The sequence below is a fragment of the Catonella morbi ATCC 51271 genome (assembly GCF_000160035.2).
Lineage (GTDB): Bacteria > Bacillota > Clostridia > Lachnospirales > Lachnospiraceae > Catonella > Catonella morbi.
The window spans coordinates 57,672-426,840 of sequence record NZ_KI535367.1; the positions used below are offsets into that span (position 1 = coordinate 57,672).

Annotated in this window: 316 protein-coding genes, 3 tRNA genes, 3 pseudogenes and 1 riboswitch (1 of these 323 running past the window's edge); of the genes and pseudogenes, 195 read left to right on the forward strand and 127 right to left on the reverse strand. The window is 38.0% G+C overall.

Translation table 11 applies throughout. From position 1 onward, the window contains the following. The 18 genes from GCWU000282_RS03945 to hydF all read left to right on the forward strand — a co-directional run. Positions 1-1,738, forward strand: partial view of an LTA synthase family protein gene (locus GCWU000282_RS03945; RefSeq protein ID WP_023353718.1) — the 3' portion only. The gene continues 740 nt to the left of window position 1, outside the view; the window shows 1,738 of its 2,478 coding nt (coding positions 741-2,478); the start codon falls outside the window, past its left edge; it ends in the stop codon at positions 1,736-1,738. Continuing rightward, entirely contained in the window at positions 1,722-2,900 is a 1,179-nt protein-coding gene (locus GCWU000282_RS03950) for a helveticin J family class III bacteriocin (protein ID WP_023353719.1), read from the forward strand. The genes GCWU000282_RS03945 and GCWU000282_RS03950 overlap by 17 nt, the downstream gene beginning before the upstream one ends. 130 nt (positions 2,901-3,030) lie before the next feature. Continuing rightward, the gene (locus tag GCWU000282_RS03955) at positions 3,031-3,372 is read left to right on the forward strand and encodes an Asp23/Gls24 family envelope stress response protein (protein WP_023353720.1); all 342 of its coding nucleotides are present in this window, start codon (positions 3,031-3,033) and stop codon (positions 3,370-3,372) included. A 108-nt stretch (positions 3,373-3,480) separates the two neighbouring features. Further along, on the forward strand, positions 3,481-3,897 hold the full coding sequence (nusB, locus tag GCWU000282_RS03960; RefSeq protein ID WP_023353721.1) for a transcription antitermination factor NusB: 417 nt from the start codon (positions 3,481-3,483) through the stop codon (positions 3,895-3,897). Between the two features lies 1 nt (position 3,898). Further along, on the forward strand, positions 3,899-5,179 hold the full coding sequence (gene xseA / locus GCWU000282_RS03965) for an exodeoxyribonuclease VII large subunit (protein WP_023353722.1): 1,281 nt from the start codon (positions 3,899-3,901) through the stop codon (positions 5,177-5,179). Next, the gene (xseB, locus tag GCWU000282_RS03970; RefSeq protein WP_023353723.1) at positions 5,172-5,381 is read left to right on the forward strand and encodes an exodeoxyribonuclease VII small subunit; all 210 of its coding nucleotides are present in this window, start codon (positions 5,172-5,174) and stop codon (positions 5,379-5,381) included. Before xseA ends, xseB begins: the two co-directional genes overlap by 8 nt. Next, positions 5,374-6,297: a polyprenyl synthetase family protein gene (locus GCWU000282_RS03975; RefSeq protein ID WP_023353724.1), complete on the forward strand. Its 924-nt coding sequence runs from the start codon at positions 5,374-5,376 to the stop codon at positions 6,295-6,297. The genes xseB and GCWU000282_RS03975 overlap by 8 nt, the downstream gene beginning before the upstream one ends. A gap of 18 nt (positions 6,298-6,315) precedes the next feature. Beyond that, entirely contained in the window at positions 6,316-8,205 is a 1,890-nt protein-coding gene (gene dxs / locus GCWU000282_RS03980) for a 1-deoxy-D-xylulose-5-phosphate synthase (protein ID WP_023353725.1), read from the forward strand. Between the two features lie 5 nt (positions 8,206-8,210). Continuing rightward, complete coding sequence (locus GCWU000282_RS03985; protein WP_023353726.1) at positions 8,211-9,038, forward strand: TlyA family RNA methyltransferase; 828 nt, start codon at positions 8,211-8,213, stop codon at positions 9,036-9,038. Then, positions 9,035-9,913: an NAD(+)/NADH kinase gene (locus GCWU000282_RS03990; protein ID WP_023353727.1), complete on the forward strand. Its 879-nt coding sequence runs from the start codon at positions 9,035-9,037 to the stop codon at positions 9,911-9,913. The genes GCWU000282_RS03985 and GCWU000282_RS03990 overlap by 4 nt, the downstream gene beginning before the upstream one ends. A gap of 26 nt (positions 9,914-9,939) precedes the next feature. Next, positions 9,940-10,389, forward strand: coding sequence for an arginine repressor (gene argR / locus GCWU000282_RS03995; RefSeq protein ID WP_023353728.1), 450 nt, complete (start codon positions 9,940-9,942; stop codon positions 10,387-10,389). 148 nt (positions 10,390-10,537) lie between these two features. Continuing rightward, on the forward strand, positions 10,538-11,266 hold the full coding sequence (locus GCWU000282_RS04000; protein ID WP_023353729.1) for a YebC/PmpR family DNA-binding transcriptional regulator: 729 nt from the start codon (positions 10,538-10,540) through the stop codon (positions 11,264-11,266). Positions 11,267-11,407: 141 nt separating this feature from the next. Continuing rightward, positions 11,408-15,352: an Ig-like domain-containing protein gene (locus GCWU000282_RS15760; RefSeq protein ID WP_023353730.1), complete on the forward strand. Its 3,945-nt coding sequence runs from the start codon at positions 11,408-11,410 to the stop codon at positions 15,350-15,352. A gap of 9 nt (positions 15,353-15,361) precedes the next feature. Further along, positions 15,362-17,047 (forward strand): DNA repair protein RecN, encoded by a 1,686-nt coding sequence (recN, locus tag GCWU000282_RS04015; RefSeq protein WP_023353731.1) that lies wholly within the window; start codon positions 15,362-15,364, stop codon positions 17,045-17,047. A 171-nt stretch (positions 17,048-17,218) separates the two neighbouring features. Further along, on the forward strand, positions 17,219-17,479 hold the full coding sequence (locus GCWU000282_RS04020; RefSeq protein ID WP_023353732.1) for a TM1266 family iron-only hydrogenase system putative regulator: 261 nt from the start codon (positions 17,219-17,221) through the stop codon (positions 17,477-17,479). After that, positions 17,469-18,533: a [FeFe] hydrogenase H-cluster radical SAM maturase HydE gene (gene hydE / locus GCWU000282_RS04025; protein ID WP_023353733.1), complete on the forward strand. Its 1,065-nt coding sequence runs from the start codon at positions 17,469-17,471 to the stop codon at positions 18,531-18,533. Before GCWU000282_RS04020 ends, hydE begins: the two co-directional genes overlap by 11 nt. 25 nt (positions 18,534-18,558) lie before the next feature. After that, the gene (hydG, locus tag GCWU000282_RS04030; RefSeq protein ID WP_023353734.1) at positions 18,559-20,007 is read left to right on the forward strand and encodes a [FeFe] hydrogenase H-cluster radical SAM maturase HydG; all 1,449 of its coding nucleotides are present in this window, start codon (positions 18,559-18,561) and stop codon (positions 20,005-20,007) included. An 8-nt stretch (positions 20,008-20,015) separates the two neighbouring features. Continuing rightward, positions 20,016-21,197: a [FeFe] hydrogenase H-cluster maturation GTPase HydF gene (gene hydF / locus GCWU000282_RS04035; protein WP_023353735.1), complete on the forward strand. Its 1,182-nt coding sequence runs from the start codon at positions 20,016-20,018 to the stop codon at positions 21,195-21,197. Between the two features lie 239 nt (positions 21,198-21,436). On the opposite strand, the gene GCWU000282_RS04040 is transcribed toward hydF, so the two are convergent. Continuing rightward, complete coding sequence (locus GCWU000282_RS04040) at positions 21,437-23,458, reverse strand: leucine-rich repeat domain-containing protein (protein WP_023353736.1); 2,022 nt, start codon at positions 23,456-23,458, stop codon at positions 21,437-21,439. A 308-nt stretch (positions 23,459-23,766) separates the two neighbouring features. On the opposite strand from GCWU000282_RS04040, the gene GCWU000282_RS04045 reads away from it, so the two are divergent. From GCWU000282_RS04045 to GCWU000282_RS04060, 4 genes are all read left to right on the forward strand, one after another. Continuing rightward, on the forward strand, positions 23,767-24,861 hold the full coding sequence (locus tag GCWU000282_RS04045) for a glycerol dehydrogenase (protein WP_023353737.1): 1,095 nt from the start codon (positions 23,767-23,769) through the stop codon (positions 24,859-24,861). A gap of 243 nt (positions 24,862-25,104) precedes the next feature. Further along, positions 25,105-27,792 carry a magnesium-translocating P-type ATPase gene (gene mgtA, locus GCWU000282_RS04050; protein ID WP_023353738.1) on the forward strand — a complete coding sequence of 896 codons (2,688 nt, stop codon included), beginning with the start codon at positions 25,105-25,107 and terminating at the stop codon, positions 27,790-27,792. Between the two features lie 163 nt (positions 27,793-27,955). Then, positions 27,956-28,513: an elongation factor P gene (efp, locus tag GCWU000282_RS04055; protein ID WP_035039509.1), complete on the forward strand. Its 558-nt coding sequence runs from the start codon at positions 27,956-27,958 to the stop codon at positions 28,511-28,513. A gap of 207 nt (positions 28,514-28,720) precedes the next feature. Beyond that, a complete protein-coding gene (locus tag GCWU000282_RS04060) occupies positions 28,721-29,377 on the forward strand; it encodes an HAD family hydrolase (RefSeq protein WP_035039511.1) in 657 nt (218 codons plus the stop codon). Here GCWU000282_RS04060 and GCWU000282_RS04065 read toward each other — a convergent pair. Further along, a complete protein-coding gene (locus GCWU000282_RS04065; protein ID WP_023353741.1) occupies positions 29,366-31,000 on the reverse strand; it encodes a putative polysaccharide biosynthesis protein in 1,635 nt (544 codons plus the stop codon). The genes GCWU000282_RS04060 and GCWU000282_RS04065 overlap by 12 nt on opposite strands. Before the next feature lie 195 nt (positions 31,001-31,195). Here GCWU000282_RS04065 and GCWU000282_RS04070 point away from each other — a divergent pair, with 195 nt between their 5' ends. After that, on the forward strand, positions 31,196-32,872 hold the full coding sequence (locus GCWU000282_RS04070) for a S8 family peptidase (RefSeq protein ID WP_051384127.1): 1,677 nt from the start codon (positions 31,196-31,198) through the stop codon (positions 32,870-32,872). On the opposite strand, the gene GCWU000282_RS04075 is transcribed toward GCWU000282_RS04070, so the two are convergent. Genes GCWU000282_RS04075 through GCWU000282_RS04085 form a run of 3 tightly spaced genes read right to left on the reverse strand, consistent with a single transcriptional unit; the run spans position 32,873 to position 36,384 of the window. Then, positions 32,873-33,901, reverse strand: a complete 1,029-nt coding sequence (locus GCWU000282_RS04075; RefSeq protein WP_023353743.1) for an SPL family radical SAM protein — start codon at positions 33,899-33,901, stop codon at positions 32,873-32,875. It lies immediately after the preceding gene. Then, positions 33,876-34,478, reverse strand: a complete 603-nt coding sequence (locus GCWU000282_RS04080; protein ID WP_023353744.1) for a hypothetical protein — start codon at positions 34,476-34,478, stop codon at positions 33,876-33,878. Before GCWU000282_RS04080 ends, GCWU000282_RS04075 begins: the two co-directional genes overlap by 26 nt. Beyond that, the gene (locus GCWU000282_RS04085) at positions 34,471-36,384 is read right to left on the reverse strand and encodes an ABC-F family ATP-binding cassette domain-containing protein (RefSeq protein ID WP_023353745.1); all 1,914 of its coding nucleotides are present in this window, start codon (positions 36,382-36,384) and stop codon (positions 34,471-34,473) included. The genes GCWU000282_RS04080 and GCWU000282_RS04085 overlap by 8 nt, the downstream gene beginning before the upstream one ends. Before the next feature lie 255 nt (positions 36,385-36,639). Between GCWU000282_RS04085 and pdxR the strand changes: the two genes are divergently transcribed. Continuing rightward, complete coding sequence (pdxR, locus tag GCWU000282_RS04090) at positions 36,640-38,046, forward strand: MocR-like pyridoxine biosynthesis transcription factor PdxR (RefSeq protein WP_051384128.1); 1,407 nt, start codon at positions 36,640-36,642, stop codon at positions 38,044-38,046. Positions 38,047-38,048: 2 nt separating this feature from the next. On the opposite strand, the gene GCWU000282_RS04095 is transcribed toward pdxR, so the two are convergent. Next, positions 38,049-38,309, reverse strand: coding sequence for an AbrB/MazE/SpoVT family DNA-binding domain-containing protein (locus tag GCWU000282_RS04095; RefSeq protein ID WP_023353747.1), 261 nt, complete (start codon positions 38,307-38,309; stop codon positions 38,049-38,051). Between the two features lie 221 nt (positions 38,310-38,530). Between GCWU000282_RS04095 and GCWU000282_RS04100 the strand changes: the two genes are divergently transcribed. From GCWU000282_RS04100 to GCWU000282_RS04110, 3 genes are all read left to right on the forward strand, one after another. Continuing rightward, positions 38,531-39,448 (forward strand): magnesium transporter CorA family protein, encoded by a 918-nt coding sequence (locus tag GCWU000282_RS04100; protein WP_023353748.1) that lies wholly within the window; start codon positions 38,531-38,533, stop codon positions 39,446-39,448. A gap of 176 nt (positions 39,449-39,624) precedes the next feature. Then, the gene (locus GCWU000282_RS04105) at positions 39,625-40,608 is read left to right on the forward strand and encodes a sensor domain-containing diguanylate cyclase (protein ID WP_023353749.1); all 984 of its coding nucleotides are present in this window, start codon (positions 39,625-39,627) and stop codon (positions 40,606-40,608) included. 114 nt (positions 40,609-40,722) lie between these two features. Further along, the gene (locus GCWU000282_RS04110; RefSeq protein WP_035039736.1) at positions 40,723-42,378 is read left to right on the forward strand and encodes an ABC-F family ATP-binding cassette domain-containing protein; all 1,656 of its coding nucleotides are present in this window, start codon (positions 40,723-40,725) and stop codon (positions 42,376-42,378) included. A gap of 156 nt (positions 42,379-42,534) precedes the next feature. Here the strand turns inward: GCWU000282_RS04110 and thiT are convergent, their stop codons facing one another. Continuing rightward, positions 42,535-43,248 (reverse strand): energy-coupled thiamine transporter ThiT, encoded by a 714-nt coding sequence (thiT, locus tag GCWU000282_RS04115; protein WP_023353751.1) that lies wholly within the window; start codon positions 43,246-43,248, stop codon positions 42,535-42,537. A gap of 29 nt (positions 43,249-43,277) precedes the next feature. Then, a riboswitch (TPP riboswitch) is annotated at positions 43,278-43,378 on the reverse strand. 252 nt (positions 43,379-43,630) lie between these two features. Between thiT and rbr the strand changes: the two genes are divergently transcribed. From rbr to GCWU000282_RS04155, 8 genes are all read left to right on the forward strand, one after another. Then, the gene (gene rbr, locus GCWU000282_RS04120; protein WP_023353752.1) at positions 43,631-44,194 is read left to right on the forward strand and encodes a rubrerythrin; all 564 of its coding nucleotides are present in this window, start codon (positions 43,631-43,633) and stop codon (positions 44,192-44,194) included. A 189-nt stretch (positions 44,195-44,383) separates the two neighbouring features. Then, positions 44,384-45,067 (forward strand): hypothetical protein, encoded by a 684-nt coding sequence (locus GCWU000282_RS04125; protein ID WP_023353753.1) that lies wholly within the window; start codon positions 44,384-44,386, stop codon positions 45,065-45,067. After that, positions 45,039-45,710, forward strand: a complete 672-nt coding sequence (locus GCWU000282_RS04130) for a response regulator transcription factor (protein ID WP_023353754.1) — start codon at positions 45,039-45,041, stop codon at positions 45,708-45,710. Before GCWU000282_RS04125 ends, GCWU000282_RS04130 begins: the two co-directional genes overlap by 29 nt. Positions 45,711-45,739: 29 nt before the next feature. Further along, a complete protein-coding gene (locus tag GCWU000282_RS04135; protein WP_035039514.1) occupies positions 45,740-47,272 on the forward strand; it encodes a HAMP domain-containing sensor histidine kinase in 1,533 nt (510 codons plus the stop codon). A gap of 14 nt (positions 47,273-47,286) precedes the next feature. After that, positions 47,287-48,060, forward strand: coding sequence for a hypothetical protein (locus GCWU000282_RS04140; protein WP_023353756.1), 774 nt, complete (start codon positions 47,287-47,289; stop codon positions 48,058-48,060). Positions 48,061-48,376: 316 nt separating this feature from the next. Continuing rightward, a complete protein-coding gene (locus GCWU000282_RS04145) occupies positions 48,377-49,279 on the forward strand; it encodes a chemotaxis protein (RefSeq protein ID WP_035039516.1) in 903 nt (300 codons plus the stop codon). A gap of 52 nt (positions 49,280-49,331) precedes the next feature. Next, positions 49,332-50,900: an ICP22 family protein gene (locus tag GCWU000282_RS04150; protein WP_035039518.1), complete on the forward strand. Its 1,569-nt coding sequence runs from the start codon at positions 49,332-49,334 to the stop codon at positions 50,898-50,900. Between the two features lie 60 nt (positions 50,901-50,960). After that, on the forward strand, positions 50,961-51,629 hold the full coding sequence (locus GCWU000282_RS04155) for a uracil-DNA glycosylase (protein ID WP_023353759.1): 669 nt from the start codon (positions 50,961-50,963) through the stop codon (positions 51,627-51,629). Here the strand turns inward: GCWU000282_RS04155 and asnA are convergent. Continuing rightward, positions 51,624-52,637 carry an aspartate--ammonia ligase gene (asnA, locus tag GCWU000282_RS04160; RefSeq protein WP_023353760.1) on the reverse strand — a complete coding sequence of 338 codons (1,014 nt, stop codon included), beginning with the start codon at positions 52,635-52,637 and terminating at the stop codon, positions 51,624-51,626. The two genes, GCWU000282_RS04155 and asnA, sit on opposite strands and share 6 nt — an antisense overlap. A gap of 514 nt (positions 52,638-53,151) precedes the next feature. On the opposite strand from asnA, the gene GCWU000282_RS04165 reads away from it, so the two are divergent. From GCWU000282_RS04165 to GCWU000282_RS04215, 11 genes are all read left to right on the forward strand, one after another. Beyond that, positions 53,152-55,953 carry a hypothetical protein gene (locus GCWU000282_RS04165; RefSeq protein WP_023353761.1) on the forward strand — a complete coding sequence of 934 codons (2,802 nt, stop codon included), beginning with the start codon at positions 53,152-53,154 and terminating at the stop codon, positions 55,951-55,953. Between the two features lie 95 nt (positions 55,954-56,048). Further along, positions 56,049-56,417 (forward strand): hypothetical protein, encoded by a 369-nt coding sequence (locus GCWU000282_RS04170; protein ID WP_023353762.1) that lies wholly within the window; start codon positions 56,049-56,051, stop codon positions 56,415-56,417. 122 nt (positions 56,418-56,539) lie between these two features. After that, positions 56,540-57,256, forward strand: a complete 717-nt coding sequence (locus GCWU000282_RS15765) for a thioredoxin family protein (protein ID WP_023353763.1) — start codon at positions 56,540-56,542, stop codon at positions 57,254-57,256. A 134-nt stretch (positions 57,257-57,390) separates the two neighbouring features. Beyond that, positions 57,391-60,273: an excinuclease ABC subunit UvrA gene (uvrA, locus tag GCWU000282_RS04180; RefSeq protein ID WP_023353764.1), complete on the forward strand. Its 2,883-nt coding sequence runs from the start codon at positions 57,391-57,393 to the stop codon at positions 60,271-60,273. 3 nt (positions 60,274-60,276) lie between these two features. Beyond that, a complete protein-coding gene (locus GCWU000282_RS04185; RefSeq protein ID WP_035039520.1) occupies positions 60,277-60,645 on the forward strand; it encodes a CidA/LrgA family protein in 369 nt (122 codons plus the stop codon). Further along, the gene (locus GCWU000282_RS04190; RefSeq protein WP_023353766.1) at positions 60,623-61,315 is read left to right on the forward strand and encodes an LrgB family protein; all 693 of its coding nucleotides are present in this window, start codon (positions 60,623-60,625) and stop codon (positions 61,313-61,315) included. The genes GCWU000282_RS04185 and GCWU000282_RS04190 overlap by 23 nt, the downstream gene beginning before the upstream one ends. Positions 61,316-61,540: 225 nt before the next feature. Next, complete coding sequence (locus GCWU000282_RS04195; protein WP_035039522.1) at positions 61,541-62,803, forward strand: glycine/sarcosine/betaine reductase component B subunit; 1,263 nt, start codon at positions 61,541-61,543, stop codon at positions 62,801-62,803. A 3-nt stretch (positions 62,804-62,806) separates the two neighbouring features. Then, a complete protein-coding gene (locus GCWU000282_RS04200; RefSeq protein ID WP_023353769.1) occupies positions 62,807-63,856 on the forward strand; it encodes a glycine/betaine/sarcosine/D-proline family reductase selenoprotein B in 1,050 nt (349 codons plus the stop codon). 24 nt (positions 63,857-63,880) lie between these two features. Beyond that, positions 63,881-64,123: a selenoprotein B, glycine/betaine/sarcosine/D-proline reductase domain protein gene (locus tag GCWU000282_RS04205; RefSeq protein ID WP_023353770.1), complete on the forward strand. Its 243-nt coding sequence runs from the start codon at positions 63,881-63,883 to the stop codon at positions 64,121-64,123. 25 nt (positions 64,124-64,148) lie between these two features. Continuing rightward, positions 64,149-64,748: a DsbA family oxidoreductase gene (locus GCWU000282_RS04210; protein WP_023353771.1), complete on the forward strand. Its 600-nt coding sequence runs from the start codon at positions 64,149-64,151 to the stop codon at positions 64,746-64,748. A 52-nt stretch (positions 64,749-64,800) separates the two neighbouring features. Continuing rightward, positions 64,801-66,519: an L-lactate permease gene (locus GCWU000282_RS04215; protein ID WP_023353772.1), complete on the forward strand. Its 1,719-nt coding sequence runs from the start codon at positions 64,801-64,803 to the stop codon at positions 66,517-66,519. A 569-nt stretch (positions 66,520-67,088) separates the two neighbouring features. On the opposite strand, the gene GCWU000282_RS15770 is transcribed toward GCWU000282_RS04215, so the two are convergent. Continuing rightward, positions 67,089-67,760, reverse strand: coding sequence for a FadR/GntR family transcriptional regulator (locus tag GCWU000282_RS15770; protein WP_023353774.1), 672 nt, complete (start codon positions 67,758-67,760; stop codon positions 67,089-67,091). A gap of 30 nt (positions 67,761-67,790) precedes the next feature. Further along, positions 67,791-69,347, reverse strand: a complete 1,557-nt coding sequence (locus GCWU000282_RS04225) for a PucR family transcriptional regulator (protein ID WP_023353775.1) — start codon at positions 69,345-69,347, stop codon at positions 67,791-67,793. Positions 69,348-69,526: 179 nt separating this feature from the next. Between GCWU000282_RS04225 and GCWU000282_RS04230 the strand changes: the two genes are divergently transcribed. From GCWU000282_RS04230 to GCWU000282_RS04315, 18 genes are all read left to right on the forward strand, one after another. Next, positions 69,527-70,687 (forward strand): alpha/beta hydrolase, encoded by a 1,161-nt coding sequence (locus GCWU000282_RS04230; RefSeq protein WP_023353776.1) that lies wholly within the window; start codon positions 69,527-69,529, stop codon positions 70,685-70,687. A gap of 42 nt (positions 70,688-70,729) precedes the next feature. Beyond that, complete coding sequence (locus GCWU000282_RS04235) at positions 70,730-71,146, forward strand: hypothetical protein (RefSeq protein WP_023353777.1); 417 nt, start codon at positions 70,730-70,732, stop codon at positions 71,144-71,146. A gap of 54 nt (positions 71,147-71,200) precedes the next feature. After that, entirely contained in the window at positions 71,201-71,809 is a 609-nt protein-coding gene (locus GCWU000282_RS04240; protein ID WP_035039524.1) for a TetR/AcrR family transcriptional regulator C-terminal domain-containing protein, read from the forward strand. Positions 71,810-71,835: 26 nt separating this feature from the next. After that, entirely contained in the window at positions 71,836-72,930 is a 1,095-nt protein-coding gene (locus GCWU000282_RS04245) for an alpha/beta hydrolase (RefSeq protein ID WP_023353779.1), read from the forward strand. 70 nt (positions 72,931-73,000) lie between these two features. After that, positions 73,001-73,420 (forward strand): hypothetical protein, encoded by a 420-nt coding sequence (locus tag GCWU000282_RS04250; protein ID WP_023353780.1) that lies wholly within the window; start codon positions 73,001-73,003, stop codon positions 73,418-73,420. A 267-nt stretch (positions 73,421-73,687) separates the two neighbouring features. Then, on the forward strand, positions 73,688-75,046 hold the full coding sequence (locus tag GCWU000282_RS04255) for an FAD-dependent oxidoreductase (protein ID WP_023353781.1): 1,359 nt from the start codon (positions 73,688-73,690) through the stop codon (positions 75,044-75,046). Positions 75,047-75,181: 135 nt separating this feature from the next. Beyond that, on the forward strand, positions 75,182-76,369 hold the full coding sequence (locus GCWU000282_RS04260; RefSeq protein WP_035039747.1) for an SPFH domain-containing protein: 1,188 nt from the start codon (positions 75,182-75,184) through the stop codon (positions 76,367-76,369). Between the two features lie 207 nt (positions 76,370-76,576). Further along, positions 76,577-77,650 carry an IBR domain-containing protein gene (locus tag GCWU000282_RS04265; RefSeq protein ID WP_023353783.1) on the forward strand — a complete coding sequence of 358 codons (1,074 nt, stop codon included), beginning with the start codon at positions 76,577-76,579 and terminating at the stop codon, positions 77,648-77,650. Positions 77,651-77,667: 17 nt separating this feature from the next. Beyond that, positions 77,668-78,510, forward strand: a complete 843-nt coding sequence (locus GCWU000282_RS04270) for a TPM domain-containing protein (protein WP_023353784.1) — start codon at positions 77,668-77,670, stop codon at positions 78,508-78,510. Positions 78,511-78,703: 193 nt separating this feature from the next. Further along, the gene (locus GCWU000282_RS04275) at positions 78,704-81,310 is read left to right on the forward strand and encodes a translation factor GTPase family protein (protein ID WP_023353785.1); all 2,607 of its coding nucleotides are present in this window, start codon (positions 78,704-78,706) and stop codon (positions 81,308-81,310) included. A gap of 245 nt (positions 81,311-81,555) precedes the next feature. After that, positions 81,556-82,488, forward strand: coding sequence for a cysteine synthase A (cysK, locus tag GCWU000282_RS04280; RefSeq protein ID WP_035039528.1), 933 nt, complete (start codon positions 81,556-81,558; stop codon positions 82,486-82,488). Between the two features lie 260 nt (positions 82,489-82,748). Next, positions 82,749-83,885: a DUF4317 domain-containing protein gene (locus GCWU000282_RS04285; protein WP_023353788.1), complete on the forward strand. Its 1,137-nt coding sequence runs from the start codon at positions 82,749-82,751 to the stop codon at positions 83,883-83,885. 30 nt (positions 83,886-83,915) lie between these two features. Further along, a complete protein-coding gene (locus tag GCWU000282_RS04290) occupies positions 83,916-85,775 on the forward strand; it encodes an O-antigen ligase family protein (RefSeq protein ID WP_023353789.1) in 1,860 nt (619 codons plus the stop codon). Further along, positions 85,747-87,642, forward strand: coding sequence for a polysaccharide biosynthesis protein (locus GCWU000282_RS04295; RefSeq protein ID WP_330365810.1), 1,896 nt, complete (start codon positions 85,747-85,749; stop codon positions 87,640-87,642). Before GCWU000282_RS04290 ends, GCWU000282_RS04295 begins: the two co-directional genes overlap by 29 nt. Positions 87,643-87,646: 4 nt before the next feature. Then, on the forward strand, positions 87,647-88,030 hold the full coding sequence (locus tag GCWU000282_RS04300; protein WP_023353791.1) for a hypothetical protein: 384 nt from the start codon (positions 87,647-87,649) through the stop codon (positions 88,028-88,030). A 601-nt stretch (positions 88,031-88,631) separates the two neighbouring features. Continuing rightward, on the forward strand, positions 88,632-88,928 hold the full coding sequence (locus GCWU000282_RS04305; RefSeq protein WP_023353793.1) for a DUF6110 family protein: 297 nt from the start codon (positions 88,632-88,634) through the stop codon (positions 88,926-88,928). Between the two features lie 78 nt (positions 88,929-89,006). Then, on the forward strand, positions 89,007-91,082 hold the full coding sequence (locus tag GCWU000282_RS04310; RefSeq protein ID WP_023353794.1) for a heavy metal translocating P-type ATPase: 2,076 nt from the start codon (positions 89,007-89,009) through the stop codon (positions 91,080-91,082). A 2-nt stretch (positions 91,083-91,084) separates the two neighbouring features. Further along, a complete protein-coding gene (locus GCWU000282_RS04315) occupies positions 91,085-91,573 on the forward strand; it encodes a GNAT family acetyltransferase (protein WP_023353795.1) in 489 nt (162 codons plus the stop codon). On the opposite strand, the gene GCWU000282_RS04320 is transcribed toward GCWU000282_RS04315, so the two are convergent. Next, complete coding sequence (locus GCWU000282_RS04320; protein WP_023353796.1) at positions 91,566-92,768, reverse strand: alanyl-tRNA editing protein; 1,203 nt, start codon at positions 92,766-92,768, stop codon at positions 91,566-91,568. The genes GCWU000282_RS04315 and GCWU000282_RS04320 overlap by 8 nt on opposite strands. A gap of 234 nt (positions 92,769-93,002) precedes the next feature. Here GCWU000282_RS04320 and GCWU000282_RS04325 point away from each other — a divergent pair, with 234 nt between their 5' ends. Together GCWU000282_RS04325 and GCWU000282_RS04330 are read left to right on the forward strand one after the other, a co-directional pair. Further along, entirely contained in the window at positions 93,003-93,683 is a 681-nt protein-coding gene (locus tag GCWU000282_RS04325) for a hypothetical protein (RefSeq protein ID WP_023353797.1), read from the forward strand. A gap of 105 nt (positions 93,684-93,788) precedes the next feature. After that, a complete protein-coding gene (locus GCWU000282_RS04330; protein ID WP_023353798.1) occupies positions 93,789-94,148 on the forward strand; it encodes a response regulator in 360 nt (119 codons plus the stop codon). Between the two features lie 161 nt (positions 94,149-94,309). On the opposite strand, the gene GCWU000282_RS04335 is transcribed toward GCWU000282_RS04330, so the two are convergent. Then, a tRNA-Gly gene (locus GCWU000282_RS04335) sits at positions 94,310-94,380 on the reverse strand. A 106-nt stretch (positions 94,381-94,486) separates the two neighbouring features. Here GCWU000282_RS04335 and GCWU000282_RS04340 point away from each other — a divergent pair. From GCWU000282_RS04340 to proC, 3 genes are all read left to right on the forward strand, one after another. Further along, positions 94,487-95,458, forward strand: coding sequence for a tRNA-dihydrouridine synthase family protein (locus GCWU000282_RS04340; protein WP_023353800.1), 972 nt, complete (start codon positions 94,487-94,489; stop codon positions 95,456-95,458). Between the two features lie 105 nt (positions 95,459-95,563). Beyond that, on the forward strand, positions 95,564-96,772 hold the full coding sequence (locus GCWU000282_RS04345; RefSeq protein WP_023353801.1) for an NADP-dependent isocitrate dehydrogenase: 1,209 nt from the start codon (positions 95,564-95,566) through the stop codon (positions 96,770-96,772). A 76-nt stretch (positions 96,773-96,848) separates the two neighbouring features. Beyond that, positions 96,849-97,628, forward strand: a complete 780-nt coding sequence (gene proC, locus GCWU000282_RS04350; protein WP_023353802.1) for a pyrroline-5-carboxylate reductase — start codon at positions 96,849-96,851, stop codon at positions 97,626-97,628. Between the two features lie 200 nt (positions 97,629-97,828). Here the strand turns inward: proC and GCWU000282_RS04355 are convergent, their stop codons facing one another. Next, complete coding sequence (locus tag GCWU000282_RS04355) at positions 97,829-99,511, reverse strand: transglutaminase domain-containing protein (protein WP_023353804.1); 1,683 nt, start codon at positions 99,509-99,511, stop codon at positions 97,829-97,831. A gap of 259 nt (positions 99,512-99,770) precedes the next feature. After that, positions 99,771-100,304 carry a glutathione peroxidase gene (locus tag GCWU000282_RS04360; RefSeq protein WP_023353806.1) on the reverse strand — a complete coding sequence of 178 codons (534 nt, stop codon included), beginning with the start codon at positions 100,302-100,304 and terminating at the stop codon, positions 99,771-99,773. A gap of 350 nt (positions 100,305-100,654) precedes the next feature. On the opposite strand from GCWU000282_RS04360, the gene GCWU000282_RS04365 reads away from it, so the two are divergent. The 6 genes from GCWU000282_RS04365 (at position 100,655) to GCWU000282_RS04390 (ending at position 109,355) form a co-directional block, all read left to right on the forward strand. After that, a complete protein-coding gene (locus GCWU000282_RS04365) occupies positions 100,655-101,818 on the forward strand; it encodes a PucR family transcriptional regulator (protein ID WP_023353807.1) in 1,164 nt (387 codons plus the stop codon). 36 nt (positions 101,819-101,854) lie between these two features. Then, positions 101,855-103,279: a diguanylate cyclase gene (locus GCWU000282_RS04370; RefSeq protein ID WP_035039532.1), complete on the forward strand. Its 1,425-nt coding sequence runs from the start codon at positions 101,855-101,857 to the stop codon at positions 103,277-103,279. Positions 103,280-103,702: 423 nt separating this feature from the next. After that, entirely contained in the window at positions 103,703-104,722 is a 1,020-nt protein-coding gene (gene pheS, locus GCWU000282_RS04375) for a phenylalanine--tRNA ligase subunit alpha (RefSeq protein WP_035039534.1), read from the forward strand. 162 nt (positions 104,723-104,884) lie between these two features. Continuing rightward, a complete protein-coding gene (gene pheT / locus GCWU000282_RS04380; protein ID WP_023353811.1) occupies positions 104,885-107,323 on the forward strand; it encodes a phenylalanine--tRNA ligase subunit beta in 2,439 nt (812 codons plus the stop codon). A 64-nt stretch (positions 107,324-107,387) separates the two neighbouring features. Next, complete coding sequence (locus GCWU000282_RS04385) at positions 107,388-108,899, forward strand: carboxypeptidase M32 (RefSeq protein WP_035039536.1); 1,512 nt, start codon at positions 107,388-107,390, stop codon at positions 108,897-108,899. Between the two features lie 9 nt (positions 108,900-108,908). Then, positions 108,909-109,355: a VanZ family protein gene (locus tag GCWU000282_RS04390; RefSeq protein WP_023353813.1), complete on the forward strand. Its 447-nt coding sequence runs from the start codon at positions 108,909-108,911 to the stop codon at positions 109,353-109,355. 108 nt (positions 109,356-109,463) lie between these two features. On the opposite strand, the gene GCWU000282_RS04395 is transcribed toward GCWU000282_RS04390, so the two are convergent. Then, positions 109,464-109,537, reverse strand: a tRNA-Arg gene (locus tag GCWU000282_RS04395). Positions 109,538-109,618: 81 nt separating this feature from the next. On the opposite strand from GCWU000282_RS04395, the gene GCWU000282_RS04400 reads away from it, so the two are divergent. The 12 genes from GCWU000282_RS04400 (at position 109,619) to GCWU000282_RS04455 (ending at position 122,610) form a co-directional block, all read left to right on the forward strand. Beyond that, a complete protein-coding gene (locus GCWU000282_RS04400; RefSeq protein WP_023353814.1) occupies positions 109,619-110,839 on the forward strand; it encodes an EAL and HDOD domain-containing protein in 1,221 nt (406 codons plus the stop codon). 238 nt (positions 110,840-111,077) lie between these two features. After that, on the forward strand, positions 111,078-111,758 hold the full coding sequence (locus GCWU000282_RS04405) for a F0F1 ATP synthase subunit A (protein ID WP_035039539.1): 681 nt from the start codon (positions 111,078-111,080) through the stop codon (positions 111,756-111,758). Between the two features lie 35 nt (positions 111,759-111,793). Next, positions 111,794-112,015: an ATP synthase F0 subunit C gene (gene atpE, locus GCWU000282_RS04410; protein ID WP_023353816.1), complete on the forward strand. Its 222-nt coding sequence runs from the start codon at positions 111,794-111,796 to the stop codon at positions 112,013-112,015. 20 nt (positions 112,016-112,035) lie between these two features. Continuing rightward, on the forward strand, positions 112,036-112,527 hold the full coding sequence (locus tag GCWU000282_RS04415; RefSeq protein ID WP_023353817.1) for an ATP synthase F0 subunit B: 492 nt from the start codon (positions 112,036-112,038) through the stop codon (positions 112,525-112,527). Continuing rightward, positions 112,517-114,346 (forward strand): F0F1 ATP synthase subunit alpha, encoded by a 1,830-nt coding sequence (atpA, locus tag GCWU000282_RS04420; RefSeq protein WP_023353818.1) that lies wholly within the window; start codon positions 112,517-112,519, stop codon positions 114,344-114,346. The genes GCWU000282_RS04415 and atpA overlap by 11 nt, the downstream gene beginning before the upstream one ends. Positions 114,347-114,348: 2 nt before the next feature. Next, positions 114,349-115,239, forward strand: coding sequence for an ATP synthase F1 subunit gamma (atpG, locus tag GCWU000282_RS04425; protein WP_023353819.1), 891 nt, complete (start codon positions 114,349-114,351; stop codon positions 115,237-115,239). Positions 115,240-115,241: 2 nt separating this feature from the next. Next, positions 115,242-116,642, forward strand: coding sequence for a F0F1 ATP synthase subunit beta (gene atpD / locus GCWU000282_RS04430; protein WP_035039541.1), 1,401 nt, complete (start codon positions 115,242-115,244; stop codon positions 116,640-116,642). Further along, complete coding sequence (locus tag GCWU000282_RS04435; RefSeq protein ID WP_023353821.1) at positions 116,643-117,059, forward strand: FoF1 ATP synthase subunit delta/epsilon; 417 nt, start codon at positions 116,643-116,645, stop codon at positions 117,057-117,059. Positions 117,060-117,283: 224 nt separating this feature from the next. Next, entirely contained in the window at positions 117,284-118,489 is a 1,206-nt protein-coding gene (locus GCWU000282_RS04440) for an FprA family A-type flavoprotein (RefSeq protein WP_035039543.1), read from the forward strand. Between the two features lie 243 nt (positions 118,490-118,732). Then, entirely contained in the window at positions 118,733-120,697 is a 1,965-nt protein-coding gene (locus tag GCWU000282_RS04445) for an NAD(+) synthase (RefSeq protein WP_023353823.1), read from the forward strand. A 14-nt stretch (positions 120,698-120,711) separates the two neighbouring features. After that, complete coding sequence (locus GCWU000282_RS04450) at positions 120,712-121,356, forward strand: NeuD/PglB/VioB family sugar acetyltransferase (protein ID WP_023353824.1); 645 nt, start codon at positions 120,712-120,714, stop codon at positions 121,354-121,356. 24 nt (positions 121,357-121,380) lie between these two features. Continuing rightward, positions 121,381-122,610: a glycosyltransferase family 4 protein gene (locus tag GCWU000282_RS04455; protein ID WP_023353825.1), complete on the forward strand. Its 1,230-nt coding sequence runs from the start codon at positions 121,381-121,383 to the stop codon at positions 122,608-122,610. 71 nt (positions 122,611-122,681) lie between these two features. Here GCWU000282_RS04455 and GCWU000282_RS04460 read toward each other — a convergent pair whose 3' ends face one another. Continuing rightward, positions 122,682-123,818 (reverse strand): GGDEF domain-containing protein, encoded by a 1,137-nt coding sequence (locus GCWU000282_RS04460; RefSeq protein ID WP_023353826.1) that lies wholly within the window; start codon positions 123,816-123,818, stop codon positions 122,682-122,684. Between the two features lie 559 nt (positions 123,819-124,377). Between GCWU000282_RS04460 and GCWU000282_RS04465 the strand changes: the two genes are divergently transcribed. The 44 genes from GCWU000282_RS04465 (at position 124,378) to GCWU000282_RS04680 (ending at position 169,100) form a co-directional block, all read left to right on the forward strand. After that, the gene (locus tag GCWU000282_RS04465) at positions 124,378-125,430 is read left to right on the forward strand and encodes a polysaccharide biosynthesis protein (protein WP_035039756.1); all 1,053 of its coding nucleotides are present in this window, start codon (positions 124,378-124,380) and stop codon (positions 125,428-125,430) included. Positions 125,431-125,514: 84 nt separating this feature from the next. After that, a complete protein-coding gene (locus GCWU000282_RS04470) occupies positions 125,515-126,726 on the forward strand; it encodes a polysaccharide biosynthesis C-terminal domain-containing protein (RefSeq protein ID WP_023353828.1) in 1,212 nt (403 codons plus the stop codon). Positions 126,727-126,802: 76 nt separating this feature from the next. Then, positions 126,803-127,978 carry a UDP-N-acetyl glucosamine 2-epimerase gene (locus GCWU000282_RS04475; RefSeq protein WP_023353829.1) on the forward strand — a complete coding sequence of 392 codons (1,176 nt, stop codon included), beginning with the start codon at positions 126,803-126,805 and terminating at the stop codon, positions 127,976-127,978. Positions 127,979-127,983: 5 nt separating this feature from the next. Next, on the forward strand, positions 127,984-129,348 hold the full coding sequence (locus GCWU000282_RS04480; protein ID WP_035039549.1) for an MBOAT family O-acyltransferase: 1,365 nt from the start codon (positions 127,984-127,986) through the stop codon (positions 129,346-129,348). Positions 129,349-129,362: 14 nt separating this feature from the next. After that, complete coding sequence (locus tag GCWU000282_RS04485; protein ID WP_035039551.1) at positions 129,363-130,730, forward strand: alginate O-acetyltransferase AlgX-related protein; 1,368 nt, start codon at positions 129,363-129,365, stop codon at positions 130,728-130,730. A 96-nt stretch (positions 130,731-130,826) separates the two neighbouring features. Then, positions 130,827-132,002 carry a glycosyltransferase gene (locus tag GCWU000282_RS04490; protein ID WP_023353832.1) on the forward strand — a complete coding sequence of 392 codons (1,176 nt, stop codon included), beginning with the start codon at positions 130,827-130,829 and terminating at the stop codon, positions 132,000-132,002. Further along, positions 131,996-133,126, forward strand: a complete 1,131-nt coding sequence (locus GCWU000282_RS04495) for a glycosyltransferase family 4 protein (protein WP_023353833.1) — start codon at positions 131,996-131,998, stop codon at positions 133,124-133,126. Before GCWU000282_RS04490 ends, GCWU000282_RS04495 begins: the two co-directional genes overlap by 7 nt. A 40-nt stretch (positions 133,127-133,166) precedes the next feature. Further along, positions 133,167-133,583, forward strand: coding sequence for a GtrA family protein (locus GCWU000282_RS04500; RefSeq protein ID WP_023353834.1), 417 nt, complete (start codon positions 133,167-133,169; stop codon positions 133,581-133,583). Next, the gene (locus GCWU000282_RS04505; protein WP_023353835.1) at positions 133,580-134,743 is read left to right on the forward strand and encodes a glycosyltransferase; all 1,164 of its coding nucleotides are present in this window, start codon (positions 133,580-133,582) and stop codon (positions 134,741-134,743) included. Before GCWU000282_RS04500 ends, GCWU000282_RS04505 begins: the two co-directional genes overlap by 4 nt. A gap of 21 nt (positions 134,744-134,764) precedes the next feature. Then, on the forward strand, positions 134,765-136,045 hold the full coding sequence (locus tag GCWU000282_RS04510) for a glycosyltransferase family 4 protein (protein ID WP_023353836.1): 1,281 nt from the start codon (positions 134,765-134,767) through the stop codon (positions 136,043-136,045). Positions 136,046-136,106: 61 nt separating this feature from the next. Then, positions 136,107-137,096, forward strand: a complete 990-nt coding sequence (locus GCWU000282_RS04515; protein WP_023353837.1) for a glycosyltransferase family 2 protein — start codon at positions 136,107-136,109, stop codon at positions 137,094-137,096. 30 nt (positions 137,097-137,126) lie between these two features. Beyond that, positions 137,127-138,134, forward strand: coding sequence for a glycosyltransferase (locus tag GCWU000282_RS15775; protein WP_023353838.1), 1,008 nt, complete (start codon positions 137,127-137,129; stop codon positions 138,132-138,134). A 66-nt stretch (positions 138,135-138,200) separates the two neighbouring features. Further along, positions 138,201-139,298: a DegT/DnrJ/EryC1/StrS family aminotransferase gene (locus GCWU000282_RS04525; RefSeq protein ID WP_023353839.1), complete on the forward strand. Its 1,098-nt coding sequence runs from the start codon at positions 138,201-138,203 to the stop codon at positions 139,296-139,298. Between the two features lie 72 nt (positions 139,299-139,370). Continuing rightward, positions 139,371-141,125: an ABC transporter ATP-binding protein gene (locus tag GCWU000282_RS04530; RefSeq protein WP_023353840.1), complete on the forward strand. Its 1,755-nt coding sequence runs from the start codon at positions 139,371-139,373 to the stop codon at positions 141,123-141,125. Positions 141,126-141,210: 85 nt separating this feature from the next. Next, on the forward strand, positions 141,211-142,338 hold the full coding sequence (locus GCWU000282_RS04535; RefSeq protein ID WP_023353841.1) for an FAD-dependent oxidoreductase: 1,128 nt from the start codon (positions 141,211-141,213) through the stop codon (positions 142,336-142,338). Continuing rightward, entirely contained in the window at positions 142,331-143,275 is a 945-nt protein-coding gene (locus GCWU000282_RS04540; RefSeq protein ID WP_023353842.1) for a glycosyltransferase, read from the forward strand. Before GCWU000282_RS04535 ends, GCWU000282_RS04540 begins: the two co-directional genes overlap by 8 nt. A 16-nt stretch (positions 143,276-143,291) precedes the next feature. After that, positions 143,292-144,221, forward strand: a complete 930-nt coding sequence (locus GCWU000282_RS04545; RefSeq protein ID WP_023353843.1) for a dTDP-4-dehydrorhamnose reductase family protein — start codon at positions 143,292-143,294, stop codon at positions 144,219-144,221. Further along, positions 144,218-145,453 (forward strand): hypothetical protein, encoded by a 1,236-nt coding sequence (locus GCWU000282_RS04550; RefSeq protein WP_023353844.1) that lies wholly within the window; start codon positions 144,218-144,220, stop codon positions 145,451-145,453. The genes GCWU000282_RS04545 and GCWU000282_RS04550 overlap by 4 nt, the downstream gene beginning before the upstream one ends. A 6-nt stretch (positions 145,454-145,459) precedes the next feature. Beyond that, the gene (locus tag GCWU000282_RS04555; protein WP_023353845.1) at positions 145,460-146,254 is read left to right on the forward strand and encodes a sugar phosphate isomerase/epimerase family protein; all 795 of its coding nucleotides are present in this window, start codon (positions 145,460-145,462) and stop codon (positions 146,252-146,254) included. Continuing rightward, positions 146,244-147,047, forward strand: a complete 804-nt coding sequence (locus GCWU000282_RS04560) for a glycosyltransferase family 2 protein (protein WP_023353846.1) — start codon at positions 146,244-146,246, stop codon at positions 147,045-147,047. The genes GCWU000282_RS04555 and GCWU000282_RS04560 overlap by 11 nt, the downstream gene beginning before the upstream one ends. Positions 147,048-147,122: 75 nt before the next feature. Next, positions 147,123-147,785, forward strand: coding sequence for a NeuD/PglB/VioB family sugar acetyltransferase (locus GCWU000282_RS04565; RefSeq protein ID WP_023353847.1), 663 nt, complete (start codon positions 147,123-147,125; stop codon positions 147,783-147,785). A 17-nt stretch (positions 147,786-147,802) separates the two neighbouring features. Beyond that, complete coding sequence (locus GCWU000282_RS04570) at positions 147,803-148,549, forward strand: SDR family NAD(P)-dependent oxidoreductase (protein WP_023353848.1); 747 nt, start codon at positions 147,803-147,805, stop codon at positions 148,547-148,549. Between the two features lie 25 nt (positions 148,550-148,574). Continuing rightward, positions 148,575-148,823, forward strand: coding sequence for a hypothetical protein (locus GCWU000282_RS04575; protein WP_023353849.1), 249 nt, complete (start codon positions 148,575-148,577; stop codon positions 148,821-148,823). Beyond that, a complete protein-coding gene (locus GCWU000282_RS04580; RefSeq protein ID WP_023353850.1) occupies positions 148,816-150,249 on the forward strand; it encodes an AMP-binding protein in 1,434 nt (477 codons plus the stop codon). The genes GCWU000282_RS04575 and GCWU000282_RS04580 overlap by 8 nt, the downstream gene beginning before the upstream one ends. Positions 150,250-150,297: 48 nt before the next feature. Then, positions 150,298-151,143, forward strand: coding sequence for a methyltransferase domain-containing protein (locus tag GCWU000282_RS04585; RefSeq protein ID WP_035039554.1), 846 nt, complete (start codon positions 150,298-150,300; stop codon positions 151,141-151,143). Positions 151,144-151,160: 17 nt separating this feature from the next. Continuing rightward, entirely contained in the window at positions 151,161-152,252 is a 1,092-nt protein-coding gene (locus GCWU000282_RS04590; RefSeq protein WP_023353852.1) for a LuxE/PaaK family acyltransferase, read from the forward strand. After that, positions 152,233-153,447, forward strand: coding sequence for an acyl-CoA reductase (locus GCWU000282_RS04595; RefSeq protein WP_023353853.1), 1,215 nt, complete (start codon positions 152,233-152,235; stop codon positions 153,445-153,447). Before GCWU000282_RS04590 ends, GCWU000282_RS04595 begins: the two co-directional genes overlap by 20 nt. Positions 153,448-153,742: 295 nt before the next feature. After that, positions 153,743-153,982, forward strand: coding sequence for a helix-turn-helix domain-containing protein (locus GCWU000282_RS04600; RefSeq protein WP_023353854.1), 240 nt, complete (start codon positions 153,743-153,745; stop codon positions 153,980-153,982). Positions 153,983-154,086: 104 nt separating this feature from the next. Next, the gene (locus GCWU000282_RS04605; protein WP_023353855.1) at positions 154,087-155,130 is read left to right on the forward strand and encodes a type II secretion system F family protein; all 1,044 of its coding nucleotides are present in this window, start codon (positions 154,087-154,089) and stop codon (positions 155,128-155,130) included. Positions 155,131-155,140: 10 nt separating this feature from the next. After that, a complete protein-coding gene (locus GCWU000282_RS15780) occupies positions 155,141-155,470 on the forward strand; it encodes a hypothetical protein (RefSeq protein WP_023353856.1) in 330 nt (109 codons plus the stop codon). Position 155,471: 1 nt separating this feature from the next. Further along, the gene (locus GCWU000282_RS04615; RefSeq protein ID WP_035039555.1) at positions 155,472-155,948 is read left to right on the forward strand and encodes a DUF4860 domain-containing protein; all 477 of its coding nucleotides are present in this window, start codon (positions 155,472-155,474) and stop codon (positions 155,946-155,948) included. Positions 155,949-155,967: 19 nt separating this feature from the next. Beyond that, positions 155,968-156,456, forward strand: coding sequence for a hypothetical protein (locus GCWU000282_RS04620; protein ID WP_023353858.1), 489 nt, complete (start codon positions 155,968-155,970; stop codon positions 156,454-156,456). Next, the gene (locus GCWU000282_RS04625) at positions 156,453-156,932 is read left to right on the forward strand and encodes a pilus assembly PilX N-terminal domain-containing protein (protein WP_023353859.1); all 480 of its coding nucleotides are present in this window, start codon (positions 156,453-156,455) and stop codon (positions 156,930-156,932) included. Before GCWU000282_RS04620 ends, GCWU000282_RS04625 begins: the two co-directional genes overlap by 4 nt. Positions 156,933-156,956: 24 nt before the next feature. Further along, positions 156,957-158,015: a type IV pilus twitching motility protein PilT gene (locus GCWU000282_RS04630; protein WP_023353860.1), complete on the forward strand. Its 1,059-nt coding sequence runs from the start codon at positions 156,957-156,959 to the stop codon at positions 158,013-158,015. Between the two features lie 8 nt (positions 158,016-158,023). Then, on the forward strand, positions 158,024-158,209 hold the full coding sequence (locus tag GCWU000282_RS04635) for a DUF951 domain-containing protein (protein WP_023353861.1): 186 nt from the start codon (positions 158,024-158,026) through the stop codon (positions 158,207-158,209). Positions 158,210-158,367: 158 nt separating this feature from the next. Next, a complete protein-coding gene (rpsF, locus tag GCWU000282_RS04640) occupies positions 158,368-158,655 on the forward strand; it encodes a 30S ribosomal protein S6 (protein ID WP_023353862.1) in 288 nt (95 codons plus the stop codon). A 21-nt stretch (positions 158,656-158,676) separates the two neighbouring features. Continuing rightward, on the forward strand, positions 158,677-159,126 hold the full coding sequence (locus tag GCWU000282_RS04645) for a single-stranded DNA-binding protein (protein WP_023353863.1): 450 nt from the start codon (positions 158,677-158,679) through the stop codon (positions 159,124-159,126). Between the two features lie 18 nt (positions 159,127-159,144). Beyond that, positions 159,145-159,423, forward strand: coding sequence for a 30S ribosomal protein S18 (gene rpsR / locus GCWU000282_RS04650; RefSeq protein ID WP_023353864.1), 279 nt, complete (start codon positions 159,145-159,147; stop codon positions 159,421-159,423). A 324-nt stretch (positions 159,424-159,747) separates the two neighbouring features. Next, complete coding sequence (gene rpoB / locus GCWU000282_RS04655; RefSeq protein ID WP_035039557.1) at positions 159,748-163,629, forward strand: DNA-directed RNA polymerase subunit beta; 3,882 nt, start codon at positions 159,748-159,750, stop codon at positions 163,627-163,629. A gap of 100 nt (positions 163,630-163,729) precedes the next feature. After that, a complete protein-coding gene (rpoC, locus tag GCWU000282_RS04660) occupies positions 163,730-167,407 on the forward strand; it encodes a DNA-directed RNA polymerase subunit beta' (protein WP_023353866.1) in 3,678 nt (1,225 codons plus the stop codon). Between the two features lie 162 nt (positions 167,408-167,569). After that, positions 167,570-167,818: a type II toxin-antitoxin system Phd/YefM family antitoxin gene (locus GCWU000282_RS04665; protein WP_023353867.1), complete on the forward strand. Its 249-nt coding sequence runs from the start codon at positions 167,570-167,572 to the stop codon at positions 167,816-167,818. Continuing rightward, on the forward strand, positions 167,818-168,081 hold the full coding sequence (locus GCWU000282_RS04670; protein WP_023353868.1) for a Txe/YoeB family addiction module toxin: 264 nt from the start codon (positions 167,818-167,820) through the stop codon (positions 168,079-168,081). Before GCWU000282_RS04665 ends, GCWU000282_RS04670 begins: the two co-directional genes overlap by 1 nt. Before the next feature lie 507 nt (positions 168,082-168,588). Further along, on the forward strand, positions 168,589-168,870 hold the full coding sequence (locus tag GCWU000282_RS04675; RefSeq protein ID WP_084295335.1) for a BrnT family toxin: 282 nt from the start codon (positions 168,589-168,591) through the stop codon (positions 168,868-168,870). A 14-nt stretch (positions 168,871-168,884) separates the two neighbouring features. Continuing rightward, the gene (locus GCWU000282_RS04680; RefSeq protein WP_023353870.1) at positions 168,885-169,100 is read left to right on the forward strand and encodes a BrnA antitoxin family protein; all 216 of its coding nucleotides are present in this window, start codon (positions 168,885-168,887) and stop codon (positions 169,098-169,100) included. A gap of 55 nt (positions 169,101-169,155) precedes the next feature. Here GCWU000282_RS04680 and GCWU000282_RS04685 read toward each other — a convergent pair whose 3' ends face one another. Genes GCWU000282_RS04685 through GCWU000282_RS04695 form a run of 3 tightly spaced genes read right to left on the reverse strand, consistent with a single transcriptional unit; the run spans position 169,156 to position 171,336 of the window. Next, the gene (locus GCWU000282_RS04685; RefSeq protein ID WP_023353871.1) at positions 169,156-170,139 is read right to left on the reverse strand and encodes a BtrH N-terminal domain-containing protein; all 984 of its coding nucleotides are present in this window, start codon (positions 170,137-170,139) and stop codon (positions 169,156-169,158) included. 28 nt (positions 170,140-170,167) lie between these two features. Further along, the gene (locus GCWU000282_RS04690; protein ID WP_023353872.1) at positions 170,168-170,692 is read right to left on the reverse strand and encodes a PadR family transcriptional regulator; all 525 of its coding nucleotides are present in this window, start codon (positions 170,690-170,692) and stop codon (positions 170,168-170,170) included. An 11-nt stretch (positions 170,693-170,703) separates the two neighbouring features. After that, positions 170,704-171,336, reverse strand: a complete 633-nt coding sequence (locus GCWU000282_RS04695; RefSeq protein ID WP_023353873.1) for a GyrI-like domain-containing protein — start codon at positions 171,334-171,336, stop codon at positions 170,704-170,706. A gap of 242 nt (positions 171,337-171,578) precedes the next feature. On the opposite strand from GCWU000282_RS04695, the gene hisC reads away from it, so the two are divergent. From hisC to hisI, 9 genes are all read left to right on the forward strand, one after another. Continuing rightward, positions 171,579-172,637, forward strand: coding sequence for a histidinol-phosphate transaminase (gene hisC / locus GCWU000282_RS04700; RefSeq protein ID WP_023353874.1), 1,059 nt, complete (start codon positions 171,579-171,581; stop codon positions 172,635-172,637). A gap of 132 nt (positions 172,638-172,769) precedes the next feature. Next, positions 172,770-173,363: an imidazoleglycerol-phosphate dehydratase HisB gene (gene hisB / locus GCWU000282_RS04705; protein WP_023353875.1), complete on the forward strand. Its 594-nt coding sequence runs from the start codon at positions 172,770-172,772 to the stop codon at positions 173,361-173,363. Beyond that, positions 173,326-174,435, forward strand: a complete 1,110-nt coding sequence (locus GCWU000282_RS04710; protein WP_084295336.1) for an ATP phosphoribosyltransferase regulatory subunit — start codon at positions 173,326-173,328, stop codon at positions 174,433-174,435. Before hisB ends, GCWU000282_RS04710 begins: the two co-directional genes overlap by 38 nt. After that, entirely contained in the window at positions 174,432-175,064 is a 633-nt protein-coding gene (hisG, locus tag GCWU000282_RS04715; protein ID WP_023353877.1) for an ATP phosphoribosyltransferase, read from the forward strand. The genes GCWU000282_RS04710 and hisG overlap by 4 nt, the downstream gene beginning before the upstream one ends. 50 nt (positions 175,065-175,114) lie before the next feature. Next, positions 175,115-176,392 (forward strand): histidinol dehydrogenase, encoded by a 1,278-nt coding sequence (hisD, locus tag GCWU000282_RS04720; protein WP_023353878.1) that lies wholly within the window; start codon positions 175,115-175,117, stop codon positions 176,390-176,392. Between the two features lie 284 nt (positions 176,393-176,676). Then, positions 176,677-177,285, forward strand: a complete 609-nt coding sequence (gene hisH, locus GCWU000282_RS04725; protein ID WP_023353879.1) for an imidazole glycerol phosphate synthase subunit HisH — start codon at positions 176,677-176,679, stop codon at positions 177,283-177,285. Between the two features lie 12 nt (positions 177,286-177,297). Continuing rightward, positions 177,298-178,005, forward strand: coding sequence for a 1-(5-phosphoribosyl)-5-[(5-phosphoribosylamino)methylideneamino]imidazole-4-carboxamide isomerase (gene hisA / locus GCWU000282_RS04730; protein ID WP_035039558.1), 708 nt, complete (start codon positions 177,298-177,300; stop codon positions 178,003-178,005). After that, entirely contained in the window at positions 178,002-178,760 is a 759-nt protein-coding gene (gene hisF / locus GCWU000282_RS04735) for an imidazole glycerol phosphate synthase subunit HisF (protein WP_023353881.1), read from the forward strand. Before hisA ends, hisF begins: the two co-directional genes overlap by 4 nt. Positions 178,761-179,018: 258 nt before the next feature. Further along, positions 179,019-179,864, forward strand: coding sequence for a phosphoribosyl-AMP cyclohydrolase (gene hisI / locus GCWU000282_RS16235; protein WP_084295337.1), 846 nt, complete (start codon positions 179,019-179,021; stop codon positions 179,862-179,864). Positions 179,865-180,005: 141 nt separating this feature from the next. On the opposite strand, the gene GCWU000282_RS04750 is transcribed toward hisI, so the two are convergent. Beyond that, complete coding sequence (locus tag GCWU000282_RS04750; protein WP_023353883.1) at positions 180,006-181,067, reverse strand: tartrate dehydrogenase; 1,062 nt, start codon at positions 181,065-181,067, stop codon at positions 180,006-180,008. 51 nt (positions 181,068-181,118) lie between these two features. Next, positions 181,119-181,952 carry a class II fructose-bisphosphate aldolase gene (locus GCWU000282_RS04755; protein WP_035039560.1) on the reverse strand — a complete coding sequence of 278 codons (834 nt, stop codon included), beginning with the start codon at positions 181,950-181,952 and terminating at the stop codon, positions 181,119-181,121. 275 nt (positions 181,953-182,227) lie between these two features. On the opposite strand from GCWU000282_RS04755, the gene GCWU000282_RS04760 reads away from it, so the two are divergent. From GCWU000282_RS04760 to GCWU000282_RS04835, 16 genes and pseudogenes are all read left to right on the forward strand, one after another. Continuing rightward, the gene (locus GCWU000282_RS04760) at positions 182,228-183,181 is read left to right on the forward strand and encodes a carbohydrate kinase family protein (protein WP_023353885.1); all 954 of its coding nucleotides are present in this window, start codon (positions 182,228-182,230) and stop codon (positions 183,179-183,181) included. A 36-nt stretch (positions 183,182-183,217) separates the two neighbouring features. Beyond that, entirely contained in the window at positions 183,218-184,189 is a 972-nt protein-coding gene (locus GCWU000282_RS04765) for a tripartite tricarboxylate transporter substrate binding protein (RefSeq protein ID WP_023353886.1), read from the forward strand. A 59-nt stretch (positions 184,190-184,248) separates the two neighbouring features. Then, positions 184,249-184,707, forward strand: coding sequence for a tripartite tricarboxylate transporter TctB family protein (locus GCWU000282_RS04770; protein ID WP_023353887.1), 459 nt, complete (start codon positions 184,249-184,251; stop codon positions 184,705-184,707). Between the two features lie 28 nt (positions 184,708-184,735). Next, positions 184,736-186,229 (forward strand): annotated as a pseudogene (locus tag GCWU000282_RS04775) (tripartite tricarboxylate transporter permease). A gap of 127 nt (positions 186,230-186,356) precedes the next feature. Beyond that, positions 186,357-187,124 (forward strand): DeoR/GlpR family DNA-binding transcription regulator, encoded by a 768-nt coding sequence (locus GCWU000282_RS04780; protein ID WP_023353890.1) that lies wholly within the window; start codon positions 186,357-186,359, stop codon positions 187,122-187,124. Between the two features lie 50 nt (positions 187,125-187,174). Further along, the gene (locus GCWU000282_RS04785; RefSeq protein ID WP_035039563.1) at positions 187,175-188,227 is read left to right on the forward strand and encodes a type II glyceraldehyde-3-phosphate dehydrogenase; all 1,053 of its coding nucleotides are present in this window, start codon (positions 187,175-187,177) and stop codon (positions 188,225-188,227) included. 30 nt (positions 188,228-188,257) lie between these two features. After that, positions 188,258-189,520, forward strand: a complete 1,263-nt coding sequence (locus tag GCWU000282_RS04790; RefSeq protein WP_023353892.1) for a phosphoglycerate kinase — start codon at positions 188,258-188,260, stop codon at positions 189,518-189,520. A gap of 401 nt (positions 189,521-189,921) precedes the next feature. Beyond that, entirely contained in the window at positions 189,922-191,043 is a 1,122-nt protein-coding gene (locus GCWU000282_RS04795; RefSeq protein ID WP_023353893.1) for a GntR family transcriptional regulator, read from the forward strand. Between the two features lie 15 nt (positions 191,044-191,058). Further along, positions 191,059-192,498, forward strand: coding sequence for an L-arabinose isomerase (gene araA / locus GCWU000282_RS04800; RefSeq protein WP_023353894.1), 1,440 nt, complete (start codon positions 191,059-191,061; stop codon positions 192,496-192,498). Positions 192,499-192,508: 10 nt separating this feature from the next. Beyond that, positions 192,509-193,204 (forward strand): L-ribulose-5-phosphate 4-epimerase, encoded by a 696-nt coding sequence (locus GCWU000282_RS04805; RefSeq protein WP_023353895.1) that lies wholly within the window; start codon positions 192,509-192,511, stop codon positions 193,202-193,204. A 47-nt stretch (positions 193,205-193,251) separates the two neighbouring features. Next, complete coding sequence (locus GCWU000282_RS04810) at positions 193,252-194,853, forward strand: xylulokinase (protein ID WP_023353896.1); 1,602 nt, start codon at positions 193,252-193,254, stop codon at positions 194,851-194,853. Positions 194,854-195,093: 240 nt separating this feature from the next. After that, on the forward strand, positions 195,094-196,431 hold the full coding sequence (locus GCWU000282_RS04815; protein WP_023353897.1) for an ATP-binding protein: 1,338 nt from the start codon (positions 195,094-195,096) through the stop codon (positions 196,429-196,431). A gap of 185 nt (positions 196,432-196,616) precedes the next feature. Further along, on the forward strand, positions 196,617-198,572 hold the full coding sequence (htpG, locus tag GCWU000282_RS04820; protein WP_035039565.1) for a molecular chaperone HtpG: 1,956 nt from the start codon (positions 196,617-196,619) through the stop codon (positions 198,570-198,572). Between the two features lie 181 nt (positions 198,573-198,753). Then, complete coding sequence (locus GCWU000282_RS04825) at positions 198,754-201,654, forward strand: S8 family peptidase (protein ID WP_023353899.1); 2,901 nt, start codon at positions 198,754-198,756, stop codon at positions 201,652-201,654. 178 nt (positions 201,655-201,832) lie between these two features. Then, positions 201,833-202,747 carry an alpha/beta fold hydrolase gene (locus tag GCWU000282_RS04830; protein WP_023353900.1) on the forward strand — a complete coding sequence of 305 codons (915 nt, stop codon included), beginning with the start codon at positions 201,833-201,835 and terminating at the stop codon, positions 202,745-202,747. Between the two features lie 15 nt (positions 202,748-202,762). After that, positions 202,763-205,054, forward strand: a complete 2,292-nt coding sequence (locus tag GCWU000282_RS04835; RefSeq protein WP_023353901.1) for a cyclic nucleotide-binding domain-containing protein — start codon at positions 202,763-202,765, stop codon at positions 205,052-205,054. 154 nt (positions 205,055-205,208) lie between these two features. Here the strand turns inward: GCWU000282_RS04835 and GCWU000282_RS04840 are convergent, their stop codons facing one another. Continuing rightward, complete coding sequence (locus GCWU000282_RS04840) at positions 205,209-206,765, reverse strand: ABC-F family ATP-binding cassette domain-containing protein (RefSeq protein WP_023353902.1); 1,557 nt, start codon at positions 206,763-206,765, stop codon at positions 205,209-205,211. Positions 206,766-206,923: 158 nt separating this feature from the next. On the opposite strand from GCWU000282_RS04840, the gene GCWU000282_RS04845 reads away from it, so the two are divergent. Then, complete coding sequence (locus GCWU000282_RS04845) at positions 206,924-207,424, forward strand: DUF6106 family protein (protein ID WP_023353903.1); 501 nt, start codon at positions 206,924-206,926, stop codon at positions 207,422-207,424. On the opposite strand, the gene GCWU000282_RS04850 is transcribed toward GCWU000282_RS04845, so the two are convergent. Further along, on the reverse strand, positions 207,411-208,340 hold the full coding sequence (locus GCWU000282_RS04850) for a LysR family transcriptional regulator (RefSeq protein WP_023353904.1): 930 nt from the start codon (positions 208,338-208,340) through the stop codon (positions 207,411-207,413). The two genes, GCWU000282_RS04845 and GCWU000282_RS04850, sit on opposite strands and share 14 nt — an antisense overlap. Positions 208,341-208,488: 148 nt before the next feature. Between GCWU000282_RS04850 and leuC the strand changes: the two genes are divergently transcribed. Continuing rightward, positions 208,489-209,754, forward strand: a complete 1,266-nt coding sequence (leuC, locus tag GCWU000282_RS04855) for a 3-isopropylmalate dehydratase large subunit (RefSeq protein ID WP_023353905.1) — start codon at positions 208,489-208,491, stop codon at positions 209,752-209,754. Between the two features lie 9 nt (positions 209,755-209,763). After that, positions 209,764-210,252: a 3-isopropylmalate dehydratase small subunit gene (gene leuD / locus GCWU000282_RS04860; protein WP_023353906.1), complete on the forward strand. Its 489-nt coding sequence runs from the start codon at positions 209,764-209,766 to the stop codon at positions 210,250-210,252. Positions 210,253-210,337: 85 nt separating this feature from the next. Here the strand turns inward: leuD and upp are convergent, their stop codons facing one another. Beyond that, a complete protein-coding gene (upp, locus tag GCWU000282_RS04865; RefSeq protein ID WP_023353907.1) occupies positions 210,338-210,967 on the reverse strand; it encodes a uracil phosphoribosyltransferase in 630 nt (209 codons plus the stop codon). 342 nt (positions 210,968-211,309) lie between these two features. Continuing rightward, positions 211,310-211,828, reverse strand: coding sequence for a rhodanese-like domain-containing protein (locus GCWU000282_RS04870; protein WP_051384130.1), 519 nt, complete (start codon positions 211,826-211,828; stop codon positions 211,310-211,312). Between the two features lie 398 nt (positions 211,829-212,226). Between GCWU000282_RS04870 and pflB the strand changes: the two genes are divergently transcribed. From pflB to pflA, 3 genes are all read left to right on the forward strand, one after another. Then, entirely contained in the window at positions 212,227-214,314 is a 2,088-nt protein-coding gene (gene pflB / locus GCWU000282_RS04875) for a formate C-acetyltransferase (protein ID WP_035039568.1), read from the forward strand. A gap of 104 nt (positions 214,315-214,418) precedes the next feature. Further along, the gene (gene grcA3, locus GCWU000282_RS04880) at positions 214,419-214,661 is read left to right on the forward strand and encodes an autonomous glycyl radical cofactor GrcA3 (protein ID WP_035039570.1); all 243 of its coding nucleotides are present in this window, start codon (positions 214,419-214,421) and stop codon (positions 214,659-214,661) included. 284 nt (positions 214,662-214,945) lie between these two features. Beyond that, positions 214,946-215,776: a pyruvate formate-lyase-activating protein gene (gene pflA, locus GCWU000282_RS04885; protein ID WP_035039572.1), complete on the forward strand. Its 831-nt coding sequence runs from the start codon at positions 214,946-214,948 to the stop codon at positions 215,774-215,776. 97 nt (positions 215,777-215,873) lie between these two features. On the opposite strand, the gene GCWU000282_RS04890 is transcribed toward pflA, so the two are convergent. Together GCWU000282_RS04890 and GCWU000282_RS04895 are read right to left on the reverse strand one after the other, a co-directional pair. Then, entirely contained in the window at positions 215,874-217,244 is a 1,371-nt protein-coding gene (locus tag GCWU000282_RS04890) for an MATE family efflux transporter (RefSeq protein ID WP_330365812.1), read from the reverse strand. 307 nt (positions 217,245-217,551) lie between these two features. Then, positions 217,552-220,053, reverse strand: a complete 2,502-nt coding sequence (locus tag GCWU000282_RS04895; RefSeq protein WP_023353913.1) for a beta-mannosidase — start codon at positions 220,051-220,053, stop codon at positions 217,552-217,554. Positions 220,054-220,266: 213 nt separating this feature from the next. On the opposite strand from GCWU000282_RS04895, the gene GCWU000282_RS04900 reads away from it, so the two are divergent. Beyond that, the gene (locus GCWU000282_RS04900; protein WP_035039575.1) at positions 220,267-221,166 is read left to right on the forward strand and encodes an AraC family transcriptional regulator; all 900 of its coding nucleotides are present in this window, start codon (positions 220,267-220,269) and stop codon (positions 221,164-221,166) included. On the opposite strand, the gene GCWU000282_RS04905 is transcribed toward GCWU000282_RS04900, so the two are convergent. The 5 genes from GCWU000282_RS04905 to GCWU000282_RS04925 all read right to left on the reverse strand — a co-directional run bounded on the left by GCWU000282_RS04905 (position 221,156) and on the right by GCWU000282_RS04925 (position 227,359). Then, positions 221,156-221,968, reverse strand: coding sequence for an ABC transporter ATP-binding protein (locus GCWU000282_RS04905; RefSeq protein ID WP_035039577.1), 813 nt, complete (start codon positions 221,966-221,968; stop codon positions 221,156-221,158). The genes GCWU000282_RS04900 and GCWU000282_RS04905 overlap by 11 nt on opposite strands. Then, on the reverse strand, positions 221,958-222,968 hold the full coding sequence (locus GCWU000282_RS04910; RefSeq protein WP_035039579.1) for an ABC transporter ATP-binding protein: 1,011 nt from the start codon (positions 222,966-222,968) through the stop codon (positions 221,958-221,960). The genes GCWU000282_RS04905 and GCWU000282_RS04910 overlap by 11 nt, the downstream gene beginning before the upstream one ends. Positions 222,969-222,983: 15 nt before the next feature. Continuing rightward, positions 222,984-224,252, reverse strand: coding sequence for an ABC transporter permease (locus tag GCWU000282_RS04915; RefSeq protein WP_035039581.1), 1,269 nt, complete (start codon positions 224,250-224,252; stop codon positions 222,984-222,986). A gap of 11 nt (positions 224,253-224,263) precedes the next feature. Further along, on the reverse strand, positions 224,264-225,301 hold the full coding sequence (locus GCWU000282_RS04920) for an ABC transporter permease (protein ID WP_023353919.1): 1,038 nt from the start codon (positions 225,299-225,301) through the stop codon (positions 224,264-224,266). 156 nt (positions 225,302-225,457) lie between these two features. After that, positions 225,458-227,359 (reverse strand): ABC transporter substrate-binding protein, encoded by a 1,902-nt coding sequence (locus GCWU000282_RS04925; protein WP_023353920.1) that lies wholly within the window; start codon positions 227,357-227,359, stop codon positions 225,458-225,460. Positions 227,360-227,892: 533 nt separating this feature from the next. Between GCWU000282_RS04925 and GCWU000282_RS04930 the strand changes: the two genes are divergently transcribed. Next, complete coding sequence (locus tag GCWU000282_RS04930) at positions 227,893-228,264, forward strand: PilZ domain-containing protein (RefSeq protein ID WP_035039583.1); 372 nt, start codon at positions 227,893-227,895, stop codon at positions 228,262-228,264. A gap of 116 nt (positions 228,265-228,380) precedes the next feature. Here GCWU000282_RS04930 and GCWU000282_RS04935 read toward each other — a convergent pair whose 3' ends face one another. Further along, positions 228,381-230,282 carry a flagellar hook-length control protein FliK gene (locus GCWU000282_RS04935; protein ID WP_023353923.1) on the reverse strand — a complete coding sequence of 634 codons (1,902 nt, stop codon included), beginning with the start codon at positions 230,280-230,282 and terminating at the stop codon, positions 228,381-228,383. Positions 230,283-230,724: 442 nt separating this feature from the next. Between GCWU000282_RS04935 and GCWU000282_RS04940 the strand changes: the two genes are divergently transcribed. From GCWU000282_RS04940 to GCWU000282_RS05000, 13 genes are all read left to right on the forward strand, one after another. Then, positions 230,725-231,501: a PilZ domain-containing protein gene (locus GCWU000282_RS04940; protein WP_023353924.1), complete on the forward strand. Its 777-nt coding sequence runs from the start codon at positions 230,725-230,727 to the stop codon at positions 231,499-231,501. 74 nt (positions 231,502-231,575) lie between these two features. Then, complete coding sequence (leuS, locus tag GCWU000282_RS04945; protein WP_023353925.1) at positions 231,576-234,029, forward strand: leucine--tRNA ligase; 2,454 nt, start codon at positions 231,576-231,578, stop codon at positions 234,027-234,029. A gap of 451 nt (positions 234,030-234,480) precedes the next feature. After that, entirely contained in the window at positions 234,481-235,374 is an 894-nt protein-coding gene (locus tag GCWU000282_RS04950) for an Rpn family recombination-promoting nuclease/putative transposase (RefSeq protein ID WP_023353926.1), read from the forward strand. A 210-nt stretch (positions 235,375-235,584) separates the two neighbouring features. Then, a tRNA-Met gene (locus GCWU000282_RS04955) sits at positions 235,585-235,658 on the forward strand. A 261-nt stretch (positions 235,659-235,919) separates the two neighbouring features. Further along, the gene (locus GCWU000282_RS04960) at positions 235,920-236,408 is read left to right on the forward strand and encodes a deoxycytidylate deaminase (protein WP_023353928.1); all 489 of its coding nucleotides are present in this window, start codon (positions 235,920-235,922) and stop codon (positions 236,406-236,408) included. A gap of 17 nt (positions 236,409-236,425) precedes the next feature. Further along, a complete protein-coding gene (locus GCWU000282_RS04965; protein WP_035039585.1) occupies positions 236,426-237,046 on the forward strand; it encodes a metallophosphoesterase family protein in 621 nt (206 codons plus the stop codon). Continuing rightward, positions 237,047-237,586: a 2-C-methyl-D-erythritol 2,4-cyclodiphosphate synthase gene (ispF, locus tag GCWU000282_RS04970; protein ID WP_023353930.1), complete on the forward strand. Its 540-nt coding sequence runs from the start codon at positions 237,047-237,049 to the stop codon at positions 237,584-237,586. After that, a complete protein-coding gene (cysE, locus tag GCWU000282_RS04975; RefSeq protein ID WP_023353931.1) occupies positions 237,586-238,269 on the forward strand; it encodes a serine O-acetyltransferase in 684 nt (227 codons plus the stop codon). The genes ispF and cysE overlap by 1 nt, the downstream gene beginning before the upstream one ends. Continuing rightward, the gene (gene cysS, locus GCWU000282_RS04980) at positions 238,256-239,653 is read left to right on the forward strand and encodes a cysteine--tRNA ligase (protein WP_023353932.1); all 1,398 of its coding nucleotides are present in this window, start codon (positions 238,256-238,258) and stop codon (positions 239,651-239,653) included. Before cysE ends, cysS begins: the two co-directional genes overlap by 14 nt. Positions 239,654-239,655: 2 nt before the next feature. Next, positions 239,656-240,081, forward strand: a complete 426-nt coding sequence (locus tag GCWU000282_RS04985; RefSeq protein WP_051384148.1) for a ribonuclease III domain-containing protein — start codon at positions 239,656-239,658, stop codon at positions 240,079-240,081. Positions 240,082-240,094: 13 nt separating this feature from the next. Beyond that, positions 240,095-240,862, forward strand: coding sequence for a 23S rRNA (guanosine(2251)-2'-O)-methyltransferase RlmB (gene rlmB, locus GCWU000282_RS04990; RefSeq protein WP_035039587.1), 768 nt, complete (start codon positions 240,095-240,097; stop codon positions 240,860-240,862). Positions 240,863-240,883: 21 nt separating this feature from the next. Next, positions 240,884-241,501, forward strand: coding sequence for an RNA polymerase sporulation sigma factor SigH (gene sigH / locus GCWU000282_RS04995; RefSeq protein ID WP_023353935.1), 618 nt, complete (start codon positions 240,884-240,886; stop codon positions 241,499-241,501). A gap of 15 nt (positions 241,502-241,516) precedes the next feature. Next, positions 241,517-242,323, forward strand: coding sequence for a DNA-3-methyladenine glycosylase family protein (locus GCWU000282_RS05000; protein ID WP_023353936.1), 807 nt, complete (start codon positions 241,517-241,519; stop codon positions 242,321-242,323). A gap of 63 nt (positions 242,324-242,386) precedes the next feature. Here GCWU000282_RS05000 and ymfI read toward each other — a convergent pair whose 3' ends face one another. From ymfI to GCWU000282_RS05020, 4 genes are all read right to left on the reverse strand, one after another. Beyond that, entirely contained in the window at positions 242,387-243,115 is a 729-nt protein-coding gene (gene ymfI, locus GCWU000282_RS05005) for an elongation factor P 5-aminopentanone reductase (RefSeq protein ID WP_035039589.1), read from the reverse strand. A 42-nt stretch (positions 243,116-243,157) separates the two neighbouring features. Continuing rightward, positions 243,158-243,364, reverse strand: coding sequence for a hypothetical protein (locus GCWU000282_RS05010; protein ID WP_035039591.1), 207 nt, complete (start codon positions 243,362-243,364; stop codon positions 243,158-243,160). A 167-nt stretch (positions 243,365-243,531) separates the two neighbouring features. Then, positions 243,532-244,110: a hypothetical protein gene (locus GCWU000282_RS05015; protein WP_035039593.1), complete on the reverse strand. Its 579-nt coding sequence runs from the start codon at positions 244,108-244,110 to the stop codon at positions 243,532-243,534. 73 nt (positions 244,111-244,183) lie between these two features. Next, a complete protein-coding gene (locus GCWU000282_RS05020) occupies positions 244,184-244,765 on the reverse strand; it encodes a hypothetical protein (protein WP_023353940.1) in 582 nt (193 codons plus the stop codon). Positions 244,766-245,091: 326 nt separating this feature from the next. Here GCWU000282_RS05020 and GCWU000282_RS05025 point away from each other — a divergent pair, with 326 nt between their 5' ends. From GCWU000282_RS05025 to GCWU000282_RS05040, 4 genes are all read left to right on the forward strand, one after another. After that, the gene (locus GCWU000282_RS05025; RefSeq protein ID WP_035039595.1) at positions 245,092-245,601 is read left to right on the forward strand and encodes a helix-turn-helix domain-containing protein; all 510 of its coding nucleotides are present in this window, start codon (positions 245,092-245,094) and stop codon (positions 245,599-245,601) included. Next, positions 245,571-246,242: an IS630 family transposase gene (locus GCWU000282_RS05030; RefSeq protein ID WP_156913117.1), complete on the forward strand. Its 672-nt coding sequence runs from the start codon at positions 245,571-245,573 to the stop codon at positions 246,240-246,242. Before GCWU000282_RS05025 ends, GCWU000282_RS05030 begins: the two co-directional genes overlap by 31 nt. 219 nt (positions 246,243-246,461) lie before the next feature. After that, positions 246,462-248,450, forward strand: coding sequence for a methyl-accepting chemotaxis protein (locus tag GCWU000282_RS05035; RefSeq protein WP_023353943.1), 1,989 nt, complete (start codon positions 246,462-246,464; stop codon positions 248,448-248,450). Between the two features lie 81 nt (positions 248,451-248,531). Then, positions 248,532-248,789: a transposase gene (locus tag GCWU000282_RS05040; RefSeq protein ID WP_023353944.1), complete on the forward strand. Its 258-nt coding sequence runs from the start codon at positions 248,532-248,534 to the stop codon at positions 248,787-248,789. Between the two features lie 50 nt (positions 248,790-248,839). Here GCWU000282_RS05040 and GCWU000282_RS05045 read toward each other — a convergent pair whose 3' ends face one another. Continuing rightward, positions 248,840-250,246, reverse strand: coding sequence for a sodium-dependent transporter (locus tag GCWU000282_RS05045; protein ID WP_035039598.1), 1,407 nt, complete (start codon positions 250,244-250,246; stop codon positions 248,840-248,842). A gap of 350 nt (positions 250,247-250,596) precedes the next feature. Between GCWU000282_RS05045 and GCWU000282_RS05050 the strand changes: the two genes are divergently transcribed. Continuing rightward, the gene (locus tag GCWU000282_RS05050; RefSeq protein ID WP_023353946.1) at positions 250,597-252,582 is read left to right on the forward strand and encodes a methyl-accepting chemotaxis protein; all 1,986 of its coding nucleotides are present in this window, start codon (positions 250,597-250,599) and stop codon (positions 252,580-252,582) included. A 128-nt stretch (positions 252,583-252,710) separates the two neighbouring features. On the opposite strand, the gene GCWU000282_RS05055 is transcribed toward GCWU000282_RS05050, so the two are convergent. The 8 genes from GCWU000282_RS05055 to GCWU000282_RS05090 all read right to left on the reverse strand — a co-directional run bounded on the left by GCWU000282_RS05055 (position 252,711) and on the right by GCWU000282_RS05090 (position 257,849). Beyond that, positions 252,711-252,902 carry a YjfB family protein gene (locus GCWU000282_RS05055; protein ID WP_023353947.1) on the reverse strand — a complete coding sequence of 64 codons (192 nt, stop codon included), beginning with the start codon at positions 252,900-252,902 and terminating at the stop codon, positions 252,711-252,713. Positions 252,903-252,989: 87 nt separating this feature from the next. After that, complete coding sequence (locus GCWU000282_RS05060; protein WP_023353948.1) at positions 252,990-254,411, reverse strand: leucyl aminopeptidase; 1,422 nt, start codon at positions 254,409-254,411, stop codon at positions 252,990-252,992. A gap of 162 nt (positions 254,412-254,573) precedes the next feature. After that, positions 254,574-254,894 (reverse strand): rhodanese-like domain-containing protein, encoded by a 321-nt coding sequence (locus tag GCWU000282_RS05065; protein ID WP_023353949.1) that lies wholly within the window; start codon positions 254,892-254,894, stop codon positions 254,574-254,576. Positions 254,895-254,944: 50 nt separating this feature from the next. Continuing rightward, positions 254,945-255,319: a DUF1284 domain-containing protein gene (locus GCWU000282_RS05070; protein ID WP_035039600.1), complete on the reverse strand. Its 375-nt coding sequence runs from the start codon at positions 255,317-255,319 to the stop codon at positions 254,945-254,947. Positions 255,320-255,329: 10 nt separating this feature from the next. Further along, positions 255,330-256,220, reverse strand: a complete 891-nt coding sequence (locus tag GCWU000282_RS05075) for a Fic family protein (protein ID WP_023353951.1) — start codon at positions 256,218-256,220, stop codon at positions 255,330-255,332. A gap of 81 nt (positions 256,221-256,301) precedes the next feature. After that, positions 256,302-256,877, reverse strand: a complete 576-nt coding sequence (locus tag GCWU000282_RS05080; protein WP_023353952.1) for a histidine phosphatase family protein — start codon at positions 256,875-256,877, stop codon at positions 256,302-256,304. A 353-nt stretch (positions 256,878-257,230) separates the two neighbouring features. Continuing rightward, a complete protein-coding gene (locus GCWU000282_RS05085) occupies positions 257,231-257,431 on the reverse strand; it encodes a helix-turn-helix transcriptional regulator (protein ID WP_023353953.1) in 201 nt (66 codons plus the stop codon). Position 257,432: 1 nt separating this feature from the next. Beyond that, positions 257,433-257,849: a hypothetical protein gene (locus tag GCWU000282_RS05090; protein WP_023353954.1), complete on the reverse strand. Its 417-nt coding sequence runs from the start codon at positions 257,847-257,849 to the stop codon at positions 257,433-257,435. 264 nt (positions 257,850-258,113) lie between these two features. On the opposite strand from GCWU000282_RS05090, the gene GCWU000282_RS05095 reads away from it, so the two are divergent. Further along, entirely contained in the window at positions 258,114-259,418 is a 1,305-nt protein-coding gene (locus GCWU000282_RS05095; RefSeq protein ID WP_023353955.1) for an ATP-binding protein, read from the forward strand. A gap of 185 nt (positions 259,419-259,603) precedes the next feature. On the opposite strand, the gene GCWU000282_RS05100 is transcribed toward GCWU000282_RS05095, so the two are convergent. Next, positions 259,604-260,875: an IS110 family RNA-guided transposase gene (locus GCWU000282_RS05100; RefSeq protein WP_035039601.1), complete on the reverse strand. Its 1,272-nt coding sequence runs from the start codon at positions 260,873-260,875 to the stop codon at positions 259,604-259,606. A gap of 297 nt (positions 260,876-261,172) precedes the next feature. Here GCWU000282_RS05100 and GCWU000282_RS15785 point away from each other — a divergent pair, with 297 nt between their 5' ends. Next, positions 261,173-261,988: a hypothetical protein gene (locus GCWU000282_RS15785; RefSeq protein WP_156913118.1), complete on the forward strand. Its 816-nt coding sequence runs from the start codon at positions 261,173-261,175 to the stop codon at positions 261,986-261,988. A 139-nt stretch (positions 261,989-262,127) separates the two neighbouring features. On the opposite strand, the gene GCWU000282_RS05110 is transcribed toward GCWU000282_RS15785, so the two are convergent. The 3 genes from GCWU000282_RS05110 to GCWU000282_RS05120 are packed head-to-tail and all read right to left on the reverse strand — an operon-like array spanning position 262,128 to position 264,973. After that, on the reverse strand, positions 262,128-263,534 hold the full coding sequence (locus GCWU000282_RS05110; RefSeq protein ID WP_035039602.1) for an NAD(P)(+) transhydrogenase (Re/Si-specific) subunit beta: 1,407 nt from the start codon (positions 263,532-263,534) through the stop codon (positions 262,128-262,130). A gap of 23 nt (positions 263,535-263,557) precedes the next feature. Beyond that, positions 263,558-263,833 (reverse strand): NAD(P) transhydrogenase subunit alpha, encoded by a 276-nt coding sequence (locus GCWU000282_RS05115; protein WP_023353959.1) that lies wholly within the window; start codon positions 263,831-263,833, stop codon positions 263,558-263,560. Positions 263,834-263,851: 18 nt separating this feature from the next. Further along, positions 263,852-264,973, reverse strand: a complete 1,122-nt coding sequence (locus GCWU000282_RS05120) for an NAD(P) transhydrogenase subunit alpha (protein ID WP_023353960.1) — start codon at positions 264,971-264,973, stop codon at positions 263,852-263,854. A gap of 594 nt (positions 264,974-265,567) precedes the next feature. Here GCWU000282_RS05120 and GCWU000282_RS05125 point away from each other — a divergent pair. Both GCWU000282_RS05125 and GCWU000282_RS05130 read left to right on the forward strand, forming a co-directional pair. Further along, positions 265,568-265,882: a hypothetical protein gene (locus GCWU000282_RS05125; RefSeq protein ID WP_023353961.1), complete on the forward strand. Its 315-nt coding sequence runs from the start codon at positions 265,568-265,570 to the stop codon at positions 265,880-265,882. Positions 265,883-265,884: 2 nt separating this feature from the next. Then, positions 265,885-266,451 (forward strand): GNAT family N-acetyltransferase, encoded by a 567-nt coding sequence (locus GCWU000282_RS05130; RefSeq protein WP_023353962.1) that lies wholly within the window; start codon positions 265,885-265,887, stop codon positions 266,449-266,451. A 57-nt stretch (positions 266,452-266,508) separates the two neighbouring features. Here the strand turns inward: GCWU000282_RS05130 and GCWU000282_RS05135 are convergent, their stop codons facing one another. The 30 genes and pseudogenes from GCWU000282_RS05135 to GCWU000282_RS05280 all read right to left on the reverse strand — a co-directional run bounded on the left by GCWU000282_RS05135 (position 266,509) and on the right by GCWU000282_RS05280 (position 311,939). Continuing rightward, positions 266,509-268,638 (reverse strand): methyl-accepting chemotaxis protein, encoded by a 2,130-nt coding sequence (locus tag GCWU000282_RS05135; protein ID WP_023353963.1) that lies wholly within the window; start codon positions 268,636-268,638, stop codon positions 266,509-266,511. A 147-nt stretch (positions 268,639-268,785) separates the two neighbouring features. Continuing rightward, positions 268,786-269,118 carry an Ig-like domain-containing protein gene (locus tag GCWU000282_RS05140; RefSeq protein ID WP_023353964.1) on the reverse strand — a complete coding sequence of 111 codons (333 nt, stop codon included), beginning with the start codon at positions 269,116-269,118 and terminating at the stop codon, positions 268,786-268,788. Then, positions 269,102-269,929 carry a TatD family hydrolase gene (locus GCWU000282_RS05145; RefSeq protein WP_023353965.1) on the reverse strand — a complete coding sequence of 276 codons (828 nt, stop codon included), beginning with the start codon at positions 269,927-269,929 and terminating at the stop codon, positions 269,102-269,104. Before GCWU000282_RS05145 ends, GCWU000282_RS05140 begins: the two co-directional genes overlap by 17 nt. A 17-nt stretch (positions 269,930-269,946) precedes the next feature. Then, positions 269,947-270,417, reverse strand: coding sequence for a rhodanese-like domain-containing protein (locus GCWU000282_RS15790; RefSeq protein ID WP_023353966.1), 471 nt, complete (start codon positions 270,415-270,417; stop codon positions 269,947-269,949). After that, positions 270,417-271,319 carry a 16S rRNA (adenine(1518)-N(6)/adenine(1519)-N(6))-dimethyltransferase RsmA gene (rsmA, locus tag GCWU000282_RS05155; protein WP_023353967.1) on the reverse strand — a complete coding sequence of 301 codons (903 nt, stop codon included), beginning with the start codon at positions 271,317-271,319 and terminating at the stop codon, positions 270,417-270,419. The genes GCWU000282_RS15790 and rsmA overlap by 1 nt, the downstream gene beginning before the upstream one ends. A gap of 13 nt (positions 271,320-271,332) precedes the next feature. Next, the gene (gene metG / locus GCWU000282_RS05160) at positions 271,333-273,393 is read right to left on the reverse strand and encodes a methionine--tRNA ligase (RefSeq protein WP_023353968.1); all 2,061 of its coding nucleotides are present in this window, start codon (positions 273,391-273,393) and stop codon (positions 271,333-271,335) included. Positions 273,394-273,462: 69 nt separating this feature from the next. Then, the gene (locus tag GCWU000282_RS05165) at positions 273,463-274,800 is read right to left on the reverse strand and encodes a hypothetical protein (RefSeq protein ID WP_023353969.1); all 1,338 of its coding nucleotides are present in this window, start codon (positions 274,798-274,800) and stop codon (positions 273,463-273,465) included. Positions 274,801-274,820: 20 nt separating this feature from the next. Beyond that, a complete protein-coding gene (locus GCWU000282_RS05170) occupies positions 274,821-275,303 on the reverse strand; it encodes a flagellar export chaperone FliS (protein ID WP_023353970.1) in 483 nt (160 codons plus the stop codon). A gap of 14 nt (positions 275,304-275,317) precedes the next feature. Then, complete coding sequence (locus tag GCWU000282_RS05175; RefSeq protein ID WP_023353971.1) at positions 275,318-276,838, reverse strand: flagellin N-terminal helical domain-containing protein; 1,521 nt, start codon at positions 276,836-276,838, stop codon at positions 275,318-275,320. A gap of 16 nt (positions 276,839-276,854) precedes the next feature. Then, positions 276,855-279,716, reverse strand: a complete 2,862-nt coding sequence (locus tag GCWU000282_RS05180; protein WP_023353972.1) for a DUF6240 domain-containing protein — start codon at positions 279,714-279,716, stop codon at positions 276,855-276,857. A gap of 306 nt (positions 279,717-280,022) precedes the next feature. Next, the gene (locus GCWU000282_RS15795; RefSeq protein ID WP_051384133.1) at positions 280,023-281,273 is read right to left on the reverse strand and encodes an FG-GAP repeat domain-containing protein; all 1,251 of its coding nucleotides are present in this window, start codon (positions 281,271-281,273) and stop codon (positions 280,023-280,025) included. A gap of 510 nt (positions 281,274-281,783) precedes the next feature. Beyond that, positions 281,784-283,006 (reverse strand): annotated as a pseudogene (gene pepT, locus GCWU000282_RS05190) (peptidase T). Between the two features lie 28 nt (positions 283,007-283,034). Then, on the reverse strand, positions 283,035-283,394 hold the full coding sequence (locus GCWU000282_RS05195) for a PIN domain-containing protein (protein ID WP_023353976.1): 360 nt from the start codon (positions 283,392-283,394) through the stop codon (positions 283,035-283,037). Continuing rightward, positions 283,381-283,623 carry a restriction endonuclease subunit S domain-containing protein gene (locus GCWU000282_RS05200; RefSeq protein WP_023353977.1) on the reverse strand — a complete coding sequence of 81 codons (243 nt, stop codon included), beginning with the start codon at positions 283,621-283,623 and terminating at the stop codon, positions 283,381-283,383. The genes GCWU000282_RS05195 and GCWU000282_RS05200 overlap by 14 nt, the downstream gene beginning before the upstream one ends. 45 nt (positions 283,624-283,668) lie before the next feature. Continuing rightward, positions 283,669-285,906: a DNA gyrase/topoisomerase IV subunit A gene (locus GCWU000282_RS05205; protein WP_023353978.1), complete on the reverse strand. Its 2,238-nt coding sequence runs from the start codon at positions 285,904-285,906 to the stop codon at positions 283,669-283,671. 416 nt (positions 285,907-286,322) lie between these two features. Next, on the reverse strand, positions 286,323-288,356 hold the full coding sequence (locus GCWU000282_RS05210; RefSeq protein ID WP_023353979.1) for a DNA gyrase/topoisomerase IV subunit B: 2,034 nt from the start codon (positions 288,354-288,356) through the stop codon (positions 286,323-286,325). 6 nt (positions 288,357-288,362) lie between these two features. Next, positions 288,363-288,722 carry a fluoride efflux transporter CrcB gene (gene crcB / locus GCWU000282_RS05215; protein ID WP_330365813.1) on the reverse strand — a complete coding sequence of 120 codons (360 nt, stop codon included), beginning with the start codon at positions 288,720-288,722 and terminating at the stop codon, positions 288,363-288,365. A gap of 562 nt (positions 288,723-289,284) precedes the next feature. After that, positions 289,285-290,589 (reverse strand): chloride channel protein, encoded by a 1,305-nt coding sequence (locus tag GCWU000282_RS05220; protein ID WP_023353982.1) that lies wholly within the window; start codon positions 290,587-290,589, stop codon positions 289,285-289,287. A gap of 34 nt (positions 290,590-290,623) precedes the next feature. Further along, on the reverse strand, positions 290,624-292,465 hold the full coding sequence (locus GCWU000282_RS05225; RefSeq protein ID WP_023353983.1) for an Ig-like domain-containing protein: 1,842 nt from the start codon (positions 292,463-292,465) through the stop codon (positions 290,624-290,626). Between the two features lie 76 nt (positions 292,466-292,541). Then, positions 292,542-293,423, reverse strand: a complete 882-nt coding sequence (gene hslO / locus GCWU000282_RS05230) for an Hsp33 family molecular chaperone HslO (protein WP_023353984.1) — start codon at positions 293,421-293,423, stop codon at positions 292,542-292,544. Between the two features lie 4 nt (positions 293,424-293,427). Continuing rightward, positions 293,428-294,195 (reverse strand): class I SAM-dependent DNA methyltransferase, encoded by a 768-nt coding sequence (locus GCWU000282_RS05235; RefSeq protein ID WP_035039792.1) that lies wholly within the window; start codon positions 294,193-294,195, stop codon positions 293,428-293,430. Between the two features lie 4 nt (positions 294,196-294,199). Next, positions 294,200-297,751, reverse strand: a complete 3,552-nt coding sequence (addA, locus tag GCWU000282_RS05240; RefSeq protein WP_023353986.1) for a helicase-exonuclease AddAB subunit AddA — start codon at positions 297,749-297,751, stop codon at positions 294,200-294,202. Then, positions 297,732-301,133, reverse strand: coding sequence for a PD-(D/E)XK nuclease family protein (locus GCWU000282_RS05245; RefSeq protein ID WP_023353987.1), 3,402 nt, complete (start codon positions 301,131-301,133; stop codon positions 297,732-297,734). The genes addA and GCWU000282_RS05245 overlap by 20 nt, the downstream gene beginning before the upstream one ends. A gap of 153 nt (positions 301,134-301,286) precedes the next feature. Next, entirely contained in the window at positions 301,287-301,535 is a 249-nt protein-coding gene (locus GCWU000282_RS05250) for an HPr family phosphocarrier protein (RefSeq protein WP_023353988.1), read from the reverse strand. 96 nt (positions 301,536-301,631) lie between these two features. Then, positions 301,632-302,090 carry a divergent PAP2 family protein gene (locus tag GCWU000282_RS05255; protein ID WP_023353989.1) on the reverse strand — a complete coding sequence of 153 codons (459 nt, stop codon included), beginning with the start codon at positions 302,088-302,090 and terminating at the stop codon, positions 301,632-301,634. Between the two features lie 9 nt (positions 302,091-302,099). After that, positions 302,100-303,440, reverse strand: a complete 1,341-nt coding sequence (gene dnaB, locus GCWU000282_RS05260; RefSeq protein ID WP_023353990.1) for a replicative DNA helicase — start codon at positions 303,438-303,440, stop codon at positions 302,100-302,102. Between the two features lies 1 nt (position 303,441). Further along, positions 303,442-303,888, reverse strand: coding sequence for a 50S ribosomal protein L9 (gene rplI, locus GCWU000282_RS05265; RefSeq protein ID WP_023353991.1), 447 nt, complete (start codon positions 303,886-303,888; stop codon positions 303,442-303,444). Positions 303,889-303,903: 15 nt separating this feature from the next. Beyond that, entirely contained in the window at positions 303,904-305,958 is a 2,055-nt protein-coding gene (locus GCWU000282_RS05270) for a DHH family phosphoesterase (RefSeq protein ID WP_023353992.1), read from the reverse strand. 4 nt (positions 305,959-305,962) lie between these two features. Then, the gene (gene proB, locus GCWU000282_RS05275) at positions 305,963-306,763 is read right to left on the reverse strand and encodes a glutamate 5-kinase (protein WP_023353993.1); all 801 of its coding nucleotides are present in this window, start codon (positions 306,761-306,763) and stop codon (positions 305,963-305,965) included. 196 nt (positions 306,764-306,959) lie between these two features. Next, the gene (locus tag GCWU000282_RS05280; protein ID WP_023353994.1) at positions 306,960-311,939 is read right to left on the reverse strand and encodes a Cna B-type domain-containing protein; all 4,980 of its coding nucleotides are present in this window, start codon (positions 311,937-311,939) and stop codon (positions 306,960-306,962) included. Between the two features lie 449 nt (positions 311,940-312,388). On the opposite strand from GCWU000282_RS05280, the gene GCWU000282_RS15800 reads away from it, so the two are divergent. After that, positions 312,389-313,114 (forward strand): LytR/AlgR family response regulator transcription factor, encoded by a 726-nt coding sequence (locus GCWU000282_RS15800; RefSeq protein WP_023353995.1) that lies wholly within the window; start codon positions 312,389-312,391, stop codon positions 313,112-313,114. A 225-nt stretch (positions 313,115-313,339) separates the two neighbouring features. Then, entirely contained in the window at positions 313,340-314,266 is a 927-nt protein-coding gene (locus tag GCWU000282_RS05290; RefSeq protein WP_035039605.1) for an aldo/keto reductase, read from the forward strand. 412 nt (positions 314,267-314,678) lie between these two features. On the opposite strand, the gene GCWU000282_RS05295 is transcribed toward GCWU000282_RS05290, so the two are convergent. Genes GCWU000282_RS05295 through rho form a run of 4 tightly spaced genes read right to left on the reverse strand, consistent with a single transcriptional unit; the run spans position 314,679 to position 317,959 of the window. Further along, entirely contained in the window at positions 314,679-315,284 is a 606-nt protein-coding gene (locus GCWU000282_RS05295) for an ATP-binding protein (RefSeq protein WP_242828927.1), read from the reverse strand. After that, positions 315,259-315,444 (reverse strand): AlbA family DNA-binding domain-containing protein, encoded by a 186-nt coding sequence (locus tag GCWU000282_RS16995; protein WP_023353999.1) that lies wholly within the window; start codon positions 315,442-315,444, stop codon positions 315,259-315,261. Before GCWU000282_RS16995 ends, GCWU000282_RS05295 begins: the two co-directional genes overlap by 26 nt. Before the next feature lie 18 nt (positions 315,445-315,462). After that, entirely contained in the window at positions 315,463-316,302 is an 840-nt protein-coding gene (locus GCWU000282_RS05305; RefSeq protein ID WP_023354000.1) for a TrmH family RNA methyltransferase, read from the reverse strand. 16 nt (positions 316,303-316,318) lie between these two features. After that, positions 316,319-317,959, reverse strand: coding sequence for a transcription termination factor Rho (gene rho, locus GCWU000282_RS05310; protein WP_035039607.1), 1,641 nt, complete (start codon positions 317,957-317,959; stop codon positions 316,319-316,321). A 210-nt stretch (positions 317,960-318,169) separates the two neighbouring features. Between rho and GCWU000282_RS05315 the strand changes: the two genes are divergently transcribed. Continuing rightward, positions 318,170-318,703, forward strand: a complete 534-nt coding sequence (locus tag GCWU000282_RS05315; RefSeq protein ID WP_023354002.1) for a DUF4364 family protein — start codon at positions 318,170-318,172, stop codon at positions 318,701-318,703. Here the strand turns inward: GCWU000282_RS05315 and yihA are convergent. From yihA to GCWU000282_RS05360, 9 genes are all read right to left on the reverse strand, one after another. Next, positions 318,669-319,265 carry a ribosome biogenesis GTP-binding protein YihA/YsxC gene (gene yihA / locus GCWU000282_RS05320; RefSeq protein WP_023354003.1) on the reverse strand — a complete coding sequence of 199 codons (597 nt, stop codon included), beginning with the start codon at positions 319,263-319,265 and terminating at the stop codon, positions 318,669-318,671. The two genes, GCWU000282_RS05315 and yihA, sit on opposite strands and share 35 nt — an antisense overlap. A 3-nt stretch (positions 319,266-319,268) precedes the next feature. After that, on the reverse strand, positions 319,269-320,264 hold the full coding sequence (dusB, locus tag GCWU000282_RS05325; protein WP_023354004.1) for a tRNA dihydrouridine synthase DusB: 996 nt from the start codon (positions 320,262-320,264) through the stop codon (positions 319,269-319,271). After that, positions 320,261-320,584: a DUF6145 family protein gene (locus tag GCWU000282_RS05330; protein ID WP_023354005.1), complete on the reverse strand. Its 324-nt coding sequence runs from the start codon at positions 320,582-320,584 to the stop codon at positions 320,261-320,263. Before GCWU000282_RS05330 ends, dusB begins: the two co-directional genes overlap by 4 nt. Before the next feature lie 230 nt (positions 320,585-320,814). Then, a complete protein-coding gene (locus GCWU000282_RS05335; protein ID WP_023354006.1) occupies positions 320,815-321,381 on the reverse strand; it encodes a hypothetical protein in 567 nt (188 codons plus the stop codon). Between the two features lie 163 nt (positions 321,382-321,544). Then, positions 321,545-322,042, reverse strand: coding sequence for a dihydrofolate reductase (locus tag GCWU000282_RS05340; RefSeq protein ID WP_023354007.1), 498 nt, complete (start codon positions 322,040-322,042; stop codon positions 321,545-321,547). Between the two features lie 53 nt (positions 322,043-322,095). Continuing rightward, the gene (locus GCWU000282_RS05345) at positions 322,096-322,923 is read right to left on the reverse strand and encodes a carbohydrate ABC transporter permease (protein ID WP_035039610.1); all 828 of its coding nucleotides are present in this window, start codon (positions 322,921-322,923) and stop codon (positions 322,096-322,098) included. Then, positions 322,920-323,807 (reverse strand): carbohydrate ABC transporter permease, encoded by an 888-nt coding sequence (locus GCWU000282_RS05350; protein WP_035039612.1) that lies wholly within the window; start codon positions 323,805-323,807, stop codon positions 322,920-322,922. Before GCWU000282_RS05350 ends, GCWU000282_RS05345 begins: the two co-directional genes overlap by 4 nt. A 76-nt stretch (positions 323,808-323,883) precedes the next feature. Next, entirely contained in the window at positions 323,884-325,245 is a 1,362-nt protein-coding gene (locus GCWU000282_RS05355) for an ABC transporter substrate-binding protein (RefSeq protein WP_035039614.1), read from the reverse strand. Position 325,246: 1 nt separating this feature from the next. Continuing rightward, the gene (locus GCWU000282_RS05360) at positions 325,247-326,701 is read right to left on the reverse strand and encodes a glycoside hydrolase family 32 protein (RefSeq protein ID WP_035039616.1); all 1,455 of its coding nucleotides are present in this window, start codon (positions 326,699-326,701) and stop codon (positions 325,247-325,249) included. Positions 326,702-327,020: 319 nt separating this feature from the next. Here GCWU000282_RS05360 and GCWU000282_RS05365 point away from each other — a divergent pair, with 319 nt between their 5' ends. Continuing rightward, the gene (locus GCWU000282_RS05365; RefSeq protein WP_023354012.1) at positions 327,021-328,058 is read left to right on the forward strand and encodes a LacI family DNA-binding transcriptional regulator; all 1,038 of its coding nucleotides are present in this window, start codon (positions 327,021-327,023) and stop codon (positions 328,056-328,058) included. Between the two features lie 27 nt (positions 328,059-328,085). Here the strand turns inward: GCWU000282_RS05365 and uvrC are convergent, their stop codons facing one another. The 29 genes and pseudogenes from uvrC to GCWU000282_RS05510 form a co-directional block, all read right to left on the reverse strand. Beyond that, entirely contained in the window at positions 328,086-329,951 is a 1,866-nt protein-coding gene (uvrC, locus tag GCWU000282_RS05370; protein WP_023354013.1) for an excinuclease ABC subunit UvrC, read from the reverse strand. 138 nt (positions 329,952-330,089) lie between these two features. Then, positions 330,090-331,517, reverse strand: a complete 1,428-nt coding sequence (locus GCWU000282_RS05375; RefSeq protein WP_023354014.1) for an AMP-binding protein — start codon at positions 331,515-331,517, stop codon at positions 330,090-330,092. Positions 331,518-331,657: 140 nt separating this feature from the next. Then, a complete protein-coding gene (locus tag GCWU000282_RS05380; protein ID WP_023354015.1) occupies positions 331,658-333,148 on the reverse strand; it encodes an AMP-binding protein in 1,491 nt (496 codons plus the stop codon). 30 nt (positions 333,149-333,178) lie between these two features. Beyond that, on the reverse strand, positions 333,179-334,252 hold the full coding sequence (locus tag GCWU000282_RS05385) for a DUF3419 family protein (RefSeq protein WP_023354016.1): 1,074 nt from the start codon (positions 334,250-334,252) through the stop codon (positions 333,179-333,181). After that, positions 334,236-336,779, reverse strand: coding sequence for a PEP/pyruvate-binding domain-containing protein (locus GCWU000282_RS05390; RefSeq protein ID WP_023354017.1), 2,544 nt, complete (start codon positions 336,777-336,779; stop codon positions 334,236-334,238). Before GCWU000282_RS05390 ends, GCWU000282_RS05385 begins: the two co-directional genes overlap by 17 nt. After that, complete coding sequence (locus tag GCWU000282_RS05395) at positions 336,769-337,272, reverse strand: hypothetical protein (protein ID WP_023354018.1); 504 nt, start codon at positions 337,270-337,272, stop codon at positions 336,769-336,771. Before GCWU000282_RS05395 ends, GCWU000282_RS05390 begins: the two co-directional genes overlap by 11 nt. Continuing rightward, the gene (locus GCWU000282_RS05400; protein WP_023354019.1) at positions 337,260-338,333 is read right to left on the reverse strand and encodes an adenine nucleotide alpha hydrolase family protein; all 1,074 of its coding nucleotides are present in this window, start codon (positions 338,331-338,333) and stop codon (positions 337,260-337,262) included. Before GCWU000282_RS05400 ends, GCWU000282_RS05395 begins: the two co-directional genes overlap by 13 nt. Further along, entirely contained in the window at positions 338,333-339,211 is an 879-nt protein-coding gene (locus tag GCWU000282_RS05405) for a hypothetical protein (protein WP_023354020.1), read from the reverse strand. The genes GCWU000282_RS05400 and GCWU000282_RS05405 overlap by 1 nt, the downstream gene beginning before the upstream one ends. Before the next feature lie 17 nt (positions 339,212-339,228). Then, complete coding sequence (locus GCWU000282_RS05410) at positions 339,229-340,317, reverse strand: phosphotransferase (RefSeq protein ID WP_023354021.1); 1,089 nt, start codon at positions 340,315-340,317, stop codon at positions 339,229-339,231. Between the two features lie 366 nt (positions 340,318-340,683). Further along, positions 340,684-340,848 (reverse strand): annotated as a pseudogene (locus GCWU000282_RS17490) (reverse transcriptase domain-containing protein); the annotation flags it as partial. Between the two features lie 203 nt (positions 340,849-341,051). After that, positions 341,052-341,687, reverse strand: coding sequence for a dihydroxyacetone kinase subunit L (locus GCWU000282_RS05420; protein ID WP_023354024.1), 636 nt, complete (start codon positions 341,685-341,687; stop codon positions 341,052-341,054). A 9-nt stretch (positions 341,688-341,696) separates the two neighbouring features. Continuing rightward, positions 341,697-342,689 (reverse strand): dihydroxyacetone kinase subunit DhaK, encoded by a 993-nt coding sequence (locus GCWU000282_RS05425; RefSeq protein WP_023354025.1) that lies wholly within the window; start codon positions 342,687-342,689, stop codon positions 341,697-341,699. A 15-nt stretch (positions 342,690-342,704) separates the two neighbouring features. After that, the gene (locus GCWU000282_RS05430) at positions 342,705-343,142 is read right to left on the reverse strand and encodes an RbsD/FucU family protein (protein WP_023354026.1); all 438 of its coding nucleotides are present in this window, start codon (positions 343,140-343,142) and stop codon (positions 342,705-342,707) included. Further along, positions 343,136-344,245 (reverse strand): S-methyl-5-thioribose-1-phosphate isomerase, encoded by a 1,110-nt coding sequence (gene mtnA, locus GCWU000282_RS05435; protein ID WP_023354027.1) that lies wholly within the window; start codon positions 344,243-344,245, stop codon positions 343,136-343,138. The genes GCWU000282_RS05430 and mtnA overlap by 7 nt, the downstream gene beginning before the upstream one ends. A 4-nt stretch (positions 344,246-344,249) precedes the next feature. Then, positions 344,250-345,512, reverse strand: a complete 1,263-nt coding sequence (mtnK, locus tag GCWU000282_RS05440; RefSeq protein ID WP_023354028.1) for an S-methyl-5-thioribose kinase — start codon at positions 345,510-345,512, stop codon at positions 344,250-344,252. A gap of 14 nt (positions 345,513-345,526) precedes the next feature. Then, the gene (locus GCWU000282_RS05445; RefSeq protein WP_084295349.1) at positions 345,527-346,444 is read right to left on the reverse strand and encodes an ABC transporter permease; all 918 of its coding nucleotides are present in this window, start codon (positions 346,442-346,444) and stop codon (positions 345,527-345,529) included. Positions 346,445-346,540: 96 nt separating this feature from the next. Further along, a complete protein-coding gene (locus GCWU000282_RS05450) occupies positions 346,541-348,052 on the reverse strand; it encodes a sugar ABC transporter ATP-binding protein (RefSeq protein ID WP_023354030.1) in 1,512 nt (503 codons plus the stop codon). Positions 348,053-348,121: 69 nt separating this feature from the next. Further along, positions 348,122-349,342 carry a substrate-binding domain-containing protein gene (locus GCWU000282_RS05455; RefSeq protein WP_035039621.1) on the reverse strand — a complete coding sequence of 407 codons (1,221 nt, stop codon included), beginning with the start codon at positions 349,340-349,342 and terminating at the stop codon, positions 348,122-348,124. Between the two features lie 291 nt (positions 349,343-349,633). Beyond that, a complete protein-coding gene (locus tag GCWU000282_RS05460) occupies positions 349,634-350,635 on the reverse strand; it encodes a LacI family DNA-binding transcriptional regulator (RefSeq protein ID WP_035039623.1) in 1,002 nt (333 codons plus the stop codon). Positions 350,636-350,867: 232 nt separating this feature from the next. Then, the gene (locus GCWU000282_RS05465) at positions 350,868-351,767 is read right to left on the reverse strand and encodes a ribokinase (RefSeq protein ID WP_023354033.1); all 900 of its coding nucleotides are present in this window, start codon (positions 351,765-351,767) and stop codon (positions 350,868-350,870) included. Positions 351,768-351,848: 81 nt separating this feature from the next. Next, entirely contained in the window at positions 351,849-352,235 is a 387-nt protein-coding gene (locus tag GCWU000282_RS05470) for a response regulator (protein WP_023354034.1), read from the reverse strand. Between the two features lie 2 nt (positions 352,236-352,237). Then, positions 352,238-353,149: a nucleotidyl transferase AbiEii/AbiGii toxin family protein gene (locus tag GCWU000282_RS05475; protein ID WP_023354035.1), complete on the reverse strand. Its 912-nt coding sequence runs from the start codon at positions 353,147-353,149 to the stop codon at positions 352,238-352,240. Further along, positions 353,136-353,753 (reverse strand): hypothetical protein, encoded by a 618-nt coding sequence (locus GCWU000282_RS05480; RefSeq protein ID WP_023354036.1) that lies wholly within the window; start codon positions 353,751-353,753, stop codon positions 353,136-353,138. The genes GCWU000282_RS05475 and GCWU000282_RS05480 overlap by 14 nt, the downstream gene beginning before the upstream one ends. Before the next feature lie 182 nt (positions 353,754-353,935). Beyond that, a complete protein-coding gene (gene ftsH / locus GCWU000282_RS05485; protein WP_084295339.1) occupies positions 353,936-355,927 on the reverse strand; it encodes an ATP-dependent zinc metalloprotease FtsH in 1,992 nt (663 codons plus the stop codon). Positions 355,928-356,031: 104 nt separating this feature from the next. Then, positions 356,032-356,799, reverse strand: coding sequence for a type III pantothenate kinase (locus GCWU000282_RS05490; RefSeq protein ID WP_023354038.1), 768 nt, complete (start codon positions 356,797-356,799; stop codon positions 356,032-356,034). A 107-nt stretch (positions 356,800-356,906) separates the two neighbouring features. Continuing rightward, on the reverse strand, positions 356,907-357,461 hold the full coding sequence (locus GCWU000282_RS05495) for a DUF4358 domain-containing protein (RefSeq protein ID WP_051384134.1): 555 nt from the start codon (positions 357,459-357,461) through the stop codon (positions 356,907-356,909). 14 nt (positions 357,462-357,475) lie between these two features. Then, complete coding sequence (locus tag GCWU000282_RS15805; RefSeq protein WP_051384135.1) at positions 357,476-358,468, reverse strand: GDSL-type esterase/lipase family protein; 993 nt, start codon at positions 358,466-358,468, stop codon at positions 357,476-357,478. A 118-nt stretch (positions 358,469-358,586) separates the two neighbouring features. Next, positions 358,587-359,267: a hypothetical protein gene (locus GCWU000282_RS05505; RefSeq protein ID WP_023354041.1), complete on the reverse strand. Its 681-nt coding sequence runs from the start codon at positions 359,265-359,267 to the stop codon at positions 358,587-358,589. 3 nt (positions 359,268-359,270) lie between these two features. Next, the gene (locus tag GCWU000282_RS05510) at positions 359,271-359,669 is read right to left on the reverse strand and encodes a response regulator (protein ID WP_023354042.1); all 399 of its coding nucleotides are present in this window, start codon (positions 359,667-359,669) and stop codon (positions 359,271-359,273) included. A 154-nt stretch (positions 359,670-359,823) separates the two neighbouring features. Here GCWU000282_RS05510 and GCWU000282_RS05515 point away from each other — a divergent pair, with 154 nt between their 5' ends. Next, positions 359,824-361,014, forward strand: coding sequence for a pyridoxal phosphate-dependent aminotransferase (locus GCWU000282_RS05515; RefSeq protein ID WP_035039809.1), 1,191 nt, complete (start codon positions 359,824-359,826; stop codon positions 361,012-361,014). Between the two features lie 247 nt (positions 361,015-361,261). On the opposite strand, the gene GCWU000282_RS15810 is transcribed toward GCWU000282_RS05515, so the two are convergent. From GCWU000282_RS15810 to GCWU000282_RS05530, 3 genes are read right to left on the reverse strand one after another with little or no spacing between them, the layout of a single operon-like run. Continuing rightward, on the reverse strand, positions 361,262-361,708 hold the full coding sequence (locus tag GCWU000282_RS15810; RefSeq protein WP_023354044.1) for a signal peptidase II: 447 nt from the start codon (positions 361,706-361,708) through the stop codon (positions 361,262-361,264). 16 nt (positions 361,709-361,724) lie between these two features. Continuing rightward, positions 361,725-362,420 carry an acylneuraminate cytidylyltransferase family protein gene (locus GCWU000282_RS05525; protein ID WP_023354045.1) on the reverse strand — a complete coding sequence of 232 codons (696 nt, stop codon included), beginning with the start codon at positions 362,418-362,420 and terminating at the stop codon, positions 361,725-361,727. Positions 362,421-362,427: 7 nt separating this feature from the next. After that, on the reverse strand, positions 362,428-363,678 hold the full coding sequence (locus tag GCWU000282_RS05530; protein ID WP_023354046.1) for a polysaccharide biosynthesis protein: 1,251 nt from the start codon (positions 363,676-363,678) through the stop codon (positions 362,428-362,430). Between the two features lie 280 nt (positions 363,679-363,958). Here GCWU000282_RS05530 and GCWU000282_RS15815 point away from each other — a divergent pair, with 280 nt between their 5' ends. From GCWU000282_RS15815 to GCWU000282_RS16585, 4 genes are all read left to right on the forward strand, one after another. After that, the gene (locus GCWU000282_RS15815) at positions 363,959-364,438 is read left to right on the forward strand and encodes a DUF2975 domain-containing protein (protein ID WP_023354047.1); all 480 of its coding nucleotides are present in this window, start codon (positions 363,959-363,961) and stop codon (positions 364,436-364,438) included. A 14-nt stretch (positions 364,439-364,452) separates the two neighbouring features. Continuing rightward, positions 364,453-364,662: a helix-turn-helix domain-containing protein gene (locus tag GCWU000282_RS05540; RefSeq protein WP_023354048.1), complete on the forward strand. Its 210-nt coding sequence runs from the start codon at positions 364,453-364,455 to the stop codon at positions 364,660-364,662. Position 364,663: 1 nt separating this feature from the next. Beyond that, positions 364,664-366,007 carry a DUF4153 domain-containing protein gene (locus tag GCWU000282_RS05545; RefSeq protein ID WP_035039625.1) on the forward strand — a complete coding sequence of 448 codons (1,344 nt, stop codon included), beginning with the start codon at positions 364,664-364,666 and terminating at the stop codon, positions 366,005-366,007. Between the two features lie 63 nt (positions 366,008-366,070). Then, entirely contained in the window at positions 366,071-366,244 is a 174-nt protein-coding gene (locus tag GCWU000282_RS16585) for a hypothetical protein (RefSeq protein ID WP_023354050.1), read from the forward strand. A gap of 174 nt (positions 366,245-366,418) precedes the next feature. Here GCWU000282_RS16585 and GCWU000282_RS05550 read toward each other — a convergent pair whose 3' ends face one another. Both GCWU000282_RS05550 and ahpC read right to left on the reverse strand, forming a co-directional pair. Beyond that, positions 366,419-368,056 (reverse strand): FAD-dependent oxidoreductase, encoded by a 1,638-nt coding sequence (locus GCWU000282_RS05550; protein ID WP_023354051.1) that lies wholly within the window; start codon positions 368,054-368,056, stop codon positions 366,419-366,421. A gap of 192 nt (positions 368,057-368,248) precedes the next feature. Then, on the reverse strand, positions 368,249-368,812 hold the full coding sequence (ahpC, locus tag GCWU000282_RS05555; RefSeq protein WP_023354052.1) for an alkyl hydroperoxide reductase subunit C: 564 nt from the start codon (positions 368,810-368,812) through the stop codon (positions 368,249-368,251). Between the last annotated feature and the right edge of the window lie 357 nt (positions 368,813-369,169).

A 369,169-nucleotide genomic window follows, 5' to 3' on the forward strand; every position in this document is an offset into this window, starting at 1 on the left:
ACTTGCATATATACTGGGATTAGCAAATTATGTTGTGTTACAGTTCAGGGGTAATTATATTATGTTCGGAGACCTGACTGTAGTAGGTACAGCTATGGAAGTGGCAGGAAGGTATAAATTTCATCCGGATACGCCGTTTTTTGTGGCAATAGGAATCTTTGTTGTATTTTTTATAATGTTGATATTTATACCTGGACTTAAAAGAAGAAAAATAAAACCTATAAGAAGAATTATTACAACACTGATAGCGGTTGGGATTATATTAGCAGGCTCTATAGCTGCTTTTCAGAATGGACTTTTATACAATTATATATTTGGACTTTCCTGGAATTATAACCAGAATGTAACGGATGAGGGATATCTTGCATATTTTTTCAGCAATATGCATGCCACAAGCGGAGTGAAGGTAGAAGGCTACAGCGATAAGGTGGCAAAAAATGCGGTTGAGGAAGTGCTTAATTCCCCCGACAACATAATGAAAGATTATAAAGACGGTGAAAGATTTCCTACTATCATAGTAATTCAAAACGAAACCTTTGCAGACCTTTCCGTGCTGGCGGATATTAAGACTGATAAGCCTGTTATGCCGTTTATAAACAGTCTTAAGAAAAACACTGTAAAGGGTTATGTAAATATGAGCGTAACCGGCGGGCCTACTGCCAATACCGAATTTGAGTTTCTTACAAGAAGCTCCATGGCTTACATGCCGACCGGCTCAGTGCCTTATACACAGTATTTAAAACAAAATGTACCATCTTTGGTTGAGGTATTAAAACATCAGTCGAAGCCTTACCTGACAACAGCCTTTCATCCTTACTATTCATCCGGATATAACAGACGGAGTGTATATGAGTATATCGGCTTTGATAATGCTGTGTTCTATGAGGAATTTAAGGGTAAGGAATTGCTTCGCGGTCTTATAACAGATAAAAATGATTATAAAGACCTGATAGAAATGTACGAAAAAAATAAAAAAATTAACAAAGATCAGCCACAATTTTTCTTTAATGTAACTATGCAGAACCATGGCGGATTTTCCAATAATAAGGTAAATTTTGATGAGCCTGTTAAGATAACTAATTTTAAAGCGGTTCAGGCTCTGGATAATTTTGTATCTCTTATGAAAACCAGTGATACAGCATTGATAGACCTTATCGGTTATTTTAAGAAGGTGGATGAGCCTGTAATTATTTTATTCTACGGAGACCATCAGCCCTCATTTTCAGATGATGCAACCAAACAGCTTAACGAGCACAGTCTTTATAAAAATGATAATGACAAACGTCTTTCAAAATTTGTTGTTCCGTATTTTATCTGGGCAAATTATGATATTCCCGAGTATGATGGTATGCATGAGGGTGGCCTTACAGGTGAATACAATACGATTTCGGTGAATTATCTGGCTTCGATGTTGCTTAAGTATTCAGGTGTAGAGCTGACTGATTATGATAAATATTTACTTAACATACATCAATACATACCGGCTATGTCGGCTCTCGGTTACTGGGACAGCAACGGAAAAAGGCTGTTCTCAACTCATCTAACCAAGCCTGCAGCTACAGAATTTGGACAGAATACCAGGCATAAAGCTAAAAAGATAGATGAGAAGAAGGCGGAAAAACTTAAAAAAGGCTATGAGAATGTTCAGTATAATCTGATATTTGATGCTAAAAATAAGCTGTGGGACGTATTTTTACCACAGAACAAGGAGTTAGAAAAGGATGAAAAAACTGATTAAATGTATATGCGTAATTCTGCTTCTTTGCCTGGCGTATTCAGGCTTAGGAAGGGAAGCGCAGGCTGCAAATTACAATGAGGTGGTCGTTGAAGGGGGCTATAGGTTTCTGCTGTACTACACTCAGGCAATACAAGGTTATGCGGTGGACGGAACCGATATATACATACAGCAGGCCTACAGTGAAAATGAATTTGACGAGTTTGATGATTATAAGACAGGCAGGGTTGAAAACCTTGTATTAATAAGCAGATGTCAGTATTCGGCTGAGTATGATGCCTATAAGCCGGTTGACCATATGGTACTTAGAAATGTAGGGCATGGCCAGAGTATGGAAGTGTATAACTACAACGGCAAAAAGTATCTTATGATTTCCTGCGGGAGTAAAGGTACTTCAAAAAGTACTCTCTGGTGGTCTACACAGATAGGAAGAATTGAATATATACCGGGTGCATTTGTAAATAACAGTGATATAAAGCGTCTTACTTATCTGAATTATTCTAACAAAAAGACAAAGAGATTTGGCACGACAATGCGTGTGGATGCGACTCTTACTCCGGACAAAAATACACTTGTTATCTGGAAGATGAATGAAAAAGGCCAGTCAGAATACTCAGGTTATAATTTTTCTGTGGTAAATAAAGAGCTTGATAAGGCAAAAAATAATGAGGTAAATGTAAAAGAGAATAAGAAAATAAAAAAAGCACTGGTGTTCTCAACAAAGGCAGTTAAACTTGCACCGAGGTCTTTTCAGGGGCTTGCAGCAACAAACAAAAGCAACGGCAAGTATACTCTTTATATATCTTCAGGTGATGAGAGATATTATAAAAAAACCGGCATTTCCATACATAAGTATGAAATTAAAGGTAAAAAAATAAAACACAAAGGCACAGTAAAGTTGAATGCCGCTGATGTATGGAGTGTATTTCCACCGGAAACGGATGAGGAAGAAAGTTCTGATGCAGAAGAAAGTGAAGCAAGCAGCGATGAAGAGGATGATTATACAGAGGAGGATGTCTACACAGATGAGGAAGAAGATCAGGATGTTGTTTTAGCTGAAGTTGAGGCTGTTAAAATTGTAGGCTCAGACCTCCAGTTTGTTGTAAGAAATACAGGTAATGCGGATCAGCAGCTTATATGTACTATATCGCAGTATGAGTTTTAGAGATTTGTATCTAAAGATTGCAAAAATATTCATATATGGTTATAATAATATGAGAGCAAAAATCATAGAGTTCCGGCTGAGATTTGTCTGTTAAAGAATTTGTTTCATCGTCGGTACTAAGGAGGTTAGTATGAATACAAATGAGGCTAAAAATATTGGTGAGATTTACATAGCTGATGAAGTGGTGTCTGCAGTAGCAGGACTTGCAGCTCTTGAGGTAGAAGGGGTAAAAGCAGTTGCAGGCAAGCCTTCTGAGAATTTCAACTCAAAACATGCATATAAAAAAGTAAAGGTGCAGGTGGTTGGAGCTTTTGTATATGTAGACATGTCTGTAGATATTAAGTATGGATATAGCATACCTAAGGTTACAAGACAGATTCAGGAAAAGGTAATCACAGCTCTTCAGAATATGATCGGCTTAACCTGTAAGGAAGTAAATGTAAGGGTTGTAGTTGCACCTGATGTAGTTTAACCAATTATTTATCCTTTAATACTTGAAATCAGATAACTATAGAGAATCTCCTTTAAGTGTGTTTTCTTGAAGGGGATTCTTGTGCATTGAAATAATGAAAGGTTTTTTATGACAAGAAGAGAATTTAGAGAACATACTGCCAAGCTTATTTTTATTTTTGATTTTTATCCTGAAGCGGAGTGGAAAGAGCAGTTTGAATCCTACGCAGACTATTCCGAAATTAAAGAAGACAGGGAAGGTTTGTGGCAGAGAGTCATGGCCTTGGAGGAGAAAAAGGCGGAAGTAGACAGCCTTATAGATGGCGCAAGTAAAAAATGGAGAATAAGCAGACTTTCAAAGACAGATCTTATGCTCTTACGTGTAGCCGTATATGAGATAAAGTTTGACAGTGAAATACCTGACAAGGTATCCGTAAATGAAGCGGTAGAGCTTGCCAAAATCTATGGAGGAGATGAATCACCTGCCTTTGTAAACGGAGTTCTTGCTAAATTCATGTCCGGAGAAGAGGCTAAGGAAGAAAAGTAATATGGCTGAGAAAAAAATATTTTCAGTACTCGAAATTACAAGATATATTAAAAGCAGGCTTGAAGGTGATTTTGCGCTTAGAAATGTAAGAATAAGCGGTGAGGTCTCTGATTGCAAAGAAGATAAAAAGGGACATTTATACTTTACCATCAAGGATGACGGGGCTGTTATGGGCTGTGCTATGTGGTCTGCAAAGAGGATATCAGGTCTTGATTTTAAGTTGGAGACAGGTCAGCACATAGTAGTTACGGGCAATATAGGAGTCTATGAAAAATGGGGCGACTATAAGCTTTATGCCGATAAAATCGAAAAAGAAGGAGTCGGGAAACTCTTTGAAGAGCTGGAGAAACTAAAGCAGAAGCTTAAGGCGGAAGGGCTATTTGACGAGGCACATAAGAAACCGATTCCGAAATATCCCAAGAAAATAGGTATTATAACCTCAAGAACAGGGGCTGTAATAGAAGATATCAAGAGGACTGCAAGAGAAGCAAATGCCTATGTACAACTTCTTTTATATCCGGCAACGGTGCAGGGCGCAGAGGCAGCAGCTACCTTAATTAAGGGAATTAAACGCTTCGAGAAAGAAGGAGTGGATACCATAATTATAGGAAGGGGCGGAGGCTCCATAGAAGATTTATGGTGTTTTAATGATGAGAGACTTGCAAGGGCTGTCTACAACTGTAGTATACCCATTATATCAGCAGTGGGACATCAGACGGACAGAACTCTGGTAGATGAAGTATCTGACCTCAGTGTGGCTACACCTACCGCAGCAGCTATGAATGCGGTACCGAAACTGGAGCTTGCTTTTGGTGAACTGGATGCTTATAAGGACAGCATAGCAAATAAATTTCAGTTGAAAATTGACAGAATGAAGGCCTGGCTTGATAAAACTGACTTTTCTATAAGAAGGCAGAGCCCTGAAATGAAGTTAAAGGAAGTAGGAAGGCAGTTAGATAATTATTCGGCGAATTTTAACCGCAATATAGCGGCGAAACTGGATAACTACGACAGACTGCTGTTAAATAATAAGCAGATGCTTGAGCGCCTGATGAGAGCGTCTTATGAATCTGTAAATAAGAGGTTTATTTCGTTGACTGCCGAGATAGAAGGGAAATCCCCTATGAAAAGACTCTTGGGCGGATATTCCTATGTGGAGAATGAAGCGGGTGAGAATGTACGCAGTATAAAGGCGGTAAAGACAGGAGAAAGACTGAACCTTGTGCTTTCAGACGGTTCTCTTAAGGCTAGGGTAGAGGAGATAAATAAGAAAAATGGCTGAGAAAAAAACTAAAACTATAGAAGAAAATATGATAAGACTTAACGAGATAAACAACCTTATGGGAGATTCCTCTATCAAACTGGAGGAATCCTTTAAGTTATATAAAGAGGGAGTTGAACTTGTGGAGAAATGCAAGAAGCAGCTTGCAGATGTGGAGAAGCAGATAGTAATTCTTGAAGAACAGGGAAATAAAAATGAATAACACATTCACAGACAGACTTAGGCTTAAAACTGATGAAGCTGAAAAATTAGTAGCAGAGTATGCACCTAAGCTTGGTGAAGAGGATAAACTTCTGGAAGAAGCTATGAATTACAGCCTTCTGGCGGGAGGCAAACGCCTCAGACCTCTTATTATGCTTGAGATTTTCAGACTTTTTGGAGGTAAAAAGGAAGGGCTGGTTCGTCCTTTTGCGGCTGCACTTGAGATGATACATACCTATTCCTTAATTCATGATGACCTTCCCGCTATGGATAATGACGATTTGAGAAGAGGCAGGCCTACCAACCATAAAGTTTACGGAGAGGCTGTGGCTATACTTGCAGGGGACGGTCTGTTAAATCTTGCAGCTGAAACTTCAAGTAAAGCTTTTAGGTATTGTGAGACTATCTGTGAATATAAAAGAGTCGGAGAAGCTCTGTCAAGATTATTTACCTATTCAGGTGCTGATGGGATGATAGGCGGGCAGATTCTTGATATGCTTTCGGAGGAAGGCAAAAAGGAAAAAACTGAGGACTTCTTTTTAACTATGTATGACTTAAAGACGGGCGGACTTATAAAGGCTGCCTTTGTCATAGGAGCTTTGCTTGCAGGTGCCGGAGAAGATGAGATTGATATAATCGAAAAGGTTGGAGCCTCTGTAGGTCTTGTATTCCAGCTTCAGGATGATATTTTAGATATAAGCGGAGATGAGACAAAACTTGGCAAGCCTGTACGCAGTGATGAAAGAAACAATAAACTTACCTATCTTAAGCTTTTAGGAGCAGACAGGGCTAAAAAGCTTATAAATGAAAAAAATGCTTATATTATAGAAAATTTGAAAAATATCTGCAATAATAACAATAACTATGACGGCTTTATATCGGAATTTGTTGAATATTTGAAAAACAGGGACAGATAATTAAATGGGGGTGTAGCTATGCCGTTACTGGATAATATAAACAAACCTAATGACATAAAAAAAATACCGGAAAGCGAACTGAGAGAATTAGCTGTGGAGATAAGAAGGCTGCTAATTAAGTCGGCCGCCAAAAACGGTGGACATCTTGCATCCAATCTTGGTATAGTGGAACTGACAATAGCCTTGCACCGCTATCTTAATCTTCCGAAGGATAAATTGATATGGGATGTAGGACATCAGTCCTATGTGCATAAGATACTTACCGGCAGGAAGGACAGATTTGACAGCTTAAGAAAATTAGACGGACTGTCAGGATTTCCAAAAAGAAACGAAAGCGACTGTGATGCTTTTGGAACCGGACATGCTTCAACTTCTGTTTCAGCGGCACTCGGTATGGTGGCTGCAAGGGATTTGCGGAATACAAAAGAGAAAGTAGTGGCAGTTATAGGTGACGGTGCGATGACGGGAGGAATGGCACTTGAAGCGCTGAACAATGCCGGTACTCTTAATTCCAATCTGATTATTATATTAAATGACAATGAACGCTCCATCTCAAGAAATGTGGGCGGAGTAGCGAGGTATCTGGACGGAATAAGAACCAACAGAAAATACTTGAAGTTAAAAAATGATGTTAAAGAAACTCTGAACACTACCTCTATCGGTAACAGTTTGTTTGAAAAGCTAAAGACTTCCAAAGACATGATAAAGCGGCTCTTTGTTCCGGGTATGTTTTTTGAAGACATGGGGCTTACCTACCTTGGACCGGTAAACGGGCATAATGTAAAGGAACTTCAATCTGCACTTGAAAATGCGGGCAGGGTTGACGGAGCCGTAATTATTCATGCTATTACAAGGAAAGGGCTTGGCTATAAGAAGGCTGAAGAATGCCCTGCAAAGTTCCATGGAGTAGAGCCTTTTGATATAAAAACAGGAGAAAACTTAGGTTCCAAATCAGGAAAAAGCTATACTTCCATCTTCTCGGAAACTATGCTTGAAATGGCGGCAGAGGATGAAAGACTGGTTGCAATTACCGCGGCCATGCCTTTTGGTACAGGACTTTACAACTTTAAGCAGACTTATCCGAAGAGGTTTTTTGATGTGGGTATCGCGGAGGAACATGCCGTAACCTTTGCGGCAGGAATGGCAGCAGGCGGACTTAAGCCTGTGGTTGCTATATATTCCACATTTTTACAAAGAGCCTATGACCAGCTTATCCATGATGTCTGTCTCCAGCAGCTGCCTGTGGTGTTTGCTATAGACAGGGCAGGACTGGTCGGAAGTGACGGAGAAACTCATCAGGGCATCTTTGATACAAGTTATTTAGCCACTATTCCGGGACTTACGGTTCTATGTCCCAAGGATGGCAGAGAACTGAAAGAAATGTTAAAATATGCCTATGAGCTTAATAAGCCTGTAGCTGTACGCTATCCGAGAGGAATAGCAGAAGATATTGAAGATATAGAATTTAAGCCTATAGTAAGTTATGAAAATGAAATTATGAAAAACGGTAAAGATATTGCGGTATTTGCAACCGGAAAGACTGTAAAACTTGCGCTTGAGACAGAGAGGGTATTACAGGGTAGCGGGATAAGCCCTACAATAATAAATGTCAGATTTTTGGATAAGGCAGACGGTAAGCTTTTGGAAGAGCTTAAGAAAGAACATGAAATTATAGCTACTATAGAAGAAAGTGTGAGAACGGGAAGTTATACAGAGAGGCTTATGGCAGAATCTGCCCGCCGTAAGTTAAATTATAACTTCATTCCCATAACCTTACCGGATAGCTTTATTGAACATGGAAGTCAGAACGAGCTTTGGGAAAGATATGGCTTTGATGCCGGAGAAATTGCAGAAAAAATAAAAGAAGAGGCTCTGCTTAAATTAGATGCCGAGCTATTTAGAAGGTAATAATAATGAAAGAAAGACTGGATGTGCTTCTTACCGAAAGGGGCTTCTTTGTTTCAAGGGAAAAAGCCAAGGCTGTTATTATGGCGGGGGAGGTCTTTGTCAACGGACAGAGAGAGGATAAGGCCGGCAGTAAATTCGACAGGGAAGCAGAGATAGAGGTTAAGGGCAAGGTATTAAAATATGTAAGCCGGGGCGGACTTAAGCTTGAAAAAGCAGTTGAAGTTTATGGTTTGGATCTTATGGATAAAATCTGTATAGATATCGGATCTTCCACAGGAGGCTTTACGGACTGTATGCTTCAAAACGGAGCCGCAAAGGTCTATGCAATAGATGTCGGTACCAACCAGTTAGCCTGGAAACTGAGAGAAGATAAAAGGGTTGTGTCCATGGAAAAGACCAATATCCGCTATGTTACAGAGGAAGATATTCCTGAAAAGGTTGATTTCGCTTCTGTGGATGTATCTTTTATCTCTTTAACCAAAGTTCTGCCTGTCGCTGTTAATCTGTTAAAGGATGAGGCATACATGGTCTGCCTTATTAAGCCGCAGTTTGAAGCCGGCAGAGAAAAGGTCGGTAAAAAGGGCGTTGTAAGAGATTTCTCCGTACATAAGGAAGTTATAGAACTGGTAATTAATTTTGCGATAGGCTTGAATTTTTTTATAAAAGGACTTACCTTTTCACCGGTAAAAGGTCCTGAAGGCAACATAGAATATCTTCTTTATATGCAGAAAAGAAATGAGAAGATGAGCGGGGCCGAGACAGATAAAATTATAAAAGATATGGAAAAAGTGGTAGATGAAGCAAAAACTACCCTTAATCAGACGGAGGTATGATGATAAAAATAGGGATTATAGTTAATCATTCTACCAGAGCAGGCGAGCTGGATATCTGTAAGATTTGCGGTTATATTGAAAAGAAGGGCGGAAGCTGCCATAAGCTTAAAGTAAGAGAAGAATCTGCTGAGCTTATGGAAAATTTTACAGATATATCAGAGCTTCCGGAGAATGCAGACTGTGTGATGGTATTTGGCGGTGACGGAACCATTATTCAGGCTGCCAGAGAATTAGCCTCTAAAGGGGTGCCTGTTTTAGGTGTTAACCTTGGTACGGTAGGTTTTTTGGCGGAAGTGGAGCTTGAAGAGGTACAGCAGGCAATAGATGCCGTATTTGAAAAAAAATATAATATTGAAAAGCGCTTTATGCTGAGCGGTAAGGTAATAAAAGAAGGAAAAACAGTATATGAAGCCAATGCCCTGAATGATATAGTGGTTGCAAGGGGAAATCTGGTGCGTGCTATACGGACAGCGGTATATATAAACGGAAATCCGATGAAGAGCGTGTACGGAGACGGTATCATAGTTACAACACCTACCGGCTCTACCGGCTATAATCTTTCAGCAGGAGGAGCAATAATAATGCCGGATGCAGAGGTGCTGGGTATCCTCCCAATATGCCCGCACAGCCTTGATTCAAGAGGGGTAATTACCTCAGCTTCATCAAAGGTAGATATAGCGGTGGAGTGGAATAAGAGAAGCGAACCGGAAGAAGCCATAGTAAGCTTTGATGGAAACAAGGGAATAAGGCTGATGCCCGGAGACAGGGTTGAAATAGTGAAGGCAGAACTTATAGTACCGTTTTTAAGAATCAATGATTTTAAGTTCTTTGACAGTGTAAGGAAGAAGTTTATTCTAAATAATGTTGGTTTATAATTCTTAAATTAAAATTTGGGGGACTTATGAAGATAAAAAGGCATAATGAAATATTAGAACTTATAAAGTCAAGAGAAATAGGAACACAGGAGGAATTGTTGGATCTCCTTAAAAATAAAGGTTATGACGTTACTCAGGCAACTATTTCAAGGGATATAAGAGAGTTGAATCTGACTAAGGTAAATAACGGCGGCAGGCAGAAATATGCGGTTATTGTAAAAGATGAGGAATTCAGCGATAAGTATGTAAGGGTACTTAAGGAAGGCTTTGTGTCCATGCTGTCTTCCGGCAACCTCATAGTATTAAAAACTGTGGTGGGTATGGCTATGGCTGTGGCTACTGCGATAGATGCTTTGGAAATGCCTGAGATTATAGGCTGTATAGCAGGAGATGATACGATATTTATAGCGGTATCGGAGAACAACAGTACGATGGATGTAATGAACAAGCTGAAAAAACTTACCAAAGAAGGCTAAACTCTTTACATAAGGGCTTGTTGGTGATAAAATAATGATACAAGTGTTAAAAGATAATAAATCCGATGCGAGCCTGCTTGCAAAAGGATTTATTATCTTTTAATGCTCAAACAATTTACATTAATATAAATGAAATGAGGAAAGTAAAATGTCAGGACATTCAAAATTTGCCAATATTAAACATAAGAAAGAAAAAAATGATGCTGCTAAAGGCAAGATATTTACCATTATCGGAAGAGAAATAGCTGTAGCTGTAAAGGAAGGCGGAGCGGATCCTGCCAATAACTCAAGGCTTCGTGATGTAATTGCCAAGGCAAAGGCTAATAATATGCCAAATGATACTATTGACAGAGGTATTAAGAAGGCGGCGGGCGATGCTAACTCGGTCAATTACGAGCATGCGGTATATGAGGGATATGGACCGAGCGGTACTGCTATTATAGTAGAGACTCTTACAGACAACAAGAACCGTACAGCGGCAAATGTAAGAAATGCATTTACAAAAGGCGGCGGTAATGTAGGCACACCGGGCTGTGTATCTTATATGTTCGATGAAAAAGGACAGATTCTTATAGATAAGGAAGAATACAGTGCGGATCCGGATGAATTTATGATGACTGTTATTGATGCGGGGGCAGAGGACTTCGTTGATAATGAAGACAGTTTTGAGATAATAACGGCACCTGATATGTTCTCCGAGGTAAGAGAGAAGCTTGAAAAACTTGGAGTACCTATGGCTGAGGCAGAGGTAAAGATGATACCTCAGAACTATGTAACTCTTACAAGTGAAGATGATATCAAGAAGATAAATAAGATATTTGACCTGCTTGATGCAGAGGATGATGTACAGAATGTATTCCATAACTGGGATGAATAAAGAAAGAAGATAAGTACCATAAAATAAACCATATCGTTTGCGTAAGTAAGTGATATGGTTTTATTAAGAATGACACATAACTGCCAAAGGATTAGTCTAGCATTGAAATGATAGCTTAATGTGAAGCATAGGAGGGCATTGATGAAGAATCAGAAAAATAATATCAAGAATTTCAGGAGCAAGCTGGCAATTTTTCTTGTTATACTGCTTGTACTGAATATTGCGCCGTTACCTGAAAGTGCAGGGAAGGGAATGGCATCTTTTGTTGCGGAAAATTTATCTAACCTGCAAAGAGCGGTAGGAAGCAGGATAAACAGTGTTTTTGCGGCAGATGACAAAGACTATTTACTTAAGGATGCACTCGGTACTTTTGAAGTGAATCTTTCGTCGGGAGGAGCATCCAAGGAGCCGTTTACTATTTCTACCGATACTGCAACACTTAACCTGTTAAGTGAATTAAAGACACCGCCAAAAACTTCTCAGGCTGTATCCGGCGCTAAAATTAAGCTCAATGACAGTTCGGAGAATGTTGTAAAGGCTGAGGTAATTCCTGCTGCCAACGGTGACAGTACGGGAATAAAGTTAACCAGAACAGGGGCGGGAAGTAAGGAAATATCGGGCAGTGTTACCATAGGTAATGCTAACTATAACTTTGGTTTCTATGTTAAGGTAGATTTGGAAATCGTAAAGACCAATACTACCACAGATCCTAAAGAGCCTCAATATAAACAGATATTTGCAACGGATAAAGGTCCTAATACATTGGTCATGCCGGTTGTTAACGGTAAATATCAGATTAAATTAAAGGGATACAAGGAATCCACTCCTGACGGTTACCTCAAATACAGCGGTTCCGTGCTTAACTGGTCAACATCCGTAAACGGTAAAAATAATGATGATTCAGTGCTTGAGGTAGAACAGAGCAACGGTGTGGTTACTGCGGTAGGAGCCGGTGTTGCGGAAGTGTCGGTGGCAGCGGGCGAAGATCCGACAGGAAAGGTAAAGCCTACTTCTACAATGGTAGTAGTGCCACTTAAAATGTCTACGGAAAATATTGTTGGCGGAAATTACAGAGATTTTAATGAAAATGTAGCTGACAGAGAGATTACGCTTGATGGCGGGAAAAAAACAATTTTCACCAATATGCTTGATCCGAATGATATTGAATGGGAAGTTAAGAAAGACGGAAAGAAAGTAAACAATATACTTTCTTTTACCAATACAAGGGTTAAGACCGATACCTCTGCTTCCAGTCTTGTGATTGAAGGAAGAAGAGCCGGAACCTATGATGTAACTGCCAGGCTTAAGAAGGTAAAGGGTGATTATAAAGATATAAGGCATATAAGACTGACTTTTAAGGTTACGGTACCTTTGACAGCAGCTAATGCAACAGTATATATGAATGTCGGAGATACTTATAATATTTACAATAACTCTAATATTGGAAGTATAAGTGAGTTTAATTTCACCGCAGATTCTTCGGGTACAGTAAAGGTTGATAATGCAACGTCAGTAATTACCGCGCTTAAAACAGGAACAGGAACAGTTACCGTAAGTAATGGGACAACCAGCTTTGTAATAACGGTAGTGGTAATTGATACAATAGCACTTAGTGCAAGCCATTTGACAATTCCCGTAGGCGGAACGGTTGACCTGAATGCTGTTGCTACAGATGTATCCACAAGTGATTCTTGGAACTGGTTCTCAGATAATGAATCTGTTGCAAAGGTAACAGGAAACGGAGTAAATGCTGTGGTAAAAGGTGTAGCGGCAGGTGAAACCACTGTTACGGTTGAGCATACAGTCAGCGGAATAACAAAGAAGGTATCCTGTAAAATAACAGTAACGGCGGCTGTTACAAAGATTACACTTACTCCTGCAGAAACTGTAATAGAAGTGGATAAGGTAGCTTCGATTAAGGCGGAATTAACTCCCAAGACTTCTACAGGAACCTATCTTTACTGGAGAAGTTCCAACCCTGAGATAGTTCAGATAGATGATGAAAACAATCATACTGCGGTAACATCTGTAACCGGTAAGGCACCGGGAACTGCAATTATTATGGCACTGAATAAAGAAAATGTTGTGCTTGGTTCTGCCAAAGTTATAGTAAATACGCCTGTAACAGGCATTATACTTTCACATAATGTTGCGGAGAAACCGCTGACCGATAAGACTTTCCAGCTTTCTGCAACTGCTACTCCAAAAGAGGCAGCGGCTTCTAAAATACTTTGGAAGTCAACCAACGAAAAGATTGCACAAGTTGATGGCAATGGTCTGGTAACATTTAAATCAGCGGGACATGTAAGCATTATAGCTTTTTCAGATATAAATCCCAGAATATCAGCAGCCTGTGACTTAACCATTATCAAGCCGGTGGAAAGCATTAAGCTTGATAAATCGGAGATTTCGCTTGCAGTAAGTGAAACTTACAAACTCAGTGTAACTATATCACCGAGTGATGCTTCAAATCAGAATCTTAACTATAAGTCAATGGATCCTAAGGTTGCCGATATAAGTAAAACAGGCCTTATTACTGCAAAACAGACAGGTACAGCCTATATTATAGTGTCTACCCCGGACGGTAAAGTTACGGCAAACTGCACAGTTAAGGTAACACAAAAGGCTACGGGAATGAAGCTTTCCGCAGCTTCACTCATACTGGATGTAGGAGAGAGTTATACCCTGGAAGCAACATTTAATCCTAAGAATACAACAGATACAAAAGTGCTTTGGTCGGTAAGTGATAAATCGGTGGCGAAGGTAGATGCAAAAGGTAAGGTAACAGCTATTTCTGCAGGAGAGACCATAGTTACAGCCAAGTCAAGTAACGGCCTTACAGCAATTTGTACGGTTAAGGTTAACCAGCCGGTAGGCAGTATTGAGCTTAACTATACAGAGTACGAACTTCCGGTCGGAGATGAGCTTGAACTTGAAGTAACTTTTGATAATGATGATGTTACCAATAAAAAAGTAAAATGGAAATCATCTAAAAGCTCCGTTGCCAGCGTAGATAAGAATGGTGTAGTTAAGGGTAAAAAGGGTGGTGTTGCCATAATTACGGTAACAGCGGATGAAAACGGGGTACAGGCAAGCTGTGTTGTAACTGTTGAGGAACCGGTATCCGATATCAAGTTAAACAGAACAAGCTATAATTTAGGATATCATAAGACTTTGTTACTAAAAGCCAAGCTTAAGACCAATTCTGCTACAAATAAGAAATTAAAGTGGTCAAGCAGTAAAAGCAGTGTTGCTTCTGTAAATAAGTCAGGTCAGGTATATGGAAAAAAACCGGGATATGCAACCATAAAGGTAAAGGCAACCGATGGAAGCGGAGCGGAAGCTACCGCAAGAATAAGGGTAGTAAGGGAAGTAGGTTCTTTAAGCACTAATCCGTCTTTCCTCTCTATGATAGTAGGGCGCAGAAAGACGATAAGAGTTAAAATAAACCCTAAAAATGCAACATATAAGACAGCAAAATTTACTTCTGACAATACAGATGTTGCAATGGTGGACTCTAAAGGAAGGGTAACCGCACTTGCGGCAGGAAAAGCAAAGATAACTGTTGCGGCAAAGGATAACAGTGGTAAAAAACAGGCTGTGGTTGTACAGGTAAGAGAATATATACCGGCTACAGGGCTTACCTTGTCCAATACAACACTCACAATGGGAATAGGAGACAGACAGAGTACTGTTTATTCCGTGGTACCGAGCGGTACGGATGATAAGATAAAATGGTCTACCAATAATAAGGCAGTTGCAAATGTAAATAAGAATGGACTTATTACGGGAGTGGCTCCGGGAACGGCTATTATAACGGCGGCAACAACAAGCGGCAAGACAGCGCAGGTTGCAGTTACTGTTGTGGGACTCAACTTCTATAACCTTTCAATGGAGCAATATGATACCTATACTCTGTCAGTGCTCGGTGATGTGAAGAACATTGCCTGGGATTCGGAAAATCCCGAAATAGCAACTGTTGCAGGTGGAGTAGTTACTGCTAAAAAACCGGGTTCAACCACAATTCTTGCCAGGGTAAACGGAGCGGTGCTTCGTTGCAGGGTGACAGTAAAGAACATACAGTAAGGGGGATATATGCTAGAGGGGCTTCACGTTAAAAACCTCATAATAATAGATGAAGCTGAAGTTTCTTTCGGTGAGGGACTAAACATCCTCACCGGAGAGACCGGAGCAGGAAAGTCGGTAATAATAGGCTCAATTAATTTAGCTTTGGGAGCAAAGGCAGGCAAAAATCTTGTAAGGGCCGGCAAGGACTCAGGATTTGTAGAACTGGTTTTTTCGGTAAATGAAGATACGAAGAAAAAGCTTGAGAATCTTGATATTATACCGGAAGAAGGACTGGTTGTAATTACAAGGAAGTTTACAGCTGAGAGAAGTGTAAGTAAGATAAACGGAGAGACGGTTACTCTTTCCAAAGTCAGGGAGGCAGCATCTCTTCTTCTTGACATACATGGACAGACAGAAAATCAAACCTTATTACTTCCTAAAAATCATTTGGAAATTTTGGACAGGTATTGTAAGGAGGAAGTAAAGCCTTTAATCTCAAAGCTTAAGGAGCTTGTTTGCGAGTACAGAGAAAAGGAAAATGAGCTTTTGGAATATAGTGCGGATGAAGCTTCACTTTCAAGAGAGTTGGATTTTCTGAAATACGAGTGCAGCGAGATTAAAAAGGCTAAGCTTGTAAAGGGTGAGGAAGAAGAACTTGATAAAAAAGTCAGAAAATATGCAGCTTCAAGTAAGATAGTAAGTCTTGTAGAAGAAGCCAGAAAAAACCTGTCGGACAGTGATGGAGCGGATGACAGTATAGGCAATATAGTAAGAGCTATGTCAAGGCTTTCGGATGTAGATGAAGGTGCGGAGGAACTTTTAAATCAGATTTCCGAGATAGAAAGTCTTTTAAATGATTTTGAACGCTCGCTTTCGGACTATGCCGATGAGAATGTATTTGACGAAGCTGATTTTATGCAGTCGGAAGCAAGGTTGGATAAAATCAGAGGTATATTTGCAAAGCATGGAGGCTCTTACGAAAGCACACAGAGTTTCTTTGATATTTCGTTAAAACAGATAGAAAAGCTGGAACATTCTTCCGAGTACAAGGGAAAACTTTCTACTGAAGTAGAAAAGCTAAAGAAGCTTATACTTGCTGAATGTGATAAACTTACTGAAGTACGTAAAAAAGCTGCCCTGGAATTAGGGAAGAAAGTTAAGCAGGCTCTTATAGACTTAAATTTCTTACAGGTGGATTTTGGCTTGGAATTTAATAAAACCAAAGACTTTACCTCAAAGGGTAATGATGAGGTGGTATTTAAAATATCAGCCAATCCGGGAGAACCTATGAGGTCAATCTCTGAAATAGCGTCAGGCGGTGAACTTTCAAGAATAATGCTTGCTATTAAGTCGGTTATGGCTGATACGGATGAAATTCCTACTCTTATATTTGACGAGGTGGATACCGGAATCAGCGGAAGAACAGCTCAGATGGTGGCTGAAAAGATGGCTTTGCTTTCGGGCAAAAGACAGCTCATAGCAATTACTCACCTTGCCCAGATAGCGGCTATGGCAGATAACCATTATCTTATAGAAAAGAAAGCTGATGAAACCCATACAGCCACTGATATAAGAAGGCTTGATGAGAACGAAGAAGTAGAGGAGCTTGCAAGAATTTTGGGCGGAGTTGCCATTACAGAAAATGTGATAAATTCTGCCAAAGAAATGAAAAATCTTGCAACAGGGACTAAAATAGGGCTTAAACAGGGTTAAAAAAGATTGACAACTTTGTAACATTTAACCAATATTGTTGAAATCAGAGAACAAACTTTGTATACTTGGTATAAGGAGTTTGTTCTTTTATTTTGTCAATTAACACCTCTACCTTGCAACGGGGGTGTTATCACTTAGTCAGATATATATAAAATAGGAGGAGATGTGAATATGGAAAAAAGAGTTGCACTTTTAAGTATTATTGTGGATGAAAGGGATTCAGTAGAGAAATTGAATGCTCTTTTACATGAGTATGGTGATTACATCATCGGAAGGATGGGTATTCCTTATAGGAAAAGGGAGATAAATATTATCAGCATTGCGTTGGATGCACCGCAGGATACTACTTCAGAGCTTGCCGGTAAGATAGGAAAGCTTGAAGGGGTAAATGTAAAAACCTCCTTCTCAGGTGTAGTTTCCAATGAGGAATGATATTTATTACTTTATAGATAAGCTGAGGAGTGAGCATAGTTTAACCTTGCAGGAATATAAGATTATTGCAGAAAGTTTTAATGAGGCTAATGCAGAGATTTTCAGAGAGGCGGCAGATAAAAAACGCAGGGCTTATTACGGTAACAAAATTTTTATAAGAGGTCTTATCGAAATAGGTAACATTTGTAAGAATGATTGTTATTACTGTGGTATAAGGCGAAGTAACACAAATGCGGAAAGATACAGGCTTACTGAGGAAGAGATACTTTCCTGTGTGGACAAAGGCTATGAGCTGGGTTTTATGACCTTTGTGCTCCAAGGAGGTGAAGACAGTGCCTTCAGTGATGAAACCCTTACTGAGATAATAAAGTATATTAAGGGGAAATATCCTGAAGTTGCCGTTACCATATCTCTCGGAGAAAGAAGCAGGGAGAGTTATTTAAAGCTGAAAGAAGCCGGTGCGGACAGGTATTTACTTCGCCATGAAACTGCGGACAGCAATCATTATGCAAAGCTTCATCCACCTGAGCTTTCTCTTGAAAACCGAATGAGATGCCTTAAAGAATTGAAAGAAATAGGCTTCTATGTAGGCTGCGGCTTTATGGTGGGCTCTCCTTACCAGACCTCGGAAACTATAGCTAAAGACCTTAAGTTTATTGAAGAACTTAAACCTGAAATGTGTGGTATAGGACCGTTTATTTCACAAAAAGACACTCCGTTTAAAAATATGCCAAACGGAAGTGCGGATTTTACCTGTTACCTATTGTCAATTATAAGGCTGATACATCCGCCTGTTCTCCTGCCTTCAACCACAGCGCTGGGAACTTTGGAGAAAAATGGGAGAGAAAAAGGTATACTGGCGGGTGCAAATGTAATTATGCCAAATCTTTCACCGGCAGCGGTAAGAAAAAAGTATGCCTTATATGACAAAAAACTTTGTACGGGAAGCGAGGCGGCAGAGGGGCTCGCGGAATTAAAAGGGAGTATGGCCGCGATTGGCTATGAGATAGTAACTGACCGCGGTGATATAAAATTATCTGAAAGGGAAGAGTAATCTGACCTTAAGAAAGGGGAAATATATGTATAAATATGATGCAAAATCGCTTAAAGCAGAAGAATTCATCAACAATGAGGAAATCCTTGAAACTCTCGCTTATGCGGAGGCAAACAAGGACAATATTGAACTTATCAAAACAATCTTAGATAAAGCCCGTCCTGTAAAAAAAGACAAGGGCTATGTCTGTCAAGGCCTGTCACATAGGGAGGCATCTGTACTTTTAGCCTGTGAAATTCCTGAAATAACAGAAGAAATAAATAAAATAGCAGAGGAAATCAAACTTGCATTCTACGGCAATAGAATAGTTATGTTTGCTCCGCTTTACCTGTCCAACTATTGTATAAACGGCTGTGTATACTGTCCTTATCACGCAAAAAATAAGACTATAGCCAGAAAGAAACTTACTCAGGAGGAAGTAAAGGAGCAGGTAGTTGCTTTACAGGATATGGGACATAAGCGACTTGCTATAGAAGCAGGAGAAGATCCTTTCCACAATCCGATTGAATATATCTTAGACAGCATTAAAACTATCTACAGTGTAAACCATAAAAACGGGGCCATAAGAAGGGTAAACGTAAATATTGCGGCTACAACTGTAGAAAATTATAAAAAACTTGCTGATGCGGGAATTGGAACTTATATCTTATTTCAGGAAACCTACAATAAAAAAAGTTATGAGGAGCTACACCCAACCGGACCAAAGCATGATTACTGCTATCATACGGAGGCTATGGACAGGGCCATGGATGGAGGAATTGATGATGTAGGTCTCGGTGTGCTTTTCGGGCTTGAAGGTTATAAGTATGAGTTTGCAGGACTTCTTATGCATGCCGAACATCTTGAGGCTGTACATGGAGTCGGACCTCATACCATAAGTGTACCTCGTATTAAGAAGGCAGATGATATTGATCCTACAGCCTTTGACAATTCTATTTCAGATGATATATTTGCAAAGATTACAGCCTGTATAAGGCTTGCCGTACCATATACGGGTATGATAGTTTCGACCAGAGAGTCCGAACAGGTCAGGGGAAGACTCCTCAATCTCGGCATTTCTCAAATTAGCGGTGCTTCAAGAACTTCTGTAGGAGGGTATGAAAAAGAAGAACGTGCACATGACAGTGAGCAGTTTGAGGTGTCTGATACCAGAACTCTTGATGAGGTGGTAGGTTGGCTTATGGATAATGGTCATATTCCTTCATTCTGCACGGCCTGCTATAGGGAAGGCAGGACAGGAGACCGCTTTATGGCACTTTGTAAATCAGGTCAGATACTTAATTGTTGCCATCCTAACGCACTTATGACTTTGACTGAGTTCCTTGTAGACTATGCAAGCGGAGAGACTAAGAAAAAAGGATTTGACATGATTGAAAGAGAGCTTGAAAAAATTCCAAATGAAAAGAGAAAAGAAATAGCAAAGAGCAATGTAAAAGATATAATGGCCTCAAACCGCAGAGATTTCAGATTTTAGGAGGTAGTATGGGATTAAACCGGACAGCTACGGCTGAGAGAGTACATATAGCCTTCTTTGGTCTTAGAAATGTGGGCAAAAGCAGCCTTGTAAATGCGGTGACTGGACAGGAGCTAAGCGTAGTATCGGATATAAAGGGAACCACTACAGATCCGGTGAAAAAGGCTATGGAGCTGCTACCTCTCGGACCGGTGGTTATTATAGATACTGCAGGTCTTGATGATGAAGGTAAACTGGGTGATTTAAGGGTGAAAAAAAGTCTTGAAATCCTTGATATTACTGATATAGCAGTCCTTGTTACAGAGGCGGACAGAGAACTGAACGAGCTTGAAAAAGAATTGTTAGAAAACTTTAGCAAGAGAAAAATACCCTATCTCATAGCACTGAATAAATCAGATTTGACAGAAAACAGAAAAGAAGAGGAAAATGAAATCCTTGTAAGCGCCAAAGATGGAACAAATATTTATGAATTTAAGGAAAGACTGGCTAAATTATTCCCTGAATCCAAAAGAAAATACATACTTAAAGATCTTGTAAATAAGGGAGAATCGGTAATTATGGTAATGCCGATAGATGAATCCGCACCTAAGGGCAGGATAATATTGCCACAGCAGGAAGTTTTAAGAGAGCTGCTTGACATCGGCTGTATGGCAATCTGTACTCAGGTAGGTGAGTTAAAAGAATGTTTAGCAGAGTTTGTAAGCCCGCCAAGCCTTGTAATTACCGATTCTCAGGTATTTAAGCAGGTTAGTGATATTGTGCCTGAGAATATAAGACTTACTTCATTTTCTATTCTGTTTGCAAGGTATAAGGGCGGACTTGCCAAGATGCTTGAGGGTGCAGCTCTGTTAAAGAAGCTTAAAGAAGGAGACAGGGTGCTTATCAGCGAAGGCTGTACTCACCACAGACAGTGTGAGGATATAGGTACAGTTAAGATACCGAGGTGGATAAGGGAATATTCGGGTGTCTGTCCGGAGTTTGAATTTACGTCAGGCGGTACATTTCCGGAGAATTTAACCAAATATAAACTTGTGGTTCACTGCGGAGGCTGTATGCTTAATGAAACAGCTATGAAGAACAGAATAGGAAGAGCAGTTAATCAGAAAGTGCCTATTGTAAACTATGGTATGGCTATAGCAGAAATGACCGGAATACTAAAAAGAGCTGTAAGTGTATTTGATACAGACTGATACGGGATTTTATATTTTTGATATTCATATTTCATTCCAATTATTTACGCCATAGGCCACAGATTTCTTATTTCACATAGTGCAGTTGCAAATATTCTAAATTCAAGCCTGTGGTCCGATTACCATATTTCGCAAGATGTTTCGTGAAAAATTTGGGTTTAAATAGAAAAACAGAGGGGAGGCATATTGCCAACCCCTCTGTTTGATGCGGATAATACATTTAAAATCGCTTTTCCTGCTTATTCCGTAATCTTTATACTATCAGGAAGTAAATCTAAGTTAGCTGTCTGATTTATATCACAGGTCAAAGTTTTAAGCTTCTTTAATTTCAACAGTTTGGATATATCGGTGATATAGTTATTGGATATATCTAAACTTTCAAGTTCAGGCATTTTACCCACAAAATTCAAATCTTCAATATGTGAATGTGACACATTAAGCTTCTTTAGCTTAGGGAAGTGGCTTAAGAAATCATTGGCATATTCACCGAAGTTCTCTGTGTTGTATCCCTTATCAAGGTTAAGAAGTTCAGCTCCGCCGATGTCAAGATCCTTAAGAACTTTATTGTCCTTTAATTTACTGATAGAAAGGCTTATGTAACCTGAACCTGTATCCGTCGGTTTAATTCTTATTTTTGTAACCTGAGGAAGAGAGAATACACCTGTATAGTCTCCGTCATGTGCAAGAGTCCCATATCCAAAAGTAAGTGTTCTAAGCTTTGGCAGTTTTGTTAAACATTGTACCATATCCGGTTTTCCTACCCAGCTGTAATCACACAGTTCAAGCTCAGAAAGAGAGTCCATACCTAAAAGCGGCTTAAATGAGTATTGTTGACTAGTTTCATATATAAACAGTCTTTTAATTGACGGCATACCTTCAATTATATTCAAACGACCGGATTCTATATCAACATCACTAAGAGCAGTCAGTTTGTGAAGCTTAGGGAATTTAACATCAAAATTCCAAATATAAGCAATATCCAGATTTTTTAAGCTTGTCAAGGTAGCTAAAGCGCTTGCATCTTTTAAATCACCACAATGTGTAAGTGACAATGATGTGAGTGATATAGAATCTTTCAAACCGTTTAGGTTTATAACAGGACAATATTCTATATCCAGACTCTTTAAGTTTGGCATATTTTTAGCAAAATCAAGAGTTTTCAAATCCTTTACATCATTAAAACGGATTTTTTCAAGCTGAGGCATTCCGGACAGTACATTTAGATGTTCAAATTTTGTATCATAACCGTTTATGTCAAGACTTTTAAGCTTTGTAAGAGAAGAAAGCCCTCCTAAGTCCCAGGTACTTCCTGAATCAAAATTAAGGGAAAGTTCTTCCAGTTCAGGAAAGGATGAAAGGAAGGTCAAATCTGCGGCAAAATCTTTACTTATAGATCTGATATTTAAAGTTTTCAATTTTGAAAACTTCTTTAGTTCCGTTAAATATTCTTCGCCGCCTAAATAATTACTTCCAAGTCCATATATATTTTGGATGTCATAGAAAAGAGGAAGTCTGGTAAGGAGATCACTTGAAGTACCTGTGAAATAATGCAGGTTTTTAAGATTTCTAAAATCTACATTTTCATATTTATCAACAGGACTGATATCGGAGTCACCACTTAAATTTAAGGATTCTAAGCCGGTAAATACCTGCATATCTTCCTCTGTAATGCTCTCTGTACCTTTAACTTTAACGGTCTCAGGGTTAACAGCTTTACCGTATTCCCCCACCTCTTTTGCGTATGTAAATATCCAGGGAGTATCGGAAGTTTTGCTTGAAATACTGCCGGTAGGCTGCCTGTATATTTTAAGGTATTTGATAGAAGCATATTCATTTGATGTAATCTCAGTTACGGATTTGCCAAAAACAGTTTCTACAAATTCCTTAACAGCTTCACTTTCTGGGGTGGTTCGGTATGAGGCAGGCAACAGAGGATTATTTGTATTTGCACCTATATCAATCCTGTCAAACTGTCTAAAAAGCATTGGAATGAGCATAGTAAAAACAACTATAATAGTAATGATAGCAACCAAACCCGGAAGTGCGGGACTGCGTTTTACGGTTCTCGGACTTTCTGTGGTTCTTCTTGTATCTCCAATATGAACTTCCTTTATATTAATAGTCTGATTGATATTGGGCTGTTCTTCTTCAAGCAGGAATCTGGTACCACAAAAAGGACAGGTGGTAAACTTACCTCTCTGATCTTCTTTTATGTCTAAGTTGCCTTGACATTGTGGACATTTCATACTGATGATTTTCATAATAAGCTTTCTCCTTTATTTTGAAAATGGGTAAAATGTTATATTAAAAATAATAATATAAATCTTATAAACTATTATAACCTAAAATTTAAAATTATAAAAGTGCTATAGCATTTTGTAAGAAATATTTTATTATTTTATTATTTTGAAATAAATAAATGGGTAAAGATAGTTTTTTTGCTATATCAAAATAAATATTTGCAAAAAAATAATTAGTGTGCTAGAATAACATTCGGAAAGTATGTTAAAAATTTAACATACTGTTGCCCGAGTTTTTTGTTAACAATTCAATTAAATGGAGGTTTGTTATGGAACTTTTGAGAATGATGCGTGCACCACTTAAGTATGTTCAGGGAAAAGGAGCCTTGCTTCAGTTTCATAAAGAAATGGGGTATATGGGCAAGAGATGGTTGTTTGTCTGTTCCAACAGCGGTTACAAATGTTGCCATACTGATTTGGAAAAGAGTTTTGAGGGTAAGGATGATTACCGCAGATATGAGGTTTTTGGAGGAGTATCCAGTATCAGTGAAATTAAGAGGATGCAGGACATAGTTCAGGCTGATAAAATAGATGCAGTAGTTGCGGTAGGCGGCGGTTCAGCAGTTGATGCAGCCAAGGCAGCAGCCTACTATGAGGGGAAAAGAATAGTTATTATACCGACAGTTGCGGCTACTGATGCACCTTGCACAGGTCTTTCTGTAATATATAATGATGATGGAAGCTTTAATAAATATCTTTTCTATCCACAGAATCCGGATGCGGTTTTAGTGGACAGTGATGTAATAGCCAAGGCTCCTGTCAAATTTTTGATAGCCGGAATGGGAGATGCTTTAGGTACGTATTTTGAGGGAAGGGCTTCACTTCGTACTGAGTCTCCAAGTCTTGAAGGCGGCGGGATCACAAGGGCAGGTATGGCTATTGCAAAGTCTTGCTATGAGACTTTAAGAAGTCATGGAAAGGCAGCTGTTATGGCATGTGAGAACAATGTTGTAACTCCTGCTTTGGATGCGGTTATTGAGGCAGCAGTTTACCTTTCAGGTGTAGGTGCTGATAATGTAAACTGTGCGGCAGCACATTCATTTTATAACGGCCTTACATCTTTGGGAGGACACGATGCCTACCATGGTAACTGTGTAGCCTTCGGTACTTTGGTACAGCTTACTCTTGAGGGAGCCGATAAAGCTGAGTTTGAGGATATTCAGAATTTCTGTCTTGAGGTAGGACTTCCTATTACACTTTCAGAACTTGGCAACTTTACAGATGAAGAAATCCATACTATGTCTAAGAATGCCTGTGTGGAAGGTGAAACTATTCATAATCTGGCAGGAGATGTAACCCCTGAAGAACTCTACTGTGCCATTATTGCTACAGATGCTCTGGGAAAGAAAAGACTGGGTAAGTAATGTGATTTAATGTAAGCATGGCTTTATGGTATTCACAATTGTAGTAACCATAAAGACCATGCTTTATTTTTTTACAGTGTTACAGACATAAATATAGCTTGGGATATCTGCCTGCAAATTATAGATGAAGATGCTGATATTTTTGTTGATTATCAGCCAAAAGAGGTTTATACTCCAAATTAGAGAGTTAGAATAACAACAGATAGTTTTGACACTACCTGCTAAAGGAAGGAGATTCAAACTATGGGATTAATTGATGAGAAAAAAACAGGCTCTGTGTCAAAATCAGAGGGAGTTGAGGCAGAGTTTAGGAGTATTGCGGGGAAAGAAACTGCAGATGTATTTAGGGATTTAAGTTGTAATGAGCAGGGAATAAATGATGATGAAAGAGAGAAAAGGCTTGAAAAATACGGATATAATGACTTATCCGCAAATCAAAAGCACAGCTGGGTATATTTTATTGTTCACAGCTTTACTGATGCCTTTATTATAGTTTTACTTGTTTTATCACTGGTTACCTTCGTTGTAGAAAAAGATGTTGTTTCCGGGGTAATTATTTTATCTCTTGCCTGCATGAGTGCAGTCATTCGTTTTGTTCAGGACTATGGTTCATACTGTGATATGCAAAAGCTTAAGGAAATGGAGCACGATACGGTAAGAATACAGGTTCCAGGTAAAAATGGACTTGAAGTCAGGGAAGTAGCAGTTGAAGAGGTTGTGCCGGGGGATATCCAGTTAATCGGTTCAGGAGATATTGTCTGCGGGGACTTATACCTTTTGGAAAGCAGGGACTTATTTGTATCCGTATCAGCATTTACAGGAGAATCAATTCCTGTGGAAAAGTCTGTGGGAGCAGATCTGAGAAATGTAAATGCGGCAGAACTAAACAATATCTGTCTGGGTGGTTCTACAGTTAACTCAGGAACAGGTATGGGTGTGGTGGTTCGTACCGGGAAAAATTCATATCTTGGTAAAATTTCCTCATCCATTCATACACAGAAGAAAGAAACAGATTTTGACCGCAGCCTTGCAAAAATTACAAAAATACTGATTTCTTACATGGTTATTGTAGTTTTGTTTGTCCTTCTAATCAACGGACTTGTGAAGAAAAACTGGCTGGAGGCTTTTCTGTTCTCAATTTCGGTTGCAGTCGGTATTACACCGGGAATGCTTCCTATGATTGTAAATGGTACGCTTGCAAAGGGAGCTAAGTTCCTTGCAAAGAAGAAAACGATTGTTAAAAATATGTCTGCTATCCAGAACCTTGGAGCGATTGATGTTCTTTGTACAGATAAAACCGGTACCCTGACCATGGATAATGTAATATTGCAAAATTATTATGATATAAATGGGGAAGAATCACATTTAGTACTTAATTATGCGTGGATGAATGCATATTATTCAACAGGAGTAAAGAACCTGATTGACAGGGCGATTTTGTCTTACGGAGAAAAAAATGATGTAAATAAGTATGCGGGCGGTTATGTGAAATCTGATGAGATTCCTTATGACTTTGAGCGACGCAGAATGAGTGTGCTGGTTTCTAACCCCGGAGGGATGCATTTAGAGGATGATGTTGAGGAAGTGTTGCCAAAACCTAATGAAGAGGTGCTGATTACAAAGGGGGCCTTGGAGTCTGTGTTGGAATGCTGCAACCGTATTAGGGTGAAAAGGGAATATACCGATATCAGTTCTGCTGATCTTAATAAAATAAAGGCCTTGGCAGACAGACTAAATCAAGAAGGTATGCATGTAATCGGGGTTGCAGCTAAAAAGAGAAACATTGATGCGCCAACTGCTTTCCGCGCAGAGGATGAAAATGATTTGACTTTCCTTGGTGTAGTTGCCTTTCTTGATCCTCCAAAGCCTGATGCAAAAGAAGCAATACATGGTCTGTATGATGCAGGAGTTCACGTAAAGGTAATTTCGGGAGATGCGCCTGTAGTTGTGGAACATGTATGTAAATTGGTGGGCATGAGGACTGATGGCCAGAATGCCGTAACAGGCTCTGAAATTGAGAATATGAGTGATGAGACTCTTTCATCTGTTGTGGAAAACAATGATATTTTTGCACGTTTATCCCCAATGCAGAAGAAGCGTGTGGTAGATGCACTAAGAAAAAACGGTCACGTAGTGGGCTATATGGGAGATGGCGTAAATGATGCACCGAGCCTTCACGACGCAGATGTAGGCATATCGGTTGACAATGCCACAGATGTGGCGAAGGCAAGTGCGGACATCATTCTCTTAGAGAAGAGTCTGACTGTCATTTTAAATGGTATCTATGAAGGAAGACGAATCTACGGTAATATATTAAAGTATATGAAAATGGCTCTGTCGGGAAATTTCGGAAATGTATTTTCGGTACTTATTGCATCCATCTTCCTTCCATTTTTGCCAATATTACCTCTGCAGATTTTGATTCAAAACTTAATATATGATTTTACACAGATTGCCATACCTTGGGATAATGTTGATAATGAGTTCTTAAAAGGACCTCATAAGTGGAACAGTACCTCTCTTGTATCATTTATGAATGTTATGGGTGGTGTTTCCTCCGTATTTGATGCAATGACCTTCCTGGTGCTTTGGTTTATCTTGGGATACAGTACATTGGGAATGCAGAACTATTTCCAAACGGGGTGGTTCATTGAAGGACTCATTTCGCAGATACTGATAGTACAGTTTATCCGTACGGCAAAGCGCCCGATTATCGAATCAAGGTGTGATGCAAGGCTTGGTCTGGCATCTGCGCTGGGAATTTTAGCCGCAATCGCAATTCCTTACGTATTTGACAGAACTTCCAATACAGTTTTTACCGAGATGCCTGCAGAGTTCTTTGTCTTCCTGATATTAATTTTGGCACTGTACAGTGTTACAATAGAGATTGTAAAGAAGTTGTATACAAGAAAATACGGAGCTTGGTTGTGATTTTAAACTTGTTAGCAGAAATGAAAAATCGTAAAATCGTAAAATTTCTCAGATGTGTATCAAACATCTTGAAATATAGCTGAATCTGTAGTAAAATGAAAGAACGGTGTCCTACGATAATAGGAACTTTAATTTTATGATAAGCTTTAAGGAGGAATTTTTAATGATTTCAGCAGGCGATTTTAGGAATGGCCTTACAGTCGAGATTGACAACAGTGTTTTCCAGATAATTGAGTTTCAGCATGTTAAGCCGGGAAAAGGTGCGGCTTTTGTTCGTACCAAGCTTAGAGATATAAAGAACGGTGGTGTTAAAGAGACTACATTCCGTCCTACTGAGAAATTCCCTCAGGCCAGAATAGACAGAAAGAACATGCAGTATATGTATGCTGACGGAGATATGTTTAACTTCATGGACAATGAAACTTATGAGCAGTTTGCTCTTACCTCTGAGCAGGTTGGAGATGCACTTAAGTTTGTTAAGGAAAATGAAACAGTATCCATGCTTTCTCACAACGGTGTGGTATTCTCAATAGAGCCTCCTATGTTTGTAGAGCTTGATATTACCGACACTGAGCCGGGCTTCAAGGGTGATACGGCTACAGGAGCAACAAAGCCTGCTGTTGTTGAGACAGGAGCTACAGTATATGTACCTCTTTTTGTAAATCAGGGTGACAAGATCCAGATTGATACAAGAACAGGTGAGTACTTAAAGAGAGTATAATAAAATTTATAGAGCTGTCACAGATTTGTGGCAGCTTTTTTGATAGGAAATTTTTACAAAATTTTCTATTCAAAGAACTTTCTGAGGGCATTAAGTTTTCGGTAGGGAAGTTTACCTTATGACACTGTTTACTTACAAAATGTGAAAGTAGGTACTTTTATGCTATATGTAGCTGTGGCAGAGAATTTTGTCTTGAAAGGAGAAATCATGTATAAAGCAGTTTTATTTGATATGGATGGGTTGGTTATAGATACGGAGAAGCATTATCAGAAAGCCTGGATACAGGCGGCAAAAGAGCTGGGCTTCAATATGACGGTTAAGGAGCAGCTATATTTAAGGAGCTGTACAAAAAAATATGCAGAACCGATTATGCAGAAGTTTTTCGGACCGGATTTTGATTATGATAAGGTAAGAGACAGACGAAAAGAAATTATGGATGAGGACCTAAAAAAGTTTGGTATAGAGAAAAAGCCTTACGTGGATGAAATCCTGGATTTTCTGAAAGAAAACGGGATAAAGAGGGCCTTAGTTACTGCGACGCCTGAAAACAGAGCCAGGGAATATCTAAAAGAAACAAAACTTGAGAATAAATTTGACCGGATAATATGTGCGGATATGGTTGAAAACAGTAAGCCTGACCCGGATGTGTATCTATTTGCCTGTAAACAGTTAAATTATAAGCCTTCTGACTGTCTTGCTCTCGAAGATTCTCCAAACGGTGTACATTCTGCCCATAGTGCCGGAGTTGATGTGATTATGGTTCCGGATCTTTCGGAACCTGATGAAGAGTTGTCTAAAATAATATTAAAAAGAGCAGGAAGCCTAAAAGATGTAATAAGCTTCCTGCAAGAATTACCTCATTAAGCGCATTTTTCTGGCAAGCCTTATAAGAGAATGCCCTTTTGGGAAATTCCTAAGTTCTCTCTTGTTCACCCCTTTTAACAGCAATTCAAATACAAAGAAAACAAATACTCCGATAGGCAGGGCTACAGCAAGTCCTAAATAATATCTCTTGGTAAGGTTAAGCACCAGATTATAGGAAAAATATACTGCGACTCCCATAATAAGGGAGGCTATCGTTGGTACAATAAAGGTTTTGAAAATTTCAATCCTGATTCGCAGTTGGATTCTTATTATAAGCCAGCTCAATGCTATGACTATGACCGGCATCAGCATACCTCCGAGTATAAGGGCAAATACAGAGAGGTCGGTGTACATAAGCAACAGATAGGTAAATATGATATCTATAAGCATGGCAATTAAATTTAATATTACAGGTATCATCATACTGTAAATACTCTGTATTATGGTACAGAATAAGATGGAAACAGTGTAAAGGGTGATTGTAAAAGAACCCACCAGCATTATTTGTCCGATAATCGGATCGGTATCCCCGAAAAGCAGCCTTATAATAGGACCGCCAAGCAGACCTAAGCCTACAGTTGAAGGAATGGCAATTATAAGATTGAACTTCAATGCCATCCTGACCTTCTTTCCGACTTCCTTTCTGGTGCTTAGGACATTGCCGCGTACAAGTGAAGGTATGGAGGCAGTGGTAATTGCGCTTGTAATACCCATTACAATATTGCAAAGCAGGAGAAATTTGCCTTCATATATACCATAAAGTGAGGTATAAGTTTCCTTTGCAACTCCCTTGAGATTAAGGATATTATTAAACAAGGTCATAGAGATTATTCCGTTGCTGCGCACCAGAATCTGGCTAAGCATTACAGGTACGGAGGTAGCCAGTATAATCTTTATGAGCTTTGGCATAGCTTCCGGATCTCCTCTGTCTTTGCGTCTCTGTCTTTTAAGGACAGGGATATTGACAAACAGCAGGAAACTGATAAAAAGGAGCCCAAAAAGTGCTCCGATAAAGGTACCGGTAACACCGCCGGCTGCTCCGTATGCGGCTATATTTACAGAGGCACTGTGAGCCTTCGCAAATTCAAAGGCTGCCCAGACACTTACGATACCGTTTACTATCTGTTCAAAGAACTGTGAAAGGGCGGTTGGAACCATAGTTCCCTTTCCCTGGAAAAATCCTCTTACCACACCGAGAACAGCACTTACAATCACTGTTGGGGCAAGTGCTCTTAAAGGTATCTGAATGGCAGGATTTGCAAACAGATGAGTGGATATATATCCCGCTCCGAAGTAAACTCCTGCAGATAAAAGTCCGCCTGAGACTATTGCAACTGTCAGAGCACCGAAAAGTAATTTAAGGGAATTGGTGTATTCCTTCTTTGCGGTTCTTTCCGATACAAGTTTTGATACAGCCATAGGCATACCGTAAGAAGAAATAATAAAACAAAAATTATATATTTCAAAAGCATAGCCATAATAGCCTATCCCCTCATTGCCAAGTATTCTGGCCATAGGAACTCTGTATACAAGCCCTATAATACGGACAAGTATGGAAGTAACAGCAAGTATACTTCCTTGAATCAGGAAATTATCAGTCTGTCTTTTTTTCTGTGAACTCATTATCTATCTCATTTCTTAATTCTAAGTTTATACATAGTCTATTCTACCTTTTTTTGTGAAGGATATCAACTTTTTTTAATTATGACTTTTATATCACTTAAAAGTTAGAAAATAGACAAAAATATGACTTAAATATAAGTTAAGATGTAAGCTAGGGGTAAAAAACGATGGTTGGGAAATCTTAAGGAGGAATGGATGAAAATAAATAAAATATTATTTGCCGGAATACTGGGATTCAGTCTTTCCATCGTGGCTGTTGCAGGTACGGAGAAAAATATGATTTATGCACAGCAAAAGGAAGTGGTGTATAAGGCATTTGCTGAAAAACTGACTTTCAGTGATAAGTACTTTAATTATCAATGGGGAATGGATAATGACGGAAGTCTTAAATACAGTGAGCAGGTGGGAGGGAAACTGATAAAACAGCCTGTAACAAATGTAGAGGCTGAAAAAGATGTGGATATAGACCTTCCTGAGGTGAGGGCAAAATATAGCGGCGGAAGTAAGGAGGTTATAGTTGCCATCATAGATACCGGTGTAGACTATAATCATGAAGACTTAAAAGATGTACTCTGGGTAAACAAGGGAGAAATTCCCGGAAACGGCATTGATGATGACGGGAACGGTTACATAGATGATGTAAACGGCTGGAACTTTTATGATGAGAACAATATACTGTATAACGGTAAAACAGACACGCATGGAACTCATATTGCAGGTACAATAATAGCTAATATTAATTCGACAGGTATAGCCGGAGTAGCAGGAAACAGCAGAGTAAAGATAATGGTTATTAAGGCACTCGGAGGTGATGATGAGTCAGGATTTACCTCAGGAATAGTAGATGCAATACATTATGCTGAAAATATGGGTGCCACAATTTGTAATTTTAGTTTTGGTACTGAGAATACGGATAAATACATGGAAGAAGCTATCAGAGACTCAAAAATGCTTTTTGTAGTTGCCTCAGGTAACGGAGATGCAGATACGGGTGAAGGGTACAATATTGACACAAAACCTATGTATCCCGCATCTTATGGCTACGATAATATTATTTCTGTTGCAAATCTACAGGCAGACGGAAGGCTGCATATAAGCTCTAATTATAGTTATAATGCGGTGGATATTGCGGCACCGGGCTCGAGAATATTAAGTACGATTGATTCAGAGACTTTTAGCAGCGGTTATGCTTCAGGTAAGCTGCCTACTCCCTATGCCTATATGACAGGCACTTCTATGGCAGCACCCTTTGTAGCGGGAACAGCGGCCCTATTATACTCAGAGTTTCCGGGGATTACACTTTCTCAGGTGAAAGAGTCGATTCTGAGCGGAGTAAAGAGTCTTCCGTTACTTGCCGGTAAGGTGGTTACGGGAGGAATGCTCAGTGCTGACAGAGCATATACCTATGCTTACAATAATTATCAGAATTTTTTGGCTGCCAACAAAAAAGTTGAGGAAGCTAAGAAGGCAGAGGAAATCAGAAAAAGGGAAGAAGCTAAGAGGGCAGTAGAGGCTAAGAGGGCAGAAGAAGCCAAGAAGGCTAACGAGCGAAAGAAGTCTAAGGCAGCTTTGGGGAAAACAAAAAAAGATTCTAAAAAGACCTCTAAAGGCAAAGCACCTTCAATTAAATTATCACTTACCAAAGCCGGGAAAATCCGACTCAAGGTAAGTGATAAAGACAAGGATATCTTATTGGTAAGATATACAGCAGGGCATAAGAGCTTTTCCTATTTTAATAAAGGTAAAAAAGGAATTAAGCTGGCTCTGAACACAAAGAATGAGAAAATTCTTAAGCTGAAAAAAGGAATTTATACATTTTATGCAGTTGACAAAAAGGGGAATAAAACTATTCGTGTAGTATCTATAGAATAGCTATTCCCAGGTAAATATTTTTGACTTATCTATATATTTCACTGACTGAGTTATAAGAAATTCAGTCAGTTTTTTATTTTCATCAGAACCATAAGAATAAACTCCGTTTTCTAAGATGTAAGGATAGTTTAAGATTACGGAGTTTTCACGTTTTTTCCGCATTTTAGACAGGAAATCTTTGGAAGTCCTGAAACTGCCTATACTTATATCCCGGAGAGATGAAGCAGGAATTTCGTTAAAAACCTTATCAAGCATATCGCTGTATAGAATTTCCAAATTCGGAACTTTTAGTATAGGATCAAAACACAGTCTCAGACTTAAATTAAGTTCTGAGGTTGATTTTACAGCTTTAAGCCTGCTCTCAAAACTTGGAGTCTTATGCTCATATTTATCTGTAATCTCAGAAGGGGAAAGTGTCCAGGCAAAGATAAAGTTTTCAGGAATAATAAGTCCTTCATCAATATATTTTTTTATAATACCTATATTGGCACTCTTGGTACGGCATTCCACTGTCAGAGCTTCATGCTTTGCGGTATACTCTATGAATTCCTTCACAAAGCCTGTAAATCCTTCTAAAGCAAGCAAATCCGTATCGTAGGAAATACAGATGTATACAGGATGTCTCTGCAATAATTCGTCCAGCTCCTCAAAGATATCCTCTATATTTACAAAGATTACTATATTTGCAGAAGGATACATTCCGGATAGATAACAGTATTCACAATCATAGTAACAGTTCATTATAAGTGAAGTATAGTAAAAATGCTTATTGCCAAAATTTTCACAAACAGGTGCACCTTCATATATAAGTCTGCCTTCCTTTTTGGCTAGGATTAGTGAAGGAGAATGTTTGGCAAGCAGGAGATTTTGCCCTGACGGTGTGAATACATCTTTATAATGGATAATATCAATAAGCTGACTGCTTTTAAAATTAGCAAGGATTTCCTGTACCTTGGGATTGTTTTTAACTTTTTCTTCTATGTAAATATGCGAAAAAGGCTTGTTAAGACAGTCTTTGTCTGAGGGCATTTAATATCTCCTTTCTAAGCAGTTTTTTGTTTGGCTTATTTTCTATATCTGCCTCAATTTCATTTATAAGAGTTTCTAAAACTACATTCGAGAGAAATGCATATTTTAACAAGCCGTTCAATATAACAATTTCTGAAACTGTAAAGCTGTATTCTGCGATAAAATCAAGATAAAATGAAGTTTTAAGGAAGGCTTCAAAGGCAGAGGAAGTTTCTGTGGTCTTAATTACGTTTTGGGCTGAAACTATATTCTCTGCACAGTTTATAAGTGAATTAATGCTGTAGCCGAGGTAATTTTCGCCGATATCAGGAGATTTTTCTAAGGCTTCAAATACAAAAATATTTTCATAGGCAAAACTCTTTTTTATTTTTTCATAGGATTCATAGACTTCATCAGAGATATATTCACCTTCCGCACAGTGAAAATTTCCGTATAAAGCAGGAAAGAGAAAAGAGCTTTTATCCTTTCGCGATATTTTATTTATCAGCCTTACATCGGTAATTTCTTCATAATCAATCGGAGGGTTTATCATAATGACAGCCCCTCCGCTTATATTAAATATTTTTATATCAGACATTTAAGGATAACTCCTCCCAACGTTCCAAAAGGCTTTCAATTCGCTCATCATTGGCGGTTTTTTGCTTGTGAAGCTCCATAAGCTTGCCTACATCGGAAGCAATAGACGGCTCTGCAAGTTTTTCTTCAAGTTCGGTATTTTCACTTTCAAGTTTTGCAACCTCATCCTCTATTTTTTTCAATTCATTCCCGATTTTGCGAAGTTCCTTTTGTTCTTCTTTCTGCATCTTCCAGTTCTGCCTGTTTGCAGAGTTTTCAGCCTGTTCTTTTTCCTCGTAAGCGGTATTTAATAGGGCAGCTTCAATAGTTTCCTTCTTTTCTAAATAATAATCATAGTTTCCTATATAGTTAAGAAGCTGTTTATTTGTTAAGTCAAGGATTCTGGTAGCGGTTTTATTTATAAAATACCTGTCGTGGCTTACATAAAGCACTGTGCCTTCGTAATTATTCAGGGCATCTTCAAGGATTTCCTTGGATGTAATGTCAAGGTGGTTGGTAGGCTCGTCAAGCAGAAGGAAATTTGCTTCTGAGAGCATAAGTTTTGCAAGGGACACACGTCCTTTTTCACCGCCTGAAAGTGAGCCAATCAGCTTAAATACATCATCTTTGTTAAACAGAAAGCTTGCAAGTACATTTCTTATTTCTGTATTATTTAAATATGGATAAGCATCAGATATTTCATCAAAAAGGGTTTTACTTAAGTCAAGCACCTGATGCTCCTGATCGTAGTAGCCTATTTCAACATTTGTACCAAGTTTTACATTGCCCGAGTCGGCAGGCAGAATTCCGTTTATTATTTTAAGCAGGGTGGTCTTACCGGTTCCGTTTCCGCCTATGATGGCAACTCTTTCCCCTCTTTTTATTTCAAAATTTATATTTTCAAATAAAACTTCATCAAAGGACTTTGTTAAATTTTCCACATTTAATACGTCCTTACCGCTTTCCTTATGAGGCTTGAGGGATATTTTCATAGAAGCATCAATTTCAGTCGGTTTCTCCACTTTTTCTATCTTATCCAGCATTTTTTCACGGCTTTCAGCCCTTTTAATTGACTTTTCACGATTAAAAGAACGGAGTTTGTCTATTACCGCCTCCTGATGAGCTATTTCTTTCTGCTGGTTAAGGTAGGCTTTAAGTTCAGCCTCTCTTAAAGCTTTTTTCTTATTGGCGTAGTCGGTATAATTTCCCATAAAGGTAGTCGCTTTGCAGTTATTAAGTTCAATTATTTTCTCTGCGACTCCATCAAGAAAATATCTGTCGTGGGCAACTATAAGTACAGCTCCGTTAAAATTCTTAAGATAGGTTTCAAGCCAGCCTATAGCCTTCATATCGAGGTGGTTGGTAGGCTCGTCAAGCAGGATGATATCAGGCTTTGAAAGCAGAAGCCTTGCAAGATAGGCTCTGGTTTTCTGACCTCCCGAAAGAGTGTTTACCTTGCGGTTAAAATCCTCTTCATCAAAGCCCAGTCCTTTTAATATTCCTGTGATTTCACTTTTGTAGGCATAGCCGTTTTTAAGTTCAAATTCATGTGTAACCCTTGAATAATCCTCGTAGATAGCATCAAGAGCAGCACCTTCCGCCTGCTTCATTTTTGCTTCAAGGCTTCGCATCTTATCCGAAAGTTCAAGGATATCTTTTTTTACTTCCAGCATTACATCGAAGATGGTAAGCTCAGTATCTATGTTTTGGTGTTGGGCAAGATAGCCGATGGTAGCTCCTTTTGCAAGGAAAACCTCTCCGCTGTCGGCAGACATTTCATTCATGATTATCTTTAACAGAGTTGATTTGCCTGCTCCGTTTATACCGACAATTGCAGCTTTTTCACGTTCATTTATATGAAAACTGACCTCTTTAAGCACAGGTCCGGTTACAAATTCTTTTGAAATATTATTGCAGGATAATACCATTATTTCCTCCTAATATGGGATAATGTTAAAATCAATTTGTATTTACAAAAATACCTAAGTTTATATTCTACTACAGAATGGCATATAAGTGCAAGTGAGTGGTTTTCTTTGAATAAAGGGCTTGATTATGCGAGGATATTATCTTAAGATACAATTAAAAGGGTGAACATCCGGATGAAATTTATGTAGAAAAGAAAATTTAGAATTAAACAGACAATATTAAGATTTTACAAGCTTATGATTAGAGGAGAAAATATGCTTACAGTAGAACTTGACCATAAAAGTAAAATACCCTTGTACGAACAGCTTTATCGTAAAATACGCTCTCTGATTTCAGAAGGGGAACTGGCAGACGGACAGAGACTGCCCTCTGAGAGGGGGCTGGCCTCAAATCTTCAGATAAGCAGAAATACGGTAACTCTTGCCTATGAACAGCTTTATGCGGAAGGATATGTGGATGCGCGTCCTCAGAGCGGTTACTATGTGAATAAGATAGACAGGGTAAATAATGAGGGAAGTCTTAATTTTTCCGATATCAAAAATGAGGAATCAAGCTTAAATAAAGAGTATGAGTATGATTTTTCTCCGTTTTCACTTTGTAAGGAGAGCTTTCCATATAAGATGTGGGACAGATTATACAGACAGTGCCTAAGAGACGGCGGAGAAGAGCTTTTTAACCTTGGAGAGCGTCAGGGCGACCTGAAGTTAAGACAATCAATAGCCAGATATCTGTTTGGCTACAGAGGTTTGGTGATAAAACCTGAAAATATGATAATCGGAGCCGGTACCGGCTATCTGTTACAGATATTAGAGCATCTCCTTGATGAAAAATGCTGTTTTGCTATGGAAAATCCGACCTATATGCAGGCTTATAAAATATTTTCTTCGTTAAACAGAAAGATAGAACCTATAAATCTGGATGAGAGCGGACTTAAGGTAAATGAGCTTTATAATACAGAGGCTAAGGTAGTATATCTTACACCTGCACATCAGTTTCCCACAGGTGTGGTAATGCCCATAGCAAGACGTAAAGAATTGCTTGGTTGGGCTTCGAAGGAGAAAGACAGATACCTAATTGAAGATGACCATGACAGTGAATTCAGGTATAAAGGACTTCCGATACCTCCTATGAAGGCGATAGATACACAGGATAAAGTTATATATCTGGGGACATTTTCAAGAACTATAGCTCCGGCGATAAGGATTGGTTTCATGGTACTGCCCGATGCCTTGCTTGAGGTATATAGGAAAAAACTTTCCTTTTTAGCCTGTCCCGTGCCAAGGATAGAACAGGCTGTGCTTACAGAATTTATCACGGGCGGGCACTATGAGAGACATATAAATAAAACCAGGAAAATATACAAAACGAGGCATGATTCCCTGATTATAGCACTAAGAGGCTTTGGTGACAAGGTAAGTTTCATAGCTGAAAATGCGGGTATGCATCTAGCGGTCAGCTTTAATCTTGAAATTACAGAAGAAGAACTTATAGAACAGGCAGAAAGTGTGGGAATTAAGATGGTTGGACTGTCTAATCACAGGATAGACAGGGTAGATGGCAGAGAGAAATCACCTATCATACTTATAGGCTATGGTAATATAAGTGAAAATAAGATTAAGGAAGGAATGAAGATTTTAAGGAAAAAACTTATTGATTTATAGGCTTACATAAGCCCCGCAATTTTTGACAATTCAATTATGGATTTTTTAGAAATCCTGTTTCCGTAATATTCAAAATAGTTATTGTCATCATCTATATTGCCAAAAATATCGGGATTGATTTGCTTTCTTATAATAATGTTATTGGCACCTGTTATTATTTCAAGTTCTTCCGAATCATTTATATTTAAACTTTTTCTGAGATTTGCGGGAATGGTTATTCTGCCAAGCTTATCAAGCCTGCGGGTTAAGACTATATTTTTCACTTAGAACTCCTTTTACAGCGGTAAAGATATAATACATTTTAAATATAGCTTCCTGACAACAGTTATAATAGTATATATAATATGAGAATATAAAAGAATTTGTAACTTTTTGGGTTTCAACTTCAAGGCAGGTATGATATAATGTGACAGTGCCATGCAAATCAAGCCGTAAGGCGAAGATTGAGTTTAGATAGTGAAATTTAGTATATCAGGAGAGAAGGATGTATTATAAGATAAGGAATACTTTGGAAAAAGTTGAGTTTGAAGATATATTTAAGGGTGAAGGTTGCTATGTGGCAGTGATTAGTCCGGCTGAATGGTTTGCAAATAAAGAAAAATTTAATATGGGAATAGACCTTGAAATGGAAATCGAAAATCCCTATATGACTAAGGCAGAGGTAAACTATGACTCACTTACGGGAAGTTTTTTTATTCCAGACAGGAGAGATATATTTGACAAAAGTGATTCTTTTGCGTTTGCTCTGGATGAAAAAGGTATAGTCTTCATAGACCATGACGGCTATGTATTAGGGCTTACAAAAAAACTTGCTTCTATTAAAAAATGGCGTACACCAAGCCTTGAAAGATTTATTTATGATTTTTTGGAAATGATAATAAACGGTGATTTGAGTATCCTTGAAAAGTATGAAAGTGAGATAAGCAACATAGAAGACAGAATTCTTGAAGGTAAACTTACGGGAGAGCTTGAAAGAAACAATGAAATCAGAGGAGAACTTCTGAAACTTAAGATGCACTATGAACAGCTGATTGATTTCGGTCAGGAATTGGCAGAGAATGAGAATGATTTTTTTATGACCGATAATCTCAGATTCTTTGAGCTTTTTACAGGCAGAGTTGCCAGACTTCAGGGGATAGTATCTACTTTGAGAGAATACACGGCACAGGTCAGGGAACTTTACCAGTCAGAACTTTCAGTAAAGCAAAACAGAATAATGACAGTGCTTACGGTAGTTACCACAATAATTATGCCTTTAACATTGATTACAGGCTGGTACGGAATGAATTTTAAGTATATGCCTGAGCTTGAATCTCCTATGGCATATCCGGTGATTATCGGAATAGTCATAGCAATAGCAATCACCGGTATAATATATTTTAAAAAGAAGGAATGGTTATGAGATAATTATTATATACTCCCAATTATTTATTATTTAGGATAAATATTTCTAATAAAACTATCGTATTGTTATATAAAAAATGTTATAATAGAAAGATATCAAAGATACAAATATAGTAATAATTATTTTAAAGCATACATTATAATTAACTGCAAGAAGAAGTGAGTGTAGATAGTATGAACAGAGAAGAGTTTTTAAAACAAATGCTTAAATATTCTGCATCCGCCGGAAATCCTGAAGAAAATATAATTCATATACTGGACTACATGGGTAGAAAATTAGAGGCAGACAGAACATATATTTTTGAGAAAAATTTAAAGGGTAATTCAGATAATACTTACGAATGGTGCTCAGAAAATGCAGTACCTCAGATAGATAATCTTCAGGACTTGGAACATGAGGGGTTGTTAGACTTATGGTATAAGGAGTTTTATAATCATCGGGGAGTTTTTATTGAAGATCTTGAAGAATATAAAAAAGTAAGCCCTTCTATGTATGAACTTTTAAAACCGCAAGATATACATTCACTGATAGCCTGGCCGATATTTGTAGATGAATTATGTGTGGGATTTTTAGGTATTGACAATCCTGTAAGAAAACACATGGAAGATGTTGTGCGTATCTTTGAGATGGTAGGCTATATAATGTCAATAATAATCAGGCAGAGAGATAATGTAAGGATACTTAGAAGACTCAGCTATGAGGACCAGTTGACGGGAGTGAAGAACAGGCGTGAATTCGACACCTTTATTAAAAATGAATATCCGAATGTAACTTCTGTAGGGGTGCTTTCCTGCGATTTGAACGGACTTAAGCGGACTAATGATACTATGGGACATGAAGCGGGGGATAAATTCATAATTAAGGTGGCAGAAAATCTGGCGAAAATCTTTGGATATAATTATGTATACCGAATGGGTGGAGATGAGTTCGTTGCGGTCGATATTAATCTTACAGTTAAAGAATTTGAGTTAAAAGTAAAAAAAGTACTGGAACTTATGAAAGAAGATAATGCTCCGGTAGCAACAGGCTATGTATTTAAGACTGATAATAAAACTGATTTTTATTCGCTTGCGGACGAAGCGGATAAGAGGATGTATAAGGATAAAGGAAGGTATTATTCCGATATAAGAAATGAAAGGCGAAGAAGAACGACCTAACCACTTGAAAAATTCTGAATATATCGGTAGAATAAGAGCGAGACATTTGAATCCTGTTATGCAGGATTCTTTCTTATGAGGATTATTGTAACAAATTTGGAAAGGACGATTGAAATGATTCAGGCAAGTAATATTACGCTTAGGCTTGGTAAAAAAGCACTTTTTGAAGAGGTAAACATTAAGTTTACCGAGGGAAACTGTTATGGACTTATTGGAGCAAACGGTACGGGTAAGTCTACCTTTCTGAGGATTTTATCAGGAAAATTAGAGCCTACAACAGGAGATGTTATCATAACTCCGGGACAGAGACTTTCCTTCTTACAGCAGGATCATTTTAAATATGATGCCTATCCGGTGCTTGATACGGTAATTATGGGAAATAAGCGTCTTTATGACATAATGAAGGAAAAAGAAGCCATCTATGCGAAGGAAGATTTCACTGATGAAGACGGTATAAGAGCCAGCGAGCTTGAAGGTGAGTTTGCCAATATGAACGGCTGGGAGGCTGAGTCTGATGCGGCTACCCTGCTTAACGGACTTGGAATAGATACAGAATATCATTATATGATGATGAGTGAGATAGAAGCTTCCAAAAAGGTTAAAATCCTCCTTGCTCAGGCATTGTTTGGCAATCCTGATATCCTTCTTCTTGACGAGCCTACCAACCACTTGGATATGGATGCTATCGGTTGGCTTGAGGAGTTCCTTATTAACTTTGAAAATACAGTAATAGTGGTTTCGCATGACCGTTATTTTCTTAACAAAGTATGTACTCATACCGCTGATATCGATTATGGCAAGATTCAGCTTTATGCAGGTAACTATGACTTCTGGTATGAGTCAAGTCAGCTTATGATTCGCCAGCAGAAGGAAGCTAACAAGAAGAAAGAAGAAAAAATTAAGGAACTGCAGGAATTTATTCAGCGTTTCTCGGCTAACGCAAGTAAGTCAAAGCAGGCTACAAGTAGAAAGAGAGCTTTGGAGAAGATTGAACTGGATGATATCAAACCATCCAGTCGTAAATATCCTTACATTGATTTCCGTCCTGCAAGAGAAATCGGAAATGAAGTGCTTACCGTTACAGGTCTTTCAAAGACTGTGGATGGGGTTAAAGTGCTTGACAATATTTCCTTTGTTGTAGGCAGGGAGGATAAGATAGCTTTTGTAGGTCCTAATGTAAAAGCTATATCAACCTTGTTTAAGATACTTGCTGGTGAGATGGAGCCTGATGAGGGAGATTATAAGTGGGGAGTTACCACCACACAGGGATATTTTCCTAAGGATAATACAGAGTTATTTAAGGGAAATGAGAATATTACAGAGTTCCTGCTTCCTTTTTCACCTGAAAAAGATGCTACCTATGTAAGAAACTTCCTGGGACGTATGCTCTTCCCGGGTGATGCAGGTGTGAAGCAGGTTAAGGTACTTTCCGGTGGAGAGAGAGTAAGGGTACTGTTATCCAAAATGATGATAATGGCTACCAATGTGCTTATTTTAGATGAACCTACCAACCATCTTGATATGGAGGCTATTACATCACTTAATAATGCGGTAATCAAGTTCCCGGGTGTAGTGCTTTTTACTTCACAGGATCATCAGTTCATCCAAACCATAGCAAACAGAATTATGGAAATCACTCCAAACGGACTTATAGATAAGGTAGGCACTTATGATGAATACCTTGAAAGTGATGAGATGGCAAGAAAGCGCCAGATTATGACCATTTCTGAAGAAGAGCTTGCTGAAAACGAAGGCAGTACTGAGGAGTAATTGTGATTAAAGTTATTAAATATTATTATTAAATCCGAATTTGGGTTAAAATAAAGGGGCTGTCGCACTAAGAATTGGTGCTCAGCTCCTTTTTCAAGAAATCCACTTGAAATTCTATTCCAAATGAAAATTATGTTTATTGAGTTTTAGTCAAAGCTATTTAGTAGCCATCTGCCTGCTGTTCCAGCTTGAATAAGTAGCCTTTCCTCTTACATAATTCATAGCCTTGCTTACTGCAGGTATGCTTATTATGATTATAGTGGCTATAGCCTCAGGCAGTATGTAGGTAGCGTTGTAGGTAAGGGAGTACAAAGCGACAGGTGTATCTTTGGGAGCGTAATGTCCAAAGAAGGCGATTCCTGAAATATAAGCAAAGATATATCTTCCTATTACACCAAGTATATAGCCTTTCAACAGACCGTTTTTCTTTTCGGAGAAAAGCCCTGAAAGTCCGAGTGCTCCAAAAGCAAGAGGATAATCGATAAGAAGCTGTATAGGGCTGTAGAACACAGGATCCATAAGGAACTGTAGAAGTCCATAAGCAAAGCCTGTCATAAGTCCCGCTTTAAGTCCGTACCAGTAGCCTATAAGCACTATGAAAAGCATACTGAAAAGCGTGATAGAGCCGCCCATCGGCAGCCTTGTGAATTTGATTTCAGCAGTTACTATGGCAAGAGCCATAGCGGCAGCGGAAAATACCAACTGAGTAGTAGCCATAGCCTTAATATTGCCGGACTTCTTAGGCCTTAAGATTATGGCAACAATTACAAACAGGGCTATTAGGACAGCAACCGAAACAAGACCCATAGATGTTAATTTGAATACATTTTCGCCCCAGTCATTTACTGTAGGCATAGCAAGTAAAGACATAAAAAAACCTCCTTAAGCATGATGGCGCAAGGAGTATCTGTTCGCTTCCTTACGCCGGTATTATCCGGTTCAAGTAATAAGGGTCTAAAGTTTAACTTCATCTCAGCCAAAGGCACCCCTAGCAAAAGGTATTATATAACGAATAATTATATTTGTCAATCGATAATTGTTATCAATTGAAACAAAGAATATAATAATCATTATCATTTATCAGATAATTTGACAAAATATTTTTAAAAATATCCACAATTCAATTGAAAAATTATAGAGTAAATGTTAGAATTCGTCTTAAGGTTTTGCAAGAAAAAACAGGTTTATAATAATCAGTATAATAGTCCGGCTGATTGCAAAACATAAAATACAGAAAACGGAGGTATAGAAAATGGCAGAAGACAGATTTGAAGAATTAGGAAAAAATATTAAGGGTACCAAGACAGAGAAGAACCTGATGGAAGCCTTTGCAGGTGAGTCACAGGCAAGAAATAAGTATACATATTTTGCTTCTAAGGCAAGAAAAGACGGTTATGTACAGATAGCAGATATATTTGAGGAGACGGCAGGCAACGAGAAAGAGCATGCAAAGATCTGGTTCAAGATTCTTTCAGGAATAGGCGTTACTGCTGAGAACCTTGAGCATGCCGCAGACGGAGAAGCTTATGAGTGGCAGGAAATGTATCCTACTTTTGCCAAAGAAGCAAGAGAAGAGGGATTTACAGGAATTGCAAAGCTTTTTGAAATGGTAGCTGAGATTGAGAAAGAGCATGAGGCAAGATACCGCAAGCTTCTTGAGAATGTTAAGGGTGACCTTGTATTCTCGGCAGACGGTGATGCTATTTGGCAGTGTATCAACTGTGGTCATATCGTTGTAGGACCTAAGGCTCCTAAAGTCTGTCCGGTATGCAACCATCCACAGAGCTATTTCCAGAGAAAAGCTGAAAACTATTAATTATCTCACAATTATTCAAGAAACACCTTGGATAAATAATTATAGACCTTGGGGAATTTCCCTGAGGTCTATTTTCTTGTATATTTTTATTTTTTGTGATACTATACTATTTATGATGAAGCGGTAGCAATCCGCATCATTAATAAACCCCAATTTGGGAAATAATAAATAAGCAGGCAGGTTTTATAAATGGCAGATGGTAAAAAATATATTTTGGACGGATACCGTTTTAACGATTCGGATTCTTATGAACAGGCAAGGAGAGAGCTGAATAAGATTGCTGAAATTAAAGCCGAAAAAGACCTGAAGGATGAAACGGTACTTAGAGAAATTTACGATAATTTGGTAGAAAGCGGTGAATTTTCTACTCCGGTCGGTATCGGATTTTTGCGTGAGGCTCAGAGAAAACTTGTGAAGAATCCGGAACAGAGAAAGACGATGAAGGCTATTCCGTATTCTGCGGTACTGAGTAAAGAAGAGGGGATATCCGGTTTTTCCGATGATTTTAAGGAAAAAGATGCTTCGGAGAAAGATGAAAATACAGATAAAGATGAAGAAAAATCAGATGGGAGTATTTTCATTATAAATAATTTAAAATCAAAGATAAGAAATTACAGGATAATAATTGCATTTATGGCAGTTATGGTTTTAGTTCCTTTCGGTGTGGTTATTTATGATAAGTTTTTTTCGGCGAATTCGGCACAGGAAGCCCTTGTAAATGAGTATGCCTCCTGGAAAGAAGAACTTACAAAGAAGGAACAGGAACTGAATGAACGGGAAAAGATATTCGAAGGAATGGCAGATAAAAAATTAAACAGTGAAATAAAGGCTGGTGAGGAAGAAAATGGAGAAAGCCAAAATTCTGGTAGTTGATGATGAAAGCAGGATGCGTAAATTAGTTAAAGATTTTTTGCATCATGAAGGTTATGAGGTAGTAGAGGCTGAAGATGGTGAAAAAGCCGTAGATATCTTTTTTGCGGACAGCAGTATTGAACTGATTATCTTAGACGTAATGATGCCCAAAATGGATGGGTGGCAGGTCTGCAGGGAGATTAGAAGACATTCTACGGTTCCGATAATCATGCTTACGGCAAAGTCGGATGAGAAGGATGAACTCCAAGGCTTTGAACTCGGAGTGGATGAATATGTGTCTAAGCCGTTCAGTCCTAAAATACTGATGGCAAGGGTGGAAGCCATTCTCAGACGTTCGGGGGCGGTTAGTGATGATTGCTTGGAAGCCGGCGGAATCAAGATTGACCGGGCTTCGCATGAAGTAATTATTGATGGAAGCCCTGTGGATTTAAGCGTAAAAGAGTTTGAGCTTTTACTGTATTTTATGACAAACAAGGGAATTGCGTTGTCCAGAGAGAAAATCCTGAATAATGTATGGAATTATGACTATTTCGGCGATGCAAGGACTATAGATACACATGTGAAAAAATTAAGGGCTAAAATGGGAGATAAGGGAGACCTGATTAAGACTATTTGGGGAATAGGTTATAAGTTTGAAGCTTAGAGAATAAATATTGTTAATCAGAGGTTTAAATGAAACATTCCATTAAAGTGCGTTTGATAATTATTTTGTTTACCCTTTTAAGCGCCACCATCTTCTTCAGTTGGATGATTAATAGGGTATTTTTAGGAAAATACTATGAAAATTACAAGATTAGCAGGCTTGGAGATACTTATGAGCAGGTAAATTCAAAGTACGATTCTAAAAAGCTCTCTGATTTGAGCCTTATTTTTGAGCAGATTGCATCCAAACAGAATGTATCTTTATACATATTTGATGGATTTAGCTATTCGGATGGTATATTTTTAATAACTAAATTCCCGACAAATATGAATGAAGCCCAAAGTGAAAGGCTTCAAAGTGAAATTATAGATTATTATAACAAAACAAGAATATCTGAAAATTCGGATAAAAATGAAAAAACAGCTACAAGGCTTTTGATAAAAACAGATAAGTATAGTATATACAGACATTTTGACACGAGGCTTGAGGTTAATTATATTGAGTTATATGGTATACTGGACTGCGGAGACAGAATTTTTATTAGAAGCAACTATGACAATATAACCGAAAGTGCGGGTATATCAAATACATTCTTTGCCTACGTAGGTCTGGCTTCAATTTTTATAGGCTCTTTGCTTATGTACTTTATAGGAGTAGGCTTTACAAAACCTATACAAAGATTGTCGGAGATGACAAAAGCTATCAGCAATCTCAATTTTGATGTCTGCTATGATGAGAGCAGGCAGGATGAAGTAGGAGAACTGGGGCATAGTATAAACGTACTTTCGGAAAAACTGGAAAACACGATTTCCTCGCTTAAGTCGGCAAACAATGAGCTGAAAAACGATATTAAGAAAAAAGAAAAGTCGGAGGAAATGCGAAAAGAATTTCTGTCTAATGTAACACATGAGCTAAAAACCCCGATTGCACTGATTCAGGGATATGCAGAAGGCTTAAGAGATAACATACAGGGAGATGAGGAAAGCAGGGAGTTCTACTGTGATGTAATTATAGATGAAGCTGCAAAGATGAATACTATGGTAAAACGGCTTTTGAGTTTAAATGAGCTTGAATTTGGAGATAATAAGCCTCAGTTTGACAGATTTGATATTATGTCGTTATTGAATTCCGTAGTAAATGCCATGAATATGGTTTATAAGCAAAAGGAAGTCAGTTTGGAAATAAACGGGAACCCATCCTGCTTTGTATGGGCTGATGAATACCTGGTTGAAGAAGTAATCACAAATTATATAAGTAACGCTTTAAATCATGTGGAAGAAGATAAAGCAGGTAAAAAGATTGTTTCGATTTGTGTAAGAGAGTGTGAAAACAAAGTCAGAGTTTCTGTATTTAACACCGGAAAACCTATTCCCGAAGAAGATATTGAAAGGATATGGGACAAGTTTTATAAGGTTGATAAGGCCAGAACCCGAGAGTATGGAGGAAACGGAATCGGGCTTTCCATAGTCAAAGCGATAATGAATTCTCTAAACAGAGAATGTGGAGTGAAAAATTGGGATAACGGCGTAGAATTTTGGTTTGAGCTGGATACTAAGGCTTAAAGGAGAGTGGAAAAATGAAGAAAAAATTGCTAATGCTTGCAATGGCAGCCATTGTGACAGTAAACTTGTCAGCCTGCGCAATAGGAGATACAGGGCTTTCGGATGATGAGCTGAAGCAGGTTGCTGAGTATGCGGCCAAACTGGTACTTAAGCATACAAGAAATTATGAGCCTACCTTACAGGAAGAACTGTCCATTAAAGAGAATCCTAATATTGTAAATGAAGACTTTAATGTGGCAGGAAAAAGCAAGGTGGAAACTTCTGAGACATCCAGCTCTTCTTCAATTAATGATGAAGAGGAAAATGATAAGACAGAAAATGAAAATCCGGATGATAAGTCTAAGGATATTAATGAAACCAATGATGATAAGGATACTGCGGCAACCTTAAACGATATATATGCAAAAGAAGGATTTGAGGTAGTTTACGGAGGAGCAGGAGAGTATTCGAGATATCCTAAAAATGAAGGATATTTTTCTCTGGTGGCAGCCGATAATATGAAACTATATGTGGTTGAATTTTCAATCAGAAATAAAACCGATAAAAGCAGGAAGTTTTCTCACAGTGAAGGAGTCAGCTATAATCTGACCTTTGACGGAGAGAATTATTATAAACCGAGTCTTACACTCCTTGAAAATGATATGCAGTCTATTGAGGTTAATATAGGCGGCGGTAAATCGTCAAAAGGTGTAATTGTATTTAATGTAGCAAAAAATGAATCAAAAACTAAGGCTAAACTAAGAATTATAAACGGAGATAAATCATATACTCTTAATGTAACACAGTAAAATTATGTTTAGAAAATGATTTTAATTTTAAAATTCCCCTTTACCTGGATATAGATTGAATGGTATAATATGGGGAATGTAATTTTATGATAATAATTTATTATGATACAAGTGTCAAAAGTAAAAAATTCGATGTAAGCTTGCTTGCAAGAGAATTTATTATCTTTTGACACGCAAAAAATATGAGTAAGTAGCCATTTTTGCAAAAAAAATGAGCGGATTACGAATGTTTTTGCAAGGATTGCGGGAGGTGAAGCCGAAGCAATCCTGTATCATTGGGTGTCAAATACTTTGGACAAAATTGAGGGAGGTTATTATGGATACAGGAATTTTACTTCAAAGCGGTACAAATGAGTTGGAGGTATTGGAGTTCAATATCGGACCAAACCACTATGGAATTAATGTGGCTAAGGTAAAGGAAATTATGCCTTTTACGGAGCCTACACCTATTCCGAATGCTCATGATACAATTGAAGGTATTTTTATGCCGAGAGACACTATTGTTACAATAGTTGATCTTGCCAAAAGCCTTATGATACCGCCATCACCTGACAGAACTAAGGATATGTATATAGTTACAAATTTTAATAATTTAAACATCGGTTTCCATGTTCATGGAGTTCAGGGTATCCACAGACTTACCTGGTCCGATATAACAAAGCCGGATGAAACTATTAATGATGCTGATAGAAGTGTTGCAACAGGTATTATAAAATTTGACCACAGACTCATAGTAGTGTTGGATTTTGAGAAGATTGTATCCACTATAAATCCTGAAACAGGTATCAAAGCCAGGGATATAGAGAAGCTTGGAGAAAGAACCAGAAATAATTCCCCTATTCTTATAGCAGAAGATTCTCCTATGCTTGAAAAGATGATAATTGATTGTCTTACTAAGGCGGGGTATGTAAATATAACAGCTACCGCAAACGGTGAAGAGGCTTGGAATACTCTTTTGCGCTATAAGGCGGAGGGCAAGGTTACCGACCAATGCCATTGTATAATCACTGATATCGAAATGCCAAGGATGGATGGACATAGACTTACAAAGCTTGTTAAAGAAGATAAGGAGCTTAAAGAAATACCGGTTATTATTTTTTCATCACTTATTAATGAAGAAATGAGACGTAAAGGCGAATCTCTTGGTGCGGATGCCCAGCTTACAAAGCCGGAAATAGGAAAACTGGTAGAAGCAATTGACAACTTGGTTTTAGAGTAATCTTATAAATAAACTTTGATAAAGCCAAAAATGCTTTAGGATGGAGGATAGATTGGATAAGGATAATGAATCTTACCTAGATGGACTGCTTGAGACTTTTGGGCAGGAACCTCCATATGAAACTGACAGGAGGCGAAAGGCTACTGCCCGTGCTAAGTCCGGAAAGAACAAAACATCATCCTCTGATATTACGGTTGATTCTTTAGAGGAGGAATTCAGCCTTGATGATTTGGATGATTCATTTTTAGATGATATTGATTTGGATGATTTAGCAGATCCATTGGAAGATAAGGAATATGAATCCGAAGTTTCGACAGGGGATATTCCGGATGGAAATAAAAATGAGGATATTATACCGGAAGATGCTGACACTGTGGAGATTTCGGAAGGCCGGGAAGACTTAGAGGATTCAGGGGAAGCTGAAACAGATGAAGATGAAACCTCTTCTGAAGAAAATTCTGTTGAAGAAACAGAGCCGGGAAATGAAATAGGCGGGGATTTTGGTTCGGATGTCGGAACTGACACGGAAGCAGAACCGGGTGAAGAGCTCGGAGCGGAACTTGGCAGCGAAATAGGCGAAGAAATAGGTTTTGATGAAGAAGATGAAGCGGGAGAAATCAGTTTTGATGATACAGAACCGGTTGAAGAAGATAATTCTTTGCCTGAAATAAATCCGCTTGATGATATGGGAGAGCCTGAAGTTTTATCCGATAAAGAGATTGAATTAAACAAATCTGCAAAGAAGGAAAGTTCAGAAAAAAAAGGACTGCTTTCTAAGATTTTTCATAAACTTTTTGCCAATGTTCCTTTGACTGAGGAGGAACTTGCAGCTATACCTACGCCTGAGCAGGAAGAAGAAGCGAAAAAAGAAAAAGAAGCCGAAGCAGCAAAAAAGAAAGAAGATAAAAAGGCTGCGGCAGAGGCTGATAAGAAGAAAAAAGCCGAGGCGGCTAAAAAGAAGGCGGCTGATAACAAGGCTAAAAAGTCTGCTAAGGATGCGGCTAAGAAGGCAGCAAAGAAGGAAGCTGAGCTAAAGCGTCTCAGAGCAGAAGCACTTGAGCAGCCGGAAGGAAAGATAAATAAGGCAGGAGCTATAATTATTTTCTTATTCTTCATAGTTGCGGCAGCAGTTGTGATAGTCGGTACTAACATATTTTCTTATGATATAAGTATTGCGGATGCCACATATAAGTTTGGAAACCATAAATATACCGAGGCTTATGAGGACATCAGAGGACTTAAAATCAAAGAGAAAGATATGGAGATTCACGACAAAATTTATACTGTTATGTTTGTAAATAAGCAGTTAAATTCCTATAACAATTTCTTTGCAATGGGTGATTATGCCTCTGCGCTGGATTCTCTGATAAAGGGACTTTCCCGCTATGATAAGTACATTGCACTTGCAAGGCAATTAGGAATTCACACCGATCTTGATTATGTAAGAAAGCAGATAATGGCTGAATTGCAGTCTGTTTACGGAGTTCCTGAAAGGGAGGCTCTTGAGCTGATGGATATGACAGATAAGCAGGATTATAGTGAACGTATATATAGTATAGTTTCCAAACTTGACACGAAGGCTATTGAGGCAGGTAAGGAAAGAAGGGAATTAGTACCGTAGGATATGTATTAAAGGTGAAGGGCTTTGGTCTTTCACCTTCTTTAATGATTAGGAGGAATTATGGGCAGTGTTACAAATGACTGGCTTCCTGTTATTGAGAAGGAAGCAAAAAAAGATTATTATAAAAAGCTATATTTATTTTTAAAGGATGAATATGCCCACCATATTATTTATCCTAAGTCTGATGATATTTTCAATGCCCTACATTTAACGCCGCTTAGCGAGGTTAAGGTTGTTATCCTAGGTCAGGATCCTTATCATGAACCGGGACAGGCAGAGGGACTCAGCTTTTCAGTGCCAAAGGGAGAGAAGCTTCCGCCTTCACTGCAAAATATTTATAAAGAGCTGCAGAATGAATTAGGTTGCTATATTCCTGAATCCGGCTCCCTTAGAAAATGGGCGGAGCAGGGAGTGCTTCTTTTAAATACACTTTTAACGGTGAGGGCACATGCCGCATTTTCTCATCAGGGCAAAGGCTGGGAATATTTTACGGATGCCTTGATAGAGGCTGTTAATAAAGAGGATAGACCTATAGTATATTTGTTATGGGGCAAGGCTGCCCAAAGTAAAAAAGAGATGCTTAACAATCCTAAGCATCTCATACTTGAGTCAGCCCATCCAAGTCCGTTATCAGCCCATAGAGGCTTTATGGGTAACGGACATTTTAAGAGGGCTAATGAATTTCTTGTAGCAAACGGTGTTGAACCGATTGACTGGCAAATTCTATAATAAGGTGATTCCGCAGGAATCGGCATTTTCCATAGTTTCAGGAGTCCATACCGAGGACTGGACTTCACCTATATGGGCTTTCTTCAGGAAAAACATACAGATTCTGGATTGACCTATACCGCCGCCTACCGTATAAGGAAGTTCCTTATTAAGTATTGCTTTTTGGAAGGGGAGTTCAGCCCTGTCCATACAGTTTGATATTTGGAGCTGTTCCTTAAGGCGGTTTTCATCTACTCTGACACCCATAGAAGAAAGCTCAAGGGCTATGTCAAGCAGAGGATAGTAGACTATGATGTCTCCGTTTAGTTGCCAGTCATCATAGTCAGGTGCCCTGCCGTCATGTCTTTCGCCTGAATTAAGTGCCCCGCCTATCTGGCTTATAAATACGGCTCCATGTGCTCTGGCAGCCTTATATTCTCTTTCTTTTGCTGTTAAATTCGGATATTCATCCTCAAGTTCCTGTGATGTCACAAAGCAAATCTGCTCCGGAAGCTCAGGTTTTATATAGTTATATTTTCTCGCCATATGCATTTCCGTGCTCTTAAGAGCTTCATATACTGACATAACAGTCTTTTTAAGAGTGTGTTCATTTCTTTCTTCTTTATTTATAATTTTTTCCCAATCCCACTGGTCTACAAAGATGGAATGAATATTATCCGTATCCTCATCCCTCCTGATGGCGTTCATATCTGTATACAAGCCTTCCCCTGAGTGAAAACCGTATCTTTTGAGTGCAAATCTTTTCCATTTGGCAAGGGAATGCACTATTTCAAGAGCCTCCTGTTCAGGCTGTTCCTTTAAGTCAAAAGCCACAGGTCTTTCTACCCCGTTTAAGTTGTCATTAAGTCCTGTTTCGGGACGGACAAAAAGAGGAGCGGAAACTCTGGTAAGATTAAGCTGTTTCGCAAGCTCACGTTCAAAATAGTCTTTAACTGATTTTATAGCAACCTCGGTTTCCCTTATGCTAAGGGCAGGAGAGTAACCTTCCGGAAATATCTCATTTTTCATAAAATAAAACTCCTATATTGTTATGATATAGGCTACATTATATGACATTTTTATGTAGTTATCAAGTGGCTTGTATACAGGTATGCAAGTTTATAGAGACGGAACTAAAGATTTATAAATCCGGTAAGTTTTAAAATGGGTTACAAAAATGTTACATTTATTATCAAATATAATATTAATTTTTTAAATTTTGTATAATTGGTAAACACGTTATTGACAAAATGTATAAAAAATAGTATAAGTTACATGGTTAATTATGCAATATAGATAAAAACTATAAATGCTTATAATTATAGGTAAAATCTATAAATGTATTAATTGATTAACATAGTCAGCCTATTAAAGACAAAATTAACGCCCAATGATAAACTAAAGGTTTTGAAGTATAGCTGTTTCCGGCCAATTCAGTTGTACCAAAGATCAGAGTAGTTATAAGGAGATAATTAGGTCAGAAACAATATGGGCTTGATTAAATGGAGTAACAATATTTTATTTACAATGAGGAGAATCAGAGATGAAAAGAAAAGCATTATTGGCAGGCTTTATGGCGGTGTCATTGGCATTTAGTTCAGCGGTGGTTCCTACAGGAGTGAACTCTGTTTTAGGAAACATAGCAGGAAGTTCAAGGGTGGTAACTTATGCTGCTGATCCGACAGTAATACATGTTGAAGGTATGGATAGTGAATCAATAAATATTACAGATGAAGATTGGACCTTTGATCAAAATTTACCGGTATCAGATGGTAAAATTGAAATTGAAAACCTAAAAGAAAATGTGCTCTATTCTTTGTCCCTTCCACATTCAAATAGCAAATACACAGATGCAAAATATGAATTTGTGGTTTCAGAGCAGAATAAACCTACTTCTGCGTTTTTTGAATTCAAAAAAATAGATGGTAAACTTATTCAGTGGAGTAAGGATAAAAATAATGGTGCAGGTGGATTAACCAGTAATGAATTTACTAAAATTACTGTTAGGAGAAATCCACATAAACTTGAATTGGTGCCACTTAATGAATTTGAGGTTGTATACGAAAACGGTTCTCCTGTAGAAGATGGAGTATTAATTAGTATAATGCCTAATCAGGGGGTAGATTTAAATGGTGTAACTCCAAAAGGAAAGAAAATTGCGGTTTCAAATGGTAAGATAGTTCCTGAGTTAGATATAATATCAAATACATATTGTGAAATAGGTTTTGCACAAAATACTGCAAATTCTAAATTAGTCAGAGTAAAAGAATCAAATGTAAGTGATATTACTACAGTACATATATTTGTTGATGAAGACAAAAACGCTTGGATTATGAAAAAACCTCTTGATTATGATACTAAATCAGAAAGATTTGAGAGAATTACTCTTATAAAAAAATCTGATACCCCTCTCTACACCGGACCTGTAGCTTCAGAGTCGGGAAAACCGAAAGAGGATGAAATCAAAGATATTAAAGATGATAAAACTGCTCTCGGCGGAGCATCAGGAGCGGCTGTAAAAGGCAAGAAAATTAAAGCCGGTAATGATGTAAAAGTTGCTGATATTGAAGTGGTATTTGAAGATGGAACCAAAGCTCCTGACGGAATTACTTTAGACAGCTTCCGTATGAAGGATATATTTGCAGAACCTGCTCATTATAAGGTTAAAAACGGAAAGATTTCAGGCATTGTTATGAAGTCTGAAGAACAGTATAAGATAGGCTTTGATGTAAAAAATGCTGACTATAATAATTATGAAGTTGTCGGAGCTTATAAGAGTAAGAAACTTCTCAGAGTATATGCACGCTACGAAGGCGGAGTTCTTTTAAAATATGATTATGATGAGGGAATTGAAGCTCCTGAAGAGGCTGTTTCAAAGATAGTTATAAAGAAGACAGACGGTAAGCCTTCAGAGCAGGTAAAAGCAATATCCTGCCTCATTAATCTTCTTCTCAGCGACAGCGGTTATCAGCCTGAAGGTAAACTTCCTTTCAGACTGATAAGAAAAGACAATAATAAGTCAAAGCTTATATATAGCGGTGATGACGGTGTACTTACACTTATAGGTGAGGGTGATGTTTCTTATGAACTTAAGTTAGAAAAGAACCCTGTATATAAATTAAAAAATAAGATTGAATTTAGTTTTGCACCGGACAGCAACGGAACTTATCAGCCTGTGATTAAGGGCTACAAAGACGCCAATAATCTGGAGGAGCGTTTAACCAGTCATTATATCGAATTGGTAAGATTAGACGGTAAGACACCGAAGGGTACTCCGCTTGATACAGGAGAGAACCTTGCTTCCAAGAAATATACATTAAAAGATTATAAGATAATTTATAACACAAAGAAGGTAGCGGTTAAGGAACTTCCTTTAAAGGTTAAGTCAACTGCATTAAAGAAAGATATCAAGTTTGAGATTTATAATGCTACAAAGCAGAGGGTAGAGAAGACTCTTACAGCTAAGAATGGCAAGCTTTCAGGTCTTAAACTGGTTCAGGGAAATGATTATATCATTTCTGCCGTTGATAAAGAATACAGTATGAAAAATGCTTATGTAACTATAAGCAGCGATGGTAAAAAGCTTCTTAAGAGTAAGGCTCCTTATGGTGAATTCAAGGGCTTTGAGTTAAAGAAACGTGCAAAGGCTTTAAAAGATGAAAAACAGGCAAACAGAGTAGCTTACAAACTTCCTGTTTATCTTCTTGGTAACAATAAAGCAAAGATTAAGAACACCAGACTTAGATTTATCTCCGCAAGAGAAACTATTGAAGCAGATGTTGTGGATGGCTGGGTAGATTTATCATTACTTGAAGATACTAACTATGTTGCAGAAGTAGTTAAAGGCAATTATGCAATAGATGCTTTCCCAATGACTGTTAAGGATAAGTCAGAGTATGGTGCAAAGAAGTATGTATTCAATCACTTAAGCTGTGGAAGCGTACAGGCACTTTACCTTATTGACAAGAAGATGGCTCACAAGAATGATACAGTTCTTTTAGGCGGTGATGGCACCACTTCCGCATCAGGCTTTAGATTTGGCAACGGAGAGTATACATTATCGGCGAGAGTACTTAAAGATGTAAAGGTTCCTGAACTTAAGGGCAAGAAATACATGGTACTTGATGTGGATACCGTAAATATGTACAGGGTAGAACTTTCTCCTCTTGCATATGGACAGTTTAAGATTACCACAACACTTGCAGGCAAGAAGCCGGTTAAGAATGTATATTACATTGATGAAAACAATAAACTTCAGAAAGTTAAATTCACTAAAAAGGGTGATAAGTTAACATTTGAAATGAACAGTATGGGATTATACAATAATGTAATTGAGTACAAATAAATTGCTTTAGTATAGGGCTAAAAGCCTAATGTAGAGTAAAATCTATGTTAGGCTTTTAGTCGGTGATTTGATATAATTAATATTAGGGAGTTAAAATGAAACCGGATAAGAAAAAAATAATTATTCTTCTGATAATCACTTTGGTGATTTCCTTTGCGGGTATAACGGATATCGGCAATACCTTTGCAGGCACTGTCCGTACAGCAACTGTACAGCCTGAGTCAAAGAAAACCGAAACAGGGGAAAAAGATAAAAATAAGACTAAGGATAAGAAAAAAACCAAAGAAGGAAAAAAACAAAAGAATAAGTCTAAAAAAATTAAAAAAGTATGGGTTCCGGATGTTTATAAAATAGTTAAGCATCCTGCTGTAAAGAAACAGAAAATAAGTGTTCATTGGGTATGCCAGTGCGGAGAAGTTTTTAATTCAGACGAAGAATGGCAGGCACACCGTCCAAAGCCTTGAGACGACAAGCATACTTTTGCGGAGCAAAAGTTGGAGAAGGAAGAAATTATTGTTAAAAAGGCATGGAAAGAGAAAGTGCTTGTGAAAAAAGGTTATTGGAAATATGAATAAAGGAGTGTTGTATGCCAAACAAAAAAATTAAATTTCTGGCGGCTGTATTCTGTATAGCCAGCCTGTTGTTCATGGTAAAGACGGAGATCTTTGCGGCAACCGGCAAGAATTCGGAGAAGATAGAAATTTCCAAGTCTAAAGTCAGCTTAAAAGAGGGTGAGGAAATTACTGTTAACAATGATGAAAATGCCGATATAACTGTTGAAGTAACTTCTTCAAGTAAAAACAAGGGTTTTACGGTAAGTACCAAGGATAGCAAAAAAGTTAAAATAAAAAAGACTAACCTGGGCTTTAGTATTACAGCACTAAAAAGTGGGGAAGCAAGAATTAAAGTTATGCTTTCTGCAAATAAAAAAATCAGTAAAACCATAAAGCTTAGCATCAGTGGAAAGAAAAAAGCAGCTTTTGGAGAGGTTGTAAAAGTTACCGGTAAAAATTTTAATAAAGAAGTGTTGAAAGCTAAGGGTAAGGTAATAGTTGATTACAGTGCGAAGTGGTGCGGCTATTGCCGGCTTTTAGAACCTATATACAAGGAAGCTGCCAAGGTAAGACCGCTGTATAAATTCACCGTGGTTGATGCTGATGAAGAGGAAGAACTGGTAGAAGGTCAGGGTATTGGAGGCTTTCCTACCCTGCATCTTTATGAAAACGGTAAGTTTATCAAAGAGGGTGGCTATATGCAGGATATGACAGTATGGGATTTGATAGACTGGATAGAGAGCAAGTAAGAAAATATAGTGAATATTGCATAATAAATGAAGAATATCATCTAAACATTTGTTCGAATTATGCTTGAAAAATTAATTTCTTTCTGTTATGATAAACAGAGATTATAACTGATTTACATCATAAGAGGAAGAATATGCCAGCAAAGAAAACTATAGAAAATTCAAAAAATTTTATAAGGATAAGAGGGGCGAGAGAGCACAACCTCAAAGGAATATGCATAGATATACCGAGGGATAAATTTGTAGTAATGACAGGACTTTCAGGTTCAGGAAAGTCCTCTCTTGCTTTTGACACTATTTATGCAGAAGGACAGAGGCGCTACATGGAGTCCCTCTCTTCTTATGCCCGTCAGTTCTTAGGGCAGATGGAAAAACCAAAGGTAGAGAGTATAGAAGGACTGTCTCCCGCTATTTCCATTGATCAGAAATCTACAAATAGGAATCCCCGTTCCACAGTAGGTACGGTTACGGAAATTTATGATTACTTAAGGCTTCTTTATGCAAGAGCCGGAGTACCGCATTGTCCAAGCTGTGGTAAAGAGATACATAAGCAGACTGTTGACCAGATGACAGATGAGATAATGAAGCTGCCGGAGGGGGCTAAAATTCAGCTTTTGGCTCCTGTGGTAAGGGGCAGGAAAGGTGAGCATGTCAAGGTATTTGAAAGTGCTAAAAAGGCGGGTTTTGTCAGGGTAATGGTGGATGGAGAGCTTTATCAGCTTTCAGATGAGATTAAGCTTGAGAAAACCAAAAAGCATAATATAGAAATAGTTGTAGACCGTCTTGTTGTAAAGGCCGGGATTGAGAGACGTATGTCAGACTCTATTGAGCAGATAATGAAACTTTCTGAAGGATTATTAATAGTAGAAGTAAATGGAAAAGAGAGGCTCAGCTTTTCTTCAAGTTTTTCATGTCCGGCCTGCAATATAAGTCTTGAAGAACTCGAGCCGAGAACATTTTCGTTTAACAATCCTTTCGGAGCCTGCCCTGAGTGTTCGGGTCTTGGCTATAAGATGGAATTTGATCCTGAGCTTATGATACCGGATAAGAGCTTAAGCCTGTCGGAGGGCTGTATAGTGGTAATGGGCTGGCAGTCATCCAACCAAAAGGGAAGCTTTACCAATTCAACCTTGGTGGCACTTGCAAAAGCTTATAACTTTGACCTTAAAACTCCTTTTGAAAAGCTTTCTAAGGAAGCTCAAGATGTAATCCTCTATGGTACAGGAGGTAAGGTTGTAAAGGTGCATTACAAAGGTCAGCGCGGTGAAGGTGTATACGATGTGCCTTTTGAGGGGCTTATCAAAAATGTAGAAAGAAGATACAGAGAGACTTTTTCGGAATCAACTAAGCAGGAGTACGAAGGTTTCATGAGAACAACTCCATGTAAGGCCTGTGGCGGTAAACGTCTTAAACCTACCGCCCTTGCTGTAACAGTGGGAGATAAAAATATATCCGATGTTACAGAACTTTCTATCTTAGAAGTTAAAAACTATTTTGAAAATGTAGAGCTCACTTCTACGCAGAGAAAAATAGGAGATATGATACTGAGGGAGATAACAGCAAGATTATCATTTTTAAATGATGTGGGGCTTGATTATCTTACCCTGTCACGTGCAACCGGTACACTCTCAGGCGGAGAGGCACAGCGAATCAGACTTGCAACCCAGATTGGTTCAGGACTTGTAGGAGTTGCGTATATCTTAGATGAGCCTAGTATCGGACTTCATCAAAGAGATAATGATAAGCTACTGGTTTCCCTGAAAAATCTCAGAGATATAGGCAATACATTGATTGTGGTTGAACATGATGAAGATACTATGCTTGCGGCTGATTTCATAGTGGATATCGGTCCGGGAGCAGGTGAGCATGGCGGTGAGATTATAGCAACCGGAACAGCAAAGGAGATAATGAAATGTAAAGAATCTCTGACCGGAGCCTATCTTTCGGGTAGGCTTCAGGTTCCGATTCCGAGTGTGCGCAGAGAACCGACCGGATTCCTTGAAGTAAAGGGTGCAAGGGAGAATAACCTTAAAAACATAGATGTGAAATTTCCGCTCGGTATTATGACTGTAGTTACCGGAGTTTCAGGTTCCGGTAAGAGCAGCCTTGTAAATGAAATTTTATATAAATCACTTGCAAAGAAGTTAAACAGGGCAAGAATAATAGCAGGTAAACATGATGAAATACTGGGTGCGGAGAATCTGGACAAGATAATAGACATAGACCAGTCTCCTATCGGAAGAACACCCCGTTCAAATCCTGCTACTTACACAGGTGTATTTGACCTTATCCGCGATCTTTTTGCGGCTACTCAGGACGCCAAGGCGAAGGGGTACAGCAAGGGAAGATTCAGCTTCAATGTAAAGGGCGGACGTTGTGAAGCCTGCTCAGGTGACGGTATAGTTAAGATAGAAATGAACTTCCTCCCTGATGTATATGTGCCTTGTGAGGTTTGTGAGGGTAAACGTTACAATCGTGAAACCTTGGAAGTAAGGTATAAAGGTAAGTCTATTTATGATGTGCTTAATATGACGGTGGACGAGTCACTTGCTTTCTTTGAACACATCCCTTCTATCAGAAGAAAGATAGAAACCCTCAGTGAGGTGGGACTTGGTTATATCCGTTTAGGACAGCCTTCGACCGAACTTTCGGGAGGAGAAGCACAGCGAATCAAGCTTGCGACCGAACTTAGCAAACGCAGCACAGGAAAGACTATCTATGTGCTGGATGAGCCTACAACCGGTCTTCATTTTGCTGATGTACACAAACTCATCAATATCTTGCGCAAATTATCCGAAGGCGGTAACACTGTAATTGTAATTGAGCATAATCTGGATGTGATTAAAACAGCAGATTATATTATAGATATAGGCCCTGAAGGCGGTGCAAGAGGGGGAACGGTTATTGCAGAGGGTACTCCGGAGGAAGTAGCGAAGAACAAGAAATCTTATACAGGAGAATATATAAAGAGAATGTTAGACAGAGAAAAAGAATGGGTAGAGAAAAGAGGTAGATAAGAGGTGAAATACTTTAGACAGTTTGGAATTATTATGTTAGTTACCTGTATAGGAGAGGGAATTAAGTACTTTTTAGACTTTCCGATTCCGGCAAGTGTATATGGACTTTGCCTGATGATGTTCTGCCTTATGACAAAGATAGTTAAACTTGAAGCGGTTGAAGATGCAGCGGTGTTTTTAATAGAGATAATGCCGGTTATGTTCATACCGGCAGGAGTAGGGCTTCTTACTTCAGTCAACGAACTTAAAGAAATGCTGATGCCTGTACTTGTAATTACACCTGTTTCTACTGTTGTAGTAATGGCGGTATCGGGAAAAGTTACACAGAAATTACTCGGAAGGAAGAAAAATGAACGGATTAATACAAAATAGTACAACATTCGGAATAGTTGTAAGTGTAATAGGTTATGAGATAGGATTGATTTTAAGAAAGAAATTTAATCTTGCTATATTAAATCCGCTTTTAATATCAATTGTATTTGTTATCATTGGTATTTCGGTAGTTCATATAGATTATAAAGCATATAACCATAGTGCGCAGTATCTAAGCTATCTCTTGACACCTGCTACAGTTAGTCTTGCTATTCCGTTATATAAGAATTTAATGATATTAAAAAAGAATGCGGTAGCACTTATGACAGGAATTTTGTCAGGAATAATTGCAAATATGGTATGTATATTATCTCTTGCAGTTATTTTTAATTTAACACACAAAGAATATATTACTTTGCTTCCCAAGTCAATTACTACAGTCATTGGAATGGGAGTTTCAGAGGAGTTTGGCGGTATAGTGGCAATTACGGTTGCAGTTATAATTATAACAGGAATTTTGGGAAATATAATATCAATTACAGTTTTTAAAATATTTAAGATAGTAGACCCGATTGCCAAAGGGATTGCGCTTGGAACAACATCTCATGCGGTTGGGACGGCAAAAGCTATGGAAATGGGAGAGGTTGAAGGAAGTGTAAGCAGTCTGGCAATGATTGTATGTGGAATACTGACACTGATTATGGTTTCAGTATTTGCCAATTTTATCTAGTAAAGTTAAAACAATAATTTTAGATTATAGTAAGTAGAAGATGAATAATATCTTTTTACTTACTTTTTTTATGGGAATTTTTCTTATGAAATTTGTACATATTTTAAAAATGTATGATAATTGTTCAAATCAAATTTATGTATATTTAAAAAATATTTATTTTAATTGATAATAAAATGTAGGAGAGGAAGTATTTTAAATCAGTTAAAAAGGAGGATGGATGATATGAGCAAGAGGTTACAGATTGACTATATCAATGTAAGTAAAGTTCAGTTTGGATGTAAAACTGAACTTAAAGATGGAGTTTTATCAATAAATAAAACTGAACTGCTGGAAATGGCAAAAAGTGAACTTTTTGGCAGTTTTGATATTAAAATTGCAGCACCGGGAGACGATTGTAGAATTTTAGCAATTCATGATTGTATGCAGCCAAGATGCAAAGCTGAGGCGCCGGAAACTTCTTATCCGGGTATATGGGGCAAGCTTGCCCCTATGGGAGATGGAAGGACTGTAGCATTAAAAGGTGTGGTTATTTCGGATATCTATTATGCTAAATGCAATATAAAATATTATCTTGATATGGGGGGGGAGTGTGCAAAATATAGTAATTTCTCACGTCATTATCATATTTGTATAGATGCAACACCTAATGAAGGAGTATCTGACTTAAGCTATGCTAAAGCATTAAAGAATGCTTCTTTAACAATAAATGTATTTTTGGCAAAGTTAGCTATTCCGCTAAAGCCTGATAAAACAGAGATATTTGAAAGAAAACCTGTAGATCCTGCTAAAAAGCTTCCAAAGGTGGCTTATCTTGTAACTCATATGGCATCACATGATACATGGAATTTCTTATACTATGGGCAGAGTGCATTGAACTTTCTACCATTTGTAGTGCAACCGACTGAAATTTTAGACGGTGCGATGATCTGGAGGTATTGGGAACCGAATTATTTTTTACAGAATGAAGTATATATAAAGGAATTGATGAAAAGACATGGCAAAGACCTGGAATTTGTGGGAGTAGTATTCTCAAATAATGTAATGAAGATTGATGACAAAGATACTCATGGAATGATTGCTGCAAATATAGCAAAAGAGACTCTTGGAGCAGATTGTGTAATGATAAACAAATCAGGAATGGGACATTGCCAGCTTGATTCAACATTAATGTTTAACTGGTGTGAGAAACTGGGAATGCCGGCAGTTCTTAATTTTTCAGCAGTATCAAATGATGAACCGGGAGATATGTTAGTAGTTGCAGATCCAAAGGTTGATGCAATTATCAATAGTGGAAGAAACTGGACTCTGCATCATCCGAGAGTATCTACTTTGATAGGTGAGAAGGCTAATGTACCTTGTCTTTTGAATCTTGATCCTTGGGGACCGTTTGATCATGAAACTAATTTCTGCTATCAGGGAATATGGTCACAGCTGGGTGATAATTATGTTTCTACTGATGTAGATATACCAAGAAAGGAGGCATAAAACATGAAGAAAAAAAGAGTGATTCATTATATCAATCAGTTTTACGCCGGATTAGGCGGGGAAGAGACTGCCAGTATAGGATTATTAACTAAGGATGAACCTGTTGGACCGGGTCTTATGCTTAGTAAGTTGCTTGGAGATGAGTATGAGGTTGTAAAAACTATAATTTGTGGAGATAATACCATAGCTGAAAAGCAGGGAGAGATAATTCCGGAGATATTAAAAATTGTAGAAGATGAGAAGGCTGATTTGTTTGTAGCAGGTCCGGGATTTAACGCAGGCCGTTATGGTCTTGGATGTGGACTTACTGTTTCTGCTGTGATTGAAAAACTTCATATTCCTGCAGTAACAGCTCTTTATGCTGAAAATCCCGGCACAGATTTATATAAAAATCGAGGATATATCCTACAAACAGATAACAATGCAAGAGATATGAAAAATGCTATTACTAAAATTGTTAATTTTGCAAAGAAGTTAGTAAATGGTGAACAGATAAAGGATGGTCAGACAGAGGGATATCATGGTTCCGGTCCTGCAATTCAAATAGATTATTCTATTCCGTCAGCGAAAAGAGGAATTAATATGCTGTTAGATAAAATAAATGGACGGCAGTTTAGAACGGAAGTTCTTATGCCTAATCATGAACAGATACCGGTTCCTGAGCTGACAAAACCTTTGTCAGAGTGCAAGATAGCAGTTGTTACAGATGGAGGTCTTGTACCGAAAGGCAATCCGGATAATCAGGTTCCTACTAATTCCAAAGCATATAAGAAATACTCTTATAAAGGCATGGAAACATTATTACCCGAAGATTGGGAAGTCAGCCATCAGGGGTATAACAATGAATTTGTGCTTAAAGATCCAAACAGACTTGTTCCTGTTGATGCACTCAATAAACTGGTGGATGATGGATTGATTGGAGAGCTTGCAGATTCATTTTATTCTACTGCAGGGGTTATGACTCCTATGGAAAAATGTAAAGAGTTTGGAGAAGGAATAGCAAAGAATCTTATTGAAGATGGGGTTGATGCAGTAATTGAAACAAGCACGTGAGGGACTTCTTCTCGTGGAGGTTCCATGATAACAAAAGAAATACAACGTGCAGGTATACCGGTAGTTCAGGTTACAAATCTTACTAAAATAGCAGAGGGTATAGGCTCTAACAGAATTCTGAGAGGAAACAGTGTTTTGCATGTATTTGGTGATCCTACCCTGCCACCGGCAGCAGAAAAAGCCTTTCGCGAAGGGAAAGTAAGGGAGGCACTTGAACTGCTTACAGAAAAACCGGAAGAAGGACAAAGAGCAATTATTAAAGAATAAATCGGATGTTAAAGGTGAAGATGAGATGAAGATAAAGATTATAATGTTTACAGATTTTATATGTGAATGGTGCTATCTTGGAAAACGTATTTTGGATACACTTAAAGATAAATATGAGTTCGAAATGGAATATAAATTCATCGAAATTCATCCGGATACTCCACAAGAAGGTATGCCGTTCACATATCATCTTCATTTTCCAAAACGCTTTTTTGATATGATAAATAAACTCGGTGAGCCATATAATATACAGATTGCTTATAAAGATATTTTTGCAAATACAAGAAATTCACTATTGCTTGCCGAGTATGCAAGTAATATAGGGAAAATAGATACTTATATGAAGTTGGTATGGGATAAATATATGTTGGAAGGAGTAAATATCAGCAGAGAAGATGTGTTGCAAGATATTGTTATGGGAATAGGGATTAACCCTAAGAGTGTATCAAAAGTACTTTCAAGTTATCAATACTTAGAAAAACTGGAGGTTAATCACAGACTTTATAACCAATTTGACTGTAATGGAGTTCCTTCTTTTATAGTAAATGAAGAATATAGGCTTACAGGTGCACAGTCAGCACAAACGTGGACTGATTTATTCGAAAAAATTCAAAATAATACATAGGATGTAGATATAATTAAAATGATACTATGGTGATATTAGGAAGGATGTTAATATGTTTGCAATTATCGCGTCAATACCAATATTACTTACAGTAATATTTATGGTAGTTTTTAACTGGACGGCAAAGCGTTCCTTGACTTTGTCGTGGCTTGCTGCGGCAATTGTAGCAGGCACTTTTTGGAAAATGGGATTGTTAGAAATTATAGCAAGAACACTTTCAGGTTTCTTGGGGGCATTTGAAACAATAAGCATTATTTTTGGTGCTATTATACTGATGAATGTATTAAAACAATCAGGAGCCATGTATTCTATAAATCGCATGTTTTCAGGAATAACTGAAGATGCAAGAATACAGGCTATATTAGTAGGGTTTATATTTGCAGGTTTTATTGAAGGATCTGCAGGATTTGGTACACCGGCTGCATTAGCAGCACCTATACTTATAAGCCTTGGTTTTCCTTCACTTGCGGCAGCGGCAGTATGCCTTATTTATAATTCAACCCCGGTAAATCCGGGACCGGTAGGAGTTCCTCTAATAACAGCGGCTTCAGTAGTTTCAGATGCGGTAACTAACCTTGGAGGTGACAGTTCTAAATTTGCACATTTATTAACTGTATGGACTTGTATACCACATATGATAGGTGGCGTATTTATAATTATGACAGGTGTATTTGTGTTGACTAAAGTATTTGGTAAAAATCATTCATTTAAAGATGCAGTACCGGCAATTCCTTTTTGTCTGTTAACAGCAGTTGTACTCGGACTATTATATATACCGCTCTCGATATTCGGAACAACAGAACTGGTGTCAATGCTATCTTTTATTATTTCGCTGCCTATTTTGATATTTTGTGCAAAAAAAGGTATACTTATGCCAAAGGAAACTTGGAACTTTGCAGGTTATGAGAAATGGGAAGATAAATCAACACATTCTTCATCAGTTATCTCATCAGTTAAAGAAAAAGAAATGAAACCTATGCTTGCATGGCTTCCTTACATTATAATTGGTTTGCTTTTGGTGATGACAAGGCTCAATTTAGCAGGGCTTAAGACTTTATTTACTAATGACCCCTGCATTATACATGTTGAGAATATTCTTGGTTTTAAGGACATTAACTGGGATTTTAAGATACTTTACAATCCCGGGTTTTTCCCGTTTTTACCGGTTGCATTGCTTACAATACTAATGCATAAAATGACAAAAGAAGAAGCAAAGCTTGCAATAACAGATTCATTCAAGCAGATAAAGGGAGCAGCTATAGCCCTTTTCTTTGGGGTAGCAATGGTAAATATTTACCGTTATACCTCTAATGCAAATATAGGAATAAGCATGGATATTACAAGGGCGGCGACAGAATATACTTTTAAGAATAGTAGTATGCTCTATGCTATGGCAAGAGCACTTGCAGATCTTTTTAAGAATACATATTTTTTGATAGCTCCGCTAATTGGTGTACTTGGAGCATTTATGTCGGGCTCCTGTACTGTTTCTAATACTCTGTTTGCTTCACTGCAGTTTGAAACAGCTACTTTGGTAGGCTTATCACAAGTATTTATAGTGGCTTTACAAAGCATGGGAGGAGCTATCGGTAATATGATTTGCGTTAACAATATTGTTTCCGTCTGTGCAACTACAGGTACAAATGGAAATGAAGGTAAGATTATTCGTACTAATATAGGACCTTGCTTAATGTACGCCTGTATTGTAGCAATTATAGTGGGTGTGCTGTTGGGAATAGGAGTGAATCCGATGCCGGAACTACTGAAGTAATATTACAGTTAAAGGTAAACTATTCACAATATTAATAAGTTTGGCTTTGGAATAAATAAAAAAGGCTGATTATATCAAGTTTTGCATTCTTGATGTAATCAGCCTTATACTATGATAATAAAGGAATCAATATGCTCTATATAATTTGCAAAACATACCACCCATCTGAATAAAATTTTTTTGTTGTTTTGTATTTTCCTTTGTTTTATTTTTTAAAGAACTAAGCTGCACTTTAGCACCTATTATCATAAACAAAATACAAATTATATAGAATATTAAACAATTCATAATACTCATCATAATGAGCCCCCTTTTTCCATAGAAAATAATCATATATAATACGTTTTAAATTGGTACTACCTCTTGTTGATTTTAATATATAACTTTGCTTTGATTTTGTCAAGACTAATTGCATAAATTAATATAACTATTTTGTGCTGAATTTCAAAACATTATAATTCTAACCTATATATAATATATAGAGTAAGATAAATTGAACAATATAACAATAAAATAAAAGAAGTGGTAGTACCACTTAAGGTTAAAACTATTATAGATACAAATTATTATTACCAAACATTTTTTTCGATAATAGAATAATGCTCCTCTATTGCTCGTATTCCTTCAACCTTATTTTCTTCAGCGAGGCTTTTGTATATACGAAGATGGGCTTCATGAAGATGTTGCATTCCTAGGTTATCCATATCAGAAAGGACATCCCGCACCCAGTCAAGATAAACCTTTGATATACTACCCATAACTATATCAAGTATCTGATTTTCAGCCATTGAGACTAACAGACGGTGGAACTTAGTATCTCTTTTTATTTGCTCTTCTAAAGGCTGACTTAAAAAATCTTTCAGAATAACACTTAACTTTTCAATATATACAGTTTTATTCTTATTTTCAAAAGCAAGTTCATATACTGATAATTCTATGCTTTTTCTGAAAGAAATTATTTCTTTCATACTTATGGATCTAAGTAAAATCATTGATTCAAATGATCTTTGCATATTTTCTGAGATTGAGCCTGATATATAATTTCCGGAGCCATGGAGACTTTTAATAATGCCCATATCTTCAAGCGAACGTAGTCCCTCTCTGACAGAGTTACGGCTTAGTTCTAAAATGTTTGTCAATTGTCTCTCTGAAGGAAGTTCACTTCCGATTTTGAGGTTACCGCTTTGTATAAGTTCAAGTACATAGTTTATAACTTTTTCAAAACCACGGGTTGTTGACATAGCTTATTTTCCTCCGATAAGTTATATAAATTAGCTGAAAATATCAGGATTCTTAGTAGCTAAAATATTAAATGATAATAAAAGATTATTCATCTGTATGGGATTTTCATAATCTAATGCGAATGTAGTGGCAATGCGCTCTAACCTGTAAAACATAGTGTTCCTATGTGTATGAAGAATATTAGCGACGGTTGTACCGTTCTTAAAATTTTTCAGATAGAGCAGCAAAGTATACGCATATTTTGTTCTGTTCATTTTGTCATATTGAACAATATCTTTTGCAACAGGTATACAAAAAAAATCTACATCTTCATCTGAAAGTCGTGTATAAAAAAAGTGCTGTTCACGGTAGGCATCGTAATCAAACCAGATTCCGTTTACATCTAGGATCGAACTGAGTTTTCTGGCGGCAATACATTGTTCATAAGCCTTTTTAAGGAAGATTATACTCGCAAATTCTGTGGATAATGCACATTTATAGAATCCTTTTTCTTTGATGTATTTATACAAGGACGACCGACTTTTATAAAGATTTTCCCTGCCATAAAGAAATACAAGAATTTCAGTCCCTGCAAGTATTACAGGGCGATGTGTTGACTCCCTTAACTCATGTACGGTGGTTAACATTTCCTGATAACTTACAATACCGTCTGTATATATCAGTAGAAGATAATTTTCAGGTTGCATAAGAAAATTAAGTTCCTTGGCTCTTGTAAAAAGTCTGTATTGATCGCTTTCTTTTCCTAAAATAACTTCTTCAACAAGGCTTCTTGGGGTGTCCTGTCTAAGGTTGTGATACTGCGATATCATAAAATACTGGAAAAATGATGAAGTAAAGTATACTACAGCCTTATCAGAATTTTTAAAGCTTTTACCATTTTCTAAAACTTCTAAAATATATGAGTTGGTCTGGCTCCCGTCCAAACCTGTTATAAGCCTGGCAGGAATTCCGTCTTTTTCATAAAGTACAGGATATTCCATTGCAAGAAGCATATCGGGAAGATCCTGATTTAGATAATTCTGTACAGTGGAGCAATCATTACTTGATTTTTGCATGAGTAAATATTCCCATACAATGTCAGTTATATCTTCATCAGATCCGCTATGTGCAATAAGATTATGCTTATTGTCAAATATGGCAATTGGATGTTCTATGTATTCTGAAACTAAGTTCAGATAGCGGCTTAGGCGATTTTCTTTTTCCAATTCCCATAAAAGAGAAGTACTGATAGATTTAAACTTGTCTATTGCCTGAAAAAAGCCCTGAATATACTTAGTTAAAAGAAAAGTATCCAAATCTGAATTGATAAGAATGACATTTGAACAAATGTCTTTATAATTTTTTACATCAGTTATTAATGGAGTGAGAACCAAAAAATTTGAGTTTTCTTTAAGTATTTCCATTTCATTTTCATTTGTAATCGTAAGTATATACAGTATTTCAGGGTTGAATTTCTTTATATCGTTACTGGAAAATTCAAAATCTGTAAGTTTTAATTTGGTGGCTTTTTCAGATTCAATAAGGATAGGAAGAAACTGAGAAAGGTGTAATGTTAACTTTTGCATTGACGTATTTACAATATCCATGTTTTACCTCCGTTGTATACACAATAATGGTTGAACATTTGTACAAATTAGACATATTTTTTTTGATTTTTATCCATTGTCTTTATTTTTAAAAAATGTTTTAATAGAAATATCAAATAAATTATGCAAATTATATAAAAATTTGCAATTATTTACTATAATATAATGGAGGTGTAGCAATGTCAAATGCAAATTTCACAAAGACAGCAAACAAAGAAGGCATTATTGTTGAGAAAAGTCGCATAGTTGATCTGAATGATCCTAAATGGGCTCATCCTGATGGTGCTGAATTATGGTATGTGGATCCGGCACTTAATGCAGGATCAATTGCAATGTATGATCCGACTGTTTCCAGTGAAGAAAAATTGAAAAATGGAAATGAACGCCAAAAGTCGTATATGGATCAGTGGTGGAATGCAGAACATACTTGTGAGATTACAAAGCATATGGTATCGGGATGCCCTGAAGAACCTAATACTGAAGTTGAAGTTTGGGTTGTAAAACCAAAAAATCTTAAAAAAAGAAAAAATCGTGTCATGTTCTATATCATCGGTGGCGGAATCTATGCTATCAACCCCAATTCCTATCCTATAGAGAAGCTTTGTGAGGATCATTGTGCTGTAGGTATTGTTGTTATTTACCGTATGAGCTGGCAGGCACAGTATCCGGCAGCAATTAACGATTTACATGCGGGATATAAATGGATGTATGAAAATGCCGATGAACTTGGAATACATTCAGATAAAGTCGTACTATCCGGTTCAAGTTCAGGTGGACATCTTGCACTTTCTCTTGCATTCCGTCTTAAACGTTATGGATATAGCCCTAGAGGTATTGTTACAGTATCTGCGCAGACAGATGATATTGAGAAAGAAGGAGAAGGTTGGTATACAGGTATTTGGGATTCAGTAGAACAGCATGATGCACTTATGCAGTATTTAGGCAGAAACTTCAATTCAGTCAGAGTTGGACCGGAAGCTATGCCAAATCATGCTACAGTTGAAGACTGTATAGGATTCCCACCAACTTTTATGCATCAGAGTGAAATGGATCCGGATATTTTGAGAAATCTTGAATTTTATAGCAAACTTATACGTGCGCATTGCTTTACTGAATTGCATGTATATGGAGGAGCAATTCATAATAATGCTGTGTGGGCGGTTGTGAAATCTTGTGGTGAACCAAATGATTATTCACAGCAGGTTGCAGACCTTTTCAACAATGAACTGGAATATTGCTATAAATATGACTTAAGAAGACCTTGGGTTGTGGAAGAATATAAGAGGGCTTTTTGTGAAAAATTTAACCTGCCTGTTCCTGAAACTAATGAAAAGGAATAAAATTTTATAAAAAATCTAATCAGATAAAGGAGGAGGAATGCTATGAAGGTCGAATTTTATGAGTATGACGGTAAAGGCTATATAGTTGATCCGGAAAGTGACACAAAAGAGCGCACAGTGATTTTGCTTGGAAAACAGATAGTGAAATGCAATCCACGTAAAGTTGTAATCTATGTAACCGGAGGAGCTGTGGATGAAAAATATGCCAAACTTGAAGAATTAAAGGCATATTGTGGTGATAATAAAGTCGTATTTGTTTGCCCTAAAGCTGATAATTGCGATGCATTGGTAGAAACATATAAATATATTACAAAGAATTATCTTGATCTTAATATAAAACCACAAGAGATGAGTATTAAGTCAGATGCTTCTCATAGAGAAGTTGCAACTGAGCTTGCAGATTATATTTTAGATGAGTTTGATATGGACTTTGGTGAAACGGAAATATTTGAATTATAATTTATAATCTGTATGGTATCACAGTAACCAAAGTAAAAGAAGAGGAGGATGAGAATGGCAAATCATGCAGAATTGGTTAAAAAAGTTATTGCTGGTGAGTTTGAAAAAATGCTCAGATTAAACTCGTTTTCCGATATATTTATAATGGATTTGGTTACAACCTGTGGAATCAGCAGAAACACATTTTATTATTATTTTAAGGATAAATATGACCTGATGAATCATATTGCAGTAGCAGATATAGCAAGTATGGAAGCAAGACAAACAGAGGAGATAACCTTTGGTGAAGTAGTATTATCTGTATGCGGAATGATGTTTTATCGAAGAAAATTTTACTATCCATGTTTACAATATAGCGGACAAAATTCTCTTTATGAATTTTTGAATGAATATTTTGCTGCCAGATGGCTTGAGATAGTTTCCTCTCCTAAAACTTTTGATGAAACCGATGAAATGTCTACAGATAAACTGGTTGCAGGGATGAAGTCCTTTGCGGTTGTTGGTAAGATTAAGGAATGGGTTAAAATGGGAATGACAGAAAAACAATTTAAAAGTTTTGAAAAAATACGAGATATATTAAATGATGAAGCAGCATGTTATCAGTTTTGTCCTAAAGAACAGTATACTGTGGTAGAAAGCAGGGAAATGAAAATAGTATCATAAACTTAAATGTATAAAAGGAGGTTTTTATGGGACTGAAAAATTTTAGAATTCGTGATGATGCAAAATGGGGACATCCTGAGCTTGAAGTAGCTTATGCACTTATGGGAAATTCTGTTGGTTATGCGGAGGTATTACTTAATGATGATCTTTCATTTGAAGAACGTCAGGAATTTGCAGCACATGCAGAAGATGGATTTGCGGAATATCTCCCACCTTATGATCTTACACGCACCACAGAGTATGAGGCTCCGGGCTGTATAGATGAACCGGATGCACCTCCGGTAAAAGTGGTAGTTGCCCAGCCGAAAGGTGAGCGCCGTTATAAAAAGAATAGTCCATGTATACTCATTATCCCGGGGGGTGGACTTACAACTTGTTTTAGATTTACAGCAGCTATAGAAGATTGGGCAGATAAATTTGGAGTTCCGGTAGCAACACTTACATATCGTACTCTTGTTCAGGGAGTTACTTATCCTGCTCCGGTGAATGATTGTGAAGCTGCATATAATTTCCTGGTAGAACATGCGAAAGAACTTGGTATAAGTCCTAATAAGATAATTCTTCATGGAAACAGTTCTGGTGGTCACTTATCACTTGCACTTTCACACAGACTTAAAAAACGCGGTATCACACCTAGAGGCTGCCTTGTATGGGTTCCTATTATTGATGACCGTCCACTTCCGCAGTATCGTTCACAAAGTATAAATTCAGCTTTTTGGGGTGGTTCAGATTCAGCTACTTCAGCAAGACTTTATCTCGGGAAGCTTAATAACTCAGTTGATGTTCCGCCGGAAGCTTTTCCGGGACGAGCTACAGTTGAAGACTGTGTGGGACTCCCTCCAACATTCATACATGCAATGATGAATGATGCCGGTCTTGATCAGGCGTTTGATTATGCAAGCAAACTTACTGCGGCAGGAGTATATGCCGAAATACATGCTTGGGGCGGAAGTCAGCATTGCTCATTGTCAACGGCGGCAAACGTTATGGATAAGGATGATCCTGACGCGGAATATGCCCAGTTATTTAATGCTGTCAATGCCAAAGAACTTAAGGATATGTTTGAATATGACTTACGCCGCCCTTGGACAGTTGAAGAGTTTAATAAAGCAGATGAATAATTGAATTTGACTTTAATATTAACGAATTACTTAAATGGATAAATGTAATCAGTTTTAGAGGAAGGAGATTATGATGGTAGAATTTTATGAATATGAAGGGCTCGGAACTGTAGTTGATCCTGAAAGTGAAACAAAAGAAGTGTTTATACCGTCTCCGCCTACAATGGCTACTTTGAAGATAAATCCAAGGCCGGTTGTAATATATGTAACAGGTGGCAAGGTTATAGAAGGATATGAGGGACTTGAGGCATTAAAGAAGCATTGTGAAGACAATAAGGTTGTATTTATGTGTCCTACATCAACAGATGCTGAAGAAGTTGCAAAAACTTTTGACTATATTCAGAAGAACACAAAGAACTTAAATGTGAAGAGAGATGAGCTTACTGTTATGGCACTTCCGGAATTGATGGAGGTTGCACAAGAAATAGTGGATTATTTTGTTGATGAAAAAGATGCTGATGTTGATGATGCAACTGAATTTTCAATTTGATTAGAAAGTCTTACCTCACTAAGTCCCAGTAGTTGGGATATATTTGGGCGGGATACAAAAGTGTCCTGCTCTTTTTGTATATCACGATAAAAACAAACCACCTGCTGAGATGATGGTTATGATATATTGGTAAATTCTATGATAAATTTAGAAGTCTTAGCGCTAATTGCTAAAGCAATTCATTTTTTTTCAAAAAATACTGGTCTAAAACAACAAAAGGTGGTAGAATTAACTTATATATTCTGATTAAGAAAAGAGGACAAAACATTGGAGAATGTTAAAAATTTAATTATAGGCTTTGGTAAAGCAGGAAAGACCCTTGCTGGTTTTTTAGGAAGCAGGGGAGAGAGCGTAGTTTTGGTTGAAAAAGATAAGAGGATGTATGGAGGAACCTGCATCAATGTGGGCTGTATTCCATCTAAGTTTTTATCCAACAAAGCTACACTCAGAAAAGTGTCAAATCTTGACAATGAAACCTACTATAAAGAGGCTGTTACAGCCAAGAAGGAACTTATAGCTAAGCTTAATAAGGCAAATTATGATAAGGTGGCAGGAGTACCGAATGTAAAAATCATTGATGGAATTGCTTCATTTGTAAATGCTGATGTAGTTGAAGTAAAAACAGATTCGGAAGTTGTACAGATTCAGGCAGAGAGAATATTTATCAATACAGGTTTAGTTCCTGTTGTGCCTAAAATGGAAGGGCTTAATTTATCAGAAAGGATTCATACCAGTGAAACTATAATGGATATGGAAACCTTCCCTGAGAGCCTGGCTATAGTAGGAAGCGGTTATATTGGTCTTGAATTTACAAGTACCTATTCGCTTTTTGGAAGCAAGGTTACGATATTTGGAGATAATCCAAAGTTTCTTCCGAGAGATGATGAGGATATAGCTGAGCTTGTGAAAACTGAACTTGAAACACAGGGAGCTGAATTTAAGCTTGGAGTGAAAGTAAAGAAATTTGTAGAAGAAGCAGACGGAGTGAATCTTTATTTTGAAAATGCGGACGGGAAAGAAGAAGTTCAGAAATTCTCCGCAGTCCTTGTGGCTACGGGAAGAAGACCTGATACCGCAGAACTTGCTCTTGATAAGGCGGGAGTCAGCCTCGGTGAGCATGGAGAAATCAAAGTAAATGACAGGCTTGAGACAAATGTGCCGCATATTTATGCTCTCGGGGATGTACATGGAGGACTTCAGTTTACTTATCTTTCACTTGATGATTTCAGAATTATAAAGAGTGTACTGTTTAATGACGGTAAATATAATCTAAATGAGAGAAAACATATACCGTTTAATGTATTTGTAATACCTTCACTGGCGAAGGTAGGAATGAATGAGACAGAAGCTAAGGCGGCCGGGGTTTCGTATAAGTTGGCTAAACTTCCTGTAATGGCAATTCCGAAAGCTAAAATACTCGGCAATCAGTCAGGGTTGTTTAAAGTTCTTATAGACGAAAATACCGGTAAAATACTTGGCGCAAACTTATTCGGAGTAGAGGCACATGAAATAATAAACTTATTTACATTGGCTATGAACGAGGGTATAAGCTATGAGAGTTTAAGGGATCAGATTTATACACATCCGACCATGGCAGAATCCTTCAATGATTTACTTAACATTTAACTGAAACTGTTCACAAAATATCCTGCAAATACAGTGATTATGAATTAACAATTATAAACCTTGCAGAAAATTAAACTTGATTTCAAATACTTTGAAATAAATATTATTTTTAATGAGAGAAAGGAAGGTAATAGAATGGGACTTATTAAAGCATTAACAGGAGCGGTAGGCGGTACACTTGGGGATCAGTGGAAAGAGTATTTTTATTGCGAAGCACTTCCGGCTGATGTACTTGTAAGAAAAGGAATCAAGAGGGTAGGAGGAAGATCCTCTAACAAACATGGCAGTGACAATATAATTACAGACGGTTCGGGAATTGCTGTTGCAGACGGCCAGTGTATGATAATTGTAAATGACGGAAAGGTAGCCGAAATCTGTGCGGAGCCCGGTGAATATACCTTTAATTCCGGGGAGTCACCAACAGTATTCTCGGGAAGCCTTGGTGAGAGCGCAGGTGCCGTATTTAAGGATATGCTGTCAAGATTCAGCCGTGGCGGAGAGGCAGGCAGGGATCAGAGGGTTTATTATTTCAACACTAAAGAGCTTACAGATAATAAATTCGGTACTCCTAATCCTATCCCTTTCAGAGTACTTGATATGAATGTAGGTCTTGACGTAGATGTATCCGTACGTTGTTCAGGTGTGTATTCATATAAAATACAGAACCCGATCCTTTTCTATCAGAACGTGTGCGGAAACATAGCTGATGAATATACAAGAGATGAGATAGACTCACAGCTTAAGACAGAGTTTGTATCCGCACTTCAGCCTGCTTTTGGTAAGCTTAGCGAACAGGGAATCAGACCTAGCGGACTTCCTGCTCATGCAATGGAACTTGCCGACCTTATGGATGAGGTACTTTCTAAAAAATGGAAGGAACTCAGAGGTCTTGATATAGTATCTGTAGCTCTCAATCCGATTACTCTTTCAGATGAGGATTCTGCCCTTATTAAGAACCTTCAGATGACAGGAGCTTTCAGAAATCCTACTATGGCAGCTGCAAATCTTGCACAGGCTCAGGCAGATGCAATGAGGACTGCGGCAGGAAATTCAGGCGGTGCTATGATGGGCTTTATGGGATTGAATATGGCTAATCAGGCAGGCGGAATGAATGCCAATAATCTTTATCAGATGGGAGCTATGCAGGGCGGAGGACAGTATGGTCAGCCAATGCAGGGACAGTACGGTCAGCAGATGAACGGCCAGCCGATGCAGGGACAGCAAGGCGGAGCAGAAGGCAGTGAAATTCAGTGGTTCTGCCCAAATTGCGGCAATAAAAATGCTGGTAATTTCTGTGTAAACTGCGGTTCTAAACGTCCTTAAATAATATTTTTACGCTTTGTAATCAGTGGTTGTCGAATACTTTTGACACCCACATCATCCAATAATACTTACAGTCACAGACCGAAACCATTTTTGTGAGTATCGCACATAGGGTTAATAGGTCTGTGTCCTGTCTGCAATTTGGCTTTAATCATTGAATTAAGACTGAAAATAAGACTGAAATTTTAGGAGTAAGGGGGAAATTTTATGGCTTTGATGGATTATAAGTGCCCCAACTGTGGCGGTGCGATAAAGTTTGATACATCTCTCCAGAAAATGAAGTGTCCGTTCTGTGATACAGAATTTGATATGGATACTTTAAAAGGCTATGATGATATTCTTAATGGGGATGCCGAAGGGGAAATTAAATGGTCTGAACCTCAGGGAAAATGGGAAGACGGTGAGCAGGACGGAATGAACGTATATGTATGTAAGTCCTGTGGCGGAGAAATTGTCGGTGATGATACAATGGGAGCAACATCCTGCCCATACTGTGACAATCCTATAGTTATGTCAGGTAAATGGGAGAAAGGACTGCGCCCTGATTTGGTTATTCCGTTTAAACTTGATAAAAAGCAGGCTAAAGCCGGATTTTCAAAATATCTGACAGGGAAGTTTCTGCTTCCGAAGGTATTTAAGTCTGAAAATCATATAGAAGAAATTAAGGGGCTTTATGTACCTTTTTGGCTCTATGATGCAGATACAGACAGCAGAATAAGGTATAAGGCGGAAAAGGTAAGAACTTGGAGCGACGGTGATTATCGCTATACCGAGACAAGCTACTTCTCAGTATTAAGAGGCGGAAAATATGATTTTAGAGCAGTCCCTGCCGATGCTTCCGAAAAGATGGATGATGTTCTTATGCAGTCAATAGAGCCTTATAACCTTAATGAAGCTGTAGATTTTCAGACAGCTTATCTTGCAGGCTTTCTGGCAGATAAGTATGATGTAAATGCTGATGAGCAGAAGCAAGCTGTAAATGAACGTATAAAACATTCAGTAGAAGCAGCCTTTAGAAATACAGTTACTGGCTACAGCTCGGTAAGAGAAGAACAATCCAGTATAAATATTGATAATAAGCTGACAAGATATGCCCTTTATCCGACCTGGATACTTACTACCAAATGGCAGGGTAAGCCTTATATCTTTGCAATGAATGGGCAGACGGGTAAGTTTGTCGGTGACCTTCCTGTAGATAAGAGTCTGAGAGCTATGCTGTTTGCAGGCATAAGTGTTGTAACAGCCATAATTCTCTTTCTTATTCTTTATTTTGTATTTTAGAGGGGAGGGGATGAAAAATGAAGAAAAATATAGTTTGCAGAAAAGTCTGCTTTTTCGTTGTGACTCTTATGCTTATGCTTTCATTTGCGGGCAGCTTTAGCTTTTCTATTGACAAGGCATATGCAGAGGGAAAATCGCGAAGGTTGGTGGATAATGCTGATGTACTTACCGATGAGGAAGAGGTGAATCTCTCTCAGAAGCTTGATGAAATCAGTGAAAGACAGAAGATAGATGTAGTTATTCTTACAGTCAAGGATGAAACCGATAAAAATAATATAAAAATGTATGCTGCCGATTATTATGATTACAACGGTTATGGATTTGGAGAAAATGCAGACGGTATTATTTTAGTAATGGACTATGGTACCAGAGCCTGGGGAATAGTTACAACCGGTAAGGGAATGAATATATTTACCGATGCGGGACAGGAATACATGACAAATAAATTTATGCATTATCTTTCTGACGGGGATACATATAAAGGTTTTGAGACTTATGCAAATCTTTGTGATAAATTTATCGAACAATATGTTACAGAAGGTGAGGCTTATGATGTAGGCCATCTCCCAAAAGACAGAAATATGCTTGTTGTCATTGGTGGTTCTGTTATACCTGCCCTCATTCTTGCCGCTATAATTTGTTCAATACTCACTTCTCAGCTAAAGACAGTGAGAGGACAGTACAAAGCGGATAACTATGCGGTTAAGGAAAGTTTTTATATCAGTGATGCTATGGACTTTTTCTTATATAAAAATGTTACCAGAACTAAGATAGAGAAGTCATCAAGTTCGTCAGGAGGAAGCAGCACTTTTACAGGCAGTTCGGGCAGATCACATGGAGGAAGCAGCGGCTCATTCTAAATAATACAAATAATTGTAAAGTCACTTGCTAAATCTTATAAAAACTCTATGATATTTATAGAGAACTAATAAAGTAAAGGTCACAGAAAGTTCTTCTGTGGCTTTTATTATTACCGGGAAATTTTCGGGTAATAATAATCAAACAAATAGATTCAGGTACTTTTTATAATAAAGATAATTTTAGAGGGAAAATATGGAACATATAGTTTTTGGAATATTGGCACAGGTAGATGCGGGAAAGACTACCCTTTCCGAGGGTCTGCTTTTTTCGGCAGGAGCGCTTAAAAAAGCAGGAAGAGTGGACAAAAAAGATGCATTCTTAGATAATTATGAACTTGAAAGAGAAAGAGGAATCACTATTTTTTCTAAGCAGGCAGAATTCTCGGCTTACGGCAAAAGTTTCACGCTCTTGGACACTCCGGGACATGTGGACTTTTCGGTGGAAATGGAAAGGGTTCTTTCGGTACTTGATGTAGCAATTTTGGTTATAAGTGCCTCTGCAGGTGTTCAGTCTCAGGTGTCTGTTATTTGGAAGCTGCTTAAACATTATTCCATACCTACATATATTTTTGTAAATAAGATGGATCAGCCGGGAGCTTCAAAGGAGAATATATTAAAAGAGCTGAAAGAAAAACTTGATTCAAATATAATCGGCTATGCACAAAGCGCTTCGACAGAATATAATACCTTTCTTGAAGAAGTGTCTCTTTGCGATGAAACCGTGCTTGAAAGCTATATGGCAGAAGGTGAAATAAAACTGTCGGAAATACAGGAGCTTATACAAAACCGTAAATTTTTTCCGGTATTTTTTGGTTCAGCCCTTAAAAATGAAGGGGTAGAGGAATTTCTTGAAAATTTTGCCAAGCTTACTGTTTGTCCTGTATATAAAACTGAATTTGCGGCAAGAGTTTTTAAAATAGCAAGAGATACGGCAGGCAATCGTCTTACCTATATGAAGCTTATGGGAGGCAGCCTGTCTGTCAGAGAAATGATAGGAGACGAAAAAGTCACCGGTATCAGGATGTATTCAGGTGAAAAATTTGAAAACCGAGATACGGTAAAGGCGGGAGAAGTCTGCGCTATAACAGGACTTAAGAACACAAAGGCAGGAGAGGGGCTTGGAAGCCTTGCAGGAACTAGGATGGGAAGTGTACTAAGACAGGTTATGAGTTATAGGGTGGAACTGCCTGAGAATGAGCCTGTTCATGTTTTTTTACCTAAGATTAAGGAGATTTCGGAGGAAATACCTGAACTTTCGGTAAAATATTCAGAGGATAAGAAGGAAATAAATATTTCTCTGATGGGAGAGGTTCAGACAGAGGTGCTTAAGCATCTAATAAAAGAAAGATACAATATAGATATAAATTTTGGAGAGGGGCATATCCTCTATAAAGAGACAATAGCCGATACGGTCTACGGAGAGGGGCATTTTGAGCCTTTAAGACATTATGCTGAGGTGGAGTTAAGACTTGAACCGGCTGAAAGGGGAAGCGGACTGAGCTTTGCAACAGAGGTCAGTGAGGATGAGCTTGCAATTAATTATCAAAAGTTAATTTTAAGCCATTTGGAAGAAAAAGAATATAAAGGTGTGCTTACAGGCTCACCTATTACAGATATGAAAATAACCTTAGTGGCAGGAAGGGCACATCTTAAGCATACTGAGGGAGGAGATTTCAGACAGGCTACCTATAGGGCGGTAAGACAGGGGCTTATGCAGGCAAGGCCGGTTTTGCTGGAGCCTGTATATGATTTTAAGCTGGAAGTGCCTGAAGAAGCCATAGGAAGGGCTATGACGGATATGGGCAAGATGAACGGCAACTTTGCCTCGCCTGAAAATAAATCAGGAAAGGCTGTACTTACAGGGAAAATTCCTGTATCGGAAGTGAAAGACTATGCATTAGAACTGAGAGCTTACACAAAGGGAGAGGGACTTTTATCACTTAGCCCCTCTGATTATGAAGTCTGTCACAATGCAGAAGAAGTAATAGAAAGGTTTCAGTATTATCCTGAAGCAGACATAGAAAATACGGCAGATTCAGTCTTTTGCTCACATGGGGCAGGTTTTGTAGTACCTTGGAATGAGGTAATAAATTATATGCATCTTCCGTATTTTGGAAAAGCTGCTGAGGAAGAAAGTGAAGAAGAGGCGTTTTTAAGATATGCAAACAGGGCAGAAAGTCAGGTGGGCAGTGACAGAGGAGAGGTCTTTTTAGGAACCGATGAGATAGACAGTATACTAAACTCGGCGGTTTCCTCCAATAAGAAAAGGGAAGCTGAAACTGCAAGAAACCGCTGGAAAAACAGAGGAAAATCAGAGCCGGAAACAGTAGCAAATACCGTAAACTCTAAGATAAGAAGCAGTATAGGCAAAAATGACTATCTTCTGGTAGACGGCTACAATATTGTCTTTGCCTGGGAAGAACTGAAAGAACTCGCAGAGATAAACATAGACAGTGCCAGAGATAAACTTATAGAGAAACTGGCTAATTATCAGGGCTATAAAGGATGTAAGCTGATACTGGTGTTTGATGCTTACAAGGTGCGTGGCGGTAAGGAAAATATTATAAAACAGGGGAATATGTGGATTGTGTATACCAAGGAGGCTGAGACAGCAGATCAGTATATAGCTAAAACCAGCTTAGAACTTACCAAGGAAGGCTTGGTAAGAGTGGCAACCTCTGATGCTTTGGTTCAAATGATAATCTTTGGAAGCGGTGCGGCCAGGATTTCAGCAAGGGAGTTAGAAGCCGAAGTTAAATATGTGGAAGGACTTATATCGGAAAAACTGGATAAAATGTAAAAGAGAAATGTATCATTGGGTGTCAAATACTTTTGGCACCCACATCTTATTAGTAATAATCATCATATGTAATAAAGCTAATAATCACAAAATCACAAAAATCACAAAAATTACAAAAAACTAAAAATATCATTGACTTTTGGATTTGGGAGGAGTATTATATTTAGCATAATTAAACCTATAAAACAACTAGGTTAAATAGGAATTAAAAAATGTATCAATTTATGCCAAGGAAGGAGAAAATTATGGCTATTTATAAGAAGATAACAGAAATAATAGGAAAGACACCTCTTTTAGAACTTACCAATTATGAGGAGAAACATAAGATTAATGCGACTATTCTTGCAAAATTAGAGTATTTCAATCCTGCAGGCTCAGTAAAGGACAGGATTGCACTCAGTATGATAGAAACAGCAGAGAAAAGAGGGGAGCTTAAGCCGGGTTCGGTTATAATTGAACCGACCAGCGGCAATACAGGTATAGGACTTGCTTCGGTAGCTGCATCTAAAGGATACAGGATAATCATTACCATGCCTGACACTATGAGTGTAGAGCGCAGAAATCTGCTTAAGGCTTATGGAGCAGAGCTTGTGCTTACGGATGGAACAAAGGGAATGAAGGGAGCCATAGCAAAGGCTGAAGAACTTGCTAAGGAAACAGAAAACAGCTTCATTCCGGGACAGTTTGAGAATCCTGCAAATCCGGAGATACACAGAAAAACTACGGGGCCTGAAATCTGGGAAGATACAGAAGGAAAGGTAGACATACTGGTAGCCGGAGTCGGTACGGGAGGAACTGTTTCAGGAGCAGGTGAATATCTTAAATCAAAGAATCCTAATGTAAAGGTGGTAGCGGTAGAACCTGTAGGATCGGCTGTACTTTCTGGCGGAGCTCCGGGTCCTCATAAGATTCAGGGTATAGGTGCCGGTTTTATTCCAAAGGCGCTTAATACTGAAATTTATGATGAGATTATTCAAATAGAAAATGAGGAAGCGCTTGAAACCGGAAGAGAAATAGCAAGGACTGAGGGAGTCCTTGTGGGAATATCTTCGGGAGCCGCAGTTATTGCAGCCAAAAAACTGGCAGAAAGGCCTGAAAATAAAGGGAAAGTAATAGTTGCGATTTTACCTGATACAGGTGACAGATATCTCTCTACAGCCCTTTTTGATGAAGCATAAGTAGAATTTTATTTTAATGAATTTGATATTACCGGGCATCTATAAAATTATGTAATTGGATATCTGTAGCTTGTTATGATATTTCACAAGATGTTTCGTGAATAATTTGGATTACAGGATAAAGAGCCATGAATGTGTATTTCTTTCCTTAAACAGGAAAAATGCATTTCACAGGCTCTTTATTTATGTTTTAATATTTGTTATAATAAGAAATCGTGATAAATAATAATCGGTTCACAACCTAAATAAAAGGTGATAATATGAATAAAAAAGAAATATCGGAGATACGGAAACTTTTTGCTAAGGACAGCTGCCGCATAGACAGTCTTGCTGCCTGCTATGTAAGTATTGAAAAAGAGAAGACTTTTGTGATAAATGAGGCACTCAGCAGCCTTTCGGAGGAAGAGTTACAGTATCATCTGAGTATTTTTCACAAGTGCCTGGGAGGAACTCTGGGTAAGAATCTTATAAATATGGAGTTTCCTTTAGATGCCGAGTTTGGTGAAGGACAGCAGAAATTTCTTCTCAATCTGCGGGACAGCGGACTTAAAGAAGAGGAAATTTTGGAGAAGTTTTTTGATTTAATAATAGCCAATTACCCAAGCAGTGATAAATACTATATAGTTGCCATACATGGTAATTATGATGTGCCGGGTAAGGGTAAGGACGGAGCGGTTTTGGAGGATGCTTCAGAGATTGTGTATGAGTATATACTCTGTGCAATCTGTCCGGTTAAGCTCTCAAAGGCAGCTTTGGGATATGATTCGGATGCTAACCGTATAAGAGAAAGAGTCAGAGACTGGGTTGTGGAAGCACCAGAAAAAGCTTTTCTTTTTCCGGCTTTCAATGACAGAGGTCCTGATATCCATAGTATGTTGTACTATACTAAAAAAGCGGAAGAACTTTTTCCTGAATTTGTGGAAACGGTTTTCGGGACAACTTCACCTCTTTCGCCCGAGACGCAGACGGAGACTTTTAACAGCCTGATTACGGAAACTCTCGGTGATGAAGTCAGCCTTGAAATAGTCCAAAGAGTACAGGAGAATATAGCTGAAGTTATTGAGCAAAATAAAGAGATACCTGAGCCGGTAGAGCTTACTCCGTATGAAATGAAAGAGTTACTCGGAAGAAGCGGAGTTGAAGATGAAAAACTTGAGAATTTTGAAAAAACTTTCAAAGAGGTTGCAGGAGAAAAGGGAACTATAATAGCTGATAATTTGCCGGTTGTTAAGCAGCTAAAGATTAAAGCTCCCGATATAGAAATAAAGGTTAAACCCGAAAGTGCATCTCTTATAAGCCACAAGATGGTTGACGGTGTACTTTCTATAGTCATCCCTGTGGGTGAGGGTGTTGAAGTGAACGGGATTGCTGTAAAACATATTGAAAATCAAGAGTAAAACAATAAATATAAAGCTTGGAGGTAAAAAGTGGATTACAGATATGGTTACAAAAAAAAGAAAGAGGAAGTAAGTATAAGTGTCAAAATAAGTCTGTATGTTCTGGGGATTGTTATAGCTTTTATTCCTCTCATTGTAAGGGCGACAGTGCATAATGTTAATCTTAGCAGGTTTCCATGGTTTGGCTTCGGAGATGAGACTCTGGATGTGTTTCTTAAAGTAAAAGGTCAGGTTTTGGTGGCTGTGGCCGTAGTCATGATTCTTATTCTGGCGTTTAATATGTTTTTGGAAGCTAAGGCTGTAAAACCGCCGGTATGGATGTATTTGGTATTCGGGTATGCAGGTCTCACCACTGTTTCGACTTTAATATCCGAATATAGAAGTTACGGATTTAACGGAATGTTTGAACAGCATGAAACTCTATGGGTAATACTTGCTTATTGTGTGGTTCTAATCTATGCTTTTATGGTTGCAAAGGATAGTTACGGAATAAAATTTGTAAGAGCGGCACTTGGTGTATTAGCCGTAATACAGTCTGTTATAGGCTTAAGTCAGCTTGTAGGCGCTGATTTTTGGGGAACCAAACTTGGACGTTATATTATAATTCCAAGCAGTTTCGATAATGCTGACTCAATCAGAGATACCCTGAGCTTTACCTTTTCGGGTTCAGGTAACCATCAGGTATATCTTACACTGTACAATCCTAACTATGTTGGTTCTTATGCGGCTCTGATGTTTCCTATATTTTTTGTGTTATCTTTATTTTCTAAAAAACTGTGGAAAAAAGTTTTTTGGGGAGTAATAACAGTGATAAACTTCCTTAGTGCAATGGGTTCGGGCTCGAAGAGCTTCCTTGGAGCTTTTGCTATATCGGCAGTATTTGCAATTATAATTTTTAGAAAGAAGCTTAAGAAGGGCTGGCCTATAATGGTGGGCTTTGCGCTGATAATTATAGTATCAACCACTATTTATTTCAGGTCTATCGGCACAAGCCTTATATCTTATGTAAGCAATGCAATTGCTGTTCAGAAGAATGATTCTCTTCTTGAGAAAGTTGAGCTTAAAAAAGATCATGCAGAAATAACTTATAATGGGGTAAAATTCAATGTAAGTTATACCGCAAAAGGAGAGCAGGCTTCTATTAACTTCTCAAGAGAAGATAATACTCCTATTGAGTATACGGCAAGTGAAGACGGTTCCGAGGTTACATTGAAAGATGAAAAGCTAAACGGACTCAGTTTTCAATATATGCATCCCGACGGTGATGGGGAAGGATATGTTATAAACTGCAATACACCAAAGGGCTCATTTGCTTTTATGGCAACTGATAACGGATATAAGATTTATACCGGACCGGGGAAATCAGATGATATTTATAATGCACCTACAGCAATTATTAAAGATCATGATGCATTTGCTTCAGGTCGCGGTTATATATGGTCAAGAACTTTTCCGGTATTTTTTAAACACCTGTTGCTTGGAACAGGAGCAGATAGCTTTACTGTAGCTTTTCCGCAGAATGACTACATAGGAAGACTTAATGCCGGATTTGGAGGTATGATAATAACCAAGCCGCATAATTTATATTTACAAATAGGTGTACAGAGTGGCGGTTTGGCTCTGCTTTGTTTCTTGGGGATTGCAGTTTTTTATGTGATTCAGACATTCAGACTGTTGTGGAAGAGAGAGTTGACGGGAGAAATCGAAACCTTTGGTGCAGCAATCTCTCTGGGTATAATAGGATATCTGGTTGCAGGTATTTTCAATGATTCCTGTGTGGCTCTCGCACCTCTTTACTGGGTATTTTTAGGAGTTGGCTATGGAATCAACGCTTATATAGCTAAAAAGGAAAATGTGGAAAATGAAACCAATGTCGGAAAAAATAGTTAGCTTTTATACAAAACACCAGCAGTTAATAAAGAGGGCTCTTATCATCCTGTACGACCTTTTGGTCGTATGGGTTGCGGGAGTCCTTGCTTTGCTTTTAAGATTTGATTTGAGTTTCAGTAAAATACCTGCATATTTTATGGAAAATATGCAGAGTATGCTTCTTATAAACATGGTTATTACAGTTATAATTTTTACTGTAAATCATCTTTACACAAGCTTATGGGCTTATGCCGGCGTAGTTGAAATGCAGAGAATTATTCTTGCCGCTATAGAAACTACGGCTGCAGAGGTAATCATAGTAACCATAAAAAGCGGAAATAAAGCAGGGTATTTTCTTCCGAGAACTTATCATATATTATATTTCTTCATCCTTCTTATTCTTACGGCAGGCATTCGTTTTCTTTACCGTATGGTAAGAATGCAGATAACCAGCCGTGTAAATCCTTCTAATGTACAGGTTTCGAAGGTTATGCTGATAGGCGCCGGAGAGACCGGACATATGGTTATAAGGGATATTATTTCAAGTGCCAGTGTAATGAAGGAGCTTTGCTGTATTATAGATGATGATAAAAATAAGATAGGAAGCTATATAAGCGGAATCAAGGTAGTGGGTGACAGGACTGCTATTGTATACAATGCAGAAAAATATAAAATTAATGAAATTATTATTGCAATTCCTTCGGCAACCAGAAAGGAATTGAGTGATTTAATAAGTATCTGTACCGATACAGGCTGTAAGTTAAAGATTACCCCCAGCGTAACTGAAATAATGGAAGGGCATATTTCAGCCACCTTACTTCGTGATGTAAGTGTGGAGGATTTGCTTGGAAGAGATCCTGTTGAAGCAGAGCTTGACCTTATTATGGACTATGTGAGCGGTAAGACAGTTCTGGTAACCGGCGGAGGTGGTTCTATAGGCAGTGAGCTTTGCAGGCAGATAGCAAGGCATAAGCCGAAGCAGCTTATCATAGTGGATATTTATGAAAATAATGCTTATGATATAGAAATAGAGCTAAGACACAATTATCCTGAGTTAAATCTGGTAGTACTTATAGCATCTGTGCGTAATTTAGACAGACTTGATTCTATTTTTTCGGAGTACAAGCCCAATCTGGTTTACCATGCTGCAGCCCATAAACATGTTCCTCTTATGGAAAACAGCCCTAACGAGGCAATTAAAAACAATGTACTCGGTACCTATAATACGGTAAAAACTGCAGATAAATACGGAGTAGAACGTTTTGTACTTATTTCTACAGATAAGGCGGTTAATCCGACCAATGTAATGGGGGCAAGCAAGAGAATCTGTGAAATGATAATCCAGACCTTCGGACATCATTCAAAGACTGAGTTTGTTGCTGTCAGATTTGGAAATGTACTCGGAAGTAATGGTAGTGTAATACCTCTGTTTAAGAAGCAGATATCGGAAGGCGGACCTGTTACGGTAACCCATCCGGACATTATCAGGTACTTTATGACTATTCCGGAAGCGGTTTCTCTGGTGCTTCAGGCAGGAGCCTATGCTAAAGGCGGAGAAATATTTATACTGGAAATGGGCGAGCCTGTAAAGATATTGGAACTTGCAAAGAATATAATCAGACTTTCAGGTTTCGTGCCTGATAAAGATATAAAGATAGAATTTTCGGGGCTGAGACCGGGAGAGAAGCTTTATGAGGAGCTTCTTATGGAGGAAGAAGGGCTCAGAGATACCGAAAATAAACTCATTCATATCGGAAGAGCAATAGAAATGGATGAGGAAAAATTCAAGACTGAACTTGAAGAGATAATAGAATTTGCTTTTACAGAACCTTCAGGTGAAAAAATAAGAGAAGCAATAAGAAAAATAGTGCCTACATATAAAGGATGAAGAGATGCCAAAAAAAATATTTAAGAAAAGAAGATGGAGAGCAAAAGTTAAAGCAGGACACAGAGATAAAGGGGGACCCAGTTTCTCGTCTAAAATTATATCTACAGACGGAATTATTTGTCTGATACTGGGGATAATCTGTCTTATTATGTTCGCAGTTCTGGTAGTTATTTCTACAATGCATAGGGGACAGGCTGATATTAAAGTCGGTGCCTTCGGTGCCGTAGGTTTTGTGGTTTCATTGACCTGTTTTATAATTTCGATTAAAACCATGAATGATGAATATATTGCGGAAACCATACCTAAAATAGCGGTAGGGGTTAATCTGGTTTCTTTGCTGATATATATGGGACTTTATGCCTATGGAATCTTTATTGGAATGGTTTAGAAATCTTTTAACACAGATATTAAAATGTTCATAATTTGTTAAAAATAATTACAAACTGACTTCATATTTGTAGGATATAATCTAGTCATCAGTTAAGGAACAGCAAATAAGTTCCGAAGCTGAAAATGAATTTGCTAGATTCCCCAATTTGTATAGATTTACTTTTTTCATTTGCAGGTTGGTAACTCCCTGTTAACCAACCACTCCTCTCTTTTTTATAAGGACAGTAGTAGCTGTCCTTATTTTTATTTAATATGAAATTTCGAAGAAATTTCATATTAAATAAAAATCTCTCCGAGGGATGGACTTATTTTGATAATGGAATTCGCTATCTCACAATAATGAAAGTCAATATTTATAAGAGCATTTTTATTGCAAAATTTTCTCAAAAACAAGAAAAAATAATTGAAATTCAAAAAACCTATTGATATAATCATGATACAGTTGATGTGAAACAGGTATTACTCAAAGCCAAAGACTTAGATTGTTGAAATTTAAGCCGAATTATTCACGAAACATCTGTGACCGATGGTGTGAATAATTGGGGTCTGATATGGCAGTTTGACATCTTAGCAATCTTATCAAAAAAGGAGGTCCTGAGATGTGGGATAAAATCGGTTGGAAAAAAATTGGGTTGTTTGTAGGCGGAGTAGCTTTCGGAACTATCGGACTAAAGGCATTGTTCAGCAAGGATGCTAAAAAATGCTATACTCATCTGACAGCAGCTGCACTCAGAGTTAAGGATTATACTTTACAGCGTACTGAAACTTTGAGGGAAAATTGTGAAGATATCTATGAAGATGCAAAGGATATCAATGAGGACAGAAAGGCAGCGGAAGAGGCTATATTTGAAGATACTTCTGCAACATATAAAGAAGTGAAAAACAAAGAAGAGTAATCATGTAAGGCCCTCAGGGAGTTATAAGTTAGTTTAGGCTCTCTGGGGGATTTTTTATTGTAGATTTGAGGTAAAGCTATGAAATTTAAAATATTATCTGAATCCCCTAACAGAATAAGGGTACAGGTTTTACAGAGAAGGATGAGCTTTGAGCAGGCGGATACCTTATTTTATTATGTCAGACATATAAAGGGGGTAACCTTTGCAAGGGTTACAGACAGAACCTGTACAGTTACAATTAAGTTTACCGGAGATAAGTGGGATATCGTAGATGCCCTCCAGCGCTTTGATTATGAAAGGTTTAAAGCTCCCGAAGAGTATTTAATCAATTCAAGCAGGGCACTCAATGCAAAATATCAGGATAAACTTGCCATATCGTTGGCTGCAAGAGCTCTTACCATTGTGTTTGCTCCCGTTCCGGTCAGAGTAGGACTTACGGTTTTTAAAGCATTTAAGTATGTTAAGGCAGGTATAAAGAGTCTGCTTAGCGGCAATATAGAGGTTGCACTGCTTGACGGAGTGGCTGTCGGGGTGTCGGTGCTTAGAAGAGATTTTAATACTGCAGGTTCAGTTATGTTTCTGCTCAGTATAGGCGAGCTCTTGGAGGAATGGACGGAGAAGAAGACAACGGCAGACCTTGCAGGCATACTCTCACTTAATATAAGTAAGGTGTGGATGCGAAAAGACGGCACGGAAATTTTGGCAGACTATTCTGAAATAAAAGAAGATGATGAGGTAGTAGTACATCTTAGCGGCGTCGTACCGTTTGACGGTATAGTTACAGAGGGCGAAGCAATGATTAATCAGGCTTCTATGACAGGAGAAAGTGAACCTGTCAGAAAAGAAATCGGAAGTGTGGTATTTGCGGGAACCGTACTTGAAGAGGGAGAAATTACCTTCAGAGTAAGAAAAACAGGAGGTAACTCCAAGTTTGAAAAAATAGTTAAAATGATAGAAGAGACCGAAAAGTTAAAATCAGGTGCGGAAAGCAAGGCTTTGAAGCTTGCAGACAGGCTTGTGCCTTATACCCTTATCGGAACAGGGCTTGTATATCTGTTAACACGTAATGTAACCAAGGCTTTGGCTGTACTTATGGTGGATTTTTCCTGTGCGCTTAAGCTGGCTATGCCGGTATCGGTACTTTCTGCCATAAGAGAGGCATCTGAAAACGGAATTACGGTCAAAGGCGGTAAATATCTGGAGGCGGTTGCAGAAGCAGAGACCATAGTCTTTGATAAGACAGGCACTCTTACCAAGGCTGAGCCTGTAGTAACTTCCGTAATTTCTTTTGAAGAGAGAAGTGAAGATGAGCTTTTAAGAATTGCAGCCTGCCTTGAAGAGCATTTTCCGCATTCTATGGCAAATGCAGTAGTTGAAGCAGCCAGAAAGAAGGGGCTTAAGCATGATGAAATGCATTCCAAGGTAAACTATATAGTTGCCCATGGAATAAGTAGCAGTATATCAGGTAAAAAAGTAATAATAGGCAGCCATCATTTTGTATTTGAAGATGAAGGTGTAGTCATACCTAAGGGATTTGAAGAAAAATTTGAAAATATACCGGAGGACAGTTCTCACCTCTACATGGCTATAGAGGGCGAACTTTCTGCGGTAATCTGTATATCCGATCCGGTCAGGGAAGAAGCGGCAGAAGTTATCAAACAGTTAAAGCTTCTTGGGATAAAAAATATTGTGATGATGACGGGCGATAATGAAAGAACTGCAAAGGTAGTTGCGGCACAGATAGGAGTGGATAAGTACTATGCAGGTGTACTTCCTGAGGATAAGGCGAGATTTATAGAGGAAGAAAAGGCTAAGGGCAGAAAGGTAATTATGGTTGGTGACGGTATCAATGATTCTCCTGCGCTTTCAGCTTCGGACTGTGGCATAGCCATAAGCGGAGGAGCGGAAATAGCAAGGGAAATAGCTGATATAACCATAGTTGCGGACAATCTGAATGAGCTTGTAAAATTAAAAACGCTTTCCAATCTGCTTATGAAGAGAATAAACGGCAATTATAGGAAGATAGTGGGCATAAACGGAGGACTTATAGGACTTGGAGTATTCGGAGTTATTCAGCCGACAACTTCTGCTTTGGTGCATAATCTGTCTACACTTGCTATCGGTTTACATTCGACTACTAATTTGATGGAGTAAAAATGATAAGAAAAGCAGAATTAAAAGACCTGCCTAAGTTAAATGAATTATATGAGGCGGCAAGACGGTATATGAGAGAAAATGGCAACCCGGATCAATGGGGTACAAGTTATCCGAATGATGAACTTATAATTGAGGATATAAAATCAGGAGTGCTTTACACAGACGAGGAAGTAAACTTTGCCTTTGTACTAATGGGAGAGGAAGAAGCCTATAAAACCATATATGAGGGTAAATGGCTTAATAATGAGCCTTACCTTACTTTGCACAGGGTTGCGGGCAATGGGAGAGTAAAAGGGGTATTTTCACAGATATTTGAGTTTAGCCTAAAGAAAATGAAGGAAGTAGGACTTTCAAATATCAGAATAGATACCCATGAAAAAAACCTTACCATGCAAAATGCAGTTACAAGGCAAGGTTTTGTAAGATGTGGTCTGGTTAAGTTAAGAGAGGGTGAAAGGATAGCCTACCAGTACAAGCTTCCTAGTTAAAAGGAAAGGCATTGAGCAGGGCTTCTATCTCATTTCTTGAGGCTTGCGCAAAGCCCTGTATCATTTCTTTTTTACCGCCGCCCTTAGCGTTTAAGCCTTCTTTTAATTTAGCTTGAACTAAAACAGAATCAAGGTTATTGCTGCCGATAAGGTAGGAATAGCCTTTTTTGTCATTTCCTGATAATATGCCGCAGTAGTTATCCCTTTTGCTTATGAGATAGTTAAGGGCTTCCCTCTGGCTCTTAGGATTGATTTCATCAGCAAAAATAAGTGAGGGAGAGCCATCAGGCAAATTATCAATTTCAGAAATAAGGAGATTTCTGTTAACCTCTCTAAGCTTATTTTTAAGCTCATCCCTCTCATTCTTTAATAAGGTAACAGTATTTACTATCTCGCCCTGTTCTGCAGAAAGCAGGGATTTAAGTTCTCCCATCTGTGCATAAATGCTGTTAAAATATTCCAAAGCCCTGAAGCCGCATAGGATGGAAAGCCTTGTCCCGCCCTTATAGCGTACGGAAGATATTACCTTCATTAAGCCGATCTCTCCGGTTTGCTTTACATGAGGGCAGCAGCAGGCACAGATATCAACACCTTTAATTTCCACAATTCTTATATCACCGCTTAATTCTGACTTACATCTGTAATCAATATCCTTAAGCTCATTTTCATTAGGATAATAACAGGTTATGCTGATATTTTGGGCTATGACCCTGTTCGTCTCAAATTCGATTTCAGCCACCTGCTCAGGTGTCAGATATCCGCTGTAATCCATAGTTACATTATTGTCAGAGAGATGGAAACCTACATTTTCAAACCCGTATTTTCTGTGAACTATACCTGAAAAAATATGCTCGGCACTATGTTGCTGCATATTTGAAAACCGATGAGTCCAATCAATCATGCCGGCAATTTCAATACCTATAAGGCTGTCGGGTTGAAGAGGAAGTTCAGAACGTATAATATGGGTTATAACATCCTCGTTATCTATGATGACTCTTTCTACTGTTGTAGTAGAATCCCCTGTTTTTATACTTCCTTTGTCACAGGACTGACCACCTGCTTCAGGGAAGAAAAGAGTTTGGTCAAGCACTAACTCATATAGATTATTCTCTCGGACAATAGAGGAAATTTTTATAATTTTAGCCGTAAATTCTGTTTCATAAGGCAGGTTATCGTAAAGTTTAACAGTTGACATAAGTATTCCTTTCAGATAATTAATAGATTGATATGAATAACATTATAAGCGGGTGTAAGAAGTATCTGACAGCACTTGATACCGGTTTGCTACAGCTTTGCTTCGCGCAATCATTGCAAAAATATTTGTAATCAGCTAATTTTTGCGAAAAAAAATGGCTACTCAGTCATATCTTTTACACTTGTATCATATTATAATGATATAATAACAAAAATACCAGTAATAGGAGGAAATATGTTTGAAAAATCAGAATTAAACGGTAAAAACATATTAAGATATTGCAGAAACTATCCGAAATATATTTTGGTGCAGTTTATAGATGAAAATGACGAGGCAGGGCTTGAAGAAGAGGTAAGCCATATTATGGCTGACACAGAAAAGGATTTTGCCTTTATCGGAATAAGGACACAGGATTGGAACAATGAGCTGTCTCCGTGGAAAGCAGAACCGGTATTCGGAAAAGAAGGTTTTGGAGGAGAAGCCGTGAAAAATCTTAACTTTTTGAAAGACAGTTTTCTTAAGCTGAGAGAAATCTGCGGTTTGCATAAGGAGGTTCCTTTAATACTGGGAGGTTATTCTCTTGCAGGCTTGTTTGCGCTATGGGCAGGCTATGAAACAGAAGGTTTTGCCGGGATAGCTGCAGCTTCACCTTCGGTGTGGTTTGACGGGTGGACAGAGTATATAGCTGACAGAAAATTTAATGCCGATATAGTTTACCTGAGTCTGGGCGATAAAGAGGCAAAAACTAAAAATAAAAGAATGGCTGAGGTTGAAAATTCTATAAAAATGCAGTATAATGAATATTCAAAGCAAGAAGGTCTGAAACGTATATTAGAATGGAACGAAGGTAACCACTTTAAAGAGGTTCCTATACGGATGGCTAAAGGCTTTGGCTGGATTCTGAATAATATTTAAAATATAGTTGATAAAGTCTGCAATTCCTAGTAAAATAGATATGGGTTGTGAAGATAATCTTCTGAATTCAGATTTTTTTAAAAATGTGTGAAAGGAAGTATAATAATGGCTAAAAGAGTATTGGTAGTGGATGATGCAGCTTTCATGAGAATGATGCTTAAGGACATCCTGTCTAAGAACGGATATGAAGTTGTAGGTGAGGGTGTTAACGGAAACGACGGATTTGAAAAGTACAAAGAGTTGAAGCCTGACATTGTTACTCTTGATATCACAATGCCTGAATGTGACGGCTTACAGTGCCTCAAGAAGATTAAAGAATTTGATGCCGCTGCAAATGTAGTTATGTGTTCTGCAATGGGACAGCAGGCGATGGTTATTGAGTCTATTCAGAGCGGAGCCAAGGACTTTATTGTTAAGCCTTTCCAGCAGGATAGAGTATTGGAATCCCTCGCTAAAATTAAATAAGACCGATTAAATATTAATGAGACTTAATATATGGTAAAATAAATAAACTAAGGCTGTTTTCTGTTATGGAAGATAGTCTTAGTTTGTTGTCTAAATAAGGGGGAAATACAAAAAAATAAAAGAACAGGACTGTTCTTTTAAGAAAGGTAAGCATATAAAAAAGCAGATGACGGGAATCGAACCCGCCTCTCAACCTTGGGAAGGTCGCATTCTACCGATGAACTACATCTGCTTTACACTTGTACTGTCTCATTATACTACTAAGTATGTATGATGTAAAGCTGATATTTTTGAAAGATGTATATAGAAAGCAGGCCGGAAGGAAGTAAATACGCTATATGAAAGATTGTACTATAAGTTTTGCGCCTATGGAAGGAATAACGGGAAGGATATTCAGAAAAACTTTTAATAAGTACTTCAAAGGAGTGAATGACTACTATACTCCGTTTATTACTCCAAAGGAAAAAAGAGGGCTGGACAAGAAAGATATAAAGGAACTGGCTCCGGAAAATAATGAAGGAATAACTATAATTCCGCAAATACTTTCAAATTCGGCAGAAGCCTTCAACCTTGCGGCAGAGAAGCTTATGAGGCTTGGTTATAAAGAAGTAAACCTGAATCTTGGCTGCCCGTCAGGGACTGTGGTTAATAAGGGGAGAGGCTCGGGAGCTTTAAAAGACCTCGACAGTCTTGAGAAGCTTTTGACGCTTATCTACTCTAAGTCCGCTAATACCGGGCTTAAGATATCCGTAAAAACGAGAATAGGCTATGAAAAGGCGGAAGAATTTGAAAATATTCTTTCGTTATATAAGAAGTTTCCGGTTGAAAAGTTAATCATACATCCAAGAAGCAGAACAGAATTTTATAAGGGAGAGGTTCACAAAGAAAGCTTTGCACTTGCGGTTGATGAATATCTAAAAATTGGGGCTGCAGACAGACTTTGCTTTAACGGAGAGCTTAATACAGTAGCCGATATAAAGAATTTAAATGAGGAATTTCCTGATATAAGTCGTATAATGATAGGCAGGGGATTGCTCAGGCATCCGTTTTTAATAGAGGGTGTTTTAGAAAAAGAGAGTGAAGACAGGAAGGTAAGACTTAAAAATTATTTAGATGAACTGTTTTATACGTATTTTACGGAATTTAACGGAAGTCCTGCTGCAGTTCTTAAAATGAAAGAACTCTGGTATTATATAAAAGAAAGCTTTAGAGACTGCGAAGATTATATCAAAGATATCAGGAAGGCTAAGAATGCCGCGGAGTATAGGGCGGCAGTCAATGTACTCTTTTCTAATTGTGATGTAAAGTAAACTTAATAATTACTGTATAATCTTGCTATTAGCGGACTGTTATGATAATCTTAAAATGAATTTGTGATTGTGAATAATCTGACAAGTAAAGCAGGGAGGTAGAATATGGCGAAGATAGAGATGAAAACTCCGTTGGTTGAGATGGATGGAGATGAGATGACAAGGGTAATCTGGAAGATGATAAAAGATGAACTCATCCATCCGTTTATTAATCTAAAATCAGAATACTATGATTTGGGGCTTAAATACCGTAACGAAACAAATGATAAGGTGACAGCTGAGTCTGCACAGGCCACGCTTAAATACGGGGTTGCGGTAAAGTGTGCAACTATTACCCCCAATGCAGCCAGAGTAAAAGAATACGAACTGAAGGAAATGTGGAAGAGCCCAAACGGAACTATCAGGGCTATGCTGGACGGAACTGTATTCAGAACTCCTATCCTTGTAAAAGGAATAGAGCCTTATGTACGCACATGGAAAGAGCCTATCACCATTGCCCGCCATGCTTACGGAGATGTATATAAAAATGCTGAGATTAAGGTAAACGTACCCGGCAAGGCTGAACTTGTGTTTACGGCAGAGAACGGGACAGAAACCAGAGAACTGATACACGAATTTAAGGGAGCGGGTGTAATTCAAGGTATACACAACTTAAATTCTTCCATAGAGAGCTTTGCGAGAGCCTGCTTTGAATATGCATTAGAGCTTAAGGTTGACCTTTGGTTTTCCTCAAAGGATACCATTTCCAAGAAGTATGACCATACATTTAAGGACATATTTGAAGAAATATATGAAAAGGATTATAAGGAAAAGTTTAAGAACAAAGGAATTACCTATTTTTACACCCTTATAGATGATGCGGTAGCAAGGGTAGTAAGAAGTGAGGGAGGCTTCCTCTGGGCTTGTAAAAACTATGACGGAGATGTAATGAGTGATATGCTCGCTACAGCCTTTGGCTCGCTTTCCATGATGACTTCGGTTCTTGTCTCTCCGAAAGGTGTTTGGGAGTATGAAGCCGCACATGGAACTGTTCAGAGACATTATTATAAATACCTCAAAGGAGAAACCACCTCTACAAACTCCATAGCTACAATCTTTGCCTGGAGCGGAGCACTCAGAAAAAGAGGGGAATTGGACGGAATTAACGAACTTGTAAATTTTGCGGATATGCTTGAAAAGGCAGTGATTGATACGGTGGAAAGCGGTACAATGACTAAGGACTTGGCAGATATTACAACATTTAAGAATGTAGAAGTGGCTGATACAGAAGAATTTATAAAGGCTATCAGAACCAAGCTTGAAAATTTATTCTAAATTATTCATTGAATATCTTGTGACCGAGGCATGAATAATTTGGGATTATTATAAATAAATCTAAGGAGCAGACGGTATGAAAATAGGCTTTATAGGGATGGGCAACATGGCTCAGGCACTTGCATCAGGCTTTACAAAATATGCCAAAGTAAAGGTTCACAGCTTAAAAGCATTTGCACCAAACCAAATCAAACTTAAAGAGAATGCGGATAAAATAGGTTTTACACCTGTAGCTACTTTGACGGAACTTGTAGAAGGCTCGGATATTATAATTTTAGCCTGCAAGCCATATCAGATGGATACAGTTCTTGATGAGATTAGGGACTTATTGAAAGGGAAGGCTGTAATATCTGTTGTGTTGGGCTGGAATTTAAAAAAATGGCAGTCAGAACAGATAAATGGTGCCAGATTTCAGTTTGTAATGCCAAACATCTCTGTTGCAGCCGGTGAAGGAGTGCTTCTATTTGAAGAGGAAAATTCCCTGTTTGCAGGCGAAAGAACTGATATGATGAGGCTTTTTGAAAGTGTGGGACTTGTTACGGAACTTCCCGCAAAACTTATGGGTATAGGAGGTACTATATCAGGCTGCGGACCTGCCTTTGTCAATCTGTTTATAGAAGCCTATGCAGATGCGGCGGTAAAATATGGAATTTCAAGAGAAATAGCCTATAAGCTTGTATCTGCTACAGTAATGGGTTCTGCGAGGTTGCAGCTTATGTCGGGTGAACATCCTGCTGTACTCAAGGACAAGGTATGCTCACCGGGAGGGAGTACAATTAAAGGAGTAACCACACTTGAGAGAGAAGGCTTTAGAAGGGCTTGCCAGTTATCGGTTGACGAAATTATGAAAAACTGATTTATATTTAAGATAATTTAGAATTTTCCCAATATCTGATTTCCGGTGTTTTACTAAATTAAAGAGGCTGTCGCATTAAGAATGAGATACATAAAAAACAGTGATATTTTGATGACAAATTTACTGTATCCTATTGTACTTTTACTTATTGCGACAGCCCCTCTTGTGTTAAAATTAGTTTTTAATCAAATAATTTTGGTTTAGATACTGTCATCAAGCTTGAAGCTGCCTTCATAATCTTCAGGTGCTTCTTCTGTATACTTATTGTTCCAGAGTCTGTCTTCACGGTCAGTCCACAGAGTTTTTTCAGACTTGAGGAAGTTGTAATAAACATACATAGATGAATTCTGGTCAGGAGTGTGATAGAAATAACTTCCATGGTAAGAATCAAGGTAATACCATTTTCCGTCAATCTTTACCTGGTTCCAGGCATGATTCATTCTTCTGTCAAATACCTCTGTATCCATTTCGCCTAATACTTTTTGGATATAAGCCTTTTTTGTTGAAGGACTTATATACATTAATAAAATTCCCGGAACAAATTTGGATTCAAGTCCGGCTCTTTCGGCAATACGGTTGTAAGCCATAGCATATCCTTCACAGACTCCCGCATTTCCGAGGAGAACAGATGAGTAGTTATATACATTATATCCCCACTGTTTCTGTCCTGAATTAGGTGTAGGATATTTAACTAAATAATCATAGATGATTTTTGCCTTCTCAAGGTCAGTTTTATTTGTAAGGTCATATTTTGCAATAATCTCATCAACCTTATCTTCTGATTTAGCCATCTGATCAGAACTGAGATGATAAGTGATTCCCATTACATATCTGTATACGCCCGGAGTAGAGGTTTCTTCCTTTCTTACGTCTTCTCTTCCTGTCCAATATCTTGCAAGTCTTAAAAGACCGGCATCGGTTGTCTTATTCCAGAACTCGTTGTAAATCTTATCTACATCGCTTTCTGTAGCAAAGAACTCAATAGCAAGATTATGTCTGTATACGTTTTTGATAATGAACTCTTTAAGTGCTTCCGGTCTGTTGGCGAAATCGACATTAGTATAGGTGAGCTTTTTGTTTGGAACAGCTTTTTCACTAATGAATTCTTTTAAAGTCTTAGCCTCATCAGTTTTTTCATATCTAAATACAATTTCATTGTTCTCAACATCTAAGGTGAGCTCTTTTGCAGCTTCTTCAGGTTTGATATACTTGTCGATATCAATAGCTGTTTCGCTGACTTTATCGCCTACAAAACCAAGCTTTGTGACAGAAGATGCAATTTCAACATCGTTTGTATCAACATATCTGATTTTATACTTAGCCTGAACTTTTGTATCCTCATCAATCTTTTTGATTTCTTCAAAGAGGCTGTTCACTTCTTTTTCTGTAAAAGCTTTATCAATCTGAGCCTTATAATCATTTTTCTCATAAAGAGGTGCTTTTTTCAGACTGTCAATATTCGCTTTGGTAAGTGCCTTAAGATTGTTAAGGGCTTCCATATCTATCTTCCTGTATTTGAATACGATAGGTTCATTTCCCTTTGCCTTAAGGGTAAGAGTCTGTACGTTTTCTGACACTAATTCATAACCTTTAAGCTTTGGAGCCTTTTCAGTTACAACTTCTCCGGAAAATGCAAGTTTTCTAACTACATATCTTACATTTTTACCGTCAACTTCATTGATACACTTTATCGCATAGACAACCTGAACTTTCTTTTCAGGCACAACTACAGGAATGGAGTTGAGTATCTGTGCGGAATTTGGTGTGTTTGATATTTCCTGCGCACTGACTTTATCTGCATCAAAGATAAATGCGGAGGATAGAAGGGTTAGTGCCAGGAATAGGCTCTGCGCTCTTAAGAGCCATTTGTTACGGGTGTTCATAATAGTTCTCCTTTTTAATAATATTTCAGCAGTAGTTTTAATTTACTGCCGGCAAAGCTGCAAAGGAGATTATACAGATAAATTTACTATATTGTCAACAGGTTTTTATAAAATTATTATAATTATTCTGATTATTTTAATAATTTTGTGAACAGACAGTAAAATATATGGCTCTCATACCGGGATAATTAGGATGAGAGCCATATACTTATTTATATTTATAGGAGTGAATAAAAAGAAAACTTAGTTATAATCAAAATTACAGAAGCTTTTTAACGTAAGCATCCATATCTTCGCTTGTAATAGTCGGAGAAAATCTCTCAACCACATTTCCTTCTCTATCAATTAAGAATTTTGTGAAATTCCAGTTAATTTCACTGCCCGGGAAAACCTGTCCGAGACTTGCAAGCTTTTCAAGTAAACCTGCTGTAGCCTCATTGGTTACTTCCTCAGGCTTCTGCTCTTTAAGGTATTTGAAAAGAGGATATGCATTCGGTCCGTTTACCTCAAGCTTTTCAAAATTCTCAAAGGTAACACCGTAGTTTACCATGCAGAACTTAACGGTCTCTTTTCCGTCCTCGGGATTCTGATCAAGGAACTGTCCGCAAGGGAAGCCTATTATTTCAAATCCGTCTTTGTTATACTTCTGATATAATTTTTCAAGATCCTCCAGCTGAGGTGTGAGACCGCAGCCTGTAGCTATATTAACTATAAGAAGAACCTTGCCTTTGTATTCTGAAAGAGAGGTTGTGCTGCCCTCTACATTCTTTACGCTAAAATCATAAACGCTCATATTTTTTACCTCCTTGCCGTAAAAGCTGATAAGCAACAATTTGTGATAAGTAAATGATAGCAGTTTATAAAAAATAATACTACATGTAAAATAACTAAAATTGTGCACAATTTAATTGAATCATTTGTATAAATTTAAAAACATAGATGTTTGCGGAATGACTTGCCATAAATGATGAAGATTGGTAGAATTATAATAAGGTTGTCTAACATTTGCAAAATGTCAGACTATTTTAAGGGTATTTCAATTTATTAATAAAAAGCTTATAATATAGGTTAAATTATTCACGAAACTCCTATTAAGGTATCGTGATAAAATATTAATATATGGGCTGAAGGTGGAGATGGTTTATGAACGAAGATATGATGAAAGAGCTGGAGAGTCTTAAAAAAATTATAAGATTGGCTATTGAAGGAAACAGTATAGATCAGGTGATGGAGTATTTGCACGAAATTTTAAACTGTGATTTTATTTTCTATAATTATGTCCAAAATAACAGAATAGTAATGGGGTCGGAAGAGAATCTAACTGATTCCGATTGTTTTGAATATGAAATAGGTCTCAGTAACGAATTATTAGGAAAAATTCTTGTAAATATATCCAAGGAAAATATAACGGATTTTCAAAAAAAGGTTTTGGGCTATGTGGCAGATGTATTTACTCTGATAAACAGGGAAAAGTTCTCTGTGGAGAGGGTGGAAAAAGATCTGAAGCAGGAGCTTATCCTCGATATCTGTACAGGAAATATAAAGTCACGTGAAGAACTTAATATAAGAAGTAAGCTTAACGGATGGGAAATTAAAGATAATCTTGTGGTTATTATCTTTGATTTGGATGAGTACAAGAAAAAAACGGTTGATTTAAAAGAATCAAGCAGGAAAATAGAAGTTGTCAAAGAAAAAATGTTCAGAGCGTTAAAGAACAATTTTTTAGATGCCGGAATGACCTTCTATAACTATCAGAACAGTGACAGTATTATATTCTTATTTGAATTTGACAATAATTATCTGCACAATAAAGACAGATTATTTAAGAAAATGATGCAGGAGTCCTTAGATGATTTTGGCTTTACTTATACAGTGGGTATAGGAAGAGTAGTTAATAATATTTTTGATGCGCCGATATCTTATACGGAAGCAAGAGAAGCGGTTAAGATAGGAAGAAGCATGCTTGGGCTCGGGATGATTCATGAGTATAAGGATTTGGAGCTTTTTTCCCTGTTAAACAGTGCGGTTAATAAAGATATTCTGGCAGGTGAGCTTATGCGCCCGATAAGAAAGCTTATTGAGTATGATAAGGAAAATGAAACAGAATATTATGTTTTCTTAAAAGAACTTATAAATGCAAATTGGAGTCTGACCAGAGCTTCAGAGAATAATTATATCCATTACAATACTGCAAAATACAGGCTTAAGAAAACTGAAGAGATTATGGAATTACAGGTTGATACCGCAAACAGCAGATTTAAGTTGGAGCTTGCTCTCAGACTCTATGAGTTAAAGAATATGGTGTGATACTTTTAAAATAACTTTGTGTTTATGGAGATAATAATGCAAGCATATGAAAAAATTAAGGAAAAGGCCGGACGTAAATGGGGTTTTGATACAATCAGCTCAAAGCTTATATTATCCGGTGTTGTAATTGCGATTATCGTTGCGTTTTTTGTAGGCTTTGTGGTCTCGGGAACTATAACCGGTCTTGAAGAAAGGCTTATAAGAAGCAGGTTAGAGGCTGATATTAACTATGCTAAAGACCTGGTATCACACAATAACAAAGAGGCAAAGTGGAATATTAAGGATAATACCATATATTTCGGTGAAACCATGATTGGAGACGGAACTAAGGAAAGAGCCAATCTCGGACCTTTTTTTGAACATTTTGAAAAGACGGGCACCCTTGCCTATATATTTGTAAAGGTAAGTGACGATGATCCGGAGTATAAGGCTGCACAGGGACAGGATCTTTCCTATGCGATCGGACATTACCGAAGGGCTGCGGGAAGTACTTTGGGACCCGGAGGGAAATCTATCTTAGGTTCTTTCATGGCTAAGAATGTGTCAGATGCACTTGATAAGTATGGAGTATATTCAGGTGAGGCTAATGTTGCGGAAGATACGCTGTTCTGTCTTTACAGGGTGCTTAAAAATGAAGGAGGAGAAGCAGTCGGCGCTATTGTTGTCGGAAGAAGTATTGAGGAGTTAAATAAGGAAATCAGTAAGGCAGTTTTAAAGATAGCCTTTTTTACCCTGTTTATTATTTCTGTTGTTATAATAATTGTATTTATTATTATTTCACAATTTATAAAGACTATAAACAATATAGTATTCTACCTGCGGAAGCTTGAAGTAGGCGTTATTCCGGATGAAAGGTTGGAGGTAAATTCTATAGGTGAGCTTAATCTTGTGGGTGAAAGTGTAAACAATCTGGTAGGATACCTCAGAGAGAATCTTGTGCTTCAGAAAAAATCTGAAATTGATGCACTTACGGGATTGCCTAACAGAATGTCTTATGACCAGTATTCGGAAGAACTTGAAAAATATTTATATGCGAATCAAAAAACACTCGGAGTTGAAATATTGGATATAGATTATTTTAAGCAGTATAATGATAACTATGGTCATCAAAACGGAGATGAGTGTATTAAGATGATTGCGGGAGAACTTCAGAAGCTGGTTCAGGAGTGCCCTAAGATATATGCTGCCAGATACGGGGGAGACGAGTTTGTAATTATCTATCCGGGACTTCTTTTAAGTGAAGTAGAAGGATTTGTAAAAAATTTGAAAAAAGCTGTTCAGTCAAAAGGTATGGAACATAAATTTTCAAAGGCTTCAGATGTTGTTACGGTAACTCAGGGAGTATGCTTTGATATATTTTCTAAAGGAAAGACTTTATCTGATTTCCTTAAAAGGGCGGATGAAGCTCTTTATGAGGAAAAGAAGATTGGAAGAAACAGCTATAGGATAATCCAGATGTAAGGGACTTGACTTTAAGTCAATAAACAGATATCATTGTATCTAAGCTTAAAAACTAAAGACTTTGACGGTGCAGTCTATATTTAGACACAGGGAAAGGGAGTCATACAGAGAGAGAAAACAGAAGCTGGAAGTTTTCTTATGCAACCCCGATTCTGACCTTCACACCCGAGTTGTAAAACTTAAATCATAGAGAGAGTAGGTTTTGCCGGCAGCAGCCGTTATCTGTAAATTGAGAGCCTGTCAGACTGACAGGAATCAGGGTGGTAACACGGAAAATTCGCCCCTGCGTTATGCAGGGGCTTTTTTATTAAATAAAAATCTCTCCGAGGGATGTAAATCTTTCGGCAGGGAAACTTGCCTTACTGCACCGATCGTGTGCGAAGTGTGTACAGGCACACACTATACTATATGTGGAGGAAAACAATGAAAGAGAAATTAAAAGCAATTATGGACGCTGCGCTTAAGCAGATTGAAGAGGCGGCTGACAGCGAAACACTTAACGATGCAAGGGTGAGCTTCCTTGGTAAGAAGGGAGAATTGACACAGGTTCTTAAAAGCCTTAAGGATGTAGCACCTGAGGACAGGCCGAAGGTAGGCCAGCTTGTGAATGAGGCAAGAGAGATACTTGAAAAGAAGCTTGAAGAGCGAAAGAGAGAGTTTGAGAAGAAAATGCTTGACCTTAAGCTTGCTACGGAAACCATAGATGTTACCCTTCCTGCTAAAAAGCCTATGATAGGGCATAGACATCCGAATACCATAGCACTTGATGAAGTTAAGAAAATCTTCATAGGTATGGGATATCAGGTGGTAGACGGTCCTGAGATAGAGTATGATTACTATAATTTTGAAGCTTTGAACATTCCCGCAAACCACCCTGCAAAGGACGAACAGGATACCTTCTATATAAATGACAAGCTTCTGCTTCGTACCCAGACATCATCTGTTCAGGTACATGTAATGGAAAAACAAAAACCGCCTATCAGAATTATTGCTCCGGGCAGGGTATTCCGTTCAGACGAGGTAGATGCCACACATTCACCTTCATTCCATCAGGTTGAAGGACTTGTAATAGACAAGAATGTAACCTTTGCAGACCTGAAGGGAACTCTTGCAGAATTTGCAAGAAGAATCTTCGGTGAAGATACCAAGGTGAAGTTCAGACCGCACCACTTCCCTTTTACAGAGCCATCCGCAGAAATGGATGTTTCCTGCTTTAAATGCGGAGGCAAGGGCTGTCGTTTCTGTAAAAATGAAGGCTGGATTGAGATACTGGGTTGTGGCATGGTTCACCCTCACGTACTTGAGATGCGTGGAATAGATCCTAAGGAATATCAGGGCTTTGCCTTCGGTATGGGACTTGAGAGAATTGCCCTCTTAAAGTATGAGGTAGACGATATGCGCCTTCTTTATGAGAATGATGTGCGTTTCTTAAGACAGTTTTAAGTTATCAGCTTAAAAGTTGTTAACTAAGATAAAACTAAAAATTTAACTATGAAAGAACAATGTTTGCTCTACAAAAGTAGAATAAATGGCTCGAATTGAGAATACAAGTGCCAAAAGTATTTGGCAGCCTAATCAATTCAGATAAGTTAAGAGGAGATTAACATGAATACACCTTTATCTTGGATAAAAGAAATGGTGCCGGAGCTTGACTGCAGTCCGGCAGAGTATATGGATGCAATGACACTTAGCGGAACTAAGGCTGAAAGTGTGGAGTATTTTGATGAAAATTTAGATAAAATCATAGTAGGAAAAATAAATAAACTAGAGCAGCACCCTGATGCGGATAAGCTTGTTATCTGTCAGGTACAGGTAGATGAAGCAGGTAAAGAGGTACAGATAGTTACAGGTGCACCGAATGTCTTTGAAGGTGCTGTAGTTCCGGTAGTGCTTGACGGAGGTAAGGTAGCCTGTGACCATTCAGGAAACAGGACTGCAGGAGGATTTGAAATAAAGGCAGGAAAGCTTAGAGGAGTGGATTCGTATGGAATGATGTGCTCCATAGATGAGCTTGGGAGGGATAAAACCTACTATCCTGAAGCGGATGAAGAAGGACTTTATATTTTCAATAAAATAGAGGGCGGAAGTGAGCTTAAACTTGGAAGTGATGCTTTAGAAGCGCTCGGTCTAAGAGATGCTCTTGTAGAATACGAAGTAACCAGTAACAGGGTAGACTGCTTCGGTATAGAGGGTATAGCCAGGGAGGCTGCGGCTACCTTCCGTAAGGAGTTCAAGCCTCCTGTGATAAAAGAAACAGGCAATTCAGAGAAGGCAGAAGACTATATTTCCGTGGAAATAAAAGATAATGACCTTTGCAAACGTTTTGTAGCAAGGGTGGTTAAAAATGTAAAAATAGCTCCTTCCCCACTCTGGATGCAGCGCAGGCTTTCCTCAGTAGGCATCCGTCCTATCAATAATATAGTGGATATTACAAACTATGTAATGACAGAGATGAGCCAGCCTATGCATGCCTATGACCTTTCTACTATTGAAGACAGGAAGATTATAGTAGAAAGAGCAGCTAAGGGAGAAAAATTCACTACACTTGACGGAGAAGAAAGAGAACTTGATGATACGGTTCTGCTTATAAAAGACGGCAAAAAGGCGGTTGGTATAGCCGGCATTATGGGCGGTGAGAACTCAAAGATAAATGACAATCTGAATACAGTCCTCCTTGAAGCAGCCTGCTTTGACGGTACCAACATCCGGCTTTCAAGTAAGAAGGTAGGACTTAGAACTGATGCTTCAGGTAAATTTGAAAAAGGACTTCATCCAAACACGGCTCTGCTTGCTATGAACAGAGCCTGCCAACTCATAGAGGAGATAGGTGCGGGCGAGGTAGTAGGCGGAGTAGTAGATGTTTATCCTGTAAAGGAAGGCGACAGAACGGTAGAATTTGACCTTGATGCCTGCAACCGTTTACTTGGAACTGATATAAGCAGAGAAGAAGCGGCCGAGTATTTTAAAAGGCTTGAAATTAAGATAAATGATGATGGAAAAACTGTAACAGTACCTTATTTCAGGCAGGATTTACTTCGTAATGCGGATATTGCTGAGGAACTTGCAAGGTTCTTCGGATATGATAAGATACCTACAACTCTTCCGAGCGGAGAGTCAACAGCAGGCGGAGAAACCTTGCAGATGGAGATAGAAGGTAAGGCAAGGGCTCTTGCTGAGCAGTTTGGCTTCTGTGAAGGCATGACCTTCTCCTTTGAAAGCCCTAAGGTATTTGAAAAGCTCCTGCTTCCTGAAGATGCCAAGGAAAGAGAAACCATTAAGATTATGAATCCTCTCGGTGAAGACTATTCCATAATGCGTACACAGATTGTAAACGGAATGCTTACTTCACTCGGAACCAATTCAGCCAGAAGAAATAAGAATGTAAGGCTTTATGAAATATCCAATATTTACCTTGCAAAGAAACTTCCTCTTGAAGATTATCCTGAGGAGAAGAAACAATTCTGCCTTGGTATGTACGGAGAAGGAGACTTTTTTGTACTAAAGGGAGTTGTTGAAGAATTTTTATATAAAGTCGGTATGAAAAAGCTTCCTTCTTATAAGGCTCAGGCGGGAAAGACCTTCCTTCATCCCGGAAGGCAGGCGGATATTATCTATGATGGGGAGCCGGTAGGCTACCTTGGAGAAGTACATCCTCTGGTACAGGAAACCTACGGTATAAGCGAGAGAGCCTATATTGCCAATATAGATTTAAGTAAGATTTGTGAAAAAGCAGATTTTAGTGTAAAATATGAAGGTATAGCAAAATTCCCATCCGTAGTGCGAGACATAAGCCTTATTATGAGCAAGAGTCTTACAGCAGGTGAAATAGAGGAAGTAATAAGAACTAACGGCGGGAATATATTAGAAAGTCTTGGGCTTTTCGATATTTATGAGGGAGAAAGAATAGGTGCAGACAAAAAGTCTATGGCTTATTCAATTACATTCAGAAATAAGGAAAAGACCCTTGAAGATGCAGAGATAACGGCTGTTATGGAAAATATACTTAAAGGACTGGAACATATAGGGGCTGTACTCAGAAGCTGATATTTGTCTTGCAAATACAGAGAAGATAGTGGATAATAATTGAAGAAGTGTGAGAGGAGACGGTATGAATAAAGATTTTGAAAACTTGAAGCCTTATTTAGATAAATCTATGGCTATGAATACGGCTATGGCTTTGTTTGGATGGGACACAGAAACACTTGCTCCAAAGGCTGCTGTGGATCAGACAGCCAAGATATTGGGAGTAATAGCGGGAGAAGCCTACAATTCTATTATGAATGATGAGGTTAAACAGACTGTTTACAAGCTTTCGGAAGAAATAAAAGAAGGCAAAGAGACCGGGCTTACAGAGGTAGAAAAAGGAATTATCAAACAACTTAAGAAGGATTATGAGTATTTGGAGAAGATTCCGGAAAAAGAATATCAGGAGTATTCGGAATTACAGGCTGTTGGAGCTTCAAGATGGGCCGAAGCCAAGAATGCAGATGATTTCGGTAAATTTTTGCCGACTCTTAAGTCTCTTATTGAATACACCAAGAAATTTGCGGTTTATAGAATAAAAAACGGTGAAAAGCCTTATGATGTATTGCTTAATGATTACGAAGAAGGCTTCAATCAGGAGATACTTGATAAATTCTTTAACAAATTAAAAGAGGCCATAGTTCCTCTGCTTAAGAAAATTAAAGAAAAACCGCAGGTTGAGTATGAATTTCTGTTTAAAAGCTATCCCGTGGATAAACAGAAGGAGTTTTCAGGGTTTGTAGCGGAATATCTGGGCTTTGATATGGAGAGGGGTGTAATTGCGGAAAGTGAACACCCATTTACAAGCAATCTCCATAATAAGGATGTAAGAATTACCAATCATTTTCATGAAAATAACCTTGAAAGCGCAATATTCTCCGTAATTCATGAGGCAGGGCATGGAATTTATGAAATGAATATTCCTGATGAACTTACCCTGACTCCTGTGGGAGGAGGTTCTTCAATGGGATTACATGAATCACAGTCAAGATTTTGTGAAAATATTATCGGAAGAAGTAAGGCATTTTGGGAGCCGATTTATGGCAAGCTTGTAAAAACATTTCCTGAACAGTTAAAAGATATAAGCCTTGATAAATTTATAACAGCTATCAACCGTACAGAGGCAGGTCTCATCCGTACTGAGGCGGATGAACTTACCTACAGTTTACATATACTGGTACGCTATGAGATTGAAAAGAAGATATTTAATGAAGATTATCCGGCAGAGAAACTTCCTGAGCTTTGGAATGACCTTTATGAAGAATATCTCGGAGTGCGCCCGACAAGTTATAAAGATGGAATCCTTCAGGATATACACTGGGCAGGAGGAAGCTTTGGATATTTCTCAAGCTATGCCTTAGGTAATGCCATAGGAGCACAGTTATATCACCAATTGAAGAAAGAAATGAACTTTGATGAAGTTCTTAGAAAGGGTGAAGTATCAAAAATTATAAACTGGCTTGGTGAAAAAGTTCATAAATACGGAAAACTGAAAAATACAAATGAGATTCTTCTTATGGCAACGGGAGAAGAATTTAACGCAGACTATTATGTAGAGTATCTTGCTGACAAGTTTACAAAGGAATATGGGCTGTAAGGATGTATAATGAAAAAAATTATTAATAATAAAAAGCTGATTGTAGGTTTAATTTTTATTATTTACCTGTTGATGCTGTGCTATCACTTGTTTTTAAGTGATAGCATCGGCAAAAGAGAAATAGCGGAATCCTATAGATATAATTTTACCCTGTTTAAAGAAATACTCAGATATATCAGAAATATCAACGTTATAGGAGTTAAACTGGTATTTATAAATATAATAGGCAATGTGGTCGCCTTTGTTCCGTTTGGAATATTTGTGGGATATTTTTTGAAAAACAGTAAATATACATTTTTAAAAACTATTTTACTCGGACTCGTTTTTACTGTAGCCATAGAAGGGATTCAGCTGATAACAAGAGTGGGAATCTGTGATGTAGACGATATATTGCTTAATTTTATAGGAGTTGTGACGGGAGGAGTGTTTTCAAAAATATTTAACAAAAATAATTAATCTACTTGAAACTAAAATAAGTAGTGATAAAATGGAAGGTAGGAGATTTTATTTTAAATGTAAATTTACAGGCAAACAAAAAAGGCACCGCAGAAGCGGTACCTGATATGTATGTGACAAGATTCGAACTCGCGACCTTCTGATCCGTAGTCAGACGCTCTATCCAGCTGAGCTACACATACAAAATTGCTGAGCGAGATATATTTTATCACATTATCGTAGGTTTGTAAAGTATAAAAATAAATTTGAAAGGAAATACAGACATGCTAGCAACATTAATACCTTTATTTGACAATAAAATGGAAGTATGTGCATATTCGGTATTTGCCCAAAGGGAAAATTATCTGATGCATCCTTCTCTTTTAGGAACAGGCAGTTTAGATGCTGCAGCAGGATTATTAGGCTTGGAAATAATTGAAAGTATGGGTATAGGAACCCTTGCAGGAGATAAAGAAGTATTTATAGAGGTAAATAATATCTCTCTGTTCTCAGATATTGAGAATCAGTGCAGTGCTCCCGCAAGTAAGGTAGTCTTGCTCATTGATTATAAAATAAATACAGAGCAGATGTATGTAGACAGAATAACAGAGCTTAAGGACAAGGGATATAAGTTCGCTGTAAGAAAGCTTAAAATTGAGCAGTTTGAGGAATATAAGGCTGTGCTTAGCCTTATGGATTATATACTGCTTGACCATAAAAAGATTAAGATAGAAAAAGCTAAGATTTATTTTGGACAGGTGTATCCGAATATCAAGCTTTGTGCCGTAAATGTGGATACTAAAGAAGAGTATGAAAAGCTTACGGAAAGCGGCGGATACCATCTTTTTGAAGGTGATTTCTTTAGAATGCCTGCCATCTCAAAGAACGGTGAGATAGCTCCTCTTAAGATAACTTATATTGAGCTTCTTAACCTTGTAAATCAGCCTGACTTTGATTTGACTGAGGTTGCGGATGTTATTTCGAAAGATACAGCTCTTGTAATTAATATGCTCGAGATAGTAAATAAGCTGTCAAGAAATTCAAAGATTACTTCTATAAGGGCGGCTACAGCCATGCTTGGACAGAGAGAAATAAGGAGATGGGCTAGTACTGCGGCTACCAAATCTCTTTGTGCCGACAAGCCTAGTGAGATTATGCGTCTATCCCTCATACGTGCGAAATTTGCGGAAAATCTTGCTTATTGTTTTGACTTGGGTGCTGTTACTGCGGAGCTTTTCCTTATGGGACTTTTCTCTGTACTTGATATCCTCCTTGACAAAAATATGAAGGATGCTCTTGAACTTGTAAATGTATCGGAAGAAATCAGCTCGGCTTTACTTGAAAGAAAAGGAAGATTAGCTCCGCTTCTTAACTTTATGCTCTACTATGAAGATGCGGATTGGCAGGAAGTAAGCAGACTTATGACTGTGTTAAATATAGATGTGAAAAATGTATACATAGCCTATACAGATGCTCTTATTTGGTACAGGGACATGTTCTTGTAATTGGTACGGTCTGTCTGCAGTTGAAAAGTCTGTAACTTATGATGTGAATAATTCGGATTCAGTGTAATACTGTAAACGCAGAAAAGGCGATATTACAAATATAATTTTAGGGATTGCTGTAGGTAGAGCCGAAGCAATCCTATATTATATAATACTTTGTATTGACTGCAAGAAAAATGAGGTTTATAATACCTAAGTTATAAAAGTTAGAAATATAACAATGAAGAAAGGAGCGGCAATGGGAAATTTGGCCGAGCGGTTGGCAGAAGAACTGCATGTTGAAACAGTGTTTGAAGTACCCTTTTTTGGCGGCATTTCCGAATCGGTTGTAGTGACATGGATAATAATGGCAGTCGTTCTTGTTATTTCTATATTACTTACCAGAAACCTAAAGGTTGAGAACCCAAGTAACAGACAGCTTGCGGTTGAACAGGCAGTAACCTGGCTTCAGGGTGCAGTAAATAATATAGTAGGAGAGCATGGGGGAAAATATGTGCCCTACCTGACCTGCATACTCATCTACATCGGAATTGCAAATATGGTTGGTATATTGGGTTTTAAGCCTCCGACAAAGGACTTGAACGTTACCATTGCGCTTGCGTTATTCAGTATTGTGATAATTGAATACGCAGGTATCCATAAAAAAGGCGTGCGTAAGTGGTTAAAAAGTTTTACGGAACCAATGGCGGTGATTACACCAATCAAAATACTTGAAGTATTTACTACACCACTGTCATTATGTATGCGACTTTTCGGAAATGTGCTGGGAGCCTTCGTGGTTATGAAACTCATAGAATTTGTACTTCCGGTAGGTCTTCCTATAGCATTCAGCTTTTATTTTGATATCTTTGACGGTCTGATTCAGGCATATGTATTTGTGTTCTTAACGGGCTTATTCATTGGCGAACAGCTTGAATAGGTCAGGTTTCTATAATAAAAATAAGGAGAAAAATTATGAATTTATTAGGAATTGGTGCTGGTATTGCAGTTTTAGCAGGTTTAGGAGCAGGTATCGGTATTGGTATTGCGACAGGTAAGGCAGCAGATGCTACAGCAAGACAGCCTGAGGCAGCGGAGAAGATTCGTAGTGTACTCATTCTTGGTGCAGCTCTTGCAGAGGCAACAGCTATTTACGGTTTTGTTATTGCAGTCCTTATAATAATGATGCTTAAATAAGGAGCATATAAGGAGGAATAATGCTTAAATTAGGTTGGGATCTCCTCTTTACCGCGATAAATATTGTTGTATGGTATATAATCATTAAATTATTTTTATTTAAGCCAATCAATAATATAATAGCTAAGAGGAGAGATGCTATTAATGGAAAGTTTAATGAGGCTGAAATGGCCAAAAAAGATGCTTATGCTCTGAAAGCAAAATATGAGGAAGCCGTAAGCAATGCTTCAAATGAAAGACAGGATATAATCGAAAAGGCCAGAGCGAGTGCCGATGAAGAATACAAGCGTATTTTAGAGGAAGCGGATGTTAAGGCCGGAGCGGTTATAAGTAATGCAAAAGAGCAGGCAAAGGAAGAGCATCAGAAGATAATAAGAGAAGCAGATATGGAAATAGCACGTCTTGTTATGGAAGCTACCACAAAGCTTATGCTTGAAAGCAGTAATGGAACAAGTGACAAGCATCTTTATGATGAATTTATAACAAAAGAGGGTGAACACAGTGAGTCTTGATAAAAACAGTAAAGAATTAAAGGTGAGCCTTTTTTATGTTACACCGCCACTTGACTCCCAGCTTGACAAAATTAAAGAATTTGTCGCTTCTAAAAAAGGTGTAAGTAAGGAAGAGGTTCAGATAGAACTTATAGAAAAAAAGGATTTGGTTGGCGGTTTTGTGCTTCGAATAGGTACGCATGAATATGACTGGAGTACAAAGGGAAGACTTGACCAGCTTATGGCAGAACTTTTCAGTTCAGATGATGCTTCCGGAGAAACCGATGGGACCAATTATATTGATGATGGGCTTGACGCAGAAAGTATAGCTAAGGACAGACTTTCAAAACTCAGAAGCAGTATAGAAGGCTTTGCTCCCAAGACTGAAGAACAGGAAGTCGGATTTGTAACGGCAGTCGGTGACGGAATTGCCAGAATACAGGGTATAGACCATGCTATGTATGGGGAGATAATTGAATTTGAATCGGGTGCCAAAGGTATGGTTCAGGATATCAAGTCAGACAGCATAGGTTGTATTCTCTTCAATAAGGCAGATACTGTGGCAGAGGGAGCAAGGGTAAACCGTACAGGCAAAAAGACAGGTGTACCTGTAGGGGAAGGCTTCCTCGGAAGAGTAGTGGATGCCCTCGGCAATCCGATAGACGGCGGAGGAGATGTAGTTGCTTCCGACTTCAGACCGGTTGAACATGAAGCACCGGGCATAGTAGAAAGAAAATCCGTATCGGTGCCGCTTGAAACAGGTATACTCGCTATCGATTCAATGTTCCCTATCGGCAGGGGACAGAGAGAGTTGATTATCGGAGACAGGCAGACCGGTAAGACAGCAATCGCGGTAGATACCATCATTAACCAAAAGGGTAAGGGAGTTATCTGTATCTATGTAGCCATAGGTCAGAAATCTTCAACAGTAGCAAAACTGGTTAACACCTTGGATAAAAACGGTGCGCTCAGTTACTCTATTGTAGTTGCGGCAACTGCATCAGATTCTTCTGCACTTCAGTATATAGCACCTTATGCGGCAACTTCTATGGCTGAGTACTTTATGTATAAGGGCAAGGATGTGCTCATTGTTTATGATGATTTAAGTAAACACGCTGTGGCATACAGAGCTTTATCACTTCTATTGGAGCGTTCTCCGGGACGTGAGGCTTATCCGGGAGATGTATTCTATCTTCATTCAAGACTTCTTGAAAGAAGCAGTCGCCTTTCAGATGAGGCGGGAGGTGGCTCAATCACGGCACTTCCTATTATAGAGACACAGGCCGGAGATGTATCTGCCTATATTCCTACCAACGTAATTTCGATTACTGACGGACAGATATTCTTAGAGAGCAGTCTGTTCTTCTCAGGACAAAGACCGGCGGTAAATGTAGGTCTTTCTGTATCCCGTGTTGGCGGTGCCGCACAGAGTAAGGCTATGAAGAAGGCTTCCGGCTCAATAAGAATTGACCTTGCGCAGTATCGTGAGATGGAAGTGTTTACGCAGTTTTCATCTGATCTTGATCAGGTCACAAAGAACCAGCTTACCTATGGTAAGGGGCTTATGGAACTTCTTAAACAGCCGCTTTGTAAACCGCTTTCACTTCACCAGCAGGTAATAACACTTGTGGCAGCGACCAAAAAAGTTATGATGCTTGTGGAAAGTGATAAGATTAAAGAATTTCAGACAGAAATGTTAGATTATTTTGAAACCCATCATCCTGAAATGATAAGAGAAATTGAGAATCAGAAAGCGCTTACAGAGGATCTTACAGAGAGAATCGTGGATGCGGCAACTCAATTCCGTAATTTTTATCTCGGGGCAAAAGAAGGTAAATAAATATGGCTAATGCAAGAGAGATTAAAAATAGAATCTCAAGCGTTAAAGATACGGCAAAGATAACCAAGGCGATGTATCTTATATCGTCAACCAAGCTTAGAAAAGCTAAGAAGAGCCTTGAAGATACGGAGCCGTATTTTTACAATCTCCAGATGGCTATAGCAAGACTTCTAAGGCATATGCCGGATATGAGGCATATTTTCCTTAAAAATCTAAACGATATAGAGCCTGAAAAGAGAAGACGCGGTCTCATCATAGTAACAGCAGATAAGGGACTTGCAGGAGCTTATAACCACAATGTAATTAAGTGTACCGAAACATGGTTAAAAGAGCCTGGGATTAATTCCTTGTTTGTAGTCGGTGAGTTGGGAAGAAGCTATTTTATGAGCAAGGGAATGGAGATAGATGCCCATTTCCGCTATACTACACAGAACCCTTCATTGCACAGGGCAAGGAAGATAATCGGAGCTGTGGTAGATAAATATCAGGCAGGAGAATTGGATGAAATAACCATAGTCTATACAAGAATGGTAAACAGTATGGTTACTCAGGCTGAGACTGTACCGCTTTTACCTCTTGACAAGAAAAAGATTATGGGTAATATTCCTGCGGGTTTTATTACAGAACAGGATATAACCATGCTCCCTTCTCCGAAAGAAGTACTTGATACGGTTATACCGAATTATCTGGTAGGCTTTGTGTACGGAGCTTTGGTGGAATCATTTTGTTCGGAGCAGAATGCCAGAATGATGGCTATGCAGGCGGCAAATGACAATGCAGATGAAATAATCAGAGATTTATCAATACAATACAATCGTGTAAGGCAGGCAGCCATAACTCAGGAAATAACTGAGGTTGTAGCCGGTGCCAAGGCACAGCATTTGAGGAAATGAGAATGAAAAACGGTAAGATAATACAGGTAATGGGACCGGTTGTGGATGTCCTGTTTTCGGATGAAGATGTACCTAAAATTAAAGATGCCCTGATTGTAGATAATCATGGCAAAAAGTGTCTGATGGAAGTTTCTTCACATCAGGGCGGGAACATAGTCAGATGTATCATGCTCACTGCCTCAGAAGGACTTAGCAGAGACATGGAAGTAACAGCAACCGGTTCCGGCATAAAAGTTCCGGTTGGTGAGGCTACACTAGGAAGGCTTTTCAATGTATTCGGTGATACCATAGACGGCGGTGTCAGTCTTGAAAATGAAGAGCATTGGACCATACACAGAGAACCTCCTAAGTTCTCGGACCAGAGCCCTGCCGTAGAGATACTTGAGACAGGTATAAAGGTAATTGATTTGCTTGCACCTTATGCAAAGGGCGGTAAGATAGGACTTTTCGGTGGTGCAGGTGTAGGTAAGACAGTGCTTATTCAGGAGCTTATAAGAAATATTGCTACCGAACATGGCGGTTATTCTATATTTACGGGTGTCGGAGAGCGTTCAAGAGAGGGTAATGATCTTTGGACTGAAATGAAGGAGTCGGGAGTTATAGCTAAGACTGCCTTGGTATTCGGTCAGATGAACGAACCACCGGGAGCCAGAATGAGGGTTGCAGAGACAGGACTTACTATGGCAGAGTATTTCAGAGATGAGAAAAATGCGGATGTGCTTCTTTTCATTGACAATATTTTCCGTTATGTACAGGCAGGCTCGGAGGTTTCAGCCCTGCTTGGACGTATGCCTTCTGCGGTTGGTTATCAGCCGACCCTTGCAACAGATGTAGGTGAGCTTCAGGAAAGAATTGCATCTACAAAGTCAGGTTCAGTTACCTCCGTACAGGCAGTATATGTGCCTGCGGATGATATTACCGATCCGGCTCCGGCAACTACATTTACACATCTTGATGCAACAACTGTACTTTCAAGAAAAATAGTTGAGCAGGGTATATATCCGGCTGTAGATCCGCTTGAGTCATCTTCCAGAGTACTGGAAGCAGATGTAGTAGGCGAGGAACATTATAATACAGCCAGAAAAGTGCAGGAAATGCTTCAGAAATATAGGGAGTTGCAGGATATAATTGCAATTCTCGGTATGGAGGAGCTTTCAGAGGCAGATAAACAGACTGTCAACAGAGCAAGAAAGATACAACGTTTCCTTTCACAGCCTTTCTTTGTGGCAGAAACATTTACGGGAGTACAGGGTAAATATGTACCGCTTGCGGAAACAATAAGAGGTTTTAAGGCAATAATTGAAGGTGAAATGGATGAATATCCGGAGGCAGCCTTCTTTAATGTAGGAACTATTGATGAAGTTAAAGCAAAAGCAGAAGCTATGGAGCGGGAGGCCGTATAAGTGGCAAACAGAACATTTTATCTTAAAGTATATGCAAGTGACAGAATCTTTTTTGAGGGACAGTGCCAAACTTTGGTTATACCTCAAAGTGACGGTTTAAGAGCTATTCAGGCACATCATGAAGACATGGTGCTGGCTGTAGATATGGGGGAAGCCCATATAGTTGAGGAGGATGGAACAGTTACCTATGTAGTGGTAGGCAGCGGCATGGTTCAGATTTTCCACAACAGGGCAATTATGCTTGTAGATACTGCCGAACTTCCTGATGAGATTGACTCCAAGAGGGCAGGAGATGCGCTTGAGAGGGCGAAAGAACAGCTCAGGCAGAAGCAGAGTATACAGGAACATAAGATGAGTCAGGCTTCGCTTGCAAGAGCTCTTACAAGACTTAAGGAAAGCTCAAAATATAATGCTTAATATGAACTAAAGAAAAAACATGGGAAACTAAACTTGGGCTTTAGTTTCTCATGTTTTTATTGTATAATACAATCATGTATGTACTTTAGTAAGCCATAATTATTCACGCAATAGGCCACAGACCTCTTATGATTACGATATTTCACAAGATGTTTCGTGAATAGTTTGGGATAAATTATATTGTTATTGATTTAACGAAGATGCTTAACGAAAGGGGATATTATATGAAGTGTACCAGGCAGATTACAGATGATCTGTATTATGTAGGAGGAAGCGACAGAAGAATTGCACTTTTTGAAAATTGTTTTCCTGTACCTGACGGAGTTGCATACAATTCATACCTTTTAACGGATGAAAAGACAGTTTTATTTGATACAGTCGATTATGCGATAGGAAGGCAGTTTATAGACAATCTTACCTCACTGCTTGACAATAGAAAGCTTGATTATCTGGTTGTAAATCATATGGAGCCTGATCATTGCTCTCTGATTACTCAGATTATATCACTTTATCCTGATTTAAAGCTTATTGCAAATAAAAAGACTATAGGTCTTATTTCACAGTTTTATAATATAGATATGGCAGAGCGTACTGTTTTTGTGGGTGACGGCGACAGCTTTTCTACAGGAAAGCATAATCTTAAGTTTTTTACGGCACCTATGGTACATTGGCCTGAGGTAATGTTTACCTATGATGAAACAGACAAAGTGCTGTTCTCTGCTGATGCCTTCGGTACTTTCGGAGCTTTAGACGGTAGAATATTTAATGATGAGTTTGATTACAGGCATGAGTTCATTAATGAAGCCAGAAGATACTATGCTAATATAGTCGGGAAATACGGTGCTCAGGTGCAGGCTGTATTTAAGAAGCTCCCTTCTGAAATTGCTTATATCTGCCCTTTACATGGACCGGTTTGGAGAAGAGATATTCCGTTTATCCTGGAAAAATATCAGGCATGGAGCACATATACACCGGAAGAGAACGGAGTGTTTATAGCCTATGCTTCTATGTACGGAGATACGGAACTGGCTGCAAACGTGCTTGCCGCAAAACTTGCCGAGAGAGGCATGGTTAATATGAAGATGGTGGATGTATCAAATCATCATTATTCATATCATATCAGTGATATATTTAAGTACAGTACCATAGTTTTTGCAGCACCTTCATACAATATGTCCGTGCATCCTAAGATGAATGAGCTTATTCAGGAAATGAAGGAAATTACCGTAAGAAACAGGGCTTATGCTGTTATAGAAAATGGCTCATGGGCTCCGAGTGCGGCAAAGACTATTAAGGCAGTTGTAGACGAACTTAAGGATATGAGACAGATTGGCGAAACACTTACAATTAAATCAGCCATATCCGAAGACCAGGAAGGTAGGTTGGATGAGTTGGCTGAACTTATAGTTTCAGAGGTGAAAGAAGATTAGTTAGAACTGATTATATACTCTAAATGGAATAGATTTTGATAAGGGATTGTCATTTTGTGGCAGTCCTTTTTAAGTCAATAGGATACAAGTGTCAAAGGTGTAAAAAGTCGATGTAAACTTGCTTACAAGAGAATTTATTATCATAGAAATTGAAGTATTGTAAAACATAGCTAAAAGAAGTAGAATAAAAGGATAATAATAACTTGAATATAACAATAATTGAAAGGAAGCCTGATATAAATTATGAGACATGGATTTGTAAAAGTAGCTGCCGTTACTCCTGATATAAGGGTGGCAGATTGTGTTTTTAACGGAGACAGCATAATTAAAGAAATGAAGTATTGTGCGGATAGAGGAGTAAAAATAGCTGTGTTTCCTGAGCTGGCCATTACAGGTTATACCTGTGGAGAGCTGTTTCTACAGGAAAGACTGCTGAGTTCTGCGTTAAATACCCTTAAGAAAATAATAAAAGCAAGCTGGGGTATGGATATGCTTACCTTTGTAGGGCTTCCGTTTGAAACCGACGGAAAGCTTTATAATGTGGCAGCAGTATTTAAAGACGGCGAACTTCTGGGAATGGTTCCGAAGCAGTATATACCTAACTATTCAGAGCTTTATGAGGCGAGACATTTCACTCCTTGTGTCGGTGAAAACAGGCTATTGGACTGGGAAGAAAATAAAAGCGGATATACTTATTTTGGCAACAAGCTGATATTTGAAAATAAAGACATAAAAAATCTTAAAATTGCTGCTGAAATCTGTGAGGACTTGTGGGTAGTAATTCCTCCGAGCAATTATCATGTTATGGCGGGGGCGACTATTATAGCCAACCTTTCCGCCAGCCCTGAGATTATGGGTAAGCAGGAATACAGAAGAAACCTTGTACAGGGACAGTCGGCAAGGCTTAATGCGGGCTATATCTATGCAACCACAGGAGAGGGTGAGTCTACCACAGATTTGGTCTTCGGAGGACATAATCTTATTTGTGAAGACGGGATCATACTTGCAGAAAAACAGCGCTTTAAGAACGGTACTATAATAACTGAAATAGACGTCAACAAGCTTACCTATGAAAGAAGAAAGATGAATACCTGTGAGATAGCAGGCTGGGAGAATTATGATTTTATAGATTTTTCCTTTGAGAAAATTTTTATGACAGATTATAATGCTGATGGTATAAAGGAAAAAATGCTTATAGAAACACATTTGGAAAGAAAATTCCCTAAGTCTCCCTTTGTGCCTGAGAATAAAGAAGAAAGGGACAGCAACTCGGAGGATGTAATTACTATTCAGTCACTCGGTCTTAAAAAAAGAATGGCACATGTAGGCTGTAAATACGTGGTTATAGGACTTTCGGGCGGTCTTGACTCTACACTTGCGGTTTTGGTTGCCTGCAGAACAATGGATATGTTAGAGATAAGCAGAGAAAATGTAATAGCTGTAACCATGCCTTGCTTCGGAACAACCGGAAGGACGCATAACAATGCTGTAAAACTGGCGAAAGAACTTGGGATTACACTTCGTGAAATAAATATCAAAGAATCTGTACTTACTCATCTAAGGGATATAGGGCATGATGAAAATGACCATAACATAACCTTTGAAAATGCACAGGCACGTGAACGTACTCAGGTGCTTATGGACCTTGCCAATGAGTATGGCGGTCTGGTTATAGGAACCGGTGATATGAGCGAGCTTGCTCTTGGTTTTGCCACTTACAACGGAGACCATATGTCTATGTACGGAGTCAATGCGTCCATACCTAAAACCCTTGTAAGACAGTTGGTCAGATACTGTGCTGAAAAAGCGGATGAGGAAGGAAAAGAGGTACTTGCACAGGTTTTGGTTGATATAGTTGAAACACCGGTAAGCCCTGAACTTCTCCCAACCAATGAAGCAGGTGAACTGGTTCAGAAGACAGAGGATATAGTCGGCCCGTATGAGCTGAATGATTTCTTCCTTTATAATATGGTAAGATGGGGAATGGAACCTGATAAACTCTTTAGGCTTGCCCGTACAGCCTTTGAGGATGAATACAGTAATGAAGAAATAGAGAAGTGGCAGAAGAGTTTTTATCGCAGATTCTTTGCTCAACAGTATAAACGTTCTTGCCTGCCTGACGGACCAAAGGTAGGCTCTGTAACCTTGTCTCCGAGAGGAGATTTCAGGATGCCTTCGGATGCGGTAGGAAGAATCTGGTTACAGTAAGATAAGGAGAAATTATGGTACTCGGTATATATGGATATGGTGGGCATGGCTTGGAAGTGGAAGAGCTTGCAAGGGTAATAAACCTTAAGGAAAACAGATGGGAGAAAATTATTTTCGTAGATGATGCGAAAGATAAGATTGATAATGAGAAAATATTTTCATTTGAAGACATAATCAGTAAATATTCTCCCAAGGACATAGAGTTTATGACCGGTATAGGAGAGCCTGTTATCAGAGAAAAACTATACAATAAAGTAAAAGAGAAGGATTACAGCTTTGCAATCCTTGTACATCCATCCGCTTCCGTGGCAGAAAGTGCGATACTTGAAGAGGGAACTATGGTAGCACATAACGCCTTTGTTTCAATAAAAGCACATTTATTTACAAATACACTTGTGCAGCCTATGGCCTGTGTTCATCACGAATGTAGTGTTGGCAGAAATTCCGTAGTTTCGACCTCTGCTGTTATGGGTGGTAACAGCAGCCTTGGTTATAACTCATTTATTGGTTTAGGTGCATCGGTTAAGCAGGGGATAAGTGTCGGAAACGGCTCAGTAGTTGGGATGGGAGCGATAGTTATTAAAAATGTATCTGACAGAGTAATGGTGGTGGGAAATCCTGCCAGAGCAATAAAAATGGGGGATTTGAGAGCATTTTAACTTTGGAGAGAAAAGGTAGATAATATGCAGATTTTATTTCTTACTCTTATGAAGATACACTCGCCTGCTGATGAAGGCATTTATATGGATCTTATGAAATGTTTTGCGGATAACGGACATAAGCTCTACATAGTAACTCCGCTTGAAAAAAAGGATGAGGCTGATGAAGAGGTTATAGAAGCAGGCAATCTTAAGATACTTAGATGTAAGACAGGTAATCTCTTCGGTGTAGGTATGGTTGAAAAGGGAATTTCCCAGACCTTACTTCCTTTTAAGTATATGAAAGCTATAGAAAGACATTTTAAAGGGATAAAATTTGATCTGATTTTATATTCTACCCCTCCGATAAGCCTTGCAGGTATAGTGGAGAAAATAAAGAAAAAAACAGGAGCTAAGACATATCTTTTGTTAAAGGATATTTTTCCGCAAAACGCAGTAGATATAGGCCTTATCAGCCCGTTTACGGCAGAGATTTTATTTAGGAATAAAGAAAAGAAACTTTATAAGATTTCCGATTATATTGGCTGTATGTCGCCTGACAATGTGGAATATCTGCTTAAACATAATGAATTAGACAGTTTAAAGGTTGAAGTCTGCCCAAATTCCATAAGGGTTACAGATAACCTAACCGGTGAAGTGCCAAAGAATAACGAAGCTTTGGAGCTTGGTGATAGAAGCAGAATTTTATCTAAATATAATATTCCGCCTGATAAAATCATTTTTTTATATGGCGGAAATCTGGGACTACCACAGGATATACCGTTTATTACAGAGTGCATCAAAAAATCCGCCAAAGTGAAAGAAGCTCATTTTGTAATCTGCGGAGGCGGAACCGAATACGGAAAACTTGAGAATTTTGTAAGTGAGACCACTCCGGTTAACCTTACTTTAATTAAAGCCCTGCCTAAGTCTGAATATGACAGCCTTGTCGGGGTATCAGATGTAGGCATGATTTTCCTTGACCATAGATTTACTATACCGAACTTCCCGTCAAGACTGCTTTCATATCTTAAGGAAAAGAAGCCTGTGCTTATATGTACGGATAAAAATACGGATATCGGAAGGATAGCGGAAGAGAACGAGTTTGGCTTAAGCTCTGTAAGTGTTAATACGGAAGGCTTTGTAAATAATGTAAATAAGTTTACAGACGGAGAACTTAGGGCTAAGTTGGGTGAAAACGGATATAAGTTTTTAACGGAAAATTATACGGTGGAAAACAGTTATAAAATCATTATGAAGCATTTTGAAAACTGAGCAAAAATACACGTCGAAGAGTATCTGTGACCAAATTGAAGCCTCCCTAAGCTTGAGTGGCAGAAACTTTCTTACATATATTTTCTTCTGCTTAATTCCTTATGATTAAGATAGTATTGTTCTTTATCGTAGTACATATTTTTGTCCATTTTCTTAACAAATTCGTCAAAATTCTCTTTGTCGGGATCGTACTCGCCAAGCCCAAAGGAGAGTGAGAGCTGATAGCGTCTGTTTGGCATAGAATTAATCTTATCCAGTTCAAGCAGTATTTTGCTTTTAATCCGGGTTAAAACTTCGGTACCTGTATCCTCTGCAAAAATAAGAAACTCATCACCCGCATAACGAAAGGCGGTACCATTTTCAATAGTTGCTTCAGTGAGGATAGAGGCAACTTCTCTTAAGGCCTGATCACCTGCATCATGCCCGTAAGTATCATTTATTCCTTTGAATTGATTAATGTCAATCATTATACCGCTGTGCATTGATTCATAAAACCGTGCATCAAAAAGATAGGCTCTGTTTAAAAGCCCGGTTAGCTTGTCAACATAGGCACTTTCCTTCTGCACACTCATAAAAGCATTGCAAAGCCCTATTGCTACACTCACCCATCCGGTAGCAAAACCGTAGAAGAAAGTCTGGATAAGATATCCTACAAAGACAGGGAATAAAAAAACGCTTATAGGGAAGAACTTTATATTCTTTTTATGTTTGAAAGTGACATGGATGTATGCACTGTATAAAATATATGATATTGAGATAAAGGAAAAGACATAAGCAAGTGGGGTACGCCTATATACATTGTCATTTCCGATGGTAAAAACCAAAGGTACAAACCAGTTAATCAAGGTAACGGTTGACATGAGTATGGCGGGGATTGAGAGAAGTCTGACCTTGTGTCTGGTTTTGGCGGTATCTCCGTAAAGGTGAAAAATAATAAAAAAATTCCAAAGCAGACAGATGGCGATTGTTGCAAGGAAGGTGAAAGTATTACCCAGCATATTTAAAAATCGGAATAATTCACCCGGTTTTCCGTCGGAAGTAAAGATTACGATATCAAAAAAACAGGCAAAGCCAACTATTATAAGCATATATCTGAGCATATTGTAGTCAGCTTTTTCGTTCTTTAAAATCGCCTGATTACAGATTATTATGGATAAAACCAAAACTATGCCTACTGCACTTGCAACATATACATGCAAAATATTCATCTCATATTCCTCTTATTTTAGAATTTGATGCCGGTGTCAAAAGTAGAAAATTAGTTCAAGATTATTTATAAGATATTCCATTAATTATCACATATTTTGGATACAAATTCAATAGTAAACATAAAAAAGTTTGTTGCTCAGTAACCTCGGCGTTTTCGGGAAAGTTCAAATTTATTGAAAATAATAACCTCTTGTGCTAAAATATTTGTCGGAGAGTATCTGTGACAAAAAGGGAAACTCCCTAAGTATAAAACCGATAACCAAAAATCGGGAAAATACGAAGGGAGGTGGTGTTGATGACTGCTTATGAAATCATCATGATCTTCATAGGGATAATAGCTTTGCTAATATCCTTCGGCGGTTTTCTAATCGCCATTCTTACTTATCTTAGTAAGAGAAAGTAAGTTACCTGCTTGCCACAAACAAGCAAGGTGAGTCCTTTAGGGCAATAAAACCAAGCTTAGGGAGTATTCATTTTGAAATGGATACTCTCCTCTCCATAAATATAGCATATTATAAATTTATTTTCAAGATACAGTATTTCAGAAAGGCAAATATCATGGGTATATTTACAGGAAAAACTTTACTTATAACGGGTGGAACAGGCTCCTTTGGGCATGCGGTAATGGACAAATTTCTATCTACCGATATTGGTGAAATAAGGATATTTTCAAGAGATGAAAAGAAACAGGATGATATGAGGCATGAGTATCAGGCGAAGATGCCGGAGGTTGCCGAGAAAATCAAGTTTTATATCGGAGATGTTAGAGATATAAACTCGGTGAAAAATGCTATGAATGGTGTGGATTACATCTTTCATGCTGCCGCACTTAAGCAGGTTCCTTCCTGTGAATTTTTCCCGATAGAAGCGGTTAAGACTAATGTGCTGGGAACCGAGAATGTGCTTAATGCAGCTATAGAAGCCGGAGTAAAGAGTATAATCTGCCTTTCTACAGATAAGGCAGCTTATCCTGTAAATGCTATGGGTACAAGCAAGGCTATGATGGAAAAGGTTATAGTAGCCAAGTCCAGGACGGTAGAGCAGTCAAAGACTAAAATATGCTGTACCAGATACGGTAATGTAATGTGCTCCAGAGGCTCGGTTATCCCACTTTGGATAGACCAGATACGAGCGGGAAATCCCATCACTGTTACAGAGCCGACTATGACAAGATTTATTATGTCACTTGAAGAGGCTGTAGATCTGGTACTTTTTGCATTTGAAACCGGGGAGACGGGAGATATCCTTGTACAAAAGGCTCCGGCTTGTACAATAAAGGTGCAGGCAGAAGCGGTTTGTGAGCTTTTTAATGGTGATAAAGCTGCTATCAAACAGATAGGAATCAGACATGGTGAGAAGATGTATGAGACTCTGCTTACCAACGAGGAGTGTGAGAGGGCTATAGACCTTGGGAAATTCTACAGAGTGCCTTGTGACAGCAGGAATCTTAATTATGACAAGTATTTTACGGAAGGAAATACCGAGAGAGCAAAACTTACTGAGTTTAACTCTAATAACACAGAACTTCTTGATGTGGAACAGGTTAAGGCTAAGCTTACGGAACTTAGCTACATAAGGGAAGAGCTTGAGAAGAATGGAGTAAACTGCTAACTTAAATTTGTGACAGCTCTCATAAGATTTATAGTATTGATATATAGGAGTTTGAAAGGAATAGAATAGGATTAGATAAATAATATGAATATATTGGTTACAGGTGCGAAAGGCTTCGTGGGCAGAAATCTTGCGGAAAATCTTAAGTGCATAAGGGATGGTAAAAATACTACAAGACCTGAACTTAAGATAGATGAAATATTTGAATATGATCTGGAATCAACCAAAGAACAGCTCTTTTACTATTGTGAGAGGGCTGACTTTGTGTTTAATCTGGCAGGAGTAAACCGTCCTCTTGATGCTTCCGAGTTTATGAAGGGAAATTTTGGCTTTGCTACAGATTTATTAAATGAGTTGAAAAAGCATAAAAATACCTGTCCTGTAATGCTTGCTTCCTCTGTGCAGGCCACTCTTGCCGGAAGATTTCAAAATTCCGAATACGGGAAATCAAAGCTTGCGGGAGAGGAGCTTTTCTTTAATTATAGTGAGGATACAGGTGCAAAGGTACTTGTATACAGATTTCCTAATTTATTCGGTAAATGGTGCAGACCTAATTACAACTCGGCTGTAGCCACATTTTGTTATAACACGGCTAATGACCTGCCGGTGCAGATAAATGACAGAAATACCGAACTTGAACTTTTGTACATAGATGACCTGGTGGAAGGACTTTTGGATGCACTTGAGAACAAGGAAAAATACTGTGAATATGAGGGAGTAGAGGCTATTGAAAAAGCAAATGGAAAGTATGCCTATATTCCTGTTACTCATAAAGAAACTCTTGGCAGTATAGCAGATACCCTGGAAAGCTTTAAGAGACAGCCCGAAACCTTGATTATGCCTGACATACCTGCAGGAAGCTTTGCAAAGAAACTGTATTCTACATATTTATCTTATTTGCCAAAAGAAAAGGTAAGCTTTCCGCTTAAGATGAATACAGATAACAGAGGAAGCTTTACAGAGCTGTTAAAGACCACTTCCTGCGGACAGTTTTCTGTAAATATAAGCAAGCCGGGCATAACAAAGGGAGAACACTGGCACAATACCAAATGGGAATTTTTCATAGTTGTTTCAGGCAAGGCCCTTATACAGGAGAGAAAGATAGGAACCGATGAGATACTGGAGTTTTATGTAAGTGGTGAGAAGATAGAGGCTGTACATATGCTTCCGGGCTACACCCATAATATAATAAATTTGTCTGATACGGAGGATTTGATTACTCTTATGTGGGCAAATGAAAGCTTTGACAAAAACAGACCGGATACATTTGGGGAGAAGGTTTCTACAACGTTGTAGTTAAACGAATGACTGGAAGTAGAAAAACAACGATTTGTGATAAAAATGAATGATTGATAGACAATGAGGTATAGCGATGAAAACAGATTACACGGATATAAGTTTTGCGAACAATGGCAAATTAAAACTGCTTATAATAGTAGGTACAAGACCTGAGATTATAAGACTTTCAGAAGTTATTAAAAAATGCAGATTATATTTTGACTGTATCTTAGCACATACAGGACAGAACTACGATTACAACTTAAACGGAATATTTTTCAGGGATTTAAAACTTGATGATGCGGAAGTATATATGGATGCGGTGGGAGCTGACCTCGGAGAAACTGTCGGCAATATAATTGCGGCTTCATACAAGCTTATAACAGGCCTTAAACCGGATGCGCTCCTTATCCTTGGAGATACCAACAGCTGTCTTTCAGCCATATCTGCAAAAAGACTTCATATCCCTATATTTCATATGGAAGCAGGCAACAGATGTAAAGATGAATGTCTGCCTGAGGAAACAAACCGCAGGATAGTTGATATTATTTCAGATGTAAACCTGGCTTACTCTGAGCATGCCAGAAGATATCTTGCAGAATGCGGACTTCCTAAAGAAAGAACCTATGTTACAGGTTCACCTATGGCAGAGGTTTTGAGAGCAAATTTAGATGAAATTAAGGCCAGTGACATACTTACAAGACTTAAGCTTGAAGCGGGTAAATACATACTTCTTTCTGCTCATAGAGAAGAAAATATAGATACGGAGGAGAACTTTACCTCTCTTTTTACGGCGGTCAATAAGCTTGCTGAAAAATACAATATGCCGGTACTTTATTCCTGCCACCCAAGAAGCAGGAAAAGACTCGAAGAATCGGGATTTAAGCTTGACAGCAGGGTTATACAGCAAGAGCCGCTGGGATTCCATGATTACAATAAGCTTCAAATGTCGGCTTTTCTGGTGGTTTCAGACAGCGGAACCCTGCCTGAAGAAAGCTCATTTTACATAAGTGAAGGAAGCCCTTTTCCTGCTGTTTGCATAAGGACTTCCACAGAGAGACCTGAAGCGCTTGACAAGGGAGACTTTATACTTGCGGGGATAGACGAAAAGAGCCTTTTGCAGGCAGCAGATACGGCAGTATGCCTCAAAGAAAACGGTGACTACGGACTTCCTACACCCGCATATATGGATGAAAATGTGAGTGATAAGGTGGTCAGGATAATTCAAGGGTATACAGGGGTTGTGAATAAGATGGTGTGGAGGAAGTAGGCAGAATGGTATTTTCATCTACGGTATTTTTGTTTTTATTTTTACCGCTTGTAATAATGATTTATTACAATCCTTTTGTTAAAGGAAGAAAATTTAAAAATTTATTCTTGCTTCTTGCCAGTCTGTTTTTTTATGCCTGGGGTGAGCCGGTGTATGTGTTTTTGATGTTAATATCAATTTCGGTTACCTGGATATTGGCCTTCTTTCTGAGAGGAAGATATAAAAAAGTTGTACTGACCGTTGGAATCATATATCACGTGGGAGTATTATTCATTTTTAAATATCTTACATTTTTGACCTCACAGTTGGGACTCATTTTAAATCAGGATTTTTCTTACATTAAAATTGCTTTACCGATTGGAATTTCCTTTTTTACATTTCAATTGATGTCATATTTCCTTGATGTTTATAAAGGTGAAGCCAAGCCACAGAAAAATATATTTAATCTTGGGTTGTATGTCTCGCTTTTTCCGCAGCTTATAGCCGGACCTATTGTCAGGTATAATGAAATTGAAGAACAGATAAACACCAGAGTTGAGAGTGTAGAAAATGTATCGGCCGGTATGAAAAGATTTATATACGGTTTGTCAAAAAAACTTTTACTTGCAGATTATCTGTCTGCAATAGCAGACTCTTCTTTTACCAGAATCGGAGATCAAACCGTGGTTATGGCCTGGTTTGGAATTTTAGCATATTCTTTGCAAATATACTTCGATTTTTCGGGATATTCGGACATGGCAATAGGCTTGGGTAAAATGTTCGGATTTGAATTTGCTGAGAATTTCAACTACCCGTATATATCTAAAAGCATAGTTGAATTTTGGAGAAGATGGCATATTTCGCTTAGCAGATGGTTTAGGGATTATGTCTATATTTTTTTAGGGGGGGGGTATGGAAAACCGCTTAAAGTGGCATTTAACCTTGCTGTAGTGTGGATTCTGACAGGAATATGGCATGGGGCGAATTGGACTTTTTTAGTCTGGGGAATTCTTTACTATCTTCTTATAGTAGTTGAAAAATTTACAGGAATAATTGACAAAATGGGTAAATTCTCAAGGGTATATACTTTAGTTGCCGTAATGTTATGTTGGGTTGTATTTAGAGCGGATAATCTAGGCGAGGCATTTTTATACATAGAGAATATGTTTGGAATTAATGCTGGGAATTCTTATAGCTTATCGGCAATAAAAGATGAAACAGGATATGCTGTAATATTATTGGCTTCTGTAATAGGCTGCACTCCGCTTGTAAAAAAGATACTCGATAAATTCGCGGCTATAGAAGGCGTCTGGATACTTTTGATATTTGCGTTATCCTTAATAAAGGCAACAAGTTCATCATACAGCCCGTTCATATATTTTAATTTTTAACAGGAGAGAGAATAGTGTCAAAAAGAATAAATAAATATATGCCGTTGTTCTGTCTGACAGCATTGATTATAATATTTTTAAGAGTAATGACGAACTTGTTTTATATACAAATGATGCAGCAGGGAATGTCCTCCGCTGTGGCCGGTACAATAGATGAAAGCATAAAGATTGATTTACAGGTAAAATATCCTGCTAAAGAAGATAAAAAAGACGGATATATACCGGAATTAAGCGGTAAAATTATAAATATAGCTAAAAATATAAAAAATAGAGTTGAACCCTATACCTCAACTCTGATTCCTGAGTATGATACAGTATTTACACTTTACAGAAAGTATAATCATAGTATTGGATGGAATTATAATATAATTCCGGCTTTTGACGACAAAGGAATACTAAAATATGATAATGGATATTTAAACTATGCTGTTGAAAAACTTGATGAAGATGAGGCCGATAAGATAGCGGAGAAAATACAAAAAGTCAGGGATTTTTTAGCAGAAGAAGGGATTAATTTTTATTATATTAACGGAGGATTTAAGTCGGTTGAAGAAAGAGGAAATCTGCCTTCTTATAATGAAAAAGCCGATAATGGATATTTTAATGAAAGAATAGTGATAGAGGCTCTGAATAAAAAAGGAATAAACCTGTTAGATATCAGGGAGGAAGCAAAGAAAGATAAAAAAGACTGGCTTAGCCTGTTTTACAAGTATGATCATCATATGAAAACCGATTCACAGCTTTGGGTTGCGGGAAAAATAGCTAAGCTGCTTGCAGAAAAAGAAGGCTATAAATTTAATAAAGATTTATTTTCGATATCGGAATATAACCTTGAGAAGAAAAAAATAATGTTTGGAAGCCAGGCAAGAGGTATTTTAAAAAACGGTGTAATGGTTAGCCCGGAAGAATATACAAAGATAATACCCAAGTCTGATACTTTTTTCGAGATTGAACTACCGGTTAAAGGTCTTGTAAGAAAAGGAAATTATGAGAACAGCCTCTTTAATAATTTTGTATACAAAAGAGTTGTTGAACTAGGCAGCAGCCAAAACTATTATTATGCAAACAATCCGGATGCCTATTCCTGCACAACCTGGGGCATAGATCCTTTAGGAATAATCAGAAATAAGATTCCAAATCTTAATAAAGGAAAAAAGGTGTTGATTTTTCAGGATTCTTTTGGGAATTATACATCTACATATCTTGCACAGGGACTTGATGAAATGCATCTCATATATAATCCTGATTTTAACGGTTCGGTAAAAGCTTATATTAAAGAAGTTAAGCCTGATGTTGTATTAATGCTTAATACTTCAAATCAGTTTAATAAAAAGCAGGCAAAAGAAGTAGTATATGAATTAAATTGTTTTGATATAAAGTGAAATAACATTAATACATCCTTAGACCTTTGCAGTAAGCGATGTTAAAAACTATTATTTCAAGTATGAGATGCCATATGGCATAGAGAGGAGGTAGCAATGAAAGTCCTTATGATTAACTCGGTCTGCGGCATAAAAAGTACGGGAAGAATAGCTACTGACCTCGCGGATATGTTGACAGAAGAAGGACATACGGTGAAAATTGGATACGGAAGAGACATAGTGCCTGACCGATACAGTAAATATGCTGTAAGAATAGGAAGCGATTGGGATGTAAGACTTCATGGTGCTATGACCAGAGTTTTTGACAATGCAGGTTTTGGAAGCAGAGAGGCTACAATTAAGTTTATTGACTTTATTAAAGAATTTGCGCCCGATATTATTCATCTTCACAATCTTCATGGATATTATATAAATGTAGAAATATTATTTGAATATTTAAAGGAATATAATAAACCGGTTGTATGGACTTTACATGACTGCTGGGCATTTACGGGACATTGTGCCCACTTTGACTTATACAAATGTTATAAATGGCAGACAGAATGCGGTGAATGTCCTCAGAAAAAAGAATATCCTGCAAGTTTTTTGTTCGACAACAGCAGAAATAATTATATTCGCAAAAAACAGGCTTTTCAGGGAGTTAATAATCTGGTTGTTGTAACTCCTTCTCAGTGGCTTGCAAATCTTGTTAAAGAATCATTCTTACAGAATTATGAAACCAGGGTAATAAATAACGGTATAGATTTAACACTGTTTAAGCCAACCTATGGTGATTTTAGAGCAAGGTATAATTTAGAAAATAAAATTATAGTTTTAGGGGTTGCAAGTGCCTGGGGAGTAAGGAAAGGACTGTTAGACTTTATAGAACTGAGGAAGCTTCTCGACAGAAGATATGAAATAGTTCTGGTCGGAGTAAGTGAAGAAGACAAGAATATACTGACTGAAGGGATGTTGGGAATTACGAGAACAGACTCGGTTAAGGAATTGGCAGAGATTTATACCGCCTCTGATATATTTGTAAATCTGACTTATGAAGACAATTATCCGACTGTAAATCTTGAAGCACAGGCTTGCGGAACCCCCGTGCTTACGTATAGAACCGGTGGGAGCGTGGAAAGCGTACCGGAGGAACAGATTGCGGAACAGGGAAATTTGCAGGATATAGCGGAGCTGATTGAAAAATATGAAGGTAAAAGGGCATCAGTTCAGAGCTTTTATGATAAAAATATAGCCTTTGAAAAATATATAGAATTATATGAGGAGATATGGTGAAACAGAGAATACTATACCTTACCAATATTCCATCTCCTTACAGGGTGGAATTTTTTAATGAACTTACTAAATATATGGATGTTACTGTGGCATTTGAACTGAGAAACGCGAAAAACAGAGAGGAATCCTGGCAGAGCGGAGAAAACTATAAATTTAAGGCTGTATTTATGAAACCGCTTATAACAAGGACTGAGTCTGCCTATTGCCCGGAAGTTTTTAAACTTCTTAAAGAGTTTAAGAATGATGTTATAGTGGTAGGCGGATATGCTACACCTACGGGGATGGCGGCAATTCTCTATCTTAAAGCCAAGAAAATACCTTTCTATTTAAACTGTGATGGGGGCTTTGTAAGCAATGACAGCTTATTAAAAAAGAAAATTAAGACATTTTTCATAGGCTCGGCAACTTATTATCTGAGTACGGGAGTGGGAGCGGATAAGTATCTGATGCATTACGGAGCAAAAAAAGAGAGAACTTATCATTATTCATTTTCTTCTCTGAGAGAAGAAGATATTGAAGAGGCAGTTAAGAAAAGAGATGAAAAAGTAAGCTTAAGAAATAAGTTAGGCATAACTGAGAAAAATATGATAGTTTTTGTGGGCAGCTTCATGCGCAGAAAAGGAATAGATATACTCTTAAAAGCCTGCACGAATATGGAAGATACTGCGGTTGTACTGGTTGGAGGAAGTGATATATCGGCTTACAAAGATATGGTTTCCGAAAAATTAAAAGAACATATTTATCCGGTCGGATTTAAGAATAAAGAAGAAATGAAAAAATATTATCAGGCAGCAGACCTTATGGTCTTGCCGACAAGGGAAGATATATGGGGCTTGGTGATTAATGAGGCTATGGCTCAGGGACTTCCGGTTGTGACTACTAACCGCTGTCTGGCAGGATTGACCCTTGTTAAAAACGGTGAAAACGGTTATATAGTGCCGGTTGAAGACATAAAAGCAACAAAGGAAGCTATAGAGAAGATTTTAGATGGCGGCAGTGCAACAGAATTTGGCAGGAAAAGTCTTGAGAAGATAAGTAATTATACTATAGAGCAGATGGCGGCGGAGCATAGGAATATATTTAAAGCAGGGGATGTAGCCGATAAAAGCCACAAGGTTGAATAAGGTAAGCTGTTATGATAAAATTAAAAGGTAGGAAATTAGGATGTTAAAGAATATAAAAGACCGGAGCAAGAAGAACAGAGAGCTTATCGTCTACTTGGTTTGTGGATTTTTAACTTTTGTTGTAAGTATGATTGCATATGCATTACTTAGCGAGGTATTTAAGATAAATGTACTGGTTGCAAATATTATTACATGGATAATTGCTGTATATTTTGCTTTTTCTGTAAATAGAAAGTTTGTGTTTAAAAGTAATGGAAATTTTACGAGTGAATTAATACAATTTTACCTGGGAAGAGTGGTCACTCTGGTTGTTGAACAGGCAATGCTCTATATTTTTATCATAAGACTTATGTTTAATAATATGGCTATAAAATCTATTGCTCAAGTAGTAATTATAATACTAAATTATATTATTTCAAAATTTATAGTATTTAAAAAGGAAAAAAGCAGCGAATGAGAGTAATATATGTATCTAATCTCTGTCTTCCGCAGGTGTATGAAGATTTGTTTGAAGATAAGAGGTATAAGTCATCAGAGGCTGTGCAAAAATACCACCGTATAATGGCGGAAGGATTTGCACTTAATGACCTGAAAGTTATATCTTTAGGAGTTGTTCCCGCAAACAGAAATGTAAGGAAAAAAATTATTTCCTTGCCTGGGGGAGAGTTAAACGGGGTTAAATACAAGCATATAAAAACTATTAATCTCCCTATAATCAAACAGATATTAAATGCCGTAAATGTATACTTTAATATATTAAATCAGGAGGATAAGAAAAATTCATTTGTGATATGTGATGGGCTCAGTTATCTGGCATCAAAGGCTGCGGTCTTAGCCTGCAGACTGAAGAAGATTAAATCGGTTGTCATAATTACCGACTTACCGGAATTTCTTGTGGGAACAGATAAAAGAGCTGCCAAAAGATATAAAAGACTGTTTGATAAGTTTTCCGCTTATGTGGTCTTGACTGAAAAAATGGCAGTCAGACTGGGCTATACGGATAAACCTTATGTTGTGTTGGAAGGACAGGTTGATAGTAGGGAAAAGAGAGAAATTCCCGGGCAGAAACAGTTTAATAAAAAGATAATTATGTATGCGGGAATTGTACAAAAACTATATGGACTTAAAATTCTTACAGAGGGTTTTATAAAGGCGAATTTAAATGATTATGAGCTTCATATCTATGGAAACGGAGATTATTCAGAAGAGATAGACAGGATAAGTGAAATTCATAAAAATGTAAGGCATTTTCCGTCACAACCTAATTCTACAATAGTAGAGAAAGAAAAAGAGGCATACTTGCTGGTGAATCCAAGGCCTACGACTGAGGAATACACAAAATATTCGTTTCCGTCTAAAAATATGGAATATATGGTTTCGGGGACAGCGGTGCTTACTACAGCTCTTCCGGGGATGCCGGAAGAATACAAGAAACATGTATATCTTATTGAGGATGAGAGTGTAGATGGAATCAGCAATGCTTTTAAGAAAGTAGCGGGGCTCAGTGATGAGGAAGTGCTAAATAAGGGCAGACTGGCAAGAGAGTTTGTATTATCCGAGAAGAATAATAAGATACAGACTGAAAAGATAATTGAACTTATAAACAGAATTGACTAAGATTCTTATGAAAGGGAAATAATGAAAGGTAAGATTCGAGTCTTGTGGCTTTGTAATATTATTATTCCGCAGGCAGCCGCTAAGTTGGGGATAAATACAGGTGCCGGTGGGGGGTGGTTGAATCAACTATCGGATATATTTGATAAAAGAGATGATATAGAGATTTGCATAGTAGCACCCTATTTACAAGGAAGTGAATTGATCCATATCAATTTTGGAAAAAGTAGTGAGTTCTATGGATTTCAAAAAGAGATATCAGAACCTTGGAAATACGATGCTTCGGTGGAAAAGGTTTTTTCCCGGATAATAGCTGAGTTTAAGCCGGATATAGTACATATATTCGGAACCGAGTTCCCGCACTCATTGTCCCTGGTAAAGGTATTTAACAATCCTGCTAAGACCGTAATCCATGTTCAGGGAATAATATCAGCAATCTCTAAGCACTATGAAGCCTTTTTACCGGTAAATATTGTCAGAAAGTACAGCTTTAGGGACTTTATAAGAAGAGATAATATTGAAAAACAGAAACGTAAGTTTGAATTACGCGGAGAATATGAAACAGAAGCTATAAAGAAAGCAGCTCATGTATTTCACAGAACAGACTGGGATGAGGCTGTTATAAGAGAAATAAATCCCGATGTTAACCTGCATTATGCCCAGGAGATGATGAGAAGCTCTTTTTATTTGGGCAGGTGGAAGCATGAAAACTGTGAGAACCATAGTATATTTATAAGTCAGGGAAATTATCCGCTTAAAGGACTCCATATAATGCTTGAGGCATTAAAACATATAAGGGAAAAATATAAAAGGGTAAAACTATATATTGCAGGTGATGATATACTATCCGTTAATTCTTTGAAGGAAAAACTGAGGGAAGGCTATTATAGTAAATATATCAGAGAACTTATAAAAAAATGGAATCTTACCGAAAATGTAAAATTTACCGGCAATCTTAGTGAAGAAGAAATGAAACAGAGGTATTTACAAAGTAATGTTTTTGTATCGGCATCAAGTATTGAGAACTCATCTAATTCGATAGCGGAAGCTATGCTTCTCGGAGTACCTACAGTTGCTTCTTTTGTGGGAGGCTGTTCAAGCCTTATTGAGCATGGGGTGACAGGATATTTATATCAGGCAGATGCCCCTTATATGCTTGCTTACTACGTATGTAAGATTTTTGAAAATAAAGAGCTGTCAGTAGAATTGGGAAATAATGCAGCCTTAAGAGCAGAAGCACGATATGACAGGGAAGTAATTGTGGAAGACATAATAAACTGCTATGAGTCTATGCTTTGTAAATGAAACTGAAAGAATTTGATATAAGCTTATAAATTAGAAGATAGATAGAAAGTTGGTGCCCGGCATGAAGGTCGAAAACTTTTGTCCGATAATTATCGGAACTTTAAATAGGTTTGAGCATTTTAAATTATGCGTTGAATCTCTGCAAAACTGTGAGAATGCTGATAAAACAGAAATATTTATATCTGTGGATTATCCTCTGAAGAAGGAACACGAAGACGGATATGCTAAAATATTAAACTATTTAAAAGATAATCCGCTAAGTGGATTTAAAAAGGCTCATATTTATTATCAGGAAAAAAATCTGGGAGTGGTTAATAATTATAAGTTTTTGATTGAAGGATTGCCTGATGACTTTGAGTGGTATATTTTTCTTGAAGATGATAATGAGTTTTCCGAGGGCTTCTTAAATTTTATCAATACAACAATAGAAAAGTTTAAGGATGATAGTAAATTTTACGGAGTATGTGGATATTCACGGTTAAATAATTTTGATAAACAATGCTGGTATAAAAGTGTTGAATTAACCTATGGAGTTGCTCAATCAGTAAAGATGTGCAAAGTAGCTACGAAAGAAATAAATGAAATTTATAATAGAATATTATCTATAAAAGAGCTGTTTAAAATTTGTAAGGGTCGTAGTTCTTATGTGGGAAATTATGCAGATTTTTTGATACATAAGAATAGTGTATATTATGCCCCTGATGGAACAATTCGGCACATTGATTATACGGCAGGATTATGGTTGGCATTGAAAGATAAATATGTTGTACAGCCAACAATTGCTTATGTTAGGAATCTTGGATGTGATGGTTCCGGAGAGAATAGTGGATATAATATGGAAATACATAGTAAAGAGACTGCTAAAAAGATGTATGACAGAAGTGATTTTATTTGTGAAAAAGAATTTGAGGTATCAAGAAAATATATAAATGATTTAAGTAAGAATCGGAACACTGTTACAGAGAGCGCAAAAGGCTGGGTTAAAATTTTAATGATAAAAATTTTTGGTTTGAATATAACGAGGAAGATATTTCAAATGAAAAATAACTGAACAGTTATAAGGGTATAATAGGAGAATAAAATGGATGAAATAAAAGTTACAGTATGTTGTGCCACTTATAATCATGAAAAATACATAAGAAAATGTCTGGAAGGTATAGTCAACCAGATTACAGATTTTAGGTATGAAGTTTTAATAAGAGATGATGCATCTACAGATAATACACAAAGAATTATTAATGAATATGTAGAAAAATATCCGGGGTTATTTATCACGATTTATGAAAAAGAAAATTTGTGGAATCAAGGAATAAATATACATGCATATCTGAAGAAAAATGCAAGGGGAAAATATATTGCTTACTGTGAAGGTGATGATTATTGGACTGATATGTATAAACTTCAAAAACAGTTTGATGCTTTGGAAAATAATCCCGATTTATCAATGTGTACACATATAACACAGCTTGTTAGTGAAGATGAAAAAGAACTGCGTGGGACATTACCTGACAAGGTCTGCTCTGATTTAGAGACCGGTATTATGCTGAGAGACGATTATGCAAAACTTATCTATGTAGACTGTGGACATCCTTTTCATACAACCTCATATTTCATCAGGAAGGAGATCCTATATGCTTTGATGGAAGGTGAATTAAGCAGATTTAGAATCTGGGATTACGCAATATTGAGGATAGCTTTGCTTGGAAAGGGTATATTTTATTACAATGAAATTATGTCTGTATACAGATGTGACAGCATTTCCAGTCTGGGTACGGCACTTGACGGAAGTATATATGAAAATGAATGCAACTATAAATTTGAATTAACTAAATGTGAGTTTGACCTTGTATTAAATGATAAGTTGGAAAAAAGATATGAAGATATCATTTATAGGAGAGTTGTTGAGGAGTTTCTGCATTATGCGGAGTTGCTGGGAACTAAAAGAGTACTGAATGATATGAAACAATTATTTAACGGAAAAAGTTATGAGAATTATCTGTCTAAGAATCAAAAAATAAAACTGCTCGGATACCGACTATGTCCCGCCTTGTTAAAGGCAGTATTAAATATGAAACGCAGGCTGATATAAAGCTACTTTTGTGCTGCTTTAGAAAAGTGCTTATTATAAAATAATATAAATATAAGAGGAATTGATATGATTAATGTCACCCGCTCGTCTTTACCCCCTATTGAGGAATATATTGATGAGATAAAAGAATTATGGGATTCTCACTGGCTGACCAATATGGGAGATAAACATAAGGAGCTTCAGGCTAAATTGGAGGAATATTTAGAGATACCAAATGTTGTACTGTATACAAACGGTCATCTTGCCCTTGAGAATATAATAGCAGCTATGGGCTTACCTAAAGGCTCAGAGGTTATTACAACTCCGTTTACTTTCGTATCAACAACACATGCCATTGTCAGGAACGGACTAATTCCTGTTTTTTGTGATATAAATAAGGATGATTATACCATTGATGCTGATAAGATAGAGCCTTTGATTACGGACAATACAAGTGCGATACTTCCGGTTCATGTATATGGCAATATTTGTGATGTTGAAACCATAGAGAGAATTGCAGGGAAGCACAATCTTAAAGTTATATATGATGCGGCACATGCTTTCGGAGTTAAATATAGAGGAAAGAGCAGTGCCTGCTTCGGAGATGCTTCAATGTACAGTTTTCATGCCACAAAGGTATTTAATACTATTGAAGGCGGGGCGGTATGCTTTGAGGATAATTCACTCATTCAGATTCTTAATGATTTAAAGAACTTTGGAATCAGAGGAGCTGAATCCTGTGACTACATAGGTGGCAATGCCAAGATGAGTGAGTTTCAGGCTGCAATGGGTATTTGTAATCTCAGACACTTAGACGAAGAAGTATTAAAAAGAAAAAAAGCAGCGGCAAGCTATGATGATCAGCTTGGTGGAATTGACGGAATCAGACTAAATCCGGTAAAGAATGATGTAGAACCTAATTATGCTTATTATCCGGTTTTATTTGAGGAATACCAATATACACGCGATGAGATATATAACAAATTGCTGGAGAACGGCATTTGTGCAAGAAAATATTTTTTTCCGTTAACCAGTGATTTTGGATGCTACAGGGACTTAGAATACGGCGGAGGATATAAAACTCCTGTTGCAAAGTACATCTCCGATAATATAATAACTTTGCCGATTTATGCTGATTTGGATTTGGCTATTGTTGAAAAGATATGTAATCTTATTAAGGCTTAAGATAATTTGATGCTGTTTTTGTGCGGAAAATTGATTCAGACTGTATGTAAATAGATTTGAAACGGAGCAAATATGTTTTCTATAATAAAAAAAATTGGCAAGCTGCTAAACAGTAAGCAAAAAGGACGCATTGCTATCTTAGGCGTAGTGACTCTTATAGGTGCATTCTTAGAGGTAATAGGGGTGTCACTTATGTTGCCGTTAATTACTGCCATAATGCAGCCGGATATAATACATACCAATAAAACAATAGCCTATGTGTGCAATATTTTGGACTTAAATTCACACAGGACTTTTGTCATTGTATGCATAATTGTGGTCATCCTTGTATTCATTTTCAAGGATTTATTTTTAATTATGCAATACTATGTTCAGGTAAGATTTGTGTATAATAATCAGCTTGCTACTCAGCAGAAAATGTTAAACGGATTTATGAACCGTCCGTATGAATTTTTCCTCAATGCGGAATCGGGAGAGATTTTGAGGGTTATTCAGGCAGATGTACCTACTACATACGGATTACTAACTACACTTTTGAGTATGTTTACGGAAGTAGTTGTCTCCGTTGCGATTACAATTGCAATTTTTATTATTGATCCGGTAATGACAACATTTGTAATTATTATGATGTCTATAGTTGCATTGACCATATCTAAGCTGGTAAAACCCATATTAAAGAAAAAAGGAGAGGAATGGCACATACATGGTTCTCTTACTTATAAATGGCTGATACAGAGTATAACAGGAATCAAAGAGATTAAAGTAGGGGCTAAAGAAGAGTTTTTTGAGGAGAATTTTAACAGAAGTGGCAGAAAATATATAAGTGCGGCAAAATGGAATACAGTTTTTTCCAATATTCCGAGACTGATGATAGAAATGGTATCGGTTTGCTCTATGCTTGCTTTTATAGCTTATATGATATATATAGGAAAAGAAATAGAAACTTTGGTTACTACTTTGGGAGCCTTCGCTATGGCTGCTATGAAGCTTATGCCAAGTGCAAACCGTATAGTAGCTGCCTTAAATCAGATTGCGTTTCAGGAACCGTCATTGGATAAACTGTTGCAGGACTTGGCCTTGTTTGAAGAAGATGAAATAAAATACAGTAAGTATAAAAAACAGAATTTAACCGAAAACAGAAATATACTGAGCTTTAACGATAAAATAGAACTTCGTAATATCACCTACAGTTATCAGGGTTCGGATAAACTTATATTAGACAATGCCAATATGGTCATACCGATAGGAAAATCCGTAGGTATAGTCGGTGCTTCGGGAGCGGGTAAGACTACAGCTGTAGATATACTTCTCGGGGTATTGCTGGCGCAAAAGGGAGAGATTCTGACTGACGGAATAAATGTAATGGAAAACTATTCGGAATGGCTTGCTAATATAGGTTATATACCGCAGAATATATTTATGTTGGATGATGATATAAAGAGTAATATCGCTTTCGGAGTGCCTGAAAAATTGCAAGATGAAGAAATGGTGTGGAAGGCAATAAAAGAAGCACAGCTTGAAGATTTTGTGAAAGAATTAAAAGACGGAATACATACACAGATAGGAGAGCGGGGCATGCGTTTATCGGGAGGTCAGAGACAAAGGCTCGGTATAGCCAGAGCTCTGTATTTAAATCCGAAGATTCTGGTGTTTGATGAGGCTACATCGGCTCTCGATAATGAAACCGAAGCTGCTATTATGTCATCTATAAACAGCTTACATGGTAAAAAGACAATGATTATTATAGCTCACAGACTACAGACTATAAAGGATTGTGATATAGTATATCGTGTGGGAGATGGAAGGATAATTGAGGAAAGAAGCTGAAATTCTTATGGGTGACATAGAAAGCGATGATGTTGAGAGAATAAGTGAAAATTAAGTTTTGGAATAAATATGATTGGGAGAAGTTATGCGATATGACAGGATTATCATAGGTGCCGGATTATATGGGTTATATTCTGCACTTTTTTGTTTAAAAAGAGGTGAGAATGTACTGGTATTGGAATGTGATAAACAACCGTTTTCCAGAGCTACGTATATTAACCAGGCAAGAGTACATGGGGGTTATCACTATCCGAGATCTATTTCTACAGCTATTAAATCAGCAGGATATTTTGAGAGATTTAACAGGGAATTTGATTTTTGTATTAATAAAGAGTTTGAACAGATATATGCGACCTCTGATGATTATTCCTGGACAGATGGGATTCAATTTAAGAAGTTTTGTGATTCAGCAGGAATACCTTGTAAAAGAGTACCTTCAGAGGAATACTTTAAAGAGGGACAGTGCAGTGGAGCTTTTGTAACGAGAGAATATACTTATGATGCTAAAATTCTCTGTGATTATTTTTTATCTGAATTACAGAAATACAAGAATTCTTTCAGTATTAAATATTCAGTTAATATAATGAAGATTAATAGACTAAAGGATGATTATGAAGTTATATTGTCAGATGGTAGTTTATATAAAACTGATTTTTTGCTAAACGCTACTTATGCTTCAACTAATCAGATATTGGAAAAACTTGGTTATGAGAAGTTTAAGATAAAATATGAATTATGTGAAATTATACTTTGTGAAGTGAATGATAAATTGAAAGATGTTGGCATTACAGTGATGGATGGGCCATTTTTTTCAATTATGCCATTTGGCAAGACGGGTTTACATTCGCTCACATCGGTTACGTTCACACCACATAAGACCGGTTATGATGAATTACCTGAATTTAAGTGCCAGTCGGAAAGTAAAGGATTATGTAACAGAGAACATTTATATAACTGCAATCTTTGTGTGGCTAAACCTAAATCCGCATATAGATATATGTCAAATCTGGCACATAAATATATGAAAGATTGTTATGAATTTAAATATAAAGAATCTTTATTTTCAATGAAACCTATTTTGTTGGCTTCGGAGATAGATGATTCACGTCCTACAGTAGTGAAGAGTTATTCACAAAAACCCACCTTTGTAAGTGTATTATCAGGTAAAATAAATACTTTATATGATTTAGATGAGGTACTTGCTAATGGATAATAAAGAAAAGAACTTTGTATCGGCAGTTGTGTATATACATAATGAAGAAAAAAGAATTCCGAATTTTTTAAACAAGATTTTAGATATATTTCAAAGAAATTTTGAGCACGCTGAAATTATTTGTGTAAATGATCATTCCGGAGATGAAAGTGTAGTAAAAATCAAGGATATCAGCCAAAATAAATTGGGAGGGTTAGTCAGTGTATCATTGTTAAATCTCAGTTATTTCCATGGGGTTGAGACTGCAATGAGTGCCGGAGTGGATATGGCAATAGGAGATTTTGTATTTGAATTTGACAGCTTAAATTTTGATTTTGACGATGATCTTATAATGAAAACATATAGACATTCCATTGATAAGGGATATGATATTGTAAGTACGGTACCAAATAAAAAAGAAAAATTTACATCAGCTATATTCTATAAACTTGTGGAGAAATTAACCAATTCTTCTGACAGAATGTATACGGAAAGATTCAGACTACTTAGTAGGAGGGCTGTCAATAGAATAGGTTCAATGAATAAAACAATATTGTATAGAAAAATCTTATATATGAACTGCGGACTTAAGACTGATATCATAAGATATGATACTGTAAATGCAGAAAAAGAAGTGTTTGATAATAAGATTAGGGGTTATAGGACTTCTCTTGCCATTGATTCTTTGATTTTATTTACTGAATTAGGTTATAAATTTTCGTTTACAATGACAATCCTTATGATGTTAATTTCGGTTTTAATGTTATTTTATTCGGCTTTTATTTATTTTACTTCTAACCCTATAGAGGGGTGGACAACAACCATATTGTTTTTAGCGGTGGCATTTTTTGGCTTGTTTGGAATTCTTACAATCGTAATAAAATACTTGCAGATTATAGTTGATTTGATATTTAAGAAGAAGAGATATACATTTGAAAGTATAGAGAAGTTAAACTGATGAAGGGGTGAATGAAATGCGAGCGTTAGTGGGCTATACAGGCTTTGTTGGCAGTAATATTTGTGAAAAGAGTAAATTTGAAGGACTTTATAACTCTAAAAATATACAAGATGCTTATGGAACTGCCCCGGAGTTGCTTATTTATTCCGGAGTAAGAGCAGAAAAGTTTCTGGCGAACAGAGAACCTGAAAAAGATTTGGAATATATAATAAAAGCAGAGGAAAATATCGAGAGAATTAAGCCTAAACAGCTTGTGTTGATTTCAACCATAGATGTGTTTTCAAACCCTGTGGATGTTGATGAAGAAACTGAGATTACAGGAGATAATTTACAGGCATATGGGAAAAACCGTTATGAACTTGAAAAATGGGTGAGAGACAATTATAAGGCGGCACTAATAGTAAGGCTTCCCGGACTTTTTGGGAAGAATATAAAGAAAAATTTTATTTATGATTACATAAATGTAATTCCGAGTATGTTAACTGAAACGAAGATGGAAGAACTATCTGTAAAATGTAATGAAGTTAAGAATTATTATATAAAAGAGAATAATGGATTTTATAAAATTAAAAACCTGAATCCTGCTGAAAAAGACAGGGTGAAGAGTTTATTAAAAGGACTTGAATTTTCTGCAATTAACTTTACTGACAGCAGAAGTATATTTCAATTTTATAATCTTGACAGACTGTATAATGACATTGTGCTGCTTTTGAAAGAGGGAATAACTCTTTGTCACCTTGCGACTGAGCCGATTGGTACCGGTGAATTGTATAATTTTTTATCAGGTACGGAGTTTGATAATGAACTTGATAAAAAGCCGCTATTTTATGACTATAGGACAAAATATGCGAAATTATTTGGAAATCAGGGGAACTATATAGAGAATAAAGAAAACGTTATGAGGCAGATAAAAGAATTTGTTGAAAGAGCCGGTAGGAAAATATGATAAATAAAAAGACAATTTGTAATATTGGTTTGATTTTAACAGTCTCTTTAATGATAGCCATATATCTTTTTAGAGGCGCAGGCAGTTCAAGAGATAGGGATTCAGAGATATTACCTATAGGTAGTGTGATGGCTGCATTACAAGGAAAAACCGATAATAATCAGGGTTTTGGTCTGCTTGGTATACAAAATATTAATGTATCTTCATATGATGAGACAGAAGTATTAAATGATGTAAATAATACCGGTTATGAATTTGAGGTATACAAATCACAGGTAGGATTACAAGGTCATATTTTGATTATGGCTACCAAAATATTAAAAAACGGAAATGTTGTAGTTCAGCTATTTAAATTGATTAATTGTTTTTTGTTTGCATTTATAATACTTGCAATCTCCGGAGAGATATATAAAAGATATGGATTAAATTTTTCACTTTCATTTTTTTTGGTATCATTAAGTACACACTGGAATGTAGATTTTTCAAGAAATTTATACTGGTTGGAATATACCTGGTTTATTCCGTTACTGCTTGGATTATGCCTGATAAACTATAATAAGAAAAAAGTCTTTATCTATCCATTATTTTTTATCTCAATATTAATAAAATGCTTATGTGGTTATGAATTTATTTCTGTTGTTATGATGGGCGGTATTGTATTTTTGATTGCTGAGTGGAGTAGAGATAAAGTAAACAGAAAAGAGTATACTAAGGATATAATTATAGTTGGCCTTATGTCTGTATTCGGCTTTGTTGCTGCATATTTAATACATGCTTACGCTTGTGGTAATGGAGACATAGCCAATGGACTATCTTTCATGAAAACCAATTTGTGGGGCAGGAGAATGAGCCTGATGTCTTCTGTAGTTAATGGATCTGATGCAATATTGTTGGAATCAATTAATGCATCTGTATTTAGTGTATTAAAAATGTATATGTTTGAGGGACTTGAAGGAAAACTTGTTTCTTTATTCCTGTTTTCTGCTATTATATGTATTATATATCAGCGTAAAGTTCTAAAAAAAGATAATATATTTGAAATATATTTGCTTGTAGGAATGTTTTTAGGTGCAATTTCATGGTTGTTGCTTGCCAAACCTCATTCATATATTCATACGCATATCAATTTTGTTATCTGGTATATGGGATTTATGCAAACTTGTCTGTATATCGTATTAAATACTATGCTTGAAAAGAAAAATATTAAGTTAAGTATTGAGAAAACGGAGTGATAAACTATGAAGCTGTCAATATCCAATATTGCCTGGGCTAAAGAGAATGATAATGAAGTTTACGAATTTATGAGAGAATTAGGGTATTCGGGGCTAGAAATTGCTCCTACAAGAGTTTTTGGCGAAACACCGTATAACAAGTTAAAAGAGGCATCTGAGTTTAAAACTGAATTGAAGGAAAGAAAAAATTTCTGTATTCCTTCTATGCAGTCATTATGGTATGGGAGGAGTGAAAGACTGTTTGGTTCACCTGAAGAGAGACTTGTTTTGTCAGATTATACAAAAGAAGCTATAAGATTTGCAAAAGAACTGGCATGCGGCAATCTTGTGTTTGGCTGTCCGAAGAACAGAAATACATATTTGGAGGAAGATTTTGAAATTGGTTTAAGATTTTTTCGGGAACTTGGCGATTACGCGGCGTTTAATAATACAGTAATAGGCTTTGAGGCAAACCCGGTTATATATGGAACTAATTATATGAATGATACATTGTCTGCAATTCAACTTGTAGAGAATATTAAAAGTACCGGATTAAAACTTAATTTAGATTTAGGTACCATGATTTATAATGAAGAAAAAGCTGACATTTTGCAGGGAAAGACCGGCTTAGTAAATCATGTACATATAAGTGAGCCTAATTTGAAAAGCATAGAAAAAAGAAAATTACATAGAGAAGTTATAAAGATTTTATCCAAAGAGGGGTATGATGGATATATTTCTGTTGAAATGCAAAAAGTTGATGATTTATCGCATTTATATGATGTTATGTCTTATGTAAAGGAAATTGTGTATGATATTTGAAAAGCAGTCAGGAGTACCAAAGTTTGAAAGCTATGAAATACAAACGAAAAGAAATAAATATGCTTTGTTAATACCTATAATAAATGAAGGCAGGAGAATTGTTACAGAGTTAACAATAGCTAAAAAACATGGTATACATGAAAAAATTGATATTGTAATTTGTGATGGTGGCTCCGCCGATGGCTCCACTGAAATTAAATTAATGGAAAAACTTGGTGTAAATACCTTGCTTATAAAGAGAGATACAGGTAAGCAGGGAGCACAACTTAGAATGGGGATATGGTGGGCACTTGAACGAGGCTATGAAGGTATTATAACTATAGATGGTAATAATAAAGACAGTATAGAGGATGTACCGAGATTTATAGAATATTTAGAGAAGGGCTACGATTTTATACAGGGCTCAAGGTTTGTAAAGGGAGGGAAAGCGATAAACACACCTTTAATAAGGTATATATCAGTTAGATTAATACATGCTCCGGTTATTTCAAAGATTGCAAAGTTCAGATTTACAGATACAACAAACGCATATAGAGGGTATTCAAAGAGGTATTTATCGGACTCAAGAGTGCAGCCCTTAAGAGATATATTTATGGGATATGAGCTGCTTGCATATTTATCGGTAAGAGCATCTCAAATCGGATTAAAGGTTTGTGAGATTCCGGTAAGGAGAGAATATCCGGCGAACAAGAAAACTCCTACTAAAATCAGCTTTTTTAAAGGAAATATGGAACTATTAAGAATATTGTTTAGACTTTCGAAAAAGATATATGATCCGGAATTCTATACTTAACTATTGAATAATGGTATAATGAGATGTTAAAATTATACTGAGTATGATATTGAATGTTAAAAAGGAGAATAAAGCATGATTAATAAAGTGCTGGGAATATGGGGAGCCGGAGGACTTGGCAGAGAAGTGCTGGAACTGGCAAAGATTATTAACGGCAGAGATAAAAGATGGGATGGCTTTGTCTTTATAGTTGACGGAGCGGCAGTCTCAGAAGTTAACGGTGCCAAAGTAATAGAGTATGAAGATGCCAAAAAAAAGTTTGACGGGCTTGAAGTGATAATCGGAATAGGTGAGCCTGCTGTCAGAGAAGAGAAGTTCAATCTGCTTAAAAATGATGAAATTGCTACTCCGTCACTTATTCATCCTGATGTACATGTACCTGATACTGTAAAAATTGGTGAGGGAACCGTTATACAGTACGGATGCTTTATTTCTTCCGATATAACTATCGGTGACAATGTCTTTGTTCAGCCGCAGTGCAATATCGGACATGATGATGAGCTTGCGGATGGCTGTATAATTTCAGGCATTGGTAATCTCGCAGGTAATGTATCTATAGGTAAATATACTTATATCGGATTGAGTGTGGCTGTTAAAGAACGTGTAAATATCGGGAATTACAGTATAGTAGGGATGGGATCAATTGTATATAAAGACATACCCGATGAGATGATAGCGTTAGGAAACCCTGCCAGACCTATAGCCAGAAATACTGATAGAATAGTTTTCAAAGACTGAGGAAGCGGAGGAATAAAATGGGATTACTTGATGGAAAGGTGTGCCTTGTTACCGGTGCAAGCAGGGGGATAGGTGCTGCTACAGTAAAAAGGTTTGCACGGGAGGGTGCGGTAGTGTATGCCAATGCACGCACTCCCAAAAATCTTGATGACTTATGCATCGAATTAAGTGAAAAATATAATACAACAGTCAAAGCCCTCTACTTTGATGTCAGAGATGAGACAGCGGCAAAGAAGGCGGTTCTTCAGATTAGAAAGGAAACAGGCAGACTGGATGTTCTTGTGAACAATGCGGGAGTGATGAAAGATGCCCTTATCGGAATGATTTCCAAAGATTTGATGCAGGAAATGTTCGATATCAATGTTTTTGGTGTGATGAATCTTCTCCAGCTCGCAAGTAAGATTATGATGTTCCAAAAGAGTGGAAGTATCATTAACCTTTCATCGATAGTAGGTTTAGAGGGGATTCCGGGTAAGCTAGTGTATTCTGCAGCAAAGGGTGCGGTTGCGGCAATGACAAAGACTGCGGCAAAGGAACTGGCCTCTCAGGGTATTCGCGTGAATGCTGTTGCACCCGGTATGATTGATACGGATATGCTTAAAAGCGTAGGAGATGAAAAAATGAAAGAGCAAATTGCAAATATAAGGATGGGGAGACTCGGTACTCCGGAAGAGGTTGCAGATGCTATCTTATTTTTAGCATCAGATTTATCGGGATATATAACAGGAGAGATACTTGGAGTAAACGGAAGTGCTATGGTTTAATAAAATATCATAAAGGAGATAAAAAATGAATAATTTAGAAAAGTATAATAAAGTCTTTACCGAGACACTTGAAATTGGAGAGGATAAGCTTGAAGGGCTTACTTATCAAAGCATTCAAACCTGGGATTCTGTAGGTCATATGTCACTTATTGCATCTTTGGAAAATGCCTTTGACATAATGTTTGATACTATGGATGTTATTGATCTCAGTTCTTATGAGAAAGGAAAAGAAATTCTTTCAAAAGAAGAGTATGGAGTAGATTTCAATGCATAAATCCACGATGAAAAGAATATGGGAATTTGAAAAACACGCTGAAAATACTGCACTTATAGATGACAAAGGTCAGTCCGTAACCTATCGGATGTTAAAGGAAGCATCTGATTCTGTGGCTGAACTGATTGAGGAAAGAAGTCTTGTATTTTCGCTGTGCAGCAATGAGATAGGTTCCGTTATCGGCTATGTGGGTTTTCTTAATAACGGAATTGTACCGGCGCTGTTAAATGCAAATCTGGATGAAGATTTGCTTCAAAGTCTGCTGGGGCTTTATTTGCCGGCATATATTTGGCTGCCGGAAGAACAGGCAAAGAAATATGAGGAGTATCCGGTTATAACTCGTTCTTATGGATATGTTTTATTAAAGACAGGTTATGCCGGGAGATACCCGCTCTATCCTGATTTGGCATTGTTGCTTACCACATCGGGCTCTACGGGCAGCCCTAAATTTGTGCGCCAATCTTATGTAAATATTAAGGCTAACACAGATTCAATTGTTAAATATCTGGAACTTAATTCATCTGAACGCCCTATAACTACACTTCCAATGAATTATACCTACGGACTTTCGATTATTAATACACATTTAGCTGTGGGAGCTACGTTACTTCTTACGGACAAAACGCTGATGCAAAAAGAGTTTTGGCTATTCTTTAAGGAGGAGCAGGCGACTTCTTTCGGCGGAGTCCCTTATACATATGAAATGCTGGACAAACTTCGTTTCTGGTGTATGGATTTACAGTATCTTCGCACAATGACACAGGCAGGAGGCAAGCTGACTCCCGAACTTCATGAGAAATTTGCAAGATTTGCATCGGAGAATAATAAGAAATTTGTTGTTATGTATGGTCAATGTGAAGCAACCGCAAGAATGGGATATTTACCGCCTGAATATGCTGTTGAAAAACGGGGCTCTATGGGAGTTGCCATTCCCGGAGGAAAATTTTCCCTTATTGATGTTAAGGGCAATGAAATAAAAACACCGGATATTGCAGGTGAGCTTGTGTATGAGGGAGATAACGTTACTCTCGGATATGCCGAGTGCGGTGAGGATTTGGCTAAAGGTGATGAGCTGAAAGGAAGGCTTGTTACAGGAGATATGGCCAGGTTTGATGATGATGGTTTCTATTATATAGTTGGACGTAAAAAGCGTTTTTTAAAGATATACGGAAACAGGGTAAACTTAGATGAAACAGACCGGCTGATAAAGGCGGAATTTAATATTGAGGCAGCCTGTGCAGGTGTTGATGATCATATGTATATTTTCGTGACAGACAGCGATAAAGCAGATGCTGTCAGGGATTATGTTATCGGCAAAACAAAGTTAAATCCTGTTGCTTTCAAGGTAGTTGTGATAGATGAAATACCTAAGAATGACTCGGGGAAAACATTACACAATGAGTTAACAAAGTATTATGAAGAATAGTATTCGGTGCAGGTGAATAATAATATAAATTATGGAGTGAGAGATAAAATGAAATGTTTTGTTTGTAAAAAAGGTTATATGACTCCTTATTTTATTAAAAAGAGGGGATGCGAATGTATTGATGAGGAATTTGAAAGGTGTTCAAATTGTGGTCTTGTTATAAATAGAACATTATATGAAATGACTGCAAAAGAATGGGAAGAGGTAAACTATATTTGCCATAATGGCTACCAGGGGACAGACGAGAATGCGGATGATCCCAAATGGCTTTCAAGACTAAAATCTCAGGCAGAAGTGTTTGCCGGCTTATTTGATTGTGGCATTTTTTCAGAAAATATGAGAACGATTGATTATGGGTGTGGGGATGGTAAGCTATCGCAATATGTGGATGATGCTTTTGAATTAAGAACCGGACATAGACCGTCTCATCAACTAATAGGTAAATATGAGAAATATATGGCATTGGACGGTATTGTAGGTTACTATACAGTAGCGGATATTACTCCCAATTCATTTGATGTAGTTATTTCTTGTAGTGTAATTGAACATCTGATTGGATTTGAAGAAATTGATAAATTTTTTTCTTTGGCAAAAGATAATGGAACAGTTTGCCTGCATACACTGATTTGCGAAGAGGTGCCGAGGGATCCGGAGTGGTTTTATCTTACACCCGAAGGACATTGTACAATATGGACTAATGCTGCAATGAAAATAATATATGAAGAATATGGCTATGTAGGGTGTGCATATAATCTTGAAGCACAAATGTGGTTTTTCTTTAGGGATGCAGATAAGTTTGCTAAGCTTAAGGAATTGCATGATAGAATAAAAGGAGCTTGGACTATTTCTGAAAAATTTGTAGATTATTGGAAGCAATTGCCATATAGGAAATAGTATAATAGGTGGTGTATATGACATTTGAAGAAATAATAAATATTCCGCCCTATTCGTTAAATGAAAAAGAGAAAAATGAACTTTTAATGAAGAGGCTTGCAGAACTTACAAAATGCCATAAAGATAGGTGCATTGAATATGGAAAAATGTTAGATTCTATAGGTTTCGATGTAAACAAAACTGAGAATTATAAAGATATCCCCTTTTTGCCTGTACGTCTGTTCAAGGAATTAGAATTAAAATCAATTCCTCAGGAAGAGATTGTTAAAACATTGACTTCTTCCGGTACTACAGGACAGGCTGTAAGCAAGATATTTCTCGATAGAGAGACGGCTGCGAATCAGCAGAAAACAATGGTGAAAATTGTGCAGGAATTTACAGGTTCGGCCCGTATGCCCATGATTATTATAGATTGCCCGGGTGTATTAAAGAACAGAATAATGTTTTCTGCACGAGGTGCGGGTATTCTCGGATTTTCTGTCTTCGGTTCTAAGAAGATATATGCTTTAGATGATGATATGAAGTTGGATATAGTAGGATTGAGAGAATTTTTGATTCAAAATAAAGGACAAAAAATACTGTTGTTTGGCTTTACATTTATGATTTGGCAGCATTTTTACAAGGAGCTTTTAAGACTTAAAGCAGAGGGAATATCCTTTGATTTGTCAGACGGTGTATTGATTCATGGCGGAGGATGGAAAAAATTGATATCTGAAGCCGTAAGTCATGATGAGTTTCATAAAAAGCTGGGTGATGTTTGCGGGCTGAAAGATATACATGATTATTACGGAATGGTTGAGCAGACAGGCTGTATATATATGGAGTGCGAGTGCGGAAAACTTCATGCGAGCAACTTCTCAGATGTTATTATCCGCCGACCTTTTGACTTTACTGAGGCAGATATTGGGGAAAGAGGTATTATTCAAGTAGTTTCGACAATCCCGGAGTCATATCCAGGCCACAGCCTTCTTACTGAAGATGAGGGAGAGGTACTGGGAGTTGATGACTGTCCCTGCGGACGAAAGGGAAAGTATTTTAAAATATATGGCAGACTGAAGAATGCAGAGCTAAGGGGGTGCAGTGATACTTATGCAGACAAGTTTAGATAAAGAAATACTGAATAGGGTCACATATCTTACAGGCTCGGCAGCTACGGTTGAAGAAACAGTATCTGTACCTGCATTGATTCCGTTTGATGAGAATACTATTGATTTCCTTAATGATGTATCTAAAGAAATAATGAATGACAGTAGGAGCAGAGCATATTCAGATGTTATAACCTTCGGTTTTTGGATTCGCAAGAGCTCTGTTATGAAGCTGAAAGAAAAATATACAATCAGAGACAATGCTTTTCATATCGGTAGAGGGTTGGTATTTCATATAGCACCGTCAAATGTCCCCGTTAATTTTGCTTATTCTCTGGTAACCGGTTTACTAAACGGTAATGCGAATGTTGTAAGAGTTCCGAGTAAAGATTTTATGCAGGTTACAATTTTGACAGATGCCTTCAATAAAGCTCTGTTACATCATCCCGGTATGAAATCTTATGTTATCTGTGTCCGTTATAATCGTGACAAAGATATAAATGATCTCTTTAGCTCTGTTGCTGATGTCAGAGTTATATGGGGAGGAGACAAGACTATTGAAGAACTGAGAAAATCTCCCCTGCCGGCACGTTCCGGAGAGATAACGTTTGCGGACAGATATTCTATAGCAATCATTGATTCAGACTCATATTTGAGAATAGAAGATAAAAGAAGAGTGGCAGAAGATTTTTATAATGATACATTCTTTTCGGATCAGAATGCCTGCACCAGCCCGCGGATAATTATATGGACAGGAAGTCGGATTGACGCAGCAAAGGAAAAATTTTGGGAAGAAGAGCATTTTGTTGCAGAAAACAAATACTCTTTTCAGCCGATTCAAGGCGTAAATAAGCTGACAAGAAGTTATATGGCCGCCGTATCTCAGGATGGGGTGAAGGTTATCCCGCATAAGGATAATCTGATTGTAAGAGTTGCTGTCTCGGAAATAACAGATACACTTATGGATTATCGTGATAACAGCGGTTATTTTTATGAGTATGATTGTAAAGATATTAATATGCTTAAACCGATTTGTAATGACAAGAGATGCCAGACAATAGCTTATCTGGGCGATAAAGAGAGTATTATTCCGCTTGTACGCTCAGGAGTGAAAGGGATAGACAGGATAGTTCCCATAGGAAAGACAATGGACTTTGATTTTGTTTGGGATGGCTGGTCTTTGCAATATCAGCTTACGAGAAGTATTGTATCAGAATAATATAAATTTTAATTTGCTTATAAAAAATATAGTTTTTTGATAAAAATTAACCTAGCCGAATAATGAATATTTTTAAAACCTATGCTAGACTTATATCTACGTTAAAGATAGGTTTAGCTAAATGTCAATTTCAATTAAATGCTTATCTTTTTAGATAGGCATTTTTAGTTTACCGGCAAATTATTGCAGAATTTTTGGTAAATATGTAGGGGAAAATTTGAATTTGCAACAGTGAAATCTATTTGTAAGAAAAACGTAAAAATTGCTAAATATTATACGAGGAGGAATGTAAAGTATGAAAAAATTGCCCACAATTGATATGGTAAAGACAGGTGAGAAGATTGAATATCTTAGAAAGGCAAGGGGATTTACAGTAAGCGAATTGCAAGATTGTTTGGGATTCAATACACCGCAATCCATATATAAGTGGCAAAAGGGTAAAGTTGTGCCGACAATTGACCATCTGGTGGCGCTGTCCAGTCTGTTTGGGGTAACTATTGATGAAATCATAATTATTGAAAGCAATGCCGTTTAACAGTGCGTATTAATGCCTGTTTTCCATTTTTTGCTTGCTTTCGTAAGATTATTGTTATAAAATTGTAAAAAGGATGGAAGTAAATTTTAATAAAGGAGAATCACATGTCTAAGGCAACAGTATTTTCGCCGGAAGAAATTTCCGTTTTCTGTGACCAGATTGCAATGATACTTAATGGCGGTATCCCTATATTTGAGGGCACCCATATTCTCTATGAGGAAATGGACGAAGGAAGAACTAAGGATATATTAAAAAAGGTTGATGACAATGTGAAGTCCGGTATGTCATTTAACGAAGCCCTCAAAGAGAGCGGTGCATTTCCGAATTATATGTGCGAGATGGTTAAAATAGGTGAGATGACCGGTAAGCTTGAAGACATTATGCGCTCTTTATCCGGCTTTTATGAAAGAGAGAATCTTGTAAAGAACAGTATCAGAAGCGTAATAAGCTATCCTACGGTTCTTCTCGGAATGATGGCTGTTATTCTTATGGTATTGGTCGGCAAAATCCTCCCTATGTTTGAAGATATTTTCTTAGAACTTGACGCAGGTACGGGAACCACTGTCGGAATTATGAATACAAGTATTCTTGTTTCCAAGGTGATTGTGTGCATTGTACTTGTTTTGCTTGCGGTTCTTTTAATCGGAATAGTTTGGTACAGATTCAGGGGCGGAAGCGCAATGATAACCAATCTTATAAATAACAATCCTTTTTCTGCGGGACTTGCTGATAAAATCAGCATAGGTAAATTTCTTGCCACACTTGCGGTTATGCATGCGAACGGTGTGGAAATGACGGAAGCGGTTAAAAATGCTTCCAAAGTAGTTGAGAATAAAAAAACTTTAGCGAAGGTAGATAAATGTGTGACTTTGCTTGAAGCGGATGAGAAACCTGAGAATGCATTTAAAGAGACAGGTTTGCTAAGCTCGCTCCATTCTAAGATGTTTGGAGTAGCCAGGATGAGCGGTTCCGGAGATACAATTCTTTTTAAGCTTGTAAACAGATATGACGAGGAAATCAATTCAAGGCTCAACTCACTTGCTTCAATAATTGAAACTATACTTGTGGTAGTTCTGTCAATTATAGTGGGAGCAGTGCTTATATCGGTAATGATGCCTTTAATGAGTGTAATTGCATCCATAGGCTAAGGAGCGGGATATGAAAGAATTTGTAAATGCGAAAGCGAGGAGAGCTGAGAGAGAGGGCATAATTAAATCTGTTTTCTTTGTGATTATTATATCTGCCGTTTTGATTGCCGGAATATTTTATATAGGTAAGCTGGGAAATAATCAGGGAATCAAGCTTACCAGAGAGGCAGTTGTAAGGACTGCGGTTGAATGTTATGCAATAGAGGGAATTTATCCTCCGAATGTGAAGTATATGGAAGAAAACTATAACTTTAGCTATGATGATACAAAATACTTTATCCACTATGATGCATTTGCATCAAATATTATGCCTACCATAGAGGTATATGAGAAGAGGTAATATGGAAAACATAAAAAGGGAAAAGGGACTTGTACATACCGTTTGCGTGCTGGCTGTTATCTGTATGTTCGGTATTTCGGCCATGATGCTTGGCAGTGTAGGGGCTTCTGTTTATAAAAACATAGCGGAAAGAAACCTGAACAGCTTCGAACTTCGAACTTCGCTTTCCTATGTAAAGACCAAGATTAATCAGTATGATGAAGTCGGAAGGATTGCCGTTGAAGAAAGAGATGGTCTTAAAATGCTGATTCTGAGTGAAGAAGTGCAGGGTGAAATCTTCGATACGGCTGTTTATTTTAATAAAGGTAAGCTTTATGAGATTACCGGAGCAAGAGGGATGAAATTTAAGCCTGATGATGGGTTTGCCATACTTAATGTAGATTCATTTGATATTTCAGAGAATAATGGGCTTATTAAGCTTGTAACCACAGATGATGGCGAAACAGAGACTCTGTATGTGAAGCTTAGAAACAGTTAAAATGGCTTAAGGAGGTAAGATGAATACATTTAATATGGATACCGCAAGGAAAACCGGACCATACTCAGGTGTCATACTTCCTGTGGTGGAACTTGTTATTGCCATTGGTTTATTTACTATTATAAGTATCTTCATTGTAAAATTCTTTACTTCAGCCAATACAATGAGCAGGCAGGCGGATGATTTGACTAAGGGGCTAATTAAGGCTGAATCTGCGATAGAACTTTCAAAGGCACTCTCTCCCGAAGAAACGGCAAAGGAAATTGGCGGAAAGCTTACTGAAGATAAAGAAAGCAGGCTTATAGAGGTATACTATGACAAGGATTGGAAACTTACAGATGTATCCGGTAATTTTAAGTATATGCTTGCTGTAACAATCACCGATACACCTAATGCAAACGGCATATTAAGTGATATACGTGTTTTGGTTCATAGAAAAGAAAGAAATGATGATAACACTGTAATAGTAGATTTAGAAGGGGCTAAATACACAAAAGGTGGCAAATGATGAGAAATAATATAAAGAATAGGATGAACACAGGCGGTGCGCTTGTTATTCTGGTTATACTTGTAGTAGCTATGTCTTTATTTGCTGTACTTGCCATTAAATCATCCTTAAATGAGAAAAAGCTTTCGACTAAGACTAAAGAAGGTATAGAAAATTATTATAAGTTGGATGCTGAGGCTGAGAGGATTTATGCGAGAATAGATGAGATAGTGGCTAAAAGCAATAATATATCCTCTGAACTGACAGAGCTTAAGGAAATAAAAGAAGCAGAAAAAGCTGACAGTGATATTAGAGTTGAATTCAGTGATATACGGTATGAAGGAGAAATGCCTACACTTGTTAAGTATAGCATTATAAACGGGGAGAGAAGCTTAAATGTTGAAATAGGTGTAATGGGTAAAGAAACATCTGTAAACAGGTGGAGTACAAAGACAAAATCGGATGATTCAGAGTATGAACTTGAGATACCTGATTAACAATGTAAACTAGGAGGACTTAAAATGGAATTAATGAATATCCTTGAACAGGCTGTGAAGGATGATGCTTCGGACATTTTTCTTGTTGTTGGACAGGCTGTTTCATTTAAGCAGGATGGTTCAATTAAGAAGATGGATGAGGCAAAGCTTACACCGGTTGATACGGAAAATATTATTACCAATATTTACGATAAGGCAGGAAGAAGCTTAAGCCATTTTATGACAACGGGTGATGATGACTTTTCTCTTTCAATAGCCAATCTTGGGCGTTTCAGATGTAACGTGTTCAGGCAGAGAGGAACTTTTGGAGCGGTTATCCGAGTTGTTCATTTTGAGCTTCCGGGCTACAGGGAAATGAGAATTCCTGAGAGCATAATGAAACTTTCCGAACTTAATAAAGGACTTGTGCTTGTAACAGGAGCCGCAGGTTCGGGTAAGAGTACCACTATTTCTTATATTATAGACAGAATAAATGAAACAAGGAATTGCCATATACTCACACTTGAAGATCCTATTGAGTTTCTTCACAGACATAAAAAAAGCATAGTAAGCCAGCGCGAGGTTAAGATAGACAGTGAAAGCTATTCTTCCGCCTTAAGGGCGGCAATGCGTCAGTCTCCGGATGTAATCCTTGTAGGAGAAATGAGAGATTATGAAACTATTGATATAGCTATGACGGCGGCGGAGACAGGACATCTTGTACTTTCAACCCTGCATACTATCGGTGCCGCCAACACTATAGACCGGGTAATAGATGTATTCCCTGCATCCCAGCAGCAGCAGATAAGAGTACAGCTCTCTATGGTTTTACAGGCGGTAGTTTCCCAGCAGCTTATTCCGGGAATCAATAACGAACTGATTCCTGCCTTTGAAATAATGAAGGTAAACAGTGCTGTAAAGACTATGATCAGAGATAACAAGATACATCAGATTGATTCTGTTATCTATGCTTCCAAAAAAGAAGAAATGATAACTATGGATTCAAGTATACTCGAACTTTATACACAGGGACTTATTGACAGTCAGACAGCACTTAACTTTGCGGCCAATCAGGAAATGGTTGGAAGAGCGGTTAACAGGTAAGGGTTATTATGGAAATAAATCTTGACGATACAGTAACATTAAAAAAGATTCATCCTTGCGGTTCTTATGACTGGAAGGTGATAAGAACGGGTATGGATATAAGGCTTAGCTGTTTAGGTTGCGGAAGGCAGATTATGCTTCCGAGAAAGCAGGCAGAAAAGAGCATCAAAAAGATACTGCACCCCGGTGAGTAAGAAAAATTTTGGGAAAAGGATTTTGGTACTTGCAAAATCCTTTTTTTTATGGCATAATAAATATTCGTGATGTAAAAAATATATCCTTGCTCTTTTAAAGCTATTCGTCCTAGCGGAAAAAAGGGCCGGAAAAGACCAGAAGGAGGAGCAGAGCAACTATGAACAAATATGAATTAGCCTTAGTTGTTAATGCAAAAATCGAAGACGAGGCAAGAAACAAAGTTCTGGAAGATGTTAAGGGCCTTGTAACACGTTTTGGCGGAACTATCACCGATGTTGAAGAATGGGGAAAGAAGAAGCTTGCTTATGAGATTCAGAAGATGAGCGAAGGTTTCTACTACTTTATCCATTTTGAAGCTGAATCTACAGCGCCGGGTGAAATTGAAAGCCGTATCCGTATTATGGAGAACGTTCTTAGATTTTTATGCGTTAAACAGGAAGCATAACTAAGAAGGAGGTTTTCCTTTATGAACAAAGTAATTTTAATGGGCCGTTTAACAAGAGATCCTGAAGTGAGATATTCACAGGGAGAAGGACAGATGGCCATTGCAAGATTTTCGCTTGCGGTTGACAGAAGATTTAAGAGACAGGGAGATACAGTAACTGCTGATTTCTTTAACTGTACTGCTTTTGGTAAGCAGGGTGAATTTGTAGAAAAGTATCTTAAACAGGGCACCAAGGTAGTGGTTACCGGCCGTATCCAAAATGATAACTATACAAATAAAGAAGGTCAGAAGGTATACAGTGTTCAGGTTATTGTTGAAGAAATAGAATTTGCAGAGAGCAAGAATGCTTCAGCAGGAAACGGTGGTTCTTTCCAGAATGCACCTGTAGGCAATAGTCCTGAGCCTATGATGCCGGAGGATGGTTTTATGAATATTCCTGACGGTATTGACAACTCTCTCCCATTTCAATAAAGATTAGGAGGTAGGAACATGGCATTCAATAAGGATAACAAAGGTTCTAGAGAAGATAAAAATGATTTTCCACGCAGAAGACCAATGCACAGAAGAAAAAAAGTATGTGCGTTAACACCGGAGGAACTTGACAACCTTGATTACAAGGATGCAGCTAAGTTAAAGAAGTTCATCTCTGAAAGAGGAAAGATTCTTCCTAGAAGAATTACAGGAACAAGTGCAAGACATCAGAGAATACTTACAACAGCTATTAAGCGTGCTCGTCACTTAGCACTCATTCCATATGTTTGTGAATAATAAATAATAATAATGCTCTGCCAAATGAGAAATCAGGAGGCGGAGTTTCTTTTTTGTTTAATAGGAAAATTCAAAGAAATTTCATATTAAACAAAACTCTCTCGTGTTATTTTGTATTTAAAAGAAAAAATTCCAAGGCTTGACACCTTGAAAAAAAAATGATATTATAAAAAATGCACTATTATGTTTAATGTGGATAACTAGCCATATTATACCATAAATAAATTAAAAGTGCAAGTGTTTGTAAACGAAGTAATATCATTTTAACCATTGTTTTATGGCTTGATGGTAGATTTTAGAAAATATCAAGGGGTGAAAACGTCAATGAAGAAAAACAGGATTCGTCCGATTAAAGCAGGAAACGGAATAAGAATGAGTTATGCCAGACAGGAAGAAGTTCTTGAAATGCCTAATCTCATTGAGGTTCAGAAAAACTCATATCAGTGGCTTCTTACTGACGGACTAAGAGAAGTATTTGACGACATCTCTATGATTGTTGATTACAGTGGACGTTATGGGTTAAGATTCGTGGATTTTAGCCTTGATCCAAAGGAGAATCATACAATTGAGGTGTGCAAAGAAAGAGATGGGACTTATTCAGCTGCCCTTAAGGTAACTGTAGAATTAGTTGACTTGAAAGAGAAGAAAGTACGCTCGCAACAGAAGGGAGTATTCCTTGGTGAACTTCCTCTTATGACAGATACGGGAAGCTTTATTATCAATGGAGCTGAGCGTGTAATTGTAAGCCAGTTGGTACGTTCCCCAGGTATTTATTATAGTATAGCCCATGATAAGACAGGCAAAGAATTATATACTTCCCAGGTAATCCCTAACCGTGGTGCCTGGCTTGAATATGAGACAGACTCTAACAATGTATTCTATGTAAAAGTTGATAGAAACAGAAAGGTTCCGATCACCGTACTTGTCAGAGCGCTTGGTGTGAGCCTTAACAAAGATATTGAAGAATTATTCGGAGATGAGCCTAAGCTTCAGGCGAGTCTTGCTAAAGATGTAGCTACCAATTCGGATGAAGGTCTTCTTGAACTTTACAAGAAACTTCGTCCGGGTGAACCTTTGTTGGTAGAAAATGCTGCTAATTATATAAATAACATGCTTTTTGATCCAAAACGCTATGACCTTGCAAAGGTTGGTCGTTATAAATTTAACAAAAAGCTTGCATTCCGTAATCGTATAGTCAGACATGTGCTTGCAGAAGATGTAATGGACAAGTCTACAGGAGAGATTATTGGAGAGAAGGGAACGGAAATTACCGTTGAACTTGCGGATAAGATGCAGAATGCGGCAGTTCCTTATGTGTGGATTCAGGGAGAGGATAGAAATGTAAAGGTACTTTCTAACCTCATGGTTGACATTAACACATATTTACCGGAATTAAATAAAGAAGAGGTAGGTATCACCGAGCTTGTATACTATCCGAAACTTATGGATGTAATGGAGCTTGCAAATGGTGATTATACCGGTGATGATTTTAAACGTGAGCTTAAAAATTATGTAAATGATCTTATTCCAAAGCATATAACAAGGGAAGATATATTTGCATCTATTAACTATGTCTTTAACTTGGAGAATGGTATCGGTAATGAAGATGATATAGATCATCTTGGAAACAGACGTATCCGTGCTGTAGGTGAGCTTCTTCAGAACCAGTATCGTATAGGTCTTTCAAGAATGGAAAGAACTGTTCGTGATAAGATGAGTAATACAGGCAGTGATGTAATAGATGATTCCAATCCGGGAGATTTTATTAACTGCAAGCCTGTAACCGCAGCAATTAAAGAATTTTTCGGCAGTTCACAGTTGTCACAGTTCATGGATCAGCACAACCCTCTCGGTGAGCTGACACATAAAAGAAGGCTTTCAGCCCTCGGTCCGGGTGGTCTTTCAAGAGACAGAGCCGGATTTGAGGTTCGAGACGTACATTATTCCCACTATGGAAGAATGTGCCCTGTAGAAACACCTGAAGGACCTAACATCGGTCTTATTAACTCACTTGCAAGTTATGCAAGGATTAATGAATACGGCTTTATCGAAGCACCATACAGAAAGCTTGACAAGACAGATCCTAACAATCCGAGAGTAACAGATGAGGTGGTTTATCTTACCGCAGATGAAGAAGATCCGTTCATAGTTGCTCAGGCGAATGAGCCTTTGGATGAAAACGGATATTTTATAAATAATTCAGTGTCAGGTCGTTTCAGGGACGAGACTTCTACCTATGATAAAAAGAATGTGGAGTTGATGGACGTATCTCCTAAGATGGTCTTTTCAGCAGCTACAGCCATGATTCCTTTCCTTCAGAACGATGATGCGAACCGTGCGCTCATGGGATCTAACATGCAGCGTCAGGCAGTACCTCTCCTTTTCACTGATTCAGCGGTTGTCGGCACAGGTATGGAAGCTAAGGTTGCGGTTGACTCGGGTGTTTGTGTGCTTGCTGAGAAGGCAGGTGTGGTTGAAAGTGCCTGCGGTGACAGAATTTTAGTAAGGAATGATGATGATAACAGAATAACAGAGTATCCGCTTCTTAAGTTTGCAAGAAGTAACCAGGGTACCTGTATAAATCAGCGTCCTATAGTTAATAAGGGTGACCACGTAGAAGCTAAACAGGTAATAGCTGACGGTCCTTCTACAAAGGGCGGTGAAATCGGTCTTGGTAAGAGTCCTCTTATCGGCTTTATGACCTGGGAAGGTTATAACTACGAGGATGCGGTTCTGCTTTCAGAACGCCTTGTAAGAGATGATGTATATACTTCGATTCATATAGAGGAATATGAGTGTGAGGCCAGGGATACAAAACTTGGTGATGAGGAAATTACAAGAGATGTACCGGGTGTAGGCGACGATGCTCTTAAAGACCTTAATGAAGACGGTATTATAAGAATTGGTGCGGAAGTTCGTGCAGGAGATATTCTTGTAGGAAAGGTTACACCAAAGGGAGAGACAGAGCTTACTGCTGAGGAACGCTTACTCCGTGCTATTTTCGGTGAGAAGGCAAGAGAAGTAAGAGACACTTCGCTTCGTGTACCTCACGGTGAGTATGGAATCATAGTAGATGCTAAGAAGTTTGAAAGAGAAAAAGGTGACGAACTTGCACATGGCGTTAAGAAGAGTGTAAGGGTTTATATTGCGCAGAAGAGAAAGATTCAGGTCGGCGATAAGATGGCGGGTCGTCATGGTAATAAGGGTGTAGTTTCAAGAGTACTTCCTGTTGAAGATATGCCTTTCCTTCCAAACGGAAGACCGCTTGACATTGTACTGAATCCGCTTGGTGTGCCTTCCCGTATGAACATCGGTCAGGTGCTTGAGATTCACTTAAGTCTTGCAGCTACAGTACTTGGTGTGAAAGTATCCACACCAATATTTGATGGTGCAAACGAAGAGGATATTGGTGATACACTTGAACTTGCAAATGACTATATCAATATGCCGCTTGACGAGTTTGAACAGAAATACAGAGAAGATTTGGGCGATGAGGTAATGGACTATCTGCTTACACATCTTGAATCCAGAAATGACTGGAAGGGTGTTAAGATTGGAAGAGACGGTAAGGTATGGCTCAAAGACGGTAGAACAGGTCAGTATTTTGATTCACCTGCTACTGTAGGTTTCATGAATTACCTGAAGCTCCATCACCTTGTAGATGATAAGATTCATGCCCGTTCCACAGGTCCTTACTCACTTGTTACACAGCAACCGCTCGGCGGTAAAGCGCAGTTCGGCGGACAGCGTTTCGGTGAGATGGAGGTTTGGGCACTTGAGGCTTACGGTGCCGCATATACTCTTCAGGAAATACTTACAATTAAATCTGATGATGTTGTTGGTCGTGTTAAGACTTATGAAGCTATTATCAAGGGAGAAAACATAAGTGAACCGGGTATACCTGAGTCATTTAAGGTACTCCTTAAGGAACTTCAGTCACTTGCACTTGATGTTACCGTACTTGACGAGGATGGTAATGAAATCAAGATGATGGAAAATGTTGAATATGGTGATGAGGATCTTACTCCGCTCATTGAGACTGAGGAAACCTTTACCTTTGATGATGCTTCGGCTAAGAACGGTTTTACCACAGGTACGCCTGAAGAACTAGAAGATGGTATACAGGATGAAGAAGATTCCGATTATTTTGATGGTGAAGATTTAGACTTAGACTATGACGATAATAGCGATAATGAAGATTTTTAATCTCTATTGGAATTTTACGGAAGAGACAATGCTTGACAGGGGCTTATGCCATTTAGCATAAGCCCTATAGAGCTAAGTTTAATACGAAGGGAGTAACGGGATGTCAGAAATGGGCATAGAAAATGTTCAGCCAATTACTTATGATGCAATAAAGATAGGCTTGGCTTCACCTGAGAAAATAAAAGAATGGTCACATGGCGAGGTTAAAAAGCCTGAGACAATTAACTATAGAACACTCAAACCTGAAAAGGACGGGCTTTACTGTGAGAAAATATTCGGACCTAGTAAAGACTGGGAGTGTCATTGCGGAAAATATAAGAAAATACGTTATAAGGGTGTAATTTGTGACAGATGTGGAGTTGAAGTTACAAAGGCAACCGTAAGACGTGAGAGAATGGGACATATTGAGCTTGCGGCTCCTGTTTCCCATATTTGGTATTTTAAAGGTATCCCAAGCCGTATGGGTACTATTTTATCCATACCGCCAAGAAGTCTTGAAAAAGTACTTTACTTTGCTTCTTATATAGTTACTGACAAAGGAAGCAGTGAACTTGATAAGAAGACTATTCTTTCCGAGAAGGAATATGCAGAAGCAAGAGAAAAGTATGGCAATAACTTTAAGGCAGAGATGGGAGCTGAGGCTATATATAAGCTCCTTGCGGATATAGATCTTGAAGAAGAATCAAAGCGTCTTAAAGAGGAATTGAAGAAAGCTGGAAACTCCAAGAGCCAGAAGATGATTAAGGCAGCCAAAGAGCTTGCGGTGATCGAGGCTTTCAGAGAGTCGGGAAACCGTCCTGAATGGATGATACTTAAGGCTATTCCTGTACTTCCGCCTGATCTTCGTCCTATGGTACAGCTTGATGGCGGAAGATTTGCTACTTCTGATATGAATGACCTTTACAGAAGGATAATAAATAGAAATAACCGTCTCAAGAAGCTTCTTGAGATTGGCGCTCCTGATATCATTGTCAGAAATGAAAAGCGTATGCTTCAGGAGGCTGTAGATGCTCTTATTGACAACGGTCGCCGCGGAAAACCTGTTACAGGTCCCGGAAACAGAGCGCTTAAGTCGCTTTCGGATATGCTTAAGGGTAAGCAGGGACGTTTCCGTCAGAACCTTCTCGGTAAGCGTGTAGACTACTCCGGTCGTTCGGTTATCGTAGTCGGTCCTGACCTTAAGATATATCAGTGCGGTGTGCCTAAGGAAATGGCTATTGAGCTTTTTAAGCCTTTTGTTATGAAAGAGCTTGTAGCCCGTGATATAGCACATAATATTAAGTCAGCTAAAAAGATGGTAGAAAGAGTAGAGACACAGGTTTGGGATGTACTTGAAGATGTAATCAAGGATCATCCGGTTATGTTAAACCGTGCCCCTACACTTCACAGACTCGGTATTCAGGCATTTGAACCTGTACTTGTAGAGGGTAAGGCCATTAAGCTTCATCCGCTTGTGTGTACAGCCTTCAATGCGGATTTCGACGGAGATCAGATGGCTATACATCTTCCTCTTTCTGTTGAAGCGCAGGCGGAGTGCCGTTTCCTACTGCTTTCACCTAACAACCTCTTAAAGCCTTCTGACGGTGGTGTGGTTGCGGTTCCTTCACAGGATATGGTACTTGGTATTTATTATCTTACTCTTGAGAAACCGGGTGATAAGGGTGAGGGTATGTTCTTTAAGAACATGAATGAAGCCCTTCTTGCCTATGAGAACGGTTATATTACCTTACAGGCTAAGATTAAGGTCAGACGTGAGGGAATTAATTCTAAGGGAGTTAAAGAGCAGAAGATAATTGAATCAACTCTTGGAAGATTTATATTTAATGAAGTATTGGAACAGGATTTAGGCTTTGTAGACAGAAGCCTTGATGAGAACTTCTTAAAGCTTGAGATTGATTTCCTTGTAAAGAAAAAAGAGCTTAAGCAGATACTTGAGAAGTGTATGGCAAACTTAGGTGCGACAAGAACAGCAGAGATTATGGATGCTGTAAAGAGTCTTGGATACAAGTATTCAACCATAGCAGCCATGACTGTTTCTGTCTCGGATATGACGGTTCCGCCTGAAAAGCCTGCCATTCTTAAAGAAGCTCAGAACAAAGTTGAGGCTATTACCAAGAATTTTAGAAGAGGTCAGCTCACAGAGCAGGGAAGATATAAGGAAGTTATTGCTGCCTGGAAAGAAGCCGATGATGCGATAGCGGCAAAGCTTATGAGCGGTCTTGATAAATACAACAATATTTATATGATGGCACATTCCGGAGCCCGTGGTTCTGACAAGCAGATTAAGCAGCTTGCAGGTATGCGTGGACTTATGGCAGATACAAAGGGACATACTATTGAACTTCCTATCAAGTCAAACTTCCGTGAGGGACTTGACGTTCTGGAGTATTTCGTTTCCGCACATGGAGCAAGAAAAGGTCTTTCCGATACAGCTCTTCGTACAGCCGATTCGGGATATCTTACCAGAAGGCTTGTAGATGTATCTCAGGATCTTATTATAAGAGAAAATGATTGTCAGGCAGGAAAGAAAGAAATTCCGGGTATGTGGGTTTCTGCTTTTATGGATGGCAAGGAAGAGATAGAAAGCCTTGAAGAGAGAATCAAAGGAAGATATTCCTGCGAAACTATATATGATGACAATGGCGAAGTTATAGTTAAGGCAAATCATATCATTACCCCTAAGCGTGCAGCAAGGATAATGAAGACCAAGGCTGTAACAGAGGCAGGAGTTGCCGCTAAGATTAAGATTCGTACAGTACTTACCTGCCGCAGTCATGTTGGTATCTGTTCGAAGTGCTATGGTGCAAACATGGCAACAGGTGAACCTGTTCAGGTAGGTGAGGCAGTAGGTATTATAGCTGCTCAGTCTATCGGTGAGCCGGGTACACAGCTTACAATGAGAACCTTCCATACCGGTGGTGTTGCGGGTGGAGATATTACACAGGGTCTTCCTCGTGTAGAGGAACTTTTTGAAGCTCGTAAACCAAAGGGTCTTGCTATTATTTCTGAGATTGCCGGTAAGGTAAGTATTCAGGATACAAAGAGCAGACGTGAGGTTGTAGTTACAGCTGATGATGGAGAAGAGAAGAAATATCCTATCAACTATGGCTCAAGGATAAAGGTAGCTGACGGTGATGTGATTGAAGCCGGTGATGAAATCACAGAGGGTAGTATCAATCCGCACGACCTTTTAAACATCAAGGGTGTAAGAGCGGTACAGGATTATATGATTCGTGAAGTACAGCGTGTATACCGTTTACAGGGTGTTGAGATTAACGATAAGCATATTGAGATGATAGTTCGTCAGATGCTTAAGAAGATAAAGATATCAGAGCCGGGAGATTCTGATTATTTAACCGGTGAATATGCCGATATAATCGAGTTTGAGGAGCTTAATGAGCAGCTTGAGCAGGAAGGCTTCGAGAAGGCGGAGGGTGAGAGAACTATGCTTGGTATTACCAAGGCTTCCCTTGCTACCAACTCATTCCTTTCAGCAGCTTCCTTCCAGGAAACAACCAAGGTACTTACTGATGCGGCTATCAAGGGTAAGGTGGATAAGCTCATCGGTCTTAAGGAAAATGTTATCTTAGGTAAGCTCATCCCTGCCGGTACAGGTATGAAGTTCTATCGTTCAGTAAAGCTTGACAGCGATAATGAATTTGATGAAGCAGAGGAGGGAGAGGAAACTCTCAATCCGGATGAATTTGAAGGAAATTATGCGGAAAGTTATGAAGATGAAGAATTTGAGACTGTAGACAACGGACAGGATGAAGAATAATTGGATTAGAATTATAGTCAGACAGGAGTGGCTTAGGCTGCTCCTGTTTTTATACATAAGAGAAATGGTATGAATAATTCTAAAATGTGAATTTATTTGTATAAAAGACATTGAATATATAGCGTATGTACGTTATAATGTACATATTAGGAGGTGTATAAAATGCTGAATACAAATATAACTAATTTTAGAAAAAATATTTTTGGATTATTAGAGCAGACAATAAAATTTAATGAACCTGTCAATGTGAGTACAAAAGATGGAAATGCGGTGATTATAAGTGAGGAAGATTACAATGGACTTATGGAAACACTATATATTTCCACTATTCCTAATATGAAAGAAAAGATTATAGAAGGGTTAAATACTCCGATTAGTGAATGTGTAGCAGAAGATGAGGTAGAGTGGTAATGTATAATATTGTTTATACAAAGAAAGCCATTAATGATATACCAAAGCTAAAAAATGTGAAGTTAGATAAAAAAACAAGAGCCCTCATAGAGATTATTAAAGAAAATCCGTATAAAACACCGCCGTCCTATGAAAAGCTGATGGGAGACTTAACCGGTGCATATTCAAGGCGTATCAATATCAAACACAGGCTGGCATATGAGGTTTTAGAAGAAGAAAAGATTGTTAAGATAATTAGTTTATGGACGCATTATGATTTTTAATAATTAACCCCCAATTTGGTCTAAATTTAAGTATAATCCCCTTGCATTTTCTATAAATATAGTATATAATATAAATGAGATTGAAAATCATTTGCAAATCATAAGAAAAAAATATTATAGCTTATAAAGAAATTGTGCAAGGGGGTATGGATATGAGTGAAGCGTTTGTAAAAAGAAGAATAATCAGAGGTTTAGTCCTTGCAGCACTTGCTATAGTTGTAAATCTGTTGGCGGGTTCGATTTTGATATAATACATTAATTCCTGACAAAAGGCTCATGGCAGTAACAAAAGAGTTATTGCTATGGGCTTTTTTGTTTTCTATAAAATTCTGCCGGAATTTCCCTGTAAACAGAAACCAATCTAAAAGCTGCATAAATCGTGAGATGGAAGTTAGACTTGTGCATATTTTATCAAATTTATTAAAAATATAATGAAAAACAAATGTCCTTGACTTATACATATATAATACTTATAATATAAGTATAGTTCAAAAGGTGGTACAAAATTTGAAGTTTGAGTGGGACGAAAATAAGAACGAGATAAATCAAAGAAAACATGGAATTTCATTCGATGAGGTTACATCAGTATTTAGAGATACTTTTGCTATTGTATTTGATGATCCGGATCATTCAGATAACGAGGAACGTTTTCTGATAATCGGAACAAGTGATGAAAGAGGTATTTGTCTGGTAAGTCATTGTTATAGAGGACAAGACCAGGTAATAAGAATAATATCTGCAAGAAAAGCTACTAAGACAGAACGCAATATTTATGAAGAGGGAATCTGAGAGGAGACTGTACTATGAGAGAAGAATATGATATAAAGAACTTAAACCCAAGAAAAAATCCTTATGCAAAGTTTTTAAAAAAGCAAGTAACAATAAACCTTGATGAAGACACTATAGCCTATTTTAAAGCTCAATCGGAGAGTGCAGGTATACCATATCAGACATTGATTAATCTATATCTTAGAGATTGTGTAGTAAAAAAACGTCAGATTGAGGTATCCTGGACTTAAAGAAGGATGAAAAGAAAAACTTCCACTCTCCATTTTTGCGTTAATATGCGCTACTTTAGCTATATACATTTACTAATATCTGCATGGCTTCTTTTTCCTGTACCGAGATTTTTTTCATCTTTTCTGAAGCTTCTAAAATATAGTTTCTGTTATTGGTATCAGATACTTTTTCAAATAGAGCAATAACTTCTTCCCAATTTTTAGCAATCTCAATAAACGATAAATATGCAAGCTTTATCGTTTCATTATTTGTTAAATCATAGGCTTCTTTTAGAAAATCACGATATAAATTTCTAAATATTGCTCCTCCAGTCCCTGCCTTTTCCATTAACATAGCAGTCATCTTAAAATCATATTCAACACTTTTTGAATTGTCAAACCATTTGATGATTTCATCACTCGCTTTATAAATGCCATTATATGTCAGATTCTTTATTGATGGATTTAAATACGTTACGGCATTATTGTGTATTGCAGATAAAATAGCCGTTTTTATAGGTAATATTTCTGCTTTTTTTTCGATTACATAAAATAAGTTTTTAGATGACATGGAACCTTTTTCGTTTCGTGCCTGCTCTAAACTCGCTAAAGAACTGCTTACTTCACATCCTTGTTGTGCAGTATCAACTAAAAAAGCATTCTTATCATCATATCCAACTATAGCAACATAGTGTCCGGCAAAATGAATTGGATTTGTAAAATATTCCAAGTGATAGCAATCTAGCTTTAGACCAACTGCCTGCCCTCTGTCCAATAATCCTTTGACAGATTTCCAGGCTTTATCCTTTGAAGAAGTTTCCCTTACATCAAGGCTTAATCCCAAATTTTTTACTATATTGCGTGTCAATAAATCAGGTTTAATTCTCCCACCTATGAATGGTGTATTCATGGATTTCATATTCCAAAGAACAAATCCCAGACCTTCTCCTAAGCCAAATAACATCGGCTCACTTAATTCAATACCGAGCTGATTCAAGAGAGTTCCTGTTGCGGTAGTTTCACAATGCTGGCCTACGAATGGTTTCACATCTAGCTTCATATGCTCTCCTCCCAAAAATCAAATTTCATTATGGTTGCAAAGCCTCAATTTCAGATTCTAACCAATTTAACTCAGATTGAAGCATAACCAGAGCAAAGCTGAATAATTGTCTGGCAGAGCGTGGTGCGTTTTTTTCTGCTGATTTCTGTATTTTCAAGGCCTGTAAATCTTCCTCCAGTGTCTTTTTTCGCTCTGTAAATACTTCTATCAACTCCTTAGAAGATAGTCTTTGGCTGTTAGACAAGGCAGTCATAAAATGTGAGTTTGCCGGTTGACGGTCTATTAAGCGATGACGCGTTTTTTCTGCCAGAACTGTTGAACCCGACTTTGTAATGTTATACTCTTTCTTATCTTTTCCCTTAGTCGGTACACTCTCAGCCAGACCTTTATTCTCTAGTTTTTCAAGGATATAATAAATTGATGAAAAACCTACGTCTGTCCATTTTCTCATCCCTCTTTCTTCAATCAATTTTTCAATCTGGTAGCCATGGCGCGGTTGTTCTGCCAATATACCGAGGATTAGCTCCTCGGTTAAGGATGTTCTGATAGTCATTTTATATTCTCCTATTTCTTTTTAATTGGATGTCTGATAATAGTTTTTAGTTTGGCAGGTTCCGTTTTGCGAAAATCACTGATATAGATTTCATGATGCATACGCTCATCTGTAATATCCGGTTGATATCCCTCATTTTCTATATAAGCATGCATTTTTTCAACCGTTATAGGTTCATCATTATAAGGGCCAATATGTAAACATTGAACACAGAGGCCTTCGTCATAATTTAAGTATTCCACCTTAGAAAAATCCATTTTCTTCTTAGTTGTCACTTGATGAATAGCCCAGTCAAAATTTTCTTTACTTACGAAATCCGGCAGACGAAGGAGAGAGATAAATCGAAAATCGTTTTTACGTTCATAATCAACTCCCTTGATGCCTTCCTGCCACCAAAAACCTTCTAATGGCGGGACAACAAAATCAAAGTAGCCCTCCATGCGATAATTTGTATTTTTACTCATCTTAATGGCATAGGCAAGCGGGTAAAGCAAGTTAATGGCTTGCTTATACTCGCCACCTTCCTCGTTCGGATTCCCCTTACCTCGAACTGTCAAAAAATTCATTTTGGGAATCTTAACAATTGTCGGGATAGTCTTAGTTGGATAATACTCCTTAAATTCTTTCTTAAAATCAAAAGCCATTTTGCTTTCCTCCTTTTGCTGTTATTATTCTATTACTAGAATAGTGACTAATGATATTCTATCACTAGAATATCATTTTGTCAAGAAAAGTAAAAATCAGTAATCAACACACCCATCAACACACCCATTTGCCGTTTGTATAATAAAATACTTGACACAAACTTAAGCTAAGGTTATAATAATAAAAATTTTAATACTTTAGCAAGGTAGAGTGATAATAAATGAAAGCAAAGAGGTAGCCTATGTCCAAGTTTTTTAATAAATACTATGAAAGCCTTACACCCTATGTACCGGGAGAACAGCCCCAGGATAAAACATATATAAAGCTGAATACCAATGAATCTCCGTTTCCGCCGGCTTACAGCCTAAATAGAAATTTTGATATGGAGCTTGTTGAAGGACTGAAGTTCTATTCAGATCCAGAGGTCAAAGAGCTGAAACAGGCTATAGCTGAGTACTATAACTTGGATTACAGTGAAGTAATTATAGGAAACGGTTCGGATGAATGTCTTTATTACAGTTTTATGGCATTCGGTGAAAACGGAATGAGTTTTCCTGATATCACCTACGGTTTCTACAGGGTATACGCTGATATAAATCATATAAAGGCAAATATTATTCCTCTTAAAGAAGATTTTTTAATTGATACAGAAGACTATAAGAATCTCGGAACGGCAATAATTATAGCCAATCCGAATGCACCTACGGGACTGATGCTAAGCCTTACAGAGATAAGGGAAATATTAGAAAACAATAAGAATAATGTAGTAATCATAGATGAGGCTTATATAGACTTTGCTGATGAGAGCTCGGCAGTCAGACTGATACCGGAGTATGACAACCTCCTTGTTATTCAGACATTTTCAAAATCACGTTCTCTGGCAGGAGCAAGGGTTGGTTTTGCAATGGGAAAGGCAGAGCTTATAGCAGACCTTGAAAGAATTAAATTTTCCACCAATCCATACAATGTAAATACTGTTTCAATGAAAATGGCGGTAGAAGGGATAAAAAACATCAACTATTTTAAAGAGAATTGTGATAAGATAAAAGCAAACAGAGAATTTGTGGGAAATGAACTTATGAAACTGGGTTTTGAAGTTTTAGCTTCTAAGGCTAATTTCCTGTTTGCAAGGTCAGATAAAATAAGCGGAATTAAACTTTATGAAAAGCTAAAAGAAAATGGCATCTTAGTAAGACATTTTAACGAAGAGAGGATAAAAGAATTTAATAGGATAACCATTGGCAGTATGGAAGATATGAAAATACTTATTGGAAAAATAAAAGTAATTTTGCAGGAATGAAATATATAATATTCCCAATTATTCATGCGATAGGTCACAGACCTCTTATTCTGCATAGTTCTTGTAGGATGTTCACAAGATGTTGCGTTAATAATTTGGGATAAATAATGAGAAAATGAGAGGTATGGAGATATGAGAAAAGCTGACATAAAGAGAGAAACGGCAGAAACAAAGATAGAACTAAGCCTTGATTTGGATGGAAACATAGAAAATTCAGAGATATCAACAGGTGTCGGTTTTTTAGATCATATGCTTACCTTATTTTCAAGATATGCGGGAATTGAGCTTAAAGTTAAATGTAAAGGAGATACATGGGTAGATGACCACCATAGTGTGGAAGATATAGGTATAGTTTTAGGTCTGGCACTTAAAGATGCTCTGGGGGATAAGAAAGGTATAGTTCGTTTCGGAGAAGCCTGCCAGCCTATGGATGAAAGCCTTGTACTTACTGCACTTGACATATCGGGCAGGGGAAGATTTTATACTGATTTACATTTTCTTACAGAAAAAATAGGGACCTTTGATACCGAGTTGGTTGCCGAGTTTATGACAGCATTTGCAAATAATGCAGGAATTACCCTTCATATCAGACAATTTGCAGGCACAAACTCCCACCATATAGCTGAGGCAGCCTTCAAGGGACTTGGCAGAGCCTTACGTGTTGCAGTTTCTACAGACAGCAGATTTAATGACAAGATACCTTCTACCAAAGGACTGCTCGGTTAGGGAGGGGAAACGAGGGAAGATGATAAATAAGGAATTAAAAACATTATATGAAGGCTACGGATACAAAAGATTTAAGATGTCCAAGTTTGAGCCGTACGAACTTTATATAGAAAATAAAGACTTCTTAAATACCAATCAGATTATAACCTTCACCGATTTGGATGGTGAACTGCTTGCATTAAAGCCTGATGTAACCCTAAGTATAATGAAGTCCGGAGTGGGAAGGGGAAGGATATATTATAACGAGAATATATACCGCCCAAAGGACAGGCATTTTAAGGAAATTAAACAATCAGGTATTGAATATATAGGTAAATTAACTACTTACGCAGAAGCTGAAGTTATAGCACTTGCAGCCAAGAGCCTTAAGCTTTTCGGAAATGATATAAGAATAAGAATCAGTGATGTGTCAATGCTATCAGAAATTTTTGAAAATCTGGCTTTGCCTGAGCTTACCGGAAACCGTATATTTCAGCTTTTTGAGTCAAAGAATACCGCCGGCCTTGATATCCTTGTAAATGAAGGAAAACTTGACAGCAAGGCTGCAGAAAAACTTAAAGAGATTTTGAATCTCTATCTCCCCTTAGAAGAAGGAGTTAATGTACTTGAAAGTAAGGGATTTATAGAAAATGCCACACATATAAAGGAACTTGTAAAGGCTTTGAAAGCTTTTAATGTACTTGAAAATATCTACCTTGATTTTTCACTTATAAACTCAATGGATTATTATAACGGAATTATTTTCCAGGGAGCTGTTTCAGGTATTCCGTTCACTGTGCTTTCCGGCGGCAGATATGATAAGCTGGCGGAAAAGATGGGGAAGGAAGTGGGGGCTGTAGGCTTTGCACTGGATTTATCTCTGATTGAAAATTATAAAGAGGAAAGGGATAAATATGATGTAGACTATCTTATAATTTTCGATGAAGCAGAGGATGAAATTACAAAGGCGGTAAATAAGGTAGAAGAATTGATAGAAAAAGGATACAGGGTGCAGCTTGCAGAAAAGTCTGAAGAAGAAATGGCAAAGAGAATCAGGGCTAAGGAAGTACTGGAGTTAAGGAGAATGATATGATAAATATAGCTCTTCCCAAAGGAAGAATAGGCAGTAAATCTTACCGCCTTTTAGAACAGGCAGGCTATCCCTGTCCTGAAATTCTGGAACCCAACCGCAAGCTTACTTTTGTGAATGAGGAAAAGGGTGTCAGATATTTTTGGGTAAAGCCTTCCGATGTGGCAATTTACGTGGAAAGGGGAGCAGCGGATGTAGGAGTTTGCGGCGCTGATATACTTAGGGAATATGAGCCTGATGTATACGAACTTCTTGACCTTGGTATAGGAAGGTGTAGGATGTGTGTCTGCGGTGAGAAGGATTTTTTTGAAAATCCTGAAAAGACACTTAAGATAGCCACCAAATTTCCCAATATTGCAGGAAAATACTATGAGGAAGCAGGAAGGGATATAGATATAATTAAGTTAAACGGCTCTATAGAAATAGCTCCCTTACTGGGACTTTCCGATATAATAGTGGATATAGTGGAGACAGGAAATACTCTTCGTGAAAACGGGCTTGAAGTGCTTGAGGAAATTCTTCCGATAAGTGCAAGGTTTATATGTAACAAGGTAAGTTTCCAATTTAAAAATAAAGAGATTACCCAAATGCGTGATAAATTATCATACTGTACTGTGCAGAAAATGAGTTAAGTGACCTATGTCGTGAATAATTAGGGATTATTAAGGGTTAAGGAGCAGCTATGATTAAAATATATGAAGTAGGTAAGATTAAGGAAGAAGAGATATTTGCCAGAAATGAGCCTGTGGCAGAGGTAGGCGGCATTGTCAGTGAAATAATTAACAATGTAAAAACAAACGGAGATAAGGCTTTAAGCGAATATCTTGAGAAATTTGATAAGGTAAAGCTTACAGATTTCAAGGTTAGTGAGGAAGAAATTACAGCCGCTCTAAATAAAGTAGAACCTGAGTTTTTGGAAATATTAAAAGAAGCTGAAAGTAATATCAGGGCATTTCATGAAAAACAGGTTCGTCAGGGTTTTATGATGACGGCTAAGAACGGAGTTATCTTAGGTCAGAGAGTAGTTCCTATAGAAAAGGTGGGTATTTATGTGCCGGGAGGAACTGCTGCCTATCCGTCTACTGTACTTATGGATGCAGTTCCTGCAAAGATTGCGGGAGTATCTGAGATAATTATGGTTACACCACCAAATAAAACCGGAGAAATCAATCCTTATATACTTGCAGCAGCTAAGATTGCAGGAGTTACAGCTATTTACAAACTGGGCGGAGCACAGGCGGTTGCAGCCCTTGCTTACGGTACTGAGAGTGTGCCTAAGGTGGATAAGATAGTAGGACCGGGCAATGCCTTTGTGGCAGAAGCCAAGAAGCAGGTCTTTGGCCAGGTCGGAATAGATATGATAGCCGGACCTTCCGAAGTCTTGGTACTTGCAGATGGAAAGTCAAATCCAAAGTTTGTGGCAGCGGATTTGCTAAGTCAGGCAGAACATGATAAAAATGCAGCTTGTGTGCTTATTACGGAGTCGGAGAAGCTTGCAAAAGAAGTCCAAAAGGAAATAGAAAATCAGCTTGCCTGCCTTCTAAGAGAGGAAATAGCAAGAGTCTCTATTGACAACAATGGGAAGATAATTATTTGCAAGGATTTGCTTCAGGGCATAGATATAGCGAACCGAATAGCACCTGAGCATATGGAGGTATGTGTAGACGAGCCGTTTAATTATCTGGGACTGATTAAAAATGCAGGCTCGGTTTTCCTCGGAAGATACAATGCAGAGCCAACAGGTGATTATTTTGCTGGCCCGAACCACACCCTGCCGACTTCAGGCACGGCAAGGTTTTACAGCCCTCTGTCGGTAGAGGATTTTGTAAAAAATATTCAGTACAGCTATTATACGGAGGAAGCACTTAAAGCAGATTATAAGAAAATATCATACTTTGCTAATAAAGAAGGGCTTACAGCACATGCAAGGGCGGTAGATATCAGATTTGAAGAGCAGTGATAGTGGCAAAACAAAAGGACTACTTCTGTAGAATAAAAGGATTAGGTGTTTTTTACATAGGTAAAATTGATACAGGATTGCTACGGTTTCACCTCTCGCAATCTTTGAAAAAATATTCGTAATCCGCTCATTTTTTGCAAAAATGGCTAATTGCTCATATTTTTTGTGTGTCAAGAGATAAGAAATTCTTTTGCAAGCAAGCTTGTATTGAATTTTTATACTTTTGACACTTGTATCAAGTTATAAAAACACATGTGAACAATGAAAAGTAATGGGGAGAAATTATGACAGTTATAATAGACTATGGAGTAGGGAATTTATTTTCGCTTGTCAGTTCTCTTAAAAAAATAGGAGAAGAGGCTATTATCAGTTCTGATAAAGATATTATTTCGCAGGCTGACAGAATAATTTTGCCGGGAGTAGGAGCTTTTGGTGATGCTATTGCCAAACTAAATGGGAGTGGGCTTTCAGATATAATTATGGAAGACGTTTCTAAAGGGAAGCCGCTTTTAGGCATTTGCTTAGGCATGCAGCTGTTATTTGAAAAGTCGTTTGAATATGGGGAAAATAAAGGCTTGGGGTTGATAAAAGGAGAAATAAGAGCCTTAAGTGAAGTGATACCAAATAATCTTAAGATTCCTCATATGGGCTGGAATGGTTTGCATTTTAAGAAAAAAAGCCCTATATTTGAGGGCTTGGCTGAAGGTGACGAGGTGTATTTTGTACATAGTTTTGCAGGCTTTTATTGTGAGGAAAGCCTTATAGCAACTGCCGAATACAGTGTGGAAGTAACTGCGGCAGTAAACAATAAAAATGTATACGGGGTGCAGTTTCACCCTGAAAAAAGCGGAGAAAAAGGGTTTAAGATACTTAAAAATTTTTGCAGACTGTGAAAGGTGGCAGCTATGATAATATTTCCTGCTATAGACATATATGAAGGCAAGGTAGTCAGGCTCTTAAAGGGTGACTATAACAAGATGACAATTTACAGCGAAAATGTAGTAGATAAGGCTTGTGAAATAGAAGCTGCAGGCGGTGAGTGGCTGCATCTGGTAGATTTAGAAGGAGCAAAGGAAGGAAATACTCCTAATTTTACCTATGTTGAAGAAATCTGTAAAAAGACAGGGCTGAAGGTTGAAATAGGCGGAGGTATAAGAACTGAAGCAACCATTGAAAAATACATAAATGCGGGAGTAAATAGGATAATCTTGGGCACAAAGGCTGCTACAGACAAGGAATTTCTAAATAAAATGACAGATAAATACAGAGAGAAGATAGCTGTAGGTATAGATGTAAAAGATGAAAAGGTTGCCATTAAGGGCTGGTTAGAGGTAACTGATAAGACTATATTTGACTTTGTGACCGAGCTTAAGGAGATAGGGATAAAAAATATTATCGTAACTGACATAGCAAAGGACGGTGCTATGAGTGGTATAAATGTTTCATTTTATGAAAAGCTAAGTAAATTTACGGATATGGACATAACGGCATCCGGCGGAGTAACTACTTTAGATGACCTTATAAGGCTTAAAAATACAGGTATTTATGGAGCGATTTTAGGAAAAGCTATGTACACCGGAAACGTTGATTTAAGAGAGGCGCTTAAAATATGATTACAAAAAGAATAATTCCATGCTTGGATGTAAAAGACGGAAAAGTCGTAAAAGGTGTGAATTTCACAGGGCTTAAAGAAATCTCGGAGCCGGTGGAGCTTGGGAAATATTACAGCGAAGCCGGGGCTGACGAGCTGGTGTTTTATGATATTACAGCCAGTGTTGAAGGAAGAAAGTTGTTTGTAGATATTTTAACAAAGGTTGCCGGGGAAATATTCATCCCCCTTACCGTAGGCGGCGGAATCAGCACATTAGAGGACTTTGACAGGGTATTAAAATGCGGTGCGGACAAGGTATCTGTAAACTCGGGTGCGATCAGGAATCCAGAGCTTATAAATGAAGCCGCCTGCAAATACGGAAATCAATGCGTGGTGCTTTCAGTGGATGTAAAGATGGTAGATGGTGATTATCATATATTTGCGGAAGGTGGCAGAAGGGATACCGAATTATCTGCACTTAGTTTTATAGAAGCCGGGATTAAAAGGGGAGCAGGTGAAGTTGTGGTAAATTCCATAGATACAGACGGAGTTAGGCAGGGATTTGATATTAAGCTTTTAAAAGCTGTCTGTGATATTAGTCCCGTACCTGTTATAGCTTCAGGCGGAGCCGGAAAGCTAGGGGATTTTACGGATTTATTTAAGGAGATACCTGATATTTCAGCAGGACTTGCAGCCTCTATCTTTCATTCCGGAGAGGTGAAGATAAAGGATTTGAAAAAAGAATTAAAAGAGCAGGGAATTTTGGTAAGAGTTTAATATATAATACAAGTGTCAAAAGCATAAAATTCTGTGTAAGCTTGCTTGCAAAAGAATTTATTATCTTTTGACAAGAAAAAATGGGTAAGTAGCCGTTTTTTGCAAAAAAATGAGCGGATTACGAATATTTTTGCAAGAACCCTGAGAAGCGAAGTTCCTGCAATCCTGTATCAGTTGCTATAGAACACTTCTATACCGTTAGAAGTGTATAAGCTGATGAGATTTGCCGCTTGGCACATAAATTTAGGAGAAAACAGTATGTTTGATATAGATAAGATTAAATTTGATGAAAAGGGGCTTGTTCCCTGCATAGTTCAGGATTATACCACAGGCAGGGTGCTTACTGTGGCCTATATGAACAGGGAATCCCTTGAAATAACCCTCAGGAAGAAGCTTACCTGCTTTTATTCCCGTTCGAGAAAGGAGCTATGGCTAAAGGGTGAAACCAGCGGCAACTATCAGCATGTAGTCAGTATTGAAGCTGATTGTGATTATGATGCACTGTTGGTACGCGTGGTAAGAGACGGTGCTGCCTGCCACAGAGGGAATGAGAGCTGTTTTGATGATACTATGAAGATTGAATTTGAGGAAAATATTATGGAAATGATAGATATTTATAATGAAAATAAAGAGAAAACAGGTGTAGTACAACCTCGTGAGACTAAGCTAAAAAAAGGGCAGTATATGCTCTATGTACTTGCTGTTCTTGAAGATGAATACGGCAAGGTTCTTGCAACCAGAAGAAGCCTTGATAAAAGATGGGCGGCAGGAGCCTGGGAAATACCCGGAGGAAGTGCCAGATCGGGAGAAAGCTCCGAAGCTGCGGTCCTTAGGGAAATAGTCGAAGAAACAGGGCTTGATATAGCAAAGCACAAGGGGAAGCTAATCTACAGCTATAAAAATGAAGATACTGAGAGCGGTGACAATTACTTTGTTGACATCTATCATTTTAAGGGCTGTTTTAATAAAAGCAGTATAAGGGTAAATCCTGATGAGGTAATAGATTACAGATTTGTGGATGAGGATGATATGGAGATACTTAAGGAAGAGGAAGGGTTTTTGCATTATGAGAGGATTAAGGAAGCTTTAGGGAGGCTTGGATAAAAAACTGTTTAACGGGGTTGTCGCTTTAAAAATCATACCGTAAAATATATGCATCTTTAGTGATTTTTATCATCATATTCTGTGTGTTTTATGTTTATTTCGACAGCCCCATAAGAGTATAAGGTAGTACAAGAGAACTGATTACAACAGAGAAATCAATGTATCTGCACATTCGGATGTAGAAGCTTTTCCGCCCTGATCGGGAGTAAGTTTGTCTTTATGATTTATAAGCATATCGCCTATGGCTTCAATTAGAACTTTTCCCCATTTTTCATAACCGAAAAAATCAAGCATCTGTGAAGCTGACCAGATGGCAGCCAGAGGATTTGCAATACCTTTACCGGCAATATCGGGGGCTGAGCCATGAATAGGTTCAAACATAGATGGGAATTTTTTTTCAGGATTTAAATTAGCACCGGCTGCAAGACCCATTCCTCCTGCTATAGCCGCGCCTAAATCCGTAAGAATATCACCGAACAGATTACTTGTAACCACCACCTGAAAGCGTTTTGGATCTTTTACCATAAACATAGCGGCGGCATCTACAAGGAGATTACAGGTTTTAACATTGGGATATTCTTTTCCGATTTCCTTAAAAATTTGATCCCAAAAGACCATGGAATAATTCAGTGCATTCCCCTTGCTGATACTTGTAAGTGTCTTTTTCTCTTTTTCGGCCAATTCGTAAGCATATCGTATTACGCGTTCGCAGCCTTTCCTTGAAAATACATTATCCTGTACGACAACTTCTTCTGGAGTATCTTTATACAGCCAAGCACCGGTTCCGTAATATTCACCTTCGCTGTTTTCTCTGATAAAAGTCATATCGATATCTTCGGTCTCTGTATTTTTCAGAGGACAATGGGCACCTTTTAATAATTTTACGGGTCTGAGGTTGATATACTCGTCAAAGTTGTGACGTATTTTAAGAAGAAGATCGCGCAAAGATATATGGTCGGGAACACCCGGATATCCTACAGCGCCCAACAGAATCGCGTCATATGACGATAAAATATCGATTCCGTCGGTGGGCATCATTTCGGATGTTTCCAAATAGTACTTACAGCCCCAAGGGAAGTGGGTAAATTCAAACTTGAACCCCCCGTCCAACTCTGAAATTTTGTTGAGAACTTTTAATGATTCATTCATTACCTCCGGCCCGATTCCGTCACCGGGAATTACTGCGATTTTATAAACGTTCATTTTATAACCTCCAATGTAAATTCGATTAAAAGTAAACTAAGTTCTAATTATTCACGCCATACCTACAGAACCGAAAACTTGTATCTTGCGCATTGCGGCAGCTTTAACGGCCTGAACGGTATCGGGTATAATAGTGGACATACCTTTATTATCTTCATAATTTTTATATACTGCGGTTGATGCTGCAATATTTACGTCTGTAAAAATATTAATTTTGCAAATGCCTGATTTTATGCAGTTTTTGAAATCATCATCACTGAGGCCGGAGCCGCCGTGAAGAACGAGAGGGATGTTTACGGCCTTTTCTATTTCGGAAAGGCGTTCAATATCAAGTTTAGGTTTTTCCCTGTATAATCCGTGAGAGGTTCCGATTGCAACGGCAAGTGCGTCAACTCCGGTCATTTCCGCATATTTTTTTGCGTCCTCAACCCGAGTATATATATCCTGTTCCGCATTTGGGTTAGCATTAGTTCCCACATGCCCGAGTTCTCCTTCAACGGTACAGCCGTAAAGATGTGCGTATTTTGTAAGTGAAGCAACTTTAGTGATGTTCTCATCGTAAGGTAAAAGTGAGCAGTCGTACATAACGGAAGAAAATCCAAGTCGCATTGCCTCAACTATTTTTTGTTCACTAAGTCCGTGATCAAAGTGAAGCACAACGGGAATTTTGGATTTTTCCGCTAACGGGCGAAGTAAATATGTAAGAGTATCGAGCGGTGTATACTTTGTGAGAACTTCTGCCGTACCGATAATGACCGGAGAGTTCAGCTCTTCCGCGGCGGCTATAACTCCTCTGACCATTTCCATATTGACGGCATTAAATGCGCCGATGCCGTAATGTTTTTTCTTTGCATCCGAAAGAACTTCTTTGAGAGTTACAATCATATTTTTGACCTCCTTATGGTTTACAAATAATTCAATCCAATAAAATGATTTATTTGGAAACAATAAATCATAAAATGCTTTGTTAAAAACAGGATATCACTATTTAAATGAAATTTCAATCAAAAAGACATAAAAAAATCAAATAATATCAAATATAAATCAAAATATGAATCAAATAATGATTTTTGCTATTGACTTTTCAGCAAACAGAAAGTATTATTAAATCAAATAGCAATTGTTTTATGCTGAAGCCAAAGTAAAGCAGGGGTGATGAAATGCAGAGGGTTTTATGTATCGGTGAAACAACGGTTGACTTGATTGCTTTTCCGGTTGAAAAGGTTGAGCTGAATACGGATTATCATTATCTTGAGAGTTTTTTGATTAAGGCGGGAGGAGACGCGCATAATAATGCGGTAGACATGGCAAGATTGGGCAACAGGGTGACCTATGTTGGGCCTTTTGGAGATGATATTTTTGCGGATAACTGTTTAGAGTCACTGAAAAAAGAAAAAGTTGATATTTCAAATATTATCAGATATCCGGGGGTCAAACAGTCAAAGTCATTGATTTTACTTAATTCTGAAGGTAAAAGGACATTTTACCAGAATTTTGCTTCCAGCGAAGCCTTTGAGAGTGCTGACATCAATACGGCTATGTTGGATGATGCCGATATTTTGCAAATAGCGGGAACTTTTCATATGAAAAAATTTGACGGCGAAGGTGCGGCGGTTATATTAAAAAAAGCCAAGGAAAAAGGGGTTATTACTTCGATGGATGTAACTACTGACCGTACGGGAAGATGGGGAGAAATTATTGAATGTAATTATCCTTATTTGGATTACTTCCTTCCGAGTATTGAGCAGGCCGTACATCTTACTCATAAGGAAAGAGTTTCTGATATGGCAGAATATTTCATCGAAAAGGGAGTGGGACATGTTGTCATAAAAGCAGGGGAGACGGGGGCCTATTATAAAGATAAAAACACTGCATTTATGTGCGGATGTTATAAGGTGCCCGTCAAAGATACTACCGGAGCGGGGGATGCTTTTGTTTCGGGTTTTCTGACCACGCTTGGACAAAACACGGATGCTGTAGATAAAATGATTTTTGCCACGGCCTGTTCGGCGCAGGTAATTCAGCATGTTGGGGCATGCGAGGGCATTGAAAGTTTCGACCAAATCAGTGATTTTATAAGACAAAATCCGTTGCCTGAAATTAAAGAAGATTGAACACAATAAAAATTTTTGAATTGGAGGTTTTGAGGTATGAAGAAGAGGTTAGCGGCTGTATTGTTAGGATTATCTGTTATTACATCAGCTTTGTCCGGATGTGGAGGGTCTTCAGGATCGTCGAAAGATTTTCCCACAAAAGATCTTTCGGCTGTTTGTTATTATGCGGCAGGAGGAACAACGGATACCTGTGTAAGAAGTGTCATTAATGCCATACCAAAGAAAGATTTATCAAAAAACATCATTGTTTCCAATGTGGCAGGAGGCTCAGGGTTGGTCGGCTTTAATCAGTTTATGAATACCGAAGCGGACGGCTATACTATTGGAGTTTACAACTGTGACATGGTTCTCAGCTATGCACTGGGTAACACGGATGTTGATTCTTCCAAAGTAATTCCCCTCGCTATGATTGAACAGGATCCTTATCTTTTGGTTGTAGCAAAAGATGCTCCTTACAATACATTTGAGGAGTTTGTTAAATATTGCAAAGAAAATCCGGGCAAGGTTTCTATCGGTGATACCGGAGAAGGAGCGGTTCCTCATCTTGTATATACCGCATTAAATAAAAAGTTGGGACTTGATGTTACAACAGTTTCATATGATTCTTCCGCAAACAGTGTACTGGCAGTTGTCAGTGGGGAATGTATGGCAACAGTAGCTGCTCCGGGAGCGGCGCAGGGACAGCTTGAGGCCGATGCGGTGAAGGCTATTGCGAGTACGGGAAAGAAAAGGCTTGATTCCTATCCTGATGTACCTACAATGGCTGAAACTTTCGAAGAATTGAAAGATATGAACATTTTAAGCTGGATTACTCTGGCTGTCAGAGAGGGAGCTCCGGATGAGGCGGTAACCTATTTAACAAAAATATTCTCTGAAGCAGCAGCTTCGGAAGGATATGCGGAAACACTTAAAAGTTTCAGCTTCCAGGCGGTTCCTAAGATGGAACATAAGGATATCCTCTCATTTGTTGCGGAACAGCAAACTTATTATGAAAGTCTGATTAAATGAAAATACGGTGAAAAGAATCAATGGCATATCCGGGGGCTTTGTGTTAAAGAGGTGTGACTATGAAAAAATATAATATTTTGTGTGTGCTGATTTTTATCGTGATAGCAGTAGTTATATATATAGGTGCAGATGCAATGCCCTCCGGAATACGGTTTACCATAGGAGCGGGAGACTGGCCGAAGATCCTCTCAATCTGTTTGGCTTTACTGTCCGTGATATTGTTTATTCAAACAATGCAGAAGGAAAAAGAAAAACGGAAAACGGTAGTTTTTGATATACACTCAGCATCATTCAGAAGAGTTTTAAAAGGAGTCGGAGTTCTTGCTATATTCGGTATACTACTTTATTTTTTCGGTTTTTTCATAGGAGCTTTTTTTATGATTCCGGCTACCATGTTATTGATGGGTGAAAAGGATATACGGCTGTTAGCCGGGGTAACAATCGGAGTTGAAGCATTTACTTTTGTGGTGTTCTCCATAATTTTGAAGCTTTCTTTACCAACAGGCGTATTGTTTTGAAAGGAGGAGAAAAGTGTTTGAAGCGTTAATGTCGGCTTTATATACAGTGTTTCAGCCATTTAACCTCTTTATTATATTTTTAGGTTGCTTAATAGGTATTTTGGTAGGCTCGATGCCCGGACTTTCCTCTATAATGGGATTGTCGATAATGATGCCCCTTACATTGAAAATGCAGGGAGAATCAGGAGTTTTGATGCTTCTGGGAGTATTTTGCGGTGCCATATACGGAGGATCTATAACGGCAATTTTAATAAATACGCCGGGAACCGCTAATTCCGCGGCCACGACTTTGGACGGATATCCCATGAATCTTAAGGGAGAGGCTGGCAGGGCGCTCGGAATATCAACGATGGCATCTACTTTCGGCGGTATTTTCTCGTCAATTATGTTGTTTTGGATTTCCCCCCTTTTAAGTAAGGTTGCACTTAACTTCGGTGCTCCGGAGTATTTTGCTCTCGCTATTTTTGGACTTTCGATGGTGACGAGCATTTCGGCAAAAAACATTGTTAAAGGTTTGATTGGAGCGGTTCTTGGGCTGATTATGGCTACTATAGGGATTGATTCCCTTACCGGACAGAGCCGATTTACTTTCGGTACAGTATATCTTATGGGCGGTATTCAGATGATTCCTGTTTTAATTGCTCTTTATGCTTTTGCACAGGGGCTTATTAATATTGAAAACGGCTGAGATCAAGAGGACAAGGGAACAAAACAAAAGTTAAACCGAATTTTTCCGACTTTGCAGGATGTAAAGGCAACTTTACCAACGATGTTTCGTTCAAGCATTATAGGAACAATAATCGGTGCGATACCCGGTACAGGGGGAGACATTGCGTGCTGGGTTGGCTATAACGAGGCTAAAAGGGTATCCAAGCACAAGGAGTTATTCGGAAAAGGTATACCTGAGGGAGTTGCGGCACCGGAAGCGGCAAATAATGCAATTTCGGGCGGAGCATTGATACCGCTTCTCACATTGGGAATTCCGGGAGACGCCGGTACAGCGGTTATGCTGAGTGCTCTGATGATGCAGGGTATTGTTCCGGGACCTCTTCTGTTTCAAACCCAGGGGAAGGTGGTATACGGAATTATTTTAGGTATGTTTGCAGCGAATATAGCGATGTGCATACTCGGATATTGCGGTATTAGGATCTTTGCTAAGATAGGCGATGTTTCGAATAAATATCTGACACCGATAGTTTTCGCATTTTGCGTTGTGGGAACTTATGCGGTTAACAACAATATAATTGATATCTTGCTGATGATGTTTTTGGGGGTTATTGCTTATATATTGATAAAACTGGATTTCCCTATGCCACCGATAATATTGGGATTGATTTTAGGGAACCTTGCAGAGAAAAATTTACAGCGATCTTTGGTTATATCACATGGGAGTATATCAATCTTTTTTACACGTCCTATCTCATGCGGTTTTCTTATGATTGCAATTATATCGATACTGTGGCCGGTGGTTAAATCTTTAATTAGTAAGATGAAACAAAATAATAGGCTTAAAAATGATTGATACTATGACAAATTAATCAAATAATGATTTTTACCGATATTCGGTTGCAAAATGTTCTGCTTTAAAATATGATTATTTCGATGGTAAGGATAATTTTTAACAGGTAATCGATTTTAAAGGGGGATTTATGAAAGGTGATAATCGCAGACAGCAAATACTTGAGTTTGCCCAAAAAAAAGAAATTGTGAAGATTAACGAACTTTTTGCTGCAATTTCCGCATCTGTAGCCACTATAAGGAGAGATATAAATACACTTGCGGCAGAGGGCAAAATACATAAAACGCGGGGTAAAATCATTTATGTGGAACCCGATCGTGCTCCTGTGTACAGTTTTCGTGACAACATAAATTATGACGAGAAAAAGCTGATCGGACGTAAGGCTGCGGAAATGGTACACGAAAATGATACTATATGCATTGATGCGGGGACAACAACACTTGCACTTGCAGAAAATTTAAAAGACAAAAAAAGTCTTTCGGTCATCACAAATTCAGTGCCTGTAGCCACTATTTTAAACGATACCGATGTGCACGTATTTATGCCGGGTGGCATGCTTGAGGATATGTGTCTTGCGGATGCCGATACCGTCGACTATCTTGCGAGACATCATGTCGATAAAGCATTTATAGGAGCATCCGGTGTAAGCGGTTGTAGAGGGCTGACGGTAACGTCGCCACTACAGTATTCCGTAAAAAAACAGATTATTAAATCGGCGGATGAAGTTTACGCTCTGATTGATTCTACGAAGTTTCATATTTCGGGAGTAAATGTATTTTCTGAGTTTAGTGAACTTACGGGGATTATTACTGCAAGACCAATAGAAGATCCTAAACTTATACAGGTCTTGGAAGAGAATAATGTCAAAATAATATATGTCAATGATGACTTGGAATGAAGAAAGATAAAAGACCCTTTGAAGTTACGAAGAATAAAGGAGGCTGTTTTATGACAAAGGTAAGAGTCGGAGTAGCGGGGTATGGTACGATAGGTCAGCGTCTTGCTGATGGAGTGGCCATGCAGGAAGATATGGAGTTGGTGGGAGTTGTTGATTTTGCACCCACGCTTGCAATTCGTGCATTATATGAAAAAGGAATGCCGTACGATCTTTATATGGCTGAAGGAGCAGAACGCAGTTCGTTTGAAGAAATAGGGATTCCCGTAAAAGGAACAATCAATGATTTGATTGATAAGGTTGATATAATGCTTGATGCTTCTCCGGCGGGAGTCGGAGCTAAAAATAAGGAATTATATATAAAAGAAGGAATTAAAGCAATCTTCCAGGGTGGAGAAAAAAATGAAGTTGCCGATGTATTTTTTCATGGTTATGCGAATTATGAAAAAGGTATAGGGAAAGATTATTTGAAATTAACAAGCTGTAATACAACGGGATTGATTCGTGCGGCGGATTGTCTGGATCGTGCTTTTGGGGTAGATAATATTGCAATTACAATTATCAGAAGAGTAGCCGATCCGGGTGACTATCACAGAGGGCTTACGGATGCTCTGCGTATTGACAAAGCTCCATCTCATCAGGCGGTTGATTTAATGACTATCATGCCTCATATAAGGGCGACGGGTATTCTGGTGCACACTCCCGTAACGTACGGTCATATAATCACCTGTGTGGTTCATGGAAAAAGTAAAATTGAAAAAAAGTCGGCATTAGCAGAATTTGAAAAACATCCAAGAATAAGAGTTGTTACGACGGACGAGGGATTTCTCGGCAATGCATCATTTTTTAAATACGGAAGAGACCTTGGGCATTGCAGAGGCGATAATTATGAAATAGGCCTTTGGGCGGATAGCATAGTGGAAATAGGGGACGATATTATGTTCGCAATCAACATTCCGCAGGAAGCGGTTACTATTCCGGAAACGATAGACGGTATCCGTGCAGCTATGAATATGCAGCTCAATATGGAGGATGCAACATCTCTGACAAATAAATATCTGGGAATCGGAAGATTTAAAGGTATGTTTAAGAAAGGAAAATGTTGATTTGCTTGTTAAGATCATCATAGGAATGTTATGAAATTCGGGATTAATACGTTGGATGATTTTAAGGTAAACGGGAAAACGGTTATATGCAGGATAGATATCAACCAGCCGATCGACCGTGAAACCGGAAAACTTAGAGATACTTCCAGAATCATGGCCTGTGTGCCCACGATAGAAGAATTGTCTGAAAAAGGGGCGAAGCTTGTCCTTTTAGCGCATCAGGGAAGCGATATAGAATATGAAAATTTCTGGACGCTTATGCCACATGCGCAGGTACTTTCGGATCATTTGAATAAAAAAGTTGACTTTATTCCGGATGTTTGCGGTCCGGCAGCAATCCAAAAAATTAAGGATTTAGGTAACGGTGAAATACTCCTTCTTGATAATGTAAGATTTATGTCGGAAGAGCAGACGATTTTTGAGAGACAGTTAAAATTAAGCCATGAGGAGCAGGCAAAAACTATAGTGGTAAGGAGGCTTGCTCCAACTGCGGATATTTATGTTTGTGACGCTTTTGCCGCAGCACATCGTGATCAACCGTCGCTTTGTGGTTTTGAGGAAGTTCTCCCGACTGCTATGGGAAGATTGTTTGAAAAAGAATATTGCATTCTTTCGGAACTTATGCAAAACCCTAAACATCCGTGTACGTTTGTACTGGGAGGGGCGAAGATTGCTGATGCATTTCTTATGATGAATTCCGTCCTTGCTGCGGGTGTAGCGGATCACATTCTTACAGGTGGTCTTGCGGCAAATATTTTTCTTGTGGCACTTGGGAAAGAAATAGGTCGGGAAAGTCTGGACTTTATCAGAACTTCAGGCTATGAAGAATATATTGCAAAAGCCAAAGAACTATATGAAAGATTTTCGGACAGAATCCTGGTTCCTGTCGATCTTGCGCAGATAAGGGAAAACACTCGAAGCGAGGCTAAGCTCAATGACATTACGGCAAAATTCTTTGCGGTTGATATAGGGAAGGATACAGCGGAACTGTACACGAGCATTATTGCGTCTTCCGAAACTGTGTTTGTCAACGGCCCTATGGGAAAATTTGAAACAGAAGGAGCAGAATATGGAACATTAAAAGTGTGGCAAGCTATTGCGGAGTCAAAAGCCTTTACAGTGGTGGGAGGAGGAGATTCGATTACAGCGGCGGCAAAGTACAACGTCACGGACAAGATTGACTATATATGCACGGGTGGAGGAGCACTGATTCGCTTCCTTTCGGGCAAAATGCTTCCTGCTGTGGAAGCTTTGCGGCACGGTACGGAAAAATTTGGAAGTCAGTTCGGATAGGATTGAGACAGTATTTTGAAACAAAGCATATGTTTTTCTTAACCAAAAAAGTACAACTTAAAAGTTGTACTTTTTTTAGTTTTGGTGGAGGATTTTACGATATATAAAAATATCATCTGTTTTGCGGCTGGTTTGAGTAGTTTTCCTCCTACATATGTAGGCTGAAGGCGAATAATTTCGGATAAATTATGTATTTGTTTTCAGATGAATAACAGAAATACAGAGACAAAAATACAGATTAAATACAACTTTCAAAAGAAAAAAATTAAAACTGCTTGCCTTAAATCATATAAGAAGCTATTATGAGACTAAGTACAAATTGTTTATCATACTGTACCATGCAGAATATGAGGTCTTGACCTATGGTGTGAATAATTGGGGTTTACCAAAGGAGTGTCGTTATGGCAAAGAAAATGTGTAATGAGGCAAAAGGCGGCATAAAATATCGGAAACTATACAACTGGGGACGGACACTGATTGTGAGCGGAGTAATAAAGAATAATGAGAAGTTTCCTTCTGAGCATGTCTTAGAGAAAAAATTCGGATATTCAAGGCAGACTGTAAGAAATGCATTGAATCAGCTTGAAAAAGAAGGTCTTATTTCCAGGGTTAGAGGAAGCGGAACTTATGTTTCCTATAAAAATGATGAAGAAGATAGAAAAAAGAAGCATATAGGACTTATACTAAGTTATTTCTCCGATTATTTATTTCCTCAGGTTTATGAAGGTATAAAATCGGTGCTTGAGGAAAGAGGTTTTGCCATAGATGTGGCAGTTACCAAAAACAGGCTTAATGACGAAGCAATTTATCTGGAAGGATTATTAAAAGCAAATGTATCGGGACTTATAATAGAGGGAACGAGGTCGAGTTTTCCAAACCCTAATATAAGACTTTATAAAGAGATAGAAAAAAGGAGTATTCCAACCATTTTCATTCATAACCATTATAGTAATCAAACCTTTGACAGTATAGAAATGTCGGATTCACAGGCAAGTTATGAGCTTACAAAGAGATTGATTAAAAATGGTCATAAGCGTATAGGAGGAATATTCAAATATGATGATGTACAAGGGCTTGAGAGGTATAGAGGATTCATAGAGTGTCTTTCCGACTATGGAGTTAAATTTGATGATGACTGTATACGCTGGTATTCGACAAAGGATATGGATGAGAAGTTAACTACCAAGAGTCTTTCCAAAATGTACAGAAGAACGAGAGATTGCACAGCTATGATAATGTATAACGATGAAATTGCAGATTATTACCTGGAGTTTTTGGAAAGTAAAGCCATATCCGTACCAAGAGATTTGTCGATGGTTTCTTTTGATGATGCAAGGTTAGCCGAACATGGAGATTTGAAGATTCTATCGGCCGTGCATCCCAAATTTGAACTTGGAAGGCTTGCTGCAAAGAATCTGCTAAAAATGTTAAATGACAGTCATTGGCAGAACAAAAATTATTCGCACAGATTTCCGGTAGTGTTTAATGATGGAAATTCTGTAAGGGACATAAGAAATATATAATAGGAGGAAGTTTCAATGGGAAAATTGTATTTTGTAGTAGGTTCACAGGATTTATACGGTGATGAATGCCTAAAGCAGGTAGCGGCAGACAGCAAAGAAATGGCAGAGTTCTTAAATGAGAAGTTAAAGGGTATAGCAGAGGTAGAACTCCTGCCAACAGTAGAAACCTCAGAACTTTGTATAAGCAATCTCCGCAAGGCTTCAAATGATGATGATTGTGTGGGTGTAGTAACCTGGATGCATACATTTTCACCTGCCAAAATGTGGATAAAAGGCCTACAGGAACTTAGAAAGCCGCTTCTTCACCTTCATACACAGGCTAATGAAAAACTCCCTTATGACAGCATAGATATGGACTTTATGAATCTCAACCAGGCAGCTCACGGTGACAGAGAATATGCTTTCATCTTGGCAAGGATGGGGATAGTACACGAGGTGGCAGCAGGCTTTTATAAGCATGCAAATGTAATTGCTAAGATTAAGCGTTTTGCGGAAGTAGCAAAGGCTATAGCATTTTCAAGAAAACTTAAAGTGGCTTCATTCGGAAACAATATGAGAGAAGTTGCCGTAACTGACGGTGACAGGGTAGAAAGTCAGATTAGATTCGGCTGGGAATGTAACTATTACGCAGTTGGTGATATTGTAGATATAGCATCAAAGGTTACAAAAGAAGAAGTAGATGCGAAAATGAAGGAATACACTGATAAATATACCATGGCAACAGATAAGGTTGATGCAGTATATGAACAGGCAAAGTATGAAGTGGCGATTGAGAAATTTTTAACAAAAAACAAGATAGGAGCTTTTGCGGATACCTTCCAGGATTTACATGGGCTTAAGCAGCTTCCGGGTATTGCAGTACAGAACCTTATGACCAAGGGAATAGGCTTTGGACCTGAAGGAGACTACAAAATATCAGCAATGTCTGCAATCCTTATGAAGATGGCTGAGGGAAGAGAGGGGGCTACAGGCTTTATTGAGGATTATACCTATGACCTTACGGAAGGGGAAGAGCTTGAACTTGCTTCCCATATGCTTGAAGTTCCGCCCGCTTTCGCAGCGACAAAGCCTGAAATTCAGGTACATCCGCTTGGAATAGGCGGCAAGGATGATCCTGCAAGACTTGTATTTGACGGTGTTACAGGAGACGGAATACAGGTGACAATGGTGGATATGGGGGACAGATTCAGAATAATCTGTGCGGATATAGAACTGGTAAAACAGCCTAAGCCAATGCCCAAACTTCCTGTAGCCAGAATAATGTACCGCCATAAACCTGATTTTAATATCGGAACTTCTGCCTGGTGTTATGCAGGCGGCGCACACCACTCGGTAGTATCTACTGCACTTACAAGGGATGATATAGCTATGTTTGCAAGACTTACGGGAACAGAACTTATTACTATAGGAGATGATACCACAGAAGCTGATTTGCAGAAGTTCTTTATGAAATAAGGAGGGGGCTATGCTTGAGGAACTTAAAAAAAGTGTGTATGAAGCCAATATGCTTTTGCCAAAATACGGACTTGTTACCTTTACTTGGGGAAATGTGTCTGGAATAGACAGAGAAAAAGGGCTTGTGGTTATAAAACCAAGCGGGGTGGAATACGATAAATTAAAGCCTGAGGACATGGTTGTAATTGACCTTGACGGAAATAGGGCGGAGGGGGAGCTTAATCCCTCCTCCGATACCAAAACTCACCTTGAGCTGTACAAGGCTTTTGACAATATAGGAGGGATAGTACATACTCATTCGCCGTATGCAGTCGGTTTTGCACAGGCAGGAGAGGATATTCCCTGCATGGGAACTACGCAATGCGATTATTTTTATGGAAATATCCCTTGTATAAGGCATCTTACCAAGGAAGAAATAGAGGAAGATTACGAGAAGAATACAGGACTTGTGATTGTGAAAACTTTTAAGGATAAAAATATAAATCCGACTTATGTTCCGGCCTGTGTATGCAAAAGCCATGGACCTTTTTCCTGGGGAAAGACTCCGTTTGAAGCTGTACATAATGCAGTGGTTATGGAAGAAGTGGCTAAGATGGATATATTTACGAAGATTATTAATCCTAAGGCAGAAAATGCACCTGCACATTATCTTGAGAAGCATTTTACAAGAAAGCATGGTCCGAATGCATATTATGGGCAGAAGTAAAAAAGTAAGAAAAAATTTGGCTGACGTAATGGAGAAACGGAGAAGATATGGAAAACAAATCAATTTGTACCGACAAAACAGAGATTATTAAGCAGGGCAAAACTTCACTTGGCATAGAGTTCGGTTCAACAAGAATAAAGGCTGTACTGATTGACTTTACGGGTGAGGTACTTGCGGTAGGTTTTCATGATTGGGAAAATTCTCTCACCGATGGAACATGGACTTATCCTTTGGATGAAATCCATGAAGGTGCAAGGAAATGCTATACTTCGTTAAGAAAAAATGTAGAGGAAAAGTATGGAGTTACCCTTAAAAAGATAGGCTCTATGGGCATAAGTGCGATGATGCATGGGCTTATGGCCTTTGATAAAGAGTGTAAGCTTCTTACACCGTTTAAGACCTGGAGAAACAGTGATACTGAGGCTGCAGCAGATGAACTTACGGAGCTTTTTGACTTTAACATTCCTCTAAGATGGACTGTAGCACATGTTTATCAGGCTGTACTTGATAAAAAGGAATACGTGAAGGAACTTGATTTTGCTGCAACCTTAGCGGCATACATACATTTTAAACTTACAGGTAAAAAGGTTATAGGAGTAGGTGATGCTGCGGGAATATTTCCTGTCTCCGGAGGAAATTATGATAAGGGAATGTCTGATAAATTTATTAAACTTGTTTCAGAAAAAGGATATGAGATAAACCCTATGGAGGTTTTTCCAAAGGTACTTTCCGCAGGAGATAATGCAGGAAACTTAACTGCTGCCGGAGCAGCCTTTCTTGATGAAAGCGGCAATTTAGAGGCGGGAGTGCCTATGTGTCCGCCCGAGGGAGATGCAGGCACAGGAATGGTAGCCACAGATTCGGTTGCGGTAGGCACGGGAAATGTATCTGCAGGAACTTCTATTTTTGCAATGCTTGTGCTTGAAAAGGGCTTATCCAAGTTGTACAGAGAGATAGATATGGTGACTACACCTGACGGATATCCGGTGGCTATGGCGCATGCTAATAACTGTACCTCAGACTTAAATGCCTGGGTGAATATATTTAAGGAATTTGCAGAGCTTTTTGGCATCAAGGCAGATATGGGCGAGTTGTATGGGAAGTTATATAATAATTCCCTAAGCGGAGACAAGGACTGCGACGGACTTCTTTCTTACGGCTATTATTCGGGAGAGGGTATAGTTCACCTGAATGAGGGCAGGCCATTATTTGTAAGAATGCCTGAGAGTAAGTTTAACCTTGCAAACTTTATGAGATCTCATCTTTACGCTTCACTTGGGGCAGTTAAGATTGGGCTTGATATTCTCTTGAAGGATGAGAAGGTGAAGGTAACTAAGATAATGGGGCATGGAGGACTTTTTAAGACTCCTCTGGTTGCACAGAGTTATCTGGCGGCAGCAGTAAATGCTCCTGTAACAGTTATGGATACAGCAGGCGAGGGCGGACCTTGGGGAATGGCTGTACTTGCAGCTTACTTGCTTAACAGGGAGAATATGAGCCTTTCCGAGTATTTGGAAAAGGTTATATTTAAGAATGCAACCGGAACTACGGTAGAACCTGATGAACTTGACGTAAAGGGGCTTGAAGAGTATATGGAGAAGTTTAAGGCAGGAATAGAGGTAGAGAAGAAAGCAGTGGAAGTTTTATAAAGGTATCCGGGTTGCTATAAAAAATATCAAAAGAGGAGTTCTGAAAATTGTGATTCTATAAGGTTTTCAGGTCTCCTCTTTCCTGTGCTAAATTTTAAGAGTCGCAGATTTTTTTGAAAAGTCAGTGTTTTACTACTGAAATTATATTGAAAAGTCATAAAAATTATGCAATAATATTATTGAAAAGTCATAAAATTATGATTGAAAATATATTGAAAAGTCAAATTTGAGGTTAATTAAATGCTGATTAGAAAAATTGAAACTCTCATTGAAGAACATTTAAAAAGTAATTCTGAAAAGGTTTTGTTGGTTGATGGTGCACGACAGGTGGGAAAAACTTACATTATTCGTTATGTTGGACAAAAACTATATAAAAACTTTATTGAGATTAATATGATAGAAGATTCTCTAAAGAATAAGCTGTTTGAAGGTATTAAAACTGTAGAGGACTTTTATCTGCAGATTAGTATGCTGGCAGGAAATAAGATGGAACAGAAGGAAAATACGCTTATTTTTATAGATGAAATACAGGCCTATCCACATCTTTTAACCTTACTTAAGTTTTTATCACAAGATGATAAATATACTTTTATTGCAAGCGATTCATTGTTAGGGGTCACATTATCACAGACAACTTCAATACCTATGGGAAGTATAAGAAAAGTAAGAATGTTCCCGCTTGATTTTGAGGAATTTTTATATGCCAATGGATTTAATGAGATGAGTATATCACTTTTGCGTAAAAAATATGAAAAAGAAGAATCACTTGATGAAGCCACACATAATAAGATGATGGATTTATTTCGTAAATATTTATTGGTGGGAGGACTTCCTGAGGCAGTAAATTCATATTTGGCCAATCAGAATATTGTCCTTGTTCGTGAGATCCAGAATGAAATTCGTGAATATTATGCTGCTGATGCTTCGAAATATGATGAGGAAAATAAGCTTAAGATCCGAAGAATATACGATATGCTTCCTTCTAACATGGAAAATAAGAAGAAGAGGGTTGTAGCAAAAAATATTGAAAATAAAAAGGGGAAAACATTCAGCGATTATGAAGATGAATTTGAATACCTTATAAGTGCAGGTATTGCCCTCAATGTTCAGGCTATATCAAATCCAGGTTTTCCTCTTGTTCAGTCAAGCAGTAAGAACTTACTCAAGTTATATTTAAACGATGTAGGCATATTAACAAGTATACTTTACGGAAATAATATCAGAGCTGTATTAGATGATAAATGCAGTATTAATCTCGGCTCAGTTTATGAAAGTGTCGTTGCGAGTGAACTAATAGCACATGGATATAAACTATTCTACTATGATAACAGAGATAAGGGAGAGGTAGACTACCTAATTGATGATTATAACTCACTTTCGGTTGTACCGATTGAGGTAAAATCCGGAAAGGATTATACAGTACACAGTGCTCTCAGTAATTTTGTAAAAAATGAAGCTTATAATATAAAAAAGGCTTATGTGTTGTCAAACCAAAGAGAAGTTAAGTGTAAGAGGGGGATAATTTATCTGCCTATATATTATATAATGTTTTTTGAAGATACAGCAGGCAGATTATAAAATGTTTATTAGCACTCAATAAAAAAGAGTGCTAATAAAATCTTGACAAGTATCAAAATCAGTATTATTATAATAATCGAACGGTTTATTACTGTTCGGTTTTTATCTTTTAAATGGATAAAAAGTATAAAACAAATAATCTATGCTTTAGACAAAAAATATATGAATACAAGGAGAAAAATACAATGGGAAATATTGAAAAAGGTTCATTATCAATTACTTCGGAAAACATATTTCCGATTATTAAAAAATGGCTCTACTCTGACCATGATATCTTTTTAAGAGAGCTTGTTTCAAATGCCTGCGATGCCATAACAAAGCTTAAAAAGTTAGATGGCATAGGAGAATGGAAAGCACCGGAAGATAACAAATTCAGAGTAGATGTAATCACTGACAGTGAAGCAAAGACTATAACCGTCATTGATAACGGTATTGGTATGACAGCCGATGAGGTGAAGACATACATCAACCAGATAGCTTTTTCGGGAGCACAGAGCTTCCTTGAGAAGTATAAGGATAAGGCAAGTGAAGAGCAGATTATTGGTCACTTTGGACTTGGTTTTTACTCAGCTTTCATGGTAGCAAGAAGAGTTACCATAGACACCCTTTCATATAAAGAGGGTGAAAAGGCTGTACACTGGGCTTCCGATGAAGGTGTTGACTTTACTATGGAGGACGGTGACAGGACAGAACGCGGAACCAAGATTACCCTTTACTTAAATGATGATTGCTATGAATTTGCCAATGAATACAGAGTTAAGGAAATTTTGGAGAAATACTGCTCATTTATGCCGGTTGAAATCTACTATACCAATTCAAATGCGATTAAGACAGAAAAAACAGAGGTAGTAGAGGACAAAGAAGGTGAGAAGAAAGAAGAAGCACCAAAGCCTGTAAATGAAATCCACCCACTTTGGACAAAGCATCCGAATGAAGTTAAGGAAGAGGATTATAAAGAATTCTACAGAAAGGTGTTCAGAGATTATAAAGAGCCTCTTTTCTGGATTCACCTCAATATGGATTATCCGTTTAATTTGAAGGGTATTCTTTACTTCCCTAAGATTAATAACGAGTATGAGGCAGCAGAGGGAACTATTAAGCTTTACAACAATCAGGTATTTATTGCAGACAATATCAAGGAAGTTATTCCTGAGTTCCTGCTCTTATTAAAGGGAGTAATTGACTGTCCTGATTTACCGCTTAATGTATCCAGAAGTGCTTTGCAGAATGACGGTTTTGTGAAAAAAATATCAGACTATATAACAAAGAAGGTAGCTGAGAAGCTTTCGGGACTTTGCAAGACTGACAGAGAAAACTATGAGAAATACTGGGATGATATCAGTCCATTTATTAAATACGGCTGTTTAAAGGATGATAAGTTTGAAGAGAAAATGAAGGAATTCATTCTCTTTAAGGACTTAAACGACAAGTATGTAACCTTTGATGACTATGTAAAGACTATAGAGCCTGAAAAGGAAGAAGCAGAAGAAAAGCCTGAGGAAGAAAATAAAGAGGATGCTGAGGTAGAGCCTGATAAACCTAAGAAGATAATTTACTATGTAACTGATGTGCGTGAGCAGAGCCAGTATATCAATATGTTCAAGGAGCATGGGCTTAATGCGGTTGTACTTTCACATAGAATAGACCAGCCGTTTATGAATGCGCTTGAGATGAAAAATGATGACCTTAAGTTTGAGCGTATTGACTCAAAGGTAAATGCTTCCGCAAAGAATGATATACCTGAGGAAGAACTTAAAACTATGACAGATAGTTTGTCTGAGCTTTTCAAGAAGGCACTTGGCAAGGAGAAGCTTGAAGTTAAGGTAGAAAGTCTTAAGAATGAGAATGTCTCTTCCATGATGACTGTATCCGAAGAAATGCGCAGGATGCAGGAAATGATGAAACAGTACGGAATGGGAACCAATCCTTTTGAAGCGGGAGAGGTACTTGTGCTTAACAGTAACAATGCCCTTGTTAAATATCTGCTTGAGCATAAGGAAGAGGTTGACAATGAGAAGGTTAAAATCTTCTGCGAACAGCTTTACGACCTTGCAGCCATTGCAAACCGTCCATTAGAGCCGGAGGCTATGACTAAATTTATAACAAGGAGCAATGAAGTGCTTAAACTTCTTGCTGAATAAAAATAAAAGGACAGGGTATTATGCCTTGTCCTTTTGTGAATATTTTGTGTAGTATCTATAAACTTTTAAACTGAAATAGTATACAAAAAGTAAAATAATTTTAATAGGTTGTTTATAGACAAAAATATTAAAAAATGGTAGGATTGGAGCAGATATTTTAAGAAATACAGGAGAAAAATTTATGAGAAAATTAAAGACAGCTTTATCTTTAACCTTATGTGCAGGACTTTTTTTAAGTTCCGTTACAGGAGTTTCGGCTCAGGTAAAAAAAGATCCTTTACTTGATGCTAAGAATGCCAACTATCAGTACCAGCTTGATGGTATCAATGTCATGAAGGCCTGGAAACTGTTAAAAGAAAAAGGATATACCAAGACTAAAATAGGTGTAATGGATACAGGTGTAGACTCCTTACATGAAGATCTTAAGAAAAACTTAAAAGAGTATGTACAGGTTAGTAAGGGAGTTGTTAAAAAGGCGGTAGTAGATGCTGATGAGCATGGAACTCATGTTTCAGGTATTATGGCAGCAACCTATGGCAATGGCAAGGGCGGAAGCGGAATAGCAACAGGTCCTGATAATGACATGGCTGAACTCTATGTAGTGGGTGTTCAGGATGAAGATGGCTCAATTAATGATGTAGACATGATAAAGGCAATGGAGTATTTTAAGGAAAAGGGAGTTAAGGTTGTAAACATGAGCCTTGGCGGATATGGATATGATGACAATGTCCATAAGGCTATGAAGGCGGCTTATGATGCGGGAATAACTCTTATAGCTGCTTCAGGAAATGATGATACCAATAAAGACAGCTCTCCGTCCTCATTTAAGGAGGTACTTTCGGTAAATTCATCTGATTCTGACAATCAGACATCATACTTCTCAAACTATGGATTTACCTCTGATATATCAGCACCGGGTTCATCTGTGCCAAGTACAGTGCCGGGAGACAGATATGTAGCGTATTCAGGCACTTCAATGGCTTCGCCTGTAGTAGCGGGAGTGGCTTCACTTGTGCTTTCTGCCAATAAGGATCTTACACCGAGACAGGTATATAATATTCTTTGCGGAACTGCCGATAAATCTATGCTTAATGGTAAGTTCTTTGATGAAAGACAGTATGGTTACGGTGTTGTAGATGCCTATGCTGCAGTAAAGGCAGCCTATGAGATGAAGGAGCATCCTACCGATAAGGTTGACAATATCTTTGTTAAAAATAAAACGCTTACAGTTCCGAAAGGATATGAAGTAGCCTTAGAAACCCTGCTTTCGCCTTTTACAAGTACAGCTAAAGTAACCTGGTCAAGCAGTGATGAAAAGGTTGCTACAGTAAATGAAGATGGCTATGTAAAGGGACTTAGTGTAGGACATACAACCGTAACAGCTAAAGCGGGTGATAAAGAAGCTACAGTTTCTGTAAATGTTGCTGAAGATATGCTTCCTTCTAAACTGGAAATCTTAAAGGCAAAGAAGGTTATTTCTGTCGGTGAAATGGACGTACCTTTTGTAAATGTTGCTCCTGATGAAGCTTTGGTTAAGGAATTTTACGCAACCAGCAGCAATCCGGAGGTTGCGGTAGCCTACTCAAATTATGGTGTAAGAGGTGTAAAACCCGGTAAGGCAACCATTACTTTTAAGACAGTCAACGGAATTGAAGAAAAATATGAAGTTACTGTAAAGCCTGCGGTTGCAGATATAAAATTTACAAAAAAGGCAGACAAGCTTAAGGTTGGCAAGAAGTTTAAGTTTGAAGCAGTGGCTCTAAATTCAGCCGGCAAGCAGGATGTTGCTGTTAAAGGAGTTGAGTGGAGTGTTACAGATACAAGACTTGCAAAGATTGACAAGAAAACAGGCGAGCTTACAGCTAAGAAGGCGGGCAAGGTTTTTGTAAAGGCTACAGCCAAGGGCTTAAAGGAAGACGGTAAAAATAATATTGCCAAAGTACTTAAGGTAGAGCTTGTAGGTAAAACACAGCAAAAGGATAAGAAGGACAGCAAAACTGTAGAGAAAAAAACAGGCAATAAGGTTAAAGCTAGTCATATTGAAAACAATGAGGCTATGCTTAAATCCAAAGCCAATGACCTTATTGATACCCTTTATTCATCATTTGAAATAAACCGTACCAAGTATACGGATAAGGTGTTAAAGGCTGCATTTACATTGAAGAAAGAAGCTCGTGAGTATATAGCCGGTACAAAATTTGACACAGAGCTTTATAAAGATGGCTATGATGAGGAGGCACAGACCTATGGTCTTATCCCAACAGGAAAACTTGCAGAGTATAAGATGTGCTTTAAAGCCTTAGAGAGTTATGATATACTAAGAACCGGTTATAAGTTTAATTTTAAGAGCATCAAGAATGATATTTATAAAATAGTTAAAGAAGGCTACAAGAGTATTGATAAAAAGAACTTCAATGAATATTATGCACAGATTATTGATGCACAGTACTCTAAAGCTTTAGCTGATATTAAAAAGTCAGATGATGTATTAGAGCTTGCAAAGGCGGATGCAGCTTCTTTGGAACTTCCCCAGGGCAGAGACCTTGAGCTTAGAGGACTCAGAGGTATAGAGGACGTAAATGCCGTATTTACTAACAATGATATCAAAGTTATTAAGAGAATTCTTAAAAGACAGCTTGACTCTTATGTAAATGGTGAGCTTAAGATGTCAGGTTATAAGAAAGATATCAAAGGGCTTAAGAAAGAGTTAAAGGGTTATAAAAAGGACATAGATAAAACTCTTTATGTGGGCGAAATGTTTGATAAGGCAGATGCTTACATAAAGAAAATGGTAAAGAAAACAGGAGTTGAGTACGAAAAAACTTCTATCGGTGAAATGAAGAAAGCTATGGCAACAATTGATAAAGTAATGGCAAACTTCGATATTAAAAACTATTCTTCAAAAGGCTGGGAAAAGATAAAGTCAGTTTATAATGATGCAAATGATGTGATAAGCAGCTCCTGGTATAAAGGAGAGTCTTATAAGCTTGATAAAAAGCTTAAGAAAAAACTTGATAAGGTAAAGACAGCTAAAGAAGAAAAAGCTGAAAAAGCAAAGAAGAAGACTGAGAAGAAAAAATAAGAACATTTCTAAGTGGCCATAAAAGATGGGGAGAGGCTCAAAGAAATGAAAGAGCTTATGAATAGTTAGAACCAAATAATTTTGGTTTGAATAATAGTGGCATATTGTAAAGGCTATAATATAGTCTTTGCAATATGCTTAAGGCGGTTTATGGGATAAAAAATGATAGGAGGAGGCTATGGAGAAAGAAAAAATAAGCTTTGATTCAGCGGACGGGAAAAGTAAAGTGGCAGGTTATATTTATACTGAAAGTCATGTAGAGCCAAAAGCGGTAATACAGCTCTCACACGGTATGTGTGAATATGTAGAACGCTATGAGTGGGTTGCCGAATTTTTTACCTGCAGAGGCTATATATTTGCGGGAAATGACCACTTGGGGCATGGGAACAGTTCCAAGCCGTCTGAATACGGTGTTTTTGATGAAGAGCATGTAGAATTGGACTTAAAGAAGATGAATGATATATTGAGGGAAAGATATCCCCTTCTTCCTATTATTTTATATGGCCATAGTATGGGGAGTTTTTTTGCAAGATGGTATGCTTCAAGATATCCTGATACTATAGACGGACTTATAACAAGCGGAACTGCCGGACCGGCACTTATCAATGGTCTTGGAAGGGCTTTAGCAGGATTTATTTACAGAACCCACAAAGAGGGATATATATCCAAACTCTTAGTAAAATTAAGTTTTGGAAGTTATCTTAAGAGGATTCCGGATGCAAAGTCAAGTAGTGACTGGATTACGCATGACAGGGAAGTTATAGATAAATACAGGAAAGATCCAAAGTGTAATTTTCTTTTTTCAGCCAAAGGGTATCATTCCCTGCTTACTGCCCTGACTGTGGTAAACAGGAAGGAATGGGCAAGAAGCCTGCCAAAGGATATGCATATTTTGCAGATTGCAGGCAGAGAAGATCCTGTCGGTAAATATGGCAAAGGAGTAAAGAAGGTTACAAAAATGCTAAGAGATGCAGGAATAAAGGATGTTACCGAATATATAGATGAAACAGGCAGACATGAATTACATAATGAACTTAATAAAGCGGAGATAATGAAAAAAGTCGTAAGCTGGCTTGATGTCAGATTTGGTTAAACGTTGGGAGAATCTATGTCGGAATTTATTATGAAAACCGGTGATATAATCACTACTGCAGGGCAGTCTATAGATATAATTTGGATTATAAAAAGCGGACGGGTGCGGGTGGAATATGCCGGAGGAAGTTATGAGTTAGGCGTCGGAGATGTAATCGGAGTATGTGAAGCGTTTTTGGAAGTACATTTTTTAAATTATGTTGCACTGGATGATACGACAACTTATGCTTATCAGATAGTGAGTATGGATTCTGTGGATTCTATTCTCAGCTCAAATCCGGATATAGCCAGAATTTTTATCCGTTCCTGCATAAGACAGATTACTAAACTTATATATTCTTACAGGACTGAGCAGATAAGGTGCAATGCTATTTATGACAGTCTGAAAGCCTGCTATAATATTTATATTAATCTGGGACAGTATTTGGGGATTGAATTTGAAAGAAACAAGGGAATAGAAGAACTTGAAGCATATTCGGATAATGAAGAACTCGATTTTTGGCTGTCCGGTTATTATGAAGGACTTAACAGAGTCTATGCAAATGAAAAATGTAAATGTCTTATATCGGAAACGGATATTTCTATCGGAATGCTTCGAAAGGGCTGTCTGGATGCAAGAAAATCAGTACAGCTTATGGGAGACAGATATCAGTTTGTAAAAAAATGTTTAAATTATTATTTTTTGGAAGAGAATGGAGGACTGTATTATAAGCTGTTGGATTTATTTGAAAGATTTCCGATAGATATCAGTATTAAAAATAACTTTTTAAATAAAATGAATATAATAGCTTATGAAGCCATAAAATTTCCGATGCGTGAAGATAGGGCGCTCGCGTATAAGATACAAGAGTGTTCTGAAATTCTGAAAAGTTTAAAAATGAATACAGTAACTTCCGAAAATGCGGTTCAGGAAAATTCAGAATCGGATATTATAGAAGAGCTTTATGAGTCTTTGGATACTATTCTTGATTTTGCTGATATATTTGGTTCCGAGAGAAGATTTTTCAGACTAAATATAAATAAGCTGAATCTGTTAAAGGATAAAAATGCCGTAGATGATGAAACTATGGCACTTAAAAGAGAAATAGCTTCTGAGTTTTACCAGATATATTCGGAAGTGTTTTTTAAGAGTTTAGAAAAAGAAATTCCTCCTGCTGTCAGAATGTTCCTGTATTTTGGGTATATAGATGAGAATTTGGCCGGTAGAGAGTATACAAGGGAATTATACCGATTATCGGAAGAATTGAAGGAAAATGTACCGGAAAATACCGGAGTTTATACCTTCTATGATTGGCTTCTTGCTATATATCATGGCAAGAAAAAGCCTTGCCGCAATGAATTGGATGTAGATTTTTCTGATTACGTAAGAGAACTCAGGACCACAAAGAGGCTTACTAAAGAAGAAGCGGAAAAAATGCTGGAAGACGGTGAGGCAAGGGTAAGTTATGAGTTGGATAATATATTTAAAACTGCGAATAAAATAACCTTTGGAAGGGTGTCAACTTTTTGTCCTGTATTTTTGGAAGAAAATATCTTAAAGGATTTAAAAGACTGTTTTGTGAAAGCAAGCAGTATAAGAAGAAAAATAAATGCGGTTAAGAATGTTGATTATTCCGCATTTTACAGAGAAACTCTTGCTGTTGACGGTGGTGATATTCTGGCAAGAGAGCAGGTGCATGTAGAAAAATTACCGGACTTTATTCTTATGCCTAATGCAGGTGTAAGGGGAATAATGTGGCAGGAGATAGAAGGCAAGGTGAGGACAACCCCAAGCAGAATGTTTATTTCTGTTTTTCATATGGAGGATTTGCAGAATACAATTATCAGAATGACAGGAGAATTCCGCTGGGAGCTTTGTAAGAGGGTGCAGGGATTCAGATGGAATGATATCACAGAGCCTTCTCTTACTAGTCTTTACTGTGATTATGTACAGTTTTACCGTAAAAATAATAACCTTAGCCTTGAAATGAAGGAAAAGGTGAAGCTCAGCTTACAGCGTTGCCGCAACAGCTTTAAGGAAATGTTTGTTCAGGATTACATTACCTACATATTATATGAGGGAAACGGTTCACCGAGACTTAATAAGGTTGCAAGGCAAATTCTGTTTGAATTCTGCCCTCTTGATGCGGAGGGAATGGAAAGATTGGCAAAAAACCCTACCTATACGGAACTTATTAAACAGAGGAAGGTTAAACAGGAACAGAAATTGCAGAGATATGAAGGGCTTGAAAGAAAACTGCTGAAAGAAACCGGAAGCGTTCCCCTTAGCTTAAAACAGGAGATTGACTTTATCAAAGGAATAAGATAAAAATAAGACTGTTACATTTTGAGAAATAAGCCAAATTTGGTGTATTTCTTAATGTAACAGTCTGTTTTATGTAACAGGAAAATTCTCCGAAATTCCCTATTACTTAAAAAACTGATAGAAAACTTTTAAACAGACATTCTATGTAAGTGCTTATTTACAACAATTTTGTTGTCCATTTGGAAAGATCCCATACATCTGTAGCCAGTCCTTCGTAGAATTCAGGCTCATGGCAGACCATAATTATACTACCCTTGTAGGCTATAAGGGCTCTTTTTAATTCATCCTTTGCATCCACATCCAAATGGTTGGTAGGCTCGTCAAGTACGAGAATATTGCTTTTTCTGTTAATCAGTTTACAAAGTCTGACTTTGGCCTGTTCGCCTCCGCTTAAGACCTTGACCATACTTTCTATATGTTTGGTGGTAAGTCCGCATTTACTGAGTGCACTTCTGACTTCGTACTGGCTGAATCCCGGAAATTCTTCCCAGATTTCATTGATACAGGTGTTATTCCCGCTTCCGCTCATTTCCTGTTCAAAGTAGCCCAGTTCCTGCGAGTCACCGAGTTTTACCTCTCCGGAAAGTGCAGGGATAAGTCCCATTATGCTCTTAAGAAGAGTGGTCTTACCAATACCGTTGGCTCCTTCTATAACTATTTTCTGTCCTCTCTCCATATAAAGATCCATAGGTTTGCTGAGAGGACTGTCATAACCGATTACAAGCTCCTTGGCTTCTAAGATGACCTTACCGCTTATACCTGCTTCAAGGAAGTTAAATACAGGCTTCGGTTTTTCACCGGCAAGCTCTATTATATCCATTTTATCAAGCTTTTTCTGCCTTGACATAGCCATGTTTCGAGTGGAAACCCTCGCCTTGTTTCTTGCAACAAAGTCTTTTAGGTCGGCAATTTCTTTCTGCTGCTTATTATAGGCGGCTTCCTGCTGGGCTTTCTGCATTTCGTAGACTTCAAGGAAGTTGTTATAATCGCCTACATAACGCTTAAGCTCCTGATTATTCATATGGTAAATAATGTTGATTACGCTGTTTAGGAACGGAATATCATGGCTTATAAGAATAAAAGCATTTTCGTATTCCTGTAAATATCTTGTAAGCCAGGCTATATGTTCTCTGTCAAGATAGTTGGTAGGCTCGTCAAGTAAAAGAATATCAGGTTTTTCAAGTAAGAGTTTTGCAAGAAGCACCTTGGTACGCTGTCCTCCCGAAAGTTCGGTTACATCATTGTCAAGTCCGATATCACTGAGGCCGAGGGCAGCAGCTACTTCTTCGACCTTAGCATCTATCATATAGAAGTCATGCATGGTAAGTAAATCCTGAATGGTTCCGGTTTCTTCCATCAATTTGGAAAGAGTGGTTTCGTCAGCTTCTCCCATTTCCGTATAGGCTTCATTAAGTCTTTTTTCAAGGTCAAAGAGATAGTCAAATGCAGACTTTAATACACTTCTTATTGTCATACCTTTGGTAAGCACTGCGTGCTGATCCATATATCCGACATGGCAGTTCTTCGCCCATTCAATCTTGCCCTCATCAGGCATCTGCTTGCCTGTAATTATATTCATAAAGGTAGACTTACCTTCTCCGTTTGCCCCTATAAGCCCGATATGTTCCCCCGCAAGCAGGCGGAAGGACACATCATTAAATATAGCTCTGTCTCCAAAGCCATGTGTTAAATGCTCTACATTTAATATACTCATAATACAACCTTTCAAATAATTATTTTCTACACCTGTATATAATAGACGAAGAAAAAGATATTTTCAAGGTGTAAAGTAATAAACAACCTATTTGCAAGCCATAAACTATGTGGTATAATAATGCTTGATAATCATAAACAGTTAGGAGAAGGAAAACAATGAATGATCAGTATTTGGAAGAAGGTATTAAGTGCAAGGATACAGGCAAGAATAAGGGAATAAGGCTCGGGCTTATTGTTCTTGTAGCATTTACATTTTTTCTGGTTTTAATCAATCCGGCACTTATAATTTCACCGATTGTGGCAATAGCATTGGCTGTATTCATATTTTCAAGACTTAATATCGAATATGAATACATTTATGCAGACGGACAGATTGACTTTGACAGAATAAGCGGAAATGCAAAGAGAAAGACTTTAATGAGGGTGGATATAGAGAATGCCGAAATTATCGCACCTACCAATTCAGACTTCATAAAGGCTTATAACAATAATAACAGAATTAAGGTTAAGGATTTTAGCTCATATAACAGTGAAGTAAGCACTTATTCAATGATAGTAAGTAAAAACGGAGAGCTCTATAAGATAATCTTTGAGCCCTCCGAAAGAATGGTTAAGAGTATGAAATATAAACAGCCAAGAAAAGTTAAAGAGTATTAATTTTTCTGGCAAAATTTATAAATGAGTCTAGTTCTTCGCTTGAAGAATAGTCTTTGAGCCAGGTAAAACCGATCTCTCTTTTTTCTATAGGAACAGAGAGAGGGACGGTGGTTAAGCTACCCTCCTTAAGCTCATTTTTCACAAAATCGGTAATAACACAGGCTATGCCAAGTCCTACTTTTGCAAATTCTATAAGCAGATCCATGCTACTTACTTCCAAGATATGTCCTGTAAGCATCTGTCCGGTAGAAAGCTCATTGTTTCGAACATACTCATCAATGTAGCGTCTGGATACATTGTGCTGGTCAAGGAGCATGAGATTTGCATATTCAAAAGGATTATCAGCAGCCTCAGGATGCCTCTTTTTAAGGTTTTTTAGATAAGCAGGGGTAGCGACAAAACCGTCTTCAACCAAACCGATTGGAGAGAAAGCAACATTTTCCAGTCTGCCGCTTTCGCCTACAAGTCCGATATCAACCTTGTGGTTTTGGATGAGGTTAAGAGTCTGATAGGTGGACTGGCAGCTGATAGATATTTTTATATGCGGATACTGCCTGATAAATTTTTCTAAATAAGGCATAAGTACATATTTACAAAGGGTAGTGGAAACTCCTATTTTTAGGTTTCCGGTACCCAATTTTTTATTTTTCTTAATGGTGTCTTCTGCCTGCTTCAGATGTTTAAAGGCAGCATTTGTCTGCTCATAAAGCATTTTTCCTGCTTCAGTGAGGGTAACCCCTCTGGAGCTTCTTACAAAAAGTTTTGTTTCCAGATTTTGCTCAAGTCTGGTTACAGCCTTACTTATAGCGGGCTGGCTTATGTAAAGTTCTTTGGCGGCATGAGAAATATTCCCGGCTTCCGCAACAGTATTAAATATATGATATAATGATAAGTTTTGTTCCATGCTGCTTTCCATGAGAGACTCCTTTCAAGTGAAAAATTTAAGTAAATGTTGCTATAAGCTTATAACCGGAGTTCATAGCAATTATATTTAATATGTATTTTTATTATACAATATGTCTTGATATAATACAAGAATACTTAGAATCGGAAAGGGGAATATTATGGGAATGACAATGACTCAGAAAATCCTGGCTGATCATGCGGGATTAGAGAAGGTTCAGGCAGGAGAACTTATAGAAGTAGGGCTTGACATGGTGCTTGGAAATGATGTAACTGCGCCTGTAGCCATTAAAGAGTTATCCAAATTCAAGGACAACAAGGTCTTTGACAAGGATAAAATTGCGCTTGTTCCGGATCATTTTACTCCTAATAAAGACATTAAGTCGGCAGAGAACTGCAAATGTATGCGTGACTATGCCATTTCCAATGATATAACCAATTACTTTGAAGTAGGCTGTATGGGGATAGAGCATGCCCTTCTTCCTGAGCAGGGTGTGGTTACAGCCGGAGACTGTATAATCGGAGCAGACTCACATACCTGTACCTATGGGGCACTCGGAGCCTTTTCTACAGGTGTGGGAAGTACAGATATGGCAGCAGGTATGGTAACAGGCAAGGCTTGGTTTAAGGTGCCTTCGGCCATTAAATTTGTTTTAACCGGTAAAATGAAGAAGTGGGTTAGCGGTAAGGATGTAATCCTCCATATTATAGGTAAAATAGGAGTAGACGGTGCACTTTATAAGTCTATGGAGTTTACGGGGGACGGAATTAAGAATCTGACTATGGATGACAGGTTTACAATAGCAAATATGGCTATAGAAGCCGGAGCCAAGAACGGAATCTTTCCTGTAGATGAGCTTACTCTAAACTATATCAAAGAACATTCTACCAAGCCGTACAAGGTGTATGAGGCTGATGAAGATGCCGTGTATGATGAAGTGATAGAAATAAATCTCTCAGAACTTGAGCCTACTGTAGCTTTTCCTCATCTCCCTGAAAATACAAGAACTATCGGTGAAACAGGAGATATTAAAATAGATCAGGTAGTTATAGGTTCCTGTACCAACGGAAGAATATCGGATATAAGGGTTGCCGCAGAGGTAATGAAGGGGAAAAAGGTAGCACCGGGCATAAGAGTGATAGTAATTCCCGCTACTCAGGAAGTATACCTTACGTCTCTCAAGGAAGGTCTTATAACTACCTTTGTACAGGCAGGCTGTATAGTGAGCACCCCTACCTGCGGACCTTGTCTCGGAGGACATATGGGTGTACTTGCGGCGGGAGAACGGGCTGTGTCTACCACCAACAGAAATTTTGTCGGACGTATGGGACATACCGAGAGTGAGGTATACCTTGCAAGTCCTGCAGTAGCGGCAGCAAGTGCAATTACAGGAAAAATAAGTTCACCTGAAGAACTTGGATTATAGGAGGGGATTATGGAAGCAAGAGGCTTTGTTCATAAGTATGGAAATGATGTGGATACTGATGTAATTATCCCTGCAAGATACCTTAATACCTCGGATCCAAAGGAACTTGCGGAAAAATGTATGATAGACATAGATGCTGACTTTGTAAATAAGGTAAAGCCGGGTGATATTATGGTGGCAGGAGACAACTTTGGCTGTGGTTCTTCAAGGGAGCATGCACCGATAGCTATTAAGGCATCGGGAATAGCCTGTGTGATTGCAAAGACATTTGCAAGAATATTTTACAGAAATGCTATCAATATAGGGCTTCCTATCATTGAATGTGAAGAGGCGGCAGAAGCCATAGAAAATGGTGATGAGGTAGAGATAGATTTTGATACAGGTATAATTAAAGATTTGACTACCGGAGAAAGTTTCACGGGACAGGCTTTTCCGGAATTTATCAAGAAAATAATAAAACAGGGTGGACTGATTAATTATATTAATTCAGAAAAATAGATTTTTGTTTAATAAGTAATTTTGAAAAAATTTTCTATTAAATGAAGAAAGCAGGAGCCGGTTAATAATCGCCTCCTGCTTTCTTTTATTTTGTTCCGTATATTCTGTCGCCGGCATCACCAAGTCCCGGAAGGATGTATCCGTTTTCGTTAAGCTGTCTGTCTACTGCACCGATATAAATATCAATATCAGGATGTGCCTCTTCAAGAGCTTTAACACCCTCAGGAGCAGCTATAAGGCAGAGAAAGCGGATGCTCTTTATGCCTCTGGCTTTAAGGCGGTTAATAGCGGCAATGGCGGAACCACCGGTGGCAAGCATAGGATCTACCACAAATATATCTCTTTCATCAGCGTCTTTAGGAAGCTTACAGAAATATTCAACCGGCTCTAAGGTTTCTTCATTACGATACATACCTATATGTCCAACCTTGGCATTTGGTATGAGATTAAGAATTCCGTCTGCCATATGAAGCCCTGCGCGGAGAATAGGAACTATACAAAGTTTCTTGCCGGCTATTTCTTTAACAGTAGTCTTCTCTAATGGAGTCTCTATTTCTTTATCAGCAAGATGAAGCTCTCTGGTTGCCTCGTAGCATATAAGCATTGCTATCTCTGAAACCAAATCGCGGAATTCCTTTGTTGAAGTATCCTTAACACGCATAATTCCGATTTTATGCTGGATTAACGGGTGATTCATTACTGTAACTTTTGACATAATATCCTCCTAAATCAACTGTAACTTTATTTACAACTATCCCATAAATTTTAATGCAATTTCAGAATAATTACAAGAGAAAATAAAAAAGTGTATGCTTGCACACTCTTTGAGCGCGAGCGGGGAGTAAGGCAAACTTCCCTGCCTCGTGCAGTGCTGTAAGGCAAACTTTCCTGCTGCGAGCTCTGCCTCCCTCAGAGAGATTTTTTTAATAGGAAATATTGGAGAAATTTCCTATTAAAAAAGGAGTCAATACAGACTCCTTCTAGAATTATTTCTTATTCACTTGTCAGACTGTTACCCTGTAACTTAGGAAACTATCTGTCTACGGTTACGTTTATTTTACTTTACAGGCTTAAGAGCTCCATCAATTTCAGCAAGTGCCTTAGCACCGCCTTCTACAGTAAAGATTTTGCTCTTATCAATACCGGCTTCAACTAAAATCTTAGTTGTCTTCTCAGCGCCTCTCTTGCCTGAGTTACATACGATGTAGATATTCTTTCCGTCATTGAGTTTAGAAGTAGCGTACTCTTTCATAGCTGCTTCAAGGGAAGTATCCTCAAGTGGGAAGATTGGCTGCCACTCGGAACCCTCGATAGCACCCTTCTTATAGTTAGCTTCTTCTCTTACGTCAAGGATGTGGCTGTCTGTAACCTTTAATACTTCCTCAGCTGAAATGTACTGATACTCTGTTGTTGAAGCAGTGCTTGCAGCAGAAGCAGTACTCTTGGTGCTTGCAGCAGAAGCAGTTGACTTACTTGCAGTTGTATCCTCTTTCTTGCCACAGCCGGTTACAAGAGCTGTTGAACCTACAGTAAGAGTAAGAGCTGCTAATAAAGCTATAATTCTTGTTTTTTTCATTGCATAATCTCCTTCACTTTTATTACAAATTTCGACAGTAACTATGAATAACATAAAAGATGATAAAAGTCAAATAGAAAAAAACAATATAAAAGTTTATTCATAGACAAACATTATAAATATGGAAGATTTACCTTATAATGATTTTGTAAACTGATGAAAATATTTACAGTAATATACCGTATTATATGTAATAAATTTATGGAATAAACTATGTTAAAAATATAACATTGTACTCAAAAAAGTACAATTTAAGCGCGTTTGAAGCGTTTTTTTGTACTAAAAGATAAACATTATCAAAATTAGTTGACATTAGATTGTGTGTAATTTATATTGTATTTCAAGAAGTAAAAAAATAGTTAACAAAGCTTAATTTAACTAAGTGAAAGAGGTTAATGATGAGAGAAGAATGGACAGGCTTTACCCCGGGTATCTGGGAGAAAGAAATCAATGTACGTGATTTTATTCAGAAAAACTACACCCCATATGAAGGCGATGACGCCTTCCTTGCAGGCCCTACAAAGAGGACTGAAGAGCTTTGGGCGCAGGTAATGGATCTTACTATGAAAGAGCGTGCCAAGGGCGGAGTTCTTGATATGGATACCAAGATTGTATCAACAATTACTTCACATGGTCCTGCATATCTTGATAAGGATAAGGAGACCATAGTAGGTTTTCAGACAGATGTACCTTTTAAGCGTTCACTTCAGGTAAACGGTGGTCTTAAAATGGCTGTAAAGGCTTGTGAGAGCAATGGCTATGAGGTTGATCCGCAGATAGTTGAATTCTATTCAAAATACAGAAAGACACATAATGATGGTGTGTTTGACGCATATACAGCAGAGATGAGAGCTTGCCGCAGCAGTCATATTATCACAGGTCTTCCTGATGCTTACGGCAGAGGACGTATCATAGGTGACTATAGAAGAGTTGCTCTTTACGGTGTTGACAGACTTATCGAAGAAAAGAAAAAAGAAAAAGAAACAACAAGATCTACCATGTATTCCAATATAACCAGACTTCGCGAGGAGCTTTCAGAGCAGATTAAGGCTCTTAATGAACTTAAGGAGCTTGGTAAGATTTACGGTTTTGATATTTCAGGACCTGCGCATGATACAAAAGAGGCTGTTCAGTGGCTCTATCTTGCTTATCTTGCAGCAGTTAAGGAGCAGAATGGTGCGGCAATGAGTCTTGGCCGTACATCTACCTTCCTCGATATATATGCTGAGCGTGACCTTAAGGCAGGCAAGTATACTGAGGAAGAAATTCAGGAATTCATCGACCACTTTGTAATGAAGCTTCGTTGTGTTAAGTTTGCAAGAACACCTGATTATAATGAGATATTCTCTGGAGATCCTACCTGGGTAACAGAGTCAATCGCAGGCATGGGTATAGACGGAAGAACCATGGTTACAAAGATGAGTTTCAGATATCTTCACACTCTTTCTAACCTTGGTACTTCACCTGAGCCAAACCTTACAGTGCTTTGGTCAACAAGACTTCCTGAAAACTTTAAGAGATTCTGTGCTAAGACTTCTATCCAGTCATCTTCAATTCAGTATGAGAATGATGACCTTATGAGGGTAACACATGGTGATGACTATGCTATTGCGTGCTGCGTATCCTCTATGAGACTTGGTAAGGAAATGCAGTTCTTCGGAGCAAGAGCAAACCTTGCTAAGTGTCTCCTTTACGCAATAAACGGTGGTGCTGATGAGGTTAGCGGTAAGCAGGTTGGACCTAAATTCCGTCCTATTACAGGTGATTACCTTGAGTATGATGAGGTTTGGGAGAAGTTCAACGACATGATGGAATGGCTTGCGGGAGTATATGTAAATTCTCTTAACATCATTCACTATATGCACGATAAGTATTGCTATGAGAGAATTCAGATGGCTCTTCATGATAAGAATGTACATAGATGGTTTGCAACCGGTATAGCAGGTCTTTCAGTTGTTGCAGATTCACTTTCAGCTATCAAGTATGCTAAGGTTAAGATTATCCGTAATGAGGCAGGACTTGCAGTTGACTATCAGGTAGAGGGAGATTTCCCTAAATATGGTAACGATGATGATAGGGTAGACTCTATTGCTTATGATGTAGTAGATATATTTATGGGCTATATTAAGCGTAACCATACCTATCGTGACAGTGTACCTACAACTTCTATCCTTACAATTACCTCAAATGTAGTTTATGGACGTGCAACAGGCTCAACCCCTGACGGACGTAAGAAGGGGGAGGCTTTCGCTCCGGGTGCAAACCCAATGCACAGACGTGATACTCACGGAGCTATGGCAAGTCTCAGTTCAGTAAGTAAGCTTCCTTTTAAGGATGCACAGGACGGTATCTCCAATACCTTCTCTATTATTCCTGATGCACTTGGTAAGGGAGATAAGGTATTCTTCGGAGATTCGATTGAATTTGATAATAAATTCAACTGTGCTTGCGAAGAGCCTAATGTTACTATTCCTGAGGGAGAATAAAGCAATCTGTCAGGTACTTAGGTATCTGTTGATGAATAAAAAAATAACAAATTAATCAGATAATGATCTGTAAAAGTACAGACAAATTTGAAAGGAGAATTATTATGTCAGTTAGTGAAGCTCAGATCGACAACCTTGTAAACCTTATTGACGGTTATGCAGAAAAGGGTGGACATCACCTCAATGTTAACGTATTCACAAAGGATACTCTTCTTGATGCGCAGGCTCATCCTGAGAAATATCCACAGCTTACGGTTCGTGTATCCGGCTATGCGGTAAACTTTGTAAAGCTTACAAAAGAGCAGCAGGATGAAGTTATTTCAAGAACTTTCCACGAAGGTGTATAAGTATAATAAAATTCAGGTAAAATCTATGGCTGTCGCATTAAAATATTTTGGTGTGACAGCATTTTTTATTTAATAGGAAATTTCTTCGAAATTTCCTATTAAATAAAAATCTCTCCGAGGGATGCGCAGCTCGCGGTAGGGAAGTTTGCCTTGCGGCACCGCTCGCACGCGAAGTGTGTGCAAGCACACACTTTTTTAATCAAAATATTTACGAAATACCTTATTTTATTGTATAATGCAGATTAATAACCTATGTGTTGATATTTGTTCTATTGGAGAAAAATATGGAAAATGAAGAGATTAAAGGCAGGGTACATTCTATAGAAACTTTCGGTACGGTAGACGGACCGGGAACAAGATATGTAATTTTCTTAAAGGGATGTCCCATGCGCTGTAAATACTGCCACAATCCGGATACCTGGGAATTTGCGGGCGGCACGGAAATGACATTGGATGAAATATTTGCGGGCTATTACTCTAAGAAAGAATTCTACAGAAAGGGCGGAATAACCTGTACGGGCGGAGAACCTTTAGGGCAGCTTAAGTTTGTAACAGCTTTATTTAAGAGGGCTAAAGATGAGGGAATACATACCTGCTTAGATACTTCCGGAATATATTATCCACTAAAGCCTGCTAACAATGGTAAGACTGAGGAGGAATACTTAAACAGCGGAGCCTATAAGAGTTATGAGAGGCGATTGGCTGAATTTGAAGAGCTGTTTAAGGTGACAGATTTAGTCCTTTTGGATATAAAACATTCAGATCCTGAAGGACATAAGGAACTTACTGCCAATCCGATTGAACCGGTTTTAGCTTTTGCAAAGGCTCTTGAAGCACATAATATACCTGTATCAATAAGACACGTAGTTGTACCGGGCATAACTTTCACAAAGAAGGAGCTTCGCGGTATAGGAGAGATTATGGCAGGACTGTCAAATGTAGTAGGACTTGAAGTTCTACCTTATCATACAATGGGAGTAAACAAGTATAAAGAACTCGGGATGGAATATCCACTTGAAGGAGTTCCAAGTTTAACAAAAGAAGAAGCTGCTGCGGCAAAGGCTGTTATTTTACAGGCTATGCAGGAAAAAAGAAAACATGATGGTGGGATTTAATTCACAGCCATCATGTTTTCTTTATCAGTGAATTTCTCTGAATTATCCGATATAAAATCTTACCGAGTAACAGGCATTTTGTGGTAAGGAAATTTGCCTAGTCTTCTTTGAATTTGTCTTTAAATTTCCTTGTTACTATATAATAACAAATCAAATGGGATAGAAATGTAATAGTCCAGGTTACAGGGTAGGAGATAAATAATATTTGAAGAGTTCTATAATGTGCAAATATAGTGTATATCCATACTATTCTGAGCCCGCAGGCTCCTATCAGTGAAACTATCATAGGAAGGATGGAATAACCTATACCACGCATAGCACCTACCATTACGTCCATAAGTCCGCATAAAAAATACATTGTACAAATTATGGAAAGCCTTATAAGCCCTTCCTTTATTACTTCAGGCTCGCTGTTGTAGGCAGAAAGCAGGTATTTTCCGAATAAATAAGCCGAGTTGCCAAGTACAAGTCCGGTTATAGTAACCATTATAATACAATTTATAAGAACCATTTTTATACGTTTAAATTTCCCTGCACCAAAGTTCTGGCTGGTAAAGCTTATACAGGTTTGGTGTAAGGAGTTCATAGATACATACACAAAACCCTCTATATTACTTGCAGCTGTATTTCCTGCCATAACTGTGGAACCAAATGAGTTGACAGAAGACTGTATCAGCACATTTGATATTGAGAAGATACAGCTTTGCAGCCCTGCGGGAAGTCCAATTTTCATTATATCGGTACATTTATCAGTCGTAATTTTAATTTTATTCAGATAGAGCCTGATTGCTCCTGTTTCGTGCTTTAAGCAGAGTATTATAAGAGTACAGGATACAGCTTGGGCGATAACGGTTGCAATAGCTACGCCTGCAACACCTAAGTGAAATACGGTAACTAATAATAGATTGAGAATTACATTGACAACACCTGCCACAGTCAGGTAGTAAAGCGGACGCTTTGTATCCCCAACAGCCCTAAGTATGGCGGCTCCAAAGTTAAGAACAAGGCTTAACGGCATACCTAAGAAAATAATTTTCATATAAAGTGTGGATTGATCTATAACATCTTCCGGAGTAGCCATCATCTCAAGCAGTGGTTTTGTGACAAAAATTCCTGCAAAGAGAAGGATGATACCGCCAACTATTCCAAGCGCGATTGAAGTATGTACGGTTTCAGAAACGGATTTATTATCTTTAGCACCCTGATATCTGGCTACAAGCACATTGGTTCCTATAGCCAAGCCCATAAAAAGGCTGATTAGCATATTGATAAGAGCTCCGGTAGAGCCTACTGCAGCAAGGGCGGTTTTTCCGGAGAATCTCCCTACAACTATGACATCTGCAGTATTGAAAAGTAACTGGAGTACTGCTGACAGCATTACAGGGATAGTGAAGCTGATTATTTTGGATGTAAGCGGTCCTTCTGTCATATCCATTCTATAAGATTGATTTAAATGTTTTTTCATCATATTGTCTCCCATATAGTCAGATAAGGTATGTGAAATATAATAGTGGTAATAAATAATAATAGTACAGTCTATGGTTAATGTCAAAGGCTAACTGAAAAATATCGGTTTTTATTGATTATTTATCCGGATTGTTATATACTCCCGGCTTCGACACTTAAAAAATGACAAAGTGGCGGTAACCCTTGTATTAACAGGTTTTCCGCCACTTCTTAAATCTGAAAAAATGTTGTATGGAAATGCTGCTTCAGAATATTTCTGATTTTTTACCTGCGTATCTGCGAAAACTGCATATCAGCCTCAGTGCGATTCAGCGAATATTATATGCGCTTCTTACTTCAAGCATGTCGGGTTCTCCGCGCAGAATCTTCACACGTTTTTTGCCGGCGTTCATATCAAAGAAGTTGTCCGACAGGATGAGATTATCATCCTTGTTTCTTATTTCTACGGCTCGTGCATAATTCTCTGAGCTGACCACTATCTCATCTCCGTCAACACTTACCCGAAGCTTCGGATCCGCAAGCCTGAAAAATTTAGGCACCGTAAAGAGTACACTTCCCCCGCTAATCTCTTCTCCGTCCTTCTCCATACGGTAACTTACATAATTACTGAATTCATCGGCATCATCAAACTGCTCGCGTTCAAGCCAAACACAGCTCATTGCATCAACCCTTGCGTCCTGCTGTCCGCTTCTTAAAACAGCCGATGTGTTGTCCCGCAATTCCCAGAATACCCGAACCTTTTCCGGCGACATTGTTTCGTTGGACACACATAACCTGATTGATTTCTTTAATTCATACGGCTCCGCATTCGGATTCGGATCCTGAGAAAGGGCTCCTTCCTCTTCACAGGATAAAAGCAGCGGTGCAAAGAAACGCTTTTCATAATAATGGAGTGCCTTCCATCTTCCGTAGTAGTCTATCGAAGACCAGGATGCAACCGGCCAGCAGTCATTAAGCTGCCAAACTATAGTACCCATACACTGTCCTCTGTTTCTTCGAAAATGCTCCACACCGTAACGTATTGCATCAGCCTGCAAAAGCTGGGAAGCATAGAGCAGGGTCTCAAAGTCGGTCGGATACAGATAAGTTTGTTCCATATAATTCATGATTTTCCCATTAGCTGCGGCATTTCTCTGATGCTTCTCCATAACCCACGAAAATACATTTCTGTCCTCAGGCTCGGTAAAAGATTCAACAGTGCGAATGGACGGGAATGATTGAAATCCGAATTCCGAAAGATAACGGAATCTGAACTTACGGTACTCGGTAAAAGGCTTGTTTCCGTGCCATACATCCCAGTAATGTACATCTCCCTTGTCCGGACTGTCAGTGTCTTCAAAGCCTCCACCCGATGACGGACTTGAAGGCCAGAAAAATGTTTCCGGATCATGTTCTCGTAATACTCTCGGAATGATATACTCATGCAGTTTGATGTAATCAGCGGCAAATTTTTTTTGTTTGTCAAAACCGAGGATGTTTGCATGGTAGAAACTTTCCATCTCATTATTTCCGCACCACAGCCCCAGACTTGCGTGGTTACGAATCCGCTTTACGTTTTGGATAAACTCCTCTGTCATGTTTCTTTCAAATTCCGGATCGGTAAGCCCGTATACACCGCAGGCAAACATAAAATCCATCCATACAACCAGTCCGAGTTCATCACAGATATCCCAGAAAAAATCATCCGGATAGTAGCCGCCTCCCCAAACCCTTATACTGTTGTGATTTGCGGCAACAGCCTGCCCCAATAAGTCTCGGGTACGGGCGGCATTTATCCTGCTTAGTATACAATCTTCAGGGATATAATCGGCTCCCATCGCAAAATATATTATTCCGTTAACTTCCTGAGCAAAGCTTTCTCCGTATTCATCTTTCTCCCTCCTTATGGTAAGGGTTCGAAGTCCTATTCGTTTTTCGGTTTGATCTATAATTTCTCCATCACGCAGAAGCTCCGTTTTTACTGTGTAAAGCGGTTGTTCTCCAAGCCCGTTGGGCCACCAGAGCTGAGGTTCCGCAATTTCAATTTCGGAAATTTTTTCTCCGTGCTTTGCCTCAATTACCCCTGTAAGCATTCCTTGCGGATTTAAAATTGAAATTTTCGCATCTATATTTCTGTTTCCTATCAGCTCCTTATCTTCACCGAAACATAGCGGAAAGCGGCTGTCCATACATTTCAGCTCGATTTCCGCCGAAAGTATCACCTTCCCGTCCCTGTGTTCCTGCCTTATATACACACCGTCCAAACGCTCCGTCTCGGATCCAAGAAGTTTTACATCTCTGTATATTCCGGCATCCGGAAGTCTTGGACCCCAATCCCAGCCAAACATACACTGTGATTTACGAATATGTGACGTCCCTCTCATAGCCTCGGTAGGTATCGGCCAAAAACCGTCTTTCTCATCCTTTTCTTTTATGTATTTGGTAGGTGAATGAAACAATATCCTTATCTCATTATCCTTTTCTCTTAACAGGGACTTTACCTCGTACTCCCACGCTCTGTGCATATTATCAGCATAGCCGAGGTATACGTCGTTTAGCCGGATATCCGCAATCGTGTCCAGCCCTTCAAACCGAAGTAAAACATAGGGTTTTTTAAATATTTCCTCATCGGGAGTAAATATTGAGACAAATTCGTAATCTTTCTCCATCATTTTCAGAGCCTTTGTCTCATTATCCCTAAAATACGGGTCTTCCATAAGACCATGATCCAGATATGTCTGATACACGGAGCAGGGTACCTTTGTATCAAAATACTCAGCCGAATGATATTCTCTCATTTTCCAGTTTTCATTTAAATTTTGTACCGTCATTATCTCACTCTACCTCCGTAATTTTATAATTTAGTTTACCCACAGTCACTGTTCTAAAACGCATCATTCAGCCGTATTACACGGAATATAGACTGCGGTCACAATTCGAATAATTTAAAACTATTATTTTTCCTATATTTTTACCGGACTTTATCAGAGCTTTTCTTTGTGATATAATCAGATTACATTTATGACGATAAGGAGGTTTGCGACTTGGCTTTTTTTGAAGATACCGAAAAACTTGATTCCCCCTATGATATATTTATGTTTGACAGTAATCTGTACAGTGTATCCTACAGGGCACATTGGCACTATTATATAGAGCTGCTGTATATGTATGACGGACAGATAACCGTGGAATGCGACAATAAACCTTATGTGCTTAATCCGGGTGATCTCCTTATTATTATGCCCCGAGTTATCCATAGCTTTTATTCCGACTATACCGGTCATATCAGCTACGGTGTCGTCAAATTCAACCCTATCAACCTTAATTTTTCCAATAAGGCCGCTACATTGGTGCATGCCGTATTCAGCAGTGCCATACCTGCCACTCAGTTTCCTGTCTATCTTCCCGCTTCCGAGACAGATATCTATTCCGTAGGAAACATAATAGACAGACTTATTTCCGAGGCTGTGCGTAAAGATTTATATTATACCGACTATGTCAACTCTCTTTTAAGTATGCTGATAATCTCGATAATGCGCTTCTGGCAGAAAAAGAACATCAAATTGAACTCCGTTGTCGGACAAAGCACCGCTTCTTCCGATATATTTACCGTTCTCGAATACATATCCAATCATTCGGGAGAACCCATTGCCGTTCCCGACCTTGCCAAACAGTGTAATATGAGTTATTCGACATTTTCCCGTTTATTTAAACAGCAGACCGGGCGGAGCTGTAAAGAATATATTGAATATATACGAATCAGCAAGGCACAGGATCTCCTTCTTTTTACAGACAAACCGTTAAATTACATAGCTTGCGAAACGGGATTTGTTGATTCAAGTCACTTCATCAAGACTTATAAAAAGCTGTTTGGAATTACTCCCGCACAACAGCGCAAATCTCTTCCGTCCGGGTTTACTTCTTCAACCGATATTAAACCGTAGAAAGATCCCATTCTCCATGTATCTTAGGCACGTCGCTTATCAATCGTTTGGTGTACTCTGCCTGAGGCTTTAGGATTACGTCGTTTGCACAGCCATGCTCCACAAATCTGCCATGCTCCATAATATATATTGTATCCGAAATATAATATGCCAAACCGATATCGTGTGTGATAAAAACAATTGTCATATCGGTTTCATCCCTCAGCTTAAGAAGCATATCCAATATGGTCGCACGTGAGCAGGCATCCACCATTGATGTCGGCTCATCCGCCATCAGGATGCCCGGTCTGAGAAGAAATATGCGCGCAATCATCAGTCTCTGCATCTGGCCACCGGATAGTTCAAACGGATACTTATTTGACAGTTCGGCAAACTTCAGATTTACAAAACCGCAGGCCTCCTCCATAAGTTCTGTTTTCCTTTGCTTCGGAAGTTTCCTGTCGCCTCTCATATTAATGCAGTCTATCAGTACGGTATCGATTTTAGTAAACATATTGAAGGCTGCGAAGGGATCCTGAAATACAGCCTGAATGTTTTTCCAGTACTCTTTTTTCTTTTTTCCGGAACTTATATCACGAGGTTTACCTTCAAAGAACAGTTCTCCTTCCGTAGTGCTCAGCAAACCGAGAATCATTTTAAATAGGGTTGTTTTACCGCTTCCCGACTCACCGACTATGGACACGACTTCTCCTTTTTTAAAGTCAAAGTCCACGTGATCAACAGCAACATTCCTTTTTGAACCCATGCCGAATACCTTGGAAACCCCTTTTCCGCTCAGACAGGATTGTCTTTCACCGCTCATGTCCATACACCTCCTTCAGCTCATCTTCTTTCATCACACAGCGATAACAGCGTCCGTTACCAATTTCTCTCATATCGGGTCTGCCGATATGACACTGCGGAAGGGCATAACGACATCTTTCGGCAAAAGCACAACCTTTGGGAGGATGTTTAAGATTCGGCGGAGTTCCCGGAATAGCTCTAAGCTTTATATCTCTGGTGCCTGCTTCAGGAACTATAATTGATTCCATAAGACCTTTTGCATAAGGATGCATCGGGTTAAACACCATATCCCTCGCATTTCCCTTTTCAACAATCTGTCCCGCGTACATAACCATAATATCGTCAGTCACATTGTATAACAGGGGTAATTCATGCGTAATAAAGATCATAGTTTTGATATATCCCTTATTCATCAGTTCACGCAGCATTTTAATGACCATTTTCTGGCTTGTGACATCCAACGCTGAGGAAGGTTCATCCGCAATAAGTATCTTCGGATTCAGTATTGTCGATACGGCTATGACGGTTCTCTGTTTCATCCCGCCGGATAACTCTACCGCATACCTGTCAAGAACCTCTTCCGGTAAACCGAGAGTCTTAAATCTTTCTGAAGCCATGTTTCTGACATCGGATTTACTCATAGTTTTGTCATGTGTATGAATTACATCCCATAAAAAACTTATGATTTTTTGCGTTGGATTCAATGCATTCATGGCTGCCTGCGGGATATATGCGATTTCTTTTCCCAGCATCTTCTTTCTGACATCATCCGGCTTCATTAACGTAAGGTCAACTCCGTCAACCAGAATATTTCCGCTTATATAATGCAGAGGAGAAAAATAATATCCCATCAGACTTAACGCAAGCGTGGACTTTCCGCAACCCGATTCTCCCGCAATTCCGAGCGACTTTCCTTCCTCTATGGTGAAAGATACCCCATCCACAGCGTATACATCTTCGTGAAAACGGGTTACATATTTTGTCTTTAACTCTTTTACTTCCAAAATAGTTTTGCCCATGGCCATACTCCTTTCCTATTCCCGCAATGTCGGATTAAACACCTGATCCATTCCCGTATTCATAAGATTAAGAGAAAAGGAAATCAGGGCAATTGCCAGAATAACCGGAAAATATGCCCACCACGATCCGTTCAGATGAGCCGTATATGTCATTGCCCAGTTCATCATAAGTCCGAGTGTGGCCGTTTTAGTCGTAGCAGGCCCCAGTCCGAGCATAGAAAGCTGTGCCTCTGCGAGTATGCCGCTGGAAATCTGTAAAATAAAAGCCATTACCACATATGAAGCCATATACGGTAAAATATCCACCAAAATAATTCTAAACAGACCATGTCCCGAAAGCTTGGACATATTTACATGATCACGGTTGCGAAGAGAAATAACCTGTGAGCGGACACTTCTTGCAGTCCAAGGCCATGAGGTAAGCCCGATAATTACAGCCACCATGGCAATGCCTCTTGCCTGCTGTCCGACACTATAGGATATTAATATCAGAATAATGAAGGACGGTATTACCGTAAACAGATTGGTTACAAACATAATCAAATCATCCGCAATCCCTCCAAGAAATCCCGCCAAGAGGCCGAACATAAGACCGATACCGGTAGCTACAACGCCCGCAATCAGGCCGATACGCAAAGAAGTACCGATAGCATAGATGAGTTCCGTCAACACATCCCTTCCGAAGTTGTCAGTACCTAACCAGAAAGTTCTCTGATTCGGTACATCACTTATATTTACATAAATATTGTCCGCAATCTTGCCCTGCTGCTGTAAACTGCCATCCGCATCCTGCTCCGCAACAATAACATCCTGTTCCTTAAGAAGCTCCTTAAGAGACGTATCCAGTCGCACATAATATTTTTTCTTGGCTGCAATCATCCCTTTCTGAGGATTGGATGCATCGTATTTCTCATGCCACAGCTCCAGAAGTTTACCGACATCGTCATCCGATACAGTCAATGTACCCTTTTCCACACCTCCGTATTTCTCAAGCCATGTAATCATATCCTCTCTGTCTTCCCGGCTTACCATTGAACTCAGACGATTGGCGGACGCATCTATATTCAGTACATAACTTTTATCGGATGACAGACTTTGTTTCACCGTATCTACTGCGGACACATAGGTTCCGGGTTTGTAAAAAATTCCCTTTCCCACCATCTCAAGCTGATCGGTAGATACAGCCAGCGGATATATAATCACCATAGCCAGAACGGCTGTCAATATTATAAATCCTGTCATAAACTGCGGCGAACTTTTTAACTGTTTTAATGTATTTCCCATTTCCACCACCCTTAATCAGATTGTGCTGCCTTGATTCGAGGATCTATAAAGCCGTATAACAATTCCATAAACAGATTGGCAAGCAGAACCATAATCGTAATAATCAGAGTACAGGCGGATATCAGAGGATAATCACGTCCTGTAATCGCAGAAAGAAGTGTTGTTCCTATACCCGGATATGAAAATATAATCTCTGCAACCAAAGCACCTCCTACCATAGTTCCCAAAGACATAGCAAGTCCCGTAATCTGCGGAAGCATGGCATTACGGAATACGTATCCTACGATTTTACTGTCTTTTATTCCGAGAAATCGGCTGTATTTAACATAGTCCGCATTTAATTCATAGATAGACATGGAACGCATACCTATCGCCTGTCCTCCGATTGTAACGAGAACTATAGATAGAAACGGCAGCTTATAATGGTCCAATACCGACAAAATAAAAGGCAGACTGAAGTTAGGAAGCATATCAAATCCATATCCTCCGCTTGTCGGTGCCAGATGGAACTTCACCGCAAAAACAGTCAGCAATATAACCGCCATTCCGAATGCCGGAATATTACTGAGAAAAAGGAAAAACGGCAGAATCATCTTATCAAATCCTTTTCTGATATATGCCGCTATTGCACCGAGAAGGTTGCCGAGAAACCATCCGACTATGATTGCCGGAAACTGTAACGCTATTGTCCACCAGATACTGTTGCTTATGATATCGCTTACTCTTCTCGGATACTGACTGAAAGAAACTCCCATGTCTCCTTTCAGCATATTGCCTGCCCACATAAAGAATTGCTTATGTATAGGTTCATTCACCCCAAACTTTTCCGCGTACTCCGTATAAACTTTACGAATTGCCGTTGCATCGGTCATTCCCTGTGCCGTCTGCGTTGCGATAGCTGATACGGGATTGCCCGGCATCAGGCGCGGAAGTGTAAAATTCAATACTATCGCCACAAAAAAGGTGAGAAGATACCATAATATTTTGTTTACATAGTATTTTTTATACCCTTTCAAATTACAATCACCTTCTTTCAGAGTCTGTCTCATAATATACGCCTTACGGTGCACATCATTGGTATTCGCCCGGATTCTTCCCGATGTCGGGCGAATCGGGGATTTTCACCGATTGGAAATCCCTGCGTTGCCTGGCCTGCTAAAAGCAGAAACCGGTAGGGTAACACTACCGGTTTCCGTAATCTTATCTTATTCTTCTACCGGAGTCAGATTGTAAAGTGCCGCAACACCATATCCGTCCGTGCAATCATACGGAGGTATATTCTTTCCGTCATCTTTTTGCGGATAATTTGTCCATACTGACTCATTCACAATATGGAAAGCTGCCGGACGATACATTGCCGTGAAAGAAGGTACTTCATCCAAATATATCTGTGACAGTTCCGTATAGTATGCCTTTAATTTTGCGCTGTCACTCTCATTCGGAATCAGGCCGATGAGTTCATCCGCACGTTTATTTTTCCATCTTCCGAAATTACCTCTTGTTATGACATCCATATCATTTAACTCGGAACTCATAAGTTCCAAACACCTCTGCCAAGGACAGGTAATTGATGCCGTTCCGTTAGGCGTCCCCATAACAATATCGAAATTTCCCGTTGTCTCATCTTCTATATATGTAGATGCATCAGGAAAGTAAGTTTCGATATTGATTCCAATCTCTTTACCAGCAGCCGCAACTATTTCAAGAGTTGCATTCCAGTCGGACCAACCTTCGGGGCATTCTGCCTTAAAGCTGAGATTATTGCCCTTAGGATACTCTCTGATGCCGTCTCCGTCCGTATCTACAATTTTTGCTTTATCAAGAAGTTTTTTTGCACCCTCCGGATCGTTACCGAACTGATAATCCTTAAGCTTGTCTTTATCTATCATCTTCTGTTCAGCTTCCGTCGCATTCATAACGCTTCTCGGAACCTCTTCAAAAGTAGGAGACTGTCCCGTCATAGCTGCTTTATTTATTTGACCGTAATCCACCGCCATAGCGATAGCCTTACGTACTTCCTTCTTATTAAGTCCTTCCTTCCTTGTGTTAAACCAGATTGAAGGCATAGCTGCACAGATACCGTAAGGCGCTTCTTCAATATATGTGGATATCGGAAGTTTATCTTTAAGCCAAAGGTTCTGTACGTCCGGAACGAACATCTGAGCCACATCTACCTCTCCGGCTTTCAATGCTACAAGACCTGTATCATTTCCGCTGAATATGGTATGTGCAATATACTTCGGTGCCGGAAGCTTGCCCCACATGGACTTTGCCTGTCCCCAATAATCATCCCTGCGTATAATCACAACCTTCTGGTCATCCGCATAATAAGGCTTATACGCACCTGTACTTACCAGATCTTCCATCTTGTCCTGTTTAATGTCATTTGCCTTATCCGAATTACGCTCTGCAACCTTCTTTAGATATTCTTTCTGCATAATATATATCTTAGGAATAAACTCAATCACCTTCATTGAATTTACAGCCTTGCCTTTGGCGTCCTTGACCGCATGGAATACCACCGTGGAGTCATTGACAGCCTCAACCTTCTCGATATAAGGTTTGAAGTCGGCACCGACAGGGGACTCATATTTTATATGCGCATCGAAGGTTGCCGCAACATCCGCTGCCGTAACCTGACTTCCATCGCTCCACTTCGCATCCTTATTCAGATTTACGGTCAGCTCCGTGTTATCACTGTTCCAGGCATAGTCTGTACCTAGAAGACCGTAAAGCTTACCGTCAAGCATATTGTACATGAAAAGTGTTTCCCAGACTATCTCTCTTGCACTTCCCACCTGTCCCATAGCCATACCGTTATTGGAATTAGAGGACATAGGATTCCAATCATTGATTGTTCCCCACTGCTGTCCCGCAAGATACAGGGTCTCCTTTCTCGGAGTTGCAGTTGTATCCTGTGTAGACGATGTCTCAGGCTGTTTGCTTGAAGGTGAACTCTGTGGTTTGTTTGATGCTTCGGGTTGTTTGCTTGATGTCTGTGCAGACGATGTCTGCTTGGCAGGTTCATTATCCGACTTACCGCAGGCTGTTACAGAACACACCATGGTTAAGGACAAAAATAATGCTAACATCTTCTTTGACTTCATTTTAACTCCTCCTTGTCTGTTAATTACGTTTACTGCTTTTCTGATTAGTGATTTGGTTCAAATGATTAGACCTTAGTTAATTATACTGTATTTTCTTAATGCATAGTATGATTTTTTAGTCAAAATACTGTATATTTTTGTCATTTTATTATATGATTTATGTATTTTTGCCGACAAACTTAGATGAGAGGGCATTTAAAACAGCTATTCTTTCACTTAGCCATTATCTTACATAGTTTCTTTATTAATCTTATTCTCATCAAGATAATGATGAATAGTGCCAAGACATTAGGACTTTTACGGTTCTATTTTGCGACTCCCAAATCAAGCATTTTTTGTGTATGATATACCTGTCTGTCACGAATTGCATTCTTATAAACGGCATATTTAGGTGTGTAAGTAACAATAAGTCACAGGTCTATTTTGTTTGTAATATATGGCTCATCTTTGTACGAATGAAAATAACCTTATTATTGATTATTTACCCCGGTTGTTATATACTGAGGGTAAATAAATTTGTGGGGAGGCAGACTATGGATTATAAGGAAAAAAGGAAGGCTGAAAGGCTTCCGATAGATTTAATTCTCGGTGTATCTGAACTTTTTAGGCAGGATAATGAAGTTATTAAGAATGTAAATGCTCCTATTGAAGTAGTGGATATATCAAGGGGAGGCATAGGATTTCATAGTGAAAGTGATTTGCCTCTTGAGTTTTATTTTAACGCAAAAATTCAGGTAACGGATGATGCAAACTCGGTATTTTACAGCGTTGTTAAAATAGTAAGGAAAGCTGTATTGGACGAAAAAAACTATTCTTATGGCTGTGAATTTGTGGGCTTTCCACCAGTGCTTAATTATATCTTTGATGATTTGGAAGAGAAGATTGCTAAGAAGATGGGGAGATAAATTGATAAAACTCAGTTTAAAATTCTAACTAAAGTAAACAAAATAAAGGATATGACACAACATTAGTAGTGTTAAAATAACAGACTGTACAAAAAATAAGTGTACAGTCTGTTATTTTATGCCCTTACATCAAAGGTATATCTGCTATAGTTGTTACTGGTGGTTTCGGAAGGAATGAAATCATTTACCAAGTTGAATTCACCGGATTTTAGTTTCTTCTCATCTTCCTTATCGGTAGTCTTTACCACTTCGCTTTTTGGATTAAAACCCTGTTTTGTCATAGCGGCATCAAGTTCATCTAGATGTTTTGTTATGAGCCTGCCGGAGTCATCATCTTTCAGGAAAAATCTGGTAGAAACCTGCCCTTCATTAAGCTCAATTCTTATGTTCATCCCACCGAGACTTGCCATATCAAGATGTAACAGGCAGGAAATTCCGTTTCCGCCGGAAGTCCGTTTTCTGTGTTTATCGGAGTAGACATATAAATCTCCGGTTGCGGTCTGACCGTTCATCCTTATAGGCAATTCCGTAAAGTTATACATCTGATTCATATCATTCATAAAATTCATATTTTGCTTAGTCTGCCCTAAATCTGCAGACAGCTTGGCAGAAGCGGAACCTGACGTATTATCGGCAAGAGTCTTTAGCCTGTCTATCTGTTCATCTATTCTTTTATAAAGATTACTTACTGCGTCTTTTTGGGTAAGCTCTTCGGCGGATAAGGTCCAGTCGGTATGAATCAGCATTTTCAGAGTGTTCTGAAAGTCATTTGATTTAAGCAGGGCTTGCTTTATATCCGAAGATACACTGGTGGTTGTTAACAGATTTTTTATATGTTCTGCAGCTTCACTCAGGGTGGCACTTTCCGGTAGGAGTTCTGCAAGTGCATCATTTGAAACGGAAAGTTCTCTACCTAAAAAATTAGCTACCTGATTCATTAGAGGATTTAATTTTGCCTGTTCAGAATCAGGAAGGGTTTTTAACAATGCCGAAAGGTCAGAAATGCTCATATCTCCTTTTATAAGATTTTGAAGCTTTGCAGCATCTACATCCACATCAGCATTTTCAAATAAGGTGAAGATTTCAAGCCGTTGCTCATCATTTAATACTAAAGAAACCTGTGTATTTGAATTTAAGCTTGTATCACTTGCCTCGGTTTCAGCTTGAGCTAAAACACTCTCCGGTAGGGAAATTTCGTCTTCCGTAAGACTGTCAAGCAGCGCGGAAAGATTGCCGGGGGTGATAACAGGAGAGTTTGTTTCATCATTGGATATAAGTGTAAGCACAAGTTCGTCAGGTTCTATTCCCACATTAAAAATATCAAGCATTTCAGAGGCAAGGCTTGCGCTTTCTTCAATATTTCCCTCAGCCAATAATCCCTCAATCATTCCAAGCATATCGTTGAAATTTTGCTCGGTGGCAGCGGCAAGCTCATTTCTTCCATTACTGTATATTTCAAACATCTTCGTACTCTCGGGATTGATATCAAGTCCTGCCTTATTCATAAGCACGAGATTTGTCATAGATATATCCGGATTTTTAAGGGATTGCTGAAGCATGCCGTTTATCATTTGTTTGCTCACAGGATATTCATTTTTAATTAGAGCAGTAACAAGTTCTTCGTTTTTAGGTGAAAAAGGAAGTCCGGAAGCCTCAAGAGCCTTATACACTACATTGTCAATGGTATTTCCTGATTGCAAAGTCTTCAAGGTAATTTGCCCGTTTTCGCTGTCTACAACTTTAAACCTGGCACCGTCTCCTATGGATAGCTCAGAGCTGTTGTCATACTTGGCAGTCATAACCTGACCGTTGTCGAGTTCAAGAGTCAGTTCTCCGGGAGAGATATTTGTTACCTGGCCTGAAAATACCTGTCCCTTTGACATATTGTTATAGTTCATATTACCGGTATTTGAACCGAATAGTGAAGCGCGCGAAACTTCACCGGTTTTACTTGTGCTTCCTGTTTCTCTACCGCTGCTTATACTTCCCGGTTGTACTTTTGATATATCTAAAGGCATGTTTCCTCCATAGTTAATTCTGATAAATTTTAGATACTTATACTTATTTTATCGGATATAACGTTATATTTCTATAGTAAATTCTTTTGCCCCCGCATCATTAATGATACAGGATTGCTTCGGTTTCACCTCTCGCAATCCTTGCAAAAATATTTGTAATCCGCTCATTTTTTGCAAAAATGGCTACTTACTCATATTTTTTGACTGTCAAAAGATAATAAATTCTCTTGCAAGCAAGCTTGCATCGAATTTTTATACTTTTGACACTTGTATCATTATATAAAAAAATAATAAAATTCTAAAGTTAATTCTAGGTTAACCCCCAATTTAGGTTAAATTATACGAAATTGCATAATTTAGATAGACAGAATCAGATTTGACAGTTATAATAATTATCGGAGAAGTGGCTCTTATTGATGTGAAAGGAAAGTGGTATTGAGGCATGGATGCAATAAATTCAGAGACGCTTAATATAACTGAGCTGGCGCCAGGTTCTATAATCAGTCTGACAGCCAGAAGGGGAAATAAAACGTATCGTTTTGAAAGTTTTGTATTAGAATTATCCGAGAAGGAAGACATAGATTATGCAGGTACATTAGAAGGAGATTTTATAATAGTTGAACCCATAAGGGTGGATAATAAAATTATAAGGTTTGTTACCGAAAGAATTAATTACTATTTTATAGGACATCATAAATCAAAACCGTATTTATTTGAAAATATCTTTGTTGAGAAAATAAGACTTCCGAAGTATGGAGTCGCACATATTATCAAGGCAGATAAAGAAGGCAGGAGATTTAACAGAAGAAGCAATTTCAGAGTATGGCTTGGTCAACATTGTCATATAGCTCTCAGAGGTTCTAAGGCACAGCATGATGCTATGATTAAAGACCTTAGCAGTACCGGGATAGGGCTAATAATAAAGAAGGAATACACGGTAAATATTGGAGATGAAATTGAAGTTCAGTTTAATGATGAGAAGTATAATGAACAGAGAGAAGACTACCAATTTACTCTTCACACTATAAAAGGTGAAGTAGTTAGAGTGTTTGATTCAAATGAAAAAGCTGACATCGTAGGTTGTAGGATAACGGAAGGCCAGGAGGGGGCTGAAAAATTTGTTGCTATGAAGCAGAGAGAAAAAAATAAAGTGGGACGTAAGACAAGTGACCTGATCAGTATGTTTGTCGGCAAAGAGGGCAAAGATGATGAGGAATAGACTAAAACAGGTTTATTTCTCATATAAATAAGGGCAAATACCTTGTAATTTAAGATACAGAAGGAGATATTAAAATGTCAGAAAATGAAAGAAAACCATATAATCCGGCAGAAATTGAGCCGAAATGGCAGAAGTTCTGGGAAGAAAATGAAACTTTTAAGACAGATGTTTGGAATTTTAGTAAACCTAAGTATTATGTACTTGATATGTTCCCATATCCATCGGGAGTAGGCCTTCATGCAGGCCATCCTGAAGGTTATACAGCTACTGATATCGTATCGAGGATGAAGAGGATGCAGGGATACAATGTACTTCATCCAATGGGGTATGATTCGTTCGGTCTTCCTGCTGAGCAGTATGCGGTAAGCACAGGTAACAATCCAAACGGATTTACTGAGAAAAATATCGCTACATTTTCAAATCAGCTTAAAGAGCTGGGCTTTGACTATGACTGGTCAAAGATGATAGCTACTTCCGATAAAGATTATTATAAATGGACTCAGTGGATATTTGAAAAGCTCTATGAGAGGGGATATGCAAAATATGTGGATATGCCGGTAAACTGGTGTGAAGAACTGGGTACAGTGCTTTCAAATGATGAGGTTATAGACGGTAAGAGTGAACGTGGCGGATATCCTGTCATAAGAAAAAATATGAAACAGTGGGCTATAGACCAGGTTGCTTTTGCAGAAGAGCTTCTTGAAGGACTTAATGAGATAGACTGGCCTGAGTCTACCAAGGAAATGCAGAGAAACTGGATTGGTAAAAGTGAAGGTGTAGAGGTTGATTTTAAAATAGTTGGTGGTGGGGAATTCTCCATTTATACCACCTGTATTGAAACTATTTACGGTATAACCTTTATGGTACTTGCTCCGGACGGAGAGACTGTTAAGAGCCTTATGCCAAGAATTAAGAATAAAGAGGCTGTAGAGAAATACATAGCTGAAACCCTCAAGAAGAATGACATGGACAGGACTGAACTTAACAAGACCAAGTCAGGCTGCGTACTTGAAGGCATATATGCAATAAATCCTGCAAACGGCAAGGATGTTCCTGTATACATAGGTGACTTTGTACTTGCAAGCTATGGTACAGGTGCTGTTATGGCTGTTCCAAGTCATGACCAGAGGGATTTTGAGTATTCTGAGGCACATAATATCCCTAGGATTCAGGTTATTGACGGTGGGGATGTAAGCGAGCACGCTTTTGAGAAACAGGATTATCTGGGCAAGGGCTGTAAGCTTATGAATTCTGAGGAATTTAGCGGGCTTACTGTAGAAGAGGCAAAGGAAGCCATTACAGAAAAGCTGGTTAAAATGGGAGTTGCGAGAAGAAAGGTCAACTACCATTTCAGAGAATGGATATTTGCCAGACAGCGTTATTGGGGAGAGCCTATTCCTGTAGTACATACAGAAGAAGGAGAAGTAAAACTTCTTCCTGAAAGCGAGCTTCCTCTTGTGCTTCCCGAACTTGAAGATTATAAGGGCAAGAATGGTAAGGCTCCGCTTGAAAATGCTACAGAGTGGAAAGAGTATGATAAAAACGGAATAAAAGGTAAGCGTGAGACCTCAACAATGCCCGGCAGCGCAGGAAGTTCCTGGTATTATATGCGCTACATTGATCCGAAGAATAATGATGAATTTGCAAACAAGGAACTCCTTAAGCACTGGCTTCCGGTAGACCTTTACATAGGAGGACCTGAACACGCTGTCGGACATCTTATGTATGCCAGGATTTGGAATCGCTTTCTTTATAATGAGGGACTTTCTCCTGTAAAAGAGCCTTTTAAGAAGCTTGTACATCAGGGAATGATACTTGGTTCAAACGGAATTAAAATGGGTAAGCGTTTCCCTGAGTTTGTGATAAATCCCAGTGATATAGTAAGGGATTACGGTGCAGATACTCTTAGAATATATGAAATGTTTATGGGACCTCTTGAAGCTTCCAAGCCTTGGAATATGCAGGGTGTAGAAGGTTCAAGAAAATTCCTCGGAAGGGTGTTCTTCTATTTCTCAAATCCTGAAAATATTGTAAAACAGGGTGAAGAAGGCTATAACGAACTCTTAGAGGAATATAAGCTGATCTACAATCAGACTGTTAAAAAAGTAACGGATGATTTTGAAACACTTGGCTTTAATACAGCTATAAGCCAGATGATGATATTTATGAATGCTGTAACCAAGGGTAAATGCCCTATGGAATATGCAGAAGGCTTTGTAAAAATGATATCCTGTATCTGCCCACATCTTGGTGAGGAGCTTTGGGAAATGTTAGGTCATAGCGGAACTATAGCTTATGAAATCTGGCCGACTTATGATGAGGTAGCACTTGTAGTTGATACTGTAAAGATAGGTGTACAGGTAAACGGTAAGGTAAGAGGCACTATTGAAATAGCTGCCGAGGCAGAGGAAGAAGAAGCTATGAAGCAGGCGCTTGAGATTGCTTCGGTAAATAAAGCAATAGACGGAAAGCCTGTAAGAAAGGTTATTTACGTAAAGGGTAAGATACTTAATATAGTTGCCAAGTAAGGAAGCTTTAAAAGAAATGTTTAGGGGCTGTCGCATTGAGAAAAATACTGTAAAATATTGTTACCAAATTACAATGTTTTGTGTATCTTTTTCCGTGGCGACAAGCCCTTTTTTAATAGGAAATTTCTTCGAATTTTCCTATTAAAAAAAATCTCTCCGAGGTATGCGCAGCTCGCGGTTGGGAAGTTTGCCTTGCGGCACCGCTCGTGCGCGAAAGCATACACTTTTTTAAAAGTTATATCTGAGATAGTTAATTTTTGTGATTGTAAATTATAAATTTTTATGCTATTATAACTACATTGTTTGATTCTATTTATTGTGATGTTCATTAGATTTCGTTTCAGAAATCACATTTCATTTAAGTACTGAAAAGGCCGGAGGAGGTTGCGGTTTATTTTGCTGTGCAGATTTAGGATTGTTACTATTGTTTATTGTCAGGGAAAGGAGTAAAATGAAGGTAAAGGATATAGCAGAAAAATATCTGTTAAGTTATAATGATGTCTTTGCGGACATTGTCAATGGGGCTGTATTTGGAGGAGAGGAAATCGTAAAGAGTAATGAACTTGCAGATGCAAATGGGATTACTCAGTTTAAGGATGATCAAAATATACATCATGAGCAAGTGAGAGATATTGCTAAGTTCTGGAAGAAAAATGAGGTTATTTTTTCATTTATCGGGATTGAGAATCAGTCTGCCCCTGATAAAGACATGATATTAAGGATAATTTCGTATGATGGTGCAACTTATAAGAGTCAGATGGGAAATGAGAGTATCTATCCTGTGCTTACAATTGTGATATACTGGGGAAAGTATGAGTGGAAGGCTCCGGTAAGTTTGCAGGAGAGAATTAACTGCCCGAGGGAACTGGCTGATATAATTCCTGATTATAGATTCAAGCTCATTGATATAGGAAGGCTTTCAGGTAAGGAGTTAATAAAATTTAAAAGTGATTTTCGTCTTGTTGCAGAATTCATAGCAAGACAGAAAGAATATAAGCCCGGTAAAGAAGAAATCAAACATCCGGAGGAATTATTAGACCTACTTGATTTACTTGCAGGAGATAAGAGATTTAAAGAGCTTAAAGGAAAAGTCAAAAATATAAGGAAAGAAGGGAGAATAATAAATATGTGTGAATTATTAGATGAGATTGAAAACAGAGGAATAGAGAAGGGAATAGAACAAGGAATAGAACAAGGGATAGAGAAAGGAATAGAGAAAGGAAGGAGTGAAGGAGAAGAGACAGCAACTTTAAGAATAGCAAAGAAATTTAAGGATAGCAATGTCTCTATAGATATAATAATGAAGGCGACAGGGTTGACGAAAGAGGAGATAGAAGAACTGTAAGTTTTTGACCGTAGTAAACTTTGTCTTAAAGTTAAAGATAAGTATGTCACCTGACTTATGATGTTGCGGGAATGATTTTGTGGAATTTTGGTGCAATTTTGAATTTTGTGGAGTTTAAAGAAATAAATCTGTAAAATTTATACTTGACATTTCCGCGACTATCGTTTATAATGTTTCTTGTCGTTTTGAGAGAAATCTTGAAGCTGATATGGCGAAGTAGCTCAGCTGGCTAGAGCACACGGTTCATACCCGTGGTGTCGGGGGTTCAAGTCCCTCCTTCGCTATGAGTATAAGGTGTCTGAGTTACAGAGATGTAATCAGGCACTTTTTGTTTTAATATGAAATTTCAGATAAATTTCCTATTACATAAAAAATCTTTCAGAGAGATGCACAGCTCGCGGTAGGGAAGTTTGCCTTACTGCACCGCTCAAGCGCGAATTGTGTGCAAGGATTGCGGGAGGTGAAGCCGAAGCAATCCTGCATCATTAGGTGTCAAATACTTTTGACACTCACATCATATTATAACATTTTTGAAAGGAGGACTTATGGAAAGAAGAGATAAGATAAACTATTACCTGGATATAGCAGAAGTGGTTTCCCAGAGGAGTACCTGTCTTAGAAGGCATTACGGAGCAGTGATAGTAAAAAATGATGAAGTAATTGCGACAGGCTACACAGGTGCGCCGCGAGGCAGAAAAAACTGTTCAGATTTAGGATTTTGTATGCGTGAAAAGCTGAATGTTCCCAGAGGAGAAAGATACGAGCTTTGTCGCAGTGTACATGCGGAACAGAATGCTATAATAAGTGCCTCCAGAGAGGAGCTTATAGGCAGTAATATTTATATTGTAGGAATTGAAACAAGAGATGGAAGCTATGTGGCAAATGCCAATAGCTGTGCTATGTGTAAAAGAGTAATAATAAATGCCGGTATAGAAAAAGTATATATAAGAGATGATAAAGATAATTTCCGCATCGTAAATGTAAACGATTGGATAGAAAATGATGATTCTTTAAGCGGAATGTTTGGGTATTAGACATCAAAGGAGATAAATTGAGGTATTATATTTCAGATCTGCATTTCTTTCATGAAAAGCTCAACCATGAAATGGATAAAAGAGGCTTTGAGGATATAGATGAAATGCATAACTACATTATTAAAAAATGGAACGCAAAGGTAAACAGAAGGGATGAAGTGATTATCCTCGGTGATTTATCCTTTGGTAAGGCAGAGGAAACCAATGAACTTCTGAAAAAACTTAATGGGAAATTGTGCTTGATAAGGGGCAATCACGATAACAGATTTCTTAAGAAAACTGCTTTTGATGAAAGCAGATTTGAATGGATAAAAGATTATACGGAGATTGCAGATAATAACAGAAAGATTGTGCTTTGCCATTATCCTATTATGTGTTACAATGGGCAGTACAGACTTACAACAGAGGGAAAACCTAAAACATATATGATTTACGGGCATGTACATGATACTCATGACCAGAAACTGATAGAAGAATTTATTAAAATCACCCGTAAAGCTCAGTCCGGCTACAGAGACGGTACTGTAAAGAATATTCCCTGTAATATGATAAATTGTTTTTGTATGTATTCGGACTATACACCCTGGTCGTTAGATGAGTGGATAGAATATTGGAAAGAAAGGGGGACGGTTGAATAAATGAGAATAGGAAACGGATATGACGTTCACCGCCTGGCAGAGGGAAGAAAACTGATACTTGGCGGAGTTACCATACCTTATGAAAAAGGGCTTTTAGGTCATTCTGATGCAGATGTACTTACTCATGCAATTATGGATGCTTTGCTTGGAGCAGTGGCAGAAGGAGATATAGGCAGGCATTTTCCTGACACTGATGAGAGATACAAGGATGTAGACAGCCTTAAGCTTCTTATGGCAGTAGGTAAAATAATTGAAGATAAACTTTATGTAATAGAAAATATAGATGCTGTTATTATGGCAGAGAGGCCAAAACTTGCTCCTTTTATTCCTGAAATGATCAAAAATATAGCAACTACCTTAGGAATAGAAGAAAGCCGGGTAAATATAAAGGCTACAACAGAAGAAGGGCTTGGCTTTACAGGTTCGGGTGAAGGCATGAAGGCACAGGCTGTATGCCTTTTAAAAGAAATGATAAATGAGGATGATTATATGATGGGCGGCTGCGGTGGTTGCGGCGGCTGTGGAGGGTGTCACCGATAATGGGATTTATTAAATTTTTTAAGGAAGAATCAGCAGCGATACTGCAAAGAGATCCTGCCATCAAGTCAAAACTTGAAGTTTTGCTTTATCCCGGATTTAGAATCATGATAAGATACCGTATTGCGCATAAACTATATAAAAAAGGACATTATCTGCTTGCGAGAAAAATAATGCAAAAGGGTGCGGATAAGATGGGAATAGACATACATCCGGGAGCAACTATAGGAAATAATTTTTTTATTGACCATGGCATAGGAGTAATTATAGGTGAAACAGCAATTATAGGTGATAACTGTACTATTTATCAGGGTGTGACTTTGGGAGGAACAGGCAAACAAACAGGGAAAAGACATCCGACAATAGGAAACAATGTAATGATAAGTGCGGGTGCCAAGGTGCTTGGCAATATCACTATCGGAGATAACACAAAAATAGGTGCCGGAAGTGTGGTACTTAAGGATATTCCGGAAAATTCTACTGTTGTAGGAGTGCCGGGAAGGGTTGTAAAACGTAACAACATTAAGTGTGAACAGATAGATCTTGATCAAATTCATTTTCCCGATCCTGTATCTAAGGATATTAATGATTTAAGGGAGGAAAACAGGGAGTTAAGAATGAAATTGGAAAAGCTGACTGAGAGCTTTGAAAAATTTAAGGAGGCGAAGAAGAATGAAAATACATAATACTCTTACAAATAAAGAAGAAGAATTTATACCGTTAGAACCCGGTAAGGTGAAAATGTATGTATGCGGTCCTACGGTTTATAATTTTATGCATATCGGAAATGCCAGACCAATCATAATCTTCGATACTGTACGCAGATATTTTGAATACAAGGGTTATGATGTAAACTACGTGTCTAATTTTACAGATGTAGACGACAAGATAATAAAGCGTGCAAATGAAGAAGGTGTCAGTTCTACAGAAATATCAGAAAGATATATAATAGAAGCAAAGACTGATATGGAGGGCTTAAATGTTCTGCCTGCAACTAAGAATCCAAAGGCTACCGAAGAAATAGACGGTATGATAGAAATGATAGAGGAACTCATTAAGAAAGGTCATGCCTATGCTAAAAATGGCAGTGTGTATTTTAGGACAAGAAGCTTTGAAGAATATGGCAAGCTTTCCAATAAAAATATAGATGACCTTGAAGCCGGAGCCAGAATTGCGGTAAATGATGAAAAAGAAGATCCCCTTGACTTTGTACTTTGGAAACCTAAGAAAGAGGGTGAACCTTTCTGGGTATCTCCTTGGGGAGAAGGCAGACCCGGTTGGCATATAGAATGCTCGGTTATGAGTAAAAAATACCTCGGAGAGCAGATAGATATACACGCAGGAGGAGAGGATTTAATCTTCCCTCATCATGAAAATGAAATAGCACAAAGTGAGGCTGCAAACGATAAAGATTTCGCAAAATACTGGATGCACAATGGCTATCTTAGGATAAACAATGAAAAGATGAGTAAGTCTCTCGGTAACTTTATCACCATAAGAGATGTAAGTAAGGAGTATGACCTCGGAGTACTCAGATTCTTTATGCTTGGTGCACATTACAGAGGACCTATCAATTTCAGCCATGAGCTTATGGAGGCTGCAAAGACAGGACTTGAGAGAATTACCAATGCTGTTGCAAATCTTGATTTCTTACTTGAAAGTGCAAATGACAGGAGTTTAACGGAAGCTGAAAAAGAAGTATTAGATAAAGCCTTAGCATACAAGGCTGACTTTGAAGCGGCTATGGATGCTGATTTTAATACAGCTGATGCAGTTACTGCCGTATTTAACCTTGTAAAGCTTGCCAATTCCGAGATAAACACAGAAAGCTCTTCAGAGCTTATAAAGGAAGTAAGAGGACTTATAGTGATTTTATCTGATGTACTCGGAGTCAAGGTAGTTAAGGAAAAAGAGATTTTAGACGAGGAAATAGAGGCTCTTATTAAAGAAAGAACTGAGGCAAGAAAGTCGAAGAATTTTGCAAGAGCTGATGAAATAAGGGAAATACTTACATCAAAGGGTATAGTTTTAGAAGATACCAGAGAGGGTGTTAAGTGGAAGAGAATGTAGATATAGCCGGACTTTCGGTAAGCGGCATAGACAGTTTTTTTGGAATAGAAGGTAAGGATATAAGAAGCTTTTCTCCGCTTACACTGGCTTACATTGGTGATGCGGTTTATGAAATTGTAATCCGTACTATTATAGTAGAAAAAGGCAATGCTCCTGTAAATAAGCTTCATCACAAGGCGAGTTCTTTAGTAAAGGCAGTGGCACAAAAGGCAGCTATGGAGAAGATATTGCCGCTTTTAACTGAGGAAGAAGAAGCTGTGTACAAGCGTGGCAGAAATGCCAAGTCTTATACCTCGGCTAAGAATGCAAGTGTGATAGACTACAGAATAGCTACAGGATTTGAGGCTTTGATGGGATTTCTTTACCTGATGGGAAGAAATGAAAGAATGTTGGAACTGGTTAAAATTGCTGTAAATAATTTGGTTTAAAATGAGGAGAGATATGGGAGACAGATTTGCGGATAATGAGGAAGAGAGCCTTGTTATATATGGTAGAAATGCTGTGCTGGAGGCTTTTAGGTCAGGCAAAACAATAGACAGGCTTTATGTACAGGAAGGAGTGGCTGACGGAACCTTACAGTCAATTCTTAGAACTGCCAAAAAGACCGATGCTGTAATTAACTTTGTAAATAAGGACAGACTAAATAAGTATGCAGAGGGAGATAAGCATCAGGGAGTTGTTGCAATGGCGGCAGCTTATAACTATGCAGAGGTGGAGGATATCTTAAATGCCGCAAAAGAGAAGGAGGAGCCTCCTTTTATTATAGTGCTTGATGATATAGAAGATCCGCATAATCTTGGAGCAATTATAAGAACAGCTAATCAGGCAGGTGCACATGGTGTAATCATACCGAAGAGACATGCTGTGGGCTTAACTGCCACAGTAGCAAGAACTTCTGCGGGAGCCATCAATTACACTCCTGTAGCTAAAGTTACCAATATCAGCCGTACAATAGAGGAACTTAAAGAAAAAGGAATCTGGTTTGCCTGTGCGGATATGTCCGGAGAACTTATGTATAATTGCAATCTTACAGGGGCTATAGGGCTTGTAATAGGCTCTGAGGGAAGCGGAGTAAGCAGACTGGTAAAGGAAAAGTGTGACTTTGTAGTTAAGATACCTATGTTTGGACAGATTGATTCCTTGAATGCCTCGGTTGCCGCAGGAGTGCTGTCTTATGAGATAGTCAGACAGAGGATGAATACAAAATAGATAATGGGGAAATTTTAATCTATGAACTTTGAAAGATTTTCAGATGAGGAGCTGTGTGAAAAGGCAAAAGAGGGAGACGGAAAAGCAGAGAACTACCTCTTAAATAAATATAAAAACCTGGTAAGGGGCAAGGCTAAAACCTTGTATTTACTTGGCGGAGACAGAGAGGATCTTATACAGGAAGGCATGATTGGGCTTTTTATGGCTGTAAGGGACTTTGATAAGACAAAAAATGCAAGCTTCTCAACATTTGCAAATCTGGTTTGTGAGCGAAGGATGTATAATGCCATAAAGGCAGGTCAGGCAGGTAAGAATATTCCGTTAAATACCTATATTTCATTGTATGCAGGTCAGACTGACGGAGAAAACAGTGATGACATAAAGCTTATAAATAATCTTCGGGCAAACAGCCACCTTGAACCGGAAGGATTTGTGGTAGACAAGGAGAATACCGTATTTTTGCTGGAAAAACTAAGTGAAGTTTTATCAAAGCTTGAGGAAGAGGTTCTTGATTTATATCTATCGGGCAAAGATTATAAAGAAATAGCCGAAATGCTTGAGAGAAGTCCGAAGTCTATTGACAATGCCTTGGGAAGAATCAAGACTAAATTTAAGACTGTAATTGACAGTGAGAAATAGGAAAGGCCTATATAAATGAGCGAAAAATTTATAATAAAGCTAAAAGATTTAAACCTGAAACAGATAGCTGACTCAGGTCAGATTTTCAGAATGACAGAGGAAGGAGATAACTGTTACAGAATATGGTTCAGAAAACACACTACACTTGTAGAAGAAAATGACGGAGAATTTACCTTTCATTGCAGTGAAGATGAATTTAATAATGTCTGGTTTGATTATTTTGACTTAGGTACTGATTATTCTGCTATCAAAGCTTTGGCGGATGAAAAAGATGAGTATCTGAAAAATGCCATAGCAAATGGCTTTGGTATAAGAATATTAAGACAGGATCTCTGGGAAATGATAATTTCATTTATAGTTTCACAGAATAATAATATTCCGCGAATAAAAAACAGTATAGCTAAACTCTGTGCTTTGACAGAAGATGGAAGCTTTCCGTCAGCGGAAGTATTAAGCAAAGTTTCGGTGGAAGAATTACATTCTTACGGTCTCGGCTATAGGGATGAGTATATACACAGAATGGCAGTTAAGACAGCTAATGGTGAGTTTGTACCTGAAAGCCTGATAGGACTGCCTTATGAAGAGGCTAAGAAGCTTCTTATGGCTGAACATGGAATAGGAAAAAAGGTGGCAGACTGCATCTGTGTATTTGGCTTACATATGTTAGATGCCTTCCCGATAGATACCCATGTAAAACAAATACTTGCCGCACATTACGAAGACGGTTTCCCTTTTGAGAGGTACAAGGGTTATGCGGCAGTTATGCAGCAGTATATGTTCTATTACGATTTGGAAAATTCCAAGAAAGTTCCAAAGAAGTAAAATTTTAATCGGCAACTTTGCATAATACGGTTTTCTGTAATAATAAATGTAATTGAAGCAAATCTAGCACCATCCACCGTCAAGCCCTATAATCTGTCCTGTAAGATAATTATTTCCTGTGCAAAGGTTAAAAGCGAGTTCAGCAACTTCTTCAGGCTTTCCGAGTCTGGATGCGGGAATTTCATCTATAAGGCAAGTTAGTTCTTCGGCGGCTAAAAAACTGTTCATTTCGGTGTCGATAGCTCCACAGGCTATAGCATTTACCTGAATGTTGCTCGGTGCAAGTTCTTTGGCGAGAGCCTTCGTAAGAGAGTTCATTCCGCCCTTGCTTGCGGAGTAGGCAACCTCCATAGAGGCTCCGACATTTCCCCATACTGAGGAGATATTTAGTATTTTACCGGATTTATTTCTTACCATATCAGGTATAATAAGGGAAGAAAGGTTGTAGACGGAAGTAAGGTTGGTACTTATAATATTATTCCATTCATCGGGAGTCATTTCCGAGAACAAACCTATATGAGAAATACCGGCATTGTTTATTAAAATATCTACAGAACCGAGATTAGCTCTTACTTCAGATACAAAGTTTTTGCAAAAATCATAACTGCCCACATCACCTTGCATAGAAAATACGGGTATATTGCAGGAAAGAAGTTTTTCTTTGGTTTCTTCAAGTTCGTTCTTTGATTTATTAGAATTAATGGCTATCTTATAGCCTTCTTTTGCAAATTTAATGGCTATAGCTTTACCTATTCCCCTGCCTGAGCCGGTTATAAGTACTGTTTTATTCATTTTTGCTGTCATTCCTTTCATTTTGTTCAAAGTACAAACAAGTTATAAAAATATTATACATTGGCTTGATTCAGGTGTCTTATCAAGCACAACATTTTTATTTTCTAAGTTAATAAATTCATTAAGTTGTTTTATCCTGCCTTCTATCTGTGTCATATACCGGTTGAAATGTTGTTCAACCTGCTTTTTCTTCATTTCTTCGATTGGAAACGATAAAAAAGGCGGTTCCATTATTGGATATCCTGTCATATTATAAATCTCCTCTCTATTCGTGGAACATATACTCAATTCCATGCTTTGTTAAGAAGTTTAATAGTAGTTTCACATCAGAAATGAGGATGATTAAAAAAGCAAGACCGCCAACTCACAAAACTTTCTTTATCAAAGTCGGGAGTCTTACTTATAAATTACTATTATTAAATATTATTCACCCAGATATTGTATACTTCATATAGTTTATATTTGTTTTTCTTTTCAGTTGTTTTATATATACATACAGTTATCAAAGTTCTTGGATTTACACAATCATTACCTTTAAATCCAAGAAGAATAGGAATATTTACCCCATCCAGCTTTTTGGGCTTCATAAGATATCCCCAATGTACCTGAGGATGGTTATGAATCATTGTTTCGGAAAAATAAATAGCTATATCTTCTGCCAGAGCCATTGTTAAAAGTGTCATTTTTTTTGTGTCCTGTCTTAAAATTTCCTGAAACCATTCGGGTTTTCCTTCGCAAGACTTATTTATCTCTTCTTCGGTTTTGTCCTCATATTCAATATGCTCTTGAAACCACTCCCAAAGATCAATTAATGATTCAGGTGTCTTATCAAGTACAACATCTTTCTTTTCCAGGTTAATAAAATCATTCAGTTGTTTTATACGACCTTCTATCTGTGCCATATACCAGTTGAAATGCTGTTCAACCTGCTTTTTCTTCATTTCTTCGATTGGAAATGATAAAAAAGGCGGTTCCATTATTGGATATCCTGTCATATCTACACCTCCATCATTTCTAATTTTGGATAGCTGTGCGTAATTCTCGGCTCTTAAATAAAGCTTGATAAATTTATACAATATGCTTTACCCAGATATTATATGTCTCATATAGTTCATATTTATTTTTCTTTTCAGTTGATTTATATATACACACAGATACCAGATTTCTTGGGTTTGCAGAAAGATTACCTTCAAATCCAAGAAGAATAGGTAATTTGGCTCCATCCAGTTTTTTTGGCTTCATAAGATACCCCCAATGTACCTGAGGATGATTATGAATCATTGTTTCAGAAAAATAAATAGCTATATCTTCTGCCAGAGCCATTGTTAAAAGTATCATTTTTTTTGTGTCCTGTCTTAAAATTTCCTGAAACCATTCAGGTTGTCCCACGCAGGATTCATTTATCTCTTCTTCGGTTTTGTCCTCATATTCAATATGTTCCTGAAACCACTCCCAAAGATCAATTAATGATTCAGGTGTCTTATCAAGTACAACATCTTTCTTTTCCAGGTTAATAAATTCATTAAGTTGCTTTATCCTGCCTTCTATCTGAGTCATGTACCAGTTGAAATGCTGTTCAACCTGCTTTTTCTTCATTTCCTCGATTGGAAACGATAAAAAAGGTGGCTCCATTATTGGATATCCTGTCATATTATAAATTTCCTCTCTATTCGTGGAACATATACTCAATTCCCTGCTTTGTTAAGGAGTCTAAAGGTGTCTTCGATGCTCCTATATGCCCTGTAATGTCACTTCTAAAAAATGCCATATTACTTTTGTAGCTTTATGCGTTTGAAGCAAATAGGCATCCTTTAGTATCTGTTTCTGTACAAACTTACTAAGACAAGTATAGCCGACTTTTGACTCATGTGCAATACGATCCGCAAACTAGTGTATTGACATATTGATATTTAACAAAATACTTCTGGCTATTTTTGCCGTTTTATGATAAAATAAAAGAAACGGCGGTGATTTATATGGCAAGACCAAAAAAGTATAAAATCGAACTTACGGATAACGAATTAAAAATCTTAAAATCTGTCATCCGAAAAAACAAAACATCCAAAACAATTCGATGCAGATGCCAGATCATTATTGATTTGGATGAAGTACACGGGAAAGTGTTTACCTATGAACAATCTGCAAAATCAATTGGTGTATGTCTGACAACAGTAACCAATACCGTGAAAAAGTATTTTGAAGGCGGTATTGATGCAGTGACTGAGTTTAAACGTAATGTTAATTCCGATAATGCAAGGCGTGTGATTGATGGACGTGCTGAAGCACGTATAATCGAACTCGCCTGTGGTCCGGTACCGGAAGGCCATTCAAGGTGGACCATCCGGTTGCTGGCAGAGAAATCAAAAATTGTTCTTGATACTCCTGTCAGCCGTGAGGCAATCCGCAGAGCCTTAAAAAAAACGAACTTCGACCTCACAAAAACGACTACTGGTGCATCCCCACAAAAGATGATGCCGAATTTGTAGCATGTATGGAAGATGTTCTTGATGTATATGAAACCCCATACAATCCTGAAAGACCGGTTGTCTGCATGGATGAAAAGCCCTACCAGTTATTGGGTGATGTAAGGGAACCAATGCCCATGTGTCCGGGCAATAATCAGAAAATAGATTCTGAATATGTCCGAAATGGCACCTGCAGTATATTTGCTTTTGTCGAACCACTTGGCGGTACACATCATGTCAGTGTTCGAGAACACCGTACTGCCTTTGACTGGGCAGAAGAGATAAAATATCTCGTTGATGTCATGTATCCTGATGTGGAAAAAATAATCCTTGTAATGGATAACCTGAACACCCATAAACCGGCGTCCTTGTACAAAAGGTATACGGCGGATGAAGCAAGAAGGATTATCAAGCGTCTTGAAATCCACTATACTCCCAAGCATGGAAGTTGGCTTGACATCGCAGAAATAGAGCTTAATGTGATGACCAGACAGTGTCTGTCACGAAGGATTAAAACCATTACCAATCTTCGCGAAGAATTAGCAGCCTGGGAAGTCGAGCGAAATATTTTCGCAGCAAAGGTCAACTGGCAATTTCGAACTGTTGATGCCAGAGTAAAGTTGAATTCATTGTATCCTAAGTTTACAACAGCTTCCAGATAGGAAGTTGTTGTAATGCTAAATATCAATGTGCCAGTACACTAGTTTATAAGCAGGATTATTACCAAATTACTACAGAGATTTAGATTAAATTTGCGGTTAATCGCAATTTATAATATAAAATGATACAGCTTCGATACAGACTTGTTCACAAAACGATTTATTACCTTTTGATATGTACATCATAAAATGTTTAACACAATCATAATTGGGAGGATTTAAATGAAACTCAAGAACAAAATGTTATTTCTGATTGGTGTCCCTATTCTTTTAGCTGTTATAATTCTAACCATTGTTTCCTATACCTATTCAAGAACACTGTTGGTTAATGAAAGTAAGGAAACAATGCTTGCTTATGCTGAAAAATATGCTTCTGATGTTGAATCCATTATTGCTGAAAAAAAGAGTTATGTTGAAATCTCTGCTGATAATATTTCAAAAGAGCAGAAAAAAGGTCAGGCTCTTTTAGATGACCTTACATATCTTACACAAAATATAAATGGTGCTTTGGATGTTTATGCCGGCTTTAACGACAAAAGCTTTTTTGACGGTTCAGGCTGGGTACCTGATGCAGGATTTGACCCTACAAGCCGTAGTTGGTACCAAGGTGCAATAGGTAAAAATTCCATCTATATTTCAGAGCCTTATGTAACTGCTACCGATAATAGTCTTGTTGTTGCTGTTTGCTATGAATTAAAGTATAACGGTCAATCTGTCGGAGTTCTCGGCGCGGATATGTCAATGAAAGAGTTTGACAATCTAATTAAGAACATAAAATTAAAGGATACCGGTAAAGCTTCTTTAATAAACAAGAATGGTGGCTTTATTATAAGTGATAAATATACTATAAATGATAATGTTACAAGTATCGAAAACGGCGCTTTATCAGAGCTTGCGAGTAAACTTTCAAGCGGTCAGTTAGAATTTCTGTCAGCTAAAACTGAAGGAGTCAATCGTTTTTATGCTATAGCTCCTGTGGCAAATACTGATTGGGCTGTGGTTTTAGAAGCACCTGAAGGTGAAATAATTAAAGCTTCCAATCAATTAGCATTGTTTATGTCAATCATTGGTGTAGTTTCCATTTTGGTATTGCTTGTAATCATTTACCTTATTGCCAACTCTGTATCCACGCCAATTATCAAGTTAAGCGAATGCATTCAGGGTATGGTGGAATATGATTTCACCCTCTCAGACAATTCTCCGTCTGTAATTTATTCAAAGAGGACGGATGAAATCGGTCTGATATCAAGATCTCTGATTACTGTTAAGAAAACTATCCAGGATATAATGATGCAGATTACAGATATTGCTAATCAGGTTTCTGCTTCCTCTGAGGAACTCACCGCATCCAGTGAACATTCAGCCGATACTTCTAAAAATTTAACCAGAACTGTTGAGGAAATCTCAAACGGTGCTGTTATGCAGGCTGAGGATATGCAAAAGGGTGCTGAAGCTATGCAGGTAATGGATAGTGCCTTAAATGCTAACGAACTTATTATTGAAACTTTAGATTCCACTATTAAAGAGGTATCTTCCGCTAAAGAGAAGGGTATACTTACAATTACCCAGCTTATTAAAGCAACCAAGAGACTTAAAGAGTCCTCAAGCCGTGTACATGAGGTTATTTTAACTACAAATGACAGAGCTACAGAGATTTCATCCGCAAGTAATATGATTAAATCTATTTCAGATCAGACCAACCTCTTAGCATTAAATGCAGCTATTGAGGCAGCTCGTGCAGGTGAAGCAGGTAAAGGCTTTGCAGTCGTAGCCGAAGAAATCCGTAAACTCGCTGAACAGTCCAATAAATTTACTGAAGAAATTCAGGAAATCGTTCAGGGCTTGATGGAAAAGGTAACTGAGACCGTAGAAATTATGGAATTAGTTGGCGGTATGGTTAGCGAACAGAATGATAAAGTAAATGAAACACAGGAGTTATTCCACTTGATTTCTTCCGAATTAGACAAGAATATGAATGAAATGGGTAACTTAAATAATTCAGTTAATGAGCTTGAAGCTACAAGAAGTTCTCTGGTAGGTATTATTGAAAATCTGTCTGCTCTGTCAGAAGAAAATGCTGCCGCTACTCAAGAAGCTTCCGAAGCCCTTAATTCTCAGCTTTACTCAGCTCAGGAAGTTGCTTCTGCCAGCTCCAGCCTGTCTACAATGGCTCAAGACATGATTGGAATGATTACTAAATTTAAGATTTAATTCCTATAAAAGTTTCATTCCTGAAGGAGAATCAATTTTGCACCCTACTCCAAACGTATTCTTGCAGAAGTTTCAAACATTTTGTATGATTTGGGAGAAATATCAGAAGAAACCATATTTATTGATGGTACTAAAATTGGGGCTAATGCTAATAAATATACTTTGGTATGGAAAAAGTCAGTAACAAAAAATCAGGCAAAGCTCCTTATTAAGCTTGCTGTTTTTGTTGCTGAGTGCGAAAAGCTTTATGAAATTGAAATAGTACATGGTGAAAGGAATAATAAAGCAAACTTCTCTACTAAAAGTTTAGCATCCCTTGAGGAGATTTTAGTTTACTGAAAAAAGAGCACCTGCCGAAAGACAGATGCCCTATCATTTACAAAACTCTGTTATTTCCCACCAAATATACCAAACAAGCCTGTAGACTGTAAGAATAAGATTCCCATCATCACCGGGGCTATGTATTTAACCATAATTCCATACAAGGTCTTCTTGTGGAAGGTCATCCCATTTTCAACCATTTCACTCTCAATCCACTCAGGTTTAACCACCCATCCTATGAAGATACAGGTTAAAAATGAAATAAGAGGCATAAGAAAGCTGTTACTTATATAGTCTGCTATATCAAGAAGCTGTCCTGTGGAGCCGTTTGGAAGAGGTGCTTCAAAATAAAGTACATTATAACCAAGACAGATAAGTACTGCGGTTACAATGCTAAATACAGCAACAGCAAGGCATACTTTCTTTCTGCCTGCGTGAAAGATTTCCATACAGTTTGCAACCAGGGTTTCCATTATAGATATACAGGAAGTAAGTGCCGCAAACACTACCATTACAAAGAAAAGTATTCCTATGAACTTTCCTGCACCGCCCATAGCCGCAAACACCTTTGGAAGTGAAATAAACATAAGGCTTGGCCCTGAACCCATACCTTCCATGCCAAAGAATACAAATACCGCAGGTATTATCATCATACCGGCTATAAGGGCTACACCTGTATCAAAGATTTCAATCTGGTTTATAGACTTTTCCAGGTGGGTTTCCTTCTTAACATAAGAGCCATAGGTTATCATAATTCCCATTGACACACTGAGAGAGAAGAAAAGCTGGCTCATTGCATCAAGGAGAATATTTAAAAACTTTGAAAGGGTAAGTCCTTCAAAATTCGGTTTTAAGTAAACCGATAATCCATCTATACCTGTTCGGGTAACTCCTGCCGCATCGGTATTTTTCAAAGTGAGAGAAAATATCGCTATACCGATTATAAGCAAAAGTAAGCCCGGCATTACAAACTTGGAAAACTGCTCTATACCCTTTTCAACACCGCGATAAACTATCCATACCGTTACTAAAAGAAAGATGAGCATAAATATTACAGGTGATATTTCAGATGTTATAAAACCTGTAAAATAACCGTCTTTTGCGGCTTCTGTACCATCTGTAACCACATAGTCAAACAGATACTTGGTTATCCAGCCACCGATTACAGAATAATAAGTCATAATCAGAGCCGGAACTAAAAATGTAAGTTTACCGAGGAACCCCCATTTCGGTGAAATACTGCCAAATGCCTGCAAAGCATTTTTTCTGGTTTTTCTGCCTATGGCTATATCGGTTGTTAGCAGAGTAAAGCCAAAGGTGATTACTAATATCAGATAGACTAAAATAAACAATCCACCACCGTCTTTCGCGGCAAGGTAAGGAAACCTCCAGATATTCCCCACACCTACCGCACTTCCCGCCGCAGCTAAAATAAATCCCAAGCTGCCTGTAAAACTGCCTTTTTTCTTATCCATGCTCCCTCCTCTCATACCATATATTATAAAAATATATCATACAATGTTTTTATAAATATTTCTACCTATCTAATATAATAAAATTATATATCAGACAAAAGGATTTGATATCTCTATAATATGAAGAGATACAACAATTATCGCCATTAAGCGACTATTATCTTAGTATTGACAAGGCTATGTTAAATTGCTAGAATCTAAATGTATTATAAATCTATGCTACTCCCTTATTTAATAAGTAGGATTAGTCCCAATTACTTCAAAATTTCAGATTCAATTTTTTATTCAAATTGCGGTTAATCGCAATTTTTAATATAAAAATTTAACACATTATAACCGGGAGGATTTAAATGAAACTCAAGAACAAAATGTTATTTCTGATTGGCGTTCCTATTCTTTTAGCCGTCATAATTCTAACCATAGTCTCTTATACCTATTCAAGATCTCTTTTGGTTAATGAAAGCAAGGAAACAATGCTTGCTTATGCCGGAAAATATGCTTCTGATATTGAAACAATTATTTCTGAAAAAAAAGTTTACGTTGAAGCTTCTGCTAACAATATTTCCAAAGATCAAAAAAGAGGTAAACCTCTTTTGGATGATTTGACCTATCTGGTTGCAAATGTTGCCGGCGGGCAGGACTTCTTTGTCGGTTTCAATGATAAAACCTTCGTTGACGGCGCAGGCTGGGTAGCTGATGCCTCCTATGATCCGACAACCCGTGACTGGTATAAAGGTGCCGCCGGAAGTGATAAAACTTATATTTCCGCTCCGTATCTTAACGCTCTCAACAGCAACGTTATTACTTTAAGCCGTGAATTAAAATATGGCGGTAAGGCTGTCGGTGTCTTTGGCGGCGATATCGCTATGGATGAATTTGAAACCTTAATCAAGGGAATCAAGTACAAAGAAACCGGAAAAGCATCTTTAATGAATGAAAACGGTAATTTTATTATCAATGATAAATATACTTTAAATGATAATATAACAAGTGTTGAAAACGGCGAACTTTCAGAAGTAGCCGCAAAACTTTCCACTAATCAGGCAGAATTTTTATCACTTAAGAGTGGCGGGGTTAAGCGTTATTATGCTATCTATCCTGTTAAAGATACTACCTGGGCTGTAGTTTTAGAAGCACCTGAAAGTGAAATAATTAAAGCATCCAATCAATTGGCATTGTTTATGTCAATCATTGGTGTAGTTTCCATTCTTATATTACTTGTAATAATTTATCTTATTGCAAACTCTGTATCCACACCAATTATAAAGTTAAGCGAATGCATTCAGGGTATGGTTGAATACGATTTCACCCTCTCAGACAGTTCTCCTTCCGTAATTTATTCAAAGAGGAAAGATGAAATCGGTCTGATATCAAGATCCCTGATTACTGTTAAGAAAACTATACAGGAAATAATGATGCAGATTACTGATATCGCTAATCAGGTTTCTGCTTCCTCTGAGGAACTCACTGCATCCAGTGAACATTCAGCAGAGACTGCTCAAAACTTAACCAGAACTGTTGAGGAAATCTCAAACGGTGCGGTTATGCAGGCTGAGGATATGCAAAAGGGTGCTGAAGCTATGCAGGTAATGGATAGTGCCTTAAATTCTAACGAACTTATTATTGAAACTTTAGATTCCACTATTAAAGAGGTATCTTCCGCTAAAGAGAAGGGTATACTTACAATTACCCAGCTTATTAAAGCAACCAAGAGACTTAAAGAGTCCTCAAGCCGTGTACATGAGGTTATTTTAACTACAAATGACAGAGCTACAGAGATTTCATCAGCAAGTAATATGATTAAATCTATTTCAGATCAGACCAACCTCTTAGCATTAAATGCAGCTATTGAGGCAGCTCGTGCAGGTGAGGCAGGTAAAGGCTTTGCGGTCGTAGCCGAAGAAATCCGCAAACTCGCTGAACAGTCCAATAAATTTACTGAAGAAATTCAGGAAATCGTTCAGGGCCTGATGGAAAAGGTAACCGAAACCGTAGAAATTATGGAATTAGTTGGCGGTATGGTTAGCGAACAGAATGATAAAGTAAATGAAACACAGGAGTTATTCCACTTGATTTCTTCTGAATTAGACAAGAATATGAATGAGATGGGTAACTTAAATAATTCTGTTAATGAACTTGAAGCTACAAGAAGTTCTCTGGTAGGCATTATTGAAAACCTGTCTGCTCTGTCAGAAGAAAATGCTGCTGCTACTCAGGAAGCTTCCGAAGCCCTTAATTCTCAGCTTTACTCAGCTCAGGAAGTTGCTTCTGCCAGCTCCAGCCTGTCTACAATGGCCCAAGACATGATTGAAATGATCACTAAATTTAAGATTTAATTCCTATAAAAGTTTTTTCGTATAAAAAGTAACTGCCATACTGAAAAATCTCAGTATGGCAGTTACTTTTTTGACGAGCCGAAACTTTATTTATAAGTTTCAGCCTGCCAAATATCTTGGAAATTTACTTACAGCCTTACATCTACGTTATTTCCCAGATTAGGGGTGACTGATTTTTCCATCATTTTAACCATTTCAGTACCCATAGCCTCGTTTACATCCATGTTCTGTTTCATAACTGCAGTTCCTACCGCAGTCATAGTCTTTGACATAGCTATATCTGTAGAAAGAGAAGCTATGTTCATTGCTAATGCATCCATATTAACCTCCTTGTTAATTTAATTTTTTAGTTACTGTAAATATATACCGTCATTCTTTCAAGGCATAATTTATACTTATACGCTGTTTTACTCAGCTAAAGCATAATAGAGACTCTTAACCATAACTCCGGTTGCACCCTCTTTAATATAGCCATAAGCCTTTTCAACACTTGCAGTACCGGCTATGTCTACATGAATCCAAGGAATCTCTTTTGCAAGGAAGGAGCCTACAAAGAGTCCTGCTGTCATCATTCCTCCAAGTTTTCCACCGCTGTTTTTGATATCGGCTGTCTTGGAGTCATTCATCTTCTTGTAATAGTCAGTAGCAGGCATCTTCCAAACCATTTCACCTGCTCTCTCATTACCCTCTACAAGTTTATTAAAGAACTCATCATTATTGGTAACTACTCCGCTTACCTGCTCTCCGAGTGCCATTACACAAGCACCGGTAAGAGTCGCAAGGTCAATAAGCTTTGTTGCCCCCATATTGTTTGTTGCATAGTAAACAGCATCAGCAAGAGTAAGTCTTCCCTCTGCATCCGTATTTATAATCTCAATGGTCTTTCCGCTCATAGAGCCTATAATATCACCGTTTCTATAGCCGTCACCCGATATCATATTCTCGCAGGAAGCCACTACAGCAAATACATTTACCTTAGCCTTAAGGCTTGCAAGAGCATTCATAGCCCCTATTACAGTACCTGCACCACCCATATCGGTATGCATATCCACCATACCTGTAGCAGGCTTAATAGCATAACCGCCACTGTCATAGGTAAGTCCTTTTCCTACAAGAGCTATTCTTTCATCCGACTCAGGGTTGTTATAGTATTCCATAACTATGAGCTTTGGCTCTTTTGCACTTGCTCTGGCAACATTTAAGAAGGCTTCCATCTTAAGCTCTTCTATTTCTTTTCTGCCATAGACAGTAACTTTAACTCCTTTTGCCTCAAGTCTCTCTTTAGCTATATCGGCTAAAGTCTCCGGATATATTACATTTGCCGGCTGATTAATTAAATCACGGGTTAAGAAAATGGACTCGATAAGCTTCTCTGCCTCATCTATACCCTTCTCTGCCCTATGCTCCTTGCCCGGAATAGGGTTATAGTTTACTATGAGTTCAGGTGTTTCCTTTTTCTCAGATTTGAATTTATCAAACTTATATGTAGCCTGAAGCATACCCTCTGCTATAGCCTCTGCAAGCTTGTAATTACAAAGATTATTTAACTTAGGTATATTTAACTCCACTTCAGCCACTTTATTCTTTAACAATACTTCGGCTACCTTGAAAAATGTTTTTCTAAGCATATCAAATTTGATAACCGCTTCTTTTCCAAGTCCTATAAGTAAGATAACCTCAAACTTATCATTCATAGAAAAATACACTTCTTCCGCCTTACCCGCAAATATTTCTTTTTCCGCCAGAGCTTTTACAAACTCTGTCTCTAATCTGTCCTCAAATACTAATTCGGCTTTTACCCCGCCTGACTTTGCAATATTAAATTTCATAAATCCTCCTGTATTTTCAGTTTAATCATTTATAAATGAAATACACCACGGCAAACTAAGCTTTCATATACCCGCTAACCATGGTAATAAATTTCTTTACACTGCCATTTTAACCTATAATTCAAGAAAAAACAAACTATTTACAAATTTTCCCGACCTTTTTTATCTTTCAAGCTCTCCCTTATAGTCCATAATTCCACCTATATTTACTACTTTTTCAAAACCAAGCTTTGTAAGACCGGCTGCCATTCGCTTACTTCTTCCACCGCTGTGGCAGTATACATAGATAGGCAGACTTTTATCCGTAAACATAGACTCGGCTTCCATAAACCGGTTAAGCGGAAGATTCCTGCTTCCTTTAATATGTCCGCCCGCATATTCGTCAGCCTCTCTTGCATCAAGCAAAACAGCTCTCGGCTCTGCCTGATATTCCTTTAGTCCCTCATTGATATCCGGTCCGTTTAACAAATCAAATATTCCCATTTTATTTTCCTCCTAAAATGATATTAAGCCCAAATTGTGGTTAACCTTTTTCAAAAATGACAAATTTCACTCCACTGACAGTCACCACAAATCTCCTCACGTTTACCTGTAATTAAAATATTATCATATACAGCTTTCTTAAAGTCAAGGTAAGACAAGACCTTTCCATCAGAAAGTCCACATCTTTTAAGCACTTCTTCATCATACCCCGCTACTTTTTCTGCGCTTTCGCATATCCCATTTGCGTTGTAAGGGCATTTCGAACAAAGTTCATCTGTATTAACCTTAAGACAGACCAAAGGATTATTTTCTAACTCCTTTATTATCTCTTTCATATGGGCTGTAAATTCTTCGCTGTAGCCTTTCCCTTTAAAAAATGCTATACACATCCCATGGTGGGGACGGATTTTGTATTTATATTCCAATTTTCACCTTCTATTCCAATATTTTCAAATACATATCAAGTCTGGAATTTACATAGCTTGCAAATAGGTACTCCATTGCAGAAAGATTATGGTTTTCGTGATACTCGTCAAAAGCCTTGTAATATTCCATTCTATCTGTAAATTTTATATCTATTGGAGGATATCCCGCCTTCATAAGTTCCAGATTAACTAAAAGTCTGCCTGTTCTTCCGTTTCCATCTATAAAAGGGTGTATTCCTTCAAACTCTATATGAAAACGAGCCAGCTTAGTTATTATATGCTCTTTACTTGCCATAAAACTTTTTAGCAGTTCTTCCATTTTCGGCTCAATCATATAAGGCTGTACAGGCTCATGTTTTGCTCCCATTATATGAACCGGCACTTTTCTGTATACTCCTCTGTCATCCTTGTTACCTACAAGCACAAGAAAATGAATCTGCTTGATAATACGCTCACTCAGTGGCTCATTTTGCTTTACCAGTTCACTTACAAACTCAAAGGCTTCTTTGTGTCCAACTGCTTCCATGTGGTCTTTTAATGGTTTTCTATCTATTGTCAGACCTCTAAGTACTAAATCTGTTTCCCTTAAAGTAAGAGTATTCCCCTCAATAGCATTTGAGTTATAGGTATACTCTACGGTGAATTCTTCATTAAGCCTCTCTGTTTCACCCTCTGTAAGCGGTCTTCTGTTATCCAATTCTTTTTTCTTTTTATCTATAAGTGTAAGTAAGCTTTCGTTTGACTTATATCTCCTATCAATAGGTTTAACTGTATCAACAGGAAATTTCCAGCTTTTCCCCTCTTTAACTGCTCCGGGTATTTTCCCTTCTGCACACAAAACCCTGATTCTTCTGTCCGAAATTCCCCATTTAGCTGATGCTTCTTTTACTGTCATAAACATAAAATTATTCCTCCTATATTTTATATAATATCACTCTATCGGAACAATATCAAGTTTATCGGAATAATATTAAGTTTATTATTACTTCTTAAACTCTTTTAAAACATAACAATGTTCCACTTTCCCAACCAGCTTATCCCCTTCAAAGTCAAGCTCTATAACATAAGGCATCCAGTCTATAATTCTTAAAAAATCATCACAGCCAAAACTCTTATCATAAAAATTAAGTATCGTGCTAAGTGCGGTTCCATGTGTACCAACTACAACTTCCTTATCTATATTATCTCTTAAAATCCCAGTCAGGGCTCTCATATTTCGCTTCTGCACCATAGCAATAGATTCTCCGCCTTCTTCGTGATAATTATGGTCATCCCAGCGTTTCTGAAACATTCCATGATTGTTACCGTTTTCTCCTTTATCACGCTCTCTTAAATCTTCATCTGTTATTATGTCTTTATTAAAAAAATCTGCAGGATCAGCAATCGTATCCATACTTCTTTTATACGGACTGGAATAAAATGCGTCTATATGTTTATCTTTTAAAAACTCAAATACAATGGCTGAGTCTTTTTTCCCCTCTCCTGTAAGCGGTCTTGTTCTGTCATCTTCCCAAGCATGTTCAGGCTGTGCATGGCGCACAAAATAAATTTTAGTCATGATATATCTCCTCGTAATCAAATAGTTTTTTCTTAATCCAGTTTACCACCAATCTGTTAACTTTTCCATATTTTACGAGTTTCATCCTGCAACTTTCACAACTTTCAACCTACAACTTTCGCAACTTTCAACCTACAACTTTCGCAACTTTCATCCTGCAATTTTCAGAACTTTCATCCTGCAACTTTCAGAGTTTTTATCTTGCAACTTTCAGAACTTTGCTCCTGACTTTTCAATTTTTTTCTACCATCTTGCAAAATAATCACATTTTAAAAATATGATCAAATCTCAAAATACAAAAAGCCCCAAGATAGTAATCACCTTTAAGTGCACTTCTTGGGGCTAATTAGTTATTAGTCAATAAACTCAAATAATTCTTCAACTGTAACTCCAAAGACTTTTGCAATATCCATAGCCAACTTTAGCGAAGGATTGTATTTACCATTTTCAAGATGTACTATAGTTTCCCTCCTTGCACCAACAAGTTCAGCTAACTCAGCCTGCTTATAGTTAGCTTTTTCACGGTATTCTTTCAGTCTAGTTATAAGTGCCATATCATATCCCCTTCGTATCCAAAATAAAAAATATAATTGTGCGCAAAATTGAAGTAATCAAAATTGAAATTACTATAGCCCAGCCCATAGTTGAAGGCGAAATTACATTAATATGGCCTAATATTCCCCCTGCATAAGCTATAATAAGCATTACAACTATTAATAGTTTAAAACATATAGCATCACATCTTCTAATATTTATTTCTGCAAGTTCATCTATGCCTTCTTTAGTATACTTGCTAATTCTTATACTGTGCATGAACAGTATAAAAACAAGTAACCCTCCTGCCAAACATTGGATTACAGGATAGTAAGAATTCCAGTCTTCTCTTGACAACATCCAGTAGTAACCCACCGCTAAGATTGCAAAGATAATCTTAGTTGCAATAATTTCCTTTACCGATACTTTTTTAATCATGACAAATCCTCCTTTATTTTATGTGATATATTTATCACTTATGTTATAAATATATCACTTTATGGCATAAGTGTCAAGATGTAAGTTATAAATATTTCACTTTACGTTTATACCTATATAATCCCTATGCAATCATATTTTACATTTTTTCGCTGTAAAAAATGTATAGCTTAACATTTTTTCGTTGTAATTTTTGTTTTAATATAATATACTCTATATATAATTAGCTTGAAACTCTATTTTGATTTTATATGGAGGTAGGTAATGTACAGGAAATTAATAGAAGAACTTTATAAATGGAAAGATAAAAAAAATCGTAAACCCCTTATTATCGAAGGTGCAAGGCAGGTCGGAAAAACTTGGCTTATGAAAGAATTTGGAGATAAAGCTTATTCAGACTTTATCTATATCAATTTTGACTCTAATTCTGTAATGGCAGATTTATTTTCCACTGATTTGAACATCGAACGAATTATAATGGGGATTGAACTTTATTCAGGAAAAAAAGTCAATTCTACTACTACTTTACTTATATTTGACGAAATACAGGAGGTACCAAGAGCACTCGCCTCTTTAAAATACTTTTGTGAAAATGCCCCTGAATACCACATTATTTGCGCAGGCTCTCTACTTGGAATTGCGCTTCACAGCGGAACTTCATTCCCGGTTGGCAAGGTTGATTTTTTGAGTCTTTACCCACTTACCTTCAAGGAATTTTTGATAGCCGTAAAAGGCGAGCGCTTTGCTAAACTACTGGAAACATCTGATTATATAATGATTACATCTTTTAAAGAAACTTATATTGAAGCACTTAAACAATATTACTTTGTAGGCGGAATGCCGGAGGCTGTTCAAAATTTTATAGACGAAAAAAACTTTAATGAAGTAAGAAATATTCAAAAAAGAATTCTGTCTGCTTATGAACAGGATTTTTCAAAGCATGCGCCAAATGATATAGTTCCTAAGATAAGAATGATTTGGAACAGCATCCCCTCACAGCTTGCAAAAGAAAACAAAAAATTTATCTATGGGCTTGTGCGTGAAGGCGGAAGAGCAAAAGACTTCGAAACTGCAATTATGTGGCTTAGTGACTGTGGACTCATTCATAAAATAAGCAGGGTAAATTCAGTCGGAATACCGCTAAAGGCCTATGAAGATTTAAAAGCTTTTAAGCTATTCCTTGTGGATATCGGCCTTCTTGGCTGTCTGACAGGTCTGTCCGGTCAGACTATTCTTTATAAAAATGAATTATTTACGGAGTTTAAGGGTGCAATTACGGAGCAATATGTCTGCCAGCAATTAAAATCAGTTTCCGACTTAGGACTTTATTATTACACCAATGACAGAGGTTCCTGTGAGGTTGATTTTATTATCGATACAGGAGAACAGGTTATACCGTTAGAGGTAAAAGCAGAAACAAATCTAAAAGCAAAAAGCCTTAAAACATATCGCGAAAAATATAGCCCTAAGCTTTCCATCCGCATGTCGATGGCAGACTATAAAGCTGAAGATGGTCTTATCAATCTTCCCCTTTATATGGCAGGAGAAATTATGGGACAGTCTCTTTAGTATTTTTTCTTAAATTAAGTGTCATGTATTTGACATAGTAAAAGATAAAAATAGAAATATCAGGATAATTAAAACAAAGCGTTATAGTTAGGAGGAAAAGAGTGAAAAATAACTTGTATTTTGGGGCACACTTATATAAGGGGTCGCAAGATCCCTAAAATTTGTAACTATATAAATAATAAATGTTAGTTATCGTTGCGTTTTACTAACTTTGAGCTATCATAACCAAGGCTTTCAAGATAAGCAAAGACATTGTTTTCGTTTAGAATCACACGCTCTATATGATTTTTAGGAGACATAAGTTCTTCATAATCAATAGGAGTAAACGGTTTTTCTTCTAAAACCATGTGATAAATGCAAACTATCATCATTCGTGCTATGGCAATGATTGCTTTCTTATGACCACGGCGTTTTTTAACTCGACCATATTTGATTGCAAAATAAGGCTGCTTTTTGCTCTTGATTGCTGCAAGTGCACATTGCACCATCATAGGCTTTAAGTAATCTCCTGCTTTTGAAATCCGCACAGACTTCTTTTTACCGGCTGACTCATTGTTAGTAGGTGAAAGCCCACACCATGAGCACAGGTGCTTTGCGTCATCAAAGATGCCCATATCTACACCTGTTTCGGCAAGAACGATTGTTGAACTTAGTTCGGTCATTCCGGGCATGGTAGAAACAAGTTCAACAAACTTGTAGTAAGGCTTCATCCTTACATAAAGCTCAACTTCAGATTGAGTAATCATGCCGTCAAGATACTCCAGATGGCTGCGGGCAAGTTCAAGCTTTTTAGCCTGATCAGATTCTATGTTGTACCCCCTGATTGCCTCAATGATTTCATCGGATTTAGCTTTTGCCCCTTTTTTAATAAGTTTGCGGACAGCTTTTTCATCAATGGAATCAGAAGTATGTGTAAGAAGATACGACATGATTTCTGTAGCTGTTTTGCCGAAAGGGTCAGACAGTACACTGGCAATGCCGACATTGGAAACAGTCATGCAGTTTTGTATGCGGTTTCTCTCAGAAGATTTCATACATACCAGTTTGAAGCGGTATCTTGCGATTTCGCGTAGCTGTCTGAAGTCTTTAGGGGGAATAAAAGAACATCTGACAAGATCGAATTTGTAGAGGTCAGCAATCCATTTGGAGTCTTTTTTGTCAGTTTTCTTTCCCTTGATAGCTTTGACATATTTAGGATGGGTAAGGCAGACTTCTATGTCATTCTCGAGATAATTAAAAATAGGAATCCAATATTTTCCAGTGGATTCCATACATACATGATAACAATTATTCTCGATCAGCCAGCTGTGAAATTTTCTAATATCTGAATTGAAGGTTGAAAAAGATTTCTGCCTGTACTCAGAGATTCCGTCAGCATTTGTGATTACGATGGTTGCAACGATAACATTTTTGTGGACATCAAGCCCACAGCAGATGGAGTATTTTAACTTCATCATAAGTATCACCACCTTAATAAAAAAAGGATAGCAACATTGACTGTCATCCTGCGACTGAATAAACATGGTTTATTACCAATGATAAGAGTCCGGGCTCAAAGTCCCACTTGTTTGTGCTTGTAAGGACGACGGCACATATAATTATACGGGGTCGAAAATAAATTCGCCACTCCTCCTCCCGTGCTCTGTAGTATATTGCTATCCTATATAAAGATTATAAGACAAAGCGAGGAGAGGCACAATATTTTTTCATAACTTGTTTGTGCCTTGAGCGAAGCGAAAGGAATGGTAAAAACTATGAAAGGTATCAAAAAAATGTGCCTGACAATCTTATCGTTTGTTGTAGTAATTACAGTATTTACAGCTTGTGGAAACAGTAAGGATAAAGAAAAAGCACAAGATTCGGTGAGCAAAGATTTAATTAAAAGCAATGTATCAGATGAAACAGCAATAACTGAGAAAAATAACTTAAACACTACAGTAGATGCTGATGTAGCAAGGATAGATAGTTCAAATACTGAAAAATCATCTAAAAATAAAAGTGAAGTGAAAAAGATTCGAATGGTCAGGGTAGATGACAGGACGTATATGGATATGGGCTGTGCTCTAAGTGTATTAAAATGCGGTACCGCGGACGGGGAGATTCTTACAAACAATGATGAGTATCCCGAAAAAAATGATGAATCTAATTTTGGTACAGGATATAAATATCAGAAAGCCGATATTAAATATTTATATGTGGATATAGATAATAAATGGCAGGTTTTTCAGGATATAGCAATAAGCTCTTTGGTAATACCTGAAGGTGTGGCACATTTTGAGGCGGAAATAATAGAAGGAGATAAGGAAAGAATATTAGTTAAAATTACAGATTTACCAAATGAATTTAACTATATTTTCGGAGATAAAAAGGCAGATGAAATAAAGCCTGTACAGATAACTCTTAAAGATTTAGGTGTATCCAATGGTATTAAAAATATAAAAAAAGATAAGTTACCGGGTAAAAGGATACAGGTATGGTTTAATGGTGAAATAAAGGGTGATAGGCCTGAGATGTCAAATCCTATAGAATTGGGAGAAATATATGCAGTATTGGCTGCGGAGGAAAAATAAAGCGATACCGCTACTCTTAGCATTTTCTCCTTAACCAACACTGCCTGCCGGAGAATGAAAAAACAAGAAATTATCTATTGCAAAAAAATCCCCAAGACTCCGTTGCTATCTAACATTAGTCTTGGGGGAATTTCATTTCTTAATCATCAAACTCACTTACAATAGCAGATACAGTCTGTTTTGCATCACCGTAAATCATAACTGTATTTTCCATAGTAAAGAGTGGGTTCTCTATGCCGGAGAAACCTGTTCCCTTACCACGCTTAAGTACGAATACTGTTCTTGCAAGGTGGGCATTGATGATAGGCATTCCATAAATAGGGCTGCTTTCATCATCAAGGGCCGCAGGGTTAACAACGTCATTTGCACCGATAACTATGGCTACATCAGTCATAGGCATCTGTGGATTCATTTCATCCGCTGTTTTGAGCTTCTCATAAGGAATATCGGCCTCTGCAAGAAGTACATTCATATGTCCCGGCATTCTTCCCGCAACAGGGTGGATAGCGAAGTTTACTTCAGCACCGTTATTTTCAAGCTTCTCCGTAAGCTCCTTAACGGCATGCTGAGCCTGAGCAACCGCCATACCGTAGCCCGGTATAAATACTACATTCTTAGCAGCTTCAAGAATCATATAGGCATCTTCTGTAGAAATAGCCTTTGCCTCTCTTCCGTCACCCTTAGAGCCGCTTCCGCTTCCACCGCCAAAGCTTCCGAAGAGAAGACTGTAGAAGCTTCTGTTCATTGCTTTACACATTATAAGAGTAAGAATAAGTCCCGATGTACCCACAAGACAACCGGATACTACAAGCACCGTATTATTTATTGCAAAACCGGCAAATGCTGCTGCAAGACCTGAAAGGGCATTCAGGAAAGAAATAATAACCGGCATATCTCCACCGCCGATGCACACTACCAGAGTAATACCTGCGATAAGATATGTAGCTGTAACTAAAACTATACCATAGAAACCAAGCTGTGCATCTAAAAATGCGTACATTATTATTCCGACTACACCTGCAATTACCAGAATTCCGTTTAATAAATTCTTTGCAGGGATAACCACCTGTTTCTTAAATAACTTGCCTGAAAGCTTGCCCCAGGCAACTACCGAACCTGTAAATGCAACCGCACCGATAGCAATAGTAAGTCCAAGAGTGATATCTGTAAATGCATCTGTTTTGGTTGCATCGGTTGACATATATTGGGCAATAGCCACAAGTAAAGAAGAAAGACCACCGAAGCCGTTAAAGAGAGCTACAAGCTCAGGCATACCTGTCATTTCAACCTTCTTTGACCAGACAGCACCGATAATTCCACCGATTAATATTGCCAGAACTATATAAAAATATCCGTTTTTTAGAATATCATTATTCCAGGAACCAAGTACATCCTTTTCACACATTACGGTTACGGTTGCAATAAGCATACCTACCGCAGACATAAAGTTTCCTTTTCTCGCTGTTTCTGCCTTACCGAGAAGCTTGATACCTCTGATAAAGAAGATGCAGGCTATCATATATGAAACCATTATTATGCTGTTCATTTAATCCTCCTTATTCTGCCCCACTATTTCTTTTTCTTAAACATACCAAGCATTCTGTCTGTTACCATGTAACCACCGATTACATTGATAGTAGCAAATACAATGGCAAGGAAACCAAGAGCTGTACCTACAGGTCCCTCGATATTTAAAGCAGTAACTGTTATCGCACCAACTATGGTTATACCTGAAATTGCGTTAGTTCCCGACATAAGCGGTGTATGAAGCTGTGAAGGCACCTTTGCAATAAGCTCAACTCCGAGGAAACCTGCAATTACAAATACGAATATAAGCATTATCATAATCTGTATTTCCTTTCTTTATATGAATCTCTCGTGAATTATTTTTCCGTTCTGAGTCAGGAGACAACCCTTCATTATCTCATCTTCAAGATTAACTACAAGTTCATTCTTCTCTTTATCATGGAAATGAGTTAAAAATGCACTGATATTACCCGAAAGCATAAGAGAAGCATCAAAAGCCACCTGTCTCTCAAGCATATCTCCTGACATAATGGTTACTCCATTTTCGGTAACTACATTTTCAAAAAGCTTAGAGCCTTCTACATTCCCGCCTGTTGAAACAGCCATGTCCACAACGATTGAGCCCGGCTGCATACGGTCAAGCACATCCTTCTTTATAAGCACAGGTGCCTTTCTGCCGAATACCTTAGCGGTGGTAATAACCACATTTGCCTTCTCACACACCTTAGCCTGCGCTTCCTGCTGTTTTGCTATCTGTTCAGCTGTAAGCTCCTTCGCATACCCTTGTTCGGTCTGTCCCATTTCTCCAAGGTCAATCTTTACAAAGTTCGCTCCGAGACTCCTTACCTGCTCCTCAACCACAGGTCTTGTATCAAAGGCATCTACCCTTGCACCGAGACGCTTTGCCGTAGCTATAGCTTGAAGACCGGCTACTCCTACACCTATAATAAATACCTTGGCAGGTGAAATAGTACCTGCAGGTGTCATCATCATAGGAAAAATCTTAGGAAGCTTGGCAGCCGCATTAAGTACAGCTACATAACCTGCAAGGGAAGCCTGTGAAGACTGTACATCCATCTTCTGAGCAAGAGTGGTTCTTGGTATCATTTCAAGGGAAACTGCCTGAATACCGTCACTTGCAAACTTATTTAATAACTCCTTTTCATTAAACGGATCTAAGTAGCTTAAATGCAGGGTATCCTTCTTCAATCCCTCTGTACTCTCAGGTTTTAAAATACGTACAACTATCTCACTGTCAGCGTATCCCGCCTCATTACTTGCTACAATCTCAGCTCCCGCTTCTTTGTAAGCTTCGTCTGAAAAACCTGATTTAATCCCTGCACCGCTGACAACCTTAAAGGAGAATCCCATTCCGATAAGCTTCTTAATGTCGGCAGGTACCATAGCTACTCTGGTTTCCAGAGCATCAGATTCTTTACAAATCAATACCTTCTTCATCTTGTCACCCTTTCTTATAATGTGTTAAAATCAAACATAAGTTATGTCTGAGCTTATTTTCTTGTCGATAGTATACAATAATACATTTTATATTGCAACAATTCCCACTTATTTAATAGGTAATGTAATTTTTTATAATTTTCTTATAGTATACTATTTTGTTAAACTGTCATATTAATTTAGGTTTATAAAATTATTTTTGTTTATTTTTTAACATTCTTAATTATCTTCTTAGTTTCTATATATTACAATCTACAATTCAGTGGTTAGTTATAGCTAACATTTTTACTTTTATGTTTTTACCTTTGTAATTTTTTATATAGAATTTTTTATTTAATTTTATATAATTTTAGTGTATAATAGTGAAAAACTATGTCATATAATAACTAATCACCAATTATTCATATCATCGGTCACAAATCTCTTATTCTGCATGCTACAGTAGGATAAACAGTTTTCGTTCTGTGACTACGGGGATATTGCCGGACATCTGTAAAATATTGTAATTTGGGGTCTGCGGCTTGATTAGGATAATTCCAATATGTTTAGTGAATAATTTGGGTAAAATTATATAGGCACCAAGGGGGTATACATATGTTTCTTAAATTTAACTGTTTTTCAGAAGGTAATACAGAATCTACAGAAATTTGCTTATTTCAGGGAATAAGATTCAATAAAATCGGTTTTTCCGTAATTTCAACAGAACATGTCAAACATGACTATCTTTTACCTATGGATAATTCTTCCTATGATAACTTCTTAAAAATGCTTGAAAAGGCTATTGCCGCCAATGCAAACATTGCAGAAATCACAGGCGGACATGTATACAGGGTTGTTAAAGGAAGCTTTTTAAACATAAAAGAAGCTAAGTCCGCTAATTTTGGTCTCAGAATTTTGGATATTAAGTAATTATGATGCTTGAATTGGAAAGTACCCGGCTTGTTTTACGTGCATTAACTCAGAAATATGCACCCAATGTATGCGAGTTCTATGAAAAAAATTATAACCGACTTGCACTTTGGGAACCAAATCTCTCCAAGCAATTTCTTTTAACAGATGCAATGGAAAAATTTATGAAGGCGGGTTTTAAGAATACTCTTTTAGGAAACAGTATCAGGTATTGGTTTTCTTTTAAGAACTCTCCCGATAAACTTATCGGTGCAGTCAACTTTCAAGACATAAAAAGAGGAGCCTTCAAATCTTGCCAGATAGGTTACAAAATAGATAAGGACTGTTCAGGTCTTGGTTTAACTACAGAGGCGGTGAGTTGTGCAATTTCTTCATTATTTGCAAATGAAGGATTGCATAGGATAGAAGCTCTTATCGCCACAGATAATGTTTCGTCCATTAAGCTGGCAGAAAAACTTGGATTTTTACGTGAAGGTATAAGCCGCGAATGCGTAAATATTAATTCTGAATGGAAAGACTGCTATCAATATTCACTCCTGAACGGAGAGCTAAACAATAAGGTACTGTAGAATTATTTATATTCCACAGTACCTTTTATTTTATATTATTTTAGAAATCAATTATCATTACAATGTAAACTTAGATACTTCGCTCTGAAGTTCCATTGCAATATTTGCAAGATTTTCACTTGCCTGCGAAATATCCGCAATAGACTGTACCTGAGTATCTACATTAGCGGCAGCCTCTTCCGTGGTAGCAGCATTTTCTTCAGCTATGGCAGAAAGATTTTCAACCACCTTAATTACATTACTGTTCTCAGCCTCAATAGTTTTCGAAGAACTATTAATTTCCTTGACAATAACCTTTGAGTTTTCAACAGCTGTTGAAATCTCTTCAAATTTCTCACTGGTTTCAGCCACCTTTTTACTCTGCTCTATAACCATCTTGTTTGAGTCTTCCATCATGTCAACAGCTGACTCAGCCTTAACCTTAAGCTCTTCAATAACGCCTCTGATTTCACTGGTAAACCCTGCACTCTGTTCAGCAAGCTTTCTTATCTCATCAGCAACTACCGCAAATCCCTTTCCTGCCTCACCGGCTCTGGCCGCTTCAATAGCCGCATTAAGAGCAAGAAGATTTGTCTGGTCGGAAATAGACTGTATCATTTCAGAAGCACTTGATATCTTCTCTGTTGCCTGACTTGTTTCATCTATCACCTGGCTAACCTTGGTTGAAATTTCTCTATTCTCATCTGAAATTTTGATAAGTTCTTTAAGAGTAGCATTACCTTCGTTCTTGCACTTATCAATAGTTTCTGTTGCAGTTGCAAGCTCATGCAGTGTCTCAATCATCTCACCAAGAAGTGTGTTAGAGGTATCAACCGACTGTGCCGCACTTTGAGTATCCTGTGCCTGGCCAGTAGCCCCATCGGCTATATTGGTAACTGCCGTTGACACTTCGTTTGCCATCTCAGATGTTGCCTGAGCAGTTGCAGTAAGCTCTTCAGCAGTTGCTGCTGTATTCTGAGCATGTGAGTTAATATTCGAAACAATTTCAGTAAGATTTGATACCATAAGCCTTATGGCTCTTGTCATTTCACCAATCTCATCCTTATTCTCTCTATACTTTGCAAGCAACTCTCTCTCTTCAGAGGTATCAAGATTATAATTAGATAATTTGGATATAGCTTTATTTATAACTGCTATTGGTATTGCAATAAAGTTTCTGATTAAGAAGAAGATTACAACTCCTATACCAATTATAGTAATAATATTAAGAATTATATTGGCATACATATTAACAACGGCATCATGGGTAAAGTACGACATTGAAGATATGGCTGCAATTACCCAGTGTGTATCAGTTCCTTCAACTGAAACCGGTACAAGCATATACTGCGATTCTTTTCCGGTTGTCATAGACTTAAATACATCAAGACTCTCATTTCCTGCCTTAGCCGATTCAAACATGCTCTGTATTGCAGGCATCTTTGAAATAACATTCTGCATGATTAACTCTGTATTCATTGAGTGAGCTGCTATAGTTCCATCATCTGATATTAATGCAGTAAAATTATCTGCACCGTTTGAAGGCTCCTGTGCAAGCTCCTCAGACAGGCCTGAGAGATCAATGTCTACGTTTATGGCTGCCACAAGCTTACCGTCATACTTTATAGGAAAACCATAGGTTGTAATTATCTTATCACCCTGCTTATATGGATCAAGAACTATACTTTTACCTGCTGACATTACGTTTGTATACCAAGGACTGCCAACATGGTCATCGGTAAGGTCTACACCATCCTTAGTTACATATACAGATAATGCACCACTCTTATTACCATTCTTATTAGCATACTTTGCAGCCTTGCCGTCAAATGCATTTGGCTCAAAGAAAACACCTACTCCCTCAATGCTTTCACTATCTTCAATCACATTTTTAAGAGCGTCAATTATCACCTGTCTCTTTCTATCCTGTTTCTTATGGTTCATCATTTCTGAAACAACCACTGAGTTGATACCTACTGCAGCCTGATGGGCAGATGTAAAATCTTTTTCCATACCCTTGGCTATTTTCTTTGCTCTCTCAAGTGCAGTGCTCTTTCTGTCCGTAAGATTAGTATTATAAGTGTGAACTGCATCATACGCAGTTTTTGCACCAAGAACCACAAGAAGTAATACTGCAATAATAAGACTTAACTTTACACCAACACTTTTAACTGCCGGACCTTTAGAAACTTTCTGATTTTGTTTCATCAAAGTTATCCTCCCATTTATATTTGTCCAAAATAACTACCAAACAGTTTAATTCTACTATCAGTGGCATAATTTTTCAAGTTTTCTTCTATCTTTCGTCATTTTTTCGTAAGCAACTTTATTTTATAGTAATTAATTTGTAAGTTTTTATAACTTAAACTGTACTTCTATTTCTTCTTTTAACTTTTTCTGTCCCTTAGAAGCCACCTTTTTAGTTATGTGAAGGGAATAAACTTCATCCTTTGCATAGGGTTCAAGCGGTTCTATCTGCACCTCATTTCTGGATGAATCATAGCTTATATTTACCTTTAGCATGCCGGATGCTGAGGTAACATACATAGTATTGCTGTTTACTGTTCTCGGATCAAGCGGAGTATTAAATCTCACCCTCCATACAAAATTACCGGTTTTAAACTTAAGAGACTGTCTAACTGCCATGTCAAGCCCCGATGTAGATTCGATATCAACATAATTTGACATAAGCCTTATCCTCCAATTCATAAAGTTTTACAGCATTATTAAATGTAGTTTCTATAACTTTCTCTTTCGAAATTCCCAACAAACCGGCGATTTCTTCTACTATATATTTTATATTACCGGAATCATTTCTTTTACCTCTGAAAGGCACAGGTGCAAGATATGGCGAATCAGTCTCAAGCACTATATTCTCTAAACCGATTCTTTTGACTGTCTCTTTGGTCTTTTTAGCATTTTTAAATGTAACTACTCCGCCTATACCAATATAAAATCCCAGCTTTACAAATCTTTCAGCCATTTCAGGCGAATACGAGTAACAATGAATTACTCCTTTGTTATAACCAAAGTCTTTAAGCTCACTATAGGTATCTTCTGCGGCATCTCTGCTATGTATAACAACCGGCTTATTTAACTCTTTGGCAAGTTTTAACTGCTCTAAAAACCAATATTTTTGCCTTTCTCTTACAGTTTTATTCTTTTCTTCAGGCTCTCTTTCAAAATAATCAAGTCCGATTTCTCCGATAGCAACTACCTTAGTATGTTTAGCCAAGTTTCTGAGTATCTCTATGCCTTCTTTCTCAGGAAGTGCCTCCATACAACCGATATTATCAGGGTGCACCCCTACCGCTGCCAGCACTCTTTCAAATTCATCCGAGAGTTTTACAGAATTTTTACTTGTCTCAATATCCGCACCAATATTAGTTATAAAAGAAATGTCAGTGTCTAAAAGTCTGCTCAGCAGTTCTTTCCTGTCCTCATCATACCACTCATCATCGTAATGCGCATGAGTTTCAAATATTTTATATTCCAACATGGTATCCAACCTTTACATCAACCATAATTTTTACAAGGGCATTCACCCTGTATAGGCTTAAATTTACTGCCCATAGCATTTACATAATCTTCATAGCCAAATTTTACATAATTTAAATTCCTATATCCCTCATCCCTAAGAAGGTTAAAAGCCATACCGGATCTGTTTCCATGATAACACATAAGATATATTCTATAATTTTTGCCCGCCTGCTTCTTCAAGTAGTCAAGCATTTTAACACCATCATCAACATAAGGCATATTAATTGCCCCATCAATATGACCGGCTTCGTAGTCTTTTTCATCCCTAAGGTCTATAAGTAATGCATCTTCCTTTTTAATTCCTGAGTTTAGTTCATCTACTCCGAGGACAATAGTGTATTCAGGCTTAGGCGCTGTAAGTAAAGCTATTGTTACAGCAAGTGAGGATAAGGTCATTATAATCAATAATATAATTATACCCTTTCCTGTTTTATTGTTTTCATGCATTAAACACTTCCTTTGTTTCTTTTATTATTTGAAAATATATCGCTTAAGCAGGCAAACTCTTTAAGTGTAAGTGTCTCTCCTCTGATTAACGGATTTTGCTTCATACCGAGAAGTTCCTGCATTTTAAGTATTGCCTCGGTAATTTCTTCCTTTGTAAAATCAAGCTCTGCAGAGTTTGTAAGTCCGTTTTGCAAAGTTTTTCTGCGCTGGGCAAAGGAAGCTTTGATTAACTTAAACATAAGCTCCTCGTCCATAACTTCTACCGGCGGCTTTTCATGACATTTAAGATTGACTACCGCACTCCCCACATTAGGCCGCGGCATAAAACAATTTTGCGGTACAAAGGCGGCTATGTATGGCACAGAATAATATTGAACCGCAAGTGAAAGCGCACCATAGTCTTTGTTTCCCGGAGCCGCCTGCATTCTTCTTGCCACTTCTTCCTGCATCATAAGTGTCATATCTGTAACAGGAACTCTTTTTTCAAGCAAGGTCATAATTATAGGCGTGGTTATATAATAAGGAAGATTGGAAACTACCTTGATTGGCTTTCCCTCATTTTTCTCCTCCACAAGTGCAGCTATATCTACTTTTAGGATATCTTCGTTGATAACTTCTACATTATCATAGGCTGAAAGGGTATCTTTAAGTATTTTTATTAGCTTTCTGTCTATCTCTACCGCTATAACCTGCCTTGCCGCCTCACACAGGTACTGGGTTACAGTACCTATGCCGGGACCTATTTCAAGCACCAGATCATCCTTTCCTATATCAGCCGCATCTACTATTTTTTCAAGTACATGGGTATCTATAAGAAAGTTCTGACCGAATTTTTTCTGAAATGTAAAATCATACTTTTTAAGTATGGCTATTGTATTTTGCGGCTGTCCTAAATCTGCCATTCACTCTCCTCTTTTATCTGATACCTGCTCCGCTTGGCATAGAATTTTCAGGTGTCATAAGCGAAAGATTACCCTCTGCATCCTCTGCACAAAGCAACATTCCCTGCGACAGGACTCCTGCAAGCTTAGCCGGCTTAAGATTGGTAAGCACCATTACTTTCTTGCCAATCATTTCCTCTGCCTTATAATTCTTTCTGATTCCTGAAACTATCTGTAAGGTCTTGCTTCCTACCTTAACCTGAGAACAAAGCAGTTTCTTTGACTTAGGCACTTCCTCACATTTTATTATTTCACCGACTTGGAACTGACATTTCATAAATTCATCAAACTCTATCTCAGGCTTAGCTTCTAAGTCTATTACCTCTTTATCTTCTGCCTTAGTTTCTCTGCCAAAGAGTGCATCAAGTTTCTCCTTAGCTTCGGCTTCACTCATTTTACCTGCCTTAAGCAGATTGTTTATAGCTGTTTCTCCAGTCTTTACAAACTCTTCCTTTTGTTTTGCCACTATCTTTTCAGTCTCAGCAAGTACCTCTTTTACATCTTTTCTTGCAAAAAGCATCTCAGGATTTTCTGCTGCCCTTGTACCGTTTTTCAGTAAACCGAATTTTTCAAGTTCACTAAACTCACGAAGTTCGGAGTTAAACGCCCCAGCTATCTTTTCGGAAGTTTCCGGCATAAATGAATGCAAAAGTGAAGCTCCTATCATTATACTTTCTGAAAGATTGTATAACACTTCCTTAAGACGCGGAAACTTGTCTTCTTCTTTTGCCAGTAACCAAGGCTCTGTCTCATCTATATATTTGTTGCAACGCTTAAATAAAGTAAATATTTCTGTAATTGCATCGGCTGCACGCAGTTCTTTCATCTTATTAATTATCTTTGAAAGACAACCTATAGCTATTTCTTTAAGTTCATTATCTACAGGCTCTTCTACTCCTGTAGACTCAATTACTCCGCCAAAGTACTTATTACTCATAGCTACTGTTCTGCTAACAAGGTTTCCAAGCGTATTAGCAAGGTCAGAGTTATATCTCTCTGCCATAAGCTCCCAGGTAATTACACCATCATTTTCATAAGGCATTTCGTGAAGCACAAAGTAACGTACCGCATCAACTCCAAAAAGAGAGGCCATATCATCCGCATAGATAACATTTCCTTTTGACTTACTCATCTTCTCCCCGCCCTGCAAGAGCCAAGGATGCCCGAATACCTGCTTAGGAAGCGGCACATCAAGAGCCATAAGGAAGATTGGCCAGTAAATTGTATGGAAGCGGATAATATCTTTTCCTATAAGGTGTAAATCCGCAGGCCAGTATTTCTTATATAAATCACCATAGTTTCCGTCTGCATCATAACCAAGTCCGGTGATATAGTTTGAAAGAGCATCAAGCCATACATAGACTACGTGCTTAGAATCAAAGTCCACAGGAATGCCCCATTTAAATGAAGTTCTGGACACACAAAGATCCTGAAGTCCCGGAAGCAGGAAGTTATTCATCATTTCATTTTTCCTTGAAACCGGTCTTATAAAATCAGGATTGTTATTTATATGCTCTATCAGTCTGTCCGCATATTTGCTCATTTTAAAGAAGTAAGCCTCCTCTTCGGCAGGATGTACTTCTCCGTGACACTCAGGGCATTTTCCGTCTGCAAGCTGTGAATTTGTATAAAATGCCTCACATTCGGTACAATACATTCCCTTGTAAGCACCCTTGTAAATGTCTCCTTTGTCATACAGCTTCTTAAATATCTTCTGTACCTGCTTTTCATGATCCTCATCTGTAGTACGGATAAATCTGTCATAAGAGGTATTGCAAAGATCCCAGAGGCGTTTAACCTCTCTCGCCACACTGTCTACAAACTCTTTTGGAGTTTGACCGGCTTCTATTGCTCTTGTCTCTATCTTCTGACCATGCTCATCCGTTCCGGTCTGAAACCTTACATCATAGCCTTCTTTTCGCTTAAATCTAGCTATGGCATCTGCAAGTATAATCTCATAGGTGTTGCCGATATGAGGCTTACCTGATGTATATGTTATTGCTGTGGTAATATAATATGGTTTTTTCTCTGACATTTTCTTCTCCTGTTTTTATATAAGTTTATCTTTTTAGTCTACTTTCCTAATTGCCTTTTGTCAACTATATCAATTTTTCCTTTTCTTTGCAATCCACCCGCTAAAGGTAATTATATAAGCAAGTATTATGATTCCGAAGGTACTGCCTACAAGTATGGTTGCCTTCATGCTTCTTTTATGTTCTGCTTCCCTCGTAATTACCGCTCTTACATTACTTTTGTTCCCTGCCTCATCCACAGCCTGAAGTTTTATATCATTTTCACCTATGCTAAGTCTCTGTGTAAATCTAAAGCTTCCTTTTTTTACCTTTCTACTCTGTCCGTTCATAATAAGGGTTACATCCTCTGAGCATTCACCGGTAACAGCTATCTCATTATCGGTTGTTACAGCACCGTCAATTTCCTTGTCTAATACCAACTTGGGCTTTATCGTATCAACCTTTAACTCTTTTGTATAATTTTTAATATTCCCATATTCATCGCTGACACTTACAAGTATCTTTACGTCTCCTTCAGGCAGGGCAACCGTATAAGTACCGCTTGCTTCGGAGCCTTCTGCTTCTATAGTATCATTCACAATTATATCAACCTTACACTCTCCCGCAAAAAGCACGTCTATGGAAAGTTCAGTTTCATTTATTGCACTTCTTGCAGGGAACCTTACCATAGAATTGGGACTGTTTCTGTCCGGCATATAATAAAGTTCAAAATCTCCGTTATTACCATTGTTATTTACATTTGCCACATAGTAGGCTACATTTTCTATTCCCTCCGGAATCTCTGTGCTAAATACAGATTCCGAGGTGTATTCTTTAGCGATTTCTTCCATAGTATCACTGTTATATAAGCCCACTACATAGTGTCCATTTTCTGCTCCCACCCAGCTAATCTCAGCTTTACCGTCTACATATCTGCCTGAAATTCCTTCGACCAACGGCTGTTTGCCGCTATCTTTCATATATTCCATTCCTGCCAGATACCTGTCTCCCGATACATATACAGGCATTTCAAGCATTTTCTCCGCTGTTTTCTTTCCCTTTTTAGAGACTATCTTAAAATAATAGTATCCTGAGTTTGGTACTCTCACATTTATCTTCTCTTCACCGTTTGCGCCGGTGCTCTTTAGCCTTATTTCCGCCCAGTCTCTCCCTGATTTTGCTGTGGAATAATATACAGTATGGTTAAGCTTTGTCTTTTTGCCTGTTTCCATAATATCAAAACTTACCGTAACTATTGCTCCGCTTGTTGCACTTTCCTGCAAAGCATCCTGTTCGGCAAAAAAAGAGTTCACTTTAAAGGCCTTCTCCTCTCCCGGAGCTGCCTTTACGTGAACTATTTTATTCGGCATTATAACTATTGCCAAAAACAAACTTAAGAAAATTAATGCTATTATATTAGTTTTTTTCATACCTTTAATTAGGCCATAAATCAGGCACGAAAGCCTCTGTTTTCAGAGTCCGGGTTTATAAGAGTTTCATCCAGACTAAGTCCTTTGCCATAGGTGATGCCGGCATAAACCTGCTGTGTTTTTCCCATAACAGGCTCTGACTTATCCGTTTTTGCCACCTCTCTAAAACTATCTCCCAGCTTTCTTAAGACCTTCCTCGCGGCTTCTATCTCCTCTTTCTTTCCACTCACCAGTGCAAAGTTAAGGCATCTGCTTACATAGATATAAAGGCTGGCAAGGTTCTTACTTACCTCATAACTCATATCCAGACTCACAAGCAGTTCCTTTACAAAAGAAACTGCCTGCTTTAGTTCATTCTTAAAAGTTACTCTATCACCTTTATTAATTGCCTCTTCTGCCAAAGTGAGATTTTCTTCTATTATATCATACATTATAACAATAATCTCACTTTTATTTGCAGAAGTTATTCTCCTTGTATAAATCTTTACAGATTCAGCTTTCAATCAGACTTCCTCCATTAGCTCTGTAATAATGTCAATATAGTATTAGGACGCTCATTTGCCTGAGCAAGTACGCTTGTGCCCGCCTGTGAAAGCACCTTCTGCTGAGTAAATTCAGTCATTTCCTCCGCCATATCTGTATCCATTATTCTTGAAAATGCACTCGTCATATCTTCTGTGGTTTCATCAACACTGAGAATCGTGTGCTCAAGCCTGTTTTGGTAAGCACCAAGTTTAGCTCTTTCGGCAGATAAGCGGGTAATAGCATTATCAATCATTGCTATAGCTTTTTCTGCTTCAGAATTTGTCCTTATATTTATTCCTTTAAGTCCTAAGGTTTCACTATCTATCCTGCCGATACTTACATCGAAACTTTCACCTGTATTGGCTCCTACCTGTAAAGTCATATAACCGGCATCAAATACTGTAAGGTCAACCTCTCCCGCTTTGTCATTTTCAGTAGTATAATCTTTTACTTTTAGTTCAAGTTCAAAGCCACCCTTATCTTTTACTAAAACCTTATCTCCGTCTGTACTGACAGTAGCAGTTTTTTCAAATCCTTCATCTAAAGTAACCTTGGCATCACTTCCTTTTTTTACTTCATCAGGCTCCATTTTTCTTGGAAGATTTAATGCAGCGGCAAGTCTGTCAGCATTTTCTTCTGCTGTATATGTAGTGCCATCCTTAAGCTTACTGGCTGTACCTTCTATTTTAATATCTATCTTGGCCTTACTTCCATATGCTTTGGATACAAAAAGCAATTCTGCTCCCTCCTCAAGAGGACCGGCTGTATATCCGCCATAAAGTTCTTCACCATCAGCATCAGGTCCGCCTCCGTTACCTGCAAGGCTAAGTCCCGCTCTTTCTGCTCCCAGTCTTATTTTATTCAGTACAGTTTCTGCAGTATCTCCGGGATTAATATTAATTACTTCACCGTTAATAATAACCCTTCCCTGTAAAGTAGAATCCTCGTTAAAATCACTGCTGCTTACCGAGCCTCCCGTATATACAGCCTTCTTAGGATCTTCATTAACAGTGAGCTTATACTTCCCGTTAGGTACAGATTCGCTTGAGCGGACAACCGATACTCCATCATTCTGAGTAACAGATCTTCTGTTTGCTTCTCCGTTTAACAACTTCTTTTCATTAAAGCCGGTATCTGTAGATATTCTGTTTATTTCAGCCAAAAGCTGATCCATTTCCTGCTGTATGGCATCTCTGTCATCCCCCGAATAAGTATCATTGGCTGACTGTACTGCAAGCTCCTTCATACGATTAAGCATTGCGCTTACTTCATTAAGAGCTCCTTCAGCAGTCTGCATAACCGAAATCCCGTCAGCTGCATTTTGTGAAGCACGCTCAAGGGATTTAATCTGAGTGCGCATCTTTCTTGAAATTGAAAATCCTGCCGCATCATCAGATGCTGAATTTATTTTATATCCTGACGAAAGACGTCTTGTACTCTTATCAAGCCTCTTTTCAACTCTGCTGAGATTTGTGTTTGCTCTAAGTGCCGAAATATTATTATTTATTCTCATTTTATGCCCTCGTTTTCTAATCTCTTATACCCAGAACCTTTAGCATATGTGCCGCCACCGTTTTGGCTGTTCTGTATATATCCGAAGTTTTAACATTGTCATTATATATATCGTCAGAATTTCTGATTTGTGAAGACCCCTGTCCCAAATGATAAGAAATTTCTCCGATTTCCATCTTCATTTCTGACAGTGCTCTCTTAAGTATTTCCTCATTTGCCTTAAGATTATCCAGACTTTCTCTGGAATCTGCCCTGAAATAGCCGGTAATTCTTTCATTTACAATTCTAAACTCTGACATCACTCTGTCATCATTTGTAGTTAAGAGAATACCTACCTTACCCATATCCGCTTCCGTTTTCCCCTTCCTTACTGTAAGAGATATGTCAGCCATTTTATCTTCATCGTAAATAAAAGGTATATCATAAGTCTGAGAGGTATCCCTCTTAACAGAAAGTACAATGGTCTTCTTAACCTCCGCCAGTCCGGCAAGTTTTCCGTAGGTAATCTTTTCAGACTCCATCAGCTTTGATACTTTTCTGCTAAGTGCATCCGTTATGGCTTTCTCATTTTCAGCAGCAAACCTGTCTCCGTTAAACTCATCTATGAATTTTGATGAAAGGTCGTTTATCTCTCTCTTCTCTTCATTTGACATTTCGGATATCAGTCCTAATAAATTTCTTCTGCCCTTTGAAATACTCATCTGTGCCGTCAGGTTAGAAAATGTGATTTCCGCTCTCTCGTCTATCATCTTTTCTACTTCAGTAGTCTGAACCTCTTTTGTTATTTCGGCCTTTTTAGCCTCATAATAATCATTGTCCGCCCATGTAAGACTGTCTTTAAGTTCTCCCGCAAGCAATTTGGCATAAGACATATCTATCTGATTATCTATCTTACCCTCACCTCCGAGCACTTTTATAAGTTCTCCGAAGTTATCATCTATCTTCTCGTCAAATCCGCCAGGTTTCCTGCTTCTTACTGCTGAAAGCATATTTCTCAGAGTAAGACTCTGATTGGTAAGGCTTACACTTCCTACCGCTGCATCATCACCCTTTTCAATCTGATTAAGCAGACGGTATATTCCTATATAAGCCTCTCTTTCCGTCTCACTTACGTCCCCGTTCTTTTCCAGATTATAAAGATAACGACTGTATTTCTCATCATTTGGAAATACTTTTTCATTTATTTCTTTTGCGGCCTTAAGCAGTTCTTCCATATCCAAATCAAGCGGATTAATTCCTGATTTAATAAGTCCCGCCACTGTAGCAGGTTTTAATTCTTTTAAAGCTGTTTCGGTGAGGGTAGCTGCCACCTTCATCTTTGTTACAGACTCCACACTTACTTCTGCTTTATTATATGCCAGAAGTCTTACTGCCTTTCTGTTTGCCTCTGTAAGATCCAAATTATTTTCACTTAGAACCTTATCAATATTTCCAAAGGCTTTGCGGATACTGTCGCCCAAATCAGCCCTGATTTCGGTTGCGCCCTTTTCATAAGCCTTGCCCGCTTCATGATAAGAGGCAAGGGTAATCCTTGTTTCTGCTCTGTATGTAGCCGATACCGCACCCATCTTGTATTCAGTTTCATAGGTTCTTGTAAGCGCATAGGAACGAATGGACACCACACTTCTTAAAAGTTCAATTCCGGTTGCAGCATTGCCGATAGTTTTTGTACCATCCGCATTTTCACTGTTTCCCAATGTTACAGCACCGTCAAGTAAGCCCTTATAATAGCTTTCCTCTTCTTTTCTAAGATTGGCTACAAGTCCCTTAAGATCGGTTACATCTATCTTTATCCCCTTATTTAACATACTTACTGCAGATTGTTCGGTAAGTTTAAGTCTTATTTCTTCAAGATTTCTTCTTTGGCTTACTTCTGTAATTGTAATTTCTGTGGTTCGCCTGAAATAATTAACCACATAGCCTGCCTGCCTGTAATTAGCTGTACCTACTATAGCTTCTGTAGCTTCTCTTCCCTCTGAAATTCCTTTTGCAAGCCTATCCGCTAACTTTCCTATTCCTTCAGTAGTTCCTGCTCCGTTCCTTAGCTCATTAAGGCTTAAATACTTTGCTACACTTGCAGGAGTAATCTCCATCCCCTTGGTAAACAACCACTTTGCAGCACCAAGGCTGTCTTCATCTGCAGTTACTCCCTTACTCTCCAAAAGATTTACAGCCTGATTTTCTATTTTAAACCAAGTCTCCTCTTTTTCTACCGTCTGTGATACTTCTCTATACGACTCTGTATGCTCCGCCCTGTAGATATTAGAAATAGTTTCCGGCAGATCAGCTTCTATCATGTGGCTTATAGCCGGTTCGTTTATATTTTTTATTACATCTTTCACAAAGTCCACAGCAGTTGAAAGTTTCTCAATATTTTCTTTGGTAACAGCCATACCGGATTTTTCAAGCAGCTTTGCAAGCCTGCCGTCCTCAGTGTTTCCATAAGAAAGTTCTTTTATATTTTCGGTTTCTTCGCTAAGTTTTTCTGCCTGTTTCTCAAGGTATTCCCTGCTTATTTCCCTGTTTTGAACTATGTTTTCTACACTCTTTTTAACAAGGTCGGCATCAGAATCTGTAGCGGATACCCCCTTTTCTTCAAGCCCTTTCATAATCTCAGGTGATAGCATTTTTGCATTATATTCAAGGGTTTTTGTAGCCTTTTCAGCCTGTTCCTTAAATTTTGATACTGCCCTGTCTTCTTCTCTTAGCTTATTTACAGTATCTCCGTAGGTCATAACTTTAGTTCTTATATTTTTATTAAATGCCTCTCCGAGACTGATCTTCTCATTTGCAGATTCCGGTTCTTTAATTTCTTTTCCTGTATCTTTAAGTCCCAACTCAAGCACTTTAGTACTGTCTTTTAAGCTATCTATCTGCATAAGCACCTCTTTTTCAAAATATTTGCAATTACACTACAATATATATTTCGGCAGAATTTTTGCTTTTATTAAGTACAAAACAAAAGAAAAAGATAACATTACAAGGCATATACATAAGTAAAATGCGTGTATTGTTATCTTTCTCTACATCATCCCCGCAATCACCATCACTGATGGCCGATTCTATTTATCACAAATCCCATTCGTCTTCCTACTCTCTCCTGTCGACAGAATCATTTTAGCATATTTTGTGCAAATTGTCAATAAAAGATGTTTAATTTATTCAAATATCTATATTTTGCACAATTAAACTGCTAAATCTATTTGTTTAATGGAGCCTGCTTCACCGTTTTCTTTAAGGAAAATACCGGTTTTCCTTACGGTCGCCTGTGTGTTATTATCCATATCTTTTATAGAAAATTCAGTGTTTGCTCTGCCAAGGTATATAGCACCAATGCCTTTTTTTGCTATTGGAACAAGCTCATCATTTCCATCCTCGTCTTTGCTCCACACTAAAAGCTTCATAAATATTTTATCATTTTCATCTATCCAGCCATTTCCATCATCATCGTATGCGGCCAAGTCGCTAAAACCGTCACCACTCCCGGTCCCAAAAAGCTCTGTTCCGTCATTTATCTTGCCATCTCCGTTTTTATCAAGTGCAAGAAAGCCGCTACCCCTGCCGGCAAATGATATTTTATCTTTTTCTCCGTCTCCATCTATGTCAAAGTCATATTTTCGGGTAGTTATATCTTTAGCATCTCCCTCAAGATTTACTACTAACGGATCTTTAAAATTAAACTCTGAATATCTTCTTGTTCCCTGAACTTCAGCATAAGCCCTGGACATGCCCATTTCCATCTTGAAGTCCATCTTGCGTCCATCTGCAGACATAACGCTTCCGTGTGCCTCAAATGAAGTCACTTCGGTTTCTACATAAGACAGTGTTTCCTCATACACTGCCTCTATCCTGTTTACAGAAAATGAACTTGCTGCAGACGAAGATGAACTTACTGAATTCTTATCTTTCGCGCTGTATCTCTTAAGAATCTCACTAAGGCTAATAATTTCATTGTCTTTATCATTTTCCCGGATATTTGACTTTTTACCCTGAAGCTCATCCATAAATTTTCTTATGGCTTCAACTATTTTCTTAATTAGCTTTGCTTCTTCCTCTTTTATGTCATCCATCATACTTTTCTTTATGCTTTCAAGACTTAATCCGCCTAGTTCTTCACCTAACTTATTAACCTCTTCTTTGGCCTTCTCTTCTTTCTCAATTATTTTAAGCTTTGCCCTAATTGCCTGATGTTCTATGCTGTAGCCGCTACTTGTATAGCTTTGCTTTTTTCCGTCATTTGTATAGCTGTTAAATCTTCTGCCTTCTGAAAATGATTTACCGCTAAATTCAAAAGTAGCATTTTTCTCTCTGTTTCTTGTTTGTGGGGAAGATGAATTTGCTGACACAGATAAAAGACGGTTTCTTGAAGTCACCCTCACACCTTGCGAAAATTCTCTTGATGATGACATAGAAATATTACTATTTGCAATTCTCATAACTACCTCCTTACAGCTTGCTTTGTTTTTGTGTAACAAAACTAACCTTCTTCATTCTTGAAGAAAGTTAACATGTGTGAGGTAGAAAATTGTCTTGGAACTTATATTAATTATATCGGACAATAGCAGAGATTTATTAGTAATTGTTTAGAATAATCTATTTTTTTTTACTTAATATCAAAACATCTGTTCTTTATTGAATTTTTATAGTATAATCTTTTTGTTGTCGACCTTCAATCTGACATCAGAAGGGAGGTGTGTCAATTGGAGATAATAATTTCTATCGTGATTGCTGTTACGGCAGATATGATTAGTTATTGTATTTGCAAGTGGTTAGACAGCAAAGATAACGACAATTAGCCCAAGCGGAAGCCTTACCGTCTAAAATAAGGAAGAACCCCCAGAGTGCCCGCTCTGGGGGTTCGTTTGTGTCAATTGGATTTCTATCTTGATACAAATATATAATAAGCTATTTTTATGGATAAGTCAAGGTAAAACATACAATCCGTATTACTCAGCATAGGTGAGCACTATCTTCTTAAGCAACTCTACTATCTTAAGCATAGCATCAACTGATACAAATTCATATTTCCCATGATAATTCATACCGCCTGTGCAAATATTAGGGCAAGGAAGTCCCATATATGAAAGTGATGCTCCGTCCGTACCGCCTCTGATTGGCTCTACTCTAGGCTCTATACCAAGTTCAAGCATAGCTTTCTTTGCATTTTCTACAAGGTGCATATTTGGCTCAACCATTTCTTTCATATTGTGATATGAGTCTGTAATCTGAACCTCTGCCGTACCCTCACCATATTTAGCATTGATAAACTCACCGACTTTTGCAAACAATGCCTTTTTAGCTTCGAATTTATCTGCATCATGGTCACGGATTATATAATTTAGTTTAGTCTTTTCGGTATTTCCCTCTATCTCGGTGATATGAAAAATCCCTCATAGCCCTCTGTACAGTATGGATCTTCATACACAGGAAGCATTGACTGAAATTCCATAGCTATCCTGATTGCATCCTTCATCTTCCACTTGGCAGAGCCCGGATGGATGGATACACCGTTTATAACCACTCTTCCGCCTGCCGCATTAAAGTTCTCGTATTCAAGCTCTCCAAGCCTTCCGCCATCTACTGTATAGGCATAGTCTGCTCCGAATTTATCTACATCAAAGTATTTTGTACCATTGCCCACTTCTTCATCAGGTGTGAAGCCTATCCTGATTTTTCCATGTTCTATCTCAGAATGTTCCTTAAAATAAGCCACCATGCTCATAATCTCAGCGATTCCCGCCTTATCATCAGCTCCCAAGAGGGTAGTTCCGTCAGTTACTATAAGTGTCTCTCCCTTAAATTCAGGAAGTACTGGAAAATCACTGACCTTCATAACTACGTTTAGAGCTTCATTCAGCACTATATCCTTACCGTCATAGTTTTCTATTTCACGTGGTTTAATATTGGCTCCTGATATGGCATCACTGGTATCCATATGTGCAACAAAGCCAAGTACCGGTAAATCTCTTTCTGTTGTGGCAGGCAGGGTTGCAAATACATAACCATGGTCTAAAAGTTCTACCTCACTAAGTCCAAACTCCTTAAGCTCTTCTACTAAAAATTTTGCAAGTTCAAGCTGTTTGGCTGTGCTTGGTACTTCCTCCACTCCATCCTGTGACTGTGTATCAAATGATACATATTTTAAGAACCTGTCTTTAACTGTTTTCATGGCATTCTCCTTTTCAATACAATACTATTTATGATAAGAGTTTTTTTAATTTTTTATCAAATGTAAATACATCATAACCCTTTATACATTTATATGCATATAAGATACAGTCTATAAAATCAAGATTCTTCTCTGCATAAGTTTCAACACCAAGCATAAGAACATCTTTTTCCACAACATCTATATCCGAAATAAAATCAAGAATTGACTCTGTTATCTCCCGCTTATCAACTCCATATATTCTTTTAAGCACATATATTACTTCAGCAATAACCTCAATTGTGACTATGACATTTTTACTTTTTATAACCTCTGTCACTTCTAAAACCATATCCTCGTTATCATTTAGAATATATCTCAAAATAACATTAGCATCAAGCATTACCATAATTTTCACCTACTTCTTCCTCCCAGGCAGTTCCCTCTTTATTCCATAACTCAGGATTAGCATACTTTGCCAAGGAGCCTCTCGCAGCTTCGGTAGTTCTTGTCCTTTTGGGGCTTTCTTCCATGAATTCATCCAAAATTGTAATTATCACTTTTTGATTTTTCTTCGCAGGTATCTTTTCCAATGTCTGTACAGTATTGCCATCATAATATCCACTTAGTGTAAGCATAAACACCTCCTCCTTTTCTTCTGTTAATCACTCTCACCGGACAGCCTACTTAATTTTATCTCCCTTAGCAGCTCTCTTTTTAAGTTTAAACTTAGCTACCTTATAGCTGTCACCATCAAATTCTACTTCTGTAGTAGCACTGATCTCGACAGCTACACCTTTCACCTCATCATCTTCGGCAAGACTGATGCCCTTAACTCCTCTGCCGCTTTTCTTCATTTCAACCACTTCATCAAGGAGGTAGGAGAGTCCAATCTTTTTCTTTGTGAGCATATAAACCCTTAGGTCATGTGAAAGTATTTCTGCCGCACTTAACACCCTTACACTTAAAAGCTCATCTCCCTCTTCAAGTTTGGTTGCAAGCATTACGGAACGGTTTGTATCAAATTCCACACCGGAAACAAGCTTTACAAAACCTTTCCTGGTAGCAAAGAAAACCATGGACTCAAAAAGTTCTGCAAAAGAGGTATAAAGTATAATCTCCTCCTTGCCAACCTTTGAAATATTGTGAACTAAAGTTCCCTTGTCCCTAAGCCTTACCTTAGGTATGTCTTTAGCCTTGACCTGATGCATATTTCCGCTTGCCGTAAATATACATATTCTGTCAGTATTTTTCATCATGATTTTAGTCGGATACTCGTTAAGAGCCTCTTCATTTGCCTTTGAAATACTGCTTACATCCACACTCTTAGCATAGCCGAAGCGGTCTATCAGTACATATACATCCTCTTCTTTTACTTCTTCCACATAGACCTGCTTCTCCTCATTTAAAAGCTCAGTACGTCTTGGCTTCTCAAAGTTTTTTACATTTGCCTTCAAATCAGTCTTTATTACCCTATGAAGCTCTGTTTTATCGGATAATATTTTATTATATTCTTCAATATTCTGTTTAAGATTTTCTGCTTCTGTAGAAAGCTTTAAGACTTCAAGCCCTATAAGTCTGCTAAGCGGCATAGCAAGTATTGCATCAGCCTGTGGCTCGGTAAAATCAAACTCCTTCGCAGCCTTTTTTGATGCCTCGCTCTTAAACTTTATTTCTGCTATATTACCGTTTACAAGGCAGTCCTTTGCCTGCTTTATAGACTCTGAACCTCTAAGCACCTCTATAATAAGGTCAATTACATCTACAGCCTTAATAAGACCTTCCACAACTTCTGCTCTGGATTTTGCCTTTTCCAGTAAATGTGTATATTCCTTGGTATAAAGTTCTTCTTCAAAGCCTAAAAATTCTTCTAAAATTCCCTTTAGTGAGAATATCTTTGGCTGCTTGTCTCTTACTGCAAGCATATTTACCGAATAGGTATCTTCCAAAGGAGTTTTCTTAAATATTCCGTTAAGGAGGTTTTCTACATTTCTTCCCTTCTTAACCTCTACCACTATGCGGACATCTGATGAAGATTCATCCCTTACATCTGCAATCTCATCAAACACCTTATCCTTCATAAGATTTACAAGACTTTCTACAAGCCTTGACTTGTTACCTGTCGAGGTAAAAGGAATTTCAGTTATAACTATATTTTTTTTGCCGTATTCTCCGTCTTCAATTATATACTTGCCTCTTACACGCAGTCTGCCCTCACCGTTTTCGTAAATATTTGCAATTTCGTCTGCATTGGCTATGATACCGCCTGTTGGAAAATCAGGTCCCGGTATGTATTTCATCAGTTTTTCTGTGGTAAGCTCAGGATTGTCAAGGAGGGCTATTGCACCCTTTATAATCTCACCCGGATTGTGTGGAGGTATATTGGTAGCCATACCTACAGCTATTCCCGTAGTTCCGTTTATCAGAAGAAACGGAAGCTTGGCAGGAAGTATAACAGGCTCTTTTTCACGCTCGTCAAAGTTTGGCACGAAGTCAACAAGATTTCTGTCAAGCCCTGTAAGCAGGTTCATAGCTCCTTTTGAAAGCCTTGCCTCCGTATAACGCATAGCCGCAGCCGAGTCGCCGTCTATAGAGCCAAAGTTTCCATGTCCGTCCACCAAAGGCACTGACATAGACCATTCCTCAGCCATATGCACAAGGGCATCATAGATAGAAGAGTCACCATGCGGATGATATTTACCCATGGTATCTCCGACTATACGGGCTGATTTTCTATGCTGTTTATCCGGTGCAAGTCCCAGTTCATTCATAGCATAAAGTATTCTTCTCTGAACCGGCTTAAGACCGTCTCTTACATCCGGCAGGGCTCTTGATATAATTACGCTTACGGAATAATCTCTGTAGGAATTTTTCATTTCCTCAGAGAAATCCTGAATTATAATATTTTCTTCTGTTACCATACTTTCCACTTCCTATAAATTAGTCCTTATTATCCACAAACTGTTTTTTTCAACTGTCAAAAATCAGACTTTCACAGTATTTAACTTCTACTGATAAATAATAGTCTAAAGTTTACTTAGCACAAATTATTCACGAAATATCTCGTAAAATATTCTACTCAAAGCACAGGCTTAAAATTACGATATTTTACAGATGTTTGGTAATATTACCACATAGTCACAGACAGAAAACTTTTTATCCTACTGTACTATGAATAACAAGAGGTCTGTGACATATGGCATGAATAATCCGGGCTTTGTACCATTCTGCGGAAACTGTTTGTTAGCTGCACGCACAATTAATATTCAGCTTAACACTGACTTTGGTATTTTTACTCTACAATCGTAGAAAATCATTGACTAATTTTCTATTTTTATTATATATCCACCTTCGCATATTTCGCTTCATTCATAATAAATTCCCGTCTTGGTGGAACTACGCTACTCATAAGCAGACTTGTAACCTCATCTGCTTCAACTGTATCGCTTATATCTATCCTTGCAAGAGAGCGTGTCTTAGGATCTAAGGTTGTCTCCCAAAGCTGGCTTGCATCCATTTCTCCAAGACCTTTGTAACGCTGTATTTCAAGGATTTTACGATTTTTATTCTTCTTAAATTTTTCAAGCTCATAGTCATTGAAAATATATTCAGACTTCTTTTTCTTCTTGCCGGACTTAGCCTTAAGCTGTTTTTCAGAAGGCTTATCTTCTACTCCAAGCTGGAAGATATCAAGCTGCCCTTCTCCAAGCTTTTTCTCTTCTAAGACTTTGGCTCCGCTTTCCTCATAGTCCACCTTATATAGTGGCGGAAGCCCTCTGTATATTTTACCTTCTTTAATAAGGTCAGGCATAAATCTATAGAAAAATGTAAGCAAGAGAGTACTTATATGAGCACCGTCTACATCCGCATCTGTAAGAATAATAATCTTATCATAGCGAAGCTTAGTTATATCAAATTCATCACCTATGCCACAGCCAAAGGTAGCTATCATTGACTTTATTTCATTATTTACAAGTATCTTCTCAAGTGCCGCCTTTTCCACATTTAAGATTTTACCGCGAAGCGGAAGTACAGCCTGAGTCTTACGGTTTCTGGCTGTCTTAACCGTACCACCGGCAGAATCTCCCTCCACAAGGTAAATCTCACATTCTTCAGCATTCTTAGACGAGCAGGAAGCAAGCTTACTCTTTACATCAAAGTCATTCAAGCTTTTAAGTACAGCATTTCTTGCCTTATCACTGGCAGTTCTTGCACTATAAGACTTCTGTGCAAGGTCAAGAATGGACTTAAGTACTTCTATATTTTTATCAAAATATCTTACGATTTCCTTTGAAACTACTTCTTCTACCGCTGTCTTCGCATCAGTATTGCCAAGCTTGGTCTTGGTCTGTCCTTCAAACTGCGGGTCAGGGTGCTTGATGGAGATAATTGCAACTATACCGTTACGTATATCTTTTCCGTCAAAATTATCATCCTTGCCCTTAAGATAGCCAAGTTCTCTCGCATACTGGTTCATAACCCTTGTAAGTGCAGTCTTAAAGCCTGTAACCAGAGTTCCGCCATCTACTACATTTATACGGTTGCAATAGGCATTTATCTGCTCCGAAAATCCATTAGTATACTGAAATGCTACTTCAACCTCTATATCCCCTGACTCGCCCTCTACATATACCACCTCATCATGAATTACTTCTGTTTCACGATTGATGTATTTTACATAGCTCTTAATTCCATCTTTTTCTTCGTAGGTCTTTTCTTCACCTGTAATTTCATCCTTAAAGTTTAACTTAAGCCCCTTATTTAAAAAAGCTGTCTCTTTAAGTTTTTTCTTAATAATGTCAGCCTTAAATTCAATGGTTTCAAAGATAGTATCATCGGGATAAAAGGTAACGCTAGTTCCCTTGTCAGACTTTTTACAGGTCTTAACAGCAGGAAGTTCGCCTTTAACAAGGGCTGTTACAGGATGTCCACCATTTTCATACTCATCCACATAAACATTGCCGTCTCTTCTTATCTCAACTATCATTTTGGTTGAAAGGGCATTTACTACAGAAGCTCCCACTCCATGAAGTCCACCTGACACCTTATACGCTCCGCCTGAGAACTTACCGCCTGCATGTAAAACTGTATATACAACTCTTTCCGTAGGTATCTTCTTGGTTGGGTGAATGTCTACAGGTACACCTCTTCCATAGTCCCTTATGGTTATACCACCATCATTTCTAAGAATAAGGTCAATTTGAGAACAAAAGCCCGCAAGATGCTCATCTATACCATTGTCAAGGATTTCCCATATAAGGTGGTGAAGCCCTCTTGTACCTGTACTTCCTATATACATACCCGGGCGTTTTCTAACCGCCTCAAGTCCTTCTAATATAACTATCTGACTTCCGTCATAATTTTCACTCATAAATTATTACACCATCCTAAGTCCTAAATATACTCCTGCTATACTGCAAGCTATGGATAAAAAAATATAGCTTCCTGCCGACAAAAACTCTCCCTTTTCGATAAGGCTAAAAGCTTCATACGAAAATGTAGAAAATGTGGTTAATCCACCGCAAAAACCTGTTTTTAAGAGCAATAATTTCTCAGGTCTCATACCTGTTTTATCGGCATAAGAAATAACCATTCCTATAATTACAGCTCCTATTATATTTGTAATAAGCGTATTTACAGGGTAATTTATTTGTTTAATCGGAATTTCAGATAGTAGATACCTTAGCAAAGAACCCAAGAATCCTCCTATACCTACTGCCAAACATTTTATAAACAATTTCATACCTCCACACTTGTAATACAAATATATAAGTTATGTTAAAATATAACACAATTATTTCATCGACAATTTAGTATAGCAGATTATAAGCCTATTTGCAAGAAGTTTCGAACATAAGTTCCTTGATTGTTGTGTGGCTATTATACTTATTTCTTCTGAAGATGATTTTTATTCTATTTATTTCTTAAGATTTTCAAAGCTGATATTTAGCGAATTTTACATATTAACCTATAACAGAAACTTAATCATCTTTAAAATCTACCGGATAAACTCCAAAAACATTATACCTCATAAAATAATCACCTAAATTAAATTTAGGCATATCAAATGATATGCCTACAATATCCTTAACGAATAAGACTCTTTTTCATTTTACGTAACATATCCTTAACAAATAAGACTTTTGTTACAATTTAAGTGTGCTATCCCATTTAATGCAATATTACCATTGTTATACTATTCTTTCTATACCACACTTATAGAATTATTATATAACTCGTGTGGTGCTATGTCCTGACCTCCACTCCATTCTACAGAATGATTTGCAAGCTTTACAGAATTAAAATTTCTCCAACTCTTCCTCATAAGCCCCTGCCTTCCTATTGATATATTTAGTTCTGAACTTGGAATATATAATGTTTTGCTCTGAGTAAAGTCCGAAATAGCCTGACATTATATAACTGATTGTAATAGCCAGTAAGAAGTAGATATTCCCCTCTCTAAATCCGAATAGTTCCGAAATGATAAGCAAAGAGGCTATAGGACAGTTTGTAACTCCCACAAATAATCCCGCCATTCCACAGGCTACTGCAAGAGAAGTGGGCAAGCCAAAAAGATGGGCAAAGAGATTGCCAAAGGTTGCTCCTATGAAAAGCGAAGGCACGATTTCACCGCCCTTATAGCCGGCACCTATACAAAGTGCGGTAAGAAGCATTTTCATAAGAAAGGCATACCATACAACTTCACCTTCTACCGCCCTTTCTATAACAGGCATACCGGCTCCGAGAAAGTCCTTTGTATCAAGCAGAATATTAATAACAATGAAAATTGTACCGCCTACAAAGATTTGAAAATAGCGATTTATATGTAATTTTGAAAATGCTGTACCGGCTCCTTTTAAGAGCAGACAGAAAATTATGCTTAAAAGTCCGCAGACAATAGCAAGAAGAGCTATCTTCCATACTACATCAAAATTAAGTCCAACATCCGTTACCCTTCCCAGATGTTCCTTTTCCAGTCCGTATAAATGGGATAACCACCTCGCTGTTACCGAGGACACGAAACAGGGAAACATAGCCGAATACTGGATTATTCCTATACTTGCAACTTCCATAGGAAAGAAAACAGCAGCTATGGGAGTTCCAAAAATTGCCGAAAAAGCCGCACTCATTCCACACATGATTATCATGCGCTTTTCTTCTTCGCTTAGCTTAAGCCATTTTATCTTATTTAATCCGGCTGCTGCGGCACTTCCAAGCTGTAAGGCTGCTCCCTCCCTGCCTACCGAACCTCCGAAAGCATGGGTAATCAGGGTAGATGCAAAAATAAGAGGTGCCATAACCACAGGCAACTCTGTTTTTGCCTGTATTGTGCTAATTACCAGATTTGTCCCCTTCGACTTATATACCCCTGCAAATCTATACAAATACACTATTATAAGACCTGCAAACGGCAAACCGAACAATATATTAGGATGCGTTTTCAACAAATTATTCGCTCTGATGTCAAGCGCGGAAAATGCCACACTGATACCTCCTACAAAGAGGCCTACCAATGTGGCAAGTACGCACCAACGAAGCAAATTAAAGATATTCACCCTTAGTTCTGTTGCAATCTTCTTTAACTCCGTTATAAAATTCCCCATTTAAAACTCCAATATTTTACTTATTATTTTGCTTTTATTTCAGCCTTACTATAATTGTATAATCCTTCTGTGCTGTCGTCCCTTTAAGCACCGTAATGGTTTCAGTATTTATTTCAGTACCGTTTTGAAGTACTGCTCCTGAAGGTACATAGTATAGCTCTGCAGCACCTGATGCATTTTTACTAAAGTAAAAATATGAACCCAAATTTGAACTAATAATATTTGAACCCGGCATTATATAGGCTCTTCCCGCGCCATTATCTACAAAGCCAAGAGCTGAAATAACTTCTTCATACCTTGTAACCTGATTGCCCGAAGTGTTGGTCAGGGTAAAGTTAATCAAATTTTCTTTTCCGACAAAGGCTCCACCCACACTTCCGATTATTACAAGAGAACCTACACTTGAACCTTCAGTTACCTTAGAGTCCATAGCATTGCTCGCAGAATTACCTGCTGTCACAGCCCTTATATTTACTGCTCCGGTATAAAGTGTTGCAGCCTTAAGAGGATAAGTCAAGAACGTCTCCCCATCTACAGTAATCGGTGATATAGTCTGAATCTTGCCGTCTACCGCATCAAGTGCAATGCCGGTATTACCTGTTATAACAAGAGATACTTTGCTCTGTGGTATACCTGCATTATAAATGCTATTGCCATAATTATCTCTTGCCCTCACCAGTACATAGTAGGACTCAGGAACAGTATTAAGCGAAGGATTGCCTCCAAATGAGTTAATCATAGTTCCTTTGGCTAAAAATGTAGTGTTATCCATTACTTTGACGTAACCGGTAAGTGTACGCTTATATATTCCCATAATCTGGATATCTTTGATATAACTCGGGCTTCCTATTTTTATCTGTACTTCCTTACTGAATGCTCCTGCTCCGCCATATGTTATATTTAATTTTCCAACATAACCCACAGTCTGGTTTGGCTCTAGGTCTATAAGGAATTTACCATCTGTTATAAGAGTCACAGGCTTATTGCCTTCCCATACCGCACTGCATTTTCCCGCAAATCTTATATCCCTGGTCACATCATTTCCGTACTGGTCTAAAAGCTTATATCTTACCTCTGCCTTCATTCCGCTGTCACTTAGATTTGCAAGAGGGGCTTCCATATTTTCAATAACTATTTCCTTAACTGCAGACTGCGTAGCCACCGGAGCTCTGTCTTTTATATCCACACCGATTACATTACTGTTAATACCTTCAGTCGCAGCCCTGCTGTTTTTTATAGAAGCTCTTACATATACCTTTGTAGCAGTAGGCCCGGCCACCATAAAACCTGATGAGGTTATGGTAGCTAAAGCAGGTGAGAGTTTTGCAGTGCAGGCTTCGTCTGCAAACAACTCATAAAATACACCGTAAGAAAGCTTTCTGCCCGGATTTATCTTTACTTCATTGTTTCCTGCCTTGGCTGTAGCCTTAAACTGTATAATAGAGTCTGTGTGCATAGTTCCGTCAAACTTACCTGTTCCGGCTATAGCTAAGCTGTCCACTCCGCTGTTTACAATAATCTTACACTTAATTGTAATCAGCTTTTTATTTACCTTGTAGCTAAAGCTTATAACTGTAGTTCCCGGCTTTTTCGCAGTAACCACACCATCTTGGGATACAGTTGCGGCAGTTTTATTTGATGACTTCCAACTTCCTTTTATTCCTGAAGTCCTTCCGCCTATACTGTAATCAACATCAAGTTTACTTTGTCCTATAAATATCTCTTTTGTCTTTTTAAGAGTGAGCATATTATTCGGACTACTCTTGTCGTACAGAAATGCTATAGCCGCTTTTGCCTCTTCTCTCGGAGCTAAGGTTGTAAAGCTTCCAAAAGCCATTGTTCCCGTCAGTAATAAAGCCCAAAATTTATTTTTCATTTAAATCTCCCTTCAATAACATTCATCTACTCGTATGAAATTAACACTAATATATGTCTGAACTGTGTTAGATTTCTTACCTAATTCCTTCTTTTATTAACTTTCCTATCTCTTCTTTTGAAAATTCATACTTTTTTCCACAAAATTGACAACATAATTCAACAGGTTTATCTTCTTCATAAAGCGAAGTAAGCTCCTTTGCTCCAATGCTAAGAAGCACCTGTTCCACTCTTTCTTCATTGCAATCACAAACAAAAGAAGTCTCTGCCTTATCTGTAATCTCAACTCCCAAATCTTCAAGTATAAAGGTAAGTATCTCCTCCGGAGTCATATCTTCATCAAGCATTCCGGTTACAGAAGTTACCATAGGTATTTTCTTCTCTATTGCATCTATGGTAGCATCACTCGCCCCCGGCATAAGCTGGATAATAAAGCCTCCCGCTCTTTTTACACTGTAGTCTCTTTCTACAAGCACACCTAAGGCTACCACGCTTGGTACCTGCTCACTTGAAGCAAAATAGTAAGTAAGGTCTTCTGCTATTTCACCCGAAATAAGCTTGGTTCTCCCTACATAAGGCTCTTTTAAGCCCATATCCCTGATTACCGTAAGCTCTCCGTTTCCTATGGCTCCGCCTACATCAAGCTTTCCTTCAGCCTTAAGCGGAATATCCACATCGGGATTAAAGGCATAACCCTTAACCCTTGCCTTAGAATCGGCAGTCACTACAAGACCGCCTATAGGTCCGTCTCCCTTTATCTGCAGAGTCAGCTTATCATCATCACCCTTCATCATAAGCCCCATCATAGAGCCCGCAGAAAGCAGCCTTCCAAGTGCCGCTGTTACCACAGGCAGGCTGTCATGGTGAAGCCTGGCTTCTTCTACCAGATTTTTAGTTGTGCAGGCAAAGGCTCTAACTTCCCCACCTGCTGCAACTGCTCTTACTACATAATCCTTCATAAGTTTACCTATATGTTTTTCCTTCCTGATATTTTTCCTTAGCTATGAAATAAACTCTCTCACTATCAGTTTTTGGAGCATCCTTAGAAAATGCATCATAGACAGCCACAAATTCCATCCCTGCTTCTTCCAAGGCTCCTTTTATATCCTCTATAGTATACCCCTTTTGGTAGTGAATTTCATCAAATCTTAAAAATCTTCCTTTTTCATCCTCATCATCTTCCAGATAAACAGTCAAATCATACTCATTGATTCTTTCTTCATTATCATAATAATTTTCCCAGATGAAGCTCATGTTTTCGCGATTTTCAGCTATGACATTCTCTCCCAGAATATGCTCATACTTATAAATGGTATTCATATCAAAAATAAAGATTCCTTTTGTATCAAGATAATTATTAACCAATTTAAACACTTTTACAAGATCAGATTTCTCTAAAATATAATTCATTCCGTCACAAATGCAGACAAAGGCAGCCACTGTACCATAGAGTTCAAACTCCCTCATATCCTGGCAGAGGTAAAGTATATCACTATCCTTTTCTGCTGCAATCTGCAACATTTCAGGTGAATTGTCTATACCTATCATATCATATCCGGTAGCCTTTAGTCTACCTGTGACACTTCCCGTGCCACAGCCAAGCTCTGCCACAAGGCCTCCTTCTACCCCATACTCCTTTAATAAGCCTGTCAGATAAGCTGTCCATTCGTCATAAGGAACATTGTCCATAAATTTATCATACACTTCCGCAAACCCTAAATAAGCCGCCATACCTTCACCCTTTCTCATCCTCTATCAAAATCTCTTTTCCAAGTGCAAATGAATATATAAGCTTTTCTTTCGGCATTTTCCCGGTTATTCTGCTTAAAGCCTCAGCATAGTTATCCAGCTGCAGCTTATATCGCCTTATAAGCTCTTCTTCACCCTGCTTCCCATATACCCTGTCTGTCTTATAGTCCACAAGAATTACATCTTCGTTCTCTGTAAACCAGGCATCTATGATTCCCTGTACCAGAACTGTTTCCTTTTCTGTGTTTATCTCCCTGTCAATGCCGATTACAAAGGGAGCCTCTCTGTAAAGTTTACTGTTAAGGAAAGCCTGCCTCATTCTCTTATAAAGATTGCTTTCAAAAAATTTTGCAAAATGTCTGAGGTCTATACTGCTTAACTCTTCATTTGTTATTTTTTTATCAATATTAAGTTTTGCAATATAATCCTTAAAAGTCTCTTTTCCGGATATATTTCCAAAGTCCATCCTGCTAAGTATGCTGTGGTAAAGTGTACCCCTTGCAGCCCCCTTGGTTTCCTCAGGCTCTTTGGACATAAAATCGGGGATATAAGGCTCAAATTCAGGTGCTTCTTTATGTGGCAGGTTATATACAGCTTCTCCGATTTCCTCTTCTTCCAGATGAAGCCTTTTAATTTCGGAAACCGTCATCTTGCTTTTTAACTCTACTGCCTCCTTAAACGGATATATATAATCTTTTTCTCTTGAAATCATTTCCTTTATGGCTTCGTAACCATCCGGTTCAGGGAGAGAAGAAATAAGCTTTGTAATATCACTTTCTAACACTTCTTTTTCGGCTGCTTCATCCATTTTTGAATCTACCAGCTCTTTTGCACACTGTACGGCAATGGTAAGTCTGCCTTCGTTTTTTTCTTTTATAAGTGCAGGCATTGCAAAGTCTAAGAGCGAATTTGCCTTTGAAAGTGACATATATCCCTGCTCGTCATGTTCCCAGGACACAAGCTTATCTTCCACATCTTCTAAACCTGCCGTAAGCAAAAGCTTGTCCTCCGCCCTTGTCATAGCCACATATAACAGCCTTATCTCTTCCGCAACATTTTCAAGTCGAATCTTTCCGGCAAGCATTTTTTTAAGAATGGTAGTCTTTTTCTCCCTTGTTTCTATATTAAAATAATCAATTCCGATTCCAAGTTCGGCCTGGATTACCATACTTGCCCTTGAATCCTGATTATTCATACTTTTTGCCATACCCGAAACAAAGACCACAGGGTACTGCAATCCTTTACTTTTATGTATGGAGAGGATTCTAACCGCCTCGGCACCGCCCGCTCCGGCTTCTCCAAAATCCACTTCGTATTTTCTAAGCTTGTCTATATATCTTACAAAATGTACTACCCCATGTAAAGAAGTAGCCTCGTAAGCCTTAGCCTTATAAACCAGCATATCCAGATTGGCAGCTCTGGTTTCACCCGAAGGCATAGCCCTCACATAGCTGTAAAAATTGCTTTCTTCATAAAGCTCTTTGATAAGTTCATGCACAGGGGTAAATATCAGCTTGCTTCTCTGTTCGTTAAACCAGTTTATGAATTTAAGGCTTTTTTCATTTTCTGAAAGGTTAAGTATAGTCCACAAATCTTCATCTTTGTTTGAATTTATACGAAGTTCGGCAAGTTCCTGCTCATCAAAGCCGCCTATAGGTGAGAGCAATACGGTTCCCAATGGCAGATCCTGATGCGGATTGTCAAGAATCTTAAGCAGGGATATCATCACCTGTACTTCCCAGGCAGAAAAATATCCTACGCTTGATTCGCAGATAGCAGGTATCCCTTCTGAAATAAGTATTCTTCTAAAGCTTTCCGCCCATTCCACATTTGTCCTGAGAAGTATAGCAATATTACTATATTTAAGCCCCTCTTTTTCTACCATCAGCCTCTTTATCCGTCCTGCCACCATATAAGCCTCAAGCTCAATATCACTTAATTTTAACAGCTCCTCAGGTATCTCATTCGATTTATCAAAAAGCAGAATCTCCGTCTTATTCAGTTCATTTTGAAGCTTATCATCCCTGCCTTTTACCAGCCTTGCAGCCTCATCATAGACTATCCCGCCTAAGGATTCTGTCATTGTTCTTTCAAATACCGCATTAACCGAATCAATTACCTCAGGACCGCTTCTGAAATTACTGTGAAGGTCTATTCTTTTACCCTTATTTCTCTGACTATATTTATTGTATTTTTCTATAAACAGCTCCGGTTTAGCCTGTCTGAATTTGTATATGCTCTGCTTTACATCTCCTACCATAAAAATATTAGGCTGTCCGTCAGCCTCCCTCGAAATAGAGGTCAGGATTTTTTCCTGCAAAAGATTGGAATCCTGATACTCGTCTATCATTATCTCCGCAAACTGCTCCTTATAAGCCTTTGCAGCGACAGATGGCTTTCCTTCTTCATCCAACAATACCTTTAGAGCCAAATGTGCCCAGTCCGAAATATCAAGCATATTTCTCTTATTCTTTTCTTCAATATATGCCTTATCAAATTTTCGAACCAATCTTATCAGTTCTTTCAGGACTCCGGCTGTAACCTTGCGGGAAGCTTCTATTTCCTCCACATTTTCTGACAAAAAATCTTCCTTTAACTTGTTAAAGCTCTCCTTATAGCCATCTCTGATACTCTTTGCCAGTTCTTTTTTCTCTTCATCCACATCTACTGTCTTTTTAGTCGAAAGTCTTGCAAAGCCCGTATTTTCTGCAAGAACAAGCAGATTTTCAAAACTCTCAGCCTTCATAAGTCCGGTAAACAGCTCTATATCAGAGCTTCCTGTACTTTCATACTGAACAGGACCATAGGGAGACAGGGATAATTTTACAAATCTCTCAGCTTCATTTCTAAGTTCAGCCAATACTATTCTACAGTAGTCTAACAAAATTTCTTCAAATTCCGAACCCTTAAAAGGCTCTTCCATTTTATTTATTTCCCTATCAAACCAGCTTTCTTTATCAGGCAGACTTTCGGAGAATCTGTATAATTGCAAAATCAGATCCTCAAGTATCTTATCGGATTTACCTCTGGCAAAATATTCTACAAAATTAATAAAATCAGCATGTCTTATTTCATACTCAGTTTCTAAAAGTTCTTCTAAAACTTTTTTTCTGATAATAACACCCTCGGTATCATCCAAGGTTCTCACACTCGGATCAATCTCAGCTTCCTTAAAATTCTCCATTACAACCTTTTTACAAAAGCTGTCTATAGTGCTCATGTGTGCTTCCGATAGCAGAGAATACTGTTTCATAAGTCTTAAAGAGATATCGGAGTTTGCATCTTTCGCCACTTCCTCTTCAAGCTTCTTTGAGATAGCAGCCCCTATTCTCTCCTTCATTTCTCCCGCTGCATCTCTTGTAAAAGTAACCACTAAGAGTTCATCTATATTTATAGGTGCCCTCTCGTCTAACAGCCTTCCCATAACTCTTTCTATAAGTACTGCTGTTTTGCCTGAACCGGCTGCCGCAGAAACCAGCATATTGTCGTCTCTGTGCTTTATTACAGCTAATTGTTCCTCAGTCCACTTTGGTTCCATTTTCTCCCTCCAGCTTATTGCTAAGCTCTGCAAAGAATTGTTTCTTATCTATTTTTCTAAGTCTGTTATAGTTATAGCCGTAAAGCTTAAGGTCAAAACCACAAAGCCCATTGTATTCACAATAATCACAGCCTTTTTCATTTCCGAGGCAGTAAGGTTTCGGAGTAATTTCACCCTTTAAGATTCTACTCTTAAATTTTTCTGTTTCCAGATCTGAATTGTCTATCAGCGCATTCATTTCCTCCCTGCTATAGAGTTTGGTCAGGCTGCTTGGTTCTCCGTCTTTTTTGGTTTTCAGCTTTATTACATCTGAATCAGCACCGGCCACAAGTCCCGAATTATCTGCTATTTTACTGTCAATCAGGCTTATATGGTGTTTGCCCTCAAGAGTAATTCCATCAAACCTCATACTCTTAATAACCGCCTCTTCTCCCCCACCAAAGTCTATGACAGGATCATCAATGTGAAAATAGTAGGCTCCAGAAGGAATAATGAGATTATTCTTATACTCCCTCCTTTTTCCGATTTCTTCCCGAATATACTTAAGGTAGGTAAACAACTGCAAATCCAGTCCATAATATGCTCTATCAAGGTCTAAAACCTTATTCCCCGACTTATAGTCAATAACTCTCATATATCGGACTTTGTTAAAGTCTGCAAATTCCTTGCTGTCTATAAGCCTTGTGCCATCAGGAAGATAATCTGACAATACGGAATCTATCCTGTCTATTCTGCCCTTAAATCCTTTGGTTACAAATTCTTCTTCGAAAGCCACAGGAGTAAATAAGCCTGATTTTATCTGCGTGAGAACTGTCCTCACTGCTCTGTCTGTAATTCTTTTAAGCCTTGTAAGCCGGTAATTATTTCGGAATGAAGCATTAAATATATCATCACCGTAATTAAAAGCCTCTGCAATACTTTCTGCCTGAATAGCCTCCCTGGTTTCTTCTGATATAGAGTTAAAACTTTCTCCCTTTTCTACTACCTTTTTAGCAAATCTCTCTAGGATTTCATGTAAAATATTTCCTATGTCCATAGGCTTTAGCTCAAATTCTTTTCTTTCCTTAAGCCTTAGACCATGTTTAATAAAATGCGCATAGGCACAGGAGCTGAACAGTTCAAGCCTTGTTACACTGCCTTTCAACTCACCGTAGAGTTCTGTTGCTATGTATTTTTCAAGACTGTTTCCATGTGCTTTTGAAACTGTACCCTCTATTATTTTATTATATCTATCATCATAATGGCAGTTATAATACTTTATCAGATTTATAACTGTACTATCTTTTAAATCCCTTTTTTTGATTGCGGATAATATTAATTCCATACCGCCGTCTTTTCGGATTTCATTTATTAAAGATACTTCCTCTGTCGGCTCTGAGACAATTTCCTGTTTGAACACAGCTCTCAGCCTGTTTATCACAGATGACGGTTTAATGGGTTTTCCTTCCATATTGGAGCTGCTATAAGAAACATACAGTCTCTCAGTCGGCTTTGAAAAAAGCATATAGATATAAAACTGCTCTCTGAAAGCCCGTTCTTTTGCTGTAGGTGCAAGCTCCACATTCATACCTGCAAGCTTTTCCTTCTCGGTATCGGTTATAATTCCTCTGGCTCCCACAGACTTAGGTACCTTTCCCTCGTTAAAGCCAAGACAGAATAATACCTTTATATCCTTAAGTCTGGTTCTTTCCACATCTCCGATTACAATCTGGTCAAGTCCAGGCGGTATAAAGCCGGCCTTCCCCTCTGAAAATCCTGACTCCAATATACTTCTGAATTCTTCTATACTAAGTTTCTCATCTCCCAGTAGCTCATACATTTTTTCAAAGACTGACATTACTATCCTGTAGCAACCCGCATACTCTCTTGCAGCTATCATTTTACCCTTTTCTTCAAAATCAGCACTTAGCTTCATAAGCCTCTCTTCACTTCCTGAGGCACTTACAAATTCATACAGGGCTTTTACAAAGTCTTCCGCCTTGGACTTTTTTGATTTTAAAATATCATAAAGAGGCTTAAATTCATCTACAAGAGTTACTCTCAAGCCCTCAGATATACTTTCTTCTTCAGAGGCTTCATCTTTTATAAAACTTGTCTGATATCTCCTAAAGCCTTTAATTCCCCTTCTCAATATATAATTTTCAAATATATCCACCTCATAAACATCCACATTGGCAAACCCACTGCGCAGATATCTCATTACCGCATCATAGGAAAAATTCTCCTCCACAACCAGCAACGAAGCTTTAATATATTCTACAAAAGGATTGTCAGCTATAGTCTTTTTACTGTCTAAAAAGCAGGGTACACCCTTAGATGAAAGTGTGTCCACCACCATTTCTCCATACTCTTCCATATCTCCCAAAACAACTGCAATATCCCTATAGCGCAGTCCTTCATCCCTCACAAGAGAAAGAATATCCGGTATGAGTCTTTCCACCTCTTCTCGTGGATTTTTACATACGTTTATTCTTACAGAATTTTCTGAATCTGTTTTTTTAACAGGATATCTGAAAATCTGCCTTTCAAGCAGGCTAAGTGCTTTTACCTTACCGCAAAACTCTGCTGTTACAGGTCTTGCAACTTCTACCCCTCTTTCTCCCGCAAGTTTGTTTATCTTGTTTATGGTATCCTTGCTTAAATGAAAGAGTCTGAACTTTTCATCTTCTTCACTGTAATAATCTTTTTCGGAAACAGTAAGTGTAAAAAGTAAATGCTCTGCCTTCACTAAGAGCAGATCTATAACTTTTAGCTGTACCGGAGTAAAGCCGGTATAGCCGTCAAAGCAGATAACAGAATTTTCCAAAAGCTTTGACCTGCTTATCTCATTAGCCAATACCTCTAAAATCTGCTCTGCCGAAATATATTTTTCTTTTTTATAATTATTAAATGCCCTGTACACAAGGGCTGCATCCTGAAGCTTTGCAGCCAGTACCGGTGATGAGGTTTTTTCCTTTATTTTGGTTAAATTATCGGGTGTAATTCCGTATTGCATAAATTCACTTAAAAGAGACTTTAAATCTTCCGTAAATCCCTGCTTTCCTACTGCATTTTTATAAAAACAAAGTTCTTCTTTAAGCCCCCCAAGCAGCTTTCTTATAACCATGTTCTTGCCTGTATCTTCAAGTATAAGTCTTTCTTTTATATTCAGCTCTTCAAAGACTCTGTAAGCAAGACGCATAAAGGAGAGTACATCTATGTTCATTATAGCTTTAGCTCTGCTTAAGCGAACTAAATCTTTTTGAGTTTGTAAGGTAAATTGTTCAGGCACTATTACAAAATAGTTTTTATCCGGATTTTTTTCTGCTTCCTTAACTATCTTGTTAAAACACAGTTCAGATTTACCTGTGCCTGTACCTCCAATAATATATTGAACAGCCATATCTCCTCCCCGTTGATTACATTTGACTCATACTTATTTTATAATTTTAAAACATTAGATAAAACTCTCTTAAAAAGTGTCTATTATACAAAAATGCCTGCTAAAAGCAGGCATATCTTTTCAATATTCACAAAAATTCCAATTAAATAAAAATTAGCTCCAAAAACCTGCTAAACTAGCGATGGCATCATCTTCATCAGCTCCATCTATCTCGATAACAAGTTCGTTGCTTTTAATAGCTACCAGAGACATAACTCCCATTATGCTCTTGAGGTTGATCCTCTTTTCGTCTGCAATAGCATAACTGCTGCTCTCATATTTACAGGCAGTCTGAACAAGCTCCGCAACCGCATCAGGCAACATAGCAAAATCCTTGGAAATAGTTAGTTCTTTTGTACGCATTTTCCTCTCCTTACAAATTCCTAAAACATCAACCTATCGTCCCAATGTTTAATCAATAATTTGGGTTAATTTGATTTTAACATGAATTATCTGAAATTACAAACAAAAATAAAGAATGGTTACAATAATTCCTAAACAGAAGCCGGCGAGCACTTGCATATGTGTATGTCCTACAAATTCTTTCAATTTTTCCTGTGGACTTAGTGTACTTTTACCGAGGTCTTCGAAGATTTTAACCAATTCATTTATCACTTTTGCCTGTTTGCCTGTTTCCAGCCTTACACCGCTCGCATCATGCATAACCACAATCGCTAAGATAAATGCAATTCCGAATACCGGAGAATCAAAACCTGTTGTCAATCCGGTCATAAGGGCTACCGAAGTTACTGTTGCACTATGTGAACTGGGCATTCCTCCGTCTCCGAACAGTCTCTCAAAATCCAGTTTCTTATTTACTATCCGGTAAATCAGAAGTTTCAGGCATTGGGCTGTAGCCCAGCTTACAAGACCTGCGATAATTATTTTGTTTGTTAAAATCTGAGATATATAATCCATGTAGTACCTCTATTGTTTCTCTCTTTCAATATTGACAAACTTGGTAAGCTCACTCTTCCAGCCAAGTCTCACTGTTCCGATAGGACCGTTTCTCTGTTTTCCTATTATAATTTCGGTAACTCCGGGGGTTTCTGTATCTTTATTGTAGTACTCGTCCCTGTAAATAAACATAACCACATCCGCATCCTGTTCTATAGCACCTGATTCACGAAGGTCTGAAAGCATAGGGCGTTTATCGTCTCTCTGCTCCACCCTTCTTGAAAGCTGTGAAAGCGCAATTATCGGTGCATTTATCTCCCTTGCAAGTGCCTTCAAAGAACGGGATATTTCTGAAATTTCCTGCTGTCTGGACTCTGTCTGCTTACTGCCTGTCATAAGCTGGATATAGTCAATCATAACCAGTCCCAGGTTCTTCTCAAGCTTTAGCTTCCTGCATTTACTTCTAAGCTCTGTAATAGAAATTCCCGGCGTGTCATCAATAACCAAATTGGTTTCACCGATTATCCTTGCACTGTCTACAATGTCTCCCCATTCCCGGTCTGACAAATCACCTGTTCTAAGTTTTTGGGAATCTACCCTTGAATTCATGGCAAGAATTCGCTTTGCAAGCTGTTCCTTTGACATCTCCAGCGAGAAAATGGCCGTAGTTACATTTTTCTTGACTGTTACATATTCAGCTATATTCAGAGCAAAAGCCGTCTTTCCCATAGACGGTCTTGCAGCAATAAGTATCAGGTCGGAATTCTGAAGTCCTGCCATCTTATAATCCAAATCGTGAAACCCTGTAGGTATTCCCGTAACAGTTCCACCGCTTTTTGAAGCCGCCTCAATACTCTCTATAACCGATATAATTACCTGCTTTATATCTGTAGCATCAGATACCTGCCGTTTTTGCAGCAAATCGAAAATTTCCTTCTCAGTAAGTTGTAAGATATCTTCTAAATTTGATTCTCCCGCATAACAGTTCAAAGAAATTTTCTCCGCAACTTTAATCAGCTTCCTAAGCAAAGAATTCTTGTACACTATTTCCGCATGATGAGCTACATTTACGGAAGTAGATACAGCCATTACAAGCTCCCCAAGGACATTCATTTCTATAGCCCCCAAAGGCTGATTCATTTCTTTTATTCTGTTTTCTATGGTAATTATATCAATGGGCTTTCCCTCTTTTTCAAGTCCGGTTATTGCTGAAAATATAAGGCCATACCTCTTATCATAAAAATCCTCTGCCTCAAGAATTTCAGCAACCGTAATTACAGTTTCAGGGTCCAGTATCATGGAACCTATTACCGATTGCTCTGCAGATTTGCTATGAGGCGGGGTTTTCTTAATCAGCTCCTCTTCTGCCATCTTATACCTCTTCTTTTACCTCTACAGTAAGCTCACCTACTACCTTAGGGTGAAGTTTAACCTGTATTTTATAAGTTCCGGCTGCCTTTATGGCATCACTTACCATCTTCTTTTTATCTATTTCAAGACCGAACTGTTTCTTAGCCTCATCCGCAATTTCTTTGGTAGATATCTGTCCGAACACCTTACCTTCCTTGCCTACCCTAATTGAAAGCTTAACCACCTTATCTTTAAGAGCAGCCGCAACAGACTCTGCCTCTGCTAAAATCTCAGCCTGACGCTTTTCTTCATTTAACTTCTGCTGTCTGAGATCATTTAAGTTCTTAGGAGTAGCTTCTGCCCCGAGTTTCTTTGGCAGGATAAAATTCCTTGCATAACCGTCATTTGCCTCTACAAGCTCACCCTTCTTTCCAAGATTCTTTACATCCTGTAACAATATAACTTTCATTTCTTCCTCCTTTTATTAACCCTTTTTATCATCAACATCTATCACCAAATCCAGTGCATCCTTAACAATTTTCTCAGCTTCTTCTATAGTTACGTTTTTAGGCTGAGCACCTGCTACTGAAAGATGTCCGCCGCCACCTATACTTTCCATTAATGTCTGTACATTAAATTCGTCAATTGAACGTGCTGATATATAGATTTCACCCTCACAAGGTGTAAATACAAAAGAAGCCTTCACATTCAATATACCCATAAGTTCGTTAGCTACTTTTGCACCCAGGATAACCCGGTTTTTATCCTTAATGTCCCCTTCGGTATTTCTGGCAAAAGCGAAATAATCCCTGTATATTTCAGCAGAACTTGCTATCTTTGACTTAAGCTTAAATTCATCCATTTCGGTTCTGAATGCTTTTCTGATCTTAGTTACATCAGCACCGTTTCTTCGCAGGAAAGCTGCCGCCTCAAAAGTCCTTACTCCGGTCTTTGTAAGGAAATTATTGGTATCTATCATAATACCGGAGTACATAGCCGCTGCCTCGGTAGACGTCATTTTAACGTCCAGGTCTATATACTGCAAGATTTCCGCTACCAGCTCACAGGAAGATGAAGCGTATTCTTCAATATATGAAAGTACTGTATTATTAATAACGTCTTTACCCTGTCTGTGATGATCAAGCAATACTATGGTATTTACCTTGTATAAAAGCTCTTCACATTCAACAAACTTTGGATTATTGACATCAACCACAACGAGCATGGTATCCTTGTCTACCATTCCCAAAGCCTGCTCACCTGTTACAAAAAGTTCCTCACCGTTTTCGGAAGTAGCCTTCATCTTATCTATAGTAGGAGCTATTGAACTTGAAATATCGTTTATTACTATATGTGCCGTAGTATTAAAAGTCCGGCATATACGGTAAACTCCAATAGCCGCACCTATAGCATCGGTATCGCTGTTCTTATGCCCCATAATGAGGACATTGTCTTTTGCCTCTATAAGTTCGCTTAGGGCATGTGCCTTTACACGTGCCTTTACTCTGGTATTGGTTCCGGTTCTTTGGCTTTTGCCGCCAAAATAGGTTATATTATTTTTTTCTTTAATTACTACCTGATCACCCCCGCGTCCAAGCGCCATATCTATAGCGGCTCTTGCAAAGTCCGAAGACTGGGTATAGGATTCCTTTGAAATACCTATTCCAAAGGAGAGGGTAACAGCCATATCATTTCCTATATTTACACCTTTCACCTCATCAAGGATGGAAAATCTGTCATTTTTTAACTTTTCTAAATATTTATTTTTGAAAATAACTATATACTTATCTTTTTCAAGTTTCCTTGTAACAGCATCTATACTCTGCATAAATTTTGTTATCTTCCTTTCTACAAGAGCAGAAAGGAGTGAACGTTTTACATCATCTATGCTTTCAAGCGCTTCTTCATAATTATCTATGTAGAGAAGCCCCATTATCATTTTATTTTCGCTGTTCTCTCTCTTTAATTCATTGATTTCGGTTATATCATAGAAAAACACTGAAATTCCACCATTCCAAGCATCCCCCTGCTTTTCCGCTTCCTCCGCTTCGGTCTTTCTTCTAAATACTACTCTGTACTCTTTGCCATCCTTTTTTGCTATTATTTCTATGTCGCTTTCTTCTACGGAACTCAGTTCATTTGAAAATTCCGGAAAAAGCTCTAAAATGGATTTTTTGTCAACATTATCCGAATTGGCAATATCATAAAACGCATCATTACACCAATGGATATTTCCTCTTTCATCCACCACAGCATAAGGCACTTCCATCTCATTCAGTCTGGCTGCCTCTATCTTGGCGATATCCATTGCATATCTGACCATCTCGGTTTTAAATCCGATTTTTCCAAATATATATATAAACACCGCAAACACAACATAAACCATAAGAAACAGTGATATAAGTATGGCTATATCCGCGTTAATCATGTAAATAGCCGCATTCATAGCAATTAAAACAGTAGATAGAATCATAGGCCAGGCAAAATAAAATTTTAGCCTGTTTGAAACTGCCTGTTTGTTTTGTTTATCAACTTTCACAATATTATCCTTCCTTACCTACAAAAAGAGTCCCGATTTTCTTTCCGTCTATTATATCATAGATTTTCTCAGGCTCCCTTCCATATATAATAAGAGTATCTATTCCATTATCTGTAGCATGACTTGCCGCATCAAGCTTTGAAATCATTCCACCTGTCCCCCTTGCACTGCCCGCACCTCCCGCAAGGCTTAAAACCGTTTCATCTATATTTTCTACACGGCTTATAAGCTTAGCCTCTGGATTATCTTTGGGATTACAGTCATAAAGCCCTTCAATATCAGAAAGAATAATCAGTTTACCCGATCTGATTACATTGGCAACAATGGCCGAAAGCATATCATTGTCACCGAATATCTTCTTCTTTGAAATAATCTCGTTATAGCTTAGGGAGTCATTTTCATTTACTATAGGTATCACTCCGTTTTCAATAAGTGCCTCAAGGGTATTGGACAGATTTTCCCCTTTTTCAGACACCTCCAGGTCATCACTGGTAAACAAAATCTGGGCTACTAATTTTCCGTATTCTCCGAAAAATTTATCATAAATATGCATAAGACCGCACTGTCCCACTGCTGCAGCCGCCTGCTTCATCCTGGTCTCCGTAGGCTTTTCCGGCAGCCTAAGTTTATTTACTCCAAGTCCGATAGCCCCTGAGGATACCAAAACCACTTTATAGCCCATATTGTCAATTTCCGCAAGTACTCTGCACAGCCTGTCAATTACCCTGAAGTTAATACTTCCGTCTTCATTGGTGATTGTTGAGGTTCCGACTTTTACAACTATTCTTTTTTTATCTAAATTCATAGCTCTCACCTCTCAGCAATTGTCATTTAAATATTTAATATAACACAATTTTTATTTTTTTTCTACTATAAGGTTTTATCAGTTTTTGGCATTACAAATCAAACACAATTATTTTGGCTTAACATTATTAAACCCCCTCCCAATCGGGAGGGGGAAGATTAGACTGCGCATAGCAGTTATTCATTTTTGTCAGAATTTAGTTTTTTCTTTTCTTAAATACAAGGCCTAAACCTATAAGTCCGAGACCGATGATACCAAAGAAATCTCCGGCTGTTCCACCCGTCTTTGGAAGTGCTGCCCTTCCTTGAGGGGTTTCATCTTCACCAATATCGGTTGTACCCTGAGGTGATGAATTATCGGCACCATCCTTTGCCTTTCCTTCAGGAGTATCATCTTCATCAATCTCAACAACTCCGTCATCATCTGCGTTGTCTGCACCGGTGTTATCTGCCTCAGTATTTGTCTTATCTGTATTAGCATTTCCCTGAGGAGTAGTGTCATCAGGTACATCTACTGCCGGCGTATTATTGCCGGGTGCCGGCGGATTTGGATCAAATCCTGGAATCGGTGGCACTATAATCCCCCCACTATTATTTGCAGTAAATGAATTCTTAACCACAATTTCTTTATTGTTTACAGCATTAACCGATATTTCAACAGAATATTTGCCGTTATTTATTGTTCCTGTGGTATAAAGTATTGTCTGAGTAATCGGATCAACAGTATATCCCACACCTGCTAACGGATCAATACCAACTGCTGTTCCATCAATCTTTGTCTCAAATACATAGTAAGTAAATTCTTCTCCATTTTCATCTGCTCTTGGCTGATCCTTGAATTCTACAGTCCAATTACCACCTGCACCTGTTAAGGTTCGACCGGTTACTTCCTTAAGTTCAGCACCTTCCCTTTTGTAAAGAGTAAATTCAACAGGTTTTCTGTTGCTTTCTGAAACAGTTCCCCAGTCTTTCCTTGCAGTAATGTCAACCAGATTTACATCATTTCTGATAACAATATTTTCTGTTCCGTCACCATCTACAGCAACATCGTACTTTCCGATTTTGTAGCCATTCTGAATATCACTTAATGTAACATCATTCTTCATTTCATCAGCTACAGCTACTTCGGCTACATGGTACTTGATCTCCTTACCGTTGTTATCATATTTATCAAGTCCCTTAAATCTTGTCTTCCACTTAGCTGAATTTAATTCTACAGGACTTCCTACAGCCTCTAAAACGCCTCCTGTTTCTGCATACAACTGTACTTTAACAGGCTGAACATATCTCGCAAGTGTATGAGCTGACCACTGCTTCTCTACATTTAGCTCAGTAAGCTTTTTATCATTTGAATTCTTTATAAAGAATGTCCTGTCCTCCGGCTCCTTAACCAAGACATCATACTCACCTATCTTGTACTGAACGGTTTCAAGATTATTTGAGTTCAGTATATTCTGAATCTCATCTTCTGTAAGTTCTGTACCACCAATGGCTGTTTCAAGCACATAATAATCTTCCGCAGCAGCAGGCTTGTTAAAATCAGTCTCTAAAACATAACCACCTCTTAGTTTCTTAAAATCACTTGTTTCTACCCATTTGGACGGTTCCGCAGGAGTGCCTATAGTCTTCTTAAATACTTTAACTGTAACTTCCTTATTACCGGGATTTACCATCCACTGTTTCACAACTTTTATCTTGTCTTCAGCAGGAACAGTTAATTTAAAACTGTTTTTAATTGTAACTGTAGTTGTTTCCTTGATGTTTTCCTTATCTACCACGATATCATACAGTTTTTTAAGATCATCATTAACTTCTGCACCATTGACAGCAGTCTCTTTTACTGTATAACCGTTTTCAAGGTAAGGAAGGTTGGTAAAGGTGTGCTGCCAGCCATTTCCTTCATTTAACTTTACAGAATCCACCTCTGTCGCACCGTTAAATATAGCTGCTTCAACAGACTTTTGCTCAGGCATTGGTACATTGGCATCCCAAACCTTTTTAACAGTTATATCAATCAGCTCTGTATTTGTAAAGGTAATCTTTTTAGGTATTGCAAGAGTTTCTCCCTGTAAAAGTTCAGACAGCTTAACGGTATGAGCTGTTGCATCAGCTGCAAAGCCTTCTACAGGTGTCTCTGAAATCTTATATTCTATAGGATTGCCGTTTAAATCATAAACAGGAAGATTGAACTTCTGTATCAAAGATCCATCATTATTCGGTAAACTGAACTGCCTGCTGTTTACTCCCAAATATTCAAGCTTAAAGTTAGCCAGACTATTTGCTACAACAGCCGGATTTCCAAACCATTTTTTCTCAACTTCCAACCACCTTTTAATTCTGGTATTTGTGAAGGTTACTTCAATCTTATCATTCTCTGTCTTAGATTCTGATGATGAAGTAAAGGCTTTAGATAAATTCACTTCATTTACAGTATATTTCTTAAGCTGTCCTGTTACCTTGTCCCACTTTGGTAATTCTATTGTGGTACTCCAAGGATCATTATTTAAGATAATGTTATTAGCCGCTTTATTTCCTGTCTCATCTTTAACTTCAAACTCAGCATTTGTTCTTCCATCGCCTACCCACTTCTTTTTAATAGTCAGCTTTATAGTATCGTTTTCCAGTCCGGTGTAAGTATTAACAATTTTATATTTCCACGGATAAGTAACCTTAAATTCTTTTCCGCCTATTGAAATTATACCCGCATTGTTAACCCCTTCTTCAATGGCTGCATACTCTATAGGGGCACCGTCAGGTGTAGTTGTAGGCACTTCAAATTCAGCTGTTGTCCCACCCTTATTAATTGCCTTTGTCTCTGTTACTTCATAAGTCCCGGCTTTACCTGAAAGAACAGCATTTATTTCTTTAATAAATTCATCAGGAGTTACTCCCCAGTCCTTTGTAACTGTAATCTTTTGTAATACCCTTTTGTTAGTAAAGGTCGGATTTGTATTGTTAGCATCAACGGGCGCTCCGTTTGGTTTGTCGGAAGTAAAGCCTGCATTATTATTTTCTTCTGTTACATTGTATGATGCCTCAGTTCCATCAAAATAATATTTAGGTAACTTAATAGTTTTTTTCCAAGTTGTCTTATCAGTTTCCTGTGTTGGTACATTATTATTAGTATCCAAGGTTACAGGAATTACATTTCCTTTTCCGTCTCTAAAGTTAAATTTAGCTTCTTTTGCAGACTCACCTTTCCAGCCTTCCCATATCTTAGTCAGAGTTACTGCAAAGGTAGCATTTCCCGGATTGCTACATTTATTTGTTATTTTATATATACCATTAACTGTCTCATACTTTACTTCAAAGTTAAAGTTACCATAAGTTAATTTACCACCTTCTTCGCCTACTTCTTTAGCAGTGTAATTAATTTTGTTCCCGACAGGGCTGTATTTATCCAACCCGGCAAAAGTTACTTCAGTATTTCCGTTTGATATAGTAGCTGTTTTGCCGTCAATCTTCTTTCCATCGGCATAAAGCTGTACATTTACATCAAACTTCAATTCTTCCGGTGTACTTGCCCAATCTTTTTTAACTGTAAATGAGGTTTTTTCTGTACTTTTATTTGTTACTTTAAATGTTAAAACACCGTCAGAAGATTCAGTTTTTGTAATCTCTCCTATCTTTTCATAGTTATTTCCGGCAGGTTCTGCTACATTATATTCTATTTTAGATCCGTTTTTATATTTTGGTAAATTTTCAAGCTTTCCTGTCCAATTATCATCTTTTTTTACTGTTATACTATAATTTTCAGAGGTTTTAGGGATAACTTCAAGTGTAAGTTCATTTAGACCATCCGGCACTTTGTTACCTACCCACTTTTTATTCACAACAATAGAAGTTGTTGCCCTGTCAGACCTAATCTCAGGAACATTAAAGTCCATTTCCTGTCCGTTTTTAGTCGGTAATAAGGTAGTTTTCCCGTTAGCTTTGTGGAACTCTCCATCTTTCCAATTATCCTTAAGCTTGACCTTATAACTAATAATTAATTCTTCATCTTTACCTAAGTTTATATTTCTGACCGTAATAGATTTATCTGAAATTTCAGGACTAAGGTTTTCACTTTTACCTGACAGTTTTACACTGTTTACTAAGCAGTTCACATACTCGCTCATATTATCTGTTATAACACCCTCAGATACTTTCTTTTGCAATTTCTCTGCGATGTCATCCAAGATTTTATCCAGCTCTCCTGCTACAGCACCTGCTTTCAGGTATTTTCCGCTTGTTGCCAACTTATTCATTATAGACTTAGCTAAATCATTATTTTCTATGTCTATACCTACTGTAATTATCTCAGTGTTATTTTTTATTGTATCGGCAGCTTTTAATGTAGCGTTTTCAAAATAATCATCCATTAAATTAAATGGCCAACTTACATGCCCCCAGCCTTTTCTTTCCTTGGTTCCATTTCCAAAGCCTCCGTTTATCAGCTTTACAAGATAGTTTCTATGGGCTGAATTATATCCTTTTCCGAGCCATTTAAATGCATTCCCATACCATTGCTCATAACCTTCTTTTTTAGTAGCAGGATTATAAATCCTGTAAAATCCCCCCTTATCAAAATTAGGATGTTCGCCATTAGCATAAGTAGGCTCCCCATCCCCGATTACTACCATAACCTTTTTATGTTCAGCCGGTGCGCCGTTAAGCACAGTGGCAGCTTTTTCAAGACCCTGCTGAGTATAGGTTCCACCATCCGCTTTTAATCCTTTAATAGCATTTTTGAGAGTTGTAACATTTCTTGTCAAACCACTCTTTATCTCACCTTTTTCTGCAAAAGATACTATTCCTATATTAACATTGTTATTTTGCGGAAGTAATTTATCCACAAAATTATTAGCAGCCTTTTTGGCATTTTCAAGTGATTTTCCCTCCATACTGCCTGAAGTATCCATAACCAAAACAATATCCAAAATTTTATTGTTTTGAACTACTTCGGTGCTTCCTTTAACTTTAAGTTCAATATCATATGTACCGTCAGCTGCGTTATATCGTGTAACTTTTTTACTGATGGTTACGCCATTTTCTTGCTTTTCACTGCCATTTTTATAATATTCATCGGGACCTGCCTTTACAGCGCTTGGATTAATCCCTCCAAGCAGATTAATGACCATCATCAAGACCATAAATCTTGCCAGTAAGGAACGCACCATTTTCCTCTCGCTTCTCATAGTTCTACCTCTTTCTTTTTAGATATATTTTACAAGGTATATTGATAACCGACTTATTCCCATCCGGCAACGTACACCTTTGTGTCCAAAAAATATTTTACTTTATTATGGTTTTTTATAATATATTGCCCTTTTAATGTATACAGTTTTGCTATATTTGGGTTTTTTATAAAAAAATTATATATTTTAATTAATAGATTATAACCATTTAAAATACCTAAGAATCACATTATCAGTAAGATGATTTTAATGCTGTAATGCGTATTTTTCAATAGACTTGTGCCGGATTGCCTTTTTTTGTGCTGAATTGTATTTTTAAAACTTCAACTTATGGTATAATGTATACTGGAAAGGTTTAAAAAAATGAAAACTACAGGTTTTTGTGTTTGCTCCAATAGCCTTTTTAACATTGATTTATTGAGATTTCAGAAAGTAGTAAGAGGTGGATAATGAAAATTGCAGTAGTTGATGATAATAAAACAGATTTTGAGCTTTTTTTGAAACTGATTGAGGCATATGGAAAAAAGCATCAACGAACGATTTATACTCAAGGCTTCAGTGGCGGAGAAGAACTTTTATCAGAATTTCAAAAGGGAAAATTTGCTGCTATCTTTTTGGATATTTATATGGGAGGTATAAATGGGGTGGAAACAGCCAAAGCAATCAGACAAAAAGATGATGAAGTGCGTTTATTTTTTACAACTACCAGTGCGGAACACTTGGCTGACGGCTTTGCAGTGGAGGCAACACATTATTTAATTAAGCCGTTGACAGAGGAAAAAATCGAAGAGGCAATGCACAGGCTTCGGTTTTTTTTTGCCAAAGAAGATAGCATAATTGTTTTCCCCAATGGCAGCAAGGAAATTTCAATTCCTAAAAGTCAGATTTTGTATATTGAAACCATCCGCAACGGCATAATGATTTATTGCAAAAAAGAGGCAATTCCGGTGCGTTGCTCAATTTCAGAGGCCATGAAACGCTTGAAGTTTAGTAATTTCTTACGCTGTCACCGCTATTCTTCAGTTAATTTGGAAGCGGTAGTAAGAGTGGAAGACGATTCGTTTGTGATGACAGACGGAAAGCGGATTTTTATGCGACGTGAGGGGCGTAAAGAGCTTAAAGAGAAGTATTATCACTATTTTTTGGATAAAGTGCGGGAGGAATGCGAATGGTAATTTAACCCCGAGGAATATAAACGTTTTTTACTTTGGTTATGTTTCCGGTTTATATCACACTTGAAACCTGTGATGTTCATTCTTTATTCTGATGAGAAAAGTTTTTATTTTCACACCATTTTTGTATATTTATTTTGTGAAAAAGATAACACTATCTATTGCGACTGTATTATGCTATTCTTATATCAGATGTAATTATCAGAAAATGTAATGAAAGGAGTCAGTATGAAAAAATTTGATGTTGTGAACGGTCCCAAGTCTGTCCCTGCTATAATACTCGGCTGTATGCGTATGCCTTCCCTCTCTGTAAAGGAAGCAGAGAATATAATCTCTGTCTCCTTAGAACTGGGCATTAATTTCTTTGATCACGCTACCTGTTACGGCAACGGAGAAGCAGAAACACGCTTCGGAGATGCTTTTTCTAATATGGGCGTTAAGCGCGAGGATGTAATTATCCAGAGTAAATGCGGGCTTTGTTTTGACAGAAATGAATTTGACTGGACTAAAGAAAATATTCTTTCCAGTGTGGATGACAGCCTTAAGAGGCTTAAAACCGATTATTTAGATGCACTTTTGCTTCACAGGCCTGATCTTATATTTGAACCCGAACAGGTTGCAGAGGCTTTTGATATTCTTTTTACCTCAGGTAAGGTCCGTCATTTCGGCGTAAGCAATGTGCCTACTTTACAGATGGAACTTCTTAGAAAATACGTAAAGCAGCCTTTGGTATTTAATCAGTTACAGTTCTCACTTGAGCAGTCCCAGCTCATAGATCAGGCTTTGTATATAAACAACCTGACTACAGAGCGTTCCATAGACCGTGACAACGGAACTCTTGATTATTGCCGCCTGCACGATATCACCATTCAGGCCTGGTCTCCTCTTCAAAAAGGTTTCTTTAAGGGATGTTTTGTAGATGATCCTGAGCTACCTGAGTTAAACAAGGCTTTAGGAGAAGTTGCAGAGAAGTACGGCGTATCAAAAACCGCCGTAGCTATAGCCTGGATACTCCGCCACCCTGCAAAGATGCAGGCCATCGCAGGCACTATGAATCCGGAACATTTAAGAGATATGGCCGCTGCAAGCAAGGCAGAACTTACGCATAATGAGTGGTATAAGCTGTATCTTGCAAGTGGGAAGGTGTTGCCATAAAACATCTAAAAGTGTGTGTTTGCATACACTGCGCTCGTAAGCCGTGCCACCAGGCAAACTTCTCTACCGTGAACTGCGCATCCCTCTGAGAGGTTTTTGTTCATAGCGAATTTCGTAAAAATTTCCTATGAACAAAAAACAAAGCAATGGGTTAATTGATATATTTAAACTCATTGCTTTGTTTATAATTTTAACTTCTACTCAACTTTTGTTTCTTCTACTCAACACAGACTATTTACCTTGATTTTACTTCATTTGGCAATTTTTAATTTATCATCCTTTGATTCTACTCAACTTTTAGTTTCTCTACTCAACGCGCCAATTTACTTGATTTTACTTCATTTAGCAGATTTTTATTTATTATTCTTTAATTCTACTCAACTTTTATTGATTTTTCTCAACTCCAAAAAAACTAAAAATTCAATACATAATATTGTTTGCTGTCGTTCATAGATGTTCCTATCCATTTTAATATCTTTTTTCTTTCAAGATTTTTAAGCATTTTCCTACAAAATGTAGTTCCCCTAGTAGTGAGTTCAGACGCTCTTTTAGTTGTCATATTTTCTCCACTATTATACATATAATATAAAACAGCCATTTCATCAATATTCAACTTGTCAAGCTCTACTTTTGATATAACACGTTCAATTTGGTCTCCTGTTCGTATATTTCTGTTAATTACATTATTCTCTAAAACTAAAAGAACATTATTGTTAGGTTCAGAGTACTGTGGCTTATTCAAAAACACTTTTTCCATCTCAGAATATATTCTCTTAACACCTTCATTCATTTCCTTTACCCATCCAAATTCACACAATATTCTTGCTATTCTTGGATTTCTGGAATATCTTTGAGTTAAAAACTGAAAATCCCTTAATTGGGCATTAATAAACTCCCTGGCTTCTCTAATAATATTAGGAATAGCTCCATCAAATGTTTTTTCTTTAATAATATTTATTTCTATCCCAACCTTAGGATACATTCCATCATACTTAATAACCCTCAATCTTGCCATCATTTTCTATCCCTATAGCTAATTGCCCACCTTCTGCATTAGCAAATGCAACTAAATGTCTTATAATATCAAGCGGTTTTATCCTAGCGCTTTTTCTATCAAAAAACTGATTTTCACTCTCCAAACAATAAAAGGATACTTCATTCAAAAAATTTCTTCCCATCTTCCATCTCCTCTCCCCCTACACCTCATACATCATAAGTGCAGCGGCTACAGCGGCATTTAAGGACTCTACCTTCCCCTGCATCGGTATAAGCACATAGGTATCAGCTAAATCTGCCACCTCATCACTGAGTCCTCTGGCTTCATTGCCCACAATAATCGCTGACCTGCCGCTGTATTTGATATCTTTATAGCTTTTTTCTCCTTTTAAATGAGTGGCATAAAAACTTATTCCCGATTTCTTAAGCTCTTTTATAGTTTCTTTTAAGTCTTCCACATAAGTAAACGGAAGTCTGAATATACTTCCCATGGTTGAACGGACTACCTTTGGATTAAATATGTCCACAGTACCTTTACCCATAATAACTCCGGTAACTCCTGCCGCTTCTGCGGTACGCATTATAGTACCGAGATTACCCGGATCTGCGGTATCTTCCAAAACAAGTAGTTTTATTTTCCCATTTTTAGTATAGGCCTGCTCTAAAAATCCCTTATCCAAAAGTCTGTAATCAGGCATTTCTGCTACTGCAAGTATTCCCTGCGGAGTTTTGGTTTCAGACATGGACTTAAATACCGTATCTGAAACCACCAGCAAAGAACTTCCTTTTTTTACATAGTTTGTTATATTTTTATCATTTTCCGCAAGCAGACGATTTCCCGATAAATCACCTGAAATTAACTCGTTATACAGACTCTCTGCACATACTACCTCAAGTACCTTACCGTATTCTAAGGCTTCATCTACTAATTTTATTCCCTCTACTACAAATTGATGATTTTTTTTTCTAATATTTCCTTTTTCCAAAAGACTGCGGATGTATTTTATTCTTTTATTGTCTTTACTGCTTATAATCTCCATAAAGCCATAATATCCTTTATCTTATCAGCTTTTTATCCCCAAACTGCTTATTGATGTAGCTTACCGCCTCTTCATTAGTTTCAAAGGTTTTAAAGATTTTAATAATGTTTTCAACCCCGTCCTCTACATTTCTGGCTGAAAGAGTACGTTTAATTATATCATTTGCATCTGCCTCTGACTGTGTAAAGAGCAGGTCATCCCTTCTGGTGCCGGACTTTGCAAGGTCGATGGCAGGGAAGATTCTCTTTTCTGAAAGACTTCTGTCAAGCACAAGTTCCATATTACCTGTACCCTTAAATTCCTCAAATACCACATCATCCATCCTGCTGCCTGTATCTACAAGGGCTGTAGCAAGGATGGTAAGACTTCCGCCCTCACGCATATTTCTGGCTGCACCGAAAAACCTCTTAGGCATATGAAGTGCCGCCGGATCAAGACCGCCCGAAAGAGTTCTTCCGCTCGGAGATACTGTGAGGTTATAAGCTCTTGCAAGTCTGGTAATACTGTCAAGGAGAATAATAACATCCTTCTTATATTCAACAAGGCGTTTTGCACGCTCAATAACCATTTCTGACACGCGTTTATGATTCTCAGGAGCCTCATCAAAGGTAGAGTAGATAATTTCAACCTTCTCTCCCATAATAGAGTCTTTCATATCAGTAACTTCCTCAGGACGTTCATCAATCAGAAGGATGATGAGATGCATTTCAGGGTTGTTCTCCGTAATAGCCCTTGCTATCTGTTTTAAGAGAGTGGTTTTACCTGCCTTTGGCTGAGATACCAACATTCCTCTCTGACCTTTCCCTATAGGCGCAATAAGATCTACCATACGCATAGAAATCACATTCTCGCCGGGAGTTTCAAGCCTTATTCTTCTGTTTGGGAAAATAGGTGTCAGATCCTCAAATTTTGGGCGCTCCAAAGACTCCTTAATGTATTTTCCGTTTACCGTTCTTATATAAAGAATTGCCGCGAATTTCTCAGTATTGCTCTTTACTCTTGTATTTCCCACTATGATGTCGCCGGTTTTCAGGTTAAATCTCCTGATATGCGCAGGTGAGACATATACATCATTTTCTCCCGGAAGATAGTTGTCGCATCTTATAAAACCAAAACCTTCAGGCATAACCTCCAAGATTCCTGTCTTAGTCTCGCCAGAATCAAGGCTTGCAATATCCCCGTTGGTGCCAAGTGCAAGAAACTGCTGCTGAATACTTAAAGCCATCTCCTTATTGCTGGTTATGGCATTTACGGCAGCTATCATGTTCTGTTTCACTTCTTCACTGGTTAATGAGCGTACTTGACGGGTATGAGGTTGCTGGCCTTGGGTTTGTCCCTGACCTGAATATTGATTTTGTGCATAATTGTTCTGAGGGCGGCTCTGATAAGGGCGTTGAATATGTTCGGGCTGTCTCATCTGAGGACGGCTCGCATACTGAACTCCTGTCTCAGTCTGTCCTGCACGGGTTTTCTCCGTATAGAGAGTTTTCACCTCGGCCACCTTCTCAGGCTCTTTTGCCGCAGGTTTTTCCTCTCCGCCGCCAATGCTCTCAAGGGCAGCAATAAGCCCTGCCTTATTGAGAGTAGTAGTGCTTTTTACACCTTTTTCTTTTGCCAAAGCACGAAGTTCCACTATAGTCATTTTACTATAATCCATATATATTCTCCTTAAAAATAATTTATATCTTAATACTATTGCATTATGCAGAATAAGAGGTCTGTGACCTATGGGGTTAATAATTGGGGTTAAATACTCTGCGAAAAATTCCGGCTGAGTCTTTTGTAGAAAAATTATTGCAAATATAGACAAATTCCAAAACCATTGGTATCATATAATATAAATACAACACTCAGGAGGTTAACTCTTATGGCAAAGAACGCTATGACTTTATACAAGCTTATGATCCTATATATGTTGAATCTTACTAAATATCCTCTTACCAATGCAAGAATTTCCGATTTTATGTTACAAAAGGGATATGCCACTTATTTCAACCTTCAGACTGCACTTTCAGAGCTTACAAAAACAGGTCTTATTAAATCCGAAAATACAATGAACAGCTCCTTTTTCAATTCTACAGACGAAGGCAAACATACCTTAGAACTACTGAGTAATGATATAAGTCAGTCAATAAAAAACGAAATCAAATCATACTTAAGTGATAACTCTAAGACAATTAAAAGCGACATCTCTACCACTGCCAATTTTGAAGCAGTAGGAAACGGTGATTTTGTAGTTAATCTTAATATAAATGAGTACCAAAGTAAACTACTTAGTCTAAGTTTTTTAGTACCTGCTGAAAATATTGCAGAAAAAATCTGTTCAGAATGGAGCAAAAAGGGTGATGATGTGTATACATTCCTCTTTAACTCTCTTGTTCTGGATAAATATCCTCAATAATTTCCCAAAGCTCCTTTACACCGGCTTTGGTTTCAGACGAAAACGGAAGTAACTGCTCCTTAGAAGTCAGGTTAAGGGTTTTAATTATAAGTTCCATCTGCCCCTTTATTTGGCTTCTTTTAAGCTTATCTATCTTAGTTGCAACTATAATAGGATTTACACCCTGACTCACAATCCATTCATACATCATTATATCGTTTTCAGATGGCTTATGTCTACTGTCAATTAATAAAAATACATATTTTAACATCTTAGATTGTCTGAGATATTTCTCTACCATCTTACCCCATTTAGCTTTAACTTCCACAGCTACTTTAGTATAACCGTATCCGGGCAAATCTACAAGATAAATTTCATCATTTACATTATAATAATTTATAGTCTGAGTCTTACCCGGCTGTGCCGATACCCTGGCAAGTGCCTTTCTGTTCATAAGCGCATTAATCAGCGAAGACTTGCCTACATTTGATTTGCCCGCAAAAGCAAATTCAGGATGCGGCATTTCAGGTATCTTACTTGTTACTCCGATTACTTTTTCAAGTTCTACTTTTTTAATTACCATATCTTACCTCTCAAATGCTCGTGAGTCACGAATACTGTCTACATAGTTTTCCATCAGCTTTTTCAAATCTTCGTAAGTCTCAAGTTTATTTACTTCTCCTCTTAACTTAGTCGAGTTGGGATATCCGGCTGTAAACCAGGCTATGTGCTTTCTCATTTCTCTTACTCCTGTGTAAAGCCCCTTATACTCTATCATCCAGGTTGCCTGTCTTAATATCATATTAAGAAACTCGTCTGCTGTAGGCGGAGGGAGAATCTCTCCTTTTTCAAGATAAGTATTAATCCTGTTAAATATCCAAGGATTTCCTCTTGCCCCCCTTGCTATCATAATACCATCACAGCTGGTTTCTTCAAGCATTTTTTTTGCATCAAGCTCTGTGACCACATCACCGTTTCCTATAATCGGTATGCTTACAGCCTCTTTAACTGCTTTTATTATATTCCAGTCAGCCTGTCCGCTATAATACTGCGACCTTGTCCGCCCATGTACGGCTATTGCGTCTACTCCTGCTGCTTCCGCTATTTTAGCCACTTCCACAGCATTTTTATTTGCCACTGTAAATCCTGCCCTTATCTTAATTGTAACAGGTTTTTTAGAATTTTTCTTTAGACTTTTAACAATTTCCGCAATTTTTTCAGGCTGCTCCATAAGGGCTGAGCCCTCTCCGTTATTTACTACCTTTGGCACAGGGCAACCCATATTTACATCTAAGATATCGAAATTTCTATCGTTTACAGCAGCTGCCATTTCACCCATAATATCCGCATCCGAGCCGAATATCTGAAGGCTTGTGGGACGTTCTCTTTCATCCACCGTTATAAGCTCTTCTGTATTTTTATTTTTATACTTAAAACCCTTTGCACTGACCATTTCAGTATAGGTAAGCGCTACTCCGTTTTCCTTGCAGAGCACCCTGAAAGGTAAGTCAGTAACACCCGCCATCGGACCTAAGACCAGCCTGCCGTTTAGTTCAACATTTCCTATCTTAAAGCCTTTCATACTTCTCCTTTGACAAACTCATTATAAAATCTTTCAATCCCTGCAAGCAGTTCTTCTTTTTCTTTTTGAAACTGACTGAGTAACATACCGCTATGGATTTCATCATAAGAATAATCATCATCATTGCTTGCTGTGTGAATGTAGAGATTTTTATCATCATCAAAGGCAAGTGTAAGTATGCCACCAACCTTTTCTGTAAATAGTACACAGGCAATCTGGAGTTCTTCTTTTATTGCCGTAGGAAGTTTGGCAAATGAGCTGCCTAAGTAGTATTTGTGTAAATATGCGTTGCTGACGCAGAGGATTTGTTTTTCGTCCATTTTTTGCTCCTTTAATATATTCCAAATTATTCACGAAACATTTTATCCCATTGTACTATATGAAATAAGAGGTCTGTGATCTATGACGTGAATAATTGGGGATTATCTATCATCTAATTGGTTTTAATTCATTTTAACAGAGTTTTATCCAAAAAATAAAGGTGGAAATCCACCTTTATTCTTAAAATATATGTTAGCATAAATCGTATGTATTAGTCAATTATACTTCGTTAAATGCTAATATCAACCTTTGTTCCCAAACGGTTTCCGGCTTTGGAAGAGTTTGTTTCTTCCGCCTTCCCTACTTTTGTATCTTCTTCAGAAGCTGTTTCTTTTGTCGCCTCTTCAGCCTTTTTGCTCTGCCTTTCCTTATCCGTTTTCTCAAGCTCTTCAATAAGTGACTTCTTGTGTTTTTTAGTCTTCTTATTTGCAGCCAGCTGAGCAGCATTTTTTGCGGTAAGATAAAGTTTCATATCATATTCCATAAGGGCACTCTCATCTTTAGGCGAAACCTTATCTCCCTTTGCTATTCTTCTGAATATTTCTAAAATAGCCCCAAATTTTCGAGTTTCCTTATTCTTTGCCTCCATTTGCTCTTTAGCTTCTTCTGCTTGTCTTTTGATTTCCTCAGCGGCCTCCTCAAGCTCTCTCTGCTTAGCTTTGGCTGCCTCAGCCTTTTCATCTTCCACAGAATCATTCCTTATATCAGCTGCTTTTTTGTCTTCTTTTGATGATGTTACATTAAAATTTAATTTATTATAGTTGTAATTATTAATTAAATTTCCCTGTATCTTCATATTACACCTCCCATTTAAACATAAAACAACTTTGCCTTTAATTTATATATCGGAATGCCAGAGAATTATTATACCCCAATTATTCACGAAATATCTTGTGAATAATTGGGGTTACACTAACTATTCAATTTCATAATTTCACTTTCTGTCATTTATTACTGCCTTATATATTTCTTGTAAATACAGTCGTCTTAAACTCTGTGCCTTCATAACTTCCTTCCATAATCACATCAGCTTCTGAGAAATTATCCATTATGTCTACAGGAAAATACGTATCTACATCCTCATACACCTTATTATACTTAGTCAAAATAATCTCATCGGCATATTTAATTCCCTGTTCATAAATCTTCCCACCCCCTATAATATAAAGGTCTTTATCAGAAAAGATTTGCTTACAGTATTCTATAGCTGTCTTATAATTATCAAAGTTAATTACGTCTTCATTCTCATATTTCTTTGCAGAAGAGATTACAATATTTATTCTGTCAGTCAAAGGAATACAGCCAATGGATTCAAATGTTTTCCTGCCCATCAGCACAATATTACCGGTGGTAAGTTGCTTAAATAATCTCAGATCTTCAGGGATTTTGAATAAGAGGCTTCCATCTTTTCCTATGCCGAAGCGCAGGTCTACTGCTGCTATTAGTTTTATTTTCATTAGTAAAATCCTTGTTATACTTATCTATTAGTTATATCTTTTTATTCTGCCAATCATCCCTTCGTAGCCCCCATAGTCATACCCGCAGTAACCCATTTATTTAGCGCAAAGTATATAATCATAGGCGGAAGTATGGAAATGATGATGGCGGCAAAAGTTGAGCCCCAGTCTACATTTCCGAATGCACCGACAAAGTCCTTCAACCCCATTGCCACCGTCTTGGCATTGGTATCACTTATGAAGGTATTGGCAAAAATAAAATCATTCCATATAAGTATACTATACATTGACGCTATTGTAATCACTGTATTACGTGCCAGAGGAAATACTATTGTTACAAATATTCTGCCCGGATTGCAGCCGTCCACAATGGCGGCCTCTATAAGTTCATCAGGTACAAAATTATAAAAGCTTACAAACATCATTACCGAGAGAGGGAGTGCGAAGCCAACCTGTGGCAGTACCAATGAAAAACTGGTATTTAATATTCCTGCTCTGCTATAGAATATGAACAAAGGTATGAGTGTAATCTGCACGGGCACCATAATACCAAAAGTAAAAAATGCATATATCTGCTTTTTAAAACGTGATTTGAATTTTGATAGGGCATAGCCGGTGGTAGCCCCAAGAAAAATAATCAAAAGCAGCGAAATTCCCGTTACTTTTAGACTGTTCCACATATAAAGCCCTATCTTTCCTCCGGAGAGAACCTTAATAAAATTCTCAAAAGTTATTGATTTTGGAAGAGCAAACGGAGAAGTAGAGAGCTCAACCGTCGGTTTAACACTGGCCATAAAAAGCCATACCACAGGATAGATCTGTATAATCAGAAAGATAAGGATAAATGCAATAAATATAATTTTACCTATTCTTTTTTTCACGATTTTTTCCACTCCTTCCTTTCTGCAAAGATTTTACGAAGTATGATCACAACCAATATGCTCTCTATAATAATAAATACCGCAAGTGCGCTTCCATAGCCATATTGGTTGTTTGAAAATGCCTTTTTGTACATATATGTTGAAAGGAGTTCACTATAGTTGCCCGCTCCTCCTCCGGTAAGCAGGAACGGAATGTCAAATCCTCTCAATGCACCTGTCAGACACATAGTAAGTGTCAGTAGAATAATATTTTTGATAAGCGGAAGCTTTATTTTAAATAGTATCTGAAGCTCAGTTGCTCCATCCACCTTTGCAGCCTCATACACCGAAGGATTAAGTGAAACCAGTGCCGCATAGAAAATCACCATGTACATTCCGGTAAATCTCCAACCTTCAGGTATGGACACAGCCGCCAACATGGTTTTAATATTGGCAATCCAGGATGTAACCATATTATCCATACCGATTGCAGAAAAAAATTGGTTAATCAGTCCCATCGGCTCTGTAGCATACATACTTCTGAATAATTGCGCTATAGCGACAGTAGTAATAATGCAGGGAACATAATACAGTGTCTTTATAAGGATTACGTGCTTTTTCATAAATGTCAGTAATACCGCAAAGACAAGTCCTATTGTAAGTTGCATACTTACCACAATCAGAAGATATACAAGGTTATTTATAAATGCCTTATAAAATGTCCGGTCTTTAAACATGGTTATATAATTCTGCAATCCGGCAAAAGTTCTGTCACCGATTCCGTTCCACGACATAAAACTGAGTCGTATAGACTCCTCAATCGGATAAAAAACCGATAATATATAAAATAACAGTCCCGGCAGCAAAAATATCAAAAACCATTTTTTACTTTTGATTATACCCATTTTGTTCTCCATGATTTTTAAAACCGGATGGGCTGTCGCATTAAATATTATACTGCAACAGCTCCATCCGGTATCTTTACTTTTTCACATTCATTGCAATAGAATCATCTATCAGCTTACAGAAATCATCAACCGACATATCCCCCGATGCAAGCAGCAGTAAATTGTCCTGCATAGTAGTATTTGTATCCGCATCCAGATAAGTGTCCCAAGGTTTCAGGAAATGTTCTCCCGTTTTCTCCATATCTCCGCGAATTTTCATATATAAATCCGAGAATTTCATGTCCTTAGGGAGCTCTGTTTTAATCGGAGACATCTGCTGCTTTGCAGCATACTTTTTCCCATAATTATCCAGCACATATAATGCAAAATCTTTAGTTTTTTCATCAAAAGTCTTGGTATTAAATGCCATTCCGATTCCCGAATTCACGCAGAACTCCGTTGCATCTGTCTTTCCGTCAGCAACAGTCGGCAGATAGAAATAATCCACTTTTCCTGCCTCATAAGCTTCCTGCATTGCAGCAATTTCCCAGTCGCCTATGTAGTACATTGCCGATTTCCCATCCAAGAACATAGACTGAGCTGTAGCATAATCTGTAGCCGCAAATCCGTCATTAAAATACTGTCCTATGTCCTTCATAAAGGTCGCCGCTTCTTTACCCACCTTGTCCGACATTTTTTCTTCACCGTCACGAAGTTTGATTATATAATCATTTCCCGACCTTCTGAAAGGCATCATCGCTATATATCTCTGAATAGGCCATCTGTCCACTCCGTCCACCGAAATAGGGGTTACTCCATTTTCTTTAAGTGTCTTGCACACAGTTAACCACTCATCCATGGTCTTAGGTGCCGAGAGATTGTATTTCTTAAAGATTTCTTTATTATACCAGGTCATTTCAACATGGTATTCAAGAGGAAGCGTATACATAGAGCCGTTTGTAAATTCCTGGTACTTCAGAGCTGTCGGATAGAAACTGTCATATTTGCCGTTATCCTGCAAAAATTTCTTTACATCTACAAGCATTCCGGCATCTACAAGCTCCTGACAGTAAGGATCAGCATCTATATCTATGATATCAGGCATATTACCACCGGCAATCAGTGTCTTGAGTTTCTGCAGATAAGATGGTCTGTCTGCGGTTGTCTCAAATTCTATCTTCCATTTTCCGCCCATTTTCTCACTGTATTCATCCGCAATTTCATGCATTGCCTGATCTATAGCTCCGTCAACCGGTCTCGATGTAAACCATTTTACTGTGGTTACTTCATCATTATTTCCGGATTTTGCCGACGAGGATGCGGAAGTCTGTTTTACGGAACTACCTCCCCCGTCGTTATTTGTGTTTCCGTCACCATTGTTTGCATTGCCGCACCCGGACATCAAAGTAACAGCCATACCTGTCGCAAGCAACAAACTCATAATTTTTTTACGCATATCACTCTCTCCTTTTCTCTTTATAACAAGCAAGATTTACTTCACCCTGAACTACATATATTCCCGCATATCCTCCTTTGTGGTCATACATTCTTGTTGAAAGTGCTATTTCATCATTGATATACACCACACAGATATCAGTTTCGCGTATTATATGTACCCTGTATTCTTCTGCTTCAGGGAGAAGTCTCGCAGTTTCTATCTGATAAGGAACATCCCCTTTAATCTGCCACTGATACCTTCCCTGCTCGCTTCTAGGCCACAAATCCCAGGCAACCGTACGCCTTTTTGTATCCAGTCTCAAAAAATATCCCGTTTCCATATCTTTATTAACATGGAGAGCGATGCCGAACTCGTGTTGCCTTCCGGGTATTATAGTCATATCCAATCTGAATGTATCATCCTTTACCGGATATAGCAGGGCACCTAAAGTATCTGATGTCAGTTTACTTCCTGTTCCTGTATTTTCTATTCTTCCGTTATAGACCTCTTCAGATTCAAGCTTTACATCCTCAGAAAAATAATCAAGTACGCCCTGAACCGCTTTTACTCTGAGTTCCCCTGTTTCAGGTATCTGAACTATCTCGTGGAAGTTCATATTTCCTCCCCATTCCCAGGGGCCAAAATCTGTATTCCCATACTTACTTGCTATCCAGCCAAAAGCAAATCTTCTTTTACCGTCAGATGCAGTTTTTATGGCATAATCAGCTCTTGTATCAAATACATCATCATCCGGAATCTCCCATGATCCGTTCCAGTTCTTTGAAATCCTGTAATGTGTCGTAAACCGATCTGAAAATGTAGAAAATACCAGATACCAATAGTTTCCCATCTTAAACAGCTCCGGACATTCCATGGTAATATACATCTTGGGATCATAGAATGGTTTCTCATAAGTCCAGTTCATAAGATCATAAGATTTACACAGAGCGATACAACCGCCTCTTAATGCTCCTCTACCCGCCATTCTGGAAGCAAGCAGCATATAATAACATCCATCATCTTCATTCCAAAATACATACGGATCTCTCCAGTCAAACTCCTCATACCGCTCTCCGTCAGATGTGAAAAGAAACTCTCTCACCGTTTCAAGCTTATCAAGTGTTTTTCCTGTAGCCTGCATTACAGACTGTATTGCCTTACCCCGTATTTTGAAATCTTCGTTAAATGCTGTATAAAAAACGTGATACAATCCATCCTCTCTGCACTTAATAACCGAACCCGTATAAGCATTCTTGTTTGCTTCCTTATCACCTCCTCTTGCTATGGCTTCGCCTTTATAAGTAAGTTTTACAAAGTCTTTGGTTGTAACCAGATGCCAGGTTGTTTCCTCTGCGAATTCCCTGTCTCTTATTCTCGGATCATGCAGATAAAATCCATAATAAATTCCGTCTTCATAATAAGGAATCAGATCACCGACCCAGGCCTGTTCAGGACGATAAAATAAATCTCCCATTTTCTCTCCCTTTGCACATTTTGTTTGTTTATTTCTATGCATTTATATTAGCATTAACTTTGCATTATTTCAATATTTTGCACTATTATTTTATTTTTTCCACTTTTTATATATTATTTTTGCATACTTTTTGTATAATATGAATAGAATATCAGAGTTTTATTTTACATTTCGTGCATTTTAGACTTTTAAAATTTTACTTTTCATTTCTGCCAAAATGTGGCATAATATTATTAAATGTAATAAACGGTAAATTTTTTGCCCATAATAATGTAGTTTGTATCTACCTACAAACCGTCGGGCTATAAGGAGATAAATTATGAAATGTACCATTCAGAATATTGCCGATCATCTCGGTTTATCAAGAAATACTGTTTCTAAAGCACTAAAGGGAAATGCTGAGGTTTCTGAAAATACCAGAGACCTTGTTACAAAAACTGCTCAAAAGATGGGGTATAAGAACTTGGGATTGACCGGCACCAATCTGCCCTCGTCCGAATCTTCAAGCAACGGAACCATTCTTTTTCTGACCAAAACATACGCTCCGGACTCTGAATTCTGGACCACAGTATTACGAGGAATCGAATCGGTTCTTTCAGATGCTCACTATCACCTCACTATCAGCATTATGTCCGATAGTGAACTTAAGCAACTGAATTTTCCTAAAATAATTTCAGATCCTTTCGTTAAAGGAATAATTCTGGTTGAAATTTGCGATAAAGTAATATGCAATGCACTTGCAGGTTTTCACCTTCCGGTTGTATCGGTAGATATGCCAAATGTACCTTTTGAGGAATTAAACGGAATAGATGTAGTTACTATGGAAAATAAGAAGCATTTAAAATATCTGACAGAGCAGTTGATAAAAAAGGGGACAAAACGATTTGGTTTTATCGGCGACCTTCACTCTCCTAATGCCGGTCGCGGATTTCAGGAGCGATATGATGCTCTGTGCGAAAGTCTGAGTGCCCATCAGCTTTCACTCGACATCGAAAGCTGCATGCTTTATGAAACACAGGAAGATTTCCGTAATTTCCAGACTATTGTCCAAAAGATACAGGCAATGTCATCACTTCCGGATGTATTCGTCTGCGGAAATGACTGGACCGCGGTGCAGCTGATATATGCTCTTCAATTTCTGGGTTTTCGCATACCAAAAGACGTCAGTGTTATCGGCTTTGACAACATACCTGCCGCTTCAAGAATTTCACCTGCACTTACTACTATAAGCACTCCAAAAAAATATCTCGGTATCGCCGCCGCAAAGCAGATTCTTGAGAGAATTCAGTTTCCTGATTCACCTCATGTCTTTTGCGAGTACGAAACCGAGTTGATCATACGTGATTCCACCATTTAACTGCCGATACGCTGATAACGTTCCAGATTATTCCCTAAAAAACTCCCGCACAGCCCTGGCTGCTCCTTCATTCATACCTTCCACAGCAGCCAGTTCTTCCTCTGTAGCAGCCTTAATATCATCGAGAGAGGCAAAATGCTTCATCAGAGCCTTTCTTCTTACCTTTCCTATTCCTTTTATATCATCAAGCACAGAGTGAACCTGATTTTTGCCTCTTAAAAGCTTGTGGTACTCTATGGCAAACCTGTGGGTTTCATCCTGTATCCTTGTTATAAGCTTGAAAAGCTCTCCATGTGTGTCGATTGGCTGTTCTACATTATTGTAATATATGCCCCTTGTCCTATGTCTGTCGTCTTTTACAAGACCTGCCACAGCTATATCTATGCCAAGTTTCTCAAGCACCTTAAGGCAGATATTTATCTGACCTCTGCCACCGTCCATTAAAATTATGTCAGGGAAATGGGCAAATTTGCCTTCCTTTATCATACCTGCCTTCTCTAAAATTTTCAGTTCTTCTTTTTCTTTAAGACCATGCTCAAATCTTCTTGTAAGCACCTCTTCCATAGAAGCATAGTCATTTGGACCTACTACCCCCTTAATTCTAAACTTCCTATAGTCATTCTTCTTAGGCTTGCCATCTTCAAAAACAACCATGGAGCCGACATTTTCAAATCCGCTGGTGTTGGAGATATCGTAGGATTCTATCCGTTTTATATCATTTTTAATTCCAAGTAGCTCTTTAAGTTCCTTAACTGCTCCCAGAGTTCTTGCCTGTTCCCTCTTGTTTCTTTCGCTGTCTTGATTAAGCACCATGGCTGCATTCTTATAGGCAAGCTCTGTAAGCCCTGCCTTTTCTCCTCTTTTAGGCACAAGGATATTTACCTTATTTCCTCTTTTTGTAGCCAGCCACTGTGCTAAAAGTTCTTTTTCCTCAGGCTCATCTGCAAGCATTATATCCTTCGGTATAAACGGAGTACCGGTGTAATACTGCTTTATAAAATCAGTATAAATAGCTCCTTTTTCATCATCGCCTACATTGTCCAAGGAAAAATGTTCACGTCTTATCAGTCTGCCGGCACGTATGAAAAATACCTGCATAACCGCTTCTTTACCCGCCTTTGCAAGTGCAAGCACATCCCTGTCATCCACATTATCATTGGAATTAATCTTCTGTCTGTCACTGAAGCGTTTTACATGAGTTAACATATCCCTGTAATTAGCGGCTTCTTCAAACTCAAGCTTTTCAGAGGCTTCCATCATCTTATCGGTAATCATTTTTAATATAGGCTCATAATCACCATTTAAAAATTTAATTACTTCATCAATCCTCTTTTTGTATTCCGCAGACTCCACATAACCCTGACAGACACCGTCACATCTGCCTATCTGATAATTAAGGCAAGGGCGTTCTTTACCTATATCCTTTGGCAGATTTCTTCTACAGGTTCTTATTTTATATATTTTATGAATAAGCTCCAAGGTTTCGCTTATATGGGCAGGATAGGGACCAAAATACTTTGCCTTATCCTTCCCTCTTTTTCTGGTAAACATCACTCTCGGAAACTCCTCATCCACTGTCACCTTGATATAAGGATAGCTTTTATCATCCTTCATCATTGTATTGTATTTAGGGCGATGCTCCTTAATCAAATTACATTCAAGTACAAGGGCTTCCAATTCCGAATCTGTGATTATATATTCAAAATGGTCTATATTTTCAACCATTCGCTTAATTTTTGGCGAATGCCTGTTTATGCTTTGGAAATACTGGCGAACTCTGTTTTTTAGGCTTATGGCTTTTCCTACATATATGATTTCATCCAGTTCGTTGTGCATAATATAAACTCCGGGCTTACTGGGCAGTTTTTTTAGTTCTTCTTCTATATTAAACATAGGAATCCTCTTTTCTGGAGGTTGTTTTATAATACAAGTGTCAAAAGTATAAAATTCGATGAAAATTTATTTTCAAGAGAATTTTTTATCTACTGACATCCACATCATTTTATAGTTAGCAGAAAATAATGTCAAATTCTACTTCCACTTCCTATCCATACTATTCCTTACCACCTCACACTCTGTCAAATGGCAATATTTAGGCAGTTTTTTATTAATACAGTTCAGCAAAGTTTCTGCTTCTGCTTCCTCACTCATAAATATAGTCACACAAAGCTTATCATTTCGTTCAAATACCTTGCAGGCTTCCGCATTAACAGTTTCCAAAATGATGGTTTCCAGTTCTTCGGGATAGATATTTCTCGCATTCTTTCCGATAATTACTCTCTTTTTTCTCCCCTTAAAAAACAATTTATTTCCTACTAAATAACCGAGGTCACCGGTTCTGAAATATCCGTCATCGGTAAAAAAGCTTTTGTAAAAATCCTCTCTGCCATAGTAGCCTATAAATATATTCTCCCCTTTTACAAGAATTTCTCCCACTCCGTTCTCATCCGGCCGGTCAATCCTCACTTGTTGATTTTCAAAAACCGCACCCGCTGAACCATTCTCCTGTTCATTTGGATATTCTATGCTGATTATAGAAGCCGTTTCAGAAAGCCCATAGGCATTTAACAGAGTAATCCCTTCCTCAGCCATCATTTCACGCAAATGATTTTCTAAGATTGTTCCTCCGCAAAATACTATCCTTGTCCTGCCACCAAGCAGGGCAGATGGTGAAAGTCCTTTTTGTTGTTTGGCAATATAGATTTTCTCAAGGAAAATAGGTACTGTACTGAGAATAGTAGGCTTTACTTCAAGCAATTCCTCTACAATACGGTTTTTATCACTGCACAGATAAATCCGCATACCGGTATGTAGGGAATATAAAAAATTACAAAGCCCGCCATAGGTATTGCTAAGCGGCAAAAACAGATAAGCGGAGTCTTTCTCTGTCATCAATGCCCTTTTTAAAAGGTTCTCTAAGTTCACAAACATATTTTTTTGTGAGAGCATAACCGCCTTCGGCACTCCGGTAGTTCCCGAAGAAAATACAATTCGTGAGCAAACTTCATCATTCACCGAATAAGGGGTAAGCTCGCTTTTCTTCTCATTTTTAAGCAGTTCTGTAAACGAAATAAATCTTGTATCCCTATTAGGAATATTCAAATCAGTAAAAATTTCTTCTTTTGATGAATCATAAAGTATAGCATCCACATCAACCGTCTGCATAATATGCAAAAGATCCTTCCTTGTCCACTGCTCTGCAAACATCACCGAACAGCCTATAAATGCCATCACAGCTACATCAGCTACCATAAAGGCATAAGAATTTGCTCCGAATATAGCAATCCTTTCCCCCACTAAACCCTGTTCTTTTAAGTAGGAGGCGACATTAAGAACATCCTCATAAAACTCCCCATAGGTATGAGAACGAAACACTCCATTCTCTTTTTCAAAAATATACTCATGTTCCTTCCATCTCTTATGATTTTCAAGCAAAATCTCTGCAACTTTATTTCCCATTTTTACTTCCTTATATCTTCTCTTCTTAGTTATTTTTCTTGAATATTTTTCTTAAATATTTTTCTTAACTTCTTTTCTTAGCTATTTTTCTTAGCTTTTACTTTTAGTTTTTTTCTTAAGCTTTTTTTAGGCTTTTCTTTTTAGCTTTTCCTCTTAGGCTTTTCTTTTTCTGTCTTTTTTTCAGCCATTCGTTTCAGTCGGTTATAGTTGATTTTACTATGATGCTTTGCATCGCAGGGAATTTTAGCAATACAGTTAATAATCACATCTTCCCCTATTTCTCTTTCTTTTACAAAATTTCTCAATTCTGCTTCCTCAGGAAAATCTCCCTCTATAAAAAGATGGTTGTTCCCATCATGATAGAAAAAAGCACATTTTCTTATTCCTGAAAAACTTCGGACAATTTCCTGCTCCAAATCATTTGAAAATAGGTTTCCATTCTTTCCTTTAACAAAGACATCCCTTCTACCCAAGTAGTACAGTTTTCCATTTTCTATCCGTCCCAAATCTCCGGTTTTGTTCCAGTACCGCCCCTCTTTATCAACTTCTCCACGTTTATTTTCAGGGTTTAGATAATCTGTCAACACCACATCTGAGTGTACCATAATTTCCTGCTTATCATCAGTCTTGATACAAACTCCCTTCACCGCTTCTCCAAGCACTGTCTGTCCCTCTTTCAAACTGCTTATATAGTCATCCAGATTTGTCTTGCATATCAGATTACATTCAGTTGCCCCATAGATGTAGGTGATTTTGGCATTCGGAAATTTCTTCCTGATTTTTTCCGCTTCATACAGGTTCAAAATCGCCCCTCCAAAATAAAGCTCCTCCAGTCTTGGGAAGAGAATTTCCGTCTGCATACAAAAATCAGGACTGGTAAAAAGTACCTGAGCCGGAAGCTTTTGTGACTGCCCTTTTTTACGAAACATTCTAAGAAGTTTAGGTTTTTTAGAATGTAGCAAAATTCCACTGTAACCATTTAAAATATTTACAAAATGGTACATAAAAGAAGTATTCAGGGCGACTGTTTCTTCTTTTCTTTCTTCCATATTGCTTCGCACCAATTCCAACTGATTGTAAAGGTCTTCGTGGCTTCTTAAAATAATCTTTGGTTTTCCGGTAGAGCCTGTAGTCATTGTAAGAACTGCCACTTCACTTCCTAAAATCTTGGAAAGTCGGGACTTTTCCTGTGTTCTCCCCATACTTTCAGTTCGATTTTCTTCAAATACTTTGTCTATCAGAATTGTATCTTTAATCTTTCTAAACTCTCTGAATGCAAGCCGAAGCAGTTTTGTCTTGCCTGAAACCGCTATATATTCTGCCTGATATTCCTCAAGTGTCTTTTTAATCAAGTGTTTTCCTGCCCAGATATCAATTATCATAAGGGAAACTCCCAGTTTCAGACAGGCAAGCATAAATACCAAAAGTTCATAAGACGGAGATACAAAAAGTACCACCCTTTCCTTTTGTTTCATTCCTCTTTCAACCAGCCTGTCACAAACCCTGTCAACATCTGTTTTTAGTTCATCAAAGCTTACTTTCTTTACTTTTTCTCCTTGGATATCTATAAAGGCGGTTCTCTCACTGTATTTCTCACAGGCATTATCAAAATAATCTACAATCCGACTCATTTTCCACACTTTCTATATTGGTTATTATAATCACCTCTTATAAACCGAAAAATCTCTGTAAAAATAAGATTGGTTTTTCTTAAAAAGTGACTTGCTTTCCTCTTTTAATAAGCAAAAACTCTCACTAGGCAAATATCTTTTATTTTGCATATTCCATATAGCAAATCTCGCCCCGGTTCCGCTGATTTTTTCTAATTTATCTACATTTTTCAAAAAATCTTCCTCATTCATATACTCAAAAATATCCGAGAGATTAAAAAAATCAAACCGCTCTCTTTCAGAAATATCCAAAAGTGAGCCATGAATTAATTGGATTTTGGAAAGCCTTTCTCTAATCAAAGAAAAATTTTCTTTAACTAAATAAAGTGGCAAGGCGTTTTTTGTAAAATTCCCCCTCAGTATATAACTAAGATAGGGATTGCTACGATTTTCACTGTGAGAAATGCCGAATTCAAAACGTTTTTTGATATCTCCTCCAACATCACTCTTATCCTCCAAATTCTCATAAAAACTTTTATCCCTGCCGAGGCTTCCCATCACCTTTATACCAAAGAACACACGAAAAATCATACGAAATCTCAGGTTGTTAATGTATCTTTTATAAAAATGTCTTTGCTTCGTAAAAGAGGACAGAGAGCAAAACTGATGAAGCCTTTTCGCCCTGCAAAATAAAGGGCAGACAAGCTTTCTAAAAATCTGAAAATATTTTTCAAACTTTCCTATATGTATTATCCCCCTTGTAATCAGTTCTCTTCTATGATTAAAGTATTGGTAGCTTTCTTCGTCTAAATATTCTCTCAAGCTAAAAAAAGTACGAAGCCTGTCACTGCTTTTTCTGATACCAAAGAAAGCCAAAACCTCATCATAACTTAATTTCTCTATCGCAGTCATCTTCAATTTCATCAGATACAGTTGGGTTTTATTGACATCAAAAGCATAGATTTTCTCAGGATTGGCAAGGAGCAGGGCGAGGGTATTGTCCCCACCTCCGGCTATGGAAAGTCCTACCTCTCCCTCTTTTATTTGCAGAGCTTCTAAGAGAATTTTGCTGTCTTCCCAGCAATTTGAGTAACGTATAAAAGAAAATTTATCTCTCGTCTTCATTGCCCTCATCTATCCTTTCTACCGTCCCCTTTATACCGTCTACCCTAACAAGCATTCCATCCTTTATTTGTTCGGTCAAACCTCTGATTCCGACTACAAGCGGAATTCCCATCTCTCTGGCAATAACCGCAGAATGAGAAAGTACGCTTCCACGTTCTATAATAATCGCCTTTGCCATAGGAAATAGCACTGTCCAACCGGGATCAGTCCGCTTTGCCATAAGGATGAAGCCTTCTACATCTGCACTTGACGGATCTTCTACGAACTTTACTCTTCCGATAACGGCCTTTCCTCCACCTGCAACTCCCTTTAGAACACCGGTTTCGGTATTGCCCTTTTCCTGTCTTGAAAATATCGGAATCATATTTTCCGCCTTAACTTCTCCGTAAAAGTACATTCTTTCAAAAACTTCTTTGTCTTTATTTGCTTCAAATTCCTGTTTTCTTTCTCTTATCTTTTCCCGAAGCTCTGCTGTTTGTATGGCTTCTCCCTCAGCAAGCTGAAAAAGCTCCTCCTTTGTAATAAAAAACACATCTCTGTAATATGAAATAACTCCCTCTTCTTCCAGATTATGTCCGATACGAAGAAATATCATACGCACAATATCGTAGATATAAGTTCTGTAAAGCCTTAAAAATTCCCTGTTTCTTACAAAATACTTGGTAATCTTTACAAGCTTTTTTAATAGCAGTCTCTTTGCAAATGAAACCTGTTTATACAGCTCTTCTTCATCTATTTCAAGTGGCTTATAGACTGACAGTTTCTCTTCCGGCTGCAAATAATTCTTTAAGGTCTGAAACAAAAAGTCCGGATTTTCTTTAAGTGTGATACTTTCAAGCTTGAGTTCATCCATTACCCTTGCTCCATAGCGTGAAATATAGTTTCTTAAATGCTCTGAAAAATCACTTTCTTCATTTAACAGTGCTTTCAGCTCTTCCTTTGACTGAGTACGAAATTTAGCGGAAAGTTCCTTATTCTCCCATATCTCATCAACAAGTGCCAACAAGGAAAGGCTCTGTTTCACGCTTTCCACATTTCCCTGTTTGCTGAGGATTTTACCAAGAAGCCCCTCTGCATCCTGTACACCCTCTTTTTTTAGCAGTTCATTTACCTTTCCCAGAAAGACCATTGCCCCCATATCATTTACAATCGGTGTTGTAAAATCATCCAAAATAGCTTCTTCCAAATCTTTGTAAATCTGAACCAAACTCCTATTATCAAATCCGGCAAAGTCCTGATTTTTATAGTCTTTGGTCACCCTCTCAAACTTCTTTGTAAATGCGGTGGTTGCACGTTTCATATTAATCAGCTTTTTAATAAAATAAAAATAAATTTTAAAAAGACGAAACTTTGCCTCTCGTTCTGTTTCCTTTAGCTCCACCTTTACGCCCATCATCTCTTCCATGTAGCGTTTGTTTTTATTGTAACCGGGATAGAGTGCCGTCATTTTGTACCAGCCGTTAAGACGGTAATAGATTTTATTCTCATAAAATACAATCATATTTTTCAGGTCATCTGAAATGCTCTCAATCGCCTCTTTTTCTATAAAAAAATTCCCCAATGTCTGACGGTAAATTTTTTCATATACCTCTCTGGCAAAGCTAAATGTCAGTGGTGTAGTAACACCTGAATAACTTTCTATGATATTGGAATTATCAAGAATAGTTCTCTCTTTGTTTTTTTCAATATGACGGTAGCTCGTAATAAGACGATTTTGCAACAGGTAAATAACACCGTTTTTTATGGAAAATTCTATATCCCGACCTCGTTTTTTTGTATCAAGTTCTTCTACCTTTAGCCCAAAACTGACAAGTTCCTGTAGAGTTTCCTCAGAAACAGGCATTGCTTTATCTGACTCAAGTTTGTTGCCAAAGCGGTCATATAGTGCATCATAGCTGTTCTTTTCTCCTGATACCAAGGCTTCCCCAAGTCCTGTAACCACACTGATTAAAATCTCATCAGGATTGTTAGTACCCGGATTGCTTGTAAACATTACTCCCGACACATCCGCATCTACCATTTCCTGTATAATTACAGCCATACCGATATTTCCGTTAATTAAGCCGTTCTCTTTCCTATATGCCATTGCCCTTTCCGAAAAGCAGGACAGATAGCAGTTCCTTATCGACTCAAAAAGCTCCTCACCCTGTTTTACATTCATAAAAGATTCCATAATTCCTGCAAAGGAACAAGCCTCCCCATCCTCATCCATCGCACTGGAACGCACAGCAAGCAGGCAGTTTTCGCCAAAATAAGCCTTAACCCTACCAAGAACCTTCTCTTTCCACTCTCTCTGAAATACTCTGTTTCTCATAATAGAGCAGATTTCTTCCCTATTTTCATCCTTATAAAAAGAAAGAAGTGAGAAAAGCCTCTCTCTATCCTCTCCCAAAAACTCATAGAAAGCTTCCCCTGTCAAAACCAAAAAAGGCGGAACCAAAAAACCGGCTTCAGAAAGCTCTGCAAGCTGAAAAGCCTTTCCACCCAGTTTATCAGGTGCTTTACTATCCCCCATTTCAAAAATCATATTTTTTCCTCTTTCTTATGCCAAACCCCACAGAAAAACCCAGTAAAACAATTAAAAATAAGCCTTCTTCCCAACCCGTTTCCTTTAGCGGAACAGTCAGGCTCATGTAATAAATACCACTTACAAGTCCAATTATTGGCGGAATAAAGGTTAGGGTTTCTTTATAAAAAATCAGCAAAAGTATACCTAAGCTAAATAGTCCACATACTCCGAAGAATAAAAGGTTAAGTACCAAAAACAGTACTGCAAAGATAATTATAAGTACTCTAAGCATTTCTTTTCTTAGCTGAATTTTACCCAGGGCAATGTCCTTTTCATAATCTGTCCAATCATCCGTAAAACGAAGAAACCAAAACTCAATTAAAAAAAGAAAAAAGAGTCGCAGGGCTTCAGTTTCTTTTGCAAAATACGTGAAAAGAAGTGCCAATACTAATGAAAATCCAATATAGATAAACAATCGTTTCTTATAAAAAAAATATCTTATAACTTCCATTTACTCACCACTTTATTGTAAATTTCTGCTTTTATTCTTGTAGGCATTTGACTTTTTCCTATATAATTAAAAAGCTCTTTCATCTCTGCCTTTGGTTTTTCAGATAACAAATCTCCCGCTAACATCTGCTTTGCTTCTTCCCTTGTAAGTTTACCGGCTCTAACCAAAAAGCTGATTTCAGGCAGACTGTGAGGTCTTCCCTCAGCACATTGGTATATATATTGGGTGGCTGGGTGAATTCTGCAATCATAATGGTTATAATGCTCTCCCACAGACCATGAGGTATTTTCCTTTAAAAATGCAACAATCTCTTTTTCATCATAAGGGTGGTATAAAAAGTAGGCGACAAACTCCCTGAAATCATCCCCCTTAACATCCTGAAACAATGCCCTGTTCACATCATCCCTCAAGGTCTTATCCAGCTTTTCATCTATTTTCCCAAGAAGCCCTCTGTACAGGCTTTTTAAATCCAAATCTTTTACGGAAGACAGCCCCGCTCTTACAAGTTCCGAAAATACATCCTCATCATAAGCACGAAACATCTGCTCCGGACTTCTGCCATGAACTATCATTCCTGCATCTATTTTAGATGCTAAATTTATCATAGAGGCATAGCCGATATAGGAGCAGGCTATGCAGGGCACCAGCCATTTTTTTATGGAATAGGCATAAAAACGTTTTAAAAGGCTTGGCTTAAAGTCAATATACTCATGTTCCACCTGAAACTCCTGTACCAGCCTGTCTATATTCTCCTTTGCCTCCTTGGAAAGAAAGCCGTTGTTCATTGTGAATGCCTTGACATGAAGACGGTAGCGGTGAATCAGCTCATAAAGCACAAATACACTGTCCTTTCCTCCTGAAATCCCCACAGCCGCATCATAAGCGTGCTTACCTTTAACCAGACTGATTCTCTCTTCAAACAGTGCTTTCAACCTGTCAAAATCAGTCAGTTTCTCCTTATCTCTAAGATAGGCTTCACAGAAATTGCACAGCCCCTCTTCATTGAAACGAATATTTCTGACAGTATGGTCATTTAAGCAAAGTTTACAGCTTCGTTTCATTAAAACTCCTTTACATATACAGCATAACGCTTTTCATTGTCTTCCACTCCTTCAGCAAAACGTCTGAAAGTTTCCTTTTGTTCACACTGGAAATGATAAATCATAGTATCATAGCCCTTATTTTTAACCAGTTCACTTCCTAAATAAAGCAGGGCAAGATAGATTTTTTGCTTCTGATACTCTTTTTTCACTGCACTCGTCTTTGAAATAAAATCCTTTCCAAAAGGACTGTCATAGCCAAATACATAACCTACGGCTTCTTCTCCCCTATAGGCGATAATCAAAGAAATGTTTATCTCCTTCACCCATGAAAGATATAGTTTTTCAAACACTTCATAGGGGATATCCGAATATAATAAAGCATCTGAAAAGGCATCTTTTGAGATTTCATATACTTCTTTTACCTGAGTAAGAGCCTCCTCCCCTTCAAAGGTAACAAAACGATAACCTTCTGCCATTTTTTCATTGTAAATCTGCTCTCCAACCTCATGCAAAGGGTTCTTAATTGCTATTTCCGCACTGCGGTAAGTATACAACTCCCTGTAGCCAAGCTCTTTTATGTAATCGGGATAAAATGACGGATTGTTGCAATCCGGGAAAAATCTCAAATCAAAACGGCTGATAGCCCAGCGGTAACTCATCCAGGTGGAATAATTCAGCGGTCCCACAAGTGCAGAGTAGCCAAGTGCCTTCGCCTTTTCTTCTATTAAATGAAAAAGCTCCTTCCATTCATCCATTTTATCGCTAAGCTCTGTAAAGCCGAACATCGCCTTATAATCTCTCATATTTTCATTTATTATAAGATAGGCAGATGAGTTTCCTACCTCAAATTTTTCATAATAATCTGCAAGCTGTAAAATGCCTTTTTCTCTTTCCATACTTACTTTTCTCCAAATTATTTCAGTCCTGTCCTTCTCTTAATAAGTCCAAATAATCTTGCTGAATTAACACATAAATCTTCTATAAAATCAAGCGAAAAGAACTTTCCTGCCCTCCTGTAGACACTGAGTTTATTTACAATGAACTCAGAGATATTAAACTCCAAAATTTTTTGATACTCTTCTTTTCTCATATTGATATTTAAAGCTGAAAACAACTTTTCTCTATGATATTCCATTATATCATACACTTCTGAATCAGAAAATTCATGAAGAACAAAACTCAGATACTCAATCAAATCATGCTCCGGATTACCGTATGCCGACAGCTCCCAATCATAGATGACGATATTCTCTCCATTAAAAAACAAATTCCGAGGGCAAAAATCATTGTGAGTAAGGGTGAAATGTTCTCTAAGTTCCTCTCTTTTTTCATGAATAGTATCAATAAAATTCATAAGACAGGGAAGATCTTCCTTAAAATAAAGGACATTCTCATTTCCAAGCTTCTCAAACAATTCCCTCAAAAGAGGTCTGCTTTTTTGATAATCTTTTACAGAATAACAGTTTAATTTTAACGAAGTAACCGATTCTTTTTTGCCGTAAAAGGAAATATGAAAAGGAAGAATACTGTCTAAGACACGACATACCAAATCTTTAGACGGTATTTCCACCTCGAAAAACTCTTTCATCACAATCATATATTGGCTTTTCAGCTTATTTTGATAAGTTCCATACACAAAGGGAAGTGATTGTCTAAGCTCTTTTTCGATTTTATTATAAAATGCTATTTCCCTTAGAAAACTACCATCGAAGCCAAGTATTCTATGATGTCTTGCCAAAGCATAATATAGCTTCCGGCTTTTTTCATAATTGAGAAGTTTTATTCCGTTAAGTATAACTTTAGAGGACTTGCATTTTATAATGACATCGCTTACCTCATCATCTTTAAAAAAGAGCCGTAACTTCAAAATCGGTGCCTCTCCCAGACTTGTTTGTCCTGTAAGGCTGTCCCCACCCTCAAGCGGAAGCTGTACGATTTTACTGATGTTTTTATTCATAATTATTTGAAGATGCTTCTTAAAGCTCTTTTTTTGTATCAGCATGATGTCCCTTTCAAGTTTACTAAAACTGCTATGAATATTTTGTCAAAACGTTCATTTGCAGTATATCAGCTTTCTTGTTTTTGTCAATGAAGGTAGCAAGCGGGTGTTCTTTTTGTAAATTTAAGACCGGATTAAAATTATAGTTGATTTGCCTTGCCATAATTTTAAGCGGAAAGTCTTAGAAACATAGGGAATTCTGTAAGTAAAAAGAAATATATAAAAGACTTGAAGGAAACTAAAAAAGAGGACAAGCTGATGAAAGTACTAAAAAGAGGTTAGCCCTCCGCCTTAACAGGCAGCGACAAACCTCTTTTGTATCTTTATACTAGCACATATATGTAAAAAATCAAGTATCTGAACAGGGTGGTCTGCATGTCTTATGCATGGGACACCTCGCTTCAAGAACTCTTGGTCGAACTCATTGAGGTAGATATTCGCAAGCAAAGGGGATAGATTCCCTCCTTGTGGCGACCCTTCCTCTGTTTCGATAACTACTCCATTTTCCATTACGCCACTTTTCAGATACCTCTTGTCTGCCTCATTTATCATCATGATTCCGTGTAGTTATTGGACTTCGACTTGTACAGTAGCCTTATCCTCATGCATAACCTCATAAAAGAATAGACCATCTCTTAAAAGTTAGTCTATTCTTTGTTTAATTATTATTCAGTTTATAACTTAAAATTATCATCAAAAATAGCTATAGCCAATGCTAAATACTTCTGACATTATACTCATACAAAATATCTTCCTAAACCTTCTAAAAGATATAGTCCTGCCATTGCACCCTGGTCAGGGATTCCTTTTGCCTTCGCCGCAAAAACTACAGCCTTTCCATACTTAGGTGTCATCTCTTTGGTTGCTTCCACACCCTTTTTAGCACCTTCAACAGCTGATTCCATTATCCCTTTAAGACTCTTTCCGGATTCAAATGCCTCTTTTGCCGCTTCAAATGCCGGATGGATAGCATCTAACAGAGTGCGCTCACCTACCTCGCATTTCCCTCTTTTTTTGATACCTTCCACATAGCCTTCAAGGAAATCCACCAATTCCTGTCTACCCATAGACTTTTTATCCTTTAGCTTCTTTCCGCCTTCCATAACTCCGCTAGACATAAGCGTTCCCATAGTGGAAGGAACTACCGCTGCCATCTTCATTCCTGCTTTGACCAAAGTCATTCCTATATTATTCTCATCCATATTCTCTGCAATCAGTTCAGGAAGTGCACCGAAGCCCTTATTCATAGTAAGACCAAGATCACCATCACCCATATTGGCATCCATTTCGCAGAGTTCATCTTTCTTTTCAGCAAATATATCACTTACTCCCTTAAAAAGTTCCGGAAGTTCCTTAGCTAATATTTCTTCCATGCTATCCTCCTACTTCTGTGTGTAGAACGGTGTATCCACAGGCATATCTATGAGCTTCTTCATCTCATCGTCTACCTTACATAATGAAATAGACGCTCCTGCCATTTCCATACTTGTTGCATACTCTCCAACAAAGGTTCTGTATATCTTCACTCCTTTTTCCTTTACCAGATTTGTAACATCGTTTGATAAGATATAAAGTTCTTCAAGGCTGGTTGCCCCCAGACCGTTGATAAGCAAGCAAACTTCATCACCGATATTAAGACCGATTCCCTTTGTAATTTCTTCTACCGCTTCTTTCGCAAGCTCTTTTGACGTTTTAATCTCTCCGTTCCATACCCCCGGCTCTCCATGTATACCCATTCCGAAAGCCATTTCATTCTCACCGAGATTAAAATTACTGTGTCCCAGTTCAGGTATAACACAAGGGGTAAGTGCAAAGCCTACTGTCCCGGTATTCTCTTTTGCCTTCTTTGCAGCTTCATAAACTTCATCCAGATTTCCCATCAGACTTGCCTTTGCTCCTGCACATTTGTACATGAAGAAAATACCTGCTACACCTCTTCTTGTATCTACTTCTTTACTTGACAGCAAATCATCAGCGCCAACTATACTTTTTATTTTAATACCATCCATTTCAAGAAATTCTGCCGCCATATCAAAATTCATTATATCACCGGTATAATTTCCATACAAAAAGAGTGTACCTGCTCCCTCATCTACTTCTCTTGTAACATTTGCAATCTGTTCTGATGATGGTGACTGGAATACTCCTCCTACACCACAGCCATCAAGCAGCCCATCGCCAACATATCCAAGGAAAAGTGGCAGATGACCTGTACCTCCACCTGTTACTATTGCAACTTTACCTTTTTTCTCTTTAACTGCACAATAGCACCTTAAATCATCATTTACATACTTAACCTTATCAGGATGAGCTGAATAAATTCCCTTTAACATATCATCTGTATAATTTTCCGGCAAATTAATTATCTTCTTCATATAGTTATTCCTTTCCTATAAGCAGCCCTTTTGTAATATTATGCAGGCATAAAATGCTTTTTCAGTTGTTGATATGGTTGCATATGCCTTCTTTGCTTCTTCATAAAAGGCAAATCTGTCAATAAAACCTACCATGCCCTCACCTTTGTCATTGTGCTTAATGACAATATTCTTAAATTCATCCCATACAGGCGTTTCCAGTTCTTTGTGCTGTGCTGACTTATCCATAATAAGCACAGGCTTTTCTACAAATTCATCTAAAGGCATAAGTTCGAGTATTGCGTCCAGGATTTCTGTAGCTCTGTGACCGTCACAACGTATGTTCATATTTCCCTTGGACACCGATTTAGCAGGAAAATTTGCATCTCCTATAACTATACGGTCTCCATGCCCCATTTCGTGAAGTACTTTTAAAAGTTCAGGTGAAATACAATCAGGAATATGCCTTAACATAAGCCCCCTCCTATTCCAAGCTCTTTGAATGCTTTGTCATATGGCGCTTTACATAAACCTTTTTCTGTAATTATTCCTGTAATCAGTTCATTGTCGGTAACATCAAATGCAGGATTGTAAACATCAACTCCCACCGGAGCCATCCTTGCCTTATACCACATTTCTGTGATTTCTTCACCGTCTCTCTGCTCTATAGGTATATCTTTTCCTGTGAGAGTATTCATATCAATTGTTGAGCTTGGAGCACATACATAAAACGGAATCCCATAATGTTTAGCCAAAATAGCTACTCCGGAAGTTCCTATCTTATTTGCTGCATCTCCGTTTGCAGCCACTCTGTCACAGCCTACAAATATAATGTCAATTTTACCTGACTTCATAAGGATTGAAGCCATATTGTCGCACTGCAAAGTTGTTTTTATACCTGCATTATGAAGTTCAAAGGAAGTAAGCCTTGCTCCCTGTAAAAGCGGTCTTGTTTCATCACAATATACATGCATGTCATCACCCTTAAAGCCATGCTCAAGAGCTATGTACATAGGAGCTGTTGCTGTCCCGTATTTTGCCGTTGCAAGAGTTCCCGCATTACAGTGAGTGAGAATTCCAACTTCACTGCCTTCTTTTTTAAGTTCTTTAATAAGTCCAAAGCCTATTTCACCAATATTACGGCTTATTGCAATATCCTCTGTCCTTATAAGCTCTGCTTCATCCAGTAATATGTTTTTGATTTCTTCAACGCATTTTCCTTTATTCTTTACAGCAACATCATCCATTCTATTAAGTGCCCAAAAAAGATTTACCGCTGTAGGTCTTGATGAAGCAAGATAATCTTTTATTTTCTTAAACTCTTTATAGAATTCGTCATAATCAGCAGTTTCTATCCTCCTTGCTATGGCTGCAAGTCCACAAGCTGCAGCCACTCCAATAGCAGGTGCTCCTCTGACTCTAAGCTTTTTAATAGCCTCCCAGACCTCTTCTTTGGTTTTTAATACTATTCGTTTCATTTCAACCGGAATCAGAGTCTGGTCAATTATATCAACACCTGTCCTATCATCTGTAAACCTTACTGTAAGTAGTCTGTCAAAAAAATCATCCATATTCATACTACTAAACCCTCCAATTCTCTGCAGCTTCTACAGCCTTTAACACCGCCTCCATAAATGCTTCACCTGTCCTAAACTTCTTATGGTTAATTATATAATCTTTACCGGTAAGTATGTTGATTCTTTCTGCAAGCATGCGTTTCTCACTGTCTTCTATTGTAGTAACATCTACTACATTTGCCATTCCCACAGTTCTTCTGTGAAGCTCTGTTCCTGCATAACCTGCGGTATCGCTAAGTATGCTGTCAAGATAGTATTCTTTAAAGCCTTTCACCTTTGCCATAGGCTCGGTTACCGTCTCATCATACTTTTTATTAAATTTTTCGATAAATTTATCAACTATATCTCTGATAGTTTCAAGTGTCCATTTACAAAACTCTTCTTTACCATAAGCAAGCCCGTTCACATAAGCAAAAATCATATTCGCAATTATATTGCCGACATCGTAACCCATAGGTGCAAAGGTTCCAAACTCACAATCAAAAACTTTTATTGCATCCTCTTTAATGAAGATGGAGCCTGTATGTAAATCCCCATGAAGTAAAGCCTGCGCATTTGTCATAAAATTGAATTTTAACTTTGATACTGCCAGATGAAGTTCCTCATCAGCATAAAGCTCCTTTTCAACAAATTCTTTGTTAGGCGCAAAAATATTATTTCTTTCAGCTCCCAGATAAGGCTCCATAAGTACCAGCTTCTCGGTAATATCATCTAAGTCAGGAGTTATAAATCTTCCGGTAAGTTCCTTCTTCTCCCTGTGATCCATAACCACATCACTTGACAAAAGCAGGGTATTTACCATAAAATCAGTAATCATTTCAGCAAATTCAGGATAAATCTTATGTTTTAACATATCATCCCTCATTACCTCAAAGTTGCTGCAATCCTCCATTCCACTTGCACTCATCACAGTATCATAAAAATAGATGTGAGGAACCATACCCGGTGCCAATTTCTCTTCTATCTGAAGTATTTCCGACTCCTGCCTGTTTCTATCCAGGGTAGCAGTCATGTCCTCAGATATTCTAAGAGTATCTCCTGCCTGTTTGATGTAAAGGCTATGTCCCTTTCCATCCATTACCCTGCATACATGGTTCAGATTTCCATGAGCTGCCGGGATCTTTGCCTGCATTGTATCCTCATCCCAGTCTATCTTTCCTTCACCCTTACCCTTTGTCTTAAGAAGAGTATACTCAATAACCAGCTTTTCAGTTTCTTCCGGTTTATCCTCATTTATCATAAGAAAATATTTAGAAAAATCTGTCATTATAATCTCCCCCTTTAATCCTCTTTCTTAGAAATGTATGCTGCGATAAGTGCAAGACCGAGTACCGCTCCTTTTACAGCCGGCAATACATAAAATGGAACTGCACAGATAGTAAGTCCATTTTCAAGTGTTGATACAAGTGCTGAACCAATCATTGTGCCGAGTGCATTTGGTTTCTCAGCTCCACCTACTGTACGTCCTACAAATACTGCCGCAAGCGAAGGCATAAGATAATCATCACAACACATAACCTGAGCGGAGCTTCCCCTGGATGCTACCAATATACCTGCAATTGCAATAAATACAGCAGTAATCATTCCTGCCATATATCTGTACTTTTTAATATTAATACCTGAAAGCTTGGCCGCCTGCTTATTTCCGCCCATAGCATAGAGATAACGGCCATGCTTTGTATAATTTAAGAAAATATGTGCAACTATAACACATAAGAACATAATTATGATAATCCAAGGTGCCCTGCCTATAGCTGAAAATGAATCCGAAAGTGCTGTTCTTGCAGGTGCTGCACCCCAAGATGTTCTCATACCTGTAGAAACTGCACCACCACCTATGTACCATTGTCCTATACCCTGATGGACAAACATAAGTGCACAAGTCGCCAGCATATCAGGTATTTTACATACAAGAATAAGAAACATAGTGAGCTGATAAAGCACTAAGGTTACCAATATACATACCACTATTGACATACCTAATGAGCAGCCGAACCACAGATAAGCCGATACAAATACATACGCTGAACAGCTTGCAAGGGTTGCCGCTGACATATCGAAGCCATCAGGTGCCATAGTTATGGTTGCTGCAATTCCAAATACAGTATTTATAGCCATCGCTCTTAAAATATTGACCATATTGTTTCCTGACATAAAGGATCCACCCTTTATTGCAGTAAACATAACAAAACATAACATCAATGCAAGTACGGCTGCCCAGCTTACCAGAAACCTGCCAAAATTAAAGTCTGACTTTGCTTTTGTATTCACTAATTTTACCCCCTGAAAATACTTTTATTCATTACCGCCTACAGAAAGATTCATTATCTTATCATCCCTTGCTTCCTTTGTTTCAAGTTCTGCAACAATTTTTCCGCTGTACATAACATACATTCTATCTGTTAATGACAGTAATTCTGCATTTTCACAGGAAGCATAAATTACTCCTTTTCCACTTTTAGCTATTTCATTTATAAGATGAAAGATATCCTGTTTTGCACCTACATCGACTCCCTTTGTCGGTTCATCAAAAATATAGATATCACTGTCAGCGCCAAGCCATTTTCCTACAACCACCTTCTGCTGATTTCCACCTGACAACAGTCTTACCTGCTGTTTGATAGTCGGTGTCTTAATTCCCAGACTTTCGATAAATTTCTCAGCATTTTTCTTTACTTTATTCTTATCTATAAACGAAAATGTACAAAAATCTCCAAGATTAGCTGCTGACAGGTTAAAAGATACGCTTTCATCAACCAGTACACCTTCTTTTCTCCTCTCTTCGGGCACGAAGGCTATTCCACTTTTTACTGCATCAGATGGATTATTTATCTTTAGCTCTTTACCATTAAGATATATCTTTCCGGACGTCTTTTTGTAAGCTCCAAATATCAGCTTGCAGAGTTCAGACTTTCCTGCCCCTACAAGACCTGCTATACCTATAATCTCTCCTTTTCTTACACTAAAAGAAATATTATCTATTTTGCCATCTGCACCGGATAAATTCTCAACTTTAAAGAGTTCTTCTCCTATCTCGCAAACTTCCTTAGGGAAACTTTCTTCAAAAGATCTTCCAAGCATTTTTTCAACTATTTCTTTAGTTGTAGTTTCCTTTGTTACAGGGCAATTATCCACTATCTTGCCATTTCTCATAACGGTATAGCTTTCACAAATTTCAAGTATTTCATCAAGTCTGTGAGAAATAAAAAGTATGGCTATATTTTCTGTTTCTCTAAGCTTATTTACTACACTAAAAAGTTCTTTAGTTTCTGATGTACTAAGTGGTGCTGTTGGTTCATCAAGAATCAGAAAATTACAATTAAGTCTTATCGCTCTTGCTATAAGCACCATCTGTTTTTGCGCTAAAGAGAGATCCTGAACCAGAGAACGTACATTAATTCCCTTTACGTGAAGCCTAGCCAATGCTTTTTTCGCTTCTTCTCTGGTATGTTTCCAGTTCATAGCTACTCCACCTGTCATAACCATCTCATTAAGCATTATATTTTCTGCTACTGATAGCGTAGGAACAAGTGATGTATCAACTTCCTGGTAAACTATCTGTATCCCAAGTTTTTTTGCATCAACAGGTGTTCTTAGTTCAACAGTTTTACCGTCCAGCATAACTTCACCTGTGTAAGTAGGATTTGCTCCTGCAAATACTTTCATAAGAGTTGATTTCCCCGCGCCGTTAGCTCCTACTACTGCCCTTATTTCTCCGGTTGAAACTTCAAAGTTAATATCATCAAGAGCCTTAACCCCAGGAAACTCTATTGATACATTATTTGTAGTTAATTTTATCTTTTCCATGAATCTCCTCTCTCCCACAATTGTATGAAGAAAGCACATGTGTCATGTGCTTTCTTCTAAAATCAAATATTATTTGTGAATGAGATCCTTAGGCATCCAGTCTGCTTCTGAAACATAACTGAGATTACCATAGGTTTCACCTGCTATATTTCCAAGGTTCTCTACAGTTGAATCCTTTTTTAAGGATTCTGCCGGAATTGCTGTACCGGGAACTTCAACAACATCTACCCCTTTTTTCTGTGTTGCAGGGTCATAAATCTTATCATATTCTCCTGCCATTTCAAGCATAAGCAGACGCATTGCAATTTCACCATTCAGTGTCCAGTCAGTTGTACCTGCTGCTGTCCAGATTTCAGGTTTTGTCTGCATGTTAGTGACGTCAACAGGATCAATATCTACTGAAGCCATTGGAAGAGGATTACCGTTGCTGCCATTGAAATTACTGTTTTCCATAATAGCATTATACACACCCTGGCCATACAAATCATAATAAGCAATTACTCCATCAACATCTTCCCTCTTTAGACTCTGTAAATAAGCTGCTGTAACCGTATTTGCTGAGTCAACAGAGTCCTGAAGCGGCTGAACTTCTCCAACAGTCTTAATCTTTCCGGCTTTTTCATATTCCTGCCAACCTGCTTCTCTTCTATCAAATGGGCTGTTATAGTTAGGTCCTCTCCAAACCTTTACAAGTCTTACACCCTTTCCGTATTTCTCAACCATTCTGTCAAGAAGAACTGTAACGAGTGACTTATCCTGCTGGAACATCTGGGTAACACCTTCAAGCTTCTTATATTCACCATCTGCATAGAACTGCGTGTCAAATGTAACAATTTTTAAATTTGGATACTGTTCAAGAATCTCTTTTAAGAATACATAAGAACCATCCTGATTACCATGGCTTACAAGAAGTCCGTCGTATCCTGCTGACGCACAAGTACGGATTGTGTCCTGCCACTTATTAAAATCGCCATCACAGAAGAAAAAGTCAAATTTAACATCCAGTGCATCACATAATTTCTGACAGGAATCTTTCCACATCTGAAAAATTGTAGCAGACGGCATAATCATAATATAGGCAACTTTCTTTCCTGCCACAGGATTGTTACCTTTTGATGTATCTATTGCCGTACTGCCTGATTTTGCGGCAGAACTTTTTACGCTTGCTGCAGTGCTCTGTTTTGTGGAAGAACCGCTATTGTTCTCTGCAGGTTTTTCACAAGCAGATAATAGTGATACTGCCATTACAGTTACAAGAAAAGTACTGATAAATCTTCTTAAGCCCTTCATGATTACTCCTCCTTTGTTTTGTAAAATCAGCATTTTGTTTACTATTATTTATTTAATAGTTTAGTTGAATAATATAACTATTCTAGTATTTTGTCAAGTAGCTTTGTCTATTTTATTATTACTATTACTAATTTTATTTGATTTATTGTATATTTTGTCAAAAAATTATCATTCTCATCAGCTCTTAAATTATATTCTTTTTGACCTAAACTAAACATTTTACATTTTTTAACAAAACAAAAACCGCTGTATTTTTACTATACAACGGTTTAATATTTATTCCATTTTACTTTATGATATTGTTTTTACGCTGTCTCTTTCCACAAGCCTACCTGTAACCCTTGTTTTTATCGGCAAAAGTTTATTTTCTTCTATAAGCTGGAGCAGCTGCAATACTGTCTGTTTACCAAGCCCTTTTCTCTGTACATGCACAGTTGTAAGAGTAGGAGAACTTACAGAAGAATATGCTATGTCATCAAAGCCTATAATCGAAACATCAGCCGGGATTTTGTATTTTTTCTCTTTAAGTGCTTTTATTACTCCCAAAGCTATTGTATCATTCTCAGCAAAAAATACTGTATTATTTAAATCTTTCTTTTCCAAAATTTCTAAAAAATCATCATGTGAACCAATTAACGTAGGAGTAACCTTATAATCATTATCCTCATCAAACTCTATATTTAATTTTTTCACAGTGAGTTCAAAAGCAGTCCTGCGTTCCCTAAAATTTTCAGTTTCAGATTTGCTGCCTATATAACCGATACGATTATGCCCGGCTTCTTTAAGATATGATATTGCAATATAAACATTCTCATAATTATTTATACTTATGCTGCTACACATAACATTTGGGACCACATTGTCCACAACAACAAAAGGTATCGGAATGTCTTTTAAGCAATTATAGTCATCATCTATCATTTCCGTTCCTATAAGTATAATACCACTATATTTTTCGTAATCTATTTCATTCAAACCCTGCAATAAATCATTTTTTATTATCATCATAGTAATGCCGCGCTTTCTGCAACGAAGCTGTTCTTCAATCGAATCAATTATCATCGATATGAACCCTTGATTCTCTTCTACAAAAAAGCCGCTTTTAGTGTATTTAATAAGCAAGACATTTTTATCATTATACCTTTTTCTGTTTCCAAAATTATAATTATTTTCTTTTAATGCCTTTAATACCCTCTCCCTTGTATCTTCTCCAACTCCTTTTTTACCGTTTATAACTATGGATATTGTTGCCGGAGATACTCCTATCTTATCCGCAAGTTCTCTAATTGTCATATATTCTCTCCATTCCACAGAATCTAACTAAACAATTTACTATAATTTACTAATCACAGTTAAACTATACCTTCTAAAACCGGTTATGTCAAGATTGTTTAGATTAATTTTCTCATCATAGTTATTTTATAATACAAGTGTCAAAAGTATAAAAACTCTGTAAAAACTCGCATGCAAAAGAATATATTATCTTTGACACCCACATCATGTTATAGTAAAGGCATAAAAAAATCTATAAACTTTTGTATCTTTCTTCCACTTCTCTCATTTCAGGGATTGAAGGTGCTGCTCCTATTCTTGAAACTGCAATGGATGCTGCAACGGTCGCCTCCTTAATAACTGTATCCATTTCCTTCCCCGCTAGTATTCCACTTACAAAATAACCGGCAAATGTATCTCCCGCCGCCGTAGTGTCTACTACTTTTGTTTTTACCGCATTTTGTTCAACAGTTATATTGCCGCCGGAATATATAGAACCCTTATCTCCTAAAGTTATTAAAATCCCTGCACCTTTAAATCTATTTATTAATTTTTCCATACATTCTTTAATGTCAAATTCTGCCATTTCAGAAAGTTTAAGTGTCTCAGTCTCATTCAGCAGAAAATAATCTACATAATCCAAATTTAATTCTCTTATCTTCTCATCCATTGGCGAAGGATTTAAAACTATCTTCATTCCAATTTTGTGTGCATTCTCCACGATATACGGCAGTTCTGAAATCTCATTTTGAAGTACAATATAATCACCCTTTTCAAATTCACTTAATACACTATCCACATAATCTTTGGTAATACTGCGGTTTGCACCGGCAAAAAGTATTATACAATTATCTCCTGATTTATCTCTCTGTATGATAGCATTACCTGTTCTTATCTCATCCCTGATTAAAACCTTATCAGTATTTACTCCGGCTTCCTTCAATAAATCTAACAAAAATTTACCATCTTCTCCTATCATTCCGGCATGATAGACTTCAGCTCCTGCTCTTGCAAGAGCTACCGACTGATTTAGTCCTTTCCCTCCACAAAAAACATTCAAATCTTTTGAAGATATTGTTTCTCCTTTTTTAACAAAATCATCTACATCATAAACATAATCAATGTTTAACGAACCAAAATTTAATACCTTCATAATATTCTCCCTTGAAATATTTTAAATAAAATTTATGACACTATAGTATATTTTCTATTTGGTTTTTGTAAATATCCCAAATTATTTCAACTCCTCCACCAACGCCCTAAGCTCCATCTCCCAGTTACTGAGAGGAGAGAACCAGACACAGTCAAGCACGCTACCATCTTTTATATTTACTGAGGAGCAGATAATAACAGGAAGCTTCAAGCCTTCACTTTTGACAAACTCTACAAACTTGTCTCCTGTATCTTTTTCCTCATAGCCACCCGGCTCTACCGGATAGTACATATCTGTTATGGCTAAGTCAAAATGCTCACCTTTTTCTGCTGCCTCTTTGATTTTATCAATTCCATCTGTCAGGTTGGTCACCCATACGATATCATCCGAGTTTATGCCACAAGATAATAACACCGAACGTATTTCCGAATGTTTGCTTGCAGAATCTTCTAAATGTAAAATTTTCATAATCACTTCCTCCTATAATCAAATATATCCATACTTGCAATCTTTCCTATTCCTATATTTATCGCTTCATCATACGTCATATCTTCATAAAGCAATTTTTTTGTAATATTATTATAATCAGATTCATAAAAATTATTATTTATAATTTCTTTCAATATATCAGGTATGCTATAATCAGGTTGTGCAGATGGGTTATTCTTTGACTGCATACGATCTTCACGAACTTTATCAACTAAGCCGGTCATTTCTGTTGTTATGTTAATTTGTGGGATTATTTTTGCAATATCGTATAAATGTCTCGATATCCTATCTTGTTTATTCTGAATCCTATAATCACATATTGCAAAAATTTTATCTATAAAAGTACGTTCTAAAGCTTGTACTCTCATCTCCACTTCTACTGCCTCAAACGGAACAGGAAGATTTATATCTCTTTTCTCGCAAAACTTTCCAATAAAACTACTTACTTTTTTAACTTCAATCGGATATACAATCTGATAAAAGCTTGTTTCAACAATTAGTTCTAATCGGTTTCCTCTGAATAATGACTCATATTCAAATACATATCTATTATAGCTGTGCCTTGACATAATGTCATCAGGATTCAATAATTTTAATCCCAAATTTTCTGTCACAGATAATATTATTTCTTTAGTTTTTTTCTTTTCTGACTCAGTCAGTTTCCGACTAATCGATAAATCGATATCTTCCGAAAATCTCTCTATAAGTCCATAGACTTTTGAAAGAGAAGTTCCGCCTTTAAATACAAAAGGAAGTTTACTTTTTGACAATTCAAAGAGAATCATAGATTGAATAGTATCTTTTTCAACCATTTGTTGCATTCTATTCTCCTCCAGCGCAACGGTTTCTATAATACTTCTCCACTCATCTTTGTATATATTATACCAACTCACCCATCAAACCTCCTTCATAAATATTTTTGTAAACCTTATCAGGATATAGTTTGATATACTCTTTTACAGTCTTAAAGTCTACCTTTACTGACTCTGTATATTTTTTTAATTTTTTAATAAGAGCAGAACCATATAGTTCACTATATTTATCAATTACTGACATCAAATCTAAAAACTGCAATGCAAACTTATTATTTTCTGTAATATTTACCACAGGTTTATACACTATAATAGTACTGCCATCAACATTCATTTTCCTTTGTTTTGTGGTAGCCTCATTACTGCATATCTCATAGCAAGATGGATTTTGTGTTGTAAAACCATATTTATTCGCGAGTTGAAGACCTGTAATATATCCTGATGTCTTTCCATTTACATATAGATACTTTTTGTCGAGATACTTGTCTATGGAAATACGTCCTTTGGTTCCAAGTATAGTCAGATATGGCAGAAAATATACACCATTATATAAACGTTCCAACTTTCCTTCATCTACCAGCTTTTTCATTTCCTGTCTAAGATAATCTTTGGATGATGACGGCAACTCACTGATTAAAATCGGCTCTCCATTCTTATAATTATTAAGAATATAATCATATATCATATTGTCCTCACATTTTTGAAATTACTATTTTCATTTTTATAATATAATAAAAGAATAAATTTATCAAGAGATAAATTTATTTAATAGGAAATTGGGCAGAAATTTCCTATTAAATAAAAATAAAGCACTCATCTTAGGCCTTTACACCTACAAACAAGTGCTTTTATCATTTTTAGTATACTTTATTCTTTCACTTCTAAAACAGCTTCATCCTTCTTTTCTTCTACAGTCTCAACCTTTTCTACAACTGTATCAGGATTTTCTGCTGCTTTACTCTCAGGCTTATCTTTCTTCTCATCATCAGGTTCAGGAAGACCTTTTATTTCCCTGTACATCTTGATGAATTCTTTACCGGTAATGGTTTCCTTCTCAATGAGATACTCTGCTATCTTATCAAGGACATCTCTGTTCTCCTTAATAATACTTACAGCTCTCTCATAGAATTCCTTCATACGTCTTGCAACTTCTTCATCTATTTTAGCAGCTGTCTCATCGGCGCAGTTAAGTACTGCTCTTCCGTCTAAGTAACGGTTCTCTATGGATTCAAGCCCTACCATACCGAATCTATCCGACATACCATACTGAGTAATCATAGAACGAAGTATAGCCGTAGCACGCTCAATATCGTTGCTTGCACCCGTTGTAATGGAATTAAATACTACATCCTCTGCAGCCCTGCCTCCAAGTAAGGTAATAATATCTGTTTCAAGCTCTTCTTTACTCTGAAGAAACTTTTCCTCCTTAGGAAGCTGCATGGTGTAGCCGAGTGAACCCATTGTTCTCGGCACTATGGTTATCTTCTGTACAGGATCCGCATTCTTCATTGAAGCTGTTATAAGAGCATGTCCTACCTCGTGGAAGGCAACTATACGTTTTTCTTCCTTACCGAGTATCCTGTCTTTCTTTTCTTTACCGGCTATAACTACCTCAACCGCTTCAAAAAGGTCTGCCTGACTTACACTTTTACGTCCTGCCTTTACAGCCATAATAGCGGCTTCATTTATCATATTGGCAAGGTCTGAACCAACCGCACCGGCTGTAGCCATAGCGATTGCATCTATATCCACTGTATCGTCCATAAGCACGTCTTTGCTATGAACCTTAAGTATGGCAACCCTTCCCTTAAGGTCAGGACGGTCAACTATAACTCTTCTGTCAAAACGTCCCGGACGAAGAAGTGCCTTATCAAGAACATCAGGACGGTTGGTTGCGGCAAGAATAACCACTCCCTTTGACTTCGGATCAAAGCCGTCCATTTCAGCGAGAAGCTGGTTTAAGGTCTGCTCACGCTCATCATTTCCTCCGCCATACTTGGAATCTCTGCTCTTACCTATGGCATCTATCTCGTCTATAAAAATGATACAAGGCGCCATACTATGTGCCTGTTTAAATAAGTCTCTTACTCGGGAAGCACCCACACCTACAAACATTTCCACAAAGTCAGAACCTGAAAGCGAGAAGAACGGTACCTTTGCCTCTCCGGCAACCGCCTTTGCAAGCAGGGTTTTACCTGTTCCCGGTGGTCCCACAAGAAGTGCACCCTTAGGAAGCTTAGCTCCAATCTCGGCATATTTCCTAGGATTATGCAAAAAGTCCACCATTTCACGAAGTGAGTCTTTTGCTTCATCCTCACCCGCTACATCAGCAAAGGTAATGCCTGTACGCTTTTCCACATAAACCTTTGCATTACTCTTGCCGACTCCCATCATTCCGCCGGCATTTTTTGAAAATGAGCGGTAAATAAGATACATAACCACCCAGATTCCAAGCAGTGGAAGTATATAGATTGCAAAGAATTCAAGTATTCCCTGAGTAGCATCTGCTACCGGAGAATTCACACTGACATTAGCTTTCAAAAGTCTGTTTGCAAGATCGCTGTCTCCGATATAGCCTGTGTAGTATGTAGGCGTATATATATCATTGGCAGATGACTTAGGTGTAATCTCTATCTTTCCCTGCTTCAGCACTACAGATTCTACCTTGCCCTCATCAATCATTTTAACGAATTCATTATAGGTAATTTCTCTGTTCACACCCTGCTTTATCAGGTTCATTCCATATATGAATACCAGAAAAATGACAATAGTCGCTATTACTGTTATTATCCCGGCTCTTTTGTTCATTCCGCCGCCGGAATTGTCGTCACCCGGTTTATTATTATTGTTATCTTCCATTGAACTTCCTTTCCATGTTATATTCATACAACTTCATTGCATACAATTATAACCATACACAATCCTAATTGCAAGCAATACACATATAATTCACCAATTTATCTTTATTTACGGTTTTTCTCATAAATAAGTCCGAGTCCTTTTACCAAAAGGGAGTCATCCACCGTAATTTTCTTCTTACAATACGGAACTACCAGCTTAGCCAGTCCTCCTGTGGCTATAGTTAAGAGTTCCCTGCCCATTTCCTCTTCAATTCGCTCTATCATACCGTCTATCATAGCCGCGCTTCCATATATGGTACCGCTTTTCATACTGTCTATCGTATTGCTTCCGATTACCTTTTTAGGTGCTTCAAGACTGATTCTTATAAGCTGCGAGGTTCCGCTTACAAGTGAGTTAAGTGCAGTTACCACTCCCGGCATTATGGCACCGCCCATAAACTGTTTCTTTTCATTTACATAGCTAAAAGTAGTGGCAGTTCCCATATCTATTATAATAAAAGGCGGTTCATATTCATCTACCGCCGCCACCGCACCTGCTATAAGGTCTGCTCCCAGCTGTGCAGGGTTATCTATCACTATGTTTATTCCGCTTTTTACGCCCGGACCTACTATCATAGGCGATTTTCCGCATACCTTCTTCACAGCCTCCGCTATCGTATCGGTTAACTGCGGTACTACCGAAGAAATGATACATCCTTCCACCTCAGTCGGAATTTTCCCATAAAGTTCAAATAGGTTCTTAAACATAATAGCATATTCAAGGCTGGTTTTGCCCATATTGGTAGCAAGTCTTTCCTCAAATATAAGCTTCTTCCCTTCCAGACAACCCAGTACTATATTGCTGTTTCCCATATCTACTGCAAATATCATATTTTTCTCCAATATAAAACCAAATTTTTCTAAAAAAATCTTGGATACAATAATTAGGACAGGAACGCTCCCTCTCGGTACGAACCTGCCCTATAAATGATTTGGGATTAATTTTCTTCTATGATGCTCTTAGCCTTGTCAGGATCTGCCGAAACTGAAAGGTATATATAGTTACCTTTGCGGATAACAAAAGCATTCTCAAGACGCTTAAGCTCCTCCGGAACATAGTTCTCAAAGCTTGCCTTCTGAGTTTCAATTCTTGAATTTAACAATGTCTCAACAGTCTTTGCCGTCTCTTCATCGTTTGCTTCAAATGCAGCAATTTCCTCTGCTGTACCGCCCGAGCTTGAAACATAAATCTTTTTAGCTTTTATCTTATCCTGTGGAAGTCCCGGATAAAGAATATCGATAGTCTCTGCCTCAGGCTCAGCAAGTTTATCATTATACTTAATCTCATTTTTAAGTCTGTCCGCTACCTTTGTTACATCAACTGCCACTGTAGCACTGCTTGCTTTTGAAGAAGTACTTGCAGCCTGACTTGTGCTTTTAGTTGCGGAGCTTTTTGTGTCTCCGCCTCCTCCGCAGCCATATAATACAGCAGAAGCTGTAAGTGTCAATACAGAAAGCGTAGCTAACATTTTAATCTTGTTTGTTTTTTTCATTCTCTTAACCTCTCTTAATAATTCATATTTACTATATAAGCAAGTATTCTCTTGCAATACTCCCTATCCATATGCACTCCGTCAGGAGTAACACCCTTTGGAAGATAGCCTTTTTTGTCAGCAACGGCAGGCGAAAGATCAACATATGTTGCCTTTATACCTTCTGCCATTTCCTTAATAACCTTATTGAATTTATTAACATTTTTCATGTTAAATATTTTATCTGATTTAGATTTCTTTTCAGTCACAGGTAGAATTCCGCATACAACTATTTCTGCATTGGGCTGAATTTCCTTTATAGCCTCTATGGTTTTTTTGTATTCATCAGCAAAAATATTTGGGTAAGGCCATCCAAGTTCATTTATACCATAGCAGATATATACCTTTTTGTACTTCTTATCTTTAAGAGCTTCTACTACTGTCACCGATTGACCTTTAGCATTCTTAACCACTTTTTCGGTACGTGCATTCTTAACGTTCAAGCCTCTTCCCGCAAAAAAATCCGGGTTTTTAAGACCTGCATTTATCTGAAGTCCCTGTGTTCTTGAGTCTCCTATAAAGACAGCATCTTTATAATATGCCTCCTGTGCCTCCTTTGTTGCATCCACCAGTTCTTTAATATCGGTCTTTACCTGACTGTCAGCAGCTTTATTCTTATTGTTATCAGCTATTACAGCTCCGTTACTGGCGGTCTCCGAACTTATACTTCCGCTTGCTTCAGAAGATGAGTTTTGTACGGAACCCGTATTAACTGATGAAGTCTGACTTGTGTCAGCTGATGAAGTTGCATTACTGCTTGTGTTTTCTGTAACTGTAACCGCAGAGCCAGTAATTGTTGTACTCGCTTTACCGTTTCCGTTCCCTGTGAAAAGGCTTATTACACCGTACGCTCCCATTATTCCGGCCGCCATTATAGTTACCGTAACTAAAGCAACCAAACCTCTATGCTCATTTCGTCTTTTCTTCCGATACGAGTTTCTTTTATTTCTATATTGATTACTACCCATTATTATCCTCATTTCAAATGCAGACGGTTAGATCTGCCGGTTTCCAAAATGTCTTAGCAAAATGAGTATAAGTTTGTAAATATCAATTGTCAAGCATATTTGAGTGATTTCCCTCATTTTAAGACTTTTGTAAAATATACTTAATTAATTTAGATATATATTTGTAATCTTCTTCATCTGCATTGGCCAAAACTCCTAAAACCATTTCATTCCGTCCGCTTCCCAATTCTTTTAAAAGCTTGCTGTCTTTTAGACTTATTCCGTAACCGTTTGAAGTTAATCTGTCTCCGTATGGTACAGCAGAATCCAACACTTCAGATACCTTAGCAAAAGTGTCACTGTTTACAAATTCATCAAATTTATCCCTATCAGCTATGACTATATTTATATCACCGGCTGCAAATTTGGCTACCAGCCTTTGTGTATTTGCCACTTCATTACCCATACCCGTAGTTTCAAGAATATATGTATCATCAATCTGGACTTCCTGTTTTCCTTCTTGAAGTTCAAGGTAGGATGAAAGCTCCTTCGTAAGTTCAACCGTCTTTTCCTCATCCCAGTAATCATTTATTACTGCAACAGATGCTACTACCTCAGGCTTTGGCGAAAACATTGTATATAAAACAGAAAATACAAAGCCCAGCACAATTATTGCTGCAATAATCTTATTTCTGTAATAATCATTAAAATAAGCAAACTTCTGCTTACGGCTCATTTTTTTCCACTTATCGGATTCATTTTCATCACTGCGGTGATTATAGATATAGGCTTCCTCATCTAAAATACTTTCTTTTTTCATAGCTTACTCTTCAATCAAATTAAATTTTTTAAGCATAGCCACAAGTTTATCCTGGTTGATAGGCTTTCCGGCATAGGCTGTACAACCGTTTTCAAAGGCCTTGGTTACATGTCTTGTCTCACTTAATGCAGTAGTCATTACTATCTTAACTCTGTCTTCTTCCGAAACTCCGTTATCTTCCTCTAATTTTCTTATCATTTTAAGCGCCTGGTGTCCATCCATTTCAGGCATCATTATATCAAGGCAGACAAGGTCATAAGGCTCATTCATTTCAACAGCCATTGTAAATGCCTCTACTGCTTCCTTTCCGTCTACTGTCACATCACACTCACCGTATTTTTCAAAAAATCTGAGCATAAACTTCCTACTGGCGAAGTCATCCTCTGCTATAAGTACTCTCATTTTTACCTCCAAATCAAAATTACAAGTGTATCTTTTAAAGTTTTATGTTATCATAATGGAGTGATGGTGTCAAATAAGAAGCTGTGATTTTTTAGTGAACATTTTTGTAAATTTATGCATTAGAGCCGGGTTGCTTATAGAAAGTGAGGTATTTATGGTTTCAGATAAAATGAAGGATCTTCTGTCAGGCAGTTCTGTGATTAGGGCTATGTTTGAAGACGGGAAGAAAATGGCTGCTGAATTCGGAAAAGAAAATGTATATGACTTCAGTCTGGGCAATCCAAGTGTCTACCCGCCCGAAAAGTTAAAATCTGTGATTAAAGAACTTGTAGATAATATTCACCCTGATTATTTACATGGCTATATGAATAATTCGGGCTATGAAGAAGTCCGTTCAAAGATCGCAGCTTCTCTTAACAAAAAATTTTGTACCGGATTTTCATTTAAGAATATCATAATGACTGTCGGTGCGGCAGGCGGTCTTAATGTGATATTAAAGACTATTTTAAATCCCGGCGATGAAGTAGTTACCTTTTCTCCATACTTCGGTGAATACAGGCATTATACAGAAAATTTCGGCGGAAAGCTTGTAGCTGTCAGACCGAACACAGAAGGCAACTTTAAGCCTGATATAGATGATTTAAAAAATACCGTTACTTCAAAAACCAAAGCTTTGATTATAAATACTCCAAACAATCCTACAGGTGTAGTATACTCCGAAGAAGATATCAAAAATATAGCTGCTGTGCTGAAAGATAAAAGCAGGGAAATAGGACATACAATATTTCTCATTTCTGACGAGCCTTACAGAGAGCTTGTCTATGACAGTCTTAAGGTACCTTATCTCACCAAATATTATGATAACACCATAGTCTGCTATTCATACAGCAAGTCTCTTTCACTTCCGGGCGAGAGAATAGGATACCTGGTTATACCTGACGAGGTCGAAGATTTTGAAGAAATGATTGTTTCTGCCGGAACTGCCACCAGAATACTGGGGTTTGTAAATGCCCCGTCTCTTATGCAATTAGCCATAGCAGAATGCCTTGAAGAAGGTGTCGATATCAAAATTTATGAAAATAACAGGAACAAGCTGACAGCAATTCTTGACAAGCTCGGCTTTTCCTATGTCCGCCCTAACGGAGCTTTCTATCTATTTATGAAAACACCTGAGGATGATAAAGTTTTTGCGGAAAAAGCAAAGAAAGAAAGACTTCTTCTGGTTCCCGGCTCAGCCTTTGGTTGTCCCGGTTATGTAAGAATTGCTTATTGTGTATCCCCTGCCGTGATTGATAATTCTTACGGCGCTTTTGAAAAACTTGCTGATTATTATAACCTAAAATAATTTAACTCACTGTACTATGCAGAATAAGAGGTCTGTGGTCTATAACGTGAATAATTTGGGGTTAGAATATGCTAAATTCAATATTTTGTCTTGGATAGCATAACATTTTAATAAAATTATACTGTTCAAGGCAGTTTTATTTAATTAAACAATAACCCGTTAATTTATTTAAAGCAGAAGGGCTATCCATAATTAAATGGATGCCCTTCTGCTTTGTTCTAATATTTTCTTTTTATTACTCTAAAACTTATTCATCATTGCCAACAATCTCACCAATCACAGATATAACTGCGCCAAGGATGATAACTATATCGGAAAGATTGAATATAATCTTTGGTACTCCCTTTATTACAAAATAATCGGTAACTCCGCCTTTTTTAATTCTGTCATAAAGATTGGAAGCCGCTGCTCCAACCATAAGCGCAAGACCGAGTCTCTTTATTTTTCTGTTTTTCTTACCAAGTGTGAGCAGATAAATGTAAGCAGTCATTCCAAACATAGCGGAAACCCAAGAAAGTACCCATCTTGGCTTTTCTTCAAGATTATTCATAATCAGTCCCTTATTTACGGACTTTTTAATAGTAATCAAATCCCCAAAATACTGTCTGCCGGTTTCTATCTTATCTTTTTCAACCTGGCTCTTAAAAAACTGGTCTGTTAAAAATGCTGCCACACCTGAAAGTAATGATATCATACTCTACCTCCTATAATTAATTGATATTTCTTCTCTTTAGATACAGCTCTGCCACAATGAAGTCCATTTCAGTATCTATGTCTATAGATTTATCCCTACTCATAATATAAGCAAATTCAGGCTCTTTTTCAAGTTTTATTTGCATTTTATCATAAATAATCCGTCTTATGTACATAGCTCCGTTAATCCGGTAATACACCGGAAGCTGCTGCCTCTGTACCAAATCGTAGGTTTTGTCCCTAAATTCACTCATAGACAGACTTTCCGGCAGTGTATTGCACCAAAGCGGAGAATGTTCCGGCTCAGAAACCCCTGTAACGGCTCCCGCCTGCTTCTCTGCAAAAAGTTTATACGCATTTATTATATCACTGCTCTCTCTAAGCGGAGAGGTTGGCTGTAATAAACACACTGTATCAAAAGTCTTATTCAGTTCCAGATATTTACAGAGCACCTCTTCTACAGTCTCCCAACTCCCTGCTCTGTCACCGCTTAGTTCCTCAGAGCGTAAAAACGGAACTTTCGCACCGTATTTTTGTGCAATTTCAGCATATTTCTCACTGTCGGTAGAGACCATAACCTCATCAAAGCAGCCTGATACAAGTGCGGCTTCTATAGAATAAGCCATCAGGGGTTTCTCATTAAGTTCCTTTATATTCTTATCTTTAAGTCCTTTGGAACCGCTCCTTGCAGTTATTATTGCTATATTTTTCATATCACCTCTACAGTTTTGAGTCCAATCCTTTACCTGTTTCTATATGCTTAAATGACGGCAGATAATCTGATATATATTTTACAACATCTTCTTTCTTAGTTTCTTCTTTTTCAAACATAATTTTAAGCCCATCAGTAAATTTCACAACTCTTTCCCTATCAGGAATTTCTTTACCTTCAATAACTCCGAGGGCTACGAATCTGTTTAGATTTATATTTTCACCCTCAATATAAAATTCTTCAAAAGCTTTTTCACCGCTTGTATCAGATTTCGAAAAATAAACAGGATATTTTAAGCTCTCTTTTATGTTTTTAAAATCCGCCATTGCAATAATTCTGTTCTTTAAGGCATCGCATTTTTCAACTACCTCAGCTTCTGAGCCACAGTATTCTATATCAAAGCCTCTATGCCTAATCAATTCTTCTGCTATCTTATCAAAGGTCATCATAGCCGCTTCTTCAAGTTTTGGAAAGAAAATTTCCCTGTTATTTCCAAGCAGGCAGGCAAGCAGACAAATCTGTCCGCTTTCTTCCGGAGAAACGAAGTAGCGCTTCACATCACTCGGGGCTGTAATCGGCTGTATTTTATCCAGTCTCTCAAGAAATCCGGCAGGAAGTGAACCATTGGAAAATGCCACATTGGCAAACCTTGCAGTCTTTACCGGATAATATTCGGAATAGGAGAATATCATATCCTCCATTATCCTTTTGCTTGCTCCCATTATATTTACCGGATTTGCAGCCTTATCAGTGGATACACAAAAATACTCTTCCGGCGGATACTCTTTAAGCAGCTCCAGCAAGGCTTTTGCTTTAATAACATTGTTTTGCAGTAAAGCTTCCACAGAATATATGTCCTTTTCACTTCTTACATGTTTATGTGCCGAGAAATTAGCTACCAGGTCAAAGCCTTTTCTATTCTTAAACATTTTCACAAAAACCGGTGAAGAAAAATCCATAGGATAGGTCAGGTATTCATCCGGAATCTTAAGCTCTTTTCTGCTACGAAGGTCACGGGTTAGCTCTGCGAGTGTATTCTCATTTGTATCTACAACAACCAGTGATTTCGGTGCATACTTTAGCAAGGCTCTGATAAAAGAACTGCCTATGCTTCCTGCTCCTCCTATCACAAGGACAGATTTATCTTCTGTTTTCTCTTTCAGACTACTCTCGTAGAATTTTATATCATTTAAAAACATACTTTCTGTACGCTTGATAACTTTTTCATTTATAAATTTCTCAAGATTAAAAAGTTTCATATCTTTCTCCTTGACAGCTTGCTTTATATGATTATAGCATGTCAGAGTTTAAAATAAAATATGGAAGCAAAATACTGGAATCTCCACCTGCTGTCTACCTCAAATAATTAAACGCCCCATCTCTCGGCTTGCTTTTTACCTGTTATTTACCTCGTCTCATCATCACATACCGTTTTTCGCTATTAATTTATTGTTTTTCGATAAATTTCTATTGACATTCAATATAACCCCTGATATAATCCACAGTAACAAAATTTATATTACCAAGTAAGGAGAAGTTATGAAAGAAACACTTTGGAACAGCAAGAGAAGTATAATTTTGACTAAATTTTGTATACTTGCACTGATGCTTGCCTCTATAATTATGATGTTTTGCGGCAAATACCTTATATCCCGATTTTTAACCCTTACCGGAGGAGCCAGGATAAATATCAGCAATGAGTTTTCATTTTATATTATTACTTTTATAAGCTACATACTCGGCATAATTGCCCTGCTCACACTGTTTTGTATGCTTAGGTTCACTATCAATCTTGAAAAAGACCTGGTATTTGTACCTCAGAATATAAAATGGCTCAGGTTTATAAGTTATGGCTGCCTTTCTGCCGGTTTACTTTTAATTATAACGACTGTAGTCTACCATAAGCTTTTTCTTGTATTAAGCCTTGCCGCCCTCTTTATGATGTTAATTGTCAGGGTTATTAAAAATGCTTTTGAGCAGGCAGTAGAAATGAAGGAAGAACTTGATTTAACAATTTAAGAAAGAGGAGAATTATGGGAATTCATATAAATTTAAATGTAATTATGGCAAAGCGTAATATAGGACTTTCCGAACTGGCTGAGAAAGTGGATATTACCAATGCCAATCTTTCAATATTAAAAAATAACAAGGCTAAAGCTATACGCTTTTCCACCCTGGAAGCGCTTTGCAAGGCACTCTCCTGCCAGCCGGGAGATATAATAGAATATAAGGAGGATGAATAAAATGAATGAAAAGAAATTTGCTTACAGACCGTTTTTACTCTTGTTAACCTTTGCAACCTACATACTTGCCTACTATTATCCGGATGTAATGGGCGAGAGGTCAATAATTGTGCATCTTAGAAATTTTGATTTTAACCTGAGATTTTTTATCTTTACTTTAGCTTTTATAGGAATCACAGAGCTTACTGCTTCGAAGTTCAATAAAACCAGAAACAGAGAAAGTATATTCTGGCTTATAACCCTCATCCTGCTTTCTATTCTCTGGTGCACGAGAACCTTTGAAAGCGAAGGAGCATTTTCACCGTTTTTACTCTTATTTCTTCATTGTAATGCGGCTTATTACGTACTTATGAGAATGGAAATGACAGCAGAAGGCAAGACCGGTCCTATGGTGTTTTTTGACTTCATTTCAGCCTTTATAATTACACCGTTTTCAAACTTCCTACTTAGAATAATTGTATTTGTAAATGCTTTTAAAAACCGCTCTTTTAAGGTAAATAAGAAGAAATGCCTGCCGGTCTTAACAACAGTAATTATCACTTTAATCCTTGTAACCTTTGCCTCTTCACTCCTGTCAAATGTGGATACGGGATTTGCGAGGTTAACCGGTGGGGTTCTTAATTTACTTCCCGGTTTCGATTCTATTTTTGCTAATTACCGGTTTTATAGATTTATAACAAGATTTATCATATCCATACCTATCGGTGCTTTCCTTATGGGGCTTATAGGTGGCTCTGCTATTAAAAATGAGCCTGAATTTAAGAAAGAAAATATAGTTAACGGACTTGAAAGTTACAGACATATACCAAAGTTTGCCGTAATTACTGTGCTTGCTGCCCTAAGCACTATTTATATAATCTTCTTTATATTTCAGATACAGACTATAATTCCGGTTATCGGTTCTGATTCTTTTACCGCTCCTGAAGCCTCAAGACTTGCAGTAAAAGGCTTTTATGAACTTATTAAGATACTTATGCTTAATTTTTCGGTGCTTGGTGTATTCTTCTTCTTTGCACCGGAGAGTTTTACAGAATTTAAGGATAAGCGGGTGAAGTTTTTTGCCACACTATTTGCAACTACCGGAATTTGCTTTGCTGTTCTTGACTATTTCAAGCTTTACCTCTATGTAGCAAACTACGGCTTTACTTCAAGAAGACTGGTAGCCTACTGGTTCCTCTTAGTAATGTTTACCGCCGCCGTACTTATGCTTATAAGGCTGTATAAGAAGTTTGAAGGAATAAGGTATATAGCCATATTATTTATAGTAAGCTTTATCTTATTTGCATTTTCAGAAGGAACTATAATACAGGTAACCCCTCTTGTTGAGTCTGTTTTGCCGAGGTAACCCTCTTTACCTCCCCGCTAAAAAGCACTATAATACTATCAAAAGCTTTTTAGGGGAGGTTGTATGAAACCTAAGAAATTTTCACCGTTTTATATAAAATTAATTGCAGGAGTTATTCTGCTGATGTTTGCAGGCTATATGTACTACTCGAACGAGAATAACCAATACGCAGCTTTTATCGGAATGGGCGGTATTTTGATATTAAATGCTTATTCTATGGGAAATAAAAAAAAATAAAACCCAATTATTCACGCCATAGGTCACAGACCTCTTATTCCTCTTAGCACAGTAGGATGAACTGTTTTCGGTCTGTGACTATGGGGCGATATTACCAAACATCTGTAAAATATCATAATTCAAACCTGCGGTTTGATTATGATATTTCACAAGATGTTTCGTGAATAATTTGAATTAAATCAAATCCAAAACCTGATTTATGTCTTTCTTACCAAAATTAGGTTTTCCATCATCAATCACCATACAAGGCACACTCATAATCTGATACTTGTCACGAAGATCAGGGAAATGATTGAGGTCATAAACCTCGGTAGTTACCTTAGGACTAAGCGAAGCTATCCTCTGTGCCGCAACTACAAGGTCAGGACACATTGTACAGGTAAGGGAAACCATAATTTTAATCTTTGTATCCTTATCCACAGCCTGAATTTTTGCCTTTGTATCTTCCTCTATCTGCTGTCCCGGACCTGCCACATTATAAAGACCTAAGATAAATGAAGTAAATTCATGTCCGCCAGGAATACCATGGAAAGCAAGACCTGAGAAGCTGCCATCTTCCCTGCATACCTTTACATATGGAGCTTCTGCCGCATCGACATTTTCTTCAAGTTTGATACTTAACTTATCCGTAAGCTTAGCCAGTTCTTCCATATAGTGTTTAAGCTCGTTGGAAGAATTTCTATTATCAAGTCCGAGACTAAGCACAAGTTTATTTTCCATCTTACCGAATACCGCATTTAACTGTGCAAGCATATCTGAGGTAAACAGAGCATTACCGCTTTCTTCTACTGCCGGCTCCTTCTTTGCCGGAGTAAGTTCGTGATTGTTTGCACTTCCTTCTCTTATAGGCTGTTCAGGCACAAGCCCCGTCTTCTTATGCATTTTAACTACATACTTTTCAAGCTCTGTAGCCGCAAGAGCACCGTCACCAACCGCTGTAACCACCTGCCTGAGAGGCTTTATGCACACATCTCCCGCCGCAAAAAGTCCTTCTCTGGTTGTCATCTGAGACTTATCCGTAATAATGTATCCTCTTTCATCTGTATCTGCCAGCCCTTTAACAAGGCTTGTTTCAGGGGCATAGCCTGCAAATACAAATACACCGAAGGTATCATTTTCTACCTTATGTGTGGTCTCTTCTCCTGTTATCCTATCCTTCCAGGTAATACTTCTGAGTACTCCGTCACCTTCAACTTTTACTACTTCTTTATTATAAAGTACGGTAATATCCTTATTTGACTTAGCTTCGTCAGCTGTAGCCTTGGCACAGGTAAAATCTTCATCTCTTACAAGAATGGTTACATGTTTCGCATATTTTGTAAGGAAAACGCTTTCCTCAGCAGCCGCGAAGCCTCCGCCGATTACGAAAATATCCTTTCCCGTAAAGAATTCACCGTCACAGGTAGCACAGTATGCCACTCCATGTCCTTTGTACTCCGCCTCACCTTCAAAGCCTATCATTCTGGGATGAGCACCTGTTGCGAGAAGCACACCGAGACACTGTATCTTACCCTTTGTTGTTTCTATTTCCTTAACATCATTATCCATATTTATGGCAGTAACTTCTGCAAGCTTAAATTCTGCTCCGAAGTTCTGAGCCTGAATTCTCATCTTCTCGGTGAGTGTATGTCCGTCAGTAATCTCAATACCCGGATAATTAACCACTTCAGAAGTAATGGTAATCTGTCCGCCAAACTTTTCCTTTTCAAGCACTATTACCCTGTAGCAGGCTCTTGCAAGGTAAAGAGCTGCTGTAAGCCCTGCAGGACCTCCGCCGATTATAGCAACATCATATAAATTTTTGTTATCCATTTTTCCTCCTTACTGCATTGTATTAAACATATAAGTTAGCTTAAACTATCTATCCATTTTAACCCTTTTTGCCTCAAAGCTCAAGACTCAGGTTGATATAAAAACAGGCTGTCGCATATCGCACACCGAAGATTATATCACCGGTATTTACGCCACATACGACAGCCTGTCAAATCTACATTTTACTTAAAATTAAAGCTGTCCAACAAGATCAAGACTTGGCTTTAATGTTTCTGCGCCAGGAGTCCACTTAGCAGGGCAAACTTCATCACCATGCTCGTGTACGAACTGAAGTGCCTGAACCTTTCTGAAAAGCTCCTCAGCGTTACGACCTACGTTACCTGCATTTACTTCATAAGCAACAATCTTTCCTTCAGGATTTACTACGAAAGTTCCTCTCTCAGCAAGACCGTTATCCTCGATATATACTTCAAAATCCTTTGAAAGTACGTGTGTTGGATCTGCGAGCATAGTATATGTGAGCTTGGAAATTCTTTCTGAGCTGTCATGCCAAGCCTTATGTACGAAATGAGTATCTGTAGATACGCTGTAAATATCACAACCAACTTCTTTGAACTTTGGATAGAGGTTCTGAAGATCCTCAAGCTCTGTTGGGCAAACGAAGGTAAAATCTGCAGGATAGAAGAAGAATACACTCCACTTTCCTAAAATATCTTTCTTGCTTACCTCTTTGAAGTTATTGTTTTCAAAAGCCTGTACTGTAAAATCTGCTACTTCCTTGTTAATTAATGACATTTTAAAATCTCCTTTCAAATTTATGTTATTTTATGTACGAATATAATTCGATTGCGTACAATATTATAATATACAATATACCACAGTCAACAATAATTGTCAAAGGAAATTTTAAAACTTTTTGTAAACTTTTTGATAACATTTATTTCCCTAAAAAGGAAACGGGAGTTCAACAGTTAATGCCTTGTAATATATAGCTCAAAATCATCAAGTCCATTGAAAAATGGGCTTTTTTTAATATATTTCTTTGTCAAATTAAAATAATATATTTGTTGTAACTGTTGTATTTTATTAAAAAGTGTGATATAATATTTCTAATGAAATTAGGATATAACACAAAAGCCATTGATCCAACTT

Bases quoted from the DNA above. Each gene is read 5' to 3' on its own strand.
- GCWU000282_RS05255 (WP_023353989.1), bottom strand. From the start codon at position 302,090: ATGGATTATATATCTCAGATTTTAACAAACAAAATAATTATCGCAGGT.
- GCWU000282_RS05115 (WP_023353959.1), bottom strand. From the start codon at position 263,833: ATGATAATGCTTATATTCGTATTTGTAATTGCAGGTTTCCTCGGAGTT.
- GCWU000282_RS05355 (WP_035039614.1), bottom strand. From the start codon at position 325,245: ATGCGTAAAAAAATTATGAGTTTGTTGCTTGCGACAGGTATGGCTGTT.
- GCWU000282_RS05120 (WP_023353960.1), bottom strand. From the start codon at position 264,973: ATGAAGAAGGTATTGATTTGTAAAGAATCTGATGCTCTGGAAACCAGA.
- GCWU000282_RS05045 (WP_035039598.1), bottom strand. From the start codon at position 250,246: ATGGATAAGAAAAAAGGCAGTTTTACAGGCAGCTTGGGATTTATTTTA.
- GCWU000282_RS04415 (WP_023353817.1), top strand. From the start codon at position 112,036: ATGCTTAAATTAGGTTGGGATCTCCTCTTTACCGCGATAAATATTGTT.
- dusB (WP_023354004.1), bottom strand. From the start codon at position 320,264: ATGAAAGGCTTTAAGATAGGAAATGTTGAACTAAACGGCAGGCTGGTC.
- GCWU000282_RS04590 (WP_023353852.1), top strand. From the start codon at position 151,161: ATGACATTTGAAGAAATAATAAATATTCCGCCCTATTCGTTAAATGAA.
- GCWU000282_RS05125 (WP_023353961.1), top strand. From the start codon at position 265,568: ATGTTTCTTAAATTTAACTGTTTTTCAGAAGGTAATACAGAATCTACA.
- GCWU000282_RS04145 (WP_035039516.1), top strand. From the start codon at position 48,377: ATGGATACAGGAATTTTACTTCAAAGCGGTACAAATGAGTTGGAGGTA.
- GCWU000282_RS05510 (WP_023354042.1), bottom strand. From the start codon at position 359,669: ATGAGAGTACTTATAGCAGAGGATGACTTCGCCAGTAGGAAGTTTATG.
- GCWU000282_RS05065 (WP_023353949.1), bottom strand. From the start codon at position 254,894: ATGGGAATATTTGATTTGTTAAACGGACCGGATATCAATGAGGGACTA.
- GCWU000282_RS05480 (WP_023354036.1), bottom strand. From the start codon at position 353,753: ATGATATATGATTATATTCTTAATAATTATAAGAATGGAGAGCCGATT.
- GCWU000282_RS03990 (WP_023353727.1), top strand. From the start codon at position 9,035: ATGATGATAAAAATAGGGATTATAGTTAATCATTCTACCAGAGCAGGC.
- xseB (WP_023353723.1), top strand. From the start codon at position 5,172: ATGGCTGAGAAAAAAACTAAAACTATAGAAGAAAATATGATAAGACTT.
- GCWU000282_RS05330 (WP_023354005.1), bottom strand. From the start codon at position 320,584: ATGGACGAAAAACAAATCCTCTGCGTCAGCAACGCATATTTACACAAA.
- GCWU000282_RS05205 (WP_023353978.1), bottom strand. From the start codon at position 285,906: ATGGTAACAGAAGAAAATATTATAATTCAGGATTTCTCTGAGGAAATG.
- GCWU000282_RS05220 (WP_023353982.1), bottom strand. From the start codon at position 290,589: ATGGGGAATTTTATAACGGAGTTAAAGAAGATTGCAACAGAACTAAGG.
- pflB (WP_035039568.1), top strand. From the start codon at position 212,227: ATGAGAGAAGAATGGACAGGCTTTACCCCGGGTATCTGGGAGAAAGAA.
- GCWU000282_RS04905 (WP_035039577.1), bottom strand. From the start codon at position 221,968: ATGAGCGGTGAAAGACAATCCTGTCTGAGCGGAAAAGGGGTTTCCAAG.
- hisA (WP_035039558.1), top strand. From the start codon at position 177,298: ATGATAATATTTCCTGCTATAGACATATATGAAGGCAAGGTAGTCAGG.
- GCWU000282_RS04040 (WP_023353736.1), bottom strand. From the start codon at position 23,458: ATGAAAATCATCAGTATGAAATGTCCACAATGTCAAGGCAACTTAGAC.
- GCWU000282_RS04920 (WP_023353919.1), bottom strand. From the start codon at position 225,301: ATGAGACAGACTCTGAAAGAAGGTGATTGTAATTTGAAAGGGTATAAA.
- GCWU000282_RS04305 (WP_023353793.1), top strand. From the start codon at position 88,632: ATGTGGGATAAAATCGGTTGGAAAAAAATTGGGTTGTTTGTAGGCGGA.
- GCWU000282_RS04110 (WP_035039736.1), top strand. From the start codon at position 40,723: ATGATTCAGGCAAGTAATATTACGCTTAGGCTTGGTAAAAAAGCACTT.
- GCWU000282_RS04205 (WP_023353770.1), top strand. From the start codon at position 63,881: ATGATAACAAAAGAAATACAACGTGCAGGTATACCGGTAGTTCAGGTT.
- GCWU000282_RS04580 (WP_023353850.1), top strand. From the start codon at position 148,816: ATGCATAAATCCACGATGAAAAGAATATGGGAATTTGAAAAACACGCT.
- GCWU000282_RS04170 (WP_023353762.1), top strand. From the start codon at position 56,049: ATGAAACCGGATAAGAAAAAAATAATTATTCTTCTGATAATCACTTTG.
- GCWU000282_RS04685 (WP_023353871.1), bottom strand. From the start codon at position 170,139: ATGAAGCTAGATGTGAAACCATTCGTAGGCCAGCATTGTGAAACTACC.
- GCWU000282_RS05180 (WP_023353972.1), bottom strand. From the start codon at position 279,716: ATGCAGATAGATAGCTTAAAAGACAGTACTAAAGTGCTTGAGTTGGGA.
- GCWU000282_RS15780 (WP_023353856.1), top strand. From the start codon at position 155,141: ATGAAAGAATTTGTAAATGCGAAAGCGAGGAGAGCTGAGAGAGAGGGC.
- GCWU000282_RS04070 (WP_051384127.1), top strand. From the start codon at position 31,196: ATGAAAATAAATAAAATATTATTTGCCGGAATACTGGGATTCAGTCTT.
- uvrA (WP_023353764.1), top strand. From the start codon at position 57,391: ATGCCAGCAAAGAAAACTATAGAAAATTCAAAAAATTTTATAAGGATA.
- GCWU000282_RS04915 (WP_035039581.1), bottom strand. From the start codon at position 224,252: ATGGGAAATACATTAAAACAGTTAAAAAGTTCGCCGCAGTTTATGACA.
- GCWU000282_RS05545 (WP_035039625.1), top strand. From the start codon at position 364,664: ATGAATGAAAAGAAATTTGCTTACAGACCGTTTTTACTCTTGTTAACC.
- GCWU000282_RS05490 (WP_023354038.1), bottom strand. From the start codon at position 356,799: ATGATATTTGCAGTAGATATGGGAAACAGCAATATAGTACTGGGTTGT.
- GCWU000282_RS04695 (WP_023353873.1), bottom strand. From the start codon at position 171,336: ATGGCTTTTGATTTTAAGAAAGAATTTAAGGAGTATTATCCAACTAAG.
- rplI (WP_023353991.1), bottom strand. From the start codon at position 303,888: ATGAAAGTTATATTGTTACAGGATGTAAAGAATCTTGGAAAGAAGGGT.
- GCWU000282_RS04225 (WP_023353775.1), bottom strand. From the start codon at position 69,347: ATGGATATTGTAAATACGTCAATGCAAAAGTTAACATTACACCTTTCT.
- GCWU000282_RS04870 (WP_051384130.1), bottom strand. From the start codon at position 211,828: ATGAAAAAAACAAGAATTATAGCTTTATTAGCAGCTCTTACTCTTACT.
- GCWU000282_RS04480 (WP_035039549.1), top strand. From the start codon at position 127,984: ATGGTATTTTCATCTACGGTATTTTTGTTTTTATTTTTACCGCTTGTA.
- GCWU000282_RS15795 (WP_051384133.1), bottom strand. From the start codon at position 281,273: ATGAGAATTGCAAATAGTAATATTTCTATGTCATCATCAAGAGAATTT.
- GCWU000282_RS05055 (WP_023353947.1), bottom strand. From the start codon at position 252,902: ATGGATGCATTAGCAATGAACATAGCTTCTCTTTCTACAGATATAGCT.
- araA (WP_023353894.1), top strand. From the start codon at position 191,059: ATGGGAAAATTGTATTTTGTAGTAGGTTCACAGGATTTATACGGTGAT.
- GCWU000282_RS04850 (WP_023353904.1), bottom strand. From the start codon at position 208,340: ATGGAAAGCAGCATGGAACAAAACTTATCATTATATCATATATTTAAT.
- hisF (WP_023353881.1), top strand. From the start codon at position 178,002: ATGATTACAAAAAGAATAATTCCATGCTTGGATGTAAAAGACGGAAAA.
- GCWU000282_RS04645 (WP_023353863.1), top strand. From the start codon at position 158,677: ATGAACAAAGTAATTTTAATGGGCCGTTTAACAAGAGATCCTGAAGTG.
- thiT (WP_023353751.1), bottom strand. From the start codon at position 43,248: ATGTCTTTACTTGCTATGCCTACAGTAAATGACTGGGGCGAAAATGTA.
- GCWU000282_RS04300 (WP_023353791.1), top strand. From the start codon at position 87,647: ATGCCAAAAAAAATATTTAAGAAAAGAAGATGGAGAGCAAAAGTTAAA.
- GCWU000282_RS15770 (WP_023353774.1), bottom strand. From the start codon at position 67,760: ATGTCAACAACCCGTGGTTTTGAAAAAGTTATAAACTATGTACTTGAA.
- GCWU000282_RS04465 (WP_035039756.1), top strand. From the start codon at position 124,378: ATGGGTATATTTACAGGAAAAACTTTACTTATAACGGGTGGAACAGGC.
- sigH (WP_023353935.1), top strand. From the start codon at position 240,884: ATGAACTTTGAAAGATTTTCAGATGAGGAGCTGTGTGAAAAGGCAAAA.
- proB (WP_023353993.1), bottom strand. From the start codon at position 306,763: ATGAATTTAGATAAAAAAAGAATAGTTGTAAAAGTCGGAACCTCAACA.
- GCWU000282_RS05110 (WP_035039602.1), bottom strand. From the start codon at position 263,534: ATGAACAGCATAATAATGGTTTCATATATGATAGCCTGCATCTTCTTT.
- GCWU000282_RS04325 (WP_023353797.1), top strand. From the start codon at position 93,003: ATGTTTGAAAAATCAGAATTAAACGGTAAAAACATATTAAGATATTGC.
- GCWU000282_RS05250 (WP_023353988.1), bottom strand. From the start codon at position 301,535: ATGCGTACAAAAGAACTAACTATTTCCAAGGATTTTGCTATGTTGCCT.
- pheT (WP_023353811.1), top strand. From the start codon at position 104,885: ATGAATACACCTTTATCTTGGATAAAAGAAATGGTGCCGGAGCTTGAC.
- GCWU000282_RS04295 (WP_330365810.1), top strand. From the start codon at position 85,747: ATGAAACCAATGTCGGAAAAAATAGTTAGCTTTTATACAAAACACCAG.
- GCWU000282_RS04605 (WP_023353855.1), top strand. From the start codon at position 154,087: ATGTCTAAGGCAACAGTATTTTCGCCGGAAGAAATTTCCGTTTTCTGT.
- htpG (WP_035039565.1), top strand. From the start codon at position 196,617: ATGGGAAATATTGAAAAAGGTTCATTATCAATTACTTCGGAAAACATA.
- GCWU000282_RS04565 (WP_023353847.1), top strand. From the start codon at position 147,123: ATGATTAATAAAGTGCTGGGAATATGGGGAGCCGGAGGACTTGGCAGA.
- GCWU000282_RS04765 (WP_023353886.1), top strand. From the start codon at position 183,218: ATGAAGAAGAGGTTAGCGGCTGTATTGTTAGGATTATCTGTTATTACA.
- GCWU000282_RS05540 (WP_023354048.1), top strand. From the start codon at position 364,453: ATGGGAATTCATATAAATTTAAATGTAATTATGGCAAAGCGTAATATA.
- GCWU000282_RS04260 (WP_035039747.1), top strand. From the start codon at position 75,182: ATGGGACTTATTAAAGCATTAACAGGAGCGGTAGGCGGTACACTTGGG.
- cysK (WP_035039528.1), top strand. From the start codon at position 81,556: ATGGCTATTTATAAGAAGATAACAGAAATAATAGGAAAGACACCTCTT.
- GCWU000282_RS05165 (WP_023353969.1), bottom strand. From the start codon at position 274,800: ATGAAAAAAACTAATATAATAGCATTAATTTTCTTAAGTTTGTTTTTG.
- asnA (WP_023353760.1), bottom strand. From the start codon at position 52,637: ATGAAAAATGAGATATTTCCGGAAGGTTACTCTCCTGCCCTTAGCATA.
- GCWU000282_RS04935 (WP_023353923.1), bottom strand. From the start codon at position 230,282: ATGCCTTTAGATATATCAAAAGTACAACCGGGAAGTATAAGCAGCGGT.
- GCWU000282_RS05280 (WP_023353994.1), bottom strand. From the start codon at position 311,939: ATGAGAAGCGAGAGGAAAATGGTGCGTTCCTTACTGGCAAGATTTATG.
- GCWU000282_RS04895 (WP_023353913.1), bottom strand. From the start codon at position 220,053: ATGACGGTACAAAATTTAAATGAAAACTGGAAAATGAGAGAATATCAT.
- GCWU000282_RS04125 (WP_023353753.1), top strand. From the start codon at position 44,384: ATGGCAGATGGTAAAAAATATATTTTGGACGGATACCGTTTTAACGAT.
- GCWU000282_RS05395 (WP_023354018.1), bottom strand. From the start codon at position 337,272: ATGGAAGTTATAAGATATTTTTTTTATAAGAAACGATTGTTTATCTAT.
- hisI (WP_084295337.1), top strand. From the start codon at position 179,019: ATGTTTGATATAGATAAGATTAAATTTGATGAAAAGGGGCTTGTTCCC.
- GCWU000282_RS04670 (WP_023353868.1), top strand. From the start codon at position 167,818: ATGTATAATATTGTTTATACAAAGAAAGCCATTAATGATATACCAAAG.
- grcA3 (WP_035039570.1), top strand. From the start codon at position 214,419: ATGTCAGTTAGTGAAGCTCAGATCGACAACCTTGTAAACCTTATTGAC.
- GCWU000282_RS05550 (WP_023354051.1), bottom strand. From the start codon at position 368,056: ATGGATAACAAAAATTTATATGATGTTGCTATAATCGGCGGAGGTCCT.
- GCWU000282_RS04165 (WP_023353761.1), top strand. From the start codon at position 53,152: ATGAAAAGAAAAGCATTATTGGCAGGCTTTATGGCGGTGTCATTGGCA.
- GCWU000282_RS04635 (WP_023353861.1), top strand. From the start codon at position 158,024: ATGGAAATAAATCTTGACGATACAGTAACATTAAAAAAGATTCATCCT.
- GCWU000282_RS04710 (WP_084295336.1), top strand. From the start codon at position 173,326: ATGACAAGATACCTTCTACCAAAGGACTGCTCGGTTAGGGAGGGGAAA.
- GCWU000282_RS04840 (WP_023353902.1), bottom strand. From the start codon at position 206,765: ATGAGTATATTAAATGTAGAGCATTTAACACATGGCTTTGGAGACAGA.
- GCWU000282_RS04230 (WP_023353776.1), top strand. From the start codon at position 69,527: ATGTCAAATGCAAATTTCACAAAGACAGCAAACAAAGAAGGCATTATT.
- GCWU000282_RS05400 (WP_023354019.1), bottom strand. From the start codon at position 338,333: ATGAAACGAAGCTGTAAACTTTGCTTAAATGACCATACTGTCAGAAAT.
- GCWU000282_RS04805 (WP_023353895.1), top strand. From the start codon at position 192,509: ATGCTTGAGGAACTTAAAAAAAGTGTGTATGAAGCCAATATGCTTTTG.
- GCWU000282_RS05390 (WP_023354017.1), bottom strand. From the start codon at position 336,779: ATGATTTTTGAAATGGGGGATAGTAAAGCACCTGATAAACTGGGTGGA.
- GCWU000282_RS05315 (WP_023354002.1), top strand. From the start codon at position 318,170: ATGGCAAAGAACGCTATGACTTTATACAAGCTTATGATCCTATATATG.
- nusB (WP_023353721.1), top strand. From the start codon at position 3,481: ATGACAAGAAGAGAATTTAGAGAACATACTGCCAAGCTTATTTTTATT.
- GCWU000282_RS04760 (WP_023353885.1), top strand. From the start codon at position 182,228: ATGCAGAGGGTTTTATGTATCGGTGAAACAACGGTTGACTTGATTGCT.
- recN (WP_023353731.1), top strand. From the start codon at position 15,362: ATGCTAGAGGGGCTTCACGTTAAAAACCTCATAATAATAGATGAAGCT.
- GCWU000282_RS04620 (WP_023353858.1), top strand. From the start codon at position 155,968: ATGAATACATTTAATATGGATACCGCAAGGAAAACCGGACCATACTCA.
- yihA (WP_023354003.1), bottom strand. From the start codon at position 319,265: ATGGTAATTAAAAAAGTAGAACTTGAAAAAGTAATCGGAGTAACAAGT.
- GCWU000282_RS04595 (WP_023353853.1), top strand. From the start codon at position 152,233: ATGCAGACAAGTTTAGATAAAGAAATACTGAATAGGGTCACATATCTT.
- GCWU000282_RS05460 (WP_035039623.1), bottom strand. From the start codon at position 350,635: ATGACAATTAGAGAACTTGCGGATAAGATAGGAGTATCTCCGGCAACA.
- GCWU000282_RS04365 (WP_023353807.1), top strand. From the start codon at position 100,655: ATGAACGAAGATATGATGAAAGAGCTGGAGAGTCTTAAAAAAATTATA.
- GCWU000282_RS04385 (WP_035039536.1), top strand. From the start codon at position 107,388: ATGAATAAAGATTTTGAAAACTTGAAGCCTTATTTAGATAAATCTATG.
- GCWU000282_RS04190 (WP_023353766.1), top strand. From the start codon at position 60,623: ATGAACGGATTAATACAAAATAGTACAACATTCGGAATAGTTGTAAGT.
- GCWU000282_RS05385 (WP_023354016.1), bottom strand. From the start codon at position 334,252: ATGAAGACGAGAGATAAATTTTCTTTTATACGTTACTCAAATTGCTGG.
- leuD (WP_023353906.1), top strand. From the start codon at position 209,764: ATGGAAGCAAGAGGCTTTGTTCATAAGTATGGAAATGATGTGGATACT.
- GCWU000282_RS15810 (WP_023354044.1), bottom strand. From the start codon at position 361,708: ATGATATCATTACTTTCAGGTGTGGCAGCATTTTTAACAGACCAGTTT.
- GCWU000282_RS04785 (WP_035039563.1), top strand. From the start codon at position 187,175: ATGACAAAGGTAAGAGTCGGAGTAGCGGGGTATGGTACGATAGGTCAG.
- GCWU000282_RS05425 (WP_023354025.1), bottom strand. From the start codon at position 342,689: ATGAAGAAGATAATTAATTTGCCGGAAAATTATACAGATGATATGTTA.
- hisB (WP_023353875.1), top strand. From the start codon at position 172,770: ATGAGAAAAGCTGACATAAAGAGAGAAACGGCAGAAACAAAGATAGAA.
- GCWU000282_RS04200 (WP_023353769.1), top strand. From the start codon at position 62,807: ATGAAGAAAAAAAGAGTGATTCATTATATCAATCAGTTTTACGCCGGA.
- dnaB (WP_023353990.1), bottom strand. From the start codon at position 303,440: ATGGCAGAAGAGGAGCTGATTAAGAAAACCCCGCCTCATAGCAAATCT.
- rpsR (WP_023353864.1), top strand. From the start codon at position 159,145: ATGGCATTCAATAAGGATAACAAAGGTTCTAGAGAAGATAAAAATGAT.
- GCWU000282_RS04600 (WP_023353854.1), top strand. From the start codon at position 153,743: ATGAAAAAATTGCCCACAATTGATATGGTAAAGACAGGTGAGAAGATT.
- GCWU000282_RS04815 (WP_023353897.1), top strand. From the start codon at position 195,094: ATGCTGATTAGAAAAATTGAAACTCTCATTGAAGAACATTTAAAAAGT.
- addA (WP_023353986.1), bottom strand. From the start codon at position 297,751: ATGGAACCAAAGTGGACTGAGGAACAATTAGCTGTAATAAAGCACAGA.
- GCWU000282_RS05010 (WP_035039591.1), bottom strand. From the start codon at position 243,364: ATGACAGGATATCCAATAATGGAACCGCCTTTTTTATCGTTTCCAATC.
- GCWU000282_RS04000 (WP_023353729.1), top strand. From the start codon at position 10,538: ATGTCAGGACATTCAAAATTTGCCAATATTAAACATAAGAAAGAAAAA.
- GCWU000282_RS04340 (WP_023353800.1), top strand. From the start codon at position 94,487: ATGAAAGATTGTACTATAAGTTTTGCGCCTATGGAAGGAATAACGGGA.
- GCWU000282_RS04615 (WP_035039555.1), top strand. From the start codon at position 155,472: ATGGAAAACATAAAAAGGGAAAAGGGACTTGTACATACCGTTTGCGTG.
- GCWU000282_RS04450 (WP_023353824.1), top strand. From the start codon at position 120,712: ATGGTACTCGGTATATATGGATATGGTGGGCATGGCTTGGAAGTGGAA.
- GCWU000282_RS05085 (WP_023353953.1), bottom strand. From the start codon at position 257,431: ATGGCACTTATAACTAGACTGAAAGAATACCGTGAAAAAGCTAACTAT.
- GCWU000282_RS05470 (WP_023354034.1), bottom strand. From the start codon at position 352,235: ATGAAAATTTTACATTTAGAAGATTCTGCAAGCAAACATTCGGAAATA.
- GCWU000282_RS05290 (WP_035039605.1), top strand. From the start codon at position 313,340: ATGAAAAAATTTGATGTTGTGAACGGTCCCAAGTCTGTCCCTGCTATA.
- GCWU000282_RS05135 (WP_023353963.1), bottom strand. From the start codon at position 268,638: ATGAAACAAAATCAGAAAGTTTCTAAAGGTCCGGCAGTTAAAAGTGTT.
- GCWU000282_RS05095 (WP_023353955.1), top strand. From the start codon at position 258,114: ATGTACAGGAAATTAATAGAAGAACTTTATAAATGGAAAGATAAAAAA.
- xseA (WP_023353722.1), top strand. From the start codon at position 3,899: ATGGCTGAGAAAAAAATATTTTCAGTACTCGAAATTACAAGATATATT.
- GCWU000282_RS03950 (WP_023353719.1), top strand. From the start codon at position 1,722: ATGAAAAAACTGATTAAATGTATATGCGTAATTCTGCTTCTTTGCCTG.
- GCWU000282_RS15760 (WP_023353730.1), top strand. From the start codon at position 11,408: ATGAAGAATCAGAAAAATAATATCAAGAATTTCAGGAGCAAGCTGGCA.
- ymfI (WP_035039589.1), bottom strand. From the start codon at position 243,115: ATGAATAAAACAGTACTTATAACCGGCTCAGGCAGGGGAATAGGTAAA.
- GCWU000282_RS05455 (WP_035039621.1), bottom strand. From the start codon at position 349,342: ATGAAGGGCTTAAGAAGATTTATCAGTACTTTTCTTGTAACTGTAATG.
- pdxR (WP_051384128.1), top strand. From the start codon at position 36,640: ATGCTTACAGTAGAACTTGACCATAAAAGTAAAATACCCTTGTACGAA.
- metG (WP_023353968.1), bottom strand. From the start codon at position 273,393: ATGTCAGAGAAAAAACCATATTATATTACCACAGCAATAACATATACA.
- GCWU000282_RS05225 (WP_023353983.1), bottom strand. From the start codon at position 292,465: ATGAAAAATAAATTTTGGGCTTTATTACTGACGGGAACAATGGCTTTT.
- GCWU000282_RS05035 (WP_023353943.1), top strand. From the start codon at position 246,462: ATGAAACTCAAGAACAAAATGTTATTTCTGATTGGTGTCCCTATTCTT.
- GCWU000282_RS05335 (WP_023354006.1), bottom strand. From the start codon at position 321,381: ATGAAGATACAGGGAAATTTAATTAATAATTACAACTATAATAAATTA.
- GCWU000282_RS15815 (WP_023354047.1), top strand. From the start codon at position 363,959: ATGAAAGAAACACTTTGGAACAGCAAGAGAAGTATAATTTTGACTAAA.
- GCWU000282_RS04755 (WP_035039560.1), bottom strand. From the start codon at position 181,952: ATGATTGTAACTCTCAAAGAAGTTCTTTCGGATGCAAAGAAAAAACAT.
- uvrC (WP_023354013.1), bottom strand. From the start codon at position 329,951: ATGTTTAATATAGAAGAAGAACTAAAAAAACTGCCCAGTAAGCCCGGA.
- GCWU000282_RS04490 (WP_023353832.1), top strand. From the start codon at position 130,827: ATGAAAGTCCTTATGATTAACTCGGTCTGCGGCATAAAAAGTACGGGA.
- GCWU000282_RS05360 (WP_035039616.1), bottom strand. From the start codon at position 326,701: ATGGGAGATTTATTTTATCGTCCTGAACAGGCCTGGGTCGGTGATCTG.
- GCWU000282_RS05195 (WP_023353976.1), bottom strand. From the start codon at position 283,394: ATGGTAATGCTTGATGCTAATGTTATTTTGAGATATATTCTAAATGAT.
- GCWU000282_RS16995 (WP_023353999.1), bottom strand. From the start codon at position 315,444: ATGGGAAGAAATTTTTTGAATGAAGTATCCTTTTATTGTTTGGAGAGT.
- GCWU000282_RS04250 (WP_023353780.1), top strand. From the start codon at position 73,001: ATGATGGTAGAATTTTATGAATATGAAGGGCTCGGAACTGTAGTTGAT.
- GCWU000282_RS04835 (WP_023353901.1), top strand. From the start codon at position 202,763: ATGTCGGAATTTATTATGAAAACCGGTGATATAATCACTACTGCAGGG.
- hslO (WP_023353984.1), bottom strand. From the start codon at position 293,423: ATGAAGGATTATGTAGTAAGAGCAGTTGCAGCAGGTGGGGAAGTTAGA.
- GCWU000282_RS05075 (WP_023353951.1), bottom strand. From the start codon at position 256,220: ATGTTTATGACAGTAAAAGAAGCATCAGCTAAATGGGGAATTTCGGAC.
- GCWU000282_RS15785 (WP_156913118.1), top strand. From the start codon at position 261,173: ATGAAAGGTATCAAAAAAATGTGCCTGACAATCTTATCGTTTGTTGTA.
- dxs (WP_023353725.1), top strand. From the start codon at position 6,316: ATGCCGTTACTGGATAATATAAACAAACCTAATGACATAAAAAAAATA.
- GCWU000282_RS04825 (WP_023353899.1), top strand. From the start codon at position 198,754: ATGAGAAAATTAAAGACAGCTTTATCTTTAACCTTATGTGCAGGACTT.
- GCWU000282_RS04540 (WP_023353842.1), top strand. From the start codon at position 142,331: ATGGATAATAAAGAAAAGAACTTTGTATCGGCAGTTGTGTATATACAT.
- GCWU000282_RS04130 (WP_023353754.1), top strand. From the start codon at position 45,039: ATGGAGAAAGCCAAAATTCTGGTAGTTGATGATGAAAGCAGGATGCGT.
- GCWU000282_RS05505 (WP_023354041.1), bottom strand. From the start codon at position 359,267: ATGAAAAAAGAAAGTATTTTAGATGAGGAAGCCTATATCTATAATCAC.
- GCWU000282_RS05340 (WP_023354007.1), bottom strand. From the start codon at position 322,042: ATGAAAATAAAACTAATAGCAGCAGTAGACCTGCGCTTCGGCATAGGA.
- GCWU000282_RS04310 (WP_023353794.1), top strand. From the start codon at position 89,007: ATGAAATTTAAAATATTATCTGAATCCCCTAACAGAATAAGGGTACAG.
- GCWU000282_RS04550 (WP_023353844.1), top strand. From the start codon at position 144,218: ATGATAAATAAAAAGACAATTTGTAATATTGGTTTGATTTTAACAGTC.
- GCWU000282_RS04525 (WP_023353839.1), top strand. From the start codon at position 138,201: ATGATTAATGTCACCCGCTCGTCTTTACCCCCTATTGAGGAATATATT.
- GCWU000282_RS04135 (WP_035039514.1), top strand. From the start codon at position 45,740: ATGAAACATTCCATTAAAGTGCGTTTGATAATTATTTTGTTTACCCTT.
- GCWU000282_RS04890 (WP_330365812.1), bottom strand. From the start codon at position 217,244: ATGATGAAAAAACATTTAAATCAATCTTATAGAATGGATATGACAGAA.
- GCWU000282_RS05200 (WP_023353977.1), bottom strand. From the start codon at position 283,623: ATGCTTACACTAAGTGGATATTATGATGGCAATACTGTACAGACATTG.
- GCWU000282_RS05380 (WP_023354015.1), bottom strand. From the start codon at position 333,148: ATGAGTCGGATTGTAGATTATTTTGATAATGCCTGTGAGAAATACAGT.
- GCWU000282_RS15790 (WP_023353966.1), bottom strand. From the start codon at position 270,417: ATGCATGAAAACAATAAAACAGGAAAGGGTATAATTATATTATTGATT.
- proC (WP_023353802.1), top strand. From the start codon at position 96,849: ATGAAAATAGGCTTTATAGGGATGGGCAACATGGCTCAGGCACTTGCA.
- GCWU000282_RS04950 (WP_023353926.1), top strand. From the start codon at position 234,481: ATGAAGGTAAAGGATATAGCAGAAAAATATCTGTTAAGTTATAATGAT.
- ispF (WP_023353930.1), top strand. From the start codon at position 237,047: ATGAGAATAGGAAACGGATATGACGTTCACCGCCTGGCAGAGGGAAGA.
- atpE (WP_023353816.1), top strand. From the start codon at position 111,794: ATGAATTTATTAGGAATTGGTGCTGGTATTGCAGTTTTAGCAGGTTTA.
- GCWU000282_RS04080 (WP_023353744.1), bottom strand. From the start codon at position 34,478: ATGTCTGATATAAAAATATTTAATATAAGCGGAGGGGCTGTCATTATG.
- GCWU000282_RS04545 (WP_023353843.1), top strand. From the start codon at position 143,292: ATGCGAGCGTTAGTGGGCTATACAGGCTTTGTTGGCAGTAATATTTGT.
- GCWU000282_RS05365 (WP_023354012.1), top strand. From the start codon at position 327,021: ATGAAATGTACCATTCAGAATATTGCCGATCATCTCGGTTTATCAAGA.
- GCWU000282_RS04445 (WP_023353823.1), top strand. From the start codon at position 118,733: ATGAGACATGGATTTGTAAAAGTAGCTGCCGTTACTCCTGATATAAGG.
- ahpC (WP_023354052.1), bottom strand. From the start codon at position 368,812: ATGTCATTAATTAACAAGGAAGTAGCAGATTTTACAGTACAGGCTTTT.
- rpoB (WP_035039557.1), top strand. From the start codon at position 159,748: ATGAAGAAAAACAGGATTCGTCCGATTAAAGCAGGAAACGGAATAAGA.
- GCWU000282_RS04245 (WP_023353779.1), top strand. From the start codon at position 71,836: ATGGGACTGAAAAATTTTAGAATTCGTGATGATGCAAAATGGGGACAT.
- hydF (WP_023353735.1), top strand. From the start codon at position 20,016: ATGGGATTAAACCGGACAGCTACGGCTGAGAGAGTACATATAGCCTTC.
- GCWU000282_RS03975 (WP_023353724.1), top strand. From the start codon at position 5,374: ATGAATAACACATTCACAGACAGACTTAGGCTTAAAACTGATGAAGCT.
- GCWU000282_RS04930 (WP_035039583.1), top strand. From the start codon at position 227,893: ATGGATTATAAGGAAAAAAGGAAGGCTGAAAGGCTTCCGATAGATTTA.
- GCWU000282_RS04455 (WP_023353825.1), top strand. From the start codon at position 121,381: ATGCAGATTTTATTTCTTACTCTTATGAAGATACACTCGCCTGCTGAT.
- GCWU000282_RS04240 (WP_035039524.1), top strand. From the start codon at position 71,201: ATGGCAAATCATGCAGAATTGGTTAAAAAAGTTATTGCTGGTGAGTTT.
- GCWU000282_RS04500 (WP_023353834.1), top strand. From the start codon at position 133,167: ATGTTAAAGAATATAAAAGACCGGAGCAAGAAGAACAGAGAGCTTATC.
- GCWU000282_RS04440 (WP_035039543.1), top strand. From the start codon at position 117,284: ATGAAGTGTACCAGGCAGATTACAGATGATCTGTATTATGTAGGAGGA.
- GCWU000282_RS05090 (WP_023353954.1), bottom strand. From the start codon at position 257,849: ATGATTAAAAAAGTATCGGTAAAGGAAATTATTGCAACTAAGATTATC.
- GCWU000282_RS05430 (WP_023354026.1), bottom strand. From the start codon at position 343,142: ATGTTAAGGCATATTCCTGATTGTATTTCACCTGAACTTTTAAAAGTA.
- GCWU000282_RS04910 (WP_035039579.1), bottom strand. From the start codon at position 222,968: ATGGGCAAAACTATTTTGGAAGTAAAAGAGTTAAAGACAAAATATGTA.
- cysS (WP_023353932.1), top strand. From the start codon at position 238,256: ATGAAAATACATAATACTCTTACAAATAAAGAAGAAGAATTTATACCG.
- cysE (WP_023353931.1), top strand. From the start codon at position 237,586: ATGGGATTTATTAAATTTTTTAAGGAAGAATCAGCAGCGATACTGCAA.
- mtnK (WP_023354028.1), bottom strand. From the start codon at position 345,512: ATGACAGATTTTTCTAAATATTTTCTTATGATAAATGAGGATAAACCG.
- GCWU000282_RS04555 (WP_023353845.1), top strand. From the start codon at position 145,460: ATGAAGCTGTCAATATCCAATATTGCCTGGGCTAAAGAGAATGATAAT.
- GCWU000282_RS04275 (WP_023353785.1), top strand. From the start codon at position 78,704: ATGGAACATATAGTTTTTGGAATATTGGCACAGGTAGATGCGGGAAAG.
- GCWU000282_RS04475 (WP_023353829.1), top strand. From the start codon at position 126,803: ATGAAAACAGATTACACGGATATAAGTTTTGCGAACAATGGCAAATTA.
- GCWU000282_RS05410 (WP_023354021.1), bottom strand. From the start codon at position 340,317: ATGCTGATACAAAAAAAGAGCTTTAAGAAGCATCTTCAAATAATTATG.
- GCWU000282_RS15800 (WP_023353995.1), top strand. From the start codon at position 312,389: ATGAAAATTGCAGTAGTTGATGATAATAAAACAGATTTTGAGCTTTTT.
- GCWU000282_RS04585 (WP_035039554.1), top strand. From the start codon at position 150,298: ATGAAATGTTTTGTTTGTAAAAAAGGTTATATGACTCCTTATTTTATT.
- GCWU000282_RS04770 (WP_023353887.1), top strand. From the start codon at position 184,249: ATGAAAAAATATAATATTTTGTGTGTGCTGATTTTTATCGTGATAGCA.
- GCWU000282_RS05060 (WP_023353948.1), bottom strand. From the start codon at position 254,411: ATGAAATTTAATATTGCAAAGTCAGGCGGGGTAAAAGCCGAATTAGTA.
- pflA (WP_035039572.1), top strand. From the start codon at position 214,946: ATGGAAAATGAAGAGATTAAAGGCAGGGTACATTCTATAGAAACTTTC.
- hisG (WP_023353877.1), top strand. From the start codon at position 174,432: ATGATAAATATAGCTCTTCCCAAAGGAAGAATAGGCAGTAAATCTTAC.
- GCWU000282_RS04830 (WP_023353900.1), top strand. From the start codon at position 201,833: ATGGAGAAAGAAAAAATAAGCTTTGATTCAGCGGACGGGAAAAGTAAA.
- GCWU000282_RS05080 (WP_023353952.1), bottom strand. From the start codon at position 256,877: ATGACTAAAATTTATTTTGTGCGCCATGCACAGCCTGAACATGCTTGG.
- GCWU000282_RS04845 (WP_023353903.1), top strand. From the start codon at position 206,924: ATGAATGATCAGTATTTGGAAGAAGGTATTAAGTGCAAGGATACAGGC.
- GCWU000282_RS05210 (WP_023353979.1), bottom strand. From the start codon at position 288,356: ATGAGTGAAAATTATGACGGAAGTCAGATAGTTATATTAGAAGGACTT.
- GCWU000282_RS04060 (WP_035039511.1), top strand. From the start codon at position 28,721: ATGTATAAAGCAGTTTTATTTGATATGGATGGGTTGGTTATAGATACG.
- GCWU000282_RS04680 (WP_023353870.1), top strand. From the start codon at position 168,885: ATGAGAGAAGAATATGATATAAAGAACTTAAACCCAAGAAAAAATCCT.
- GCWU000282_RS04570 (WP_023353848.1), top strand. From the start codon at position 147,803: ATGGGATTACTTGATGGAAAGGTGTGCCTTGTTACCGGTGCAAGCAGG.
- efp (WP_035039509.1), top strand. From the start codon at position 27,956: ATGATTTCAGCAGGCGATTTTAGGAATGGCCTTACAGTCGAGATTGAC.
- GCWU000282_RS05130 (WP_023353962.1), top strand. From the start codon at position 265,885: ATGATGCTTGAATTGGAAAGTACCCGGCTTGTTTTACGTGCATTAACT.
- GCWU000282_RS04315 (WP_023353795.1), top strand. From the start codon at position 91,085: ATGATAAGAAAAGCAGAATTAAAAGACCTGCCTAAGTTAAATGAATTA.
- GCWU000282_RS05305 (WP_023354000.1), bottom strand. From the start codon at position 316,302: ATGGAGATTATAAGCAGTAAAGACAATAAAAGAATAAAATACATCCGC.
- GCWU000282_RS04810 (WP_023353896.1), top strand. From the start codon at position 193,252: ATGGAAAACAAATCAATTTGTACCGACAAAACAGAGATTATTAAGCAG.
- ftsH (WP_084295339.1), bottom strand. From the start codon at position 355,927: ATGGAAGATAACAATAATAATAAACCGGGTGACGACAATTCCGGCGGC.
- GCWU000282_RS04515 (WP_023353837.1), top strand. From the start codon at position 136,107: ATGAAGGTCGAAAACTTTTGTCCGATAATTATCGGAACTTTAAATAGG.
- GCWU000282_RS04045 (WP_023353737.1), top strand. From the start codon at position 23,767: ATGGAACTTTTGAGAATGATGCGTGCACCACTTAAGTATGTTCAGGGA.
- GCWU000282_RS05375 (WP_023354014.1), bottom strand. From the start codon at position 331,517: ATGGGAAATAAAGTTGCAGAGATTTTGCTTGAAAATCATAAGAGATGG.
- argR (WP_023353728.1), top strand. From the start codon at position 9,940: ATGAAGATAAAAAGGCATAATGAAATATTAGAACTTATAAAGTCAAGA.
- GCWU000282_RS04265 (WP_023353783.1), top strand. From the start codon at position 76,577: ATGGCTTTGATGGATTATAAGTGCCCCAACTGTGGCGGTGCGATAAAG.
- GCWU000282_RS04780 (WP_023353890.1), top strand. From the start codon at position 186,357: ATGAAAGGTGATAATCGCAGACAGCAAATACTTGAGTTTGCCCAAAAA.
- GCWU000282_RS04235 (WP_023353777.1), top strand. From the start codon at position 70,730: ATGAAGGTCGAATTTTATGAGTATGACGGTAAAGGCTATATAGTTGAT.
- GCWU000282_RS04535 (WP_023353841.1), top strand. From the start codon at position 141,211: ATGCGATATGACAGGATTATCATAGGTGCCGGATTATATGGGTTATAT.
- hisC (WP_023353874.1), top strand. From the start codon at position 171,579: ATGTCCAAGTTTTTTAATAAATACTATGAAAGCCTTACACCCTATGTA.
- GCWU000282_RS05145 (WP_023353965.1), bottom strand. From the start codon at position 269,929: ATGTTGGAATATAAAATATTTGAAACTCATGCGCATTACGATGATGAG.
- GCWU000282_RS04940 (WP_023353924.1), top strand. From the start codon at position 230,725: ATGGATGCAATAAATTCAGAGACGCTTAATATAACTGAGCTGGCGCCA.
- GCWU000282_RS04575 (WP_023353849.1), top strand. From the start codon at position 148,575: ATGAATAATTTAGAAAAGTATAATAAAGTCTTTACCGAGACACTTGAA.
- atpD (WP_035039541.1), top strand. From the start codon at position 115,242: ATGAAAAACGGTAAGATAATACAGGTAATGGGACCGGTTGTGGATGTC.
- GCWU000282_RS04630 (WP_023353860.1), top strand. From the start codon at position 156,957: ATGGAATTAATGAATATCCTTGAACAGGCTGTGAAGGATGATGCTTCG.
- GCWU000282_RS15775 (WP_023353838.1), top strand. From the start codon at position 137,127: ATGGATGAAATAAAAGTTACAGTATGTTGTGCCACTTATAATCATGAA.
- mgtA (WP_023353738.1), top strand. From the start codon at position 25,105: ATGGGATTAATTGATGAGAAAAAAACAGGCTCTGTGTCAAAATCAGAG.
- leuC (WP_023353905.1), top strand. From the start codon at position 208,489: ATGGGAATGACAATGACTCAGAAAATCCTGGCTGATCATGCGGGATTA.
- GCWU000282_RS04400 (WP_023353814.1), top strand. From the start codon at position 109,619: ATGCTAGCAACATTAATACCTTTATTTGACAATAAAATGGAAGTATGT.
- GCWU000282_RS05020 (WP_023353940.1), bottom strand. From the start codon at position 244,765: ATGACAGGATATCCAATAATGGAGCCACCTTTTTTATCGTTTCCAATC.
- upp (WP_023353907.1), bottom strand. From the start codon at position 210,967: ATGTCAAAAGTTACAGTAATGAATCACCCGTTAATCCAGCATAAAATC.
- GCWU000282_RS04330 (WP_023353798.1), top strand. From the start codon at position 93,789: ATGGCTAAAAGAGTATTGGTAGTGGATGATGCAGCTTTCATGAGAATG.
- GCWU000282_RS04100 (WP_023353748.1), top strand. From the start codon at position 38,531: ATGTATTATAAGATAAGGAATACTTTGGAAAAAGTTGAGTTTGAAGAT.
- GCWU000282_RS04105 (WP_023353749.1), top strand. From the start codon at position 39,625: ATGAACAGAGAAGAGTTTTTAAAACAAATGCTTAAATATTCTGCATCC.
- GCWU000282_RS04925 (WP_023353920.1), bottom strand. From the start codon at position 227,359: ATGAAGTCAAAGAAGATGTTAGCATTATTTTTGTCCTTAACCATGGTG.
- GCWU000282_RS04460 (WP_023353826.1), bottom strand. From the start codon at position 123,818: ATGAATATTTTGCATGTATATGTTGCAAGTGCAGTAGGCATAGTTTTG.
- GCWU000282_RS03985 (WP_023353726.1), top strand. From the start codon at position 8,211: ATGAAAGAAAGACTGGATGTGCTTCTTACCGAAAGGGGCTTCTTTGTT.
- rbr (WP_023353752.1), top strand. From the start codon at position 43,631: ATGGCAGAAGACAGATTTGAAGAATTAGGAAAAAATATTAAGGGTACC.
- GCWU000282_RS03955 (WP_023353720.1), top strand. From the start codon at position 3,031: ATGAATACAAATGAGGCTAAAAATATTGGTGAGATTTACATAGCTGAT.
- rpoC (WP_023353866.1), top strand. From the start codon at position 163,730: ATGTCAGAAATGGGCATAGAAAATGTTCAGCCAATTACTTATGATGCA.
- GCWU000282_RS05100 (WP_035039601.1), bottom strand. From the start codon at position 260,875: ATGATGAAGTTAAAATACTCCATCTGCTGTGGGCTTGATGTCCACAAA.
- GCWU000282_RS04390 (WP_023353813.1), top strand. From the start codon at position 108,909: ATGAAAAAAATTATTAATAATAAAAAGCTGATTGTAGGTTTAATTTTT.
- GCWU000282_RS05175 (WP_023353971.1), bottom strand. From the start codon at position 276,838: ATGAGAATAAATAATAATATTTCGGCACTTAGAGCAAACACAAATCTC.
- GCWU000282_RS04345 (WP_023353801.1), top strand. From the start codon at position 95,564: ATGGCGAAGATAGAGATGAAAACTCCGTTGGTTGAGATGGATGGAGAT.
- GCWU000282_RS16585 (WP_023354050.1), top strand. From the start codon at position 366,071: ATGAAACCTAAGAAATTTTCACCGTTTTATATAAAATTAATTGCAGGA.
- GCWU000282_RS05465 (WP_023354033.1), bottom strand. From the start codon at position 351,767: ATGAAGGTATTAAATTTTGGTTCGTTAAACATTGATTATGTTTATGAT.
- GCWU000282_RS04195 (WP_035039522.1), top strand. From the start codon at position 61,541: ATGAGCAAGAGGTTACAGATTGACTATATCAATGTAAGTAAAGTTCAG.
- hydG (WP_023353734.1), top strand. From the start codon at position 18,559: ATGTATAAATATGATGCAAAATCGCTTAAAGCAGAAGAATTCATCAAC.
- GCWU000282_RS04405 (WP_035039539.1), top strand. From the start codon at position 111,078: ATGGGAAATTTGGCCGAGCGGTTGGCAGAAGAACTGCATGTTGAAACA.
- GCWU000282_RS05245 (WP_023353987.1), bottom strand. From the start codon at position 301,133: ATGGCTGTTCAATATATTATTGGAGGTACAGGCACAGGTAAATCTGAA.
- GCWU000282_RS04065 (WP_023353741.1), bottom strand. From the start codon at position 31,000: ATGAGTTCACAGAAAAAAAGACAGACTGATAATTTCCTGATTCAAGGA.
- GCWU000282_RS15805 (WP_051384135.1), bottom strand. From the start codon at position 358,468: ATGGGTAGTAATCAATATAGAAATAAAAGAAACTCGTATCGGAAGAAA.
- leuS (WP_023353925.1), top strand. From the start codon at position 231,576: ATGTCAGAAAATGAAAGAAAACCATATAATCCGGCAGAAATTGAGCCG.
- GCWU000282_RS04560 (WP_023353846.1), top strand. From the start codon at position 146,244: ATGATATTTGAAAAGCAGTCAGGAGTACCAAAGTTTGAAAGCTATGAA.
- GCWU000282_RS05350 (WP_035039612.1), bottom strand. From the start codon at position 323,807: ATGGGTATAATCAAAAGTAAAAAATGGTTTTTGATATTTTTGCTGCCG.
- GCWU000282_RS04505 (WP_023353835.1), top strand. From the start codon at position 133,580: ATGAGAGTAATATATGTATCTAATCTCTGTCTTCCGCAGGTGTATGAA.
- rsmA (WP_023353967.1), bottom strand. From the start codon at position 271,319: ATGGCAGATTTAGGACAGCCGCAAAATACAATAGCCATACTTAAAAAG.
- GCWU000282_RS04355 (WP_023353804.1), bottom strand. From the start codon at position 99,511: ATGAACACCCGTAACAAATGGCTCTTAAGAGCGCAGAGCCTATTCCTG.
- GCWU000282_RS04155 (WP_023353759.1), top strand. From the start codon at position 50,961: ATGGGCAGTGTTACAAATGACTGGCTTCCTGTTATTGAGAAGGAAGCA.
- GCWU000282_RS05515 (WP_035039809.1), top strand. From the start codon at position 359,824: ATGGTTTCAGATAAAATGAAGGATCTTCTGTCAGGCAGTTCTGTGATT.
- GCWU000282_RS05025 (WP_035039595.1), top strand. From the start codon at position 245,092: ATGGCAAGACCAAAAAAGTATAAAATCGAACTTACGGATAACGAATTA.
- GCWU000282_RS04790 (WP_023353892.1), top strand. From the start codon at position 188,258: ATGAAATTCGGGATTAATACGTTGGATGATTTTAAGGTAAACGGGAAA.
- GCWU000282_RS04470 (WP_023353828.1), top strand. From the start codon at position 125,515: ATGAATATATTGGTTACAGGTGCGAAAGGCTTCGTGGGCAGAAATCTT.
- GCWU000282_RS05445 (WP_084295349.1), bottom strand. From the start codon at position 346,444: ATGTTATGTTTTGTTATGTTTACTGCAATAAAGGGTGGATCCTTTATG.
- GCWU000282_RS04075 (WP_023353743.1), bottom strand. From the start codon at position 33,901: ATGCCCTCAGACAAAGACTGTCTTAACAAGCCTTTTTCGCATATTTAC.
- GCWU000282_RS05405 (WP_023354020.1), bottom strand. From the start codon at position 339,211: ATGGAAAGAGAAAAAGGCATTTTACAGCTTGCAGATTATTATGAAAAA.
- rlmB (WP_035039587.1), top strand. From the start codon at position 240,095: ATGGGAGACAGATTTGCGGATAATGAGGAAGAGAGCCTTGTTATATAT.
- GCWU000282_RS05295 (WP_242828927.1), bottom strand. From the start codon at position 315,284: ATGATGGCAAGATTGAGGGTTATTAAGTATGATGGAATGTATCCTAAG.
- rpsF (WP_023353862.1), top strand. From the start codon at position 158,368: ATGAACAAATATGAATTAGCCTTAGTTGTTAATGCAAAAATCGAAGAC.
- GCWU000282_RS04270 (WP_023353784.1), top strand. From the start codon at position 77,668: ATGAAGAAAAATATAGTTTGCAGAAAAGTCTGCTTTTTCGTTGTGACT.
- mtnA (WP_023354027.1), bottom strand. From the start codon at position 344,245: ATGAATATGGATGATTTTTTTGACAGACTACTTACAGTAAGGTTTACA.
- GCWU000282_RS05420 (WP_023354024.1), bottom strand. From the start codon at position 341,687: ATGGAAGAAATATTAGCTAAGGAACTTCCGGAACTTTTTAAGGGAGTA.
- GCWU000282_RS04370 (WP_035039532.1), top strand. From the start codon at position 101,855: ATGCAAGCATATGAAAAAATTAAGGAAAAGGCCGGACGTAAATGGGGT.
- GCWU000282_RS04750 (WP_023353883.1), bottom strand. From the start codon at position 181,067: ATGAACGTTTATAAAATCGCAGTAATTCCCGGTGACGGAATCGGGCCG.
- GCWU000282_RS04320 (WP_023353796.1), bottom strand. From the start codon at position 92,768: ATGTCAACTGTTAAACTTTACGATAACCTGCCTTATGAAACAGAATTT.
- hydE (WP_023353733.1), top strand. From the start codon at position 17,469: ATGAGGAATGATATTTATTACTTTATAGATAAGCTGAGGAGTGAGCAT.
- GCWU000282_RS05450 (WP_023354030.1), bottom strand. From the start codon at position 348,052: ATGGAAAAGATAAAATTAACTACAAATAATGTATCAATAGAGTTTCCT.
- GCWU000282_RS05050 (WP_023353946.1), top strand. From the start codon at position 250,597: ATGAAACTCAAGAACAAAATGTTATTTCTGATTGGCGTTCCTATTCTT.
- GCWU000282_RS04210 (WP_023353771.1), top strand. From the start codon at position 64,149: ATGAAGATAAAGATTATAATGTTTACAGATTTTATATGTGAATGGTGC.
- GCWU000282_RS04665 (WP_023353867.1), top strand. From the start codon at position 167,570: ATGCTGAATACAAATATAACTAATTTTAGAAAAAATATTTTTGGATTA.
- hisD (WP_023353878.1), top strand. From the start codon at position 175,115: ATGATTAAAATATATGAAGTAGGTAAGATTAAGGAAGAAGAGATATTT.
- GCWU000282_RS04085 (WP_023353745.1), bottom strand. From the start codon at position 36,384: ATGGTATTATCCTGCAATAATATTTCAAAAGAATTTGTAACCGGACCT.
- hisH (WP_023353879.1), top strand. From the start codon at position 176,677: ATGACAGTTATAATAGACTATGGAGTAGGGAATTTATTTTCGCTTGTC.
- GCWU000282_RS04530 (WP_023353840.1), top strand. From the start codon at position 139,371: ATGTTTTCTATAATAAAAAAAATTGGCAAGCTGCTAAACAGTAAGCAA.
- GCWU000282_RS04795 (WP_023353893.1), top strand. From the start codon at position 189,922: ATGGCAAAGAAAATGTGTAATGAGGCAAAAGGCGGCATAAAATATCGG.
- GCWU000282_RS05235 (WP_035039792.1), bottom strand. From the start codon at position 294,195: ATGGCGGCTTATTTAGGGTTTGCGGAAGTGTATGATAAATTTATGGAC.
- GCWU000282_RS04360 (WP_023353806.1), bottom strand. From the start codon at position 100,304: ATGAGCGTTTATGATTTTAGCGTAAAGAATGTAGAGGGCAGCACAACC.
- atpG (WP_023353819.1), top strand. From the start codon at position 114,349: ATGGCTAATGCAAGAGAGATTAAAAATAGAATCTCAAGCGTTAAAGAT.
- GCWU000282_RS05495 (WP_051384134.1), bottom strand. From the start codon at position 357,461: ATGAAAAAAACAAACAAGATTAAAATGTTAGCTACGCTTTCTGTATTG.
- GCWU000282_RS04510 (WP_023353836.1), top strand. From the start codon at position 134,765: ATGAAAGGTAAGATTCGAGTCTTGTGGCTTTGTAATATTATTATTCCG.
- GCWU000282_RS05525 (WP_023354045.1), bottom strand. From the start codon at position 362,420: ATGAAAAATATAGCAATAATAACTGCAAGGAGCGGTTCCAAAGGACTT.
- GCWU000282_RS04495 (WP_023353833.1), top strand. From the start codon at position 131,996: ATGGTGAAACAGAGAATACTATACCTTACCAATATTCCATCTCCTTAC.
- GCWU000282_RS05530 (WP_023354046.1), bottom strand. From the start codon at position 363,678: ATGAAACTTTTTAATCTTGAGAAATTTATAAATGAAAAAGTTATCAAG.
- rho (WP_035039607.1), bottom strand. From the start codon at position 317,959: ATGGATTATAGTAAAATGACTATAGTGGAACTTCGTGCTTTGGCAAAA.
- GCWU000282_RS15765 (WP_023353763.1), top strand. From the start codon at position 56,540: ATGCCAAACAAAAAAATTAAATTTCTGGCGGCTGTATTCTGTATAGCC.
- GCWU000282_RS05000 (WP_023353936.1), top strand. From the start codon at position 241,517: ATGAGCGAAAAATTTATAATAAAGCTAAAAGATTTAAACCTGAAACAG.
- GCWU000282_RS04020 (WP_023353732.1), top strand. From the start codon at position 17,219: ATGGAAAAAAGAGTTGCACTTTTAAGTATTATTGTGGATGAAAGGGAT.
- GCWU000282_RS05140 (WP_023353964.1), bottom strand. From the start codon at position 269,118: ATGTCAAATTATGTTGATATCGAATCTACATCGGGGCTTGACATGGCA.
- pheS (WP_035039534.1), top strand. From the start codon at position 103,703: ATGAAAGAGAAATTAAAAGCAATTATGGACGCTGCGCTTAAGCAGATT.
- GCWU000282_RS04690 (WP_023353872.1), bottom strand. From the start codon at position 170,692: ATGACTATCAGAACATCCTTAACCGAGGAGCTAATCCTCGGTATATTG.
- GCWU000282_RS04960 (WP_023353928.1), top strand. From the start codon at position 235,920: ATGGAAAGAAGAGATAAGATAAACTATTACCTGGATATAGCAGAAGTG.
- GCWU000282_RS04215 (WP_023353772.1), top strand. From the start codon at position 64,801: ATGTTTGCAATTATCGCGTCAATACCAATATTACTTACAGTAATATTT.
- GCWU000282_RS04140 (WP_023353756.1), top strand. From the start codon at position 47,287: ATGAAGAAAAAATTGCTAATGCTTGCAATGGCAGCCATTGTGACAGTA.
- GCWU000282_RS05015 (WP_035039593.1), bottom strand. From the start codon at position 244,110: ATGACAGGATATCCAATAATGGAACCGCCTTTTTTATCATTTCCAATC.
- GCWU000282_RS04625 (WP_023353859.1), top strand. From the start codon at position 156,453: ATGATGAGAAATAATATAAAGAATAGGATGAACACAGGCGGTGCGCTT.
- GCWU000282_RS04285 (WP_023353788.1), top strand. From the start codon at position 82,749: ATGAATAAAAAAGAAATATCGGAGATACGGAAACTTTTTGCTAAGGAC.